The sequence below is a fragment of the Ignavigranum ruoffiae genome (assembly GCF_023195815.2).
In the GTDB taxonomy this organism is placed as follows: Bacteria; Bacillota; Bacilli; order Lactobacillales; family Aerococcaceae; genus Ignavigranum; species Ignavigranum ruoffiae.
In genome coordinates, this window is the sequence record NZ_CP096206.2 from 230,686 (window position 1) to 692,058 (window position 461,373).

The window sequence follows — 461,373 nt, forward strand, 5'->3', positions numbered from 1 at the left end:
TAAGGTAAATATGTCGGCTTTTGCTAAGCATGAACCTGCTCGTTTGTCAGGAGGTCAAAAGCAACGGGTCGCTCTGGCTTCCGTGATGGCTACCCGACCAAGCATTGTGATTCTCGATGAAGCAACCGCGATGTTGGATCCTCAAGGTCGTCGAGAAATGATGGAAGCCATGGCTGAATTAAAGAAAGAGTTTGGCTTAACAGTTATTTCTATTACCCATGATATTAACGAGGCCAGTCGGGCTGATCGAATTATCGTTATGCATCAAGGAAAGCCAATTCAACAAGGAAACCCAGAAGAAATCTTTGCCCTTGGTGAGCAATTAATCTCTTTGGGTTTGGATATCCCTTTTGCTCAGAAATTAAGATCGGCGCTTGAAGCCCGTGGGGTAAGTTTACCCGCCCACTATATGAATGAGGAGGCACTGTTAGAATGGCTGACTACATCGTATTTGACCAAGTAGATTTCTATTACAATTATGGTACGCCCTTTGAAAAACAGGCCCTGAGTCAAATTAATTTGAAGATTCCCAAACATCAAGTAACTGCGATTATTGGTCATACTGGATCTGGGAAATCAACTTTGATTCAACATCTTAATGTTCTGGTTCGCCCTTCAAAAGGTACCGTAACCATTGATGGCGAACGGGTTACTCAAGATTCTAAGAATAAAAGTCTCAAACCCCTGCGTAAGAAAGTCGGTGTGGTCTTTCAATTTCCCGAAGCGCAACTCTTCGAAGAAACCGTCCTAAAAGATGTCATGTTTGGTCCGTTGAATTTCGGAGCTAGTGAAGAAGAAGCGCGGGCTGTAGCCATTGAAAAACTAAAACTCGTAGGCGTGCCTGAAAGTCTTTATGAACGCTCGCCTTTTGATTTATCCGGTGGTCAGATGCGACGGGTTGCCATTGCTGGGGTCTTGGCATTGAACCCTGAAGTATTGGTCTTGGATGAACCGACGGCAGGCCTGGATCCATTAGGTCATCAACAAACGATGGAAATTTTTATGAAGTTGCATCAAGAGATGGGAATTAGTCTAGTGATGGTGACCCATCAGATGGAGGATGTGGCCAATTATGCTGACTATGTTATTGCCATGGACCATGGCCAGGTCGCTAAAGTTGGTACGGCCAAAGAGATTTTCTCTGATTATCAATGGCTCATTGACCATCAGTTAACCTTGCCTTATGCGATGGATTTTTATTTACAGATTGAGCAGAGATTAGGTCTGGATCGTGACCAGTTAACAGCCGTCCTGGCTGCCGATGATCTGGCTGATCAAATTATTGCCTTGAAAGAATCTTGCCAGAAGGGAGAGGGTTCTCATGTTTGAGAAGATGCTTTTGGGAAGATACATTCAGATTGATTCTTGGATTCACCGGCTGGATCCTCGAACTAAACTCATGTCAGCCTTATATTTTATTTTATTAATCTTTCTCGCCGACCATTGGCTGGCTTATGTCTTGCTATCGTTGGTCGTGGTCACGGCCGTCCTGTTGAGTAAGATTGATTTAAAATTCTTTCTCAATGGGATTAAACCGATGATTTGGCTGATTCTCTTTACCGTTGTTTTTCAATTATTCTTTACGACTGGTGGGGAGATCTTATTCCAATGGGGTATTCTGCGCGTAACTACTCTGGGATTGATTAACTCACTCTATATGTTTATTCGCTTGGTTCTTATTATTATGATGTCAACCTTGCTAACCTTAACGACAGCCCCCCTAGAGTTAACCGATGGTATTGAGCATTTATTAAGGCCCTTATCTAAATTAGGCTTTCCTTCTCATGAGATTGCACTGATGTTATCCATCGCCCTGAGATATGTTCCGACTTTAATGGACGAAGCGCAGAAAATTATGAATGCTCAACGAGCACGTGGGGTTGAATTTGATCAAGGATCATTCTTGGACCGGGTTAAGGCGATGATTCCAATCCTAGTCCCATTATTTGTTTCTGCCTTTAATCGGGCGGAAGAAATGGCCATTGCGATGGAAGCGCGTGGCTATCAAGGTGGTGAGGGACGTACCAAATATCGTCAATTATCCTATAGCTCAGCAGATCGGCTAGTGGTTATCGTTTTCATTTTATTAACTTTAGCCATTATCTTGCTGAATTGGTGGGTGTAGCCCATGCCACGCTACGCTCTCTTGATTGAATATGATGGAACGCCTTATGTCGGTTATCAAGTTCAAAACAATGGGCCCAGTGTCCAGTCGGCTTTAGAAGCGGCTCTTCGAATTGTCGCTTATGGCAAACAAGGGCCGCGAATCGATACAGTAGCTGCCGGTCGAACAGATTCTGGAGTTCATGCCTTAGGTCAAGTCGTTCATTTAGACTTCCCTTTTGCGATTCCACCGGCTAATTTACGGAAAGCTCTCAACGCCTTGTTAGATCCTTCGATTCGCATTCGAAAAGTTGCCACAGTAGGTAATGATTTCCATGCTCGTTATTCTGCCCAGGCCAAGGAATATTTATACCGAGTCGACTTAAGCGATTATCCTGATCCCTTCAAACGTTTCTATACTTTGAATCATCCCTATACCTGTGATCTAACTCGCTTAGAACAGGCATTGCCGGCGATTATCGGTCCGCATGATTTTACCAGCTTCTGCTCGACCAAGACCGATAAGACCGACTTGGTACGCACCATTTACCAAGCTAGGGTAGATTATCAGCCTGAATTAAATGAATTACATTTTCATTTTTATGGCAATGGTTTTCTCTATAATATGGTTCGGATTCTAGTCGGCACTCTCTTACAAATTGGCGACGGTTTGAAAGCTATCAATGAACTGGAACGGCTTTTGGTGGTCAAGGATCGCCGACAAGCTGGACCTACAGCGGCACCCCAAGGTCTATATATGGTTCGGGTCGATTATCCGACAGATCCTTTCGCTTAAATTATATTTGGCTAAAACTTAGACAGGGTCTATTAGAGCTAGCGCCTGATATGATGTAGCCCCTCAGCGAAACGAAGAAACACCTCAACGCTTGACAAAGTGTTGAGGTGTTTCTTCGTATGTTCAGTTTATTGTCAGGAAAAGGTGTCTAGATTAACGACGCTTGTTCCCTTTTAATTGATTAGAAGCTAGCCATTCTTCAATTTGTTCAATCTCTTGATTGATAAATTGGAGCATGGCTTTTTTGAGTTGGTCATAGCCATCAATATCGGCAATCATCTTATCTTCCTTCATGACCCCTTTGAGGAAATTCTTCAGGAATTCAGCAGAAAGACCGAGTTTATATTGAATCACATTATGCAAATCATCGATAAAATAGTAGCGTGAGCCGATGAGAGCGGAGAAATCATCTGACTTATCCCGTTCTTTAATCAAGCATACTCGCCCTAGATAATAATCGTAGTAGGCTAAATTGCATTTGCCGTTGAAATAATAATTGAGTAGCGTCGCGCAATTTTCTTCTTCAAAGCTTCCCTTCAATTTGAAGTTCACTGTATCTTCCACAATTTGGTTGACTTCATTGTAGAGGGCAGTGGCAATCTCTTCAACGGGTTGGTCACTTGAAATCAGGTTCTCTAATTTTAAAGTTCGCGTATTCCAAACGGATTCGCGCCGGCTAAAGCGGAAATAATACTGATAAGGATTATGTAAGATATAGCTACGACGTCGAATGTTATAAACAACATATTTCATTTCCGGGTCATTCTTATATTGTTCGGCTAGCATTCTGGCCCGATCGCGGCTAATTTTGTTCATATTATTGGCCATATAGTGTTCTCCTTCTTATTTTCTTATACTTAGATTATAATAAGTTTAAGCGCTTTGCAATGGTCAATCTTGATTCAAGGATGAATTTGCTTGCTTGCAGAGCTTGCTAAAGGCCAAGCGAAGAATGATTTAGGAGGGATAAAGATGCAGGTGCGTTCTACCCAAAAATCAGACCAAAATCAGGTCCTGGCGATTTATGATCGGGCTCGACAATTTCAACGAGAGTCCTTAGGACTCTATCAATGGCAAGATGGTTATCCAGATATTAAACAATTACAGGCTGATATGTCTGCCGGCGGATCCCGTGTCGTGGTAGCTGAAGAAAATGAATTTCCAGGTATCGAAGCCGGTGAAATTTTGGCCAGTTTCTTTATCCAACAAGGACCCGATCAAGTCTATTTACCTTTAAAGTCACATTGGGAAGATCCTGCTGAGATTGTGACGATTCATCGGATCGCTTCGGCGGGTCGGGTGCCTGGATTAGGGAAATTTATCTTTTCCTGGCTCAAACAACATTACCAGAATATTATGATTGATACCCACGACCAAAATCTGGTCATGAAGAAACTCTTGGCTCAATATCATTATAAGTATTTAGGTCAGGTAAGTATTCATGATGGTACTTTCCGGAATACTTATCAATATATCCAGGATAGCAGGAAAGAAGGGAAACCATGTTAAAGGATTATGATTTTAATCAATTGCCTGATACCTATGACGAACAATCGATTAAGGAATTGGGTCAGACGTTTGATCAATTACAGCGAGAATTACAAGCGGCCGAGATTCCAGTCCTCATTCTGCTAGATGGTTGGGAATCATCTGGGAAGGGTTATGTTCTCAAGGCCCTCACTCGAGAAATGGATCCGCGTTACGTTCGTGTTGAAGTCTATGAGCAAGAAACTAAACAAGAGAAGAAGCATCCTTCAGCTTGGCGCTATTGGCAGAAAATTCCAAGTAATCAAGAGATTGCCATCTATGATCGTAGTTTCTATTATCAAGTCTTTAATCATGAAGAGCCGGGTCCGGAATCGCTCCAACAAAAAACACAGGAACTCTTAGCCTTTGAACAAGCATTAATTGACGATGGTACCATCGTGCTGAAATTCTTCTTAAACATCAGCCATCACACTCAATTAGAGCGGATTAAAGCCTTAGAAGCTTCCAGTCAAGCAGACTTTCTCCTATCTAAAGAAGATTATAAGCAAGCTAAACACCATGATAAATATCTCAAATGGTTCGATCAAGTCTTGCAAGCCACCGATTTAGATCATAGTCCTTGGCGCATTATTAATGCTGAAGATAAGAAATTAGCGGCCAAAGAAATCTTAGGACAGACCATCACCACTATCCGTCAGGAGATGAAACGGGTCCTCGAGGATCGGGAAGAAAGTCAAGCGCCAAACCGAAATTATCAAAGTCACCCCCTAGAAGTTCCTCAAGAAGACTTAGAGCGAAAGTTATCCGAAGAAGAATACCAAAGGCAGAAAGAAGACTTACAAAAACAAGCGGCTGAATTAGTTTACCAATGTTATTGCCGCGATATTCCGATTGTTTTGGTCTTTGAAGGGGTGGATGCAGCTGGTAAGGGAGGCGCTATTAAACGGCTCACCCGTGAAATTGACCCTCGTTCATATAAGATTTATGGTATCAAAGCGCCCACTGAAGAAGAACTGGCCCATCATTACCTCTGGCGCTTTAAGACTAAGTTTCCTCAAGACGGCCTAATGAGTATCTTTGATCGATCATGGTATGGACGGGTTCTGGTAGAAAGAATCGAAGGATTTGCCAGTGAGAAGGAATGGGATCGGGCCTATCAAGAGATTAATCAGATGGAACAAATTTTAGTCGACCACGGAACGATTGTCTTGAAATATTTTCTATATATTGATAAGGAAGAGGAGGGGAGAAGATTTAAGGCTCGGCAAGACGAAGCCGCCAAGAATTATAAAATTACCGAAGAAGATTGGCGTAATCGCGAGAAGTGGGATGCGTACATGGTAGCGATGGAAGAGATGTTGACACGAACCAATCAAGACCAAGCTCCTTGGCATTTTATTGCGAGTAATGATAAATACTTTGCGCGAATTCAAGTCTTAACACAATTTGTCGATACGCTAGAACAACACTTGAAAGAAAAAATAGGAGGCAGAAGATGGAAATGAATAAAACCTTAATCAACCAAGTTGAAATGCCGGTTCCTGGCTTTGGAACTTGGAAACTCGCTGATGGACCGGTGGCATTTCAGGCAGTCACTGCTGCCCTGGAAGTAGGCTATCGTCATATCGACACGGCTCAAATCTATGGCAATGAAGAGAGTGTAGGACGGGCTATAAAAGAAAGTGGTCTCGACCGTCAAGAGATTTTCTTGACCACCAAGGTATGGAATAATCAACAAAGTTATGAGGATACACTTGCCTCAGTCGAAGAATCGTTAAATAAATTACAAACTTCCTATCTAGATTTGCTGTTAATTCACTGGCCTAATCCGATTGAATTACGGGAGAATGAAGCTTGGAAATTACGTAATACCGAAGTTTGGCGCGTCCTTGAAAGTTTGTATCAAGCCAAGAAAGTTCGGGCAATTGGCGTATCGAATTTCCAAATTAAACACTTAGAAGCCTTATTTGTTGGTGCCAGTATCAAACCGATGGTCAACCAAATTATCTTAACACCCGGTTTAAGTCAAGATTCTTTGGTGCAATTCTGTCGGGAACACGATATGCTTCTAGAAGCATATAGTCCCCTTGGCCAGGGTGAAATCTTTAAGCATGCTGCCATGATTGATTTAGCCAATAAGTATGATCGGACTGTCGGTCAAGTAGCCTTAAGATGGTCCTTCCAAAAAGGTTTTGTCCCCTTACCTCGTTCACAGAACCCTGACCATATTAGAGAAAACTTAAATATTTTTGATTTTGAACTTGATCCAGAAGATATGGAATTTTTAGATCAATTAACCGGGATTGCTCAAATGCAAGATCCAGATACCGCCAAATTTTAAACACAATAAATGAGAAAATATTAAATTAATATGAAAATATCTTGACACTTAGTAAGAAATAGATTAAGATAACCCTAATGAAAAGGAGATTGAATAAATTATGGCACATCGACAACAAACACTAAACTTATTAGTCATTATTAGCATTGTGATTAGATAGTGTTTGTATCCTCACAGATACAAACACGGTAAAACGAAAGTTTGTATCTATGAGGTGCTAATAATTTTGGTGTCCGCATAGATGAAATAATCTAGCGGCATCACAAAGCTTTTCGTGGCGGTTTTTATCGACCTCCGTTAGATGAATTCATCTAGCGGGGGTCTTTTTTTCATAGAATATCCGAGGAGGAATAGAAAATGATGTGTAGAAAGATGTTTGCTGCTTTATTAACGACCTTGTTGCTATTGAACCCTTTAAGTTCGTCAGTCGCTGCAGCTGAAGACACGGTGAAGATCGGTGGCAATTTCGAATTAACCGGCGGAGCGGCTTCTTATGGTACGCCAATGGATGAAGCCACTCAATTAGCTATTGAATTAAAGAATGCTGATGGCGGAATTAAAGGCAAGCAGATTGAATATATCCATTATGACAACAAATCAGATTTAACCGAAGCGACTTCTGTCGCCACTCGTTTGATTGATCAGGGGGTCCATGCCATTTTGGGACCGGCTCCCACCGGTGATGCCAAAGCTACTATTCCGGTAGTCAGTCAAGCTGGCTTACCAACCATCTTTCCTGCGGTGACGGGGAATGGTGTTACTTTAGACTCCTCGGGCAAAGTTTTGGACTGGATTTTTCGAGTGTGTTTTGAAGACCAATATCAAGGGAAAGCCGCGGGTGCCTATGTTGTCGACCAATTAGGCGCCAAGAAAGTAGCGATTCTGGTAGATCAAAGTTTGGATTATTCCCAAGGATTGGCTAAGGCTTTTCAAGCTGAATTTGAAGCCAAGGGGGGGCAAGTGGTTGCTCAAGAGGCCTATGCGAGTGGAGACACAGACTTCTCAGCGGTCTTGACTAGTTTATTAGTTCAAGATTTCGATGTGTTATATGTACCCGGTTATTATACTGAAATCGGCTTATTGATTAAACAAGCACGAGAAATGGGTCTCAATCAGGTAATCGTCGGTGGTGATGGACTCGCTTCGCCTACTCTGGTTGAATTAGCAGGAGCAGAGAATGTGAACGATCTGTATTATACTTCTCACTTCTCCAGCAATTCAGACTCGGCAGAAGTACAAGCTTTCTTAAAGGCTTATCAGGATAAATATGGTAAGGAACCAGATACTTTTGCAGCCTTAGCTTTTGATGCAGCCAATTTAATGATGGACGCCATGGAACGAGCAGATTCTTTGGACGCTAAAGATATTAAGCAGGCCCTCGAAGAGACCAAAGCGTTTACTGGCGTGACGGGGACCTTTGATATGGATCGTGATCATAACCCGATTAAACCTGCATTGATGTTGAAATTGACCAATGGCAAGGTCGAGGCAGTTGAAGAAGTTTTGGTGCAGTAGGAGAATCATTTATCGTTAACTGATAAGCATGGACATTAGAAAGGAAATCATCTATGCAGTTATTTATCCAACAAATCATTAATGGTATCGCGGTGGGGAGTATCTACGCTCTGATTGCCCTAGGCTATACCATGGTATATGGCACGATTCGTCTAATAAATTTCGCCCATGGGGAAGTTTTTATGTTAGGAGCCTTTCTGGGAGCCTATTTCATGATTCAATTAGGCTTGAATTTGTGGGTCAGCTTGCTCGCAGTCATGTTTGTCTGTGCCTGCATTGGGGTGAGCATAGAACGAATTGCCTATAAACCTTTGCGTCATTCTTCAAGAATTGCTGCCTTGATTACAGCGATTGGTGTATCCTACTTGCTGCAAAATCTGATGATTTATTTCTTTGGTCCGGAAGTTAAGGCCTTTCCAGCACCGATTAAGGTGACTGTCTATAAGATTTTTGGTCTCATCCTAACTTCTAAGCAAGTGCTAGTCTTTATCTTAACCATTGCTTTGATGCTAGCCCTCTATCTAATCGTTCATAAGACAAAAATGGGTCTAGCCATGCGAGCCTTGGCAGTGGACGAAGAGGCGGCTAAACTGATGGGGATTGATGTTGACCGGGTGATCTCCTTCACCTTTGCCTTAGGGTCGGCTTTAGCTGGGGCTGCAGGTGTCTTATTCGCCCTTTATTATAATTCTTTGTCACCACTCATGGGCACGGCTCCTGGCTTGAAAGCTTTTATCGCGTCAGTGGTTGGCGGTATCGGCAGTGTGAATGGAGCCATGGTGGGCGGTTATGTGATTGGTATTCTTGAAACAATTATGGTGTACTTTGGCATGTCGGCCTATAAAGATGCCCTAGTTTATCTCTTATTGATTTTAATTCTCTTGTTACTTCCAGCAGGGTTATTCGGCAAACAACTGAAAGAGAAAGTTTAGGTGGTAGAAATGCAAGATAGATATTATAGAAATATGATCTGGCTGGGAATATCTCTGCTGGCGTTCGTGATCCTAGCCAGTTTGATTCATTTAGGGTGGCTGAACGCTTACCATCGAATTAGTCTAATTACTATTATGTTGAACATTATCTATGCCAGTGGTTTGAATCTAGTATTAGGTGTGGCGGGACAATTTTCCTTAGGTCATGCTGGCTTTATTGCTATCGGTGCTTATGCTTCGGCTATTGCTAGTACAAGGTTGAATTTAGGCCCTGTCCCTGCTTGGTTAGTCGGCCTGGCGATCGGAATGTGTTTAGCGGTCCTCTTAGCTTTACTGGTGGGAATTCCTACCTTACGTTTAAAGGGAGACTATCTGGCGATTGCGACTTTGGGGATTAGTGAAGTGATTCGTATCGTCATCAATAATCAACAAGGCTTAACCAATGGTCCTGCTGGAATTAGTGGCATCCCTCGAGTAGTCGATTGGTGGCTAGTATATATAGTGATGGTCTTGTGCCTCACCTTAGTTCTAAATTATACCTTCAGTCCAGCTGGTCGAGTCACCCGAGCATTGAACCAAGATGAAGTGGCTGCAGAAGCTATGGGTGTGAACATTACTAAGTATAAGGTGCTAGCTTTCGTCATTGCCGCAGCTACAGCTGCCATGGGTGGAGCTTTGCAAGCCAATTATTTGGGTATTGTCACCCCCAGTGATTATTCATTCAATCGGTCGATTGATATATTAATTATTGTCGTTTTTGGTGGCATGGGAAGTTTCTCTGGCACCATCCTAGCTGCTATTGTACTGGGTTTACTCAACTTAGCCTTACAAGATTTCGGTCAGTTAAGAATGATTATCTATGCATTGGCTATGATTTTAATTATGATTTTTCGACCTAGCGGATTATTAGGAACTAAGGAAATTAACCCAGCACATTATCTGCTGAATCATTTAAAGAAACCCATTAGAAAAGAGGTCGGCTAAATGTTATTAGAAGTCAAATCATTAAGCAAAAATTTTGGGGGCTTGACGGCAGTTTCGAATATATCTCTAGCCATTGATCACCACGAATTAATCGGTTTGATCGGTCCAAATGGGGCGGGTAAGACGACTTTTTTCAATCTTTTAACCGGTGTCTACCGGCCGACATCGGGTCAAATCACTTTCTATCCCGAAGGAAAGCCAATTGATATTCAGGGCAAAAAGCCCAATATAATCAATCAAAAGGGCATGGCTCGAACCTTCCAGAACATTCGATTGTTTAAAGACCAAACCGTCCTCGATAATATTAAAGTTGCGATGAACCATAAGCAGGGCGCCAGTGTCTGGGATAGTTTGTGGCGGACTCAACGATATTATCAGCAAGAGGACTTGGTTGAAGAACAAGCGCTGAAGTTGTTAGCCATCTTTGATCTCGATCAGCACGCCATGCTACCAGCACGCAATCTAGCCTATGGTCAACAAAGAAAATTAGAAATTGCTCGGGCCTTAGCGACTCAGCCTAAGTTACTCTTTTTAGATGAACCGGCGGCCGGTATGAATCCGAAAGAAACGGAAGAATTAATGAGCTTGATCGACACCATTCGTCAGCGTTTCGCTTTAACGATTGTCTTAATTGAACATGATATGTCTTTGGTCATGAAACTCTGTGAACGCATTTATGTCTTAGAATATGGCCAACTGATTGCTCAAGGAAGTCCGCAAGAAATTAAAGAGAATCCTAGGGTAATTCAAGCTTATCTGGGAGGTGACGTCTGATGCTAGAAGTCAGTCAATTATCGGTCAATTATGGCATGATTAAGGCAGTCAAAGAAGTCAGTTTCCAAGTCCATCCAGGTGAAATTATTAGTTTAATTGGAGCGAATGGGGCGGGCAAAACAACCATCTTAAATACTTTATCGGGTCTGATTAAAGCCAGTCAGGGTCACATCCGCTTTGAAGGACAAGATCTGAGTCGCTTATCGGCTAAGCAGATTGTCCAAGCAGGTTTAGTTCAAGTTCCAGAAGGACGGCGTGTCTTTCGGGAATTGACCGTCAAGGAAAATCTGCTTATGGGAGCTTATTTAAGAAAAGACAAGAGCGCCTTGGCTCAGGATTTAAAAGTAGTCTATCAGCGTTTTCCCATCTTAGAGGAGCGTCTGAACCAAGATGCCTCAACCTTATCCGGGGGTGAGCAGCAGATGTTAGCCATGGGACGTGCTCTGATGAGTCGACCCAAATTATTACTATTAGATGAGCCATCGATGGGACTAGCTCCTTTATTTATTCAAGAAGTGTTTCAAATTATTCAAGATATTCAAAATCAGGGGACGACGGTCCTATTAATTGAGCAGAATGCCCGCCAAGCTTTAAAAATTTCCAATCGAGCCTATGTGTTAGAAACGGGTAAAGTGGTTCTATCAGGTAGTGGCCAAGAATTGCTAGCTGATCCCAAAGTTCAAGCAGCCTATTTAGGAGGTTAGAGATGTTTGTAAAAGATTATATGAGTCGAGATCTAATCACGGTCGAACCAAGGACTAGTATTAGCCAAGCTCAAGATTTAATGCAAAAGTATCAGATTAATCGTTTGCCCGTCATGGCTGAAGGTAAATTGATTGGCTTAGTGACCAAAGAGAGTCTAGCCAAATTAATGCCTTCCGAGGCAACCAGCTTATCAGTCTATGAACTAAATTATTTATTAAGTAAGTTAACCTGTAAAGATGCTATGGAACGTCAGGTCAAATGTGTAAGCGAGCAATGCTTACTTACCGAAGCGGCGGCTTTGATGCGTGACTTAAATATTGGCGTTCTCTTAGTCGTAGACCAAGAAGAATTATTGGGATTAATTACCGATAAAGATATCTTCAAGGCTTTCATTGATATTAGTGGTTATGATCAGCCCGGTGTGACTCTCGTTCTAGAATTAAATCAAGATCGTCAGGGTGTGATTGAAGAATTGGGAGATGCATTGGTCGAAGTGGATGAGAACCTCAGTCACCTGGTGGTCTATCCTCAGTCGGATGGCAGCTTGCGTCTAGTCTTACAACTTGATCGAGGCCATAGTGACGCCTTTGTTCAAGCCGTCAAGGCAAAAGGCTATCAAATCCATGGTATTTATGAATCATAGACTTGGGTAATCAATCGTTTGCCCACAAAAATAGGCAACCCTTCTTCCCGAATAAGAAGCGTGGTTGCCTATTTACTAGTTTAATAATTTATTAGAGTAAGTCCTCGATGTCTTTAGCAATTTGTTGAGGAGAGAAGGTAGGTGGGTAACGTTTCACCACTTGACCTTGCCGATTGAGCAGAAATTTAGTGAAATTCCATTTGATACTGCCGTTCAAGAAGCCAGACCGTTCTTGTTTTAACCATTGATAGATTGGGACTGTTTCTTGACCATTGATCTGAACCCGTTCGTTGATTGGAAAACTCACCCCAAAGTCGCGTTGACATTGACTTTGCATCTCTTGATTAGCTAAGGGTTCTTGATGAAATTGATCGCTAGGAAAGGCCAAAACAACAAAGTCATCTTGCCGGTAAGTTTGATAAAGCGTTTCTAATTCACGTAGCTGGCCATTTAAGCCACATTGACTGGCAGTATTCACAATTAAGATGACATAATTATTATAATCATTGAGTGAATAGGGGCGACCGTCACTATATTTAAGCTCGAAATTAGGCAAAGGCATGTTGTCTATTATTCCTCCGTTAGATTGACATTGTGGAAGACATTCTGAACATCTTCATCATCTTCGAGAGCATCGATTAATTTCTCAAATTGGGCTTGGTCTTCTGGACTTAGGTTAACTTCGTTTTGGGCGATCATTTCTAATTCAGCCACCGCAAATTTTTCAATGCCCATCGATTCAAGACTTTCACGAATAGCATTAAAGGCAGCTGGTTCGCCATAAATGACTACGGATTGGTCTTCTTGAATCACATCTCGTACATCAACGTTGGCTTCAAGTAAGCCCATCATAATGCTTTCGGCATCTTGATCTTCAACCACAAAGACAGCGGTATTATCGAACATATAAGAAGCTGAACCGGCCACACCCATATTGCCACCATTTTTATTAAAAATAGAACGAAGGTTACCAGCAGTTCGATTAACATTATTGGTCAAGGCATCGACAATAATCATTGAACCATTCGGACCGAACCCTTCATAACGGAGCTCATCGTAGTGTTCATCGTCGCCACCTTTGGCTTTCTCAATTGCCCGTTCAATAATATGACGGGGGACATCGTATGTTTTAGCGCGTTCAATGGCAAATTTTAATTTTTGGTTACTTTCGGGGTCTGGTTCACCAGAACGTGCAGCAGCATAGATTTCGATACCAAATTTAGCATTTTTGGCTGAAGTATCGCGATCTTTGTTGGCTTTTTTCTCTTTAATATTCATCCATTTACGACCCATTATTTTCACTTCACTTTCCTAAATATATAGGCTTATTATACATAAAAATATGGAATAAGTGAAATAGGCCTGGTAATTTTTTCGACAGTGAAAGCAAAAAAACGATCATTTTGGCTAAGAAATTGGATGAAAAGGAAAAACATTTTTGACAAGTGGGTTACAAGTCTGTATAATATTGTCAGTTATGAGCTATCTTTAAACGTGTTCGAGAAACATGAAAGTTACCATAAATGATATTTTTCCTGGGCAAAGGCACAGGAACCATAATTATTTGAGGCACTTCAAGGGATCCGCACGTTTAGGCGGATCTTTTTTTGTATCAATTTATAAAGGAGATGAAGCATGGACGCAAAGAAACCAATAATTGCCCTGGATTTTCAAGAATTAGATCAACTTGAGCATTTCTTAGATCAATTCTCAGAAGCTTTAAATGTAAAGATTGGCATGGAATTATATTACACCACGGGTTTAACCATGATTGAGAAGTTACAAGAGCGAGGCCATGATATCTTCTTAGACTTGAAGCTCCATGATATCCCTAATACTGTCAAATGGGCGATGAAGACCCTGGCGAAACAAGGGGTGGCCATGGTCAATGTCCACGCTCTAGGTGGCAAAGCGATGATGGAAGCGGCCCATAAAGGTTTAGGTAAAGGTACTCCTGCCGGCAAAAAGCGTCCCGTACTCTTAGCGGTGACCCAGCTGACTTCGACCAGTGCCGATCAATTAGCCAACGAACAACAAGTTTCAGTTAGTATGGAAGAATCTGTACGTCATCTTGCCGAGCTTACCCAAGCTGCTGGTTTAGATGGGGTCGTTTGTTCGCCATTAGAAGCCAAGGCGATTAAAGAACAACTGGGTCAAGACTTTCTTACAGTGACTCCAGGGATTCGTCTGGAAAAAGGAGCCGACGATGATCAACAGCGGGTGGCGACGCCTTATGAAGCAGCCCTAAACGGTTGTGATTATATTGTCGTTGGTCGGCCAATCACTCAAGCTGACAATCCCGTCGCAGCTTATCGTAAAATCTGTCAAAGTTGGCAAGAAGGATTAAAGGAGAAAGGAAGATTGTATGAATAATAGCGCTCAGCGAGCTGCTGAAATTTTAATGACGATCGAAGCTGTTTGTTTGAATCCACAAGAGCCCTATACCTGGGCTTCTGGCTTACGTTCGCCGATTTATACCGACAATCGTCTCATTATGTCTTATCCTAAAGAACGTCAAGAAATTGAACATCTCTTAGCCCAAGCGATTCAAACCCATTACCCAGAAGTTGAAATGATTGCTGGGACTGCTACGGCGGGCATTCCTCATGCCGCTTTTGTCGCTGCAGAGATGGATTTACCGATGATTTATGTCAGATCTTCGGCCAAAGACCATGGCAAGGGCCAAGCCATCGAAGGTCGATTGGATCCTGGAGCCAAGGTTGTCTTAATTGAAGATTTGGTTTCTACCGGGCGTTCGGTCTTAAATGCGGCTCAACAGATTCGTCAAGCAGGTGGTCAAGTGCTTGGCGTGATGTCAATTTTTAATTATCAATTGAAACGAGGCTATCAGGCCTTCGCTGAAGCAGACTTAAGTTTACATTCCTTAACCGATTATTCAACCTTGTTACAAGTAGCGAGTCAAGATGCTGAAATTAAAGCCTATTATGATTCGCTCAATGAATGGTATCAAGACCCTCAAGCTTGGTCAGACAAACACGCTTAAAAATTAATATTAATAAAGAATGCCGAGAGCATTCATTAAGGAGAATAAAAATGGAAAAAATAAACAAAAATGACCGACGAGCCCTGATTACTGCGATTGTTGGATCAGGACTAGATGATTTAAATGTCATGTTTTTAGCTTTCTCAATGTCATCGATTGTTGCTCAATTAGGGATTAGCCAAACTCAAGGGGGCTGGATTGCCACCTTTACCAACTTTGGTATGTTGGCTGGCGGATTAATTTTTGGCGTATTGGCCGACCGTTATAATAAATATCGGGTCTTCAAATGGACCATTGCTATTTTCTCAATCGCCACGGCCTTAATTTTCTTCACGCCTAATATTTCTTATCTCTATCTGATGCGCTTCTTAGCCGGGGTAGGCGTCGGTGGTGAATACGGTGTGGCTATTGCTATCATGGCTGGCATTGTTCCACCCGAAAGAATGGGCCGGATTTCAGCCTTTAATGGCATTGCGGGTCAAGTCGGTTCGATTGCTTCAGCAATCTTAGCTGCATTTGTGGCTCCGGTCTTTGGCTGGCGCGGTCTATTCTTAATGGGACTACTGCCGCTTGTCTTAGTGGCTTACATGCACTTCGCCATTGATGCTGATAAGGTATCTAATCACCGAGTGGCCAAAGACGTCACCGTGAAACCAAGTATTGCTGAACTCTTTGCCAGTCCAACCTTAGCTTACCAGACACTCGCCCTGATGTTGATGACGACGGTACAAATTGCCGGTTATTTTGGCATGATGAACTGGCTGCCAACGATTATGCAAGAGTCCTTAAATATCTCGATTAAGAATTCATCGACGTGGATGATCGCCACTATTATTGGAATGTGTTTGGGCATGTTAGTCTTCGGTCAAATTCTTGATAAACTTGGACCAAGACTAGCTTATGGTATCTTCTTATTAATGTCTGCGGGATCAGTCTTTCTTTTCCAATTTGCTAATTCAGCCATGACCATGTTACTGGGCGGTATGATTGTTGGTTTCTTCGTCAATGGTATGTTCTCTGGTTATGGCGCGATGACCAGTCGTTTGTATGCTGGGCGAATTCACTCGATTGCTAACAATGTAATCTTGAATGTTGGCCGGGCCGTAGGTGGTTTCTCCTCAGTAATTATCGGTATGATCTTGGATCACTATTCAACGGGGATGGTTATGGTCTTCTTAGCGAGTTTATATCTTGTTTCCTTTGTAGTCATGCTAACTATTCCTAACTTACAAAAGGATCGCTACCAAGCCTTGATAAATTATGATGGGGTAGAAGGATCCGCCTTAGTAGAGATTTAAGCTTAGAAGATAAGTGAATCAAATGTTCTGTAGGGAGTCGAGCTTTCGACTCTCTAATTTTTTTCTTATAAAAGGATTGACAGGGGGGAATTCTATGACCCATAATGAATGCATTAATTGTTTGAGGAAGGTAAGCGATGAATCAAGATAATAAAATGGGTTTCTGGAGCCTTATGGGTTTGATTATCACCACCATTATTGGCTCAGGAATCTTTAACCTAAGTAAAGAGATGGCTACAGTGGCCTCACAAGCTGGAGTGATGATTGGCTGGTTAATCACTGGCGTTGGCATGGGCTGTTTAGCTCTGGCTATGCAAGAAGTCAGTCGGCGGCGACCCGATTTAGAATCAGGAATCTTTAATTATGCCCGAGCTGGTTTCGGTGAATATATTGGCTTTAATTCAGCTTGGGGCTACTGGATCTCTTCTTTAATTAAGAATGCAGCCTACGGTACGCTAATTTTCTCGGCCTTATCATATTTCTTTCCTTATTTTGAGGATGGTCAGAATCTATATTCATTTATCGGCGCTTCCTTGCTGTTATGGTTGATTCATGGCTTGATTTCTCAAGGTGTGCGTCAGGCAGAATTAGTCAATGCTATTATTTTGTTGGCCAAATTGGCTCCGATTATCATCTTTTTAATTCTGGCTTTGACTGCTTTTCGTTTCGATTTATTTCAAGTTGATTTTTGGGGTCAGCTGCATCAGAATATCCAGTTGGGTTCGCTCAGTCAACAGGTTAAGGAAACCATGTTAGTGTCAGTCTTTTCTTTTATCGGTTTAGAGAGTGCCGTCGCTTTTTCAGGGAAAGCGCAAGACCAAAGACAGGTCGGGACGGCGACGGTGCTAGCATTTTGTTCGGTGACCTTGATTTATGCTGCGGTTACTATTTTGTCTTTTGGTATTTTGAGTCGGGAAGAAATTGTTCAATTGCCTAATCCCTCATTGGCCTATTTGATGGAAGCCTTGATTGGTCGTCCAGGGGCTATCTTTGTAAATATTGGTGTAATTTTTTCAATTTTTGGTGCTTGGTTCTCTTCTACTTTGTTGAATGAAGAAGTGGTTTATCAGGCAGCCCATTTGGGACTCTTCCCAGCTTATTTTGATCAACGCAATCAGCGCTTGATATCGATGCGGTCATTGACGGTATCTAATGGCTTGATTCAACTGCTTTTCCTCAGCTTTTTGTTGATTCCTAATGCTTATTCAAATTTAACCAAGCTATCTTCAGCCTCGATTCTCTTTTCTTATACGTGTATGGCTTTGTATTTAGTCAAATTGAATGCAAAGCAGACTAAAGCTAGCGGTCAAACTAAGACGAGCTCCTTGATTGCCTGGGTAGCCAGTATTTATATGATTTGGTTGATCTATGCTTCTGGGCGGACCTATTTGATCTTAAGCTTATTATTACTATTTCCTGGTAGTCTGCTTTATATGGGGTTGCAATGGCAGCAGGGTCGCAAAGTGTTTAAAACTTACGAATGGATCATTTTTATCATTCTGACTTTTGGTTTTTGTTATAGTTTGGCCCAATTGATATAGCGTTGAAGCTCGTAAATAGGTCTAGGTTCGCTAATTTAATGTTAAGAAAGGAGCATGTTGGCTTGCGTCAAGTGTGGATGAAGTTCGTCTCATTCTGTCGAGACTACTGGCCCTCTACTTCATTGTATCTCTGGGTCAATGCCTATTTAATCTTCCAACTATTGGCTCTGATAATTCAGCCAGCTTCAGTGAGTTTTCTGGCTTTAAATCCTCAAGGGAATCTAAGTGTTTTCCTATTATTTTATCTGTTGATCGTCGTTGGTTTGCTAATCCTCCATAAAATAAAAGCCTATTCTCAGGAGTCGGTCTTTAAAGTTTTAATCATAATATACGCCTTGAGCCTTTCATTTTTGACGCAGGCTATCCTGATTGAGTTGGGTTTAATATTGATATTATCGATAGTCTTAGCCCATCAGCCAAACCTTCATCAAGCTACCAGTCAAGTATTAGTTCTTGGGATAGGTGGAATAGGTTTTCGTCTGATTTATCTAGCGTTACAAGTCAATCAAAGTCAGTTAGATAAATTTTCCTTAGAGGCTAATGACCCAAGATTGGCCTTTATTTTCAAACTGGCCGTAATCTTATTGATCTTTGCTTGGTTTTCTTATCTGTTACTGCGCAATAAGAAGGGGCTGGAGCATCAGCTAAACCGACCCGCTGGACTAAAGCTAATTCGTTTGGTCACTTATCTGATAATAAGCCTAGTGGTAGTTACGGTGAGCATTTGGCTAGTCAGTAAAGAGGGTTCGCTGAGTTTTGGTAGCTTCGATAAGGGAATTTTTAGTCAGATGTATGCCAATATGGCTAAGGGTCTAGGTCCAGTTACGACTTTAGAACGGGATCGCTGGCTCAGTCATTTTGCCGTGCATATTTCACCGATTTACTATCTTTTACTGCCAATCTATAAGTTATGGCCAAGTCCCGCGACCTTAGAGTGGTTACAAGTCTTAGTGACTTTCTCAGCTCTGATTCCCTTTAAACGGATTGTAAATAAATTAAGTCTGCCTCCGCTAGCCCAAGTATTATTGCCTTTATTACTCTTATTTGCGCCTTTATTAACCAGTGGCCATAGCTATGGCTTTCATGAGAATTGCTTTCTACCGCTGGTTTTGTTTTGGTTAATCGCTTTATTATTAGAAGGTAGAACGGGCTGGGCCTTTGTGGCCACGATCGTCTGCTTACTCATTAAAGAAGATGCCATGCTCTATGTGCTGGCAATAGGTTTGTATTTTGCTTGGGAGGAAGGCCAAAAAGGACGCTGGACCAAAGTCAAATGGCTCTTCTTAGGACAAATTCTATTTCCGCTAATTTACTTTACAGCCTGCCTGTATTATCTAGCCCATTATGGCGATGGGCCGATGGTCAGTCGTTTCTCCAATTATATGCTGGCTGGCGAGAATGGATTATTCGCAGTCATCAAGAATATCTTGTTGAACCCTGCTTATACTTTGGCTTCTTTGTTTAGCCAGGAAAAATTGACCTATCTCTTGCTGATTTTATTGAGTCAGGCATTCCTACCAATCATTCAGCGCGATTGGCATAGTTATTTCCTCTGGCTTCCTTTGATTGGGATTAATTTATTGAGTGATTATCCTTATCAAGTAGATCCTGGTTTCCAATATCATTACGGGTCGACTAGCTTATTATTATTCTTAAGCGTGCGATCCTTAGCCCAGATGTATCAAGGTTCTAAATCAGCGAAAGCCTGGACCTTGACCTTGGTTGCGCTTTTTGCTTCTTTGGCTCTTTGGTTTCAAGGCAGTCAGGCTCTGCGTGACCATTATGCGGCTTATCAAGATAACCGAGCCAACCATCAAGTGGTGATTGAGGATTTGAAACGGGTGGATACGGATAAGAAAATACTGGCTTATAGTCATTACACGACGCATTTAAGTCAGGCTTCTTATTTATATGATATTTTTTACCATCGGCAAGGAGAAGTGGATGAGGAGATTGATTTGTTAGTCTTTCCGCGGCAGCTTTTACAGGCTGATAAGAAAGAATCAGAGGTTATTCGTAAATATTTAGCGGCTGGATATACGTTGAGTCCTTTATCTAGTGAGCGGGTGTTGATTTATCAGAAGCCATCTTAATCGAGAAATCTGTTTTTATGCAAAATATTTCGAATCTAGAATACGGGCAAGAGACCGTCCTTCAAAGCGAAGGCTTTTCCGGACTAGATCCACTAGACAATGACTAAGCGACCAGTCGCAAAGTCATTGTAAGCTACGTGGATCTTCTTCAATCTTGCTAGTATTCTAGATTCGGAATATTTTTTTTGCTTCATACTAAAAGTTATTGGTAACTATAACCAAGCCATACTAGACCTTAAAGTTTTTGTATTTTCTTAACTATATTTTAACCGATTGGGTATCGTCTTCCGCTTATTCAGATAAGCGCCAGACTTACTTTAGGCCTCACTTCCCCCAAAGCCAGAGGCTTCAAGAGACTGATGTGAGTAAAGTATGCTGATCTGCTGGGTTAGATAGCCCTGACAGAGCTGAGGATGATAGAATATTTTTGTGAAGAAAAGTTAAGTGCAAATTAAACCAATCCGAACCTGGTCTTGATGAAGAGTTAGGTTCGGATTTTTAAATACATTTATTTACTTTATTCTAGATATCAGGTGGTAAACAAGCTACTATATTTATAAAGTCCTTATATATTGATTGATTTCTGATAGGGACCATGAAGGCAAGCATTGGTCGACGATTAGCTTGCTTGGGCTGCAATTTTTCGCTGACCGTGCCACAGGAGGTAGAAGAGCAAAGCTGAGAGTAGAGCCGCTATGGGCATTAAGTAGATTGAACGTTGGAAGCCCCAGTGGTCGGTAGTCCAACCTACCGCTTGATTGTAAATCATCGAACCTAAAGAATTAAAGGTCAGTATCTGTCCGGTAATCTTAGCAATATCATGGTGAAAGATTTCTGAGATGAGGACGACAGCAGTCGGAAAGACAATAGAATAGCATAGGCCTGCCAAGCTAATCAGATAATAAGCCGGGCCACCAATCATTAAGCCAAGAATCACGCAGCTAGCTCCACTTACGCAAGCGATAATTAAACTAGGAAAAGCGCCTAGCCGGTCCACCAATGGCCCGCCAAAGAAACGGCCTAAGGCTAACGCCAGAAAGAAAAGGGAAATATATTGTCCAGCTTGACTTTCGGCCATATCCTGAGTCACATGCAGATAATCGACCAACCAATTACCTAAACCTATTTCAGCGAAGATATACAAGCCCATAGCCAAGGTTAGTAAATAAAAGCGTCGATCACGATAAGGATGAGAACTTAGCTGAGGGTCATCCAATTCGGGTAAAGCCACTTGAGGATATTGAGCCTTGCGACTGGCCAGCGATAATATGATTAGAGGGAGAGCTAGACTGATGAAAATCTGTGGGTAGTGAAATCCCTGGCCTAAGGCCAAGGCAGCCAAACTTTGGCCCATGGTGGCTCCTAATCCATACATGAAGTGCAGACGGTTGACCGTTTTGCTTTTGGATTCTATAGCTAAGAGGGGAATGGCACTATTTAGAATCACACCATTTAATGCCAGGCCGATATTCAGTAAGACCATGCCAATAATAAAGAACAGAAAGTCTGGTGCCCAGGCCATTTCCAGGCAGGAAATGAGCATAAGCCATAGGGCGAGTAATTCAATCCGGCGCTGACCCCAGCGATTGACAAGATTACCAGCGAAGAAAGTAGCCATAATATAGGCAATACTGGCGCTTGTAAGCATGTAAGAAATATCAGTCGCACTGAGCCAGAATCTAGTCCGCAGTTGGGGAATAATAATCCCCTTGATATTCTCGGTGACCGAGGCCAAGAACATCACACAAAATAGTGTCATCATTGTTTTTCGTCGTTGACTGAGTGACATGGCTGATTCTCCTTCAATTTGCTTCATCTGTCCTATTGTAGCACGTTCTCAGTGAAGTGACGAGTCAACTTTCAACTTAGCAAATCATTAATCTGTTTTTATTTATCCATCAAAGCCTAATCTTGTCATCGTATCCATAATCATTTTTGTTCAACCCTCCACATTGATTTATTATGTTGACATTTCTTGGCAGAAAAGTTAGGCTTGTTTCTTGTCAAGATTGCCTCTTGATTGAGAATATTATAGAAGAACTTGACCAGACTTATTGAGACATTTTACTGTATTCTTATTGATTTTATGCTATGATATCTGTTGGTGTAAAAAAGAAACTAAAGGGAGGACCTCCATGATAAATGTATCCAACATCAGCTTACAATTTTCAGATCGCAAGCTTTTTGATGATGTAAATATCACCTTCTCGCCTGGAAATTGTTACGGTGTCATTGGCGCTAATGGGGCAGGGAAATCAACTTTTCTAAAAATTTTATCCGGTGATGTGACACCGACAACGGGAACCGTCACGATGGATCCCAATGAACGCCTCGCTGTATTGAGCCAGGATCACTATGGTTTTGAAGATTCAAAAGTCTTAGAGACAGTCATGATGGGACATAAAGAATTATATAATGTCATGAAAGAGAAGGATGCCATTTATCTTAAAGAGGATTTCTCCGAAGAAGATGGGCTACGTGCCGGTGAATTAGAAGCTAAATTCGCTGAAATGGGGGGCTGGGAAGCTGAAGCTGAGGCCTCAGATATGCTACAAGGTTTAGGGATTCCGACTTCCATGCATGATCAATATATGCGTGAATTAGGTGAAGCAGACAAGATCAAGGTCCTATTAGCTCAGGCTCTATTCGGTAAGCCCGATAATCTTCTGCTAGACGAGCCGACCAATGGGTTGGATGCACGGGCGGTATCTTGGTTGAGTGACTTTATCTTGAACTTCCCCAATACCGTGATTGTAGTTTCTCACGACCGCCATTTCCTAAATACAGTATGTACCCATATGGCTGACGTTGATTTTGGTAAAATCAAACTCTTTGTCGGTAACTATGATTTTTGGTTACAATCCAGTCAACTGGCTGCGAAGATGGCTGCCGATCAAAATGCGAAGAAAGAAGAAAAGATTAAAGAATTACAAGCCTTTATTGCTCGCTTCTCGGCCAATGCTTCGAAATCTAAACAAGCAACTTCGAGAAAGAAATTATTAGACAAGATTACTTTAGACGATATTCAATCTTCTTCCCGACGTTACCCATATGTTGGCTTTGAACCCGAGCGCGAGATTGGCAATGACCTCTTGCGTGTTGAAGGTCTGTCCAAGACCATCGACGGGGTTAAACTATTCGATAATTTAACCTTTACCCTACAGAGAACGGATAAGGTAGCCTTTCTAAGTCGCAATGATTTAGCCATGTCTGCGTTGTTCGATATCTTAATGGGGCGGATGGAAGCGGATCAGGGTAGTTTCGAGTGGGGGGTTACGACCAAACAAACCTACTTACCTCGTAATGCTAGCGATGAATTTGGCGACAGTTCTTTATCGATTGTCGATTGGTTAGCCCAATTCGCTAGTAAAGAGGAACAGGATCAAACTTTCTTGCGGTCCTTCTTGGGACGCATGCTCTTCTCAGGGGATGATGTCAAGAAGTCCGTTCAGGTTCTCTCTGGGGGCGAGAAGGTCCGGACCATTCTTTCCAAGATGATGTTATCTAAGGCTAATGTTTTAATTTTAGATCAACCAACTAATCACTTAGATTTGGAGTCAATTACTTCATTGAACGAAGGGCTGATTAAATTCAAAGGTGCCATCCTCATGGCTTCACACGACTATGAAGTTCTGAATACGACCTGTAATCGGGTCATTGAATTAACCCCTAAAGGAGCCTTCGATCACATTAATACTAAGTACGAAGATTATGTTAATAATCCAGAAATTCAAGACAGACTTAACCAATTATATGAAGGTTAAGGATGATTTAAAGGAGTTTTATAAATAATGGAACTATTCGATTATGAGAACGTCCAACTGATTCCCAATAAATGTATTGTTCATTCGCGGTCTGAATGTGATACCCGCGTTAAATTTGGTCCGCGGACATTCAAAATTCCGGTGGTGCCAGCCAATATGCAAACAGTGATTAATGAAGAATTAGCGGTTTGGTTTGCTGAGAATGACTATTTCTACATTATGCACCGCTTTGATGAAGCAGCGCGCAAACCATTCATCCAAAAGATGCACGACAAGGGTCTATTTGCCTCCATCTCAATTGGAATTAAACCCCATGAATTTGATTTCGTTCGTGAACTGGCCGATGAGAAGATTATCCCCGAATATATCACCATCGATGTGGCCCATGGACATTCTGAAGATGTGATGGATATGATTCGCTTCATTAAAGAATATCTGCCAGAAAGTTTCCTTATTGCAGGAAATGTGGCTACGCCAGAAGCCGTGCGCGACTTAGAATATGCTGGAGCCGATGCCACTAAAGTGGGAGTTGGCCCAGGTCGCGTATGTATTACCAAGTTAAAGACCGGCTTTGGTACAGCGGGTTGGCAATTGGCTGCCATTCGGAATTGTGCTAAATCAGCAAGTAAGCCAATTATCTGTGATGGGGGGATCCGTCAACATGGGGACATTGCTAAGTCCATTCGTTTTGGCGCTACGATGGTCATGATTGGTTCTCTGTTGGCTGCCCATATTGAAAGTCCGGGGAGCTCTCGTGAAGTGGACGGACAACTCTTTAAAGAATACTTTGGTTCAGCTTCCGAATATCAAAAAGGAACCCGCAAGAACGTTGAAGGTAAGATTGAGTTAATTCCAACACGAGGTCATCTGGCTGATACCTTGATTGAGATGCAGCAAGATTTACAATCTTCAATTTCCTATGCTGGTGGGAATAAATTGGCTGATTTACGCAAAGTAGATTATGTCATCGTCCGTAATTCAATCTTCAATGGGGATTATTAAGCATTAAAACTAATATTTCGAGTGGAGTTTGGTCGTTAGACTAAGCTCTGCTCGTTTTTTTATCGAAATCATAATGATTTAGGATTTTCCCTATCTAGCCAAATAAATAAGACCTAAGTTCAAGCAATGATTGCTCGAGCTTAGGTCATATTTATTGGGGATGTATCTCAATTAGCGGAAACGACGAAGAATCCGATCAAACCAAGATTTCTTTTCTTGTTTCTTCTCTTGGGTTTTATTAAGTTCGGCTTGCATTTGGTTAGCGTATTCCATCATCTTATCGTGACTATTTAGCTGAACTTTAGTCCGATCTGGACGGATGTATTCGCCTGTCATCTGTAATTCGCGAGCCTTCATAGTATCATTCAATTGAGCATCAAGAATTTCAATGATTTGTCGTTTAATCTTCTCGTCGAGAATTGGGAATTCGATTTCGACCCGGTTCACCATGTTTCGAGTCATCATATCCGCTGAGGACAAGAACAAGTGACCTTCATTATTCCGGTTAAAGTAATAGATCCGCGGATGTTCAAGGAAGCGACCGACAATACTGCGGACTTGAATATTTTCGGAGATGCCTGGAATCCCTGGCTTCAAGCAACAAATTCCCCGTACAATCAGTTCGACTTTCACACCGGCTTGACTGGCTTGATAGAGTTTCTTAATTAATGGTTTATCGGTTAGTGAGTTCATCTTAGCAACAATGCGACCGTTCTGATAAGCTTTATGGAAGTCAATTTCTTCTTCGATAAAGTCCATCAATGAATCACGAATGGCGAAAGGACTCACATGCAAATGGGTGTAATGGGGTCGGTCGGTATAACCACTCAGATAATTAAAGAATTTAGTAGCATCGTCACCAATTTGCGGATTGGCGGTGAAAACGCCCATATCGGTATAGATTTTGGCCGTCTTGTCATTATAATTCCCAGTTCCTAAGTGGACATAACGACGAATTTGGTTGCCTTCCTTGCGGATTACCATGGTAATTTTGCTGTGGGTCTTTAATTCAGAGACGCCATAGAGAACGTGACAGCCTGCTTCTTCCAATTCCCGTGCCCAATAGACGTTATTAGATTCGTCAAAACGAGCCTTTAATTCGACCAAGACGGTAACTTCTTTACCATTGTCAGCTGCTTTCTTTAAGGCAGCAATAATTGGCGAATTTTTGGATACGCGATACAAGGTTTGTTTAATAGATACCGTTTGAGGATCTTCGGCAGCATGTTGGACAAAGGAAACCACCGGATCGAATGACATATAAGGTGGATGAATAAAGACATCATGCTTGGCAATTTCTTGATAAAGTTTCTCACCAAGATGATTCGGATTCAGATAAGGGGTGAACGGCGGATAAAGTTCTTCCGGATGGTCTTCGCCAATCAGATCATGCAGACCAAAGAGGAAGGTTAAATCGAGTGGCCCATTAATCAGATACATGGCCCGATCTTCGACTTCCAGTGTTTCTTTCAGATAATTACCAGCGACTTTGCGTTCTTCTGGTAGATAACTAGTATCAATCTCAATGCGGATAGCTCGACCATTCTTCCGTTGTTTAATATAATCTTCAATCAGAATTAATAAGTCGGCTGCATCGTCTTCAATAATATCGAAATCAGCATTTCGGGTAATACGGAAAGGATAGGCATAATTAATAGTCATGCCATCGAAGAGCACATCAAGGAAATGAATAATCAAATCTTCAATCAATACGACGGTCTTGGTTGATCCAATCTGGAAGACTTTATAATGACCTAATAAAGCAGGAATGGGCACAATCGCATAACGATCCGTTGTCTTAATATTGCCTTTCTTACTCGTCCGTGATTCGGTCAAGTTCACCAGAATATTAATCACCTTGTTATTTAAATGAGGGAATGGCCGGTAAGCATCGACTCCTAAAGGTGAAAGGGTGGGTTGGACGAAGTTCTTAAAGTAAAGGGTTGCTTCAGCCATCTCATCTGCTGTCAGTTGTTTCATAGATTTGATTTCATAACCTAAGGGAATGATTTTCTCCTTGAGTTCATGATATCGTTCGTATTGAATGCGGACGTTCTCGTGATTTTTCTCAGAGATGGCGCTGAGTAGTTGGTCAGGGGACATCATGGTCTTAGTTTCTGCTAATTCTATGCCGGCGGCTAATTGGTCATAAACTCCAGCGACACGCACCATGAAGAATTCGTCCAAATTGGAGCTAGCAATCGCTAAGAAATTCAATTGTTCCAGAATCGGATTTTCTGGATCTAAGGCCTCTTCAATCACACGATAATTAAAGTCTAACCAGGAAAGTTCACGATTAAAATAAAGACTAGGATCTTCAAAAGCTTCTTCCAAAGACTGATTAAGGTTAGGTTCTTTGATTTGTTCGGTTAAATTATCCGCGTTCATGCTGATACTCCTTTATTTTTATTATGGTTCTTGTTGAATAAAATTAAGAGCGACCTGGGCATTGAGACTACGTTCAATATGCTTCTTGTGACGTTGGGTTCGGTACTGTTCTGCTAAGACTGGACGATCATGATAGATCTTAAGTTCAAGTTGATCATCCTTAACCCGTTCAAGTTTCAGTTGATTAATTGGGTTGGTCTTCGAATCATTTAAGGCAGCAGCGAATTTAATTAAGCCCCCCATGGCAATCATTAGATCAACTTCTTCTGGACTTAACCAATCAGCGAAATCCTCTAAGAATTGCATGAGTAAGGAACGGTTCTTATAACTAGCTAAGAGAGCAAGACGTAAGCGACGTTTATGGGTAAATCCGAGCAGATTCATATTGGAAATTAAGTAGAAAGTGTGGTGAGAATCGGCTTCACTACTAATGAAAGCTCCGACTCGATAGAGATAAGCTGCGAATTCTAATTCGACATGTTGTTCATAATCGTATTCAAAGATACCTAGACGACAAGCTTGTAAATAGAGATTAATGGTAAAATCAACCCTTAAGTAGGCGCCGAAATCATTCATCGGCAGATTGCGCATCAGTTGTTGGACCGTGCGTACGCGAATCTGTTGATTATCGAGTGGCATATTGTAGGTGGTATTAATATGGTAAAGGATAATCCCCTCCCGAATCCCTTGACTTGAAATTAACATTTCAGGGGCTCTGATGACATTCATTAACTCGAGGAAAGCTAGGTTGGCTGGAACAATGATATCGACTCGGTCATTAGAGAGTCCATCGATATCAGATAAATTCTCTGCTTCGGTCTCTAGGAATAAATTCAAAGTTGTTAATAAGTTGTCATTGGTCATTGGATAGCCATGAAGACCGGCCATCGGGTAAGCCGTCATCCGCTGGTGGACATTGGCCACGTTCCGGGCAGAACCCCCGATAGCAATCAGTGGTAACTTACTTTTCTTTAACCAAGGAAGACTCTTGAAAGCATCTTTTAAGAAGGCGCTGGTCTTATCAATGGCTTTACGGTCATTGTGACTTTTGCCATCAAAGAAGCGATCTTTCAGGCTAACGGTTCCGAAGGGGAAACTATGGTAAGCAACCATCTCTTTATCTTTAAAGAGCGTCACTTCGGTACTCGCCCCGCCCATATCAATGGTAATCGCATCGTGGACGTTCATAGTATAGTTTACTGCGTATTGACCATATTCAGCTTCTTGTTGTTCACTTAAGAGTTCAACCTGGATGCCGGTGGCTTGATCAATCGCTGCAAGAATTTCTTTTTGGTTGCGGGATTGACGAATGGCCGCGGTAGCCATGGCTTTGACTGTGTCCACTTGGAAGCGGCGCATCACTTGTTTAAAGCTATTCAAGGTCATAATGACCCGGTCAATACCAGCTTGGTCGAGTATGGTTTGGCCTTTTTTCTCATGGAGGAATTCGGCCAAACGGGCTGGTGTTTTTACATTGTGGAGTTCTTCAATATCAAAGTAACGGTTGATTCCATAAATTACCAGACGGATGGTATTGGAACCTATATCAATAATAGCGAGTCTTTCTGTGTGCATGGCATCCCTTTCTAAGACTGGTTAATATAATCAGCTAAGACATCAATGAGTGCTTGGCTGGAACCAACAATTTGCCCTTTTTGTTTGATGAGTCCTACCGTATAAAGATTAATATAGGAGAATTGGGACTCGGCAATTTCTTTCAGGGCAGCAATCTTCTGCGGATGTTCAGCACCTTGTTGACGAGAGTCTGTATACAGTCCAATAATTGGAATACCTGCCTGGAAGGCAATCCCAATCTCGGAGGCCACGCCAGGATCGATTACTAAGCCGTCTAAGACAGCGATCATTAAGTCACTATCTAAGACCGCTTGGGTATCAGCTTGGGCAATCATAACAGAATCAGCAAAGGCTTGTTTATCGTTAATCGATTCAACTTCTTGCGGTAGGTGAACCTGAAGTTGAGGATAATGTTGTAAAATTAAATCTTTAACATATCGGTTATAAGCCAATTCACCTTCACTAAATAAGGGACTGGCAAAATAGATTTTAGTCATAGGGCACTCCTTCATCACTAATCTACTTGTATTATAACCATTGGCCCCTAGGGACTCAACACCTAAGCGAGCAATTGCCAAAGGATTCAGCCGAATATCCGCCTTCTTGCTCAGCAGACATTATCCCCATAAATATAAAAAAAATCCCCATTCTATGCTAAATCACACCGTTATCGAGTGCGACTTGAACATTGCTTGACTGAAAAAATTATCAGTCGAGCAATCTTTGTCATTAGAACAAGGATTCATTTTATTAAAATTATGATCTTTTGTTGAAAGACCGTCTTTGGCCCTTCAATACGGGTAGAGAAAATATTAATCGGACTCGGGCTTTGAGCGACCTAATAGATTCAATTAGGCCCGGCGTAATCTTAGCGCATTGAGGACAACCGATACTGAGGATAGACTCATGGCTGCTGCGGCGACCATTGGATTCAATAAATGGCCCCCAAAAGCATAGAAGAAGCCCATCGCCAAGGGAATAACGATAATATTATAGATAAACGCCCAAAAGAGATTTTGTTTGATATTGCGAATAGTAGCTTGACTCAAGTTAAAGGTTTCAACAATATCGGCGAGATCATTGTGAACCAGAATCACATCAGCAGCTTCCACGGCAATATCGGCGCCAGAACCAATAGCGAGACCAATGTCGGCTTGAACCAGGGCTGGAGAGTCGTTGATTCCATCACCAACCATTAGCACTTTTTTGCCTTGAGCTTGTAAGTCTTTTACCACGTTTGCCTTATCAGCAGGGAGAACATTTGCAATAACTCGATCGAGGTGAAGTTGTTGACCAATCGCTTCGGCCGTTTGTTGATTATCCCCGGTTAACATCACTAATTCTAAATCGCGATCTTGCAAATCTTGAATGGCAGCCAATGAAGTTTCTTTGATTTGATCACCCAAATCAAGGCTGGCTACAAATTTATCTGCTAAAGCCACATAAATTGTGGTGAATCCTTGCTGGCTCGCTTCATTGGCTTGGTCTAAATAGCTTTGCGGAATGGTGGCATGTTGAGCAATATAATCCTGCTTACCAATGTAGATTGCATTGTGTTTAACTTCAGCTTGAATACCTTGACCAGTTTCAGCTTGGAAATGATCGACCTCACTTAAGTCAAGTCCTTGATCATGGGCGAATTGGACAATTGCTTGGGCCAACGGATGTTCTGACTGGTTCTCTGCGGAAGCAATCCAAGTTAAAATCTCTGTTTCCCGGTCTTGATATTCTGGAACGATATGGAAGGCTTGTACCTTTGGTTTGCCTTGGGTAATGGTTCCCGTCTTATCAAGGAGGATGACATCGGCTTGTTGAATTTGTTCGAGGGCTTGTCCGCTCTTAATAAGGATGCCTTTATTGGCTGCATTACCAATACCTACCATCATGGCGGTCGGTGTCGCTAGGCCAAGGGCACAGGGACAGGCGATAATGAGGACACTAATCAGAATATTGAGTGCGAAATTCAGCGATTGGCCCCCTAGGAAATACCAGTAACCCGCTGCTAAGACAGCTAGAGTCATAACAATGGGTACGAAGTAGGCTGAAATTGTATCTGCTAGACGGGCGATGGGCGCCTTAGTGGATTGGGCATCTTGAACTAAGCGAATAATCTGCGCCAGGGTGGTATCTTGACCGACACGCGTCACTTCAAATTGGAAAGAACCAGATTGGTTGAAAGAACCACCGGTAACTTTGTCGTCTGTTTGTTTTTCAACGGGCAAACTTTCGCCCGTTAACATCGATTCGTCCACGCTACTTTGTCCTTGAACAATGCGACCATCAAGTGGGATTCTTTCGCCAGGCTTCACTAAGACCCGGTCCCCTACCTTAAGTTTTTCAGTGGGGACATCAACGATGTCTTGGGGACCTTTTACTAGATGGGCAGTCTGTGGACTCAAGTCCATCAGCGATTCAATCGCTTGACTGGTCTTATGCTTGGCCCGATTTTCTAGATAGTTACCTAAGCCGATTAAGACCAGAATCATGCCAGCAGATTCAAAATATAAGACGGGATGTTCTGACTGAGCTGAGTCATTCAGCCACAGGCCAACCGTGGTGAATAAGCCTTGTAAGTAGGCAGCCAATGTACCTAAGGCCACTAGCGAATCCATATTAGGGTGGCCTTTAAATAAAGCTTTGAGTCCCATCGTGAACGTTTGCCGGGCCATAAACATAATGCCAGTCGTCAATATGGCTTGAACGAGGGCATAGGTTTTTGGCGAGTGCATCGGATCAATAAAAGCTGGCAAGCTCAAACCAAGCATGGGCCCCATGGCAATCAGGACGAGCGGGGTGAGAAGTAGGGTCATCCAGATGAGTTTGTGTTTTTCTTGATCTTGTTGGACTAATTTACGTTGGCGTTTTTCTTGATAGGATTGAACATTATCTTCTTGTAATTGAGCCTGATAACCGGCAACGGCGACAGTGTCGACCACTCGTTGAGATTGGGCTTGATTTTTCCAATGAACGGTTAAAGTTTCATTAGCTAGATTGACTTGAGCTTGATCGACTTCTTCCAGCTGGTTGACAGCTTTTTCGATGGTTTGGGCGCAGGAAGCGCAGTGCATTCCTTCTATATTATAGTGTTGGATTTGAGTAGCTGTCTGATTCTGATCTTGTTGAGCTTGGGGGAGAATCAGTTGATAACCTAGATCATCGACCACGTCTTGTAAATCCTTGGCTTGAATACGATGGGGATCAAAGCTGACCCAGACTTCCTCACTTAATAGATTTACGGAAGCCTCTTCAACACCTGCTTGTTTCTTTAGACCTCTTTCAATCGTTTGGGCACAGGAAGCGCAGTGCATTCCTTCAACATCAAAACGAATTTTTTCCATCAGAGTCACTTCCTTTCTATGTAACATCGAGCTAGTGGGCGTGAGCATGATGACAACGACATTGGCCAGGTGGGCACTGACATCGAATGCTTTCAGGTGCCTTGGTGGCTTTAGCTTCTAAGAAACGAATCAATTCTTGGCAATGGTCTTTACTCAGTTCAGTTTGTTTAAGTAAATGAAGGAGTAAACCTTGCCGATCACAGGCGCAGACTTGCTCATACTCTTCGTCAATTCGGGACCAAGTCGCTTCTTCGGCAGAAATCTTAGCAGAGATCAAATAAGGCCGTTGACTGGTATCTTGTTCGATAAATTCTTTCTGCAATAAACGATGAATCAAAGATTTAATCGTGCCTTCTTTCCAATCTTTTACTTGACTGGCGATATCAATAATTTCTCGACTAGAAACTGGACTTTGAGCCCAGATAATGCGCATAATTTCTAGCTCGGCCATCGAAATTTCAGTGGCTGGATGCATTTCATCACCTCCAAAATAAATTATTTATTAGAATTAAAATTTCAAATTTACAAGTGTAAACTCTATGGTTAGTTTACAACTGTAATCGATTAAAGTCAATAAGCATGATTTAGGGTAAATTCCCCTATATAACATACTAAATTTTTTGTAGTGTCAGCAATACAAAATAAAATGAATGAGTCAAGTTGGGAAGTAGAGTGACCCCAAATAGTTGGACCAGAGAGATGAACACTATTTTGTGTTTGTCTCTCTTTTGGTTTAATGATAAATTGTTAAGCCGCTTGCGCTTTTCTATATGCCACAGGACTTAGCCAATTCAATTTTTCTTTAATTCGTTCTTCGTTATAATACTGAATGTAATCTGTGATTGCAGTTTCTAATTCCTTGTAACTTCGATATATTTTCCCATAATACATCTCCTGTTTCATCACACTAAAGAAATTTTCGATCGGGGCATTATCATAACAATTCCCTTTACGCGACATACTTTGGAATACTTGATGTTCTACTAGTAACGCCTGATATTCCTTCATTTGATAAGCCCAGCCACGATCTGAGTGGAAGGTTCGTCGATAGGCGCATTCTTTCGATGCTTCTAAAGCTTCTTTCAACGCCTCAATCATCGTGATCCGATTCGGTTGAGAAGATACTTTAAAACTAATGATTTCTAGATTATACAGATCCATAAAAGGATCTAAATACATTTTCTTAACTTGAAGTTTACCAGAATGATCTTCTTCATAATATTTGAATTCGGTCGTATCCGTAGTAATCTTTTGTCTAGGGATGGACGTCTCAAATCTTCGATTCATCCGGTTAGGAGCAATCCGTCCTAGGACTCCCTTGTAACTATTGTATTTTCGATATTTACGTCCGAAGTTTTTAACCTGAATCTTTAATACTTGACAGAGACGTTGGACTTTCTTTTTATTAATGTGCCACCCTTGGTTAACAAGGGTCGCATGAATCCGACGATAGCCGTAATTCGGATGTTTCTTACGAATCAACAAGATGGCATCTTTGACTTTTTGGTCTGGATCTGATTTTTTCCAATGAGCTTGCCAATACATATAAGTGGATTTAGGAAAATCAATCGCCGCAAGAATCTCAGCTAAAGTAAATCTTTCTTGTTGTCGGAGCTTGTGGATGATTCTTGCTTTGTCTTCATTGCTTTCTGTTGCCGCAAGCTCCTTAGCATTTCCAAGTATTCATTTTTTATCGTTTGCATCTTTAATTCATACTCAAGTTCTTCAATTCGTTTATTTGCCCACTCTAGATCCGTTATCTTCAATGGAATAGAAGAAGTTCGTTTTTCTCTGCTCGTTCGTTCTTGCTTAGACATTGGTGGCCTCCCTGGTTTGCGAGAAAGACCTTCAATCCCGTGGTTATGATACTCTTGACGCCATCTAGGAATCAGTGAAGGATTATTCAATCCCAATTCATTCGCCACATCTTGATAGGATTTCTCACTGGCTTCATACAAAGTGATTGCTTTTAACTTAAAGTTTACACTGTATGTCTTATTTTTTCGAGAGCGCATTAACCCTTTTATTCCTAAAGTTTTATAAGCGTTCACCCAGGTTCTTAATTCTTGGGAGGATTTAATCTTATATTTCTTCGTCAACGTCTTCATCCCGATGGTTCCAGAAAGATATTCGGATACAATTTTCATTTTAAATTCTAAACTATATTTAGCCATACAAATACCCCCTAAAGTTGGATCATTCGGTCCAACTTTAGGGGGTCAGTACAAAGTGTTAAATTTTTGTAAATTTTTTTATTTGAAATTATGGGATTTACGCTATATTTACTTAACCTTTACAAATAATTAATATCAGTTCGTTATTCTGTTTGTAGATAGTTAAATAATTTCAGCGAACCGGTTTTCTCGAAAGGAGGTTAGATGGTGGCAACCATTAATGATGTAGCAAAATTAGCTAATGTTTCGAAAAGTACAGTTTCAAATGTTTTTAGTAAAAAGAAGTACATCAGTCCTGAGTTGACTGAGAAAGTCTTGGCTGCAGCCAAAGAATTAAATTTTCAAACAAATTATTTTGCAAGAACATTAGCAACAAAAACTTCAAAAATTATTGGAATTTCTTTTGAAGCGAATGAAAAGTTTAATTCTCAGTTCCAATTAAATATTATCAAAGGAATACTATCCATATGTGCGAAACAAGGTTATTATCTTTTAATCGAGCCAACTGGTAAAGGTCGAGATGACTACCTGCCGATGGATGGAATGATTAAATTAAATCCAGCTACTGATGAACAGGTTTCTGATACAGTTCCCCATGTTTGGGTAGGTTTACCTCCTGAGAAAGAATTAGGACAGGTTTGTTTTGTAGATAACGACAATCAACTTATAAGCCAAGAATTAACATCGATGATGTCTAGAAAACACCGAAGGATTGTTTATTTAAATACCTATGAAAACAATACGGTTGCGCCTGAACGATATAAAGGCTATCTGAAAGAAATCAAAGAAAAGAATTTAGATAATCTACATTTTTATACACCGAAAGACGCTCTTTTAGAAGACTTTGCATATCACAAAGCCAAAGAATTATTACTTCTAGACAATCCAGTGGATGCTTTTATTTTAGACTCTGATTTAATGGCTCTAGCAATTTATAAATTAGCAAGTGAATTAGATTTACAAATTCCAGAAGATTTTTCAGTAGCTGTCTTTTATTCAAGCATTAATGCCAATAATATTTTTAAACCAGAGCTCACGAGTGTAGATTTGAACGAATATGAGCTAGGAAAAACTGCAGCACAATTACTAATTCAGCAATTACAATCTAACGAACTTATAATCCCTAATTGTATAAATATTAGTGGATCGATAAAAGTAACGAGTTCAGTAAAAATTTAAATAGGAGCGGAGAAATGTCATTTTTATCATTTAATCACGTATCAAAAAAATATGAAGGTACTTCAACAGAAGCGCTTTACGCAGTAAATGATGCAAATATTGAGATTGAACAAGGGGAGTTAGTTGTATTTGTCGGACCATCTGGTTGTGGTAAATCAACAATACTCAGAATGATTGCTGGCTTAGAAGATATCAGCAGTGGTGATATTCATTTAGATGGGAAAATTATTAATGATTTTGAAGTTGATCAAAGAGATATTGCCATGGTATTTCAAGATTATGCTTTGTACCCCCATATGAGTGTAAAAGAGAACATCATCTTTGGGTTAAAAAATCAAAAAACTGACAAAGAAATAATTTCGGAAAAACTTAAAGAATCTAGTAAATTACTTGAATTAAATCATTATCTAGATCGATTACCAAAAAATTTATCAGGTGGGCAAAGACAACGAGTTGCTTTGGCCCGGGCATTGGTTAAAGAACCCAAAGTATTTCTACTAGATGAGCCTTTATCAAATTTGGATGCTAAATTGAGAGTTCAAACACGGAAAATGATTGCTTCTCTTCACGAAAAATTAAAGGCCACTATGATTTACGTAACTCACGATCAGGTTGAAGCTATGACTTTAGGGGATAAGATTGTTGTAATGAATAAGGGAGAGATTCAACAAGTTGATCGTCCAGAAGAAATATATTTAAAACCAAAAAATATATTTGTGGCAAGCTTTATTGGAACTCCATCGATGAATCTTTTTAAGGTAATTTTACAAGATAATTTTACAACGAATATTGGTCATACAACTATTGATTTAGAAGATTATAAAGATGCCCTTAAAGAATATTTAGGAAAGGAGGTGATCCTAGGAATTCGACCAGAAGATATTGAGTTAGAAAATGTTGCTTCTACGCAAGGAATAAAAGCAAATCATGTCGAGTTTTTAGGTTCAGAAAACTTGCTGTATTTTTCTTCTGAGCAAGGAGATTTTATCGTGAAATTACAGGAATCTAGGAAACTAGATAAAGAAAGTATTTATAATATGTCTTTTAGAGCAGATAAGTTACATTTTTTTGATCTGCAAAATGAACAAAGAATAAACAATTAGAAGGAGAGAATTGTATGAAATTGATAAAATTGTCAATGCTTACCCTTACTTTAACAAACTTATTGATAAGTCCTTCGGCTGTAATTGCGCAAGAAAATAATACAGTAGATATTCTAACTAGCGTTACTGGAGGAAAAGATGAAGAAGATGCGAAAGCTTTTAATCAAAAATTAGAAGAACTTACTGGACTAAAAGTTAATATTGAAAAACCAGCAGAAGACTATAATACGGTAGTTCTTCAAAAATTATCAAATGGTGGTGAAGGACTCGATTTAATCTATTTCAATCAGGATCAATTAAATGATCTTGTTGAACAGGGTGCTTTATTAGATATTACCGACTATGTTAAAAACTCGGAGATTCTTTCTGACCCAGAAGTCATTTCACAATCAGAATGGGACAACATTACCATAGATGGTAAATTATATGCTGGTTTTAATAAAAAAGAAATTCATCGGGTTGTTAACCTTAACCAAACTTTGTTAAAAAAGTATAAGATAGAAGGCCTATCCGAAGAAACCTTAGATGGATATTATAAACTATTTAAAGAAATGAAAGATAAAGTTACTGATATTGACAATTTTTATCCATACAATGCTGTAATTAGTAACTTATTTGATTTACAACCTTGGTTTGCTTCTCAAGATATTAAAACTGGAATAGTTATTAACGAAGCGGGAAAGCGCACTGCACCAATAGCTAGTCAAGAAGCAAAACCTGTGTGGGAATGGCTTCGTAGGTTATATCAAGAAGAGTTAATGGACCCTAGTTCTTTAACGGATACTACTAAAGAATTACGAGAAAAGTTTGGTGCTAATCAGACGGGAGTAGTGGTCGATTGGGCAGCATGGACAGGTTTATATAATTCAAATGCTGGTGCCGATTATCCAGATAAATTTGAGGCGGTGCCTTTGGGTGGTACTAAAAACTCAGATGGAAAGTATATGTTGACTAGAGGAGGAGCTTCACTTTGGGGAATTCCTGCTACAAGTGATAATGTTGAAGGTGCTATTAAAGTATTGGAAACTTTTGCGACTCAAGAAGGTGGAATTTTATTATCATTAGGAGCTGAAGGATATGACTATGTTATTGAAGATGGGAAATATAAATTAACTGAAGTAGGGGAAAGTCATGGTAAAGATCATGGAGCTCCCTTCCCAATTTCTGAAAAATTTGAAGCTCCTTTACCTCATAATCCAGGTGTTGATGATGCTATGAAACTGTTGACTTTTGCTTCAACTGAATCCTTTTTGCCAGAATCAGCAAAATATAATGAAATTGTAGCACAAAAGGCAGTGGAGATAATTCGTGGAGACGTGGATGTAGATACTGGTTTAAAAGAAATGCAACAAGCTCTCTTAGATGCCGGAGTTATTGAAGAATAAAGAAATATTATTCACAGATAGAGGGAGATAAAACAATGAACCAACATAAAAAGAAAACTTGGAAATTAATAAAGAAGTATCGGTTTGTGTACCTTTTATTATTACCAGTACTATTATATTTTTTCATTTTTTCCTATCTCCCTTTATTTATGGGAATCGTTCAGAGTTTTCAAAAAGTAAAGTTAATGGGAACAAGTGAATGGGTAGGGTGGCAAAATTATCTAGAGATTATGAAGGATAAATCCTTTATTTCATCAATAATCAATGGTTTTATCATTGGGATTGGAACTCTATTATTAACTTTCGCGTCTTCTTTGATAGTCGCCTTAGGAATCAATGAATTAAAAGAGTCCAAAATAAAAAGAATAATCCAGACCACTTCTTATTTACCTCATTTATTTTCTTGGACCGTGGTGGGTGGAATTTGGATTAATATTTTAGGTCCGAATGGTTTTGTAAATACGATAAGAGGATTTTTTGATAGCAAGACAATTCTATTTATGACGGAGGATGACTTAGCTCAATTAATCATGATTTTAACAGGGGCATGGAAGGGAATTGGCTATATGGCTATACTGTTTTTAGCAAGTATTGTAGCTATTAATCCAAATCTATTTGAAGCGGCACAAATTGACTCGGCTTCTCGTTTAAAACAAATTAAAAAAATAATTATTCCAGATTTAAAACCTACTATGGCAACTGTGTTTATTCTTGGTTTGATGGGACTCTTTACAAATTTTGACCAAGTTTATGTTATGGGGAACCCAGCTATTATTCAAAAAATTAGAACACCTATCTTGTACATATTTGAAAACGGAATTAGTCGATTTAATATTGGTATTGCTACTGCTGGATCAGTAATCGTCTTATTATTGACGATGATTATTATTTTTATTGTGAGATATCTTTTAAGGGAGGATTTATAATGAGAAGAAATCAATTATTCCTTCCAATTAAAATATTAAATTATTTCATGTTATTATTATTGTTTTTATCAATGATTCTACCTATGATTAACATTTTATCAATTGCCTTTTCTAGTAATAAAGCATCCATGTTACCTGGTATATCTTTATGGCCAATAGATTTTTCTTTCGAAGGTTTTCGGTATATATGGCAAAAAGAAAACTTGTGGCGACCCTTACTAAATTCTATATTTGTTTCAACCATTGGCTCAGGTCTACAAACATTATTTTCAGCAATCGCCGCTTTTATTCTTTTAAAAAAAGATTTGCCTTTTAGAACACTTATTTTAAGTTTTATCATGGTTACGATGATGATTCCGGGAGAATTGACCTTGGTTTCCATCTATACATTGAATAAAAATCTTGGCTTCATCAATACCTATCGGGGCCTTATCATTAATGGCCTTGTTTCTGGATTTAGTATTCTCTTGTTAAAAAATTATTTTCAATCCATTCCAGAATCGGTATTTGAAGCAGCCAAAATTGATCGTGCGAGTGAATTAAAAATTTTTAGAAAAATATGTCTTCCCATGTCTAAACCGGGAATCGCTACGGTTTCTTTTATAGCATTCATATCAAAATGGAATAGTTTAATGATTCCTGTAACAATTATTACTGATCAAAAGAAATATACCTTACCTTTAATATTAAAATCCCTAGTATTTAATAGTTCATCTGTTTCAGGGACAGATTTTGTTCCGCCTAATGCCATTATGGCCGCGATTGTAATATCAACCATCCCTCTCATTTTGGCTTATCTAGTCGCTCAACGATATTTAATCACTGGAATGACGTTAGGTTCAGTCAAAGGATGATTGGAGAATAATTATGAAATATATTGAAAAAATCACCTATTTTGTGTCACACGATCAAGAAGGAGAATATATAAAAATCCCCTTTTTTATAAAAAATGATATTGAAAAAATAACTATCAGTTACGATTACTTGAAAGTTTCAAAAGAAATTCAAGACGATAAAATATTAGAAGAGAATGTCAGTATTATAGATTTTTCCATACAAGGACCAAACCAACAGTATTTAGGGTCATCAGGTTCTAATCGTTCTTCTTTATTTTTCTCTCAGAATCAGTCATCAGTAGGATTTATAAATCCAAAAGTAATGATGGGCGAATGGAATATCATTCTTGGTGCTTACAAAGTTCCTTTAGATGGAATCAATGTTACTTATGAGTTCATTCAAGAAAGTAAAGTTCGAAAGTTATTAAAAGGAGACACACATACCCATTCGACAGCTTCTGATGGTAAGTTGCCACTTCATTTATTAGTAGATGTAGCTAAAAATATCGGTCTGGACTATTTAATAATTACAGATCACAATAATTTCAATAATCAGACTGAAAGATTTTCTACAAATGATTTTACATTGATCCCCGGTGTTGAATGGACACGATACCAGGGACATGGAAATTTCTGGGGAATAAATCAGCCCTTTAGTGGATCATTTGATACGGAAAGTTTTCAAGATACCTCAGATTTTATTAAAAGAGGTCAAAGTAAAGGAGCAAAATTTATAATTAATCATCCGTTTTGTGTTGACTGTCCTTGGCTTTCGGGCCTGGATTTGCCATTTGATGCTATTGAAGTATGGAACGGGGGCACGCATTTACAATCAAATTTTGAAGCTCAATTATGGTGGCATGAGCAGTTAATGAAAGGAAGAAAGATATCTGTTACTGGGGGAAGTGATTTTCATTCGTTTGAGTTATTCAGGATGCTTGGATGCCCTACGACGAATATCTATTCTTATAGCTATAATCAGAAAGATATCCTTGAGGCGCTCATTAAGGGGAACTCTTTCATCACTTATACAGTAAATGGACCCGAAATTGATTTTGAACAATCGAATGTTATTTGTGGAGAAACATATCCCCTAGAAACAATGGTACATTTATATTTCACTCATCTTAAAAAAGGACAAAAAATAATAATAATTCTGGAAGATCAAAAAATAGAGTACATTGTGCAGACAAATGAGGTATCCAAAAATATTTATATTAACAGTGGTTCTTCAAAATTTATGCGAATTGAAATATATGGGTCAATTGTTAATCAAGAAATAATAAGTAATCAATTACCTATACTCATTAGTAACCCTATATATTTTGAATCCGGGGAAAAGGAATATGTGTAATAAGAAGGCAATAGATTTGATAGGAAATTCATTGATGTTTGCGATTAGTAAAATTGTACCTTTGACTGTCTTGTCTGGTCTATTTTTGGCTATCGCAAATGCTAGTGCATTTAGTATGGATGCCGAGTTGCAATATTTAGACTGGAATTTAATATCTGCTGATGCAGGTGAATTTTTTAAAAAACTGTATGAAGTAGGGCAAGTCGGTTTTGATTTGATGATACCATTGTTTTGTATGTATTTTGCAAAAGGAATTGGTGGAAAATACGCTTTGATTCCAGCATTTATCGGTGGATATTTGGTGAATTCCGCTGATTTTTTAGGAACAAGCTCTGGTGCGGGGTTTATAGGTGCCATACTTGTTGGAATAATAACGGGATTTTTAGCAAAATTTATTGACCGATTCAATTTGCCTAAATTCCTCTTGCCATTAATGGAGTATTTGATAGCACCTTTATGTCTAACTTTTTTTGTTTTTTTGATCATTTATTTTATAATTGGGAAACCTCTCCCAACCATGGTTGAATTCTTGTATGCTTCTATGAATTACCTGACCAGGCAGTATGAGTATGCTCCCGTGGTTTATGGAATAATACTTGGAGGAATGGTTGGCTTTGATTTAGGAGGGCCGATAAATAAGACAGCAAGTTTGGTTTCCTCGGCAATATTTATCGATACGATGAATCAATATGGAATCGGGGGAGTTAACGCTATTCCTCAAGCGGTTACTGCTTCATCAATATCAGTTGCCCCTCTTGGGCTTGGTATAGCCTCGTTGTTATTCAAGAATCTTTTTTCTCAGCAAGAAAAGATACTCGGTAATTCTGCTCTGTTGATGGGCTTTCTAGGTATTTCAGAAGGTGGAATACCATTTATTATTAAATATCCTAAATTAATTTTAGCTAACACACTGTCATCGGCTTGTGTAGGAGGATTTATTGGTTTTTTTAAAATTCAATTTTTTGGCGGTATTGGTTCCCCATTGGGAGCGGTTGTTGGAGTGACTTCAGGTCCGCATTTTTCTTCTTATTATTGGGTATGTATTATTTTATTAGGGGCTATGTTAAATGCACTGATGTATCGACAAATTTTAAAGCAAATTCACGATAATAATCAAATGAGTTAATTATTATCGATTAAAGTCAATAAGCATGATTTAGGGTAGTTAAGTAAGTCTTATAGTTGAGGCAAAAGCATGTACAAATTCGAGCAAGAGTGGTAAAGTTTTTGATGGACATGTAACACACATGCAGATTAATAAATGGAGGAATGTATAGCATGGGACTGTTTGAAGATTTATCCGCGACAATTAAAGGGAAAGGGAAACGTCTGGTATTTCCGGAAGGACATGATGCGCGTGTATTAGCCGCTGTCGTACGTTTAAAAGAAGATCAATTATTAGATCCAATTTTGGTGGGAAATCCTGAGGAAATTAAAGCGACCGCCCAAGAACTCGGAAAGTCTATTGAAGGTATTGAATTGCTTGATCCTAACCATTACGAACAATTTGATAGCATGGTGGAAGCCTTTGTTGAACGCCGTAAAGGGAAGGCAACCGTTGAACAAGCTCAAGAAATTCTTAAAGATAAGATGTATTTTGCCACCATGTTAGTCTACCTAGACTTAGCTGATGGTTTGGTTGCTGGAGCTACACAATCAACGGGTTCAACCGTTAAACCCGCCCTACAAATTATTAAAACACGAGCTGGTGTTTCATCAACCAGTGGAGTCTTTATCTTAGTTCCTGAGAATGAAGACGAACAAAAATATGTTTTCGGTGACTGTGCGATTAATATTAATCCAACCGCTGAACAATTGGCTGAGATTGCCATTGAATCTGCTAAGACCGCTGAAATCTTCAATATCGATCCTAAAGTTGCTTTGTTGAGCTTCTCAACCAAGGGCTCAGCTTCTTCACCAGAAGTAGACAAAGTTGTTGAAGCGACTAAATTAGCTAAAGAAAAAGCACCTGAATTAGTTCTTGATGGGGAATTACAATTTGATGCGGCGATTAGCGATGTGGTAGGTCAAGCGAAAGCTCCAGGCTCACCCGTAGCAGGTCAAGCGACAGTCTTTATCTTCCCTGAAATCCAATCAGGTAACATTGGTTATAAGATTGCTCAACGTTTAGGAGGTTATCAAGCCTTAGGCCCAATCTTACAAGGTATGGCTAAACCGGTAACCGACTTATCTCGGGGATGTAATGAAGAGGATGTTTATAAGGCTGCGATTATTACGGCCAACCAAGCTTTGCTACAAGGATAATATCCTTTCGAATCAAGCTGATGTGGTGATGAGCCAATGATTTTGAAGAAATCAAATAAGATCAGGTATTTCAAAACAGTTAACTAAGTCACTTATCACCAATCAGCCAAAAGTCAAACCAATGAATCAACAAAAACTCAGCGAATATTTACCTGACCGCGATGAATGCTGGTCTGGGAATAAATATTCGCTGAGTTTTTTTATGGGCTAAATTTGAGTTTGAAGTCATAACTTATTGATAGCTCTTGTAGCAGAATTAGACTTTTAACAACCTACCGTCATTCAAGACTTGGACTTATTCTCTTGTCAACGGAGCCTTCAACTTGGCCACGGTTCTGGCGATATCTGTTGACTGACTTATCGCAGAGATCACGCAGATAGCATCGGCTTGCCTGGCCTTCACTTGGTCAACGTTATTTTCGTGAATCCCGCCAATGGCAAAAATTGGGAAGCTCGGGTCAAGGGATTGCAGTTCGCGCCATTGTTCAAGACCAATGGCGGGGCGCACATTGACCTTGGTTTGAGTGGGGAAGATAGGGCCTGAACCGACATAATCTGCCCCTGCTTCAATGGCAGCGTGAACTTGGTCGCGAGTGTGGGCGGAAAGACCAAGAATGTGTTGGATATCTAATCTTTGGCGGACGAATGAGGCGGATAAATCGTCTTGACCAATATGGATTCCATCCGCATCTATTCTTTCCATTAAATCGAGGTCATCGTCAATGATTAAAGGAATCTGATAGTGACGGCAGATGACCTGAGCTTCACGGGCTAATTGCTCACGTTCTGACGGTGTGAGCTGACTATGGTCTTTATCGCGGAATTGGAAATATGAAATACCCGCTTGACCAGCCTGGTCTAAGCAGTCGATAAACGATCGCATTTGTTGATTTTTCGTTTGATTCGGGAAATTCTGGCTGCCTAAGATTAAATAAATAGGAAAAGCTTGATCCGGAGAGGTACGTTTAAAAGCTCTAGTGTTTGAATTCATGAATCATCACCTGCGGAATATAGTGTTGTGGGTTTTCTTGGAAAGCCCAGTGATTGGTTGGTCCATGGCCGTGGCCAAGACCCAGAGTCTGAGAAATCGCTGCATGAATATAGGCTTTGGCGGATACCATAGCTTGGTCTAAGTCATAGCCGTGAGCTAGGAAAGTAGCTAGCGCAGCTGAGTAGGTGCAGCCAGTTCCATGAGTATGCTGGGTCTCAACACGAGGACAACTTAAGGTGAAAGATCGACCACTTTGGTCCAGATAGAAATCTTCCGCATCTTGACTGGCCGAATAACGATGGCCCCCCTTAATGACAACAGCTTGGGCACCTAAGTCTAGAATAGCTTGAGCCGCTTGTAGGCGTTCTTGGGGATTCCTGATTGTCATTCTGGCAAGCACTTCAGCTTCAGGGAGATTTGGCGTTACAATTCGGGCTAGGGGAATTAAAGATTGACGTAAACTTTCCTGAGCTTCTTCGAGTAAGAGTGAGGCGCCTCCTTTGGCTACCATGACTGGATCGACCACTAGATTTTGGCTCAAATTAAAATCGCGGAGGGCCTGGCTGACGGTTTGAATCAATTGACTATCATGGAGCATGCCGGTCTTCACCGCGCGTACCGGTAAATCTTCAGCGACGGATTGAATTTGCTCGCGTACCATCTCATGAGGAATTGGGTGGATCGACTTTACCCCCATCGTGTTTTGGTCGACGACCGCAGTAATCGCTGACGTTCCAAAACCGGCTAAAGACATGAAGGTCTTTAAGTCAGCCTGAATGCCAGCGCCGCCTGAAGGATCGGTACCCGCAATGGTCAAGACTACGGGGTGTTTTGCTGATTGTACTGAGTGCATCTTATTCTCCTTTCTTTAAAATGTCTGAGTTTCTAGAGTAATCATTGAATCAAGATTGTCCGCTTGCTTACCTTGACTATGGTGATAGAGTTGGTTGATCAACTCGTTTTCTAAATAACCGGGACCATCAACTGCTAAGCTAGCCGCTTGGCCACACCAAGCATAGTAAGCCATGGCTTGACCGCCAATTTCGGCCCCTGCTTCTAACGATAGAAAGGCGGTTAGGATACTAGAGGCCACACAGCCAGTCCCGGTAATCTGACTTAACAACGAATGGCCATGGTCATGATAATATAGCGTCAGACCATCAGTGATAAAATCGCGCGGCCCCGTGGCAATGACTAAGGTTTGATACTTCAGTGCGACTTCTCTACAAATTTGAGCCATCGATTCAGAAGATTGGAGACTATCAATCCCTTTACTGGCCAAAGACTTCTGGCCTAACCGGCCAATCTCGGCATAGTTAGCTCGGATGGCAGTAAATTTATGCTGAGCTAATAAATCCTGGGCTATCTGATAGCGATAGGGAATGGAGGCAATCCCAACCGGATCCAAGACTCTGACTGTTTGCCGTTCTTCACTGATTTGTAAAGATTGTTTCATCGCCTTTAATTTACCAGCGTATAAAGGCGAGCCGAGATTCACGAGGAGGGCTTGGGCTTGTTGAGCAATCTCGGCTGCCCCCTCCGCTTCATCAGTCATAATCGGCGAACAACCTAGGGCTAAGAGTGCATTGGCTTGGAAGTGGCTGGCAATCTGATTGGAAATGCAATGAATTAAGGGACGTTCCTGCCGTAATTGCTGTAGAATTTGAGCATAAGTCAGCTTCATGTCATCATATCCTTTTTTGCTAAATCATCAGCTAGATTATTCTTCATCGAGCAATTTGACTAAGTCTTCGGCTTTGAGAGCTCGTTGAATTGAACCATGTTGATAGAGAAAATCAGCGAACGCTTGATACAAGTCGGGATTAATTTGACCAAAATCGGCCTTCTTGACCATATCTTCTTGTAGTCGCTCCCAAGATGCTTGTTCAATCTCGGGGTCTAGAACATAGGCATTCTCTTGTTTGTCCAGAATCGTCTGCAAGGCTTGATCAGGATCATCGATAGCAGTCTGGAAACCACGTCGTAATGCTCGCATAAAGGCTTGAATGTCTTCAGGCTTATTTTCAATGGCTCGATCTCCAGCCACGAAGATTAATTCATCCGCGTCGGGAACTCCATAATCAGCAAAATCAAAGTAATCCATTTGATAACCTTCTGCCTGAAGCAATAAATATTCATGGTTTAGATAGGCCCCAATCAAGGCATCAACCTTGTCGGTAGCTAGAGCGGGAATCAGATCCCAGCCGACATTGACCATCTGAGTATCCTCATAATTGGCTCCATCATAGGTCATCATCGCTTCCACAATATTCTCTGAGATGGTGGTCGTTGAGTAACCGATGCGCTTACCGGCTAAATCTTTTGGCGATTGGATACCACTTTCTTGCTTATAGATAATGGCATCTAAGCGACCTTGAACCAGCGAAGCCACAGCCTTAACTGGTACATCTTCGGCAACTGCTTGAATCAATACCGCCGGATAAGAAATGGCTAAGTCGGTTTGTCCGGCTCCAGCTAATTTAATCGGGTCATCCACTTCGGCGGGCATGGAGATGGTGAGGTTTAAGCCTTCTTCTTCGAAATAACCTTCAGCCAGGGCTACATAGATCGGGATGTGATTGGCATTGGGATACCAATCCAACATCAGATTGAAATCGTGCAAGTCTTCTTTAGCTCCTGCAGATAAGTTAAGTTGAGTCGGTAAGACCAGCAAAGTTAGTAGGCCAATAATAAGGACATTACGTAATTTTTTCATTAATTTCATCGATCTTTCCTTCTTTCTTGATTAAGATATTTGAGTGAATGATTTTCCAACAGGGTTACTAAATTAAATAAGACAATCCCCATGACTGACAAAGCAATGATTCCGGCGAAGACCCCTTCAGCTTTAATCGAACTCGACATGCGGCGGATATAATAACCTAGACCGGCATTTCCGCCCAGCCATTCGCCAATAACCGCCCCAATCAGTGAATAAATTACCGCTAATTTAATACCAGAATAGATTCCTGGTAAGGCCATCGGCCATTGTAAATAATAGAAGCGTTGCCAACGACTGGCTTCCATCACCCGGAAGAGTTCTAAATATTCTGAGTCGGTTCGTTTCAGCCCATCGAAGACAGCCACCACAATCGGGAAAAAGGTAATTAAGAAAATAATCGCCACCTTAGTCCAGATTTCATAGCCGAACCAAAGCACGAAAATTGGCGACAAGGCAATGGTCGGAATCGTCTGCGAAATCAGCACGAAAGGATAGAAGGCACGCTCCATAAAACGAGAATAATATAGCAAAACCCCAATCAGAATCCCTAAACCAATTGAGAAGACCAGACCTAGGCCGACTTCAGCGAGGGTCAGTTTAGCGTGATCCAACAGAACAGGGCCTTGGTCGACTAGGTTATGCCAAACTTGACTTGGTTTAGGAATAATAAAATCAGGCACCAGCCCGCGGTCGACCAAGATTTCTCCCCCCACACATAAAATCAGACAGATTAAGGCGAAAGGCCAATAGCGGTCAATCCATCTACGTAACTTATCCATAGATAGCCTCCTCAATTTGATGTTTATAGGCAATAAAATCAGGATGATAACGTATATCCATCTGGCGATTTTTGGGCAAGTCTATCTGAAAGCATTGAATTTGCGCCTCTTGATTAGCTTTGAAAGGCTGGAGCACATAGACGCGATTACTTAAGAGAACAGCTTCTTCCAAATTATGGGTAATCATCAAGACGGTCTGTTTCAATTCTTGCCAGATTTCTAACAACCACGTTTGCATCTCTTGCTGGGTAAAGCTATCGAGCGCCCCAAAAGGCTCATCCAATAGCAGAATCTCGCGATTGGCTAAGATAGTGCGGACAAAGGCAGCCCGTTGTCGCATGCCACCGGACAACTGACTCGGTAGAGCGTAAGCATCATCGGCTAATCCTGCTTTAGCTAACCAGGCCAAGGCCCGTTCACGAGGAATAGGACGGCGAGGCCCTAGCTTGGCTGAAAGACAGACATTATCTAAGATATTGGCCCACGGTAGGAGTAAATCCTTTTGAGGCATATAAGCCAGATCACTCACGGCAACCGGTCGGCCACGGAAAGTAATCTCGCCTTGATCTGCTTGATATTGTTGACTGATCAACTTAAATAGGGTTGATTTACCGGAACCGCTTTTACCGACCAGACTAATAAACTCACCCTCGGGCAAGTCAAGATTTAACTGCTTAAAAATTGGCCGCGACGAATTTTGGTGAAAACTAAAATCTAAATTTCTTATTTGTAGCATATCGCACTCCCTCCATAAAAAAATAGCCCCCTAGCGGAGACTAAAAGAGAGCATAAAGCACCTAGCAAGTCGCCAGGCCTTTACGGACATTCCCTGCGGTAGGATTATCTACGTCAGGTTGAGGGTCTAGGAATAACACCTACTCTCAGCACACTATTGTGGCTCCCCTAGTTGATATTTTATTTATTGAATCAGCCATATTTTAGACGAAGATTCAACAGATAGCAAATAATCTGCTGAAAGCGGATTAAAAACTGCTAGAACAAGGTTCAAAGTTTTTTTACAATATTCAAAACTTCTGATAAAATCAGTAGAGCGCTAGGGGTGCCATGGAGGCTGAGAGAGCAATCGACCCTTAGAACCTGATTCGGTTGATACCGCCGGAGGGAAGCGCCAATGACTTATTTGTGTTCTACTGATAAGTTTCATCGCTTCCGAAACGAGATTGTCAATCATAGGGAAAGAAAGGAAGCGAATCAATGTTTAATTTAAATAAATTTGTAGACCGAGTTAAGAGGTGGCAGGATGAATACTAATCAGCGACTCACTAAACATTTATTCTTAGCCATCATGATTGCGTTAGATGTCATTCTTTCACCGATTCTCCGTATTGAGGGCATGGCACCGATGTCCAGTGTGATGAATATCTTAGCCGCGAGCTTGATGGGTGGGCCTTATACTTTGCTGATGGCTTTACTTTGCGGCATCATTCGCATGATTTTATTAGGGATTCCACCTTTGGCTTTGACAGGTGCCGTCTTTGGTGCGTATTTGGCCGGTACTCTCTTTCAGCGTCATCAGCATATCCTCTGGGCGGCGCTCGGTGAAATTATTGGCACCGGTTTGATAGGGAGCTTATTATCTTACCCCGTCATGGTTTGGTTTACGGGAACCAAATCCGGCCTATTTTGGTGGGTGTATACTCCACGTTTTGTCGGTGCTAGTCTGATGGGAAGTGTAGCGGCCCATCTGATTTATCAACAACTATCCAAGATTCCTAAATTCAAACAAATACAAAGGCTCTTTCATTTAAATCAGTAACAAGTTATCTTACCTCGAAAACTCCAGACCAATATTTTAAATCCTGTATAAAGACACGGATGAATGAATTGGCGCTGGAGTTTTTTTGTGCTGGGAAGAAAGTGTCACTTATATCGATCATAGAACTATGAGAAACTACAGGCAGAAGGAGTTGATCACACTAGGGCATAAGAAGATAGGAGAAAACAAGAGTGAAAGAGAGAAAGCTAAATTGGTCAAAGGCGTATCGAGTTTTAAAATATATTCAGCTGAAAATATACTATAAAAAACTAGATCTAATACGCCAGTACCAAAAACATGAACACATGTCGATTGCAAGTTTGAATCAATCGGAGCAAAAAGCTAATCAGGGAACAAATCCATTAAAGCACGCTTGTTTGGATTGGGAGCAAGTGCTAGAAGATGGTAGGTTGATTGAAGCGTTAAAAGCTCTAACCATCAAACAACAGAAAGTTCTCTGGTACGGATTTGTGTGTGATTTGTCACAGAAAGAAATTGCTCAGTTATTAAACATCAGTCATGGAGCAGTCAGTCGTATTCAAAGTAGGGCAATCAAACAATTAAGAGAATTGGCGAGTGAGCAAGATGGATCTTAAATTATTGCAAGCATTTGAAAATTTAGATTATATTTATATTTTATGGCGTCTCGAACCACTTTTCCTTAAGCATTTAAGGGGGGTACCCTTAGACTGGCAAGATGATTTCCTACAAGAATATCGCATTCTTTGTGTCAGAATTGTTCATTATCATTACGCATGTCATCAATGAAATACAATGAATAAGCGTACCCATACAATGATTAAGAATATTATCGCATGTTTGTTAAAGTAAGATTATCTCTTAAAGGGGTGAATAATCTTATGGTAGCAAATCAACCTGGTAAGAGAATCAAAGAGCTACGCATTGAGAAAAATCTATTACAAGAAAAACTTGCAGGCTATTTGAATGTTTCTCAACAAACTGTCAGCAAAATAGAAACAGGTACAAGCGATATCCCCTATGATCTCTTAATCAAGTTGGCGGATTTCTTTAAAGTGAGTATTGATTACATATACGGTCGAACAGAAATTCGTGACATGCTGACCGAGGAGAAAATAATGAACGAATACAATGAGATTATTTCATCATATACTCATTTAAATAAGATTGATCAGAAGACAATACGTACTATCATTAAAAGATTAGAGGAAGCAGAAAAAGAAAAAGGTGATGGTGAATCAGAATTGCCATTTGCGATGATGATCAAATATTTACAGGAGAACTAGAGAGGTATTTGCTCTTTATTGCTGAACGACAGAATATCGATTTTGAGATAGATATTTTCTTTGATGGTTCAGGGCTTATCCGTGCTTTCGAACAGCATCCTAAAAGTGAGTGCTTATACGAACTTTTATTTCTTGATATTGATATGGAGGAAGTTTGCGGCATTAAAGTTGCTCGAGTCATCATCGAATATCCCAATGTACCCTTAATCATATTCGTCTCAGCCTGGAATCATTATATGTCTGATTTGTTTCAGTTCGGCACGTTTCGATTTTTTGAGAAACCCATCAAATACAATCTATTGGAAGAAGCCGTATATCAAGCTATTCAATTGATTGAAAACAAACGTCCTTATTTTTATTTTAAATCACAGCAACGCGTTTACCGAATTGTACTGAAGCAAATTGTATATTTTGAAAGTAAACAAAGATTAATCTATTTATATTGTTCACAAGGAGAGACGCATCGATTTTATGGTCAATTGGATGACATCGAAGGAGACATTAGGAAATTTCATCCCAATTTCATTCGTAGTCATCAATCCTATTTAATAAATGGGCAATATATCAACGAATTTGATGCCAAATCGGTCCGTCTGGAATTGAATCATGAACGCATAACCTTGCCAATAAGTCAGAGTCGACGTCAAGAATTTTTAGAACGGGTAGCCTATCTATTTGGAATTTAAATCAGGAATCTTCTACTTCTAGGAGGTCTTCCATACTTAGACCGAAACGTTTGGCAAGATAATAGAGTAAATAGACTGAGGGCAAACTATAACCATTCTCAATCCGAGAGTATTGCCGTCTAGAACAAAGTCCGGTATAAATATCTTTTTGAGTTAACGCGCGTTGAGCGCGTATTTTTTTACCAATAAATTTCATCATAAAACCTTCTTTCTTGGAATTTAAGCCAAGCATAAGGTCTTTTTGCCGTGAAATAAGAGATCTTGTCATAAATACAACAAATTTTGTCATAATTCATGTAAACTATTCCGCCGTTTGGCTCGTCTTTGGAGTGTGACTATATTCTGAAAGGGGGATGACCAAATGGAGGAAGTCATCAATTTAATTGCTAATTTTGGATTTCCAATTGCTTTAGTGATTTATTTCTTAGCACGTTTTGAAAAGAAGCTCGAAGAATTATCGACGCTATTAACCCATCTTTCTTGGGTGATTGAGCATATATCAGAGACAAATAAAGTAAAAGAAAGACGCCGCATAGGTAAATAAATTCACTCAAACTTTCGTCTTATAGATGTAAGTAATATTACTTACAAGTATGCGCATACAAAGAATATTTGAAAGGATGATTTGATGACAATCGAGCAGAGAGCTAAACAAGTATGGGATTTCTTTATTCAGCAAGGATGGACTGGTCAAGCGATTGCCGGTATGTTAGGGAACATGGAATTAGAAAGCGGAATTAATCCAGACCTTCACGAGTATAGTGGCGGTGGGGGCTATGGCTTAGTTCAATGGACACCTGGATCTGTACTGATGAATTGGGCTCAACAACAAGGCTTGGATTATCGCCTAATGACCACTCAACTCCAACGGATTCAGTATGAACTTGAGACAGGGAAGCAATTTGATCATCAGTCGATGACCTTCAGACAATATAGTCAAAGTACTGCAAGTCCAGAATATTTAGCCGAAATCTTTGTCTTTGCTTATGAGCGACCAAGTGCTCAATATGCAAAAGTGGCTGAACGACAAGCTAGTGCTCGTAAGTGGTTTAATTTATTGAATGGTTCAACATCAACACCAAAGGAGACAACTAACATGGAAAATAAATATTATACTGTCGTGGCTGGAGATTCGCTCTGGGCGATTTCACAAAAATTTGGTCTGACCGTCGATGAACTCTGTCAACTTAATGGGATTACGGTTAATTCTGTGATTCATCCCGGGGATCGCTTAATCGTCGGTAAGACAAATAATTCAAATCCTTCCAACCCAAATCCGACGCCAACGCCGAATCCAAGCCAAGACCTTCGCTTACAGAAGTTGGTCAATTGGTTCTATGAGAATATGGGTCGGATTAAATATAGCCAAGCTCTACGTATGCAAGAGAACTATGCAGACTGTTCTTCAGCTGTCTATCGTGCTTTAATCTATGCTGGCTTCTTACCTCAAGGAACTTATTGGGGCAATACAACTACCCTCTTTCAATTAGAAGGTAGCCTGTTAATCCCAATTCAACGCTCAGAAGCTCGGTATGGTGATATCTTTATCTCGGGCTACAAGCCTCAGGGTTCCCATACAGGAGTCTTTGTTAGCAACCAAAAGATTGTCCATTGTGTCAATGAGAAATATGATATTAAGGAAACTGAGTTAGAAGGATGGTATGGTGGTGGCTATGTCTATTGCTATCGTTTGAAAGGGGTTAGTCAACGTGTCACACCGACCCCACAACCTGATCCAACCCCACAACCAGGTACTGAAACTGTAGCTCAAACCTATGGTGAGACTGGTCGCTTTACTGCTAATCAACGGTTAGCAATTCGTAATCAGCCATTAGCTTCGGCCGCTGCCGCTGCCTACTTAGAAGTGGGCGAATCAGTGAACTACGACCGTGTGTATATTACCAATGCTTATGTATATATTAGTTATATTAGTTATTCAGGGGTACGTCGTTATGTGGCTATTCGAACAATCAAGAATGGGGTCAAAGGACCATTATACGGTACCATTATTTAAGTGTGTCTGATTAGAAGATTCCAGGCGATCTATCTTATCTTACGAGATAGGTCGCTTTCTTTGTTGAGGAGGTAGTGATGGATTATTTAAGTTGGGAAGAAAGATTAGCTGACCAATTGGTAGCATATTTATATCGGAGGAGTTCGATTAATTTAAGTTCCGAAGATTATGAACTGTGTTTACTTGGAGCAGAAATTTTAATGATTAACTTTATCAAAATTGGCATGATTTATATCAGCGCCTATTTGGTTGGTGTGTTTGTTGAAAGTTTAATGGTACATATTCTATTTTATCTATGGCGAAAAACACGATCTAATCCATACCATGCAGAAAAAGGTTACATGTGTACATTGATTAATTTGTCAATATTTGTAGCCTTACCTTGGAGCATCAAATATTTAATATTGCGATAGAATTTATCAACAAAAACAAATATAACATGATAAAATAGAGGGGTAGATAAGATGATTGAGGGTATAATGAGTATTTTTTCTATTATTGGTAAGATAGCTGTTTCAAATAAAAGAATGTGTCTAGGCCTCGCCTACACTCCAAAAAAATATAGAGTAATACAAAGTAGGGATAAATAATGGAAATTTTCGTTGTCGTGTGCCAGATTTTTGTATTTTATATTAATTCAAAAATTATTATCGGAGATATACGTATTACTAAAAAAGAATTTTTATATTTATTAATTTGTTGTGTTTTGAGTACTTATTCTTTTACCTTAATAGGTGTTTATGCCTCAATTATTAATGTATTATTATATATATTATTGCATTATATAAGGTTAGGAGATATTATAAATAGTATTTTTGTCTCGACATATGGGATTATTTTAGGTTTGATTGCGGATCACTTTGTTACCCTAATTGAGTTTTCCATTTTTGGGGCATTTGAAGAAGTGATATTTTTTAGAATAATTACATGGTCTTTAATTTCAATAATAATTTCGTATATTTGTTATTTAATAATTGAAAAGATTAAATATAATTTAAATAACCGTTCACTTTCTAAATTGAAATTATTTGCTACTATATTAGGTGGATTTACTTTAATTGCTTTCTATGTTTCAATTTTTATGGAAGTTGAGCTTGGTAATACTTATGATTTAGTGAAGACAAATTTTATCTTTTTCATTATTTACTCTTTATTAACTGTCGTAATTCTCTTTGTCTATATGCGTGTAAATCGCCAACATCAAAAAATCAAAGAGAAACAGATCGAGTTTCAAGCTTTGCAGAACTATACTCAGTCGCTAGAGCAGAGTTATAATACTTTGCGTAAATTCCGTCATGATTATAAGAACCTGCTGATTTCTCTGGATTCCTTGTTAGATGAGGGCGATCTTGCTGCGATTCAGAAATTTATCAAGCAGGATATGCAAGTGGAAGCTAATAAATTACTTGCCACTCGTAATAATCTTGATGATTTAAGTAAATTAAATATTTCGCCGTTGAAGGGTTTAATTTTGGCCAAGCTTTGGCAAGTTAATCCGCAAAAGATAGAGGTAAAGCTTGAGATTAATCAACCTGTCGAACAATTAAAGATGGAGCCAATTGATTGTGTTAAGGTTGTAGGGATATTACTGGATAATGCGATCGAAGCGGTCCAAGAAGTTGGCTCAGGTCAGATTCGCCTGACTTGTTTTCAATTACAGCATTCTGTGCATTTGATAATTGATAACACTTATGTGGGGGAAATGATCCCCACCAATCAATTATTCCAGCCTGGATTTTCGACGAAGGGCCAACAGCGGGGACTAGGATTAGCCAATGTACGTGAAATTATTGCCCAATATCCCGATGTTTCTATCGAAACCCAAATTAAGGGGCAGATATTCAGTCAACATTTAATTATTCCAGCGTAGGGCAGGAGGATTCGGAAGGTCTATGTTGAATATTTTTGTGATGGAAGACCAGGCGATTGAGCGTCAGGGCTTAAGCAATTTCATCAGTCATTATCTTGAGGAGCAAGCGATTGCGGGCCAGATAGTTTTTTCAGGTTATCAGGCGGACGATCTGCTTTCTCAACTTCATTCCTTTGCTAGTCAGCGTACGTTGTTCTTCTTAGATGTGGATTTAGGGCAAGGACAGTTGAATGGGATTCAATTAGGCGCGGAGATTCGTCGCCAACTGCCTTTAGCACGGATTGTCTTTGTGACCACCCATGAAGAAATGGCGCTACTAACATTTAAGTATTCAGTAGAGGCATTAGATTATATTATCAAAGACCAGGCAGAGAATTTCTACCAACGGGTTGCTTATTGCATCAACTTGGTGGCTGAGAACGAGCAAGGATTCACTGATAGTCGTCAGGAGGACTCTTTTATTTTGGAATTGGGTGACCAGGTACGTATTTTTGACCGGGCCGACATTCTATGTCTGGAGAAGGTTAAGTTAAGTAGGCAGGTTGTATTAACGACGCTGACTGGTCAATTACAATTTGCCGGGACCTTGAATGAATTGGCTGTGGAATTACCAACTTTTATTCGAATACATCGAGGTTGCTTGATTAATCCCCAACATATTCAATCCATCAGCAAAGAAGGCCACAGTGTGACTTTAACGGGCGGGTATACTTGTCCGATTGCCCGACGTAAAGTGAAAGAACTTGTGAAGCAGATGGATGGCTTACTTGATGAGTCCTCGTCATAATTCATTCAATCATTAGTTGTATTATTTGCGGATTTTCATGGGAATCCGCAAATTTTTTGTTTATTTTAACCATTGAGGGCCATAAATGAACCATTCATGACTAAAATCTATCTTTAATACTGAATTGAGTTAGAATTATTCTTAGATGGGTCGAGAGCTTTCTGCGCAATCCATCCAGATTATTCTGACAGAATTAAGACAAAGTAATTGGGGACTACTATATGAAAGAAGCATATCTGAAAGAATTAGAGAAAGTTGTTCATGATTATCGTAAACATGTATTGTCGGTATTAATCTTGCTTGAAGCGGGGGAATATGATCGGAGTTATACTTATCTTAAGCGTTTGCTAGCTGATTGGGATCAAGCTATTGTGACGGCCAAAGAAGAAACTGGCCATCCTTTATTTGATGGTATAATCAGTCAATTTCGTGTCGAGGCTCAATCGAAGCAGATTGAATTTAAGACAGACCTGTCAATTGACGGCTCACTTCCTCTAGAGGATCAGCATCTAACGGCTCTGTTAATGAATTTATGGGCTAATGCGGTGGAGGCGACAACTCAGTTAGCTCAGAATCGCTGTATTGAACTCAAGGTGCAAGCAAATTCTAGCCAATTTCAGCTGATCATGTTGAACTCGTATCAATCGGACCAAGACACTGATAGCCAGTCCATCAAGCGTCAGGCAGATAGGCGCTGGATTCGACCTGGAAGGGGGTTAGGTATCGTACAAGATATAGTGAAGCGATATCATGGTCATTATCAAGTCCAATGGAATAGTCAGTATTTTATCTTTCAAATTGACATCAATCAATAATATTAATGATAGAAAGTGGGAACAATATGCGTAAGAAATTAATCAAATTAACAGCCTGTGTAATGATGGCAGGGCCATTAAGCCTTAGTTATCTACAAAATAATCAATATCCTCATGCCCTAGCCCAAGAAGCTTATGATCCACAAGCCTTCTATAATTATATGATGGAGAATTCGCCCTTAACCGATGAACAATGGAATGCTATTCCGGCCGAAGCCTGGCAATCTTTCTGGGAAGCTAATCAAAATACGAGTACTATGTATCCTGATAGTATCATGTACTTGGCGATGAGCGCATATCCTCAGGTATTTGCTCCAGAAATCAATCGTATTCGGACCACCTTGGAAGAGAATGGTGTTCACCCAGACATTCTGGCTAACTTCACGGATAGTGATCTTTTGTGGAAAGCTTGGTCTCAACCTGATCTAGCGACATTAGCTCAAGAAATGACGGCCAATGATGAGGAGAATCGAGAAAATAAAGGCCTTCCGCCACGTCCTTATACCGATCAAGAAGCTAGCCAACAGGTTGAAGGTGGTTTCTACGATGATATGTACAATGCAGTGGTAAATTATGGCGGGATTAGCGAAGAACAACTAGCCAAATTACCGGGCGATCCTATCTATGATGCTGCCTTTGCTTATAAGAAGTCAACCTTCCTCGGTGGCGATCCTAGTATTTTATATTATTTCTTTATCCGTATGTATCCAAGTGTGATGAATGCTGATGAACAACCACCAAAACCTTATACCGAAGAAGAAGCGATTCGCCTAGTTAAGGAAGGCTTCTATAATGATATGTATAATGCTGTGGTTAACTATGGCAAGATTACTGAAGACCAATTGGCAGCATTACCTGGCGATCCGATTTATGATGCCGCAGTCGCTTATAAGAAATCTACTTTCTTAGGCGGTGACCCTGGTGTCCTCTATCATTTCTTTATTAATATGTACCCAGAAGTCTTGAACAAAGAGCTGAAAGTCTCAGACGAGACCCGCCAAGCTCGTGTAGCATTTGTCTCTAAGAATCAAGATTTGTTAGCGCGTGAGTTAGTCACTAAAGAATTGGTCGAACAGAGTGATTCTTTCTTTAAAGAACCAATCACCGTCGAAAATGAAGGACATAATTTTAAAATTCGCGGAGCCTATTTAATTCAACCTGCTGGTGTGGGCAATCCAAATCAAGATCAATATCTTTTAGCGATTCAATATGACTATACCAATCAAACCGACCAAGTGGTGGCTTCGAGTCAAGCGATCTGGTCTGGTTTAAGTCAAATGGATAACTTAACCGCAGAGGGAAGTCAGCAGTTATCACTGGGCAATTATCAATTAGCCAGCGAACAAACCGCCGATGATATTGAAACAGCCATCGAACCAGGCCAAACAAAGACCCAAACTATTTTCTATAATTTAGAAAGTTTGGACCAAGGGCTTATGCTTCGCTTAGTTAATCAAGACAAGGTTCAAAATTATAAATTTGAGCAAGAAGATCTCGCTAAGTTGCCGCCATTTACGGGTCTCTTCCTCGGTGAAGCGAATAATTTCTTATTTGACGGACAACGCGCTTACCTCTTATATGCCGATGAAGCAAGTGCCAAAGCTTGGGCAGATCAAGAAGGCGTGGAAGTGAAAGCTTGGACAGACTTGAGTCTAACCCCAGAAGCAACCCTCTATAAAGAGAAATTAGATGGGGAATTTACTGCAGTCATCTTCGATAATATTTACTACCAACTTCAAGAGGGTAAAATCGAGATGAAGCCTTTTGCTAAGGCAGATGCAGCTGCATATTTAAGCTTTGAACCGAATGAAGATTGGACCAGCTTCACCGACCAAGATGGAAACCAATATCAAATTCAAGAATAAATAGTTGTAAAACATTAGATAATAGTGATCGATAAAACAGAGCCTCCTAACTAGTCACGGCTAGCTAGGGAGGCTCTTTTTATTTGGCTAGAATATGGCGATCTGAAATATTGTCCTTATGATTGGCCAAAGAACGGTCTGAATACGGGAGATAATAGATTGAAAAATTAAAACAGACCGGACCTATGAATGCTAACTTGATACGGGGTTATCGCGGTATCTTTGCCAAGCTTTATTTCAATAATGTTTGCTTGTATTGGATGATAATTTTACGAGGTGTTGTGTCAAAAAAGAGCAGGCTTAGCGTATCAACAATAAAGGAAAAAATGACAATGATAACAGCCCACATCAGCACTTATTCAAGGTTCTTTTTTCATTGGGATCTCCTTTTATCTTTGTGTTTTGGCGTTGTTTGAGCGGTCAGAGGAAGCAAATTATGTTGCCGATTAATCAAGGGGATAATCTTCAGGATCTGCACCGCAACTAAAACAAAGATAACATTGCAATAAATAGAAAAAGAGATTCTGTTCATATTTGAATATAAAAAAAACTCTCCTGCCTTGCCAGGAGAGTTGTGGATATTATTGACCGTCTGCAGCAGTTTCTTCTGTGCTTTCTTCGTACATATTCGCTTCCATATCAGTGCCATCATCTTCTTGAATTAATGACATTGGAATTTCATCAGCCGTACCATAGTACCAAGCAATTTCATCGCCTGCTTCTAAGGTTTGGGAGACTACGCCTAATTCGGCATAGCTGCCATTATATAGATAAGCCCAAGTTTCCCAAGTTTCGTAGTTATTCTCAACATCGTTGATGCTATCGATAACGCCTTCTTCTTCATTGAAGTTGAATGGGACTTGATCTTGGGACTCCATAGCTTCCTTAACGCTCTTGCCTTCAGCATCATCAATTGTGAAGCTTAATTCAGGGTCTTCTTCGCCATGGATGTAGAATTTGAACGTAACTGCATTTTCATTCTTCTCATCTTGATTGCTTTCGTCTCCCTGATTGTCAGCTGCTTCAGAACTTTCTTCACTCTTAGATTCTGGGGCTTGGGTGGTCTCTGCGACGGTAGTTTGAGGTGCTTCTGTTGTCTCAGCTTGTTCTGGTTTGTTCTCGTTTCCACAAGCTGCAAGGAATAGAAAAACAACAGTTAAAGCTAAAAATTTGCTAAACTTTTTCACGATAAGTCCTCCTATCTCATGATACACTAAAACTAGCAATAAACGGGCGAAAAGTCAAATTATTCGCAGTTTACTAACAGTTTCATTATAATATATTATACAAAAGAAATATATATTTTTAGTGAATTTATTACTATTAATTGATGAATAGGGAGCGATGTATGTGCTAATCCATACTGATTCGGCTCAGGCCACCCAAGAACTCGCCGCAATAATGGCGCGATATAGTAAGTTAGGCATGGTCTTTCGTCTTGATGGCACTTTGGGAGCCGGCAAGACAACATTTACTCAGGGCTTTGGACGAGCGCTGGGTATTCAACGTGCGGTCAAGTCGCCGACTTATACGATTGTCAAAGAATACGATCTGCCTGAACAAGGTCAGCTCATTCATATTGATGCCTACCGACTGGAAGGAGTGGGTGGGGACAGCTTAGATTTTAATGAGTTATTCCGTCCCGATGCGATTACTTTAGTTGAGTGGGCTGAGTTTATTGAGGACGATTTGCCTGAATCTTATTTACATATTCAGATTAACCGGCCAGAAGAACTCGCTGAAGCAGAGACCCGGCGGATTCTGGACATTTCTGTTCAAGGATCCTCGGCTGAATATCTTACCATGATTGAGAAGTTACAAGGGGATTATGTGAGGAAGGATGCTGACTTAAATGAAGAATAAGATGTTTCCGGTCGATACTGTGGAGTCAGAAGATATTGAAATTACTGTCCGTCAGGCTGAAGAAACCGACGCTCGTGCAATTATTGGCTTGAGTCGCCACTTGGGTAAAGAAACCGATTATCTATCTTTTGGTAAAGAAGGTCTCTTGTTAACAGTGGCTGAAGAACGAGCCATTATTAATTCTTATCAAGCGGCCCCGACCTCCATTCTATTATTAACTGAGACCGATGGACAGATTATTGGTCTGTCCTCTGTCAAGGTGCTAGATCAGGGCAAACAAGCCCACGTCGCTGAAATTGGCGTTTCCTTGATTGAGGAATATTGGGGTTATGGCATCGGCCACATGATGTTAACGGCCTTGATTGAATTTGCCCAAGCAGTCGATATTAAGGTGCTAACCCTCGAAGTGATCACCGAAAATCAACGAGCGATTAAACTTTATCAGAAGAATCACTTTGATATTGTAGGTCGCCTGACCAAACGGGTGAAATCGGCTTATGGTTATTATGATACTTACATCATGGAGCGTATTCTGGATTAAAGTCTTTACTTTGAGACTGACTTTGTCTAAAATATGTAAGAATGCTCAGCGGAGCGATATGCTGAAAGGTGATAACCATGGTGAATTTTCAAAATTTGAGTCAGCTCTTTCCTGAGATGACGATTAAATATAATGAAGCATTAGCAAATTATTCTTATACAAAAACAGGGGGACCGGCTGACGTTATCGTCTTCCCCAAATCTAAAACAGAAGTCCAACAAATTATTGATTGGGTCAACCAACACCAAGTGCCCTTGACCGTCTTTGGTAACCTCTCAAATTTAATTGTTCGTGATGGTGGAATGGCAGGGATTGTGATGATTCTGACCCAGATGAATCACATAGAAGTCTCAGCTGACGGTATTTATGCTGAAAGTGGGGCAGCGATGATTGAAACCAGTCAACAAGCCCTCGCCGCAAAATTCACCGGCTTAGAATTTGCTTGTGGAATCCCCGGAAGTGTGGGGGGAGCGGTCTTTATGAATGCGGGCGCCTATGAGGGGGAAGTAAAAGATTGCATCCAATATGTGGACGTGTTAACGGCGGAAGGCGAATTGAAACGCTTCTCCAATGAAGAAAGTCAATTTACCTATCGCAACAGCATCTTCCAAGATAATCAAGCTGTGATTTTAGGGGCTTTCTTTGCTTTAGGCAAAGGGGATAGCCAAGCGATTAAAGAACGGATGGATCATTTAACCTATCTCCGTCAATCGAAGCAACCCTTAGAATATCCTTCTTGTGGCTCAGTATTCAAACGACCAGAAGGCTACTTTACTGGCAAGTTGATTCAAGATGCGGGCTTACAAGGTTATCGAATTGGTGGTGCTGAGATTTCACGCAAGCATGCTGGCTTTATTGTCAATGTTGCTGAAGCGACAGCGACCGATTATACCGAAATGATTGCCTTTATTCAAGAAACCATCTTTAATAAATATGGTGTACACTTAGAAACCGAGGTTCGAATCCTAGGACGGGAGAAAGAATAAGAAATTTCAACTTTCTGTGAGATTTTTAATAATTAGTCTTGTCATCTAACAGAAAATCTGTTATTATATATAAACAGTGTTGATGCACCCTTAGCTCAATTGGATAGAGTGTTTGACTACGAATCAAAAGGTTACAGGTTCGACTCCTGTAGGGTGTATTGTGAGCAGGCCTAAGGGCCTGTTTTTTTGTGCCTATTTTTATTCATTTCCTTTTGAGAAAGTATGATATCCAGGAGTACAAACACCAAACTATGAGAGCTTGAAAAATATTCTCATTATATTATAATTTAAATATAAAATAAAATATATCGTTAAATAGATGATTGTTTGATTTAGAAGTAGGGGGTTGTTCAAAGTGATAGATCATCAGACCTATGTTAAGTACTTTTTTAAGAAGAACAGGCTGAATACAATTTTAACCATCCTTGCCTATATCGGTATTTCATTGTTAAATGTTCTTGTTTCATGGTATTTACAAGTCATTTTCGATGTGATGTCTCAAGATAGTTCATTCACCTTTGTACAACTTTTGTACTTTTGTATGGCTATCTTAATTGCTATCTCACTCATTTATTTTCTTCAATATTGGTTTTTTCCCCATTTTCTGGAGAAAGCGATGACTCAATTTAAAGACAAACTAATGAAAGACATTCTAAGCAAAGATTTGTCGAGTTTTGCCCAAGGCAACAGCTCACTCTATCTTTCAGCCTTAACCAATGATTGTGAGCGTATCGAACAGAATTATTTGCGAACAATCTTTACTTTGATTCAGTTATCGATCATGTTCATAGGCTCGCTCTCTTTGATGCTATATTTCAGTCCGATTTTAACCCTGATATCTTTGTTGGTCTCTATCTTGCCAATGATTTTCGCCATGAAGACAGCGACGATATTAGCCGCAACGGAAAAGAAAGTTTCTGAAGAAAATGCTAATTATCTCGCTCAGACCAAGGATATATTGAACGGTATTTCGATTATCAAAAGTTTCAAGGCGGAGAAGGAAGCTGACCAACTCTATCAACAAGGTAATCATCGGTTGGAGCGTCAGAAGAGAGATCGTGAACATAAATCCCTTCAAATCGCTGGTTTAGGCGAATTTACTAAATTATTGGCTCAATTCGTCGTCATGTTATCGGGGGTTTGGTTAGTATTGTATCGACCTGATACACTTACACCAGGGATGGCTATTGCTTTCACCAATTTAATGAATTTTGTTCTACAACCTATCGCTACGATTCCCCAACTGTTGGGCCAACGCAAGGCGGCAATAGTTTTGCTAGATAAACTAGCCAACCAGATAAAACAAGTTGATAAAGATCAAGGCGTGACTTTGTCGGCACCCCTTAATCGAGGCTTCAGTCTCCAAGATATCAGTTTTTCCTATAAAGATTCCGGTAACGTTTGGGCTTTAGCAGATATCAATCTTGAATTAGAGCTTGGCAAGTCCTATGCAATTGTCGGTGGATCTGGCTCGGGGAAAACCAGCTTAATTAATCTGCTCATGGGATTATATGATACTTACCAAGGGTCTCTTTCATTAAACAATATTGAAGTACGTGAAATTACTACTTCTTCCTTATATGATGTTATGAGTTTAATCCAACAATCTGTTTTTATTTTTGATGCGAGTATTGTTGAGAATATTACTATGTTTCGTAACTTTCCCCAGTCAGATATTGATCGAGTCATACAGTTAGCAGGTTTGGTAGAACTCATTGAATCCCATGGTCAGGATTATAACTGTGGCGAAAATGGTTGCAATCTCTCAGGTGGAGAAAAGCAACGGATTGCGATTGCTCGTAGTTTACTGCAAGAATCTGAGATTTTATTGGTAGATGAAGCGACTTCGGCTCTCGATAATCAAACCGCAGCTAATATTACTCAGGCGATTCTTGATTTATCAGGATTGATGCGTATTGTGGTAACACATCGCTTAGAAGAAAAATTCTTGCAGCAATATGATCAAATTGTGGTTCTTAAAGAAGGGAAGTTAATCGAACAAGGCACATTTCATCAACTGATGGCAGAGAAGAAATATTTCTATTCCTTGTTTACCGTGGCTAATTAGAAACACACTTGGCATACTTAACAATCTTCGAGTTTTTCAGGCGTTATTAACCAGTGGACATCGCCTATCACTTATAAATATAAGCCCATAAATACCTTAGGCCTCATTGCCATAATTCAGTGTCTTTATTGGGGTAATCTGCTCAACTAATCATTTTTATACAACGTATTCGCCCTTAAGTCTTAAAGAGTCTTGTTGTTATCGATGCATGGAAAAGGGGAAAATTAAATAGAGAATACAATATGAAGTAAGGGTTTGATCTTCATCAGTTATATCAAACCCTGGTACTGACAAGAGGCCGTCCTGAAAAGTCAAGGTTTTGGAGGACGAGATTCACTAGAATAGCTCTAGAGACGAGTCAATTAGAGCTGTTAAATGGAGTGAATCTTCTGTTTCTTGTGAGTACCAGGGTTCTTTTTTGTTTTGTCATCAAGCGTTTCTTGTCACCAAGATGATGTCGCTGACATTCATACAGTTCTGAAATTGAAAAGTGAAAAGTTTAGCGCTAGAAAATCTTAAATATATTTTAATTGATTACGGAAATCGGCCAAGGATTGGTAGCTATAGCGGTGCATCTCTTCAATCAATTCCGTTTGTAGGCGAGGGAAGATTTCTGGCCCTTCCTTAAGTAATTGACTGCCAATTTGAACCATATCTGCGCCGCAAAGAATATGTTCGAAGACATCCCGACCGGTGACAACCCCACCTGCGCCAATAACATGGATTTCATCTTTCAATCGTTGACGGAAAGCATGGACATTGGCTAAGGCCGTTGGTTTGACAATTGATCCGCCCAGTCCACCGAACCCTTGCTTAGGCTTAATCGCCACGCTTAGATCATTGATAACTAGGCCATTCCCCAGACTGTTAATACAAGTCACAAAGGTTAGCGGATAGCGGTTCAATAAGTCAGCTATTTGATCAAAGTGAACCAGGTCGAAAAATGGAGGCAACTTAACTCCAATCGCATGCTCACTTAGGCTAAAGATTTGATCTAACAAAGAGGCGGTTTGTTCAAAGTCATAGGCCGTTTGTGGTTTGCCTGGAATATTAGGGCAAGATAGATTTAGTTCAATCATACCTTGGTAATGGCTCTGATTAATTTTCTCAATCAGTTTATGGAGATCATCGGGTTGGATGGGGGCGATTGAGAGAAAGCGTTGAGCTTGTCTGGCGTCATGCTTCAGATAATCGAGATAGAAATCGATGCCGAGATTTGGCAGACCCATGGAATTAATCGAAGAATCCCCGAAGGCATAGTATCGAGGTTCCGGATTCCCTGGTCGAGCTTGTAAAGTAGCAGTCTTAGTCACAAAAGTGGCTGCCTGGCTGTCTTTCAGGCTATCAAGTTCTGCTTGACTCATACAGAGAATGCCGGCAGCATTCATTAAACAGTTATCGAAGTTTACCTTGCCAATGGTGGTTGAAATATTCGTCATCATTCGACTCCTTTATAGATATTTCTATCACTGTGCAAAAAAAGACCCGCCTAAAGATAGACTGGTCCTAAAGTAAGAATCGCGTCTACTTTCATGTTTCTCGAACATGTTTAAAATACACTGATGGATAGCTTAACTAGATTGTAGGAAACCCCCAAGCAATAGTCAATAGCAAATAAAAATAAAAAACTAAAGTAAAAATAAGGGCGTTATGCTATAATTCACAATCGAAAGGACAATCTATTAGCTAATTGCCTCGAGCCATTAGCCTACCTTTCTAATCGGGTTCGAAGGAGTCAATAATGTACAAAATTTATGTAGAGGAGCATGCTTATGACGACAAATAATTATAGTGTGGAGTTGCATCATGTTAGCAAATCCTATAATGATACGACCGTGTTAAAGTCAATTGATATGGAGTTAGAACAAGGAAAGTTCTATACCCTGCTAGGACCTTCTGGCTGTGGTAAGACGACGATTCTTAGGATTATTGCTGGATTTACCGACGCCAGTTCAGGAGAAGTCCTCTTGAATGGCGAGAAAGTCACGGAGATACCAGCTAATAAACGTAAGGTCAACACTGTCTTTCAGGATTATGCCTTATTTCCTCACATGAATGTGTACGAGAATATTGCTTTTGGATTGTCGGTAAAGGGCACTGACAAAGAAATTATCAAACAAAAGGTATCAGAAGCCTTAAAATTGGTTCAGCTTGAAGGTTATGAACACCGTGAGATTGATGAAATGTCTGGTGGACAGAAACAACGGGTGGCGATTGCCCGGGCCTTAGTTAATGAACCTGAGGTCCTGCTTTTGGATGAACCTTTATCCGCTCTTGATTTAAAATTACGGACAGACATGCAATATGAACTCCGAGAGTTACAAGAACGTTTGGGCATTACCTTTGTCTTTGTCACCCATGACCAAGAAGAAGCCTTGGCGATGTCAGATTGGATTTTTGTGATGGATAAGGGTGAGATTGTTCAATCAGGTACGCCAGTGGATATTTATGATGAACCGATTAATCGCTATGTCGCTGATTTCATTGGCGAAAGTAATATTATTGATGCCAAGATGATTGAAGATTATCGGGTTGAATTTGTTGGTCGCGTTTTTGATTGTGAGGATGCGGGAATTCCAGCCAATGAGCAGGTTGAAGTGGTAGTCCGTCCCGAAGACGTGGAAATCACCAGTCCCGAACAAGGTCATATCACGGCTAAAATTGATACTATCCTCTTCCGTGGTGTCTTCAATGAAGTCATTGCCTACGATGAAGCTGGGAATGAATGGATGATTCATACCACTAAGAAGCCTGAATTAGATTCAACGATTGGCATTTATCTAGAACCTGAAAGTATTCACGTAATGCGCTTTAATGAATCTGAGGAAGAGTTTGACGCCCGTCTTGAACAATATGAAGATTAGGAGGGAGTCCATGAATCTTACAAAGAAAACACAGATCTATGCGATCCCCTATTATCTTTGGATTGGGATCTTCGTTATTGCCCCTCTGCTTTTACTTTTATATCGGTCATTGTTTAATGTCTCGGGTGAATTGACCTTAGCGAATTATGTCAATTATTTCACCTCGAAGAACTATCTCTTAATGACGTTATCTTCAGTCTTTTACGCAGGTTTAGTGACTTTAATTACCTTTATCTTTGCCTATCCTATGGCTTATGGACTGACTAAATTGAAGAACAAACAGTTCTGGATTCTGTTGGTAATCTTACCGACCTGGATTAATCTCTTGTTAAAGATTTATGCCTTCATTGGTATTCTGAGTAAAAGTGGCCCGGTAAATCAATTCCTGATGTGGATTGGCCTTCAACCTCAACAATTACTCTTTACCAATCTGGCTTTTCTAATCGTAGCAGCCTATATCGAAATTCCCTTTATGCTGATTCCTATTTATAATTCGATTAATGAGATTCCTCAATCGCTCTATCAAGCCAGTCTGGATTTAGGTGCCAATCAATGGACGACCCTACGACGAATTGTTCTGCCTTTATCTATGCGTGGAGTTCGCTCTGGCGTTCAAGCGGTCTTTATTCCTTCCTTATCGCTCTTTATGTTAACCCGCTTGATTGGTGGTAACCGCGTCATCACCTTGGGTACGGCTGTAGAACAACATTTCTTGGTTACCCAGAATCTAGGGATGGGAGCGACCATTGGTGTGGTCTTAATGCTGGCCATGTTCTTGATTATGTTCCTGACCCGTCAACGGCAAAAAAGGGGGACCAGTCATGCGACAAAATAAATTTTCTTGGAGTCAAGTCTATTTAGCAGTTATGTTCTTCTTGTTATATTTACCGATATTCTATTTGATCTATTACTCTTTCAATGCCGGCGGAACGATGACGGAATTTACTGGCTTTACCTGGGAACACTATCAAACCATGTTTGAGGATACTCGGTTAATGACTTTCTTGATGAACACCTTTATTGTGGCTTTATTGTCAGCCTTGATTGCGACTTTTATCGGAACCTTTGGCGCGATTGCGATTTATTTCACCCAGAAGAACCGTAACAAACAAGCCTTATTGAATTTGAATAACGTTTTGATGGTAACACCTGATGTAATGATGGGGGCCAGCTTCTTAATCTTATTCTCTCTCTTAATTCCAATCAAATTTGGTTTCTGGACAGTATTAATTGCGCATGTGGCTTTCTCGGTACCGATTGTAGTCTTAATGGTTCTACCCAGATTGTATGAAATGAACCAAAATATGATTACCGCAGCCCAAGACTTAGGGGCCAATAGCTCGCAAATCCTAAGTCAAATTATCGTTCCTAGTATTTGGACGGGGATTATTTCCGGCTTCTTTATGGCCTTTACGTATTCTTTAGATGATTTCGCTGTGACCTTCTTCGTGACCGGGAATGGATTCTCGACCGTAGCTGTTGAAGTATATTCACGAGCTCGGGTGGGAATTTCTTTAGAAATCAATGCCTTGTCTACCTTGATGTTTATTGTCGCCTTTATCTTAGTCCTGGGTTATTATTACTTGCAGGTGGGCGAAACCCGGCGCAAGGCACGTCGCTTTAGAGCAGAGAAGGCGGTGTTGTAGATGAAGAAATTGTTAAATTTTTCCTTGATTATCTTGACCATGGTTGCCATAGTCTGGGGCTATAAATACCATTTAGAAACTTCTTCAAGCTTGGCCAATCAGAATACGGTCGTCTTCTATAATTGGGGCGACTATATTGATCCCGAAGTGATGAAGCAGTTCGAAGAAGAAAGTGGCTACCGGGTCATCTATGAGACCTTCGATTCGAATGAAGCCATGCTTTCCAAAATCGAACAAGGTGGAACGAAGTATGATTTGATTGTGCCGAGTGAATATATGATTGAGAATATGATCAGCAAAGACATGCTCTTGCCACTGGATAAGAGTAAGTTGCCGAACTTGAAACATATTGATCCAGAATATATGGATTGGTCCTTCGACCCGGGCAACAAGTATTCGATCCCTTATTTCTGGGGAACCTTGGGAATTGTCTATAATGAACGAGTCTTAGGTGAGAATGCCATTCAATCTTGGAAAGATCTCTGGAAGCCTGAGTTTCGTAATGGCATCCTGATGATTGATGGGGCTCGCGAAGTCATTGGAATTGGTCTACAAGCTCAAGGTTATGATCTGAATGAGACCGATAGTAAGATTCTGCGCAAATCAGCTGATTTGATGAAGACTTTGATGCCAAATATTTCAGCCTTGATTGCTGACGAGATTAAGATGCACTTAGTCAATGAAGAGAATTATATTGGGGTAACTTATTCGGGTGAAGCGGCCATGGCCATGTGGGAGAATGAAGATTTGACCTATTATGTTCCAGAGGAAGGGTCGAATTTCTGGGAAGATACCCTAGCCATCCCTAAGAATGCCAATAACATCGAAGGGGCCTATGCCTTGATGGACTTTCTATGTCGGCCAGAGATTGCGGCAGCCAATGCGGAATACGTCGGTTATTCAACACCGAATAAATCTGCTATGGCTTTGATGCCTGAAGAAATGATTGCTGACAAATCCTTCTACCCTGACCAAAGCTTGATTGATAAGTTAAGTGTCTATCGAAACCTGGGTAAAGAAAAGTTAATCGAATATAATGACCTCTATCTGGAAGTTAAGATCGAACCTCGAGATTAAATCAGTTCGTATATAACGTTCTTGAAAAAGCTAGCTAGCAAAAATGAATAACAACTTTAACCATAAGACGAGATTTTCGAAAAGCGGTGTATGATTATAATCTTAAATCCACCAACTCAACCCTGCCAAACTATGGGCAGTGGAGAGATTGGTGGATTTATTTATAGGATAGAAGAGAATAATTTCAATCATTGTCCCTAGGCCACAACACTAGTCGACCCATCCATTTAACCTTACCCAGGGAAATAAAGATGCACTTGAAAAAAAGATGAGATAAATTAGAATATAATTAAAGAATAGTGTGTGTTTTAGTAAAATGCAGAAGGGGGACTTGTCGTGAAGAAATTATTAACTGTTTTGACACTCTTTGTGCTTTGTATCGTTAGCCTCAGCAATTCGGTCGCTGCTCAGTCCAGAGAAATTTATCAAATGCAAACTGAAGACGCTCCGATTCAAGAACTTTCAAGAATCGATAAAGTGATTTACCTTACTATAAATTCGCAATCGCCCCAGGCTCACGAACTCACTCTAAAACTCAATAATTTTACTGCTGATATAATCGGTCTACCCAACCCGTCGACAGAGGCTGAAGATATACGCCAGAATCAAATCGATTTGGGCATCGATTACCAAACAGTCAAACAGCGGTTAGATTTAAATAATGATCCTACTGTCTATCAGCTGATTGATCAATTAGAGCAACACACGCCAGGCATTTATACTAAGTTAAACGCTGAGGGTCAAATTGTTTTCCTACTGAGCCAAGTCGAGTGGCTTGAACAAGACCAAGTCATCACGATTAAACTGTTCGATAAAGACCTATTGTCCCTAGAACGAGTGGATGACCAGACCCTATCTTATCAAGATTATCCCCTCATCCGTCAATAATAAAACCTATTCAATATAAATTCCCTCTACTTGAAACAACTTGTTTGACGAGTCTAGAGGGGATTTTTTGTACTTATAATTGCCCTTATAAGATATTAGTAACACAAAGGTTTTCTTTACGATGAAATTATTTTCAAAGTGCCTCATATTAGGGCTTAAAAAAGATTAAAGATCGGATTTAACCTATTAAGAGAATGGCCAATATTTGTTAGTAGGATTATGAGCTATGCTATAATATAAATGGTACTGGAATAAAGGAAGTAAAAATGATTGATGTAATATTTGTTAAAAGGGTAGTGTTAATTTTTTCTTTAATTACATACTGGCTCTCAATGTATAGTAATAATGACTTAGGAGCCTTTTTCTCAACGACTTTTATATACATGGTTAATAGTATATTGCCTTTACATGAAAAGTATTTTTATATGGACCAGAATATTAAGAAAATATCAAAAGCGATTATTTATATGGAGTCTCTTTTGCTTATCCTTTTATTAGTATATATTTCTTTTGTTTCGAAAGTAAGTTTTTTATTTAATTACGAAACAATTATTGTTAGTGGTTTTAAGTGGATTTGTGTTATTATATCAGCAATATCTTTTGTATTAGTTTTTATTGTATTTGGGTACTCTAAAGAGAAAAATGATGATTTAATTGCTGAAATTGCAAAAAGAAAAGTAAGAGAAAATAACCAAGCATATATTCAAGAATATCAACAGAGAAAAGATTATTACAAACAAAAACAGATTGATTTCATCGTAAAGAAATCTAGAAAGAGGGGAGATAAAAGATGATGATTATAGGATTTATTTTATTGCTAGTCATTCTGTGGTTTTTGTCTCTATCCATCGAAACGTATTCCTTCTTTAAGAAAAATGGAATTAAATTCAATAACATTATCAGTTACCTTGTCTTACCATTTTTATTGCTAGAGCTCCACATAAAAGTTATCCATTTGGAAAAGGATAAAAGATCATCTATAAAAATTTTAGGGTCGTTCTTTGTGAATTATCGGCTGGCACTAATTTTTATCACTGAATTAATATTAGAAAATATTGCTTTATTAGAAGCCACGGGCTCTTCTCCCATTTTAGAACAAGTGACTGCCGAAGAGACTGGTCGTGAACCCATGATTAATAAATTAATTGATTTGATGAATTTGCCAATCACTCCTAAGACTTTTGGCAAAATGATTGTTGCATAAAAATGGAAGCACAGCCTTTTTTATAGGTTGTGCTCTTTTTTTATGTTTTCTGCATAGTTTGTTAATTTTATCGCGAGAGAAAAACGCATATTTTCTAACTTGGTTTCTCCAGTTTGGAAACGTGGAATCGTAGATTGAGCGATTCCTGTATCTTTAGCAATTTTATATCCGGATTCATAGTTAAATAACCATTTTATAGTATCTAAATTAGCTATATCTGCTATCTGATTTCCTCCTTATGATAAGAATAGAATTAAAAGCGATTTTTGATCGCTCACATTCCCAACCTCCCTTTCTTTTATAGTTGAGCTCTTTCTCAACCTTACAACTATATTATATACTATTGGTTACCAATAGTCAACCCTTTTCAACAATTATTTTATTTTTTTCAAAATAAACTTTTAATTCTCTGTCCTCTTTTGTGATTCCCATTTCCTTAGCCCATGCTGAGGGGATGGTCATCTTATAATTATAAGAGCCTTGGCCAGCAGTGCCGCCGGCCTTAGCCACAATTGCATTTAATTTTCTTTTTTCCATTTTTTCTAGCTCCTTTTTATATCTCTTTCTTAACTGTCTTTATTATATAACATTGGTTACCAATATTCAACACTTTTAGCAAATTATTTTTATTTTTTGTAAAAAATAACCCCTAATTAAAAGGGGCAAAAAAGGGGCAAACCATTGGCTATTTTATGTAAAGCTATGGGAGTTGATGTGAAACTATCCTTGACAATATTACCAATTGTAAAGTAATGGTAGCCTATAATCTTTATCAAAGATTTACATTAAATTTACATAAATTAAGTAATCAATTAATAATGGTTTGATACACTTAAGTTGGTAAAGAGAACGGATAAGGAGAGGCCCATGTTAATTCAGCAGAATCAATTCAATATTAAAGCCAATCACCACCGGACTAAGGACTTTATTATCGAACGATTTAATGTGCCAGCAGATTTGTTAGGTTTGCGGGTAAACTTTCAATGTGAACATCATCAGGTTCAGTGTGCATTTATCTATGATAGTCAATATAATTTGCGTTTGGAATTAGAGAATCTCGGTTCTCGGCAAGGCTATTGTATTCATGAACAAGTGGACCAATCGAGTCCGGCCAGTCAGCCCGGCAAGATTCTACCGGGGGAATGGATCATTGCCATGCAGGTAACTAACCAAGATCAGGGCCAAGCTGGCGAAATTCGTTATCGGATTGAAGGCCTAGAATCCTAATATATTCACAAAAAAATACTTGAATTTCATCAGCCATCTTGCTATTGTTTAGGTTATTATCAAGGTTGCTAACCCTTGGTCTGATGAAAGTTTAGGGTTCTAGGAGGCCATAATTTATGAAAGCAAATGTAATTAGCATTATAGTACCTTGTTATAACGAAGCGTCATCTTTGGATACATTTATTCAAGAAATTTTTCATACGCAAGCATCTCTGCCCGATGTTTTCCTCGAAATTCTCTTTGTGAATGATGGATCAGCGGATGATACCCTCGTTAAGTTGAAAGATTTAGTCAAGCAATATCCCCAACGAGTTCATTATCTTTCTTTCTCGCGGAATTTTGGTAAAGAGGCGGCCATTTTAGCCGGTCTTGACCATGCGGAAGGGGAGTGGGTGGCTATTATGGACGTTGATTTACAGGATCCTCCTCATTTATTAGTGGAGATGTTCCGACTTGTCAAGGAGGAAGGACATGATGTCGCGGCCGCTATCCGTTCGAACCGGCAAGGAGAGCCACGGATTCGTTCTTTCTTCGCTACCCAGTTTTATAAGTTATATAATCGAATTGCTCAGGTTAAGTTAGTTGAGGGATCACGTGATTATCGCTTGATGAATCGTCAAGTGGTGGAAGCTGTCCGCCGTTTGCCCGAGCGGAATCGCTTCTCCAAGGGCTTGTTCTCCTGGGTTGGTTTTGATACAGCCTATGTGCCTTATCCTCATGCTCCCCGACTAGCTGGGGAGAGTTCTTGGTCTTTCATCAACCTAGTTGATTATGCGATTGATGGCATAATTTCTTTTTCGGATCGTCCCTTAACCCTGGCTTCTTTTATTGGCTTTGTCAGTTTTATCCTTGCACTAATTATTGGCTTGGTGATTGTTATCCGAACCTTATTATTTGGTGACCCTACACCGGGTTGGCCTTCGCTTGCGGTCCTAGTGATTGGCATGGGCGGTCTGCAACTCTTATCCTTAGGAATTATTGGGAAGTATATCGCTAAGATGTATCTGGAAAGTAAGCACCGTCCCCATTATTTAATTAAAGAACAGTCACTTTCTAGCTCAGACAAGCAGGTTGATCACCCACACCATGTCTCATGAAAATCATTTTGCTAGCCACTCAAGAAAATTTCATAGATGATATTTAATAACCCCCGTTATACTGACTAACTCAGTAGGACGGGGGTTCTTCTTGTAATGGTGGCGAATCTAAGCTTGGTTGAGACAGATTATTTTCGGCGTTTAAGTTTCTTGGCGATCCGCTGCTGTTGGTGCTTGGTCAAAGGTTTCTCTTGTTGTTGATCAGCGTATTCTTTAACAGCTTGCCCTGGTTTCTTTTCTAATAGATTGGCCGCCCAGTGATGATCGACCACGATAAAACGACCTTGAGTGTCTTCATTGATGGCTTTCTTGTATTTATCTTCAGCAAAGTCCAATAAGGACTGATGGAAATCGACAATCAGACTATCAGTATCGGTAATATAAAGAAGTTTGCGTTCACTATGATGAAGATAGAAGTAACGGGCTTTCACCGAGTCTTCTGGTCGTTCTTTGGCAAAGATGCCATCGGTCAATAATTTCACGATTTCAATCACAATATCGTTCAGACCTTGGTCTAAAATTGAAACTTTCTCGACTAAGGAAGGAGCATCACGGACGACCCGCAAAGTATAGTTGGTCAGATCTTGACTAGATTGACGCATAAATTGGCCCAAGATTTCTTCCATCGCTTCTTTTCGTTCTTCTAAATTGGGAATCAAGCTGACAATAAAGTGTTTTTCATGGTCCAGATATAAGAAATCAGAATCAATTTGACGTCGAGCGCCACATTGTTCACATTCAAAATTAAAGATTTCCCCGGCCAAGAGGGAGGCTTTAGCTTCTGGATCAGCTTGGGCATCGATTTTTGTCCAAATTTCTTTTTCTTGTTCATGTTGGCAGACTGGACATTGGATGGTAACACATTGTTTCATGGGATTCTCCTTCATCATTATCTTTGTTTTAGTATATCATATTATAATCTGTCTGCGTAAAATATGATATACTAAGCATATCTTTATTAAAGCTAAATGAGCTTGGTGCGAGCGATAGTGAATAATATTTATAGGAGGTAGGGCATGTCAGTCGCAAAAGAAACCGTTGGCCGCAAAGCAGTCGATTATATAGAAAGTGGAATGGTGGTAGGCTTGGGGACAGGTTCCACTGCCTATTATTTCGTGGATGAACTAGGTAAGCGTTATGCTTCAGGTCAGATCAATCAGATTCGTTGTGTTTCCACATCGACTCAGACAGAACAACAAGCCCAGTCTTTAGGCTTGCCTACAGTCACTCTGGATGAAGTTGATCATATTGACGTCTTGGTCGATGGAGCTGACGAAACATTGGATTCCTTCTCTGGGATCAAAGGCGGAGGGGGAGCGCTATTATTGGAGAAGATTGTCGCCCAATATAGCCGGAAGATTATTTGGATTGTCGATCAAGCTAAGCGGGTGGACTACTTAGGGGCCTTCCCGCTACCCGTTGAAGTGGTACAATTCGGTGCTTGGAAGTTATTCCACACTTTTGATAAGGCAGGTATGCAGCCGAGTTTTCGCAAGAAGGGCGTTGATTCTTTATTTATTACGGATTCAGGCAATTATATTATTGACCTTCATCTTGGCAAGATTGAACATCCGGAACAAGTCGCCTTTGAGTTAAAGAACATGGTAGGTGTGGTTGAACACGGTCTCTTTATTAATTACCCGAATGTTATCTTGGTGGGCGACCAGCAAGGTGGCTATGAAACTATCGAACGACCTACCATCATCCAATAATAAGAAAAGAGGAACCGCTGATGAACATGGTTGAATTAATACAGAAGAAACAAGCTGGTAAGGCCTTAAGTCAAGAAGAAATCAATCAATTGATTGAAGATTATACGCAGGATAAGATTCCTGATTATCAAATGTCAGCCTGGATGATGGCGGTATATTTTCAGGGAATGACAGAGGAAGAAGCCAGTTATCTGACCATGGCCATGGCTCATTCAGGCGATATGATTGATTTATCGGCCATCCATGGCAAGAAAGTTGATAAACATTCGACCGGTGGCGTGGGTGATACGACGACGATTATCCTGGCGCCCTTAGTGGCCAGTTTAGGAATTCCTGTGGCTAAGATGAGTGGTCGAGGTTTGGGTCACACTGGCGGTACCCTGGACAAGCTGGAGTCGATTCCAGGGTTTAACGTGGAGGTCCCGATTGATAACTTTATCGATCAAGTCAACCGTCATCACATTGCTGTGGTCGGTCAGACGGGGAACCTGACCCCAGCCGATAAGAAGATGTATGCCTTACGTGATGTGACGGCCACGGTTCAGTCGATTCCTTTGATTGCGGCTTCGATTATGAGTAAGAAAATTGCGGCCGGTGCCGATGCCATTGTACTGGATGTCAAGGTCGGCAAAGGTGCCTTTATGAAGACAGTGGAGCAGGCAGAAGCCTTAGCCCACCAGATGGTTCAGATTGGTCAACAAGTGGGGCGCAAGACCTTAGCCGTGATCTCTGACATGAATCAACCTTTGGGTTGTGCCGTCGGCAATGCTTTGGAGATAAAAGAAGCCATTGCTACATTAAAAGGCCAAGGACCTAAAGATTTGGAAGAATTATGTCTGCTTCTGGGCGGCCAGATGCTAGTAGCGGCCGATGCCTATACTGATTTAGACCAAGCCCAAGCGGCATTACGCCAACAAATTCAAAATGGCCAAGCTTTAGCGAAATTCAAAGAGTTCATTGAAGCCCAAAGCGGCGATAGTGAGGTCGTTGACCATCCTGAACGCTTAAGCCAAGCAGCCTATCAGATTCCAGTCTTAGCACCGAAGTCGGGTTATGTGGCCCATTGGCAGGCTCAAGCAATCGGCGAAGTGGCTGCTTTATTAGGAGCAGGCCGTCAACGCACGGAGGATCAGATTGATCCAAGCGTAGGCCTAGTTATTGAGAAGAAGATTGGCGATGCTGTTCAAGCCGGTGAGCCCTTATTAGTCTTACATAGCCAGACTGCTGATGTTGATCAATTGCGCGAGAAAGTCTTAGCCGCGGTAACCATTCAAGATCAAATTTGCCCAACACCGACCTTGATTCATGAAGTGATTCAAGCTTAATACCAAGTTTGGATCTGATTCCTAAGCAAAGATTGTAAAAGATAATTGGAGGAAATTTAGATGTCTTTTCGAAAGATTGAAGAACACGCATTGCCAGATATTCAATCGCTGGCTATCCTATATGAACATGAAGTAACAGGGGCAAAAGTCCTTTATCTGAAGAACGATGATCAAAATAAAGCCTTTACCATCGGTTTTAAGACCCCACCGAGCAGTGATAATGGGATTGCCCATATTATTGAACATTCAGTCTTAAATGGTTCAGAGAAGTTCCCTTCCAAAGAACCTTTTGTGGAACTGATTAAGGGTTCTTTAAATACGTTTGTCAATGCGATGACTTTTGCAGATAAGACCATATACCCGGTGGCTTCAACCAATGACCAAGATTTTAAGAATTTGATGTCGGTTTATCTAGATGCTGTCTTTAAACCCAAATTGCGTGAGAATCCTCAGATTCTAGCCCAAGAAGGTTGGCATTATCATTTGGAACATGCCGAAGATGACTTAACCTATAAGGGGGTCGTCTACAACGAGATGAAAGGGGCGAATGCTTCTCCAGAACGCCAACTTTATAAGCAAATTTCTGCGCACTTATTAAAAGATAGTCTCTACCAATGGGATTCCGGCGGCGATCCTAGCGCGATTACCAGTCTGAATCAAGCAGATTTTGTTGCTTTCCATAAGCAATATTACCAGCCAAGTAATTCTTATACGGTTTTATATGGTGATCTGGATATTGACTGGGCTTTAGCCAGTCTGGCTGAATATTTTGACCAATATTCTAAAGAAGAGACCGTCGTTGATTTAACGGTTGTTCCTCAAGGAGATAAGATTAACGAACCGATTCGGTCGACCTATTCGTTGGCTGAAGGTGACGATCCACGGGACAAAGATTATCTAGCCATGTCTTGGTATGTAGCCAGTCCAGATGAAGTTTTAGATGGATATGGTTTGACCGTGCTGGCTGATATTCTCTTTGGCAATAATGAAGCGCCATTAAAGAAAGCTCTGCTTGAAGCCAATATTGGTGGCGATATCCTGGCTGAATATGATGAAATGGGTTTCCCGCGCTTATTTAATATTATTGTCAAATATAGCCAAGCTGAGCAAATGGATCGCTTCAGAGAGCTGGTTGAGACCAAGCTAAGTCAATTGGTTGAAGACGGAATTGATCCACAACTGATTAAGGCTTCCTTGAACAAGATTAATTTCCAATTGAAGGAAATGGCCATTTCGGAATCAAATCCGCGGGGAGTCATCTATGCGATGGCTGCCTATCTGTCCTGGCTCTATAATGAAAAGCCTTATGGCTTGTTGGAATTCTCTAAATATCTGACCAAATTAGAGCATTTGGCCGAGCAAAAATATTTCGAGAAATTGATTCAATATAAACTCTTAGCCAATCCACAAAAGATTGAATTGGTCTTAAGTGGAGAAGCTGGGAAAAACGATAGCCTTGAAGCGCAAAAATTAAAGCAATTGCAAGAGTATAAAGCCAGCCTATCCACCGAGGAAATTACCTCATTGGTGGATCAGACCCAAAGTTTATTAGCTCGTCAAGAACAAGCCGATTCGAAAGAAGATTTGGCGAAGATTCCTCGCTTAAGTAAGGCTGACTTAGAGACGGAAACTGAAGACTTGCCTTTAGTGATTGAAGACTTATGGGCGGATGAAGATTCAATATCAGCTAATCACTTTTATTTTGCTGAGCAGTTCACTTCGGGTATTGACTATTTAGATTTGTATCTTGATATTTCTGATATACCAATGGAAGACTATAGTAGCTTGAAGTTATTAGCCAGTCTCCTAGGTAAATTGCCGACTCGTCAGCTTACAGCTGCTGAATTATTGACCCAAATAGACCTAAATACTGGCGGAATTTCAGCGGCGATTCAAATTTTTGAAGACTTAGATCGGACAATCAAACCTTATTTTGTACTGTCAGGCAAGGCCTTAAAGGCTTCATTTGCTAAATTAATGGCGCTGATGAAAGAAATTATGCTAGAGAGTCAAGTTGATCGAGAGAAAGAGATTCTGCAACGCGTTCAGAAATTGATTTCTAACTTCGAACAACGGATTAATTTCTCAGCCAATGCGCTAGCCAGTCAACGAGCACTTGGTCAATTATCGGCTAAGACGAAATTGGCTGAACAAGTGACTGGGATTGATTATTTCAACTATTTGAAGGTCACCCGAACTCAATTACAAAACGGACAGGGTCAACAAGTGATCAAGCAGTTACAAACCATGCTAGCCAAACTCCTTAAACGAAGTCGAGCAAATGCCTTGTATATTGGCGATGCCGACCGGGCTCAAACCGTCAAAGAACAAGTTGCTGACCTTTTCTTAGCTTTCGCTGATCAACCGATGGAAACTCGTCAGAATTACCCGACTGGAAAGCGGCAAGATGAAGCCTTTGTGACCAGTCAAGATGTGAATTATGTCGCTCAAGCCAGTCTAGCCCACCCTGAATTACAACATTCAGGTCAAACTGAAGTCTTATCGACCTTATTACGTTTCGATTATTTGTGGAATAATATTCGCGTTAAAGGTGGAGCTTATAGAGCTTCTTATAGTTTCCGTGTCTTGGGGGATATGTTCTTCTCTTCCTATCGGGATCCGAATATCGCCAAAACCTTGGCGACTTTCCAGGGCACCAGTGATTATCTCGCCCAGCTGGATTTAAGTGATGAAGAACTTGAGAAGAATATCATTGGGACCATGAGTGAAATTGAACGACCTTTATCAGCATCAGACAAAGGTCTTAAGGCTTTCGTGATGCATCAAGTCGGTCGAACGACTGAAGATATTGTGCGCTTGAAAGAGGAGATTATTCAGACTAATTTGGCTGATCTTCGCGCCTTGGCCCCTGAGTTTGCTGAAGTCCTGGCTGACCGGGCGGTAGTTGTGATTGGCAATCAGACAGCCATTGACCAAGCCAAAGACCAATTTCAGGTGATTGAGAAGTTATATTAATTTCATTATCTAAATAAAAACATTACGATCTAGATTGAAGAAATGTTTCAGTTTGATGATGGTTGGAATAGACCGGAGTGAATTTCTGGGGCTAGTCAATCTTTCAAATTAAACGACTTATTGTATATATTAGACGATTGAATTGATTTCAGTCGTCTTTTTGTTTAGAAAATTGGGTGGAAGAAGAAACTTTACGCTTTCCACTCAAAAAATTAGGGAGCCACTACTCCTAGACTCTGTTGGTTACTAATGATTTGCAAGCAAAAAGACCTAAGCATCATTGGCTTAGGTCTTTGTTTAATGATTCAGCTCATAAGGGGATTAGAAAATTTCTTTATCTGATCCGAAGGTGAATTCGTCACCAATTGCTTGTTGAGCAAGAACGTTTAAGAAGTTCCAAGGACGGTCATATTCTGGTTGGAAGAAGAAGTCAGCTAATGCTAATTGTTCTAGTGTCCAGCCAGCAGAAATGGCTACAGAAATTGCATTGATTGACATAATCACGCTAGGTTCTTTAGACATTAATTGAGCACCCACGATACGGTGAGAATCTTTTTCGAAGTGGATCTTCATATGAACGGTTTCAGGATTTTGGATGAAGTCTGGAAGAATTTGTTCTTCATAGTACTTGCTATCAACTTCCTTACCGATTGTCTTAGCATCCACATCTTTAACACCAGTACAAGCGAAGTGGTAGTCAAATAATGCAAGTCCAGAAGTACCAGATACTTCTACCATTTCCATCTTGTTGCCATGTAATAAGTTCTTAGCCGCAATCACTGCTTGACGACGAGCGTTAGAAGCTAAAGCGATTGGACGTTTGCCGTGGTCTGGTGCGAATGGAATAAAGGTAGCATCCCCAGCAACATAAATGTCTTTTTCTGAAGATTCTAAGTATTCGTTCACTTCTACGAAGCCTTTTTCATTCATAGCTAAGGTATCTTTCAACCAAGCGGTATTTGGTTTAACTCCAACAGCCATAACAACGGTATCACATTCGTATTCACCTTTATCGGTAACTACTTTGCTAACTTTACCGTTATCGGCAACGATTTCTTTAACACCTTCGCCACCGTGGAATTTCATACCATGTTCTTCACAGTTCTTAATTAAGATGTCAGTGAATTCTTTATCTAAGTAAGTAGGTAGAATAGTAGGTTGGAAGTCGATAATGGTTGTGTCGATGCCATGTTTAGTGAAGGCTTCAGCCACTTCAATACCAATATATCCGCCACCAACAACGACAGCTTTCTTAGCCGTGTTCATACGTTCTTTAATCTTACCAGCCCAGTCACGTCCACGCATGTAGTAAACTCCTTCAGCGTCTAAACCAGGAACTGGAATTTCTACTGGAACGGCACCAGGACTTAAGAATAATTTGTCGTAGCTTTCAGTTTCTTCACCTTGTTCTGTTTTCACAGTGATTGTTTTCTTAGCAGGATCAACAGCAACGACATCACTATTCATATGGATGTTTACGCCTTGTTTTTTATAAGATTCTTCATTCGCATAGTGCAAGCTATCTAATGAAGGTGAGATATCCTCTAAGAAACTTTGAATCCCACATGATAAGAATGAAGCAGTAGTTCCGCGTTCATATAAATGAATTTCGGTATCGGGAGCGTCTTTCAAAATGGTTTGAACAGCTTCGTAACCAGCGTGTGATGTTCCAACTACGATAACTTTCATTGATTAATTCCTCCTATTAGTTAGATTAGCTTCACTATACCACAAATACGCTTTCAAACCAACGCAGCTTGCTCACTTTCACAAGTGAAAAGAGACGGTAATCACATTAAACAAGCATATATTTGATTTTATTTTACTTAGAATGCTTATAAATTAGGCTTTCATCAACTTCTCATATAAGTTTCATTAATAGGCATATAAAAAGATTTTATTAAGAATCAGGCCTATCTTAAAGCCAAGTGAAAAAACGAACAAAAAATATGGCTTGCAATTGGAAAGAAATCAATATATAGTGTGTATGTCCCGGTTGGGAACACTACATATTGTGTTATAGGAGGAAATTTGATGAATAAAACAATTACTTTATATACTAAACCTGGTTGCGGCCAATGCATGTTTACCAAAAAATTCTTAGAAAAAAACCAAATCACTTTTATTGAGAAAGATATTCAAAAATCAGCCCAAGCTTTAGAAGAGGTTAAGAACCTAGGTTATGCTAGTTTACCAGTAGTAGTAATTGATGGACAAGAATCTTTCAGTGGTTACCAATCTGATCGCTTGCAAGCATTAGTGGGATAAAGATGGCTCAAATTGTCTACTTTTCCTTAACTGGGCAGACCCGACGCTTTGTTGAGAAATTACCCCAATATACGGCCTTAGAAATTGATCCAGTCAATCCATTTATCGAGAATTCTGAAGATTTCATTTTAGTGGTGCCAACTTATGAACGGCCGGTTGTGGAAGTGGTGGATGATTTCTTACAAACGGCCGACAATCAATCTTATTGTCAGGGAATTTTTGGCGGCGGTAATCGTAACTTTGCCCAGTTATTTTGTTTTACTGCCAAAGATATGGCACGCGACTATCAGCTCCCCCTCTTACATCTTTTCGAATTTCAGGGTTCTGACTATGATGTCGATCAACTAAAAAACGCATTGGAGGCATTCCGTGAAACAACAAACCATTAAAAAAACTGAGGAAAAAACCTATTTTAAATTAAATAACCAATTGAATATTCCCGTCGATGGTCAAATCCCGATTGCTAAAGATAAGGAAGCTGTACGGGCCTATTTCCTCGAACATATTAATATGAATACCGTATTCTTCCATTCTTTAGACGAGAAGCTTGGCTATCTGATTGAGCATGATTATATTGATAAAAATATCTTCTTAAAATATCCGCAAACTGAAGAAAGCGCAGGGTTAGCTGATAATCAAGGCAAAGATTTTGACTTTGATTTTGTTAAACAATTGTTTAAACAAATTTATAGCCATAAGTTTCGTTTCAAGAGTTTCATGGGGGCTTATAAATTCTATACTCAGTATGCATTAAAAACCAATGATGGACGGAAATATCTGGAACGCTACGAAGACCGAGTGGCTTTTAATGCCTTGTACTTAGCTGATGGCGATCGTCAGTTGGCCCAGGATCTGGCAGAAGAATTGATTGAACAACGTTATCAGCCAGCGACGCCAACTTTCCTCAATGCCGGTAAGAAAAGAAGAGGAGAAATGGTCTCATGCTTCTTAATGGATGTTGATGATTCGATGCTATCGATTGGTCGAGCCATTAATTCAGCCCTTCAATTGTCACGAATGGGTGGTGGTGTGGGGACGAATTTGTCTAACTTGCGAGCAGCGGGCGACCCGATAAAAAAGATTGAGAATGCATCCTCAGGTGTGATTCCGGTGATGAAATTATTAGAAGACTCCTTCTCTTATTCTAACCAGTTAGGTCAACGTAATGGAGCGGGTGTGGTCTACCTGAATGTCTTCCATCCTGATATCTATGGTTTCTTATCTACCAAGAAAGAGAATGCTGATGAGAAGATTCGAGTAAAGACCTTGTCTTTAGGGTTAGTTGTTCCCGATAAATATTATGAATTAATCAAGACGAATCAGGCTATGTACTTATTCAGTCCTTATGATGTGGAGCGGGTCTACGGTAAGCCATTCTCTTATGTAGATATTACCGCCGAATATGACAATATGGTACATAATCCTGAAATTAAGAAAACGAAAATCATGGCCCGCGAATTAGAACAAGAAATCTCTCGTCTACAACAAGAATCGGGCTATCCTTATATTATTAATATCGATACGGTCAATCGGGCTAATCCGGTAGCCGGGAGGATTATTATGAGCAATCTCTGTTCAGAAATCTTCCAACCTCAAGAACCTTCCCGTCTGAATGATGATTTATCATATAATCAGGTAGGGACCGATATTTCTTGTAATCTAGGGTCAGCTAACTTAGTGAACTTGCTAGAGGGACCAGATTTTGCTAAATCCATTGAGACAGCAGTGCGTGCTTTAACTACTGTGACCGATCATACCGACTTAGAAGAAGTACCCACGATTCAGAAAGGGAATCGCTTATACCATACGATTGGTTTAGGGGCGATGGGACTGCATACCCTCTTTGCCATTCATCAAATTGAATATGGTTCTGCCGAATCTTTAGAGTTGACTGATGCAATCTTCCGCTCAATCAACTTCTATACCTTGCAAGCCTCTAATCGGATTGCTCAAGAACGGGGCGAAAGCTTCAATGATTTTGAGAAATCGGCTTATGCAGATGGGTCATATTTTGACACTTACTTGAAAGATGAGGTTGAGATTCAATCTGCTAAAGTTCAAGAAATCTTGAAAGATATTCCGGTGCCGACGGTTGAAGATTGGCAAGCTTTGAAGGATCAAGTTCAAGCGACCGGCTTATACCATCGAAATCGGATGGCAGTAGCTCCTAATGGATCTATTTCCTATATTAACGAGACTTCGGCATCGCTACATCCGATTACCCAACGCATTGAACACCGACAAGAGAAGACTGTGGGTGCCATCTTCTACCCGGCGCCTTATTTATCCAATGAAACCTTGCCATACTATCGGTCGGCTTATGATATGGATCAACGCAAGATTATTGACGTATATGCTACCGCCCAGAAACATATCGACCAAGGAATGAGTTTGACTTTGTTTATGCGATCTGAGCTACCAGAAGGTCTGTATGAATGGAAGTCGCCTTTACAAAGTAAGATGACGACCCGTGATTTAAATATGCTCCGTAACTATGCCTTTACTAAAGGGATTAAATCCTTGTATTATGTACGGACTTATACCGAAGATGGCGATATCATTGGTGCTAATCAATGTGAATCATGCTTAGTTTAGGAGGATAGCGATGACATATTTATACTATAAGGCCATTGATTGGAACCGACTTGAAGATGCTTTGGATAAATTTACCTGGGAGAAGTTAACTTCCCAATTCTGGCTAGACACCCGTATTCCGGTCTCTAACGACTTAGACGATTGGCGTTCCCTGTCATGGGCCGAACGCGATGTGGTCAATAAAGCCTTTGGCGGCTTGACCCTCCTAGATACACTGCAGTCTGAAGAAGGCGCCAACGTGATGCGAGATGATGTGCGGACACAACATGAAGAAGCCGTACTGAATAATATATTATTTATGGAATCCGTTCATGCTAAATCTTATTCAACGATTTTCATCTCTTTAAATGATAGTCGCGATATTGATGAGATTTTCGATTGGGTAAATAATGATCCCCAATTACAATATAAAGCCCAAGTCATTAATAAGATTTATCAAGAAGGCAATGCTTTGCAAAAGAAAATTGCCTCTGTATTCTTAGAGTCTTTCCTCTTTTATAGTGGCTTTTACACCCCTTTATGGTATTTGGGTAATAACTTACTGCCCAATGTCGCAGAGATTATTAAGTTAATTATTCGTGACGAATCGGTCCACGGAACCTATCTAGGTTATAAATTCCAAATTGCTTATAATCAGCTGAAAGAAGACGAACAAGCTGAAATTCGTGATTGGATGTTTAGTTTGCTCTTTGATTTGATGGAGAATGAATTGGCTTATACCGAAACACTTTACGATCAAGTTGGCTGGACCGATGATGTTAAAATATTTGTTAAATATAATGCGAACAAAGCATTACAAAATCTAGGCTTTGAACCGCTCTTTCCTGAAGGAACAGCCGAAGCTGTCAACCCGGTAGTAATGAATGGCATCTCCGTGGAAACCTCAAACCACGATTTCTTCTCTCAGGTTGGTTCAGGTTATCTGATGGGTCAGGTTGAAGCCATGACGGATGATGATTATCAAGTGTTACCAGATTTTGAACTTAAGGAAGATAATTAATTAAATTGAAACGACGAATGTGCTTCTCTGAAAGGGGGAGCACTTTTTTTACACTGGTCTATAATGTGAATAAATGAACAATTAAACGACTACTTAGAATAATAAAATAAATTCGAAAATTATATTTTTCAAATAGAAAACGTATTCATCGGCTTTTTAAGCAAAATATCTTGAAAACATGCACAAAAAGATTTATTATCTATATGTGAAATATTTAACAAACTATTGAAAAGCAATTCTAAAAGGAGCGATTCAAATGACTGAAAAAATTAAAGAAAGTGGCATTCAGCCAGAACAATTGAGTGAAGTAGATTTATTAGTGGCCAAGGCCCAAGTAGCCCTCGATGAATTCGTCGAATTAAATCAAGAACAAATTGACCATATCGTAGCCAAAGCTTCAGTCGCTGCCTTAGACCAGCATGATGTCTTAGCTCGTCATGCTGTTGAAGATACCGGCCGGGGTGTCTTTGAAGATAAGGCAACCAAGAACTTATTTGCCTGTGAGCATGTGGTGAATTCGATGCGGAATATGAAGACGGTGGGCGTAATTGAAGAAGATGAAGTAACAGGTTTAACTTTGGTAGCCGAACCAGTAGGAATTATTTGCGGGATTACCCCAACCACAAATCCAACTTCAACGGCCATATTTAAATCTTTGATTGCCTTAAAAACACGGAATCCAATTATCTTCTCTTTCCACCCAAGTGCTCAAGAATCATCGGTTCATGCAGCCCAAATCGTCCGTGATGCAGCGATTGCTGCAGGAGCTCCTGACGACTGTATTCAATGGATTAGCCAACCTAGTATGGAAGCAACCAACCAATTAATGAATCATGACCAGGTGGCCACCATTTTGGCTACAGGGGGGAATGCCATGGTGAAAGCTGCCTATTCTTGTGGCAAACCAGCGATTGGTGTTGGTGCTGGGAATGTTCCAGCTTATATTGAGAAATCAGCCAACGTCAAACAAGCCGCCTATGATATTGTCCTCTCCAAGTCATTTGACAATGGGATGGTTTGTGCTTCCGAACAAGCTGCCATCATTGATCAAGCAATCTATCAAGAAATGGTTGACGAATTGAAAACTTATCATGTTCATTTCGTCAATGCTCGTGAGAAAGCTAAATTAGAGAAATTTATGTTTAGTGTAAGTTCAGGTTCGGCCAATGTTGACCAAGCTCATCTAGATTCGCAAGTAGTCGGTATGCCTGCTGTTTGGATTGCTGAACAAGCCGGCATTAAAGTCCCTGAAGATACGGTGATCTTAGCTGCAGAATGTGATCAAGTAGGACCGAAACAACCGCTCACTCGGGAAAAATTGAGCCCTGTCCTCGCTATCTTAAAAGCAGACTCCACTGAAGACGGTTTGGCTAAGGCCAAAGCCATGGTAGAATTTAATGGTTTAGGACACTCGGCTGCTATCCATACCCGCGATGAAGACTTAGTCAAAGAGTTTGGCCATCAAGTCAAGGCAATGCGGATAATCTGGAATGCACCTTCTACTTTTGGCGGTATCGGGGATGTTTATAATGCTTTTATGCCTTCCTTAACGTTAGGTTGTGGTAGCTATGGTCATAATTCGATTGGTGATAATGTGACGGCAATGCACTTATTGAATATTAAGAAGATTGGACGGCGGAGAAATAACATGCAATGGTTTAAAGTCCCAAGTAAAATTTATTTCGAAAGAGATTCGATCCAATATCTGACCACCATGGCAGGTCTTGAACGGGTGATGATCGTGACCGATAAGACCATGGTCGACCTAGGTTTTGTCAATCGTGTCATCGATCAACTGAACAAACGACAAAACAAAGTGGTCTATGATATTTTCGATAATGTGGAGCCTGATCCTGATATCACTACTGTGCGAGCTGGTGCCGATCGCTTAAGTCAATTCCAACCAGATACTATCATTGCTTTAGGTGGAGGATCAGTTATGGATGCAGCCAAAGTTATGTGGCTCTTCTATGAACGTCCAGAAGTGGATTTTAAAGACTTAGTACAGAAATTTATGGATATTCGTAAACGGGCAGTTCGTTTCCCTGAATTAGGTGCGAAAGCTAAATACATTGGTATCCCAACTACTTCAGGAACAGGTTCAGAAGTAACCCCATTTGCGGTTATCTCTGATAAGGCGAACAATCGTAAATATCCCCTAGCCGATTATTCACTCTTACCAACGATAGCGATTGTTGATGCCTCTTTAATTATGACCGTGCCTAAGGTTGTCGTTGCTGATACCGGGATGGATGTATTGACGCATGCGCTAGAAGCTTATGTTTCAATTATGGCCAATGATTACACGGATGGATTAGCCTTGCAAGTGATTAAGATGGTCTTTGACAACCTTGAGGATTCGGTAGCTGGTGATCCAGAAGCCCGCGAGAGAATGCATAACGCATCAACCATGGCTGGTATGGCCTTTGGCAATGCCTTCCTCGGAATTAGTCACTCGATGGCTCATAAGATGGGTGGAGTTCACCATACGGTCCATGGCCGAACCAATGCTATCTTATTACCATATGTGGTGAGATATAATGGTAGCAAACCAGGAAAATTAGCTGCCTGGCCAAAATATAATCATTACCAAGCAGACCAACGATACCAACAAGTCGCTAGAATGTTAGGTCTTCAAGCTGATACCGCTGATCAAGCAGTTGATAGCTTGGCTCAAGCGATCTATGAATTAGGTTGCCGAGTAGGCATTGAAATGAACTTTAAAGCCCAAATCAAAGACAAGAAAGCCTTCGATCAGTCTTTAGATGAAATTGCCTACCTCGCTTATGGTGACCAATGTACCCCAGTCAATCCACGCTTACCACTAGTTAAAGATATGCGTGACATTCTCGAAGCAGCCTGGTTAGGATACGGCGAAAACGGAGGCCAAATCAAATAACCAGATTCTGCAGCCAATCATTACGCCTCGCTATAAAACGTTAATACAGAGACACCCAAGCCAAAGAGCCAGGAAATGAAGTGTTTTTCTGGCAAGATGGCTTGGGTGATTTTTGTATAAATAAATATCGAGGAAAAACTATTCCAAAGTTAAGCCTTTTCAAACTTCCTTATCGATAAGGAAAAAATAAATTGTCTTCAAAGATTTAATTAGGATATCATTAGAATAGATAAGGAGTGAAGCTATGATTACTTTTCCTGATAAATTTTTATGGGGATCGTCAACATCTGGTCCCCAATCTGAAGGTCGAGTTGAAGGAGATGGCAAGGGCGATAGTATTTGGGATTATTGGTACCAAAAAGAACCCAATAAATTCCATGGAAATATTGGCCCAAGTCGAGCGTCAACCTTTTATGAGAATTATTTAACGGATATCAAGTTGCTTAAAGCCACCGGACATAATGCTTTTAGAACTTCTATTCAGTGGTCACGGCTCTTTCCCCAAGGGCGCGGGGCGATTAATCCTAAAGCAGTTGAATTTTATTCCTCTGTATTTAAAGCAATTAAAGAAGAAGGAATTTATTTAATGGTCAACCTCTTTCACTTTGATATGCCGATGGCTCTTCAAAATGAGGGTGGTTGGGAAAACCGTGAAACAGTATTGGCTTATGAAAATTATGCAAGAACTTGTTTTGAACTATTCGGTCAGTATGTTGACGCGTGGACAACATTCAATGAGCCGATTGTTCATGTAGAATGTGGTTATTTATATCAATATCATTATCCATGTAAGGTAGATGCTAAAGCAGCGGTTCAAGTAGCCTATCACACCCAACTTGCGAGCGCTTTAGCAGTTAAAGCAGCCCATGAAGTTAATGAAAAGAACAAAATAGGAATTATATTGAATTTAACTCCCGCTTATCCAAGAAGTGATCAGCCGGCAGATAAAGAAGCCGCAGAAATTGCAGAATTATTTCAAGCACGGTCTTTCTTAGACCCATCCGTTAAAGGAAAATACCCTGATAAGTTAATTCACTTGATTAACAAACATCAACTCATGCCAGAGTTTCAGAAAGAAGATTTAGAATTAATTGCGCTTCATACAGTTGATTTCTTAGGCGTAAATTATTACCAACCTATGCGGGTCATGGCACCTAAATATATGATGAATCCTGAAGCTCCATTTATGCCCGACTATTATTATGATAATTATGTGATGCCAGGTCGTAAGATGAATCCTCATCGTGGCTGGGAAATTTATGAGCAAGGAATTTATGATATTGCCAAGAACATAAAAGAAAATTATGGAAATATTGAATGGATTTTGACTGAAAATGGTATGGGAGTCGAAGGTGAAGAGAAATTCAAGCTTAATAATCAAATCCAAGATGATTATCGAATTGATTTTTATAAAAATCATTTATCAGTATTACATCAAGCAATTGAAGATGGTGCCAATTGCAAAGGATATCTAGTTTGGACTTTCATCGATTGTTGGTCATGGTTAAATGCTTATAAGAATCGGTATGGCTTAGTAGAATTAGATTTGCAGTCACAACGTCGTACGATCAAGAAATCAGGAGAATGGTTTAAGGAATTATCGACGAATAATGGCTTTTAAATAGAGGGGGGATAAAAAAATGCTCAAGCCAGATAGTGTTCGACCACAACTAGGCTGTTCAATTTATCCAGACTTTCATGATTTTAAAGAAATAGAAAATTATATTCATAGATTACACCAACGTGGAGTCAATCGTATTTTCCTATCTTTGTTGCAGATAGATGCTCAAGACACTAAGAAAGTTGAAAAATATAAGAAACTTCTCAAATTATTAAATACTTTATCGATGACTGTCGTTGTGGATATAAATCCAAATGTCATTAAGCGTTTTGCTTGGGAAGAAAATACCTTAGACCATATCCACGAGAGGGGAATCCAAGTTATTCGCTTAGATGTGACTGATAATATGGAAGAAATTGTTCAATGGAGCCATAACGATTTGAATATTAAAATCGAAATTAATATGAGTACTCACGAACAATTATTGGTCGATTTGATTGAGGCAGGCGCTAATCTACAGAATATTACTGCTAGCCATAACTTCTATCCACGCAAATTAACTGGACTTTCTCTAGACCATTTTATGTATATGACTAAATTCTTTAAGGAAAGAGGCATTGAAACAGCAGCCTTTGTGAGCTCTCCTCATGCTGTAGAAGGTCCTTGGCCACTTTCTGAAGGTCTGTGTACATTAGAAATTCATCGTAATCAATCTTTGGCGACACAAATAAAATTCTATAAATTACTTGGATTGATTGACCATGTGATTGTGGCGAATCAGTTTATGAGTGAAGACGAATTAATAATCGCAGAAAAAATATTAAAAGAACCTATATTCTTTAATATTCATGCCATTCAGGAAATTAGTGAAGTTGAACGTCAGATAATAGCCTATCCTCACCATTATCGAGGAGATATATCGCCCTATCTAATTCGATCCAGTGAACCTAGACTTGTCTTTCAAGACAAGCCGATTCTACCAATAAATCAATCAAAAAGAGCCAAGAAGGGAACTATTCTAATTGATAATGATCTCTACAATCGTTATAAGGGTGAACTATATATTGCTTTGCAAGATATTGATTTGGATCAACGAACCAATGTAGTGGGTCAGATTGAAACTGAAGAAGTGTATTTAATTGACTATTTGCAAGCTTGGCAAGCTTTTAATCTTCAAATTGTTGATTAGATAGAGTACTGAACTATATACAAAAAGATACATATACAGCTGTAAGAAAATTTGAGGTGATAATATTTGTTAAACAAAAAAGAATGGCAAATATTAGATGTTCTCCAAAATATTCCTGATGAATATATTTCAAGTCAAGAAATTGCTAAGTTAGTCCAATATTCAGATAAGACAGTGCGGAAATACTTAAATGGACTGGATAAAGTTTTAAATGAAAATGGAGCTTCATTAGATGTCAAACAAGGCTTAGGTTATAAATTGACGATTCAACAACCGGTATTGTTCAACTTTTTTTGGCAAAGTGAATTAAAGAAACGAATCCATCCACAAAAAATTACGGATATTGAAGAAAGTCGAGATCGCCAACATTTCATTTTAAACAAGTTGTTTTTTGATCATCAACAAGCTTCAGTTGCTGATTTGGAAGATTTACTATTTTTAAGTAATACCAGTGTATTGGCTACTTTAAAAGAAATTCGTTTACTTATAGAACCTTATCATTTGAATTTAGTGAATCGGGGAAATCAAGGTTTAGATATTGACGGTTCTGAAAAAAATAAAAGAAAATTTATGATGGACTATTTTTTCACACCTAAATTCGATCAATCATTTATGCCATATATTAGTGAGGCGTTCTTTGGGAATGAGATTAATTTAAACGAGTTAACGATAATTGTCCTCGATGAAATTAGGGAAGCCCAATTGCCACTTTCAGATTATATAATTCATAATCTCGTTCTACATATAGCCCTAACTATCAAACGATTAGAAGCAGGTTATTCTCTCGATAACCTAGAATTAGATAATGATTATAGTCATACAAAAGAATTTGAAGTGGCTCAAAAAATTATTAGCCGATTGGAGAAAACACTATCGATACAGTTCCCGATCAATGAGAATAAATATATTGTACTTCATCTTATTAACAAGGGGAGTGGTCGTCAAAAACTTCCTGAAAATCGAGACTCACTTAAGTTCCAATTAGAGCAAGCTCTTTCAGATTTGTCCAAAGCATTAAAAGGAAAAATTTCCTTGGATCAGACCTTAATTGAAGGTGTCCATGTCCATTTTCAACAATTATTAAATCGTTTAAAGAATAATAGTCAAATTAGTAATCCCTTGACCGACGATATCTTAAGCAATTATCAAGATGAATTTGGTTTAACCAAGAAATATTTGGCTAAAATGCCATATTTAGCTTCTTATTCAGTGAATAATGATGAGTGGGCATACGTTGTTTTACATATTTTGGCAGCGATTGAGCGCTATTATCAACAAAGGAAATTAAATATACTAGTCGTCTGTGCCACTGGTTATGGTAGTGCACAAATGTTAAGAAATCGTCTTGAACATGAATTTGGCCATCAGTTGAAGATAAAAGATGTCATTAGTTATTACGATATTACAGATGAATATTTAAAAAATGTAGACTTAGTTATTTCATCAATTAATCTAGATAACTTATATTTACCCATTCCAGTTCTCACAGTAAATGTCTTGCTAGATAAAGAGGATGTTAATTTGATTCGCGGTTATTTAAATGCTATTGATCACAGGGATTCTATTTCTCAAAAAGAAGATTTTATTTTAAAAGAAGAATTGTTTACTGACTGCTTTCATCGTCATCAGTTTCTATACATCACGCAAAAAATTGAAAAAAACAAGCTGTTAAGTCAGATGATTGAGCTGTTGGAAAGCGAATTGCCTAAGGAAAGCTTTTTACATGAATTTTATAAAGAAATTCAGATAAGAGAGAGGTATGGGGCGACTGTCTTTGATGATATTTTGGCTATTCCTCATCCCAATAGAGCTTTAACTGATAAAGAACAGATTGTGGTTGCTATTATTCCAGATGGAATGTATTGGGATGCTAAGCACCCTAGTGTTAAATATATCTTCTTATTGTCTCCATCTACCCACAGCAATCGCTTAATGAGACAAGTTTCTAAAGGACTTATTCATATTGTCCAAGATAGAATGATCCAAGATAAGTTAGATCAAGCTAAGACTTACGATATTTTTTGTTTAATTTTTAGTGAAATGTTGAAAGATAATTAAAAGAAAGAGGAATGAAAATGAAAACAATTATGTTAGTTTGTAATGCTGGGATGTCCACGTCACTTTTGGTTACAAAGATGCAAAAAGCGGCCAAGGATAAAGGTGTCGAAGCAGAAATTTTCGCTGTTCCGGTTTCTGAAGTAGACAATGAAGTAGCAAATAAAACCATCGATGCCATCTTAGTCGGCCCACAGGTTAAATTTATGCTTAAAGAATATAATGAAAAATTTGCTCCTAAAATTAAAGTCGATTCGATTAACATGATGGATTACGGCACAATGAATGGAGAAAACGTATTAAACACAGCTTTAAATATGCTAGGGGAGTAATTTATGGAAGAAACACAAAATCTAGAAGCCATCATGGGCTTAATTATGCACGGCGGTGATGCTAAAGGAAAAGCAGTAGAAGCCATTCGTGCTGCCAAAGTATTTGATTTTGAAACTGCAGAAAAAAATATTAAAGAAGCGAATGAAGCGCTAAATATAGCACATAGATCACAGACTAACTTGCTTAGTCAAGAAGCTGCTGGAAAATCTATCGAAGTCAGTCTTTTAATGGTCCATGGACAAGATCATTTAATGACTGCTCTGACTTTTATTGATATGGCGAAAGAGGTCATTGATTTGTACAGAACCATCGAACAAATAAAACCTGGAGTTTAAGATGAAAATTACTAAGACATATTTAACATCAGCTGGAGCTTATTTTGATTCGATTCTCACTTCACTCAGAGCAGATTATCAAAGAAGTACGGGTAAACATTTAGAAACTAACCAACAATTAACGGGATTAAAATATATTACCAGTTTCGGAAACAAAGGAATTCAACAAGCTGAAGTCGAAATAGTTGAATTGATTGAGAATCAAAGATATCGAGCGATTATTTCTTCTAATCGAGGCAAACAAATTATTACATATGATATTGATTCTTTAAGTCCAAATCAAATTAGGGTTAATTATGAAGAAATTGGCGGATTTTATAATCAACTTAGCCACCGCTAAAAAATAATAAAAGCCATGTAAATTCATGTTATATTTTAGTTACCACACAAAAATATAAGAAGGATGAATTTACATGACGCAAACTCACTTTACCACATCTGATCGTAAATCAAAACACTTATCGTTCAAAGAACGGAGCCAAATTGAATTGTTGAAAAAACAAGGCTATTCTAACCGAGCCATTGCTCGAATACTGGGACGGGCGCCCCAAACAATTCATAACGAAATCAAACGGGGTTCGGTGGAACAAGTCCGTCAACAAAAGCAACATGGGAAGGTTTATACCTATCAATATTCCAAGTATATCGCGGAAGTCGGCCAAGAAGATTATGAGCATCAGCGTCAACATTGTGGACGTAAACCACTTTGGGCCTATTCACGTGTCTTTATCGATTGGGCCGATCAACGGATGTTAGAAGATAAGTGGTCACCCGATGTGGTAGTGCATCGCGCCAAGCAGGTCCTCGACATTGATCCGCGTCTGATTCCTTGTACGACGACCCTCTATCATTGGATTGATTGCCAGATTATGCAGACCCGAAATATTGATTTAGTTGAAAAGTTGAAACGACATTCCAGAGTCAGCGCGCCGAAGACTCGACCCCATAAGAAAGTCCTAGGGATGTCCATCGACGAACGCCCTGAAGAAATTAACACCCGTCAAACTTTTGGACATTGGGAAATTGATACGGTCATTGGCAAGAAAGGCAGAGATGAACCCGTCTTGTTAACCTTAGTAGAAAGGCTGAGTCGTTTTGAAGTCATTCTAAAGATTGAGAACAAGACGGCTCAAGCGGTGGACGCCGCCCTCAAAAGCTTACGAGCACGCGCAAGCGACCATTTTTCGCTACTCTTTAAGAGTATTACGGCGGATAACGGCTTAGAATTTGCGGGGTTGAGTCAAACACTGGCTGACGACGTGGCCGTTTATTTTGCCCATCCTTACGCCTCTTGGGAACGAGGAACCAGTGAAAATCAACACGGGTTGATTCGCCGATTTCTGCCCAAAGAAACGTCCATGAAAGACGTGACTGAAGCCGATTGTCGGCGCATCCAACAATGGATGAACAACTATTCGCGCAAAATTTTAGGCTATGAGACCCCTTATGAAGTCTTCAAGCGCTGTTTCTATAAAGAAAGACAAGCTCGCGCACACGTGCCCGCTTGACAACGAGCCTCCTTCGGCATGGTTTTCTTGGTAAGGCGGTCAATGACCCATTAGTGAACCAAACTACCATGCCTCAGCTCATTGTCAAGCCGTCACTGACAGAGAGGATTAAAGTTACATAGCTAGTTACCCTAGGTGGCTAACTTATACTTGAAATTTACATTATGAAGAAATTGTTGAGCAGACAGATTTTTTTACTAAATGGAATTACAAGTTGTTAAGCATACTGTTTAGGAAATCTTTACAAAAGAAAATGGAAGCTCAACTCGACTTTATATTTAATAAAATTTGAAAGAAAGGAGATGATAAAACTTGTTCGATAAAGACTTCTTATGGGGTTCCGCCTCTGCGGCTTATCAAGTTGAAGGTGCACATTTGACAGACGGAAAATCCCCATCCGTATGGGATGAATTTGTTAAGATTCCGGGGAAAACGTTTAATGGAACGACAGGTAAAGTGGCGGTAGACCACTACCATCGTTATAAAGAAGATGTTGCCTTGATGGCCGAGATGGGTTTAAAAGCATATCGTTTCTCGATTGCTTGGTCTCGTATTCTACCTGAAGGGAGAAGTCAAGTTAATCAGGCTGGAATTGAATTTTATTCTAATTTGATTGATGAATTAATTGCTCATGAGATTGAGCCAATTATTACAATTTATCATTGGGATCTCCCTCAGGCCTTGCAAGATGAGTATAAAGGTTGGGAGTCCAGGAGGATTATTGAAGATTTTGTTTCCTATGCACGAATTCTTTTTCAAAATTTTGGTGATCGAGTCAAATATTGGGTTACTTTGAATGAACAGAATATTTTTATTAACTTTGGTTATAATTTAGCCATGCATCCACCAGGCATTAAAGATCCACAAAGAATGTACCAAGCAAATCATATCGCGAATTTAGCGAACGCTAGCGTTATAAGCTTATTTCACGAGATGGTTCCAGATGGGAAAATTGGTCCTAGTTTTGCCTACTCACCAGCTTATGCCTTAGATTGTAATCCTCAAAATGTTCTGACCACGGATTTTATGGAAGATTTGAATAGTCATTTTTGGTTGGATGTCTATTTATGGGGAAGATATCCACGATCCGTCATCACGTATCTAAAAGACAAAAAACATATTTCAATCAACATTCTTGAAAACGATTTAGCAATTTTAAAAGCAGGTCAGCCTGATTTCTTGGGAATTAATTATTATCAATCAAATACTTTCGCCTTTAATCCGATCGATGGTGTAGGTCAACTAGCTATGAATACTAGTGGCAAGAAAAGCAAGCAAAAGGAAAGTGGCGAACCGGGTCTATATAAGAGAGTTCAGAATCCATATCTGGAAACAACAAATTGGGATTGGGAAATTGATCCAACAGGGTTAAGGATTGCTTTGAATCGCCTTACCAGCCGCTATGATATTCCTATCTTAATTACTGAGAACGGTTTAGGGGAATATGACCAATTGACAAAAGATGGTCAAATCCATGATGATTATCGAATTAATTACTTAGAAACTCATATTCAAGCGATTGAACAAGCAATTGCAGATGGAAGTCAAGTCTTCGGTTATTGTACCTGGTCGTTTACAGACTTGCTATCGTGGCTAAATGGGTATCAAAAGCGTTACGGTTTAGTCTATGTCGATCGACAAGAAGCTGAGCAATCAGGGACTTTACAACGTATTAAGAAGGACAGTTATTATTGGTACAAATATTTTATTCAAAAACAAAAAAATTTAGGTTGAGGAGTTGATTAAACATGAGTTTTAAAGAAAACTTTACTGAAAAATTTATGGAAGTTTCTGGGCGAATCGGCTCAGAAAAACATTTGGTAGCTATTCGGGATTCATTCATTGCTGCCATGCCTATTACGATGGCTGGGTCAATTGCCGTCTTACTCAATGTATTTTTCCGTGATATTCCGACCAGCATGGGCTGGACTGGCTTTGCAGAAGCAATGCAACCTCTCATTGATATCAATGGTTATGTGTATTTTGGCACGATTGCTATTATGGCTTTGTTCTTTGCTTTTACATTTGGTTACAATCTATCTAATGCTTATAAAGTGAATCCGTTGGCTGGGGGAATTATTTCTTTTGCTTCTTTTATCGCAACCATGCCACAGTCACTAAATATATTAACCGATATTACTGCTTTAGATGCCACAACAATCGAAGCTTTAAGTAAAGCTGGTTTAGCCGTTGTTAGAGATGGAGAAATGGTCTCTTTGGAAACGAGTCAATGGGGAGCCATTCAATTAGCCTATGCTGGTGCAACGGGTCTATTTACTGCTCTGATTGTTGGATTTATAGCGACTTTTACTTATATTTACTTCACAAAGAAGAATATTATGATCAAACTTCCAGACACAGTACCTCCTGCTGTTAATAAGGCTTTTGCTGCTATTATCCCTGGAACAGCTGCTATTTATATGTCATCATTAATTGCTTATCTAATTTTTACTTTATCAGGACAACCTATCAATGATCTAATTTCAAAATATGTTCAACAGCCACTGATGGGTCTGTCACAAGGTGTAGGATCAGTTATTCTATTAACTTTCCTTGTTCAATTATTCTGGTTCTTTGGTTTGCATGGTCATAACGTGTTGGCACCGGTGATGGATGGTATTTATGGAGTAGCACTAAATGAGAATACGGCAGTGTATGAAGCCACACGTAACATTGCTAAACTTCCATGGACTTGGACTCGGGGTTCTTTTGATGCTTATGCTCAAATGGGAGGATCTGGTGTGACTCTCGGGCTAATTATTGCTATCTACCTTCTTTCTAAACGTGAAGAACACAAGACGATTGCAAAATTAGCGACTCCGATGGGAATCTTTAATATCAATGAACCGATTATTTTCGGTATGCCAATTGTTTTAAATCCTACTTTTGTTATTCCTTGGTTAATTACGCCACCAATTTGTGCGACGATTGCTTATCTAGCAACTTCTGCTGGTTTAATTCCACCTGTATTTTTAGCTGTTCCATGGATTACCCCTCCAGGATTATATGCTTATCTAGCTACTGGAGGTAACTTGATGGCTGGACTGGTTTCATTATTTAATCTCTTTATCTCATTCCTTATTTGGGCACCTTTTGTAATAAGTGCTAATAAGATTAAAGTTCCAGAAATGAAATGATAAATGATGGATAATCGAAAGAGTTGGAATTTGTTTTTAATCGCGGTAGGATTAGTTTTAGTGAGTTTGTCCTATTCTGTTCAATATCCGATTTTGAACATTATTACAGGCTTAGCCTTTATCATTTTGGGGATTTACCGTCTTAAAAGAAAATAAAAATAAGCATGCCCCATTAATATCTGGAGTTAGTGGTGCATGCTTTTCTTTGGATCTTATATTATGAAAGGAAGGAAATATGATACACCTAGCTTTTATTGGGAATGGAAAATCGACTAATCGTTACCATTTACCCTTTTTAAGAAAATTGACTTCCAAATACAAAATAGAAAAGATATTTTCTCGTTCTTCTAATAGCCCTTGGCCAAAACAAGCTGCGGTAAAGTATATCCATGATCTGAATGAAATTTGGAATGATTCACAAATTACTTTGGTTATTATTACAACGCCCTCTGAAACTCATTATCAATTAGCTAAAGAAGCGTTATTAGCTAATAAGCACGTCATTCTAGAGAAACCATTTGTCGAAAATTGGAAGCAAGCGAAAGAATTATTTGAATTAGCTAAGCAGAATGGTCTCGTTCTTCAAGCTTATCAAAATCGACGCTTTGATTCTGACTTTTTAACTTTGCAGGATGTCATTGAATCTAATAAGTTAGGTGAACTCTTTGAAATACAAATGCATTTTGATTATTACCGTCCAGAGACACCTCTTGAGTCTAAGGGAAATTCGGCCTTGGGCAGCTTTTTATATGGTCATGGATCTCATACGGTTGATCAAATTATTTCTTATTTTGGAAAACCAGATCAAGTGCATTATGATATTCGTCAACTAACTGCTGCCAATAAAATGAATGATTATTTCGACCTTGATTTATACTATGATAAATTAAAGGTCAGTATCCAGTCTTCATATTATATGATAAAGCCCCGGCCAAGTATGGTTGCTTACGGTAAGAAAGGCATGTTCATCAAACAAACCAAGGATCGTCAAGAAGAACATTTAAAGCTATTTTATATGCCTGATCAAGTTGGTTTCGGTGAGGATCAGCCTATTCATTTTGGAACTATAGTCTATGTTGATGAAGTAGGACAATATCGTGAAGAAAAAGTCGTCACTCATCAAGGAGACTATAGTTTATATTATCTGAAATTGTACGACACACTCAAAAATGGGGAACAGAAGCTGGTCAAAGACGAAGAAACTCTTGAAGTGATCCATATCTTAGAAACCGGCTTTAAACACCGGTTAAAAGCGCACAATATTCATAAGCATTAAACTATATCTTACTTCTAAGGTGACTCTTTTTTCTTATTAACCTTGAAGAAAGAAAATTCGACTAAATCTGGCTTCTGATGAATTTCAGCAAAGGAGAAGATAAATGAAATCATTAAAAATTGTTACAATCGGTGGTGGATCTTCTTACACCCCAGAATTGATTGAGGGGTTTATTAAAAATTACCCTGAATTACCAGTTTCAGAGATTTGTTTGGTAGATATAGAAGAAGGTAAAGAAAAATTAGAAATTATTGGAAATTTAGCCCGTCGTATGGTTGCCAAAGCGGATTTGCCCATAAAAATATCAACGACTTTAAACCGCAAAGAGGCGCTAGTAAATGCCGATTTTGTTACCACTCAATTTAGGGTCGGGATGCTCGAAGCACGTTCAAAAGATGAGAAGATTCCTTTAAAATATGAAACTATTGGTCAAGAAACTAATGGACCAGGTGGACTTTTCAAAGCACTTAGAACAATTCTAGTTATTCTAGAGATCTGTCAAGAGATGATGGAAATTTGTCCTAAAGCCTGGTTAATTAATTTTACTAATCCAGCTGGATTAATTACTCAAGCCATCCACAAATATTCACCATTTAAAAATGTGATTGGTGTTTGTAATGGTCCGATAGGAATGCAAAAGCAAATTGAACAGATACTTGAATCAGATGCGAGTCATGTGTATGTAGAATTTGCGGGTTTAAATCATATGGTTTTTGCTAAGAACATTTATTTGGATGATGAAAATGTCACGACTCAGGTTATTGAACAATTTTGTCAGCAGATTGATCAACAAGGTCTAAAGAATATAGAGGCTGTTGATTGGAATCCACGCTTTATTAAAGCATTAAATATGCTACCGATTGACTATGTTCGATATTATTGGCAGAGTGATTTAATGTTAGAAGCTCAATTGAAAGAGTGGAATGAAAAACAACAAACTCGAGCCGATGTAGTAAAACGGGTTGAGCAAGAACTTTTTGAAATTTATCAGAATGAAAGAACGGATGAGAAACCTAAACAACTCGAAGAACGTGGCGGAGCTTATTATAGTGAAGTGGCGGTAAATTTAATTAACTCCATTTATAATGACAAGAGAGATATACATACTGTTAATGTATTAAATCAGGGAGCCATTAGTGATTTAAATGCGGATGAAGTCGTTGAAGTCAATAGTATCATTACCAAGCACGGCCCGATTCCTCTTGCCACTGGTAGTCTTCCTTTACCTATTAGAGGCATCATACAACAAATTAAAGCTTTTGAATTAATGGTAATTGAGGCAGCTATTGAGAAAGATTATGACAAGGTTTTACTTGCTTTGGTTACTAATCCACTTTCAAGAGATGACCATCGTTCTGAAGCGATTATCAATGAACTTGCAGAAGCCCATAAAAAATATCTGTTTAATTAAAGGCAAAATGACTTTAGGTAAAATAATTTTTTACTTGTATTATAGCAAGATACATGAATTTGCCAGTCAGAATCTAAAATTTCAATTTGCTTCCCGATTGATTCCAAGTCAATAAAGTTAATCATTACTATCAGTTCTTTCTGACAGGACAAAATAATAACCATTTTAGTCAACTTCGACGGGTGATTTTCGCGTTAATCATTTTTATTTTGCTTGCTGGAGGCGCTTGCACCGACTTAGGCAAAAGGGTTATACTGTCCTTGGATGATAGATAAGGAGGACTTGAATGACCAAGGTATTATTGATCAACACGGGTGGGACGATTGCCATGTCGGAAGACCATACAACCGGGAAAGTTTCCCCATCTTCTGCTAACCCCATTCATCAACAAAGTAACTTATTTCAGAATTTAGCTGAAATTACGGTAGTTGACTTGTTTAATTTGCCTTCGCCGCATATGAATGAAGAAAAGATGCTTGCTTTAAGTCAATATATTCAAGAAGAAGCTGGACGATTTGATGGGATTGTGGTGACTCACGGCACGGATACCTTAGAAGAGACGGCTTATTTCTTAGAACTGACCTTGGATTTACTCATTCCAGTGGTGTTAACTGGAGCCATGCGGTCCAGCAATGAGATTGGTGCGGATGGCCTGGCTAATTTGCGGAGTTCAATTTTGGTAGCGGCTGCACCTGAATCTCACAGTAAGGGGGTCATTGTGGTGATGAATGAAGAAATTCATGCGGCGACCTATGTGACCAAGACGCACACCACCAATTTAGCGACCTTCCAGACGCCAACCTTTGGTCCTATTGGTTTGATTTCCAAGAATCAGGTGCTCTATTTCCAGAATATAATTCGGCAAGAATATTATCCGTTGCAAGAAGTCAAGCAAAAGGTGGCTTTACTCAAGGCTTTCTCTGGGATGGATGGGTCATTAATTCGAGCAGTCGGCCAAGCTGGCTTTAAAGGTCTGATTCTTGAAGGATTGGGTGCAGGCAATATGCCACCAGAAACGGTTCAAGCCATTGAAGAACTGATTGAGCAAGGCCTGCCAGTGATTATGGTTTCACGTGCCTTTAATGGGGTGACTGAGGATGTCTATGATTATCGTGGTGGCGGCAAGCAATTGCGTCAAGCAGGTGTCATCTTTGCCCAAGGTCTTAGTGGAGTCAAAGCTCGGTTGAAATTGTTGGTCCTTTTAAATACCGAGCAGAAGGTCGATATAGAGGCCGCTTTTACTCTAACTTAACTAATGCATCACTTTAAAAATTAGCTCAATGGTGAATACCGAGTTGTTAGATCCTGAAGTAGAAACTCATCGCTCAAAATTTAAGCCCTAACCAATTACTGGTCAGGGCTTTTTCGAGTCTAAATGATTTAGCAGACCCAATCTTCAAAAAATTTCACCGAGAAAGATTTAATTATTTAATAGGCTAGCAGCTTCTTTGTCTAGAAAGACAGCAACTTGTGGGTGCTCTTGCAAGATGGAAGCCGGAACATCGGTCGTTACTGGACCTTCAATCATGTCTTTGACCGCTTGGGCTTTGTTCTCGCCGAAGGCTAGCAGAATGATCTTCTTAGCATCCATAATTGATTTAATTCCCATCGAATAAGCTTTGGTTGGCACATCTTCGGCGGAGTCGAAGAAGCGTTTGTTGGCTTGGATCGTGGTATCGGTTAGATCAACACAGCGTGTTGTGGCATCAAAGGAGCTACCAGGTTCATTGAAACCTATATGAGCGTTATTGCCCACACCTAGGATTTGTAAATCAATGGGATGCTCAGCGAGAACTTGGTCATAACGAGCTGTTTCTTCTTCCACATTGGCTTGGTCACCTTGAGGAATAAATGTTTCTTTGAAAGGTTTATGATCAAACAATTGCTCTTTCATAAAGTAGGCATAGCTTTGAGGATGGTCGGCACTTAAACCATAATATTCATCTAGGTTAAGGGCCGTCGCTTGTGAGAAGTCAAGGTCAGATTCTCGTAGGAGTTGATATAAAGGTTCAGGCGTTGAACCAGTGGCAAGACCGAACGTAGCTTGAGGATTGTTCTCAATCGTTTCCTTAAAAAGATCAAAAGCGGCTTTAGAAGCTTCTTCTTTACTGTTAAATACTTGAACGTACATATGATGACATTCCTTTCTGCATAAAGTACTTTTATTTTATCATAGATTCCCACGTTTCACAGCCAGAGTCCCTTATATAAGAAGAAACTTGAGACGCGCTTAGGTAACTTAACAAAATCTTCACATAATGGCGCAAATTGCCCAGATATTTCAAAAAATGACTGGTGAATCGTTAAGCTTTCTTCATAAATACTTGTTACTATAAAATCAGACTTAAGAAAGCAAACAGGAAAGAGTGATTTTAATGGAAACTAAGAAGAAACATTATACATACAAATGGGTAAGCGCGTGTGCGGCCAGCTTAATCTTAGCCGGAACTTCACAGTCGCTGAATATTCCCAACCAAGAATATTTCTCACCAGTGGTTTCAGCCCAAACCATCCAAGATCCTCAAGCCAAAGTTCGTGTAGATCTGGTAGAAGAAGGGGCTAAGCTTGTCTCAGGTCAAACCGAAGCAAATGCGACAGTCACTATTATGGTTGAGAAGACTTCCGCTAAAGTCACTGTTGATGCCGACGCTGAAGGAAACTGGCAAGCAGAATTGCCGGAAGAAACCGAATTAGTCGATGGTGATACATTGAATCTCACCGTGACCTTAACCGATGGTGAAATTGCTAGCAAAACCATTACGGTCGGCTTAATTGATCATAGTTTAACCGTCGATGAAATAAATACATCAAGCCGTCAAATTACCGGTCAAACCAGTCCGCTAGCGACGGTCACTGCATTATATGAAGCGACCGGTGATAAATGGACGGTTGATGCCGATGAAGCAGGAAATTTCGTCATTGAACTGCCGGCAGAACTCAATCTTGAAGCCAATCAAAAATTCAATCTAACCGCCAACTCCACAGACAATCAACAAGAATTTGTTGAAACCTTAGTTGAAGCCAATGTGGAAGATGGCGCTTCTGAAACAGAGACCCAAACAATTGACCCAGAAACCAGTGTGGTCGAAGATGTGAATGGAGTTGAAGATGCTACCGAAGCCACAGATTTAGGAGACACCACGGTGGCGGATGTAGCGCCGGTTGATCACAGCTTAGAAATTAATCCAATCGCTGAAGGCGACCAAATCATAAGCGGTCAAACGAGTCCACAAGCCACTGTTTTAGTTCGTTCGGAAGATACTGGTGACAAATGGACGGTCGATGCCGATGAGCAAGGTGCCTGGACCGTAGAACTTCCGCAAAGTATAACGGCGGATCAAGTCTTGGCCGTTACTGCTAACTCAGTGGATAATCAACAAGCATATCAAGAAATTACGGTAGAGGCGGCTAGTCAAACTACTCAAGACTCAAGTCAAGCCGATACGACTGAAGCGCAAGCCAGTTTTGTGAAAGCTGATCCAGTCTATGCTGGCGCTGAAACCATTCGTGGGACGACCAATCCTGGGGCCACCGTCCTCGTTCGTCATGAGACAACAGGAGATAAGTGGACCACCGATGCTGATCAACAAGGAAATTGGCAAGTGGATGTTCCTTTAACCTTAAGTGAAGGTGAGACCTTAGCCATTACTGCTAATTCTCTGGACAATGAAACTAGCTATATTGAAACAGGCGTGTTAGCAGCTGAAGCGACAACGAGTCAAGCTCCTGTTCAAGAGAATTTTGTCAAAGTTAAGGATATTATGCCGGGTGACAAGATGATCTCTGGAACCACCTTGCCTGAAGCAACGGTCACCTTACTCTTCCAAACAACGGGCGACAAAGTAAGTGTCGACGCTGATGCCGAAGGAAATTGGACGACTGAAGTTCCAGAAACGGTCACTCTTAAGGCAGGTAATCTGATTAATGTGACCTCCAATTCATTGGATGGCCAACAAGCCTTTGTCCAAGTGAAAGTCAATGACGGTGTGACGGTTGATAAGGAAAGCTCGGTCGATAGCAAGGATCAACTCCCTGACACTGGTGAAAATAAAGGCCTTTGGGGCATCGTCGGTGTTGTCTTGCTAGCCTTAGCTGGAGCCGTCTTCTTCTTTAATCGTAAGAATAGTCAATCGATGAAATAATCCTATCCAAATACCTCCCTAACAAAAACTGGAGTTAAAGCATGATTACTTTGCTCCAGTTTTTTTATGCGCTAAATTTTGCAAAAAGTGACCTGGATAGAGCGAAAGAGAAATTAGCGAGCAAAAATCTTTTGCGCTTTAGAGCTAGGAAATTAGTCGGGGATTTTCTTAATGTTAGGGCTGGGCGCGGTCTAGTTCTGTCTTGCTTAGTAGAACGGTGAAAGTGGAACCTTGATTTAGCTGGCTGTCGACCTTAATCTTTCCGCCATGGAGACGAACGATTGAACTGACTAGGGCTAAGCCTAGTCCATTTCCTTGAGTCTGTCGGCTTTGATCCGCTTGATAAAATTTATCAAAAAGGTGAGCCAGGGTTTCTTCAGCCATGCCAATGCCTTGGTCACTTATTTCGACTTTTATCGTTTGCTGGTTTTCGCTTAACTTGACTTGAATCTTGCCTTGGTCTTGATTGTATTTAATGGCGTTATCGAGCAGGTTCAACCAGACTTGATAGAGTAGTTCTTGATCTGCGCGAATCTTCAAGGGGATCAAATCAATGCTGAATTCAATCTGGCGAGCTTCCCACTGATTCTGTAGAAAGATAATGACTTGGCGAAGCTGCTCATCGAGACGAAATTCTGTGCGCACAAGGTTGCTGACCTGGTGCTCTAATTTACTGAGACGTAAGATATTTTCCGTCATGTGGGTTAATTGTTCGGTCCCTTGACGAATGCGTTTAAGGTAAGTCTGCTTCTGCTCGGAACTTAGATCAGGACTATTCATCAGTTGGACGTAACCTTTGACCGTGGACAAGGGTGTTTTGAATTCGTGGGAGACGGTTGAGATAAAGTCTTTGCGTAGGGCTTCAATGCTATTGAGGTCTTGGACCATCTGATTGAAGTTTCTAAAGAGTTGTTCAACCTCGCCAATAGTGGAGAACTGACCTAACTGGATTGAGAAATCACCTTCTGCCACTTGCTTCATGGCCTTGCCTAATTCTTGAATCGGTTTGAGTATAGTCCGACTAATCAGAGTTGAGATAGCCGTGCCACTTAAAGAAACAAAGACAATCATAAAGACGATCAAATAGAAAGGCTTGATCACCGGTTCAAATTGCTCGGTAACAAACCAACTGATGAGAATAATTAAAGCCGATAAAGTTAGGAAAACGGTGAAAATCATCATGCCAAAGAAGACCCATAAATGTCGAGTTAAGAAGGAATGTTTCATAATAGCACCGCCTTATAACCTAAGCCACGTACCGTTTCAATTGAAAAATCTGGATTAGGCATTAGCCGAGAACGTAGACGACGAATGTGGACATCGATAGTCCGTTCATCACTCTCCATATCATCCGGCCAGATATCAACCATAATTTGTTGGCGAGTGAAGATTTGATCCGGTTGGGAGAGCAATTTGTATAAAATAAGGAATTCTTTTTGGGGCAGTTGGATTTTGTCAGTGAGGAACTTGACGGATAATTCTTGTGGGATTAACTGGGTTTGTCCCACAATGAGGGCTTGGTCACTGTCATGATAAGCGCGTTTCAATAGCGCTTGAACCCGTAGAACCAGTTCTTCTAAATCTATCGGCTTGACCATATAATCGTCAATGCCTAATTGGAAGCCATGGCGTTTATCACCTAAGTCACTCTTGGCGGTAATCATAATAATCGGCATCAGAGGGTCTGAGAGTTTGATGGCTTCAACGAAATGATAACCATCGATTTCAGGCATCATGATATCGGTCAGAATCAAATGAATAGTATTCTCTTCGAGCATTTTGAGCGCGATATTGGCATCTTGGGCGGTCAAGGTCAGATACCCGGCCTTAATCAGCGTAAGTTCATAGAGTTCTAACAAATTTAAATCATCTTCAACAATTAATATTCTTCGTTGGCTATGCATCGTCTCATTCCTTTGCTGACAAGATTTGTTCATATTGAGTTCATATAGGTTTATTATACTATACTTTGACGATATGCCCGCCATTGAAAATATTCAATCGATAAGACACAAAGAAGGTGAAGACCATGCATAATATTCGAATTATTACCGATACAGCTGCCGATATTACGGTGGAAGAAGCCCGAGAAAAAGAGATCGATGTGGTAAGCTTGAAGATTCTATTTGGTCAAGAAGAATTTATTCAGACTTCACGTCAGGATTTTGAACGCTTTTATGAACTTATGGAGGAAAAAGATCTCTTTCCCACAACCAGTCGGCCAAGTCCTCAGGATTATTTAAAGCTATATCAAGCTGCTGAACAGGCGGGGCAGGATGTGCTGGTGCTTTGTTTATCTGGAGGATTGAGTGGCACGGTCGAGAGTGCTCAGGCAGCCAAAATGATGACCGATTATCAAGACCATATTGAAGTGATTGATACTCGCCAAGCTATCTTGTCTCAACGTCTCCTGGTGGATTATGCTGTCGCATTAAGGAAGCAAGGATATGATTTCTCGGCAATGATTAAAGCCATTAATCAAGTAAAGCACCGGGCAGTGGTCTTTGGCTTGATCGATCAATTAGATTATTTGCGCCGGGGTGGTCGAATTCCCCGCTCTTTAGCTTTTCTCGGTCAGACGTTAAAGATTAAGCCGCTGATTGAACTCATCGACGGCAAGATTCAGGAATTTGGTAAGAAACGTGGATTTAAAGCAGCTAAAAGAGCCATGTTAGCCCGCATAGAAGCCCTACCGCGGGATCCCAATTTTCCAATTTATTTTGGCTATACTTATGATGAAGCCAACGCTCGTCAAGTGATGGAGGCTTATCAAGAACAGCATCCTGGAGTGGTTCCTCATTTTTCCCCAATCGGCGGAATTATTGGCTCTCATTTAGGTCCAGGTGGGATTGGGGTAGCCTATGTCTTGGCTGAAGAATCATAGTATTTTCACTAAATTTCCATCTTCAAAGATTATCGATTGTGATAGAATAAATTTGAGGTGGAATCATGACCAATCAAAAAAGATATACAACTTGGAATCAACATTTAAGAGAAACCTTTGGTGAGAAAGTCTTCAAGGTCTCGCTCGATGGTGGCTTTAATTGCCCCAATCGTGACGGGACCGTTGCCCATGGTGGCTGTACATTCTGCTCTGCTTCGGGTTCGGGCGACTTTGCCCAACCTAGAATCCTACCCTTGCCGCTGCAACTCAATCTTGGTATTCAACAGATGCATAAGAAATGGCCCCATGTCCATAAATATATTGCTTATTTTCAGAATTTCACCAATACTCATGCGCCGGTGGATGTTCTGCGCTTTCGTTTCGAGCAGGTCGTCAATGAACCGGGTGTTGTCGGTATTATGATTGCGACGCGACCAGATTGCCTACCGCCTGAAACGGTGGAATATTTGGCAGAGTTAAACCAGCGCTATTATATGTGGGTTGAATTGGGTTTGCAGACCGTTCATGATCAGACCAGCCAGTTAATTAATCGAGCCCATGATTATCAATGTTATTTGGAAGGGGTCGAGAAATTAAGAGCCCACCAGATCCCTGTTTGTACCCATATTATTAATGGTTTGCCTGGTGAAAGTTACGACATGATGATGGAGACGGTTGAGCGCCTATGCTTAGACTCAGATATTCAAGGAATTAAAATCCATCTGCTACATTTGATGCGCAAGACCAAGATGATGTTAGATTATAAGGCAGGACGCCTGCGTTTCTTAGATCAAGATGAATATGTCAATCTAGTCTGTGATCAATTAGAATTGATTCCTAAAGAGATTGTGATTCATCGCTTGACTGGGGACGCTCCTCGCGATACTTTGGTCGGACCGATGTGGTCTTTGAATAAATGGGAAGTCTTGAATGCCATCGATGATGAATTAGAACGTCGACAGACTTATCAAGGGTATCGAAATTGTCGCCAGCTTCAAGCATAAACTGAGAATTATCTCAAAGAATGGTGATTAGATAGCGATTTGAAGCGAAATGAGCAAATTTCTCATATAAAACGGATTCAAATAAGAGCATTTCATAATTCTGGCTTAAACTTTAATCATAAATTAAAGACAATAAGTACCTTCCTAGTTATAATATAAGTGTAATATAAAGAAGGAGGTACAAATTATGGTTGCTGTTGAAATGTTAATGAAATTATCTAATCGTCACAAGAAGTCATCCGAAGCAGTTATTAAGGACAATTGGCATGGTTTGTACCAAAAAGATAGCCAATTCACTTATCCCGAAGCTACTTTAATCGTTTCAAAATCTAAACGTAAATAATTGATTGATAGCTACAGGGTGACTGGCAATCATCGAAGAATTTAAATTCCTTGATTTGCTGTCAGTTCTGTAGAGCGAAATTTGTCTGTTAGACTAAAATATAAGCACCGAATATTTACCAAGGCTGGATTGGAATCAATCCATTTGGCCTCTTGGTAGATATTCGGTTATTTTTATCTCAAAAGTGACTACTTGTTCATGGGTCATTTTAGTCCTTACGATTGAAAGCGGTTCATTTCTTAAGGTTTCTCAGTCGGCCTATGCTATAATGAAGTGAACGTAAAGGTTCTTGGTTCCTGACTGTTTAGTAGTCGATAGAAGTGATTCAATCGGCTATTTTGAACAATGAGAGAACGTATTAAAGGGAAATCCACGAAATATAAAGAAAGGAGAATAATAATCTTTGCTAAAAGAAAAATTGAGAAATTCTATATATAATCCTTTGGATACAATTACTTTTGAGTATGCTGGTAAAAGTGCCGGAGTTGATACATTGGTGACCAATTATAAACGGACATATACTGTTTGGTTTGGAGATTTTTATGAAGATTTAGATGATATTGATATTGTAATGAATAAAAAGTTTTTTGATGGAAAATCATTAAATGATTTATGTGAGGATGAATCAATAGTCTTTGATGGGACATATTAATAGCAGTCAATTGAATAAAAGTTGATCAATGTGAAGGAAGAAGGAGTGGAACGATGGACGTTAAGGATATTTTGGATATTTTACATCATCAAATGAAGGTCGCGGTTTTTGCCACAGTCGATGAAGAAGGAAAGCCCCACGCTCGTCATGCGCATGTCGGCCTAGCCAATGAACACGGAATTTTCTTTATGACCAGTCCTAAGACTAATTTCTATCAACAGCTTCGAGCCAATCCGAATGTGGCCATTACGGCTATGTCAGAAGATGGCTACCTGATTCAAGTTATCCGGATTGAGGGTATGGTCCGGCCAGTTGGCAAGGAACGCTTAGAAGAGATGCTAGCGGGTAATCCCTTTGTGCAACATGTCTACCCGGATGATGCTGAACGTCAAAATGTCCAAGTCTTTCAACTCTATCAAGGAGATGGGTTCTACCATAGCTTAACCCAGGGTCATCGCTATACTTTCAGCATTCAGACGGAGGATTAGAAAGCGGTTTATTTTTCTTAGATTGGCGAGTAGATTCTTTGAGTTTTTTAAACTTTCTGGTCTAGTCTTCAGCTCTTGGAGTCGGTATAATGGACTTATATTTGGATAAAGGAGTTTGAAGAATGTCACAAGAACAAACTTATATTATGTTGAAACCGGATGCAGTACGTCGCCAATTGATGGGGCAAATTATTAGTCGGATTGAAGCCAAAGGCTATCAAATTACCGCTCTTAAGATGATGACCCTTGACCAAGAGATTGTAGGCGAACATTACGCCCATTTATTAGATAAACCATTCTACCCAGAGTTAGCGGCCTATATGACTTCTGGACCCGTTGTTGGCATGATTGTCGAAGGACCAGAAGTTGTAGCTGGTATGCGCCAAATGATGGGGCCAACCAATGCCTTAGAAGCTCCAGCTGGCACAATTCGGGGTGACTATGCTCATAGTATCAGTGAGAATATTATTCACGGATCAGATAGTCTAGAGAATGCTCAAATTGAAATCAACCGTTTCTTTAAATAAAAGATAGAAATACCTGAATCGGATCCAGGGCTTCCCTGGGGTATCTGATTCAGGTATTTTACTTTGCATCGATATTAAATGATTCAGTTGTAAAAATCTAAGTGCCTATTTATGATTTGACTGACTGGCTTTTAATAATTTGGCCTTGGTCGGTGATTTGTTGATTTTGATGGCGTTCCAACAGATGCATAGCTAGCTTGGTTAAGAGACCAATAACAACCGCATCGTCAAGGAAAGCGAGAGGACCTAAGAAGTCTGGTAATAAATCTACCGGTACGATGGTATAAATTAAGGCAAAAGCAATCATTCCTTTAATATATAGAGGGGTAGATTTAGTGAAAAGGGCTTTAATAAATTCTCCTGTTTGAATGTTATGAGCTGTGTTAAGATATTTCATAGTATCATCCTTTCCTAAGGGTTAAGTCTATTTTACTATTCGTTCGAATTAGAATAATCGTTCTTAGGTCTGAATTTTCGAAGTTAGGAGATAATATGTCAAATCGTATTAAAGGTATTTTATGCATTCTTTTTTCCGCACTAGGCTTTTCTTTTATGAATTTATTTGTTCCCTTGGCTGGGGACTTGCCAACCATTCAAAAGACGCTCTTTAGAAATTTGGTTGCTTTTTTGGTTGCTTTGTTGACCTTATATCGTCGTCACCGTCGCCAACCGATTAAAGAATTGAAGCAACCCGCGCTGATTCCTTGGAAGTTAATGCTGATGCGGGTAAGTTTTGGCACTTTGGGTCTGTTTTGTAATTTTTATGCTTTGGATCATTTATTGATATCGGATGCTTCAGTCCTTAACAAAATTGCCCCTTTTGCGACCTTGATTTTCTCTGCCTTGTTCTTAGCCGAGTCCATTTCCAAGCAACATATTTTCGCTTTAATCGCTGCCTTCTTAGGGGTTGTCTGTGTCAGCAAGCCTAGTCTAGATTCGCCTCATCTATGGCCTTATCTAATTGGCATCTTGGGTGGCGTGATGGCAGGAGCGGCCTATACCTGTGTCCGCCAATTAAATAAAAAAGGGGTCACCGGTGCTATTACTATCGCTTCATTCTCAGGCTTTTCAAGTTTGGTTTGTTTACTGCTATTAATAACCGGTTTTCAACCCATGTCGCTGAAGCAAGTAGCCATTCTTTTGGCTGCCGGAATTGCCGCAACTTGTGGTCAATTTGGCATTACATATGCCTATAAATTTGCCCCGGCCAGTGAAATCTCGATCTTCGATTACTCGGCGGTGATTTTTACCGGTATTCTCGGTTATCTTTTCCTTCAGCAACAAGCTGATGCACTATCCCTGCTCGGTTATGGCTTAATCTTTATGGCTACCCTCTTTACCTTTATTTATAATCGATATCAAAACCGACGAGCTCAAGGAATTTGATAGAAAATTAATGGTAATAGTTACATTTAACTCGAATTTCTGTTATCATAAGAAAATCAAACTGTTAGAAAGGTCGTAGTTCGATGAATATATTAGGAGTTCCTATTACCTTAGTGACTGGCTTTCTCGGTTCTGGAAAGACGACACTGATTAATAATATTTTAGATCAAGTCGGCGATCGCCGTGATCAGATTGCGATTATCGTCAATGAATTTGGCGAAGTAGGTGTCGATCATCAATTGCTGATTCAAGCGCAAGAAGAAATCTTTCAATTAAATAATGGTTGTATCTGTTGTAGCCTCAGATCAGATTTAGCCGAGAGTCTAGCGGCCATTGGACGTTATTTCGAAGACAATCAAAAGACATTAAGCCATGTGATTATTGAGACCACAGGCATTGCTGACCCTGCACCGATTTTACAAACCATCAGCCTTTCTCCGATTCTGAGCAAGGCTTTTCGTTTTGATAGTGTCTTGACGCTGATCGATTGTTTAAATTTTGAACAAATCTTAGCCGATTTTAGTGAATTCTATCAACAAATTGCTTATGCCGATCGCTTTATCCTATCCAAGAGCGAGCAAGTTTCCCCTGACCGGCTTGAGCAGATCAAAGCCCAACTGAAAGAAATCAATCCCTTAGCAGACGACCGGGTATTCACGGTAACCGAGGACTTTCCTTTAGAACAATTCTTTGACTTGCGCCTTTTCCAACGCATCTTAGAACCAGAAGCTAAAGAGGAAGTCTGTCAACATTGTGGCCACCATCATGATCACAATCATGAATGTCATTGCCAAGAAAGTCATGATCACAATCATCACTATGACCATCAAACGGACCATGATGGTTTTATGTCTATGGTGTTGAAGACCGATCAGGTCTTGCAAGAAGACTTATTTCTCCAATGGTTAGATTGGCTCTTGATGACTACTCAAGGACAACTTTACCGTTATAAGGGCTTGGTGAACTTAAATGACCGAGATTTAATGCTAGCCTTACAAGGCGTGAATGTGGCTTATCAATTTGATCTAACGGCTTATCCGCTTCAAGCATATGATAGTCAAATTGTATTGATTGGTAAGCAATTGGATGAATCATTGATACGCTTAGCTTTCTCAGAATTAATCCAAATGTCTGCCGACTAAGGCAATACATACGTCGTAAAAAAAGTAAATGCCAACGCTACAGATTCTTAAACATTAAAAATTCGGTAATGCGACCGTATAATAGCGCTGGTATATAATTCTTTGGTCATTGTGGCCATATTGACGATGCAAGCACAGATGATGCGTCTATTTAAAACTTTTAAAACAAGTAGACAAAAGAAAACTCACCATAAACTTTTGACAAGGAAAGGTTTATGGTGAGTTTTTGTGTAATTAATTATTGAAGCCAGGAAGTGTAAGGTGGTTAGACCAATTCGTGAATCCATTCTTTTGAAAAGACACGGCGCATACCTAGGATAATCTTTGTAATTTCTTCCATCCCTGCCATAATCACGACATAGTAGATTGGAAGTTTTAGAATGGCCGCACCCAGAAAGGCTAGTGGAACACCAACTAACCACACTGAACTCATTTCTAGAATCATGGATTTCTTGGTATCGCCACCCCCACGCAGCACGCCCACAATCAAGATTGAATTAAAGCCTTTAAAGATAAAGATGATGCCCATGACCCGGAGTAAACCGTGGGCAATCAGGTTGACTTCTGGTTCAAGATTGCCAAAGACAGCTAGTGTTAGGCTTGGGGTCAAGCAGAGGAAGAGGCCGATAATGGTTCCAATCATTAAGCCTAATTTTAAGAAACGCAGAGCATAGGTATATATCTTGTCCATCTCGCCTCGACCAATACTATTACCTAACATTATTGAACATGAATTCGATAGGCCGCGAATTAAGACGAAGGCAATATTTTGGATTGCAACGACGACTTGAATAGCAGCGGTAGCTTCGGTACCCACAATGGCATATGCCACTGAATAGAGGACTTGTCCTAAAGCCCAGAAGGTTTCATTGACAATCACTGGACTGGTAATGCGCATATATTTATCAAAGAAAGGACGGTCAAAGGCCAACATATCTTTAAGCTTACCATTTAAGGGGCCATTATACCGCTTGGACAAATAAATTAAGACGGCCATTTCAGCTAAGCGGGCGATAATGGTTCCCATAGCTGCCCCGACAACCCCCATCCGTGGGAAGCCAAACTTCCCGAAGATCAACACATAGTTGAAGAAGGCGTTAAAGACAAAAGATATAATCGAAGCATGCAGCGGACTTTGAGCATTCCCGGTACTACGTAGAGAAATTCCATTGGCAAAGTTAAAGCCAGTAATAATATAAGACAAGGCCACCACTGATAAATATTTAGCTCCTTCGGTAATTACTTGCGGATCTTGAATCATTAGGCCAATCACTTGTTGGGGCCAGAATAAAGCCACCACGGTAAAGATTAAGGAGACGAACATGGCCAAAATAGTCGCTAGTCCGTTGGTTCGTTTAACATTAAAGTAGTCGCGGCGTCCATGATATTGTGAGATTAAGACCGACGACCCTGTCCCAATCCCAAAGCAAATCATCATTAAAAAGAAAAAGACCTGATTGGCCAAACCAACGCCAGCAATGGTAGCCGATCCCAGCGTGGAAATCATCACTGTATCTAGGGTATTTAAACTGGATACTATTAAGTTTTGGATGGCGATTGGAATGGCAGTATGCAGCATTTGCTGATAAAAATCGCGATCTAAATTCATACAATCCCCCCTTGAACTATTCGTAACGCCTATTATACATGAATCAGCTAGAATTTCAGCCTGAAACCGTTTTAAAATAACTTTTATTTACTGAAAAAGTAAATAGTTAGAGGACGAGCCTGTTTCCAGGTATAATCTAATTGAAGGAGGGAATGTTATGAAGTCACATCAGAATTATATTAAAGGGCAATGGGTTTCTGCTCAGTCAGGTTTGCTGATGGATGTAATTAATCCCGCAAGCGAGAAAGTCATCGCCCAGGTTGCTAAGAGTCATCATAATGATGTTGATGCCGCTGTTGAGGCGGCGCAGAAAGCTTTTCCAGCATGGAAGGCCTTGACTGTCGAGGAACGGATCGGGTATTTAGAACGAATTTACCAAGGAATTGAAGCGCGTAAAGAAGAATTAGCTCAAGTGATTGCTGCTGAATTAGGGGCGCCAATTTCTTTCTCTAGGTCGGGTCAAGTGGGATTGGCTCTAAGAGAATTGAAAGCCAGTCTTGAAGAGGTAGCCGATTTTGAGTTTGAAGAGATGGCTGATCAAGCTAAAGTTGTCAAGGAACCCTATGGCGTGATCGCCTGTATTACTCCGTGGAACTATCCTTTAAATCAAATTCAACGAAAGATTACGCCAGCCTTGTTAACGGGGAATACCGTGGTAGTCAAACCAGCTTCTAATACCCCTTTAACAGCCTTAATTTATGCTGAGATTATTGACCAAGCAGGTCTACCTGCTGGGGTCTTCAATTTAGTGACAGGTTCAGGTTCAGAGGTAGGAGATTACTTAGCCGACCACCTGGATGTTGATTTGATTTCTTTCACCGGTTCTACCGAGGTAGGCAAGAATTTATATAGTAAGGCCGCCCCACAGGTCAAACAACTGGTACTAGAATTGGGTGGGAAATCTGCCATGGTCTATCTCAAAGGTGGCGACTTAACTTTTGCTGTTAAGAAAGCCATGGATACAGTGATTTACAATCAAGGTCAAACCTGTTCGGCGATGACCCGTTTACTGGTTCCTGAAGAGTGCCTTGAAGAAACGAAGGAAGCTATTCTCAACTATTATCAAGAACAAGTCGTCGTTGGCGATCCGCTAGCGGAAGATACGACCTTAGGACCGCTGGTTTCAGCAGATCAGTTGAAAAGGGTCCAAGATTATATTGAAATAGGTCAAGAAGAAGGCGCGGAGATTCTAATTGGTGGCCATCCGCTTGAACGACCAGGATATTATTTTGAACCGACGGTCTTTGTTGCGGTGGATAATGCCATGCGGATCGCCCAAGAAGAGATCTTTGGTCCAGTCCTTTGTGTGCTAACCTACCAAGATCTAGCTCAAGCTATAGCCATAGCCAATGATTCAATTTATGGCCTATCTGGAGGAGTCGTCGGTCCAGCCGACCAAGCCCTTGAAGTGGCTTATCAATTACAGACTGGCAACATCTTTGTTAACGACGGCCCACGTTCGCCTAAGGCGCCTTTTGGTGGTTACAAACAATCGGGTCTTGGCCGCGAGAATGGCAAGTATGGCTTGGAAGATTACTTACAGTTGAAGGCTATATTCTTATAAAATGTTGTCTGATAACAATAGAGAAGAGGTGACAGGGTGTTAGCAAGTCAGGAAGCAGCCTTTCAAGTCTTAGCCGATTTAGCGATTCCTTATGAACAACTGGATCATGTCCCGATTACATCGGTGGCTAATTTAGGTTTTTACTCTACCTGGTCAGCAAGTTAAGAATTTATTCCTGAAGAACAAGAAGGGGCGGCAATTTTATTTGGTCTTGCTCCATGATGAGAAACAAGCCGACTTAGGACATCTGGCTGACGTCCTCGGTGAGAAGAAATTATCGTTCGCCCACGATGACCAAGTGCGCGAGCTCCTTAGAGTTGAACCTGGAACGATTACACCGTTGAGTTTGATGTTCGATGATGATCATAAAATTGAATTGATCGTCGACCAAGCAGTGGATCAATCGACCACCATTGGTGTTCATCCCTTTATCAACACAATGACTTTAAATATTGTCTTTAAAGATTTCGAACGCTTTTTAAAGAAGTATCGCCATACCTATCGTGTCGTCGATTGTTAAGTGAAGGGCATCTTTTCTAAATTATTCGAGAAAATCCTTGGGTCATTGGAGTAAATATGGGATTGCACTAGGGGAGTATATTTGCAATAAGACTCTGCAGATTGAATCGATGATGCCATGAAGCATTCAGCATTTGCTAACCTACTTAAAAGATGGCTGGCAAGTGCTTTTTTGCTGTCCATTTACCTGAGTCTCCGTTTTTAAGTAAAAGGATTATTCAGGACGGGAAAGTATTAAAAACGATTTCTATATTACTAAGCCGAAATATTGTGATGCATTCGGTAATTTTTTCCTTGCGAGTGTTGACCTGCCTGGGTCGAGGTGTTATGCTGTCATTGTTAGGTGAGGCTACTGAAGGGATATGGATTACTGCCGCAAGAGAGTGGAGACACTCAGCGTTGGCGAACAGTCTTTATCGATTACAAGGTATAGAATAGTGTAATTTCACTGCCCTTCAAAGCTAAAGCTCAGACGTTATAGCTGATATAATGTTTTCGAGTTCACCTTTGTGTGGGCTTTTTTTGTGCCCAAATATTTCTTTGTCCGCAAAGTGTCAGGAGGTGACCAGATGGATTCAAGTAAGCAGCGTAGTATCAATGATCAAGAACCGCCCAGTCCGCCTGGTCCCAGCCAGGCTTTATTTGTGAGGAGGAAATATTATGAATGTATTCGAATTGAAACGTGAAGAACTCAAAGCATTACAAGATAAATTAAAAACCATGACCCCGGTTGATATCGCCCAATATTTTGAAGAAATGGACATTGATGAGCAAGCCCTCGCTGCCTCTTTGTTGGATAAGGCAACCTTGGCTGAGGTCTTTGCCGAATTTGATACGGAGAAAAAGTATGAAATTATTTCGCAAATGACCCAACCTGAGATGACCAATTTGTTATTAGAATTGGACTCTGATGATTTGGTTGATGCGATGCAGGAATTACCTTCCAATATTGTGACCAAGATGCTTCAGGTCATTGAACCTAATCGCCGCCAACAAATCAATAAACTCTTAAATTATCCGCAAGAGAGTGTAGGTTCGCTCATGAGTGTCGATTTTGTCGTCGTTCATCAAGGTGATGATCGGGCCAGTATTTTAAGGAAAATCCGTCAATCCAACGCCGGTTATGAACATTTAACTGCGGTCTATGTCTTGGACCAAACTCGTAAGTTGATTGGTTATATTTATTTAGCAGATTTGATTCGCTTAGAAGATGATAATATCGAAGATGTGATTAACTATGACATTATTTCGGTGCAAACATTGATCGACCAAGAAGAAGCTGCCAATCTGATTAATCGCTACCACTTCTTGGCCTTACCAGTGACTGATCTGGAAGGTCGTCTGGTCGGAATTATTACTGCGGACGACATTTTGGATATTATTGCTGATGAAATTCACGAAGACTATAGTTTGATGCAAGGGGTTCAAGTCTCTAATTTGGATTATTTGAACCAAACACCTTGGCAATTAGCCAAGCAACGGGTCTTCTGGTTACTCTTTTTGATGGTTTCGGCAACATTTACCGGGAATATTATTCAAGCCTACGATAAAGTTCTATCGGCGAGTGTGATTTTGGCGGCCTATATCCCTATGCTAATGGATTCTGGTGGTAACTCTGGTTCACAATCTTCGACTGTAGTGATCCGTGCTTTAGCTTTGGATGAAATTACTGTCCATGATTTCTTTAAAGTCATGGTCAAAGAAGCGGGGGTTGGCTTGATTGTCGGTGCGATTATTGCGGTTGTCAACTACTTCCGAATTATTCTCTTTGATGGTACCAATCCATTCATTGCCATGACCGTCTCCGCGACCTTATTATGTACCATCGTTATTTCTAAATTAATCGGCGGGCTGCTACCCTTGTTGGCTAAGTTAGCCAAACAAGATCCAGCGGTGATGGCCTCTCCGTTAATTACCACGATTGTCGATGCGGTCGCTTTAATCATTTACTTTACCATTGCGACCAACATTATGCATCTTGTATAATTATGTCAAGGAGGGGTTAAGATGACCAAAGTTATAGTTGATCAAACTTTCTGGGAATTATTTCCGGAGGCTGAATTAGAAATCTTGGCGGTTGAGGGAATTGATAATCATCCCCGGGAAGATCAATTGCCAGAATATCAAGCACTCTTAGATCAGGGGAAAGAAGCTGCGAAAGAGTTTCTGACCGAAGAGGTTTTCAGTCAAAATTCGGTCGTCCAAGATTGGCGGCAGGCTTTTCAGAAATTTAAGACCAAAAAAGGTGCACGCTCATCCATCGAAGCCCTGTTGAAACGGGTGGACCAAGACCGTGAATTTACTCCTATTCTGCCTTTGGTAGATTTATATAATGCGATTTCCTTAACTTACGGCGTTCCTTGTGGGGGCGAAGATATTGATCAGATCCAGGGCGATATGCATTTGGGCATGGCTCAAGGTGGAGAGAGCTTCTATCCCTTAGGTGCTGAGGAGGATGCTCCAGCCTTGCCTGGCGAAATCTGTTATCTAGATCAAGCAGGAGCGATTTGTCGTTGTTTTAATTGGCGCGAAGCCCAAAGAACCATGCTGCAAGCGCAGACTGAACGAGCTGTGCTAGTTATCGAAGCGATTAACCCAGAACAAGTCCAAAGAGCACGGCAAGCGATTGTTGCTTTGCAAGAAAGTATAGCTGAACATTTAGGGGTTAGTGGGAAAATTCAACAAATCACAGCTGATCAACCTCAAGTAGAACTTTAACCTATTGTAAAAAAAGTCTAAGATAAATGAGCAAATAAGAAAAATCCGAATCAGAATACAAACAAGAGACCATTTTTTAATGCTATTAAATGGATCTTGCGAGTATCTTGATTCGGATTTGTTTTTTAACCCATATTTAAAGGCGTGGGCATCACAAAATTTACCAACAAATTAACCGAATCTTTATCCAGACAAGAGACCGTCCTACAAAGCTGTGGCTATTCCGGCCTAGCTCTACTAGACCAGCTCTAAGCAACAAGTTGCTTAGAGCTGTTAAGCTGTGTGGAGCTTCTGAATCTTGCGAGTATCTCGATTCGGATTTGTTATGGAAATTATTTGAAAATAAGTTTCAAGATCAAGTTGTACGCCAGTATGTTCTTCTCAGCAGAAATCAGTAGTTTTTAACTCCTAATTAAGTTCAAAAGGCCGGTATTGATTAGCTAATATAGAACTTTGAAATCGCTCTTGTGGGTTATTCTACTGGTCTTTGTGTTTAGCTAACTGTTTGTTTAGTTGTTTGGCTAAGTTTTGGTTTTGGTAATAGCTCAAAGCATAGAAGGTGGCCGAATGAATCATCAGAGTTATTAAGAGAATAAGCCATAAATAAGGTCGGATATACTGGAATAGTGCATCTGAGATTAAATAGATAATAGAGATGCCAACCAGCCAGTTTACGAGGCTAGCTATCAGGATATTCAACCATGCAGGCCAAGTCGACCGTTGCCACAAATAAGGATAAAAGAGAGCAAAGGTAAGAGACAGGATTAGGCTGATGACAAATAACTTCAGAGCCAGATAGGGATAGGCATGGCCTTGGTCGAAGAAGAGGCTTTGAATTAGAATCAAGGCTGAGTGCGTGGCGATAAATTTTAGGCTAATATTTTGGAACAAAGATTTATTGACCATAAATGCGCTCCTTTATGAATTTAGCATAATGGCGGCTGACCATGTATTTACGCTGACTGGTACTTATCAACTGGAGACGGGCATGCTTTTCAACAGTGAAACTTTCGATGGCTTGCCACTGAATCCATTGGGACTGATTAATCTGACAAAAACGATGGTCTAAGAGGCCGGTTAATTGTTTAAGTCGTTGCGGATAGATCAAACGTCGCTCATCTAAGAGTTGGACCTCGCAATAATGTCTGTTTGCTTCAAAGGATTCAATCAAGTGTAAAGGGCACAGATATTGACGGTTGTTGACCGGATTGACCAGAGTTAGCTGTTTTATCTTTTTATTTAAGGTTAGACTCTGGGCAAGGTCTTGATTAGCTGGATGGGCATGGATATGAATTTCTTCGAGGGGAATCTGTGTCGATTCATGGTAAATCAGCTTCATATTGGCTCCTAGGTTGTTGATTTTTGTATTCTTGCCATAATACTAACACAAATAGCCATGAAGCCGTCATTAGAAATAATGCCAACCCTTGATTATTAAAAAATAAGCGCATTGGTAAACTGAGGAGAGTCAATGCAACGGACATATAGGCATAGGCTTTCACCTTATAAAGCCAGGCAAAAGGCCAGAAGTGCCCAGCATGGATAATGACATAAAATAGCAACATGGCTTGAGGATAGGCATTGCAGGAGATCAAAACAATGAGTAGGTAGAGCATTTGATTGATGGACAAATACAAACCTAAAGAACTTAAAGGGTGGGTTCGGTCCAAAATATTAAGTTGTAGGTAACGCCCCATGATTAAAGCGAAGACTAAAAGTAAAGGCGATAAGCATAAGGTCAGCATATTTTGTAAACTGAGTGAGAGAGGTAAGTAATAAACTAGACAAATAAGACTAGCGAGGCAGGCACCCCCAAAGACAAAAGGGAAACCTGCCCCTTGTTCCATCTTGAGTTCTGTACGTAGAGTATCTAACATTTGCGTCTCTCCTTTCTCTTTCACTATAAGAAAGATAAGGAAAAAGACTAGCTAATTTACACTCGGATGCAATAAATGCCAACTTGCTTACAAAAAGAAAAAGTGGTGTAGCTTATATGTTATGGCTGATTCATAAAATTATTAATCTATCTCAGTCCAAAAATCCGAATCGAAATACAAGCAAGAGACCGTCTTCCAAAGCTATGGCTTTTCCGGCCCAGCTCCACTAGACCCGCTCTTAGCAACAAGGTGCCAAGAGCTGTTAAGCTGTGTGGAGCTTCTGAATCTTGCGAATATATCGATTCGGATTTGTTTTAGTAATTATCTTGAAAGTGTGACAATAGACAGAAAGGCTCCCAGTATAATCATTATGCCAGGAGATTTTTGCCGCTAAGTCACTGAATTATTTTTCAAATGGGACATATTGATGGGCCTGATAAAAAGCTTTTAAATCTAGTTGACGCACTTGAGCCCAGTGGTGTAAAGCAGGACTGAGGACTAATTGTAGCTGACGCACTTGGTCTAGATTTTGACAACCTAGTAGCAGAAGCATGTGTTTTAGGCTGTCTTGCCACTGATCTACCATGGCAATGGTGGCTTGGACGCCTTGATCTTGAACGCTTTTTAAGAAATGACCGGATAATCCCGTGGCTCGTGCACCCAAAGCAAGAGCTTTAAGAATATCTAGGTAATGGCGAATGCCGCCTGAAGCCAAGACTTCAACCTGTTGCAGATAAGGCTGGGCTTCCAGTAAGGATTCAACCGTGGTTTGGCCCCAGCTAGCTAAGGCTGAGAAATCTAACTGGTCACGGCGCTCATTCTCAATCTTAATAAAGTTTGTTCCGCCCCGTCCGGAGATATCAACGGTTTGAACGCCAAGATCTATTATGTGTTCGATGGTTTCCTTGCTCATGCCAAAACCTACTTCTTTGACAATGACCGGAACACCGACTTGGTCGACAATTTTTTCAATATTTGCTGACCACGTTGTGAAATCACGGTCGCCTTCAGGCATTACCACTTCCTGGGGAATATTTAAATGAATTTGTAGGGCATTGGCTGCCAATAAATCAACCGCTCGTTTAGCATTGTCGACTCCATGATGCGCACCGATATTGGCTAAGACAAAGCCTTGAGGATTTTCTTGGCGGATAACGGTAAAGCTGTTGGCCACCGAAGGGTCTTTCAAAGCAGCGGAGACAGAGCCAGAAGCCATGGCCAAACCAGTCGTAGCAGCGACTTGGGCGAGTTTGCGGTTGAATTGCTTAGTAAATTGTGACCCGCCAGTCATACCATTAATATAGAAGGGTAGGGCGTGTTGATGTTGGGCCCATTCGGTTGACAGGTCAATGCTTGGGAAATCCACCTGATTGAATGAATGGTGGACAAAGCGAATCTCTTCGAAACTAGAATCTCGAAGTTGTCCTTGTTGAGCTAGGGCATATTTAACATGGTCGTTCTTTCTTTGTTGAGCAATTTGTGGTTCTTGAGAATTCATAGGACCCTCCTTATCTTGAGATACTAGGCGCTAGCTTGAAGTTTAAAGTCTCAATACCAAGCTCCTGCCACGCTTGATGTAAGCGTTCAGTCGATTGCCCTGTTTGGGAAAAAGCGAGGCCACAATCGCCTCCGCCAGCACCTGAGATTTTTCCTACCCAACCTGCTTGATAGCAAGCACCAAGGAAGTCGGCGAGTTGAGGGCTGATTATGGGCAGTTGATAGCTAATAGCCAGTTGAGTTAAGACTTTTTGATTGGCTTGGATCAAGGTTAGAAAATCGGTCGTTGCTTCATCAGCCAAGGCAACTTTCGCCTTTTGGACCAGCACATGAATTTCTTGACTTAAGCGTAGAAAAGGCTCTGGTTGGCTCACCAATTTCTCTTTTAAATCGGCAACTAAGTTCTGAGTGGAAGCAGGTTGGCCTGTCCAGGCAATTTGGTATTGTACTGGGCTGGGCAGAGCAAGCTTCTTAATTTGTAAAGCGGGCCAGTCTTCAGATAAGAGATAAGTTAACGATTTGCCCGCAGCTAATTGCTGGTCTAACCAGTCAGCGTCATAACGTTGATAATAGATGAGACCGCCAAAGGAGCTGGTAGCGATGTCAGCCATTGACCCGTTTGAACCAGCTTGAATACTGACCAGGGTGGCCAACTTAAATCGAGCTAAAGCTGGATAGTTGAATTGAAGCCCCTGAAATTTAAGCAGGGCTCCGATGACAGCGACGGTGACCGCAGCACTGGAACCTAAACCATATTTACGCCCAGCTTGATTATGCAAATCAGACTGAATCTGCAAGTTGAAGGAGCGCCAAGGTAATTGTTGAATTTCGGCTAGGTCAGCTATTAGCTTAATAGCTTCAATGACATAGGACCAAGCTTTCAAGTTCTGGCTTTTGAATTCAAGCTTAGCAGAAGTCGATTTTTTGACCCATAAGACATCCATACCCGGCCAATCAGAATGACATTGACTGGGCTGATCCGGGTCTTGATCATCAACCTGACAATGGACATAACGGTCGACGGCCATGAGTAGGGCCGAATGGCCAGGGTTGAGAATGGCATATTCCCCCATCAGAAAGAGTTTCCCTGGCGCTTTAAACGTCGTCTGCATTGGTCGAGGCGCCTGTTTTTGAGCTAAAATCGTCTCCATACTAGATCTCCTCCAATTTCTTAGGACCTGGTCCAGGATGGGCTAGGATGAGCTGGTCTGGACGGAAATACTGGCTTAAGCGTTGTTGAAGAATGGGGATGGACGGTGATTGACAAAGCACCTTGACATTCGGCCCCGCGTCCATGGTCAAGTAGCAGGGAACGCCTTCTCGACGTAAGTCTTGGACCAGCTGAATCGCACGGACTGTATCCGGTTGGAAATAGGTAAAACTTGGTTGAGCAGCTAACATGGTTGCGTGCATCTTCATTGCATTATGCTCAGCAATCTGGCCAATTTGGTCGAAATCTCGAGCCTTAATTGCCCCCAGCATCTTTTGTAGATCTTGATCGACTTCTTGGGGCCAAAGTTGATAGAAGGGCGAGGTCTGGACCGTATGTTCCATGCCTTGCCGACTAGAGATGGCCTTACTGCCCTTATTGATCGCGATGACCAACATATGGATATCCCAATCGGCTGGATCAATCTGTTGACTGTAGGAAGAAGCGGAGTCTCTTCCCTGCCCCGCATGCCAAAGGACGAAGCCCCCGAATAGCGAGCGTGTCGCTGAACCTGAACCTTGCCGAACATAAGTTGATAAAGTTTTAGTATCCAGATTTAAACCTAATAAGTCATTCAAACACAAGCCTAAGGCAGAAAAAGCCGACGCCGATGAAGCAAGTCCAGCAGCGGTCGGCACATGGTTGGTCGATTCAATCAGTAAGGGGTCTTGAATAGCACTTTGTTGTCGAAATAAATTGATAAAGCGAGAAATTTTTTGAGTTTCATCGTCGGCTTGGACTTGGTCATTCAGGATAAAGCAATCCCGGGTCAAGTTTGGTTCGATGCTTACTCGCGTGTCAGTATAGAAAGCATCTAAAGTCAGAGATAAACTTGAAGTCATGGGTAAGAATAACTGACGGTTTCGTTTGCCCCAGTATTTAATCAGGGCAATATTAGTATGAGCCCGATAAGCAACTAGTTGCATGACAGTCATCTTTACCCCTTTCTTTTTAACGACATGGCCCAAGTTTTGGAAGCTCCAGCTTCTAACATGGCTTCTTCGATTAATTTGGCTGAAATCAAGGAGTCCGCTAGGGCAATCACACAGCCACCGAGCCCCCCACCGGTTAGTTTGGCACCTAAGGCGCCCGCCAACCAGGCACTATTTACAATTCGGTCTAACAAGGTGTTAGAAATTTCCAGCTGATTCAAATAATAGTGATTATAAGTCATTAAGCGGCCTAGTTCATTAATATCGCCAGCTTGTATCGCCTCATAGGCTTGTTGGACGAAGTTACCAATCGAATCCATCGTATTCTCGACAAATTGAGGATTCGCTTCGCGTAGACGGCGAACATGGCCAACCGCTTGTTTAGTCCGACCTTCTTGACCAGAATCGGCAACGACTAAATAGGCAGGGAGGTCAAATTCAAAGGTTCGTGCTTGTTGACTTTTGCGGTAGATTACCGGCAAATCACTGGAAGCCATCAAGGTGTCAATGCCTGAAGTCGATTCATGAGCAATCACTTCTGCCTGATTGACAATAAATTGAAGTTGATAGGGTGTCAAATCAACAGCATAGAAATCACAGATAGCTCGGACCATGGCCACGACGACCGCTGCGGAAGATCCCATGCCGCGGCCCACGGGAATGGTCGATTGGACACTGATATGGAGCGGATTTTTCTTTAATTTAAAACTTTCCAAGGTTAGATTTAAGGCGTGGCGGATATTCTTTAAGATCTCCGGAGCCTGATCAAGCCGTCCGTGATAATAATCACTGGCCAGGCTATGGTGTTGTGTAAGACTTGGTGTGACTACCACTTCAATGGAAGCTTTGTTGAAGGGTAGGGCGATGGCCGGGTAGTCATAGACGACAGCATGTTCCCCCATCAAGATAATTTTGCTGTGGGCTTTTCCCACACCAACGGGATGATGCTTGACACTGTCCAATTGATGACGAGCCACCAAATGGCTTTGTTCTTCCAAATTCATGTAACTCTCCTTATAGATTCACTGACAGGTATTAGTTCATTTTAGTATTATATACTATCTCCTAGGCTTTTAAAATGATAAAGCCAGAATTCAGTCTCAAGACTGAGCGCATGAATGAGATTGGTACCGATTTTATGGTCAATTTATTAGTGCTTCTAATAAACTACAAAAACAGGAGAATTGCTTCTATTATCTGCCAAAGGGGTATGATAGAATATAGCTAATGTCGATAATCTATGTAATATGTGTGAAGGTAGGTACAGAGAGTGGAATTTTTCGATAAATATACTCGAGAGGAATGGCAGTCATTTAAATCGAGTTCAGCTTATGATAACTTAACAGTGTCCCGCGATTATATTAAACAAGCTGAGATTGCCGAAGTTTACGCTCCTTTACTTGAGTTTATTGGGATTTCAATTGACCATATCAAAGCGTTAAATTATCAACAACAAGCTTATTTACGGGCACCAAGACGGGTGGAACCCTTCGTGATTGGAATCTCAGGAGGCGTCTCAGTAGGTAAGAGTACCGTTGCTGCGGTTTTACGCGACTTACTCCGCCAAGTCTATCCGCAAAAACAAGTTGAACTGATGAATACGGATGGCTTCCTCTATCCCAATCAATATTTGATAGATCACGGAATTTTAGACCGCAAAGGGTTCCCAGAATCCTATGATATGGAGGCTTTGAAGGCTTTTGTCAATAAGGTTAGACAAAGTGATGGGGTTTTAGAATATCCGATTTATTCGCATGAAATTTATGATATTGTACCCGACCGAAAAATTACCATGCCCCAACCCAATATTTTGATAGTTGAAGGGGTGGTCGTTCTACAAACTCCAGACAATCCGCCGATTTCAGTCCGTGATTTCTTTGATTTCTCTATTTATGTGGATGCGGAATTTGAGAATGTCTTTGAATGGTTTAACCACCGCTATGATGTGATTTTTGACCGGGTTAAGGATGATCCGTCTAGCTTTTATTATGAGATGGCTCATTGGACCAAAGAAGAAACCCGGGCCTATGCCCATAAGATTTGGGATACGATTAATACGCCGAATCTGGAGCAACATATCGCCCCAACCAAAGACAGGGCCGACTTAATCCTGCATAAGACTAAAGACCACTATATCGACAACATCTATGTTAGAAAATTCTAGGGAGGAATTCGTTTGACAAATATAAAAGAAATTCAAAAAATTATCGTACTCGATTACGGTAGCCAATACAACCAATTGATTACCCGCCGAATTCGTGAATTAGGCGTCTTCTCTGAATTAGTCTCTCATCGTAAAACTGCCCAAGAAATCAAAGACTTAGGCAATGTGATTGGCGTAATCCTTTCTGGCGGCCCTCACAGTGTCAATGATGAGGATGCCTTTACGGTAAATCCAGAAATCTTTGAATTAGGTATTCCAGTCTTAGGGGTTTGCTATGGCATGCAGCTCACCACTCAAGTATTCGGTGGTGTGGTTGAAGCTTCAGCGAAACGTGAATTTGGCCAAGGACAAATTAGTATTACCAATACCGAGACCGGTCTATTCAAGGCCCTAGCCACTGAAGAAACTGTCTTGATGAGTCACGGGGATAAGATTACCCAAATTCCAGAAGGTTTCGTGACTACTGCTTCGACCCCTCATACACCTTATGCTGCTTTTGAGAATCCTGAGCGGCAGATTTATGGGGTTCAATTCCATCCGGAAGTTCGCGCTACCCTTCATGGTAATACCATGTTACAAAACTTTGTCTTCGATATTTGTGGTGCTAATGGCGATTGGAACATGGAGAACTTTATCGACCTACAAGTGGAACAAATCCGTCAGAAAGTTGGCGACCGTCATGTCCTCTTAGCCTTATCCGGTGGGGTTGATTCGTCTGTAGTCGGTGTCCTACTGCAAAAAGCCATCGGTAATCAATTAGTGTGTATTTTTGTCGACCATGGACTCTTGCGCAAGAATGAAGCAGACCATGTAATGACTTCCCTAGGACAATTTGGCCTAAATATTATTCATATTAATGCTAAAGATCGCTTCTTTGCTAAATTAGCCGGTGTGGCCGATCCAGAACAAAAACGTAAAATTATCGGTAACGAATTTATCCGGGTCTTCGATGATGAAGCGGCCAAACTTGAAGGCATTGATTTCCTTGCTCAAGGTACCCTTTATACAGATATCATCGAATCAGGAACCGAAACCGCGCAGACTATTAAGTCCCATCATAATGTTGGTGGTCTTCCTGAAGATATGCAGTTCGAATTGATTGAACCGTTAAACACCTTATTTAAAGATGAGGTCCGTGCCTTAGGAACGGCTCTAGGTATGCCAGATTCGATTGTTTGGCGCCAACCCTTCCCAGGACCTGGCTTGGGAATTCGCGTCTTAGGTGAAATCACTGATGAGAAGGTCAATATCGTTCGTGAATCAGATGCTATTTTGCGCGAAGTGATTGCTGAACACGGACTAGAACGTGACATTTGGCAATACTTTACCGTTCTACCTGGCGTGCGTTCAGTCGGGGTCATGGGGGACGGCCGGACCTATGACCATATGGTCGGCATCCGCGCAGTAACCTCGATTGACGGCATGACCTCAGAATTTGCTGAAATTCCTTGGGATGTCTTAGCTGAAATCTCCAAGCGAATCGTCAATGAAGTCCCTCACGTTAACCGCGTTGTCTACGATATTACCGGCAAACCGCCAGCAACAATAGAATGGGAATAATATAACAACCTCTAACAATCCTTGATATTATTGGATTGTTAGAGGTTGTTTTTATGCTTTGACCCCATTTTGACCCCGATTATTTACGATGCCATTAATAGCTTTTGCAAGTGATTGTTGCTTATGGGGATAAAGGTGTGAGTATGTATTCAAAGTGGTTTCTATATTTTCATGTCCTAATCTTTCCTGGATAAGTAATGGATTACATCCAAGTTCAATTATTAATAATGCATGAGAATGTCTTAAATCATGCACGCGTATTCTTTTTACGGAAAGTGTTTTTTGCAGCAGTTTGTAATCTGTAATTCAGGCTATATTTTTGTGTTAAAAATAATCTTTCATGCGATTCGTAATCATATAACATATCTAAATATTATTTAAATAAACTGATGACATTATCTGATAAAGCGATGACTCTGTTTGATTTTTCAGTTTTTGTTTTATTAATTTTTATTTTTTACTAAGCCATTCTCGTGGGAATCCAAGACTTGAAATGATTTCATAAGCGGATATAGACGAAATTGAATTGTTTAGGCTTCTTGATCTATTTCTTAGTGCATTTTTAAAATTATCATATTCGTTTTTAGTCAAAAAACATCGTAATAAGACTAAAGTATAAAATACAGAATTTAATTCCGGTTTTCTTTCAGTTAAGTCTGAATATATAGTGTCATGATTAGTCAGGGTATTCCTGCATTTAAAATGAAATAATCGATTGTTGTGCGCAGCAATATTTCTGATGTCTGTTAAATTTTTTAGCAGACCATCAATAAATTTAGGTTCAAGGATAACGCTGCTGTTAGTATTTTGTAAAACGTAGTTTGAAAAATCTTTAGCAATTCTGTTTCTAAGTTTGTGATCTAAATGTCTGTAAAAGTAAGTTATTTCACCTAATGTACAGAATGGTAAAATTACCCAAACAGGAATATTTCCATGTTGATTGTAATAATGTTTAATTGGGTTCGACTTCTTTTCAGATGATTTGCTGCGAATTATCTTACTTAATTTAGAAATGGTTGTAGAAATTCCGAGTAGGTCATCGCCATTATAGTTGTTGGTTTTTAAGTATGCATAAGGTTCATCTTTATATACCTCTGAGAAACGATAAGCAATTATACCTTTTATGTGTTTTTCAGCACTTATTATATTTTTAAGAATCAAAGATTTTACTTCTGTATCATAGATGTGAGTTTTAATTATCTCTTTAAAAGTTGCACCCTCAATGTATCTATCATCTTTCATAAAAAATTTACTGTGGACATTGATTACATTATAATAACTATTTTCAAGTAGATAATTCTTGGCAGAATTCTCATCGTTTATTATCAAGCCACGTCTTCGTAATAACGAGACTTGTTCATCCAAGGTTTTAAATGGTTTCATGGAAAAATCCTTTCAAACAAAAACACCCCTTGTCTATCGAGACAAGGAGTGCTTTGCGCAACATGGTCCTCCGTTTGGACGGTCAGATTCCATGTGCTTATCCGTGTCTAAATAATAGTAGAGATATTCATTTTTGTCAACTGGTTCAAATCATATTTTTTCACAATCGAGACTCCACCTTAACAGCCTTGCCGATGATTCTGGCAGGGTTGTTTTCATTAACTAAATATGGTGCGTACTCTGCATAAATTACTTTTAGCAAAATCGAATTTCCCATTTTTCTAACCTTTTTGAGCGTAACTTTTTAGTCGTCATTTACAAGTATTGCGGTGATTTCGGCGTTCTCAACATCTTCCTGATACTTGTTCATCATATCACGCCCATTAGGGATATAGGCGTCATACTGTCATTCTTAGCTTTAAGAAAAAAAAACCCCTCTTTAGGTAAATTGTGGTTAAAAGCTTCTCGATATTCGAAAATATTTTCGTCGGCTAGTATGGGTTCACCGCAAGCAATAAGACCTAGGATCGGAATGCAGATCGTGGAAGAAGGGAGAAAGGAGTGGGATTTCTATTTATTTAATTTTGTATTCTTCTTTACCAAAGTTATTACCTAGTATATCTTCTGCTAGAAGTGTTACTGGCGTTTTTTCATCGGTTAATTTATAAGCTACAGCCGATCTAACAACTCCACCAGGTTTAATTTCAGCCATTTCATCTTCTTGATATTCTTTTGGAGTGATGTATTCTAATTTATTTATCTTATTTGGATCATTGTCTTGGATCGCTTTAAAGTTGAGATCCCAAGCAAAAAATGGTGTGATTTTAGGATCATCAGTATGGTCTTTATGAACGATAGTATCAAAAGTAAATACGATGTATTTTTCTCCATCGATATCCTCGATCTCATTCTTTAATACTTTAATTGAATAAGCGTTTCCTTTTAAAATTTCATCTTCGAAAGTAGCATCTTCTGCGTCTTTAACAAACAGGTCATTTTTATACTCTGTTAATGGTAACTCATCTTTTTCAGTTTCTTCAGCTAAAACTGTTACTGTATTAGGAAGGAACGGTGTCAATACTGAAGAGTTGGTAGTTAATCCTAAAGATAAAAGTGAAACTATTACTAGTGATTTTTTCATTAATATTTCCTCTTTCTAAATAATTATTTTTCCAATAATTCTAATGTTATCTTCAACAACTATATCATAGTACTGGTCGTTGTTCGACTTGAGTACAACATTTTGGCCATTATAATAAACTTCTTACATGTCACCTCATTTCTATTTTATTCCACGATGGAAATTACACCATTTTCAACTATAAATTATTCGCGATAATAAATAATTTGTCCATCGTCGATGAGTGGCTCCATAGATTCTCGCTTTACAGTGATTGCATTATCTGCCCATGGCGGACGGCAGTCTTAATTTGTTTGGTGTTCCACGGGCTAGATACAAGAGGTGCGCCTGTTGCGATAGAACCATCTAAATAGATAAAGTATAATAAATCCGTTGCCTTAATAATCTATAATTACATCGGGTTTTTTGGATTTATTTTGAAGGATTTGACCTCACTTTGACCCAAATCATAAAATTACCAGCCGCACGGCTAATTATTCTGAAGGAGAATAACCATCAACCGACTGAAAAATTGAGCGAAGCTCGACAAGTAGCATATAATGTGATTTCTGAGGTAAACCAAGCCATCAACACGCTTAATCGTGCACGTTCTTGGGGAATATGAGATATCTATTTGGGTGGTTTGCTGATGAGTTCGCTAAAGCGAAATAAAATTGAGCAAGCTAATCAAGAAATTCACCAAATCAGCAAATCTTTGGAACGGTTACAGGACGAATTGGATGAAGTTCAGATAATCTTATATCAGACGGTAAGCAATAGCACTTTTGATAAATCTATGGATATTTGGTTTGATAATCTCTTTACAGATTTTAGAGTCCAAGGACAAATCAAGAAACCGCTTGAACAACTTAATGCGTTAAAAGATTACATAGAAGCGTTAATTTTGCAATTAGATGCTGAAATTAAGGAGACCGAGCAGAATGAACTCTTTTGATAGAATTCTAACCTTATTCAAAGGCAAAGTAATTTTAATAGAATGAGAAATCATGGCGGTGTGGTCTGCGGACGGCATCGCTTTTGCTTCAGAATAATAGATAAAATGGTAGAATAAACTAAATAGATTTTCTAATTAAGGAATAGGTTGGCACTTTTTGAAATGAGAATGTACTCTTTGAATTAATTTTAAGTATGAGGGATGATTATGGAGCACAAAGGGACCATTGTCATAGAGACAGACCGTCTGGTGTTGAGACCGTTTAGTTCAGCGGATATAGATTTTGCATTCAATAATTGGACCAATGATGAACAAGTGACTCAGTACTTACGTTGGCCGATGCACAAAGATAAATCAGAGACTCAAAGCATAATTGAGGAATGGATAGAGTCATATCAGAAGCAAAACTTCTATCAATGGGCTATCGAGTTAAAAGAAATTGCTGAACCCATTGGCACCATTTCAGTGGTGGATATGGACGAGCAAACGGATAAAGTACAAATCGGCTATTGTATTGGCAGCAAATGGTGGAAGCAAGGGATTACGACTGAAGCCTTCAAGATCATCATTCCTTTTCTCTTTGAACAAGTAAAAGTTCAAAGACTTGAGTCGCAGCATGATCCGAATAATCCGAATTCGGGCAAAGTAATGGAAAAATGTGGTTTATTTTATGAAGGAACGCTAAGAAAAGCTGATTGGAGTAATCAAGGAATCGTTGATGCAGCTGTCTATAGTTTGTTAGCAGAAGAATATTTTAATGAAATTAGCTAAATGGATGTTTTATTCGCCTCTTAAAACTTCTAGCAATAATTGTAAAAGCTAAAAAGTACAATTAATAGTTTAGCTATGATTACTGAAAAACATTAACTTCGAATAATATTTAAGAGATTGAAGTATCGGTCGGAAGTAATTTGGCCAGCTGTTTATTAATAATATATATGCCTATCACGAGAGTGTTGGCTTATGAATGGGGATAGAAGATGCATAAGTTAGATTATATTAAGAAATTTGTATTAACGGATAATCCAGACGAACAATTAACTCAACAAATTAAAAACATACTTAATGATCATGAAAGAGTCTCTATCATTCACATCCCAATATCCGAAATGGCAAAAGCTGCTTTGATGTATAAAGGAAAAGATAAATTTGAGATGAATGAAAATATCGAATATCTATTGAGTTTATACCAAGCTATGAATGAGCAGAGAGATTTATTTATGTAGCGTTAACCATAGTAGTTAGCGCTTTTTGATTCTATTTAAATTTCGTAAAAGATTAAATTATCAAATAAAAACAGCACCCCCATTGCAATGAGAATGCTGTTCAAGCTGAGGACTGGTTACCTCTAGTATAAATTCTGAGGACTGACTACCTCTAATCGATTTGAATTATCTCATTGTTCCTTATAATTGTCAATGTTTAGGTATTCTTTAATAATCGCTTGATCGATAAGATTCATAATTTCCGGTGGAGCAATCATGTTCCCAGATGGATCAAAACGATTCATTCTATTTATTTTTTCTTTACTTATTGTTTGAATCATGTTTATACATGCAAAAGATTGATTTGAATCATACCTTTTGTACCTATTTCTGATCTTGCTGATTTCATCAGAAAGTTCGAATATTTCTTCCGTAGAATATTTTGTCATAGTGTTAGAAATATTTATCTCTGCTATTCCAAATATGTTAATAGGCAATTTTATATAGTACGGTTTACTCTTTGATGATAATGGCAATACAGAAATTGTTCTTTTTGCTTTTTTATCTATGTTATCTAAAGTTAAGGCTAAATGATTTCCGCAGATTTCACTGCCCATATTTACACCGAATTCAACATATACCAAAGTTCCTCTATAATATTTATCGAAAATTGTGTAATTATAACCTGGTTCCCGTTTTAAACTTAAAGAGTGTTTAATTAAGTGATCTGGTAAATACTTACATTTGTTTATCATTTGATAATATACATTTTTATAATTCTCTGTTGCTTTATCAATTTTTGCGGTTTCAGTTCTTAAATTTATATGTTGCCAACCTTTAGGGATCTTTTTAGTAAAATCACCCTCCTCCACAATCGATAATAAGTCAATAGTTTGAATCTAATTCATAACTACAATTAAAACACTAAAAAACCAAATTCATTTTCGCTATTGCACTTCAAAAATTGGGATCACTGAGCAGAATGAACTCTTTTGATAGAATTCTAATCTTATTCGAAGGCAAAGTAATTTTAATAGAAAGATGAAATCATGGCGATGTGGTCTGCGGATGGCATCGCTTTTTTTGACTCTAAACCGTATTCTTGTTCATTTTATCGTTATTTTGATAAAATAATTTTGAATACGTTTACATTTAATAGTTAATTCATAAAGGAAGTGGTGAGGTTGGCTAAGTATCGTGAAGAATTGAAAGAAGTACTACAGAAAGCGGAATTAATGGCCCTTGAAAAACAACAATTTCAAGTAGATATTCCCAACGTTTGGTGGGTTCTCTTGAAATCGGAGCAAGTGGCTTATCAACTTTATCAGCAATTAGGCTTGAATATGTCGGAATTATTAAACGTCGTAGCTGATGAAGTGAGTCGGTTAGCGATCCGTTCTAATGTCCAAAAGATTAAAAATATTAAACGAACCCCGAGATTACAACGCTTATTAGAAGATGCCGAAGAGCTACAAGCAACTTACCAAGATGAACTCTGCGGTATTGATCATCTTCTCATCGCTTTAATGAGGCAAAAGAATAATCCTCTGACGACTTATCTGATTCATCAGGGACTAGATCAAGCCACAATCGAGCAACAGCTTGATAAAAAAGCACAATCTGCCTTCCAGTCAAATCAAGCTACTAAACTGCATTTTCCCAACTTAGAGAAATTTGCGATAAACATCAACAAAAAATATCAGCAAGGCCAATTAGATAAGATTATTGGACGACAGAGCGAGACGGAAGAAATCATCCGGGTCTTGATGCGGAAGACAAAGAATAATGCCATTCTAATTGGTAAACCAGGGGTCGGCAAAACAGCCATTGTGGAAGGTCTGGTGCAAAGAATTGAAGAGGGCAAGGTTCCCAAGGCTTTAGAGGGAAAGCTAGTATTTAATCTAGATTTATCAGCTATCGTTGCTGGAGCTAAGTATCGTGGTGAATTTGAAGAACGATTAAAGGGTGTTCTGGATGATGTCCGCGCTTCCAAAGGACAAGTCATCTTGTTTATCGATGAAATTCATATGATTGTCGGTGCGGGTCGGACCGAGGGATCGATGGATGCAGGGAATATGTTGAAACCGATGTTAGCTCGGGGGGAATTACGTTGCATTGGAGCCACTACCACCGACGAATACCGTGAAAATTTTGAAAAAGATAAAGCCCTTGAACGTCGTTTCCAACGGATATACGTCAATGAACCGACGATTGAGGAAACCATTGAAATTTTGTCGGGAATCAAATTTAATTTTGAGCTTTATCACGGGGTTAAAGTGATTCAAGAAGCTGTGAAAGCAGCAGTGGTCTTATCTAGTCGCTACATCAAAGATCGCTATTTACCCGATAAAGCCATTGATTTATTAGATGAAGCCAGTGCTGTTCGCAAAATTAGAATGGATGCCGTGCCAGCTGTGTTGCAACAGCTTCAAGATCAGCTACAAGGGTTGGAATTAGAACAGATACGACATCAGAATCGTCAATCACAAATAAAGTTCGATCATGAATTAGAAGAACAAATGGGAGAAATTCAGCAACAACTTTCAGAACTTAGCCAAGAGTGGCAAGCGAATCAGCAGCTAATCACGGAAATCAATCATCAAGCGACCCAATTAATTGAACAGAAATCATCGGCCCAGGATGCTCTGATGGCAAATAAGTTACTGGATTATTATCAAATTACTGAGAAGAACATCCCCCAAATAAAACAAAAGATTGAAAGACTGGAACGCAAACGTAAGGAATTTCAAGATTTTGAAAAAATATATGTTCACAACGAGGTTACTGGCGAAGATGTGGCGGAGGTCGTAGAACGCTTGACGGGCATTAAAGTACAAGGAGTCGTTGAAGCAGAGCGACAACAATTATTAAATTTGGCCAAGATTCTTAAAACAAAGGTCATTGGCCAAGATAAGGCAGTCGATAAAGTTGCTGATGCTATTGTTCGTTCCCGAGCTGGTATCCAAAATGAGGGGCATCCGATTGGCTCCTTCTTGTTTCTGGGTCCTACGGGAGTCGGCAAAACTCAATTATCCAAATCATTAGCAGAAGTCTTGTTTGGATCGGAATTAGAGATGATTCGTTTGGATATGTCAGAATACATGGAGAAACACGCGGTGGCAAAATTAGTCGGCCCACCTCCGGGATACATTGGCTATGAAGAGGGAGGACAATTGACCGAAGCGGTGCGCCATCGTCTTTATTCAGTCGTTCTCTTAGATGAAATTGAAAAAGCCCACCCCGATGTCTTTAATATTCTTCTACAAGTCTTAGATGAGGGACGGTTGACTGATTCACGAGGCTTAACCATTGATTTCAAGAATACAATCTTTATTATGACTTCGAATTTAGGGTCTCTAAAAATTTTGCAAAGCCTGCAATCGAATAGCGCAATTACTTCACAAGTCGAAGAAGAAATTAATCAAGAGCTGTACCAACATTTTAGACCTGAATTTATTAATCGGATTGATCAAGTCTTAATCTTTAATCCACTCACTCCAGAGAATATGAAAGAAATCGTTAAGCTGATGTTGGCTGATTTCGCGGATCGACTACAGAAGCAACGAATTACGATCGAAATCAGTCAAGCTGCTCAGGAATGGCTGGCGCAGAGAGGGTATGATCCCAGCCTAGGTGCAAGACCTTTGCAACGGTTAATCATGGATCAAATAGAAACGCCAATAGCTTATCAACTGATTGCCCATCCATCTGGAAAAGGTAGCCAGGTCAAAGTCGATTTAAACGATAATTCATTGAGCTTTGAGTATCACAATCTAACTTAAAAAAAGCTCAAGCTCAAATCAGATGAAATTGCCCAGTATTATAAAATAATTATTAAATTTTGATGTGATTTCAAATGTTATCAATTGCCTTTAGTCGGAAAGAATTTTATACTAAAACTGAAAACGTTTTCCGATATTTATAATTGTGACTAAATGATAGAAAGGGGTAGGTATTTTGGCTCAATATGATGTGGTTATTGTTGGAGCAGGCCCCGGCGGCTATGTCGCTGCTGAAGAAGCGGCGCGTCTGGGTAAGAAAGTTGCGGTCGTCGAAAGGAACAAAATAGGAGGGACATGTCTAAATGTAGGTTGTATTCCATCCAAAGCCTATTTAGAACATGCCCATTGGCTGCATACAATCAATAAATCCCAGAAGTATGGCATCGATGTTGAAGTAAAATCGATTGATTTTAAGGCGCTACGAGAACGCAAGAATCAAGTCGTCTCGACTTTAAAAAATGGGATTCACTCAACTTTTAAATCATTAAAGATTGATTATATTGAAGGCGAGGCCAGTTTTAAAGAAGACGGTGTTTTATATGTCGATGGGAACAAGATGAATTATCAGGATTTAATTCTAGCAACGGGTGGCCGTCCCTTTATTCCGCCGATTCCTGGACTTGATCAGGTGGATTATCTGACTACTGATAGCTTTTTCGATTTAGACAGCTTGCCGGACAAAATGGTCATTATTGGGGGTGGCGTGATTGCCATTGAATTGGCATATGCTCTCCAAGCTTTTGGGGTTAAAGTCACGGTCTTAGAAGTTGCTAAAGATATCTTGCTGACGGAAGATCCAGATGCTCGCAAAATTGTCAAACAAGCAATCAGTTCTTTAATTGATATTCATATACAGGTGAAAATTAAAGAAGTCGGCCCAAGGGAGGTTATATTAGAAGATGGCTCGACTTATCCATTTGATCAGCTGTTGGTCGCTACCGGCCGGTTGCCAAACACAGAATTAGCACAATCAATCGGCTTGGAATTTGATGATAAAGGACGATTCCTAAAAGTCGATGCTTATTATCAAACATCGAAGCCGCATATTTATGCGATTGGTGATTTGATTGGTGGCTACACCTTAGCCCATGCCGCTTCTGCTGAGGGTATTAAGGCAGTCAGAGCGATTGCTGGTCAAAAGGAAAGACCGGTTCAAATGAAGTCCGTTCCGAGATCCTTATTTGTTAGTCCTGAAGTTGCTAGCTTTGGGATTACAGTTGAGGAAGCCCAAGACAAAGGCTACGAAGTTCTCGTTAAACAGATGCCCTTTGGCTTTAATGGGCGAGCAATTGCTCAAGATACCACTGATGGTTTTGTTAAATTAATCGTTGAGCGCAAATATGGTGAAATATTAGGGTGTGTGGTTTGTGGACCGAATGCCAGTGAAATCTTGCATCAAGTCTTAACCTTAGTCGAATCAGAAGGCACGGTAACCGAGTTGCTTTCAACAATCTTCTCACATCCTACGGTATCTGAGTTAGTGCAGGAGACTGCCAGACTTGTTGTTAGCGAACTTTAGAAGGAGGAAATACCAAAATGGAAAACAAACATTCAACGCCACTTTATGAGGGAAATGCTGATGTTGAAACCAGACGTGCAGCCAGCTTAGAAGTCAAGACGCATACGCTCACTAAAGAACAAACGCTGAGTAAAGATAAAGCCAAAGACATGTACAAGACCATGGAAGATATTCGTAACTTTGAGGATAATGTCAAACGTTTCTTCTCCCAAGGATTGATTCCAGGCTTTGTTCATTTATATGCTGGGGAAGAAGCAGTTGCCAGTGGTATTTGTGCCCATTTAACCGATGATGATTATATTACCTCTACCCACCGGGGACATGGGCACTGTATTGCTAAAGGTGGCGACTTAAATGGAATGATGGCTGAGATCTTCGGTAAAGAAACTGGACTTTGTAAGGGTAAAGGCGGGTCCATGCATATCGCCGATGTTGATAAGGGAATCTTGGGTGCCAATGGGATGGTCGGAGCTGGTTTCGGCTTAGCGACTGGTGCAGCTATGAAAATTAAATACAAAAAAGAAAACAATGTAGCGATATGTTTCTTTGGCGACGGGGGTTCCAATGAAGGCTTGGCTCATGAATGTATGAACATGGCCTCAATTTGGCAACTACCTATCATCTTTGTCTGCGAGAATAACTTATTCGCTGAGTCAACTCCGCAATGGTATTCTTCTGGCTCTGATACGATTGCCGACCGTGCAGTCGCTTATAATATGCCAGGCGTCCGTGTCGATGGCAAAAATATCATGGAAGTGTATGAAGTGGCTGGTCAATATATTGAGCGTGCTCGTCGTGGTGAAGGACCTGCTTTAATTGAATGTTTAACTTACCGTAATCACGGTCACTTCGAAGGAGACGAACAAAAATATAAAAATAAATCAGACAGTCCAGAACTAACATTAGCCTCTACTGACCCATTAGAAGTCTTTAGAAAATATGCGATTGAATCAGGTTTAATGACTGAAGAAGAACTCAATGAAATTCGCGAAGCATCTCAAAAAGAAGTCGAAGCGGCGGTTAAATTTGCCGAAGAAAGTCCTGAACCACAAGCAGAAGCATTGTATGAAGACGTATTTGCCGACTAACCGAGCGATATCTGAAAGGAGATTATAAGATGGCAAGAGAAATCAACTTTATGAAGGCAATCAATGAAGCCTTAGATCAAGCAATGGAAAAAGATGAAAACGTTGTGCTACTTGGAGAAGATATTGCCGGCGGACGAGAAATTGAACACTTAGAGGAACAAAATGAAGATGCTTGGGGTGGAGTATTTGGGGTCACCAAAGGATTAGGTCCTAAATATGGACTCGATCGGGTCATCGATACTCCTTTATCAGAGATGGGTTATATGGGAGCTGCTGTAGGGATGGCCGCTTCAGGACTAAGACCGGTTCCAGAGTTAATGTTCAATGACTTCTTAGGTTTCTGTTTTGACTCCTTATTAGGGCAAGCTTCTAAGATGCGTTACATGTTTGGCGGTAAAGCCAAAGTGCCGATGACAGTTCGAACCAACCATGGTGCGGGAGCTTCAGCCGCTGCTCAACACTCGGGATCATATTATGGTATGATTGGCTCGATTCCGGGAATTAAAGTCGTCGTACCTGCGACCCCTTATGATGCGAAAGGGTTATTATTAGCGGCAATAGAAGATGATAATCCCGTAGTTTACTTTGAAGATAAAATCCTCTATGGTCAAAAGGGAGAAGTGCCTGAAGACTATTATACCGTTCCGATTGGTAAAGCCAATGTAGTCAAAGAAGGGGAAGACTTAACCATTGTGACTATTGGTAAGATGTTATACGTGGCCTTAGAAGTCGCGGATACCTTAGCCAAGGATAATGTATCTGTTGAAGTGATTGACTTACGTACAGTGGCTCCGTGGGACGAAGAAACGATTATCGAATCCGTGAAGAAAACAAATCGCCTCATCGTCATTGATGAAGCGAATCCACATAATAATACTGCGACCGATATTGCTTCGGTTGTTGGCCAGAAAGCATTTGATTACCTTGACGGACCGATCAAAACAGTCTGTGCACCAAACACTCCGGCACCTTTTGCGGCAAATCTTGAGGCCTTATATATTCCCAATGCCGATAAAGTCCTGAAAGAATGTGCAGAACTGATCGACGACCTGAAGAATGCGAAATAGGAGGTGAGTTTGGATGGCAAGCAATATTGTAATGCCCACACTTGGACTAACGATGACTGAAGGAACCATTGAATATTTAGCCGTAGCAGTTGGCGATAAAGTAGCCAAAGGTGATATCGTAGCCGAAATTTCATCAGAAAAATTGACCGGCCCGGTCGAGGCTAATGCCGACGGCCTTGTCTTAAAAATATTGGTCAGCGAAGGCGATGTCGTTCGGATCAAAGAACCCCTGATGGTGATAGGTCAAGAGGGCGAAACAGTGGCTGAAGAAGAGATGGAATCTCCAGCTACTGAAGCAACGGAGCACACACAAGAAGATCGCTCAACTGAACCGGTGGAAGCAGAGGAGACAAAGAAACAGCAAGCAGAAAATAAGCAAGAACGGATTTTTGCGACCCCTCTGGCGCGCAAGATGGCCAAAGAGAAAGGCATTGATCTAGCTAAAGTGAATGGCACGGGTGGTAACGGCCGTATTACTCGTCTCGATATAGATCGTTATGTGCCAATGGAAGATGAAAGTCGAGAAACTCAATCCTCAACAAGCAAAGTGGCTGATCTACCAGAATGGGGACAAGGTTTACAAGGCATGCGGAAGACCATTGCTCAACGTATGATGCGCAGTGTTCAAACAACAGCCCAAGTAACCAACCAGCGCAAGGCAGATGTGACAAAACTGATGGAGTTTAGACAAGATATTAAGGCTAAGGTTTCTAGCCCACTGAATCATGGTGAAATCTCAATCAATACTTTGGTGACTAAAGCAGTTATCTTATCCCTTCAAGAACATCCAGCTTTAAATGCTTGGTATCATAATGGTGAACATACGGTAATGGATGAGATTCACATTGGCATGGCGACAGATTTAGAAGAAGGCTTGGTGGTACCGGTGATTCGCAATGCTGATCGGATGCCTTTATCTAAATTGGGACCGGCTATTGCGGATGTGGCTTCACAGGCTCGTAATGGAGAATTACCAGGCGACTTATATAGTGGCTCTACCTTTACCATTACCAATTTAGGGGGAACAAATGTTGAATACTTTACCCCGATTATCAATTTACCAGAAGTGGCCATACTAGGTGTCGGTGCGATTCAAGACGAGTTGGTCCTAGATCACGGCGAAGTCAAAGTCGCTAAGAAATTGCCACTCAGTTTAACGTATGACCATCAAATCATTGATGGAGCACCTGCTGCTCGCTTCTTGGAAACGTTGGTAGGCTACTTGCAAGACCCGTATCGCTTAATTATTTAGCCAGTGACAGACTTTGACGAAGACCTCTACAGCTTTATGACCTGTGGAGGTTTTTGTGGTTTCAATCTGCTGATTAATTATGTTATTGTAGATAATAACGATAATGGTTTAGTTCGAGAAGGAGGGATGCTATGGTCAGCGTGAGTGATATTGCACGTTTAGCGGGAGTTTCAAAGAGTACGGTATCGCGCTATTTAAATAATGGTCAAGTCAGTCCAAAAACGCGACAAAAAATTAAAAAAATTATTGAAGAAACTGGCTATCAGCCCAATGTCTTTGCTCAGAGTTTGAAAGCCCAACAGACGAATTTTATTGGGGTGGTCATCCCTCGTTTTGATTCGCGGTCAGTAAATATTGCCTTGAAGGCAATTGACCAAACTGCTCTGGCTGCCGGTTTCCAAATATTTATTGTTAATTCTCAATTGGATCCACAACGGGAATTGGATAATCTTAAATTGCTTCAACATCTGAAAGTGGCTGGAATATTATTCTTCGCGACCAATGTTCGTAAGGAAATTACCGACTGGGTCGAACAGACGGAGATACCTGTGCTATTTATTGGGCAAGAAATGATTGGCCACTCTTATATTATTCACAATGATTTTCAAGCAGGGAAAATTCTAGCAGCTCATCTTTGGCAACAAGGTTATCGGGATATTCTCTATATTAGTGTCAGTCAAAGTGACAAAGCAGTGGGTATTGATCGTCTAAATGGTTTTAAAAGTTATTTAGCTGATAAGGATCTTAAGCTTGAAATCTTATTAAGTGACTTTGATCAGACCCATATCAAACAAGTTTTAAGGCCCCAACTGAACCAGTTAAAGGGTAGAGTCATTGTCTGTGCGACCGATAGTTTAGCTCAAGCAGTCATTCAGTTATTAAAAGACCATGGTTATCAAGTTCCAACAGATGTAGCGGTAGCTGGATTTGGCGGCTACAGTGCTTTAAATCGAGGTCAACCTATGATTACTTCAGTGGCCTTTGGTTATGAAGAGATTGGAATCCGCGCTTTCCATCTGATTAAAGAATTAATTCAACAGCCTAAATCAGTCAAAATTGAATTGGTGCCAAATTATTTAACCATCGGCAAATCTACTTAAAGCTCAAAGAAGGCTTGTAATTTACAAGCTTTGTGCTAAAATTAAATGGAACCGGTTCCTGTTGGATTGAAAAGGAGGATAAATTATGAAACATCGTCAGACGGTCGAGCAATTGTTAGCTGCTATAGGTGGTCAAGAAAACATTAAATTAGCTGAGCATTGTGCCACACGCTTAAGGTTGATATTACACGATAATGATAAATTAAATAAAGATGAAGCTGAGCAGATTCAAGGCATCAAAGGTTATTTTTATAGTACGGGGCAACATCAGTTTGTTTTTGGAACCGGTACCGTTAATGAGGTGTATCAAGACCTTCTTTCAGTGATTGATCAGGATAAGCTAGCTGAAGGGGATATTAAGTCAGAAGTTTACCAGAATATGACACCCGTTCAAAAAGTCGTCCGAACTTTTGCTGATATTCTGGTGCCCTTAATTCCAGCCCTAGTCACTACAGGATTACTGATGGGCTTGCGTGGATTTTTAGTTGAATTAGGTTTAGATATGACGCCGGAATTTGCCACCATGTTTGGTGTGTTAACGGATACGGCTTTTGCCTTTCTACCAGTGTTGATTGCCTACAGTGCGAGTAAGAAATTTGGTGGCAATCCGATTATGGGGATTGTGATTGGTTTAATGATGGTCGCTCCCCAGTTACCGAATGCTTATAGTGTGGGTTCAGGAGATGCTGAAGCTCTCAATATCTTTGGCATTAATATTGTCGCCTATCAAGGGAGTATTTTTCCAGCTATTATTGCCGGCTGGTTAATTGCTAAGATTGAACAATGGTGTCGAACTTGGGTGCCTAAGATGATGGATTTAGTCGTCACGCCATTCCTATCCTTATTGATTACTTTTGTGACGATTATATTTATTCTAGGTCCGGTGATTCAAGCGGTTGAGCATTTTGTGATTAATGGCATTGTTACTTTAATAGAAGCACCTTTAGGATTGGGTTATATCATCTTTGGTGGCTTACAACAAGCAATCGTAGTCACTGGTTTGCATCATTCGATCGGCGTAATTGAGCTTTCGCTCTTAAGTGAGACAGGCCGGAATGTGATTCAACCCTTGACGACGGCATCAATGGCAGGTCAATTTGGGGCAGCAATTGGGGCAGCCTTCTTGGTCAAAGATGCAGTTCGCCGGATGAATATGATTAATGCCTCTGTGCCAACTTTATTTGGTATTACTGAACCTTTATTATTTGGGGTCAATCTAAGATCCTTAAGAATTTTTGTCTCAGGGATTATCGGTGGGGCAGCTGGTGGGCTAGTAACCTACTTAATGCATTTGACGGCTCCTGGTATGGGCATTACTTTTATTCCTGGTTTATTATTCTATACCGAAAGTTTTGGCCTATTATTGAATTATCTGATTGTGATTGGCGTATCCTTCGCGGTAGCCTTCGTCTTAGTCCAAGCACAGAGAAAGTATATCGTCGATGAAATCTAGTGAGGGGGGAAGTTGTGTGCAAGATCTGAATCTGACTGATCAATGGCGGCAAAGTTATCATATTATGCCTGAGCAAGGTTGGTTAAATGATCCCAACGGTTTGATTCATTTTGATGACTATTATCACATCTATTATCAATACGTTCCCGAATCAGCTACCGGTGGCAAGACCCATTGGGGTCATAAACGGTCGAAAGATTTACTACATTTTGAAGATTGTCCTATATTTATGTCCCCGGATTTTGAATTTGATCGGGATGGTGTTTATTCAGGGTCAGCAATAGAGTATCAAGGAAAGATTCATTATTTTTATACTGGCAACGTGAAACTAGAGGGCGATTATGATTATATCTATTCTGGTCGAGAACAAAATACTGTTCATGTAGTGAGTCCAGATGGTCTGACTATTGAATCCAGATCGGTCGTAATCCCTCATCAAGCTTATCCCGCAGGTTTCACCGATCATATCCGCGACCCCAAGGTATTTGCTCACGATAATCGATTTATCATGCTTCTTGGTGGGCGACGAGCAGATCATCATGGTAGCATCTTACTTTATCAATCAAAGAATTTAGAAGATTGGCAATATATGGGTGAAGTCTTGTCGGCTCAAGATCAGATGGGTTATATGTGGGAATGTCCTGATTTCTTCAGCTTGGCTCAGCAAGATATCTTAGTCTTCTCTCCTCAAGGAATTCGGGAACAGGATTATCAGTTTAATAATCGTCATGTTGCAGGTTATTTAGTTGGCTCCATGGATTGGCAGGGGAACAAGTTCACCTCCCAGAAAGCTTTTAAAGAATTTGATCGGGGGTTTGACTTCTATGCTCCCCACACCTTCCAAGATGCAAAAGGTCGACGAATCCTCATCGCTTGGTTTGGCTTGGGCGATATTAAACCGGAATACACGAATCCAACGATTGCTAGAGGCTGGCAGCATTGTTTAACCATGCCTCGAGAATTGTATTGGTCTCGAGACAATCTTTGCCAACGACCTTTGCCTGAGTATCAACAATTACGACAAAAACAAGGTCAGGCTGATTTTACAACGGACCAAGCTCTTTCAATCGATCTGGAGCAAGCTGCTTTCGAACTTATTCTGACTTGGCCAACTTCACCGCAATCCTTTGAAATTCGCTTGCGTCAAGATACTCTTTTGACTTATGATGGAAAGGGAATCCTATGTTTGAAACATGGGCCTTCAGGTTATGGTCGTAACTATCGATCAATTCAACTTGACGCGATTAACCAATTACAAATTTTCTCGGATGCCTCTTCTCTGGAAATCTTTATCAATGATGGTTTATATACCATGTCGACCCGAATATATCCTCAAAAAGACCAAAACAAAGTGAGCGTCCAATCCAGTGCAGATGGTTCCATTCAATATTGGCAACTTGGACAAAAGGAGGGATAGGATGTACATTGGAGCAATTGAAGCAGGGGGGACCAAATTCGTTATAGCAATCCTTGATGAACAAGGAAATATTGTTGAACGAAAGAGCTTTCCCACGACTTCGCCGGCAGAAACCTTTCAACGTATTTATCAAGTCTTAGATGCGCATGAGTTAAAAGCGATTGGTGTAGGCTCATTCGGTCCGATTGATGTGGATAAAAATTCATCCACTTATGGTTATATTACCTCAACACCTAAATTGAAGTGGCGAAATACAGACTTTCTGGGCCCACTGAAAGAAAGATACCAACTTCCTATCAGTTGGACGACCGATGTCAATGCCTCAGTGATCGGTGAATATCATTATGGGGCAGGACAAAATACTCAACATTGCGTTTACTTTACCATTGGGACGGGGGTAGGCGCTGGGATTGTGGTCAATGATCAACTCTTAACCTATAACTACCATCCGGAAGCCGGTCATCTGATGGCCAAACGTCATCCTCAAGATATGGAATTTGCCGGGATCTGTCCTAATCATGGCGATTGTATTGAAGGATTGATTAGTGGTCCAGCCATTCAAGCCCGCTGGGGTAAGCCGGCCGAGGAACTAGTCAATCAGGCTCAAGTATGGGAGATTGAAGCATATTATCTGGCCCAATTAATATATAATCTGCAATTAGTTTTACGGACTGAGCGTTTCATTCTTGGCGGCGGTGTGATGCATGTTCCTGGTTTGATTGATCAAGTCCGCGACCAAGTCAAACAACTCAACCATGATTATATTGAAATGGGAGATCTCAACCAACTGATTGTTCTACCAGAATTAGGCGATAATGCAGCGATTATGGGTTGCTATTATCAAGCTAAGCAACTTTTGATGAATTAAACAAGCTGCATTAAACAGATGATTTTTTCATATTCGTCAGCGCCTGTTAAACGATAGAAAAATATTTGCTAGCCAATAAAGACCAAGATCGAAAGTTATTTATCCTGATTTTAACTTTTTTGGACCAGAAGTATCTGATACTTTATCATTTTAAAACCAGAAGCTCGATTGAAATTTTCAGATCGGGCTTCTCGTTATGTTTTTTGAAATAAATGGTGTTTACTAACTTTAATGCCAATATTCCAAGAGTGGCCCCTCGGGACCAAACACTGGATCTTGGCTAGGGAGGGCGACTTTTTTAATTTGTTCAAAAGTTGCTTCAGCAATAGGTTCTGTTGGATAACACATCTTATAATCACTACCGCCAGGGTAGGCGCCAATCACTTTAAACTCATTACTAGCTTGCAGACGTTTATGACCAGTGCCGGCGGGAAGGACTAAGACATCACCTTGTTTTATTTGTAAGGACATGCCTTCTGGGCCGCCAATTTGTACGTTGGCTTGACCCGCTTGAACCACTAAGACTTCGTGGGTGTTGTCATGGAAGTGATGCTGGTCTAGAATCCCATCGACCCAGGCATTCGACCAATCATGTTGGGCCAGGATATCGATGATCTCCGCGCTGGATTTATTAGTCATGGCAGATGGATAGAACAGAACAGGCAGGGTGGGATGATTAGGGACACCTTGATTTGTTTTTAAATAATAAGTTTCAATCTTGCTTGTCATTGTAATCACTCCAATTATCGGGGGAAATATGGTTCTTAATCAGCGAAATCAATTCGAGTAAGAGGCAATGAATTTTCCCTGTGATCCGAGTCAGCGCGATGATCAGCATCAACAGTGTTTATTGATCCATGTCATTGACTTCATAAGTTCTAAGCGGGTTGTCCTGACTCACAATGTTAGCAATCGTTTTAGCAACCTTGCTCACTTCTATTGGCCGATTATTCCATGCTTTTGAGTCAGGCTGAATCCGACCTAGAATCTGTTGGGCTTGTTTGACGGTCTCCGGCCGGCTTTCTCCGTACATCATGGTCGGACGGATGATGACAGTGTCTTGAACCGCTTGTCGACTCGCTGTTTCACCTTGACTCTTAGCCTGTCGGTATCGTTCAGGCGTTGCGGTTGTATTCAAATTCGCTGAAATAAAGATGAATCGTGCAGTCGGGCGATATTTGCCGACAGTCTCAGCAATCGTCTGCGCAGCTTCTACAATGACGTGTTGATAGGTATAACCTTTTTCCAGGTTTTCTTGGAAAAGTCCGACCAAATTAATCACCGTATCGACCTGATCTAAATGTTCTTGCCATTGGTCTGGGGCAAATAAATCAGCTTCAACCCATTTGATTTGGGGATTAAATTTATCCGGTTGATTGGCATCAAAAGACCGAGTCACAGCCGTAATCTCATGCTGGTCGGCTAAGAGTTGTTTCACAATCTCTTGGCCGAGAAAACCACTCGCGCCAAATATCAATATTCGTTTCATCAGCTATCTCCTCCTTGATTATCTTCTCGTTACCATGATCATAAAGGAAGGCGAAATGGAATGAAATTATTTTGCTTAGCAATTTGGCGCAAAGTCTGGAATGCCCTAAAGCCCCGTCAGACTACTAAAAAGATCTTTGCTTACATTCGATTAATATGGACGGTCTTGAAGACAAATTTGTCGGCGCGGGCCGTACTCTTGGTGTACTCAATCACTCGATTAATATTATCAAAGGTTTGACGGAGAATAATCAGCGCCGGATCTTTGTCAGGGACTTGCAAGTATTTAGCTGCTTTATTCTCTATCATGGCTGCTTGGAATTCTTCCTTGGCATTCTGAATAAAAATTTGATAACGATCCTTCATCAGTTGGTAGAGGCTATGGTCTTCCAAATCTTTCTGAGTCAAGTCAGAGAAGATGTTGTCGGGTAAATAAGTTTCTTCCAGCAACATCGGATCTTGATCGGCTAGACGCAGACGTTTGAAGTAGACCACGGGATCTGCCAAGTGTAGTTGGAGTTTACTGGAGACCTCGAGACTGGCTTCAATGCGCTTAAAGGCCAAGATTTGATTGCTGGGTTCTTTACCTAAGAGACGCATATTTTCAGTGAAACTGTATAGATTGGTGAGGTTAATTTTTTGATGGGCGGGGTCGAGGACTAAGCTGCCTTTGCCGTGAATGATATCAATATAACCAAAAGATTCGAGCTCTTTAAGAGCTAGTCTCACCGTTGTTCGACTTAAGCGATAAAGTTCGGCAATTTTTCTTTCCGAAGGTAGATAGTCCCCTGGTTCTAACTCAGAATGAATCATGTGAATCAGTTCATTTTTGAGTTGTAAATACAAACTAGCTTTATTCAAGCGGATACCTCCTTCAATACTTTAAACTAAAAACATATTATACCATTCTTTCACAATAGGCTATGAAAAAATCATGAAATTAATATTATGGCAACAATTTGTGAAATAATATTGACTAAATTGAAAGCGTTTTTTATAATAGTACTGGTAGTAACCAGGTAAGGGAGGGGAATTATGTTAGGGTTAATTATTACCGGACACGGTGAATTCGCGCCAGGCATGGAACAAGCGGTCACGATGATTGCGGGACAGCAGAATAATCTATCCAGTGTGGCCTTTCGCGAATCAATGAATTTAGAAGATTTCCAAGCAACATTACAAAGAACGATTGATGAGCAGTTAGCCGAGAGTGAGGGTGTGATTATCTTCACCGATTTGAAAGGTGGCACCCCATTTAATACGGTAGCTTTACTGACCGATAAACAAGACAAGGTTAAGATTATGGCGGGGACCAATCTGCCGATGTTAATCGAAGCCACTTTGATGGCGGGTGTCTTAACCGATCCAGATCAGTTGGCCCGTCAATTGGCGCAAACTGGTCGCGAGAATGTTGAATTTGTTGATTTTGAAGCGCTGGCTGAAGAGCCCAGTGAAGATGAAATGGATGGAATTTAATGAATAATATACTCAACCAAGTTCTGGTCACCTCTTTAGTGGTCATTTGTTTAGCCATTATTACGGTACTTATTTATTATTTGTTCAATAAGCGATTTTATGACAAGCAACGGAAGCATTTCGAAGAGCTCCATCTAAACCTTAAAGTGAATGACCAAGTCGAATTCTCGAATGGTTTAATTGGAACGATTGTTAAAGTTGGTTCAGAATATTGTGATATTAAAGTCAAATCGGGGGCAGTGATGACGGTCTCACGGTTTGCGATTTCTAGATTTGTGGAAGGAGATTTATAAATGCCAAATATTGTCTTAACTCGAATTGATAACCGTTTAATTCATGGTCAAGTAGCGACCCAATGGACCGGATCGATTGGGGCTAATTTACTCTTGGTGGCTAATGATCAGGTAGCTAAGAACCAAATGCGTCAACGTTTAATGAAGATGGCGGCGCCGACCTCAGCACAGACGCGTTTCTTTACCATTGACCATACTATTGAAATCATTCATAAAGCTGCAGACCGGCAAAAAATCTTTATCATTTGTGAAAATCCGCAAGACGTATTGCGTTTAGTTGAAGGAGGTGTCCCAATTACCAAAGTAAATATCGGGAATATGCATATGGCGGAAGGTAAGAAACAAGTCGTCGGTTCAGTCGCGGTAGACCAAGCGGATGTGGAAGCATTCAAGCAACTCCGAGATAAAGGGGTTGAGTTGGAAATTCGTCGCGTACCTACCGAAAGTGCCGAATCGATTGACAAAGTCTTTGAAGCGTTCTAGTTAAGAAAGGGAAGGAGTGAATACCATGCAGTATTCAGTAATTCAAATTGCATTTGTTTTTATTTTTACATTTATTGCTGCAATTGACCAATTTAACTTGCTGGAATCAATCTATCAACCGATTGTAGCCGGCCCAATTATTGGTTTAATTTTAGGAGATCTTGAAACTGGTTTGGCCGTGGGTGCCACCTATCAATTGATGACCATCGGGAACATGCCAGTCGGAGGGGCTCAACCACCTAATGCGGTTGTTGGTGGTATCATGGCGACTGTATTAGCGATTTCTTTGGGGCTTTCACCTACAGAAGCCGTTGGGGCGGCCATTCCATTCGCCTTACTCGGTCAATATGGAATTACCTTACTCTTTACCGCCATGTCACCAATGATGTCTAAGGCGGACGATATGGCTCATGAAGCTAATCCACGCGGTATTGATCGTTTGAATTATAGTGCCATGGGCATTCTTGGTTTGATTTTTGGGGTAATTGTCACGCTATTCTTTATCGGTGGGGCTCAATTCGGTAATGATATTCTAGCTGCGATTCCTGAATGGGTAATGAGTGGTTTAGGGGCAGCCGGAGGTATGATGCGTTTCGTCGGGTTTGCAACCTTACTTAAAGTAATGATTTCTAAGCCATTATGGGGCTTCTATTTCTTAGGATTTGCCTTAGCTTTAATCGTCAATGGTTTGGAAGGATTAGGCAGCTCTGCCTTACTCATCCTAGCGATTATTGGTTTTGCTTTAGCCTTCTGGGATTTCCAAATCCAAACTAAAGTCGCTGCAAGTTCAAATGATATGGGAGGTTTTGAAGATGGCATTTAATATTCCTGATACATATTCAAATTTAAATCCGGCCGAGAGATTAGATAAGAAGACTCTTAACCGGATGGTACTCCGTTCATTTAACTTACAAGGTAGTTTCAACTACGAACGGATGCAAGCTGCTGGTTGGTTATATTCTATCTTACCTGGTTTGGAGAAAATCCATAAAGATAACAAAGATGACTTAGCTGTATCGATGTCTCATAACTTGGAATTCTTTAATACTCACCCATTCTTAGTAACTTTCGTCATGGGGATTATCTTATCCCTTGAACAAAACAAGGTTGATATCCCAACTATTCGTGCCGTCCGGGTCGCTGCCATGGGACCTCTTGGTGGGATTGGGGACGCGCTCTTCTGGTTCACTTTGGTACCTATTACTGCTGGGATAACCGCCCAAATGGCCTTAGATGGCAATGTGATGGGACCGATTATGTTCCTACTCATCTTTAATATCTTCCAATTCGTCATTCGTTATTGGTTGATGTATTGGTCTTATGATTTAGGGGTTAACGCTATTGATGTCCTAACCGCCCATGCGACAGAATTCACTCGGGCCGCGTCTATCCTTGGGGTATTCGTTGTGGGTGCCTTGACCGTGCTTTACGGAGCTACTAATATTGCAAACTTCAATATTCCTAACGGAACGACCCAAGAACCTACTGCGATTACTGAAGTCGTTTCATCAGAAGAATTGAATAAATATGAAGCGCTGATCTATGAAGATGTGGCTGAGAAGACTGCTAAAGCCGGTCAAGAAGATGCCAGCATCACTGAGTTACCAAGTGGTAAATATCAAGTGGTCTATAATCAATTTAACGAAACACCGGTGAATATTAATGTTCAAGAAATCTTAGATGGAATCTTACCGAAATTGATTCCATTAGCAATTACCATGTTGCTATATTATCTCATGGCCTTCAAGTCATGGACCCCATTGAAATGTATCATCCTCATCTTAATTATTGGTTTGATTGGGGCTGGACCTTTTGGAATCTGGCCAAGCATTTGGGGTTAAGCAGACCTAGATTTTAAATTTAGAAAGGAATCTTATGAGAAAAGTAATTATCAGTCAAGCAAAGAAAGATCATATCACTCAATTATCGAATGCAGATTCAGTGATTGCCGCGTTGGCGATCGATCAACGGGGTTCTTTAAAGAAAATGTTAGCTGCTGGAGATACCGGGCAAAAGGATGTTGAAGAGATTATTATCGACTTCAAGCAACTGGTTTCGCAAGAATTAACTAAGTACGCCAGTTCAATTCTGTTAGATCCAGAATACGGCTTGCCTGCGGCTAAGAAACGTGATAAAGATGCTGGTTTGTTACTTGCTTATGAGAAGACCGGATATGACGCGACTGAAGAAGGACGTTTGCCTGATGTCTTGGAAGAGTGGTCCGCTTATCGTTTGAAAGAAGCGGGTGCGGATGCTGTCAAGTTCCTACTCTATTATGATGTCGACGAAGATTCAACTATCAATGAATTCAAGCATGTTTATATGGAAAGAATTGGTCAGGAATGCAAGGCTTTAGATATGCCTTTCTTCCTTGAAATCGTTTCTTATGATGCGACGATTGCCGATGCTAAGAGTCGAGAATATGCCAAGTTAAAGCCTCATAAAGTCATTGAGGCCATGAAAGAATTCTCAAAAGATAAATATCAAGTTGATGTCTTAAAAGTCGAAGTTCCTGTTAATATGAACTTTGTTCAAGGGTTTGTTGAAGATCAAGCCGATCAAGTTTATACTCGAGAAGAAGCCTTAGCTTATTTTAAAGAACAGAGCGAGGCAACTCACCTCCCATTTATTTTCTTAAGTGCTGGGGTGAGTATGGAACTCTTTGAACAGACCCTCTATTTCGCGAAGGAAGCAGGATCAAGCTTTAACGGTGTACTTTGTGGACGGGCAACCTGGAAGGATGCAGTGTCCATCTATGCCGAGTCTGGACCAGAACAAACTACAGAATGGTTACAAACCCAAGGTCGTCAAAATATCGAGACCTTGAATCAAGCTATTAAAGAAACGGCGCATTCTTGGGAAGATAAAGTCGAAGTCAAATAAGTTTTTAAATTCCAATTGTGCCAACAATTGGAATTTTTTAAATGGATGAAAGCGGTTTTCTATTTATATAAAGGAGAGAGAATATGTTTGAAGCAAGTCAAGAATATTTAGCCTCAATTGGCGCAGCGATTACGACCAAGGAAATTAAGCAACAGCCCCAACTGTGGCAAGAAGCTTACCAACTCTATCGTCAACAAGAAGATAAAATTAACCGATTCTTAGAAGATATCTTTGCCAAACACGATTTTGTGAAAGTAATTTTCTCAGGAGCAGGGACTTCTGAATTTGTCGGTCAAACCATTAGTCCTTATTTAAATAAGATTCATGATGGCCACCATATCCAATTTGAAAGTGTGCCGACGACTCATATCGTAGCCGCCCCTGAATATTATTTACAAAAAGATATGCCAACCATTTTGGTTTCATTCGCTCGCAGTGGAAATTCACCAGAAAGTTTAAAAACTGTCGAATTGGCCAAGGAATTGGTGGACGATCTCTATCAAATTACGATTACCTGTGCCCCTGAAGGAAAGTTAGCCCAAGCAAGTCAAGGCGACGAAAGCAATCTGCTCTTGCTCCAACCTGCGGGCTCTAATGACCAAGGTTTTGCCATGACGGGTTCTTATACCTGTATGAGTCTGACCGCTTTATTAGTCTTTGACCAAACCATCGACAAAGATGGAATGATTGACGCCATCGTTAAAATGGGTCAAAATGTCTTGGAAGAAGAAGAGCGTATTCAATCGTTAGCAGACTTAGCCTTCAAACGGATTATTTATTTAGGAGCCAATGGTTTCTTTGGTCTCGCACGCGAATCACAATTAAAGATCTCTGAGCTTACAGCGGGTAAAATTGCTACCATGTATGACAGTCCCTTAGGGTTCCGCCACGGACCAAAATCATTTATTGACGAGGACAGCTTGGTGGTCGTTTATGTTTCAAATAATGACTATACCCGCCTTTACGACCAAGATTTAATCAATGAAGTCTATCATGATCAGATCGCTAAGCAAGTGTTCACGCTGAATGTGGATGAATTAGCCGAGGTTCAAGCAGACCAATTTGTCTTTGACAATCAGTATCGAAGCTTAGCCGATGTTTATCTAAGCTTCCCATACATCTTATTCGCTCAAACTTTGGCTTTGTTAACCTCGATTAAGATTGGTAACAAGCCCGACACTCCTTCACCAAGTGGAACAGTCAACCGAGTTGTCCAAGGCGTTATTTTGCACGAATACAAGTAAGAAAGCTGGGATACTATGACAACGTGCTACCATGCTCAACAGATTTTCTATGATAATAAGATGCTCTTTGATCAATATTTACTAGTCGAAGAAGGCAAAATCGTTGGTATTCAAGATCAAGCTCCGGCCGATATGGACTGTGAAGATTTTGGTCAAGCAATTATTGCTCCGGGTTACGTGGAAACTCACATCCACGGTTTTGCAGGTCATGATGTGATGGATAATGATCCGGAAGGTTTGAAAGCCATGGCTGAAGGCTTACTCTCAACGGGGGTGACCTCTTGGTTAGCTACGACCTTGACCGACTCGCGCGAACATCTTAATCAAGTTTGCCAGATGGTAGGTCAGACTTATCAAGAAGTCCAAGGGGCGAAAATTCAAGGGATTTTCTTAGAAGGTCCCTTCTTTACCGAGAAATACAAAGGCGCACAGAATCCAAAATACATGGGAGACCCTAAAGTAGAGATTCTGGCTGAGTGGGACGACCTATCCAATCATTTGGTCAAGAAAATTGCCATTGCCGGTGAACGTGATGGGGTGGCTGAATTTATCAAATTTGCTAAATCACGAGGGATTAAGGTAGCGCTCGCCCATTCTGATGCGACCTTTGACCAAGCCAAGGCGGCGGTTGAAGAGGGTGCGGATATCTTTATCCATACCTATAATGGAATGAGCGGCTTGCATCACCGTGAACCTGGTATGGTGGGTGCAGCTTTGACCCTTGACCAGGTCTTTGCTGAAGTCATCTGTGATGGCCACCATGTCCATCCGGCGGCGGCCAAGTTAGTCTTTAAGGCGCGCGGGGCGGATCAAATGATTTTGATCACTGACTCAATGCGGGCTGCGGGTCAAGGTGAAGGTCCTTCACGGCTCGGTGAATTTGAAGTCATGGTGAAGGATGGAGCTGCCCGTCTGGTTGATGGTGGTAGCCTGGCTGGATCTGTGCTTGAAATGAAGACGGCGGTCAAGAATGTGGTCGACTGGGGCATTTGTTCAGTCGAAGAAGCTTTAAAAATGGCCAGCTATACGCCTGCCAAGTCGGTTGGTATTGAAGATCAATGTGGTAAATTAGCCAAAGGCTATCCAGCAGACTTTATTGTCTTAAGCCCGGACCTTGAATTGAAAGCGACCTATCTGGACGGCCTTAAACGCTATTAAACTCAAGAATTAAATCTTGGCTTTTCGTCAATCAAACAAAAAATCTATCGCTTGAATCGTAGGCTTTTGGCTTATGATATCAGGCGATAGATTTTTAGCTTTTGGAAAGTTATTTAGTCATTATTTGGCTTGTGGCTTAGCCAAGCGAATGAGCTTATCAAAGTTGTTCAAGAGACACTTGTTGATAGATTTGATCAAATTGGTTCATATCAATCGCACCTGTTTTAGGATTCATTGTGTTTAGGATTCCACAAGTCATTCCATATTTGATGACCTCATCAAAGTTGAGCCCGCGATCGATGGCATAGGCCATGCCGGCAATGGTTGAGTCACCGGAACCAACGGGATTGACCACCGTAATCTTCGGAATATTAACTTTATAGAATGCGTTTTGATATTTGACCAAGGCCCCTTGTCCGCCCATTGAGATGACAATCAACTCAATGCCGGCAAACAAGTCGTTTGCTAGTTCTTGGGCTAGACTTGTTAGATCTTGACTGTTCAAATTTTTACCTACTAAAGCCGAAATCTCATCAATATTGGGTTTGATTAGGTAGGGTTTGCTTTCTGCTTTTAAAGAAGTTTCAAGGCTAGCCCCTGAAGTGTCTAATAAGACTTTGCAACCGTGATGATTAGCTCGCTGAATCAATTTGCTATAAGTATCTGGATTGAAGCCCTTGGCCATGCTCCCAGAGATTGTAACGGTTGTAGCTTTCTCAAGGAGTCTCTCGAAAGTTTGGAAGAAGGCTTCTTGTTCCTGAGTGGACACCTGCGGACCTCCTTCTAAGATTTCTGTCTGATTATCCTCATGCAGAATTGCTAGGCAGAAACGTGTTTCTTGGTCAATGTCGGTAAAGTCGTGTTTGACTGGGATGGCATCTAATTGTTGGCGGATATAATTACCAAAGTTGCCACCGAGAACGCCGGTTGCAATTACATCGCCTTGAAGGTCGTGTAGCACACGTGTCACATTCAGCCCTTTGCCCCCAGCTGTCTTGGAGACTTGAGAAACCCTATTTACCGAATCGAGATTGAATTGCTCCAAAGGATAGGAAATATCAATTGAAGGGTTTAAAGTTACTGTAATAATCATCTTATCTTCCCCTTTTTGCATTAAATTATAATGATTTCGCTTTGTTTATTATACCACAGCTTGTCTTTCATTCGAAAAGAAGGTCAAAATTTTTGCCAGCAGAATTTAGAAAAGTAATTAAGCTGAAATCTGTGAGTGTATTGTTTGACCATTGTTGACCAATCTGTTATGATAAACATGTAAGGAGATTCCTTACCGATTAAATTTAATGAACAAGACGAAAGGGGAAAGTTATTATGTTAAACAAATATACGGTGTCAGCTCAAGTTGATAGTGAGAAATTTGGTAAAGGACAATTGGTAGCGGACCTCTCACAAGAGGAATTAGTTAAATATGCCAACTTAACCGATAAAGATAAACTTGCTTTCTTAAAAGACCATGGGGCACAATTGAAAGTGGACTTAGCTGAAATTGAAGACAAAGACGTTTCAAATTATCAAGTTGAAGGTCAACCGCTTGATAAAGCTACTGCTGGTGCTCCAACCAGTCAAAGCACACGCAAGATGCGGATGAATATCAATGGTCACGATACGGGCTGGATTGAAGTGACCGAAGAAAATGAAGACAAATATAACCAAATGATTGAACAATTCAATGATATGCATAAGCAATTCAATGATCGTTTCAATCATATCTTTGGTAAGGGATTTTCAAACTTCCTAGATTTTAAACCAAGTAACTTCTTGGATAAGCCAAAGAAATAAGATTTTGCATCACTTTCTTTCAGAGAAAAATGTTTGCATAGTTAAATAGCAAGTTTATTACCGAGCCTTTGAAGAGCTGTTTGTCATTCAAAGGTTCGTTTTTTTTGTTTGAAAAGAAAGGCTGTTTATGAGTGCTTAGGTCTGTTAGCATGGGCTATCTTGAACCATTGGGCACCGTCTTTCGCTTATTATCATAAGCTCCAGACTTACTTTACGACTCATTCCCTAAAAGCCAGAGGCTTCAAGGGAATGATGTGGGTAAAGTATGCGAATCCGATGGTTCTGATAGCTTCATGCTTGGACCTAAGCACTATAGAGACATAAAACTTACATTCAAACACTCGAGAATTAAAGAATCAATTTTGTGCAAGAGACCGTCCTCCAAAGTCTTGCTTTTCCGGACTAGATCATCTCTAAGCGACAAGTCGCTAAGAGCTGATAAGCTACGTGGATCTTCTATAGTCTTGTGAGGGTCAGTATTCTTTTTCGATTTTTGAAATAGCTTTATAAACTTACTATATTAACTTTACTAAATGAATGAAAGCATTTAATGATTTGAAAAGAAGGAATGGTTATGAGGAATGATGTGGGTAAAGTATGCGAATCCGATGGTTCTGATAGCTTCATGCTTGTACCTAAGCACTATAGAGATATTAAATTTACATTCAAACACTCGAGAATTAATGAATCAATTTTGTGCAAGAGACCGTCCTCCAAAGCCTTGCTTTTCCGGACTAGTTCCACTAGATCATCTCTAAGCGACAAGTCGCTAAGAGCTGATAAGCTACGTGGATCTTCTATAGTCTTGTTAGGGTCAGATTTTTCGTTTTGTGAGAATGCATTTTGTTGGCAGTTACTTGCTGCGATAGTTATATTTTTAGTCAAGTTTTGTTTCTTTCTAGCTTAGCGATTGTCTGTTGCTTAGCTAATAAGAGATGTTGTATTTTCTTATCGGTTGTTTCAGTTTGGTAAAGGGTTTAGAATAAATTTGAGTCAATGTTTAGAGGTGAGGTGAGACAATGTTAGAAGAAGCGAGTGACCAACCCCAGTACCTTTATTTAGAGGGGGATCAGGAGGGTAAGAAATGGGTGGCTGAAATCATTGGTGAAGACCCGACTTTTCGTTTGAAGCGCATGTTTCTTCCTGAGGTTAAATCAGGCACCTTTGCGCTCTACGACGGTTTTTATCAGATTTATGGTCAACATCCAGGCATCAGCCCTTTTGTTAAAGAATATTGTCGGGTGGAGCAGGGTCATATGCAAAGGCGGCTAGCTTTTTATGAGGTGGTTAATCATTTGCCAGCCATTAAGGCGGCTGAACCGCAACGCATTCAGCATTTGAAGGAACAGATTTTCCAAGTTCTCGCCGAAATTCTTCAAGCGGTTGACCACGAGATGGTTCAGGAGGATCTGATGTATCTCAAAGAGCAGGTCGAAGACGTCGGTGATAGTCAAAGTCTGAACAGTGGTTTAGCTCAACTACTCATGAATAAAGAGCGGATGATTGCTGATTATCAGGCAAAAATTGAGAAAATTGAGCACTATTCACAAGAATAAATGATGTTGGTAGAGAAGTGACAAGCGAGAAATTTCTCCTTGGACAGAATATTTTTAAGTAGAAAACTTGAAGGACTTATCAAATAAAAAGTGAAATGAGGGGTTGAGTTTGGCAAAAATCGGTGTAGTTGGCAGTATTTCAATGGACTTTGTCGTTTCGGCAGATCGGCCCGTGAAGATGGGCGAAACAATCTATGGTCAAGATTTTAAGATGAATTTCGGCGGTAAAGGGGCCAATCAAGCGGTAGCCGCAGCCAAATTGGGCGGACAAGTCATGATGATTGGAGCCGTTGGGTCGGATCAGATGGGTCAATCGCTGATCGATAATCTGGAATCTTACGGGATTGATTGTAGCTTGGTCAAGAAAGTGGCCAATCAAGGATCGGGAGCTGCTGTGATCAGTCTCATTGACGGCAATAATTCGATTATTTATGTACCAGGAGCTAATCAAGCCTTAGAAACTCAAGATATTCTGGCTTTAAAGTCAGTCTTTAGCATATTCGATATATTCTTGGTTCAAAATGAGACCCCTGAAGCCACGGTCAATCAATTAATTCACTTAGCGAGTCTCACCAAGGTACCTATCATCTATAACCCAGCGCCAGCCTGCAAGTTTACCTTGGATTTATTAGCAAAGGTTAACTATATAACGCCAAATGAGACTGAGTTCGTCAGTATTTTTGGAACGCAGAATTACGAAGACGTACTGATCCATTATCCGAATAAAATTTTAGTTACCTTAGGTCATCAAGGCGTTCTCTACCACGATGGACATCAATTAGTTCAGGTGCCTGCCTATCCGGTTGCTGAGGTGGTCGATACGACGGGGGCAGGAGATACCTTTAATGGAGCCTTGGCTGTGACTTTGAGCGAGGGTAGAAATCTGCATACAGCGATTCAATTTGCCAACCTTGCTGCTTCACTTTCGATTCAAAAATTCGGCGCTCAGGATGGTATACCCAGTTTAGCTGAATTAAAGGCGAGCCAACATTATTCAGCGATTGATTGAAAAATAACTTCACTTAAATGATTGACAAATAGATTTTATGAGACTGACATTTTGAGTCTAAGGGTTAGGAAACTAAATTCATTGTCAGATAATTCGCAACGATAGATAGCTATCATTGTTTTTTCATGGTTAGGGCTTAGGCGAACAATTCAAACGAAAATGAAAAAAATCTTGAAAACAGATTGATGAAACCGTTCACAAAGTATATAATATACTCGAAAGTTATCATATTGTGGTTATGGGTTTGGCTTTTATTATAGAAAGTGGGTGAGCTTACAAGAAATTTCCCTGCGCTATTTAGCGCCATATTTTTATTAGGAGGAGTAAAATGGAAGGAAATTCTTTCGTCAAAAATTGTAAACGATTACTTCTATCGAGTGTTTTTGCTTTATCGTTAATCGTTCCTGCCCAAGGTCAAGTATTGGCTCAAGAGACTATTGATGAAGTCACTCCTGAAATTGAAACCAGTGTACTAGCGCCTGAAGCTAGCAGTGAAGCGATTGAGGTTACTCAACCAACCATTGCAGAAGAAACCGAGCCAGTTGATGAAGCAGACCCGGTCATAGAAGAAGATACTGAAGATCTTGCTGAGCCAACTATAGATCCAGAAGCAGCAGAATTGCCTGCAGAGGAAGCTGAAGAGGTCGAAGAACATCTTGCGCCAGACATGCCAGAGGTTCAAACTTATGCAGCCACTGCGGCAGATAAGATTACGTTAGATGAAGAAACCATCTATATGACTAATGAGCATGAATTAGTCATTCCAGTTGAATTAACTCCTGAAGAGTTCAGCAAACTCCAATGGACTTTCGATGGCAAGAACATTTCTGAATATATGCAATGGAATATGAAGACCGGTAAATGGGACTCAACCAATCCATTAGTCACTGTCGTTCAAGAAAAAGATGCCAGTGGAAAATTAGTGACCAAGGTTCGCTTCGCGACCATGTTTGGGTCTGATGACTTAGAACTACGTTGGCCACATAATATTCGTCGGACCTATCCTGAAATGATTGGCCAACACGAAGTGAAGGCAGTCAACCCAGAAACAGGTCAAGAAATTAGTTTACCAATTAATTATCGTCCTTATGAAAACTATATGTCTTATGATGAAACCATGAAAGCCATCGAAGAAATTAAAGATACAGCCAAGGATGATCGTTACGTTTCAATTGAAACCATTGGTAAGAGTACTTTAGGTAAAGATATTCGAATGGGAATTATTGCCGATTCTCGTCAATCCATTGATACCTACCTCAATAAAACGACGCCAATGATGTTAACGAGTCCTGACGAATTAATTAAATTAATTCAATCAGGTAATTTTGATTATCGTGTGCCAGTATTCTTCAATAATACTCACGCCGACGAACAACCTGGTATCGATATCGTTCGTGGAGCTTTTGAACGTTTCGCTCATTTAGATGTGATTAAATTCAATACCCTTGATGACAAAGGTCAAGTCGTTGAGAAAGAACTTAAAGTAAGCGATGTTCTTAAAAATGTGATTATGTTATTTAACTTCGTTGAAAACCCTGATGGTATGGATTTAAATACTCGGGCAACTTACGAAGGATTCGACCCTAACCGGGATAGTTCTTATCAAACTATGCCTGAAACTCGAGCAGTGATTGAACAAATTAATAAATATAATCCATTAACGTTCTTGGATTTCCACGGTTTTGTTAAAGAATTCTTAATTGAACCTTGTACCGCACCACATGATCCTAACTTTGAATATGATCTACTTTATAAGAATATGTTAGCTCATGCCAAAGCAATGGGAAATGCTGGTATTTCAAACAGTGTATATGATTCTTATCTAATCCCAGCCTTGGATTGGGAAGATGGATGGGATGATGCTTTCTCAGGTTATACTGGAGTTTATGCTGTTTATCAAGGAATCCTTGGGCACACTATTGAAGTTCCTGGTATGAACGACCACTCTTTCTTTGCCGGTGTGTTTGCGGGTATGGGAAGTATCGATTATGTAATGAATCATCGCGATCAATTATTTATTGATAAATTAAATATCTTCCTACGTGGTATTAATAAAGAAGAAAATCCAGAAACTGAAAAATACTTTGTCGATTCTAAAGGAAATGTGGTCGGACGTATTAAAGGAGATAATCCTAAATTCTTCCCTGACTACTATGTGATTCCAATGTCACTTGAAGATCAAAAGAATCCGCAAGCTGCTTTCGATATGATTGAATACTTTCGTCGTAATGGTGTCATTGTCTCTCAATTGACCGAAAATGTAGGACAATACAAAGCTGGTGACTTAGTCATTAATATGGCTCAAGCTAAACGTGGCTATGCCAACCATGTTCTATATAAAGGTTCGAATGAATCAACCTTTGCGGCCATGTATGCTGAATTACTAGTGAACTTCCCACAAATGCGTGGTTTCAATTCATATGCGATCTTTAATGATGGTTTATTCGATAACAAATTAGGCGAAGTCACTCATACTCAAGCACCTCGTTCTAAGAGTGAAAACAAACCTTACTTCTATGTGAAGAATAATTCACTCGAAGCAATTCAAGCAATCAATGATGCCATCCAAAAAGGCGAAAAAGTCTATATGGCTCCAGATGGTTACTATATTGAAAAAGCAACTTTCGATCGTTTAATTAAAGATTATGCTTTAGTGGCTAAAGGTATCTGTGCTAAACCAATGGGCGATGCTCTGAAACCAATTAAAGTGTATGCTCCAGGTAACCCTAATGCTGACCTTGGCTTCCCAAGTAAGACCAATGCTTATTGGGCCTTGAAACAAATGGGCTTCCAAGTGGTAGAAACTGCAGAAGAAGCGGATGCTTTCGTCTTTGATGGCGATGATTACGACCCAGCTTTATTAGGTAAGAAACCTTCCATCTTCTTAGGTGGCGATGCTTTACGCTACTTAGAAGAATCTGGTTTACTTAAAGGCTTAGAAGTGGGTAGTGGAAGACGGTCACGCTATGAAGGATTATTAAAAGCCGTTGTCAATAAAGCAAGTGGCCTAGCTTCAGGTTATGAAGATAAGGACTTAATCTACTCTAATTCATCTGCCTGGTTGAGCAAGCTTCCAGAAGGATTCTTGCCAATTCTTAAGACCAGCGCAGGTCATGATTTCTTCATTGCTGGATGGTGGCCAAATAATGATGATGTCCGTGCTGAGATAATGGCTGCGGATGGTTTATATGAAGGTCAACCTGTCTTCCTATTTGCAGGGAATCCATTGAACAAACGTCATCCTCATTACTTCTACCGTTGGGTAGCTAATGCTTTATGGCGGGGTACTTATAGTAGTCTAGAAGAAGTGGATTGCCCTAATGAAGAGGTTCCAGTGGATCCAGAACTTCCAGACAATGATGTAGAACCAAGTGTTCCTGAATTGCCAGAAGTTGAACTTCCTGAAGAACCTGAGGTTCCAGAAACTCCAGAAACTCCTGAAGTTGAAGAACCGATTGAAATTGAAGAAGAGGCACCAGTTGCTCCAATTGTTGCCGAAGCTAAGACTCAATCAGCCAATGTGCTTCCAGCTACAGGTGAAGCGGATAATATGGCAGCTCTCTATGCTTTAGCAGCTGTTGCTTTAGCTGGTGGATTAGTCTTCACTTACCGTAAACAAGGACAAGAAAACTAATTCAAGGGATTAATGAGGGATTATTGGTAGCTTATCTATTAAGCTAATCAATCTCTGACCGAATACTTGAACCAAGCAATTTTCAGTTTGATTGTTAATGATCTGCTGAAGACCGGGTTCGAGTATTCGGTTTTTTTTATTTATGAAATTGATCAAATCTAATAGAAAGCTTAATCAATAATAGTCCTAAACGAACTTAAGTGTTTTAAACATGGGATGTCAAATCATTGGGCACCGTCTTTCGCTTATTATCATAAGCTCCAGACTTACTTTACGACTCATTCCCTAAAAGCCAGAGGCTTCAAGGGAATGATGTGGGTAAAGTATGCTGATCCGATGATTTTGATTCCCATGTTTCATCTTAAGTTCGTTGACCAAGTGATTAGCTAGATAAATATCAACAACTCACTATAAAAAAATTAAAGCGAATCCTGTTACTGGCAAGAGACCGTCCTTCAAAGCGATGCTTTTTCGGCCTAAATCCACTAGACAAGTTCTAACCGACAAGTCGGCAAGATCTTGTAAGCTGGGTGGATTTTCTCAATCTTGCGCGTGACAGGATTCTTATGTTGTTTTTGTAATTTTATATATTCTATCTTTAAATATATAGTCTCAGTGTGTCTGTAAGAAACTGCTTGGTTACATTAATCTTTCGAATAAATTTACTTTAGGCCTCGTTTCATACAAAATGAAAGCTTCAAGGGAATGATGTGGGTAAAGTATGCTGATCCGATGATTTTGATTCCCATGTTTCATCTTAAGTTCGTTGACCAAGTGATTAGCTAGATAAATATCAACAACTCACTAATAAAAAAATTAAAGCGAATCCTGTTACTGGCAAGAGACCGTCCTTCAAAGCGATGCTTTTTCGGCCTAAATCCACTAGACAAGTTCTAACCGACAAGTCGGCAAGATCTTGTAAGCTGGGTGGATTTTTTCAATCTTGCGCGTGACAGGATTCGTGTTTTATCTGATGATTCTTGAGCCCAGCTCGCTCCTTAATGGGCTTGGATTAAGCGAGGTGCAAACCTTAGTAAGAGATGAATTAGTATATAGGTAATGAGGAAGGTGGCAAAGGCGCTGCTGCCGTTGACGATAAATGAATACAAGTAAGGGCTCATTCCCTCTGGAGCATACATGCCCCAATAGATCACGCCCGCAATAAAGTGAATGCCATATTTGCATAGTACAGCAAGTCCAATCGACCAGGCTTCAGTCAGAGCCGAGAGATTGACTTTCTTTTGGCTAACCACGGCCTGGATTTTCGGGTGGGCTAGGCCAGCCATTCCAGCCATGGCGAAAGCGAAGATATATTCTAGCAATACTTGTAAGATGGATAACATGGTAAAATCACCTGAGACCAGTTTGATACAGCCCCAGAGGAAGCCTGATAATAGGCCATATTTCAAACCGCGTCGATAGGAAAAGATAATAATTGGAATCATCCCTAATTCAATTTCATAGGCTGAACCAATATCTAAAGGAATTAAGGCGAAGATAAAGGCTAATACGGCCATAAAGCTGGCTTCAATCAGAATTGTCAATTGTTTGTGTTGTTGCATGGTGAACCCCTTTCTTTGAAACCGTCGATGATAGAATAAATCCATTTTAACAATATTTAGGCCAAGAAGCTATTTTTTGCCTATACTTCAAGAATTTTAGCACTTGCTAAGGTATTTATAGCGAAAAAAACTTAATTTATTCCGAGATAATGCAGAAAATTGCTAGTTTTTGTGATAAACTTTGCAAAGATGAGCGTCGTCAAAAAAGGAGTATTCAAATGAAATCTATTTACAGCTTAAGTTTAGCCGATTGGGTTCAATTCATCGAAGAACACGGCTATAAGGCCTATCGGGCTACTCAAATCTGGGAATGGCTCTATCAACACCATGTCAGTGACGTGGAGGCCATGACCAACTTATCGAAAGAAATTCGCCAACTACTTGCCGAAAACTTTACCTTTAATCCTTTAGAAATTCAAATCGTTCAACAAGCCGAAGATCAAACGACCAAATTTCTATTTAAATTACAAGATCAGAATATGATTGAGACAGTCCTGATGTACCATCATTATGGTATTTCAGTCTGTGTGACTACGCAAATTGGTTGCAATATTGGGTGTAAATTCTGTGCTTCTGGATTGATTCCGAAGCAACGCGATTTAGAAGCAGGTGAAATAGTTGCTCAAGTTATGTTTATTCAACGTTATTTGGATGAACATCAGCCGGGTGCTAAGGTTTCTCATTTAGTGGTAATGGGGATCGGTGAACCTTTTGACAATTATGATAATGTGATGCAATTCTTGAGAATTGTCAATCATGACAAGGGGCTAGCGATAGGGGCTCGCCATATTACGGTATCGACTTCGGGATTAGCTCCTAAGATTCGTCAGTTCGCTCGCGAAGGGATTCAAGTGAATCTGGCCGTTTCCCTGCATGCGCCCAATAATGAGGTACGTTCTTACTTGATGCGGATTAACAATAAATACCCGATGGAAGAATTGTTTGATGCAATTTATGAATATATCGATTTAACTAATCGGCGCGTTACTTTTGAATACATCATGATAGATGGGGTCAACGACCAAGTCCACCATGCCGAAGAATTAGTCGAATTATTAAAACCAATTGCCAAATTAGCTTATGTCAATTTAATTCCTTATAATCCGGTGGTTGAGAATCCATTCGAGCGAAGCCCGCAAGATCACATTGATCAATTCTTCGATACTTTGATGAAGGGTGGCATCAATTGTGTGGTTCGTAAAGAACACGGAACGGATATTGAAGCGGCTTGTGGACAATTAAGAAGTCAATATCTCAAACGACAAAAAGAGGCGGACTCAGCTGGTGAACGTCGTCAACGGGTTAATCGGCGCCAAGCGATTAAGGCCAAGCGTCAAGCAAGTCATTCATAAAGCTCGTTGAATTCTATTTTCAAAGTGAAATTCATATTAGGTCTATTATTTATCAGCAAAAGGTATATAATATGATTATAACGCGTAGGCGATAAGCATCTTGGGTGTTTTCGATGAAGGAGTTAAATATGGATATTATTATTTTGGGTCCGGTGAGTCAAGCTTGTATGAAATTAGAACAAGCTATCGTCAAGTCGGTGGTCAATTTAGGCATCGACGCCCACATTATGCATAATATGGATGAAAGTGAACAGAGAAAATATGAAGAGCTAGAACCCCCGATCTTACTGATTAATAACCAGGTGGTTTGTTCAGGACATGTTCCCGATCCAACAGAAATTGAAAGTTTACTGCAAGAGCATGTTGAATAGGTGCGGTTTGTAGTAGATACTTGTAGGGGTTTGTTGATGATATTTAGGCCGTAAATTGTTTTGGCTTTGTACTGAATCTTTACTTTCACTGACTTTTCCGAAAATAACATCATCAAAAGACCGTCCAAGGAAGCCAGAGGCTTTACCAGACGGTCTCTTTTTTGTGCCTTATATAATTTAATCTTATCGATAAAAGTCTAAATTGTAGAATAGGTGTTAGATAGGTTTCACGCCTTTTTCCTCGAGGAGTTTATCAAGATCGTCTTTACTAATGGTATCTAAGTCTTCGAGTGCAGGTAATGTTTCACTGCCTGGCGTTAGAACAACTTGAGAAGTAGAGTCTTGGATATAATCATTGAATGAAATTCCTAACCCATCAGATTCTGTCTCTTCCAGAGCTTCTTCATCAATATTAATGATGGTTTCGAAAGTTAAGGTCTCAGCTTTCGGGTCGACGATGACACCTTGTTTGACGGTAGTATTCTCGCCATAGATTTCGGCTAAAGGAGCAAAGTCTTTATTATCTGAAATATTCATCTCTTCACTGTAGGCAGTAACCACGCCATCTTTATTTTCGTATTCCTTCAGATTGTCAGTAGCATTCTTATAGCTTTCAATCATCTGACCAATTTGACCTTTGGCTTCGGGATATTGGTTGACAATATATTTACCTTCGAGTTCTTTAGCCACTTCATCCACCGCATCACCACTATCTGAATAGATTTGCTTCATCAAATCGATTTCGAATTGAGCATCTTGGGCAGTTGTTCCATCATCATAGGAATACATAATTCCACCAAAATCGCCCGTCGTTTCCGTTCGAACGATTAAATTTTTAGTATCGATATCGATCGTTTGGTTAAAATCGGCTTGGTCTTTATTGACAACTTCAGCATGCAAATTCTCTAGGGCCATAAATTGATCAATCACCGATTGGACATATTCTTCATCAGATTGGGATCCTTGGTCAAAATTAATCTCACTAGCAGCATAAACTGAAGCGGATGTCGCATTCATGATGGAGGCTTGGGGACTGGCTATAAGTAAGGCAGCAAGACCGCAAGCAATCAGGTTTTTCTTCATGGATGTCACTCCTTTTTTTATTTGTTCATATTATAACTGGTCTTAAAAAGAAATGAAAAGAAATCGCTTGTTTATTGAAGAACAGATTTGGCTAATTCCATCCGCATCGTCACTTGGGGGTTGACGACCTGACTAACTTTTAAATCCCCGGCTAGCGAAAGTAACATGGCTGTTTGATTGTGGTCAAGGTCTGAGATCTTCTGAACGAGTTCAGCCATCTGTTGAATCGCTCTCGTCGAAGCTTCTTCCATCGTCTTGGCTGAGGTAATCGTAATCCACTGTTGATCATTCTCAAGGAGGGGTAGAGGGAAGTCGAAGTCACGTAAGACTTCGATAGTAACTGTAATTTCGGCAGGAATTTCTAAACCTGCGCCAATAACTTCACCGTCACCCATGCAAGCATGGCAATCGCCCATGGCTAAGAGAGCCCCTGGCACGTTCACAGGTAAGTACAAGATGGCGCCTTCGCTAATCGCCGTGGTATCCATATTCCCACCATGGTCTGCTGGCGTTCCTGTATTTACCGGGTCACCGGCCGGAGCGGTGCCAATGACACCAATCATTTTGCGATAGGGTAGGCGATGTCCTAAGAATTCAATATAATCTTTCTTAAGATAGCCAATTTGAGTTTCTTCTTGAGTGATGCTGTCAGCAAATTTTCCAAAGCCAGGTGCGGCCACAGTGACCCCTTGCTCAGCCAGATTAATTTCACGAATCGTAATCCGCAAGGTATCGCCAGGCTGGGCACCTTCTACATACACCGGACCGGTGGCTGGGTTGACTTGGTCCATATCCACATGACTGATGGTATCGGCTGTTGTTTTTAGGCTGTTAGAGAAACAATCTAAGGTTTGGAAAATGAGGGTCTCGCCATTCTGACAGTGGGCTACGGGCGGGTTGTTCTTATCCATGGCAAAAATAACATGATCATTCGAAATTTTCATGGGAAAGCCTCCTTTATTCTGATTAACCCTATTGTACTGAAGTTTCAGCAATCGGCCAACCAAATAGCTAGTCAATCGATTAGAATAAACGAACCATCGCTAAAATTTACTAAGATTTGGCCAAATGTCCTTGACTTTGACCCTAAGAACTCCTATTATACCGGTATCAAGGAAATATCATGCCTTTAATTTGGTCCTGTGAGGCCAGAAAGACTCGGGCAATCTTCATACTCAGCTCTTTTAGGGAGTTACGATGATTATACTCATGTCTTCTGGCGTGAGTATTTTTTTGTAATTTTATTTAAAGGAGTTGCGCAAATGATGAATTTATTATCTATGGATCACTTGTCTAAAGAAGAAATGATGGCACTGATTGATCGAGCGATTGCGATTAAAGAAGGAAATATTGCCCCCTTTGATAAAACTTTATATGTCTCTAATCTTTTTTTTGAGAATTCTACCCGGACTAAGAAGAGTTTTGAAATGGCTCAAGCTAAATTAGGCATTCATACCATTGATTTTGAAGTGTCTACCTCTTCAGTGAATAAAGGGGAATCTCTTTATGATACTTGTAAGACCATGGAAGCCATAGGTTGTGATGCGTTGGTCATCCGTCATCCTGAGAATGAATATTACCAACAACTTGAAGGCTTGAATATCCCCGTGATTAATGGTGGCGATGGGTCAGGATCCCATCCAAGCCAATGCTTACTAGATTTAATGACTATTTACGAGAAATTTGGCTATTTTGAAGGCTTAAAAGTAATTATCGTCGGCGACATTCTTCATAGCCGGGTAGCTAAGAGTAACTTTCAAGCTTTAATCAAATTAGGTGCGGACGTTAAATTCGTCGCTCCGCAAGAATATCGGGAGCATGATTTACCTGTTGAATATGTGGATATGGATCAGGTTATTGATCAAGTGGATGTCTGCATGTTGCTGCGGGTTCAATTAGAACGTCATCTATATAATCATGATGATATCCAAGCCGAATACAATAAGCATTATGGTTTAAATATGGAACGTTATCTGCGTCTTAAGGATCAAGCAATTATTATGCATCCAGCGCCAGTTAATCGGGGAGTAGAAATTACGGATGAACTGGTTGAAGCGGACAAGTCAGTAATTTTTGAACAAATGACCAACGGTGTATATATGCGGATGAGTATTTTACAAACCGTCTTAAGTCAGCATTTAGTAAATACGCCAACAATCCAAGTCGTTGCGGGCTAGATGGGAGTTCATGCGAAATATGGCGACATTATTTAAGAATGGACGGGACGCTCAAGGACAAGTTCTGGAAGTTTATGTGCAGGATGGCTGTATTCAAGAAATAGCTAGCGAGATTTCTGCCCCTGATGAGGTCGCGGATTTACAAGTCATTGATTGCCAAGGCAAATTATTGGTCCCAGGTTTGGTTGATATTCATGTACATTTGCGTGAACCGGGTGGTGAGCATAAGGAAACGATTGCTTCTGGGACCAAAGCAGCGGCCCGCGGTGGCTTTACTACAATTTGCGCTATGCCCAATACCAAGCCTGTACCCGATGATTTGGCAACCTTGACGAACCTTCAAGAGCGAATCAAACAATCCGCTGTGGTTAAAGTTCAGCCCTACGCCTCGATTAGCCAAGACCTTCAAGGCGAAAATCTCAATGATTTTAAGAGCTTAAAGGAAGCTGGAGCAGTAGCATTTACCGATGACGGTGTCGGGATTCAAACAGCCGGCATGATGTTAGCGGCTATGAGTCAGGTTCAAGCCCTTGGCTCCTTGATTGTAGCTCATACAGAAGACAATAGCCTCGCCCTAGATGGGGTCGTTCATCAGGGCAAGGTCAGCCAACGACTCGGTCTACCTGGAATTCCCGCCAGTGCCGAAGCCAGCCAAATTGCCCGCGATGTAATCTTAGCGGGTCAAACCGGTTGCCCCTATCATATTTGTCATGTGTCAGCGAAGGAGAGTGTTTCAATCATTCGCTGGGCTAAGTCTCAAGGCTATCCAGTGACGGCTGAAGTGACTCCCCACCACTTGCTTTTAGATGAAGACGATATCCCTGGCCCAGATACTGCTTGGAAGATGAATCCGCCTTTACGATCAGCGGAAGACCGCCAAGCCTTAATCCAAGGTCTATTAGATGGAACCATCGATTGTATTGCAACCGACCACGCGCCTCATGCTGACGAAGAAAAGGCTCAATCGATCTTAACCGCGCCTTTTGGCATTGTTGGTTTGGAGACGGCCTTTGCTCTTTTATATACCCACCTGGTCGTAAAAGGGGTTTGTAGTCTGTCCCAATTACTCGATTGGTTGACTTGTCGTCCAGCTGATATCTTTCAATTGCCGGCCGGACGTTTAACTGAAGGGCAAGCTGCCGATATCGTCTTAATCGATCTAGCGGCTGAATCGACCATTGATGTGGATCAGTTTTATTCCAAAGGACATAATACACCTTTCGCCGATTGGCAAGTTCAAGGTCAAGTGTGTTTGACCATGGTTGATGGACAGATTGTATATCAGGCTTAGAAATGATTTATCCCGCCATAAAATGTGAATAATTCACAAACAGATTGTTTTAGCGAACAATCTGTTTTTATTTGTAGATATTACGATTGGGATGTATTAAACCAATTAATGAAAACCATAATTATACTTTAAAACATATTAGAAAATGTAATAAGAAATTCTTAAAACCTGGTTGACGAGAGCTAACCAAAGCGATAAACTGTTATTGAACAGATGACATATCTCCTTTTATTCATGTGTCCCCCTAATTACACAATATATTGACAATTCCTTCTCCCCTGATTGGATTGTGAATATGGATAAAAAGGTATCTGTTCAAACTAAATGAAACATTCATAAATTCTTGTCAGTTATAACCCCCTTATAACTGGACAAGCCCCTTTATTTCATTTTCCAGCACCCAAATGTGCTGGTTTTTTATTGACATTTAAATTCTAATAACCAAATGAATGATTTATTAAATGGAGTGAATGACATTTGACTTTGGGTTTAAGAAGAGAAGGAATCTAAAGCTTAGCTGAATAAAAGTTGTGAAGAAGTTCGCAACAATCTGGACCTTGACAAGGCGTATCATTTTAAGCAGAGGTCAATAAGTTATATGATAAATATGATAGAGATATAGTATCTTACACTGAAAAAATTGAAAATTGGAGGAAATTAAGTGATTGAATTTAAACATGTGAGTAAAGTCTATAAAGACGGCAAAAAAGCAGTCGATGACTTTAATTTAAAGATTGAAGCTGGTGAGTTTATTTGTATAATCGGAACTTCTGGATCGGGAAAAACCACAACCATGCGCATGATTAATCGGATGACTGAGTTGACCAGTGGCGAAATCTATGTCAAAGGGAAGAACGTGATGGAGCAAGATCCAGTCACCTTGCGACGAGAATTAGGCTATGTCATTCAAAATATTGGCCTGTTGCCCCATATGACTATTAAAGACAATATTACGATGGTTCCTAGTCTATTGAAGTGGGACGAAGAAAAGAAAGAGGCCATTGCCCGCAAGATGATTAAGCTGGCTGAATTGCCCGAGTCTTTCTTAGAACGTTACCCAGCTGAATTATCGGGAGGTCAACAACAACGGGTCGGCGTCGTACGGGCCTTAGCTGCCGACCAAGATATCATCCTCATGGATGAGCCTTTCGGTGCACTGGATCCTATTACCCGCCAATCTTTACAAGATTTAGTGAAGAACTTACAGGAACAATTGGGTAAGACGATTGTCTTCGTGACCCATGATATGGATGAGGCTTTATCTTTGGCCACTCGAATTGTGATCATGAGTGAAGGGAAGATTGTTCAAGCTGGCACCCCAGAAGAGATTCTACGTCATCCGAAGAATGAATTCGTAGTGGACTTTATTGGTAAAGATCGTTTGATTGAGTCCCGCCCGGATGTAATTACGGTTGGTCAAGTGATGAAGACCGACCCCGTCACCATTACTCTAGGTAAGTCGTTAAAACAAGCGATCACTACCATGCACGCTAAGAAAGTCGATACCCTCTTAGTGACGGATGACCAAGGTCATCTCAAAGGAATAGTTAATTTACAAGAAGTTCAAAAGCATTACAAGACGCACACTTCAGTGGCTGATATTATGAATCCGAATGTATCCGCCTTAAGAGAAAATGGCTTGTTACGTGATAGTGTTGAACGGATTCTAAAAGCTGGTTACCCTTATGTGCCGATTGTTGACCAGGATCGTAAACTCGTTGGCATCGTGACCCGGTCCACCTTAGTGGATGTAGTCTACGATTCTATTTGGGGCGAAGGTGACTTATTGGCTGGCGATGAGTTTGATTTCACTGACGCTGAGGAAGCAGATAAGCCAGCAGCGAAGGAGATGACAACTGAATGAGTTTCCTACAAGAATATGGTGGAGAATTGCTGATAAATACTGGCGAGCATCTCTACATTGCCTTTGTGGCTCTCTTATTAGGTGTGTTAGTAGCTGTTCCATTAGGAATTCTACTAACTAAAGTGCCGAAAGTGGCTAAATTTGTGATCGGCTTGGCCAGTATTTTCCAAACGATTCCATCATTAGCCCTCTTAGCTTTTATGATTCCTTTATTTGGTATTGGTAAGGTTCCAGCGATTTTGGCGATGTTTATCTATTCACTATTGCCGATTCTGCGTAACACCTATGTCGGTATGGACCAAGTCGACGAGAATCTCAAAGATGCTGCTAAAGGGATGGGCATGACTAGTTGGGAATCAATTCGTAAAGTTGAAATACCAATGGCTATGCCAGTGATAATGGCGGGAATTCGTCTATCTGCCGTCTACGTGGTAGCTTGGACTACCTTAGCATCTTATATTGGTGCCGGCGGTTTAGGTGACTTTATCTTCAACGGTTTACAACTGTATAAGATCGACTTGATCCTTGCGGGGACGATTCCAATCACAATCCTAGCCTTGTTAACCGACTTACTACTAGCGAAATTGGAAAAATACTTAGAGCCTCAAATCCGACGCCAAGAGGAGGTCTCAGAAGAATAATGAAATTCAGTCAAAAAATTAGCAAATTACTACTTCTTCTCATGTCATTTCTTATCCTGAGTGCCTGTAGCTTGCCTGGTGTCAGCTCAAGTCAGGAGAAAGCGATCCGGGTGGCCGGTCTAGCGACTACCGAGGGACGGATTCTCAACGAGATTGTCCGACAGATGATTGAACACGAGACCGATCTGAAAGTTGATACCATTAATAACCTAGGGACGTCAGTGGTCCTACACCAGGCAGTAATGCAAGGTGACGCTGATGTGACTTCAGTCCGTTATACCGGGACCGAAATGGCAGCGACTCTGGGCATTGAGCCTGAGAAAGACCCGGACAAAGCCTTGGAATTGGTTCAAGAGATTTTTGCCAAGGATTTTAAGATGAAATATTATGACTCTTATGGCTTTGATAATACCTATGCCTTTATGGTGACCCAAGAGACAGCGGACCGCTTGCAATTGAAGACCGTTGCCGATTTGGAAAAATATAAAGATCAAATCGATGCCGGTTTCGATTCACAATGGTTGATCCGTGAAGGAGACGGCTATCCAGGTTTTGTCGAAGCGTATGGTTTTGAATTGGCTAATAAACATTCTATGCAAATTGGTTTGGTCTATGATGCCCTGGCTGCAGGTAAAATGGATACCGTTTTGGGTTATTCTACCGATGGTCGGATTGCCAGCTATAACTTAGTCACCTTGGAAGATAATTTGAAATTCTTCCCACCCTATGATGCTTCTCCGGCCGCAACGTATGAGATTCTGGAGGAATATCCTGAATTAGACGAAGTCTTAAGTCGTCTGGTGGGTCAGATTGATACAGAAACGATGCAGAAGTTGAATTATACGGCCGACCATCAATTAACGGAACCAGCGATTGTCGCTAAGAATTTTCTCGAAGAACACAATTATTTCAGAGAGGAGGAATAAGATGCAAGATATGAACGTACTCGAACAATTGCTTTATTATATGCAACAAAATAGTGCCTATGTATTTAGTCAATTCCTCCGTCATTTCCTTATTTCGGTCTATGGTGTATTATTTGCTACAGTCATTGGCATTCCTCTAGGTATTTACATTGAACGCCATCGCAAACTCAGTCAATGGGTGATCAGCTTAACCAATATTATCCAGACCGTTCCTTCAATGGCCATGATGTCGATTATTATGATTGTGATGGGCTTAGGAGTAAATACTGTTATCACCACTATTTTCTTCTATTCCTTACTGCCAATCGTTAAGAATACCTATACGGGTATGGCTAACTTAAGTCCTGACTTACGCGATATTGCCAAGGGGATGGGCATGTCTTCTTTACAACGTTTGCTTAAAGTCGAGCTACCTTTATCCATGTCAGTGATTATGGCCGGGATTCGTAACGCCTTGATTGTGGCGATTGGGATTACCTCAATTGGTACCTTTATTGGTGCAGGTGGCTTGGGAGATATCATTACCCGCGGGATTGATGCAACCGACGGTAGTGCTATTATTATTGCCGGTGCCTTACCCACAGCCCTAATGGCGATTATCATGGATATTATTTTAGAAGCCATTCAAGGCCGATTTAGCCATCAGATTAAAGGATGAAAAAACGTAGGATATTATTTGACATTTGATAATGATGAAGGTATGATTAGAAAAATATTAAAACGCCTTGATTTGGAAAGTAAACCGAAGATGAATTGATAGAGAGCCTATGGTTGGTGGAAATAGGTAAGGATTCTAAGTTGAAAATGGCCAATGAGCGGTCACTATGAATGCTTGACAATAATAGTGAACGGATGCCTCCGTTATGCTGGCTATAGTATAAGCTACAGAAATTTGTAGTCGTACTATATAAGGTTATACCAGTGATGGTTTAACGAATTAAGGTGGTAACACGAAGACTCTCGTCCTTATTTGGATGGGGGTCTTATTTTTTTAGGAGGGATAAATTAAATCAATCATGAAGCGGAAGCGAAATTGCATCTTCTAACAATAAGAAAGAGGGATTATATGAAAAAATTAACTAAAGTATTTGTGGTACTGGTAACGGTATTTATTAGCTTCTTAAATTTTAGTGCGTTGGCTTCAGCCGGGGAATTTGAAGGTCAAACCGTCAAAATTGGGGTGGTTGGCGAAGAGTATGAAGAATTATGGGAATTTGTCGCTGAGAGCGCCAAAGAACAAGAAGGGATTGATATCGAGGTCGTCCTCTTGACCGATTATAATATTCCCAATGTCGCTTTGGCCGATGGGTCGATTGATTTGAATGCCTTCCAACATGATGTCTTCTTAGAGAATTGGAATAAAGAAAATGATGGCGATTTGGTCACCATTGGCTATACAGTCACTGTACCGACGCGAATTTATTCAGACAAATATAAATCGCTGGATGAATTGCCAGAAGGGGCTAAGATTGCTGTCAATGCGGCTCCCACCAGCTTAGGCTATAATCTCCAAAGTTTAGAAAGAGCCGGCTTGATTAAATTAGCCGAGAGTGACGAGCTCTTACCTACCTCAAATGATATTGAAGAAAATCCTAAAAAATTAGAAATTGTCGAACTGGATGCGGCCAATATTCCGGCTGCTGTTTCCGATGTGGATGCGGCTTTTATTGATGATTCCTTCCTAGCATCCACTGATTTCCGTCCGAATGATGCCATTTATGTGTATGGCGATACCCCTGAAACGATCAATCTGTCTCGGGTAAATAATATTGTGGCCCGGTCGGAAGACAAAGAGAATCCGTTATATTTGAAGATTGTCGAACTTTTCCAAACCGATGAGGTGGCCCAAGAAATTGATCGGATTTTTGAAGGCGGATCGATTGCCGCCTGGGATTTAGTTGAACAAGAGGAGAAGGAATAATTAAATAGAATTTATTATTAAACTCGTGAACACTTTAGAGATGTGTTGGCGAGTTTTTTGGTGTCTAAATTTGTAAAGACTCCGATCAGATCTATTATTTGAAAATTTGCCCCCCTTGATTTGTAGGGGAAAGCATGCAGGTAAAATTTTACCGAATTCTGCCAATTTGCTCAGCTATAGGCACTCTCTTCGTCTTTTTCGATTAATGCAATGATTTTTCCCGGTCATAAAAAATGATTGAATTAATTATAACCATGAAAACGTTATAATTTATAAAGAAAGGAGAGGTAAAATGACAAATTGGTTAGATATTCAAGACAAGGTATATGTGGTAACTGGAGGTTCTTCAGGGATTGGTGCAAGTATTGTTCAACGCTTATTGGAAGTAGGCGCAAAGGTAGCAAACTTCGATTTAGTAGACCAAGAAAATCAAGATGAACGTTATCTCTTCGTGAAAGTGGACGTCACTTCCAGTCAAGAAATTGAACAGGGGATTCAAGCTGTCCTTGATAAATTTGGGACGATTGATGGTTTAGTCAATAATGCGGGAATTAATATTCCGGCCCTCTTAGTTGACGACAAGAATCCTAAGAGTAAATATGAGATTAACGAAGGCTTATTTGATAAGATGATTTCAATTAATATGAAAGGATTCTATATGGTCGCTCAAGCGGTTGCCCGGATTTTGGTGGACAAAGGGCAAGGAGTCCTCATCAATATGGGATCAGAAGCTGGATTAGAAGGGTCTGAAGGCCAATCATGCTATGCTGCGACTAAAGCGGCAGTCTATAGCTTTACCCGTTCATGGGCTAAAGAATTAGGTAAGAAAGGCGTTCGTGTCGTAGGTGTTGCTCCGGGGATTATGGAAGCAACTGGACTTCGAACCGATGCTTACGAAGAAGCTCTATCATATACGCGTAATATCACTGTAGATGATCTTAGAAAATCATATGCCAAAACCACCACCACCCCTTTAGGAAGATCAGGAAAACTTTCTGAAGTTGCCGATACCGTATGTTTCTTATTATCTGAACGGGCTGGTTACATCACAGGGGTGACGTTAAATATTGCCGGAGGTAAAACTCGAGGATAAGGGAGTCGAGAAATGTGAGTCTATTAATCCGATGGTATGAAATCTTAAATTTATTGTTAACTCAGAAGACTATCTCTTTAGATAAGTTGGAAGACCACTTAAAGCTAAGTTCAGCAACTGTAAAGAAATCGATAGATTTATTAAATCAAGAAATTGCGCCTTTTGCAGAAATCATCGAGCAGTCTTCATCATATTTTCTAAAAATTTATGATTATGAAAAATTCGATCTGATTAAAACTGGCTCCTTGAAGAAACAAGCAGATTATAATTCGACGACCAAACGCAAGGCCTTCTTGCTCAGTAAGTTACTCGCTAGTAAGACTCCACTGACCATTTTGGATTTTGCGGAGTTATTAGATGTGAGTAAGGGAACCGTCAGCAATGACCTCAAGAGTCTGAAACAGGATTTATCTCATTATGATTTGAATGTGATTTCGATTCAAAATAAGGGCATAGACATTGCTGGATCTGAATTGGATTTACGTCTAGCCTACATTAACTATGCCCTTGATTTTTTTAATTATACTTACATCGATCAAGTGCTGATTGACTTTATTATTGGCTTAGGAGAGCAGTATAAGATCAAGAAACGCAATATTTTATTACTGATCAAAAGTCTAGAAACAAGCTTATTTCGTCTGCGTAATCAGCATTTTCTGCAAGCAGCGATTCCCTATTATTCAGCGGATATTTTAGATCATCCATTTTTTGAAGAGTTTTTCGTTTTTATCGAGAATCACGAGAAATATACTTTGAGTAATTTTGAGAAGAGCTTTCTGACCTATCCATTAAATGTCGATGATGCAGGCATTATTAGAGATTGCGTTGACATTAATCAAGCGCTGATTGAGGACATGAGTCGACAAGTACTAACAAAGATTAATCAAGTCTTTCTTCTTGAGATTCCGCAAGATAGCTTTGTCAGTCTCTTGGGTAAGCATCTTCATTATTTAGTCCATCGGGCCATATTCAAATATAAATTAGATGATTTATTTCATGGAGAAATCCAAAAGAAATATCCCTTCTCTTATAGTATGGCTAAATATGCTAGTGAAGAAATCAGTGAATATTTAAAGCTAGCAATTGATCCGATTGAAATTGATTATTTGACCTTTTATTTTGAATTGATTATTCGTGAATTTTCTTTAAATCAAGCGAAGAAGATTGCCATTATTTGTAATACGGGTTATGCCACCGCTGGGATGATTAAGCACCAGATTCAGAATGTGGTGGGTCACGATATCGAGATCGTTCAATTCTCTGAGGAAGATTATTACGAAGAGGATTTAAGCGATTTTCTGGCCATTATTACCATGATTCCCTTGAGTAAAATTCCCGATAATATTCCATCCATTCGGATTTCCAATATATTTAATGATGAATACTTGTCGAGAGAATGGCAACGAATTATCAAACAGACGCTAGCCTTTCCCAAATACACTCACTTTGATTTGCAACCGTTGTTAGCTGAGCAGACTTATGAAGAACATCTAAGTCAAATGGTTGGGTCTTTACAAGAGACTTATCAAATTTCTACCGATATGCTGGCGAGATTAAAATCTAAATATCATGATGCTTCGCTACTTTTTGGCAGTGGGATTGCCTTTCCTCACGAAGTGGATCCGAACACCAATCAGTTAATTTTAAGTGTTGGGGTGCTTCCTCAATCGATTGAGATTGAAGACGAAAGTATCGAAATGATTATATTATTGATTATCCCTGAAAATATTTTGGATTATGAAGAACATGATTTGTTAGATATTTATGATTTGATTTTTGAAATTGCTCAGAACGAAGAAATAAAAGAAAATATTAAAGCTTGTCAGACCAAAGAAGATTTAATCAAATATTTACAGAGGAGGGGGTATATTCAATGAGTTATTTATGGATGTTAGGAATAATCGGCATTTGTGCTTATGGCCTGCAATTTTACCTAGGTTTAAGACAAATTAATCATTTCAATGCCGTTTACAAAAAACTCAGACAACAAGGACGCGTGGTTATTGGCCGCAAAGTCGGTCGGCTGAAAGCGGGCACGATTGTATTATTCTTAATTGATTCAGAGGATCGGATTTTAGCCTGCCAGTTAATGCAAGGGGTTTCAGTGATCGCTAAGTTCAAGGATATTCCAGCCTATGTTGGACATGACATGCATTTTATTGATCGTAAACATCCACTGGTCCAAAAAGAAAACAAACTCACTCAACTTGCCATGGAGAATGCGCGTGATGTCTTTGTCATGCATGCGACCGGCCTCCCTGTCGACACACAACCGCAAGCAAGTTGGAATATCGTGGAACAAGTGAAATTGTATCTTCAACAAATTATTTACAAAGTAAAAGGAGTGAAACAGCATGCAAGCAATCGTTAAATTTGCTGAAGGCTTCATGAATTTATTTCAATCTGGAGCCAATGTCTTTATTTCATGGATGGGATCAATTGTTCCCTTAGTCTTAATGTTAATGGTATTAATGAATACATTGGTAAAGATGCTGGGTGAAGAAAGAGTCACTAAACTGGCTCAAATTTCTTCTAAAAACTGGATTACCCGCTATATGCTTCTACCTTTTGTATCTGCCTTTATGCTAGGGAATCCGATGGCGATCTCAATGGGCCGGTTCTTACCAGAATATTACAAGCCAGGCTATGTGGCTTCGCAAATGCAATTCTGTCATACTAGCAATGGGGTGTTTCCTCATATTAATCCGGGAGAGCTATTCGTTTGGTTAGGTATCGCTCAAGGGATTGAAACCTTAGGCTTAAACACGATGGAATTAGCCATTCGTTACATGCTTGTCGGAATTATTATGAACGCAATCGGTGGTTGGGTAACCGACTTCATGACCGAATATGTCTCTAAACAACAAGGCGTTAAGCTGAGCAAAGTCATTGAGGAAATATAGGAGGGATTAATATGGCTTATCAAAGTATAATTGTAAGAAAAGGATCTGGCGGATTCGGCGGTCCCTTAGTCATCCAACCTACTGAACAAAAACATAAATTTATCTATATCGTTGGCGGGGGCGAACGTCCAGATATCGTGGATAAAATTGAAGAATTAACCGGTATGGAAGCAGTGAACGGCTTCAAAACTTCAATCCCAGATGATGAAATTGCTTTGGCGATTATTGACTGTGCGGGAACTTTACGCTGTGGGCTTTATCCGAAAAAGGGCATCCCTACCATCAATATTATTCCGACAGGAAAGAGTGGACCGCTCCAACAATATATTACTGAAGATATCTATGTATCTAATGTAGGGCTTAAACAAATTGAACTTTATCAAGATGAAAGTCAAACAACTCAAGAACAAGCAGTCGAGACCCCTGCAACAAAGTTGAGCTCTGAATCTACTGTTGAAGTTAAAGACAATTCTAAATATGATACCAGTAAGAAGATTACTGAACAAACTAAAAACCCGAGTTTTATTGCTAAGATTGGGATGGGAGCTGGGAAGATTGTAGCGACCTTTAACCAATCTGCTCGGGAAGCAGTTCAAACCATGATTAATGTAGTGATTCCATTCATGGCTTTCGTAGCCTTATTAATTGGGATTATTGAAGGCTCAGGGGTCGGTACTTGGATCGCTAATGTCTTAGCCCCATTAGCTGGAAATATTTGGGGCTTGATTTTGATTGGCTTTGTCTGCTCTTTACCATTCTTATCACCATTGTTAGGTCCAGGAGCTGTCATCAGTCAGATTGTTGGAACCTTGATTGGGGTTCAAATTGGCCAAGGCCATATCCCACCTCACTTAGCTTTACCTGCTTTATTTGCCATCAATACTCAAAATGGTTGTGATTTCATCCCAGTAGCCTTAGGTTTAACTGAAGCCAAGGCAGAAACTGTAGAAGTGGGAGTGCCAGCAGTACTTTATTCAAGATTCTTAAATGGTGTACCTCGGGTGATTGTCGCTTGGTTAGCTAGCTTTGGATTATATAGTTAGGAGGAACTATGAATATTTATACAACGCAAGTAACGAAGATAGGTGCTGAAGCCGAACTATTTCATGCCGATCAAATGATTATCTTATTTGGTGATAATGCGCCAGAAGATTTGGCAAATTATACTTATACAATCGGTCTTGAACCCTTAAATGAAGAAATCGTTACCGGTCAAATATTCAAAATTGATCAAATTGAATATCAAATTACAGCGGTCGGGAATTTAGTGGCCAAGAATTTAAGCGATTTAGGTCATATTACCATTAAATTCGATGGCGCGACGGAAGCTTCATTACCAGGTACACTCCATGTTGAAGCCAAAGAAATTCCAGAAATCAAACCTGGATCAAGTATCCAAATTATCGCTTAAGGCAGTTAAAAGGAAATTTCTCAAAAGAGATTAGGGTTTTACCTAGTCTCTTTTTGCTTATATAGGTTCCCACATAAAATAATAAAGTTGAGAGAATCATTGGTTGAAGTGGCCCTTAAAGAAGGAGGATAGTCCAGACTTAGGAGGTGTGATTAATGATTGTTGGTATTTGACGAACATTTTTCTAAAAGTTTAGCTTGCTCAAGTCATCCTGATTTCTCAAAATTTCAGCCATTTGTTGAAAGCGAGCCCAGAATTCATTACAATAAAGTCAGTTATCAATTGATTTAGGTAATTGGTTCTAGCGATCAAAAAAGGAGAAGTGACCATGAAAATATTTCTAGATACAGCGAATATTGCAGAAATTAAACGGATTAATCAATTGGGTATTGTCGACGGTGTAACCACCAATCCTTCACTCGTTTCCAAAGAGGGTCGAAATTTTGAAGAAGTCATCAAGGATATTTGTTCAGTTGTTCCTGGACCTGTTTCGGCCGAAGTGATTGGCTTGACCCATGATGAAATGGTCAATGAAGCACGCCAAATTGCTAAATGGGCGGACAATGTGGTTGTTAAGATTCCGATGACCCAAGAAGGATTAAAAGCAGTTCATACTCTTTCTCAAGAAGGCATTAAGACCAATGTGACGTTAATTTTCTCAGCGGCTCAGGCCTTATTGGCGATGAAAGCTGGTGCGACTTTTGTCAGTCCATTTATTGGTCGTTTAGAAGATATCGGCACCGATGCCTATCAATTGATTGCCGATATTCGTCAAATCATTGATGTTTATGGCTTCTCAACCGAAATTATCGCTGCCAGTGTGCGCAATCCGTATCATTTTGAGATGAGTGCCAAGTTAGGTGCTCACATTGCCACAGTGCCATCAAGTCTCTTCGAGAAATTAATGGCCCATCCATTGACCGATCAAGGGATTGAAGGCTTCTTGAAAGACTGGGAAAAATTCCAAAACAAATAGATTGAAGGAGAGTGCCAATGTTTACTGATAAAGATTTGTTAGCCGTTAATTCGCTAAGAGCCTTAAGTATTGCTCAGATTGAAGCGGCCAATTCTGGCCATCCGGGTCTGCCTTTAGGCGCTGCCCCAATGGCTTATGCTCTATTTGCTGACCACCTTGAAGTAAATCCACAGGATGCTCAATGGTTTAACCGCGACCGCTTTGTACTTTCTGCGGGTCATGGTTCTGCCTTATTATATAGTTTGCTACATTTGTCAGAATTTAACCTTTCGCTAGAAGATTTGAAAGGATTCCGTCAATGGCAATCGAAGACGCCAGGGCACCCAGAGTATAATCATACGGAAGGGGTCGAAGCTACGACCGGACCGCTCGGCCAAGGTCTGGCGCAAGCCGTCGGCATGGCTATGGCTGAACAGCATACAGCGGCTTTATATAATACGGATGACTTCAAGATGATTGACCATTTCACTTATTGTTTAGTGGGGGATGGTGACCTGATGGAAGGCATTTCTTATGAAGCTATTTCTTATGCAGGTCGGCAAAAACTTGATAAATTAATTGTCTTGTACGATTCTAATGATATTTCCCTGGATGGCGATTTAAGCCAAGCCTTCAATGAAAATATTGCTGAGCGCTTTGAAGCAGCTCATTGGCATTATATTCGGGTCGATGATGGCAATGATTTGAATGAGATTTCAGCAGCCATTACCCGAGCTAAGGAATTTAAGGGCAAACCCACCATTATTGAAGTCAAAACAGTGATTGGTTATGGTTCACCCGAACAAGGAACCAGCAAAGTTCACGGTAGCCCGCTCGGTCAAGATAATTGGGCAGCAACCAAGGATGTTTATCAATGGACTTTAGATCACTTTGAAGTGCCTGAAGAAGCACGAGAAATCTTCCATCAGAAAGTGGTTGAACGAGGGCAAAAAGCCTACCAAGCTTGGCAAGACAAATTCGAAGCTTACCAACAAGCCTATCCCGAGAAAGCTGAAATGATGCGCTTGGCTTTTGAACGTAAGTTGCCAGAAGACTTTGATCAAGCCCTAGAGTATCTCCCAGATTCTACCAAGGCAGATGCGAGCCGATCTTCGAGTGGTAAAGCGATTCAAGCCTTGGCTCAAAAGATTCCCTATTTTTGGGGCGGTTCAGCCGACCTTTCAGGTTCGAATAAGACGATGATTAACGATTCGATGGACTTTATGCCAAATCAACGTGAAGGTAAGAATATTTGGTTCGGCGTGCGTGAATTTGCCATGGCCGCCATGCTCAACGGGATTACCCTTCACGGGGGAAGCCGAGTATTCGGTGGAACTTTCTTTGTCTTTAGTGATTACTTACGTCCTGCTGTGCGTCTATCTGCCTTATCCCAACTGCCAGTAGTGTATGTAATGACCCATGATTCAGTGGCCGTGGGTGAAGATGGCCCTACCCATGAACCGATTGAACAATTAGCTGGTTTCAGAGCGATGCCCAACCTGAATGTAATACGTCCAGCGGATGTCAATGAAACATTCGCAGCTTGGAAAGTAGCCATCCAAGAAACTGATCGACCAAGTTTGTTGGTTTTATCACGGCAGAATTTACCGGTCCTAGAGGGTAGTCAATCCTTGGCCGAATCCGGTGTCGATAAAGGGGCTTATGTCCTTTCACCAAGTCAAGCGGACCAAGCAGATGGAATTATTATTGCCACCGGTTCTGAAGTTCAACTGGCTCTTGATGTCCAAAAGATTCTTAAGGACAAAGAGATTGATGTTTCAGTGGTCTCTATGACAGCAAGCAATCGTTTTGATGAGCAAAGTCAAGAATATCAGGAAAGTGTGTTGCCTGATACCGTGGCAAACCGTATGTCCATTGAAATGGCAGCGAGCTTAGGTTGGCACAAATATGTGGGTCGCCATGGACTAGTTATGGGTATTGACCGTTTTGGTGCTTCAGCGCCAGGAGAAACAGTCGTCAAAGAATATGGCTTTGATGCTGAGCTACTTGCCCAAGCTTATCTGGATCATTTTAAGAAATAGATTAAAAATATTTTGACAAGTAAAAAATTTAGATATATAATTTTGTTAGAAAACGTATTCAGAGTGTAACTATTCAATTAGGCATAATGATTTCCGCTGTGAAGTCATTATGCCCATTTTTTTGGAAAGGAGGCTATATGAAGATTATTCAATCCCTCAATCAGAATGCAGTCTTAGTGAGAAACCAGGCCAATGAGGAGATTATTCTTACGGGTCGCGGAATTGGCTTTGCGAAGAAAGTTGGCGATACGGTAGACGAAGATAAGATTTCCAAAGTTTATCAATGTGAGTACACTAGTGAACAAAAGATAATTGTTGATGCGATTAAAGAAATTCCAGAAGATATTCTTTTGATTACCGAAGACTTGTTAACGCATGTCGAAGATATGCTTGGTGAACAATTTATCCCTTTTACGTCTATTACCTTTGCCAGCCACCTCTACCATGCCTTAGCTCGGTCGAAAGATGCGAAGCATTCAAATTTATCATTACAAACTGAATTTAAACATATATTTCCTCGAGAATATCAAGCAGCTATTTTTTCAATTCGTTATTTAAAAGAGAAATATGATTTATTCTTAGATGATTTAGAAGTTTCTTTCTTGATTCTACATTTCTTGAATGGTTCAAAGAAAGCAACCAATTTATCTTCAATGCTAGAAATTGGCAAAATTATTGGTGAGATGATTGTGATTATTGAGGATAATTTGCCGGGTCCCTTAGACAAAGAGAATTTATTCTATGATCGATTTATTTTGCATTTGAGGTATTTCTTAATCCGTAAGATGAATGGTCAACAGAGCAATGATTCGCAGATGGGCGAGCTGTATCAATTCGTGTCTCACAAATTTAGTAAGGCTCAAGCCATTGTCGAGAAAGTGTGCCAAGTATTGGCGAAAGATTATCAATTAGCAGTCGAAGATTCTGAGAAGTTATATCTGACTTTACATATACAAAGGTTGATTGATGAACTTAAAATGATTGGAAAGGAGTTAGATAATGACTGAAATTAAAGTTTTAGCTTTAAAGCAAAAGGGTTTGAGCACTGCCCAGGATGTCCTGGCTTATATGGGTCAGCAACTCGAAGCAATGGGTGCGGTTCGACCAAGCTTTATTCCCGCCATTCAAGAGCGTGAGGAGACTTTTGCAACCGGGTTGCAAGTCCATGATTATGGCGTGGCCATGCCTCATACCGATAGCGACCATGTCAAGAAATCAACCATCGCTTTTATGACCCTAGATCAACCAGTTATTTTTAAACAAATGGGTGACGGACAGGAAGTGCCCGTGAGTTTGGTGGCCATGTTAGCCTTAGCCGATGCTCACAGCCATTTAGAAATGTTACAAGAATTAATGATGTTGTTCCAGGATCAAGAGCTGGTCAAAGAGGCAATGGCTTATTCTGATAGTTCAGAAAATCGAGACAAAGTACTGAAATTAGTTCATAAAATTATAAAATAGGAGGTTAGTCAAATGGATTATATTCAAAGTTTTATTGATTTAGGTCCTTCAATCGTTCTACCGATTATTATCTTTATCTTTGGTTTAGCCTTAGGAACGCCAGCCAAGAAAGCATTCTTAGCTGGGGTAACGGTCGGGATTGGATTTATTGGCTTGAATTTGGTAACAGGTCTATTAGGCGATAATTTGGGACCAGCTGCCCAACAAATGGTTGAACGATTCGGCTTGAATTTAAATACAATTGATGTGGGTTGGCCAGCTGCTTCGGCCATTTCTTATGGAACTTTATTGGGTAGTCTAGCGATTCCGATCGGAATTGGTGTCAACTTATTACTATTATTCTTTGGGATTACACAAACCTTGATGGTCGACTTATGGAACTTCTGGCATGCTGCCTTTGTGGCGTCATTAATTTATGCCTTGAGCAATAATTTTATGCTAAGTATTTATGGGATGATTATTTATTTATGTTTAATGTATTTATTGGCCGATATTATAGCTCCGATTATTAATGATTTTTATGGTTTCCCTAATATTACTTTTCCGCATGGAACTTCTGCTCCGGGATTCTTGATTGCTCTACCCTTTAACTGGTTATTCGATCGGATACCTGGATTTAATAAAGTAGAAGCTGATCCTGAGACAATTCAGGATAAGTTTGGTATTTTTGGTGAAACAACAGTAATGGGCTTGATCATCGGGATTGTGATTGGCCTGTTCGCAGGTTATGATTTAGGCGCTACTTTGAAATTAGGGATTGCCTTAGCCGCGGTAATGGTGCTTCTCCCAAGAATGGTGGCTTTGTTAATGGAAGGTTTAACCCCCATCTCAGAAGCAGCCAATGAATTTGTTCATAAACGTTTCCCAGGTCGTGAGTTAAATATCGGTATGGACTCAGCCCTTGCCGTAGGCCATCCAGCTGTCTTATCGAGTTCATTAATCTTGGTGCCCATTACCATTCTTTTAGCCTTTATTCTACCTGGCAATAAGACTATTCCTTTTGGTGATTTGGCCACCATCCCTTACGCCGTCTGCTTAATGGCACCGGTCTTCCGTGGTAATATTATTCGGACGGTGATTGCCGGTACCTTCTATATGGGCTCCATTCTATATATTACTTCCTGGGTAGCTCCACTGGTAACGTCAGCTGCCCAAGCTGCGAACTTTGAAATGGGTGGCAACAGCAGTATTACAGCTTTAGTAGAGGGTGGCTTGTGGCCAACTTGGCTTTTCGTGACCGCTGCAGATAATCTGCCATGGATTTTCCTAACGGTAATCTTTGTAATTATTCTAGCGGCCCTATATTATGTTAATAAGGTTAGAAAACCTAAATTAGTTGAAGGAGAAGAATAATGAAGAAAATATTAATCATGTGTGGTTCAGGAATTGCGACCTCAACCGTCGTTACCAAAAAAGTTGAAGAATGGCTAAAAAATAAAAAGATGGATAAGGATGCTAAAATTTATCAATCTAAAGTAGCGGCTGAAGTAAGTCATGTTGACGAATATGATGCCGTGATTTCAACCACTGTCGTACCAGATAAAATCAAAGACAAAGTTATTAATGGCGTTCCTTTATTGACGGGCGTTGGTAGTGACGCTGTCTTCAAACAATTAGAAGAGAAGTTAAGTTAATAGCACACTACATAGAGCGTGATTTAATTGCAGAATTCAATTAGTCATGCTCTTTTTGACTAAAGATAGTGTAGGAGGTCATTATGAAAATTACTGCGAAGCAATTATTGTATCAAGCCCGTCGTCAACATTTTGCGGTGCCAGCTACCAATTTTATTGATCTGGATTCAGCGCGAACTTTTGTCGCTACTGCTGAAGCTAGAGGCTTACCGTTGATTTTGGCCTATGCTCAGTCGCACCGCCATATTTTGTCTTTGGAAGAAGCGGCGGCGATTGGTAACTTAATGGCCGACCAAGTCTCCGTTCCGGTCGTACTCCATTTGGATCATGGCGAGGACATCAACTTTATCGGTCAAGCGATTGAATTCGGTTTCTCTTCGGTCATGATCGATGCTTCAATGGACTCTTTTGAAGTCAATATAGCGAAAACCAAAGAAGTGGTCGCTTTGGCTCATGCACATGGTGTGTCTGTCGAAGCTGAATTGGGTCATGTCGGTGCCAATGATATCTCCGAAGCGAGCCAAGTGACCGATTCTATTTATACTGAAGTTGATGATGTGATTGAATTTATTCAACAAACGGGGGTGGATTCACTGGCTGTCTCCATTGGCACTGCTCATGGTCTCTATAAAGGAGAGCCGAAATTGAATTTCGAACGACTTCAAGAAATTTATAACATGACTGAGATTCCTTTAGTTTTACATGGTGGGTCATCGACTGGTGACGAAAACTTAAATCGGTGTGCCCGCCAAGGGATCAGTAAAATCAATATTTATTCTGATTTCATTCATGCTGCTTATCAAGCGATTCAAACTCAAGATCCCCAAGATTATATCACCCTCAAATCAGTGGCTAACCAAGCCATGGCTCAGGTCCTCAACCATTATTATGATGTCTTTGAAACCCTAGCGCTAAAGGAGGAATTCGATGTCCAAGCCTAAAATTACTCTACCGTTCTTTATCTTTAATCCCAAGTCCTATTTGTATGGTCAAGCACTGTTGGATCTAACCCAGCTGGCTGAAGACCTTGCCCAACAGTATGAGATGACCATCTTTGTCACCGGACCCTATGCCCACCTATATCAAATGAGCCAACTAACTGACAAGGCTAAGATCTGCGCCCAACATCTGGACGGAATTGAACCCGGGCGGGGTATGGGGGCTGTTTTAGCAGATAGTTTGAAAGCTGTGGGAGTGCAAGCCAGCTTCTTAAACCATGCCGAACATCCTTTAAGTCTTGCAGAACTGACTCAAGCCATTGACCGTGCTCATGCCCTAGATATAGTGACCATTGTCTGTGCGGACTCCTTAAAAGAAGCTGAAGCGATTGCGATGTTGCATCCCGATATTATCTTATGTGAACCGACAGAATTAATTGGCACTGGGCAGACTAGCGGAGCTGATTATATCCAACAGACGAATCAAGCGATCCATTCGATTGATCCCGAAATTCTCGTGATGCAAGCGGCTGGAATTTCAAGTGCCCAAGATGTGTTTGAGACCATTCGTTTAGGGGCCGATGGGACGGGCTGTACCAGTGGCATTGTCAAAGCCGATAACCCTGAACAAATGTTGAAAGAAATGGTCGAAGCGGCCTATCAGGCCTATCAAACAAAGGAGGATTCGAATGAAGTTATATAAAGAAACTCTAAAAATTGACACTCAAGCCGATAAAACGACCTATGTCGATATTACCACCCAAGTTCAAACAGTGATTCAAGAGAGTGGAATTCAAGAAGGCATGGTAACTGTCATTACTCCTCATACGACCTGTTCCGTATTTTTTGAAGAATATTCCCATGATATCGATGAGAAAGGAGATGAATTCTTACAAGCCGATTTAAATGAGGTCTTAGCCAAGCTAATTCCAGCCCATGATTCGGCAGAGAGCTATCATTACCCCGGAGAGGCCCACTACCAAGCGGTAGAGTCTTGGCCCGATGCCGACAAGTATCTGCCCAACGGGGATCGGAAAGCCTTGTGGAATGGCGATGCCCATTTAAAAGCTACTTTGATTGGTTCTAGTCAAAACTTTGATGTCAGCCATAATCGCTTAGGCGTTGGAACTACTGGCTATATTTATTTTGCGGATTTTGATACAACACGCGAACGGACACGACAATGTAAAATCATAGTGATGGGAGAATAGAAAGATTTCATCGCGCTTCCATTGCCTTCATCCTTTCTTTTGGGTATGATTAGAGTATCTTAGAATGTTTTCATAAGAGAGGATGGATTTAATGAAAATCAAAGAATTTTTGCGTGATGATCTAATTTTTCTTGAAGAAGCAATTGCGAGTGATGAAGCAGCCTTCCAATTTATGGGCGACAAGGCTCAGACGCTTGGCCTAGTTAAGGATAGCTTTGGGCCTAGCTTAGTTGAACGTGAACGTGAATTTCCTACCGGTATTTTAGTTAATGATACGGGAATCGCAATTTCTCATACCGACCCAGAACATATTGAAGAAGAATTTATCGGGTTGATTCGTCCAAGTCAACCTGTTTCCTTTAAGTTAATCGATGATCCAGAAAAAGATATTCCAGTAAAACTAATCTTTGTCTTAGGATTGAAGAAGGCCGTGAATCAATTAGAATCATTAAAAGAAATCACTAAATTAATCGAAGATCCAGCTAGTTTAGAAAAATTATTAAACAGTCAAGATATTAAGTCCATTCTTTAATCAAATTCCCTTTCCAAAATCTACATTCAAATATCCATAGCATTCAAATTAGAATACGAATTAGTGTGACATGCAAGACCCATATAGTCCCAACTAGCCTTGTTGCCATGACGATGATGGATAAACTGGCTCAGCAGAAGATGTCTAGTAAAGCTAGTCCTTGGTACTCGGTCGCGTGTTCACGCTGATTCGTTTTTGTGTTTTTGCCAGAATCTTTATATCCTTTGGAATAATAATGAAAGCGTCCCTAGATTCTCATTGTGTTCTCAGATTAAAGCTTGACTAGACAAGTATATCATTGTAATCTTGATAGGGAATTATAGAAAGGAGGTGTGAGAGATGATTAAGTTAGCAACGATTGGAACTTCGTGGATTACCGAGCAATTTATAGAAGCGTGTATCGCCGAAGGATCTTATCAACTGAGTAAAGTTTATTCTCGAACCCTAGACAAGGCTCAAGCCGTTGTTGATAAATATAAGCAAGGGAAGGCCGTTGATGATTTAGCCGATCTGTATCAAGATGATGTAGATATTATTTACATCGCCAGTCCCAATGCCCTTCATTATGGCCATGCGATTGAAGCACTTAAGCATGAAAAGCATGTTATTGTCGAGAAACCTCAATTTGCCAATTTAAATGAGTGGCAAGATGCTCATGACTTAGCTCGTGAGAAGGATTTGTATTTATTTGAAGCAATTCGTCATATTCAGAATCGTAATTATAAGTTATTAAAATCATTACTCGCTCAAAAATTAGTCGAATTAGACCAACCCTTCTTGGGAGCGGCCTTGAATATTGGTCAATACTCGTCCAAGTATGACGCTTATGTCGACGCGATTGAACATCAGGGCAATTTGCCAAACATTTTTAATTTGGAATTTGCCACAGGAACCTTGATGGATATCGGTGTCTACCCAATATATGTGGCAGTAGACTTATTTGGCATGCCGGATCAGGTGGATTATCAGCCAGTAAAAGGCCCGAATGGGGTCGATTTAATGGGGACAATTATTTTTACCTATGATACGTTCCAAGTTACTATTTTTATTTCTAAGGCAGTACATTCGACGAAACCGAGTGAAATTTATATTGGCGATGAAACGATAGTGATTCCTTATATTTCTGAAATGGATCGCATCGATGTGGTCACTCGCCAGAATGTCTGTGTGCAATCTTATCAATATCCAGAATTACAACCGATGTATGATGAGGCCAAGTATTTTGCCGATATCTTGCAAGGCGCTGAAACCGATTACGCTTATCAGGATTTAGAGAAACTCAGTCAACAAGTGACTCGAGTGATGCAAGATTTAAGGGAAGTTGCTGATATCGAATTTATTAAAAGAAGTCATTAAAGGAGGTTAAGAGATGGTTGGAATTATTATTGCCAGTCATGGTGAATTTGCCGCTGGAATTAAACAATCGGCTGAAATGATTTTCGGTCAACAAGAAAATCTAGCGACAGTGACCTTCATGCCCAACGAAGGGCCAGAAGATCTACAAGCCAAATTACGTCAGGCTATTGAAACAGTGGCTAGTGACGAAATCTTATTCTTGGTTGATTTATGGGGTGGCAGTCCATTTAATCAAGCCAATTTATTATATGAGGAAGACCCAGACCATCGGGCGATTGTGGCCGGGTTAAGTTTGCCAATGTTAATTGAAGCATACGCCAATCGCTTATCTAAGAACACAGCCCATGAAGTCGCTGAGGCTATTTGCCCGCCAGCGATTGAAGGGGTTAAAGTTCGTCCTGAGAGCTTGCAAGCGGAAGCGGCTCCAGCAGAAGTAGCGAATGTCGGTCCTGTGGTTCCGCAAGGAACGATTCCTGAGGGAACTGTTCTGGGTGACGGCAAGATTAAATTTGTCTTAGCTCGAATTGATTCACGCCTCTTGCATGGTCAAGTAGCAACCAGTTGGAGTCGAGAAACTAAGCCAGATCGGATTATCGTTGTTTCTGATACAGTGGCTAAGGATGAATTACGTAAGAAGCTAATAGAACAAGCAGCGCCAACTGGGGTCCATGCTCATGTGATTCCTTTAGATAAATTAGTTCAAGTGTCTAAGGATTCACGGTTTGGTTTGACTCGGGCTCTCCTATTATTTGAGAATCCACAAGACGCTTTGAGTGTTATTGAAAAAGGGGTCGAATTAAAAGAAGTCAATGTAGGATCTATGGCCCATTCAGCCGGTAAAGTTCAATTGAACACTTCCTTGTCGATGGACCAAGCCGATGTAGATACTTATAAGAAGATGCGAGATTTAGGTGTGAAGTTTGATGTCCGTAAAGTTCCGTCAGACCATGCCGGAGATTTATTCAAATTAATCCAATCCAAAGCCAGTAGTGGGCTTAGAGTATAAAGAGGAGGGATCTTATGGATTTTAATTTTATTTCAGTTATCTTAATTCTGATTGTAGCTTTTCTGGCTGGTATGGAAGGGGTCCTGGACCAATTTCAATTCCATCAACCGATTGTCGCTTGTTCCCTAATCGGACTAGCAACCGGTCATGTCAGTGAAGGGGTTGTTCTAGGAGGCGCCCTTCAATTATTAGCCATGGGTTGGGCCAACGTTGGGGCAGCGATTGCACCGGATGCAGCTTTAGCGTCAGTAGCCTCAGCTATTATCTTTATTAAATCAGGTGACTTTTCTGACAATGGTCGTAACATTGCGATTGCGGCAGCGATTACCCTAGCTACTGTAGGTTTGGTTCTAACCATGATTGTCCGTACCCTATCTGTTGTAATTGTTCACCAAGCAGATGCGGCGGCTGAACGTGGAAGTTATCGTGGTGTAGAAATGTGGCACTATGTAGCGCTAGCATGTCAAGGGCTTCGGATTGCTATTCCGGCTGGTCTCTTGCTGTTCATTCCTTCAAGTACCGTGCAAGCAGCTTTAGGTTCATTGCCTGAATGGTTTACTTCTGGAATGACCATCGGTGGCGGCTTTGTCGTGGCAGTAGGGTATGCCATGGTAATTAATTTAATGGCGACACGAGAAGTATGGCCATTCTTCTTCCTTGGTTTCGCCCTAGCTCCATTAAACGAATTGACTTTAATCGCGACCGGGATTATCGGCTTATGCTTGGCAATTATTTATCTCAACTTATCTAAAAACAAGGGTGGCGGCAATGGCGGTTCCGGTGACCCGCTTGGCGACATCTTGAATGACTATTAAGGGGGTAGCGATATGACTGAAAAGATAAGCTTAACTAAATCTGAACGACGTAAAGTAATGTGGCGTTCTCAGCTTCTTCAAGGTTCTTGGAACTATGAACGGATGCAAAATGGGGGCTGGGTCTATTCATTAATTCCTGCTCTGAAGAAATTATATCCAGGACAAGAAGAATCCAAAGCGGCCTTACAACGTCACTTGGAATTCTTTAACACTCACCCTTATGTGGCGGCACCCATTCTTGGGGTCACTTTAGCCTTAGAAGAAGAACGAGCCAATGGCGCACCAATCGATGATGCAGCGATTCAAGGGGTGAAGGTCGGCATGATGGGACCACTTGCCGGGATTGGTGACCCAGTCTTCTGGTTCACGGTTCGACCAATTTTAGGAGCGATTGCAGCTTCATTGGCTACCGGGGGTTCTATTATTGCACCGCTCTTCTTCTTTATCGCTTGGAACTTAATCCGGATTTCATTCCTCTGGTATACCCAAGAATTAGGATACCGTCAAGGTTCTGAGATTACTTCTGACTTATCAGGTGGTTTATTACAAACGATTACCAAAGGGGCTTCCATTCTTGGGATGTTCGTTATGGGAATCCTCGTGCAACGCTGGACCTCAATTAACTTCCCTATGGTTATTTCTCGAGTTAAATTAGCCGAAGGGGCTTATGTTAAATTCCCTGAAGGCAGCGTCAATGGACCCGAATTGCAACGCATTCTGGGTGAACTCGCTTCAGGTGTGTCACTAACACCAGAGAAAGTGACGACTTTACAAGATAACTTGAATCAATTGATTCCAGGTTTTGCGGCCCTGGTACTTACCTTCGTATGTATGTGGCTATTAAAACGTAAAGTCAACCCAATCTTAATTATCTTTGGTTTATTTGCCTTAGGTATCGTGGGCCACGCAGTAGGTATTTTCTAAGATTTATAACTTGTGCATCATTGGCTAATATTTAATATGAGTGATTCAATTACAATTCATGATCAATGATGAATAGCCTTCTACATCCGACTCAAAGCGAAGCAGGATTCAATCAAGTGGACGCCTAGCCACTGAGTGAATTTCTTTATTCGACCTGGGTCGGATTTTTTTTGGACGTTTTTTGGCCAGACACGGCTGAAAATTGGTCTAAATTCTGATACTATTATAAGCAGAATGAGGAGGTGGCGATCTTGGCGGAGTCATTGAACACACGGGTTGATTTTCACACTCGGGCCAATTCGATGAATGGCGGAATTGGTAGCAAACATGGGGATATCCTGATTGGTGACCGTGCTTTTGAATTCTATAATTACCGGAATCCAGAAGATTTTATCCAAATTCCTTGGACTGAGATTGAACGCGTGCGGGCCCAAGTTTATTTCAAAGACAAGTTTATTCGCGGTTTCTTTATTGATACTTATCAAAATGGCAGTTTTAATTTTATTGTCAAGGAAGCTGGCAAAAGCCTAAAAGCCATGTCCGCTTATCTGGCACCCGAACAACTTGTCAAACATAAGCCAGTCCTGTCCTTGAAGAATTTATGGAAGAAGGAGCAGTAAAGATGGATATCATATTTTTAAAAGCATATTTACGTGAGAAAATCTGGGGCGGCCAACAACTGACTGAGGTCTTTAACTTAGATTTACCTAGTGATCATGTGGGTGAAGCTTGGGTGATTTCAGGTCACCCTCATGGGGTCTCAACAATCACGAATGGATCAGTAGCAGGGATGGACTTAGATCAGTTCTATCATCAGCAACCGGAATTCTTTGGTGGTCAGGTGGAAGCAGTCTTTCCTTTGTTAATTAAAATCTTAGATGCTCATCAAGACCTTTCCGTTCAAGTTCATCCTGATGATGATTATGCACGGCAAATGGAAGGCCCTCATGAATTAGGAAAGACGGAATGTTGGTATATTATTGAAGCCGAACCGGGAGCCGAATTAATTTTAGGTCATCATGCTCAAAGTGCGGAAGAATTTAAAGCTATGGTAGAAGCAGGACAATGGGATCAGCTTTTACGTCGCATCCCGGTCAAAGCTGGCGATTTCTTCTATGTCCCCCATGGAACGATTCATGCGATTGGTAAGGGAACCTTAATTCTTGAAACCCAGCAATCATCGGATACGACCTATCGTGTCTATGATTATGATCGCAAAGACCAAGATGGTCAATTACGGGAATTGCATCTCGATTCAGCCATTGCAGTAACCCAGTTTCCTCACCAGGATATGCCTTTAAATATTAAGAAAGAAAATCTGCCAGGCGGTCAGATTATTCAATACTTAGCTAATGAATACTTCTCAGTAACTAAGTGGCACGTGAAGGGTTCTTTGACTGTTCCAGTGGCGGGTAATTATCAATTGATTACTGTCATCCAAGGTCAAGGTGAGATTAGCGTTGCTGGTCAAACTTACCCACTTCGAGCTGGTATGGCCTTTGCCTTAGCCTATGATGTGCCAGAAGTTACTTTACAAGGGCAAATGGAATTAATAGTTTCTACCCCTGGTAAAAAGGCTCAATCTTGACCAATTTTCCTGGTCTTCTTGCTCAATACATTCAAAGTCGACCAGCAAGAATACCATTTCAAATAGTATTGAAGAATACGAATCCGACCCATTCTAAACTATCAGCTTAGCCCTAGCATGTTGAACAAGCTTAGGGTTCAAAGCCTCGGATAGTCTAGAGTTAGATGCAAAGAGTCTCAACTTTTAGGAACTTTTTGCGATGTCGGGTTCGTATTTTTATCGTTTGTTTTGAAATAAAATTTCATGAATAACAAAATATATGGAAAATATTGAAATATTATTTCAAACTGTTATAATAAGAATTAAGATAACGTTTTCATGGGAAGGGGTGGATGGATGCTTGGTTGTTCAGTTTATTTGAATCGGAATCAACAAGATTATAATCTGCAATATCTAGCCAAGCTTGCTAAATTAGGTTTCCAGGGGGTTTTTACTTCCCTTCATATTCCTGAAGAAGATGCGAGTCAATATCTTGATTTACTCCAAAAAATTGGCCAGCAGTGTCAGCGATATCACTTAAGTTTGGCTGTGGATGTCTCCGGACAAGCTTTAGAAAAATTAGGCCTAAATATTCTGGATGTTGCTCAGTTAAAGCGTTTAGGAATTTCCTGTCTCCGGCCAGACTATGGCATTGATGAAGTGACGATAGCTCAGCTATCTCAACAGATGGAAGTAGCTCTTAATGCTTCAACCTTAACGGAACAAAATTTGATTAGTCTGAAAGAGGCGGGGGCAAACTTTCAGCAGATGGAGGCCTGGCATAATTACTATCCTCGTCCTGAAACAGGTCTATCAACCGAGTATTTCCGGCAGAAGAATGACTTTCTTAAAGCAGCCGGTCTAAAGGTCATGGCCTTTGTCCCTGGTAATTTAAATCATCGGGGACCACTCCACCAAGGATTGCCAACATTAGAAAGTCACCGTCCGCTCAATCCTTTCGCTGCCTTTCTAGAATTAGTCCAAGGTTACTATTTGGATAAGATATACGTGGCTGATCCAGGCTTGACTGATTTTAGTCTGAGCCAATTTCAACATTATTTCAAAGATCAGACCATTCTATTACGGGGGCAAAAACTTGGCAGTGATGCCAATATGGACTGGCCAGGTCGTCAGCATAATCGGCAAGATCCGGGGGCATATGCAATACGAAGTCAAGAAGCTCGTCATTTTTATCAAGGGATTGAGATTGAACCGCAACATACCATTGATCGACCCCGGGGCGCTGTGACGGTCGATAACCGTCGTTATCAGCGTTATCAGGGAGAAGTGCAGATCGTTCGTCGAGACTTGCCCGCAGATGCGAAAGTCAATGTTCTGGGTTATATTCATCCGGATGATTGTGCGGTCTTAGATTGGATTGAGCCGGGACAAGCTTTTGAAATTCAATGGATTGGAGGAGAATGCTATGAATCTTGAACATTTAGCCACTGAATCACGGAATCAAGCCACACTAAATTTGGATCAGATGACCAGTCTACAGATTATTCAGCAGATGAATCGAGAGGATGCCAAAGTGGCGCAGGCGATAGCCGGGCAGTTAGGAAAGATTGCCCAATTGATTGATGCAGTCATTAATAGTTTTAAGCAAGGGGGGCGATTAATTTATTTTGGTGCGGGTACGAGTGGACGTTTGGGGGTTTTAGATGCTGCTGAATGTGTACCAACCTTTGGTGTATCCGCAGACATGGTTATTGGTTTAATCGCTGGAGGTCAGCAAGCCATGACCAAAGCCGTGGAAGGTGCAGAAGATTCTCAAGAGTTAGGAAGGGCAGATTTACAAGCAATTGAATTGAGTGAGAAGGATACCGTCGTTGGCATTGCTGCTAGTGGCCGAACACCCTATGTCATTGGCGGGTTGAAGTATGCTTCGGAAGTGGGAGCCTATCGGGGTTCCTTAGCCTGCAACCCTGATGCTGAAATTAGTCAGTATAGTCAGACGGCCATCGAAGTCCAAGTGGGACCCGAAGTCTTGACTGGTTCAACTCGGCTTAAGGCAGGAACGGCACAGAAGTTAGTCTTGAATATGATCTCTACTACTTCGATGATTGGCATTGGTAAGGCCTATCAGAATTTAATGATTGATGTTCAACCGACCAATCAGAAATTGGTTGAACGGGCCAAACGGATTATTATGCAAGCAACTGAAGTTGATTATCAAACGGCGAGCCACTATTTACAGGCAGCCGACCAACATGTGAAGACCGCAATTATTATGGTATTAACCGATTCTAGTAAAGAAGAAGCCCAAGCAAAGTTAAAGCAAGCAAATGGTTTCGTCAGAAAAGCCATTGATAAGGAGGAAAAATAATGTCTAAAGAAAAGATGATGGCGGATCAAATCGCCGAACGCATTGGTGGCTTGACCAATACCAGCAAGGTCTACAATTGTATGACCCGTGTTCGAATTGACCTCAATGATCCTAGTCAGGTAGATGTAGAGGCTTTAAAAGCGATTGATGGAGTTCTAGGTGTGGTTGAAGATGGCAATAACTTACAGATTATTGTCGGTCCAGGTGCCTCTACGAAAGTAGCGACTGCCCTCAATGATTTACGAGGAGTGAGTCATACTGAACAGATTCAAGAGAATTTAGATCCAGAATTAACCCAAAGCAACGATGTTAGTCAAAGAGCTGCTAGCAATAAGGCTGATTTCAAGGCTAAGCAGAAAGACAATGGTTTTAAACGCTTTACTCGGATTATTGCCAGCATCTTCGTTCCATTAATTCCAGCCTTTGTCGGTGCCGGGATTATTGGCGGGATTGCTTCGATTATTCAAAACTTAATTACTTCCGGAAATATCAGTGCCGAAAATTGGGGCCAAATATTGTTGGTCTTAAAGATTATTCAATCTGGTTTGTTTGCTTATCTTAATATTTATGTGGGGATTAACGCAGCCAAAGTCTTCGGGGCTACTGAAGGACTCGGAGGGGTTGTCGCTGGGGTTATTTACTTAACGGGTATGGCTCCTGAAGCTCCACTGATGAATATTTTCTCTGGCCAACCTCTATCACCGGGTCAAGGAGGGATTATTGGGGTCATCTTTGCGGTCTACCTCCTCTCAATTGTTGAGAAATGGTTACGCAAAGTAATTCCGAATTCCTTAGACATTATTGTGACTCCTACCATTGCCTTATTGATTACCGGTTTAATTACCATCTTCCTGATTATGCCTTTAGCGGGTGTGATTTCAACCAGTTTAGTTGGAACGGTCAATAAAGTCTTAGAAGTTGGTGGAGCTGTTGCCGGATTTATCCTCGGAGCAACCTTCTTACCATTAGTTATGTTTGGCTTACATCAAATCTTAACGCCAGTTCATATTGAAATGATTAGTTCTACGGGGGCGACCAACCTCTTGCCAATTCTAGCCATGGCTGGAGCGGGTCAAGTCGGAGCAGCCATTGCCCTATGGATCAAAGCACGTAAAAATCAACAATTAGCTTCTATGATTAAAGGGGCCTTGCCCGTGGGTATTCTAGGAATTGGTGAACCGCTGATTTATGCAGTTACGCTGCCTTTAGGTCGGCCATTTATTACCGCCTGTTTAGGTGGCGGGGTCGGTGGAGCCGTCATCGGTGCCCTTGGAAATATCGGCGCTACTGCCATTGGTCCAAGTGGGGTCGCTTTGATTCCATTGATTGCTAATGGTCGTTGGTTAGGTTATGTCTTTGGCTTATTAGCCGCTTATGCAGGTGGATTTGTCTTAACTTATCTATTTGGTGTCCCACATGAAGCAACCCTAGCTACTGAACTTCATGGTAGCTCAAGTAATCTGGATGTGAATGAGATGTTAAATAATTTATAGGAAGACCATTATCATTCTGGTGATGAGCCATATTTATTGAGTTGATGATGGTATCTATCGATCAATAACCTATCCCAAATCTTAAGGAAAGCGAAGCTTCGTGTGTCATCAATGCTTGCTAAGAATTTGACGCAATCAGGCGCCGAGCTAAGCAAGTGAGACTCACATGATTGAAAACACCTTTCCTAATGATAAGATTTGGGATAGTCTTATTTTAAGATGTTAGAATATAGGTGAAGAGGTGTAAGATGGCTAATTTATTATTATATATTCGGGATCACCGGCATCAATTTACCTCAGCTGAGCAGAAAGTCGCGGATTATATTCTCCATTACCCTCAACAGGTCCTTCAAATGAGTTCAAAAGATTTGGGCCAGGCTTGTGGAGCTAGCTCTTCGGCAGTCGTACGCTTAGCAAAGTCTCTGCATTGTGCTGGTTTTACCGATTTAAAGTTACAATTATCCAACCAATTGGGTAAAGAAGATGCTTTAGAATTGACGGATATTAATCCTGGCGAAAGTATTGCTGACATTAAACATAAATTAACGCTCAATTTAGCTCATTTCTTAAGTCAGAGCGAGTCTTTAATTAATGAAGAAGAGATTCAAGACTTAGTAAGCAAAATACAGTCAGCTTCGATCATCTTTGTCTATGGCGTAGGGGCGTCACATATTGTGGGCAAGGATATTCAACAGAAATTTACCCGGCTAGGCAAACATGTGGTCTGTTCGATGGATCAACATGAGATGGTAGCGATGATGTCTTTACAGCAAGGTGCTAGTATTTTAATCGGTGTGTCTGCCTCTGGAACTACCCTAGAAGTTTGTCATTTAATGCGTTTAGCTAAGGAATTAGGTTTTATTACCGTGTCAATTACTGAAGATAGCCTCAATCCGCTGGCAGAATTGGCTGACTTTAAGCTGAAGACGGTCAAGACGGACCAGGTTCTTCTAAGAAGTGGCTCAACCTTGTCGCTGATTAATCATTTATACTTAGTGGGGCTAATTTATTACAGTTATTTAACATTAAATTATGAAGACAATATTGATTTATTAATGACTACCAAAGAAGGAACCGACCAATTAAAAGAAATTTATCGCCAATGATGAAGCTTTGAGGACCCGAGGTTCTCTTTAAGTAAAAGTCATGCTACAATAAGATAAAATTTTTCTGAATATTGAGGTGGTAATGTGCTCTCCCCAAGGAAATTTAGTTATTACAACAAAGCCTATCTCATTTTGATGATCTTACTCTGGGCCCTATCTTATGATATCTTTTATGATTTAGTCTATTTATTGGCGCCGGGCCAAGTGCTTGAGCAAATGGAATATGCCTTGCTAGATAGTTTGGTTTGCTTAGCTCTCTTACTAATTTATGGCTTTTACTATGACAAGATGCCTTGGAGAGAAAAGACCGAGCCGATTAATTTTACTTACCAGCATCTTTGGCAGATTCCCATCTTAGGCTTGGCCATAGGTGGTCTGGCTTCTCTTTGGTTTAGCCTGGTTGATTGGCTTTTAACTTCAGGTTATCAATTTCCCCAAACTTTAGAGGAGTTCGATCAATCCTGGGATTTTACTGTCCAAGATTCTTATCTCTGGGTCTTCTTATCGGTGATAATCCTAGGACCCGTGGTGGAAGAATTATTATTCCGAGGCATTATCTATGATTATCTACAAGCCTTTAAGCGACCTTATCTATCGATTTTAGTGTCGGCACTGCTTTTTGCCTTGTGGCATCGCCAACCTGTTCAGATTGGCTATACTTTTTTCGCGGGGATCGTGTTTGCCACAGCCCGCTACTATAGTGGTGACTTATTATATCCGATGATCATTCATGTGTTAAATAATTTGTTATCGACCTTGCCAGATGATTGGTATGATGTTGTCGGACCTATGATTAACAATCTGAGTTACTTGGCTATTGTGCCAGCCATTTATATTCTTTGGACTTGGTATCAAGCAGCGAGCTACCATAGTAATCCATCGACGATGTTAAATCATTCGATAAAATAAATAGATGTTGTCCACTCGACCTTTGGGTCTGGTGGATTTTTTGTTGTGGAACCGTTTAGGGCGTTGGCCTGTGCGTTGAATGACTAGATTGAAAGTGTTAAGATTAGAACAAATTGGATCAAGGGGGTGGATATCATGTCAGTCTTAGAAATCAAGGATTTGCATGTATCTATAGAAGATAAAGAAATATTAAAAGGGGTTAACCTTACTATTCAAAGTGGTGAAATACATGCCATTATGGGGCCCAATGGGACGGGGAAATCGACCTTAGCCGCTGCTTTAATGGGCAACCCGGCTTATCAGATTACTCAAGGAAGTGTGTATTTAGATGGGGAGGACTTACTAGCCATGGAGGTCGATGAACGAGCGCGTGCGGGTCTCTTCCTAGCCGTTCAATATCCTTCTGAAATCTCAGGCGTAAGTAATTCTAACTTCCTCCATACCGCTATGAATGCTCGTCTGCCAGAGGGCGAAAACATCGATATCATGGAATTTATTCAAGAATTAGATCAAAACATGAACCTGTTAAACATGCCTGAATCGATGGCCGACCGATTTGTCAATGAAGGCTTCTCTGGGGGCGAGAAGAAACGCAATGAAATCTTACAAATGATGATGCTAAAACCTAAGATTGCTTTGTTGGATGAAATTGATTCAGGCTTGGATATTGACGCCTTACAATATGTAGCTAAAGGGGTTAATGCAATGCGGGGTTCAGATTTTGCGGCCTTGATGATTACCCACTATCAACGACTTTTGAATTATATTGTGCCTGATTATGTACACATTATGATGGACGGACGCATTGTCCAGTCAGGAGATGCAGAATTGGCTAAACGATTAGAAGCCGAAGGTTATCATGGTCTGGCCCAATCCTTGGGTATTAATCTCGATGAGAAAGCGTAGGTGACAGCATGACCACAGAGGAATATCACTTTATGAATTATCAATATCGGTCTTTGCCTGATTGGTTTTACCAAGCTTATCAAATGACAAATTCTTGGCTGAACCTTGACAGCAAATTCCTCCAACAAATTCCTTATCAAGATTGGTTTAATTATCAACCGATTGATCAAGAAAGACCAGAGACTACCTTGACTTACGCTCCAGAAGCAGCGATTGTTGAGGAGCGTTTTGCTGCTCAAATGGTTCAGACCGCTCAAGGAAGCCTATTGGAAAGCATGAATCAAGTGGCCCACGACCAAGGTTTAATCGTTATGGATCTCTTCGAAGCCTTAGAAAAATATCCGGATTTAGTTCAACCATACCTCTTTTCTTTGATTGATCCTCAAGAGGATAAAGTCGCAGCCTATAATCTCAATCAGTTGGACGGAGGTATCTTTGTCTACGTACCTGATTACCAAGTGATTGACCAACCGATTGAATTAACTTGGTTACAAGACAACCAAGCGGATTTCCCTTTCAATCAAAGGCTATTAGTGATATTGGGACAGGAAAGTCAGTTGACCCTGATTGAACGCACTGAAAGCATCGGCCAAGAAAATAATTCGGCCACCATCATGGCTGAATTGATTGTCGGTCAAGGTGCCCAGCTAGACTACGTGATCTTTGACCGTTTAGGTAAAGAAAGCTCGAATTATATCCGTCGTTACTTAAAGACCGACCGCGATGCAAGGATTCAAGTCAACGCTGCTGCCATGAATGATGGCGATTCGGTCTTAGACTTACAAGCTGAATTAAAGGGGACGGGGAGTCAATGTCAACTCGCCAGTATTACGGTCGGTGACGGTCAGCAAAGACAAGGGATTAATGCCAAGATTATTAATCAAGCTCCCCATACCATCGGTAATATTATCCAACATGGGGTGGCTTTAGAGGCCTCGACGGTAACTTTTAATGGGATTGGTCATATTATTAAAGCGGCCAAACAAGCCGACTCCCAACAAGAAAGTCGGATAATGATGCTATCAGACCAAGCTAAAGGTGATGCTAATCCGATATTGTTGATTGACGAATATGAAGTTCAAGCCGGCCATGCCGCTAGTATCGGGCGCGTGGATGCTGAACAACTTTACTATTTAATGAGTCGAGGGTTGAACCGTCGACAAGCAGAATATTTAGTGATTCGCGGTTTTCTTGGTCAAGTCTTTGCCAATATTGAAGATACAGATTTAAGGAAGCAATTACTAGAAAGTTTAGACCATAAATTATCAAGTTATCAGGTGATGTCATGAAGCTAAATCAAGTGCGCAAAGATTTTCCGATTCTGGACCAGCATGTGAATCAAGTCCCCTTGATTTATTTCGATAATGCCGCCACAACTCAGAAACCGCAGTCCGTTATCCAAGCCGTGGTAGACTATTATCAAAGGGATAATGCCAACATTCATCGTGGTGTTCATACCCTGGCTCAACGAGCAACCGATTTATATGAACAAGGGCGACAAAAGGTGGCTGATTTTATCGGTGCTCAAGCGGAGGAAATTATCTTTAATCGAGGGACAACGGAAGGTTTAAATTTCTTAATTCGAAATTTAATCGAACCTGTTGTAAATTCGGGTGATCGGATATTAACCACCAAGCTAGAGCACCATTCAGCTTTGGTTCCACTTCAAGCCCTTTGTGAGCGGCGACAAGCTCAGATAGAATTTCTTCCTTTACAGACAGATAACTGGCAAGTTGATTTGAACGCCTTAAACAAACTAGACCCTCAAGGGATAAAAGCGATTGTGATTCAACAGATGTCCAATGTGCTCGGTGTCGTTCAACCAATTAAAGATCTTGCTGGCTGGGCCAAGCAATATGGAATTTTAGTTATCGTGGATGGGGCTCAAGCTGTACCTCATCTTCCAGTTAATGTTAAAGATTTGGCTGTGGATGGCTATTGTTGGGGCGCCCATAAGATGTATGGCCCTACTGGTATTGGGGCTTGTTATCTGGCTAAAGAACATCACGAAACTACGCCACCTTTATTCTATGGGGGCGAGATGATCCATCATGTGGGCGATTATCATTCTGATTTCAAAGAGAGTCCTTGGAAGTATGAAGCCGGGACCATGCCGATTGCTCAAGTTGTCGGCTTTGCGGCCGCCATCGATTATATCAACCAAGTGTCTTATCCTGCTATTCAACAAAGCCAAGCCAACCTGGGGCAGACTCTTTATCAAGGAATGCGTGCCATTGATGGCATCGAACTCTACCAAAATGCTGAACAAGCTCAACAAGGCATTGTCTCTTTTAACCTTCAAGGCATCCATCCCCATGACGTGGCCACCGCTTATGATTTAGAGGGAATTGCTGTTCGTGCAGGTCATCATTGTTGTCAACCCTTGATGCGAGAATTAAATTGTCAAGCGACCGTCCGAGCCAGTCTGGGCCTATACAATACACCAGCAGAGGTTGACCGTTTCTTAGCGGTCACAGAGAAAGTGAGGGATTTCTTCGCATGGGCTTAGAACATTTATCGAGTCTCTATCAAACAGTCATTATGGATCACTATCAACATCCGCGAAATCAAGGTAAGTTGGACCAGCCTACCCATCACATGGAGCTCTTAAATCCAACTTGTGGCGATGCGATTGTGGTTGAATGTCGGGTAGAAGATTCAGTCATTCAAGAGGTTGCCTTTTCCGGCTATGGTTGTGCGATTTCGATGGCTTCCGCTTCAATGATGACCCAAGCCATGAAAGGCCTGACTATTAATCAGGCTAAGGACTTGGTCGAAGCATTCAATGCCTTAATCGGTGGTCAAAGCCAAAGTCAGTTGGATGAAGAACAGGTTAAGAATCAGCTCAAAGAAGCGGTCTTATTAGAGAATATTAAACAATTTCCAGCCCGTTATAAGTGTGCGGTATTGGCCTGGCGGGCCTTGGAGAAAGGCTTAAATCATGAAGAAAGTGGGGAAGCAATATGAGTGAAGTTCCAATTGTTGGTGACTATAAATATGGCTTCAAAGATAATGCTGAAATTATCTTCTCAACGGGAAAAGGCTTGAATGAAGCAGTCATCCGTACTATTTCCCAAGAAAAGCAAGAACCCCAGTGGATGTTAGACTATCGTTTACAAGCTTATCGCCAGTTTCGTGCTGCTGAGTTGCCAACTTGGGGAGTGGATCTGGCTGATCTAGATTTTGATGATTTTATTTATTATCAACGGGCGACCGACAAGCCGGCGAGAAGCTGGGATGAAGTACCGGATGAGATTAAGGAAACCTTTGAGAAAATAGGAATTCCTGAAGCCGAAAGGGCTTATTTGGCCGGAGCATCAGTTCAATATGAATCTCAAGCTGTTTATAATCATGTCAAAGATGAATTTGAACGCTTAGGGATTATATTTACCGATACGGATACCGCCTTAAAGGAATACCCAGACCTCTTCCGTGAGCATTTTGCCACGGTCGTCGAGAGTGATAACTCTTTCCAAACCGCCTTGAATGCTTCTGTCTGGTCGGGTGGCACCTTTATTTATGTGCCCAAAGGGGTCAAGACGGATATTCCTTTACAGACTTATTTCCGAATGAATAATGCAGCCTCTGGCCAATTCGAACGCACCTTGATTATTGTCGATGAAGGGGCGAGCATCCATTATATTGAAGGGTGTACCGCGCCAACCTATTCGGCTGCCAACTTACATGCAGCTGTGGTGGAGATTGTGGTCAAGAAAGATGCGTATTGTCGCTATTCGACGATTCAGAACTGGTCTGATAATGTCTATAATTTAGTAACCAAACGTGGGAAAGTTGAAGAAGGTGGCACCTTAGAATGGGTCGATGGCAATATCGGTGCCTATAAAACGATGAAATACCCATCCTGTGTCTTGGCGGGGCCTCATGCTAAAGGCAGTGTCTTATCGATTGCCTTTGCTGGCAAGGACCAACATCAACATACGGGGGCACAGATGATTCACCTGGCTCCCCACACTTCATCGACAATTATTTCCAAGTCGATTGCTAAAGATGGGGGGCAAGTCGATTATATGGGCCGAACCTACTTCAGTCCTGAAGCCAAACATGCCAAGTCCCATATTGAATGTGATACGATTATTATGGATGAATTGTCCAAATCAGATACCATTCCTTTTAATAAGATTGAAAACTCTGAAGTCGTCTTGGAACATGAGGCGAAGGTCTCTCGGATTTCCCAAGAACAATTATTCTATTTAATGAGTCGCGGATTGACCGAAGCCCAGGCGACGGAAATGATCATCATGGGCTTTGTCCAACCATTCGCTAAAGAAATGCCGATGGAATATGCCGTAGAATTAAATCGCCTAATAGCTTATGAAATGGAAGGCAGCGTGGGCTAAAACTTAAATATGCTAGGAATGGCTAATCAGCTGTTCCTAGCTTTCTTATGTCTGAGATTATTTTCATTAGACGAAATGTTTAAATTGGGCTGCTTATTGCTAGCTTGACGAGCCTATGCTACACTTGCCTCAATCTTGAAATTCTCCGGAGTGAGCTAAATATGGGAGGGAAATAAAATGGAGTTTAAGCTGAATCAAATAGACGAGTTTACCGCTAAAGAGTGGCTTCATTTAACTATTGAACGGATAAAAGTATTTGTGGTTGAACAGCATTGTCCCTATCAAGAAATCGATGACGAAGATAGCCAAGCCTATCATCTGCGCCTGATAGATGGTCAACAGTTGGTTGCCTATACGCGCATTTTGGCCGATAAAGAGCCGATTCGCTTTGGCCGTGTTTTAGTAACCGCACCTTATCGGGGCCATGGATATGGCCAAGCGATTGTACAGGAGACGATTGATACAATTGCCAGATTATTTCTCGAACAAGCCACTATTGAAATTTCAGCCCAGCAATATTTAATTGATTTTTATCAATCTTTTGGCTTTAAACCCATTTCCCAAGTTTACTTAGAAGATGATATCCCCCATCTTGATATGCGGTTAGATCTGCTCGATTAGAAGGTATTCTATAGTAATAAGGAATTTCCTTGAATATTTGGGCGGATTCGATTAAATTATAAGCAGAAAAGGGGGGCGACCAATGAAGAAACTATTCCTAGCGATGCTCATTTGTTGTGGTTTATTCATGGTGAATCAGGAAATACATTTAGATAGCATCATTGCCTCCTTTACCGCCCAAGCCGTAGAGACCCAAGCCACTGTTGTAGTGGGCCAAGATCAGGCAATAGACTTTGAGACAATTGAGTTCGACCAAGCGATTGAAGCTGAACAACTTTTGACCGATTTATCCGAAATTTCGACGGCTCAATTAGGTCGATCTACCCAAAAATTAACTTATCTAGATCAATCAGGTCAAAGGCAGACGTTAAATTTAGCTGTTTGGGTCCTTCAGCCGATTAATTTAGAAGACCTTTATGGTCTTGAAAATCAGATTAATGATTATATGGCCAGCTTTGAAGATCAGCCATTAATTCTAAACTTCGAAGGCTGGTTAGATCAAGAAAGATTAAACCAATTGGTGAACCAGCAAATGAAAGCAGGCACTTATTTGTCTGCTATCACTTTTCGCATTGATCATCAGCTGAATTATACATACTATCCAGATGGCCGGGTCGATGTTACCCTGGAGATTGATAAGTATAACCATCATAATTGGCAGGAAGAGCAAGCAGTCAATCAATATGTTCAAGATGTCATCGACCAATTGTCACTCAGCCGTGATCAATTTACTGATGAGGAAATGGTTCGTCAGGTTCACGATTATATTATTCATCATGCAGCGTATGCGACACCGAATGATTCCGAGTATTTAGTGGGCGGATCAAGTTCAGCCGATGTCGATACGATTGCCGGGATTTCAATTCATTCACCTTACGCCATTATTCAAGAAGGACGTGGGGTGTGCCAAGCCTATGCGGCCCTGTTTCAGAAATTCTGTGATTATTTAGAAATTCCTTGTGTCTTTGTGTTGGGTCAGCGGGATAATGATGGCTTGGAAACCCATGCTTGGAATAAAGTGATGATTGACGGTCAATGGTACAATATTGATCTGACTTGGGATGATCCGATTATTGGTCAAGAAAGCAATGACTTAATTTCTGGCGGTGAGCGCGATCAATATTATTTAAAGAGTGATGCGACTTTTCAAGTAGACCATCAGTTTGAGACCGGACTAGAGTTTCCATCACCGGCTGATTACGAACAATATTAAAATAAATATATATCTGTGAAGAAACTGGCTTGTAGTTTATCTTGATTGTGTTAAGATACATTTTGCTTAGCAAAGAAAGGGGCGGTCATTTGGACTGGATTATATTATTACAAATTTTTACCATTAACTTAGTATACATTGTTATTAATACCCTCCGTTTACTCCTAACGATGAAGGGTTACCGTCGCATTGCGCCCTTGATTTCGATTGCTGAGGTAGTTGTTTATACCACCGGCTTATCGCTAGTAATGCAATATATTTCGCAACCGATTTACTTAATGGTCTATGCTTTAGGTTTTGGGGTCGGTATTTATATCGGCATCTTGTTGGAAGACCGTCTGGCCCTGGGGTATTCAGTGATTCAAGTCTTTACCAGTAAGACCGATGTCCATTTACCGCAACAATTGCGTGCCTTGGGTTATGGGGTTACCGAGCAACCCGGTTATGGTCGAGATGGCGAACGTACTGTGCTAACAATCTTGACGCCACGTAAGAATGAGACCACTCTATCGAAGACGATTGATGAATTAAGTGAGAAAGCTTTTTATATTTCTTATAGTGCTAAATACGTTAATGGTGGTTTTTGGACCAAGCGTATTAATAAGACTCAGATTGAAGAATCAGAAACCCTTATTAGAGATCATGAATTAGAGAAGACGGTGGAGGAGGAACTTGCCTTACATTCAGATGAGTTCCAGACCCAACGGGCAGATCATGATCAAGTTGAACCGACTGTTGATAATTCAGAGAAATAAAGTTATTCCTTGAACAAATAAAAAATTACGAATCTGGCAACTAGCAAGCGACCGGCCTACAAAGCTTTGGCTTTTCCGACCTAGCTCCCTAACTACTGTCTGGGTGTTTAGTCTCCTAAGCAGTGGTTAGGGTGTTTTTTTTTATGAACCTATTTTTAATTTTTCGATCTTTTCATCGGTACAAGAACTTGTTTCCAGCCAGATAATAAAATTTTCTTTTGTTTCTCTGCTTAAATTTCTAGTTTTATCCAATTTTAACCGCTGTTCTGCCTCGTTTTTTTGGCTTAATAACAGGCTTTCTCCTGGGGGTCAATGCATATTGCTCGCAATCGCTGACTATTCCTAGTAAGATATACCTATACTCAGAAAGGAGAAATTCAAATGAAAAAATCATTAAAGAAATTTGCCTTAATTAGTATGTCGACCTTAACTTTAGCTGGGGTAGCTCCTGTCAGCTCAATCTTCGCTCAAGATGCAAGCAGTGAAGAAACCAGTGAAGTAGCTGAATCTGAAGAAGTTTCAGAAGGTGAAATGAGTGAAGAAAGCGAAAAAGAAGCAAGTGCTTTACAGAAAGCTTTAGAAGAAGCCGTTGCAAGCTTTCAAGAGAAGTATCCGGACGTTCAATTAACCGGTGCTAAAATTAAACCGTTAGAAGAAAAAGAAGAGATGGAAGAAGCTGAAACTGACTCCGCAGAAAGTGAAGCCAGTGAAGATACTTCTGCTGAAGAGGAATCAGAAGCTGAATCTGCATCGGAAGGTTCTGAAGAAAGCTCAGCTGAAGAATCCGCTGATGCTGAAATGATGGAAGAAGAGAAAGCCTTCGAAATCTCATTAGAAGGTGAAGATGCTTCAGGAGAAGTCAAAGCTGCCTATGATAGTAGTACAGGGGAAGAACTTCCAGAAGAAGAAACAGATCTGATGGGTGAAGCAGAATCAATGGTGGATGAAGCTTCAGAAGCTGGCGATGCCGCAGTTGAAGAAGCGGGTTCAATGGCTGATTCTGTATTAGAAGGAGAAGACTCTGAAGCTGAATCTGAAACTGCTGAAGGCGAAAGTTCAGAAGAAGCTCCTAATTATATTGATTTTGCTAGCCTTAAACCTTTAGATGAAATTACCAAGGCAGCCGAAGAAAAAGCTGGATTCGGTAAAGCTTTAGAATATGAATTGACTTTCGATGAAAATGACCCTGCCTTAGTGGTATGGATTGTCAAAGTCGTTGAAAATGAAGAAACACCTGAAGAAGGTAAACAAGCCGAAGTGACCATCGATGCCGTAAGTGGTGAAGTTATCAAAGCTGAAGGTGACTTAGCCGAAGAAGGTAGCGCACCCGCAGGAGAAGCTGCTGACGAAGAAAAACCGGCTGAAGACGCTACCGAAGGAGAAAGCGCAGAGGAAGAATCTTCTGAAGAAGGCTCTGAAGGTGAAGAATCTGAAAGTGAGTCTGGCGAAGAAAGTGAATCTGAAGCTGAATCTGTTGAAGAAACCACAGTTAGTGAATAACCATCGGTGTAAATAATATAGACTTATCCTCCAAGATCAAAGCCAATTAAATATTTATTACATAAATTCAGAGTCCACAGATAAGATTTGTGGGCTCTTTTTGCTTTGATAGTTTATCATCGGCTGATGAAATGGTATGATAGAGCTAATTAAGGAGGGAGTGTCCCATGGATTCAGGAAATTTTTTCATTAAATTTCAGGAATTTCTGAAAGAGAATGGCAAGGACTTTGAGGATATCGATGAGGCTTTGAATGCCTTTGTTAGCCAATTAGAGGATTTTGGGGAAATCAGCGAAGAACAAAAAAGACAAATAGATTCGCTGGAATTACTTGAAAAAGCGATCTTAGAAAATAATAGGAAAAAACGGGGAAAGTATTTCAAGCAAGCCTTAGAACTCTGGCCGGACAATATTGATGCTAAAGTCCATTTACTTGAGTTCGCCAACCCTTTTGAATATGTGAAAGGACTGGAAGAGATTTGGCAAATCGAGACGGCCAAAGAACTTTATCTACGTCCAGATCCTGAATATGATTTATATCGTGGGGTGTTCTGGAGTTTCGCTCGTCATTATGGTTTTACTCTTTTTACCTACGGAATGTTGGCTGAAGCCCAAGAAATTTATGAATATATTTATCAAATCATGGGGATTAATATTCCGGATGCTGTATACGAACTCTTAACGATTTATAGTTTGAGACAGCTTTGGGGTCCGGCGATGGAACTCTATTCAAACATCGGTCCGCTTCAGGAAATTGATTTAGCCATTGTTCCCCTCTTGATTTTAGCCATTCTTTCACGTAAGCATGGTGAAGCCCAAATTTTAAATTCACGGTTAGAGAAAGTCTCCACGAACTTGGATAATTTTATTGAAGCTGAGACAGGTTTATTCGATGAAGACCTTGTTTTGATGATGGTCAATGAATATGAAAACTCTGGACAGCCCAATTCCATGCACAGTGTCGGCTTTGCCTTGTTCCCATTTATGAACTATTTAAATAGTATGGAATATGTGAGTGATTGGTTAGCGAATGATCGAATCAACAAATTCTTTAATCCGGATGCTAAAGTAATCCCAGTGACCTTCAACCGGGAGCCAAAAATCAAGAAAAAACCTCAATCAAAATCCCAGCATGACAATGCCTTATATTCTCCAATTTTTGAAGGCTTGCAAGTACGCCAGGTAAATATCTTGATGGACCATGGTTTTAAAGAAGCCGCAGACTTTGCTAAAGTTCCTGCAGATGATATTGCGACAATCCCTAATATTGGCCCCAAGACTATGTGGACCTTAAGACAAAATGGTGTTAAATTCTTAGATGATTAAGGTCAAATAGCAACATGAAAAAGCGTAGAGGCTAGATATTACTTTGAAGATATCTAACCTTTACGCTTATTTTTTCGCGCTTATTTGGACAAAACAGAATGATTATCCATTTTAGCAACAATAGGGGGCAATTTGTTAAGGAACCCAGTCAATTTAATAGCTCATATGTCAGTCAATTTAATAGCTCATATGGATATCCGCAGGGGTATCCTGGTTGAACTGACTTTGGTAGAGTTCAGCATAGAAGCCACCCTTAGCCAGTAACTCTTCATGAGTGCCGTGTTCAGTAATATTCCCCTCCTGCATGACTAAGATTAAGTCGGCATTCCGAATCGTAGAAAGGCGATGGGCAATCACGAAGGAGGTCCGTCCTTCCATGACCTTATCCATGGCTTCTTGAATCAGCTGTTCCAGCCGGGTATCGACCGAAGACGTGGCTTCATCGAGAATCAAGATATCCGGATCAGCAATTACTGCTCGAGCAATGGTCATTAATTGCTTTTGCCCGAGTGAAATATTGTTGGCTTCTTCATTGATTTCCATATCATAGCCATTCGGTAAGGTCTTGATAAAGTGACTCACATTGGCAATATCGGCCGCTTCTTTAATCTCATAATCTTCGGCCGCTAAATTACCGAAACGAATATTTTCTTTGACGGTATCGGTGTAGAGCCAGGCGTCTTGTAGAACCATGCCGAAGTGCCGGCGTAAGTTTTGCCGACTGACCAGTTTGGTATCAACGCCATCAATCCGAATCGATCCACCATCAATATCGTAGAATCGCATCAACAAGTTAATCAGGGTGGTCTTACCCGCTCCAGTCGGGCCGACCACAGCGACCATTTCCCCTGGATTGACCTTAAAGGAAATATCTTTCATTAAAGGTTTGGCCGGGTCATAGCCAAAGCGCACATGGTCGAAAATAACTTCGCCACGAACTTGTTTAGGTAGTTCTTGGCGAATCTTAGCTTGACTTTCTTCGGGTTCATCTAAGAAGTCGAAGACCCGGTGGCTGGCAGCGACGGCACTTTGTAGGATGCTAGATAATTGGGTAATCATCTGAATCGGTTGATTAATCTGCCATACATATTGGACGAAGGCTTGCAAGTTTCCGACGGATAAACTGCCGGCCAAGACTTGAAAGGCGCCGACCAAGGCGACAATAATATAAGAAAAGTTAGAAATCAAGTTTAAAGACGGGAACATTAAGGCAGAAAGGAAACTCGCCTTAAAGCCATGGTCACGGAGCGAAGCATTGCGCCGAATAAATTCTTCAATTGATTCCTCTTGCTTGCCGTAAACTTTAATCTCAGTAAAGCCACTCAATTGTTCTTGGGTGAAACCAAAGAGATGGCCCAAGGCATTAGCTTGTTTCTCAAAGGCGGGTTGGGAAATTTTCAGTAAATATTTGGCTGCCCAATAGGTCACTGGAATTGACAGAATTAAGATCAAAGCTAATTTCCAGTGCAGGAATAGCATCATAATAATAGCAAAGCTAATGGCTAAGACGGCATTGACTAATTGAATGAAACTTTGTTGCAAGGCGTTAGAAATCGCATCGACATCATTGGTCATCCGCGATAAGATGTCGCCAATCTGTTGTGAGTCGAAGAAGGCAACAGGCAGGCGATGGACTTTCTTAGAAATATCATTACGTAAGTCATAAATCGCACCTTGAACCACGTTAGTCAACCAGTATTGACCTAAGTATTGAGAACAATGGAAGAACATCCCGCGAACAAAATACAGGACACAGACCCATCCAATGTAATCATAGTTGATGCCAGCTCCCGGTAATTCTTTGGAGATGGCAATAGTATTGGCGGTTAGTTCAGTAATCGCTAGGCCCAGTACCACGGGTTCAACTGCTGAAGCAGCCGTCATCACTACAGTGGCCACCATGGCCCCAACGAATTGGAATTTGTAAGGCTTCATATATTGCCAGATACGCTTAAAGTTTGGATTCAGACTCATATTTCAAGTTCCTCCTTACTTAATTGAGATGAGGCAATTTCGTAATACAGGGGTGAGCTGGCTAAGAGTTCTTTATGGGTACCTTTGGCTGCAATTTCGCCTTTATCTAAGACAATAATTTGATCAGCATGCATAATCGTACCCACCCGTTGGGCGACGATAATCGTCGTTGCGTGTTGGGTTTCTTCTTTTAAGGCGGCCCGGACTTTGGCATCCGTCTTATAATCTAATGCTGAGAAGGAATCGTCAAAGATATAAATTTCTCGGTCTTTAATAATGGAACGAGCAATCGATAAGCGTTGCTTCTGCCCACCGGAAAGGTTGGTGCCCCCTTCAGCCAGCTCGGTTTGGAACTTGGTTTCTAACCGTTCAATAAATTCCCGAGCTTGAGAAATATCAGTGGCATGGGCCATTTCAAATTCATCGGCATCCGCTTTACCATAGCGCAAGTTATCGGCAATCTTCCCGGTAAAGAGGAGCGCCTTTTGTGGAGTAAAGCCAATTTTGCCCCGTAAGCTATCGAGCTTGTAGTCACGGACATCAACGCCATCTACTAGGATTTGTCCCTTAGTCACATCATAGAAGCGCGGGATCAACTTGACGATGGTCGATTTGCCCGATCCGGTTGAACCGATGAAGGCAGTTGTCTGGCCAGCTTGCGATTTAAAAGAGATATTGCGTAGAACGGGTTCATCAGCATCTGGATAGACGAAGTCAACATCAATAAATTCAAGGCTGCCGAATTCTTCCGTTTCAGTCACCGGGTCTTCAGGTTCTTGGACCGAAATCGGGGTTAAGCGAATTTCTTCCAGACGACTCGCTGAGACGGAGGCCCGCGGATACATCATAAAGATATTGGCAAAAATGGTTAAAGAGAAGAGCGCCATAAAGACATATTCAACGAAAGCGACCAAGTTTCCGACCAGCAAATTACCACTAGCCACGTAGTCAGCCCCAAACCAAATAATACAAATAATGGCAAAATTTAATAAGAATGAGAAGGTTGAAGGGGTAATCGCCATCAGTTTAAAGAGGCGTCCGGTCTTTTGCCGATAAGACTGATTAACTTTTTCTAATCGTTCATTTTGAAATTCTTCACGGTTAAAGGCACGAATGACCCGTAAACCGGTAATGGATTCGCGCATAATCCGGTTAATCGCATCGAGGGTTGTTTGTTGTTTTTCCGAGAGGGGCTTGGTTAGCCGGGTAATTAAGATGACGATCAACAGGATAAGGGGAGCCACCGGAAAGGTGGTTAAACCTAGATTTAAAGAGGTCTGGGTAATCATAATGATAGAGAAGATAATCATCAAGGGAGCCATGAGTCCTTGTTTGAGAATCATCTCAGTAAATTGAAGCAAGACAAAAGCATCGGTCGTAATCCGGGTGGTTAACGAAGGCACCCCAATCTCTTGGAATTCATGGTGAGATAGATTTTGAATCTTGCTGAAAGCTTCATTACGGATATTCATGGTCATGGTATTAACCAGCCGACTGGCCAAGTACATCTTATAAGATCGAGCCAAGAAGGAGATTAATGATACCAAGAGCATCCAGCCAGCATATTGCCATAAGAGGCCTTCATTGCGCGGAATGATCGCCTGGTCAATCATATAGGCCAGGAAGGTGGGTAAAGCGAGGATCGAAGCAGCGACAAAACAGGTACAAATAAAAATTAAAAAAATGTCGCCGGCAAAGACCTTCACATGCCGCCAAATAAAGTTCATATAGTTCCATCCTTTCTTCTAAAATAATGTCTTTCTGAATTCTATTATGCCTGTTTATTGATAAACACGCAAAGGAAAATTACACAGCAATCCCCCTCTAATGAGTCTGGTTTAAATATTATTGTAGCTTAACCGTTTTCAATACGTTATAATGAAGAAAGAACATGTATGAGGAGGAAACACTCAATGAAAAAAGCTTTAAAATCATTTGTATCTTTGCTAGCGGTGGCTAGTTTGTTGCCAGTCAGCGTGCTTGCTCAAGAAGCTGAAGACTTCAAGGCAATCGTAATTACTGACGTGGGTGGGGTTGACGACAAATCATTCAACCAAGGTGCTTGGGAAGGTCTAAAAGCCTGGGGAGAAGAGAACGGGAAAGAAGAAGGTACTGATTATACCTATCTACAATCTAACTCTGATTCTGACTACATCACTAACTTGAATACAGCGATCCAAGGTCAATTCGATATTACCTTTGCCATTGGTTTCAAATTAGCGCCAGCTATCGAAGAAATGGCTAAACAATATCCTGACAATCATTTTGCGATTGTTGACTCTGTAGTAGATTTACCAAACGTGGCTTCACTTACCTTTAAAGATAATGAAGCAGCTTTCTTAGCAGGTGTGGCTGCAGCTAAGACCACCCAAACTAAAAAAGTTGGCTTTATCGGTGGGGTTGAAGGGGAAGTTATCGACCGCTTCGAAGCAGGTTTCGTTGCTGGGGTTAAAGAAGTAGACCCTGAAATCGAAATCGATGTTAAATACGCAGGTAGCTTTAATGATGCAACTAAAGGTAAGACCATTGCTTCTGCCATGTATGCCAATGACATTGATGTGATCTTCCACGCTTCTGGGGGTACTGGAAATGGCTTATTCGCTGAAGCAAAAGACTTAGTTAAAGCCGATCCAGAACGCCAAATCTGGGCGATTGGTGTTGACTTAGACCAATCTGCTGAAGGTGTGGTTGACGTGAATGGTGAAGAACGTAATATCGTCCTAACTTCTACTTTGAAGAATACCGGCGCTGCGGTTAAAGACTTCTCTAACGCCATGATGAAAGATGGCTTTAAAGGTGGCGTCATCCAATCTGATATCGCTAACGGTGGGGTTGGTTTAGCAGAAGGTCAATTAAGTGAAGAAATTCTTAAATTAGTGGAAGAATACAAGGCTAAGATTGCTTCTGGCGAACTTGTTATTCCTGAAGTACCCGGAGAAGAACTTCAAAAAGGCGAAGCCAAAGAAGAATCTAAAGATGATGAATCTAAAGATGAAGAAACTCAAGCAGCTGAAAATCAAGAATTAAGCGAAGAAACATCAGCTGAATAGTTTATATATATTATATAAGCTGAGTAATAAGCAGACAGGCTAAGGAGAGAATTCTCTGAGGCCTGGCTGTTTTTTGATAGTAAATTTTTACAAGAGTAGGGATTCTATTCGGGCTGTTTGAATGGTGGTTGAACCAGTTGTTCTTAGAGTTTCATTTAAGCGGTCTGTCCCTTATAATAGAATCTATTCTAGAAAAGATTGGAGTTAGCGATGATAAAAGTCGTATTTGTTTGTTTAGGAAATATATGTCGTTCGCCAATGGCCGAAGTCATCTTCCGTAGTATGGTCGAAATGCAAGGATTGGCGGATCAAATTCAAATCGATTCGGCTGCGACCAGTAACTGGGAAGCGGGCAACCCGGTTCACCCAGGTGCACGGCAACAATTAGCTCAGGTCCATCTCAGTGCCGACGGCTTAAGGTCCCGGCCCTTGGGCCAAGAAGACCAAGATGCTCAATTTATTATCGGTATGGATGATCAGAATATCAAAGATATTTATCAGATCATGTCAGGCCAAACTTCAGCCCATATTAGTAAATTGCTTTATTTCACCAGCGAAGCTCGGGATATCGCTGATCCTTATTATACCGGCGACTTTGACCAAGCTTTCGCTGATATTTTTGCTGGCTGTCAAGCTTTGTTAGAGTATATTTCTAATCAAGATTATTTTCTTAAACACGGACTGCCGTTGAAAGGACGCTAGGAGGGTGCAAGTGAGAGAGTTAGTCATGTCTACCGTTAAGCGGATCGTGATTTACCTGAGTAGTCAAGTGCTCTTGAAGGAAGATCATCACATCGATTCGCGAATGATGGAACGGCTGGCCCTAGTCGTTTCAAAATTAAGCGAACAAGGTAAGGAAGTCGTGATTGTTACCCCGGGAGCTGTACAAGTGGGCGCGCGTCAGTTAAATGTTATCGACATTCCTGATAATATCCCGGCTCAGCAAGTTCTTGCGGCGGTTGGGCAAGGGATTTTGAGCGGACATTACCAACGGCTCTTCTCCTATCATGGTTTAAATGTTGGTCAAGTTTTATTACCCCATCATTTAACTGACCAAGATTCTGACTTGAAGAATGTTCAAGTCACTTTAGAAACTTTATTATTGAATCAGATTGTCCCCATTATCCAGCAGAACATTTCGCTAGATACCAGCAGCTGGAATCCGGCAAGCCAAGAATTTGATCATCATCACTTTGCGACCTTAGTCAGTCGCTGGGTTCAAGCCGACTTATTGCTAGTAATGAGTCAGCCGGATGGTCTGTATATGGCTGATCCGCACCTAGATCCTCAGGCTCATAAAATCGATACCGTTCATAAAGTCACTCATTCAGTCAAGGAGATGGCTAAGTCCATTCAAGCGACCTGGCCCCAAGCTGAAATGGTTCAGAGTCTGCAAGCAGCAGAAATAATCTTGAAGCAGCATCAAACCATGGTACTGATTAATGGAACCGATCCGCTCAATCTGTTAAGTTTATTTCAAGGCAAAGATATCGGCACCTTATTTATTAAGAAGAAAGATTTACCCCAACATTAAACAAGCAACCCCGACCCTGGTGAAATAGGTCTCAGCTTCCACTGAGTCTAAGAACCAGCTGTCGGGTATTTTTGTCCAATTGATGAAAATGAGGGGAAAAATGGACAGCTTAGTAACATTTCTCCAAGTAAGCGAAGAATCTTGCAGAGCTCATATGATTATATAACTAAGCGTATGACGAGCAAAATTTTGTACAAAAAACGAATCAGTCACTCGGCAGGCAATGATTAGGGTCCATCTAGGACCCGCCCTTGCACGAGGACTGATTCGTTGATTAAAAAGTATAAACTGAATTTGTGAAAACAGCTTAACCTGTCAGTTTCAAATCAATTATTTGTGGATCGTTCGAATATATTTTTCGTCGATCTTATTGGCTCGCAAGATTGCTTTAATAATTTCAACAACAATAATCATTAAGAACGCGGCGCCAATGACTAAACTCCATCCTTCTACGCCAATAGGTGAAACATCGAAGAAGGTATTGATACCAGGAATTAAGATAACGGCAAAGAGTAGGATACCTGAAAGTATCGTCGCTCCATTTAAGAATTTATTGTTAAATGGATTTTGACTGAATAATGATTTGAAAATATACTTCACATTGTAAGAATGGAAGAGTTGAATTAAGCCGAGCGTGGCGAAGGCCATGGTTTCCGCCATATTAATCGCTAGATGTGAATTTACATCATAACCTAATTGACCTGAAGCATAAACATAACGACCAAACCAATAAATGAATAGGGTGATTGAGCCTTCTAAGATTCCTTGATAGATAATGCTAGGCATTACGCCAAAAGAAAGGAAAGATTGATCTTTGCTTCTTGGTGGGTGGTTCATTGAATCGACTTCAGCTGGTTCCATTCCTAAGGCAATGGCTGGGAAGACGTCAGTCACTAGGTTAATCCAGAGAATATGAACCGGTTCAAGAACTTGCCAGCCGAATAGGGTAGCTAAGAAGATAGTCATCACTTCGCCCAAGTTGGCCGATAATAAGTATTGAACCGCTTTTTGAATATTGGAGAAGACTTTACGTCCTTCTTCAACGGCGGCCACGATGGTAGCAAAGTTATCATCAGCCAGGATCATATCAGAGGCGCCCTTAGAAACTTCGGTACCCGTAATTCCCATGGCTACTCCGATATCAGCTTGTTTTAGTGATGGGGCATCGTTGACCCCGTCTCCAGTCATTGAGATGGTAACATCATTGGTTTGCCAAGCTTTGATGATTCTAACCTTATGTTCAGGAGAGACCCGAGCATAGACGGATAAGTCAGTAACTTTTTGGGCTAATTCTTCATCAGATAATTCGTTTAATTCAGCCCCGGTAATCACGTGACTGGAATTGTCCTCGCCGGCTTTTAATATTCCTAACCGCTCGGCAATAGCTTGAGCGGTTACCGCATGGTCACCGGTAATCATGACCGTTCGCATACCTGCCCCCTTAGCCACTTGAATCGCTTCAGCTGCTTCGGCCCGTTCTGGGTCAATCATGCCAACCAAGCCGGCAAAGATTAAGTCTTTTTCAATCGTTTCAGTGGTTAATTCATTAGGTAACTCATCGATATATTTATACGCCCCAGCCAGAACCCGTAGGGCTTGACGAGCCATTTCATTATTCTTATCAAGAATATCTTGTTTCATCTTGTCATCAAGACTTTGTACTTCGCCATTCAGGATGATTTGGTCTGTCCGTTGTAAGAGTTGGTCAGGTGCCCCTTTGACAGCAACGACATAACGACCATCATCTAATTTATGAATCGTCGACATCAATTTACGAGCGGAGTCGAAAGGCACTTCGCCAACCCGTGGTTGGGCGCTTAAGTTCTCTTTCAAAGGATAATCTTTGTCCAAGGCGTATTGGATCATCGCCGTTTCTGTTGGATCGCCGGTAATCTTACCTTGGCTGTCGACATTGGAGTCATTGGCATAAGTAATCGCCTTTAAGAGAGGCAATTCTAAGTCAATGTCTTCATCAGCTTCATGAATTTCGTTGTTATAGAAGACCTTCTCAATGGTCATTTCATTGAGGGTAAGGGTTCCGGTCTTATCCGAGGAAATCACTTGGGTCGATCCTAAAGTTTCAACGGCTGGTAGGGTACGAACCAAGGCGTTCCGTTTGGCCATGGTTTCGGTTCCAATTGAAAGAATAATAGTCGTAATTGCGGGCAGCCCTTCAGGAATTGCTGCTACAGCGAGAGAAATCGAAATTAATAAGATGGTTACGAAAGGCATTCCCTTGAAGAAGTAACCAACGACAAAGGTAATGATAGCAATGGCAATAATGACTTTGGTTAGGGTCTTGCCTAAATTCTCTTGGTCACGTTGAAGCGGAGTAACTTGCTTATCTGCTGATGATAACATCTGAGCAATATGTCCAACTTCTGTTCCCATTCCGGTCGCTGTAACAATACCTAGTCCCCGACCATAGGTCACATTGGTTGAGGAGAAGGCCATATTGTCGCGGTCACCTAAACCAACTTCTTCATCTTCCAGGGTCTCAATATCTTTGAAGACCGGCACGGATTCACCGGTTAAGGCCGCTTCTTCAATTTGTAAAGAATTTGATTCAAATAAACGAAGATCGGCAGGTACCACATTTCCCGCTTCCAGCAAGACGATATCGCCAGGCACTAATTCTTTACTATCAATCGTTCTGAATTCGCCTCTCCGGCGAACGGTAGCTTCGGGGGAAGAGAGATCTTTTAAAGCATTAATCGCTTCTTCCGCTTTAGATTCTTGGAAGACCCCCATAATGGCGTTGAGGATGACCACGACCAAGATAATAATCGCATCAGAAATTCCTTCTCCTTCAATAATACCAATGACCGCGGAAATAATCGCCGCAATTAACAGAACAATAATCATAAAGTCTTTGAACTGTTCAACAAATTTTTGGAAGAGGGTAGTGGTTTCTTCCTGATTTAATTCATTGGCACCATATTTTTCTAAACGTGTTTTGGCTTCTTGATCACTCAAGCCTTGTTGAGGGTCAACGTCGAAATGCTCGCTGACCTGGTCAGCCGATAAGTGATGGGCCTTTATTTTTTCTTCTGACATGTTTTTCCTCCTATATGTCGTCTCCAAGGTTTCTCTGTTAAAAAAAGACCTATGCTGGACCCTTGTAAAGTATGTCTAGCATAAGTCTCACTATTTAAGTCAAGTACCAGCAGAAACCTGCTTAACGTTGTTGATACTGACGAGGATGTCCTCCAGTTACTCCCTTATGAATATTTAATTCTATGATGATTATAATCAACTTATCAGACTTAGTCAATGAAAGCTAATTATGAATTTATATTGAAGAATCCTAGCAGAATAATCCAAGTACTAGCAGGTATAGGTATTTGATGATATACTTAAAAAGAAAAATATAGACAGAAGTATCAGGCATGGAGGTAACGTAAAAAATGGCAACGAGAAATGGCAGAACTCGCTCTGAGCGTCACCAACGTAGAAAAGGTGGCCGATGGCGGATTGTTCTTGCAACGATTTTGTTAATCATTGGTGGTGCTTTGCTGGCGCTGAATCCGATTAAACGGATGTTAATTGAACAGGGAACCGAAGCAAGTGGTGTCGCCCACTTAACCGCCGAACAAATCAAAGAGAATAAGAAGAAAAATGTGACCTATAACTTTGACGATATTGAACAATTAGATGCAGCTTCGGTCGTTCGCGACAAATTGCTCGGTAATGCTGAAGCCAGTGAATTACCCACCATTGGTGCGATTGCGATTCCTGAGTTGGGTATGAATTTACCCATCCATATGGGGGTTTCTAATGTTGGTATGTATTTGGGGGCAGGTACGTTAGATCCCAACCAAGAGATGGGCAAGTCGAATTATCCATTAGCCAGCCACCATTCAATCGACCAAAATTTACTTTTTGCACCTTTGATGAAGGCTAAATACGGACAAAAGATTTATCTCACAGATTTAGAGAAAGTCTACGAATATACAATTGACTATATTGAACAAGTTCCTGCTGAGGCCGTCTATCTTTTAGATCCTACGGAAGAAGCGGTCGTGACTTTAATTACTTGTGATTATGGCTTAGTCGATCGGGTCGTCGTTCGCGGAAAGCTTTCGGATGAAATGAAGATCCAGGATGCTGATCCCGCCGTGCTTAAAGCCTTTGAGATTGACCAAACCATTGCCGGTTAATTTCATCCAAAATGTCAATATTAAACCTATCGAAGTTAATGACTTCCTGACCCTGGGAAGCGTTGACTATCGGTAGGTTTTTATTTGTTTGGATATAAATTCGTGTCGTTGATTTTGCAAGGTAAATCTATTTTAACTCAGCCAAGCTATAATCGACTTGAAAAGTTGTTTCTACGGAAATTTTGCTGAAATGATTTTAATTTTTGCTGGATGATTTTTGCCGTATGAAAGTTAAGCGTATTTGGGCCAAAATTTGGTAATTAAAATGCAAGCGATTTATAATTGTGAAAATTTGATGACCTCCTAGAGGCATATAAGATTAATTTGTGATAAATATCGGAGTTTGCCTGAATTGGGCGAAGCCTATGATAAAATATAGTTGATGAAAGCCAACATGTTAATTTGGAGGAGGATCACAATGAAAAAAATAACACGCTGGATTAATTCCATCATCTTGTTTCTATCAGTAATGTTTCCTTTAGTTCAAGTGTCAGCTCAGGAAGAAATGGTGAAATTTAATTTGGATCTTTCCTTGATTGTCGAGGGAAGTGAACCAATTACCCAGAATGAATATCGCTTCGACATCATCGAACGCAATGCTGATCAAAGTGCTTTTGAAGGAGCAGCTGTATATAAATATGATTCAACCGATCCAAATCAGCAAGCCGAAATTTATTTACCAGCCGGAGTTTATACCTTCCGCTTATATGATGGGGCAAGCGAACCTTTCCATCGCGAAGGGCAAGCCTTATCCTTGGATACCGCCCTTCAAACAGATGAAGCCGATGCTAGTGGCCAACAAATGAAGCCGACTCTAAATCAAGGAAGTTTAAACGATTGGGGTAACGGCACCTTAGTGTATGATATTAATTTTGTCGTACAGCCGGGTCCCGGATTAATTAATTCTGATACGGGTGAACAAGAAATCACCCTCCAACTCATCTTCTCTACCGAAGGGGAGGATGCATCCTCTGAAGAGACTTCCAGTGAAGAAAGTGAAAGCACGACCATCGATCCGAGTGATCCGAATGCTCCAGCCGTCAGTGAGATTGAAGTCCCTTTTAAAGTTGTCGATCAAGACGGTCAAGCCGTCGAAGGAGTTCAGATCACAGTCAACGGCCAAACTCTAACCACGGATGAGAATGGTGAAGCCCAAACTGGATTGGCGCCAGGAAATATGGATATTGTTATCAGCAACCTCCCCGAAGGTTATACCGGCGGTGGGGCTTATAATCCGATTGCCTTAACAGAAGACCTGAATGGACCAATTGAATTTACTATCCAAAAAACCGAAGTTACCGCCCCAGTTATTTTTACTGCAGTTGATGAGCAGGGTCAAGGGATTGCTGGTGTGGGCATCCAATTATTAGACCATGAAGTGATGACTGATGGTCAAGGCCAAGTTCGAATCGACCAAGTTCCGGTTGGCCAACAAACTTATACCGTATCTAGTCAGCCCCAAGGCTATAGCATTGAGCCAACTACAGCTGAATTCGAAGTCTTAGCCGACCAAGAGAATACAGTTAACTTGAATTTCCAAACTGAAGTTCAAACTGGTATGGCTAGCATCCAAGTCTATGACCAATATCAGGACCCCGTAGTCGGTCTAGGGATTACCATTGCTGGGCAAGAATATCTGTCGGATAATAATGGTTTAATTGAAATTAAAGACTTGGCAGCGCAAGAGCATGCTTATCAAGTAACGACCGTTCCAACTGGCTATCAACAGCCAGACGATGGCATCATTACAGTAGAAGCTGGTGTCGAAACGGATACGACACTCAATGTGATTAAAGATGCTCAACCGGGGATCGTGCAATTGAAGATCATTGACCAAGACGATCAAGGCGTGGCCCAAGCAGAAGTCTTGGTGGAAGACCAATCTTATAGCTCAGATGATCAAGGGTTAATTGAAATTAAAGACTTGAGCCCAGGAACTTATAACTACCAACTGCTATCACTCCCTCAAGGTTATCAAGGTCAAAAAAGTGGTGTAATTACCGTTACAGAAGATCAGACGACTGAAGAAGTCTTAAAGGTAGAGCGTGACCTTGCTACTGGCCAATTTACCTTGATTGTCAAAGACCAAGACGGTCAAGCCGTCGAAGGAGCGATCGTCAGCTTGGCAGATAAATCCACTCCAACTGACAGCCAAGGTCAAGCCATCTTCTCTCAATTAACCCCAGACACCTATGACTATGAAATTCAAGTGCTCCCAGAAGGTTATGAACAAAATATTGGCAGTCAATCGATCGCGATTCGTGAGGGTGCCCAAGAGGAGAGAACGGTCACCGTGGAGAAAGTCCCAGCCAAAGGTCAATTGACGATTACTGCCTTAGACCAAGCAGATCAACCTGTGGCAGGTGTGGTCGTCAAAGTCGCCGACAAACTCATTCGTACTGACCAGGAAGGACAAGCGGTCTTGAAAGACTTGGCTCCAGACACCTATACGTATCAAATTAACCAATTCCCTCCTAAATACAGCAGGAAGGATACCGGTCAAGTAACCATCCCTGCGGGTGAAGATGCAAGCTTGCATATTTACCTGGAGAAAGAAATCAAGCCAGCCAAGGCTACTCTGACTGTTCTCGATCAAAATCAAGAACCCGTCGCTGGTGTCAGCATTCAATTTGGCGGTCTACAAGCAGAAACCAATGCCGATGGTCAAATTGTCTTTGAAGAACTAAGTCCAGGTGTCTACAATTACACGATGATCGATGTGCCGAAAGGCTACAGCTTTGAAGCAAGCAACGAACAGGCTGAATTGAAGGAAGAAGATGACTTCCAAGATAAATTCCAAATTGAAAAACTACCAGAACAAGGTAAAGTCAAAGTTCGTCTCACCGACCAGGATGGCAAAGGTATTGCTGGTGCCCGAGTGAAACTTTCCGGCAAAGAAAGTACAACCGATAAAGATGGTTATGTTGAATTCTCAGCCGTCAATGTTGGCGAAGCCAGCGTCGAAGTCTTGGAGTTGCCACAAGGTTATCAACTCGATCAGAAGACTCAGACGATAACGGTTAAACAAGACCAAACAGTCGATCTAAGCTTTACGGCCCAAGCGCCAGAAAGTCAAACCAGCGAAAGCGAGCAAGAGACGACAACCAGCTCAGCGGAAAGTACAACGAGCCAAACTAGTCAAGAAAGCACAGAAATAACGACCACGACTGAAACGCAAACGATTAAAGAAACAGAAGTCGATCCTGAACAAGAAGCGTCCATTGAATCGGAAGCGGCTCAAGCTACCCGTCAATTCGTTGATGCGAATTCAGGAATTGAAGTCTGGGTTAACCCGCAAGATGCTAAACAGGTTGTTAAATTGACCGTGGACAAACTGAAAACTTCAGACTTTGCCAGTCTAAAAGACTATGATGCGGATGTTTACCAATTAACTCTATTGGACAAGAATAACCAAGCTGTTGACTTGACCAAGATAGCGGAAGTGAAGATTCCGACCCGTCCAGTCAATAGCCAGATTAAAGTCTTACGCTTGGATCAAGATCAACTGTCAAGCCTAACCTTCGCCTTACAAAATCGTCGCGTGACTTATCGCACCCAAAAACTAGGCAACTTTGCCGTTACTTATGGCAACAAAGCCCAAGCCAGTGGAACAGAAGAAAGCACCACCACTGAGAAATCACAGAATGTCCAAGTCGATAAGGAAAAGAGTGTTGAGAAGAAAGGGGACTTACCAGGAACAGGTGAGCAAACTCAGACCATGATAGTGATTCTTGCCTTAGCCCTATTACTCGGTGCGGCTTATCTCTTCGTCCGTCACAATCGCAGTCAGAAGGATGACAGGCAAGAATAATTAGCAAGAATAAAGAACAAAGCAAGATGTGAAACTATTAAAATTCAGCTGAAACTTTATTAAAACCAGATTTGGCTTGAAGCAATAACTATTCGACCTTGAATGCGTATCATTTTACCGAAAAAATGAATATTAGCTGCAAAAATAATTAAATCCACAGCGCCTGAACTAAGTAGTGAACTTAGCCAGGTTCTGTGGATTTTGTGTTTTATACCAAGGCTGAAAGATTATTCGCTTGTGAGCAAAATATTCAGCTGTTTATCAGTGAAAATTGCTTTACATCTGGTCAAATTTCCGTCTAAAGGTAAAATTTATATTCCTTCGTGAGCTAGAAATTCTGAGTTAAAGTATCAATAAGCTTGAGTCATTAAGAGCGGTTAAATTATTCGTCCTACATTTCCACTATTGTCCGGCCCAGATGTTGGCCTGCTTTTAATTTTTCCAAGCTTTCTGGCACTTGGTCTAAGGAGATGGTTTGACTGAGTTGGGTATTGGCCACATTCCATTCTTGACTAATTCGTTGCCACAAAGCAGGGCGGTCTTCAATCGGGACTTGAACGGAATCTACCCCTAAGAGGCTAACCCCGCGTAAGATAAATGGAAAGACAGAGCTGTCAATATTGACGCCGCCGGCATTACCGCACATTGAAATAGCTCCCCCATATTGAATTTGAGGAATCAGCATACTAGCGACTTCACCGCCAACAGTATCTAGAACATAGTCGAAAGCTTGCTTAGCTAGGCCACGTGCTTTGGCTTGGATGTCGTCAGGGAAGAGCACTTGATCGGCGCCTAACTTTTCAGCAACTTCGACTTGATAGTCTTTGCGAACTAGAGCTGAAACATTTTGATAGCCGGCTTTCTTCAACATTTGTAGGGCAATTGATCCGACGCCTCCGGTTGAACCGGTAACAAGGATGCGGGCATCTTTATGTCCTTTGAGTCCAGCTTGTTCCAGCTTCTCAATCGACAAGGCAGCGGTAAAGCCAGCAGTACCTATGACCATGCTATCTTTTAAAGAAAGGCCTTGAGGTAAAGGTACAATCCATTCGCTTGGCACTTGGGCATATTCTGCCAGTCCTCCCGTATGGGAGACACCGGTGCCGAATCCGGTCACGATCACTTCTTGACCTTCTTTAAATTGATCACTGGAAGATTCTTCAACTACACCAGCAAAGTCGATTCCGGGAATCATCGGATATGACCGAATAACGCCCCCTTTGGCTTGGACCGCTAACATGTCTTTGTAATTTAAGGATGAATAGTGAACTTTAACTAAGACATCCCCATCATGCAAATCTTCCCGAGTCACGGTTTCAATTTGGTGGACGATCTCGCCATCGTGTTCACTGACCCGAAGTGCTTTAAAATTTTTCATTTTATTTCCCCCTAATCTTGATAAATTAAAGATAACATAGTCAAGAAAACACTTTCAAATAATCCGCCCTGTTCAGGCAAGAATTTTTCGAGCAAAAATTTGTTATAATATAACTAAAGAGGGGGGGGATGATATGAACCGCTGTTTGAAACGTAGTCTCTATATATTTTCTTGGCCGATATTAATTGCTTCAGCTTATTATCTATACAGCTACAATGTTCGTCATCAATCACCTTCTAGTTTACGCATGCTCCGTTTCACTCAATTGACCGGGATAAAGCAACTTCAAGCCTGGGCCAGTCAACGGCAAGATTTAGTGGTGGATTTATTAAGTCAACGAAAGAATGACCTGCCACTTAACCCTGATTGGCGGGTACATCATATTAGTGATAAATATTTTGTTGAAGACATGCCCGTCTATGTCTGGAATGACCATGGTTTAGCCGGTCAGAAAACTATTTTCTATTTGCATGGTGGGGGCTATATCGTTGATGCGACCCCTTTTCATTTTGATTTTATTCGTGATATAATTACGCGGACAGATGCCCGCCTCGTCTTTCCCGTATTTTACAAGACGCCGAAGTACTCCTACCAACAAGCCTTTCCCTTAGTCTATCGTCTCTACCAAGAATGGGCTGCCAAAGGCCCGATGTATCTGATGGGAGATTCGGCGGGAGGCGGCTTTGCTTTGAGTCTAGCCATCAGTTTGAAGCAAGCTAAGGCGGAGCTTGCCCGACATATTTTTCTTATCTCTCCTTGGCTCGATTTAAGCCTGGAAGATAAGGCTTACAAACATTTTGATCCCTTAGATCCCTTGTTGGACTTGCTAGCTCTACAATTGATGGGGCGATTCTGGGCCGGCAAGACCTACAGCGTGAAAGATTGGCAGATCAGTCCGATTTACGGTGATTTATCGGGGTTACCACCGATTTTTGTCAGTGTGGGCACGCATGAACTCCTGTATTGGGATTCATTCCGCTTAAGGCAGGCTATTCAAGCTAGTCACGGCCAAATAGAAACCTATCTGGGTCAGCGGATGAATCATATCTTTCCTATCCTACCGATCTATGAAGCACGACCGGTCCGTCAACGTATTGTCAATTTAATGAATCAAGAGAGTGAGGAATAAATGATGTCTGAGCATAAAACTTACAGTAATCGAAAGACCCGGGATTTAGTGATTATGGCCGTCTTCATGGCGATTATCTTCATCCAATCTTGGGTGCCAACCCTGGGTTATATTAGTTTCGGTGCCATCTCTTTAACTTTTATTCATGTGACCGTCATTATTGCCACCCTATGGCTCGGCACCAAAAATGGAATGATTATTGGCGGTGTTTGGGGTATCACTGCCATGATTATTGCCTATCTCCGCGGAACGCCATTCGAACGGTTGGTCTTTACCAATCCTCTAATTTCTGTCTTGCCCCGTTTACTGATGCCTTTGATTTTAGGCCTGATTGCCAGCTATTTATTTAAAAAAGGCGTGGGCGACAAACTTGTAGGTATGGTGGGTGGGGTCTTAGGGTCACTCCTAAATACCTTATTTGTCTTATCAGCCGTGGGACTCTTCGCCGGCAACCAATTTATTGGAACCATTGAAGGGGCGCAAATGAGTGACCTTTGGTCAATCATTGGTGGAATCATCGTCGCCAATGGCATCCCTGAAGCAATTTTTGCGGGGATTTTAACACCGCTGATCTTAGTGGCCCTGAAGAAAGCCATCCGTCGTTAGAAATTCATAGACAAGATTGTTACACTTACTTGGGTGTACAATCTTGTTTTCTATCTTTAAGCAGCAACTGAGTAAATAGAGAAGGAAGTTATGCATGGATTTAGATTTAGTAGTTATTGACTTAGATGAAACCCTTTTAAGAAGTAATAAAACCTACGACCGAGATCGTTTCGCCCGGATTAAGCAAGGGCTAAGCGACCGGGGTTGTCTCTTGATGATCGCTACCGGTAACTCGTACCACAAAGTAGTCGATTATTTCGACCAAGATGAAGGGCGGGATATTTATTTTGCTACGGATAATGGGAATTATATTGTCCAAAATGGCCAGCCCATTCACGTGGCCAAAGTTGACCCGAATATTATTCAACCAGCCTTAGCTTATATTACCTCTCAGCCTGGTTACTATCCGATGATTACCGATGGAACGATTACCTACTTCCGCCAGGAAAAACCTTCCGTGATGAAACAATTCTGGCAATATAACAATAACGCTGAAACGATTGATCAATTTGCTGATTTACCCGCTGATTTTGCGGTGACTAAGATTGCCATCCATACCGAACATAATCTGGCTGAAAGCAAGACCATGGCTCAAGAGCTCGGTCGTCGCTTCCCCACCAGTACCGTGGTAACTAGCGGAGAAGGGTGGATTGATCTGATTTCTCAACATGGAGGCAAGGGTTCAGCGGTCCAATTCCTCGAAAATAAACGGCAGATTCAACCGGCCAAGGCCATGGCTTTTGGCGACAGCCTGAACGATTTGTCGATGATGGAACGGGTTGCCTATAGTATGGCCATGGGGAATGCTGATCCAGATTTATTAGCCGCCTGTCGCTATCAAATTGCCAGCAACGAAGAGCAGGCCGTGCTTGATATCTTGGAAAGATATTTGCGAGAAGGCAACCTTGATTTCTTGACAGCCTACCAACACTCGAAAGGAGTGAATCATGGCTAAGCGTAAGAAAGGGAACAAGCCGTCGACTGCTGAACAAGAATTTGAGCAAGTCGATATCTTTTACCTACCTAAAGCAGTGGCCAGTATGTATCGGGTACTTCGACAAGCAGTTAAAGAAGAAATTATGGACTGGGCGCAGGCAAAGTTTAGCTCCGTGACCACGGTCAGTGACCCTGACGAAGGGGATGCAGTGATTGCTTTAAACGCTGACCAGGAAGAGGTTTTCCGTTATTATCTCAATCCCAATAACATTTCCCAAGCCCAACAGGCCCGAGATAAAGACCGACTGGACGATTACCTAAGTCAACTATTCGAAGATTAAGACTGGTTCAAGTAAGATATTTCTGCGAAATCTCTAGTTTGGAACTTCCTCATCTCAGCTTGAACCTGATCAGCCAAACTCTTTTATTAAATTAAGTAGAAAAATACCCGAATTGAAATTCACCGTTCATCATTGTCGACGAAGTGTTTCAATTCGGGCTGATTTTATTTTTACTTGTATTTTTCTATCTAGGATATAGATTATTTGGTGATTAAAAGTTTATATGTAGTGCTCACCGAGTTAAAAATATCATGTATCTAGCTAGCAAAGCTAGGGCAATCAACGACGCATATCTTAGGCTTTCTGAGTATAAATACGTTGGTAGTATTGCTCCCATAGTTTGGCCACGTTAGGTTCTGAATAGTATTCAGAAGCTTTCAATGACTTCGCCTTATAATCCTCAAGCACTTGCCGATTGGCCTGGAATTTATTCAGAGCCTGATGCATGGCCTGACGGTCAGCGCAAGGGTAATAATAATCATCAATAATAGCATGATAGAGTGATAAATCACGTAACATGACCGCCGTTCCTGCTGAGAAAGCTTCCAATATAGCCATCGGGAATAATTCATTGTAAGATGGTAGGAGAAAGATATCAGCGAGGTTATAATAATCATTCATCTTCTCCCGGTCAACAATGCCAGGGAAATATAAATTAACTGGCGGATTCTCATAAATTTGCTTATATTTGTCATAGCCATCGGTAATTTGACCGAAAGAGAAACCACCGGCCCAGACAAATTGAATCTCAGGGTTATCGATCGCTAACTGAACAAAATCATCAATTCCCTTGCGTTTCTGAATCTGACCCACACCCAACACGACTAACTTATCCTCAGGAATGTTTAAGGATTGGCGGAAGCCCTTTTTCTGGCTAGTATCTTGCGGGTAGAAAGATTCCTTAGACACGAAATTGGGGATATAAGTAATTTTCTCCCGCGGCAAGCCCAGGGCTACCAACTCTTCAATAAAAGAAGGATTCACCACGACCAATTGGTCCATCCGCTGATAGAACGACAGAACATAGCGACCCATCAAAGATTGAACCAAGCGGGGTAACTTAATACTCCCCTCTAACGTTTGGGGAAGGAAGTGAACCGCCCCGACCATCACGCCTCTCTTCTTACGAGCAAAGGTCGAAGCATAGTAGCGCGGATCAATGGTATGATAATGTGAGATATCACTGGCTTGATAATTGTTAATCTCAATGGCGAATTTATTGGGGAAGTATTTCTTCAACATTTGAATCAGCTCAATATAAGCTGCCCCGACTCCCTGACCCTTAACCGATTCAGCCGTAGAGAACATATGGACCCTTAACATAGGCATACTCCTTCCTAAGCCTGGTAGCGCTTAGTTACTTTGTCCATTATAGTATAAAATAAGACAAGTGAAAAGCTCGCCCAAATCAGTCCAGTATTGAAGCCAATAATGTAGCGTGTTGACATATATTGAACCCATATCAATCGACTGAGCTGATTGATGCGATTAGATTGGATACATTATCGAAATAAGAAAGATTAATAACGATTAGCATTAAAAAGACATTTAGCAAAACATGATGATTTAAGGAGAGAGAACATGGCAACAATGAAATTCCAGAAGAATCAACATTATCAAGGCCAAGTCGCAGACCTCAATACCCAAGGTGCCGGCGTGGTCAAAATCGATGGCTTTCCCTTCTTTGTCGAGGGCGTAATCCCCGGCGAAGAGATAGCATTTAAAGCCACCAAAGTTAAGAAAAATTATGGCTTTGGCCGACTGGAAAAAATAATCACAATCAGTCCAGATCGGGTTGAACTCAAAGACGACCTAGGACGACAAATCGGTACCATGACGCTGCAACATATGAATTATTCTAGCCAACTAGCCTATAAGCAAAAAGTAGTCAAGGATGCTTTCCAGCGCTTAGGTCATTTTGACGATATCGAAGTGGCACCAACTCTTGCCAGCGACCGTCAATGGCAGTATCGTAATAAAGCTCAAATCCCAGTCCGTGCCTTAAAGGGCCAATTGCAGACCGGCTTTTTCCGTAAGAATAGTCATGACCTGGTTGCTGTCGAGGACTTTCATATTCAAGAACCCGACATCGACCGAGCGATTCTATTGGTTCGCGACCTGCTCCGCCAATATCAGATTAGTCCGTATAATGAAGCCGATCACCTAGGCGATATCCGCCATATCATCATTAAACGGGGCTACTATTCAAAAGAGATGATGGTCGTCCTAGTTACCCGACAAAAGCAAGTCAAAGGATTACAAAATCTAGCCGAAGCAATCGCTAAAGCCCTGCCCGAAGTGGTCTCAATTATGCAGAATATTCAAGACCAACGAACCAATGTCATCATGGGTCGAGACAATCATTGCCTGTGGGGGCAAGACTATTTAGAAGATGAAATGCTAGGCAATCGTCTGCGAATTTCTGCCCATTCGTTCTACCAAGTCAATACTCCCCAAGCGGAAAAACTCTACCAAGTTGGCATCGACTACGCTCAATTATCAGGCCAAGAAAAGGTTCTGGATGCCTACTGTGGTATTGGCTCAATTTCCCTTGCATTAGCAAAACATGCCAAGGAAGTCTACGCCATGGAAATCGTTCCTGAAGCGATTGAGATGGCCAAACAAAATGCCCAACTCAACCACATCGACAATGTCCATTTCCAAGCAGGTCCCGCCGAGACAATCTTACCTCAATGGCAAAGCAATGGCATTCACTTTGATGTAGCCGTCGTAGACCCGCCTCGAAAAGGCTTGGATAGCCAATTTATCCAAACCCTCGTCGAGTTGTGCCCTGACCGGATTGTCTATATCTCCTGCAACCCAGCCTCCTGCGCCCGTGACTGCCGCCAATTCGCTGATGTCGGCTACCAAGTCCAAACCGTCCAACCCGTCGACATGTTCCCACAGACAGTGCATGTTGAGTGTGTAGTATTGATGCAAAAGGTGAAAGAGTAGAATGTTGTTATATCAGCTTTTTGAATGTGTGAGTCATATTCAGAGGGCTGATTTTTTAGTATAATTGTTATGAATACTGACAAAATTAAGGAATTTAGCTAATAAATATCAAGTAGTATGGGGAAACTGATCAATATTATTTAATTGGAAAAAGTAATTTTATTAATTATGAATAACCTACTTATTATTCGGTTGTTTCATATAGATAACTAGGTTAATGATTATTAATGATGTAATTTTAGAAAGTGAGGAAAGGAATGGACTTAAAGGACAATGTTTATTTCATACCCGCAAAACGTCCACCTAAACAAAAGCGGGTCGCTATATATGCTCGAGTCAGTTCTAATACTAAAGAACAGTTACGTAGTTTAGCTAATCAAGTATCAGCTTTAACCCAGAAAGTTTCCTCCGTTGAAGATTGGCTCTTAGTGGGTATCTATATTGACGTCGCTTTAGCAAAGAAAAATGCTAAGCGAGAAGAGTACAATCGTATGATTGAAGACTGTGTCAAAATAAGATAAATCTGGTGATCACTAAGAGTTTTAGCCGCTTTGGTCGAGATACTGTTGAGGCACTTGAGACAATTAGGCTATTTAAGGATCATAAAGTCCAACTTATTTTTGACCAAGAAAACTTTGATACTTTTAGGGATGATGGGGAACTCATTCTCTCTATCTATGAATCAGTGGCCCAAGCAGACAATGAATCGAGAGGTCGAAATATTAAACTAGGTCATCGTCACCGAGCTATGGACGGCATTTCCAGTCTTTATCATCGCAAGTGTTATGGTTATGATCATGATGAAGAAGGTTATTTAGTGATGTAAATTTCAAGTATAAGTTAGCCACCTAGGGTAACTAGCTATGTAACTTTAATCCTCTCTGTCAGTGACGGCTTGACAATGAGCTGAGGCATGGTAGTTTGGTTCACTAATGGGTCATTGACCGCCTTACCAAGAAAACCATGCCGAAGGAGGCTCGTTGTCAAGCGGGCACGTGTGCGCGAGCTTGTCTTTCTTTATAGAAACAGCGCTTGAAGACTTCATAAGGGGTCTCATAGCCTAAAATTTTGCGCGAATAGTTGTTCATCCATTGTTGGATGCGCCGACAATCGGCTTCAGTCACGTCTTTCATGGACGTTTCTTTGGGCAGAAATCGGCGAATCAACCCGTGTTGATTTTCACTGGTTCCTCGTTCCCAAGAGGCGTAAGGATGGGCAAAATAAACGGCCACGTCGTCAGCCAGTGTTTGACTCAACCCCGCAAATTCTAAGCCGTTATCCGCCGTAATACTCTTAAAGAGTAGCGAAAAATGGTCGCTTGCGCGTGCTCGTAAGCTTTTGAGGGCGGCGTCCACCGCTTGAGCCGTCTTGTTCTCAATCTTTAGAATGACTTCAAAACGACTCAGCCTTTCTACTAAGGTTAACAAGACGGGTTCATCTCTGCCTTTCTTGCCAATGACCGTATCAATTTCCCAATGTCCAAAAGTTTGACGGGTGTTAATTTCTTCAGGGCGTTCGTCGATGGACATCCCTAGGACTTTCTTATGGGGTCGAGTCTTCGGCGCGCTGACTCTGGAATGTCGTTTCAACTTTTCAACTAAATCAATATTTCGGGTCTGCATAATCTGGCAATCAATCCAATGATAGAGGGTCGTCGTACAAGGAATCAGACGCGGATCAATGTCGAGGACCTGCTTGGCGCGATGCACTACCACATCGGGTGACCACTTATCTTCTAACATCCGTTGATCGGCCCAATCGATAAAGACACGTGAATAGGCCCAAAGTGGTTTACGTCCACAATGTTGACGCTGATGCTCATAATCTTCTTGGCCGACTTCCGCGATATACTTGGAATATTGATAGGTATAAACCTTCCCATGTTGCTTTTGTTGACGGACTTGTTCCACCGAACCCCGTTTGATTTCGTTATGAATTGTTTGGGGCGCCCGTCCCAGTATTCGAGCAATGGCTCGGTTAGAATAGCCTTGTTTTTTCAACAATTCAATTTGGCTCCGTTCTTTGAACGATAAGTGTTTTGATTTACGATCAGATGTGGTAAAGTGAGTTTGCGTCATGTAAATTCATCCTTCTTATATTTTTGTGTGGTAACTAAAATATAACATGAATTTACATGGCTTTTATTATTTTTTAGCGGTGGCTAAGTTGATTATAAAATCCGCCTTATAAATTAGATGTTTTTTCTCCTAAAAGATGTTCTAATTCAAATAAAAGAAGAGGTAACGAATCATATAATCACGATGGTCTTAGGTTAGAAGCTATAAATCACGAAGGTGGCGTTGATTCATACACTCAAGTTTTTTACAATGGGATTATTGAAAGCGTGGAAATTAGAATGATGAATCGAGTATCAAATAATGGAGATAGTCAACCTACAATTTATCGGTGGGATAGATTTGAAGAATATTTAGCGATAAAAATAAAAGAATTGATTGAAGTTATATTGGATTATGGTATAGCTAAGCCAATATATATTTTTGTTTCTTTATTAAATGTTAAGGGAAAAACAGCAACATTTGGTGAGTGGGGAGATCAAACTCCAGGTGGCCCATTAATGCAAGATATAATCAAAATAGTACCAGGTTATATATCACATGATAATAGTTTTTCAGAAGCGATTTTTCCTGTAATGACTAACTTAGCACATGTTTTTGGTTTTGAATATACGTCACTATATTCCCCAGATGGTGAAGTTGTGAATCATTATATTAAATAATAATATCAATACTTTAAAACCAACATTCAAAAATCAATCCAACTCTTAATAACAACACACGTGGAGACGGTGGTATTATTGTCAAGAAAATAGAAAAATAAGTTATAAAAGTGTTGAAATAGGTGGCTTTTAGGATTTTAAAAGAAATCAGTTCTATAATAAATTAAAAATCGTGTTGGTAGAAAAATCGTCTACTTCTACCAACACGATTTTACAAAGAGCCAGTACTTACATCTCTTTTTTTCCTGTAAAACTATTGTATCTTGAAACTTTAAGAAGTTTCAATCATTCGATCTGTTAACCGTTATTTTTTGGATCTAAACTTAATAAAATAGCATTAATGGCGACGATGACTGTTGACACAGACATTAGAATTGCTCCTACTGCAGGACTTAATGTGATACCAATAGGGGCCAAAATTCCCGCAGCTAGAGGGATAGCTATAAAGTTATAGCCGGCTCCCCAAAAGAGATTTTGTTTCATTTTACGAGTTGTTTTTTGTGCTAATTCAATGAATGATTCAATATCTCCTGGATCGGATTGAGTCAATATGACATCTGCTGAATCCAATGCAACTTGAGTCCCAGCACCAACAGCTATACCAACGTCTGCCAAGGCAAGAGAAGGAGCATCATTGACACCGTCACCTACCATGATAACTTTCTTTCCCTCATCTTTAAGTGTTTTAACTAACTCATATTTGTCTTGTGGAGATTGATTTGATCTATATTCAATCTCTAAATCTTCTGCCGCGCCTTGAGCTGCTTTTTCATTATCACCTGTTGCCATAATTGGCTCTATATTGTTCTTTTTAAGAGCTTTAATTAACTCTTTGCTCGTTGGTTTTAATTCATCCCCTAAAGCTACAGCACCAATAGCATCATCGTTTTCTACTAAGACACTGAGAGTTGCTCCTTTTGGAATATCAATATCCAGATTACGTCCGTAGGCTTTTTGACTGATTAATTGGTAACGGTGCCCGCCTGCTTTACCCTCTACTCCGGCACCGGAAATCACATCAATCGAATCAAAAGATGTTGGACGTATATCTTGCTGCTCGGCGAAACTTATAATTGATTGAGCAATTGGGTGGCTAGATCCTCCTTCAATACCTGCCAATAAGGCAATGATTTCCTCTTTCTTATATTTGTTATTAAGAAGTTTTACATCTAATACTTTAAACTCACCAGTTGTTAAAGTACCTGTTTTATCTAAAATCATCACATCTGCATCTTGAGCTATTTCTAAGGCCTCACGGTCTTTTACTAGTAACCCACGACTTGCTCCTAAGCTCGTACTACGGGCAGTGACCAATGGAATAGCAAGACCCAATGCGTGCGGACAAGCAATAACTAATGTAGTAATAGTAAATATAACTGCTGTTGGCACATCTTCTATAACCATCCATGTTACAAAAGCAATTAGCGCGACAATAACAGCAATATAGAAGAGCCACCCTGCAACCTTTTGCGCAATATTTTCTGCCCTGGAAGGTTGACTTTGAGCTTGGCTAATTAAAGTCTGTACTTGAGAGATAAAGGACTTATCACCTGTCTCAAGCACTTTAATATAAAGAACCCCTTCTCCATTTGTTGAGCCCCCGATTACTTCATCGCCAGGGCCTTTTTTTACTGCTTTTGACTCCCCAGTTAGAAGAGCTTCATTTAAACGTGATTCGCCACGCTCGATAGTTCCGTCTGCTGGCACATTTTCTCCGGCTTGAACACGAATTAAATCACCTACCTTTAAGTCAGCAACTGGACGTGTTTCAATGGAATCATCTTCTAATACAACATGAGCATCTTTCGGCACTAACTTAGCCAATTCTGCTTGTGCATCTCCTGCTTCTCCAATAGTTTTCATCTCAATCCAGTGACCTAATAACATGATTAATAGTAATGAAGCAAATTCAAAGAAAAAGTCCATGACCTGTTCACTCGTTACGTAGCTAGTGATAACAGCATAAACACTATATAAATATGAAACACTTATACCTAAAGAAACGAGTGCCATCATTCCAGGTTCTTTTTGTTTAAATTCATCAACTGCACCTTTATAGAATGGACGTCCACCATAAATAATTAATATAGTAGATAAAATAGCTACTACAATATCAGAATATGGAAAAGTAAACTGTAATGGTAGTTCAAATCCATACATAGGGGATAAGAGCATAATAATGATTCCTAATGGCAATGACTTTAAGAATAGTTCTTTAAAGTTTCCGTGATGATGATGCTCATGCCCTCCGTGTCCGCCGTGCTCATGACCAGCATGATGATCGTGATGTTTATGGTCTCTTTGTTGTTCCGTTTTGCTATTGTTGTGTTTCAAGTGATCCATATCGCCGTGATTATGGTGACGGTGAGACGAATGTTTGTTGTTATTCTTCATTTTTAATTCCTCCTTATGCTTAATGATGATGTAAATGGCACTCGCATTGTCCTTCTGGACAATTGCAAGCCACTTCTTCTACTGCGAAAGATTTTTTCATCTCTAATATTTTTTCTAGTCGATCTATATCATCGAAGCTTAAGACATGATCTTCAATGATTCTTCCTATTACATTTCCGACTTTTTTTCGACAAATACGATTAAAAATATCTTCTGCATAATCCCTTACGGCTTCTTTCTCTTCAATATTGGCAGTATAAATAAACTTTCTACCTTCTTGCTCTGTCTTTAGAACACCTTTTCCAACTAATCGACCTAAGATCGTTTTGATAGTGGATTGTGTCCAGTCCATTTTTTCTTGCAATATGGAGATGACTTTTTTACTAGTTACTCGATCATTTGCCCAAACTACACGCATGACTTCCCATTCAGCATCTGTGATATAAGTATTAAGTTCTATATTGCTAATTTTCCTCTCCTCCTTGTTGTCTACAAATGTAAACGAGCATACTCAAAATGAGCGTACTATTGTAAACGAAATATGTCAAGTCTTTTTAATAAATTTAAGCAAAGATTATTGCGTTTGTTTTCCAATTTATTCCCAGTACTATTTGTAAGGTTATCATTGATTTACATTTATCACTTTTGCAATTTCTAAAGTTTTAATCATAGTACCATTAAGAGTTGCCAGATATACTTGGAAAAAAGAGATATTCAGTATTAATAGGTAATGAAGAAAGAATAAAAGGAGTAGATATATTCCCAAGAACGAGGCTTTCCTAAAAATTTAAATTTTATCAATACTGACCACTCGAGCCATGTCGAGTGCGTAGTATTGATTGAAAAACTCAAGGGATAAACCGCTTAAGAACGGGGTTCCTAGGCATATGATAGATGTCTAGACACCTCGTTTTTGGCTTGAGAGATAGAAATTTTGACCTGGAAGGTGATTTACCGAGGAAAAATAGAGGTACGTCTGGGGAAACAGGTCGATTGGAGTGATAAGGTGGAAAAATGATAACTGGTAACGTGATACAATTTAATGACTAAAAAGCCTTCATATAGCGGTTTTACTGGAGAGTAAAGGGGCAATATCAGGGCTTATTTAATAGTTGATTGGTAAAATAGCGGGAACTTTTTGTTATTTGAACACACTTGAATTTACTAAAGAAAATACTCCGATATTATAAATAACTTAGCAATTGTGGAGACTTAGGCGGAGAGTGTTCTCCGTCCTAACCCTTCTTTCGTAAGTACGAAAGGGAATCTCAGGCTGGTGAATAGCTAACGTCTCGAATTTTTGTTGAAGAAGAGATCATTGATCTTATTCCTACTAGCGGAGATCAAACTTCAGGAATTTTAGTAAACGTTCAAAAGCGATAGATGATAATCAATTGATTAAAAAAACTGCTCAAGACTACTTTGGGTGATAAGGACACCACTCAAGACGAGAGGTGGGTTCATAATTAAGACTATGTTAAATATCCAACGTCTTCTTATATTTCTGTCCAACCACCATAGAATGATTGTTGATATTAGAGCCACCTTAGGTAATAAGAAAATAACCAAGTGAAATTTGAATCGAATAAAGCGCCAAGCAATAGCCATAAATATGTGATCAATACTTGTGTCAGTATAATACCTAAAAATCGTACGAAACATCGCCCCCTATACTATGAATACATGTACCCTTCATTATAATAGACTAAACATTATTGAATATCATTTTCTAAGGCCTCTTTTTTAATCAACGAATGGATGTAAAGGACTGGATAGTGTGAATTCTATACCTAAGACTTCTTGCTTGATGTGCCAAAGCGATTTTAGTGTGTGTTATTGGTATGTCTAGGATTGGATAGAGTAGAATAAGAGGAAGACTTGTGAAAATAAAATAAATAGTATTAGGAGGGCGTATGAGACTTTGGCATCAGTGCTTAATTAATCGATTACCTCAGCATCAATTACTTGGTCAACACCGAGAATGTGCGGCCTTAAGGGGAAACGGCTGGGGCAAGAGACATGCGACGGTCAATTATGTATTTGACCATTCGCCATACTTATTATATCGATACCACTTATTAGTGATAGCTGAGATGGAGTCACGAGGTTATCAACCTAGTGCAGAATGGAAGGATAAGAACTATCGGGGAATGAATTGTAACCCTTATCGGGATTTACCAGAATGTGTCGTTAATCGTCCAATCTATCCAGAGCATGATCGTTATTACAAAGAAGAGTGCCTTAGCAATGAGCGATTGAAGGGAATGAATCTGGAAGACTAGGAGGTGGGCGTGTTAGTCATTACTGAAGCGTTGGTTTTCTGATGAGCTTTTGAATGGATTTATTCAGAACCTTGAAATTGACTGGATGGTTAGGTTTTTTATTGATTTTTATATGTTTAAATAAGTGGGTTTTATTTCATAGGCATTTTATATTTACTTGATAAGATTCAAGTATATTAAATAATGAAAGGAAATGTTTATGAAGAAAAGTATGTTAAAAATGATCTTAGTGAGTCAAATCGTTTTGACAGGAGGCATCTCCTCTCTACCTAACCTGTCCGTTTTAGCCCAGACACAAGAAACTACCAACCAAGCGCAAGAGTCAGCCCAAGAGGCTACCCATTCTTCTGATGAAGATAATTCCACGTCTGACAAAGAAGCTGAGAAGGATGAAATACCCACTGATCCTGAAGTGTTAAAACAAATGATCGAGAATTATGGGCAAAAAATCGAAGTAGAAAGTCATCAGATGAATGTCCTTGAACTAGGAAAAGAGAATAAAGGCAAACAAAAAACGTTAGTCTTTATGCCAGGTTTAGGAGAAGCCTCACAACCACTGACTCACAAGAACCTATTGGACCTTTTGGCTGAGAAGTATCATATTCTAGTGGTTGAACCTTTTGGTTATGGCTTGTCAGATGTAAGTCGACAAGAGCGAACGGTCGAGAATATAAATAGACAACTACATACAGCGCTTGAGAAAATGCAAGTATCAGAATATTTATTAGTTGCCCACTCCTTGTCAGGAATCTATGCCGTTAATTATGCACAAACTTATCCAGAAGAAGTTCAGGGTATTGTGGGAATGGATACAAGTACGCCAATGATGAATGGTTTCATGGATATACAGCATGAGGAAGCACCGGTGGATGATAGTGGTGTCGCTACCGATCTTCCAGAAATTCCTGATGTCGATGAAGCGGTTAATAAACAATACCAGTTGATATCTCAACTTAATTTGAATAATCCTGATGTTGCAGATGAGAGTAAGCGGTCTAATCAGGTTTTAATTGATGCCAAGGATGATAAGATTCCGAGTGGAATCCCTGCCTTATACCTCTTGGCACAGGATTCATATGAAGATATTGAGCTACGCCGTGAGTTTATGGATAAAATCACTATGAACTGGGAAGAGCAACATAAAGACCTCTCTGAAAATTCAGATGAAGTACAAACACATATCTTAGAAGGTGATCACCTTCTCTATATGACACAATACAAAGAAATGGCACGATTGATTGATGAATTCGTCAGTCAGCTTAAGTAAGGTGGTCTAGATGGACAAGAAAAAAATAACTTGTTTGAGCCTAGTCCTAATAAGTCTGTCATTCTGTCCGCGGGCTTGGGCGGGTGAAGTAGAACTTCTAGAGAAAATTAAAATCAATGAGGAACTCTTTACACAAGGCTTGGAACTGAGTCCCGACCATGAAATTGTGATGGGGACAGGTTTGAAAGGGCAATCTAAGATTGGTAAGTTTGACTTATCGACGGGAAAGTTAAAGGATACCCAGTCTCTGCCACATGACTATTTTGGCGAAGGGATTACTTATACTCCGGATGCCTTATGGCAATTAACTTGGAAAGAAAAGAAAGTCCTAAAACGAGACCCGAAGACCTTTGAAGTACTTGAAGAAAAGACGATCCCAACAGAAGGCTGGGGGATCTGTTATGATGCCCATAATGATGTGATTTGGAGATCCGATGGAACGAGTACCCTCTACAAGCATCATCCCAAAACTTTTGAATTATTAGGTCAGATAAGTATCAAAAATGGTAAACTGGCAGCTTCTAAATTAAATGAACTGGAATGGGTTGATGGCTATATTTTTGCCAACCGACTTTATCGTGATGAGATTTTCAAGATCGACTGCTCAAGTGCGGAAGTAGTGGATAAATACGATATTCGACCAATCATTGATCAAACTATGAATGACGAGGAATTAGCCAAGATCGATAGTTTGAATGGGATTGCCCATATCAAAGATCAAGAATTTTATCTTACGGGCAAGCTTTATCCTTATATTTACAAAGTCATCTTAAAATAGTTGAGTTTATGATGATTTCAAGGATTCAGCTCACAACGATGTTGTCTTAATTAGATGCTAGACCAAGAGGAAACGGGTGCTTCCTACTTGGTCTTTTTTTGTTTATAGAATAGACGAATCGTTTATTTGACCAATCTCATTATCTTTAAATGTGTATCTAACTTTGTATATTTAAGTAACGGTACAAATTCTTACCTATTACCAGCAGCAATACACGAAAAGAGTAAATGGGAATCGTTGTCCGTCTGATGAAGCTCATCATGAATCATCTATGGCACAGTCCAATGATTTCAGCAATGGCTCTGATAGAATGCATGTGTTTTTCCAAAAATTCAAGGGGCCTCATCTCTATAAATGACATAATTTGACTTACTGTCAGATGAGCTAAAGTGAATTTTCATCATATAAATTCATGGATTATATATTTTTGTGTGGAATCTACAATATATGGCGAATTTACATGGATCTATATTTTTAACAAAGGCTTAGTTGCTTATATAATCTAACAAAATTTGGAACGTATATTTCATTAACGTTTCACAAAACATGGATAAGATATTATTGAATATAGTTAAAAGTTTCTATTTTACCAAAATTAAAGAAGGAAAAATTATGGAAAACATTGTTAAGGGAAGTATGAATACTTCTTAGGTTATGCTTGAGCTTATGTTTGTTTAATGCAGTAGTTGAATAAAATATCAAATGAATAGAGATTCAGTTAAAAAATAATAATTATCTATATTGTATCCCTTGTGGGCCATGCAGAAAGGCGGGCCAAGTGGATGAAATTAGATGTTCAGAAAAATAGAGAGGAGTCGTTAGCTAGTGATAAAAAATGCTATAGCATATATAACTAGAAAAAAAAATAGAACATTGATTATTTTTGTTATTTTAACAATAGTTCTTTCTTGCTTGTTTTCTTGTTTAACAATAATGAAATCAAGCAATGAAATCGAAAAGACTTTATATAAAAGTTCGAATTCTTCTATATCAATAACAAAAAAAGATGGCAACTATTTTAACATTAATCAATTTAAAGATATGGAAAAAATAAAAGAGATTGAAGAAAAAATAATTCAATTTGAGGAATTAGCAAAAGTAAATGATGCGAAAGTCGTTGACGGAGAACAGAAAATAAATAGAGATGACTTATCTGACGAATTTAAGAATGTTGTTTCAGTCGAAGCTACGAATAATACTAAAAGAAACATTTTATTTACTAGCGGAACATTTACAATGAGTGAAGGTAAAAACATAGAAGAGAATGATAAGAATTCGGTGGTTGTTCATGAAGCGTTTGCTAAAAAAAATAATCTAAAATTAGGAGATGACGTTGATCTTGAATTCATAGACATTGAAAAAAGCGGAAAAATAAAAAGTCATAAATTTAAAATTATAGGAATCTTTTCTGGTAAAAAACAGGAAACATATACAGGATTTTCTTCTGATTTTAGTGAAAATATGGTTTTTGTAGATTATTCAACAAGTCAAGGAATATTAAATAAATCAGAAAATAATAACATTGCACATAAAATTTTAATGTATTCTAGTAGTTTAGAATCTAGCGACCGAGCCTTAAAAAAAATTAAAGCACTTAAAATTGATGAATCAAGGTATTCCATTGAGAAAGATAATAATGCGTTTGAAGAGTCTATGGAGTCAGTCAGTGGAGTAAAACATATCATTAAAATAATGACGTATTCTATTATGTTAGGTGGGATGGTTGTTCTCTCATTAATCTTGATTCTATGGTTAAGAGAAAGAATTTATGAAATAGGTATATTTTTATCTATTGGAACAACTAAGATACAAATTATTTTGCAATTTATATTTGAGTTAATATTCATATCTATACCAAGTATACTATCCTCCTTATTTTTAGGGAATCTACTATTAAAAGTAATTGTAGAAGGTTTCATTAACTCAGAGCAGTCAAGGCCATTCGGTGGAAGTTTAATAAATAGTAGCAGTTATATGTTAAGTATAACTACCCTTGTAGAAAGTTATTTATTATTAATAAGTATTATGGTTGTATCAGTTGTCATTGCTTCCTCATTAATATTAATAAAGAAACCAAAAGAAATATTATCAAAAATAAGTTAGGAGAAAATAATGGATATATTAGAAATTAAGAATGTAACTTACAGTTATGCGAATTCTAAAGAAAAAGTTTTGTCAGGAGTAAATCAAAAATTTGAACTTGGAAAGTTTTATGCGATAGTAGGGAAGTCAGGAACAGGAAAATCCACACTTCTTTCCCTACTAGCAGGACTGGATAAAGCTCAAACAGGAAAAATCTTGTGTAAGAATGAAGACATAGAAAAGAAAGGCTATAGTCATCATAGAAAAAATAATATATCTTTGGTATTTCAAAATTATAATTTAATAGATTATTTATCACCGATTGAAAATATTAGATTAGTGAATAAATCAGTCGATGAGAGTATCTTGTTTGAACTAGGCTTAGATAAAAAACAAATAAAAAGAAATGTTATGAAATTATCTGGCGGACAGCAACAAAGGGTAGCTATTGCTAGAGCATTGGTATCAGATGCCCCAATCATACTAGCTGATGAGCCTACCGGTAATCTAGACAGTGTGACTGCTGGAGAAATAATTAATATATTAAAGGCACTAGCTAAAGATAGAAATAAATGTGTCATAGTTGTCACACATAGTAAGGAAGTAGCAGATTCTGCGGATATCATTTTAGAACTATGTGGTAAAAAGTTGAAAAAGGTAAACACAATGAATTTGGAGGTTGAATAATGATAAAAAATGCATTTGCTTATGTAACTAGAAAAAGCTTAAAATCGTCAATTATTACTTTAGTTATTTTATCTATGTCAACGTTAAGTCTCATTAGTTTATCTATTAAAGATGCCACAGACAGAGCTTCAAAAGAAACATTTGCTAATATAACGACTAGTTTTTCTATGGAGATAAATAGACAAGTAAATCCAGGAACACCTAGGGGAGGGGGAAATGTAAAAGGTGAAGATATAAAAAAGATATCTCAAATAGATAGTATAGACTCCTATGTAAAGAGAATAAACAGTGTCGCAGACCTAGTTGACCATGATATTATTGAAACTCAAGATACTCTTGCGAATCAATCACCTGAAAGAGCGAAGAATTTTCAAAGAACAGTCATGTTAACAGGGGTTAACGATTCATCAAAAGAAACAAAATTTATATCAGAAGCCTATAAATTAGTAGAAGGAAAACATTTAGAAAATGAAGATAAAAATAAAATTTTAATGCATAAAGATTTAGCGAAAAAAAACAACCTTAAAGTTGGAGATAAAATAAAAATAAAATCTAATTTATTTGATGCTGATAATGAGAAGGGTGCAAATGAAATTGTAGAAGTAGAAATTAAAGGGCTATTTGATGGCCATAATAGCGCTGGTGTCATTGCAGCACAGGAACTATACGAAAATACATTAATTACTGATGTTCATACAGCGGCTAAAGTCTATGGGAATACAGAGGATACAGCCGCATACCAAGATGCAACATTCTTTGTAAAAGCTGATAAGAATCTTGACAACGTCATAAAAGATCTTGGGAAATTAGATATAAATTGGATAGAATATAATCTGATTAAAAGTTCATCAAATTATCCTGCGCTGCAACAATCTATAACAGGTATCTACTCCATTTCAAACAAATTATTTTTTGGTTCATTAATATTTGCCGGACTTGTAGTTTCATTATTGCTATTCTTATGGATGAATACTAGGAAGAAAGAAATAGCAGTCTTACTATCATTAGGGATATCTAAATTAGAGATTTTTGGCCAATTTATAGTTGAGATGGTATTTATGATGATTCCAGCACTGCTTGGTTCTTATTTCTTAGCTCAATATACTGCGGATAAGCTTGGGAACAATTTATTGAATAAGGTTACTGGTGATATAGCTAAACAAATAGCTAGGCAATCTGCTTCTAGCCAATTAGGTGGTGGGGCAGAAGCTGAAGGATTCAACAAGACTCTATCAAGTTTGGATATCAATGTATTACCTAAATTCATCATTTATGTCCTTATATTTATGAGCTTAGTACTGCTTGTATCATTAATTATTTCTTCATTCAATATATTGAGAAGGAATCCAAAAGAATTATTGATTGACAATAATTAAAAACTTTCGGTGCTTTTTTGCACCGAAAGTCATAGTGTAAAATTTCTTGTGTAACCGCCGAGTCTTCATAGAAAAAGAGACCTCATTTCTGTAAGATTGTAATAACGACAAAACAATCAAAAACAGGAGGTCCCTTATGGAAGACTTTAACACAAAATTAGTGGCAGCACTAGCCCAAGGTAAACCCATTCATGAAATTTTTTGTCAGGCTCTAGAAGATGCAGTTAACCTATTGTTAGAGACCGAGAGAACGGTATTTCTTGATTACGAGAAATGGGACGTTAAAGGTTATAATACCGGCAATTCTCGAAACGGTTATGATTCACGCACATTAAAAACAGAATACGGCACCTTACAATTAAAAATGCCACGAGATCGCTTAGGAAAACTTGATCTAAAAACCCTTCAGTGCCTCCAAACATCGTCATCTCATTTAGAACAAATGATTATTTTAATGTACCAAAAAGGGGTCACTACGCGGGATATTTCTGAACTGATTGAAAAGATGTATGGACACCACTATTCGCCCACCACGGTTTCCAATCTCTCCAAAACCTTTGAAGCGGAGTTAAAGGCCTATCGCCAACGACCCATTCAAAAAGAATATGTGTGCCTCTTTTGTGATGCCACCTTTGTCTCAGTGAAACGCAATACGGTTTCCAAGGAAGCGGTGCATATGATTGTGGGCATTAATCCGCAAGGCTATAAGGAAATTTTAGATTTCCAAGTGTTTCCTACCGAATCAGCGCTCCATTATCGCGAAATACTTCAAGATCTCAAAGAAAGAGGGGTTGAAAAAGTGCTTTTATTCGTCTCGGATGAATTAACCGGATTAGCGGATGCCTTAACCGAAGAATTTCCTCAGGCCATGCATCAAACCTGCTGGACCCATCTCTTACGAAGTTTTGCTTCGAAAGTCCGCGTAAAAGATCGCCAACATCTACTGACGGAACTGAAAGAGATTCCTAAAGCCAGTAGTATCGCAGAAGCGACCGAGCGCTTAAATCAATTTATACACCTCTGGGAAAAAACATATCCTAAGCTGATTCAACAATTAAAACTAAAACATAACTTATTTTCGTTTATGCATTTCCCGAAGGCGATTTGGGCCTCCTTGTATACTAACAATCTATCGGAAGCGATTAACAAGCAAATCAAACGCATTACGAAAGTAAAAGAACAATTTCCTCACGATGCTTCTTTAGAAAAGACGATCTATTGTTATGTCGCAGAATATAATACAAAATTTGGTCAACGCATTCATAAAGGATTCGGCAAAGTTCACTATGAGCTCATGTCCTTGCTTGAGCAAAATTTACCCGTCTATCAAGCGTGTTTAACCCAAACAGCCATGGGACACGCAAGCTTCTTAATAGTAGCCCCTAGCGCCCTATGGTTGATTCCCTCGCATTGTCGATATGTTTTATATGGATAGCGACTGAATTCATAGTAGGGGGTTATAAAACATATCGACAATGCGAGGTTGAAGGAACATTCATAAATTGAATAAATGTTTACAATCTTCATGAGAAGGTTACACAAGAAATTTGACACTGCCCCGAAAGTTTTTGACTTTCAAATATCAAATAATATGCAGTATAATATGGTATATATACACAAAAGGAGCTATCTATGAGAATATTAACTGTTGAAGACGATACTTTGATAAGAGAGGGAATCAGTGAATATCTTTCAGAATTTGGATATACAGTTATTCAAGCCAAAGATGGAAGGGAAGCCTTGTCAAAATTTAGTAGTGATGTAAATTTGGTTATCTTAGACATTCAGATACCTTTTGTAAATGGTTTAGAAGTATTGAAGGAGATTAGAAAGAAAAGCAAATTACCAATTCTAATGTTGACTGCCTTTAGTGATGAAGAATATAAAATTGATGCATTCACTAATTTAGTAGACGGATACATAGAAAAGCCGTTTTCATTGCCGGTCTTAAAGGCTAGAATAGATTCATTAATTAAGAAGAATTATGGTCATTTAGAAACATTGGAATATAAGGGCTTATCTGTAAATTTTAATAGCTATACAGCTAAAATCAATGATGAAGAAATAGATGTAAATGCAAAAGAACTAGAAATATTAAAATGTTTATTGGATAACGAGGGACAAGTCTTATCAAGAATGCAAATTATTGATAATGTCTGGAAAGATAGTGAAGAAATTCCTTATGATCGAGTAATAGATGTATATATAAAAGAACTTAGAAAAAAATTAAAATTAGATTGTATCACAACTGTAAGAAATGTCGGATATAAATTGGAGAGAAAATGAAAAACTTAAAGATATTTCCCAAAATGTTCACACAAATCTTTTCTATTCTTGGAATAATAATCATATTAGTGCATTTATTAGTTTTTTTTATCTTTCCTAAAACATATTTGGAAACAAGAAAAGAAAAGATTCATAATATGGCAAATGAAATTTCCAGTAATATGGATGGAAGAGAAATAAAATATGTAGAGCAAACTTTGGATCTCTATTCTAAAAGTAGTAAAATAAAAGCGTTTATAAAAGAAAATAATAATAATAATAATGAGTTGCAGATCAAAGATAATATAAATTTTAATTTAGAAAGTGATAGTAATTCTTTGATAATTGAGGAAAGAGAAATAAAACTGAATGATGGAAAAAAGGCAAATATACAATTTGTTTCGATAGCAGATATGCAGAAAGAAGCGAAAGATTTAAGCCTTACATTTTTACCATATTCTTTATTAATATCCATCTTATTTTCTGTCATTATTTCTTTATTGTATGCAAAATCAATAAAAAACAATATACAAGAAATAAAAATCGTTACTGATAAAATGATGAAACTTGATAAAAAAACACGTTTAAAAGTGAATTCTAATGATGAGATTGGACAACTCAAACACCAAATTAATGATTTATATTCTGCTTTATTAAGAACCATTAACGATCTAGAATTTAAAAATAAAGAAATTATAAAATTGGAAAAGTTAAAATATGATTTTTTTAAAGGGGCATCTCATGAACTTAAAACGCCTCTAGCGAGTCTTAAAATAATACTTGAAAACATGAAATATAATATTGGGAAATATAAAGAACGAGATATTTATATTAACGAATGCATTGAAATCGTTGATAGTATAACAAAAAATATTTCTCAAATATTATCAGTTCATTATATAGAAAAATTGAGTAATGATGAAGAATATTTGAAAATAAATGATACTTTAGAAGATGTATTAAAACAGTATGAAATATTGGCAAATCAAAAGAAAATTACGGTCAATATTGATTTATTAGATGAAAATGTTTATATAGGAAAAACAGCTTTAAAAATGATTCTATCTAATTTGGTTAGTAATGCTGTAAAATATACGGATGTAGGTGGGGTAATTCATATAGGGAAAGAAAATAGTTGGTTATATATAAAAAATTCAAACCTTAATAATAAAATTTCTAACATGGATCAACTATGTGATGTTAAATTTGATTTAAATAAGGAAAATAGTAATGGATTAGGTTTATATATTGTCAGTAATATTCTGAATAATTACAATATAGAATATAAAGCATTGCAAGATGAAGAGTTTTTTATATTTAAAATTAAATTCTTTTCCGATTGAAGTAAGATGTTAGATAATTTGTTTCATGTAGTTTCCAGTCTTTTCTGTGGCATAGAATGTTTCTATTTATTTTTAGATTATTAGTAGGAGAAATCACAATTCCGAATAAAGCGTATTTGAAAATATAGAGCCTTTGGAGTAAATTCTGTATCCTTATTTTTTATAGTATCATCTATACAAATTAAAATTTGTCAGGTGGTGGAACTTCTTCTCCAGTTCTGGACTTTAAGTCCCTATATTCCTTACTTTCTGATGATTATAAAATAGTTGTTGTAGAAAAGTTTGGATATGGCTTTAATGATGTTGTGGATAAGGAAAGAAGCATAGACTCTATACTTGAGGATAGCAGAACAGCCTTGACTAAAGCTGGTGTCGTTGGACCTTATGTACTATGCCCACATTCGATGTCAGGGATAGAGGCGCTTTATTGGAAACAAAAATATCCAGAAGAAGTAGAAGCTATTATAGGGCTTGATATGGCAGTTCCAGAAGCCTACGAAGATTATAAAATAAATATTCCAATGCTCAAAATCTCCCAGTTTGCGGCAAGAGTTGGTATTACTAGGATTCTGCCTGGCATTTCAGAAAGTGAAGCGATTAAAAACGGTACTCTTTCCGATTTGGATAAAGAACTCTATAGAGCTATATTTTATGAAAAAACTGCGACCACAACAATGTTGAATGAAGTTTCAGCGATTAAAGAGAATGCGAAAATCGTTCATAATAATGGAGTTCCACAATTTCCTATGCTTTTGTTTGTTTCAAACGGAATTGGAACCGGTTGGGAAGAGAAACTTTGGATAGAGTATCAAAGTTCATATATTGAAAATGTTGAAAATGTTAAATTTATTAATTTAGATTTTCCTCATTATGTTCACGATTATGAGTACAGGAAGATTAGTGAAGAAATAAAAGCTTTCTTAACAAAAATACATAATTCTAATAAAAGCATATGGTAACGATGAATACGGGTTTCAAGCCCTATTCTAAAGAAATGAAATATAGATTGATGGACGCTCAGAATAATTTTGGTACATATTTGGCCTAAAAAGCATATTAATTAATGTTAAAAATAAATGAATAATAGGTTAAGAATTTTTTATCAAAATAAATACTATTAAATTTGGAGGAAGAACAAAGTGAAGAATATTGTAATTAAAGAAGATATAATACCGAACTTAGAAAGCGTTGTAAATTTATATGGTGATGTTTTTTGGAGTGCATACACTTCTAATCCAGAGCAATTGGAGAATGCCTTAAATAATTCATTGAAGATATGGACTGCATGGGAGGATAGTCTATTAATAGGCTTAGCAAGAGTCGTTGGTGATGGATGTACTATCATATATATTCAGGATATTTTAGTTTTAGAAGCATATCAGGGAAGAGGCTTAGGTAGTCAGTTTTTGGAAATGATTCTTGAAGAGTATCAAGATGTTCGACAAATTATTTTGTTAACAGATGATACCGAAAAAACGATAAGTTTTTATGAGAAAAAAGGGCTTAAACAAGTTAATAAATATAACTGTGTAGCTTTCATGAAATAAGAAATTACATCAGAGTTCATAGTTTATTATGATATGAGCTCTGATAACGATCAGTTAAGTGAGAATGGAAAAAAGGATATTTGAATAATCTAACAGATGCCCCTGAAAGAAGAACAACCATAACCTTGAAAGAACTTAATGCCGAATTGGTGGGGAAAAGAGCGCTACGCAAAAGTATTGAAAGATTGAAAATTCTGATTTTTAGGAATTTAGATTTTATCAATAAACAATTAAATTATATATGAATAATTAATAGTATATACAATACTTCCTTTTGTGCTTTAAGTTTTATATAATAAAGCACAAAAGGAAGTGTTTTGTTATGAACAAGGAAATAATATTCGATATCATAAAAAAAAATAATGGAATAATTACGGCAAATGAAGTAAATGAAAACAATATTGATTCCTGGTATCTTACAGATATGGTTCGCAATGGTGAACTTGAAAGGGTGACTAGAGGGGTGTACTTTGATCCGTCTTATGACAATTATGATGAGCTATATTTTTTTCAGCTTCAAAATAAGGTTTGCATTTATTCTTATCAAACGGCACTTTATCTACACGATCTTACAGAAAGACTACCTTTTATTAACGAGGTCACTGTATACCAGGGATATAATACATGGCGAATAAAGGATAAAGTTATGCCTCATCGAGTAAAAAAAGAATGGTATGAAATTGGAATTACTAAGATAAAAACCGAGATAGGTAATAAGGTAATTTCCTATGATATGGAAAGAACGCTTTGTGATATTGTAAGAGACCGGAAAAATCAAGATCCCGAAATATTTTCAAAGGCCTGGAATTTTTACCTCAAAAAAAATAATAAAGATATATGGAAGCTTAGAAAATATGCGAAAATTTTTGGAATATCTAAACAGGTAGAAGAAATAATAGAGGTACTTGTATATGAATAAAGGTAGTTTAACTGTGAGGCTTAGAAATAGAGCGAACGAATTGAACATTAATTATAACCTGGCATTAACTCAATTTTTCTTTGATGAATTTTTAAGACTTTTGTCACAGAGCAAGTTCAAAGATAATTTTATGCTAAAAGGTGGTATGCTTTTGAGTTATACTTTAGGAGTTCAAAATAGAGCTACCCAAGATATTGATTTTTTAGTAAAAAGGATAAATCTTGACTCTCACAATATTAAATCTATCTTAATATCAATCCTTTCATATTCAAAGCAATCAGATGTCTGGTTTGAAATTGAAGGAGAAGGTGAAGAAATTCGTTCTGAAGATGAGTACGGTGGCCTTAGATTTAAAATGATTGGCCATCTTTCAAATATGAAGATTCCATTTGCTGTAGATATTGCAACAGGAGATCCAGTTTATCCGAATCCTGTTGAAAAAATTATCAAACAATTTTAGGTGATAGATATGAACTTAAATTTTATCCAATAGAATCTGTTTTATCTGAAAAACTCCACACTATATTAGTCAGGGCTGAAAATAATAGTAGAAGTAAGGACTACTATGATATTTATACCATTCTTAACAAACAGTTAGAAAAGATTGATTTTGAGGATTTGAAAGTAGCCGTATCACTTACCTTTAGATATAGACAAACAGTAATTTCTAAGGAAAGAGCTGTTGAAATTATTAATCTTATAAAACTTGATGAAGCAATTAGGGATAGATGGGATAGATATCAAAAGAAAAATCCATATGCTAAAGGAATAAATTTTGAGCTAGTTATTGAAACAATTTATAAATTGATTAATGAAGTAATGTAAGAAATTGTTTTCTAAAGCTAATATGATAAAATCTGCCGGACAAACTTGAATAAATCAGATTGTCATACAAGTTAAGTATTAATATATGAATACCATTCATATTTTCTATTCACCCTATCAAAATCAATCCAACTCTTAGTAACGATACATGTCGAGGCTGTAGTATTGCTTACAAGGAACGAAGTAACGCAGTAAGAAATGACGGAGATCAGTGTGATAGCTGCCGAAGAATGACGAGCGAAGTGAGGAAGTGATTGGCAGAGTTTGGCTGCTGAGACAGTGGTATTGAGGATACGAAAACAAAAGTTAAACACAAAAATTTGAAATTAGATCTTTTTATGCAATTGGAAGGAGATATAAAATGCTTAAGGAAATATGTTTAAATGGTGGACTATTTCCGACTGAAGAAGTAAAAGTACCAATCACATTAGAACAATATGTAAAGGAGATACAGTTTTTTATCAATGAAGGAATTGTAAATTTTCATATTCACTTTAGGGATTCTGATGGTAATGAATCTTTAGATGAACATATAATCTCTCCTCAATTTAGATTTTTAAAGGATAAATTTCCTATGATAAATATTGGAATCGGGTCACCTTTACAAAATGGAATTAATTCAAAATTAAGAGAAGAACTGATTTCAAATTGGTCTAATTTCAAACCTGATTTTATTAATAATTTCGAAATATATCCGTTTTGGAATTATTTCTAAATAGAATTGGATTATATGGCTTTATCATTTATAATCTACTTAGATTAAGTTCCAAAATGTAAATAATTCTAAATAGGCAGGGGCGTAGGTTATGGAAATAAAGCGTGATCATTATTTAGATAAATTAATACGAAAAAAAGACAATGGATTCATTAAGATTATTACAGGAATAAGAAGGAGTGGTAAATCTTATTTACTTAATACCCTATTTTATAATCATTTAACTCAAAGTGGAGTCGATGAAAAGCATATTATAAAATTTGCTTTTGATTCTGGAAGAGATTTATTAAAGATTGGCGAAGATTTAATGGAGTTAGATGTGCTAAGTGGTGAAAGATTAGTAGATCCTAAAAAGTTTTTAGACTTTATTATGAGCAAAACTAATGATAACGAAAAATTTTACATCCTCTTAGATGAAGTTCAATTGCTTAAATCTTTTGAGCAAGTATTAAATGGATTTTTGCGTCAAGATAATTTTGATGTCTATGTAACTGGAAGTAACTCTAAATTTTTATCAAAGGATGTTATTACTGAATTTGCAGGTAGAGGAGATGAAATCCATGTTATGCCTCTAGTTTTTTCTGAATTTCTTCAAACTTTTAATGGAGATAAAGAAGATGCTTTTGCTGAATATCAAGTTTACGGTGGTTTACCAGCTGGAGCTCTAATGAATACGGATGAAGACAAGATGAATTATCTAAAGGGGCAACTCGAAAATGTATATTTGCGAGATATTGTTCATAGATATAACATACGCTTAACCTCTGAACTAGAAGACTTACTCAATATTTTAGCATCAGGTATTTCAAGTCTTACTAATCCAAGCAAAATAGCTTCAACTTTTAAGTCCATAAAAAAATCTAAAATTTCAGCAAATACAATAGATAAGTTCATAGGCTATTTTGAAGATTCTTTTATGCTAAAAAGAGTTTATCGATATGATGTTAAAGGGAGAAAATATATAGCAACTCCTTATAAGATATACTTTGAAGATGTGGGACTTAGAAATGCAAGGCTAAATTTTAGACAAATAGAACCAACCCACCTAATGGAAAATATTATTTATAACGAATTAAGATATCGTGGTTATATGGTTGATGTAGGTATGGTGATAAAAAGAGAAAGTAATAAAAATAAAGATGTAAAGAAACAGCTGGAAGTTGACTTTATAGCCAATCTTGGAAGTAAAAGATATTATATTCAATCGGCCTATAGTCTTCCATCAATCGAAAAAACAAATCAAGAAAAAGCGTCCTTGTTAAATATTGATGATTCATTTAAAAAAATAATTATCGTGAAAGATAGAATAAAACCATTTTTAGATGAAAATGGAATACTCACTATTAATTTATTTGACTTTTTGTTAAACAAGGATAGTTTAGACTTATAATGAATGATCCATCAGTTATGGATATATTCCCACATAGGAGGGTTCCCTAAAATCTCAAAAGTTATCCATATTGACCACTCAAGCCATGTGAAACATGTGTCCTTTTAACGTGACTAGTAGAAGCGTAGTTGAATTTAGAAGCATAGTTGGTCTGCGCCGACAGGAGCAGACCTTCCTTAAAAATAGAAAGGAACGAAGTGACGCAGTAAGCAATTACGGAGACTCTTGCGATAGCTGTCGAAGAATGAGGCGTGAAACGATGAAGTGATCCGAAAGAGCGAACCGCTGAGGCGATAACATACTTGTCAAGGAGCATAGCGACGCAAGGAAGTAGAGGTTCCGTCCATGTACGAATTGCTCAAGAACGACGATGCTGTAGCTGTTCGAGCGAAGCGAGTTACAGAATCAGTATGCGAAACGCGAATAGCTCGTGACGAAGTCTGTTTGGATGAAATCAGTTACTGAGTTGTCTTATTGATGTCAGAGAAATAAAGTATCAAAAAGTTGTATGTTTTAAGGGACAACATAAATTGTAATGAAAAAATTCATTCCTTGAAATGAACAGAAAATCGCCTAATCAATGAGCAATTTGTTTTCAATGGTGGTGATTTATGTAGTACGAATGATCAATTTTAGTAAGATATATTAATACTAATTGAAAAAAAGAGGTGAATATATGAGTATTTGGGAAGAGTTGAAACTAGTTCACTTAGCAAGTAGTGGGTCTTTTTATCGAGGAATTTCCTACTACGAGAATAAGACAGTGGTTAATGGAACTTTTAGTGGTGATGGTGTCTATGAAGGAGAAGTCAAAGGCTCTCAAGGGAATGTGTATAAAGTTTTAATTGATATTAATCATCCTAGAAAATCAACTTGCACTTGTCCATTTGCTAAAGGAAGAAGAGTGGTTTGTAAGCACATGGTAGCTTTATACTTCTTCTATTTTCCTAAACAAGCTGATGCTGTCATTGCAGAGTGGGAGGCAGAGGAACGTGCAAAAGAAGAAGCATACAATGAATGGCAAGTTGAATATCAAAAAGAGAGACAGAAAGAAATTGAAGAAATTACAGCTTATGTAAATAGTCTAAGTGTTGAACAAGTCAGAGAAAAATTAATAGAAGCTCTTTTAGAAGAGTTCGATCGTGAATACCCTGATGATGACTATTTTGATTAAATAGTACAGTTATTATTAATGATGATAGTGTAAAATTTCTGGTGTAATGCCATAGTAAGTTCGATACTTATCCATACAAATGTATCGAAATGATTCTTTTTCATACGATTCTAAATTCTAAAAAACTAGGGAGCTCATTTTTTTGAAGGTAACACTTCTATCCTACGTTTTTCTCAAATCATACAGGGTAGTTAAATTGTTAGAGCGACTATGTAAGCAAGGGACATATCGAATATTCTACAACTCTTAGTTTGAAATAAATTAAAAAAAGATAGATATATCTTCTTCAGGGCGATTTATTTATTTTTTCTTCGAAATTTTTTTGCTTTTAAGGTGATATTTTTTTATGAAGTAAAATATTGTCATAGGAGAAATAACAATGATAATCAGAGACCGGAAACTTAACTAGTTAATAGAATGGAAGAATTAAGATTTAATAAAAGTCATCAGGAGTGTTAAATCGTCATGGAAGTCCATCTTTGACACTGACGAAGAATTATTTGATAGAATTAGTAGTAAATTAACTATCTAATGTTATTAGACAAATCCTAATTCTATCATGAATTATGTTGAAGGAAAAGAAAGCAAGAAAAGTTAGAAATTTTATCATTGGTGTGGGATTACTTACAATGATATCAGCATATTTTTATTCACCTTTGTGTATTGCGAGTTTAATCATAGCAATTTTAGCTCTAATACCAGCTTTTCTTCATAATAAATGTCCACACTCTGGCAAGCAGCTTGGTAGAAATCTGAAAATTTTGTAATTTTTCTGGCAGTAAGATAGATGGTTAGCTTACTATAAATAGTGTATTGCTTTAACTAGGGTAAGATGTAAAAAAATTTATAGAATAGGTATTAAGGAGACTATTATGGAACTATTAGCTAAAGAATATTATGAGCCAACAAGGCACTACTGGTACCGAGCTGATCTCGAAGCTGATCATGAGTATGGTAAGATTTTTAATTCAAAAATGGATATAAGTCCAATTGTGAAAACGTTAAAAAAAGATATGGCTAATGAATTAGTAGAAGAGGGAATGTATTGGTATTTTGGAAAAGAAGCAGATCAAGTCTTGATGATGGTTAGGTATAAGGGTGGGAATTTTGAAGTTCAAGTTAATCTAAAAGACTTCGACTTTGCCTTAAATCTAGACCAGATAATTGAATGGAAGGATAGCATAAGTAAAGCTTTAAAGAAAAAAATAGGTTAATAATGCGACGAGGAAACTCTTCCTTTGTCCCAATTTATTACACTATTAATCGCAATGACTCCATTAATTTAGTAGCTTTAGGAGGAGTATTTTGAGGTGTAAAGCATTCATGCTTATTAGAAAGTTTGAATTGTTAATAGTTTTCAATTAATAAGTAAGAGTGTATGATATTTTTAGAAATCTATCCTTGAGGTAATAATTATGGAGTATATTAAAATTGCAGTTGTTCGGGGTGTTATACCTTTTTTCATTATGACTGGGATAGCCCTTATTATGAAGAATCAAAATCTTGATCCTAGTCAAGTTAGGTCTATTTTTTAACGGGACTAATCATAAGTTTTATTTCAGCTACAAGTGTAATTTATGAGATAGGTTCTTGGTCTATATTAAAACAATCAATAGTTCACTTTATTGTAATGTTGTTTACAGTCTTACCAATTTTGATTATGAGTGGATGGTTTGTTTTAAAATCAAGCTTAGACTATGTAAAGCTTATTGGGATTTTTATATTTGTAGGTTTTGTTTTATGGCTATTTTTCTATATCTTATTCACAAATATTATAAAAGGATAATATACTCTATTGACCATTGGATTTTTTCTTGAGTCTTTTATTGGGGATTTTCAGATAAACAGTAAAGTTAAAATTAATAGGAATTCTAACATGTTTTACAAAAAGAAAAATAGATGGATGGACAGGGAAAAGTAGGCTGGATTATGTGGAATTTGGCAGAGGCAAAAGAAATCTTATCATAATATTATTTTGAAAAGATAAATATGTCAGTTTAGGATATTTAAGTGACCTATGATCTTTTTGTGGATTTAGAGTAATCCCAACTATTTGAAATCAATTTATAAGGTTCCTGGACGTTTTTGGTGTCTAGGAGCCTTATTTTTTGTGAGAAATTCAGATTTTGAAGAAATTTTGCAACTTAAGGGCTGGATTTTTTCAGTGTTTAAGGAGAGTATATCAAAACTTTAAAGGTTAGTATTATAAGAATTGTAAAGAAATATAGTAAATAATTAATCATTGGCAAACTCTGATATAATAATGGATAGACAATAAACTAGATAGATAGTGTTAGTATAAATTTCAAAATCGAATATATTTCATTTCGACAGAACCGTTAATGCGAACTGGAATTTACTGTTGAGTCTCTTTAAGCAAACCAAAAAAATTGTAGAATCTGATTTCAGGCTTCGTGCGATAGTAGTAAGTATTAATACATTTTAAGCCCGAGACATGTATGTTGATATTCATTCAGGCAAATCTTGTTCTAATTATCCGAAAATAAACGGTTAATCGTTGATTGCTAAAATAAGTGTTTTAAAGTCACTTTATCAAGCAGATAATGAATCAGGAAGTCAGGAAATTGAGATAGCGATGCAACAATGTGCAATGGCTGGGACATCAGGATTTTTCAATCGAGAGTATAATGATGTAATGAGAGATGGGAAGAAGTATAGTTGGAAGAGATAAGGTGATTAAATGTTAGAAATCAAGGACCTAAAAGTATATATTCAAGCATTTCAAGGTAAACCATGGAATGAGGAATGTGATTCAGCATATAATGGCTTTAAGCAATTAGGCTTTCAAGTAGAATTGTTCACAACTACCGAACAATTAAAAAATATGGAAAGAAGCGATTTGGTTGTTGGTGGAATGCTAATTATGGAACATGTTTTGAATGACGCAGAAATTAAATTGGAGCCTGTCGACTATCCAGAAGAAATCTTTAAATACTGCGGACGAAAAATTTGGGTGACATCTATCTGTAAATTAAGAAATTACCCTCTACCATTATTTATTAAACCGGTTAAAGAAAAGAAAGCAAAAGGTATAATAATAAATAACTGGGAGGATTTAAAAGAGTTCGACCACTTGAATTCAAATGAGTTAGTATATTGTAGTGAGGTAGTTAATTTTATTTCAGAATGGAGATGCTTTGTTAGATACAGGAAATTATTAGGTGTTCAGAATTATTTTGGGGACTCCGAAAAAAAGCCCGATTTATCAATAGTGAGTGCTGCAATTGCAGATTATGATTCTATGCCAAATAGTTGCGCTTTGGACTTTGGTGTTACTTCAGATGGCAGGACCTTATTAATAGAAGTTAACGACGGATTTGCGATTGGAAGTTATAATCTTCCAGATGAAAAATATGCCATGTTCTTAATGACTAGATGGGCACAAATCATGAATATTGAAGATGTACTAGCAAATACAGCAAAATAGATTTTTTAATCAATTAATCATTAGTTCTGAGTAATATTATTACAAGCAATGGTAAAATTGCTTTAAGATAAAATATAAGTAAACAAGAATACATGTAAAGTGTATTACATCTTTGTCAAAACTAGATGTCGAAAAGCATATTAACTTAAAACGTAGTGAAGATGAAATTCAAAAGAGGAAATATATGAAAGAAAGGAAGTAAGTTTCAATTAATACGAGTTCAAGGTAAAAATCTATTTATAGTAAAATTTAAGAGAAAATATGGCCTTATAGAACGAAAAATATGATGTATCAAAGAAAGAAGACCAAGTTGTTCCTCAATGTATTCCTGGTAAAGAAAGGGCTAAATTTATCTAAAGAATATTTTAAAAAGAAAAAATACAATGGCTAAACTTGAATACTTAATAAAAAAATGATGTTGCAGATTAGAATCATCTATTCTGCAACATCATTTTTTTTGTGTACAATATAAGTAAGAAAATTATATATAGTAGGCCTCATGCAAAGAATCTATAAGAGAATCGACCGAATAGGGGGCATCGATTGGTAAAGAAGCGTCTGCGGAGGATCTAGTGTTGATGACAAACCAATAGAAAAAAAGAGAATTGAGGGAAGGTGTATGTTAGAAATTAGACCTGACTTTAAAGATATAAAATCATTTGAAGAATTCAACAGATACTATTGGTATCGAGAGGAGTTATCAAAAGTTTGCAAGACTCTTGGATTAGAATATAGAGGAACAAAAAAGGAACTGAATCATATTATAGAAGAATATTTTAAGGGAAATAAAATAAAAAAATCTTCAAGGAATAAAAACAAAAAGATAACTGATAATATAACGTTAAATACCCCATTACTGGAATGTGGATTTTCATTCAATCAAAAATTTAGAGATTATTTTTCAGAGCAAACCGGAATTAAGCCATTTAAATTTAATGCGAATATGGCAGAAGCTTGGCGAAAAGTAAAAAGAAAGAACGACAAAAATTTTACCATTAAAGATATGCTTGATGTATATAATGGAAACTCTGATTACGCAAAATATGATAATTCTACTAACCAATGGAACCAGTTTGTAAAAGATTTTAACTTAGATGAACGTAGTGATAAATTTTCTAATAAGATGAAAGTTGCTGCAATTCTTTGGAACGAAGTGAGAGAATCGAACCATAGTAAAGTATATTCAAAAGATCTTCTAAGCAAATATGCAGATAAAATAAAAGAATATCGTAAATGAGTAAATTCTACATTATAGAATGTGTATTATATATCAAAAACATAAAACTCGATATGTTTCCAAATACGTACTAGTATAAAAAACCTTATGATAAGTTTGCTAATACGAGGAAAACAATAAAAAAGCCAATGATATGTTTGTGAAAACACAAAAATGGACTTTTTATCTATAGTGTCGACTCCAGGCATGTCGAGGCCGTAGTATTGCTTACAAGGAACGAAGTAACGCAGTAAGAAATGACGGAGACCAGTGCGATAGCTGCCGAAGAATGACAAACGAAGTGAGGGAATGATTGGTAGAGTTTGGCTGCTGAGACGGTGGTATTGAGGATACGAAAAAAAATAAACACAAAAATTTGAAATTAGATCTCTTTATACAATTGGAAGGAGATATAAAATGCTTAAGGAAATATGTTTAAATGGTGGATTATTTCCGACTGAAGAAGTAAAAGTATCAATCACATTAGAACAATATGTAAAGGAGATACAGTTTTTTATCAATAAAGGAATTGTAAATTTTCATATTCACTTTAGGGATTCTGATGGTAATGAATCTTTAGATGAACATATAATCTCTCCTCAATTTAGATTTTTAAAGGATAAATTTCCTATGATAAATATTGGAATCGGGTCTCCTTTACAAAATGGAATTAATTCAAAATTAAGAGAAGAACTGATTTCAAATTGGTCTAATTTCAAACCTGATTTTATTTCTGTAAATCTTTCTGAAGAAGGTAGTATTGATTTAATTAATATACTTAAAGAGAAAGATGTAAAGATCGAGTATGGAATTTTTTCATTAAAAGATGCAGAGATTTTTACAAACAATAAATTATATATCAACTGCTACAGAGTGTTACTAGAAATCATTGACGATAATAATCATCCTAAAACGAGTGCGGAGGCCATAAAAGAAGCTAATGATTTAATAAACTACTTTCAAAAATTATACTCTAATACAGAAATAATTTTACATGGTGAAAATAAATATGATTGGGATATTATTAAAATAGCTATTGAAAAAAATATAAATTATAGGATTGGATTAGAAGATACTACGATTGATGCCAAGGGTAAAATTTTAGAAAGTAATATACACCTATATAATTTCTATAGGTTCTTTATAAGCCAATAGTAGGAAGGCTAATAGGATCATGAAGTTAATAATTATTGTAATAATTGTGCTCATAGTTGCATTGTTGGCAATATACATAAATCATAGAATTCAACTGACAAAAGAGGCTAAATTTAGGAAGCCTATGGGTGAACTTGTTGAAGTGAATGGTCATACGATGAGTGTTTATGTCGAGGGGGATGGCCATAAAACACTTGTTTTATGTCAGGTGGCGGAACTTGTTCTCCTATTTTGGATTTTAAGTCCTTATATTCCCTACTATCTGACGATTATAAAATAGTTGTAGTAGAAAAGTTTGAATACGGGTTCAGTGATATTGTGGATAAGGATAGAAATATCGAGTCAATGCTAGAGGATAGCAGAACAGCCTTGATAAAAGTAGGTCTCAAAGGACCTTATGTGTTATGCCCTCACTCCATGTCAGGGATCGAGGCATTATATTGGGCGCAAAAATATCCAGGGGAAGTTGAAGCAATTATCGGGCTTGATATGGCAGTGTCGCAAGCTTACGAAGATTATAAAATAAACATGTCAATGCATAAAATTATTCACTGGGCAGTCAGAGCTAGTATTATCAGGATTTTGCCTGGAGTTTCAGAGAGTGATGCGATTAAATACGGAAGGCTCTCTGATGCGGAGAAAGAAATATATAGAGCGATATTTTATGAAAAAACTGCGACTACAACAATGTTGAATGAAGTGTCAGCGATTAAAGAGAATGCGAAAATCGTTCAGAATAATGGCGTGCCTCAAGTTCCTATGCTTATGTTTGTATCAAACGGGAGTGGAACCGGGTGGAAGAAAGATATTTGGCGTGAGTATCAAAATAGTTATATGAAAGATGTTGAAAATGGAAAACTTATCAATCTGGATTGTCCTCATTTTATTCACGATCATGAGTATGAGAAAATCAGTGAAGAAATAAAAGCATTTTGTCTTGGAAAAAGATGATTAAGGATACAAAAAAAATAAAAAACTATATGAAAATAAGAGTAGTGTACTGACCCCCTAAAGTTGGACCGAATGATCCAACTTTAGGGGGTATTTGTATGGCTAAATATAGTTTAGAATTTAAAATGAAAATTGTATCCGAATATCTTTCTGGAACCATCGGGATGAAGACGTTGACGAAGAAATATAAGATTAAATCCTCCCAAGAATTAAGAACCTGGGTGAACGCTTATAAAACTTTAGGAATAAAAGGGTTAATGCGCTCTCGAAAAAATAAGACATACAGTGTAAACTTTAAGTTAAAAGCAATCACTTTGTATGAAGCCAGTGAGAAATCCTATCAAGATGTGGCGAATGAATTGGGATTGAATAATCCTTCACTGATTCCTAGATGGCGTCAAGAGTATCATAACCACGGGATTGAAGGTCTTTCTCGCAAACCAGGGAGGCCACCAATGTCTAAGCAAGAACGAACGAGCAGAGAAAAACGAACTTCTTCTATTCCATTGAAGATAACGGATCTAGAGTGGGCAAATAAACGAATTGAAGAACTTGAGTATGAATTAAAGATGCAAACGATAAAAAATGAATACTTGGAAATGCTAAGGAGCTTGCGGCAACAGAAAGCAATGAAGACAAAGCAAGAATCATCCACAAGCTCCGACAACAAGAAAGATTTACTTTAGCTGAGATTCTTGCGGCGATTGATTTTCCTAAATCCACTTATATGTATTGGCAAGCTCATTGGAAAAAATCAGATCCAGACCAAAAAGTCAAAGATGCCATCTTGTTGATTCGTAAGAAACATCCGAATTACGGCTATCGTCGGATTCATGCGACCCTTGTTAACCAAGGGTGGCACATTAATAAAAAGAAAGTCCAACGTCTCTGTCAAGTATTAAAGATTCAGGTTAAAAACTTCGGACGTAAATATCGAAAATACAATAGTTACAAGGGAGTCCTAGGACGGATTGCTCCTAACCGGATGAATCGAAGATTTGAGACGTCCATCCCTAGACAAAAGATTACTACGGATACGACCGAATTCAAATATTATGAAGAAGATCATTCTGGTAAACTTCAAGTTAAGAAAATGTATTTAGATCCTTTTATGGATCTGTATAATCTAGAAATCATTAGTTTTAAAGTATCTTCTCAACCGAATCGGATCACGATGATTGAGGCGTTGAAAGAAGCTTTAGAAGCATCGAAAGAATGCGCCTATCGACGAACCTTCCACTCAGATCGTGGCTGGGCTTATCAAATGAAGGAATATCAGGCGTTACTAGTAGAACATCAAGTATTCCAAAGTATGTCGCGTAAAGGGAATTGTTATGATAATGCCCCGATCGAAAATTTCTTTAGTGTGATGAAACAGGAGATGTATTATGGGAAAATATATCGAAGTTACAAGGAATTAGAAACTGCAATCACAGATTACATTCAGTATTATAACGAAGAACGAATTAAAGAAAAATTGAATTGGCTAAGTCCTGTGGCATATAGAAAAGCGCAAGCGGCTTAACAATTTATCATTAAACCAAAAGAGAGACAAACACAAAATAGTGTTCATCTCTCTGGTCCAACTATTTGGGGTCACTCTATAGCTTAAATAAGGCTGCTCTTTTTTTTAAGTTATATAAAACAAATCTACAATACCACTTTCGAGGAACAAAAGTTTTTATAAATGTTACAATATTATTGACAGATCCCACTGTTTCAAAATAAAAAAGTTCAAATGAAAGCTAAAAGATTGGTTGATAATTGTGGAGGAAAAATGTCAAAGATTAAAAAAGATACTATTCAAGCTCAGAGCCTTGCAATTTAATTCTGCACCGAAGACTTTAAAAATGATTAGATTAGTTTAACTGATATTGCTAGGCATAAAAGAGATGAACCCAACGATGTTATTCGAAATTGGATGAGAGCGAAGGACACAATTGAGTTTCTAGGATGATAGGAATCTCTTAATAGTCCTAATTTTAAACCCTTCGAATTCGATGGGTTTAAAATTCAAGCTAGTAGCCATACATTTACCTTATCGCCTAAAAAGTGGATCGAATCAACGAATGCAATTGGGATAGTGTCAAAATCTGGAAGATATGGGGAATGTATGCCCACAGTGATATTTCTATGGAGTTAGCTTATTGGAAATCTGCGGAATTTGAGCTTTACATAAGAAAACTCTTTCTAAGGTTGAAATATTTAACAAATGGAAATAGGAGACCTAATGATGAAATGGAAAGATAACGGAACCGATTTTGAATTCACAATTGATGAATTTTATAAGCATAAGGATTGGTGCGAAGTTACCCTGATGGTAAAAAATAAGTATTTTAATTACTATCAAAAGGAAGAATTATTAGAAACAAGAGATGTACAACAAATTTTAGATGGTATTACTAGATTATTAAATCGGAAAATGATTAAGCGAGAAGTTCTTCATTTTACTGAACCGGATATTTCATTTGCTTTTTATCCCCCTAGGCTCCAAAGGGAAGTTAGCCATTGGATCTCCCTTGAAAATATTGACAGTTTAACTCCACTTTTTGCAGAGATGATAATAGAACTAGATTTAGGTGAGGGATATGGTGGGGAATATTATGTTGTTGAAATGAGTCAAGACCAATTAATTATGATGAGAGACTATTTATTGGAAGTAACAGGGTGACATTGTATGATTTAGATTGAGGTAATCTAATAGCTATCAATCGATATTTTGACAGTTTGGGAAGGGTCAATTGCCAAATAAATACTAAAGTATTAAGTATAAATCATTGAGTGATGTTTGATTGGAGGAAAGAGATGAGTCTGGGATTTGGATCGAAATGTCAATTGGTAGCAATGGATCAAGACATGGTCTTATACTCATATTCCTCATTTAATATCAATTTACCAAACTTTGAAGAATATATTGATAACCTAGATGGCATATTATTGATATCAAAAAAATATTTTCCTCAACCTACCATAGTAAAAAAGAGGGTCCGTAAACCAAATAAAAAGAAAGTTTGGCTTGAGAAAAAGGTCTATCCCGAAGTAGATGTCAATAAATTGTTTCAAGATGGAGATATCATCATTGTAAACTCGAGTGGTTGTTGGGAGAAAAATATCAATGGAATAGATCGGGAAGCCCTGCATATATTATTTTCTATTAAACAGAAGTATATTAATTCTGGAGAGATACCTTATGAGGTAACTTGTTTTAGGTAGTTTTCAATCTATCTTTTCTAATTATTATCTCAAATTCAATCCTAGTCTATATAGCGATACATGTTGAAGTCCTAACCCTCCTGTCGCGCAATTAGTGAAGCTAATCGATGCAAAGGAGAAATAGCACAGACATTAGTTTTTTAGCCAATCGCTACGCTCTTGAAGAAAAAATGAATAGGTCTAACATATGCCATATCGGTATGTCAGGCTTTCCCAAAGAGAAGTGATTGGTTAACTAAATGCTCGCCCAATCGAAGATTTGGGAGTTGCATGTACAACGACTACCAAAGCTCTAGTGTTGATGACGAAGTAGCCATCAATTGAATTTGTATATATCGACGGTTAAATGGTTATAAAATAGCTATAATTTATGCTAAAATATATCCAGAGGTGATGACATGAAAATTGATACAAATACATTAATTTCAATATCCGATGCAAATCAAAATTTTTCTAAAGTTACAAAGTTGGTTGATAAATATGGGGCAGCGATTATTTTAAAAAACAATAAGCCTTTATATATTATTACTGAATTTATTGAAGAGAAAAATAATGAAGAAGTAAGCGATGAAGAATTACTAAATATCTCAAATAAATTAATAAAAAAGAATGCTCAAGTGTATAAGGAACTTGCAAAGTGAAATATATTAGTAAAAGACAAGTTCTTCTGCTACATGAACAGCTGATAGATAACTTTGGTGGATCATACGGACTTAGAGAAGAAAGTTTACTTGATTCATCATTGAATGCTCCTTTACAAACTTTTGATAATAAAGAATTATATCCAACCTTGACGTCAAAAGCTGCAAGACTTGCTTACGGAATAATTTCCAATCATCCATTTGTAGATGGAAATAAAAGAATAGGAGCACATACTATGTTATTACTTTTGGCTATTAATGGGATTGAGCTTTCATATAGTGATAATGATTTAATAAATGTAATCATGAAAGTAGCTTCTGGTGACCTAAACCATAGAGACTTAGAAAAGTGGATAGAAGAGCATATTATTTAAGATAAAGAAAATTGCTTCTGGAGGTAATAATAGAGTATAGAAATTTATTCCAAAGCGGCATCTCTAAATAAACTTAGTCTTTGCAGATAAGCGGATTAATAGTCGCTAGTAATACGGTAGAAGTTCTTTCACTACGACTAAGGTTTCGAATAGAGATCTCAGAAGCAGATAAATTCTCATTTCCCAATGAAATTGTAAAATTAAGGAAAGTAGGTAAGTTAGAAGAGGTTTTACTTAGAATGAAGGAAATTTATCAAAATAATCCGGAAAATCCAGAGTATAACTATCAATTAGCTTAGTGTAATAACGTTCTTAGAAATGAAAGAGAAGCTATCCCACTCTATAAAAAAGCAATTGACCTCGGCATAGAAAAAGAGTTGGAGAATGTTTATATAGGATTGGGTAGTAGTTACAGAGCCATTGGGGAATTTGAAAAGGCGTTGGAAGTTTTTAATAAAGCGGAGCAATTATTTCCAATTATTTCAGCCATCAAGGTTTTTAAATCAATTACTTTATATAATTGTGGCATTAATGATTTAGCAGTATCAAATCTGATAAAAATATTATTGGAAAATACAAATAATTTTGATATTAAGAAATTCGAGAAGGCCTTACTTTACTTTTCAGAGCATTTAGATGAAGTAGATAACTAGTTCGATTTCCAATAGAAAATATCAAGATTAAAAGTATACAAAAATTTTAAGGGAGAGAAATAGAAGTTGTAAAATACTTTGGGCGAGAGGGAAACCTTTCGCTCTTTTTTAATTTTTAGGATTATAAACGAAATTAGTAGTTGTAGAAAAACCAATTTAGCAGTTACTATTGCAAAAGTAATTGGAGCAAAAAGTATAAAAATGGTTATTATGAGACAATGGATATATTATTTCTCGCTGTGCAAGTTAATCTAAAATCTACACGATTTTTTATATTATTTTTATGCTCATCCGTACGTCATAAATGGTTTAATAACGGGTGTCTTCTACTCCGATGGTGGAAAAAGAGTAATCGCTGAAGACAGAGATGGTATAATATGTATATTAATTACATCGAGTAGGAAATCATGGCTCTGTATCATTAATATTTACTTATTTTCCTATCACATTTTAGAAGATTGGAGAAGCTATAGAGGTTATTTCTTGTTTAGCTAAGAGCAAAGATTTTGAATTTGAGGAGGTAATGTATGAATAGTCTACAAATCCTAAATTTATTCTTAAAAGCGGAAAATGAACGTGATTGGCACACATATAGACAATTTCTCTCTCATGATGTTGTTTGGGAACTGCATTCCCATACTTATAGCAAGATTGAAGGTATAGAAAATTATTTGAATACTATAATATCTGCTTATGAATCTAATCGCACTACTTTTGAGATTGAGACAATCGTCAAAAGCAAGGATTCATCTCGAATTGTTGCAGTTTTAAGGAATAGCGTAGGTGAACGTTCGTGTGATATTTTTGAATTTGAGGCAGGGTTGATTGTTAGAGAATATGAATTTATATTAGGATGATGAATCGTAGTTTGAAGAAATGATAACTTGATTCAAGGAACATCAGATTATTTATATTTTGAGTGGTATAATGATTGTTAAGCATAAGGAGGGGGATACCATTGGAGTATTCAGAAGATAAAATACCTAACAATGAAGAATTACAACAACTATATTTAAGTGTTGGCTCGACATTTATGTGAAAAATAACGAAGATATGACGGTTCTTTTAAAGAAAGTCTGTTACTTTGTAACCGTTTGAGATAAGGAAAAATTAGTCGGATTAACTAGAGTGATAAGTGATGATCATTCAATAGCTTATGTACAAGATATTCTTGTGCATCCTACTTATCAAGGTAAAAATATCGGAAGTACATTATTAGAGATGGTAAAGAAACGTTTTAGTCATGTAAGACAAGTTATATTAATGACTGAGACATCAATAAAAACGATTAAATTCTACGAAAAAATGAGTTACTCTCTTTAGATAAATATCACTGCACCGCCTTTATGAAGATTAATCAATAATGTATAAAAACTAAGATATAAATAGATTAATCGCTTTGAGTTATGCACAATATCATGATTAACGATTTCATTTTCCTTATATTATTCATTTAAAATCAATATAAAGGAGAGAGTTTTCTTGAGATCTATTAAGCGTGTGGGATTGTTTGTGATTATCCTAATTATTATAGTGGCTGGCTATCGAGCGTCATTATTAATAAAATACCAACAAGCATACTATTCAGAGAGTATTTATGTTTATAATCTCACACAAGATAAGGTTGAACTTGCCTTTAATGAAAATAAAAGAAGGAAACAGGCTTCCTTAACCAAACTAATGACGGCATGGGTTGGCTTAAAATATGTTGAAAATCTTGACCAAATGATACCCATCAATGAGGATGTGTATCTAGAATCTGTTAATAATAATGCATCCATGGCTGGCTTTTTTGGCAATGAGAGTGTGACGGTTCGGGATTTATTATATGGGACTATCCTTCCGTCTGGGGCGGAATGCGCTAATACATTGGCCACTAGTTTGTTTGATCACTATGATAATTTCATAGAAATAATGAATCAGGAAGCAAATAGGATGGCGTTAACCAATACACATTATGAAAATGCGGATGGCATGGATATGGAAAATCATTATTCTTCAGCCAAAGACGTAGCCCTGTTAATGAAAGAATGTATTCAGGACGAAAATTATTTAACAATATTAATGACGCCAACTTATCTATCAACTCCGACATTGGATCATCCAGATGGTATATGGATGGAGAGTACAATTTATGCGAAACTCATCAATAACGAAGACTATGCCGGAAACATCTTAGGGGGAAAATCAGGAACCACAGAGGGCGCTGGTCTCTGCTGGGCGACACTCGCAGAGAAAAATAATCAGTATTATATAATTGTGGTTATGGGAGCTCCAGTCGGTGATATTTATAACCCGAATGAATTTCAAGTAGCAGATACATTGAAGATTATAAATGAATTGTAAAAAAAGATGATGACCATTTGGATTTATTAAACAACTTATAAAATTCCATACATTAGTCTAGAAACCAGTCGAGACCTTAATATTGATTTAGGTATGGAATTATATACCGATAAAGTATGTGGAATGAAGCATAGCTACAGAAATAAAAAGACAAATTTATTTGAAACAACGAAGTTCTGAAAATGATTGGCGATAGAAAATATTTCTATCGCTCATTTATCTTGTATAATTAAAATAATTATTTGAATTATTTGGAAGTGAAGGCGAGGACTTTAGAATGAAAGAAGATGCTAATTTTTCATTAATTACATTTATTGAATCCAGACCCTTACATGATGGTTTTTTTAATGAAATTGTCATTCAATTAAATGTTATTAGTAAAGAAGTTTCGATTGTCGAGACGAAATATTACCTATACGATGCCCCAGCTATCGATGTAAGAGGGTGGTATAAAATATCAGCTAAGAAGGATATTGAAACGTCGTATTCCAAAAATGCAAGAAGAATAAAGAATCCCTTAACTCAAGATCAGTGGAAACAACTAGCAACATATGAGTTGAGAGAAGAGGTTGTTAGATCGAGGGGAATTAAGCTCTCAGAAGAACAAATAAAACTCATATTACCATATTGTAAAGTTTCTGATTTTGAGCCTTATAGAAACAGAAAAATGGATATGAAAGACCCAGGATATATTGGTTATCGAGATGGGGTGAGTATGGAATTTATTGGAGTTTCTAATTCAGGGCTACCAGTTATTCAATTACCCATGGATTATTATTTTACAGCTGAATATGAGTGGCCAAGTGAGCGGTTATATAGAGTGTTAGTTACAGAAGTACTTAACAAAGATTCGCGTTTCGATGACTTTATGCTTATGTATGGTGGGCTTTCAATATTCTTTCGATTCTTTTAATTGTTTCCATTTAGAATTTTTGTGCAAGTTCAAATCATTTTTCGAAATTTTGTTCTCATAATCAATTAAAATAAATGCTAATCACAAAAGACAGTAAATCATTGTGTCTACTGTCTTTTGGTTATCGTATTGTGTATATATTATTTTTCTGCAACGTATTGTTGGATGGCATCACACACATACTGTGCTGTCCCTTTACCAAATTTATCTATATTATTTTTAAATTCTGTGTTTTGAACGTACAAATGACCTATACTAGAAAATACGGCCACTTCACAATCAAAACAGTATTTGCATAGATGGTCATGCAGTTTTTTTGCTAAGACAATATTTTCTTGAGCAATAGCGCTTAAACCATTTGCCATGTTTTTGGAAAATGCAAAGAAAATATCATTGAAACCTTCCGTCAGTTCCTGTTCTTTTCCTTTCTGTCTATTCATCGACTCTTCAACAACATCTTTCCCATATTTCTTTATCGCATCCTGTTTATATTTCTGATTGTCTTGATAGGCAAATCCTATAAATTTTTCTTGAGTCGCCATCGTTATTCTCCTTTCGTGTGACAAAATTGTCTTTTCCAAAGTACCTATGAGTGTTAGAAGTTTTTCTTTCTCTTGGTGCATTAGATTAAGTTGTTTACGAAGATGCGATAATATTTCTGTATCCTCTTCTTTCAGCAAGACTTTGATTTGTTTTAGCGAAAAACCTAAGTATTTATAGAACAATATCATTTGTAGAAATGACATATCCTCTTCAGTGTAGTAACGGTAGCCATTTTCCTTTTTTTGAGGAGACAGCAGGCCAATGGCATCATAGTGGTGTAAAGTGCGCACCGAAACACCACTCATTTCGCTGACTTTTTTAATCAAATACATCCAAATACCTCCTAACAAGATGAATTGTAAACTATAACCTAAGGTCATGGTCAACCGAAAGGTTGTATTTTTTATAATTAACTTTTATTTCGACAGTAGTTTAAGAAAAACAGGTAGATTTGTAGAAAGCTGATATATTTTTAGTAGAGTGATAGTAGCACGTTAGATATTTGTCGATTGCATCAACAAGATCAAAAAAGAAATAAATAAATCGAAATGAATGGGTGTGATTAGTCAATGAGAACGAAAAAAGTAGTCGTTGAAAAATGGAACCCCAAATGGCAAGAAGAATTTGAAAAAATAGTAGATTCATTAGGAGAAGACATCATTCAAAATTCAATCAAGATTGAACACGTAGGAAGTACAGCCGTTCAAGGTCTATCAGCCAAACCAATTATTGATCTTGATATTGTCATTGAAAATGACAAATTTACCCTTGTTAAGAAGTTACTGAAGGACCGAGGCTATGAGCATGAGGGAGACTTAGGTATTAAAGGTAGGGAGGCTTTCTCATACATTAACAAAAAAGAATTAATGAACCATCACTTATATGTTTGTCCTCAGGATTCTGAAGAACTAATCAGACATGTTACATTTCGGAATTTTTTGAGAAAGCACCCATCATTAATATCAGAGTATTCTAAAGTGAAAGAACAGGCAGCTAAACTTTATCCAAATAATATAGATAAATATATGGAATTCAAAGCAGAAATCATTGAAATAATCTATAAACAGTGCGGGTTAGAATAAATACTTATTCATCTCTGTGTTACAAGTGAAAATTATGATCTTAATTTTCAGATAAATATTTTTTTCAAAGATTTGAAGAGTTTGCTGGGAAATATGTCTAGAAAAACAGTATTTATCTCACACCATGTGGATGCGTGGATTCAAATAAGGCCTTTAAATTGAAAACAAAACTATAATACTCCGAATTTTGATGGCAATAGCCGCCAAGATTCGGATTTTGTTATTTTGAGACTTTTTATCAGCTTAGATAACTTGAAAGATAAATTAATCTATTTATTCTAAAGTTTGTGAATTATTAAAATTTTAAAGGTTTTAAATTTTAACGTTATAATATTTGTATTTTCAAAATAAATTATATTAAATAACTATTTCTTTTATTGTATAATTTAGGAGTGAGAGGAGAAGTTTAATTGGAACTGTTAGGGCATTATAATTGTGAAACTGGTCAAAAACAATTGTTGTTAGATCATCTTTTTAATGTAGCTAGATTAGGAAGAAAAGAAGCAGAATCCATTAATCAAGGATATGTGATTTATTTACTAGGGTTGTTTCATGATTTAGGAAAAGCAGATCGTAATTTTCAAAAAAAGCTATTAGAAAACCCCAATATGCATGTCAATCATTCTTCAGCCGGAGCAAAATTTATTGAAAATTTTATCATAGGATGCTTAGATGAATATTCTATAGACCAACAAGAAAAATTGATAGAATTTTGTGAGATTTTGATGTATGTGATTACAGCTCATCATGGAATTTATGACATTCCAGTTAAATCAAGAAAAAACAATAAAAAAATAAACAAACTTTTTGAGAGAGTAGATTATGATCGTAACGAGGCATCTATTCAATATGCTTACGAACAGGATGTGATCCCATTTACCAAAACGCTCGAAGTGGTATTATCTCAACAAGAAAGTATGACTTTTAATGTGTTGTTTCATTTAGCATTTCAAGAGTTTCTCGGAATACAAGAGAAAATCAAAACGGATAACCGAGAAGAGAGTTCATTTTATAGAGGAATGCTAGTTCGTTTGTATCTTTCATTTCTAAAAAATGCAGATATAAAAGATACTATCAATGCTTTTGAAGAAAAAATTAGTGAGAGAGATAATGAAAAGAATAAACAGCTAATAAACACCTATTTGAATTCTGTCGAGGAACTTTATTTGTCATTTGGTAATCCTCAAACTGAGATGAATCGAATTCGAACCAAACTAGCAAATCAAATTAAAGTGAGAGGAAAACAAGATGGTTCAGGAATATTTCGTTTGAATTTACCAACTGGGTCTGGCAAGACTTTGATGAGTCTTCGTTATGCTTGTCAACAGATGGTAAACCAAAATAAGAGACAATTTTTCTACATTGCTCCATTTCTATCTATTTTGGAGCAAAATGCGCTTGCTATGAAAAACATTATAGGGAATGAAGGCGTTCTGGAACATCATTCCAATATTTTTGACGAGGAATTGAATACTTATGATATTGAGGAAAGTCAGATAAGTGAAATAGATGAAGCAAAGAAAGACTATTTATTAGATAGTTGGGATAGCAATGCTGTCTTAACAACTATGGTTCAATTTTTTCAAACTCTTTTTAAGGGGAAGTCTGCGAATATTCGAAGATTCTCGCGTTTAGCAAAGAGTGTAATTATTTTGGATGAAGTACAGTCTTTACCAATAGAGGTAACGAGTCTGTTTAACTTATCGATGAATTTTTTGGCTAAAGCTATGGACGCAACGGTAGTCTTATGTACTGCTACTCAACCTAAATATGATGATGAATCAATCCCGTTTGAGATAGATTATGGGGGAAACAACCGAGAAGATGTAGATTTAGTTACCTTAACTAAAGAAGAGCGCAGTATTTTTGATCGAGTCGTTGTAAATAAGCTGAATGGTAATCAAATTTCTGATTTAGAGCATATTGTATCAGAAGTTCAAGCTCATCCCGATGAATCGATTCTCATTATTTTGAATACAAAAAAAGCGGCAGAAAATCTATATATCAAATTAACAACAAACACAAATAGAGAATGTTATTATTTATCTACTAATTTATGTCCTTATCATCGCATGGAAATTATTGACCAAATGAGGGATCAATTAAACAAAATACCGATTGTATGTGTGAGTACTCAACTTATTGAAGCGGGTGTGGATTTAGATTTTAATCGGCTAATTCGCTCTTATGCAGGCATTGACTCTTTAGTCCAAGCAATGGGACGATGTAATCGAGAAGGTAGTATGAGAGATAAAGGTAAGGTCTCATTGGTAAGAGTCTCCAAAGAAATTGAAAATATTTCGATGCTTAAGGGATATAAAAATAAAAGAGATATTACAGAACAGATCATTTATTCGTTGGATTCCCCACTTAATATTACAGAACTAAATGATCAATTTTATGAATATTATTATGCGAATAGTCATTATAATGATTTTAATTATCCATTAGCAAAAGATATGCCAACGGGCTTTGATTTGTTGTCTTTGAATGAAGAGAATTGTCAAAATTTGGATGTCAACTATTTGAGCCAGTCATTTTCTACCGCGGCCAAGCAAATAGATTTAATCGCTAATATTACTCATCCTGTAATTGTTAATTATAATAATAATCAGCAATTGATAGAAGAATTAATTGACGCAACTCGCAAATATGAATTTGAAAAGGTTGCAAATCTTCAAAAGAAGTTACAAGTATATACAATTAATATTTATTCTCTTGAAAAATACAAAGAAGCGATTATTAAAACCCCTAATGAAAATGTTTTAATTCTGGCAGAAAGTAATTATGATTCGAAACTGGGTCTGAGAGAAGAAGCGAATTTCATGCAATTTTAAAAACACTATAATTTTATAGTGTTTCTACAAAAATAATATAACTATTTCAATCCGCACAGTCTACTGTGATAGTAAATATTATAACAAAATCATCTTAAATGTAAAATTCAGCATGTTTTAAATTTAAATATAATATAACTGAAGACAAAACAATAGGCGTTTGGTATTATATAGCTAAATAAAATAAATCATTGCGATAAGGTGGGGATTTTGTAAAATGAAATTATTTATTTGCAGGAAAATCATGTAAGCAAACTTTAAATAGATAGGAGGCATCTTATGGAAAGATCGAAGGATTTTTATATGAAAATTAAAGGCAATTATGCTTTGTTTACGGATCCTTCTACCAAAGGAGGCGGGGAAAAAGTATCGTATTCTATTCCTACAAAACAGGCGTTGATTGGAATAGTCGATGCGTGCTATTTTAAACCAACCTTTGTTAACCATGTTGAGGCAGTTAAAGTAATGAGTCCTATACAAACACAGGTAAGTGGTAGTAGAGCTTTGTTGAATAATTACGGAGCTGATTTAAATTATTATTCTTATCTGGTAGATGTAGAATATCTAATAAAATTCCATTTTACATGGAATCTAAATAGAAGAGATTTAATAAATGATCGTAAGATGAAGAAACACGAATCTATTATGGAACGCTCTATAAAAAGAGGTGGCAGAAGGGACATCTTTTTGGGGACTAGAGAATGTGTGGGTTTCGTTGATTGGATTTCAGAAGAAGATTTTTTAAGCAGTTCTAGTCATTATCAGGACAAGAAAATCTCCTTAGGTATCATGTTTAATCAATTCCGCTATCCTACCCAAGAAAAAGAGAAATTACGAGCTTATTATAGTGAAGTGATCATGGATCAAGGGTTAGTTGAGTTTAAAGATTTGGATAGCTGTACCATTTATAACGAAGTTAAAGACTATAATTATAAATCTGCGAAAGAAATAAAATCGGTCGAACAAGAATATACAGAATATATGAGTTGGGAGGATGGATCACAATGAGTTTCCTTTCTGCTCTTTACCATTCTTACGATTCAGCTGAAAAAGCTGGACTAGTAGATAAACATGATGGGAATGAAACCATTTTACTCCCACTATATCATACTAGTCTAAACTCAACCGGTAAGAATATTATTAAAATATTTTTAACTGAAACAGGTCAATTTTACAAAGCTGAGATATTGGATAAAGGAGCAGAAATTATTTTTCCAGTCACTGATAAATCTGTAGCAAGGACTGGTAAAAATTTCTCAGCACATCCTCTAACTGATAAATTCTCCTATTATTTGACTGAAGAACCTATAAAACATGAAAACTATCTCAAAGAATTAAATAAATTTATAGATAACCTTAGTCCTTCTAGCGATTGTTTTAAATTTATGAAAATAGTAAAGAATTTCATTACATTAGAAGATATGTATTTATTGATTTTTTCTGATATCTTTCCCGGTTATGATTATAAGTTGAAAGGAAATATGCTTTATTATACCAGTGGGAAAAAAGAATTAAAAATTAAATTAGATAATTATTTTTTAACGTTTGAAATTCTTAACTTCAAAGATAAAAAGAGTTTTAATGTAACTAATTATGTAGATCTGCATCAGGCATATATTCGGTACGTAGAAAGCAGAGGGGAAACAAAGGGTATTTGTTGTATTTCCGGGCAAATGCAATCAATAACGACAAAGCATCGAGGCATTATGGGTAATGCAAAAGTTGTTTCAGTAAGTAACAATAAAGAAACTTACTATGGTCGATTTAAAGATAAGTCAGACATTCTGAGTGTAGGTTATCAAACTTCTGAGAAGGCCCATTTAATGTTAAAATTTTTGCTAGATAATAAGAATTCGTGTCGTTGGATGGGTGATCAGCAGTACCTAATAAATTGGTTTTCCGATGATATTAAGAATCATCAAGAATTTGATTTAACGGACATGAAAAGAATACGTTTTTCTGGTTTAAAAACGAATAAGATAAATAAACCAGTGACGGTTGATAATAAAGAAGTCGGTAACGCCTTTGGATTTGGTTGGGATAATTTAAATTATGATTCTCAATATTATCTTGCAATTGTGGATCAGGCTTCGAATGGCCGTATTTCTATTAAATATTTTCGTGAATTGCCAACTTCAGAATTGAAAAGAAACTTACAAACTTGGCATGAAAAATATCATTGGTATCTTTTTAATAAGAATAGTTTAAAATATGAACACGCAACAGCGAGTTTTTATCAAATTATGAAAGCAACCTATGGTATTGAACGGGATGGAGAATTAATTTTACCTAAAAAAAGTTTTCAGAAAGATTTATATGTAAAAATGATTGGGTATTTAATTGATGGTGCACGCATGCCTAAATTCATTTCTAAGCAATTGGCTATTAATATTCGTCAACGTCATCGATATGATAAGACTTGGAAAGATGTGCTTTTTGTAGCGCAAGGAATATTGAATAATGAAAGACAAGGAGGTTATGACACGATGTTAGATAAAGAAAATAATAACTGCTCTTATTTATATGGTCGTTTATTAGCAATCTATGATTTAATTGAACAAAATACTTTTGTAAAGGAGAATCAGAATAAAGATAAGCGACTAACTAATGCTCAAAATTATTGGACAGTTTATAATCGCACGCCTGCGACGACTATGAAATTATTAGAGAATAAAGTTAAACCTTATGAAAAGAAATTAAGAGTATCAAAACCAGGATTATTTTATAAATTAGAAAAAGAGAAGTCTGAAATAATTAACAAGTTACATGATTTTGCCTATTCTGAACAGTTAGCAGATAAATCGTTGGATTTTGATTTTATATTTGGTTATCAAGCGGAGATAGATTTTGTTTATACGAAGAAAGAAAAGGAGGAGAAGCAAAATGATTAATAACAAGATTGATTTTATTTTAACAATAGAGGTGCAAAATGCTAACCCTAATGGAGATCCTTTAGCAGGTAATATGCCTAGAACTGATTCAAAAGGATTTGGTGAAATTAGTGACGTCGCAATCAAAAGAAAAATTAGAAATCGTATGCAAGACTTAGGTAATGATATTTTTGTAGTTGCTAAGGATCGTGCCGTAGATGGATTTAAATCTTTAGAAGAACGCTTTAAGAGTGTATTTGAAAAGAAGAGTAAATTTTCCGATGATGTCGTTGAAAAAACTTCGTGCGAGAAATGGTTGGATGTGAGATCATTCGGACAAGTAATAACTTATCAAAATCGATCTATTGGAATCAGGGGCCCTATTTCAATTGGAATAACTAAATCGTTACAACCAGTAGAAGTAGTAACGATGCAAATAACCAAATCAGTTAACGGTAAAGAGACAGAAAATAAAAATGACAAATCATCCGACACAATGGGAAGTAAACATTTTGTTGAGCATGGTGTCTATGTTATTTATGGTTCTGTGAATGCTTATTTCGCCGATAAGACCGGATTTAGTGAAAATGATTTACAAACTATTAAAGAATGTTTAACAACACTTTTTGTTAACGATGCTTCTTCAGCTAGACCTGAAGGATCAATGGAAGTGAAAGAATTATTCTGGTTTGAGCATTCAAATAAATTAGGGAATATCTCATCTTCAAAAATTCGTGAATTGTTGTTATGGGATGTTCCAAACGAAGAATTAGATAAACGAATTCAATATTCAGACTACAATATCCGAATTGATGCAGAGAAACTAAAAGAACTTGAAGAAAATGGTTTGAAACTCGAAATTATTCCAGGATATTAATATGAACTATTCTGAAGAAGAATATTTAATGTTGAGTGGTATTCAGCATTATTATTTTTGCAAAAGACAATGGGCATTGATTCACATCGAGCAACAATGGGCAGAAAACCAGCATACGACTTTAGGTAGTTTTCTACATGAGAAAGCAGATAAACCTTTATTGAAAGAAAGTAGGAAAGGTCTTATTATTTCAAGGGCGATGCCAATCTCTTCGTCAGAACTTGGTTTAAGTGGGATTCTAGATATTTGTGAGTTTCATCAAGTCTCGGATGGAGTCGAATTAAAAAATCACCTTGGTTTGTGGAAGCCTGTTATCGTAGAGTATAAAAAAGGAAAAGAAAAGATAAATGATTTAGATAAGTTACAGTTGGCTGCGCAGGCTATTTGTTTAGAAGAAATGTATCAGATTCATATTGATGAATCATATCTTTATTATTTTTCTACGAATCGTAGAATTTTAGTTTCTTTAACAAATCAATTGAAAGAAAAAGTGAGAGTTATTTCAAGAGAAATGCATCAGCTGTATAACAAAACAGAGACACCACCCGCTGAATTTTTTAAGAATTGTCGGCAATGTTCCTTATATAATATCTGTATGCCAAGGATCAGTAAACGGAAAAGATCTGTCAATAATTATTTATATGGAGAACAAATATGAAAAAATTATTGAACACTTTATACATTACAAACGAAGATTATTATTTGAGTAAAGACAATGATAATATTGTAATATTAAATGAAGGAAAAACAATCGGTCGTTTTCCTAAACATATTATTAGTCAAATTATTTGTTTTAATTATGTGGGTTGTAGTCCAGCTTTTATGAAAATGTGTATGGAGGAAAATATTTTACTTTCTTTTCTCTCTCCTGGTGGATGGTTCTGCGGTCGGGTTATTGGACCGACTAATGGAAATGTTTTGTTAAGGAGAAAACAATTTATTATGGCTGATAATGAAGAAAGTCTTGAATTTGTTAGAAATATTATTTACGCCAAGGCATATAATTCGCGTAAAGTTCTTGAAAGGGGTTTGCGAGACCATAAAGATAGACTCAATGATAACAAAGTTATCTTGGCCGTTGAATCTATTATTAATTTGATGGATCAAATTAAGTTGGCTTCTGATAAAGATAGTTTGCGAGGACTTGAAGGAAGCGTTGCCCGAATTTATTTTTCAGTTTTCGATGAATTAATTTTTAAAAATAGAGATGTATTTTACTTTTTTCAAAGAACTAAAAGACCTCCTTTAGACTGTGTGAATGCTTTGTTGTCTTTTCTATATTCTATGTTAACGCTAGACTGTCAGGCAGCTCTTGAAGCGGTAGGTATAGATAGCTACGTTGGTTTTTTTCATACTGATCGACCTGGTAGAAGAAGCATGGCTTTGGATTTAGTTGAAGAATTTAGGGCCTATATAGTTGATCGAATGGTGTTGACTTTAATCAATTTACAAATTGTGAATAGAAAAGATTTTGAATTTAAAGAAAACGGAGCTGTACTACTAAATGATAAAGGAAGAACCAAAGTTTTAGAATATTGGCAAAAAAGAAAACATGAAGAAATACTCCATCCATTTTTGAATGAAAAAATAAAAATTGGCTTATTACCACATGTACAATCTATGTTGTTAAGTAGATTTATTCGAGGAGATTTAGAAATGTATCCACCATTTCTAATGAAAGGATGAGACTATTGATGGTTCTAGTAACATATGATGTAGAAACAGTGACATCAGATGGTCGAAAAAGATTAAGGAAAGTAGCAAAACTCTGTTTGAATTTTGGGCAACGTGTTCAAAACTCAGTATTTGAATGTAGTGTAGACCCTGGGCAATTTGTATCATTAAAGAAACAAATTGAAAAAATTATTGACCCCTCAAGTGACAGTATTCGATTTTATCTTTTAGGAAAAAATTGGGAACGAAGAGTAGAAAGTATAGGAAAAGATGAAACATATAATCCTGATACCGGCTTTTTACTAATCTAAGAACCGAAGTTACACATAAAAAGCTAATAGTTTCGCGTAAGTAATATGAGAAAACGATGTGTGTTTTATTACAAAAAGTATATTTTTATTGAAATTCTAATAAAAAAAGGTTCAACTAGAAAAAATTTCTAGTTATACTTGCAACCTTTACTAAAAAATGCAGTCGCACCCCGTGTGGGTGCGTGGATTGAAATCATGGACTCGCCCATAATTTCAACAATTTCGTCTGCAGTCGCACCCCGTGTGGGTGCGTGGATTGAAATCAGTTACTCGCACTCGGTATGTTCATCCGTAAGTCGTCGCACCCCGTGTGGGTGCGTGGATTGAAATGAAATTCCTCGATATAAGTCGTGCCATTAAGGTCGGTCGCACCCCGTGTGGGTGCGTGGATTGAAATTGTTAATTCCGTTCAAAGATGAGCTGCAAGGCAAAGTCGCACCCCGTGTGGGTGCGTGGATTGAAATATCATTCAGAATCGCTAAATATTGTTTCGTCATGTCGCACCCCGTGTGGGTGCGTGGATTGAAATAGAATATACCGGGGAACCTCAATGGAAAATTGTCCGTCGCACCCCGTGTGGGTGCGTGGATTGAAATTTTATATTTTACAGAAAATATTGTCGTACCGAGTGTCGCACCCCGTGTGGGTGCGTGGATTGAAATAGGGTTACTAGGGGTTGCCATGTTCCGTTGATAGTGTCGCACCCCGTGTGGGTGCGTGGATTGAAATAGAAATGCTTAGTGCGGTTGACTTAGACTTTAGTGAGTCGCACCCCGTGTGGGTGCGTGGATTGAAATAGGTCTTTACGTGCCTGCTCATAAATTCGCTTCACGTCGCACCCCGTGTGGGTGCGTGGATTGAAATGTTTTCTTGGTCTGTCCGACCCCACTTCTATCCTTGTCGCACCCCGTGTGGGTGCGTGGATTGAAATAATCATCACCAACGCCCCTAGTTTATCCGCACAAGTCGCACCCCGTGTGGGTGCGTGGATTGAAATAATTTATTTAATCGTTTAGTACTAGTTGGATAGCGTCGCACCCCGTGTGGGTGCGTGGATTGAAATAAAAACTTTTTTAACAAAGAAAACACCATCACACCGTCGCACCCCGTGTGGGTGCGTGGATTGAAATTCAAGATTGCGAATTAATAAAATAATACTCTTTCGTCGCACCCCGTGTGGGTGCGTGGATTGAAATTTTGCTTTGATATTGTCTAGGTCTTGCTCGGCATCGTCGCACCCCGTGTGGGTGCGTGGATTGAAATTCTTTCCAATGGCTCTAGGTTGAGTCCTTGGATTGTCGCACCCCGTGTGGGTGCGTGGATTGAAATAATCAGATTATCGCCAACATCCAAGGTAGGGAAATGTCGCACCCCGTGTGGGTGCGTGGATTGAAATATTACCAAGACAGCTTAAATCTTTCTGACGCTATTGTCGCACCCCGTGTGGGTGCGTGGATTGAAATCTAGAAGCATAGTGTGATTAAAGGAGGTAAGCCGTCGCAAACCATGTGGATACGTGGATTCAAATAGGGCCTTTAAATTGAAAATAAAACCATAAAATCCGAATTTTGAGGGCAATAGCCGCCAAGATTCGGATTTTTTTCGGTAACCAGTGGGCTGAAAACTGGAAAAGAGTATCGCGAGTCAAGATTTTTCCAATCTAATAATGATATTGAACGAATTGATTGTTCAAAATGGAGAGCATAAAAAAACTAGCCGTTTCACACGCCTAGTTTTTCTTTTAATGCTTCAGTTAATGTTTGGGAGAAATTAATGTTATAGCTTACTGCGATATCGTTTAAATATTTGGGAATCGTGAGTGTTTTCTTAATTAATTTAGCTTCATGTTTTTCTCGGGCTAATTTTAAATCAACTTGGATAGGAATTAGGAGATCACCCGGTTCAATTTTAATCGATTCAGGTTCTGAAGCTTGGGGGATTTTATCGTGTTCATTCTCGGCAACTAATAACCAACCTTCAAGTAAGTCCTTGGCCATGGCTAATGCTTCAGTCAAATCATTACCAAAGGTATAGGCACCTGCTAAATCAGGAAAATGGACATTATATTGATTATTTTCTTTTGTGAAAACAGCATAGTACAGATACATTTAATCACTCCTAAATATCATTAAGAAAATATGGCTAAAGTTTAATGAGTTATTTGAGTCCCGCTTGTTTAAAAATGCTATTCAGGGTTTTAATAGGGAAATCCCTACGCGGATGAGGAACGGTTACTTTACCCTTTTTAACAGGATGTTTGAAATGTTTATGATTACCAACAGATCCGACAAGATACCAACCATCTTCTTTTAAATATTTAATAATTTCTTTCGAATCCACTTCAATCTCCTTTATAGATTTTAGCACGTATTTATATACGTGTAAATAAATTTTTATTATGATATTTATAAAACTAATCAATCCACTCAAGCGTTTGTCAGAGGCTGGTTTTTTTAGAGATTGATTATGTCGTTTTAAGAGTATTAGATAGACTTTCTAGATTGATTTTATTTCTTTATCCGCCATCTTTAATTTTTACCTCTAATCAATCCCTGTTCTATATTGTTCTAAAGGTCTATGCTATAATTTAAATGATAAGCATTAAATAAGGAGAGTAGTTATGAGATTAATTTCATGGAATATTGATTCATTAAATGCAGCTTTAACTTCAGATTCTGCGCGCGCCATCCTATCACGAGAAGTGCTCAACACGATTAAAGAATTGAATCCAGATATTATTGCCTTACAAGAAACAAAGTTATCGATTAAAGGTCCGACTAAGAAACACTTAGAAGTTCTTGTCTCTTACTTCCCCGACTATGACCTTTGCTGGACTTCTTCGGAAGAACCCGCCCGCAAGAGTTATGCTGGGACCATGTTCTTATACAAAAAGGCTTACCAACCTCAAGTAAGTTTCCCTAAAATTGGTGGACCTGAACCAATGGATAGTGAAGGACGAATTATTACTTTAGAATTCGATGATTGTTTCATTACCCAGGTTTATACACCAAACGCGGGTGATCAACTGCGTCGACTGGCTCATCGTCAAGTTTGGGATCAGAAGTATGCTGATTACCTCAGTCAATTAGATCAAATCAAACCTGTCTTAGCTACAGGAGATTATAATGTTGCTCATAAAGAAATCGACTTAGCCCATCCCGAATCTAATCATATGCATGCAGGCTTTACTGACGAAGAGCGGGCAGGCTTTACAGCCCTTTTGAATCGTGGTTTTATCGATACATTCCGTCATCTACATGGTGATGTCGAAGGACAATATACTTGGTGGGCTCAACGAGTGAAGACCAGTAAAATTAATAACTCAGGTTGGAGAATTGATTATTGGTTAGTCTCAAACCGGATTGCCGATAAAGTTCTTACTTCAACCATGATTGACTCCGGAAGTCGTCAAGACCATACGCCAATAATGATGGAAATCGACTTATAAAAATCGAATGTCCACAGTTCTCCATCTTTGTCCTCAAAAATATTGACTTTTCTTTTATAAATCGCTAATATATGGTTATCTTGACTAGATACGGAGGATTAATCATGTTAGATAGCGAAGCCATCTTGAATTTTCGTTGTCCACGCTGGGATGATTTACCTGCAGAAACCTTGTTTAATCGTGAAGTGGTCGATTATTTATCAAAGACACTTTCCGTATTATTCGCGGAAGATGATTTTATAACGCAGACGATCATTCAAAATTACAGCAAACGTGGCATTATTCCTAAATTAGCTGGTAGGAAATACGAACGAGAACATATCGCTTATCTGATTATCATATTAATTTATAAACAGATTTTGAGTATCGATCGGGTCAAGCAAGGTGTTGATTTACAATTGGCTTTAATGTCACCAGCACAAGCCTATAATGTTTTCGCTGTGGCTTTGGATCAAGCTATTCAACGAACTTTCAAACCCGTTTTCGAACAAGATAGATATACCATTGCTGCTCAACCAATTGAATTAAATAGTGAAGGTGTTCAGGTCATTGCCAATGCCTTTGCCTTAAAATTATTAGGAACGATTATTATCCAAGCAGAAGGATATAGAAAAGTAGGGGGAAAAGATGAATAAACTCGTCGTTGTTACGGATACCGCATCCGATTTAACCTTTGAAATCGCTGAAAAATATAATATTGCTTTGATTCCTTATCAGTTACAAATGGGTGACCATCATTATAACGACCAAGTCGATATTAGTGCTGAAGAATTCTACGCCACAATGGAGAATTATGATGTCCTATCTACTGGGATTCCTTCAATCCAGACCGTAATTAATAAATTAGAAGAATTACAAAAAGAAGGCTATACCCAAGCCCTTTTAGTCTGTTCATCAGACCGGATTACCGGTATGGAGCAACTTTATCAAGTCGTTAAAGATGAATATAGTGATATGGATTTATATATCGTTAATAGTGGCCAAATTGCTTCTAGTACGGGACTTTTGGCGATTTATGCTGCTCAATTAGTTCAACAAGGACAAACCATTGATGAAGTCTTGTCCGAATTAGACCGCGTAGGTCAACATATTAATATCTTTGCGGTCTTTAGAACCCTGACTTATATTATAAAGGGAGGCCGTCTGAATAAATATAAGGGGGCCATTGGCAATCTGTTAAATATCAATCCGATTCTATCTGAGGTCAATCGTGAAGTAAGTATTATCAAGAAAGTCCGTGGTACCAAACGGAGCTTGCAAGCTCTGATTGACCAAGCTAAAGAGGAATTAGGTCAATCTAAGGAATATATGATTGCAATTTTCCATGCCAATAACCCTGAAGAAGTAGAAGAAGTCAAGAAACAAATGGCTGATGAAATCAGCAAAGCCAAATTATTCTTGGTAAGTAACTTAACTCCAGTCTTGGGTAGCCATTCAGGACCTAAAGCGATTGGTATATCAACAATCCGGATTGATGGGATTCAATAAACTAAACTGAATATACAAAATTACCCCCATTTTTATTTAGGCTCTTACTTGTCGAAACTATTCCGACAATCCTAATTTCGGAAATGGGGGTTAAATAACGTTTTATAAGAAATTAAATTGGAAATACATGTATCCACTTGCTATATCGTTTTTTCGCATGAATTATCTGTCTTAATGAAATAATAAAGCCATTGTCACTGCTAAGAGCCTTGAATATCCACCTAGCTTACATGGCCATAGCGAATATTAGCTTCGGCGATGTCTATTGAATTGAATCTGGAGAAGTCCTGGCTTTTAAGAACGATCTCTTGCCTGTATCTTAGTTCGATTAATTTTTGTTTTTTAATGATAGTTTATCAAGTTAAGACCATTAATGACTTAACAACGCACGTATTTGCGTTTAAATCCAATCCGATCTTTCTCGACCTGCTTTTGAATTTGCTCGTAGGCCGAGAGTTTTTTTATTTTCTGTTGCGGATTCATGATTTCCACGCTACCAATTTGGTCAGCAATCTGTAGCGCCTCTTGATGAAGAGGGCGATAGGAAATACCCACCGTTTGGATAAAATTAACTAAACTAGACTTAACTACATCCGGAGCATCGGCCATTTCAGCTTGCGCCTGGTTTAATAGCTTATTCATCTTTTGTTGATCGAATTGCTCATCTGGCCAGCGTCCTAGGGACCAACAATAAGTAGACCAGCCTGCTGATCGATCTAGGGGGCGGCTGGATTGAATCCATTGATCGGCCAAGGTTTGATTAAGCGGAGATTCAGTTAAGGTCACGGCCACGACGAAATCTGAGATCATGTAGAAATAAGCCTGATCCAGCCAGCGATTAAAGTCCGCTTCGGTCATGGCTAAGGGGTCGGCAATCACTCCAGCGAAATACATGGCATCATAATTCCCACTAGCATAAAGTTCTTCTGCTAAATCCTGATCTTGTTTAATTTGCCGGCTTAAGGGTTTCATCGCCCCTGTATTCACCCCAAATAAAGGCTCATGAGCCCCGTTCTTTAGATAAATCTTTTTGGTTCGTTCTTTACCCAAGCTTTCCAATTCTTTCATCACAGTTTGATAATCCATTGGACTTTGCTCCTTTTTGCTAAACTATAGCATAATTTCTGGCTGAAGTATTTAGACATGCTTTATGAATTGTATTTTCATTCCATTAGGGTACAATATGACTAAGTTTATTTGGAAGGGTGAAAATGTTGTGTCGAAGACCCAGAAAATGATCCTGGCCTTAACCCTGATTCTTATAATATTGGCTTCTAGTCTAGTATTGGGACTGACTAAGCAAACTCGCCGCCAGGAGCTGGCGGCCCGTCAGGCTATTGAGGAATCAATCCAAGAATCTGTTCAGGCGATTAAAGAGGCTGAACAAAAAGAATTGGCTAAATTTGATTACCCGTCTGACATTTACGACAAAGAATTACTAGAAAAAGATCAACTTCAAGTATTAGCGACTGATCAATTTTCCAGTGTGGATCAAGTCATTGAGAAAGTCTTAACCGATCATCATATAGATACGAATGCCGTTTCGATAGTTTATCAAGATTATTTGACTGGAGAAGCTTATCGCTTAAATGCAGACCAATATCGGATTGCTGCTTCGACTATCAAACCGATCTATGCCATATTATTCTTGGATCTAGTTGACAGTGGAGTGTATCAGCTGGATACTGAATTTCCTTATTCAGCATCCTACCATGCTGATGGTGCAGGCTCGATTACTAACGGTCAACCCCAAGCTTCATATAGTTTGAAGGATTTAATGGCTGAAATGATCATCTATTCTGATAATACGGCAACTAATATGTTATATTCAATTTATAATAGTCAAGTGCAACCGATTCTGCAAGCTGTGGCCCAACGAATGAACCTGCAAGATTTGCCCGCGGATTTCTATGTCGATAATTATATTACGGCAGAGGCCCTCACGCAGGCTTTAAAAGCAATCAGTCAGGAAGCAAAATATGAATACTTGCTGACGCTCATGAAAGAAGAGAAAGAACGGCAACTATTTACCCATTATGTCAAACAAGGAATGGCTAATAAATTTGGTCGAATTGATCAATATGTACATGATGCCGGAATTTATTATGAGAACGACCAAGCACAGTACAGCCTAGTTGTTTTGACGGAAAACTTAGTCGATGCTGATCAAGTCCTTGCAGAACTTAATTTGCGAGTTAATGAATGGCACCGGAGTCAAGTTCAGTCACAAGAATGACGGATTGATTTTACTTCAATCATTCCTCTCTAAATACATTGATTAGCAATCTATATTCATTAAGAAAGGAGGCGGTTCACTTGAATTTGAATCTTCAACAATATATCGAACAAGAGATTATTCCTCAATACCAAGCCTTTGATCCGGCCCATCAGTCCGAACATGTCTATCAGGTCATAGAGAACAGTTTGGCTTTAGCCGAATCGATACCCGTGAATCAGAATTTAGTTTATACAGTTGCAGCTTATCATGACCTAGGCTTAAGTAAAGGACGGGTAGGACATGAGACCGCCTCCAAATTGATTGTTTATCAGGATCGACACCTAGATCAATTCTTCAGTAAATCTGAGATTCAGCTTATCGGTGAAGCTGTTGAAGATCACCGGGCTTCAATTGAATACGAGCCACGATCAATATACGGCAAGATTGTGTCAGATGCCGATCGAGATATTGAGATTCATCGTTTGATACAACGTACGTTAAGTTTTATTCATCACTATTATAGCCAGGCCGATTATTATTATTGTCGACAAGACACTCATTCTTATTTATTAAGTAAATATGGTCCTTACGCTTCCCTCAAGCTCTGGCTAGATTTACCAGCAACGAGACAACGACTAAGAAATTTGCAAGATCAATTGATAGATCAACACGTCTTCAAACAGATTTTCGACCCGATTTATGAGGAGATAGTCGGTCCTGTTCCTAAAGATTAGCCAAGAATAGAAATTCTAGCTTTTGAATGGATTATTCTAGGAGAAATTTTAAAGAAAATGTCTTATGCGAAGCTATTGACAAGGCTTACATTATTCCCTATACTTAGATTAAATAAATATTAAAAAATTAATATCTTCAGGGCAGGGTGAAATTCCTGACCGGTGGTTATAGCCCACGAGCCGTAAGGCAGATTCGGTGTGACTCCGAAGCCGACAGTAAAGTCTGGATGAAAGAAGATAGATAAATTGAACTGTAAGAGAACCGTCCAAGGTTTTTCTTATGCTATGTTTATGTAAGCTTTTATCTACATGTCCTGTTTTCAGGGCATGTTTTTTTATTGGGGGAAATTATGATGAATGATGATCTTAAATATATGAAGCTTGCGATGGATTTGGCGGCAAAAGGGAAAGGCTGGGTCAATCCCAATCCCATGGTCGGAGCAGTCATCGTTAAGAATCAATCTATTATTGGACAAGGCTATCATCAGCAGTTCGGTGGTCTTCATGCCGAGCGAGAGGCCCTAGCCAATTGCCAAGAAGATCCATCTGGCGCCACTATCTATGTCACTTTAGAGCCGTGTTGTCATTGGGGCAAGACGCCACCTTGCACGGAGGCACTCATTAAAGCAGGAATCCAGCGAGTGGTAGTAGCTTGCTTAGACCCCAATCCTTTGGTGGCTGGCAAAGGGGTGGAAAGACTCAAAGCAGCTGGCATCTTAGTGGATGTAGGAATTTTGGCTGATCAAGTCAGTGACCAGCTTCGCTATTTCTTCCATTATATCCACACAGGTCGACCTTATGTGATTTGTAAATATGCCATGACGTTGGATGGCAAGATTGCCAGTCGAACTGGAGATTCCCAATGGATAACCGGCCCCTTAGCTCGAGAAAAGGTTCACCGACAACGTCATGAATTCATGGCCATTATGGTCGGCATCAATACTGTTCTTCAAGACGACCCGCTACTAACTTGTCGGCTGGCTGGTGATTATCGTCAACCAGTTAGAATTATTTGTGATCGTCGACTTCGCCTTCCGCTAGATTCACAGCTCGTGCGTTCAGCCAGTCAAGTTCCAACCTTAGTCGCTACGTCTAGTCAGAATTACAGAAAAATTGAACAATTGCAAGCCCATAAAGTTGAAGTGGTCCAAGTTAACGCGAATGAATCTGGGATAGATTTGTCTGCACTGCTATCTATCCTCGGTGAGAAAGGAATTGATAGTCTCTATATAGAAGGAGGGGCGCAAATCCATGGTTCGCTCGTTGATTTAGACTTAGTCAATGAGTTTCAGATTTATCTTGGTAACCAAGTCCTGGGGGGAGATCAAAGTTCAAGCCCGATTGCCGGACGAGGCTTTGCTAAGATGAATCAGGCACTGACAACAAACTTAAAGGAAATCCAACAATTAGGTAAAGATATATTTTTGCGAATGGAGGTTGAATAATGTTTACCGGAATTATTGAAGAAGTTGGTCAGGTAAAGGGAATTCAGAGCAAAGATCGGGGGAAGCGGATAGAAATCATCGCCCATGAGATTTTGACTGATGTGGAGTTGGGCGATTCGATAGCGGTCAATGGGATTTGTCTAACGGTTAATCAATTAGCTCATCAGAGTTTTACCGCGGATGTGATGCAAGAAACCTTGGATCGGACTGCTTTGGCAAAATTAGTGCCAGGAGACCGGGTCAATTTAGAAAGAGCGATGGCAGCTAACGGTCGTTTCGGCGGGCATATTGTATCGGGGCATATTGATGGGGTTGGGACTATTCGACAGATTCGACCAGATGGTATTGCCCAGCGCTATTCGATTAGAGCAAACCCTAATATCTTAAAATATGTCATCGAGAAAGGGTCGATTGCGATTGATGGGATTAGTTTAACAGTAACTGAAGTGACGGCGCAGACCTTTTCCGTGTCAATTATTCCTCATACTCAGGAACAGACCAATTTATCCGATCGGGCTGTGGGCGATCCAGTCAATTTAGAAGTAGATATTGTAGGAAAATATATCGAGAAATTCATTAATCAAGACAAAACAGGTCCAACCAAAATGAATCAAGATTTTCTTCAAGTACATGGTTTTATGGCATAGAAAGGGGATTACCATGGCGATTGAACAAGTGGAACAAGCGATAAAAGATTTACAAGCAGGGCGAATTATTCTGGTCACGGATGACGAAGATCGGGAGAATGAAGGGGATCTAATTTGTGCGGCTGAGTTTGCTACTACTGAGAATGTTAACTTTATGGCGACCCATGCCAAGGGATTAATTTGTATGCCGATGACTAAGGAGATTGCTGAGCGCTTAAATTTTCCCCAGATGGTCACTCACAACACTGATCATCACGAAACAGCCTTTACTGTGTCGGTTGATTATTGGCAGACCAGTACGGGAATTTCCGCTGAAGAAAGAGGTTTAACCGCACGAATGGTGGTGGATGAAGCCAGTACAGCTCGTGACTTCCGTCGCCCTGGTCATATGTTTCCATTAGTGGCTAAACCAATGGGAGTCTTAGAACGAAATGGTCATACCGAAGCTACCGTTGATTTCTTGCGTTTAGCTGGATTGAAAGAATGTGGACTCTGCTGTGAAATCATGGCTGATGACGGTCGGATGATGCGCTATCCGCAACTCAAGGCGTTTGCTCAAGAACATCAAATAACCATGGTGACGATTAAAGATTTACAAAAGTATCGCAAAATTTATGACGAGCTTTTAGTATGTAGCTCGATCAGCGCCATGCCGACTAAATATGGAGACTTTGTAGCCCATTGCTTTGTCAATCAAGTGAATCAAGACCATCATGTGGCCCTGGTCAAAGGAGATATTTCTAGTGGTGAAAATGTACTGTGTCGGGTTCATTCTGAATGTTTGACCGGCGATGCTTTTGGCTCCTTGCGCTGTGATTGTGGTCAGCAATTAGCTGCAGCCATGCAGGCGATTAACCAAGAAGGACGTGGTATTTTACTTTATATGCGCCAGGAAGGTCGGGGGATTGGTCTGGTCAATAAGTTACAGGCCTATGCCTTGCAAGATCAGGGGCTAGATACTTTACAGGCTAACCATGCCTTGGGCTTTGCGGGAGATTTAAGAGATTATTATGCCGGGGCTCAAATTTTACGGGCTCTAGGAGTTAAGAGCTTGCGCTTACTGACTAATAATCCGGACAAGGTCTATCAATTGGAAGAATTCGGCCTCAAGATTACTGAGCGCTTACCAATTATTATGCCGGTTACCCCTTTTGATCAGAAGTATTTACGTACCAAGCAAGTCAAGATGGGTCACCTGTTGAATATCGCTGAAGGACAATAAGAAAGGAAGCATAGAATGACTGTATATGAAGGTAGTTTAGTGGGACGCCAACTTAAAGTGGCGATTGTCGTTGCTCGATTTAATGCTTTTATTACTGAGCGATTACTTGCTGGAGCACTGGATGCTCTGAAACGCTCTGAAGTAGCCGAAGAAGACATTGATATTTGTTGGGTGCCTGGGGCTTTTGAAATTCCATTAGTAGCGGCCCAATTAGCCCAACAAGATAAATATGATGCCATTATCTGTCTGGGAACCGTCATCCGCGGGGCAACCAGTCATTATGAATATGTCTGTGCCGAGGTTTCTAAGGGCTGTGCGCAAGTTTCTATGCAGTATCAAATTCCGGTCCTCTTTGGCGTATTAACGACCGAATCAATTGAACAAGCGATTGAACGCGCAGGCACTAAGGCTGGAAATAAGGGCTTTGAATGTGGCCAAGCTGCCGTTGAGATGGCCAACCTGATGCGCCAAGTCCAACAAAACTAAGCAAAAAAGACTGGCTAGCTCACGAAGTAAAGCAACACAAAATGATTGTCTATTTACTTAAAATTATAGGGTTGAGGGAAGATGAATACTTCCTACAACCCTATTTTTTACGTTATATTTTGGAATCATGTATCTTGCTAAGGCAATTAGCTTCGTTCGCAGGTTAGATTTTTGTTTGACTCTTATCATGCAACGAAACAATGAATCTCGCTGCCTCAATCAAATTTTTGCGGTGAATTATTTTTTCAATTTATTCTAGCACCCAATCTTTATTGATAAATAACGGCGCCGAGAATTCCCGTGGCAATAATAATCAGAATCGGGTTGATTTTTATTTTTCGTTGGATGAATAGAGCTGCTAGAAAGATAAAGACGGCAATCCAATTGATATCCTGAAGATTACTGCTGATACCAGCTTCGCCCCAGAAAGCCAGGATGACAATGGCCGAGCCAGCAGTAGCGATTAAAGAGACCACTGCGGGTCGCAGTCCTGAGAGTACCCCTTGCATTAAGCGTAAATCCTTGTAGCGGAAGTAGAACCAGGCGAGAGCAGAAATAATAATACAAGAGGGTGCGATACAACCCAGCGTAGCCACGATGGCTCCTGTTGGACCAGCGAGCCGGGTGCCGACAAAAGTAGAAGCGTTAATCGCGATCGGACCTGGGGTCATTTCGGCCATGGTTAATAAATCGGAGAATTCGGCGATCGTCAGCCAACCATGCCCTTCGACAATAGCCGATTGAATTAAGGGTAACGCCGCCATTCCCCCGCCAAAGCTTAAGAGGCCGATTTGAAAGAAGGCGATAAATAAATCAATCAGTAGCATCTTATAATCCTCCTTCCTGGAAATGAATCAGCGTTCGTAGGGCACCTAGAAGGCCACAAACTAGAATAATATAAACCACATTAATATCAAAGACGAAAGTCGCCAGGAAAGCGCCAACCATAATCGCAATCGAGAGCAAGGATCTCTCTTTGATGACATTCTGTCCCATATTCAAGACGACATTGATGATAATAGCAGCGACCCCCGCTTGCATCCCTTTGAGGACCGCTTTGACAAGCGGATTATCACGGAAAACTTGATAGAAGTATGATACCACTGACATGATGATGAGGGGGGGCAGAATGGTTCCCAGTAAAGTTACAATTGCTCCAGCCAGTCCGGCAATTTTGTAACCTAAGATAATCGATGTATTCACGACAATCGGCCCGGGTGCTGATTGGGCGATGGCCACCATATTCAACATTTCCTTCTCTTCAAGCCAGCCCAAATCTTCGACGAATTTTTCTTTCATTAAAGGAACGATGATATAACCGCCACCAAAGGTAAAAGAACTAAGCATAAAGGTCGAGCTGAATAATTTCATCAGTACTTTTCGTTTATCTTCCATTAAGAACCTCCTCGAATCAATGAACTGAATCTTTAGCTATCATTATAGCGGTCTACAGCCAATAAATAAAATGTTCTAGTAACTTCACAAAAATCAAGCCTTAGAAGTTGTTATAGGATAAAAAAATTTTTCGTAATTAATAATAAGTAAATTTGGCTCTAAGTGCTCAAATGCGTCCTATTGAAACAGCTCTATAAACTGTTTATGAGAAATAAATGAGTAGATTTCACCGTAAATTCATGATAAAGTAGGCCTAATTAACAAATGATGCAACATATTTATCGAATAGGTTGAGTCAAATTTGTTAAATTAATTTAAAAAGGAGAGCCATGATGATAACTTTTATTTTATCTTGTATTGCGTTAGCTGTGGGTTATTTTGTGTATGGCAAATTTGCTGATCGAGTCTTTGGAACGGATCCTAATCGGGAAACGCCAGCAGTTTCAAATTATGATGGAGTCGACTATGTTCCCTTGCCTTTATGGAAATCATTCTTAATTCAATTCTTAAATATAGCCGGAACCGGTCCAATCTTTGGTGCGATTGCTGGGGCCATGTGGGGACCTTGGGCCTTTGTCTGGATTGTCTTTGGTTGTATCTTCGCGGGAGCGGTTCACGATATAATGATCGGCATGATGTCGGTTCGCTCCAATGGGGCTTCCGTCTCCGAATTAGTCGGCGAAAATTTAGGTGAGACAGCACGTTGGGTGATGGTTGTCTTTTCAATAGTCTTATTACTCTTGGTTGGTGTCGTCTTCGTTTCTTCACCGGCTGACTTATTGGCCAATCTAACTCAATGGAATCGTTGGTGGTGGGTTGCAGTTATATTAATTTATTATATTGTGGCGACGATTTTACCAATCGATGCGATTATCGCTAAAATTTATCCAATTTTCGGAATCTCATTAGTTTTAATGGCAGTGGGTATTGTCGGTGGAATGATCTTGAATGGAAGTTTCGCTGAAATTCCTGAGTTCGCTTTTACCAACCCTCATGTTGATGGGGTATCTGTCTTTCCTTATGTATGTATTTCGATTGCTTGTGGGGCTATTTCTGGTTTCCATGCAACGCAGTCACCACTAATGGCGCGGACAATTAAGTCTGAAGCTGAAGGTCGACGTGTCTTCTATGGTGCAATGATCACCGAGGGTTATGTTGCATTGATCTGGGCGGCAGCCGCGATGACGTTCTTCGGCGGCTTAGAAGGTTTAGCAGCGGAAGGTGGTAAGGCTGCAGTCATTGTGAATAAGATTTCGCAAGGATTAATGGGTCGTACCGGGATGGTCTTAGCCATCTTGGGTGTGGTTGCTTGTCCAATCACTTCGGGCGATACAGCGTTTCGTTCTATTCGACTGATCATTGCCGACACTTTCAAAATTCCACAAAAAGCAATCCGTCAACGTTATATGATTGCTTTACCATTATTTGCCATTGCGATTGCTTTGCTTTTTATTGATTTCAATATTATTTGGCGCTATTTCTCCTGGTCTAACCAAACCTTAGCTGCGATTGCTTTGTGGGCAGCAGCAGCTTACCTGAAGAAAAATAGTCGACAATATTGGGTAGCCGTGGTGCCTGCGATGTTCATGACCGTGGTTGTGACATCCTACATTATTATTGCGCCGGAAGGATTTGGGGCCGTTTGGGGAGCCAATACCCAACTCGCTGAGATGGTTGGACTGATTGCTGGTATAGTTGTCATGGTTATTTGTAGTCTTGCTTTCATGCGGACTGACTTTAAGAAGGAGGGCTTACCATCACAGATATCATAATGCCCATCATTGTTATGGGTCTCGTCATTGGCTTAACAATCTTTGTTAAAGATAGTCGGAAGAAACACGGGGTAGAATTTGGCCGGTCATGTTCGGCCCGCCCCTTGGATGCAGATTTAAATAAGAAGCATCAAGAAAGTAAATCAGAATCCACTAAATAAGTCTGACAAAATTTCATTTACCGCTTGGAAAAGTTCAACCTTTTCTTGGCGGTTTTTTTGATGGCTGACTTTATTAAAAGAGTCCGCTCAAGCTCCCGGCTAAAAGATCGTCTGATCAATCGAAAAAATTTATTCACTGAATATTTTAAAGAAAATCTTAATCAAGGCCGTCATGTAAGCCTTTTACTTGACTTTGAGGTCTTGAAATCGTGCAGCAATCCAGGTATATTGAAGTCTACAACAAAATCAAAGACAAGGAGGAGACGAATGAAACGTCGTTGGCTAAGAAAAATTCAACTGATTGTGACTTGTATATTCGGTTTAGGACTGGCTTATCAACCGATAGCTGGGCTAGCTCAAACAGAAGATGCACAATCAAAGACTCAAGTAGAAATAAATGAGGGCTTGGAAGCCAAGGGAATCCTCCGTGTCGGTATGGAAGCGAATTATGCACCTTTTAATTGGTCCCAGCCATCTGATTTAAATGGAGCGGTTGCTGTTTCAAATTCACCCGGTGAATATGCGAATGGATATGATGTACAAGTCGCTAGAAGGATTGCCGACCAACTCGGCTTAGAACTAGAAATTGTTAAATTAGAATGGGATGGTTTACCACCGGCCCTGACTTCAGGTAAAGTCGACGCCATCATTGCCGGAATGTCAGCTACTCCCGAGCGTAAGAAAGAAATTGATTTCACTGAAAATTATTATGACAGTCAAATGGTTCTCGTCGTACGCAAAGATAGTTCCTACGCTACGGCCAAAAGTTTAGCCGATTTTAAAGGGGCGAAAGTAACCGGTCAATTAAATACCTTTCACTATGACTTAATTCCCCAAATTCCTCAAGTCCAACAACAAACGGCGATGGATTCCTTCCCGACCATGATTTCATCGGTCTTATCTGGCAAATCCGATGCCTATGTCTCTGAAGAACCTGGAGCCATGGCTGCTGTCGCTGCCAACTCAAAGTTAACTTATGTGAAATTTGCCGATCAGCAAGGATTTGACTTAACCGATTACGATACGGGGATTGCGATTGGCATAAGAAAAGGCAGTCCATTGACTCAACCTTTTAACCAAATTTTGGCAGAATTCGCTAATGAAGATCGTGACAAATTAATGAAGGACATGGTTCAACTTAACCTTCGTCAAGAGGATCCAAGTTTCTGGGATGAAGTAGTCTCTCTATGGAATAGTTATGGCAATCAATTCCTAAAGGGAGCTGCCAACACCATGCTGATTGCTTTGGTATCGACCATTGTGGGATCACTGATTGGTCTGGTAGTGGCGGTGATTCGTTCAATGCGCAGTCAATTTAAGAAAGGGCGTCCGGCCTATTACTTGTATCGAGTGATTGATTTTCTTCTAGTCGCTTATATCGAGATTTTCCGGGGGACCCCAATGATGGTGCAAGCCATGTTGATTTTCTATGGTTTGAAGCTCTTTTTCAATATTGATTTGTCTTCGATGACGGCAGCTTTCTTGATTGTATCGATTAACACCGGTGCTTACTTATCTGAAGTCATTCGCGGAGGTATTCATGGCGTGGATAAGGGCCAATATGAAGGAGCCAAAGCGATTGGTATGACCCATACCCAAACCATGCGCTATGTGGTATTGCCTCAAGCAATTCAATCGATTCTGCCCACCTTGGGAAATGAATTTGTGATTAATATTAAGGATACCTCAGTGCTGAATGTAATTGCAGTGACCGAATTATTCTTCGTAACGCGATCTGCAGCTGGTTCAACTTACTTAACTTTCCAGGCCTTTTTTATCACTTCTATTATTTATTTTGTATTGACGTTTGTAACTACACGAGTATTAAACTTAATTGAGAAAAGTCTGTCAGGAACCGACTCCTATACCGTCAAGCAGTCGTCTTCGACAACAGCCGTGAGAGGGGTGAAGACCAATGACTAATCAACTAGCAAGTATCCTCGAAGTGTCCCATCTGTCTAAACAGTTTGGCGACCATGTGGTATTGAAAGATATCGATTTCTCAGTGAATAAAGGCGAAGTCATTTCGATTATTGGCTCTTCTGGCTCAGGAAAATCTACCCTCTTACGGTGCTTGAATCTTCTGGAAGAACCTTCAGGGGGCGATATTCTCTATCAAGGGACTTCGATCTTAGACGCAAATTATAAGCAAAATCATTTCCGCGCCGAAGTCGGTATGGTATTCCAACAATTTAATCTCTTTAAGAACATGAATGTGTTGAAGAATTGTACCTTGGGACAAATCAAAATCTTAGGTCGCTCTAAAGAAGAAGCGGAACAAATTGCCTTAGCCAATCTTGAAAAAGTAGGCATGGCCCCTTATGTCGATGCCCGGCCTAACCAATTATCTGGTGGCCAACAACAACGGGTAGCCATTGCCCGTGCCTTATCGATGAATCCTGAAGTTTTACTCTTTGACGAACCTACTTCAGCCTTAGATCCGGAGATGGTTGGCGAGGTCTTAGATACCATGACTCAGTTGGCGCATGAAGGGTTGACCATGATTGTAGTGACTCATGAAATGGACTTTGCCCGCGATGTTTCAACTCGGGTGATCTATATGGACCAGGGAGTGATCGTCGAAGACGGACCGGCGGTTCAGGTGATTAATCATCCACAACACAAACGAACTCAGACCTTCTTGGCACGTTACCATGGTGATCAAGCTCGTAAGGAACAAGACTAAATAGTTTTGTTCTAAACATCTTGTTGGTCAAACTTTGTTGCTCGTAGCGATTTGTACTCTTATTGAGATCAGAGATTTGCTAAAGTTTTGACAAGAGACGACAGCAATAACCATTTAATTTAGGTCAATTTAACAAAGATTTCAAGAAAGATTATCCACTAGACAGGCTCGGCAGTTTTCTGCTTGAGCAAAGGTCTGGTGGATTTTTTGCGTTGAGGATAAGTTTTGCTAGTCTTTGTCAAAAAACTGATGATCAAGAAATCGACACCGTGAAAAAATATTATAATATTATAATAAGAAGAAAGTCATCCTTTTTGGGATATTTTTTGTTATGATGGGTTTGACTTGTCTGATTAAGCAAGATTTTGTTGTCGACTTAATTCAATCAGAGAAATGGGCAGGCGTCATTAATTAGTGTATAATCATTAAGATAAAAGAATTTTATGAGGGAGCGAATCATGTTAGAAGGATTAAAGATAGCCGTCTATGTGAGTGGCGGTATAGCAGCTTACAAGATTCCAGATTTCGTCAGATCCTTGATCAAGGCTGGGGCTCAGGTTCGGGTAGCGATGACGCCGGCAGCAGAACAATTTGTCACCCCGTTTACCTTTGAAGTCTTAACTAAATATCCGGTCTTAAGAGATCAGTCCACTTATCCCGATCCAGTTGGTCATATTCATTTGGCAGATTGGCTAGACTTGGCCATCTTAGTACCTGCTACAGCCAATAGCCTAGGGAAATTGGTCCATGGGATCGCTGATAATGAAGCCCTTGCATCGCTACTGGCCTGTAATCGACCTTGTTTAATTGTGCCGGCGATGAATAATAAGATGTGGGATCACCCAGCGACCCAACGAAACATTGAGCAATTACGTCAGGATGGTTATTATGTTCTTGACCCGGCTAAAGGATTCCTAGCAGAAGGCTATGAAGGTAAGGGACGGATGCCAGAAGGTCAAGAAATTCTTCAAGCGGTCATGGCTTTAGCAGCTATCAACCAGCAAGATCAAAGACTAGATTTAACAGGACAAAAAATTGTGATTTCAGCCGGAGGGACCCAGGAAGCCATTGATCCAGTTCGTTACATATCGAATCATTCCAGTGGCAAGATGGGCTTGGCTATTGCCCATGTCGCTGCCTTGGCCGGAGCCCAGGTCACTTTAGTCCGTACTCCAAGTGCCCGCAATCTGGCAGTGATTCCTGAAATTCAGTTGATTGATGTCGAGGATGCCCGCCAATTGCAGACAGCGATGACTGAAGAAGTACAAGAAGCAGACATGGTTGTGATGGCCGCAGCGGTCTCAGACTATCGGCCAGCTCAAGTAGCAGACCAAAAGATTAAGAAAGATAAGAGCCAAGTTTCAAATGATTGGCACCTTCATCTAGTTGAGAACCCTGATATCTTAGCTGGACTACCTAAGGACCGGGCTCTGGTTATTGGTTTTGCGGCGGAAACTCAGGATGTTGAGAAAAATGCGACGGCTAAGTTAGTTCGTAAGGGTGCTGATATGATTGTGGCCAACGATGTTAGTCGGGCAGATATTGGCTTTGGCACCGATCAAAATGCGGTGACTTTAGTTACCCATCAAGATAAACGCCGCCTCGCTAAAGCTTCGAAATTCCAAATTGCCTGGGCCATCTTAGATATGGCACAAGGCATTCAAAAATAAATTAAAACTTACGGACAAAATATCGTAAATAGTTCCCTGATTTCAGATGGATAATGGAACTGTTTGCGATATTTTTATATTGTCTTCGATTAAAGGGTTTCCATTCGCTAGGAAAGGGAATAAAGGATTGAATCTAAATTCTTTGAGCATTATAATTGACAATGACACTTTTTATCTGATAGGAGGGATTGGATGATTAAGCTGATTGCAACAGTGGAATCTATCCAACAAGGCCGAGACTTATTGGCCGCAGGCGTCGACTGCCTTTATTTTGGTGAGGATCGTTTTGGTTTACGTTTACCATATTCGTTTAGTCGTGAAGAACAAGCAAAGTTAACTCAACTGGCTCATGAAGCTGGCAAAGAAGTATCTATTGCTTTGAATGCTATTTTCCATAATGAGGGAATTGAACAAGTTCCTGAATATCTTGAGTTTGTCAAAGAGATTGGCGTAGATAGTGTTACCTTGGGTGACCCGGGTGTGATTCAAAAGATGAAACGCCATGATTTATTGATTCCTTATCGTTATGATGCCCAAGTAGTTGTGACCAATTCAAAACAAATTAACTTTTGGGCCAAGCGCGGAGCAATTGGAGCCGTCTTGGCTCGGGAAATTCCACGTGACGAACTAAAAGTCTTAGCCCGAGAAGTCACGGTGCCAGTAGAAACGCTAGTCTATGGAGCGACTTGTATCCATCAATCAAGACGACCTTTATTAGAAAATTACTTCAATTATATTTCTAAGAAAGAATCGGTGGGCCGGGATCGCGGTTTATTCTTATCAGAGCCATTGAAGAAGGAGACCCATTACTCAATTTACGAAGACGATAATGGCACTCATATCTTTGCGAACAATGATATCTCTATGGTAGAACATCTGGATGAACTATATCAGATGGGTTTGAGAACTTGGAAATTAGACGGACTCTTTAGCCATCCGGATCAATTTGTAGAAATTGCTTCAGCCTTTAATCAAATGAGACAAGCGATTGAGGCAGGTCAGTGGAATCAAGAGAAATCTGCTCATTATCAAACGCTCGTAGCCAGTCTTCATCCCGCTACACGGGGGCTCGATACTGATTTCTACGAGAAAGATCCTAAAGAGATAGTCTAAGAGAGGTGTAAGTATGACTGAAATTAAATTAAAAAAACCAGAAATTCTAGCGCCAGCTGGAACCTTAGAGAAATTAAAGACAGCCATTCACTATGGGGCAGATGCCTGTTATATTGGGGGCGAAGCTTACGGTTTACGGAGTCGAGCTGGGAATTTTAACTATGAAGAAATGGCGGAAGCTGTTGAATTTGCTCACAAACGTGGGGCAAAAGTCTATCTCGTTGCCAACATGATCACACATGAGGGCGATGAAGTAGGCTCAGGAGAATTCTTCCGCACGGTGCGTGATTTAGGGATTGATGCGGTCTTAATCTCAGATCCAGGACTGATTCAAATTTGTGTGTCTGAAGCGCCAGGCTTGCCAATCCATTTATCAACTCAAGCTTCAGCCACCAATTATGAAACGCTCAACTTTTGGGCTGATGAGGGACTTGAACGGGTCGTCTTGGCGCGTGAAGTTTCAATGGAAGAGATCCGTACCATGAATGAAAAAGTAGACGTAGAAATTGAAGCCTTCGTCCATGGGGCCATGTGTATCTCTTATTCTGGACGCTGTGTCTTATCTAACCATATGTCGCAACGGGATGCCAACCGAGGAGGTTGTGCCCAGTCTTGTCGCTGGAAGTATGGACTGTTCGATATTGATACTGAAGGTATTCGTCATCATGTCGGCGCCGGCGAAGAAGGTATCCGCGAGAAATTCGCTATGTCCTCCGTTGACTTGGCGATGATTGAACATATCCCCGACTTAGTTCAAGCTGGTGTAGATAGTCTGAAGATTGAAGGGCGCATGAAATCCATCCATTATGTGTCAACGATTGTGAATGTCTATCGGGCGGCCGTCGATGCCTATTGCGAAGATCCTGAGCACTATGAATTGAAGCAAGAATGGGTTGACGAATTATGGAAGGCTGCCCAACGTGAATTATCGACAGGTTTCTTTTATGGTACTCCTACTGAGAATGAACAATTATTTGGTCGTCGACGTCGCATTCCTCATTATAATTTTGTCGGTCAAGTTCTTGACTACAATCCTGACACCGGCATTGCCACCATTCAACAACGGAATAAGTTCGTTGTCGGCGACACCGTCGAATTCTATGGACCAGGGATGCGTCATTTCCAACAAGAAGTGCGCCAATTATGGGATGAAGATGGTTTGGAAATTATGGAAGCCCCTCATGCGATGATGATTTGTCAGTTGAAAGTCGATCAAGCAGTCGAACGCTTTGATATGATGCGCAAGGAGAAGTAAGAATTAGCCATGTCATTAAATCAAGATAAAGTGTATTATTCATTATCTCAAAAAGTCGTGATGGTTCTTTCTTTGTGTTTATTGTTGAATAGCTTTTTGATTCAAGTTTATGATTGGCAGTGGCTAAATTTTACCACTGATCAATTCTCGCTGATCTGTATTTTTATCGGTAGTTTATTGTTATGGTTGTTTGTTGCTCTGGATTGGCCCAGTTTACTCACCTTATTGGCCTTGTCATTTATTGGCGATTACGATTTGGCCAAAATTGCCAGCCTTTCCTTTGGTAATAGCACTTTTGTCTTTCTATTTCTAACCTTTATTGTGACGGCTGCTTTGAATCAGACTAGCTGTCTTAGTCGTTTGACCGCCTGGGCCTTGAACCAAGCCTGGGTCCAAGAGCAGCCCCGGCGATTTATTCGGGTGATGTTGTTAGTCTTTCTGGCTTTGGCCATGATATTCTCGCCTTCAGTCTTATTTATGTTTGTCTTTCCGATTTATGAAGAACTGTGTCAGCAATTTAACTGGCAGAAGGGTGAATCCTCAGCAGCTTATTTATTATTTGCAGTGTATGCTACTTTAGCCATCGGCACAGCCATGACACCGATTAACCATGTCTTTGCAATTACGGCGATGGGGATTTATCAATCCGCTAGTGGTCAAGGTATTAGTAACTTTCAATATATGCAAATAGGGATTCCTACAGGTTTGCTGATTTTTGCTGTACTTTTGTTAAGTTTGCGCTATGTTTTCCCATTGAAAATTGATAAAATGCATATATCAGATATAAAAAGTATTCAAGTTACGGGTAGACTGACCCTCAGAGAAAAAATAGTCGGTGCTTTATTCTTACTGATGGTAGCTTTATGGATTTTGCCAGAGTTGATGACCGGGCTTTGGCCAGCATTTAGTTTAATGATAAAAAACGCTGGCATCGTCTTTCCGCCATTATTGGTTGCAATATTAATGGCAATGATTGTAATCGATGGTGAACCACTACTGAATATTCCGCAAACGATGAGTAAAGGTGTTCATTGGCCAAGTCTCTTGTTGGTTGCAGCGACCCTCTGCTTGGGATCGATTATTGCGAGTCCGGAATTGGGACTGGTCGACTTGATTAATCAGACTTTCAGTACTTGGTTCCAAGGTTTACCCGTCCTACTATTCATTTTGTTATTTGTAGTTTGGGCCGGTCTACAAACCAACTTGTCGTCGAATTTGGTTACCGTCTCCATGGTCACGACGGTTGCAGTCAGTCTGATCGGCAGTTCAGCCATGCAAGACATTCACTTAAATGTCTTAGCCTGCCTCATCGGTTTAATGGCTTCCTTGGCCTGGATGACACCACCGGCCATGCCATATGTGGCGATTTCAATCGGTAGCGGTTGGATTCATAGTCGGCAAAGTTTAACTCTCGGTTTGTGGCTCTTGTTTTGGAGCATTCTTATTGTCAGTTTCATCGCTTATCCATTAGGGATGGTTTTAATTTAAGGGGGAAGAACATGTTTGAAGATTATCGTCAGCAGATAAATCAAATCGATCAGCAAATGGTCGGCTTGTGGGAAGAACGGATCAAGATTGTCGAAGAAATTGCAGCCATTAAGCAAGCTCAAGGGATGGAAGTTCTCGATGAAGAACGTGAAATAAAGGTCATCGAACAGGCCAAATCTTATTTGTCAGACCCTGATTTGTCCCCTCTATTAGAAGAGTTTATGCAAGAGGTACTCAGATTATCTAGAAAACATCAAGTCACTTGGATGAATCAACACGAAGAAGAATAAAATCAGACCTAGGGTGGATTCTAAGAAATCGTTAACATGACATAATATAGTAAATTTAACTAAGGAGTGAGGCTATGTTATTAACTACAACACCATCTGTCGAACACCGCAGTATTAAAGAATACAAGGGAATTGTCTTCGGTGAATCGATTACTGGGATTAACTTTCTAAAGGATTTTTCAGCAGGATTGCGCAATGTCTTTGGTGGACGGTCAAAAGGCTATGAAGAAGAATTAATCCGAACTCGCCAAGAAGCCATGATGGAAATGGAAATGCGAGCCAAAGATTTAGGCGCAGAAGCCGTGATTGGCATTGAATTTGATTATTCCATGCTGGGCTCTGATAATGGCATGATGATGGTGACTTGTACCGGCACAGCCGTCACTTTTGAATAGAAGATAAATAACTAACAGCCTTCGGGCTGTTCAGACTTAAGACAAACTTTGATGATGTAGGATTTCATCGTCAGGGTTTGTCTTTTTGATTGTAGAGGATTCCTAAATAAAAATAATGATAGTTTACATATTCATTAGTCAAGTCCATAATCTTGTGTAAAATATATTACAATGTTTCACCGGTCTTTTACTGATCAAACTTAATATACTTTCTTGTCGAACTAAGCCATTCTTCATGCATGTCCATAAGAATAGTACCTATTAATCGATTGGCTGAAGCTCGATTGGGGAAGATACGAATGATTTTTTCTCTTCTACGGATTTCTTGGTTCAATCGTTCAAGAAGATTGGTGCTTTTCAGTCGGGTGTAGCCATTCCCGATGACGGTATATTGAAAGGCATCTTCAAAGCCACTATCCAAGCTCTCGCAAGCTTTTTTTATATTTGGGTTGTTCGATATAGTCATCAACGATTCTATTTTTGGCCGCTCGGGCTAAGTCGATATCCGTAAACTTAAAAATAGCTTTGACAGCCTCTCTGAAAGGTTTTGAATTTTTCTTAGGAATGGTCGTAAAGATATTCCTTAAGAAGTGAATCTGGCATCTTTGCCAACTAGCGTTGGTAAATGACTTACGAATCGCAGTTACTAATCCTTTATGGGCATCAGAAATAATGAGTTCAGTTCCTTGTAAACCGCGTTCCTTGAGGTATTCAAAGAAAATCGACCAGGTGTCCTCACTTTCTTCATTCTGAATCATGAAGCCAATAACCTCACGCTCGCCGTCTTCGGTTATTCCGATGGCGATATGACAACTTTTAGAGAGTACTCGGTGGTCCTCGCGGACTTTTAAATAGAGTACATCAGTCATCACACAAGGATAATTCCTACCTGAGAGTGACCGGTTTTGCCATTCGTGGACCATCGGGTCTAACTGTTCTGTCAGGCTGGACACAAAGGATTTTGAGACAGATTTTCCACAGAGTTCCTCAACAATTTTCGAAACTTTACGTGTAGAAACACCAGAGACATACATCTCCAACATGGAGGCGAGCAGAGCCTGTTCGTTTCGTTGATAACGTTCAAATACCGTCGGTGAAAATTCACCATCACGAGTTCTGGGCACTTTTAAATCCAGTGTTCCTACCCGAGTAGTAAATTCTCGCTCATAATAGCCGTTTCTTTGACTTTGCCGACTTTTTGAACGTTCATACGCATCGGCTTGAATATATTCTGTTCGTTGATTTTCCATCAATTGGTTGAAAACAGTAGTTAAAATCTTTTTAGAAACATCATCATTAACTGATCGTTCAATAATGTTTTGAACCTCTTCGCTGTTCAGTGTAAAATGTACTTGGGTCATGTAAAGTCCTCCTGGGTATGTTTTTGTGGTTAAAAACATTGTACCGTAAAAAGGGCTGCTACATGGCCTTTTGTCTTTTACACAATTATATGGACTTTATCAATTCTTTGGTATTATAATTTTGATAAAGTTGGTTAGCAATAGGAAATTTTTTGTCGAATTGTGATGAAACTTATAGGAAATTTAAGGAGTATTAGGAGGAGTATAATGAAAATTAGTCATAAACTTAGGAAATATTTGTCGGGAATAATTTTGTTATTGGCTTTGGTGTTTATACCTTTAACTATTATTAAAGCTCAAGATAGTGAAAGTAATCTAGGTACAGAAAATACGACCATGGATAATCAAGCAACAAGTGAGGAAACTGAGACAGAATCCGCAACTCAGACAGAAACTTCTAATGAAGAATTATCTTCAGAATCGGATGTTATTCCTACAGAGCCAAAGCTGTTAACTGTTTATAAATACGGCTCATTAACTAAATACCCTTTATCTGGTGCTCAATTTGAACTTTATGGATTGGAGCCTGAAATTTATTCTTCTTTGGAGACAAATCACAAAGACACTTTACCGAAAATAAAAGAAACAATTCCATTTTTAACGAAATTTATGGATTCAATGTATGCAAAAGTATTTGCGCAAGAAACGAATGCAGATATTCCAGCCGGAAATATTCTATTAGATACTTTTTACACTGATGAGAATGGGAAATTTACTACTTATCTTTCCCCCGGGACCTATTATCTTAGAGAATTATTCCCCAATCGGGTATTTGCTGAATGAAGAAGTGTATGCCATCGAGATTAGTGACCAAGATGTAGAAATCTCGATTCCTAACGATCCTGATCCAAATTATTTTTCAACGGTTACCTTAACAAAAATTGATAGAATGACCGGAGAACCGATTCCGAATGTTGAGTTTGACTTATATTCTTATTTTGATGAAGGTGGTGGAAGTGGTTCATTTATTTATCCGAATCAAGATGAAGAGTTAAAACTTCAAGGAAATACCCCTTGGTATGCAAGTATTCTTAATGGTTTTTATCAAGAAGCAAATGCCCAAGATACTCCAATGGAGGGTGCACAATATATCGGTCGCTATAAAACAAATGAATTAGGTCAAATTATTATTGATTTGCCGCAAAACAGATGGTATTTTTTTAAAGAAGTAAAACCTGCCCCGGGATACGAATTAAATTCTGAACCAGAGTATTTCTATTTATCAGATTTTTCAATTGATTTAATCGTTAATAATATTAAGGAACCTAAAAATTTAACCATTAAGAAATATGATTCGATAACCAAACAACTATTGTCCGGTGCGATTTTCGAAATTTATGGACCAAGAAAAGAAGAGGAAATTTACACTAAAAATTTATATTCCCAAGATTCTGATAGAGATATACCAACTAAAAAAGATAGGATTCTATTTTTAACTAAATTTATTGACTCTGTTTATTCTGAGGTTACTGCACAAGAAGTTCTTTCTGATATTCCTGAAGGATTTGAACTTTATCAAGAGGTATGGATATTTGAAACGGGAGTCACTAATGTTGATCTTTCGCCGGGGACTTACTATATTAAAGAAGTATCTCCTCCGTTCGGTTATCAAATGAATGATCAAATTTATAAGGTTGAGATTAGCGATAAAGATGTAGAAATCTCAATACCTAATGATCCGGATCCGGAGGTGACTCAACGTGTAACTATTAATAAAGTCGATTCGATAAGCAAAAAGCCTATTCCAAATACGGTATTTGAATTGTATATCTGGCATAAAGAAGCTGGGGGATCAGGTTCATTCAATTATCCTGATGATAATGAGAAAATTAAACTCCAAGGAAATAATTCTTGGTATGCTAGTATTCTAAATAATTTCTATCAACATGTATCAGCTGAAGAACTTCCAACAGATGGAATCAGCTATGTAGGACAATATACGACTGATGAACTGGGTCAAATAATACTTAATTTACCGAAAAATTGGGATTATATTCTAAAAGAGGTTAAATCATCCCCGGGATATTTACCAAACGAATCTCTGCAATATTTCTTTGTAGGAGAAGATCCAGTTACTGTGGATATTGAAAATACACCTGATCCGACGATTACGACGGAAGCACCAACAACGACGACGGAAGAACAAACAACCACCAGTGAGTCGTCGACTACGGAAGAAGTAATAACGACGACCGAAGTTTCAACAACTACCGTGGAAGTAACGACGACGATCGAAGCTCCAACGACTACCACAGAAGAAGTAACGACCACGACGGAGACAACGACAACGACGCTGGAAGAATCAACGATCACGACAGAGGAAGTAACGACTATGACTGACTCTACGACAACTACAACTGAGGCGACGATAACCACGACGGAAGCTTCAACGATTATGACAGAAGACCCAACAAACACGACTTCACTTGGGACAACAACTGAAGAAGAAATAAGCATTCCTGGAGTTGTGATTACCACTATAGATCAATCAGGAACTAGCACTACGTCTTCTGTTGCTTCCGAATAAAGTCAAGTAAATAATGACTCAACGACGACCGAACGGGCGGGAATCGTGGTCATGCCAAAGGAAACCTCTACCGAATCAGACAAGAATGAGCTACCAGAATCTGGTGAAAAATCAACCCCTTGGGCTATGATGGTCGGACTTGTCTTAGCTGCATTAGGACTTGTATTCTTCATGAAAGATCGAAAAGCATAATAGTGTTTGTTACCAAATTCAACCACCATGCAAAACTTTGTTTTGATGGTGGCTTTTTTAATGAAGAAACGATAGGGTATTCCACAAATTAAGGTTAGCTTTGCAAGATTTTTCGTCTAATCTATGAGATAATAGCCAAGTATGAAAGCTTATTGTAGATGATAGGAGACGGGTAGAGATGTCTAAGAAGTTACAGGCACAGATTATGAAATTTGTCTTTGTAGGTGGAACGGCCACCCTGTTAGATATGGGGATATTATACGTGCTCAATCAGTATTTTGGCGTCTACCATCTGATTGCTGCCACCATCGCTTTTGTGGTAGCGACTTTCTATAATTATTATTTGTCGATGAAATTTGTCTTTCAAAGTAAATTTGGCAATGAAGATCGACATAAGGAATTTATTGCTTTTTTTGTATTAAGTTTGTGTGGTCTGGGTATTACCATTCTGGGAATGTACTTAATGGTCGATATTATGAATTTACCAGTAATGCTGGCTAAAATTTTAGTCGGTGTAATTGTAATGACCTTTAACTTTGTTTCACGGAAAATCTATTTTGAACAAGCTTAGGAAGAGGGCGACATTGTGTTATTGACGATTTTGATTCCTTTTTATAATGAGGAAGAAGTTATTGATAAGACGCATCAGGTCTTGAGCCAGGAAGTAGACAAACTCGATCCTGTTCAAGTTGAATTATTATACGTGAATGATGGGAGTCGTGATCAAACTCTGGCTAAGATGCGGAAGATTGCTCAGTCTGATTCGCGGGTTCGTTATATTTCTTTCTCACGGAACTTCGGCAAGGAAGCGGCCATGTTAGCTGGTCTCGAGCATGCACGTGGGGATGCTGTCATTATTATGGATGGTGATTTACAGAATCCTCCCCATTTGATTCCCAAGATGTTGGCTAAGTATCAAGAAGGTTATGACTTAGTTAATGGCAAGCGGACGCGTGAAGGGGACGACATGAAGACGTCTTTCTTTGCCCAAATGTTTTACAAAGTGGCCAATAATGTGATGGATGTGACCTTAACCGATGGGATTTCTGACTTTCGTCTTCTGAGTCGGCGCGCAGTGGATGCCTTGGTCTCACTACAAGAATACAACCGTTTCTCCAAGGGCTTGTTTTCTTGGATTGGTTTTAAGTCGACCACGATTGAATATGACAATGTCTTACGAGAAGCTGGCGAAACCAAGTTTAATTTCAAGAAATCTATGAATTACGCTATTGATGGTATTCTTTCTTTTAATGACAAGCCATTGCGTTTGGTCTTTAATCTTGGCTTATGCTGTATCTTGATTGGTGGCCTTTATTTATTCTGGTTGTTAATTTCTTATATTATGAATCCAGAGACAGCCGTCGATGGTTATTTCACGACAATTTTCACGGTGGTCCTTTTTGGTGGGGTTCAGTTGGTTTCTTTAGGGGTCTTAGGCGAATATATTGGTAAGATCTTCTATGAGGTTAAACACCGTCCCCATTACTTGATTAGTGAGAGTAATCTGAAGGAGGAGGTTGAGCATCTTGAGCCGAAAGCATAAAATTCTAATCGGATCGACCCTGCTGCCCATGCTAATTATGCTGATTGGCTGGGTCATCAATGATTATTATCCTTTTGGAAATAAGTCACTGATGGCGATTGACTTTAGCCAACAGTTTATCGACCTCTATGTCTCGCAAAAAAGGGCGCTCTTATCAGGCGACTTTACCGCTTTCTTTTATTCTTTCTCAAAATCCATTGGGGGAAATATGGTCGGCAGTTGGGCTTATTATCTTTTCAGTCCTTTTAATCTGTTTTATATTTTATTGCCGACGTCGATGATTGTGGAAGCTGTATTTTGTACAGTGATTTTCCGTTATGGTCTGATTGGGTTCGCTATGGCCTACTTCTTAATTAAACGCCATCGCGCTGTACAATATTCACCATATTTAACCATCAGTTTGGCAACGATCTACACCTTAAATGGCTACAATGTCTCTTATCAAATGGTGCCAATTTTTTATGATGCCATGTGGATGCTGCCCTTTATCCTAATTGGCTTAGAAGAGTTGCTCGACGGTGGCAAACCTTATAAGTATTGTCTGCTACTAGCCTTTATGATATTTATTCAATTTTATATGGGCTATATGATCTGTATTTTTATTGTTCTTTATAGTATCTTCTATTTAATATGGCAGAAAAAAGAGCAAAAATGGCGGGACTATCTGCCAAAGATTCTACCACCTATTGGTCGCCTAGCATTTTATTCTATTCTGGCTGTCTTGTTAACTTCGGCCGTCTTTGTGCCCAATGTCTTGAACTTGATTGAATCGAAAGCAGCTGGCGCCAACTCGCTAAAGTTCGCTTGGGAATTACAGATTGAGCCTTTAGATATCTTAGCCAAGTTAAATATCGGTGCCTTTGATTCGGAGTCCTGGCCATTTGGCCCAAATTTGCCTAATATTTATGTAGCCTCGCTTGGCTTAGTCGGTGCCCTGTATTATTTCATGACCGACAAGATTCGTTGGTCAGAGAAGTTAGCGGCCTTCTTTGTCATTTTGGTCTTTTTTGTTTCAATCGTTCATGAGTTTACTTCCAAACTCTGGCATATGGGACAAAATCCTGCCGGCTTCTTTTATCGCTTTTCTTGGTTATTGGCTTTCTTTTTAGTATTTCTAGCTTATCGCGGATTAAAGGATGCTTCCTTTAAAGCCTATCAGGTGTTATTTGGCTTAGCGGCGATTCTCTTGATGCAGGCCTATGTTTTCCAACTTGACTTTAGTTTCTTAACGTCGGGCCAAAAATATGTATCAACGGCTTTGTTCATTCTCATCTGGTTGCTGCTATATTTCCTTGGCAACCGCTCTTGGCAGTGGCTACTGGTGCTATTAATTAGTGCGGGTGAATTAGGCGCCAACGCGGTGATTTCTCAAGGTCGAATTAATTATTCAGATGCTTATAAATTTCAAAATGCCGTCCAAGTAATTGACGAAGCGATTGATCCCATTCGACCTAACCATCAAGACTTCTACCGAATTTCTAAGTCATTTACCCGGTCGAAGAATGATCCCATGATGTTCGACTATCCAGGCTTAACCCATTTCTCTTCAAGTCTAGAAGTCTCTACGCGCAAACTATTAGAGCATTTAGGTTCAAACGCGGTAGACGCTTCCACAACTTATATTGGTACGCCACTGACGGACGGTTTGTTCGCGGTTAAGTATTTTATTCAGAACCATCCTTACGATACTGGAAGCACGGCCTTAAACGAGAAAACCTATTTCTTTGGCAATGATGTCACTCGTAAAGACCTGACCCAGGCTGATAATTTTGTCAGTGCCACAGAACGCTTTGAGACCTATCAGGTTCCAGCCAGCTTACCTCTCGGTTTTGGCGTTTCGGATCAGTTGATTGGTCTGGAATTGAAAGCTAACCAGCCGGTACAAAATCAGGAATTAATCATGCAAAGCATGACACCGTCGGATAAGGCCTATGCAACGCTGATGGCTCCAAATACTGTGGAAATGGATAATCTTAAGGTTCGCGAGGTCAATGGTCGTAAGTATTATCAACGGATTGATTCAAGTCAGGAAGGACGCCTACGTTGGAAGTTCATTCCACAAAGTAATGGCACATACTTTGCTAGCGTGCCATTAGATTTATCGACCCGAGAAGATGATTTCTCCTTTGCCATTAATGGGGAGAAGTTAGCCATCCGCAAGAAATTTGTGGCTGATCAGCTCTTTAATTTGGCTGACCAAGTACAAGGTCAAGAACAAAGTTTCGAAGTGATCTTCAAGACGGATAAAGAAGTCGACTTGAGTCGCTTGTATTTAGCCCGTTTTGACCGAGATGCGATTTATCAACTGCTCAAGAGCAAAGAAGCTGAAGGTTGGCGCATTGATTCTTGGGGCAATAATCAGGTGAAAGGCCAAGTAACCCTGGAAGGAGATTCTCAATGGCTATTCACTTCAATTCCTTATGATGAAGGTTGGCAAGTCAAAGTTGATGGCAAGGCGGTCAATCCAGTGAAAGTTTGGGACGCTCTATTGGCCGTCCGCATGTCGCCGGGCACACATCAGGTTGAAATGGTTTATTACCCCAAAGGCTTCCTGATCGGCGTGGGGCTTAGCGTTCTCAGTCTCCTGTTATTTATCTATCTCGCAAGATCGGGCCGAGAAAAGGATTGGCCAAGCAGGCAAAGCTATGTTATTGAGGAAGGCTAGGAGAGTGTCATCATTGATTCGATCAGATAAAAAACATCAAAGCTACAAATTTTGATTTTTCCTATCTCTTGTGAAAAAATTAGAGAAAAATAATACGTATAAAGCCAAAAAGACGACCTGTTCAGGACAGCATTCTGTGTTCCTGGGCAGGTCGTTTTACTTTGTTAATTCTTTGAATGATGTTCAATTGTTTAAGCTTATGATGAAGCTTACTTGCTTTGTTTGTAATAATAGATGGCTAACTGGGTTCGATCACGGAGGTCTAATTTTTCTAAAAGCTGGGAAATATAATTACGTACGGTGCCTTCGCTGAAATGCATGACTTCCGCAATTTCTTTATTATTAAGTCCTTGAGCGACCAAATAAAGTAATTCTTGCTCTTTGGCATTGAGGGTGGATTGTTCAAGACCAGTTTTATCAGCTTCTCGGGAGATAAAGTCGGGCACCTTGGCCATAATTTCACGACCAAAGACACTCTGACCTTCTTGTACCGCTCGAAGCGCTGGAACCAGACTTTGATAGTCGGTCTTTAATAAGTACCCTTGAGCCCCAATTTTCAGGGCTTTGACAATATAATCATCTTCTTGAAAGGTAGTGAGGAAGATAATCTTAGCTTGATTGTCTAGCTGAAGAATTTGCTCACCAGCTTCTATCCCATTCATTAACGGCATCCTGATATCCATTAATATCAAATCGGGCCGAGTTTGCTGGAATAGATCAATGGCTTCTTGGCCGTTCTGCCCAATAGCCACAATCTTCATCGAGTCAGTATCTTCTTGACTGGCGATTTCAATAATGGTTTTTAGGCCACTGGTTACCAAGGGATCATCATCAACGAGGAGAATCTTCATAAGTTTCGAACTCCTTTCTAAGGGGGATACTAATAAATACACGGAAGCCGGCTTGTTGATTGATATAAAGTTGACCTCCCATCTGATCAACCCGTTCTTCAATATTGATTAAACCAATTCCAGGGGGATTCGTTTGCTTGGCCGGATTTCCTTGACCATTGTCGGTAATTAAATAGGTTACTTGTTGGTTGAGTTCACGGATAAATAATTGAATCCGGCTAGCTTGGGCATGTTTACGAATATTAGTCAGGCATTCTCGACTGATGGCTAACAAGTGGTGGCTAACTTGACTATCGAGTGGACTATCGACTTGGTAATGATAATGGATATGATATTCAGGATAGTCTGCAATGAGCTGTTGAAGTTCACGGTCCAAATCGATACTTTGGGCATGCTGCGCATGAATAATCGAGCGGACATTGGCCATCGAGGTCTGTAAAGTTTGGTTAATGTGCTGAATCTTATCTGTAATCAGTGGATCATGAATAATCATTTCTAGGGCGCCCAATTGAATAATACTCGCTGAAAGCTGATGACCTAATAAATCATGAATTTCTTTGGTGATACGGCGCCGTTCACAGATGATGGTTTGACTCTCGATATCGTCTTGCAGGCGCAGCAATTGATCTTGCCGTCCCTTGAGCTGTCGGTTCAACCATCTTAAACGATTAATCTGTTCAAAAGCCCGTCGTTCTTCTTCGTTGATTAGCGCCGTTTGTAAGGAAATCAAGGCGAAGAGGAAAGAGAGAAGGCTGATTGACAGCGCCAAGACGAAAGGATAGTGCCAAAGCCCACCGAGAAAAACTAGCAGGAGAGCGTATGGGAAATTATTAGCACGGGAGTCCACATCTAGAAATAAACAGGCAACGAAGAGATAAACATACGGTAGATAAAGGCTTAAAGCAAGAAATAGAATCAGTGTTAGCAATAAGGGACGTTTTTTGATGAAAGTCCCCAAACTAGCCAGCTGATCTAATAAGGGGCTATCTTTTAACCAAAAATAGCTTGCTTGAAGGATTAAGGCCCAGGCTAAATCGACAATCGGGATGAAGGTTCCCTCGTATAAATAAATTAAAGCTAGAATTAATAGATAAGCACAGGGATAGGCAATGAACTTGGTCGATTTCATCGTGGACACCTCGAATACTCCAGAATTTATTTAAGATTGCTATTCAGCGAAGAAAGCCGAACCGATTCTAAGGAAGCTAGTACCAGCTTGAATGGCAGGAACAAAGTCTGCCGACATCCCCATACTTAATTCAGTAAGTGAGCTTTGGCTCGGGTCGTTTTGTTGGATTTGATCTCGCAAATTTCTCAAGGCTTGAAAGATTTCCAGACAGCTTTCCGTACTTGCTCCTTTAGGAGCCATGGTCATTAAGCCAATCGGCAGAATCTTATCAAAATCTTTGATAGCATTGAGAAAGTCAACGAGTTCATGAGGATTTAGGCCACTCTTGCTGGCTTCGCCAGAAATATTAACTTGAACAAAGGATTTAATCGGCCGGTCAGCACGCTTTTGAATTTCTTTGGCCAATTTGAGGCGATCGAGGGCGTGAAAATAGTCGACTTGATTAATGATATCCTTAACGGGGCGTCGTTGCAGGCTACCAATATAGTGCCATATGACATCCGAATGAGCGAAATGTTGATATTTATCTTGAAAGACTTGAGGGCGATTCTCAGCAAAGTCACGAACCCCTAATTGATATAATTCTTCCATCTGGTCAAGATTGGCTGTCTTGCTGACACAGATGAGGGTTGGCGTCTTTTGCTGGTATTGTTGACTGATTTGTTGAATTCGTTCTTTCAAGTGGCGATAGTTATCAGCTAAGGACGACATGGATAAATCCTTTCTATATTTATTTTTTTGTTGACATAATAATGAAACACTCATTTTATATACTAATTTTCTAACTTATGTTATAATTTCACTTGGATATACAAAAGTATATTCAATTTTATTGGGCTAGGGGATGACTAACGTGGTCATCTCCCTTTTGCTATATTCAGCCCATTCTTTATAGTATAATATTATCATAGAAATCCCAAGAAAGGAGGCTAACCATGAGAAATTCATTACCATCATTCCAAAGGTTGTTGGCTAAATTTAGAAGCAAGACTTCCGATAGTTGGCGTCAGTTTAAACGCCCCTCAGCTCGAAATTTAATGAGAAAACCTTGGCTTGTCGGCTTATTGGGTTTAATCTTGTTGATTTATGGGGCTGGCGTCATGTTCTATCAGGGACACTTATTGCCTCGTACATATTTTGCGAATGTGAATGTTTCAGAATTAAACCGACCAGCTGCTGAACAGAAGATCAAATCGAAATTAACGGATATGGTCATTGATCTGCAGGAAAATGGCCAGCAATATGGTAGCCTCCGATTGGGTCAGCTGAGTCCAACAGTAGATGCGAGTGCAGCCATCGACCAAGCATTAAAACAACAAAATCCTTTTTTATGGCCGTTTCATCTGTTTTATAAACAGACCATTGAAGGGGCCGAAACGGCGATAACTTATCAAGAAAACTCTTTAATCGAATTGCTGTCTAAATTGGCAATCAACAATGAGCAACGACCAGCTGCCCAAGATGCCATCATGGTGATGGACGATCAACAAAAAGTTAGTGTCCAAGCTGAGAAGTATGGTCAACAAATATCGCCCGCCAGTCTGCAAACGACCATCAATCAAAACTTAAATACAGGGTCTTTGCAAGTCGATTTGAAACAAGCATATATTCAACCTAAGGTTAAGAAAGATTCCCAGGCTATGCAAGCTCAATTAGACGCCTATCAGAATCTCGTTCAACTTAAAATAACTCATGTATTTGACGGGAATTCCTTGACCATTCCTCAGGAGAAGATCCAATCTTGGATCAGTTTAGATGAGCAAGGTGATATTATTTACGATCAAGAAGCTATTAAAGATTATATCTTTAATCTGAATGAAGAATATACAGCACGTTTCCAACCGCGACAATTTCACTCCACTTATCAAGGAGAAGTGACGATTCAACCGGGAACCTTTGGCTGGTATATCGATGCAGACCAAGAATCTGAAGCTATCATCCAGATTCTAAAAGAAGGCAAGAATATCGAACGAGAACCGGTTATTGTCGGCAAGGGCTACCAGATGGATCCAACAGAAGCGATTGGAAATTCCTATGTCGAAGTCGATCTAGCCAACCAGATGATGCTGATTTATCAAGAAGGGAAGTTAGTCATACAGACTCCGATTGTTTCGGGGAAAATTGGGACTGAAACCATTCCCGGAGCCTACCAAGTTTGGAATATGGAACAAGATACGAATCTCAAAGGCTATAATCCTCATACCCAACGGGATTATGTCCAACCGGTCAAATATTGGATTGCCTTTGATAACCAGGCCCAAGGAATCCACGACGCCATCTGGCAAAGCACCTTTGGTGGTAGCACCTACCAACAATCGGGATCCTTAGGCTGTGTCAATACGCCACTCGATGTCATGAGCCAAGTCTATGATATTGTCGATTATGGCTGGCCAGTCATTGTATTCTAAAGACATCAATAAAGAAACCGCGAAGACCAACGTCAACGCGGTTGTTTTAACATATAAACGAGTAGGTTAAGCTCGCAAATAATAAGAAAATCTAGGTAGCAGACAGAAGCTTTCCTCTTTGTCAGTTGAAATTTGTTTAAAAGACCAAGGCATAAAAAGCAATCGCTTCGGCGACCGGTCTTAATTCATATTACGATTTATTATCATATTTGGATGATAAAGGGAAATAAAAGTTTGCCTTAGGTTCTACATGAGAGATGAAAAACCATCGGATCCAGAATACTTTACCCACATTATTCCCTTGAAGCCTTCGGCTTACGGGAAGTGAGGCCTAAAGTAAGTCTGGAGCTTATGAAAATAAGCTGAAGACAGTATTCAAGTTCATTTTCATTCTTTGACCTGACTTAAATCATCTTTTGACAGCTGGTTAATACAGACTACGCATTCAAAATAAAGATATCCTAAAAAATAAAAAAGAATTTGTGTGACTCGCAAGAATAAGAAGATCTACGCAGCTTACAAGGCCTTACCGACTCGTCGGTTAGACCTTGTCTAGTAGATCTAGTACGGAAAGCAATCGCTTTAGTGACCGAACTTAATTCATATTACGATCTATTATCATATTTGGATGATAAAGGAAAAAAGTTTGCCAAACTATTATGTTAAATAAGTAAACATGAATGATAAATTTAAATAAAAATAAAATACGAATCAAGGATACTCGCAAGATTTAAGAAGATCTACGCAGCTTACAAGGCGTTACCGACTTGTCGGTTAGACCTTGTCTAGTAGATCTAGTCCGGAAAAGCAATCGCTTTGGAGGACGGTCTCTTGCAAGTATCAAGATTCGTATGGAATGTTTTTTATAATTTAGAATTTAATTTTCAAATTAGTCATCTAATTAAAATGGTATAGGCAAACTTTTAGCTAACATTTAAACTTTATTATGCGTCACTTCTTGATCATAGCGTTGTCGATAGATCGTCATAATATGATTTAAGGCATAAATTTTTTCTTCGTAGAGGTAGATCGCTGACATCATATGAGCAATCCCATTAATCTCAGCATCATAAACTGCATCATCTCTTTCCAACTCAGTTAACATTTGCTGATAGAATTGCTGGATATAATTATGCCGATAATTTTTATCGACGGCCATAAAATTAACTTGTTCGGCTGGAATTCGACCATGAAATTTCAAAAGAATCTGTTCATGTCCATTAAGTAATAATTCAAGTCGTTCACGCACTAGAATTTGCAGATCCTTGGGGAAGGTTTTATAGACATGATCATGTTTATGGAACATTTCCAACAAATGGACACAGGCTTGAGTAGTTGCTAAGAAATGCCGATAAATAACCAATTTGCGACCAATCTGAATCCGTTTGGATCTAGGAAAGATGACTTCCTCGTGAATCATATCAAACAAGTCCTTGAGTTCTGCACTCGCCCGATGAGCCCAAGATAAATCCTTCTCCATGATGGTAAAAGGAATATTCTTACGCAAGGCTGCTCGCATTAACACAATGAGTTCATTATTTAACTCAATCACCATGTCATAGAATTTCTCATCATAGCGCGGTGGATAAATGAGCGAGTTGACTAGGAACGATACCGTGACGCCGATAATCGTTTCAATCACCCGATAAAAAGCTGATAAGTATAAATCGTTGGCATCTGAGGACATAATCGCAACCAAGGTAATCACAGCCAAGGTAAGTACATCACCCAGATTTAAGATATTTAAGATACTAATTAAGAAAACCGCGGCCACACCGACCATAATCGGATGGTTACCCAGAATCATCAGCACCAGCACGGCGACCACTCCACCAATAATATTGGCTAGGATACGCCGATTGAACATTTCAAAGGATTTCTTAACGGTAGGTGCAGTAGTCGTTACGGCAGCAATAGCAGCCATCACTGCTGAATTCTCAGGAATTAAAAAAATTGAAAGAAAGATCGAAAGAGTAATGGCTAGTCCTGTTTTTAGAACACGTGCGCCGATTCTCATGGCATCGACTCCTTATCGCATATATTTATCTTTAATATATTAGCAAAGTTGGCCGGGAATTACATTTATTTTGCTTATTATTTTTATACTTTTTACCTATCTAATGTTATAATACAAGTGAAAAGGGGAGGATGAATATGCATCAACATTCCTTACACGATGCAGTCAAGTATTTAAAAGAAAGAAATATCCGTATAACTCCTCAGCGACAAGCGATTATTGAATATTTAATAGATACTCAAGATCACCCAACCGTTGATGAGATATATAAAGCCATTACTCAACGTTATGGGAATATGAGTTTAGCGACCATTTATAATAATTTGAATGTGTTGGTTAAAGCGGGCTTGGTTGATGAAATGAAATTCAATGGGGTAACTAGTCGCTATGATTATAACCATCACCAACATTATCATATTATCTGTGTCGAGTGTGGCAAGATTGCCGATGTGAACTTTAACGATGTGGCACCGATAGCTGAAGCAGCCGAGCAACAAACGGGTTATCAAGTCTTTCACTCAAACATTGAATTGCATGGATTGTGTCCAGAATGTCAGGCAAAGTTACAAAAAGAAGCTGCAGAAAAATAATTTTTTATTAAAATTTTTGGAAAGCGAGTGCAGTCCAGGCTATTTTGTGAAATAAGTTCTATTATATCTTCCACAATACACACCTTGACTGTCTGACCATCCGCCATAAGTTGAACTCGATCTCATTCAATCTACTAGTCATTCCTTGAATTTCATCAAGGACGGCTAGTAGATTTTTTGAGTTCATTCATTTATGTTTTTCAAAAAAATGATGTCGATGAATTGGCTATGGTTTTTAATCGACGCTGGTCACAAATTGATAATAAAGACCAATTGCTTTTTCTACTCGAGCGAGGGTTTGTTCTGCTTGTTGACGAGCTTTTTGGGCGCCTTCATGGAGAATATTATTTAAGTCTGGGCTTTCAATCAATTGTTGGTAACGTTCTTGCACCGGTTCAATATGGCTGATCACTAGGTCGGCTAAGTCAGTTTTAAATTGACCATAACCTTGGCCTTGATACTGGTTAACCAGTTGTTCTACGGGCTGCTGGCTTAAGCTAGAATAAATTTGTAATAAGTTAGACACGGCAGCTTGATTTTCTGGATCATAGTGAACTTCACCAATCGAATCGGTGACTGCACCTTTGATTTTCTTAAGGATTTGTTTGGGTGTATCTAGCAGACTGATATAAGCTTTAGGGTTGGTATCCGACTTACTCATCTTGCTGGTTGGATCTTGTAAGCTCATGACTCGAGCTCCGTGTTGCGGATAGATCGGTTCAGGCTTGACCAATAAATTATCGCCAAACTTATTATTGAAGCGATCGACGAAATTTCGGGTTAATTCAATATGCTGACGTTGGTCATCACCGACGGGAACATATTCAGCGTCATAAAGTACAATATCGCCGACCATTAAGGTTGGATAAGCAAGCAGGCCAGCATTTACCGCAACTTGTTTGGCGGCTTTGTCTTTGTACTGGGTCATGCGTTCTAATTCACCAAGCGGGGTCAAACATTGAATAATCCAGGCGATTTGAGCATGGGCGGCGACATCAGATTGAACGAAGATGGTGGCTTGATTAGGGTCGATTCCTAGAGCGATATATAGGGCAGCCAATTGCCGGGTCATGGTTTTTAATTTGTCTGGTTCTTGAGCGACCGTAATCGCATGTTGGTTAACCACACAATAAGTGGCATCATATTGACTTTGTAATTCTACGAAGCCTTTCATGGCCCCTATATAATTACCCAGGGTAGGGATACCTGAAGGTTGAACACCAGAGAAAATTTTTGCTTTTGACATTCTTTTGCCTCTTTCTTTGCACGTACTAATAAGCCCATTATAACCTATTTTAATAATAGGACAAAGATATATTCAGTTTTAATACAAAGTGTTTCGTGAAAAGTTGAACGAATCAATGCGCTACTGTCAATGTGACAAAATTCAAAAATTAAATTGCCACAGTCTTTAGCCCATGTTATAATATTAGTCGTAGAGATATCTCTTCTTTACAACAATGGAATATATTAGCGGTTGAGAACGCGAAATCTAAAGCTAAAGTGTCGAATGTATTATCACCTCATCTTGATTATAGCTTTTCAGGTTACGGTGATTGTAACGAAAGGAATGATCCTTTATGGTAACATTATTTATTACACCAAGCTGTACGTCATGTCGCAAAGCTCGTGCCTGGTTAGAAGAGCATGAGATTCCATACGAAGAACGAAATATTTTTACTGAGCCATTAACAGAAACCGAAATTAAATCTATTCTGCAAATGACTGAAAATGGTACAGAGGACATTGTATCAACGCGTTCGAAAGCTTATTCAGAATTAGATGTTGAATTAAGTGAATTACCGTTAAATGATTTCTTTGGATTGGTGAAAGACCAACCCGGTATCTTACGTCGACCAATTCTTTTAGATGATAAACGTCTACAAATTGGTTATAACGAAGATGAAATTCGCCGCTTCCTTCCTCGTGAAGTTCGGGCTCGTGAACTTCAACGTGCGCGGATGCTTGTGAATGAGTAATATTGTAGTATACTAGGCCAGTCGAATGACTGGTTTTTTTAATTTTTAATTCTATCTTGCTAAAGTCAGAGGCATTTGCTAGAATCCATATTATTGTATGAAATAATTGGTTTTTCAAGTAAAGTAGCCTATAATAAGAGTAGTCATAAGGAGGTGACCGATATGGAAATGGAACATATTAACGAAAATCTTATCAAGGTTCTCATTGACACCAACGATCTCGCTGAGAGAGGGATTAACTTCTTAGATTTGATTGGTGATCAGTCAAGTATCGAGAAATTCTTTTATTCTATCTTGGAAGAAGTAGATGTGGATCAGCATTTCCAAGAATCGGAAGCTGTAACATTCCAAGTCATGCCCAATAAGGATGGCCTCGAATTATATATAAGCCGCAATAACTTTGAAGAGATGGAATCGATCTGGGAAGATGAAATTAGCCAACGTTTGTTAGAGCGTAAGAAACGGGCGGTCCAAGAAGACCACAGCTTGAAGGATTCTTCGGCCAGAAAGAAGGTCATCAAAGAAGATCGGAGCAAGGTCGCTTCTTATCAACGGATTCGTTTTAATTCTTTAGAGGCTTTTCTAAGAGCAGCTCGAAGCATTAAAGAATCAGAAATTAGTTCGACCCTCTACGCCATGCAAGGTGCCTATTATCTATCGCTAGGTCTTGAACAAGGATTGAATTTGTCTGACTTGGCCTATAACCATCCGCTTTGGACCTTGTTAGAATATGGTGAACTTGACAAAACAACGCCACAAGTCCTCCAAGAACATGGTCAATTGATTCGTCAAGAGGATGCAATTGAATTCTTTGCTGAAGATTTCTAATTAAATCGTCGGATTTGCCTTCCTTATCTACTATTTAGTAGATGAGGAGGGCTTTTTTTATGCGTTTTGCTTTGGATCATGACAGTCAATATATCAGTGCAGAACGAGCTTATCAAGAATCGGGTTCAGCATTTTTTTGTCCGCGCTGCCAACAAACTTTAATCATTAAAGAAAGTAAATTGGGCCGGCATTTTTTTGCCCATCGTTGGCCATGCCAAGCAAGAATCGATCAAAAATTAGACATCAGCAAAGATAGTGAAACAGAAGCTCATCGTGCCTTTAAGAAGTATTATGTAAATTATTTTAGACAAAGAGGTTTTCAAGCTGAAAGTGAACATTATGAGGCGAGTATTCAACAATTTGCCGATGTTTGGCTCACTTTGAATGGTCAGACTTGGATTATCGAATATCAAAAAAGTCCCATTCCTTCTTCCATATTAGCGCATAGACAACAAGCTTATTTAAGTCAGGACAATACGATTTATTGGATTATGGAAAAGAAAAAGGCGGGTTCAACTCACTCCCAATTTAGCAAAAACATGATTCATTTCGATCCAACGCTAGGGTATTACCATCTGTGCTGGGATGAAAGGCGTCAGCAACTTTTTATTGAGTGCTTAGGTCAGAATGGATTTATTTTTGATCAGGTTAAGCCAGGTCTATTTAATTTGCCCGCCATCTACCTATGTCATCTTTCGAGCTTTACCCGTCATAATAAAATTAAAAGACCTGTTGTTACAAAAAAGCCAACACCCATTTATCATCAACGCAAAGTACAGGCAATCTTAACAAGTCAGACTTATCGACCTTATCTTCATGACCTCTACCAGTTAGGTATCAATTTAGCACAACTTCCCGAGTGGATTTTTTCGGCGCCGTTGCCTATTTTTATTGATTCGCCTGCTTGGCTATATTGGACCTGGATTGCGAGAGCACTTCAAGCCATGGATTCTGCCACATTGATTCACTGCTTAGCCGACTACCTAGATTTTCTAGAGAAGAAAGGGTCGCTAAAGTATGCTGATTTACCCTTGATTCGACATTCAGTCAAGGAGGCCTTGATTCAAGCTACTATTCATTATTTAAGGGATAATAAAATAGATGAATGAAGATAAAATCATGATAATAGCATCATCATAATAATATGGTAGAATATAGAGGCAAGAATAATATATTGGAGGAATTATTATGACTGAATTACAGACTAGACAAGCATCCAATCCTGAATTTCATTGGGATTTAACGTCCATGTTTGCTAATGACGAAGCTTTCGAAGCTGAACTCAAAGCGAGTCAAACTGAAATTGATCAGGTTAAATCATTTGAAGGTCAACTCAATCAGAGTGCTCAGAAATTATTGGCAGCGATCGAAGCCTATTTGAAGATGGAGCGTACTTTGTCTAATCTTTATGTATATGGGCATTTAAAGAATGACCAAGATCAAGCCGATGCTAAATATCAAGATTTGTTTGCTCGGGTTTCTGCTCTTTACAGCGATGCGATGGCAGCGAGTGCCTATCTACGTCCGGAATTATTAGCCATGGACCAAGCAACCTTAGATCAATTTATGGCTGAAGAACCAGGTCTTGCACCGTATCAACAATATCTTGATGACTTACGTCGTTTCAAGGCTCATACCTTGTCGGCTGAAATCGAACAAATTCTGGCTCAGGGTGGACAATTCTTTGCTGGAAATGCCCAAACGTTCTCTTATTTAAATAACGCAGACCTTGAGTTTCCGAAGGTGACCGACAAAGATGGCCAAGAAATCCAAATTACTCATGGTAACTTTATTAAATTACTAGAGTCTTCTGACCGCGACCTACGTCGGCAAACTTTCCAATCCTTCTATAAAGTGTACCATCAATTTAGAAATACCTTTGCTTCCATATTAGGGACAGAGATTAAGAAGAATAACTTTGAAGCGAAGATTCGTAAATTTGATTCTGCGCGTCAAGCTTCTCTGTTTGCTAATAATGTGCCGGAATCTGTGTATGACACTTTGGTCAATAGTGTAAATCAACGGTTGGATTTATTGCACCGTTATGTCAAATTGCGCCGTGATTTATTGAAACTCCAAGACTTAGAAATGTATGATATGTTTACGCCTCTGTTAGGAGAACCACCGATTAAATTTAATTATGAAGAAGCCCAAGCGATTGTACTGGAAGCACTGAAACCAATGGGCGAAGATTATCTTGAAATTGTCCAAGCATCCTTCGATGAAAAATGGATTGATGTTTATGAGAACAAAGGGAAACGTTCTGGAGCCTACTCAAGCGGATCTTACGATAGCAAACCTTATATCTTAATGAATTTCCAAGAGGGGATTGACTCTCTTTATACCTTAATCCATGAAATGGGTCATAGTCTACATTCTTACTTGACCAATCAACATCAAGATTATGTTTATAGTCATTATTCAATTTTCTTAGCCGAAATCGCTTCAACAACTAACGAGAACTTATTGACCGCCTATCTTTTAGAAAAATATCAAGACGTGAATATTCAATTGTATATCTTGAATCATTTCTTAGACGGCGTGAAGTCGACAGTTTATCGTCAAACCCAGTTTGCTGAGTTCGAACATCTGATGTATCAAGAAGATGCAGCGGGAACGCCATTAACCGCTGAGTTCTTATCAAAAGAATATCAAGCAATTAATGAGAAATATTATGGTGATGCGGTGAATTCTGATTCAGAAATTGCCCTAGAATGGGCGCGAATTCCACACTTCTACTATAACTACTATGTCTTCCAATATTCGATTGGTTTCTCAGCGGCGACTGCTTTTGCCCAACGTATTCTCTCAGGAGATCAAGAAGCTCGCGACCGTTATTTAAACTTCTTGAAATCAGGAAATAAAGACTACCCAATCGAAACGATGATTGAGGCGGGCTTGGATATGACTCAGGCTGAATATATTGATGCGACTCTGGATGTCTTTGAAGAAAGATTGAATGAATTTGAATCTTTATTAAAGGCTCAACAATAATTACATTGATTAGAGGATGAGAGCGATGACCGATTTTAACCATCGACGGTTTCAATCGATGAATTTATTTACAGGCTGTCTTTTAATCGGCCTAGTGATTGCTTTATATATCTGGCGGATTAAGGTGATTGTCGGCGGCGCTCTAGTCTTGGCCTTAGTTTTACTTTGCTTGGGACTTTGGCAATTATATAATTATGTTCAAACTCGCAAGCAAGCAAAGCAAGGGCAGGTCAAGCCTCTATGGCGTCATCCTCTGGTTGTCGGTCTCATCGAACTTGCTTTAGGCTTAGCTTTAATCACGCAATTAAAGTTTGTTCCGCTCTCTTTCGCCATCTTGTTAGGACTCTATCAATTAGTGATGGGGCTGATTGGTGGACTTGATTATTTTCTGAATTGGCGTGATCAGGCAAGAAATCAATGGAGTCAATTGGTAAATACACTTTTGCATTTGGCTTTTGCCGTAGCCAGCCTATTTCTTTCGAATCGGATTGACCATACTTTATGGCGGTTTATGCTCTATCTCTTGCTCTTAGCCTTAAATTTCTTCTATGATAGTCAATATTTTTCTAAACGTTGGGGACTTACTTATCAGAACCGTTTCGTGCGGACCCCATTACCTTTGTTGTTGACCGTCTTGATGCCTTATCAGTTGCAATACAAGATCCAGCAATTCTTGGCCAAAGATCAAAGCAAGCAACCAGAGATCTTGCAGGCTTTCCAGAGTCAAAGCAAGTTTGGTGAGACGGGGCAAGTTGAGGTCTTTATTCATACCAGTCCTTATGGTTTCGATCGCTTTGGTCATGCCGATATTGCCTTCCAAGGGAAGGTGTATTCATACGGTAACCACGATGCCGATTCACGTAAATTCTTTGAAATGATCGGCGATGGGGTCGTACTAGTTGCCGATCGCCAGGCCTATATTGACTTTATGACTAGTCGCCGAATTACGATGATTTCTTTCGGAATTCAGTTAAGCGCTCAAGAAGAAGTTGTATTAAGTCAACAAATTGAACATTTGCTGAGTCAACTGGATAATTTTGAGTTAGCTTCAGTGAAGCAATTGGCCACCTTCGTCGGCATCTTTAGTCAGCGCAGTTCAATCGCTCTTTATAAATTTAAACAAGGACTCTTTAAGACTTATTTTGTCTTAGGAAGCAATTGCGTAATGTTCGTCGACTACTTGTTACAGCAAACAGGTATCGATATTTTGGCCTTTGCGGGGATTATGACACCAGGCAGTTACTATGATTATTTCAATAAAGAATTTCACAAAGCCGATAGTAAAGTTGTCAGTAAGTCGCTATTAAATCGTGATTTGTTGAAACGAATGCAAGTTCAGGAGGGAAAACATGGAGAAAACCTTTATCGTTAAAAAAGAACATGGAGCCGATCAGATTGGTTCGGGTATGTTAGCTGTTTTATCCACACCAACTCTGTTAGCTTTTATGGAGCAGCTAGCCCAGGAAGAAGGACAGACTCACTGTCAGCCAGGGGAGTCGACGGTGGGAATCGAAGTTCAGTTAAACCATTTAAAAGCAACTAAGATAGGTCAAGAAGTTCGTATCCAAGCTCAATTAGTGGAACAAAATAAGCGAATTTTGACTTATGACATTCAAGCTTGGGAAGGAGAAGAAAAGATTGGCCAGGCTCAACATAAACGAGCCATTATCAACGTGGAATCCTTCCTGGCTAAGTTATAATCACTAGGAAAGATACTCATCTTATAGGACCTAGAATTCAATCATTAAACAAAAATGGACGGAAACCTGTTTGCGGGTCTTCGTCCATTTTAATTATTTTTTTGCTTTTTCAGCTGATGGTCACTGTTAATTATTTGTTAATTTATTGCCGAGTTTTCCCGTAAGATATCAGTTAATAGGTGTGTGCTTTTTTTGCGGAAAAATAGCTTCTAAACGATAGATGGGGTGCCCCTTGGCTGAGAATTTCTCTTCATACTCAGTCATAATATTTCCTTGGAAGTCACTCTCGCGTAAGTCCAACCAGACTTGTTTAAAGGCCATGCCGTACTGGGACATGGAAGCTAGAGAATACTCGAATAAACCTTGATTGTCTGTTTTGAAATGGAGTTCGCCATCAGTCGATAGCACTTGTTCATACTGATTCAAGAAGTGAGGTGAAGTGAGTCGTCGTTTGGTATGGCGTTTTTTAGGCCAAGGGTCTGAGAAATTCAGATAGATTCGAGAGATTTCGCCCGAAGCGAAGAAGACTGAAATTTCGCCACCATCTTGGTTTATAATTCTTAGATTGGGCAAAGGTTCTGCAACAATCCGTTCCAAAATCCGCACGGCCACACTAGTTTGTAATTCCATGGCAATGAAATTAATGTCGGGATGAGCTTGGGCCATAGAATAGATGAACCGACCTTTGCCAGAGCCCACTTCTAAATAGATGGGTTGATTATTGTGGAATTCATCCTGCCAATGACCTTTTAATTGTTCTAAGTTAACCGGTACGTATTGAGGATAGTCATCGAGCATATCTTGAGCCCAGGGAATATTTCTTAAGCGCATAGTATCATCCTTTATATAGTAGTATTCAGAAAGAAACGAACAAATTCGAGTTAGGCCAAGGAGACCTTCGCTTAAATTTGTTTGTGTTAATGTGTTTGATAGATTGATTTAAGCCGTAAGACAGTTTCATTTACTTTATGATAACGGCCTTCTTTGTAGAATTGTTTGATTAGATATAAGCAATTGATTAAACTATACCATTTTACTCGTTGATAGAAGGCGTGGTCCATGTCGAATTGATAATCGGCTAGCCAAGTCGTCCATTCGCGGGGCGGAAAGTACTGGAGCAGGAGGTAAGTTAAGTCACTTAAAGGGTCAGCAATACGAACATTCTCCCAATCGACGACATAGAGGTTCTTGCTTTCTTCATCAAAGAGGAAATTATTATGATGCAAATCACCGTGACAGACACATAAATCGACATCATAGAAATAATCGTGGACCGCATCTTCTAAATAATGAATGACTTCATTAAAGAACAGATGGGTTTGAAGATGCTCAGGTAAATCGTCGAAATAGGCTTGGATGAAGTCGACAGGTCGGAATGTCTGGCCACCAACCCGTCTGAGCATTTGCAAGAGATGTTCTGAATGATGGATGGTCATAATAATATTCTTGACCGAGTCTTGACTCATATCTTCACGAGAGAGAACATGACCGTTCTTCCATTCTTGGGCGACCAGTGTATCACCGGAATATGTTTTTTGGGTCCACATTAACTTGGGTGTGATGCCTTCAGCGGATAAGGTGGTTATAAAAGGGGAGGAGTTTCTTTTAAGGAAGACTTTTTCATTTTCTTTGATTCCCATATAAGTTTCACCACTGCCACCGGCAATGGGATGCAGCTGCCAGCCGTCTTCTGGAACATACATGTCGGCCCTCCTTTCCCCGTAAAGTTTCGTAACCACTATTTTAACATGTATTTAGTGAACTTCAAGACTTACTTGCCAGTTTCAACCAGATCAATAATCTCGCCCGTATAGACATCAGCAGCAAATTGATAAATCTTCACTTGGTCTTGATCTTGAATAGTTAAGCCACCAAAGTAAACCAGCGGGCGACTGTCGAAACCATGGTATTCAATCACATCATAATCAATCCAAGAGCCTTCAATTTTCCCTTGATCTTTCACTTGTTCTTTGACTTTCTCTAAGACTTTTCCAGCGGGTTGAGGTCGGTTTTCTTTAATAAAAAGGGCGGAGGCTGCGCCAATAATCGTTCCACTGAGTAGAATTAAAGCCGCCAAAATATTGTTTTTATTCTTTGACATGGTGATCATCCTTTCTGCATTCTATATTATAACATTTTGCGAGTGAATTCACGGGATTCCTTGCTTTTCTCACAGGCTAAACATTGATTTTACCATGGTCTTGTGTAAGAATAAGTATTATGAAATGCACATTCTAAGGAGGTAGGCTTAGCCGCTTATTATGGAAGAAAAATTATGGAATCGTATTAAAGAGTTGACCGAATTGCAAGCAATTTCAAATCACGAGAACAATGTTCGCGAGTACCTGGCCGATAAAATGGAAGGTCTGGTAGATTCAATTGAAACTTTTGGTTTAGGGAATATTTATGGTATTCGTAAGAGTGCCAATCAAGATGCGCCAACCCTCATGGTTGCTGCTCACATGGACGAAGTCGGCTTCATGGTTGCTAAGATTCATGAGAATGGAACCATGAGTGTCGTTCCGATTGGTGGTTGGAATCCTTATGCGGTTTCCGCTCAACGTTATACCTTACAAACTGAAAAAGGGGATTACCCTATTATTTCAGGTGCGGTAAGTCCTCACTTATTACGCGGTAGCAAAGCTGCCAGCATTAAACCAGAAGACGTGCGCTTCGATGCCGGCTTTGAATCTGCAGAAGAAGCCGCAGAATATGGCGTACGCCCAGGTGATTCAATTGTTCCACTAACTGAAACCATCCTAACAGCGAATAAACAATCCATTATGAGTAAAGCCATTGACAATCGTTATGGTTGTGCTGTAATCTTAGATGCTCTTGAGAATACGGTCGATGAAGCATTGAATCATCACTTAGTGATTGGGGCCAATGTTCAAGAAGAAGTCGGTCTACGGGGAGCTCGAGGAGCAGTGCATCGTTATCAACCGGACTTATTCTTCGCCGTTGACTGTTCACCAGCTGGAGATGCTGAAGGAGATAAGAAGGCGGAAGGTCAACTAGGTCAAGGCTTCTTATTACGGATGCAAGATCCTGGTATGTTAACGCATCGCGGTATGATTGAATTCCTTCGTGATACCGCCGAAGATTGCAAGATTCCATATCAATATTATTTCTCTAAAGGTGGTACCGATGCAGGTGCAGCTCATTTAATGAATGAAGGGATTCCTTCAGCGGTAATTGGTTTACCAGCTCGATATATTCATGGTCACCAAGCCCTCTTTAGAATTTCAGATTATGAAGCAGCAAGTGAAATGTTAACTCAAGTTATTCGTCGATTCGACCGGACAACTTTTGAAACCATTATTAACAAATAATTTAAGTAAATGTGCAATTTGAATTAAAGGAGAAGACTATGTGGTTAGCTTTTTATAATGCGTCAGTCGGTGACGTATTAATGTTAGTTCAGAAAGAAATACCGGCAGAAGATCGTCAAGTAGAACATCTCGATCAACTGACCCTTATTAAAGATAAAACCAATGGGGAAATTGTTGCCGTCAATCTTTTCTCGGTTGAAGATTTAAAGATTGAGCAAAATGGTCCTGTTCAGTTGACACCAGCTCAAGTAGCTGAGGTAAATCAACGATTAAAGGAGGCTCAAGTGGATCTAACCATTGAAGTGGATCCCTCCTCTAAATTCGTGGTGGGTTATGTGGAGACTTGTCGTCCTCATGAGGACAGCGATCATCTTTCCATTACAGAGATTGACCTAGGCCAAGAAAGTCCAGTACAGATTGTCTGCGGTGCTGATAACATTCGCCAAGGTTTAAAGGTACTGGTCGCTAAAATTGGCGCGGTGATGCCGAGTGGAACCATTATCTGGCCCGGTCAGTTAAGAGGGGTTGATAGTAACGGGATGGTGTGTTCAACCCGTGAACTCAATTTAACCGATATTGAAGATTTCCCCGGAATTTGGGAACTGAGCGACCACTTTGAACCGGGAACGTCTTTAGAGGATGTCGTTGCTTATTATCGTGACTAAGAAGGGTGGTAAAATTCAATGAAGGATTACCAAAAACCAGCCGTCTACCAGCATAAAGATAAGGAAGCTACCTTTGTCAGTGCGCCTCAATTTAACACGGGGAGCCGCTCGAGTTTTCAACCAGCCATTGGCAAGAATCAGACTTCATTGAAACCCATTTTACATAGTCAACGTGTTTTAGATGCAAATAAGACCCAAACTGTGACGGCTAGTCCCAATTATCGGGTGCCTTTTATGGCGACACAAAGTTTTAAAGAAGCGGTGAAGAATGACACCAATGTTGAAGAAACTCCGGTGGCACCGGTGAAGAAAGAACAAGCCGAGCATTGGGAACATTCTTCAGGGCCTAGCCAGATGTCCACACCAGATTATGCCATCCCTTTCTTAAAGGGTCCGCAAGGCAAATTTAGGGATGGACGAAGAATCAATCAAGATTATAATGGCTCCGTTCAGGAAGCTTTATTTGATGCCTCAATGGTTGGCCAAGAAAATAGGAAAGAAACTCCCATTTCAAACAAGCCTGATAAACCAGCCACTGCGCCTTTCGTTTATCAACCAGCTATTAAAGAGACAAAAAATCTTGTACAAGAAAGTTTCTTTGATGATCAGATGAATATTAAAGAAAATCTCGTGACTAGAAGCTATGGCGAGCAAGCGGCCTATTGCTTAGATATCCGCTCTCTTTCTAAGCGGATGATTAAATCAAAGAATTCATTCTTATTGTTTGAGAATGAGGAGGATTAACATGGAAACATTTGATAAATCATTAATTTATTATTTTGTAGGGATTAAGGGGACTGGCATGTCTGCCTTAGCCCTTGTTCTAGATGGTGAAGGCTATCAAGTCCAAGGAAGTGATGTGGCGACTTATTTCTTTACGCAACAAGAATTAGATCGTCGTCAGATTCCAATTTATGAATTTTCAGCTGATAATTTGAAAGAAGGGATGTTTGTCATTGCCGGCAATGCATTCCCGGATGATCATCCTGAAATTCAACGGGCCCGGGAGCTAGGACTTCCTTTGATGCGCTACCATGATTTTCTAGGTAAATTAATTGAGAATTATACCTCGATTGCGATTACTGGTTCACATGGGAAAACCTCAACCACTGGTTTAATGGCGCATATCCTGAGTAAGCTCGCGCCTACTTCATATTTAATTGGCGATGGAACCGGATCGGGGGATGAAGCGGCGACTTATTTCGCCTTAGAAGCTTGTGAGTATCGGCGTCATTTCTTAGCTTATGTTCCTGATTATGCGATTATTACCAATGTGGATTTTGACCATCCAGATTATTATCAATCGATTCAAGATGTTTTTGAAGCGATTCAAACCTTTGCCCATCAGGCTAAGAAAGCGATTATTGCCTGTGGGGAGGATGATTATCTACGCCAACTCGAAGCAGAAGTTCCCGTTCACTACTATGGCTTTGCTACCGATAATGAAGTCTATGCAGCCAATATTGAACGAACCACCGAAGGTTCTAGCTTTGACGTTTATATTCATGGAGAGAAATTTGGACGTTTTGATTCACCAGTCTATGGTAAGCATAATATTCTAAATGTTCTAGCAGTAATTACCGTAGCTTATCTGGAAGGCTTCCCGGCCGATAAGATTGCCGAAGAATTAGCTAGCTATGGTGGGGTGAAGCGACGTTTCTCAACCCGCGAATTAAACCAGTTAACTTTAATTGATGATTATGCCCACCATCCCTCTGAAATTAAGGCCACGATTGATGCGGCCCATCAAAAATATCCTGATCGTGAGATTATTGCCGTCTTCCAACCTCATACATTTAGTCGGACGGTAGCCTTATTAAATGAATTTGCCAATGCTTTGAGTGTGGCAGATCAAGTTTATTTGGTGGATATCTTTACCTCTGCCCGTGAAAAAGAGGGCGATATCTCGATTGAAGATTTGGCCAATTTAGTCGTAGGCGGGGCAGAGATCATTTCGAAGGACTATTTAACACCTTTGATGGATTATCAAGATGCTGTCATCCTCTTTATGGGGGCAGGCGATATTGATAAGTTATCTCGACAATTTGAACAAGTCTACAGTCAACAAGTGGCGAACAAGTTTTAAAGTAGAATATAAGGAAAGGAGTCTGAGAATATGCGGAAGATTCTCTTAATCGATGGATCGAGTTTGGCTTTTCGCGCCTTCTATTCGATCTTGGATTTAACCCGTTTTCGCAATCGGTCAGGTCTCCATACGAATGCTCTCTTTTCATTTAATCGGATGCTCGACCAAGTTTTGCAGCAATTTGAACCGACCCATGTATTGGTTGCTTTTGACAAGAGTGATGTGACTTTCCGAACGGAAAAATATGCCGAATATAAAGGTGGCCGGCAAAAAACACCTAGCGAATTTAAAGAACAAATGCCCTATTTTTCAATTTTATTAGATGCTTATGGGATTGAACATTATCGTGTTCAAGGTTATGAGGCCGATGATATTATTGGTACCTTGGCGAATCAGGCTGGGCCGGATGATGAAGTCATCATTCTTTCTGGGGATAAAGACTTGCTTCAATTGGCCGGTCCTCATCGTACGGTCTATATTACGCGTAAAGGAGTCAGTGATCTCAAGGCTTATAGCGAAGAGACCATCCGTCAAGAATATGGGATTGAACCTGAGCGTATCGTTGATTTGAAAGGTTTGATGGGGGATAGTTCCGATAATTATCCTGGAGTCACTCGTATCGGTGAGAAGACGGGTCTGAAACTCCTGAAAGAATTTGGTAGTCTAGAGAATCTTTATGATCATCTCGATCAATTGAAAGCTTCCAAGATGAAAGAAAATTTAGTCAACGACCGCGATCAAGCCTTTATGTCTAAAGATTTGGCACAAATTTTACTTGATGCTCCAATTGAAATTGCTTTGGACGATATTGTGCTGAAAGATAAGAATCTCGAAGCCCTAAGTCAATTCTATCGGCAGATGGATTTCAATTCTTTCTTAGCGGACTTAGACCCAGAGGCTATTGACCAGGGGACTGACCATGAACAGTTGGCCACCGATCTTGATCAATATGACTTGGTCTTTGTTGACAAGGTTGAATCTGATTATTTAGTCGATCAGACCTTTATCTTCTTTGAAACCTTGGTTGAGAATTATCATCAGGCAGAGATAGTTGCTGTCGCTTGGCTCGATCCAATCAAGAAAAAGGTTTACCTAGGTCAGGCGGAGAATCTATTTGGTCAAGAACTCTTTAAATTATGGATCGCTAATTCTAAGGTCCACAAGACGTCATTTGATGCCAAGAAGGATGCAGTTCTTGCCAGTCACTATCAAGCGGATTTACAGGGAATCGATTTTGATATCTTAATTGCTTCTTATCTCTTAGATACGCATAATGCCCAACAAATCCCAGATATCTTACAAAGTTTAAATCTAGCTCAAACGGTTCAATATGATGAAGCCGTCTATGGCAAAGGTGCTAAGCAATCGATTCCTGAGCGGGAAATCCTCGCTAAGCATTTGGCCAGCAAATTATTAGCCATGGCAGAAATTCAACCTCATTTAGTCCAACAACTTAAAGAAGTTGACATGTGGTCCTTGTATCAAGATATTGAACTGCCCTTGGCTCGTGTGTTGGCTAAGATGGAGATTCAAGGTATTCGGGTCGATGGCCAGATTCTTAAAGAACGGAATCAAGACTTACTGGAACGATTAGCGGAAATGGAAGCGGAGATTCACCAATTAGCAGGTACAGAATTTAATGTGAATTCGCCTAAACAATTGGGTGAAGTTTTATTCGAAACGTTGAAACTTCCTGTAATCAAAAAGACAAAGACCGGATATTCCACAGCAGCGGATGTCTTAGAGAAATTGGTAGATGCTCATCCCATTGTGGCCAAAATTCTCGACTACCGTCAGATTGCGAAACTGCAGTCTACTTATTTAGCCGGATTAGCCGAATATATTCAAGAAGATGGTCGAATTCATACTCGTTTTGTCCAGACTTTAACCCAGACGGGTCGTTTGTCTTCAACGGATCCTAATCTGCAGAATATTCCGATTCGAATTGAGGAAGGACGACGAATTCGTCAGGCCTTTATTCCGAGTCAGCCTGGCTGGCAATTCTTTGGCGCCGATTATTCGCAGATTGAATTGCGGGTTCTAGCTCATATCAGTCAGGACGAGCATATGCAGCAAGCCTTTATTGCTGGGGAGGATATCCATGATACAACGGCTCGGCGAGTCTTTGGTTTGGATGACCAAGCTCAGGTAGACAGTAATATGCGTCGCAATGCTAAGGCCGTGAACTTCGGTATAGTCTATGGGATTAGTGATTACGGCTTGTCGCAGAATTTGAATATTAGTCGGAAACAGGCCAAGGAATTTATTGATACTTATTTTGCTAAATTCCCAGGGGTTCACCAATATATGGAAGATATTGTAGTCCAGGCGCGGGAAGAAGGTTATGTAGCGACTCTCTTCAATCGTCGACGTTATCTGCCAGATATTAAGGCTAGCAATTTTAATGTTCGTTCTTTTGCTGAGCGCACTGCAATGAATTCACCGATTCAAGGAACGGCGGCAGATATTATTAAGATTGCCATGGTACGCTTACAGAAAGCCCTAGAAGAAAAAGGCTTAGCGTCCCGTCTCTTACTGCAGATTCATGATGAGCTTATTCTAGAAGGCCCGGCTGAGGAGATGGAAATTCTATCCGATTTAGTGCCGGAGATTATGGAACATGCGGTAGATTTATCGGTACCATTAAAGGTGGATTATGATCAAGGAAACACCTGGTATGATTTGAAATAATCATTGATTATCAGTAAATGTATCAAAAAGATCTAAGTACTGGATGGGTGCTTAGGTCTTTTTTCATTGCTATCCAAAACAAAATTAATACGAATCAAGTTACTTGCAAGAGACCGCTCTCAATATTGATACTTGCTTCGGTCATTCGCTTGGAGATTTCAAACTGTCGGGCATCGTCTTCCGCTTATTGTCGTAAGCTCCAGACTTACTTTACGACTCATTCCCTAATAGCTAAAAGCTTTAAGGGAATGATGTGAGTAAAGTATGCTATTCCGATGGTTTTCATCTCTGCGTATGACCTCGGGCAAGTTCATTATTATTTGAATAATTTCATTTCAGTTCAATGATTAATCTACGAATATAATATATTGAGACTCTCATTAAATTAATAGCTTTTCCGGACTGGATCCACTAGACAAGTTCTAACCGACAAGTCGGTAAGATCTTGTAAGCTACGTGGATCTTCTGAAATCTTGCGAGTGACCTTGCTACTATTTTGATTCGTACTTTACTATTAAAAGATGATAGGTAAATGAAATTTGTGTCAACAACTTTCCACATTCGTGCGTTAATTTTGTATAATTAAAGCACATAAGTAAGAAATATTTTCAAGATTGTATTAACTTTTAATATTTGACTCCAAAAATAAATACGAATCAAGTTCTGATTGTTGACCTTGATTCGTATTTTGTTCTGATTTTTTATTCTTAGTCTTTTTAGTTTTTCATTTTTGACAGCGAGGTTTAGGAAAAAGTTCGTCATTCATTGTAGAATCTAGATTTTAGAATTTCCTTGAGGCTCCGGAGATTGCATCGGCTTGGCCCAGGTCACTATCATTCTTTTGATTTGAAGAGCTATGCTCTTGTTGTTGAGAGGCTCCAGTGACTGCGTCTACTTGGAAATCTTTTTGTGGGCCATTTTGTTGGCTCACTAATTTTTGTTGGGTTTCTGTCAGATACCAATCGATTAATGGTTGGATATCCTGGACATATTCATTGATGCCTAAATATTTGCCGTCTGGGTCTTTAATGGCGGCATAGGTGTGCACGACAAATTTCTGTGGGCCGTGGGTCGGAATATGCACGCGCACCATATCTCGTTGACCACTTCTAAGTTGTTGGATGACCCATTTAACATTTTTATGGGTATGAGGTGGATGGCAAGAGGCGAGGGGATTTCCGACTTGTTCGATCCGGCGTTTGGCCAGCATTTCTTCAGTCTCTTTATTATGGTTGTAGTATAGGAATTGATTGTTGGCATCGGCATAGGTGATTTCAAAAGGCATCGATTTCAGCAAGGCATCTAATTGGTCGACAGTAAGTAAGCCCCGGTCTAATTCAATATAGGTCGATCCTTTTACCGCTTTAACTTGTTCGCTCGCTTGTTCCAACCAATCATCTGCATTCATGTCAACATCTGTGATTGTTGTCTCAATTTGTCCTTTGGCTTCCAAATCTTCTTCAGGCAAGCGTGGTGTTTCCTCGATATCTTTAATCAGTCTAACGAAACGGCAGAACTTCTCCAGACATAGGGATAAGAAATCAATGGTTCCTTGGTCAGTTAGATTACCTTGTTCGTCAAACTTTTTGTGCGCTTCACCGAGCAGAAATTCATTGCCGGGGAAGGCGTAGGCGTTCATACCTGGGGCTTGTAGAATTTGTTTGACATGGAGCTGAGCTCTTGAAGTCCCTTGATCATGGTAGGAAGCGCCAATCACATAGACCGGTTTATTGGTGAAAGGGTGGACCTGATAAGATAACCATTCCAGGGTAGCCTTTAGGGCTGGAGTCGTGGTGCGGATATGTTCAGGGGTGGCGATAATAATACCATCGGCTTGGCTAATCTTTTGATTAAGTGATTGAATGATAGGAGTATCTGTTTGATCGTTACTAGCATCAAAAAGAGGGACCTCTTTAATTTCTAAAAGATCAAGGTCGAATAAGTGTGTATAGTGTTTAGCAATAAATTGAAGTAATTTGCGATTATACGATAAATCAGCGTTAGAACCTACAAGTCCGACTGGTTTCATAGCTTATTCTCCTTCTATATAACGAAGTTGTTCAGAATAGAAATCCGCAGCAATTTGAACGTTAGCAGCATGACTTTCCCGAAGGACCTCAGAAATTCCAATAAAGCGAATAAAATCGGCAAAATATCCTTCTAATTGTTTAAGTTTATCAGGCATGATTAATTCACCTTCATCATTAAAGGCTTGAAGGGAATGACCTAATAAGAACTCATTGCCTGGCATAACCACGGCCCGCAGCACTGGCGCATTCAAGATGGAACGAAGATGTTGCTGGGCACGAGAAGATCCTAAGGTTCCATAGGACGCCCCCACAATCATCACTGGCTTATCGACAAAAGGATACACATTGTAAGAAAGCCAAGCGAGCGCATTAGAAAGGGCTGACGGTACCGATAAATCATACTCAGGTGTGGCAATAATCACCCCATCTGCTTGTTCAATTTTGTCTGCCATCTCTTGTGCTTGTTGAGGAATTTGACCACTGCGAGGTTTATTAAATAAGGGTAGACCAGCTACTTCGAGAATTTCAATATCTGCTTGATCTTCAAAGTGTTTCTTCATGAATTGGATTAATGAACGGTTGGTTGACTTTTTAGCATTGTTTCCGACTAAACCAATTAAGTGAACCATAAGGCACCTCACTTTCTAGCTATAATGTAACAAAATCCAGAAAGCGCTTCAAACAAAGACCCTCTTGTTAAGCGTATTTTATTTCAAGGCCTGCTCATGTGTTATAATGGAAGATATTTTATAAAAAATTGAGCTTGATCTAGGACACTTTTCATTCGAACAAACCCGCTCAAAAAATAGTATTTGGTTAAATAAACAGGCTAAGATATAATATTAACGGAAGCTTAGGGAATCCTTTGAGAGGTTCATGTTCTTAGTATGTGAAATTGGAAAATGAGTAATCAAAAAAACTTTGGAAGGAGGTGAGTCGGTGCCGGAATTACCTGAAGTCGAGGCGGTTAAGCGGGGCTTAAATCAGTTAGTCCTTGGTAAAACCATCAAAGATATTCAAATCTATTGGCCACGGATTATTACGACAGATTTAGCGCTAGATCAGTGGGTAGCGCTTCTGCAGGGTCAACGAATTGAGGCCATGGACCGCCGGGGAAAATACATTTTATTTATTCTAAGCCAAGACACATTAGTTTCTCACTTGCGGATGGAGGGCAAGTATTTATTCTATCCAGCTGATCAGCTGCCAATTAACAAAGAAAAACATACCCATGTCCGTTTTATTTTTACGGATGGCAGTGAGCTACATTATCATGATGTGCGCAAATTTGGCCGGATTCAGTTGCTGGAAGGTCACGATGTCTCGCCTTATTTCCAAGCTAAGGGATTGGGGCCCGAGCCTTTAAGTAGTGAATTTCAACTTGCAGACTTTAGACGGGGATTGGCCGGCTCATCGCGATCGATTAAACCTTTGCTGTTAGACCAAAGTTTGGTGGTCGGTTTAGGGAATATTTATGTCGATGAAGTCTTATTTCTAGCTCAAATCCATCCTTTGAAGCCAGCCAATCGATTAACGGAAGACGAATCGAAAGCCCTCTTTGAGGCGATTGGTCGGATTTTGGCGCAAGCAGTTGAAGCAGGGGGCTCAACCATCCGAACTTATCGGAATTCATTGGGTGAAGCTGGTAAATTTCAGCAGGATCTTAAAGTTTATGGCCAGGCAGGTCGGCCTTGCCCGCGCTGTGGAACAGAATTAGTGAAAATCCGGGTTCAACAACGAGGAACCCATTATTGTCCATCTTGTCAACATTTATAGGGGGATATTATGAAAGTCATTGTTTTAACCGGGGGGATTGCATCGGGCAAATCGACGGTCACGCGTTATCTGCGTTCCAAAGGCTATCCAGTCATCGATTTGGATGTGATTGCCCATCAAGTGGTTCAGGCGGGGAGTCCAGGCTTAGCCTTGTTAGTTCAACACTTTGGTCAGAATATCTTAAGCGAAGATGGCGAATTAAATCGAGCCATGATGGGGCAGATGCTTTTTACCAATCCCAAGGTCAAGGAGAAAGTCAATCAGTTACTTCATCCTTTAATCTTCAGACAAATGGATGAAGAGATTGAAGCAGAACGTTTGGCGGGTAGCCAGCTGGTTTTCCTGGATATTCCTTTGTTCTTTGAGTCGTCGTCAGCCTTCGATTATGACCAAGTATGGGTGGTTTATGTCGAACCAGAGGTTCAAATTGAACGGTTAATGGCACGCAATCAATTAACTCGTCAACAGGCCATGGATCGAATCAATAGTCAGATGTCCTTAGCTGAAAAAGCCGAACGAGCTGACCAGGTGTTAGACAATTCAAGCAGTCCAGGAGCCTTGTATGCTACAGTTGATAAATTGCTAGAAAGGCTTTAAGATAGTTATAATCGATAGAGAGGGGATGAACAAGATGGAATGTCCGAAGTGTCAATATAATAATACTAAAGTCATTGATTCGCGACCGACTGAAGATGGTAAGTCGATTCGTCGTCGGCGGGAATGTACGCGTTGCGGGGCGCGGTTCAATACGTATGAACGGGTCGAGTATAGTCCACTCTTAGTGATTAAGCGTGACGGGACCCGGGAAGAATTTAATCGTGAAAAGCTACTTCGAGGAATTGTTCGTTCAGCTGAGAAGCGACCTATCTCACGCGATCAGATGGATCGCTTGGTTCAGAAAGTGGAGAATCAACTGAGAGAACAACTTGAAACTGAAGTAGAGAGCAAGAAGATAGGTGAGCTCGTGATGCCCTTGTTAATGGATTTGGATGAAGTGGCCTATATTCGTTTCGCCAGTGTTTACCGTGAATTCCAATCTAAGGAGATGTTCTTAAGAGAATTAGAAGCGATGGCCAAGAAGAAACATGAGGCTGACCAAGAACAGGATCTTTCCGATGATTAATCCTAATCAATCTTTCAAAGTGCGCCGACAATCCCAACTCTCTTATTTGCAAATGCAATCGTTAACTCAATTATACCAGCCCATCATCGGCGGACCGGCTTTGAGTCTTTATCTCACCCTGCATTCATTACCGATTAACGATGGTCTGTGGACCCATTCTATGCTCCATGCACAAATTCTTGAAACGCTCAATACTGGCATTAATGCGGTTGATGCGAGTCGAATTCGTTTGGAGGGCATTGGTTTACTAAGGACTTATCAAGACACGCAATCACATAGTCAAAGTCAGTTACAACAGATTATTTATGATTTGCAAATGCCAGTGGATGCGGCTCATTTTTTTGATCATCCTCAGTTATCTAATGCGCTATTTCAAGCAATTGGCGATCAAGAATATCGTTTAAAAGTGAAAAGTTGGCAAGTCGATAAGATGGATTCAAGTCGTTTCAAGGAGATTACGAGTTCTTTTACCCGCGTCTATAATTATCTGACCGTCGGTGAGAATACCGGTCAGGAATGGAAACAAGAAGATCAATTCCTGCGTCATCAAGACTCTGATCAGCATTTCAAATATGATGCTTTAGACTTTGATTACGGCAAATTCTTAGAATTACTAATGGCCAATCAGGTTGATCATCAGGAATTCAATCAAGTATTAAAAGATCACGTATTGACCTGTTATCAACTTTATGGTCTCAATGAGGCAACCATGGCCGAGGTAGTCTTATTAAGTCGCCACCCTATTCAGCATCATATCCAGATTGATCGGATTAAGCAGATTGCCAAACAACGACTTCCTCAAACCTCGAAATCTTCGAATTCGACTACCACTTCGGAATCAACGCCTCATCATTGTAAAGACACCGACCAAGTGGCTAAGGATTATCAGCAGAAATATCCTCAGTTGAGTGCAGAAGAGATTGAATTGGTCATGTTATTCGACCAGGTATCGAACGATGCCTTTTTGTATAATGTTAAGAAACAAAAGAAAGGCTTTGCGACCGACCGCGAATATTATTATATTAAGCAGCTAGTGGAGAAATCTGATTTGACGCCAGCCGTTTTGAATAGTTTGATTTATTATCTGTTGGTGGTTTTGAATCGAGACAACATCTTAAAAGGTGAATTGGAGAATGTGGCTAATCATTGGTCCCAGATGCAAATTAAGGATCCTGGTATGGCCCTGACTTTAATTCAACGCGAAGAAAAAGTAAAACAAATCAAAGAAAAACAGCAAATCAAACAGTCTGCTCCTAGTAAGAATTTCAGACGGCGGTCACAACATCAAGAGGTGATTCCTGCCTGGATGAAGCAAAAAGGACAAGAATCTACGCAATCGAGTCCAGCTCAAGAACCCGCAGGGGCTATGGATGAGAAGACATTGCAAGAACGTATTCAGAAAATTATGGGCAAGGAGGGGCATCCATCATGAAATCGATTAAAGATTTAATGAAAGATCAACCCAGAGCATTTCAAAGCGAGGAAGATTATCAGGCGACGATTCAAGATTTATTAGCCTTCGAACCCATTCAGGACTTTGTGAATCAACATCAAGCAGACCTAAATCAAGCGATGATTGAACAGAGTATGACCAAGTTCAATGAATTTAAGCGCGAATGGTTAGCTTTTCAAAAGGGTCAAGGGATGGCTAATCCAGGTTTTGCGCCGGAACTATTTATTAATGGCTCTTATATCGATGTACGTTATCGGCCGACTCAGGCTTACCAGGACCGACAAGCTCAGCGCCAACAAGCAGCCTTGTTATCCAATCGGACGATGAGTCGAGATGTTCGCCAAGCCCGCCTAGATCAGTGTTATACGCAGACACCAAGTCGCCAGCAATTATTATTAGCGATTACTAATTTTATCGAAGATTACCGTCAAGACCCGTATCAAACACCAGGCTTATATGTTTATGGACCTTTCGGAGTAGGGAAGACCTTTATCCTCGGGGCCTTAGCCAATCGATTAATTGAAGACAATATCAGTGTGAATATGGTTCATTGGCCGACCTTTGCCATTGAAATTAAGCAATCCATTGGTAGTGACCAGACCAAACATTTAATGGATCAATTAAAAGAAGCTGATGTTCTGATGATTGATGATATTGGTGCGGAACCCAATACCCCTTGGATTCGCGATGAGGTGCTCAATGCCATACTTGAATATCGCATGAAGGAGTCGCTAGCAACTTTCTTTACTTCAAACTTCAGTATGAGTGAACTCGAACACCATCTCACTTATAGCCGTGACGGGGGGCAAGAGTCGATTAAGGCTCAACGCATTATGGAACGGATTAAATATTTAGCCAAAGAAATCTTCCTTGAAGGCGAAAGTCTAAGAGGACGGTAAAGATAGGAAGGAGACTTGAATGAACGGATTTGAACCTGAACAGTTTCAAAGAAAGAAACGCTTGATTATTGTGGCCCAAGTTATTTTGTTATTGATCCAATTAGTGACGCTTTGGGCCTATTATTTTAAAGAAAAGCAAACCATCCTTACCCCACCTTTGATTTTGGGGATAATGATTAACGTCTATACCTTGATTAATACAATTTCCCTAGGTAAGTGATTTGAGGCTTGTTTTATCAGCTAGATAATGGTATAAAAATAGATAAGTAAACCACAAAGACAGCGAAAAAGTATAGCTAGCCTAAGAGAGGAATGACCTGGTGCAACGTTCCCTAGCTTACTTGGCCGACCCCTTTGTGTGATTCGCTTTGAATGAGCTTAGCTCTAGTATGGGCGGACGGCTGAGATCGTTATTATCTCGTAGAGTAGAAGAGGATATCTTCTTGAATTTGGGTGGAACCACGTTGACCACGTCCCATTAGTCTGTTGGCTAGTGGGACTTTTTTAATTGTTTAAGGAGGAATATTAATGGAAGAAATTATTTTAACGTTTCCTGATGGAAAAGAGAAAGCTTTTGCCAAGGGAACAACTATCGCTGAAGTGGCGGGATCAATTTCCAAATCATTACAGAAAGCTGCACTCGCTGGGAAATTAAATGACCAACTGATGGATTATCATCAAGCGATTAACGAGTCAGGATCCATCGAAATTATTACCGATAAAAGTCCTGAAGCATTGAATTTATTACGCCATTCAAGTGCCCACTTATTGGCTCATGCTTTGACTCGTTTGTATCCTGGTGTCCACTTTGGGGTTGGGCCTTATATTGAAAATGGTTTTTATTATGATACGGATAGTCCTCAACCTATTTCTGAAGATGATATTCCTAAGATTGAAGCCGAAATGAAGAAGATTGTCGGAGAAAATCATCCGATTGTGGGCGAAGTCGTGTCTCGAGCAGAAGCTTTGGAAATTTTCAAAGAAGATCCTTATAAGGTGGAACTGATCAATGATCTACCAGCAGACGAGGAAATTACGGTCTATCGTCAGGGTGAATTTGTCGACTTATGCCGGGGTGGCCATGTTCCTAGTACCGGAAAAATCAAAGTATTCAAACTCCTATCCTTAGCGGGAGCTTATTGGCGGGGAAATTCTGACAATAAGATGATGCAACGGGTTTATGGGACTGCCTTCTTCAAACAGGCAGATTTAGATGCTTATCTCAAACAACGTGAAGAAGCGAAAGAACGCGACCATCGTAAGCTAGGTAAGGAAATGGACTTATTTATGATTAGTCAAGAAGCTGGTTCTGGTTTGCCTTTCTGGTTACCAAAAGGGGCGACCATCCGGCGGATTATTGAACGTTATATCATGGATAAAGAAATTTCAATCGGCTATAACCATGTTTATACACCGATTATGGCTAAGACTGATTTATACAAAACCTCAGGCCACTGGGATCACTATCAAGAAGATATGTTCCCACCAATGGATATGGGGGATGGCGAGATGTTAGTCTTGCGACCAATGAACTGTCCTCACCATATGTTGATTTATAAGAACGATATTCATTCTTATCGAGAACTGCCAATTCGTATCGCTGAATTGGGGATGATGCACCGTTACGAGAAATCTGGGGCTCTTTCAGGTTTACAACGGGTTCGAGAAATGACCTTGAACGACGCCCATATTTTCGTTCGTCCTGATCAAATCAAAGATGAATTTAAGCGCGTCTTGGAGTTGATTCGTCAAGTCTATGAAGACTTCCATATTACCGATTATCGCTTTCGTCTGTCTTATCGTGACCCTAACGATACTAAGAAGTATTTCAACGATGATGAAATGTGGGAGAAAGCTCAATCCATGTTAAAAGAAGCCATGGATGAATTAGGTCTCGAATATTTCGAAGCAGAAGGGGAAGCTGCCTTCTATGGGCCTAAATTGGATGTCCAATTTAAGACAGCGATTGGTTTAGAAGAAACGATGTCGACAGTCCAATTAGACTTCTTATTACCTGAGCGCTTCGACTTAACCTATGTCGGTGAAGATGGACAAAATACTCACCGACCTGTCGTGATCCACCGTGGTGTGGTATCAACCATGGAACGCTTTGTGGCTTATCTTATTGAAGAATATAAGGGGGCTTTCCCAACCTGGTTGGCGCCGGTGCAAGCTGTCTTAATTCCGGTAAATAATGAAGCTCACGGTGAATACGTTGAAAAACTTTATAAACAATTGAAAGACCAAGGTTTCCGCGTTGAAATGGATCTGCGTAATGAGAAGTTGTCTTATAAGATTCGTGATGCGCAAACGTCTAAGATTCCTTATCAAATCGTAATTGGCGATCAAGAGATTGCAGATCAAAGTGTGAATGTGCGCCGTTACGGTTCGCAAAAATCCGAAACGATGGCTGCTACTGACTTTGAAGCTTTGTTAAAAGACAAAGTTGTAAACAAAGCGATTGAATATTAAAAGTGTTACATTTGTTAGATAGACAAATTAAATTTTGATATTCTGTTGGTATATGACAAACAAAGTTTAACCGAATATTTACCGGGCAAGAGACCGTCCTTCAAAGTCTTAGGCTTTTACGGACTAGTTCCACTAGAGCATCTCTAAGCGACCAATCGTTAAGAGCTGCTAAGCTGCCTGGAACTTCTTAAAACTTGCTGGGTAAATATTCGGTCCTTTGTTTGTCAAAAAAACATGAGTCTTAAGATTTAATATTCGAAAGAATAATTAACAAGTAATCTTGAACATTGTTTTATTAACAAAAGCTTCTCAGTGAGTCGTCCTTGAAATTAAGCGTAACGAAACAAAATTTAACCGAATATTTACAGGGCAAGAGACTGTCCTTCAAAGCCTTGGGCTTTTACGGACTAGTTCCACTAGAGCATCTCTAAGCGACCAATCGCTAAGAGCTGCTAAGCTGCGTGGATCTTCTTGAATCTTGCTGGGTCAATATTCGGTCCTTTGTTTGTCAAAAGAAACATGAGTCTTAAGATTTAATATTCGAAAAAATAATTAACAAGTAATCTTGAACATTGTTTTATTAACAAAAGCTTCTCAGTGAGTCGTCCTCGAAATTAAGCGTAACGAAACAAAATTTAACCGAATATTTACCGGGCAAGAGACCGTCCTTCAAAGCCTTAGGCTTTTACGGACTAGCTCCACTAGAGCATCTCTAAGCGACTCGTCGCTAAGAGATGCTAAGCTGCGTGGAACTTCTTAAAACTTGCTGGGTAAATATTCGGTCCTTTGTTTTGGGTGTCTGAATGCTTTGGCGCTGCTTTTTTATTACTTGGCGACACGAATCAGTGTTTAATAAATAAAAATCCGATTCCCTATGGTATCAGCCAAGCGGAATCGGATTTTTTAATGCTTATGTTTTTGATAAAGACAGCCTATCCTTAGTTAAAGACGCTAAAGATATTTTTGATAAAATTGGTTAATGGATTCTCCCGTTTATTTTCATAGTCTTTGAAGGTTTTTTCTTGTTTTTCTTCAGTTTTAGCTGCTTGTTCTTTTTCTTTCTGAGCCAGTAATTCCTTCAAGCTATTAGTATCATAGACCGGTAATTTGTCTGATTTGTAAAGATCAGGATAGTCGAGTAAGGCATCTAATAGGATTTCAATTTCCCAATAGGATGACATGCCTTCGCCAAAGGTTCCCATAGCTACCGCAATAACTTTACGGCCATTTTCGGTACTGGTGGCGACGAAATTGCGGCCGGCTGCATCAGTGTAACCTGACTTCAATCCAGTGATTCCTTCGCGGCCATATTCCCCACCTGCAAGTAATTGGTTCGGGTTGGTAATGACGGTTTCAAGTTCGGTACCTTCTTTGAATACATATTGTTCAGCAGAGGTAACTTCTAGAATTTGAGGGTAATCCTCAATCACATGTTTGGCCATTAAAGCAACATCAGCTGCAGACATATAGTTCTCGCTAGTGGCACTCGAACCAGGCACCCACATTGATTCTGGTAGTTCTTCATTGGGTGCACCAGACGTTTGGTAGAATTGGATGTTGGTAATGCCCCATTCGGCTAATTGTTCTTTAATTGCATTGACGGCTAACTCTTCATTGCCGTAGATTTCCCACATTAAGGCAGAAGTAGCATCATTCCCTGAGAGTAGCATGACTCCGTAGATTAAATCTTTAACGGTATATTTTTCGCCAGCAACTAAACCTGCATTCGATAGATCAGGGTTAGCTGAGATGTTGTCAGCAATTTCTTGTGGAATGGTAATCTCGCTATCCATGCTAAGCTTGCCTTCATCAATCGCTTTATAAACTAAATAAATGGCAATCACTTTAGACATAGAGGCAATCGGGTAGGGGGTGGTTCCCTCTTTCTCAGCTAAGATTTTATTGGTTTCTTGGTCCATTACCACGTAAGAACGCGCGTCCATATTATCTTTATACCATTGACTTAGGTCTTTGGGATAATCATCAGGCATCTTGAATGGCTCGATGGGTTGCATAATTTGAGCATTGGAGCCGATGTAAGGTGTTTTTGATACTTGAGCAAAAGCGGTGAATCCAGAATAATTCATCATAAATAGTGAACAGATTAAGCTAGATAGGATCACTTTTTTTGCTAATGGTTGTTTAAAGTTCACAAAATTCCTCCTTAAAAGTAATCTATCATATTATAGCCAAACTTAGCGATAATTACACATAAATTCAAAAAATTCAAAGAAAAAACATAATTTTGTGAGTCGAGGACTTAAGGCTTTGTGTCGCAATTCGGGCTTAGATGCTATATAATACCACTGAGTATCTATGTATGGAGGTGGGGCATGACAGCAAAATTAAATAAAACGCCTGAACTCGATCAGCTCTTTATATTCACCTCTTTGGCCATTGTCTTGCCATTCTACTTGAGCGGGCCGATTCTATTAATTAACCTGCTACGCTTAGTGTGGAGAGATCGTCATCATCTAGGTGACTTTGTCCAAAAAAGTGCCTATTATTTAATCTTTATTGGCTATTGTATGCTTGTCTCCTTATGGCGAGGCAATCTTATTGGCCTGGGGGTTAGTCTGGCGTTCCTGGCTTTTCTATATTATTTCTATCAGTATGGTCGCTGGATTAATGGCAGGCAGTATTTAAAATTATTAAATTACCATGTTTTCTTGAGCGCCGGTTTAAGTTTATATGCGATTGCCGTCTATCTCAATTACATTTATCAACATGGTTATTCTTTGCTTTATATTGTTCAATATAATAATTTGCAGACCAGAGCTGAAGCGACCTTCTTCAATGCAAATTATTATGGTTTATATTGCTTATTTATTTTAGGGATCATTTATTATCTTTGGACCAAGATTAAATTAGCTAAACTTCGTTGGCTTTATCTGGCGATTGCTGGCTTAAACTTGATCTCCATGATTTTAACAGCCTCTCGTTGGCTATGGCCGACCTTGCTGTTTAGTTTGGCGACTTTTATTTTGATTTTAAATTTGAAATGGCTGCTTTATGTACTGGGTGGAGGTTTAATTGGCCTTTTGGCCATTGTGATTCGGCCTCAACTATTGCCCCGGGCTGAATCGATTGCTTATGCATTCCGTGATCGAATCGGTCTATGGACTACCGGAATCAAATTATTTCAATGGCATCCTTGGTTCGGTACTGGTCCCATGACGTTTATGTCTTATTATTATTTAATTACGGATTCTGGTAATATGCATGCCCATAACTTGATAATTGATATTCTGGCAAATTATGGTCTTATTGGGACCGTCTTATTATTACTGGCATTGTGGCATAGCTTAAAGGACTATCTTCCCTTATTGCGCGATTCGCGGATCCGTTTAGAAATTGCTTTTTTAGTGACCATGATTGTTATTATTCTGGTCCATGGTATTATGGATGTCGCCATCCTCTGGTTACAAACAGGCTATCTGGCCTTGATGATTTTAACGCTGCCTCAAGATGTTGTAAGCCAATTGGTAGAGATTCGTGTTGAACATTTTAAAGATTTGCTATAAATCGAAATTCACCCCTTGTTTTTTAACAGGGGGTGTGTTAGTATATTGAAGTTGATATAACAAGTAGAAACACGCCGTTTCTCGCCAATCACCTGAGTGACTTGGCAAATATTCAAGTTTTCCTGTGGGGAAGACATTTTTCGGCGAGTTTATCTATGATGGACTTGCTTTTTTTATGGCGTGAATTTACTCAGTATCAAAATATTATGGAGGTGGAACCTATCGCTAAAGAATTACCGATCAACGAAAGTATTCGTTCGAAGGAGCTACGCATTATTGGTGACAATGGGGAACAAATTGGAGTGAAATCTCTTCAGGATGCTTTGACCCTAGCAAGATCGTTCGATTTGGATTTGGTCTTAGTTTCTCCTAATGCTAAACCACCAGTAGCTCGGATTATGGACTATGGAAAGTATCGCTATGAGTTACAAAAGAAAGAAAAAGAACAACGCAAGAATCAAAAAGTGATTACGGTGAAAGAAGTGCGCTTAAGCCCTTCAATTGAAGATCATGATTACAATACCAAATTAAAACAAACGCTTAAGTTCCTTGAAAAAGGGGACAAGGTTAAAGCGTCCATACGTTTCAGAGGTCGGGCGATTACTCATAAAGAATTAGGTCGGGATGTCTTAGATGACTTCATCGAAGATACTAAAGATTATGCGACGGTTGAATCAGCACCGAAGATGGAAGGACGCTCTATGTTTATGATCCTTGCACCGAAGAAAGAAGATTAAGAGGAATACTAGGAGGAAAGATTATGCCAAAACAAAAAACTCACCGCGGATTAGCAAAACGTGTAAAAAGAACTGGTTCAGGTAAATTAAAACGTGCTCGTGCTTTTACCCAACACCGTTTCCACGGTAAAACTAAGAAACAACGTCGTCAATTACGTCATAACGGAATGGTTCATCCAACCGATTATAAACGTATCAAAGATATGATTTCATCATTATAATTCAGAAAGCTAAAAGGAGGAAACAAATATGGCACGTGTTAAAGGTGGATATGTAACTCGTCAACGCCGCAAACGGATGATTAAACTTGCTAAAGGATATTACGGCGCTAAATCACTTAAATATAAGATGGCTAAACAACAAGTTATGAAGTCTTATATGTATGCATACCGTGACCGCCGTCAAACCAAACGTAATTTCCGTCGTTTATGGATTACTCGGATTAACGCAGCGGCTCGTCAAAATGGTATGAGCTACAGCCAATTAATGAATGGATTAAACAAGGCAGGCATTGAAGTGAACCGTAAGATGTTAGCTGAAATTGCCGTCAATGATGCAAATTCATTCAGCGCGATTGTTGATCAAGCCAAACAAGCTCTTAATATGTAGGACGCTTACATTAAATAACTATTAAAAAACCTTATTGGATTAGATGATATCTGAGAATAGTTTTCAAGTATTTTCAGCAAAACTTCATCTTTTTCGATGAGGTTTTTTTGCTTGTATTAGTTTAACTTATGAAAAATAAGAATTTGATTTGAAATACTAATAGCTAATTTCAAGAAATGATGTAGCATATTCCCTTATAAACATATACAATAAAAGGTGTGAAGGAGATTTTCACATAGGCTTTGGGCTCTCACATCATTTTGCCATAATATTTTTTATTTAACAGGTGATGTAGACGTTTTCATAAAATTAAGGAGGATACTATGAATAATCAAGAGTTTATGAATCAATGGTTTGATGCACAAAAGAAATTAGCCGAACAATGGCAATCCATGTTGCCATCTATGGGTAATGAACAAAATGCAGGATTCCAAAAAATGATGGAAGCCCAACAAAAAATGTTCAATGATTGGGCACAAGCCTTCAACCCTTCGTCAAGTACCGCTTCTAATCCTTTTGCAATGTTTACACCATTTGCAATGCCTAACAATCCGATGAATAGCTTCATGGAATCTCAAAAAGAGATGTTCGAAGGCATGCAAAAAGCTTATCAAGACAGCCCTGTAGGCGCGTATATTAGTCAATTTCCTGACTTAAACACCTACATGGAAAACTTCCGTTCAATGTATGATCCAACGCAATTAATCAAGATGATGGATTCTGATTCATTCAAGACCATTGCTAAAGCCATGGATGCGAATCGTAACTTTGTATCCTTCTATCGCTATTTCGATAGCTTAAAAGATACTTATGGCAAACCATTTGAAGAAGATGGTAAGAAATTAATGGAGAAATGGGTAGCCGATAGTGAGAAATTCTATGGTGACTTTGTTGAACCATTCATTCCAGCTCAAGTGCGTGACTTGCTTCAAGCACCTAAGAACTTGGCTGAAACCATGCAAGGTTCATTCACTAACATCTTAGGTCCATGGGCTGGTTCTTTTGCCGAACTTTCTCGTTTATATGTTGAAGGGGCTAACGGTGACACCGATAAATTAGCAGACTTCTTCGCTCTATGGAAAGCTAACTACCAAAAAACAATCGCTCCGTTATTCAAGATGCCTGGTATGGGGAACAATACTGAAAAGATTGAATCTCAAAATGCCTTTATCGATCAAACGATGCAATTAATCTTAACGGGTGTAGAATTCCAACAAAAACTTTCACAAGTTTCACAAAATCGAGTGAAAGAGTTAATTCAAGAATACGAAGAATTAATTAAGAAAGACGAACAACCTAAGACTTATAAAGAATTCTATGATTACTGGACCGGTGAAATTGAAAAGACCTTGAAAGATTACTTCTTCTCGGATGAATTCGCTGTAATGTTGTCTGAATTTGGTCAATCTAATGCACAATTCATTATTGCTCGTAACAAAGTGATGGAAATTGCTTTACGTAATACCCCAATCGTGGTCGAAAGTGATGCTCGTAGCCTTTATAAGAAAGTTCATGATTTAAAACGTGATGTAAACAACTTGAAACGTGAACTCAAAGCTTTAAAAGAAGAAAAAGGCGCTGAAGACACTAAAGAAACTGCTAAAACGACCACAACTCGCCGTCGGACCAGCACCCCTCGTGCTCGCAAGACAGAAGAATAAGTCGACCTTAAAACGGATTCATTCGTAGGCTAAGTTTTGAAAGGAGTATATTAACATGGTTGAAGATTTATTTAGAATTTCTAAGCAAAATTTCCAGGATCAATTATCTGCCCAAGAAAAACTCATTCAAGGTATCCATACTTTGTCAAATCTAGAAATGCCTAAAGGTGGGGTTTCTGAGAAAGAAGTTATCTACATAGAAGACAAACTCACCCTGTATCACTTTATTCCAAAAGTTAAAAACCACTTAAAAACACCAACCTTAATCTCTTATGCCTTAGTTAATAAATATTACATGCTTGATTTACAAGAAGGAAACAGCTTCATCGAAGACTTATTAAATGCCGGTGCGGATTTATATGTGATCGATTGGGGTTATCCTACCAAAGACGACATGTATAACACCATGGAAGATTATATCCAAGGCTATATGCGCAACTGTGTCGAAGCGGTCCTTGAACATGCGCAAGCAGACAAGTTGAACTTCTTCGGAATTTGTCAAGGAGCTACTTTTGCTACCATTTTTACGGCCTTAAATCCACAATATGTTAAGAACTTAGTAACGGTCGTTGCGCCAATTGACTTCTCTCCATCAGATCGCTTGTTATTCCATTGGGGTAAAGAGATGGATGCGGATTCTATGGTTGAAGCTTACGGTAATATTCCAGGTGATGTGATGAATAATGGTTTCTTATTGCTATCACCAGTAAAATTAACCACTAATAAATATTTAGATATTATTGACCGTCTTGATGATCCTAAGGCAATGACTAACTTCTTAGCGCTTGAAACTTGGATCTTTGACTCACCAGATCAAGCTGGGGCAACCATTAAACAATTCACCAATGATTTATACCATGGCAACAAACTGATTAAAGGCGAGTTGAAGATTGGTGATCAGGTGGTTGATTTGAAGAATATCGAACAACCATTGTTGAATGTGATTGCTACCCGTGACGATCAAGTCCCACAAAAGGCTTCTGAACCATTAAACAAAGCCGTGAGCTCAAAAGACACTGAAACTGTTCGCTACGAATCTGGTCATATTGGTCTATTTGTTTCAAGACGTTCACGTAAAGAAATGATTCCTAAAGTCATGGAATTCTACAAGGAACGCGACGAATAAGATTCGTAAACAGAAAAAGGAATTTGAGCTTGGTCAAATTCCTTTTTCTTATCTATTTTTGCGGAATAGGGTGTTCATTTCTCAAAATAGTCAGAAAAGAGATAAAATCATCCGCGATAATGGCATGACCGGTTTCGAGAAGAAATAATTTGGCCTTGTCGCCTAAATATGCTTTGGTCTGTTGACCATCCGCTAAATCAACAATCTTATCATAACGGCCGTGAAGGATAACCGTCGGAGCCTGAATTAATTGATAACGATTACTACCAGGATGATAGCCATTCGATTGGTCAGTCATATTAAATTCTAGTAGGTCATAATAGATATCAGAGTAATTTCTCTGTTCATAAATCGCCTCCAGATAGAGTTGCATTTCACTGGAACTTAGTTGATAAGTATGGTAAAGCGTCTCAAGCAATTTAGTTAATAATTTTTGATCATGGTGTTTAATCGCTGACTCCATCTTTTGTAAAAGCGGATTCCATTTCTGAAATCGTCTTTGGTTAAAGCTGAGGGCTGATCGGGCAGGAATCTTAACCGAGGATAATAATTTGTTCGAGCAAGTTTTGAAACCTTGGATACCGACCGAGGCAACGAGGAAGAGTTGATCAATTCGGTGAGGGATCGAAGCAGCGAGTTCCATGGCCACCCCTCCGCCCATTGACCAACCCAGCACCGTGGTAGTCTGGATGCCAAGTTGATCCATCCATTGAACCAGGTCATCACTGAGATCCTTAAGTGAACGCGTCGGGCGGCGATAACTACTTTTGCCGAAACCGCGTAAATCGACAGCGTATACTTGATAATCTTCCTTGAGAGCTTCCATGGTTGAATGGAAATGGACCGAAGAACTCATATTCCCATGAATGAGTAGCATTGAGGGTCCTTTATGACCGGCTTTACGATAGGCTATTCTTTCTTGATTAGGTAAATCCACAAAATTTAAAGGATGTAGTTTCATAATAACCTCCACAGGTAAAAAAATAAAATATAGGAGTGATAGATATGGCAACATATGAAATTGGACAATCAGGGTCTTTTACCAAGACCATCACCGAAGCAGATGTGGTACTATTCGCAGGCGTATCAGGGGACTTAAACCCAGCCCACGTCAACGAAGTTGCTGCTTCTCAAGGAATGTTTAAGAAGCGGATTGCCCATGGGATGTTGGGAGCTTCATTAATCTCTGCGGTATTGGGTATGCATTTCCCCGGACCTGGTACCATCTATTTAGGGCAAAATTTGAAATTCGTTAAGCCAGTAGCGATTAACGATACCTTAACCGCAACCGTGAAAGTGACTTCAATCAATGATAAAGGTTGGTTAACGCTAGATACGACCGTCACCAATCAAGATGGCGATCCAGTAATCAAAGGGGAAGCCAATGTCATTCCGCCCAAATAAATAATTGATTCTGATGAACATTAATTGTCAAGGAACAAAAAGGGACATCCAAAAGATAGCTCACAAGCTACCTTTTGGGTGTCTCTTTCTGCTTAGCTAATAGAATGTTTCTTGGGAAGTGTCACGAGTATCCTCGCTCTTATGAATAATGGATAATTTGGCCTTTGCTCTTGGTTTTTCTTTACGGGAGAGGTAGTATCTCTGCACGATATTATCTAATTCTTCCAGAATCACTTCGCGGGTGATATCTTCCCGAATTAAAATACCGTCATGTTCCGATTGATTTTGAAAAATGACAAGGGCAGGAGTCTGTTGGACTTGCATTTCGCGGGCAATCTTTTGATCCTTTAAGAATAGTTGGCGAACGAAATCAGAATTCAAATCTTCTAGAAAGATTTGCAAATCTAAGCCGATTTCTTTGGCAATGTCACTAAACATTTCTTCAGAGAAATCTTCCATATTATGGTTGAACAATTCCTGCAAGCGAATTAGGAATTGACGGCCTAATTTTTTACCTTGTAGGGAAGCCGCTTTGTAGGCTACGGCCGCCTTGTAGACAATATTATAGTATAGATTGCGCTGGGCCAGATTGGCATGGTTAATATTTATTTGTTCTAAAAAGTGATAGATTGCTTCGTGGTTATGGTAAGTTAGAATATTAACATCTACTTTGGAATTAATCATATTAATTGAGCGTATCAATTCTTGTTCTGAATGATAACATCGCATGCCTAGGGGATTCACAAAGAGATAGAACTCGAACGAGGAAGGCACCCCATTCAGTTGATATTCGACTTGATAGTTAGGGACCATTCAATGCCTCCTTCCTAAATGAAAGTTTCGGCTCTTTCTAAAACTTATCCTAGCACGGTCAGTTGATAATTACCAATAATCTGCCTAAATTATTTGTTCCGGTCTAGGTCTTGATAATGAGCCGCTCGCGATAATTTTTTGGCAGCCGGCTTGTATTCTAGCTGATATTGGTCGAGAAAGTCAAACCACACGTTTGCTTGATCCAAGTCTTCTAGTTCGCATTCTAACTCATAGTCTTCAGTTTGAGGGAAGAAGCTGTGATCTAGACAGAAAGTTGCTCCCGGCACAGGATAAAGATAACGATGGGTCGACATCTGATAGTGTAATTGCAATTGTTCGATTGGAATCTGGTGATTATGGATGAATTTGATCAAGTCTGCATCTGTGAACCAAGTGGGATTAATAGCAGAACTGATGCTATCGACTGGTCCTTGCTCTTGAGTGATTTCAATGGAACGAAGCTCTGAAATGAGTTGTTTGATCGTCCATTCAGACCGATCTTTAAAGACACGTAGCCGCAAGGCCGCATTAATTTTGGCTAATTGATGGTCGGGTGTATCATAATAATAGTTGGATTGAATCAGGGCGGAACGGGGTTTAAATCCTAACTGATCGATTAAGCGTTCAAATTCATCTTTCCGCAACATTGTTTTATATTCTTGCTCGATATTTTTAGTCATAGGGTCCTCCTTAATCAGACTTGCTGATTCAATAATAGCGAAAGTATGTTAGAATAACAAAGGAAAATCAATCCTACTAGTCGAATTAGAAGGAGAGTGGTTCAATGCGTGAGACGATGGACCAACAAATTAAAGATTGGGATGCTTTCTTGGCTCCTTATCATCAGGCAGTGGCCGAATTAAAGTTAAAACTTAAGACGATTCGAAATGAGTTTCAATTGGCGGGCAAGCATACACCGATTGAATTTGTAACTGGACGCGTCAAATCCAAAGAAAGTATTTTGGAAAAGATGGAGATGCGTAAAATTGATCCCCAAGACTTCCTGATTGGCGTTCAAGACATCGCTGGAATACGGATTATGTGTCAATTTGTCGAAGATATTTATGAAGTCGCTGAATTATTAAAGGATCGCAAAGACTTCAAGGTCATCTTGATTCGTGATTATATCCAAAGTCCTAAGGAATCTGGTTACCGTTCTTATCATATGGTAATCGATTACCCGGTTCAAAGAGCTCATGGAGTCCAACATGTGATTGTGGAAATCCAAATTCGCACGTTAGCGATGAATTTCTGGGCAACCATTGAGCATTCTTTAAATTATAAATATCGCGGCAAGTATCCCGACCATATATTAATGCGTTTGGAACGTGCTTCGGAAGCTGCCTTTCGCTTAGATGAAGAGATGTCTGAGATTCGCGAAGAAATTCGTGAAGCCACCCATTATTTTGAGAAACGTAATGATTAGGAGTCGATTATGTTAACTGTATTATTATATGCGAATGACAAACAATTATCACAGGCTTTGAAGAAGGAATTTATCCAGAAGATTAAGGACCAACCGATTCGCTTAGTAGAAGAGAAGGAGCAAGCGGATTATATTATCACCATTGGCGGTGATGGCACTTTACTTTCTGCTTTTCACCGCTTCCCTCAGTATCTTGAATATAGTCAATTTATAGGAATTCATACGGGGCATTTAGGTTTTTATGCGGATTGGTTGGCTAATGGAATTGATCAATTAATCAGAGGCTTAGTTTCTGGCAACCGCGAATCGGTTTCATACCCTTTATTGACAGTAGATATCAAAACTACCGACAAACGAAGTATCCGCCGCCTGGCTTTGAACGAATTTGTCCTAAGATCAACTGCCGGAACGGTGGTCTGCGATGTTTACTTGGATGACTTTTGTTTTGAAACTTTTCGAGGCGATGGCATCTGTATCTCAACGCCTACGGGTTCAACCGGATTGAATAAATCTTTAGGGGGGGCAGTCATTCATCCCAAGCTAGATGCCATGCAGATGACTGAAATTGCTTCAATCAATAATTTAATTTATCGAACACTATCTTCACCGGTCATTGTCCCTCAGGAAGAGAGTATTACTTTGAAACCTGATTCACAGAGTGGTAATTTTATCTTGAGTTTGGATAATCAGAGCTTGTCACTGGAGAATATTGAGTCTATTCGCACCCAAATTGCGCCCCAACGAATCCGTTTTGCCAGTTTGAAACACACTCATTTTTGGGACCGGGTGGCTTCTTCCTTCATTGGTAATCATCCAAGTGATTCGCGGGAGTTGAATCGATGAAGTTCGAATGGCGCTTTGATCAAGAGGAACCGATGACGGTCCTTCAATATTTAAGATTGCAGGCGATTCCCCGCCGTTTCATTAGTCGCTTAAAGTATCAAGGTGGCGATATCAAAGTCAATGGTCGCAGTGTAACGGTAAGAGAAGAACTTCATGTGGGAGACCTCATTCAGCTCTATGCTCCCATTGAACAGGGCCATGAGACGGTGCCGGCTTCTTCAGCTCCAATCGAAGTGGTTTATGAAGATCGTGACTTATTGGTGGTTAATAAACCTGTAGGTATTGTCTCAATTCCTTCCCGACGAGATCCAGATTCAGCAATGGCTAATCGGATTAAGGGATATTACCAAGACCACCAATACCAGGATCAAGTGATTCATATTGTGACCCGGTTGGACCGCGATACTTCGGGCTTGATGTTGATTGCGAAACATCGGCTTGCTCATGCTTGGATGGATCAACAGATTCGCCATCAGCAATTAAAGAAATATTATTATGCCATTAGTCAACGGCAAGATTGGCCTGACCATGGTTATATCGATGGACCGATTGCCCGCGATCCTCAATCCATTATTACTCGACGAGTGGATCCTCAAGGGCAAGCCTCACTGACGGAATACTGGCTTCAAGAGACTTTAAACGATTCAAGCTTGCTTAAATTACGCTTGCATACAGGCAGAACCCATCAAATTAGGGTTCATCTGAGTTGGCAGGGTGGTCCGCTAATTGGTGATGATTTATATGGGGGACGATTGGAATCGCCCTTGAATCGTCAAGCTTTGCATTGTGGTCAATTAGAATTTGTCCAACCTTTCAGTGGCCAAGCTATGGTTCTCAAGCAAGATTTGCCAGCAGATATGTTAGAATGGGTTCAGAGAAAGAAAATAAGGAGGGTTTAGGTGGAAGTTTTTGAACGAAGCATTGAAGAACAGGTGAGAATCTTACAAGGCTTATTGGCCAATAACCGAATGACACGCTTTAGAACTGAATTTCTGGCCCTTCATAACTATGACCAAGCACAGATTTTTAATCAATTAAAGAGTGAGGATCGGGAGAAAGTTTACCAATATCTGTCTCCTTCTGAACTGGCTAATTTTTTCGATGCTTTAGAAGCTCAGGATGAGAAGATTGATGGTTATTTTGAAGAGATGCTGTATCCATATGCCGCCAATGTTCTGGCCGAAATGTATGCTGATAATGCGGTTGATGTCTTGAACGAATTGAAAGACCGTGACCGTGTGAATATTTACATGCATTTGATGCCAGCCGAATCCGCACGTGAGATTAGTCAGCTGATTAATTATTTGGAAGATACGGCTGGGGCGATCATGACGACGGAGTATATCGCGATTGAAGAAGGGTTGACTTTAGCGGAAGCCTATTATCAATTACGTCAACAGGCCATTGAAGCAGAGACGATCTACTATGTATACGTGATTGATCAGCATCACCGACTGACTGGTGTGATTTCTTTGCGGGATTTAATCATAAATGACGAGGACAAATTAGTGGCAGATGTAATGAATAATCGCGTGATCTCGGTCCAAGTGAATGACGATCAACTCGAAGTTGCCAAGATGGTCAAAGACTATGACCTATTGGCCTTACCGGTAGTTGGTTTCGATCAAGAACTGCTTGGCATTGTCACCGTGGACGATGTTTTGGATGTCATGCAGGAAGAAGCCGAGAGCGATTATTCTGGATTGGCCGCTGTAGACGTTTCAGAGAAGCATATTTCCCCGTGGTCGGCAGCGAAGAGCCGTCTGCCCTGGTTAATTACTTTGTTATTCTTGGGGATGGGTACCTCAACGGTGATCAGTCGTTACAGTGGTCTGGTCGAAGAAGTTTCGATATTATCAGCATTTATTACGCTAATTACTGGGACGGCTGGGAATGCGGGAACGCAATCCTTAGCTGTAACTGTACGTCAGTTGAATAGCAAGGACCATGACAAACAGGTGGGCAAGACCTTTGGTTTTGAACTCCTAACTGGCGCCATTACTGGTCTGGTCGTTGCCCTCTGTGTCTTCTTAATTGTCTTTATTTGGAAAGGCAATCCTTTCTTTGGATTGATTATTGCGGCAGCGATGTTTATGGCCATTGTCGTTGCCAATCTAGCCGGATTATTTATTCCTTATTTAATGGATAAATTAGGCTTTGATCCTGCTGTCGCGAGTGGGCCCTTTATTTCTACACTCAGTGACTTGACATCGGTCTTTATTTACTTTACGATTGCTGGGTTATTTTTAGCATATCTTCTATAAACTTTAGGTCAAGCTTTTATAGAGATTTTGATGTAGGATACCTGCCTCGATAAAGGCGGGTTCTTTACTTTGCCGATAATTAGATTTTAGGTAAAAGGGCAAGGCGCTCTGCTGGGCAGAAAGATAAATATAATCAATACCCTGGTCCTTGGCCCAGGCTTCCATCTGGGTTAATAAAGCCCTGCCGACCGATTGTTGACGAGCTTCGAGCTTGACAGCGAAGCGTTGTAGGTGGGCACGGGAAGAATTTGCGTCGAGATGAAGGCGACAACAAGTTGCGACAGGAGTTTGATCCAGATAGGCTACAAAATGATAAGATTCACCATCGAGTTGATCCCATTCAATGTCGGGGTCAATCCCTTGTTCCTTGACAAAGACGGTCTGACGAATGGAGCGAGCATCTTGATAAATGGGCGACTGATCACCGAAAGAAACGCTTACATTCATGATAAAATCCTTTCTAAAAATAGATTGAAAGATGAGTTAAATATAGGTATGATTATAGTACATGTTAACTAAATTGGACAAGCAAAGAAGATTTAATCATGGATAAAGGGAGTCGACAGAATGAAAGGTATCAGTGATAAAAGTAAAGAACGGTTGGAACGGATTGCGTGCTTAACAGCGATTCCTTCACCTACTGGCTTTACTCAAGACATCTTAGACCGTATTGAAAGTAAATTACAAGACCTTGCAGTTCCTTATCAAAAATCTGCAAAAGGGGGCTTGTTGGTCAGTCTACCCGGAAAAGATGCTCTATCTCATCGCTATCTAACTGCTCACATAGATACCTTAGGCGCTATGGTTCGCAAAATAAAAGATAATGGCCGTTTAAAAATCGATTTAATTGGTGGTTTTATCTTTAATGCGATTGAAGGCGAGAATTGCCTGATTCATTCCTTAAATACAGGACAAAGTTACTCAGGCACGATTCTGATGCATCAAACCAGTGTTCATGTTTATAAGGATGCTAAGACCGCGGAACGAAATCAGGATAATATTGAAATCCGCCTCGACGAGCAAGTACAACAAGCTGAAGACGTTCGTCAGTTAGGCATTGAAGTTGGGGACTTTATTTCTTTTGATCCAAGAGTGGTCATCACCGAGTCAGGCTTTATTAAGTCACGTCATTTGGATGACAAGGTCAGTGTCGCCTTGTTACTCGAATTGATTGAGGATGTGCAAGCGGGACGACTCAATTTGGCACATAGCACTCATTTTTATATTTCTAATAATGAAGAGATTGGCTACGGTGGCAACTCTAATATTCCGAGTGAAGTAGTTGAATACTTGGCGGTGGATATGGGAGCCCTAGGTGATGATCAAGCTTCGGATGAATACACCGTGTCCATTTGTGCCAAAGATGGTTCAGGGCCATATCATGTAGGCTTACGTCAACATTTAGTTAGCTTATGCCAAGAGTATCAAATTCCTTATCAGGTGGATATCTATCCATATTATTCGAGTGATGCTTCGGCTGCCATGCGGGCCGGGCACGATTTAAGACATGGGCTGCTCGGCGCGGGGATTGAAGCAAGTCATGCTTACGAGCGGACCCATGCCAAATCAGTGGATGCGACCTATCAATTATTATTTGAATATTTACGGAGCCCGATGGAAGATTAAGGCGCTCTTTGAGTTTCATACAATTTGAATCAGTAGTGTAAGAGTAATAGAAGAAGGTGGGAGTATGGAACATTTTTCCTTAAGTTTTTTGGGCTTTAATCGACAACAAGTCAATGAAGTGATAAATAAGCAAGAAAAACAAATTCAAGATTTACAACGACAATTGGAACAATTGCAATCCAGCCAGCAGGAGTTAACTGAAGAGGTTGAGAACTATCGGCAGATGGAGGACGCTTTGCAACAAGGGATTCTGGATGCGCGCGTGACTGGTAAGAAGATTATTGATGATTCTTCAATGACAGCTGATAAGTTAATGCAGCAAACCCAAGAACAAGTTAACCAGTATAAAGAAGATTTTGCTTTCCATAGTAGGGAACTGGCTGAATCTGGCCATGATCTTAAAGAGAATTTACAGAACATGAAGAAAGAATTTCAAAAGATTCTGGATTCTTACCAAGATATGTTAGATTCAACTGATTTTGATCGGATTTATCCACAAAAATATATTGAGCGTCTTTTAATTCAAGTTTCAGCCTATGAGGATGATGAGACGATGGATTATGATGATCAAATCGATGAACCGATCCGTAATCAACCGATGTCTGACGAAGAGAAATTAAAGTTAGAACAGCTCATTAATGAAGTCATTACTAACGAAAGGGTCGAAGAGGAGACTGATCCGAATAAATTTATCGACTTTTCAAAAATAAAAAATTCACAAGAAGGTTAAAGCGGCAACAATCTATCGCTGAGGCGTTAGGTTGTTTTTTTATTCAGAATCAAGGAGGCTTATATGGCGAACGATATTAAAACAGAAGTCAATAAACGACGGACCTTTGCGATTATTTCCCACCCGGATGCTGGGAAGACGACCATTACTGAACAATTGCTCTTATTTAGTGGGGCGATTCGCGAGAAAGGGACGGTCAAAGCTAAGGGGAAGAAGTCTAATAAATTTGCGAAGTCTGACTGGATGGATATTGAAAAGCAACGGGGGATTTCGGTCACCAGTTCAGTCATGCAGGTTGATTATGATGGTTGCCAGGTGAATATTTTGGATACACCGGGGCATGAGGATTTCTCGGAAGATACTTACCGTACTTTGATGGCCGTCGATGCTGCCGTCATGGTGGTTGATACTGGGAAAGGGATTGAACCACAGACCAAACGTCTCTTCGAAGTTGTCAGTCACCGGGGGATTCCTATCTTTACCTTTATGAATAAATTAGACCGAGACGGTCGTGAACCCTTGGATTTAGTTTCAGAACTTGAAGAAGTTTTAGGAATCGATGCCTATCTGATGAACTGGCCGATGGGTATGGGCAAAAATTTACTAGGCTTATATGATCTATATAATCAACGGGTTGAATTGAGAAATTCAGAGACCGATGAAGCTGATGTTTACATCGACTTGGACGAGTCAGGTCAAGTGAGTGGCGATCATCAGTTTACCCAATCAACGATTTATAGCCAAGCCTTAGAAGATGCTCAGCTTCTTCATGAGGCCGGGAACCCTTTTGACCGCGAGCTAATCAATCAAGGAAAACTAACTCCAGTCTTCTTTGGTTCTGCTCTAACAGGATTTGGTGTCCAAACTTTCTTTGATGCCTTTATTGATCTTGCTCCAGCTCCGGGTCCAACCCGATTAGCGGATGATCAGATTATCCAACCCGACGATCCTGAATTGTCAGGTTTCATCTTTAAGATTCAGGCCAATATGAATCCTGCTCACCGAGATCGGATTGCTTTTATTCGGTTGGCTTCAGGTAAATTTGAGAAAGGCATGAATGTGACTTTAGAAAGAACTGGCAAAACGCTCCGTCTAGCTCACACCACTCAATTTATGGCCGATACTCGCGAGGAAGTTGCTGAAGCCTTTGCGGGCGATATCATTGGGCTGTACGATACGGGTCAATTGCAGATTGGTGACAGTATTTATGAAGGTAAGCAAGCAATTAAATTTGCTGATTTGCCACAATTTACACCGGAACTCTTTATGCGGGTCAGTCCTAAAAATGTCCTTAAACAGAAGTCTTTCTATAAAGGAATTGAGCAATTAGTGCAGGAGGGAGCGATTCAGCTCTATAAGACTTATCATACCAATGAATTTATTGTGGGTGCGGTCGGTCAACTGCAATTCGAAGTATTTCAACATCGTTTGCTTCATGAATACCATTCTGAAGTGGATATGATTCCGATGGGTCATCGGATTGCCCGTTGGATTGATCCAGCTGACTTAGATCCTAAGATGTCTTCAAGTCGGAACTTATTAGTCAAAGATCGATTCGACCAGCCAGTCTTCTTATTTGAGAATACTTTCGCTGAGCATTGGTTTAAAGATAAATATCCAGAGATTCAATTAGAAAGCTTGTTATAAAAATCAAGGAGCTTACTGATGATTCCCGAAAATATTGAACGCTTCTTTTCGGAAGAACGTATTCATATATTACCGCGGAAATTGAAGACGAAGAAATTAATTTTAGACTATATTGATTAACAGTTAGTTGTTGGACAATACAGTAAAAAGAGATTAATCATTGGCTCAGCCAGTTCGACGATGATTATGCCATCTTACGTCGATTATTAGTAGGTTATCACTATTTCTGTCTAAGCAAAGATGGGTCAGTATCTTATAAAATGGCGACGGAAGACGAGTTTTGATTTTCTTATTTAATTTTAATATAAGCCCTAAAGTTTGTTTGTGTCCCTAGTTTTTTTATTGTGGAAATATATAAAACATGTTATCCTTAAGGGGTAAGGGTTTGCAATATTATTACACGCGCAAAGGAGAACGATACGATGGAAAAGAAAGAATTTAATGTGATTGCTGAAACTGGAATTCATGCACGTCCAGCTACTTTATTAGTTCAAGCTGCTAGCAAATTTGCTTCAGATATTAATTTAGAATACAAAGGTAAATCTGTGAACCTAAAATCAATCATGGGTGTTATGTCTCTAGGCGTTGGCCAAGGGTCTGATGTAACCATTACGGCAGAAGGAGAAGACGAAAAAGAAGCCATCGAAGCTATTTCTGAAACTATGGTTAAAGAAGGACTTTCTAACTAATGACTGCGGAATTTCTTGCAGGTATTGCGGCAAGTGATGGCATTGCAATCGCACCTGCATATTTATTGACCGAACCTGATTTGTCTTTTGAAAAGAAGACAATTTCAGATTCTGGTGCTGAAATTCTTCGTTTTGAAGAGGCAGTTAAGCAGGCTCATCAAGAAATTAGCCTGATTAAGAAGCGTGCTGAAGAAAGTCTAGGAAGTGAAGAAGCTCAAGTCTTTGAAGCTCACTTAATGTTCTTGGATGATCCTGAATTCATTGGTCAAATCAAACAAGTGATTACCGATCAACTGATTAATGCGGAAGCCGCTTTAGACCAAATTGCTCAAATGTTTATTACTATGTTCTCTGCAATGGAAGATAATCCTTACATGCAAGAACGGGCTGCCGATATCAAGGACGTGTCTGAACGGATGATGGCGATTCTACTGGGACTGAAAGTACCCAGTCCAGCTACTATCGATCATGAAGTGATCGTGGTTGCACATGATTTAACGCCAAGTGACACGGCTCAATTAAATAAGAAATATGTTAAAGCTTTTGTGACAGATATTGGAGGACGGACCTCTCACTCAGCGATTATGGCTCGAAGTTTAGAAATTCCAGCCATCGTGGGTAGTCAGTCTATTACTCAATCGGTGAAAGATGGCCAAACCATTATTGTGGATGCTCTCGCCGGACAAGTCATTTTGAATCCAAGTCAAGAGGATATTGCTAATTACCAACAAAAAGCACAAGATTTCCAAAAACAAAAAGAAGAATGGGCTAAGCTCGTGGATGCCCCTTCAGTCACTCAAGATGGGCATCAAGTCGAATTAGCTGCCAATATTGGTACGCCAAAAGATGTCGAAGCTGTCTTAGCTAATGGGGCGGAAGGCATTGGTTTATACCGGACAGAATTCCTCTATATGGACTCAGCTAATTTCCCAACTGAAGATGAACAGTTTGAAGCTTATAAGACGGTCTTAGAAGCGATGGAAGGTAAACCAGTCATTGTTCGAACCATGGATATTGGTGGCGATAAGGAATTACCTTATCTAGATCTCCCCAAGGAAATGAATCCCTTCTTAGGCTATCGCGCCATTCGGATTTCCTTAGACCGTACTGAAATCTTCAAGACTCAATTAAGAGCTTTGTTAAGAGCATCCAATTACGGAAATTTAAGAATTATGTTTCCGATGATTGCCACTTTGAAAGAGTTTCGTCAAGCTAAAGCAGTCCTAGAAGCCGTTAAGGCAGATTTATTAGCGGAAGGGCAGACAGTGGCGGATACTATTCAAGTGGGTATTATGGTTGAAATTCCAGCAGCAGCGGTCTTGGCCGATCAATTTGCTAAGGAAGTCGATTTCTTTAGTATTGGAACCAATGATTTAATCCAATATACGATGGCGGCTGACCGGATGAATGAACAAGTTTCATATCTCTACCAACCTTATAATCCTTCAATCTTACGTTTGATTAAGAATGTGATTGATGCTTCCCACCGTGAAGGTAAATGGACCGGCATGTGTGGAGAAATGGCTGGTGATCAAACCGCTGTACCAATTCTTCTGGGAATGGGCTTAGATGAATTCTCAATGAGTGCTTCTTCAGTATTGAAGACACGGAGCCTGATGCAATCACTAACACTCAGTGATTTACAAAAACTTGCTGATCGTGCTTTGAATGAAGCCGGAACAGTCGATGAAGTGGTTGAAATGGTTCAAGCTTTAACCCAAAATAAATAATTTACATATCAATTTGCAGATCCAGGTACTAGAGTGACCCCAAATAGTTGGACCAGAGAGATGAACACTATTTTGTGTTTGTCTCTCTTTTGGTTTAATGATAAATTGTTAAGCCGCTTGCGCTTTTCTATATGCCACAGGACTTAGCCAATTCAATTTTTCTTTAATTCGTTCTTCGTTATAATACTGAATGTAATCTGTGATTGCAGTTTCTAATTCCTTGTAACTTCGATATATTTTCCCATAATACATCTCCTGTTTCATCACACTAAAGAAATTTTCGATCGGGGCATTATCATAACAATTCCCTTTACGCGACATACTTTGGAATACTTGATGTTCTACTAGTAACGCCTGATATTCCTTCATTTGATAAGCCCAGCCACGATCTGAGTGGAAGGTTCGTCGATAGGCGCATTCTTTCGATGCTTCTAAAGCTTCTTTCAACGCCTCAATCATCGTGATCCGATTCGGTTGAGAAGATACTTTAAAACTAATGATTTCTAGATTATACAGATCCATAAAAGGATCTAAATACATTTTCTTAACTTGAAGTTTACCAGAATGATCTTCTTCATAATATTTGAATTCGGTCGTATCCGTAGTAATCTTTTGTCTAGGGATGGACGTCTCAAATCTTCGATTCATCCGGTTAGGAGCAATCCGTCCTAGGACTCCCTTGTAACTATTGTATTTTCGATATTTACGTCCGAAGTTTTTAACCTGAATCTTTAATACTTGACAGAGACGTTGGACTTTCTTTTTATTAATGTGCCACCCTTGGTTAACAAGGGTCGCATGAATCCGACGATAGCCGTAATTCGGATGTTTCTTACGAATCAACAAGATGGCATCTTTGACTTTTTGGTCTGGATCTGATTTTTTCCAATGAGCTTGCCAATACATATAAGTGGATTTAGGAAAATCAATCGCCGCAAGAATCTCAGCTAAAGTAAATCTTTCTTGTTGTCGGAGCTTGTGGATGATTCTTGCTTTGTCTTCATTGCTTTCTGTTGCCGCAAGCTCCTTAGCATTTCCAAGTATTCATTTTTTATCGTTTGCATCTTTAATTCATACTCAAGTTCTTCAATTCGTTTATTTGCCCACTCTAGATCCGTTATCTTCAATGGAATAGAAGAAGTTCGTTTTTCTCTGCTCGTTCGTTCTTGCTTAGACATTGGTGGCCTCCCTGGTTTGCGAGAAAGACCTTCAATCCCGTGGTTATGATACTCTTGACGCCATCTAGGAATCAGTGAAGGATTATTCAATCCCAATTCATTCGCCACATCTTGATAGGATTTCTCACTGGCTTCATACAAAGTGATTGCTTTTAACTTAAAGTTTACACTGTATGTCTTATTTTTTCGAGAGCGCATTAACCCTTTTATTCCTAAAGTTTTATAAGCGTTCACCCAGGTTCTTAATTCTTGGGAGGATTTAATCTTATATTTCTTCGTCAACGTCTTCATCCCGATGGTTCCAGAAAGATATTCGGATACAATTTTCATTTTAAATTCTAAACTATATTTAGCCATACAAATACCCCCTAAAGTTGGATCATTCGGTCCAACTTTAGGGGGTCAGTACATACCCTTAAGGTGCTTGGGTCTTTTTAGTTTTTTATTTATTATCAAAACAATGAGTTTATGAATTAAGGGCACCTGCAAAAAGTGGTTTTATAATACAGTAATTATTTTATAGGAAATGTCAAACTATCAGGTATAGTCCTTCGTTTATTAACTTAATCTACAGACTTGCTTTAGGACTTATTCTTTAAAAACAAGAGGATTTAAGAGACTGATGTGTCTGAAGTATGATACTCCGATGATTTTCAGCTTCGCTTGTGACCCTAGAAAAGTTTATTTCTTGAGAATTATTTTTGTGTGGATAAATCCTTTTATCTTTTTATCTTAATAGAATAAAATTAGATACTGCTTCGAACACAATTTTTCTGGAATAAATCTACTAGTCAAATATTAATAGACTATATGTCAAAAGGTTGTATACTTCTGAATTACCTAGATTCTTATGAATATTTTTGATTTTTGATTCTAAAAAAATTATGTAACTCTCGAAAACATATTTTGCATATACGTTTTTTAAGGGTTGAAATTTACGTTTCTAATTTACTGATTATACTGATTATACTTTATAATATTTTATTTAGGCGGATTTTATAATCAACTTAGCCACCGCTAAAATATAAAAAAGCCATGTAAATTCATGTTATATTTAAGTCACGACACAAAAATATAAGAAGGATGAATTTACATGACGCAAACCCACTTTACCACATCTGATCGTAAATCAAAACACTTATCGTTCAAAGAACGGAGCCAAATTGAATTGTTGAAAAAACAAGGCTATTCTAACCGAGCCATTGCTCGAATACTGGGACGGGCGCCGCAAACGATTCATAACGAAGTCAAACGGGGTACGGTTGAACAAGTCCGTCAACAAAAGCAACATGGGAAGGTTTATACTTATCAATATTCCAAGTATATCGCGGAAGTCGGCCAAGAAGATTATGAGCATCAGCGTCAACATTGTGGACGTAAACCCCTTTGGGCCTATTCAAGTGTCTTTATCGATTGGGCCGATCAACGGATGTTAGAAGATAAGTGGTCACCCGATGTGGTAGTGCATCGCGCCAAGCAGGTCCTCGACATTGATCCGCGTCTGATTCCTTGTACGACGACCCTCTATCATTGGATTGATTGCCAGATTATGCAGACCCGAAATATTGATTTAGTGGAAAAGTTGAAACGACATGCCAAAGTCAGCGCGCCGAAGACTCGACCCCATAAGAAAGTCCTGGGGATGTCCATCGACGAACGGCCTGAGGAAATTAATGCCCGTCAAACTTTTGGTCATTGGGAAATTGATACGGTCATTGGCAAAAAAGGCAAAGATGAACCGGTCTTGTTGACCTTGGTCGAACGGTTGAGTCGTTTTGAAGTCATTCTAAAGATTGAGAACAAGACGGCTCAAGCGGTGGACGCCGCCCTCAAAAGCTTACGAGCACGTGCAAGCGACCACTTTCCGTTACTCTTTAAGAGTATTACGGCGGATAACGGCTTAGAATTTGCGGGGTTGAGTCAAACACTGGCTGACGACGTGGCCGTTTATTTTGCCCATCCTTACGCCTCTTGGGAACGAGGAACCAGTGAAAATCAACACGGGTTGATTCGCCGATTTCTGCCCAAAGAAACCTCGATGAAAGACGTGACTGAAGCCGATTGTCGTCGCATCCAACAATGGATGAACCATTATTCGCGCAAGGTTTTGGACTATCAGACCCCATATGAAATTTTCATACACTGTTTCTATAAAGAAAGACAAGCTCGAGCACACGTGCCAGCTTGACAACGAGCCTCCTTCGGCATGGTTTTCTTGGGGAGGAGGTCAATGACCCACTTGTGAACCAAACTACCATGCCTCAGCTCATTGTCAAGCCGTCACTGGCAGAGAGGATTAATGTTACATAGCTAGTTACCCTAGGTGGCTAACTTATACTTGAAATTTACAAATATTTTATTTATATTAAAATCACAAAAAAGTAGATAAAGTCCATATAATTGTGTAAAAGACAAAAGGCCATGTAGCAGCCCTTTTTACGGTACAATGTTTTTAACCACAAAAACATACCCAGGAGGACTTTACATGACCCAAGTACATTTTACACTGAACAGCGAAGAGGTTCAAAACATTATTGGTAATCACGATTATTCTAGAGATTTATTACTTAAGTTGGTGAGTATTCTATATATAGATTACCTATTTAAAAATATTAATAGTCGTGTTAATTCAACAGATGTATTTAATTTTGAAGTTCTAAGTAATGGAGAAGTTCAAAAGCTTAGATTATTAAGAGCGCTGATTAGAGAGCCTCAATTGTTACTTTTAGATGAAGCTTTTTCAATGATAAATAGAGAAGAAGCAATTGCTATTTTGGTTTCGATAAGGAAGATTTTTCCTAAAATGTTGATTGTTTTTGTTGAACATCATTTAGAAGTAGATTGTAAAGAGATAATAATAAAAGATAATAATTTATCAATATCATTTTAATAAGTATATAATTATTTTAAATTGTGATTTAGAAAGACTACAATATCGGTCTACTGAAAAAAATCCATCCTGACGTGAGACATACGCGTTTAGGATGGATTTTTAGAATGAAGGGCATGTCGTGTATCTAGAGTGCAAGTCCCAGAGTACACTTGCTATCGGTGAACCTTTTAGGTAATCACAAACCATTTTAACTTTTTTAATCACCACCTACTTAATTTAGAACTTATCTAGATCTCATCAACTTTTTGGTTAGAAATTATCAAGTATCTTTAATCTGAAATGACTTTGCTGAGAAGGATGGCTATATTTTTTCTACTAGTTGGAAATCAATAAGTTAGCCAGCAAATTTTCAAAAAAGGTTGTCGATGGTCATCAGCGCAAGATGCTGGCTGATCGTTTGATATTACCAAAAATGACCGAAGCAAATAAATTTTCTGATTTTTGATCAACTTTTTCATGCTGAACATTCGGATTTATTTTAAATATGGTATTTATAATACCTTTTCAACTAGCGATGAGTTCTTTATAATAAGCATAATAAGACAAGAATGATGGTGAAAGCATGAAAGTTGGATTATTTACAGATACATACTTCCCACAGGTAAGTGGGGTTTCAACATCGGTCAAGTTATTGAAAGAACAGCTGATTGAACGGGGTCATGAGGTAGTTATTTTCACGACGACCGATCCCAACAGTTTCCCAGAAGCTAATGTGGTTCGTTTGCCAAGTATCCCTTTTATTAGTTTTGAGGATCGACGAATTGCTTACGCTGGGTTCGACCGCTGTTTAAAGATTGCAAAAAGAGAAAATATTGATCTGGTTCATACCCATACTGAATTCTCTCTGGGCATGACTGGTCGTTATGTAGCCAGTCGGATGAAAATTCCTACGGTGCATACTTACCACACGATGTATGAGAATTATACCCATTACATTATGAATGGCCACTTAATTCAGCCCAAACATGTGCGAACAATTTCGCGGATGTTTTGTAATGATTCAGATCGGTTGATAGCTCCGAGCCAGTTGACCGCCGATACCTTACTTTCTTATGGGGTGACCGTGCCGATTCATGTGGTGCCGACGGGAGTAAATATTCCTAAGATTAGTAAAGAAGAAGCCCTAGAAAATCGAAAAATTCAACGACAAGCTCTAGGCTTAGCTGAATCGGATTGGGTCTTCTTATCTTTGTCACGCTTATCTCAGGAGAAACAAATTGATCAAGTGATTCAAGCCTTTCCGAAGATTCAACAACAGATTCCGGAAGCCTTTCTGTTAATTGTTGGCGATGGTCCGGCAAGGGAATGTTTGGAAAATCAAGCCCAATCCTTAGGCATTGAGCGAATTCGTTTTGTCGGTGAAATTCCTTATGAAGAAGTCGGCAATTATTATCAAATGGCGGATGTATATTTGAATGCCAGTGAATCTGAGTCTCAGGGCTTGACGTATTTAGAATCGATTGTTAATTATTTACCTATTATTGCTAAACGGAATGATTTCCTTGAGAATTTAATGCAAGGTCAAGCATACGGTGATTTATATCAGACAGCCGATGAACTCGCACCAATTGCGAGCCAATTTAGTAAGAAGAAACAATTAAAATTAATTCGCGATATCAATCAAAAAGATTTGTACTCTATTTCAGCGGAACGATTTGGCTGTCAAATAGAACAAGTCTATCAACAATTACTGGCAGATAATTATGCCCAGAAGCGACCGAAGAAAACTTTCGAACGTTTCCAAGATAGCTTGATCGCTTTTGTCCGTGAAGTGATGGTTGGCAGCGATAAAAATTAAAAAATATCAGTACATTTATTGGCATTTAGGGAGCTTTCTGTTAGTATGTAGGGCGTAGATATTTTTGTTATTGACTAATTGATCTTAGTCAATTAGGAAGAAGGTTACGTATGAAATCATCTGTATTAGTAGGAATTATCCACCGTCTCGAAGCAATGGTTAATTCAGAGTCTGAAACTGAAGTACGCCGATTTGAATTAGATGGCGTTGAAAAGTGCCAAGTAAGTTATTTTAAAGATGAAGATTCTTTCGAATTAAAAGATAGTGACAATAATACGACCTATCGCTTTGACGATATTGATTTAGTAGCAATGGAGATTTTTGATTTATTAGCTTAATTTGTTTGAATATTATTAACTTTTGTGTATCCTTGCGATCTTCTGGCGGAGATGGCAAGGATTTTTTGAAGTTAATAGATTTTCCGATTGCCGTAGGCAAATATCTGCTTAAATCAGCTTCTTATGATGAAGTAACTTTCTTTCGGTTTGATCATTTTTACGGTGAAGAATGCTATGTAAGTTATGAAAGTTGCAATAGCCAGTGGACTTTGTTTACTATACTGCATAGACATACCTCGCTTATTATAGATATGGTATAATGTTTTTAGAATTTTGAAATAAGGAGAGACTATGAAGCAACTCATTTCACCAGATTGGACGATTAATTCAATTTATCATATTACTCCGGCTGACATCTTGCAGCAAGGTTTCAAAGGAATGATTGTAGACTTAGACAATACACTTTTGGCATGGAATGAATATGAGTTATCGCAGCGAATGGCGGATTGGGTTAGTCAGATGATCGATGCCCAAGTTAAGATTTACCTACTTTCTAACAATAATCCCAAACGGGTGGGCAAAGTTATTGAAGCTCTTGATATTCCCCATAAGGCTCGTGCTTTGAAACCTTTACGGGGGAGCTTCCAAGAGGCGATTCGCTTCTTAGATTTACCAATTGATCAGATTGTCGTCATTGGCGATCAAATCATTACCGACGTCATTGGCGCCAAAAGGAATCAACTCAAGGTAATCCTGGTCAAGCCTTTGGTAGACCATGATAATGTCTATACTTGGTTTAACCGAAGTGTAGAAAAATTGCTTTTACGAAAGATTGGCCTCGTCCGCAGTGAAGATTGGGGGGATTCGCTTGAACGATTCTAATTATCAATGTATGGGTTGTGGCGCCGTTATTCAAACTGAAGACCCGGATCAAGCTGGATATTTGCCAGCCTCAGCATTCGCTAAAGGGATTGAGAAGGGCAGTTTTTATTGTCAACGCTGTTTTCGCTTACGTCACTATAATGAAATTCCAGACATTGTCGTTGATGACGATGTCTTTATGGAGCGTTTAACAGAAATTGGTGAAGACCAAGCCTATATTATTCACTTGATAGATATTTTTGATATTGAGGCCAGTTTATTGACGGCCTTACCCCGATATATCGGTCGAAATAAATTTAGCTTGGTGGCTAATAAGATGGATTTACTTCCTGCTTCGATTAATCAAGATCGAGTCATCCGTTGGTTGAAAAAACTAGCCAAAGACCAAGGCTTAAAGACTGATCAAGTTTTGCTGATTTCTAGCCAGAAGCAGCAGAACTTAGATGCCTTGTACCAGCTGATTAAAGAGAAACTTCGTCGGCAGAATGTCTATATTGTCGGCATTAGCAATGTTGGCAAGTCAACCTTAATTAACCGCTTGATTGAACATTTTGGGGGCGACAAGGAAATTATCACCACTTCAAATTATCCTGGAACCACCTTGGACTTAATTCGAATTCCAGTGACAGACTCTACCGCTATCGTCGATACGCCTGGGATTATTCGTCGGTCACAGATGATTCATTATTTAGATCCTCAAGATCGACAAGTGATTATGCCGAAGAAGATGTTGAAACCGACCACTTTCCAATTGAACTCGGGTCAAACAATCTTCTTAGGGGGCTTAGCTAGAATCGACTATCCAGCAGGCGAGCGCATGGCTCTGACGATTTACACGAGTCGTGACCTGTATCTCCATCGAACCAAACTAAGTCAGGCCGATCGATTATACCAAGACCAACTGGGCCATTTGCTAAGTCCACCGCGGTTCGATCAAGCCAAAGAATTTCCAAAAATAATAGCACATCCACTTAAATTATCAGCGGGAGAGGATATTGCTATTTCTGGTTTAGGTTGGTTCACCAGTCATCAAACCGTTCAGTTAATACTTCATTTACCTAAGGGCGTCGAGTTTGCCCGCAGGCCATCCATTATTTAGGCAAATTTAAGATATAAGGAGGTAGATAGCATCATGGAATATAGTAAAGCGCAACAAAAATATTTAAGAAAAGCTTCTCATCAACATAAGACGCTTTTTCAATTAGGCAAATTGGGAATTACTGATACCTTTATTGAACAAGTTGATGCGGCTTTAGAGAAACGTGAATTGATTAAATTTCATATTCTACAAAATAGTTCAGAAGATATTGATGAAGCAAGTGCCCTAATCGCAGAAAAGACGGGGGCTTTCATTGTCCAAGTGATCGGAAGCACTGTCATCTTATTTCGTCCCTCTTCTCAAGAAAAGTATCAGGATTTATCGCGAGAAGTTAAACAAATTAAGTAAGAGAAGGGTGGATGGATTGTGAGGACGCGAGAAACACTATATCTGAAAGTTGAAGAAGAAATTGATTTAGTCTTAGAAGAATTGGTCCAAGCTCCCCAAAGCCACCATCGACAACGAATTGGTATTCTTGGCGGTACCTTTAATCCGCCTCATCTAGGCCATTTATTGATGGCTGAGCAAGTGGGCAAGCAATTAGAGTTGGATGAAGTTTGGTTTATGCCGACAGCGAAACCCCCTCATGCTCCAGGTAAACAAACCATCGCAGCAAACCATCGCTTAGAGATGGTTAAATTAGCTATCCAAGATAATCCTTTATTTAAATTGCAGGCCTATGAAGTTTATAAAGGAGGCACTAATTATTCCGTAGATACGATGCAACACTTTGTCCAAGCTTTCCCAGAAGCAGATTTCTATTTTATTGTCGGGGAGGACAGTGTGAGGGATTTGCCGACTTGGCATCGGGTGGAGGAATTGAGTCAACTCGTTCAGTTCGTCGGTATTAGACGGCCTGGAACCGAGAATTTCAATTCTATTTTTCCGGTAATTTGGGTCGATTCGCCTTTAATCGATTTGAGTTCTACCGAAATTCGTCTGCGAGTGTATCTGGAACAATCTATTCGCTATCAAGTACCACCAGCGGTCGAAGCTTATATTATTCAACATCAACTTTATGCAATGGAGGTGTAGGATGATCGAAATCACTTATTCAGATAACTATGTAACTATTAAACGCTCTGAATTAATGGAGAAATTACAAACCATGGTGTCTGCCAAACGATATCAGCATATTCTTCGCGTTGAACAACAGGCCTTGGAGATGGTCGACCAACTTGGTCTGAATTTGGACCTGGAGAAAGTCTCTATCGCTGCTTTATTTCATGATTTTGCCAAAGATATGGATGACCAAGCGATGTTAAAGTATGCCCAAAGCTATTGGCCCGAAGTTGACTTAAGTGGTGAGAATGGCAATATCTGGCACGGTTTTGCAGCTGCTGAAATTGCCCGCGAGGAATATGGAGTCAAGGATCAAAGTATTCTGAATGCTATCGCTGCGCACACAATTGGCGCTTATCATATGGATACTTTAGCCTTGTTGATTGCGGTTGCTGATTATATTGAGCCTCAACGAGACTTCCCACAAGTAGAAGAAGCACGTCAACTTGCTAAAGAAGATCTTACGGCAACGTTTATTTTGAAATTGGCAGAATCCCTAAGAAGATTATTGAAAGACCGCCAACCCCTTTTTGAAAAAAGCGTGCGGATTTATAATTATTGGTTAACTAAAAAATAATATTAGATGGAGGAATTACTATCGAAATTCAGGAGAAATTAGAAATCGTTGTGAAGGCGGCGGATGACCGTTTAGCTCAGGATATTCTGGTGTTAGATGTCCATCAGCTCACCCCAATTGCCGATTATTTTGTGATAATGGATGCTTCAAATGAACGTCAACTAGGAGCCATTGTGGATGCCATTGTTGAAAAATGTCAAAAAAATCAAATCGAGATTAAAAATATTGAAGGTAAAAGCGGCGGTCGTTGGGTGCTGATCGATATTCATGAAATCGTGGTGCATGTTTTCTACTATAGTGAACGAGCCCACTATAATTTAGAAAAAATTTGGCTGGATGCCCCGAGCGTGGATATTTCCCAATGGCTCCAATAGAGAATCCTTTTCAGGCGATTGCCCATGTTTATCATCGCTTCAATAATAATGACATTTATCCTGAATGGTTGAAGTTCACCTTGGATCAAAGCCAAAATCAGTTGAAGAAGGTTCTGGACTTGGCATGTGGTAATGGTGAATTTACCCGCAGATTAGCGCCCTATTGTCAAGAAATCTCAGCAGTCGATTATGATTCAGCTATGATTGACATGGCACGCTCGTTAACCTCGGCGGAAGCGGCGATTTCCTATTATTGTTTAGATATGCGTCAGTTAACTCAACTTAAGCGACAATTTTCTCTCATTACTTGTTTCTTAGATGCATTTTGTTTTTTGCCGGGCCAAGATGATCTTGAAGTCAGTTTTAGTCAAATTTACCAGTCTTTAACGCCTCAAGGAATCTTGCTCTTTGATGTCTGGACTCTAGCGGGCTTAAGTAAGTTTGCTGACTTTGAATATGCTGATTTAGATGACCAGGCGGCTTTAATCTGGCAATCGAACCTGTTAAATCCACAAACAGTGGTGCATCAGGTAACCGTTTTTGATCAGGTTCATCAAGAGGACTATCGGCGAATCTCAGTTAATCTTGTGGAGCAGACTTTTCCATTAGAAACCTATCTGGATTTATTGGTTGAGGCTGGCTTTTCTCGAGATAATATTGAAATCTTCATTGATTTACAAGGAACCTCTTATCAAGGAGAGGATGAACTGGAAGTCGGTCATGACCGTTGGTTCATCAAAGCAGTGAAGTAGGTGACCTATGAAGAAAATTGGCATTATTGCTGAATATAATCCCTTTCACTATGGTCATCAATTCCAAATTAACCAGGTGCGACGGAAATATCCGGATGCCTTGATCGTCATCGCTATGAGTGGCAATGTGGTCCAACGAGGCGAGTTTGCGATTATCGATAAATGGACGCGGAGTCAGTTAGCAGTGCAGGCGGGTGCAGATTTAGTGCTGGAGCTCCCCTTATTGGCCTCCATGCAATCCGCCGACTATTTCGCTCGTTGGGGCGTCGACTTGTTGGGTAAATTGGCCATCGATGAGCTTGTTTTTGGCACTGAATCGGCTTCAAGTCAAGAGATTCAAAGGGCGGGTGACTGGCTCAACAGTCACCAAACTTCTTTGGATCAATGGGTGCGCCGGTCCATGCAGCAAGGTCATTCCTATGCTTTTAGTATGCAGGCTGCGATTGATCAACTCGACGATCAACACACCGTTAATTTCAATCCAAGTTTAGGAAACCATGTCCTCGCTTTGAAGTATTATCAATGGATTCAGACTTTTGATTTTCCTATGGATATCTGGGCCATTCCTCGTCAACCTGATTTTTTGTCGGGCTCACAGATTCGTCAATCTTTAGCGGGTGGCTGCTTAGCTTCTGATGAATTACCGGAGCGAACAATTCAGGAACTCAAACATCGGCCCTTGGTGTATAGTTCAGATTTTTTTAAGTATTTAAAAGTTCAAATATTGACTAAAACGGCCCAAGCCCTAAGCAAGATTCAGTCAGTTCGCGAAGGCATTGAATATCTTCTAATAGAACAATTAGATTCAGCTAATCAGTTGACAGACTATATTCAAAGATTGACTTCGCGGCGCTGGACTCAAGCAAGTATCCAACGAATCTTGTTGAATATTCTACTGAATATTCAGCAAGAAGAATGGGCAGATTATCAAGAACTCTATCAACATCGACCTGTCGTACGTATTTTAGCTTATAATCATCAAGGTCAGGCCGCCTTGAAGGATTTCAAACGAACCAGTCCAGTACATTTATTTAGTAATCTCCGTCAGGAGTTATATCCTAGTTATCAACTCGTTCATCGAGCAGACCGCATGTATCAATTAGCCAATGCAGCAATCTTAGAACAAAATATTGGCCGATATCCCTATAAATACGAAGAACTTTAGCATTAGTGTTAGACGATAATACATATGTGACAAAAAAACATAAAAAAATAGGAAGCTTCTGATACACTATGTTTGAGCAGAACAGTGAAAGGAGCTTCCTATGAAACTCATTATAACAGAAGAAATGCGCTATCGGAAAAAAGTTGTCGAATATGCGATAAAATATAATAACAATGCAGCGGCCGCTAGACGATATCATACGAGCCGCCAGAATGTGAAACGTTGGCGGGATCGCTACGATGGCAGTTGGGATAGTTTACGATTAAAGAGTCGCCGACCCCATTCCCATCCGAATCAGCATCGTCCTAAAGAACTTGAAATCATTCAACAAAAATATCAACGGTATGGTCATGAAGGACTTGCCGAGGTATACGTTCAATGCCGTCGTCAAGGATACACCCGAAGCTATGACTCGATGTGTAAGCAAGTGCGCCTAAGAGGTTGGAATCGCAACGAGAAACCGGTCAAAAAGACCTATCCGAAAACAAACTGGCGTCCTCATCTCGTCACATATCCGGGTGAAAAGGTCCAAATCGATATCAAATATGTTCCTCAACAGTGTATTCGTTGGGATAGCCATGGGAAACGTTATTATCAAATCACAGCCATCGACGAATACAGTCGAAAACGAGTCTGTAAAATTGTTGACGAAAAAAGTGTGACGCATACGGCGACCTTTCTCATTGATTTAGAAGACAAATTTGGTTTTAAGATCGACACCATTCAAACCGATAATGGGTCAGAATTTACAAACTCAATGCATGATACCCAACAGCTCAGTGTATTTGAAGAAGTGCTAGCCATGAAAGGGATTCGTTATCAACGCACCCGACCTTACTCTCCATGGCAAAATGGCATTGTAGAACGGAGTCATCGAGAAGATAGTGAACGCATTTATGGTCGTGTATTTGATTCAGAAGCCCAGTTGATCGCGGCCCATCAACGTTACATAAACCGCGGGAATAACGTTCATCGCAAACAATTAAACTTTAAAAGCCCGAATGAAGTGGTTAAAGAATATTTTGAGACGACGATGTCCTAGCCTTAACCAGTTTATCTTTTTCCTGGGGACGGTCAAGGATCGCGGTGCTTTCCTCCTTGACCGTCCCCAGGAAAAAGATGATTGAATGATAGGCTCGGCCAGCATCAGAAGTTTTCTATATTTGTAACATATGTTTGACAACTCTAGATAAATACGAAGAACTTTAGCATTAGAATATTGACAAGACCTTTGGGATTCAATATAATAGGTTTTGTCGTTTTAGAGGTGAGAAAGATGAAATGGACACTAAGAGAGATACGCGAGTATCCTGAGGCTATTCTGCCTTTCTCTGAATCTTTGGAGATTGAGCAGGCCTTAATGGCCAAGGAAGATTCGATTATTTCTGTTCAAGAAGTGAAAGTAGATGGCTACTTGTCCGTGATTGATGATGCTTATATCTTACATGGAACGATAGAAGCAACCTTGACATTACCATCTAGCCGAAGCTTGACACCCGTAGAGCTGTCATTAACCATCCCAATTCGAGAACGCTATGTGGAAGCCGATTACGATATGATTGAAGACAGTTCAGAAGAAACTGTGCTAGTTTTAGATCACGACTATATCGATTTAGATAATAGTGTCGTTGATACGATTATTCTGAACATCCCACATCGCATTCTGGCACCTGGTGAAGAGACAGATCAACTTCCATCTGGGAAAGATTGGGAGGTCCTAACTCAAGATCAATATGAGGCTCGGCTTAAGGAAAGCAAGGAGAATCATATCGATCCTCGCTTTGCCGCCTTGAAGACAATGTTAGACGAAGATCAATGATCCACGAATATTAGGAGGTGTAAACATGGCAGTACCAAAGGGTAAAACATCTAAAGCAGCTAAAAGAAAACGTCGTACGCATAAAAAATTAATGGTTCCAGGAATGAACGCTTGTCCAAATTGTGGTGAATTCAAATTAAGCCACCGGGTATGTTCAAACTGTGGTCATTATAATGGCGAACAAGTTGATTAATTATCATCATCCACTGATTAAGTGCAGCACAGCTTCTTAGTCAGTGGATTTTTGTTTTTTAGCCAAGTTCACATCTGTTTCAACGGCAGAATTCTTCCTGATAAGCAGTAATCTTTACATAAATTTTACAATCTTATCTTTGCTCTTTACATTATTTTAATTAAGGATTTACATTCAGCTTTTATAATAAAATTATAAGTGTTTTGGCTTATAATAATTATTAGGAGGAAGATGGATGTCTTTTAAACGATTGATGGTTGGAGCTTTATTGGCTTCGCAATTATTGTCCCCTGTTTCTACTTTAGCTGCTGAATATGAGTTGTTAGATGAGAAACCCGCTGTCGCAGAAGTTGCTGTGAACAATACCCCTAACCGGATTATCGTTTCTTTTAATGGAGATACTCAGTCTCAAATGGCTTTTAACTGGTATACCTCAGAAAAATTCGAAGATGCCAAAGTTTGGCTTTCAACTTCGGAAGATATGAAAGATGCCAAGACTTTTGAAGCTGAAGCTACTGAAGTCAATAATAAATATGGTGAACGTGATGAGAATGGCTATTTCATCTTCTCTGAATTGGAATATGATGAGGAAGGCAATCCAATCGAAGAGAATGGTGAAGTGAAAGTCACTGGTTACTTTACCGATGAAAATATTGAACCTAGCCAAGAATGGATGGGTGGCGACGCGGTTGGTTTATTAGGCTTGAGTGAGGTTAAAGAATACTCTTATAAGGCCCTTGCCAGCGAATTAGAAGCCAATACGACTTATTATTATCAAGTAGGTTCTGAATCAGGTGAGAAGTCTGATGTCGGCACATTTACCACTTCAGGTGAAGCGGGTGAGGACTTTACTTTCGTTCAATATACGGATACTCAGAATGCTTATTGGAACGAACATGTACGTAACGAAGCTCAATTCGGGGCCGACACCTTGAAGAATGCTTTAGAAACCGCTGAAGCAGACTTTGTTCTCCACACGGGTGACTTTATTGAAACGGCAGAGGTCGAGGATGAGTGGATTGATATTATGGGTCAATCTCAAGAATCATTCCTTTCTGTTCCAGTAGCTCCTACAGCGGGGAACCATGACGAATATTCCTTACTTTATGGTGGGGATCCACTGATTACCAAATTTAATGAACATATGAATGTGCCAGCCGAGAATGATGCCATCGATGGTGGATCTTATTATTCTTACGATTATAATGGAGCTCACTTTGTGGTGATGAATACCAATGATAATAAGAACGAAGCAGAGAAAGCGATTGGCGAAGAACAAATGGCTTGGATGAAAGAAGATATTCAGGCAGCGCGTGACAATGGGGCATCATGGATTATCTTGGTTTACCATAAACCGATCTTCTCGCGTTCATACCATTCACTTCAAGATACCGATGTTCAAAATGTTCGTGACGAATTTATGAAACAAATTGACGAATTAGACGTCGATATTGCTTTACAAGGGCATGACCATGTCAACTCAAGAACCTATCCACTGAATTATGTCCCTTCTGAAGAAAATTTCTCAAACGGTGTGATTGATGAAGAAGCAGTAGCCAATGTGACTGAAGAAGATGGGGTTGAATACTATAATAATCCGCAAGGAACTATCTTTATCTTGCCAAATACTGGTGGAACTAAACTTTATGATGATATCTATTCTGAAGGTTTAGACCATTTAGTTAAAGTTCGACCAAAATTAAACTGGTTAACCCAAGAACAATTTGATTACTGGGCTAGCTTATTCGCATTTGCCAACCAACCTGGTGAATCAGAAGCCTTTGCTGAATCTCATTCGAATAACCGTGATTCTTCGATTCAAAACTTTGCCGTCTATACTGTCAAAAAAGATGAAATATTAATTCAAATTTATCAAGTTTCTGGCGACTTGACAAAAGATGAAGAGCGTAAAGTGGAATTAGTTCACAGCTTTGGTATTCGTAAGGATCAAGAAGCCGGTGAAGAGAATAAAGATAATAAAGATCAAGAAGAATCGACTGAGGCCGCTGAAGATAGTAGCGAAGCCGACTCTGAAAGTGACGAAGAAAGTAGTGAAGAGTCTAGTCAAGAGAGTGAAGATAGCCAAGAAAGTTCGGAAGAGAGCGAGACTTCAGCTAATTAATTTATAAAGCGAAGGTTCGAAAAAATATCCAAACGTCTTTAAAACAAGTTAAGCAAAGTTATACTGATGCTGACTTCAATTTTAAAGGCGTTTTTTAATATTTAATTCCGAGATTCTTATTGAAGGAGAGCCTTTGTTTGATTGAATTTATTTGGCACTTAAGATAGTTTGTCTTGCTTGACCTATTTTGACCTATAGATTATACTTAACAAGTACTATAAAGGAGGAAATAGAATGAACTTAGTTCCAACAGTCATTGAACAAACTTCTCGGGGCGAAAGAGCCTACGATATTTATTCACGTTTATTAAAAGACAGAATTATTATGCTGAGTGGTCCCTTTGATGATAACATGTCTAATAGTATTATTAGTCAATTATTATTCTTAGATGCGCAAGATCCTGAAAAGGATATTTATCTTTATATTAACTCCCCTGGTGGTAGTGTGACCTCTGGGATGGCAATTTATGATACCATGAATTTTATTAATGCAGATGTCCAAACCATAGTGATAGGTATGGCTGCTTCCATGGCTTCGGTCATCCTCGCGGCCGGTACTAAAGGTAAACGATGGGCTTTGCCAAACTCTGAAGTCATGATTCACCAACCTTTAGGTGGTGCACAAGGTCAAGCTACCGAAATTGAAATTGCGGCACGTCATATTCTACAAACCCGGGAGAAATTAAATCGCATCTTGGCTGATAAGACCGGTCAACCGATTGAAGTGATCGAACGCGATACTGATCGGGATAACTTTATGTCAGCTGAACGAGCTCTGGAATATGGTTTGATTGACGGCATCATGGAAAACAGTAAAAAACTAAAAGAAAAAAATAAATAAAATTTCTTAGATATGCTGTTTGAGTGCCTGACTTTAAATTCAGACGTTTAAATGTAAACCATCATTAATTATTAACTAGGAAGGTCGCTTGAATGGCAAAGCTCCTTCCATTAATGATCCACTTGACTGCCTCTGCTGATCATTCAGTATGAGCGTTAGATCAAGTGGATTTTTTTAAGAAAAGTTCTATAAGGAATCCCGAGAGATTTTATGGAAATTAGTCCTATTTCATTAAAGGGGCATTAATATTTAATAAAATGAGTTAAAGATATAAATTCGTCATACTTCACGCTATTAATACGCATTAAATTATGATATAGTATGTTCAATTGAATAATAGGAGGATGTAGTGTGACAACAAGAGTAGCAATTAATGGTTTTGGTAGAATCGGACGGTTAGCTTTACGTCGTATTTTAGAAATTGATACGGATTTAGAAATCGTGGGTATTAATTCAACTACGGATAGTGAGCAGTTAGCTTATCTATTTATGTTTGATACTGTCTATGGACGGGTTCCTTATTCAGTTGAAGCGCGTCCTGGCGAATTGATTATTGATGGCAAAACCATCAAAGTCTATACCGAACGTGATGCTGCCAAAATCCCTTGGGGTGAATTAGATGTTGATATCGTTTTAGAATGTACGGGTATTTTCTTAAAAGCGGAACAATGCCAAGCTCATATAGATGCCGGTGCTAAACATGTCGTTATTTCTGCACCAGCAAAAGATGAAACCACTAAATTAATTGTTTTCGGTATTAATGAAGATATTATTAATCCTGAAGATCGAATCATCTCTTCTGCTTCATGTTCAACCAACTGTCTGGCACCAATGGCTAAGGTACTTCATGAACAATTTGGATTAATCTCTGGGGTGATGTCAACAATTCATGCTTACACCGCTTCTCAATTTGTTCTCGATAAACGAACCAAAACTTATCGTGGCGGTCGTGCTGCAGCCATGAACATTATTCCTTATAAGACCGGTGCAGCCAAGGCAGTCGGCAAAGTTATTCCTGAATTAGAAGGAATTGTTGATGGGACAGCGATGCGAGTTCCAGTAGCAACTGGTTCCGTTATTGAGTTCTATTCTAATCTAGAAAAAGAAGTGACTGTCGAAGAAATTAACGCTGCCATGAAGGCTGCGAGCAATCCAGCTTTCGAATACAATGAATATCAAATTGTATCTTCGGATATTATTGGTTCAACTGCGGGATCTGTATTTGATGCTACTTTAACCAAGATTGTAGATAATGATGGTGATCAATTAGTTAAGACAGTCGCTTGGTATGATAATGAGTATGGCTACACCTGTAATATGATTCGTTTGGTTGAATACTATGCTGATTTAATTAAATAATCATTGATTATACTTGTCTTCACATTTTTTGAATGTTGATAGAATTTTGCTAGAAGTAACTACTGGAAGATTCATATAGTAGCGACCTCTACTGGTAAATGTTTCTTAAAATTGCCGAATATTTACTTAACCAGGAATGATTCCCTGCTGGGTAAATATTCGGTCTTTTTTCCTCTGGATATCTTTAGATATGATCACGTCTACTAAATTACTTGAACAAAGATAAAGATTGGCTAGTTTGCGAGCTAGAAAACCGACAAACAAGAAATAAAGACCTCTCGAAAGCTAAGGACAAGTGAAGTCCAATCAGAGAAAAATACATCAGTTTAGATGGACATAAAACGACCATCAATATGATTGAAAACGGGCGTATTGGTTGAATGTTGTCCAATTTGTGCTATGATTGAACCATAGTATGATACAGGTTGAGTGAAAATTCATTCTAGTTGCGATTTTCGCTGGTCGGGTATCGTCCTATTGAGGAGGTTCATCATGAAGGATGTCTTTTCATTAATTCAATCCTTGGTTCCTGAGGTGAATGAAGCCTTACTGTTGCGTTTTAATATTCTAACGTTATTGGATAAGGTTGAAACACGTATCGGGCGCAAAGTTGTGGCGCAACGTGTGGGGATGACTGAGCGTACTTTACGAACAGTGATCGATCACATGCGTGAACAAGGTCTAGTCGATGTCAACCAACAAGGCATAACCCTTACAAAATTTGGTCATGATGCTCGTTTGGACTTACAACAGGTTCTCATGAATTCTAGGACGGAGCAATTCCTAGAAATGGAAATGAAACTGGTGAAGTTATTGGGTATCGACCACTGCCGAGTCGTTCCGGGAGATGGCGATTTAGATTTATATGTTTATAAACAACTTGGTAAGGCGGTCCAAGAGATATTAATGAGATTTTTGCCTCGTCAAGAATGTGTTGTTGCTGTTACCGGTGGTTCGACCTTAGCCCGTATTGGTAAAGAATTTTCTGCCGAGTTAAGTCAAGATCACGATATAACGTTTGTGCCGACACGGGGTGGGTTCGGTGGAGCCTATGATATTCAGTCTAATACCATTGGCGGTATTATGGCTCAACAAACCAACTCCAAGTATGTTCCTTTTTTTGTTCCGGAGAATATCTCACAAGAAAGTTCCCAAGTATTGTTAAAAGATCCAACGATTCATCGCGCCGTTGAACTTTCCAAACGAGCGGATAGTTTAATCTTAAGTGTAGGATCGGCGGAGATAATTGCTGAACGACGTGATTTAACCGATGATCAAAAGATTGAAATTCACGATCGCTCTTCAGTGGGTGAAGCATTCGGTGTATTCTTTGATCGAGACGGGCGGGAGGTCTTCAAATATCCACGCATGGGCATGCAATTAGAAGATATTGAGGCTGTTCCTTTACTAATTACCGTAGTGGCAGGTAAGAAAAAAGCCGAGGCCGTCAAAGCTTTCTACAAGTTGGCCCCTAAGCACGGTTGGTTAGTATGTGACGAAGGTATCGCAAATCAGATTATTAATGGGTAGATTCCCAGATATTATAGGAGGAAAAATAATGACAAAATTAGCAATCAATGGTTTTGGACGGATTGGCCGCTTAGCTTTACGTCGTATCTTAGAAAGTGGTTCAGAATTAGAAGTCGTAGCAATCAATGATTTGACCGATAATGATGATTTAGCTTATTTATTAAAATATGACTCTGCGCAAGGGCGTTTCCCTTATTCAGTGGAAGTTAAAGATGACGATCTAGTCATTGATGGTAAAGCCATCAAGTCCTTCGCTGAGAAAGACGCAAGCAAATTACCATGGGCTGAACTTGGCATTGATTTCGTCCTTGAATGTACTGGGTTCTATGCCTCTAAAGATGCTGCCTCTGCTCACTTGGAAGCTGGAGCGAAGAAAGTCTTAATCTCAGCACCCGCTAAAGGAGATTTAAAGACCATTGTTTATGGAGTGAACCATGATATTTTAACGCCAGAAGATAAGATTGTGTCTGCTGCTTCATGTACGACCAACTGTTTAGCACCAATGGCTAAAGTTTTGAACGATAAATTTGGTTTGAAACGTGGTTTAATGTCAACCATCCATGCTTATACTGCTACTCAAAAATTACAAGACTCTCCTGGTGGACGTAAGAACCGCGCGGGTGCCTTCAATGCGATTCCAGCATCTACCGGTGCTGCCAAAGCTGTAGGTCGTGTCATTCCTGAATTAAACGGTAAGATTGATGGGACAGCAGTTCGTATCCCAACTATTACCGGATCAATGACTGAACTTTACTCTGTTCTTGACAAGAAAGTCACCGTAGAAGAAATTAATGCAGCGATGAAAGCATTCTCTGAAGTGAACTCAGCCTTTGGTTATACCGAGGATGAAATTGTTTCCGGAGACATTATTGGCCACCCTCAAGGATCTGTCTTTGATGCTACTCAAACGAATATTATGGATGCTGAAGATGGACAATTAGTTAAGACTGTATCTTGGTATGATAATGAATATGGATTCACTTCAAATATGGTGAAGACATTAGAATATTTCGTAAGTTTATAGTAAGCTATTCATAGCGGGAAGCCTTCGCGCTTCTCGCTTTTTTAAGATACTAATAAAGGAGCAAAAGATATGGCTAAGAAAACGATTCGAGATTTAAATGTAGATGGAAAAACAGTCCTAGTTCGGGTAGATTACAATGTTCCGATGCAAGATGGCAAGATTACCGATGATAAACGCATTCAAGCTTCTCTACCAACGCTCGAGTACTTAATTGAACATCAAGCCAAGATTGTTCTTTTTTCCCACATGGGTAAAGTTAAGAAGGAAGAAGATAAGGCAACCAATGATTTAAAACCCGTTGCTGAACACTTGAGTCAACTCTTAGACCAAGAAGTGATTTTCTCCCCAGATACTCATGGTCCAGTTTTGGAAGCAAAAGTCAAGGATTTAAAAGCTGGACAAATCTTACTGGTACAAAATACGCGTTATGAAGACTTAGATGGGAAGAAAGAATCAGGCAACGATGCTGAATTAGGAAAATATTGGGCCTCACTCGGCGATGTCTTTGTCAATGATGCTTTCGGTACAACTCACCGGTCTCATGCATCTAATGTCGGTATCGCTTCATATCTTGAGTCAGGTCTAGGTTTCTTAGTAGAGAAAGAAGTCAAATTCCTTGGCGATGCCGTTGACCAACCTGAGCGACCATTTGTGGCTATTCTAGGCGGAGCCAAAGTCTCAGATAAGATTAAAGTTATTGAAAAACTATTAGATAAAGCAGACAAAGTTCTGATTGGTGGGGGCATGGCTTATACCTTCTTTAAGGCTAAAGGCTATGAAATTGGTAAATCGATCGTTGAAGATGATCGTTTAGATTTAGCCCGTGATGTTATGGCCAAGGCAGGCGATAAGTTAGTCTTGCCAATTGATACAGTCGTAGCTGATCAATTTGCTAATGACGCGAAGACCCAACTGGTCAAATCTTCAGAAATCCCAGCCGATTGGGAAGGATTAGATATTGGCCCAGAGACGGTTAAATTATTTGCCGACATATTAGCAGATGCCAAGACGGTTGTTTGGAATGGACCTATGGGCGTCTTCGAAATGGAGAATTTTGCTAAAGGTACCAACGGTATTGCTGAAGCACTTGCTCAGTTACAAGATAAAGCCATTACCATTGTCGGAGGTGGCGACTCAGCCGCTGCTGTGACTCAATTAGGCTATGAAGATAAATTCAGTCACATTTCAACAGGTGGGGGAGCTTCGTTGCAATATTTAGAAGGTCAAGCTTTACCTGGAGTAGAATCAATTAACGATAAATAAGTTTTCTTTGCTAAGATGAAAGGATGAATTCAATGACACGCAAACCAATCATTGCTGGAAATTGGAAGATGAATAAGAATGTTGAAGAAGCTCAAGCCTTTGTGGAACAAGTTCGCAAAGACTTACCAGATGAAAAGAAAGTAGAAGCGGTAATTGCAGCGCCAAGTCTACTATTGGATCGGATGGTCAGTGCAGTGGGGGATAGCAGCTTGAAATTAGCTGCTCAGAATTGTTATTTTGAAGATGAAGGGGCTTTTACTGGAGAAACTTCACCTAAGGCCTTAGCTGATTTAGGTATTCAATATGTGATTATTGGTCATTCTGAACGCAGAGATTATTTCCATGAGACAGATCAAGACATTAATCAAAAAGCCCATGCGATATTCAAACACAAGATGTTGCCAATTATCTGTTGTGGCGAAAGTCTAGAACAACGTGAAGCCGGTGAAACGAAGCAATTCATTGAAGGGCAAATCAAAGCAGCCTTAGCTGGTTTGACCCATGATCAAATCCAATCATTGGTGATTGCCTATGAACCTATTTGGGCGATTGGCACAGGGAAGTCTTCTTCGGCTGAATTAGCCAATGAAACTTGTGGCCATATTCGTCAAGTCATTGCTGAAATGACCAACCCTGCTGTGGCAGAGGAAGTCCGGATTCAGTATGGGGGTTCAGTGAAACCTAATAATATCGCCGATTATATGGTTCAAGAACATATTGATGGCGCCCTTGTCGGGGGAGCTAGTTTAGAGGTAGATTCCTTCTTAGCATTATTGGGGGCGATTCAATAATGGCTAAAGCACCAGTCGCTTTAATTATCCTTGATGGATTTGGCTGCCGTGACGAAGTGAAAGGGAATGCGGTGAAGGCTGCCCATAAACCAAATTTCGACCGTTATTGGGCACAGTTCCCTCATAATCAATTGCGAGCAGATGGTCTAAATGTTGGCTTGCCTGAGGGACAAATGGGGAATTCAGAAGTCGGCCATATGAATATTGGTGCCGGTAGAATAGTCTATCAATCATTAACCCGGATTAATAAATCGATTGAAGAGGGCGGCTTCTTTAACATTCCTGAATTTCTTGACGCCATCGATTCAGCTAAACGTCAAGGAAAGTCGCTTCATATTATGGGTTTAGTCTCTGATGGGGGTGTCCACTCACACCAAAATCACTTGTTAGCTTTGGTAAAATTAGCCAAAATGCAAGGTTTAGACCAAGTTTATATCCATGCCTTCCTGGATGGACGAGATGTCGGACCCTCTACCGGACTAGGCTTCATCAAAGATTTGGAAGGCGAATTAAGTAAGATGGGTGTCGGTCAAATCGCCACCGTTTCTGGTCGCTATTACGCTATGGACCGTGATAAGCGTTGGGACCGGGTGCAACTGGCCTATAATGCAATCGTCCATGGGGTTGGCCCCGTCTATGCCAGTGCTGAGGAAGGCATTCAAGCTTCCTATCAACAGGAAGTATTTGATGAGTTTGTCGTTCCATTCGTGATAGATACTGATGAAGACCGAGCCAAGATTCAAGAAGGTGATTCAGTGATCTTCTTTAACTTCAGACCAGACCGTGCCATTCAATTGTCGACCGCCTTATCCAATCCAGAATTTCAAGGATTCGACCGCGGGGTTTATCCACGTCAACTTAACTTTATTACCTTCACTGAATACAGTGAGAGTGTGAAGGGACGAGTCGCCTTTAAGAAACTTGATTTAAAGAATACGATTGGAGAGGTTATTTCTAAGGCTGGTAAGACACAGCTACGGATTGCTGAGACTGAGAAATATCCCCATGTCACTTTCTTTATGTCTGGAGGACGTCATGAAACCTTTACTGGAGAAGAGCGCATTTTAATTAATTCACCTAAAGTAGCTACCTATGATCTCAAGCCAGAAATGTCAGCCTATGAGGTCAAAGATGCCTTAGTGGCCAAAATTAATGAAGATGTGATTGATGGAATCATTCTCAACTTTGCCAATCCAGATATGGTCGGTCATTCAGGAATGTTAGAACCGACAGTCAAGGCGATTGAAGCAGTGGATGAGTGTCTTGGAGAGATTGTCGATTTAATCTTAGCTAAAGGCGGAGCCGCAATTATTACTGCCGATCATGGTAATGCGGATGAAGTCATTGATTTACAAGGCCATCCGATGACGGCCCATACGACTAATCCTGTACCGATTATTATCACTAAGCAAGGTATTAAAGTGCGTGATGGCGGAATTCTAGCGGATTTAGCTCCAACTATGTTAGCTTTAATGGGCTTAGCCCAACCGAGTGAAATGACCGGACAATCCTTAATTGAACCTATTTAAAGGATAAATTTTGAATTTCGATAACAAAAACAATACAATAGTCCCAGAGACTTAAAATAAAGGAGAGACAAGAATGCCATATATTATTGATGTTTATGCTCGTGAGGTTCTAGATTCTCGTGGTAACCCAACTGTGGAAGTAGAAGTTCAGACTGATAGAGGTGCTTTTGGTCGGGGAATCGTCCCTTCAGGAGCTTCAACTGGAGAACATGAAGCCGTTGAATTACGTGATGGCGATCAAAGTCGTTATTCAGGTAAAGGAGTTAGTCAAGCGGTAGAGAATGTAAATACGGTTATTGCTGAAGCTTTAATTGGTTATGATGTTCGCCAACAACAAGCCATCGACCAAATTATGATTGATTTAGATGGCACCCCGAACAAAGGTAAATTAGGTGCCAACGCAATTCTTGGTGTATCTATTGCAGTAGCTCGGGCGGCGGCTGATTTCTCTGGTCTTCCTTTATACAATTACTTAGGTGGGTTCAATAGCAAAGTCTTGCCAACCCCAATGATGAACATTGTTAACGGTGGCTCTCACTCTGATGCGCCGATTGCTTTCCAAGAGTTTATGATTCTGCCAGTGGGAGCACCAAGCTTTAAAGAAGCCTTACGTTGGGGAGCCGAAATCTTCCACGCCTTAAAAGGCATTCTTAAAGATCGTGGCTTAGAAACATCTGTTGGTGATGAAGGTGGGTTCGCTCCTCGCTTCGAAGGTACTGAAGACGGCGTTGAGACCATTCTTGAAGCGATTAAGAAAGTTGGCTTAGAACCAGGAAAAGATGTCTTCTTAGGTTTCGACTGTGCAGCTTCCGAGTTCTATGAAGATGGCGTTTATGATTACACCAAATTCGAAGGTGAAGCAGGCGCTAAACGGAATGCAGAAGAACAAGTGGCCTATCTTGAAGAACTTGTCGATAAATACCCAATCATTACCATTGAAGATGGTATGGATGAAAATGACTGGGAAGGTTGGAAATTATTAACCGATCGCTTAGGCGATAAAGTTCAATTGGTTGGTGACGATTTATTGGTAACGAATACTGAGAAATTATCTCAAGCCATTGAGAAAGGTATTTCTAACTCTATCTTGATTAAAGTGAACCAAATTGGTACCCTAACTGAAACCTTTGATGCCATTGAAATGGCCAAACGCGCAGGTTATACTGCAGTTGTCTCTCACCGTTCAGGTGAAACTGAAGATTCAACCATTGCTGATATTGCCGTAGCTACTAACGCTGGCCAAATCAAGACTGGTTCCCTATCTCGGACTGACCGAATTGCGAAATATAACCAATTACTACGCATTGAAGATGAGTTGGGCGAATTAGCCAAATACCAAGGCATCAAATCATTCTATAACTTGAAGAAATAAACTCAATAGCTTAAGAATATGAGTCTGTTGCGTAAAACGCATATAAATACGCCTTTCTATAAATCGTAGAAAGGCGTATTTATATTATCGTATTATATATTAAAGAAACATTCACTTTGATGTTTTTCCTAGATTTATAAGAACTTTTATTTTAATTTATTGATGGCTAAGCGATTATTATAGGCTAAGTTAAGCAGATACTTGTACAAGGGTACAATATTTGTTGATTTAGGAAATTCTAATTTGAGTGTATTAAAAATTTCAGTACGAGATTGTAAATTGACATTCTCTAAATAAGTGATTTCAATTTCGGTTCTGTTGCAAAGTTTTCCAAAAAATCTATTTTAGTGTAAAATTGAGAAAAAAGACAGAGAGGACAGAGTAATGAATCATTTTAAAGGCAAACAATTCAAAAAAGACGTCATTATTGTCGCTGTTGGTTACTACCTGCGTTACAATCTAAGCTATCGTGAAGTTCAGGAATTGTTATATGATCGTGGAATAAATGTTTGTCATACTACGATTTATCGTTGGGTGCAAGAGTACAGCAAAGTCCTCTATTATCTTTGGAAGAAGAAAAATAGACAATCCTTCTATTCATGGAAAATGGACGAAACCTATATCAAAATTAAGGGACGTTGGCATTATCTTTATCGTGCAATTGATGCGGACGGCTTAACCTTAGATATCTGGTTACGAAAGAAACGGGATACGCAAGCAGCCTATGCTTTCTTAAAACGACTCCATAAACAGTTTGGTGAGCCGAAAGCAATTGTGACCGATAAAGCACCTTCTCTTGGCTCCGCCTTTAGAAAGTTACAGAGTGTGGGTTTATATACTAAGACAGAGCACCGAACTGTGAAGTATCTTAACAATTTAATAGAACAAGACCATCGACCTATTAAACGACGAAATAAATTTTATCAAAGTCTCCGTACAGCCTCTTCCACGATTAAGGGCATGGAGACCATTCGAGGAATATATAAAAAGAACCGAAGAAATGGAACGCTCTTCGGCTTTTCGGTGTCTACTGAAATCAAGGTATTAATGGGAATAACAGCCTAAGATATTTGGAGTTCAGAGAGGGCGCGTTTGATTTTCAAACTTCGCAACAGAACCGCTATTAATGCCGATCAAAAACAAGAAAACGTCGCGTTCGGCGTTTTTGTTGCGTCTCAAACAGAATAAAAAGTCGTTGATTTCTTGCTGCGTTCGTAATGGTTGTACATTATAACTTATTGAAATGGTCTCTCCTCTCACAAAAAGGATACATGATTTCATTCATTATACCACGAAATCGTGTATTGGACACCGGTATAAAAAAAGAACCCTATAGATATAGGATTCTCGATACACGATTTTATACAATTTCATGTATCTTATATTCAACCCGCGCCACAAGAGTATGGTTGATATATCATTTTGACTTTGAACATCTAGATAAATATAAACAAGTAATAGAGATAAAAAATGTAGTGTAATCCTTAATTATCTCTATTACTCGATTAATTTGAAGTTGTGCAATCATTCTTTAGACTGCCTTTAGCAATCGAAGTCCATTCAAAATAACAACCAAAGTACTTCCTTCATGAATAATGACACTGATTGCAATATCCGTTAAGCCTAAGAAACTAACGACAATTAAAAAAGCAACAACGGCCATTGAAAAAATAATATTCTGCCAAATAACACGGTTCATTTTCGAAGAAATATTATGAGATTGTACCAATTTAGATAAATTGTTTTGCATTAAAACTAAATCAGATACCTCTACTGCCACATCAGTCCCATCTCCCATAGCGATTCCCACATCTGCATTAACAAGAGCAGGAGCATCATTTACACCGTCTCCAACCATGGCGGTCACGCCGTATTTTTCTTTTTGTTCGTCTATAATTCTGGATTTGTCTTCCGGCATGACATTCGCAATCACTTCATCTATTCCTAATTGTTTAGCAACCGCTTTTCCCGTCATTTCTGAGTCACCAGTAATTAATGTGGTGTGTATACCTTGTTTCCTAAAATATTCAATGGTTTCTTTAGCATATTCACTCGGAACGTCCATAAGGGCAATAAGGCCTATAACCTCTTCATCTACTGCTACGTATACGACTGTCTTACCTTCTGACGCCCATTCATTATTTAAACGACTATATTCATCTGAAACATCATCAAACGAAGTCGGTTTTCCTATACGATAATTTCTCCCTTTGTAATCTCCCGTCAATCCTTTACCAATTTGGTTTTCTACTTCAATAGTTAGTTTGTTTTTTTGCTCAAACTTTCTTAGAATAGCATCTGCTAAGGGGTGATTGGATTCTTTTTCAAGAGCTACTACGATATCAATCATGTTTTCTTCGTTCACGGAATCAGCAAAATAATAATTGGTTACTTCAGGTTTTCCTTTGGTCAAGGTGCCCGTCTTATCAAATGCAATTGCTTTAATATCGGCTAATTGAGACAGGTAAGAACTACCTTTTGAAAGGACTCCTTTTTTGGCTAAATTAGAAGTCGTCGATAGCGTTGCCGAGACAGTAGCTGCTGCTAAAGCACACGGTGAAGCTGCAACTAAAAGGACCAATCCTCTATAGACACTTTGTGACCATGTCCAATCAAGTAGAAAAGGAGCCAATAACATGAATAGAGGAATGGCAATTAAAACAACTGTGACATATTTCGGTTCAAATTTTTGGATAATACTCGCAGCTTTTGTTTGGTTATCTTGGTTCTGATTCACTAATTGTAAAATTTTTGAAAATACTGTATCTTTGTTTTCTTTGGTGACTTTCATCGTGAAGGTACCTGTTCCATTGATTGTACTCCCGAAGACGCCATCTCCTTTGGATTTCTCTTTCGGGATACTTTCTCCATTAATAGACGACTCATCAATGGATGTAGATCCAGACAAAATGACGCCATCAATAGGTACTTGATCGCCATTCAACACTTGAAGTTGATCTCCCACTTTTAATTCACTGACATCCACATTTTTTGTACTACCATCAGGCAGGATTAACCGGGCAGTCGTTGGATTCATTTCGAGTAATTTCGTTATTTCTCGTTTGCTTCTTCCTTCTGCATAATCTTCCAAAAAATGTGCGCCAGAAAAAATAAGAATCAATAATGTTCCTTCCCAAAAATTCCCCATCAAAGAAGCTCCAATTGCCGCTAATCCCATTAAAATATGAGAATTAGGTATGAACTTTTTTTGTGCTTTTGAATTCTCAATTGTTTCTCCAAGGCCTTCAAGAAGAATAACGTGATACCCGGCACTGATTGTAGCGATTGAGAACAAAACATTTTGTACCAACTGATAATCTTCATTCAAAAATAGAGCAATCACTGCTAATGCTAAACCAACAAAGTACAAAACGACTGGCATTTTCCCATGATCATGGTCGTGATCGTGGTTGTGATTATGATTATGCTTTTCTTGAGACTGTTGTTCTTGGATAGTTTCCACTTCTATTGCCTCCCTATATAATTTATAATTCCTTTGTTTTCCATCATTTACTTCTTGAATCACATAAATTTCTGCTATTTCTGACTCCTTTCGTTTATTCCGAAAGTAAATCGTAATGAATCCACTTTACATATGACTAATTAATCATATGTTTGTATACTCATTTTATATCGCTATATACATTTTGTCAAGATAAAGAGAACGCCACTTCTCTTTTATAAACAAAAGATTAGCATTGTTTCGCTCATATGGTAATATAGATATGAACGAAAGGTCATATGAAAGGAATAAAAACACTATGGATATAAAAACAACTTCTCCAATCGATAAAGGATCTATTCTGTCAATAAGCAAACTATTTAAGGTGATTAGTGATCCTACACGATTGTCGGTTCTCTTTCTTTTACAGAAAAAAGAGTGTAGTGTTGGAAATATCGCTATTTCTCTGGACATGGAACAGTCCGCTATTTCTCATCAATTAAAAACGTTGAAAGACGCACGCTTAGTGAAATCAAGAAGAGAAGGAAAAAGTATGCTTTACAGTTTAGATGACCTTCATGTTTTTAGTATTCTCGAACAAGTCTTAACTCATGTTAATGAATTAGAAAAATAAAACCAATTAGTATGTAGCATACAAACTTAGGAGGTTTTTAAATGTCAAAATCAGATAAAGACCATAATCACTCGAATCAGAATCAACCGAAAAGGTTCTGTTGCAAAGTTTTCCAAAAAATCTATTTTAGTGTAAAATTGAGAAAAAAGACAGAGAGGACAGAGTAATGAATCATTTTAAAGGCAAACAATTCAAAAAAGACGTCATTATTGTCGCTGTTGGTTACTACCTGCGTTACAATCTAAGCTATCGTGAAGTTCAGGAATTGTTATATGATCGTGGAATAAATGTTTGTCATACTACGATTTATCGTTGGGTGCAAGAGTACAGCAAAGTCCTCTATTATCTTTGGAAGAAGAAAAATAGACAATCCTTCTATTCATGGAAAATGGACGAAACCTATATCAAAATTAAGGGACGTTGGCATTATCTTTATCGTGCAATTGATGCGGACGGCTTAACCTTAGATATCTGGTTACGAAAGAAACGGGATACGCAAGCAGCCTATGCTTTCTTAAAACGACTCCATAAACAGTTTGGTGAGCCGAAAGCAATTGTGACCGATAAAGCACCTTCTCTTGGCTCCGCCTTTAGAAAGTTACAGAGTGTGGGTTTATATACTAAGACAGAGCACCGAACTGTGAAGTATCTTAACAATTTAATAGAACAAGACCATCGACCTATTAAACGACGAAATAAATTTTATCAAAGTCTCCGTACAGCCTCTTCCACGATTAAGGGCATGGAGACCATTCGAGGAATATATAAAAAGAACCGAAGAAATGGAACGCTCTTCGGCTTTTCGGTGTCTACTGAAATCAAGGTATTAATGGGAATAACAGCCTAAGATATTTGGAGTTCAGAGAGGGCGCGTTTGATTTTCAAACTTCGCAACAGAACCCTTGCCGACAATATGCGGAATGGATTAGTGAAGCTTTAGATTGTATTTTAGTTAAAGCCGATCAGGTACAGGCGGTGAATGTGTCTGATTATGACTTGATGATCTTTGGGGCGCCAATCTATGCAGGGAGAATTGACCATCATCAGTTCTACGACTTAAATCCCGCTGCTAAATTAATTATTTTTACCGTAGGGATGGTAAATCCGGATGAAATAGATTTTGAGCCCTATTTACAAAGAAATTTCCCTCAACATGTTATTGAACGTGCTAAATTCTTTCATTTCAGAGGAGCTTTAAATTTTGCCAATTTGTCTTGGTATCACAAGCTATTACTTTGGGCCATGAAAAAATTCCATCTAGACAAGATGGAATTTGAAGAGTTGAAGCCGGAAGAGCGAGTAATCTTAGAAGCTTATGGGCAATCAACTTCTTATCTCGATCGTTCTTCGATTCAGCCTTTGATTGATTATGTGCGTCGTATGGATGTATAAGTTGGTTATCAGGATTTAAGCGGTCGTTGTTGTAGAAAGATTTGCCAAGCAGTAAACAATAGACCCGTGACTACACTAGGTAAGACCCATTCGAACCCGTATTGATTCAAGGGTAATTGATAAGTCCATTTAGCCAAGCTTTCCAATAATGGCAGGCCTTGCATCTGGCCAAACATATAAATCGCTTGGATCACCCCGATGACGAAGGCTCCTGAGACTGCGCCTAGATAAGTCCAATCATAAATGATGTAACGATCAAAAATGGATAAGAAAATCAGAACAATTACTACAGGATAGATGGCTGATAAAATCGGCACGGCAATGTTAATCAAAGCATCGACACCCAGTAGCGAGATGATAAATTCAATGGCAACTGTCAAGATGACAATCTGGCGATAGCTAAATTTATCCTGACTAACTTCTTCGAAGAACTGGCCACAGGTTGAGGTTAAGCCCGTTGATGTGGTTAAACAAGCAAGGGCAACGACCAAGCCCATGGCGAGTTTACCCCAACTACCTAAGAGTTGTTCAATCATTTGAATCAGAATCGTGGTTCGCGGTGTATCGGCATGATAAAAAGCCGAAACCGTTGATCCAGCGTAAGTTAAACTAGCATAGACGAGGGCGAGTAGGATAAAAGCAACGACTCCAATCCAAATACTGGCTTTAAGTTGTTGCTGTCTTTCCTGGTAACCTCGCCGTTTCAAATCATTGATGACAATCCCAGTCATCAATGAGGCTCCTAAAGCATCCATGGTCTGATAGCCTTCCCGAAAACTTAAAGCAAATAAATTCTCTGTGGACGTCTGTACCATTTTTGCTGGGGGATTGACTAGCGCAGCGATAAAGACGGCGATAAGAATGATAATTAAAGAAGGTGTTAAATACTTGCCGATAAAATCAATCACTTTACTTGAATTTAAGGCTAAGTATAAGGTTAAACCAAAGAAAATGAGTGAAGTTATCACTTGAGGAGCTTGAGGGAAAAAAGATTGAACGAATATTTCATGAGTGGTCGCTCCAGTTCTTGGCACTGAAAAGAAGGGACCAATTAACAAAATAGCGATGCCACCGATGATTTTGGCAAAGCCGGGACTAACCCTCTTGCCCAAATCTTGTGACCGTCCGCCGATAAAAGCGGTCACGATTACCCCTAAAATCGGTAATAAGGGATCCGATAAAATAAAGGCTAAAGTGGCTGTCTGCCAACGATCTCCGGCAATCACACCCAGATAAGGGGGAAATATTAAATTACCCGCACCAAAGAAGATAGCGAATAGGGCAAAACCACAGATGATAATGTCTTTCTTCTTAATATTCATATCCATCACTCGACTTTTCTATAGACTTTCAAAGATTTGTTAACTATTTTATCATATTTTCTTATAAGATGAAGGATAAAAAAGAAATATATGATAATTTAATGAGATAATCTGTTTCTCTTTACATATTTTTTACACAATAGAGGAATAAAGCACAGTATAATAAGATTAAAGGAGAGGATCTTATGAAGCGACATCGAATATGGCTGTTATTGTGTAGTCTATTATTTATTGTTGCCTGCACCAATGATAATGAAACTTCAACCGATAAGGGTGCAGACTTTGTTGCCGATGGCCATGGCCGTCAGACTTTAAGAATTGTCAGTGGGTCAGAGAATAAGGAGTTAGAGCCGATTCTTAAAGATTTCGCTAAAGAATATAAATACAATCTTGAAATGGATTATTTAGGTTCGCTCGATATTATGCGACTATTACAAGCCGAGGAAACCAATTATGATGCGGTGTGGCCCGCGTCTAGCATTTGGTTAAATTTAGGCGATCAGGCCCATCAATTAAAACACGCTGCCACGATTTCAGTTTCGCCGATTGCTTTTGGGATCCGTGAGAGTCTTGCCAAAGAATTAGGTTTTGTCGGTCGTGATGATGTCAGTATTCAAGAAATCATGACGGCAATTGATGCAGGCAAACTGAAATTTGCCATGACTTCGGCGAGTCAATCGAATTCTGGTGCGTCAGCTTATTTGGGTTTTCTCACTGCCTTGGCTGGCAAACAAGAACAAGGTTTAGCGGCCGAAGATTTGCAAAATACAGATTTACAGGACAAAGTGACCCGTTTGCTCTCCGGGGTCAATCGTTCTTCAGGAAGTTCAAATTGGCTAGTCGATCTATTTATTGATTCCAATTATGATGCCATGGTCAACTATGAAGCTCTCCTGATCCAAACTAATCAAAAATTAATCGAAGCAGGTAAAGAACCTCTTTATCTGGTCTACCCTAAGGATGGTTTAGCGATTAGTGATTCGCCACTAGCTTATATTGATCAGGGCGATGATAAGAAGGAAGAGGCTTTTCTTGAATTACAAAATTATTTGTTAACGGATGAGGTGCAATCAAGGATAGAAGCAACTGGAAAGCGGTCAGCTTTTGGCCAAGTACGCCAAGAAAATCGCTCCATCTTCAAATCCGAATGGGGGATCCAATTAGATCAAGTCCTCTCACCCATTAATTATCCTCAAGCTCCTGTGATTCTTGAAGCCTTAAACTTATATCAGACTCAATTTAAGAAGCCTGCCTTAACCATCTATGTCCTAGACTACTCTGGCTCAATGTATGGTGAGGGACGTGATCAAATGGTTGAAGCTTTGAACAAAGTATTAATTCCAGAAAATGCGGCTGAGAATTTATTGCAAGGGACAAGTAAGGATCAAACCTATATCGTGGCCTTCAATGATGATGTCGTAGCTGAAGAACATGGTCAAGGCAATGGGGAAGAGCTTCTTTCACTTTATCAAAAAGCTGAACGAATTAAGGCAAATGGAAGTACGGCGATGTATACTGCATTGAGTCGGGCTTTAGAAATTATCCAAAGTGATTATCAAGATACCATCCAAGATTATTCGCCAGCGATTATTGTCCTCTCAGATGGCCGAGCCAATGATGATGATAGTCATTTGATGGAGCAATACCAAGCCTTAAATATGGATATTCCTATTTTCTCAATTATGTTTGGCGATGCCTATGAGGATGAATTACAAAGCTTAGCCAATTTATCGAAAGCACGGATTTTCGATGGGCGGAAAGATTTAATCGAAGCTTTCCAAAGTGTGAAAGGATATAATTAAGATGACACGACAGAATTTATGGGCGGGAATCTTATCAAGTCTCGCTTTTCTTCTTATGTTTTTACTATTTAAATGGTACTGGTTGATTAGTTTGTTATTAGCTGTGGGAATATTTATTGCCGTGTATTTAATCAGTCAGCCAGCGAATAAAATAGGTGATATTGACCTGGACAACTTAAAAAATGGTTTGGAAATAAAGGATTTATATGTGGCAGCCCAACAGGATCTGCAGAAGATGAAAGAAGATCATCAAGCCTTGGCCAACTCAAGGCTGAAAGACCAGGTTCAACATTTAATTCAAATTGCTGATGATATTATGCTTTATCTTGCTGACCATCCCAGAGAAATTTCCAAATCTCGTCATTTTCTGGAATATTATTTCGAGACAGCAGCTAAAATTATCAATAATTATCATCAAATTCATTTAACCCACATTTCAAATCAAAAATTAGAACAGATAGGACAGAAAACATCGGAATCTGTCAGCTTACTTGATCAAATTTTTACTAAGCAATTAGAAGCCTACCACGAAGATAAACTCTTCGCCTTAGAAATTGAAACAGATTTATTAGAAAAGACCATTAAATTAGGAGGAGATTTACGGTGAAGTCCAAATTTTGGGGTGTGCTGATCCTGCTAGCCGTAGTGATCTCAGCCATCGCTTATAGTTTATTCCGGAGCCAGTCCCAACCTGAAGCCAACTTGAATGGCTATCTGGGAGGAGAGAAGTCGGGGCTTTTTAAGAATGAGGACTTTAAGAAGCTCATCAAGAAGAAATACAATTTGACTTTGGACTTTCATGTCAATGGATCCTATGAGATGATCCAAGGCGATTTTTCTCAACAGGATTATCTTTTTCCCTCCAGTCAATTAGCCTTAGAACTTTTTAAAAATCAGGGGAACTCCGCCAAGGATGATGAAATTGTTCTGAATACTCCGATTGTTCTTTATTCACGTAAATTAGTGGTAGATGCCTTAATTAAACAGGGGATCGTCCAACAGGAAGCCGGGACCTATTATGTGGATATGCCTAATTTGGCCCAATTAATCAAGGAGAAGAAGACTTGGCAAGATGTGGGATTAAATGCGTTAAATGGTCGCATCTTAGTCGCTACCACGGACCCTAATAAATCAAATTCAGGGAATATGTTTTTAGGCCTATTAGCAAACGCCTTGAATAATAATCAGGCTATGGATCAGCAAAGTTTAAGTGATATTTTGCCTACCATTCAACAGATTTACCAGGCCTTAGGGTATATGCAAACCTCTTCGTCAGATATGTTTAATCAATTCTTGCGTTTAGGGGTGGGGGCCTATCCTTTGATTGCTGGTTATGAGAATCAACTCCTCGAGTTCTCAAAACTTCAACCAGAGACCTATCAACAAGTCAAAGACGATATCATTATCTTGTATCCAAGGCCGACGGTCTGGTCCAGTCATGTCTATATTGCTTTAAATGACCAAGCTCAAGTGGGTATTGAAGCCTTGCTCGATGAAGAAGTACAGAACCTAGCCTGGAAGGAACATGGTTTCCGCACCATCGTCGCTGGAACGGGTGATGTGAATGAATTTAGTGTGCCAGGATTAGCCAAAGAAGTAACTCAAATCATGCCGATGCCGAATTTTGAACTGATGCAGCAACTGATGGACGCCATAAAGTAGGAGGAAAAATATGACTAAATCTGAAATTACCCTAGATTCACTGATGAAAGCGAATGCGCTGACCGATTCTGTAACTACTGATAAAGCAGTCCTGACTCAACAGGTCGAACAAAAGGTCGCCGAACTATCTGAGGAAGATCGTCAACGGGTTAATGAAATCAAACAAGAGATCGATATGCAGGACTCAACCTTACTGACCGTCTATGGGAGCGAATCTCAGAAGAACATTGCGCAATTCTCTGATACCATTCTAGCCGAAGTACGCTCGAAAGATGTTGGGGATGTTGGTAATTTAATGGCTGATTTGATGGTCAAAGTTAAAGACCTAGATATTACGCAGATTCAAGATGAGGGCTTATTAGCCAAACTTCCTTTCTTCAAAAATGCTAAACGCTCGGTAGAAAAATACCTGGCACGTTATGATAATATGGAACATCAAATTGATAAAATCCAAGGACAGTTAGAGAATGCCCGGATGGAACTACTCAAGGATATCGGCGTATTTGATAAGCTTTATGAGAAGAATGTAGCCTATTTCAATGAGCTTCAGTTATATATTGTAGCGGGTGAAGAGAAGATTGAAGAATTGCGCCAAGAAGTAATCCCTTCTTTACTTGAGCAAGCCAAGACCAGTGGGGATCCGATGGCCAGCCAAGTGGTCAATGATTTCCAAGAAACCGTTAACCGATTCGAAAAGAAAGTCCATGATTTAAAAACGTCAAAAACGGTAGCAATCCAAACCGCACCCCAAATCAAACTGATTCAAAATAATGACAAATTGTTGGTTGATAAGGTGTCTGATGCGATTACCAATACCATTCCATTATGGAAATCGCAAGTGGTGATTGCTCTAGGTATGAATAAGCAAAAACAAGTCTTAGAAATGCAGCGTGAAGTTTCTGATACAACGAATGAATTATTAAAGCGAAATTCAGCTGCCTTGAAGAAGAATACAGTTGAAGTCGCTAAAGAAGCTGAACGGTCCACCATTGATATTGAAACCTTGAAGAAGGTCAATGAAGATTTAATTTCTACCATTGAAGAGTCCATTCAGATTCATCAAAATGCAAAGAAAGCGCGCCAAGAAGCAGAAGTAGAAATTAAGAAAATCGAGGAAAATCTACAACAAACCTTGTTAAAGACGATTTCATAAGGATATTAAGTTGATTAAAAAAATGAGCCCTAACTGATTGAAAAAGACAGTTAGGGCTTATTTATCATTAAGTTATACAAACAAAAATATCACTAATCGATGATCCTTTTATTATTTTATTTATTATGGTTCCTTTGATGTAAGCCAAATGCTTGTTGAATAGGTAGGGTGAAATACACTCCCTGATGAGCGGACATCAATTTTGGATGTTCTTGAATCCTTGTAAAAATTCGATCTGTTTGTTCTTTAGTATCGATAATGAAAAAGATAAACTTTTCTGGATTGATTGGTATGCGGAAATAATGTTCGATTGCTTCTTCTTTAAGGATTCCTCGGCCATGTAGTAAGGTTCCTCCATGTATTTGCAGTTCTTCTAGCAAATCAGTCAGAGTTTCAAAGAGGGGGTCCGTGATAATCGCCACCAATAAACTTAAGGACTTATCCATAAGTACTGGTGTTCTTTCCTTGTCTTTGGTTATGTCTTTACTAAATTGGTCGACATCGAATGAGTATAGTCGCATGCCTTTACTTTGGCTAATTTGAAATTGATGTTCTAGTCCTTTAAAAACTTCACTCACCTTTGTCTTGGGCATGACCGATAATAGTAAATCTTTTTGGGGAGCCTGTTCAAGCCCCAGAACTCTAGAGATTTCTTCTTTTATTAAGCTAATGCCGGTAAATATAGTACCACCGCGTGGTTGATAAGATTGGAAATGGTCAATGAAATCTTGACGTCGCTGGTGTCGATAAGTTGCCAAGATAAGTTGATTTGATAGGGATGGTTCTTGCCAATCATTGTCGCTCAAATTACTATGTAAATCCAAGTTGAAGTTGGCTGATAATAAGAAAATAATGCCATGATTGGCTTGATCCATCTTAAAGTCTTTCACCAATTGATTTAAGATGGGTATCAGACGATTTTTTCTTTCAAAAAGAAGAATCATCTTTCTTTTTTCTTTTCGTATGCCCATCAGTTTTAGCAAGCTAGAAGAAACCAAGCCCTCAGCGGGAATACTAATCCCACCTGCTAGACCGTATTTAGTGGCTTGTTTGATAAACTTTCGATCATTTGCTTGATTGACGATAGCGACCGCCATCATTAGTTCGTTCTTTTCTTCAGTATTCATCAAATTCCTCCTTTCAGTCTTCGGCTTGATCTTGTTGCTTTTGATAAATGAGTCCAAGTATTTGAACACAAAGAATCGGGGTCATCGCTACAATTCCAATCATACCAAAACCATCTCTTAAAGGTTCAGCATGGGGATGAGCTTGAGCAATCCCCTGGATAAAAGCAAAAATAAAAGTTCCAGTCATTGGCCCTGAGGCTGTTCCCCCCGAATCGAGGGCGAGTCCGACAAAGAGCGGCGAAACCTTATTGGCAAGTATTAATATCAAAGCAAAACCGATAAATAAGATGCCCCATAAATTAAGGTTAGGGACTAGAATTTTGGCGATTGATAAGACAATAGCCAAACCTATCGAGATTGAAAGTGTCATGAGTATCGGTAATTTGGCTACTGCTCCACCTGTCACCATTTCCATTTGGTCGATTAATACGTAAATAGCCGGTTCAGCCAAGATGGCGACCACCCCAAGTATAAAGCCAATCAGCATTAACCATATGGTCGATACCTGTATGTATAAATTCTCTCCAAGGATACGCCCTAGAGGCATAAAACCGGTTGAAACTCCCAGTAGAAAGAGGGTTAACCCTACAGCTAGATAAAGAAAACCTAGTAAACTATCTCGAATCATTCGCTGACTTTGCTTCTCAATGAAATAATGATACATGGCGAAGATAAATAGAAGTGGTCCTAATCCAAAAATGACTTGTTTGATACTTTGAAAAGCCTGGGTTAGGAAAAAAGAGATAAAATTTTCCGAAGGATTAAGGCCAACCGCTTCTATGTCAGTGATATCTATATTAAGTTGAGGGGTTAATAGGCCTAAAATTATGACTGCTAGAATTGGACCGATCGAGGTAATGCCAACTAGACCAAAGTGATCGTCCTCGGTTGGATTGTCGGTCATCGAGCTAATCCCTTGAGAAATCGCTAAGATAAAAGGCACAGTCATCACGCCCGTCGTGGCCCCAGAAGCATCGAAGGCAAAGGCAAATATCGTATCGTCAATAAAGAAAGAAAGTAAGAATACGAGTAAATACCCCAACATCATGATGGTTCGCAGATTCCAACGAAATACAATTCGAAAAATCCCCAAGGCCATAAAAACAGCAATTCCTAGCGAGACAATAATAATCACACTAAGCTGACTAATTGCTTGGAAACTTCCCCGCTCAATTTGATGCGCTAAAATAGTGAGTGAGGGTTCCGCAATCGAGATGATAAAACCTACCCCTGCAGTTGCAAGAAATAAATGGTGTTTACTTTTCAGTCTGGTTAATCCTTGCCCCAACATCCGTCCCATCTGGCTGGCAGAAATATCAACACCTAGCATGAATAAGGCCAATCCTACTATCAGCAATAAACTCGAGGCAAAAAATATCAGTAAGGATGCTCTGGGTAGTGATAAAATAAATAAATCAATGAATATCACTAAAATATTAATCGGTATTATCGCAATCATGACTTCTTTGATTTTATCTAACATAGACGACCTCCTTATTTATATAATTTTATAATTATATCTATCATACCATAAGTTTTTTCTTAGTTGAGAAGATGCAAAAAGATAGTCTGATGACTTTGAACATTCAAGGGGAGTATGTAGAATAAAAGGCCGACCCACAAAAGTATCTTTTGTAGACCGGTCTTTTAGAAAATTTTGTATTGAAGATTTTGATATTCTTAATAAGAAACTAAGCCGATGACAATTTCGGTTCAGATAATTATTTATTCATTAATGTCTGAGATGCCAGGTTCAGTCATCTTGTATGGATCCAGAATCTTATAAAGCGTTTCTGAACTTAATAATTTCTCTTCGAGGATTAATTCACGGACTGATTTTCCTGAAGCCAGAGCTTGGTTGGCTAAATCGGCTGCTTTCTGGTAGCCAACAAAAGGAACAATGGCAGTAATAATACCAATTGAATTTTCGACCATTTCTTGGCTTCGACCTGCATTGGCAGTAATGCCTACAATACAATTGTCAATCCAGGTGCGTATACCGTGGGTTAAGATGGTGATAGATTCAAACAGTGAGTAAAAGATAATCGGTTCAAAGGCATTCAATTCCAATTGACCAGCTTCAACGGCCATGGTAATGGTTGTATCATTACCCACAATTCTGAAAGCAATTTGGTTGATTACTTCTGGAATGACTGGGTTTACCTTACCGGGCATAATTGAAGAACCGTTTTGTTTCTTAGGTAAGTTAATTTCGTTAAAGCCTGTTTTAGGACCGGAAGACATAAGTCGTAAGTCATTGGCAATTTTTGAAAAGGCAATGGCACAATTCTTAAGTTGACTTGAAACAGCGGCAAAGGTATCAATATGTTGAGTGCCATCAATCAGATTTTCGGTTTGGACTAATGGAAGTTGGCTATATTCAGCTAATTTAGGTACGACGTGATCGACATAGAAACGGTCTGCATTAAGACCTGTTCCAATCGCTGTTCCCCCTAAGTTTACTTGATGCATTTCCTCTAAGACTTTATCCAAACGACGAATATTACGTTCGACGGCTTCTTGGTAGGCAGTAAATTCTTGACCTAAACGGATAGGGATAGCATCTTGCATTTGAGTCCGTCCCATCTTAATAATATGGTCGAATTCTTTAGCTTTATCGCCAAATGCTGAGGCCAAACGAGTTAATTCTTGACGTAAATCTTTGCTAAGTTGAATGACAGTCATTTTACCAGCGGTTGGAATGACATCGTTAGTCGATTGACCATAGTTGACATGATCATTTGGATGGACTGTTTGATAATCACCGAGTTTGCCATGTAAGATTTCTGAAGCGCGATTAGCTAGGACCTCATTAATATTCATATTCATCGAAGTTCCGGCTCCACCTTGTATCGGATCTACAATAAATTGTTCTAGATGCTCTCCATTAATGATCTCATCGCAGGCTTGGCTGATAGCTTGTGCCTTTGTTTGACTCAAAAGTTGAATTTCAGCATTGGTTAAGGCAGCCGCTTTCTTGATATAAGCCAAACTTTTGATAAAGATTGGATTGAGTTGGTATCCGGTAATTGGGAAGTTTTCTTTGGCGCGAATCGTTTGAACACCGTAATAGGCATCAATAGGAACATCATGTGAACCAATGGAATCAAATTCTTTTCTATACGACTTGCTATCTTTAAGCATTCAGAATCCTCCTATTATTGTAAGCGTTGCCCTTATTATAGGGGGGTAAAAGGATGTACTCCAATACATTTTAGTTTATAATAGATATAATCAAAAGCTTATAGAAGGAGCGAGAATTATGTTTCAAGGCTTAGAATATGTCATGGCCGTCTATGAGGAGAAAAGTTTCTCTAAAGCCGCCAAGAAATTATTTATTTCCCAGCCATCCTTAAGTGCCAATATTAAACGAATCGAGAAGAAATTGGGGTTACCGATATTTGATCGGTCGACGATTCCATTGACACTGACAGAATTTGGTCATGAATATATTACTAAGGCGCAGGAAATTGCCCGAATTGAGGATGACTTTGCCAAATATATTAGCGACTACTCTAATTTACAACGGGGGAAATTAATTTTTGGTGGGACCAGTCTCTTTGCGTCACTCATTTTGCCTAAATTGATGGCCGAATTTTCACAAACTTACCCTAACTTAGATCTCGATTTAGTGGAGGAGACGACCAATACATTAGTCAAAATGTTGAATGACGGGCAAATCGATATTTTGATCGATAATACTGAATTAGATGCAGAAATTTTTGATCGCGTTTTATATGGACATGAGTCGCTATTTTTAGCCATTCCTGGAGAATTTTCGATTAATCAAGAGTTAAAGGAATATCAATTCACTGCTCAAGAAATTCGCCAGTCCTATCCAAACTTAACTCATAAACCAAGTCTACCTTTGCATTTAATGGAAGATCAACCCTTTGTGTTGTTAAAAGAAGATAATGACACCGGTGAGCGAGCTCGCCAAATTTGTCAGGACAATGAGTTTGAACCGCTGGTTTCTTTTCAAGTGGACCAACAAATGACCGCTTATAATATTACTTCTTCAGGCATGGCGGTTTCGTTTGTCGGGACGACCTTGATTTCAAAGACACCCGGTCGTGATAATGTGATTTATTATCGCTTAGATGATCAGCCAGCGCATCGGAATCTGTATTTCTACTGGAAACGAGATCGTTATCATTCCAACGCTTTACGCAAGTTTATTGAATTAATTAAGTAAAGAAGTTGAAAAGGGTTTCATTTTTCTCCGACTATAGTATAATTGAGCCGGTATAAAAATTTATTTCAAAATAAACAGGGGGTTATAACTTGGAATTTCGTATTGAGCACGATTCATTAGGAGAGGTCAAAGTACCTGCTGATAAATACTGGGGGGCCCAAACCCAGCGAAGTTTCCAAAACTTTAAAATCGGTCAGGACAGGATGCCGCTTCCGCTGATTTATAACTTTGCCGTTTTGAAGAAAGCAGCTGCACTGACTAACTATCAGCTAGGTAAGTTGGATCAAGAGCGTTGTCAACTGATCTGTCAAGTTTGTGATGAAATCCAGGAAGGGCGTTTGGATGAGCATTTTCCTTTGGTTGTCTGGCAAACGGGATCTGGTACCCAATCGAATATGAATGTGAATGAAGTGATTGCTAATCGAGGGAATGAAATTGCCGGGCAAGTTTTGTTACATCCCAATGATCATGTGAATATGTCACAATCTTCGAACGATACCTTCCCAACGGCGATGCACTTAGTTGCTGTGAATCTGGTCGAAGAGCAGTTGCTACCTGCTATCGCAGATTTAAGTCAAACCTTCCAAGATTTGAGTCAACAGTACCAACACTTGATTAAGGTAGGTCGCACTCATTTGCAAGATGCTACGCCGATTACTTTTGGTCAGGAAGTTTCTGGTTGGCAGGCTTCCTTGGACCGTGACCAAAGAATGATTGAGCGGAGTCTGCAAGATGTGTACGAGATTGCTCTAGGTGGAACTGCGGTGGGTACCGGACTCAATGCACCGGCTGGCTTTGCTGAACGTGTGGCTGAGCAAATTGCTGATTTGACGGGTTATCCGATTCGAACAGCTGAGAATAAGTTCCATGCCTTAAGCTCTAAGGATGAGTTAGTCTTTCTACATGGGGCTTTGAAAGCTTTAGCTGCGGATGCTTTAAAGATTGCCAACGATATTCGCTGGCTCGCTTCTGGTCCTCGTTGTGGTTTAGCTGAAATTACCATCCCAGCTAATGAACCAGGCTCATCCATTATGCCTGGCAAGGTCAATCCGACCCAATCCGAGGCTTTAACCATGGTCGCTGTTCAAGTCATGGCTAACGATGTAGCTGTTGGTTTAGCTGCGTCTCAAGGAAATTTTGAATTGAATGTGTATATGCCAGTGATGATTAAGAACGTGATTGAATCGATCCAATTACTGGCGGATGCCTTAAATTCCTTCAATAAGAATTGCGCTCAAGGCATTGAAGCTAATGAATCCGTCATGGCAGAGAATTTACAAGCGTCCTTGATGTTGGTAACCCGGTTAAATCCAGTGATTGGCTATGAGAAAGCTGCTCAAGTCGCTAAGAAAGCCTACGAAGAGTCTATCAGTCTAAAAGAAGCCAGTGTTCAATTAGGTTACCTAAGTGAAGAAGAGTATGATCAAATCATTAAACCAGAAGAAATGATCTAAATAGGAGGAAATATTATGGACGTATTTGAGAAAGCCTTACAAATGCATTATGACTTAAATGGCAAAATTGAAGTCATTTCTCGTGCTAAGATTGAGAGTTCAGAAGATTTATCCTTAGCCTACTCTCCAGGAGTTGCGGAACCTTGTCGTGTTATTGCTAAAGACTACAATGAATCTTTTAAACTTACGCGTCGCTCTAATCTCGTCGCGGTCATTACCAATGGGACTGCTGTACTTGGTTTAGGGAATATTGGTCCGGCAGCAGCGATGCCAGTTATGGAAGGAAAATGTGCTCTCTTCAAACATTTTGCCGGTGTTGATGCCTTCCCTATTTGTGTCGATACTGAAGATATTGACCAAATGGTTGAATCCATTGCATTAATTTCAAAAAGTTTTGGCGGGATTAATTTAGAAGATATTTCTGCTCCCGCTTGCTTTGAAATTGAACGTCGCTTGAAAGAAAAATGTGACATTCCAATTTTCCACGATGATCAACATGGTACGGCGATTGTGACTGCGGCGGCTTTGATTAATGCCCTGAAGATTTCAAACAAGCAAATGGGACAATTAAAAATCGTCATTAATGGAGCCGGAGCTGCTGGTGTAGCGATTGCTAAATTATTAGATACGATGAAGTTTGGTCAAATTATTATGTGTGATAGTCATGGAATCATTTGTGAAGGCGATCCAAGACTCAACCAAGAAAAAGAAGAAATTGCAAAAATTACTAACTTAGACCATCAAACGGGAACATTGGCGGATGCACTAAAGGGTGCGGATGTATTTATTGGTGTTTCAGTTCCAGGTACGGTTACTAAGGAAATGGTTCAATCAATGAATGAGGGGATTATCTTTGCCATGGCTAATCCGATTCCAGAGATTATGCCAGAAGACGCCCTTGAAGCAGGTGCATTGATTGTCGGTACGGGTCGTTCAGATTATCCAAATCAAATTAACAATGTTTTAGCTTTCCCAGGAATCTTTAAAGGCGCTTTATCCGTGGGCGCTAAAGAAATTACCGAAAAGATGAAAGAGGAAGCGGCCTATGCGATTGCCAAGATGGTTCCAGATGATCAGCTTACAGCAGAAAATATTATCGTTTCAGCTTTAAATCGTGAGGTTGCGGATGTGGTAGCTAAGGCTGTAGCAGACTGTGCGCGCGAACAAGGGATTACCCGAGAATAAAATATTTAAAATGTAAAAATTGGTTGATAAAATCAATTCCACCAGAAGATCTAGGCTTTAATGAGCCTAGGTCTTTTATTTTATTGAGTCTATTCTATCCAAAAACAAACTTTATTGAACCATCGCTCATGCAAGAGACCGTCTTTCAAAGCATACGCTTTTTCAGACTAAATCCACTAGACCATCTCTAAGCAACAAGTTGCAAAGTGATGGTAAGCTGGGTGGATTTTCATATTTCTTGCCAGTAGCTCTGGTTCAAAATTTGTTTTTTTTTGATATGGTTCAGAAAATTAAGATTTGTACAATAATAATTATGTGAATTGAACGAAATATTAAGTGGGTTATTTATAAAAATCTAGTTTGAGTTATTCACATCAATTCATGAACAGGGTGAATCAATTGGGCACCGTCTTCCGTTTATCTGATAAGCTTCAGACTTACTTTTACGACTCAGGCCCTAATAGTCGAGGGCTTCAAGGGACTGATGTGAGTAAAGTATGCTGAGCCGATGGCTTTCACTCTGCCATCTAATTCCTAGCAAGTCATGAATTTCAAATAACTGGGTTCAAATTAAGAATGTATATCTTTGGTCAATAAGTTTGACCTGATTAAGTTGGTTTAGTGTATAATAATATCCTGTAGGAGGATAGCCATGCAGAAAAATAAAACAGAGCAGGATTTTATGATACATGGACCCATTATGAAAGTTATTCTAACCATCTCTGCTCCTTTAATGCTAAACAATTTGGTTCGGACCTTGTATACGGTAACGGACGGATTATATGTGGCGCAGCTGTCTGCTGAAGATTTCGCAGCGACCGCTTTCACTTGGCCACTAAATTTTCTATTTATTTCAATCGGGATGGGGATTGGAGTGGCAGCGACTGCTTTAATTGCTCAACATATCGGTGCAAAACAAAACAATTTTGTCCGATATTATATAGATAATACTTTATTGATCACATCGCTTGCTGGATTAACGATTGCTTTTTTTGGCTATTTATTAACCCCATGGATGTTGCGCCTGATGGGTGGGCAGGGCCAATTTTTAGAAAAAGCGATCATTTATTTACAGATAAATTTTATTGGTATTATATTTGATTTTGGTTTCTTTGGTTATCAAGCGATTTTAAATGCTCAAGGAAAGACGAAAACCATTACGTTAATTTCAGCGATTTCAATGTTTTTGAATATTATTTTAGACCCTTTCTTTATTTATCAGAAAGTGCCTGTGATTGGTTTAGCTGGTTTAGGTATGGGAATCGCTGGTGCTGCCTGGGCAACCATTATTGCCAAGATTGTGCTCTATCTCTTAGCGATTAGTGCGGTTCATCGGCAAACACCGATTCCGATGAAGTTCTTAAATTGGCAATATCAACCGGCCATTAGTTGGCATATTTTAAAAGTCGCCTTGCCTTCGTCAATGGGTTATAGTGGGGCAGCTCTAGGGTTTACAGTAATGAATTCCTTAATTCAATCTTATGGAACCAATACCTTGGCTGCTTTCTCGATGGTGAATCGTATTTCTGATTTATTGATGCAGCCTCAATTAGGCATTGGAATGGCTTTGACCTCGATTATTGGTCAGAATATGGGAGCTCGTCAATACGATCGTAGTTTCTTGATCTTTAAACGAGCGATTCAATTTATTATGCTGATGTCGGTGATTGCTTCCGCTTTGGTTTTAATTTTTAAGGACCAGGTCTTAGGAATCTTCATTGCCGGACAAGCGGATCCTGATTTGTGGTTACAAGCGAAAGAATACGTGGATTATACAGCATTTATTATTTTCTTTATGGGACTGTTTTCTGCCTTTAATGGTTTCTTCCAGGGTTGCGGCCAAACCAAGTATGCCATGTATATGTCAGTGGGACGTCTTTGGTTTATCCGTCTGCCTCTGATTATGATCATGAGTTATTTTACAGATTTAGGTTCAACAGGGATCTGGATTGCCATGTTACTTTCAAATATGCTTATTGTATTGTATGGTTATTATATTTATCGGACCCGTAATTGGACCAGTCTGATTCAATCCCGATCCTGATTGATAAATTCTTAACCGTGTTAGACGATAATACATATGTGACAAAAAAACATAAAAAAATAGGAAGCTTCTGATACACTATGTTTGAGCAGAACAGTGAAAGGAGCTTCCTATGAAACTCATTATAACAGAAGAAATGCGCTATCGGAAAAAAGTTGTCGAATATGCGATAAAATATAATAACAATGCAGCGGCCGCTAGACGATATCATACGAGCCGCCAGAATGTGAAACGTTGGCGGGATCGCTACGATGGCAGTTGGGATAGTTTACGATTAAAGAGTCGCCGACCCCATTCCCATCCGAATCAGCATCGTCCTAAAGAACTTGAAATCATTCAACAAAAATATCAACGGTATGGTCATGAAGGACTTGCCGAGGTATACGTTCAATGCCGTCGTCAAGGATACACCCGAAGCTATGACTCGATGTGTAAGCAAGTGCGCCTAAGAGGTTGGAATCGCAACGAGAAACCGGTCAAAAAGACCTATCCGAAAACAAACTGGCGTCCTCATCTCGTCACATATCCGGGTGAAAAGGTCCAAATCGATATCAAATATGTTCCTCAACAGTGTATTCGTTGGGATAGCCATGGGAAACGTTATTATCAAATCACAGCCATCGACGAATACAGTCGAAAACGAGTCTGTAAAATTGTTGACGAAAAAAGTGTGACGCATACGGCGACCTTTCTCATTGATTTAGAAGACAAATTTGGTTTTAAGATCGACACCATTCAAACCGATAATGGGTCAGAATTTACAAACTCAATGCATGATACCCAACAGCTCAGTGTATTTGAAGAAGTGCTAGCCATGAAAGGGATTCGTTATCAACGCACCCGACCTTACTCTCCATGGCAAAATGGCATTGTAGAACGGAGTCATCGAGAAGATAGTGAACGCATTTATGGTCGTGTATTTGATTCAGAAGCCCAGTTGATCGCGGCCCATCAACGTTACATAAACCGCGGGAATAACGTTCATCGCAAACAATTAAACTTTAAAAGCCCGAATGAAGTGGTTAAAGAATATTTTGAGACGACGATGTCCTAGCCTTAACCAGTTTATCTTTTTCCTGGGGACGGTCAAGGATCGCGGTGCTTTCCTCCTTGACCGTCCCCAGGAAAAAGATGATTGAATGATAGGCTCGGCCAGCATCAGAAGTTTTCTATATTTGTAACATATGTTTGACAACTCTAGAGATCCTGATTGATAAATTCTTAACCGCTTATAGTTATTTAAATTTATTTGTGTTAGAATTACCTTTGTATATTTGATTAAAGGAGGATCACTTTGAAACAGATTCTGTTAACTGCATTAGTTATTGTTGCTGTGTTGATTATCATCTTTGTCGTTATGCAACCTTCAAAGTCTAATGCGGCAAGTATGTTAAGTGGTGGCGATGATGGCCAACCTAAAGCGAAGGCTAGAGGTTTTGAAGCCTTTTTAATTCGAGCTACGACGGTACTCGCAATTTTATTTTTTGTATTAGCGATTAGTTTGGCTGTTATTGGCTAATTATTTAACTTTAGGTCTCTGGTGAGGGTCATCAGAGATTTTTTTAATAGTTCATGTTAGAATGAATATATTCAGGAAGGGGTATGGCGACTTGGACAGATTGGAAGGAGCAAGATTTTATCAAGGAGATGATTCGGAGGTCGGAATCATTCTCCTCCATGCCTATACGGGTTCGCCGATGGATGTCAATCTGCTCGCTAACCGGTTAAAAAGGGAAGGCTATCAAGTCTTAAGCCCCTTATTTGCCGGTCATGGTAGCCAAAATATTTATGATCTTTTTGAAGGAAATATAGAAATTTGGCAACAACAGACCCGCGATGCCATCGCTTGGATGACTCAACGTGATTATCGTGATTTGTTTATTTTTGGCTTATCGATGGGCGGTTTGTTAGCTTCTTGGGCTTTGTGTCAGGATGATTTTGCGTTAAGGGCGGGGGGGATTTTTAATTCTCCGGTAATGACCCAACGGCCGATAAATATTCAATCAGCCTTTGACCAGTTTGCTCAGACGCTCTATCAAAATAAATTCGCATCAGATTATCAGACTGTTCGTCAAGATATTCTTAAATCTCATCGAGCACAGATTCAAGAGATCGAAAGCTTTAAGGAAAGTCTCCGACCATTAATGAGCCAACTTAAGCGTCCCTATTTTATTGCCCAATCTTTACAAGATGAACTGATAAATCCAAACGATGCCGCTATATTAGCTCAAGCTTTACCTGATAACTTAGTCGTTTATCATGAGTATCCCGAGAATACCCATGTTATTACGGTAAATCCCCAACGTTCTGACTTTGAAAAGGATTTGTTAGAATTTATTGATCAGAATCGCTCGCAGAAGAAAGGTGGCTACCATGAGTCTATCTAAATTAGAACGAGATTTATTAGATTTTTTTGAAGGTCATGCTGAACAGGCCTTTAGGGCTGGAGATTTGGCTGCATTATTTGAAATGACTTCAAATCGACAATACAAACGACTAGTCAAAGCCTTAAATTTCTTAGAAAATCAAGGAGATTTACATATTAACCAACGAGGGCAGTACCAGTGGCGACCATCCCAACGAAGAGTGATTGGGACTTATCGTGCCAATGCCAAGGGTTTTGGTTTTATTACTTATGATGAGAATCTAACCGATTTATTTGTTCCTCAAGGCGATCAAGGGAATGCTTTGAATGGGGATACTGTTGAAGCCGAAATTATTAAAGAAGTTGACCCACAGACCGGTAAAGGCTCTTTGGCTAAAATTATTAAAGTAGTCGAACGAGCTAGTCAACAAGTGGTTGGCGAGTTTGTCGGTTTTGATAGTGATGAGCGTCAACAGACAGGTTATCTAGGATGTTTAATACCACAAGGCGAATTATCTAAAGATTTGCGCGTATTTGTCTTGCCTGATGGCATTCACCCGGCAGCAAGTAGTATCTGTATTGCTGAAATTAAGTCCTATCCTAGCCGCGAACATCCGCAACGCATTGAAGTGTTGATTACTAAGGAAATTGGACATAAAGATGAACCAGGTGTGGATATTCTTTCAATACTCTATCAATTTAATATTCCTCATGAATTTCCTGAAGAAGTTAAGCGAGAAGCGGAAGCTATCCCTCAGGAGATTCAAGCAGAAGATCTTCAAGGTCGCTTAGATTTAAGAGACCAGTTAATTATTACCATTGATGGGGCTTCAGCTAAAGATATTGATGATGCCATCTCCTTGGAAAAATTAGGACCAGACACCTATCGGCTAGGTGTCCATATTGCCGATGTAGCCCACTATGTTCAAGAAGGCTCGGCCATTGATCGCGAGGCCCTAGATCGAGGCACTTCAGTTTATTTGACGGATCGTGTGGTTCCAATGTTACCTCAACGATTATCGAATGGTATCTGTTCGCTGCTTCCTCATGAAGAACGCTTGGCGGTCTCTTGTATTATGGATATTAATGGTCAGGGTAAAGTCATTAAACATCAATTGGCTTTGTCAGTGATTGAATCGTCATATCGGATGACCTATGACGATGTGAATGCCATGATTGAAGGACAAAGCGAAGTTATCGATCAATACCAAGAAATTGCGACGATGGTTGAACAAATGGTTGAGGTTCATCAGATTCTTGAACAAATGCGTCGAGAACGCGGAGCCTTGGACTTCGATGCTAAAGAAGCAGAAATAGTGGTCGATGACCAAGGACATCCGACTGAAATTCTTTTAAGAGAACGGGAAACCGCAGAACGTTTAATCGAATCATTTATGTTAGTGGCCAATGAAACGATTGCCGCCGATTACCAAGCCAAGCATCTGCCATTTCTTTATCGGATTCATGAACAACCTGATGAGGAACGGATGGATCGATTCGCCGAGTTCGTGACGGCTTTTGGTATTATATTGCGCGGGAACACAGCGAATATAACCCCTAAACAATTACAGAAGATGTTAGTATCCATTAAGGATGAACCCTATGAAACTGTAGTTTCGATGATGATGCTACGTAGTATGCAACAAGCCAAGTATAGTGAAGAACCCTTAGGACATTATGGACTAGCGACTCGAGATTATACCCACTTTACTGCACCTATTCGTCGATATCCAGATTTGTTAGTACATCGCCTAATTCATCTGTATTTAAGTGGGAAGCTATCGGCTAAGGAACGTCACCGATGGGAAGAAAAGATTCCCGGTATCGCTGAACACACCTCAAAGATGGAGCGGCGAGCTGTTGATGCTGAACGGGAAACCGAAGCCCTGAAGAAAGCCGAATACATGGAAGATAAGATTGGCCAAGAATTTGATGGTATTATTACTTCCGTGACGAATTTTGGTATTTTTGTCTCCTTAGCGAATACGGTAGAAGGTTTAATTAAACTTTCTGACTTGAAAGGGGACTATTATAAATTTCATCAGGAGCACATGATGTTGATTGGTGAGAGAACAGGTAAAGTCTTTCGAATTGGCCAAGCAGTGCGGATCGAAGTGGAACATGTCGATGTTGAAGAAAGAGAAATCGATTTCAAGCTGATTGATGCCGAAGTGGTCGAAGGAATTGCTGTCTATCCGGTGAAACAAATTCGTGATCGGGGTGGACGTTCTCGTTCGGACCAACGGAAACGAAATAAAAAGACCGAAAAGAAACCTATGGCAAAGAAAAAGAAGAAATTTAAGATTAGAAAACGCAAATAAGTTGTAAGTTTAGGAAGAAGTGATGCTATGTCGGCAAAACCCTTAGATAAACCTTTAGCTCAAAATCGAAAAGCCCGCCATGACTATGAAATTCTAGAGACTTATGAGGCAGGCATTGTTCTTAAAGGAACGGAAATCAAATCGATCCGAGCTGGAAAGATTAATATTCAAGATGGTTTTGTGAGCCTGCACCATGGCGAAGCTTGGTTAAAGAATGTTCATATTAGTCATTATGAGCAAGGGAATATCTTTAACCATGATCCTTTAAGGGAACGTAAGTTACTCTTACATAAACGTGAAATCTATAAACTAGGAGTAGAAGTTAAGCAAAACCGTTTAACCGTTATTCCTTTGAAAGTCTATTTAGTTCGCGGTCGGGCAAAAGTTTTGCTTGGTCTAGCCCGGGGTAAGAAGAAATATGACAAACGTCAAGCCTTGAAGCAAGAACAAATGAAACGAGATATTGATCGCGCCTTAAAAAAATATTGAGTATAAATAAAAAAAGACTTATCACGATGTAGATAGTCTGGCGGATTTTATAATCAACTTAGCCACCGCTAAAATATAAAAAAGCCATGTAAATTCATGTTATATTTAAGTCACGACACAAAAATATAAGAAGGATGAATTTACATGACGCAAACCCACTTTACCACATCTGATCGTAAATCAAAACACTTATCGTTCAAAGAACGGAGCCAAATTGAACTTTTGAAAAAACAAGGCTATTCTAACCGAGCCATTGCTCGAATACTGGGACGGGCGCCGCAAACGATTCATAACGAAGTCAAACGGGGTACGGTTGAACAAGTCCGTCAACAAAAGCAACATGGGAAGGTTTATACTTATCAATATTCCAAGTATATCGCGGAAGTCGGCCAAGAAGATTATGAGCATCAGCGTCAACATTGTGGACGTAAACCACTTTGGGCCTATTCAAGTGTCTTTATCGATTGGGCCGATCAACGGATGTTAGAAGATAAGTGGTCACCCGATGTGGTAGTGCATCGCGCCAAGCAGGTCCTCGACATTGATCCGCGTCTGATTCCTTGTACGACGACCCTCTATCATTGGATTGATTGCCAGATTATGCAGACCCGAAATATTGATTTAGTGGAAAAGTTGAAACGACATGCCAAAGTCAGCGCGCCGAAGACTCGACCCCATAAGAAAGTCCTGGGGATGTCCATCGACGAACGGCCTGAGGAAATTAATGCCCGTCAAACTTTTGGTCATTGGGAAATTGATACGGTCATTGGCAAAAAAGGCAAAGATGAACCGGTCTTGTTGACCTTGGTCGAACGGTTGAGTCGTTTTGAAGTCATTCTAAAGATTGAGAACAAGACGGCTCAAGCGGTGGACGCCGCCCTCAAAAGCTTACGAGCACGTGCAAGCGACCACTTTCCGTTACTCTTTAAGAGTATTACGGCGGATAACGGCTTAGAATTTGCGGGGTTGAGTCAAACACTGGCTGACGACGTGGCCGTTTATTTTGCCCATCCTTACGCCTCTTGGGAACGAGGAACCAGTGAAAATCAACACGGGTTGATTCGCCGATTTCTGCCCAAAGAAACCTCGATGAAAGACGTGACTGAAGCCGATTGTCGTCGCATCCAACAATGGATGAACCATTATTCGCGCAAGGTTTTGGACTATCAGACCCCATATGAAATTTTCATACACTGTTTCTATAAAGAAAGACAAGCTCGAGCACACGTGCCAGCTTGACAACGAGCCTCCTTCGGCATGGTTTTCTTGGGGAGGAGGTCAATGACCCACTTGTGAACCAAACTACCATGCCTCAGCTCATTGTCAAGCCGTCACTGGCAGAGAGGATTAATGTTACATAGCTAGTTACCCTAGGTGGCTAACTTATACTTGAAATTTACATGTAGATAGTCTAAAAAATATCGAAACAAAAAACGGTACTGATTATACATATAGTCAGCACCGTTTTTATTGTGTTATGTTAAGCAAATTGAACCAGATTAATGATTGTGACGTTTGCGAACGCCTTTATTGATATCTAGTAAAACCGGTAGGATCATTGGTGACCGTTGAGTCTTATCAAATAGAATAGGTTTCAAAGAGGTGAAGATGATGTCGCGAATCATTTTTTCGTTAATGTTATTGCCGTTTTCGTTGAGACCTCGATTAATCGCAGCTTTCATCTCTTGTTGAATTTGTTGAATTAAGTCACCTGATTCGCGCATATAAATAAAACCGCGCGACATAATGTCAGGTCCGGAGATAAGTTGTTTATTCTCATAATCTAGGGTCGCAGAAATAATTACTAAACCATCTTCGGATAAAATTTTACGATCACGCAAGACGATATTACCTACATCACCAATTCCTGACCCATCAACATAGACATCGCCAGCTTGGAAATGTCCAGCTCGGCGAGCTGAATCAGCAGTTAGGGCGAGCATGTCCCCATTGGATAGAATAAAACTATGGTCTCGGTCAATCCCGACTAACTCGGCCAGTCGAGCCTGAATACTCAACATCCGATACTCCCCGTGGACTGGCATAAAGAATTTCGGTTTCAACAAACGCATCATTAAAAGCTGTTCTTGTTGACTACCATGACCAGAGGTGTGGATATTATTGATTTTACCATGAATAACATTTGCGCCTGTTTCAGTCAATTGATTGATAACTCGGTTGACACTCTTCGTATTTCCTGGAATCGGTGAGCTAGAGAAGATAACGGTATCTTCTTCTTGAATAGCGATTTGACGGTGAGTCCCATTAGCAATTCGACTCAGGGCAGCCATCGGTTCACCTTGAGAACCGGTACAAAGAATAATAATTTCATTGGCCGGATAGCGATTAATTTCCCGAGTACCAATAAAAATATCTTGACCTTTTTCATCGATATAGCCAATTTCTTTACCTATCTTGATCGCATTCTCCATCGAACGACCGAACACAGCAATCTTGCGATGCGTTTTGATCGCAGTATCGACAACTTGTTGTAAACGGGAAACATTGGAAGCAAAAGTGGCAAAGATTACCCGACCAGTTACCGATTGGATAATATCATTGATGGATTTACCAACAATTCTTTCTGACATGGTAAATGAAGGAATTTCTGCATTTGTAGAGTCGCCAAGCATGAGTAGAACGCCTTCTTGACCGAGTTCTGCCATCCGGTGTAAGTTTGCGGGTTCCCCTACTGGGGTGAAGTCAAATTTATAATCGCCGGTAAAGACAATATTGCCTGGCGGTGTAGTTACAACAATTCCGAAAGCTTCCGGAATAGAGTGAGTGGTCCGATAGAAACTGACAGAAGTTTTACGAAACTTAATGACCGTATCTTCATTATACTCCGTAATGTTAGCATCCCGTAATAAGCCTCTTTCAGCTAATTTATTGCGAATTAAAGCAGAAGCTAACGGATCCGCATAAATCGGTACATTCAGCTGCATCAGTAAATAAGGAATACCGCCGATGTGGTCTTCATGTCCGTGAGAAATAATGAGCGCTTTGACTTTATCTCGGTGGTCAAGAATATAAGAGAAATCATTGATAATGTAATCAATTCCCAATAAATCATCGTCAGGGAAGAGAATACCACAATCTAATAGAATGATTTCATCTTGAAACTGAACCCCATACATATTTTTTCCAATTTCATTTAAACCACCGATGGCGAAGACGCCAACTTCATTATTTTTTAAATTCACTGTCATCTAAAACTTCACGACCTCAAAATTTGGATGATGATTTTTTTCGTAATTGAGGTGAGCCGCAGAAAGTTCTTGAATATAGTCGATTCTGTATGGTGTATTCGCACTTATAAGTTGTCTCGCCTCTACGATAGAATCTGCTTCTATATAGAGAGCCATCGTGTTTTCCCGGGATGGGGATTCTTCTTTAGATGGCTGGTAGAATACTTTGTATATCATTATGACACTCCTTTTCATATATTAATCAGCATATGTCGCAATATGCTGTCAGCTATTAACATTCTATCATAAGGCCATTTTCAAGTATAGTTTTTAATTCCAGAGAGAGAATATAAGCTGAAGTTTATGAGTTTAGTTACAAAATAGACACTCTTTTGTAGAAAATAAAATTTTTTATCAGATAAAAACGTAAAATCAAGATCATCTTGTAATTATGATTAGTGACCTCAAAGATGATGAGTCACTAATAAACGTTAGGGGGGATAGAATCGAAGATCAAGCACGTGAATTATTAACTTTAGCGGTTAATCAGGGAAGCTCAGATATTCATCTCCTTCCCCATAATGAAAGTTATTTTGTCTATTTTCGTTTAGCTGGAAAATTGAATTATATGTTTAGTCGGACAATTGAATGGGGACAGAAATTCATTTCCTATCTGAAATATTTGGCCGATTTAGACGTCGGTGAGAAACGCAAACCCCAATCAGGATCTACCGCTTTTGATTTAGCCGAGGAACGGATTGAAATACGGTTATCAACGATTACTAATTTTTTGTTCCATGAATCTTTAGTCATTCGAATCTTAAGAAGTCAGCAAACACAAGAAAGAGATTTACAGACGTATTTCCCCTTAGATTTAGAAGTGATGGTTCAATTAGTAGCTAGAAAATCAGGACTCATCTTATTCTCAGGTCCTGTGGGTTCGGGTAAGACGACTGTCATCTATTATCTACTTAGGAAGCGGATGAATCAAGAAGCCATTCAAGTCATCACGATGGAAGATCCGGTCGAAATCTTTGAACCTAATTTTTTACAAACTCAAGTCAATGAAAAAGCAGAAATCAGCTATGATTTATTGATTAAATCGTCTTTAAGACATCATCCAGATGTTTTATTAATAGGAGAAGTTCGAGATGAACAAACCGCCCGGATGATGATACGGGGTGCATTAACGGGTCATTTGATGATTGCCACTATTCACGCTAAAGATACCTTGGGTGTGATTGCTCGTCTGGAAGAATTACAAATCAGTCGACAACAATTGGCTCAAACTTTAATCGGAGTCGTATCGCAAAGGCTGCTCCCTCGCTATTGTCCTTTTTGTCAGGGAGCTTGTGATGCTTTATGTCCTTACCTTCCTATTCAGAGTCGGCGCGCTGCTATCTTTGAATTACTTTGTGGCCAGACTTTAAGTCAGTATTTAGCCGATGAAGAAGTAAAATTCACTCGATTGAATGATAAATTAAAGAGAGCTTGGTTATATGGCTACATTGATGAGCAAACCTATCAACATTTTGAAGTCGTCTAAAGCGAAGTATTTGATTCGTTCTCGCGATCGGGCATATTTTTTGCTGACCTTAGCTGATTTAGCCCAGCAGGGATTCTCAATGAATCAAAGCTTAGAATTCATGGAAGTCTTACTTCCCCGATATTCAGCCAATTTTCAATTCATTCGCCAGCAACTTCTTAAAGGATTGCCTTTTGAGACTAGCTTGAAAGAGATGGGCTATAGCTCGTCCTTGATTGCCCAAATTTTTTTCGCAGAGAAACAGGGTCGCTTCATTCAAGGACTCTATGACGCCAGTCGCCAAATTCAGCAAATCCAAAAAGACCGAGAGACGATTATCAAAGTACTGACCTATCCATTATTTTTGTTGGTTTGTATTGTCATCATGCTTTTCGGTGTTCGCAGTTTTATCTTGCCACAAATGCTTTCGTTTATAAGTGAAAGCACTTATAAAGAAAGTTTGCTGGTACAAATTCTAGTGAATTTTTTTAGATATTTACCGCAAATATTGACGGGTATCGGTATTTTACTAATCTTTTCTTATTGTGGAATAAATTATTATTTGCTACGGATGTCACTTTTGCAACGATATCAAAAATGTGTCAAAGTTCCTTTGTTTGGTCGTTGGTTAAGATATTATTGTTCCTATAAATTAACTTATCAATTTGCTTTCTTTTTTGAAGCGGGTTTTTCGATGCAACAAATTATTCATTTTTTACGCCAATATCCATTAGATGCTTTTCTAACTGAGATGGCAGCCCATTTGGCTGCTGGATTTGAGTCTGGTCATCATTTAGAAGATCAACTAAAACAAGTCAATATTTTTACCGCTGAACTTCCCTTGGTGATACGCCGAGGTACGATGATTAGCGCCTTATCACACCAATGTCGAATATATTCTGAACGCCTTTATCAAGAGTTAATTAAAGATATACGCCGAAAAATTTCATATATTCAACCCGTGTTATTCTCATGGATTGCCCTGTTAATTATTTCGATGTACTTATTAATGATGTTGCCTTTACTTACTATGCAAACATTTTAGGAGGAATAGATAATGAATAAATGGATTCAATTTTTGAAAAGCAAGAAATCAAAATCGGCTTTTACCTTATTAGAAATGTTAATTGTTTTAATCGTTGTAGCTTTGTTAATGGCCATCATTATCCCCAATGTATCAGGACAGAGAGATCGAATTAATCAACAAGCGGCCGAGAATATCAAAGAAATTGTCGAGACTCAACGCAATACTTATGTTCTGGTAGAGAATGATGACCAAGTGAGCTTGAATGAACTTTATGAAAATGGCTATTTGACTGAAAAACAAGTTAGTGAAGCAGAAAAATTTCTCTTAGTTGAAGGAGATCTTGGGGATCCAGTTGAGATCCGGCCTGAATTCCAAAGTCAATGAGGCTGAAATCGGCCTTTACCTTTGCTGAGATTAGTGCCGTATTATTTGTAATCTCAGTCATCTTAATATTAGTTCAGCCACCTAACATCCAAGCCTATCAGTTTAAGCTTGAGAGTCGCGCTTATATCCAGGAAATTGTTCAAACAATAAATTATTACAAGGAAAAGTCTATCTTAGAAAATACAAATTACTTAATTGACTTCGATGCAGAAGCAGAAGTAATTACAGTTATGAACCAAGATGAACAGGAAATATTATTGAAACACATATTACCGGACACTTGGGATCTCACAAATAATTTGCGTTTATCGTATTTAGCTGATGGACGTATCAGTGATTTTCGCGCTGTAAATTTTTATCAATCGCAAACTGATCAAGCTTTTGCTCTTCGTTTTCAATTAGGGTCAGGTATCTTTATCATTGAAGAGGTCCAATTATGAAACGAGCGTATATTGTTTATGAAGCTTTGCTGGGATTAATCATCTTAGCTTTGATTCTCTCCCTATATTTACCAGGTATGTATCAATTGCAACAACAATTTCAGCAAGCAGAAGTTGACTTAGAAAATTATCGATTTTTTAAAGAGCTGGCTGAGATAGCTTTGATGAATTCAGATAAAGTACCCGTACGAATCTACGAATTTGAACAACAGACACAGAGACATGTGGAGGCATTTGACTGTGATGCATATCGATGCGCAATTACAATTGATGACCAACAATATAGTGTGGAAAGAAGTCAAGGGTAAGCAAGCTTTCACTTTTAGTGAGTTGCTCATCGGACTGATGGTTTTGGCCAGTGTCCTGTATCTGTTCCAAGTTATTATTTGGCATTATGATGGGCTTGCTGAGAATTTTGAAGCTAGCCGAGCGCGAGATGTTGCCCAATTTTTAGTGATTTTTGAGAAAGAAATGGATCATTATCAAGTATTAAATGCCAGTGACGATATGATTTATGTTCGAGATATTGAAGAAAATAATTTTTTTGAATTTGTCTGTCAGCAGGAAACGATTTACAAACGACCCGGTTTTCATCCTTTTTTGCAAGGGGTTCTTGCCTGGCAAATTGAAGTGGAAGAAAATTTCTTAAAGATTTGGGTGTTAATGGATGACCAAAAACTCTATCAAGGGCATATTAGGCTGGCATGGTACCAGTCTCCATCATCACTACCGATCCGCTAAATGTGGCAAAAGAGCATTTATCTTCCCATATTTTTTGGTCTATTTAATGATCTGTCAAATATTATATGTTTGTCTGTTAACTATTCAACAAGGGATTTTAGAACGACATCAATTATTTGAAAATTATTATATTTGTAGAATTCAGTTAGCTATGGTCGAGACCGATCTTTATCAAGATGTGTCTAATCAGTTAGAGAGTTTTGAACAGTCTTTGGATCAGACCCGAACGAAATTAATGAAAGATTTGAGTCAACTACTTCCTGTAACAAATCTTTTAGAGAATAATTTAGACCGAGATATTTTGTATCAAGCTGGGCAGTCAGAAACTCTCTGTCTTTATTATCTGTATCTGGAAATCGAACCTGAAGACATTCGTCAACTTGGTCGAGCCGACGAGAAATCGTTCTTAGCTTTAACCTCTTTGACTCAAGACCAAAGTCAACAAGCTGAATGGTTAAGACAAACAAGTCTGGATCTTCTAGAACTAGGCTATCAAAAAGTGGATGATTACCAGTTAAGCCGTACTGATCAATGGCAATGCTTACCTAGTATAGATCAAGTCATCAATTTTTCTACGGGTTGGGTTGAGAATTATAAGCTAGATTCAGAATCACTGGTTTTGACTAGCCAAGTCGACCAACAAGATTTCAAGATGAAAGAATATTTTCCTCAACGAAAGCTTAATTATACAATCCATGGATATGGAGAAAAATGGCAGAAACTTGATGATCCATTTGATTAAACAAATTATCCACTTTGATAACAATCCTGCTAATTTTTTGCCATCGAACTAAATCCAATCAACAAATTTTATAACCATTCCTTGTTTATTATTGTTCTGCTATAATAGCAGATAAAGAAAGAGGAGGGTTTCTATGAAACGTATTGAAAAAGTCAGAGAATATTTAGCCAAAGAACAACTTGATGGGATTTGGGTGTCTAATAGTAAAAACCTAAGATATCTTGCTAATTTTACCGGATCTGCAGGTGAAGTTATTATTACGGCCGATAAAGCTTATTTCATTACTGATTTTCGCTATACAGAACAAGCCGGTCAACAGGCTAAAGGTTTTGAAATTGTGATTCATAAAGGGGACTTGTATCAAAGCTTAGCCGATATTATGACGAAGGACGGTATCAAAAAATTAGCCATAGAAGCAGATGAATTATCACTGTCCTTATATCGTAAAGTGGCTGATATCTTCCCAGCTGAACTCATCGAGACACAAAATGTTATTGAAAATATTCGTCTTATCAAAGATGAAGCTGAACTAGAAATTTTAAAAGAAGCTTGCAAGATTACCGATGAAGCTTTCGATCATATCCTAACGTTTATTAAACCTGGCGTTAGTGAAATTGCGGTAGCTAATGAATTAGAGCATTTCTTGAAGGGCAAAGGCGCAGAAGGGATGTCTTTTGATACGATTGTCGCATCGGGTGTTCGCTCAGCCATGCCTCACGGTGTAGCCAGTGAAAAATTGATTGAACAAGGTGATATGGTCACTTTAGATTTTGGCTGCTATTACAAAGGATATTCTTCAGATATTACTCGTACGATTGCTGTCGGCGAAGTAGATCCTAAACTAAAAGAAATCTATCAAATTGTCTTGGATGCCCATTTGAAAGTGATTGCTGAAGCAAAGGCTGGAATGACGGGTAAAGAAATTGATGCCATTGCACGCGACTATATTACCGAAAAAGGTTACGGAGAATACTTCGGTCACTCAACAGGACATGGACTCGGCTTAGATGTGCATGAGCAACCTGCAGTCTCTGTTCGAGGAGAAAATGTCATCTTAGAAAATATGGTCATTACCGATGAACCAGGCATCTATATTGCTGGCTTGGGCGGCGTGCGTATTGAAGATGATTTGATTATCCATAAAGATGGCGTTGAATCAATTAACCGCTCAGCGAAAGAACTGATAATTCTCTAGTAATCTAACCTTCTTTCCGCTACAATAGATGAGAACTCATGATTCTAAGGAGGTTATATTATGAATAGTGCGAAAGAATTATCATCAGATATCCGCGCTGATTTAGGGCAAGTAAATTTAAGCTTGGCTGCCCTAGAATCCATTGCTGCTAAAGCAGCCAGTGAAGTCAAAGGTGTCGCCACCACTAAATCGAAATTACAAAAAGAGGCCGGTAGTTTTCTAGGTATGGATCGAGACCGGATTAAATCACATGTGAATAATGAATCCGGTGAGATTGTGATTGATATGTTTATTAGTGTGAAGTTTGGCTATAAAGTGCCTGAAGTTGCCATAAGTGTTCAAGATCGGGTGAAAGAGCAAATTCTCTTTATGACTGATATTCATGTGAGTCAGGTTAATGTTCATATCGAAGCCATAGAAACTGAAAATCTATTGACAATCTTCGATCGCGATGGTGAATAATGTGAATAAACCATTGAAGCATAGACGGCATATGCGTATGGTCGCTATTCAAACTTTATATCAACTTCTTGATGGGTCTGATAACCTTAGCGTAGAAGCAGCTTTAGCCTATGCCTTGGAAAATGGTAATTTTCCTGATGAAGGTTATCTTGCCGAAAATTATTTATTTTTGAATCAGTTGGTTTATGGTGTACTTGAACATCAAGAAGAATTAGATCAGATTTTATCCACAGAGTTAGATAATTGGTCTGTAGAACGTTTACAAAAGATTGATCGTGTCATTTTACGCTTAGCCTTATTTGAAATGGAATTTCTCCCTGAAGCAGAGGTTCCTAAAGTTGTGGCAGTGGATGAAGCCATTGAGCTAGCTCGCGGTTTTTCCGATGATAAATCACGACAGTTTGTTTCAGGTATCTTAATGAAACGTTTAAATGAAGGCAAATAAATTCAGAATCGAGTCCCTAATTCTGGGACTCTTTTTATTTTGGCTAAAATTATCATAGACTGTATCCACAAATATCTATTTATTAGAAGTTTTTATGAAATTTCATAGTAATAAAGTGGATTCAGCAGACTCTATATCTAAAATTTGTTAAGATAAGGATGTGAGCAAGAAAGAAAAAGGAGCGAGTTTATGAAAAAATTTAATAAAATTTTGTCGGCGAGTGCAGCAACTTTAATGTTGACTTTGCCAATCTATTCAGCAGTATCGAATGTTCATACAGTGTCTGCCATCCAAGCTACACAATCTCAACAACAAGAATTAGTTGCTTTAGGAGCTTCTTTATCAGACCAGCAAGCCCAAGAAACGCTTCAACTTCTAGGTGCCGGGGATTTTCCTGCCGGACAAATTAAGTATGTTGACGGTAATATTATCAATCAATATTTACAAGATGGGTCAAATAGTAGCACCGTAGTTTATTCTTCAGCTTTTATTCAACAAATGCCTGAAGGACATGGTGTCCAAGTCCAAATTGTGACTCCGCAGAACATTTTGAATGTGTCACAATTAACCTATCAGAATGCGGCCATTACTGCCGGAGCTAAGAATGCTCAAATTCGTGTTGCTACTGTAGAACCGGTAACGGGTGAAGGTGCTTTGGCCGGAGTGTATGCTTTATTGGCACAATCAGGGGTTGAAGTTAAGACAGAAGACGTGGCGGTTGCTCAAAAAGAAATCACTTTAGTCAATGAATTAGAAAAACAAACCGGATTAAATAATACCCAAGTTAACCAAACAGTCGCTGAAGTTAAAACTGAAATTACCAATAATATTGTGAATCAGACAGAAGTCAATGAAACCGTGATTAATAATATCATTGTGTCCGTTATAGAAGAAAAAGGGATTGATCCAGAGGAACATCCTGAAATTGTCGATGAATTGAAAGACTATGCTAAGGAATATTCTCAAACAGATGCGGCAGCTAATGAAGATACGATTCAACAGTTACAAGAAAGTACGACTCCAGTCTGGTCAGATGCGCTAATTCAGTTAGATCCTTCTTTAACCTATGCTGATGCACAAGCACGACCACGCTTAGATTTCAGCCAAGATGATAATATTATGCCTGAAATTCAATCTTTAACTAGCAAATTCTATAATGACCTTGATCAAGCATTAAGTCCTCTAGCTAATTATTCCTATTCATTTGTCTTGGAAAGTCTAAATCCAGAGATGACAACTGAAAATAAACAAGCCTTGAATGCTTTGCGGACCGAAATATTCTATCACTTGAATGGTCAATGGGCAGAGATGTTTGGATCTAGTCAATTGCAAAGTCAATGGACGGAAAATTTAAACAGCTTTGAGAATCTTAAACTTTCAGACCCAATCCTAGCAGAAATCTATCTACAAATTGGAATTCAAACCGGCTTAATGCCACAAGCCTATTCATACCATGTGATGGACCAAGAAGGTTCTATGGTATTTATTGATGTCGTTGAAGATGCGGGTGATCATATTAATACCTCTCACTACAAATATGATTTAGCTACCGGTACTGTTCTTGATGCGGTAACCGATACACCAGTCACGCCAATGGATTATACTTCGATTTTTGGCAAGAATCTTGAAGATTTAAGATCAAATCCAGTAACCATTCCGGCTGATTATCAAGTTCCAGAAAACTATTTAGAAAATCCGCAAAGTTCTGAATCAGAAACGACGGTTGAAGAAGAGACGACCACTGCTAGTGAAGCAGTTGAGGACATCACAGCGACTGAAGGGGCAACTAGTCAAGAGGATGTCACTTCTGAGGATGATAACCAAGTTAGCGAAGAAGAAAGTTCAGTAGCTGATCAAGCTGAGTAATTAGACAGATTGATCGGTCACGCGTAAGATAAAATTTTTACTTCAACATTGGCCACTTTGTCGGCTAAGTGTTAACATTTCATTCGCTTCCTTAATCCAAATTAATCCACTAACCCATGTTAGAGCATTTCAATGCTGAGACGACATGGGTGGGTGGATTTTTAATTATGGGGTTTACTTAAGGTGATAAATTTTAACTGAACTTGGGTAAGTCATAGATATCAGATGATTTAGCTAAATTCGTTGGAATCTCTATCACGTCAGTGAACCAATCAATGTATCACGTCAGTGAACCAATCAATGCAGATATTCAGAAAGCTAATTCTATGATAGAATAGATTAAGATTATAAGAGGGGGTTCAATCATGACGGCCATAGAGATTAATGGGAAAGAAATTGCCAATCGCTTACTCAAACAACAGCAAAAAGTCGTCCAACACCTAAAAACTGACGGCATAATCCCTAAACTCGTTGTGATTACCTTTTCTGACGATGAAGCAAGCCAAGTATATATCAAACAAAAGGCCAAGAAAGCTAAACAAATTGGGATTGATTTTGAGTACCATCGACTTAATCACTCAGTTTCTCAAGAAGATTTTAAACGATGCGTAAAAAAATATGATAATGATCCTTCAACTTCCGGAATAATTATTCAATTTCCGATTCCTCAGCAATATGACTTGAAAGAAGTATCAACTTGGATTAGTCCTGACAAAGATGTCGATGGTTTGAACCCGATGAGCATGGGTTGGTTATTGACGGATCAGGCACATTTCCTTCCTTGCACGCCAAAAGGCATTCTGTATTTGATGGATGCCTATGATATCGATGTCGTTGGCAAAGATATTGTCATTATTGGTAATAGCCATATTGTAGGTCTACCCTTGGCGATTATCTTGACTCACCAAGATGCTACGGTAACACTGTGTCACCGATTGACAGCGAATCTGTCTGCAAAATGTCAGCTAGCGGATATCATTATTTCGGCTGCAGGAAGCGTTAATTTGATTGGTTCAAACGATGTCAAAAGTGGTGTAATTATTTTCGATGTGGGCATGAATCGATTGGCCGATGGTTCCTTGGTCGGCGATGTCGATTATGCTAAAGTGATTAATAAGGCGGCTAAGATAACTCCTGTTCCAGGTGGCGTAGGGCCGATGACGGTTGCCATGTTAATGGAGCAGACGATTATGGCAACGTGTTATCAGCACGGAATAGATTATCAACAGGTGATTGAATGCAGGTAGAACAAGAAGGACAGAAGAATTATTTAACTGTGACGGCGCTGATTAAATATCTAGCGCGTAAATTTGATGTGGATCCTTATTTAAAAGATGTCATCTTAATAGGTGAATTATCGAATTTTAATCCCAAAGCAACACGCCATCGTTATTTCTCTTTAAAAGACGATCAATCTAAGTTAAATGCGGTGATGTTCAAATCAGATTTTGATCGATTAACGTTTCAACCCGAAGAAGGCATGCGGGTCATTGTTCAAGGTCGTGTCTCAATTTACGGGCCCAGTGGTCGCTATCAGATTACAATTAAATCGATGCAACCGGACGGCGTGGGAGCCTTATACCAAGCCTTTGAACAATTAAAAAATAAACTTAAAGAACAAGGGATATTTGACCGACCTCGCTTGACAGTACCTCGCTTTCCTAAGAATATTGCTGTGATTACTAGCCCCTCCGGAGCAGTCATTCGTGATATACTGACAACTGTTCAAAGACGTTATCCCATTGTTGGAGTGACTGTTTTTCCAACGAGGGTGCAGGGACAAGAGGCTAAATATGAAATTGTTCGTGCTCTTCAACGAGTTGAAGAACTCAAAGATCAATTTGACGTGATTATACTCGCCCGAGGTGGCGGTTCCATTGAAGATTTATGGAGTTTTAATGAAGAAATGGTGGCTCAGGCCATGCTTCAAAGCTCTTTACCTATCATTTCTTCAATTGGCCATGAGACAGATGTGACTATTGCAGATTATGTGGCCGATTTGCGCGCAGCAACCCCTACAGCGGCAGCAGAACTTGCAGTCCCAGTCCTCAGTGAGGTTCTAAGCTTGCTCAAGACCTATGATCACCGATTACAATCTGTCTTTAACAAACAAATTCAAATGCTTAAGAAGCGCCTCGAGTATAGTCAGCAGTCCTTTATTTTCCAAGATCCGGTTAGAATTTATCAAACTTATGCTCAACGCTTAGATGAATTAACCTCGCAACTGAATAAGCAAAGTCAACAGATGATTAGGAATCAGGGTCAGCGCTTGGAATATTTGCAACAGCGGTTGAAGTCACAGAATCTCAGTCAGATGATTAATCAAACTCGGCTACGTTTAGTAGAACTGGATAAACAAGTCCATAGACAGATTAATCAACAGCTCAAGAACCAGCAGAACGCTTTAATGACTCAGATTCAGCTTTTAGATGCTTTTAGTCCTTTAAAGATTATGCAGAGAGGTTATGCGATTGTTGAGCAGGATGAAATGATTGTCCGTAGCGTAAACGACGTAAATCCAGATCATCCCTTATCGATACAGCTTTATGATGGTATGATAGTCAGTACGGTGGATCAAATGATAAGTAAGGAGAATAGGAATGACGGAAGATAAGAATAAACCTAGCTTTGAAACAGCGATGACTGAATTAGAAACAATCGTTCAGAAGTTAGAAAAAGGGGATCTCCCTTTAGAAGAATCCTTAGAAGCTTTTAAGAAGGGTATTGAATTAAGTCAATATTGTCAGCAAAGCCTGAATAAAGCAGAAGCTACTGTCGCCAAGATTATGACTGAAGAAGGTGAGGCTTTATTGGATGGTGATTTAACATGAGACAACTAGATTTAAGTTTATTAAGGGCCGAATTTGAAGCAGCCCTAGATGACTATATTCTTCATTTAGATGTGTCGATTGATATTTTAAAGCCGATGATTTACTCGCTCAAAGGGGGCGGCAAACGCTTGCGCCCGCTCTTACTCTTAGCTACTTTGGAGATTAATAATCGTCAGTTGATTGAGTATGGAATGCGAACGGCGATTGCCTTAGAACATATTCATACCTATTCTTTAATTCATGATGACTTGCCAGCGATGGATAATGATGATTTAAGAAGGGGCAATCCAACGAGTCATATTCAGTTTAATGAAGCCACTGCCATCTTGGCTGGAGATGCTTTATTGACGGATGCTTTTGGGATTATCGCCCAGGATGATCATTTAAAAGCCAAACAGAAAGTGGCCTTAATCAGTAAGTTAGTCCAGGCTTCGGGAAGTGTGGGTATGGTCGCTGGACAACTGAAAGATATTGAGGGACAGAATAGTACACTGAACTTGGCCGAACTTAATGAAATTCATCACCTCAAAACAGGCTGTCTGTTTAATTATTCGTTAGAAGCGGCAGCGATTATCTTAAATATGGAAGACAAAGCGCGGAAGTTATTAGAACGTTTCGGCAACGCTTTTGGTATTGCTTATCAAATTCACAATGATTTGATGGATGTTCTAGGCAATGAACAAGTGACTGGAAAGCATGGGCAAGCCGACGCGGCTTTGAACAAAGCTACCTATCCGGCTTTGATTGGTGTGGAAGAATCTAAGGCCTCCTTAAATAAAGAGATTAAAAAAGCCAAAATTGCTTTAAAACGTTTAAGCAATCTTACTGAGCAGCCTTATTATTTATTGGAAACATTTATTGATTATTTAAATTTAGACTATCATAGTCATTAAGTCAGGAATGATAGCTTTGAATAAAGAACGTGTAGATAAATTAGTCGTGCAACAAGGATTGGTTGACAGTCGGGAAAAGGCTCGCCGTCTCATCATGGCAGGACAAATTTATGATGAGAAAGCCCAACGTTATGACAAACCTGGCGAGAAAATTAGTACGGAACGAGTCTTAGAAATCAAAGGCAAACCTTTTCCCTATGTTTCCCGCGGTGGCCTAAAATTGGAAAAGGCTATCCAACGCTTTGATTTAGATTTGCGAGACCAGATATTATTGGATATTGGCGCATCGACCGGGGGGTTCACTGATGTAGCCTTGAAATTTGGCGCGAAGAAATCCTACGCTTTAGATGTTGGCTATAATCAACTGGCTTATCAACTGCGGATAGATGAGAGAGTTGTGGTAATGGAACGTCAAAATTTTCGTTATTCTGTGCCTGAAGATTTCAGCCAAGGTCAGCCCACCATCGCCAGTATTGATGTCTCTTTTATCTCCCTGTCTTTAATCTTACCACCTTTACAGGCTATTCTGATTGATAACGGCCCGGTTGTTGCCTTAATCAAACCACAATTCGAAGCAGGGCCGGAACGAATAGGTAAGAAGGGAGTCATTCGCGATGCTAGGATTCACCGTGAAGTTTTAGAAGAAGTCCTCCAATTTATTTGCCAAATAGGTTATACCATCCACGGACTCACTTTCTCACCGATAACGGGGGGAGAAGGAAACATTGAATTTCTGGTCTATTTAAGAAATGCGAAACAAGCCCATAATTTGTCATATCAAGATGTCAATATTGAACAAGTAGTGGAGCAAGCACATCAGACTTTATAAAAAGGTAGGGATTGTCCAAGATGTTACGAAGTTTAAGCATTCAGAATTTTGCTATTATTGAGTCGGTTCAAATCGATTTCCAAGCAGGAATGACCGTCTTATCGGGGGAAACGGGTGCTGGTAAATCCATTATTATTGATGCTTTCTCTTTGTTAATGGGTGGACGGGGTTCTAGTGATTTTATTCGCCAAGGTTGTGAGGAACTTATTGTGGAAGCTTTATTTTCTTTCGATCAGCTTGACCCCCAATTACAGAATATATTGCGCGAATATGGATTTGATATCGACTTATTAGCCGAGGATTTGATTATTCATCGAGAGATTAATCAGAAAGGTAAGAATCTGATTCGTTTGAATGGTCAATTGGCCACGGTTAAAATTCTGAAAGAAATCGGCCAATTTCTTGCTGATATCCATGGGCAGAATGAACACCAATTATTGTTGAATAGTAAGCACCATCTTCATCTATTGGACCAGTATGCCAAAGATAGCCTGGCCGAAACTTTTGCGAAATATCAGCAAGCTTATGATAATTATCGGGGTTTAAGAAGAGAATGGTTACAGGCTAATCAAGCAGAACATGATCAAGCTCAGCAACTATCCTATTTGCAGTATCAACTTGACGAACTAGATCAAGCTCAATTCATTGCTGGTGAAGAGGATGAGCTTTTGAAACAGAGTAAGCTTTTAAGAAATTCTCAAAGTTTGATGCAAAAATTACAAAATATCAATCAATTGTTAAGTGAAGGCGATACGGCGGCTCTGTCTCTACTCCAACAAGCTAGTACAGAACTCCAACAAGTTGCTGAAATCGATGATCATTATCAGGACGCGGCTGAATTATTGGATCAGGTGCAGATTAATACGGCTGAATTAGCTCATTTTTGTGCCCAGGCAATGAGTGAATTAGATATGGATGAGCTAGATATTGATCAGGTTGAAGGACGGTTAAGTCAAATTGGCCAATTTAAACGCAAATATCAGCGAGATTACCAAGGTCTGATTGATTATCAAGAAGAGCTTCGTCAAGAAATTGATAAAATTCAGCATCGAGATCGCTATCTTGAAGATTTACAAGGCCAGCTGTTACCAGCTTATCGATCTGCCTATGATTTGGCTCAGCGGCTTCATCAACTTCGTCAAGAAGCTAGCTTAGCCTTAAAAGCCGATATTGAGAATCAATTGAAAGATCTCTACATGCCCCATAGTCGATTCTCAGTTCAATTTCTTGACCAAAATTTGGATTCACAGATGAGCGAACTGGGCAATCCAGCTGAGCCTATTTATCAATTAAGTTCGGCAGGTCTGGATCAAATTGAGTTTATGATTGCAACGAATCCGGGGGAAGAAGAGAAAGCCCTAGTCAAGGTGGCCTCCGGTGGGGAATTATCTCGTTTTATGTTGGCCTTGAAAGTGGTCTTCAGCCGCTCTAATTCGTCGATGGTGATGGTGTTTGACGAGATTGATACGGGTGTCAGTGGTCGAGTAGCAGATGTGATTGCGCAAAAGATGTATCAAGTGGGACGGTCGCATCAAGTACTAGCAATTACTCACTTAGCTCAAGTCGCTGCGGTCAGTGATCATCAGTTGTTGATTGAAAAGAAAGTTGAACAAGGAAGAACTTATACCAAGGTAAGTCACTTAACTGAGTCCGAGCGATTACAAGTGATTGGTCAAATATTAGCCGGTCACCATGTCGATCAACAGACTATCGAGGTGGTACGATCGATGATGAGTGTGTTAAGAAGGAATGAATAAGGATGTGAGCATGATTTCAAGTTATCAGATACCGGTGGTGGTTTTAGCTGGACCAACGGGAGTGGGCAAGACCGCCTTTAGCCTTAAAATAGCCCATCATTTCAATGGTGAAGTTATTAATGCGGATAGTATGCAATTTTATCGTGGTCTGGATATTGGAACTGGGAAAATCATGCCTACTGAAATGGATCAAGTTCCTCATCATCTGTTGGATATTTTGGAACCAGATCAATCCTTCGACGTAAGTGCTTTTGTTGAGCAAGCCCATCAAAAAATAATCGAAATCTCAGCACGTCAGCGCCTACCTATTATTGTGGGCGGGAGTGGGCTCTATATTGAGGCTCTCCTATATCCCTTAGAGTTAGGCCGGCCAGGTTCCAATCAGCCTGAAATACGGCAAGCATTAGAACAAGAATTAGAAAAAGTAGGACCCAGCGCGTTTTGGCAACGACTCAATGAGATTGATCCCCAAGCCGCTAAGAAAATCCCTCAAGCAAACACTCGACGAATGATTCGGGCGATGGAAGTGATTCGTAGTACCGGTCAACTCTTCTCCGATCAAAGGGGCCACCAACAATATCAAGCTCGCTATCAGCATTGTTTAATCGTCCTCGATCGACCGCGAGCCGAATTATATGAGCGCATTAATCACCGCGTCTTACAAATGATCGACCAAGGTTTAGCAGAAGAAGTCGCTCGTCTAATTAGCTTGAGTCAAGGGAGTTCCTGGCAATCATTACAAGGGATAGGCTATAAAGAATGGCTTCCTTTTTTTAACCATGAGAAATCGCAAGAAGAAATTATTCAAGATATTCAACAACATTCAAGACGTTATGCTAAACGTCAATTGACTTGGTTCCGCAATCGATTCAAAGATAAACATTGGTTAGAAATTGATGATGAGCAAAAAGCTTTAGATAACATGCTAACAATCATCCAGAATGACTTAGAAAAAGGTGATGAAAGTGGCAGATAAGTATTATAATAATGAAATAAAACAAGAAAAGGTATTGTTAGTTGGTGTGCAAACACCACAATGGACGGATTTCGAATTTGAAAATTTGATGCAAGAAATGGAAGCCCTAGTCAATACAGCTGGGGCCTTTTTAGACCGTCGAATGATGCAAAAGTTGGCCAAAGAAGACGGCAAGACCCTGTTGGGAAAAGGTAAAGTTAGCGAGATTCAAAAAATCATTGAACATAGAAACATTGATTTAGTAGTAAGCTTAAACCCGCTAAAACCAGTGGTTCACCGTAATTTGGAGGAAGCTTGGGGTTGTCGAGTCATTGATCGGATTCAACTCATTCTTGATATCTTTGCTTTACGAGCGAAGAGTCGGGCGGGGAAATTACAAGTTGAACTCGCCCAATATCAGTACCTATTACCGCGAATTATTGGCCAAGGATTGGAACTCTCACGTCTAGGTGGGGGTATTGGCACACGAGGTCCGGGGGAAACTAAATTAGAGTCGGATCGACGTTATTTGAGAGCGCGGATGCGGAAGATCGAAAAGGATCTCAGTACCATCGAAGCGCATCGAGAGCGGACGCGATTGAAGCGACAGCAAGGTAATGAATTTAATATTGGTTTAGTCGGTTATACTAATGCTGGAAAGTCGACTATCTTGACGAAGCTTACCCAAAGTGATACTTTGGTCCAAGACAAATTATTTGCTACCTTGGATCCATTGACTCGGTCTTTTGCGATTCGAGGCTTTGAGAATTTTACTTTGACGGACACTGTCGGATTTATCGAAGAGTTGCCGACCAAACTAATTCACGCCTTTAAGTCTACATTAGAAGAAATAAGTGATGTCGATTTATTATTACACGTCATTGATGCTGGACATCCTGCCCGTTTTCTTCATGAACAAACCGTTCTTTCACTCTTAAAGGATCTAAAGATGGATCAAATTCCTCAATTAGTGGTTTATAATAAAATAGATACGCTAAATGAACCTTTTCAGCCTAGTTTATTTCCTAATGTTCAAATTTCAGCTTATCGGGAAGAAAGTATTGAATTGTTGAAAGAGGAGATCTGGCAGACTTGCAAGTCTATCGCCCAACCTTATCGTATTCTGATTCCAGCTGATCAGGCCCAAAAGATTTACGAATATAAGCAAAATAGTATTGTCGAATCAATTGATTTTGATCAAGTTAAACAAAATTATATCGTGACAGGTTTCAAAAAATAACAATGAATGGAGGAAGCGCTAATGATTACGATGAAAGATTTTATAGCAGAGAATAATCCAATTTTGCGACAAGAGGCTGAAGCTGTTGAGTTTCCTTTAAGCGCAGACCTCTTGAAACTTTGTGAAGAGATGCGGACTTTTTTGATTAATAGCCAAGATGAGGAAATGGCTGAGAAATATCATCTTCGAGCTGGTGTGGGTTTAGCAGCACCTCAATTGGGTGTCAGTAAACAAATTTTTGCTATCTATTTGACTGAATATGACTCAGAAACCGATGAAGAAACTGTGATTATGGATCAAATTTTAATTAATCCTAAAATCAAATCCCATGCGGTTCAACAAATTGCGATCCGGGAAGGGGAAGGGTGCTTGTCTGTCCCTCGTGACGTTCCTGGTCTAGTCCCGCGTCCTAAACGGGTTCGGATTGAATACCAAGACTTGGATGGACAGAAACACGAATTAAAATTACGAGATTTCCAAGCGATTGTGGTTCAACATGAGATTGATCATTTGAAAGGAATCATGTTCTACGACCACATTAATCCTAAAAATCCATGGGATAGTCAAGGAATCGAACTTTTATAAAAGCCTGGCTGGGCTTTTATTTTTTTGTCTTAAATAATATATCAATCACAAATTATGATGTTGACAATTTTGCTGTGAAACAACGATGTGCTGAACTTAATGAACTGATTAGTTAATGAAGATAGTTTATGAACTGAAGTTAGCCAGAAGTGAATTGCTATTTCCTACCGTAGTGTAAAGAAATTTATTGATAATTTGATTAAATTATTAGTTTAAATTATTTTTCTATAAGAAATATTTAGAATGAATTCGAAGCATACAATGTTATAATTTTGTAAGAAAATAGTTGTGTCAGTCTGAAAATATTTTCGGGGATCGGCTTTTTTTTGGGAATCCATGTTCGTTGTTTCACAAGTCATTCTGAATTTTTTTAGTAGAGAGGATTTTTGCCATGCAAAATTTTGAATCAATCTTACGAGGGAATTTTTCGATTCGCAAGTTTAAGACCGGCGTTGCTTCGGTTTTATTATCTACGAGTATGCTTGACTTATCACATCAGGTCGTGACGGCTTCAGCTCAAGAAGTGGTAGATGACACGGTAAACACCCAAGTTCTTCAAGGAATAGGGGGACAATCAGAGGGAGATGTCGATACTGCCTTGTCAGGAGAAGTTGTCAATTATCAAATTAACAGTGATCAAAGCTCAAATCCTTCATCTGAAGAGCCTACTAATGGGATGACTCAAGGTCAGTCTGGTTGTGAATTAGATAAGCAAACTTGTAGTACCGAACGTAGTAAAATTGAAGTTTCTAATGACGTAGATATGAATACGAAGATTATCTTTAATGAAAAGAGTTTTGACCATGTCAATAAGGTAAAGAATGAGGATAATCCAGCTCATGATCATACTAATCCTGATTATGCTAAATTCTATGGTCCGGGTGATCTTGAATTCAATTATTGGAATTCCAACAAGTATGCCAATACTTACACTGAGCATTATCGCGTTAACTTCGGCACCGAACATGAGATTCTGGACGGAATCCTTTCAATTACTTTGCCTTACACCGATGTTCCTTTGAAAGATCTTTATGAGCAAGGCTTATTAAAATTATCTAACGCCTCTGAATGGTTAGTTACCCGTCTCTATCGCAATGAATCCCTATATGATCGGATTATTGATACGGTTCCTGAAGTATCATTTGACAAGAATACACTGCTTTTCAAGCTAGGAAATCTTGATCCGCGCACAGCTTTATCCATACAAGTGGAACGGATTTTTGCGAATGAAGCTCAATATGATGAATTGATTGCCAAAAAAGGAACAGAAGCTTCTGCAAATGCCTCCGGAAAATATAATTTCACTAATATTGACCTACCAACACCAGTAGAAAAAACCAGCTGGGAAAATTATGAAGGAGACTTAGCTAGCATAGGATATGATGCAGAAACCGTTCAGGTAGGAGATCAATTCGATTTCGTAGAAAATGTAACCCGTCCAGGTTTTGATGGGACTAAAAATGGCTATATTTCTCAAAAGAAAACAACTTATCGAATTATGTCTATTACTGAAAAAGTTGACCAAGATGGCAAACCGGTCTTAGATGAAGAAGGCAATAAAATATATTGCTACAATATTGAACGCACGGTTGAATTTCTGAAAGACTTCACCTTGCAAGCTGAATCAGTCATTGATACCACCCTTAAAGATTATTCAAATAATGGCTATTTAGAAAAAGTCTTTAATGATAACAATCATGGTCATGCAAAAGTGGATCAGAATAATGATGGCATTTCAGACAATATTGGTCTTTATGGCCCGGGCAATGTAGAAGTTCAACATTGGCAAGATGGACCAAATGAAGCGACGCAGAAACAATTCTGGCGTTTCGTCTTCGCTAACGATTATTCAGTAGCTAATGGAAAATTAACACTGACTTTACCTTATGAAATATCTAAAGAATCCATTCAAGATGTCAGTCATTGGTTAACTTCAAGATATTATCCAGCTGTTGAAGGAGCCGTATATTCAAATGTTAACTCCTTACTAAAAATTAATCTCTTAGATCGAATTACCGTCGAAGGTAAGGTGGTTACTTTGGATCTAAGTGATTTAGTCCTTCCTTCACGAACAGCTTTCGCCCTTCAAATTGCCAAAGTGTTTGAAAGTCCACAAGATTTCTCGAATAACTTACAGAAAGCTCAAATGAAATTTGAAGGACAATGGTATTTCAATAATATCGATCTTCCTCATGAAGAAGATATTGTAAAAAACAGCTGTCCTGAATGTAAGATAGAATTACCTGAAAAGCCAAAACCAGAAGTTCCAACGCCAGAAGTGCCGGAAACCGAAGATCCTGAGGTAGAACAACCAACGCCAGAAGTGCCGGAAACCGAAGATCCCGAGGTAGAACAACCAACGCCAGAAGTGCCAGAGACTGAAGTTCCAGAGCTAGAACAACCCGCACCTGAAGCTCCTGGATCAGTTGAACAACCACAGGCAGTTCAAGAAGCGGGCGTTTTGCCAGCAACGGGTGAAGCAAAGCAAAATCTTGTCTGGTTTGGTGCAAGTGCCACAATTCTAGCGGGCTTAGGATTACTTAATTATCAAACCGATAAAAAGAAAACACGTTAATTTTAAATAGTAGCACCCAAAATTTTATCAGCCAGAGTGAGTGAATTGCTTACTCTGGTTTTTTATATGAGAAAGGAAACTTTTCCTTCGTGAACTTTTAACTAACTCGCTTCTTAACATAAAATGAAAACCCGAATCACTGAACACCATCTAGAGGCTTCAGTGATTCAGGTTAGTACTGCCCAGAAAAAGGGAAAGTTAACAAATGAATATAAATTAGCAAGTCAGTTGATAAAAGTCTTAGACGAGGAGCTATTTAAGATCGACGTATTTTAAGTTATATCTTCCAATGGCATCGGGTTTCATATTCATTAGATTGTCTTTCTGAACAAAGATTGACTCGTTATAGTAAATCGGAATGACCGGCATATCTTCCATCATGATTGCTTCAGCTTCTTTAAGTATTTCGGTACGTTTAGCAGGGTCAAGTTCCAAGCGAGCTTGATTTAATTTTTCTTTAAAATCATTATTCTCCCAACCGGTTGAATTATTTGGGGTATCAGCTGTTTTGTACATTTCTAGAAATGAAGCAGCGTCATTATAGTCACCCGACCAACCCATGCGACCGATTTGGTAATCAAGCGTATCAATCTTATCCAAGTAGACCTGCCATTCAGTGTTATCAATTTCTGTTTGAATACCGAGTTCTTGTTTCCAAGTTTCTTGAATAAATTGAGCGATGGCTGAATGGGCTTCAGAAGTATTAATGGAAATTTTTAAATTTAATTCTTCAGGACTTTTCATGCCTAATTCTTCTAGCCCTTTGTTGAGATATTCTTTAGCCTGTTTGAAATCAGCATCTTTAAGATATTGACGATCTTCTTCAAATCCTGGAATCGTTGCAGGAACTAAGCCGAGGGCTGGTTGATTATTTCCGTAAGTGATATTTTCGATGAGCGCTTGACGGTTAATGGCAAGTGCCAGGGCTTTACGAATATTTACGTTGGCAATCACTGGGTCAGTAGTATTGAGTTTGTACCAGTAAATTCCTGAGAAAGCTTTTTTGTTAAGAATACCTTGGTCTTTAAAAATAGGAACAGAATCTAAAGAAATACTGCCATAAGGGGCTCCTAAGAAATCGATCGAACCTGCTTGAAACTCAGAGGAGGCCGTGGCTTCGGATTCGATGATTTTAACATTGACTTGATCTAAGTGAACTTGATCTTTATCCCAATAAGTCGATGATTTTTCTAGAGTATAATCGCTTTGGTGATTCCATTGGCTTAAGACAAAGGGGCCATTAGTAACATAATCTGGACCTGCTTCTAAAGCCCAGTCAGGATTAGCTTCCACTACTTTTTGATTGACGGGTGCGAAAGCATAATGATTGATTAATTCAAGGAAGTAAGCCACCGGACTATTTAAAGTTACCTCAAGCGTATTATCGTCTAAGGCTTTAATAGCAACGTTTTCGACTTTTCCTTGACCAGTGTTGAATGCTTCAGCCCCTTGAATGTCGTAATACAAGTTAGCTCGCGGCGAAGCAGTATCAGGGTTTAGCATGCGTTTCCAAGCAAATTCAAAGTCACGCGCTGTCACTGGATCGCCATTTGACCATTGGGCTTCTTTTCTTAAGTGAAAGACATAGACCAGACCGTCTTCTGAAATTTCCCAAGATTCGGCCACACCTGGAACAACTTCTTGATCGGGTGTGATCTCAGTAAGATTCTCGAAAACATTATCGATAATTGATCCCGAAGTCGTATCCGTCGACAAGCTTGGATCAATCGTCGGCGGTTCGGCACTGGTCGCTAAATTTAAGACCTTACCTTCAGCAAAGCTAGTCAGCGGAGAAAGTATCAGGCTAGTTAATAGTGCGATGAGGCTGATAATTTTACTAATTTTTTTCATGGCAGTTCCTTTCTATATTGCATGGTAAATTTCTGGAGTCAATTCTGCTAAGAGAGTTAAGACGAGTTCCTTGGCGGCCAAATAGTCTTGGTAAGCGACGTAGCCATAATGAGTGTGGGCATAACGGACCGGAATACCGACGACGATTGTTGGGATTCCTTTGCTGGCGATATGATAGACTTCCCCGTTGGTGCCTCCACCTTTACGGACAGAACGTTGGACAGGAATTTGATGTTTCTGGGCTAAATTTAAAGCATAGCCCTGAAAACCAGGGTGGGTAATCATCGAAACATCAAAATCTCGGAGCATGGGTCCCTTATTTAAGGCCGATTGGATTTTATAGTCGGGAGTAAAGGTATCATCCGCAGGACAGCCTTCGAAGACAATCGCTAAATCTGCATCTATTTGATTGGCAACGACTTGGGCCCCTCGAGCACCCACTTCTTCCTGTGTGGTCAAGACGGCTTCTACTTGAACTTTATGGGATTCATTTTTAGCTAAGAATGTTTTGTAAGTATCCAATAAGCAAGCGCAACCAATCCGACAATCGAATGCCTTACCTCTGAATAGTTTGCCCTCACGCATTGATTTAAATTGAACATCGGGAACGATCGGATCACCAATTTGGATGCCTAATTTTTGTGTTTCTTCTTTAGAAGATGTGCCCACATCAATCAAAATGTCATCCATCTGCAAGACTTGATGACGTTCTTTGGCCGATAGAAAGTGGGGTGGAATGGAAGCTGTTAATTCGGAGATTTTTTGACCGGTTTCTGTTCGAATGATGACTGGATGAGCGGGGACATTATGACTGACCCAGCCACCGACGGGAAGAAATTCAATCATGCCATTGGGTTGAATGGCCTGAACAATAAAACCTACTTCATCTAGATGGGCATCTAACAACACCTTGACTTTTGACGAGTTGTTTTTTTCTTCCTCTTTTGAGAAATATAGATTCCCCATTTTATCTTCTTGCACCTTAGCAATCGATTGTAGATAATTCTGGGCAATGCTAGCAACTTCATCCTCAAAACCTGAAACCCCGAAAGCATTGGACAGTTGTTCAATTAATTCGACCGACATCTCCTCACTCCTTGTTATCATTTTAATCTAATGATACTCATAATATTCTAATTGTCAAATCGTTTTCTAAGCAAAGAACTTGAGCAATAAAATCATTACACATATACTATAAATGATAAAAATAATAATGGGGGATAAGCATGAACACGTTTGAATTTCACGATATGACTTTAACTTTTTTGGAAGGGAACCAGACACTGATCGATGGGGGTAAATATTTTGGACCCGTGCCTCGCGTGGTTTGGGGGAGAAAGATGCCTTATGATGAGAAGAACCGGGTTTCTCAAACCGTAGACCCAATCTTGATTCAATACAAAGACCACAACATCTTGGTCGATGCGGGTCATGGGAATAGTAAATTGACAGCTAAACAAATTCGAAATGAAGAAATTTATTCGGAGAATTTTACCTTAGATAGCCTAAAGAAATTGGGACTTACAGGAGAAGATATTGATATCATCCTAGTGACCCATATGCATAATGACCATATCGGTGGCTTAAGTCGTAAAACAGAATCAGGAGATATTGTTAAGAATTATCCCAATGCCAAAATTTATATTAACGATATCGAGTGGAAGGAAGCGACGGAGCCAAATAAACGCACCCAAGGAACATATTTGAAAGATAATTGGCAACCTATTGAAGACCAAGTCATCTTATTTAATGACTCGATTAAAATAATGGAAAATATAGAAATGCATCACATGGGTGGCCATTCAAATGGTATCTCAAATATTATTCTGAGCCAGAATGATGAAAAAATGATTCATGTTTCTGATAATTTTATTACGCACTGGCATAATAACCCTCTATATGTCACTGGTATCGACGATTATCCGATGGATACCATTGCTGCAAAAGAGAAATGGTTAACCGAAGCCTTTGAAAAAGGCTATTATTTCTTCTTCTACCATGATCCTTATTATACAGTGATTCAGTATGAACCCGATGGCAAAACCATGCGCTATTCACAACGGCGAGAGAAAGAAGCGCTAGTGCCATGGGATGGGGAAGAGTAGGGGTCTCTTTTTAAATATTTTTTGCACAAGTATCTGCTGGCAAAGCCGCGGATACTTTTTTTCTTTTTTTTAAATTGATTGGAGCATCGAAGTTACTAAAATTTAAGTTAAAAAAATAGACTAGCCTATGCTAGTCCTTTCCATTCGTCTGTAGGGGGGTTAAAATTTTACGCCATATCAAATTAAATCAAGTTTTCATGAAAGCATTGTATTATCAAAGTTTATCGAGTACTTTGATACCTATTAAAAAGTTACTTATATTCCAGGAGGGATTCGAACCCCCGACCGTTCGCTTAGAAGGCGAATGCTCTATCCAGCTGAGCTACTGGAACAACAGACTGATAAATATAATTACTCACCAGACAATATTTATATATTAGCACAGAATCTACTGTTGAAGCAAGGATAATTTCTAGCTGTATCATAAAAAATTCTAGAGTTGTCAAACATATGTTACAAATATAGAAAACTTCTGATGCTGGCCGAGCATATCATTCAATCATCTTTTTCCTGGGGACGCTCAAGGAGGAAAACTATAACATAGAAATTTTTGATATTTTACAATTAATTCATCAACTTCCTCATATCTCTAAAGCAAGAAAAAATATTTCGATCTAATCTATGTTATAATGATTATAAACTAAAGATATGGAGGGATCGTTTTGTCGGCGTTAATCGAAGTCAATCAATTAAATATAAAGTCGAAAGAGAAACATATTATTCAAGATTTCTCGTTAGAATTACAATCAGGCGAGTTTGTGGCCATCACAGGACCTTCAGGTTCAGGAAAGAGTACTATTTTGAAGTTTTTGGCCCAACTCTTGGATCCTAATTTAAATTGTTCTGGCCAATACACTTTTGAAGGCAAAAAAGTTAACGACATGGACCCCATCGAATTAAGAAAACAAGTCTCATATTGTTTTCAGTCACCAAATTTGTTTGGTGAGAGCGTGCGCGATAATTTATCGTTTCCTTATGATATCCGTAATCAAGAATTTAATGAGGATAAAGCACGAGAGTTACTAGACAAGATGCAATTGCCAACTTCTTACTTAGATAAATCGATTCATGAATTATCAGGCGGAGAGAAGCAGCGAGTAGCTTTAATCCGTAATTTATTATTTGAACCTAAAGTTTTGTTGCTAGACGAAGTCACCAGTGCTTTAGATGTAAATACACGAGAGAAAATTTGGCAAGGCTTATCTCATTTACGTCAAGAGAAAGATATTGCCCTGGTCATGGTAAGTCACCATGAAAGTGAACAAGATCTTGCCGACCGTCGTCTTGAATTGTCAGCGACTAAAGAACTTGATAAGGAGGAAAAAGATAGTGAACAATAATTTACATGCGACACCATTATCTGTTGCTTTAAGTTTCGCTCTAGTTTTATTAACCCTGTTTGTTTCTTATCGTGAAAAGTTAAAATTAGAGAAAGATATTATTATCTCGGTTGTGCGAATGATTGTCCAACTGATTGTCATTGGTTTAATTTTGCAATGGATTTTTAGAGTGAATAATGTATGGCTTACCCTGATTATGGTATTGGTGATGATTGTCAACGCAGCTTGGAATGCCGGTAAACGGGGCAAAGGGATAGAAAATTCCTTTATCTATTCTTTAATTGCTATCAGTTTATCCTCTTTCATCGCTTTATCTGTTATGGTAGGGTCTGGCACTTTGGAATTTACCCCTGCCCAAATTATTCCAGTGAATGGGATGATCATCGGAACTACTATGCAGAAATGTGGCATGGTCTTTAATTATATGCGTCAAATCTTTAAGGATCGTCAACAACAAATTAATGAGATGTTGGCTCTGGGAGCGAATGCTAAGCAAGCCTCAAAAGAAGTTATTAAGATTGTGATTAATGATACCATGCAACCAACATTAGACAGTATTAAGACCACAGGTTTGGTAACTTTACCTGGCCTAATGGCCGGTCTAATGTTTGCCGGGGTAGATCCAGCGAAAGCAATCTTATATCAAATTGTGATTATGTTTATGATGCTATCTTCTACAGCTATTGGAGCTTACACTATCGCTTACCTGACCTATAGCTCTTTCTTTACCAAGCGCTTACAACTTAAAATGACTCGCTAATTTCATTCTTTATGTTTGACATCATAGACCGGCTTAGATAAGCTATGAAAGAAGAATAGCTTAAGCGGAGGGATACTATGATTTTTGATAAAATAAAAGAAATTATTGTCGATCAATTAGAAGTTGATGCGGATAAAATTACGATGGATACCAATTTCCAGAAAGACTTAGAAGCAGATAGCTTAGATGTCTTTCAAATTGTTAGTGAAATCGAGGACTCTTTGAATGTGGAAATTGATACGGATGAAGATTTAGCTACCGTGGCCGATCTTGTGCATTATATTGAACAACAATTGAATAAATAATTTAAATGGGATGGCGAGAGCCATCTTATTTTTTTGACTTTGTGCAGTAATGTTCACCTTGGATTTAACAGGGGAAGTCTGTACTAATACAAACAAACCGTTTTGTTATAGCAATTAATAATATTACAAAACTCATAAATAATTAAAACAAAACAGTTCTAATGTATTAGTTAACAACTGAGCAATATAGAACTTGATATCACACTGTTTATTTCTTGTCAAAGCGAATCAATCGTGGTAAATTATATATAATAATGATACAGAATTTTCCAACTGTTTCAATTGGCAAAATGATAAGGAGTGAATAAGTTATGGTAAACAAGCAGACTTTCGAACAATTGTTAGATCCAAATAACTTTAATTTTGAGACTGTTCAAGTATTAAATGAAGAAGGAAAAATTGTTAATGAAGATCTGATGCCGGAACTAACGGACGAAGAATTAGTAACTTTAATGGAAGACATGGTTTGGGAACGAGAATGGTACAATCGTACTAAAGCTTTTTCACGTCAAGGTCGTTTAGGTTTTGTGGGTCCAACTGAAGGACAAGAAGCTTCACAAATGGCAACAATTTCAGCTATGGAACCTCAAGACCGGATCTTACCTGGTTATCGCGACATTCCTCAGTTAGTAAAAAAAGGAATGCCTTATAAGAATGCATTTCTTTGGTCTAAAGGACATGTAGCTGGCTCAATGTATCCTGAAGATTTTCATGCTTATCCTCCACAAATTATTATCGGTGCTCAGTTTGTTCAAGCTGCTGGAGTTGGTTTAGGAATTAAGAAGAAGAAAGAAGACGCTGTTGTTATTACCTATACCGGTGACGGTGGATCTTCTCAAGGAGATACTTATGAAGGAATGAACTTTGCGGGAGCTTTCAAATCTCCGGTAATTTTTGTGATTCAAAATAATGGTTGGGCGATCTCAACGCCACGCGAACGTCAAACGGCTGCGCCAACGTTAGCTCAAAAAGCAGTCGCCGCTGGGATTCCTGGCATTCAAGTAGATGGGATGGATGCTTTAGCCATCTATGCAGTGACCAAAGCTGCACGTGCTTATGCCGCAGCAGGCAACGGTCCAGTACTCATTGAAACCTTAACCTATCGCTACGGTCCACATTCTCTATCCGGTGATGATCCAAAACGTTATCAACCTGAAGGGGTTCAAGAAACATGGCGTCAACGTGACCCGCTAAACCGTATGCGCATTTATTTAACTGAAAAAGGTCTCTGGTCTGAAGAAAAAGAAGAAGCCATTGTAAATCAAACTAAAGAGCTGGCCAAAGAAGCCATTAAAGAAGCAGATGCCACACCAAAACAAAAAGTTTCTGATTTCTTAAAGAATATGTTTGAAACACCAGATACCATTATTCAAGAACAAATTGAACATTTCGAAGCAAAGGAGCGTAATTAAGATGACTCAAATGACCATGATACAAGCTATCACTCAGGCTTTAGACCTTGAATTAGCTAAAGATGACAAGACATTAATCTTTGGCGAAGACGTTGGTAAGAACGGTGGAGTATTCCGTGCTACTGAAGGATTATTTGATAAATATGGGGAAGACCGAGTGATCGATACGCCACTTGCTGAGTCTGGAATTGGTGGTATGGCAATGGGCTTAGCTTTGGAAGGCTTCCGTCCTATTATGGAAATTCAATTCTTCGGTTTCGTCTTCGAAACACTGGATTCTATTGTGGGTCAAATGGCAAGAACACGCTATCGGATGGGTGGTAAACGAAATATGCCAGTGACCATTCGCTCACCATTTGGAGGTGGTGTAGCCACTCCAGAGATGCATGCCGATTCATTGGAAGGCTTAATTGCCCAATCACCCGGCATTAAAGTTGTCGTCCCTTCAAACCCATACGATGCCAAAGGATTATTAATTTCAGCCATTCGTGATAATGATCCGGTGGTTTTCTTAGAACATATGAAACTTTATCGTTCTTTCCGTGCCGAAGTGCCTGAAGAAGAATATACTGTACCGCTTGGCAAAGCTAATATTGTCCGCGAAGGAACCGATGTTTCAATTATTGCCTATGGCGCGATGGTTCAGGAAGCTGAGAAAGCGGCTGACGCCTTAGCAGAAGAAGGAATTTCAGCAGAGGTGGTTGATTTACGAACCGTTTATCCTTTAGATATTGAGACTTTAGTTCAAACCACTGAGAAAACAGGTCGGGTGGTGATGGTTCAAGAAGCTCAACGACAAGCTGGAGTTGGAGAAAAGGTAATTTCTGAAATTTCCCAACGCGCAGTCCTATCGCTTAAAGCTCCGATTGCTTTTGTGTCTGCACCAAATACGATTTATCCATTTGGTATGGCTGAAAAAGATTGGCTACCGAACGCTCAAGATATTATTGAAAAAGTTAAAGAAACGACAGATTTCTAGATTCGGATTTCGACACGTAAAGATATGAAAGGATGAAAATTAATGGCTTATAAATTTACCTTGCCAGAACTTGGCGAAGGCATCCATGAAGGCGAAGTTGTAGCATGGCATGTCCAAGAAGGTGACACGATTAAGGAAGATGATATCCTAGTTGAGATTCAAAATGATAAAGCCGTCGAAGAAATTCCTTCACCCGTTGAAGGTGTGATTCGGAAAATTCATGTCACTGAAGGGACTGTGGCCGTAGTCGGTGATGTTTTGGTAGAAATTGATGTGGAAGGGGAAGAAACATCAGTTGATGCTGTAGAAGAACAAGTTGAATCGACACCAGCCTCACCAGCTAAAGTTCCAGTGGCTGAAGCAGGGAATGGTTCTGCTCGCTTTGCTTTTGCAATGCCTGAATTGGGGGAAGGCATTCATGAAGGAGAAATTGCAGCTTGGAAAGTGAATGAAGGGGATCAAGTTAGTGAAGACCAAGTTTTATTAGAAATTCAAAATGATAAAGCTGTTGAAGAAATTCCTTCACCATTTACCGGAACGATTCTAAAGATTAATTTCGCTGAGGGGGATGTCGCTAAAGTCGGTGACAGCCTGTTTGAATTCGAATCAGATTCCTATGAAGGAAGTGCAGAACAGATCACGAGCGAAAGCTCAGTGGCAGAACAAACCGAAGCGCCAGTTGAAAAAGTTACTGAAACAGCTGCAGCCAAGTCAACACCTGCTGGTCATGTTCTAGCCATGCCTTCCGTTCGCAAGTTGGCTCGGGAGAAAGGCATTGATATCAATACTGTCACACCAACAGGAAAAGGTGGCCGGGTCACAGCAGAAGATATCAATAATTATGGTTCAGCTAAGAAACCTGCTCAAGGAAAAGTGGCTCCTCGGGTGCCTCGGGTTGATCAAGAAAACTTACAAAGTGGAAGTCAAGCTCAAGAAACAGCCAAGAAACATTCACCAGCAGTGAATGAAGAACGTGTGACTCGTGTGCCAATGACACCTATGCGTAAAGCTATTTCTAAAGCGATGGTAAATTCGGCAACGACCATTCCATCCGTATCTCACTTTGATGAAATTGAAGTGAGCAAGCTATGGGATCATCGCAAGAAATTTAAGACAGTGGCAGCTGAACGTGATATTAAATTAACATTCTTACCATATGTCGTGAAAGCTCTCATCGTGGCTGCTAAGAAATATCCGATCATCAATGCCAGTCTCGATGAAGCTAGCAATGAACTCATTATGAAAGACTACTTCAATATTGGTATTGCTACCGATACTGAAGCTGGGTTATTTGTACCTGTGATTAAGGACGCAGATCGTAAATCAATCTTCGAAATCGCTCAAGAAATCTCTGAACTCGCTCAGAAAGCCCATGAAGGAAAACTTGCTGCGGCTGACATGCGCGATGGCAGTGTATCGATCTCTAATCTAGGATCAGCTGGCGGTAAATGGTTTACACCAATCATTAACCATCCTGAAGTCTTTATCTTAGGGTTTGGTTCGATTGTCCAACAACCAATTGTTAATGAAGAAGGAGAACTTGCAGTTGGTCGTGTTGTTAAGCTTTCCTTAACCTTTGACCATCGTGTAATGGATGGTGCGACAGCTCAGAATGCCATGAACGAGATTAAGAAATATTTAGCCGACCCAGAATTGCTATTAATGGAAGGATAAGGTGAATAAATAATGGTAGTTGGAGATTTTGCCGTAGAACTAGATACAGTAGTGATTGGTTCTGGACCTGGGGGATATGTAGCTGCGATTCGAGCTTCCCAATTAGGTCAAAAAGTAGCCATTATTGAACGCGATGCCATTGGTGGAACTTGTTTAAATGTCGGTTGTATTCCTTCTAAGGCATTAATTAATGCGGGGCATGTCTACCATAATGCTAAACACGGAGATTTCTTCGGAGTTCATACACAAGATATTACCGTTGATTTCAAACGGACTCAACAATGGAAAGACCAAGAAGTTGTCGGTAAATTAACCGGTGGCGTTTCGATGCTTCTTAAGAAGAATAAGGTCGAAATTCTTAAAGGGGAAGCATTCTTCGTTGATGACCACACCTTACGCGTAATCCACGAAGAAGCTGCAGAAACCTACTCCTTTAAACATGCCATTATCGCTACAGGATCTAGACCGATTGAGATTCCAGGTTTCAAATTCTCAGATAGAGTCCTTGATTCTACCGGGGCTCTTGCCTTAACTGAAATTCCTAAGGAAATGGTGGTTATCGGTGGTGGCTATATCGGTTCTGAACTGGCAGGAGCTTTCGCTAATTTTGGTACAAAAATTACAATATTAGAAGGTTCTGCTCAGATTATTCCAAACTTCGAGAAAGATATGGTCAAATTAGTTGAAAATGAGTTCAAAAATAAGGGCGTTGATATCATTACCAACGCGATGGCTAAAGAAGCAGTCATTAATGGTGATCGGGTGAGTGTGACTTATGAAGTTGGCGGGAAAACTCATACTGTCGAAGCAGATTACTGCTTGGTAACCGTAGGGCGCCGTCCTAATACTGACGAGATGGGCTTAGAACAAGCTGGCGTGAAAGTTGGCGCTCGAGGTCTAATTGAAGTCGATCAACAAGGTCGGACTAATGTAGAGAACATTTTTGCGATTGGGGATGCGGTTCCTGGTCCCGCTTTAGCCCACAAAGCTTCTTATGAAGCCAAAGTGGCGGCAGCAGCTATCGCTGGAGATCAAGCCAGTGTGGTAGACTATATTGCCTTACCAGCGGTCTGCTTCACCGATCCAGAATTAGCTTCAGTAGGCCATACGCTCGCTTCAGCTAAAGAAGCTGGTTTGAAGGTCAAAGCTGCTAAATTCCCATTCGGAGCCAATGGCCGAGCTCTGTCATTAAATGCGACAGATGGCTTCGTTCGCTTAATTAGCACGGAAGAAGATCATATCTTAGTTGGAGCCCAAGTTGCGGGAGCTAATGCTTCTGATGTGATTGCTGAATTAACCTTAGCCATTGAATCTGGTATGAATGCTGAAGATATTGCTTTAACCATTCATTCACATCCATCTTTAGCTGAAGTGACGATGGATGCTGCTGAACTTGCTTTAGGCATGCCAATTCATTTATAAGATACTTGGAAACATCCAGTTATTTCATTACTAGCTAATGCTTGGATGCTGGTATCAAATTTACTTGTCTGTCTTTGAATAAGTTTATGTTATCTAAAAATTAATAATCCGAATATTTACTTGTTTAAGTCGTAGATTCATCGATTTTGCATGGGAGTTTAACCCTCTCAACTACGTTGAATGGCTTGAAACCTCTCTAAGGGTCTCCGCTCCAATGAGGAGATCTTGCTTCAAGTAAATATTCGGTTTATTTTTGTGTTTAACTTTATTATATATACTAATATTGTGTAGAAATATTTGTTAGACCATTCGTCTGTTCAAGGAATCATTGCTAGGAATAAGGGGTTATGCTTGTTAACAAAGTAACTAGAATGGACATAAATCTTATTAAACCCTATAATGAAGTTAGGTCTAAAATTTATTCAAAAACTTTTTGACAATACAGGGTGAAAGAGTAGAATAGACTGCGTGGGCTTTGAGCAATCAGGTCCAAATCTTAGATAGAAAGAGGAGAGCGAAGTGGAAGAGACAAAGATCATAAATTTGTTTGGCATTGATATGAGCTTCAACGTTCTTGTCTCCTTAATCGTTACTGTCGTTATTGTATTTATTCTATGTATCTTAATGACTCGTAATTTGTCGGTCGATAAACCATCGCGACCACAGGTGATTTTGGAGTCATTAATTGACTTTATCAAGGGGATTATTCATGACACGATTGAAGGGTCCTACCAGGATGCCTATATTATTATTTCCTTGGCCTTATTTTTGTTCTTGTTAGTGGCAAATTTCTTGGGCCTACCTTTTATCGTCCATATTCATGAGCAATCCTACTGGAAGAGTCCAACCGCAGATGCCGTCGTTGCTCTTTCATTGGCGGTCATAATGAACCTGATTTCCCATATTTTAGGGATGCGGGCTCAAGGGGTTGGCAAGTACTGGGTCAACACTTACCTTAAGCCAAATATTGTATTGATGCCAGTCAAGATTGTTGAAGAAGTCATTAATATCTTTACCCTAGCTTTAAGGTTATTTGGGAATATCTTTGCGGGTGAAGTTTTACTGAATCTGATTTCTTCTGTTGGGAATAAATTTGGTCTAGCAACCTGGCTAGTTGGCATTCCATTGCAGATGATTTGGCAAGCTTTCTCGTTATTTATTGGCTGTATCCAGGCTTATATCTTTGTCACTCTGTCATTAGTTTATTTGTCACATAAAGTAGAAATTCCGTTACCAACCAGTAAGAAACAAAAAAATAAAATTCAATAGAAATCAAAGGAGAATGAAATATGAATGGATTAGCTGCTGCGATTGCAATTGCCCTTGCTGCCTTTGGAGCCGCCATTGGGAATGGTTTGGTTATCTCTAAGGCCATTGAATCAATGGCGCGTCAACCAGAAATGGAAAACAAAATTAGAACCACTATGTT

Annotated in this window: 432 protein-coding genes, 2 tRNA genes, 6 pseudogenes, 1 CRISPR repeat array, 3 riboswitches and 1 other annotated feature (2 of these 445 cut by a window edge); of the genes and pseudogenes, 350 read left to right on the top strand and 90 right to left on the bottom strand. The window is 39.6% G+C overall.

Features of this window, described 5'->3' with window-relative positions; genetic code table 11:
* The 4 genes in view from M0R79_RS01140 to truA are tightly spaced (at most 3 nt apart) and all read left to right on the top strand, a layout consistent with a single transcriptional unit that may run on beyond the window.
* Positions 1-463 carry the 3' portion of an energy-coupling factor ABC transporter ATP-binding protein gene (locus M0R79_RS01140; RefSeq protein WP_248416781.1) on the top strand. 377 nt of this gene lie to the left of the window's left edge, so the window shows 463 of its 840 coding nt (coding positions 378-840); the start codon falls outside the window, past its left edge; the stop codon is at positions 461-463.
* A complete protein-coding gene (locus M0R79_RS01145) occupies positions 433-1,329 on the top strand; it encodes an energy-coupling factor transporter ATPase (protein ID WP_248416780.1) in 897 nt (298 codons plus the stop codon). Before M0R79_RS01140 ends, M0R79_RS01145 begins: the two co-directional genes overlap by 31 nt.
* On the top strand, positions 1,322-2,125 hold the full coding sequence (locus tag M0R79_RS01150) for an energy-coupling factor transporter transmembrane component T family protein (RefSeq protein WP_248416779.1): 804 nt from the start codon (positions 1,322-1,324) through the stop codon (positions 2,123-2,125). The genes M0R79_RS01145 and M0R79_RS01150 overlap by 8 nt, the downstream gene beginning before the upstream one ends.
* 3 nt (positions 2,126-2,128) lie before the next feature.
* A complete protein-coding gene (gene truA, locus M0R79_RS01155; protein ID WP_248416778.1) occupies positions 2,129-2,899 on the top strand; it encodes a tRNA pseudouridine(38-40) synthase TruA in 771 nt (256 codons plus the stop codon).
* A gap of 153 nt (positions 2,900-3,052) precedes the next feature.
* Here truA and M0R79_RS01160 read toward each other — a convergent pair whose 3' ends face one another.
* Positions 3,053-3,727 carry a hypothetical protein gene (locus tag M0R79_RS01160; protein WP_248416777.1) on the bottom strand — a complete coding sequence of 225 codons (675 nt, stop codon included), beginning with the start codon at positions 3,725-3,727 and terminating at the stop codon, positions 3,053-3,055.
* Positions 3,728-3,871: 144 nt separating this feature from the next.
* Here M0R79_RS01160 and M0R79_RS01165 point away from each other — a divergent pair, with 144 nt between their 5' ends.
* The 9 genes from M0R79_RS01165 (at position 3,872) to M0R79_RS01205 (ending at position 12,281) form a co-directional block, all read left to right on the top strand.
* The gene (locus tag M0R79_RS01165; RefSeq protein WP_248416776.1) at positions 3,872-4,408 is read left to right on the top strand and encodes a hypothetical protein; all 537 of its coding nucleotides are present in this window, start codon (positions 3,872-3,874) and stop codon (positions 4,406-4,408) included.
* Positions 4,402-5,892, top strand: coding sequence for a phosphate:AMP phosphotransferase (locus M0R79_RS01170; RefSeq protein ID WP_248416775.1), 1,491 nt, complete (start codon positions 4,402-4,404; stop codon positions 5,890-5,892). The genes M0R79_RS01165 and M0R79_RS01170 overlap by 7 nt, the downstream gene beginning before the upstream one ends.
* Positions 5,889-6,728, top strand: coding sequence for an aldo/keto reductase (locus M0R79_RS01175; RefSeq protein WP_375163572.1), 840 nt, complete (start codon positions 5,889-5,891; stop codon positions 6,726-6,728). Before M0R79_RS01170 ends, M0R79_RS01175 begins: the two co-directional genes overlap by 4 nt.
* Positions 6,729-7,085: 357 nt before the next feature.
* Positions 7,086-8,243 (top strand): ABC transporter substrate-binding protein, encoded by a 1,158-nt coding sequence (locus tag M0R79_RS01180; protein WP_248416773.1) that lies wholly within the window; start codon positions 7,086-7,088, stop codon positions 8,241-8,243.
* Between the two features lie 53 nt (positions 8,244-8,296).
* Complete coding sequence (locus M0R79_RS01185) at positions 8,297-9,175, top strand: branched-chain amino acid ABC transporter permease (RefSeq protein WP_248416772.1); 879 nt, start codon at positions 8,297-8,299, stop codon at positions 9,173-9,175.
* A 9-nt stretch (positions 9,176-9,184) separates the two neighbouring features.
* On the top strand, positions 9,185-10,159 hold the full coding sequence (locus M0R79_RS01190) for a branched-chain amino acid ABC transporter permease (protein WP_248416771.1): 975 nt from the start codon (positions 9,185-9,187) through the stop codon (positions 10,157-10,159).
* A complete protein-coding gene (locus M0R79_RS01195) occupies positions 10,160-10,933 on the top strand; it encodes an ABC transporter ATP-binding protein (protein WP_248416770.1) in 774 nt (257 codons plus the stop codon). It abuts the gene before it with no gap.
* Entirely contained in the window at positions 10,933-11,637 is a 705-nt protein-coding gene (locus tag M0R79_RS01200; RefSeq protein ID WP_248416769.1) for an ABC transporter ATP-binding protein, read from the top strand. The genes M0R79_RS01195 and M0R79_RS01200 overlap by 1 nt, the downstream gene beginning before the upstream one ends.
* Before the next feature lie 2 nt (positions 11,638-11,639).
* Positions 11,640-12,281 (top strand): CBS domain-containing protein, encoded by a 642-nt coding sequence (locus M0R79_RS01205; RefSeq protein WP_248416768.1) that lies wholly within the window; start codon positions 11,640-11,642, stop codon positions 12,279-12,281.
* A gap of 91 nt (positions 12,282-12,372) precedes the next feature.
* Here M0R79_RS01205 and M0R79_RS01210 read toward each other — a convergent pair whose 3' ends face one another.
* A complete protein-coding gene (locus tag M0R79_RS01210) occupies positions 12,373-12,843 on the bottom strand; it encodes a glutathione peroxidase (RefSeq protein WP_248416767.1) in 471 nt (156 codons plus the stop codon).
* A gap of 8 nt (positions 12,844-12,851) precedes the next feature.
* Entirely contained in the window at positions 12,852-13,574 is a 723-nt protein-coding gene (locus M0R79_RS01215) for a YebC/PmpR family DNA-binding transcriptional regulator (protein WP_248416766.1), read from the bottom strand.
* Positions 13,575-13,916: 342 nt separating this feature from the next.
* On the opposite strand from M0R79_RS01215, the gene pyrF reads away from it, so the two are divergent.
* The 5 genes from pyrF (at position 13,917) to M0R79_RS01240 (ending at position 20,217) form a co-directional block, all read left to right on the top strand.
* Positions 13,917-14,654 carry an orotidine-5'-phosphate decarboxylase gene (gene pyrF, locus M0R79_RS01220; RefSeq protein WP_248416765.1) on the top strand — a complete coding sequence of 246 codons (738 nt, stop codon included), beginning with the start codon at positions 13,917-13,919 and terminating at the stop codon, positions 14,652-14,654.
* Positions 14,647-15,285, top strand: a complete 639-nt coding sequence (gene pyrE, locus M0R79_RS01225; protein ID WP_248416764.1) for an orotate phosphoribosyltransferase — start codon at positions 14,647-14,649, stop codon at positions 15,283-15,285. Before pyrF ends, pyrE begins: the two co-directional genes overlap by 8 nt.
* A 50-nt stretch (positions 15,286-15,335) precedes the next feature.
* The gene (locus M0R79_RS01230; RefSeq protein WP_248416763.1) at positions 15,336-16,583 is read left to right on the top strand and encodes an MFS transporter; all 1,248 of its coding nucleotides are present in this window, start codon (positions 15,336-15,338) and stop codon (positions 16,581-16,583) included.
* Positions 16,584-16,720: 137 nt separating this feature from the next.
* Positions 16,721-18,124 (top strand): basic amino acid/polyamine antiporter, encoded by a 1,404-nt coding sequence (locus M0R79_RS01235; RefSeq protein ID WP_248416762.1) that lies wholly within the window; start codon positions 16,721-16,723, stop codon positions 18,122-18,124.
* A gap of 71 nt (positions 18,125-18,195) precedes the next feature.
* The gene (locus tag M0R79_RS01240) at positions 18,196-20,217 is read left to right on the top strand and encodes a DUF2079 domain-containing protein (RefSeq protein ID WP_248417162.1); all 2,022 of its coding nucleotides are present in this window, start codon (positions 18,196-18,198) and stop codon (positions 20,215-20,217) included.
* 619 nt (positions 20,218-20,836) lie between these two features.
* Here the strand turns inward: M0R79_RS01240 and M0R79_RS01245 are convergent.
* Positions 20,837-22,033, bottom strand: a complete 1,197-nt coding sequence (locus M0R79_RS01245) for an MFS transporter (protein WP_248416761.1) — start codon at positions 22,031-22,033, stop codon at positions 20,837-20,839.
* A gap of 319 nt (positions 22,034-22,352) precedes the next feature.
* Between M0R79_RS01245 and M0R79_RS01250 the strand changes: the two genes are divergently transcribed.
* Positions 22,353-23,981 carry an ABC-F family ATP-binding cassette domain-containing protein gene (locus tag M0R79_RS01250; protein ID WP_248416760.1) on the top strand — a complete coding sequence of 543 codons (1,629 nt, stop codon included), beginning with the start codon at positions 22,353-22,355 and terminating at the stop codon, positions 23,979-23,981.
* A 27-nt stretch (positions 23,982-24,008) separates the two neighbouring features.
* Positions 24,009-24,983: a GMP reductase gene (locus M0R79_RS01255; RefSeq protein ID WP_092571426.1), complete on the top strand. Its 975-nt coding sequence runs from the start codon at positions 24,009-24,011 to the stop codon at positions 24,981-24,983.
* 171 nt (positions 24,984-25,154) lie between these two features.
* Here M0R79_RS01255 and M0R79_RS01260 read toward each other — a convergent pair whose 3' ends face one another.
* The 7 genes from M0R79_RS01260 to M0R79_RS09255 form a co-directional block, all read right to left on the bottom strand.
* Entirely contained in the window at positions 25,155-27,371 is a 2,217-nt protein-coding gene (locus M0R79_RS01260; protein WP_248416759.1) for an RNA degradosome polyphosphate kinase, read from the bottom strand.
* A 21-nt stretch (positions 27,372-27,392) separates the two neighbouring features.
* Entirely contained in the window at positions 27,393-28,946 is a 1,554-nt protein-coding gene (locus M0R79_RS01265) for a Ppx/GppA family phosphatase (RefSeq protein ID WP_248416758.1), read from the bottom strand.
* A gap of 11 nt (positions 28,947-28,957) precedes the next feature.
* Entirely contained in the window at positions 28,958-29,443 is a 486-nt protein-coding gene (locus M0R79_RS01270) for a nucleoside 2-deoxyribosyltransferase (protein WP_248416757.1), read from the bottom strand.
* Positions 29,444-29,797: 354 nt separating this feature from the next.
* Positions 29,798-32,284, bottom strand: a complete 2,487-nt coding sequence (locus M0R79_RS01275; RefSeq protein ID WP_248416756.1) for a heavy metal translocating P-type ATPase — start codon at positions 32,282-32,284, stop codon at positions 29,798-29,800.
* Between the two features lie 31 nt (positions 32,285-32,315).
* Entirely contained in the window at positions 32,316-32,759 is a 444-nt protein-coding gene (locus M0R79_RS01280) for a BlaI/MecI/CopY family transcriptional regulator (protein ID WP_248416755.1), read from the bottom strand.
* 272 nt (positions 32,760-33,031) lie between these two features.
* A complete protein-coding gene (locus M0R79_RS01285) occupies positions 33,032-33,967 on the bottom strand; it encodes an IS3 family transposase (protein ID WP_310795419.1) in 936 nt (311 codons plus the stop codon).
* Positions 33,871-34,458, bottom strand: a complete 588-nt coding sequence (locus M0R79_RS09255) for a helix-turn-helix domain-containing protein (protein WP_310795404.1) — start codon at positions 34,456-34,458, stop codon at positions 33,871-33,873. The genes M0R79_RS01285 and M0R79_RS09255 overlap by 97 nt, the downstream gene beginning before the upstream one ends.
* Positions 34,459-34,665: 207 nt before the next feature.
* Here M0R79_RS09255 and M0R79_RS01290 point away from each other — a divergent pair, with 207 nt between their 5' ends.
* The 8 genes from M0R79_RS01290 to pta all read left to right on the top strand — a co-directional run bounded on the left by M0R79_RS01290 (position 34,666) and on the right by pta (position 43,506).
* Positions 34,666-35,637, top strand: a complete 972-nt coding sequence (locus M0R79_RS01290) for a LacI family DNA-binding transcriptional regulator (RefSeq protein ID WP_259560775.1) — start codon at positions 34,666-34,668, stop codon at positions 35,635-35,637.
* A 14-nt stretch (positions 35,638-35,651) separates the two neighbouring features.
* Positions 35,652-36,740, top strand: a complete 1,089-nt coding sequence (locus M0R79_RS01295) for an ABC transporter ATP-binding protein (protein WP_248416753.1) — start codon at positions 35,652-35,654, stop codon at positions 36,738-36,740.
* A gap of 14 nt (positions 36,741-36,754) precedes the next feature.
* Complete coding sequence (locus M0R79_RS01300; protein ID WP_248416752.1) at positions 36,755-38,125, top strand: extracellular solute-binding protein; 1,371 nt, start codon at positions 36,755-36,757, stop codon at positions 38,123-38,125.
* Between the two features lie 35 nt (positions 38,126-38,160).
* Complete coding sequence (locus tag M0R79_RS01305) at positions 38,161-39,051, top strand: ABC transporter permease subunit (protein WP_248416751.1); 891 nt, start codon at positions 38,161-38,163, stop codon at positions 39,049-39,051.
* Positions 39,051-39,905, top strand: coding sequence for a carbohydrate ABC transporter permease (locus M0R79_RS01310; RefSeq protein ID WP_248416750.1), 855 nt, complete (start codon positions 39,051-39,053; stop codon positions 39,903-39,905). The genes M0R79_RS01305 and M0R79_RS01310 overlap by 1 nt, the downstream gene beginning before the upstream one ends.
* Before the next feature lie 13 nt (positions 39,906-39,918).
* A complete protein-coding gene (locus M0R79_RS01315; RefSeq protein WP_248416749.1) occupies positions 39,919-41,241 on the top strand; it encodes a CehA/McbA family metallohydrolase in 1,323 nt (440 codons plus the stop codon).
* Between the two features lie 34 nt (positions 41,242-41,275).
* Complete coding sequence (locus tag M0R79_RS01320) at positions 41,276-42,367, top strand: PTS transporter subunit EIIC (protein WP_248416748.1); 1,092 nt, start codon at positions 41,276-41,278, stop codon at positions 42,365-42,367.
* A 152-nt stretch (positions 42,368-42,519) separates the two neighbouring features.
* Complete coding sequence (pta, locus tag M0R79_RS01325) at positions 42,520-43,506, top strand: phosphate acetyltransferase (RefSeq protein ID WP_248416747.1); 987 nt, start codon at positions 42,520-42,522, stop codon at positions 43,504-43,506.
* A gap of 295 nt (positions 43,507-43,801) precedes the next feature.
* On the opposite strand, the gene thiE is transcribed toward pta, so the two are convergent.
* From thiE to M0R79_RS01355, 6 genes are read right to left on the bottom strand one after another with little or no spacing between them, the layout of a single operon-like run.
* On the bottom strand, positions 43,802-44,497 hold the full coding sequence (gene thiE, locus M0R79_RS01330) for a thiamine phosphate synthase (RefSeq protein ID WP_248416746.1): 696 nt from the start codon (positions 44,495-44,497) through the stop codon (positions 43,802-43,804).
* Entirely contained in the window at positions 44,481-45,350 is an 870-nt protein-coding gene (gene thiD, locus M0R79_RS01335; protein ID WP_248416745.1) for a bifunctional hydroxymethylpyrimidine kinase/phosphomethylpyrimidine kinase, read from the bottom strand. Before thiD ends, thiE begins: the two co-directional genes overlap by 17 nt.
* Before the next feature lie 15 nt (positions 45,351-45,365).
* The gene (gene thiM, locus M0R79_RS01340) at positions 45,366-46,181 is read right to left on the bottom strand and encodes a hydroxyethylthiazole kinase (RefSeq protein WP_248416744.1); all 816 of its coding nucleotides are present in this window, start codon (positions 46,179-46,181) and stop codon (positions 45,366-45,368) included.
* Positions 46,182-46,217: 36 nt separating this feature from the next.
* Positions 46,218-47,222, bottom strand: a complete 1,005-nt coding sequence (locus M0R79_RS01345) for an ABC transporter substrate-binding protein (protein ID WP_248416743.1) — start codon at positions 47,220-47,222, stop codon at positions 46,218-46,220.
* Positions 47,219-47,998 (bottom strand): ABC transporter permease, encoded by a 780-nt coding sequence (locus M0R79_RS01350; protein WP_248416742.1) that lies wholly within the window; start codon positions 47,996-47,998, stop codon positions 47,219-47,221. The genes M0R79_RS01345 and M0R79_RS01350 overlap by 4 nt, the downstream gene beginning before the upstream one ends.
* Positions 47,991-48,734, bottom strand: a complete 744-nt coding sequence (locus tag M0R79_RS01355; protein ID WP_248416741.1) for an ABC transporter ATP-binding protein — start codon at positions 48,732-48,734, stop codon at positions 47,991-47,993. Before M0R79_RS01355 ends, M0R79_RS01350 begins: the two co-directional genes overlap by 8 nt.
* A gap of 310 nt (positions 48,735-49,044) precedes the next feature.
* Positions 49,045-49,140: riboswitch (TPP riboswitch) on the top strand.
* A 119-nt stretch (positions 49,141-49,259) separates the two neighbouring features.
* Here M0R79_RS01355 and thiW point away from each other — a divergent pair.
* The 5 genes from thiW to M0R79_RS01380 all read left to right on the top strand — a co-directional run bounded on the left by thiW (position 49,260) and on the right by M0R79_RS01380 (position 51,726).
* Positions 49,260-49,775: an energy coupling factor transporter S component ThiW gene (thiW, locus tag M0R79_RS01360; protein WP_259560787.1), complete on the top strand. Its 516-nt coding sequence runs from the start codon at positions 49,260-49,262 to the stop codon at positions 49,773-49,775.
* Positions 49,776-49,966: 191 nt separating this feature from the next.
* Positions 49,967-50,371, top strand: a complete 405-nt coding sequence (locus M0R79_RS01365; protein WP_248416740.1) for a sigma-70 family RNA polymerase sigma factor — start codon at positions 49,967-49,969, stop codon at positions 50,369-50,371.
* On the top strand, positions 50,361-50,543 hold the full coding sequence (locus M0R79_RS01370; RefSeq protein WP_259560791.1) for a hypothetical protein: 183 nt from the start codon (positions 50,361-50,363) through the stop codon (positions 50,541-50,543). The genes M0R79_RS01365 and M0R79_RS01370 overlap by 11 nt, the downstream gene beginning before the upstream one ends.
* Before the next feature lie 92 nt (positions 50,544-50,635).
* Positions 50,636-51,040: a helix-turn-helix domain-containing protein gene (locus M0R79_RS01375; protein ID WP_248416739.1), complete on the top strand. Its 405-nt coding sequence runs from the start codon at positions 50,636-50,638 to the stop codon at positions 51,038-51,040.
* An 8-nt stretch (positions 51,041-51,048) separates the two neighbouring features.
* Positions 51,049-51,726, top strand: coding sequence for a LytR/AlgR family response regulator transcription factor (locus tag M0R79_RS01380; protein ID WP_248416738.1), 678 nt, complete (start codon positions 51,049-51,051; stop codon positions 51,724-51,726).
* Between the two features lies 1 nt (position 51,727).
* Here the strand turns inward: M0R79_RS01380 and M0R79_RS01385 are convergent, their stop codons facing one another.
* The gene (locus tag M0R79_RS01385; protein WP_248416737.1) at positions 51,728-51,925 is read right to left on the bottom strand and encodes a helix-turn-helix transcriptional regulator; all 198 of its coding nucleotides are present in this window, start codon (positions 51,923-51,925) and stop codon (positions 51,728-51,730) included.
* 162 nt (positions 51,926-52,087) lie between these two features.
* Between M0R79_RS01385 and M0R79_RS01390 the strand changes: the two genes are divergently transcribed.
* The 7 genes from M0R79_RS01390 to M0R79_RS01420 all read left to right on the top strand — a co-directional run bounded on the left by M0R79_RS01390 (position 52,088) and on the right by M0R79_RS01420 (position 59,077).
* Positions 52,088-52,270 (top strand): YvrJ family protein, encoded by a 183-nt coding sequence (locus M0R79_RS01390; protein WP_248416736.1) that lies wholly within the window; start codon positions 52,088-52,090, stop codon positions 52,268-52,270.
* Positions 52,271-52,354: 84 nt separating this feature from the next.
* Positions 52,355-53,740 (top strand): phage tail tip lysozyme, encoded by a 1,386-nt coding sequence (locus tag M0R79_RS01395; protein ID WP_248416735.1) that lies wholly within the window; start codon positions 52,355-52,357, stop codon positions 53,738-53,740.
* 77 nt (positions 53,741-53,817) lie between these two features.
* Positions 53,818-54,153, top strand: coding sequence for an accessory gene regulator B family protein (locus M0R79_RS01400; protein ID WP_248416734.1), 336 nt, complete (start codon positions 53,818-53,820; stop codon positions 54,151-54,153).
* A 176-nt stretch (positions 54,154-54,329) separates the two neighbouring features.
* Complete coding sequence (locus tag M0R79_RS01405) at positions 54,330-55,610, top strand: sensor histidine kinase (protein WP_248416733.1); 1,281 nt, start codon at positions 54,330-54,332, stop codon at positions 55,608-55,610.
* 22 nt (positions 55,611-55,632) lie between these two features.
* Complete coding sequence (locus tag M0R79_RS01410) at positions 55,633-56,397, top strand: LytR/AlgR family response regulator transcription factor (protein WP_248416732.1); 765 nt, start codon at positions 55,633-55,635, stop codon at positions 56,395-56,397.
* Between the two features lie 221 nt (positions 56,398-56,618).
* The gene (locus tag M0R79_RS01415; protein ID WP_248416731.1) at positions 56,619-57,212 is read left to right on the top strand and encodes a GHKL domain-containing protein; all 594 of its coding nucleotides are present in this window, start codon (positions 56,619-56,621) and stop codon (positions 57,210-57,212) included.
* A 26-nt stretch (positions 57,213-57,238) separates the two neighbouring features.
* Positions 57,239-59,077, top strand: coding sequence for a DUF5067 domain-containing protein (locus tag M0R79_RS01420; RefSeq protein ID WP_248416730.1), 1,839 nt, complete (start codon positions 57,239-57,241; stop codon positions 59,075-59,077).
* A gap of 581 nt (positions 59,078-59,658) precedes the next feature.
* Here M0R79_RS01420 and M0R79_RS01425 read toward each other — a convergent pair.
* A complete protein-coding gene (locus M0R79_RS01425; protein ID WP_248416729.1) occupies positions 59,659-60,264 on the bottom strand; it encodes a DUF4430 domain-containing protein in 606 nt (201 codons plus the stop codon).
* 163 nt (positions 60,265-60,427) lie between these two features.
* Here M0R79_RS01425 and tsaE point away from each other — a divergent pair, with 163 nt between their 5' ends.
* From tsaE to M0R79_RS01450, 5 genes are all read left to right on the top strand, one after another.
* Entirely contained in the window at positions 60,428-60,940 is a 513-nt protein-coding gene (gene tsaE / locus M0R79_RS01430; RefSeq protein WP_248416728.1) for a tRNA (adenosine(37)-N6)-threonylcarbamoyltransferase complex ATPase subunit type 1 TsaE, read from the top strand.
* A complete protein-coding gene (locus M0R79_RS01435; RefSeq protein WP_248416727.1) occupies positions 60,930-61,481 on the top strand; it encodes a GNAT family N-acetyltransferase in 552 nt (183 codons plus the stop codon). Before tsaE ends, M0R79_RS01435 begins: the two co-directional genes overlap by 11 nt.
* An 80-nt stretch (positions 61,482-61,561) precedes the next feature.
* Positions 61,562-62,467, top strand: a complete 906-nt coding sequence (murB, locus tag M0R79_RS01440; protein ID WP_375163573.1) for a UDP-N-acetylmuramate dehydrogenase — start codon at positions 61,562-61,564, stop codon at positions 62,465-62,467.
* 84 nt (positions 62,468-62,551) lie between these two features.
* Positions 62,552-62,625 (top strand) — tRNA-Arg (locus M0R79_RS01445).
* Between the two features lie 197 nt (positions 62,626-62,822).
* Complete coding sequence (locus M0R79_RS01450; protein WP_248416725.1) at positions 62,823-64,535, top strand: ABC transporter ATP-binding protein; 1,713 nt, start codon at positions 62,823-62,825, stop codon at positions 64,533-64,535.
* Between the two features lie 515 nt (positions 64,536-65,050).
* Here the strand turns inward: M0R79_RS01450 and M0R79_RS01455 are convergent.
* Positions 65,051-65,974 carry a dihydroorotate oxidase gene (locus M0R79_RS01455; RefSeq protein ID WP_248417160.1) on the bottom strand — a complete coding sequence of 308 codons (924 nt, stop codon included), beginning with the start codon at positions 65,972-65,974 and terminating at the stop codon, positions 65,051-65,053.
* Between the two features lie 333 nt (positions 65,975-66,307).
* On the opposite strand from M0R79_RS01455, the gene M0R79_RS01460 reads away from it, so the two are divergent.
* From M0R79_RS01460 to M0R79_RS01490, 7 genes are all read left to right on the top strand, one after another.
* Positions 66,308-67,399, top strand: coding sequence for an ABC transporter ATP-binding protein (locus M0R79_RS01460; RefSeq protein WP_248416724.1), 1,092 nt, complete (start codon positions 66,308-66,310; stop codon positions 67,397-67,399).
* A 10-nt stretch (positions 67,400-67,409) separates the two neighbouring features.
* A complete protein-coding gene (locus M0R79_RS01465) occupies positions 67,410-68,234 on the top strand; it encodes an ABC transporter permease (protein WP_248416723.1) in 825 nt (274 codons plus the stop codon).
* A complete protein-coding gene (locus tag M0R79_RS01470; RefSeq protein ID WP_248416722.1) occupies positions 68,221-69,045 on the top strand; it encodes an ABC transporter permease in 825 nt (274 codons plus the stop codon). The genes M0R79_RS01465 and M0R79_RS01470 overlap by 14 nt, the downstream gene beginning before the upstream one ends.
* Complete coding sequence (locus M0R79_RS01475; protein ID WP_248416721.1) at positions 69,046-70,122, top strand: ABC transporter substrate-binding protein; 1,077 nt, start codon at positions 69,046-69,048, stop codon at positions 70,120-70,122.
* Between the two features lie 336 nt (positions 70,123-70,458).
* Positions 70,459-71,010, top strand: coding sequence for a hypothetical protein (locus M0R79_RS01480; protein WP_248416720.1), 552 nt, complete (start codon positions 70,459-70,461; stop codon positions 71,008-71,010).
* A gap of 266 nt (positions 71,011-71,276) precedes the next feature.
* A complete protein-coding gene (locus M0R79_RS01485) occupies positions 71,277-71,804 on the top strand; it encodes a hypothetical protein (protein WP_248416719.1) in 528 nt (175 codons plus the stop codon).
* Positions 71,801-72,214: a hypothetical protein gene (locus tag M0R79_RS01490; protein WP_248416718.1), complete on the top strand. Its 414-nt coding sequence runs from the start codon at positions 71,801-71,803 to the stop codon at positions 72,212-72,214. Before M0R79_RS01485 ends, M0R79_RS01490 begins: the two co-directional genes overlap by 4 nt.
* Before the next feature lie 357 nt (positions 72,215-72,571).
* Here the strand turns inward: M0R79_RS01490 and M0R79_RS01495 are convergent, their stop codons facing one another.
* Positions 72,572-72,751 (bottom strand): AbrB/MazE/SpoVT family DNA-binding domain-containing protein, encoded by a 180-nt coding sequence (locus M0R79_RS01495; RefSeq protein ID WP_248416717.1) that lies wholly within the window; start codon positions 72,749-72,751, stop codon positions 72,572-72,574.
* A 330-nt stretch (positions 72,752-73,081) separates the two neighbouring features.
* Here M0R79_RS01495 and M0R79_RS01500 point away from each other — a divergent pair, with 330 nt between their 5' ends.
* A complete protein-coding gene (locus M0R79_RS01500) occupies positions 73,082-73,441 on the top strand; it encodes a hypothetical protein (protein WP_092572683.1) in 360 nt (119 codons plus the stop codon).
* A 116-nt stretch (positions 73,442-73,557) separates the two neighbouring features.
* Positions 73,558-74,538, top strand: a complete 981-nt coding sequence (locus M0R79_RS01505; RefSeq protein ID WP_248416716.1) for a glycosyltransferase — start codon at positions 73,558-73,560, stop codon at positions 74,536-74,538.
* 128 nt (positions 74,539-74,666) lie between these two features.
* On the opposite strand, the gene M0R79_RS01510 is transcribed toward M0R79_RS01505, so the two are convergent.
* Positions 74,667-75,410 (bottom strand): CpXC domain-containing protein, encoded by a 744-nt coding sequence (locus tag M0R79_RS01510; protein WP_248416715.1) that lies wholly within the window; start codon positions 75,408-75,410, stop codon positions 74,667-74,669.
* A gap of 144 nt (positions 75,411-75,554) precedes the next feature.
* On the opposite strand from M0R79_RS01510, the gene rpiA reads away from it, so the two are divergent.
* From rpiA to M0R79_RS01525, 3 genes are read left to right on the top strand one after another with little or no spacing between them, the layout of a single operon-like run.
* Positions 75,555-76,250, top strand: coding sequence for a ribose-5-phosphate isomerase RpiA (gene rpiA / locus M0R79_RS01515; RefSeq protein WP_248416714.1), 696 nt, complete (start codon positions 75,555-75,557; stop codon positions 76,248-76,250).
* A 20-nt stretch (positions 76,251-76,270) separates the two neighbouring features.
* Complete coding sequence (locus M0R79_RS01520; protein WP_248416713.1) at positions 76,271-77,575, top strand: pyrimidine-nucleoside phosphorylase; 1,305 nt, start codon at positions 76,271-76,273, stop codon at positions 77,573-77,575.
* Positions 77,576-77,635: 60 nt separating this feature from the next.
* A complete protein-coding gene (locus M0R79_RS01525) occupies positions 77,636-80,551 on the top strand; it encodes an insulinase family protein (RefSeq protein WP_248416712.1) in 2,916 nt (971 codons plus the stop codon).
* 321 nt (positions 80,552-80,872) lie between these two features.
* Here M0R79_RS01525 and M0R79_RS01530 read toward each other — a convergent pair whose 3' ends face one another.
* The gene (locus M0R79_RS01530) at positions 80,873-82,240 is read right to left on the bottom strand and encodes an FAD-dependent oxidoreductase (protein ID WP_248416711.1); all 1,368 of its coding nucleotides are present in this window, start codon (positions 82,238-82,240) and stop codon (positions 80,873-80,875) included.
* Positions 82,241-82,585: 345 nt separating this feature from the next.
* On the opposite strand from M0R79_RS01530, the gene M0R79_RS01535 reads away from it, so the two are divergent.
* The 17 genes from M0R79_RS01535 (at position 82,586) to M0R79_RS01615 (ending at position 103,370) form a co-directional block, all read left to right on the top strand.
* On the top strand, positions 82,586-82,819 hold the full coding sequence (locus M0R79_RS01535) for a glutaredoxin family protein (RefSeq protein ID WP_248416710.1): 234 nt from the start codon (positions 82,586-82,588) through the stop codon (positions 82,817-82,819).
* 2 nt (positions 82,820-82,821) lie between these two features.
* Positions 82,822-83,208, top strand: coding sequence for a class Ib ribonucleoside-diphosphate reductase assembly flavoprotein NrdI (nrdI, locus tag M0R79_RS01540; RefSeq protein ID WP_092572691.1), 387 nt, complete (start codon positions 82,822-82,824; stop codon positions 83,206-83,208).
* Positions 83,189-85,414, top strand: a complete 2,226-nt coding sequence (gene nrdE, locus M0R79_RS01545; protein WP_248416709.1) for a class 1b ribonucleoside-diphosphate reductase subunit alpha — start codon at positions 83,189-83,191, stop codon at positions 85,412-85,414. Before nrdI ends, nrdE begins: the two co-directional genes overlap by 20 nt.
* A 10-nt stretch (positions 85,415-85,424) precedes the next feature.
* A complete protein-coding gene (nrdF, locus tag M0R79_RS01550) occupies positions 85,425-86,414 on the top strand; it encodes a class 1b ribonucleoside-diphosphate reductase subunit beta (protein WP_248416708.1) in 990 nt (329 codons plus the stop codon).
* 256 nt (positions 86,415-86,670) lie between these two features.
* Positions 86,671-89,313 carry a bifunctional acetaldehyde-CoA/alcohol dehydrogenase gene (gene adhE, locus M0R79_RS01555; protein WP_248416707.1) on the top strand — a complete coding sequence of 881 codons (2,643 nt, stop codon included), beginning with the start codon at positions 86,671-86,673 and terminating at the stop codon, positions 89,311-89,313.
* A gap of 244 nt (positions 89,314-89,557) precedes the next feature.
* On the top strand, positions 89,558-90,934 hold the full coding sequence (gene gmuD / locus M0R79_RS01560) for a 6-phospho-beta-glucosidase GmuD (RefSeq protein ID WP_248416706.1): 1,377 nt from the start codon (positions 89,558-89,560) through the stop codon (positions 90,932-90,934).
* A gap of 19 nt (positions 90,935-90,953) precedes the next feature.
* Positions 90,954-92,063: a DUF871 domain-containing protein gene (locus M0R79_RS01565; RefSeq protein ID WP_248416705.1), complete on the top strand. Its 1,110-nt coding sequence runs from the start codon at positions 90,954-90,956 to the stop codon at positions 92,061-92,063.
* Positions 92,064-92,129: 66 nt separating this feature from the next.
* Positions 92,130-94,121 (top strand): BglG family transcription antiterminator, encoded by a 1,992-nt coding sequence (locus M0R79_RS01570; RefSeq protein WP_248416704.1) that lies wholly within the window; start codon positions 92,130-92,132, stop codon positions 94,119-94,121.
* Between the two features lie 17 nt (positions 94,122-94,138).
* Positions 94,139-94,450 (top strand): PTS sugar transporter subunit IIB, encoded by a 312-nt coding sequence (locus M0R79_RS01575; RefSeq protein WP_248416703.1) that lies wholly within the window; start codon positions 94,139-94,141, stop codon positions 94,448-94,450.
* Positions 94,451-94,453: 3 nt separating this feature from the next.
* Positions 94,454-94,786 carry a PTS sugar transporter subunit IIA gene (locus M0R79_RS01580; protein ID WP_248416702.1) on the top strand — a complete coding sequence of 111 codons (333 nt, stop codon included), beginning with the start codon at positions 94,454-94,456 and terminating at the stop codon, positions 94,784-94,786.
* 1 nt (position 94,787) lies between these two features.
* Entirely contained in the window at positions 94,788-95,126 is a 339-nt protein-coding gene (locus M0R79_RS01585; RefSeq protein WP_248416701.1) for a DUF3284 domain-containing protein, read from the top strand.
* Positions 95,127-95,199: 73 nt separating this feature from the next.
* Positions 95,200-96,294: an IS30 family transposase gene (locus M0R79_RS01590; RefSeq protein WP_248416364.1), complete on the top strand. Its 1,095-nt coding sequence runs from the start codon at positions 95,200-95,202 to the stop codon at positions 96,292-96,294.
* A 312-nt stretch (positions 96,295-96,606) separates the two neighbouring features.
* Positions 96,607-98,028 (top strand): glycoside hydrolase family 1 protein, encoded by a 1,422-nt coding sequence (locus tag M0R79_RS01595; RefSeq protein WP_248416700.1) that lies wholly within the window; start codon positions 96,607-96,609, stop codon positions 98,026-98,028.
* Positions 98,029-98,042: 14 nt separating this feature from the next.
* Positions 98,043-99,431 carry a PTS sugar transporter subunit IIC gene (locus tag M0R79_RS01600; protein ID WP_248416699.1) on the top strand — a complete coding sequence of 463 codons (1,389 nt, stop codon included), beginning with the start codon at positions 98,043-98,045 and terminating at the stop codon, positions 99,429-99,431.
* Positions 99,432-99,666: 235 nt separating this feature from the next.
* On the top strand, positions 99,667-100,707 hold the full coding sequence (locus tag M0R79_RS01605; RefSeq protein ID WP_248416698.1) for a Gfo/Idh/MocA family oxidoreductase: 1,041 nt from the start codon (positions 99,667-99,669) through the stop codon (positions 100,705-100,707).
* A gap of 103 nt (positions 100,708-100,810) precedes the next feature.
* The gene (locus M0R79_RS01610) at positions 100,811-102,118 is read left to right on the top strand and encodes a 6-phospho-beta-glucosidase (protein WP_248416697.1); all 1,308 of its coding nucleotides are present in this window, start codon (positions 100,811-100,813) and stop codon (positions 102,116-102,118) included.
* 286 nt (positions 102,119-102,404) lie between these two features.
* The gene (locus tag M0R79_RS01615) at positions 102,405-103,370 is read left to right on the top strand and encodes an asparaginase (RefSeq protein ID WP_248416696.1); all 966 of its coding nucleotides are present in this window, start codon (positions 102,405-102,407) and stop codon (positions 103,368-103,370) included.
* Between the two features lie 168 nt (positions 103,371-103,538).
* Here M0R79_RS01615 and nagB read toward each other — a convergent pair whose 3' ends face one another.
* On the bottom strand, positions 103,539-104,249 hold the full coding sequence (gene nagB / locus M0R79_RS01620) for a glucosamine-6-phosphate deaminase (RefSeq protein ID WP_248416695.1): 711 nt from the start codon (positions 104,247-104,249) through the stop codon (positions 103,539-103,541).
* 244 nt (positions 104,250-104,493) lie between these two features.
* Here nagB and M0R79_RS01625 point away from each other — a divergent pair, with 244 nt between their 5' ends.
* The gene (locus tag M0R79_RS01625; RefSeq protein ID WP_248416694.1) at positions 104,494-106,260 is read left to right on the top strand and encodes an LPXTG cell wall anchor domain-containing protein; all 1,767 of its coding nucleotides are present in this window, start codon (positions 104,494-104,496) and stop codon (positions 106,258-106,260) included.
* Positions 106,261-106,434: 174 nt separating this feature from the next.
* Here M0R79_RS01625 and M0R79_RS01630 read toward each other — a convergent pair whose 3' ends face one another.
* Together M0R79_RS01630 and M0R79_RS01635 are read right to left on the bottom strand one after the other, a co-directional pair.
* Complete coding sequence (locus M0R79_RS01630; protein WP_248416693.1) at positions 106,435-107,487, bottom strand: HAMP domain-containing sensor histidine kinase; 1,053 nt, start codon at positions 107,485-107,487, stop codon at positions 106,435-106,437.
* A complete protein-coding gene (locus M0R79_RS01635) occupies positions 107,484-108,197 on the bottom strand; it encodes a response regulator transcription factor (RefSeq protein ID WP_248416692.1) in 714 nt (237 codons plus the stop codon). Before M0R79_RS01635 ends, M0R79_RS01630 begins: the two co-directional genes overlap by 4 nt.
* Positions 108,198-108,289: 92 nt before the next feature.
* Between M0R79_RS01635 and M0R79_RS01640 the strand changes: the two genes are divergently transcribed.
* The 6 genes from M0R79_RS01640 to ndk all read left to right on the top strand — a co-directional run bounded on the left by M0R79_RS01640 (position 108,290) and on the right by ndk (position 112,158).
* The gene (locus tag M0R79_RS01640; protein ID WP_248416691.1) at positions 108,290-109,144 is read left to right on the top strand and encodes a DegV family protein; all 855 of its coding nucleotides are present in this window, start codon (positions 108,290-108,292) and stop codon (positions 109,142-109,144) included.
* Between the two features lie 65 nt (positions 109,145-109,209).
* Positions 109,210-110,148, top strand: a complete 939-nt coding sequence (gene mnmL, locus M0R79_RS01645) for a tRNA modification radical SAM protein MnmL/YtqA (RefSeq protein ID WP_248416690.1) — start codon at positions 109,210-109,212, stop codon at positions 110,146-110,148.
* A 187-nt stretch (positions 110,149-110,335) separates the two neighbouring features.
* Complete coding sequence (locus M0R79_RS01650; RefSeq protein ID WP_200793435.1) at positions 110,336-110,491, top strand: hypothetical protein; 156 nt, start codon at positions 110,336-110,338, stop codon at positions 110,489-110,491.
* A 403-nt stretch (positions 110,492-110,894) separates the two neighbouring features.
* Positions 110,895-111,143, top strand: a complete 249-nt coding sequence (locus M0R79_RS01655) for a hypothetical protein (protein WP_248416689.1) — start codon at positions 110,895-110,897, stop codon at positions 111,141-111,143.
* 53 nt (positions 111,144-111,196) lie between these two features.
* Complete coding sequence (locus M0R79_RS01660; RefSeq protein ID WP_248416688.1) at positions 111,197-111,631, top strand: pyridoxamine 5'-phosphate oxidase family protein; 435 nt, start codon at positions 111,197-111,199, stop codon at positions 111,629-111,631.
* 122 nt (positions 111,632-111,753) lie between these two features.
* Positions 111,754-112,158 (top strand): nucleoside-diphosphate kinase, encoded by a 405-nt coding sequence (ndk, locus tag M0R79_RS01665; protein ID WP_092572561.1) that lies wholly within the window; start codon positions 111,754-111,756, stop codon positions 112,156-112,158.
* A 109-nt stretch (positions 112,159-112,267) separates the two neighbouring features.
* Here ndk and M0R79_RS01670 read toward each other — a convergent pair whose 3' ends face one another.
* The gene (locus M0R79_RS01670) at positions 112,268-112,555 is read right to left on the bottom strand and encodes a YkvA family protein (protein WP_248416687.1); all 288 of its coding nucleotides are present in this window, start codon (positions 112,553-112,555) and stop codon (positions 112,268-112,270) included.
* 95 nt (positions 112,556-112,650) lie between these two features.
* Between M0R79_RS01670 and M0R79_RS01675 the strand changes: the two genes are divergently transcribed.
* Positions 112,651-113,544: a DMT family transporter gene (locus tag M0R79_RS01675; RefSeq protein WP_248416686.1), complete on the top strand. Its 894-nt coding sequence runs from the start codon at positions 112,651-112,653 to the stop codon at positions 113,542-113,544.
* Positions 113,545-113,627: 83 nt separating this feature from the next.
* A complete protein-coding gene (locus M0R79_RS01680; protein ID WP_248416685.1) occupies positions 113,628-114,686 on the top strand; it encodes a CobW family GTP-binding protein in 1,059 nt (352 codons plus the stop codon).
* A gap of 265 nt (positions 114,687-114,951) precedes the next feature.
* Here the strand turns inward: M0R79_RS01680 and M0R79_RS01685 are convergent, their stop codons facing one another.
* A complete protein-coding gene (locus M0R79_RS01685; RefSeq protein ID WP_248416684.1) occupies positions 114,952-116,295 on the bottom strand; it encodes an MATE family efflux transporter in 1,344 nt (447 codons plus the stop codon).
* Positions 116,296-116,452: 157 nt separating this feature from the next.
* Here M0R79_RS01685 and M0R79_RS01690 point away from each other — a divergent pair, with 157 nt between their 5' ends.
* The 4 genes and pseudogenes from M0R79_RS01690 (at position 116,453) to M0R79_RS01705 (ending at position 121,096) form a co-directional block, all read left to right on the top strand.
* Positions 116,453-117,859, top strand: a complete 1,407-nt coding sequence (locus M0R79_RS01690; RefSeq protein WP_248416683.1) for an aldehyde dehydrogenase family protein — start codon at positions 116,453-116,455, stop codon at positions 117,857-117,859.
* 36 nt (positions 117,860-117,895) lie between these two features.
* Positions 117,896-118,379: pseudogene (locus tag M0R79_RS01695) on the top strand (prolyl-tRNA synthetase associated domain-containing protein).
* Between the two features lie 327 nt (positions 118,380-118,706).
* Positions 118,707-118,868: riboswitch (M-box (ykoK) riboswitch) on the top strand.
* A gap of 170 nt (positions 118,869-119,038) precedes the next feature.
* A complete protein-coding gene (mgtE, locus tag M0R79_RS01700) occupies positions 119,039-120,364 on the top strand; it encodes a magnesium transporter (RefSeq protein WP_092572555.1) in 1,326 nt (441 codons plus the stop codon).
* 21 nt (positions 120,365-120,385) lie between these two features.
* Complete coding sequence (locus M0R79_RS01705) at positions 120,386-121,096, top strand: B3/B4 domain-containing protein (protein ID WP_248416682.1); 711 nt, start codon at positions 120,386-120,388, stop codon at positions 121,094-121,096.
* 477 nt (positions 121,097-121,573) lie between these two features.
* Here M0R79_RS01705 and M0R79_RS01710 read toward each other — a convergent pair whose 3' ends face one another.
* The 7 genes from M0R79_RS01710 to mvk form a co-directional block, all read right to left on the bottom strand.
* Complete coding sequence (locus M0R79_RS01710; RefSeq protein ID WP_248416681.1) at positions 121,574-122,002, bottom strand: hypothetical protein; 429 nt, start codon at positions 122,000-122,002, stop codon at positions 121,574-121,576.
* Complete coding sequence (locus M0R79_RS01715; RefSeq protein ID WP_248416680.1) at positions 121,992-122,435, bottom strand: LytTR family DNA-binding domain-containing protein; 444 nt, start codon at positions 122,433-122,435, stop codon at positions 121,992-121,994. The genes M0R79_RS01710 and M0R79_RS01715 overlap by 11 nt, the downstream gene beginning before the upstream one ends.
* Complete coding sequence (locus tag M0R79_RS01720) at positions 122,416-122,973, bottom strand: DUF7010 family protein (protein WP_248416679.1); 558 nt, start codon at positions 122,971-122,973, stop codon at positions 122,416-122,418. The genes M0R79_RS01715 and M0R79_RS01720 overlap by 20 nt, the downstream gene beginning before the upstream one ends.
* Before the next feature lie 403 nt (positions 122,974-123,376).
* Entirely contained in the window at positions 123,377-124,471 is a 1,095-nt protein-coding gene (gene fni / locus M0R79_RS01725; RefSeq protein ID WP_248416678.1) for a type 2 isopentenyl-diphosphate Delta-isomerase, read from the bottom strand.
* A gap of 10 nt (positions 124,472-124,481) precedes the next feature.
* Entirely contained in the window at positions 124,482-125,621 is a 1,140-nt protein-coding gene (locus M0R79_RS01730) for a phosphomevalonate kinase (protein ID WP_248416677.1), read from the bottom strand.
* 1 nt (position 125,622) lies between these two features.
* Complete coding sequence (mvaD, locus tag M0R79_RS01735) at positions 125,623-126,615, bottom strand: diphosphomevalonate decarboxylase (RefSeq protein WP_248416676.1); 993 nt, start codon at positions 126,613-126,615, stop codon at positions 125,623-125,625.
* Positions 126,616-126,617: 2 nt separating this feature from the next.
* Positions 126,618-127,616 (bottom strand): mevalonate kinase, encoded by a 999-nt coding sequence (gene mvk / locus M0R79_RS01740; protein ID WP_248416675.1) that lies wholly within the window; start codon positions 127,614-127,616, stop codon positions 126,618-126,620.
* Between the two features lie 266 nt (positions 127,617-127,882).
* Between mvk and coaA the strand changes: the two genes are divergently transcribed.
* Positions 127,883-128,776 (top strand): type I pantothenate kinase, encoded by an 894-nt coding sequence (gene coaA, locus M0R79_RS01745; RefSeq protein ID WP_248416674.1) that lies wholly within the window; start codon positions 127,883-127,885, stop codon positions 128,774-128,776.
* A 12-nt stretch (positions 128,777-128,788) separates the two neighbouring features.
* Positions 128,789-130,336 (top strand): glutamine-hydrolyzing GMP synthase, encoded by a 1,548-nt coding sequence (gene guaA, locus M0R79_RS01750; protein ID WP_310795412.1) that lies wholly within the window; start codon positions 128,789-128,791, stop codon positions 130,334-130,336.
* 51 nt (positions 130,337-130,387) lie between these two features.
* Here the strand turns inward: guaA and M0R79_RS01755 are convergent, their stop codons facing one another.
* The 4 genes from M0R79_RS01755 to M0R79_RS01765 all read right to left on the bottom strand — a co-directional run bounded on the left by M0R79_RS01755 (position 130,388) and on the right by M0R79_RS01765 (position 132,860).
* Positions 130,388-130,642: a tyrosine-type recombinase/integrase gene (locus M0R79_RS01755; protein WP_310795420.1), complete on the bottom strand. Its 255-nt coding sequence runs from the start codon at positions 130,640-130,642 to the stop codon at positions 130,388-130,390.
* A gap of 144 nt (positions 130,643-130,786) precedes the next feature.
* Positions 130,787-131,719, bottom strand: coding sequence for an Abi family protein (locus M0R79_RS01760; RefSeq protein ID WP_248416672.1), 933 nt, complete (start codon positions 131,717-131,719; stop codon positions 130,787-130,789).
* Positions 131,720-132,088: 369 nt separating this feature from the next.
* Positions 132,089-132,259 (bottom strand): LexA family protein, encoded by a 171-nt coding sequence (locus M0R79_RS09330; protein WP_375163574.1) that lies wholly within the window; start codon positions 132,257-132,259, stop codon positions 132,089-132,091.
* A 34-nt stretch (positions 132,260-132,293) separates the two neighbouring features.
* Positions 132,294-132,860, bottom strand: a complete 567-nt coding sequence (locus M0R79_RS01765; protein WP_248416671.1) for a DUF5067 domain-containing protein — start codon at positions 132,858-132,860, stop codon at positions 132,294-132,296.
* 436 nt (positions 132,861-133,296) lie between these two features.
* Here M0R79_RS01765 and M0R79_RS01770 point away from each other — a divergent pair, with 436 nt between their 5' ends.
* The 4 genes from M0R79_RS01770 (at position 133,297) to M0R79_RS01785 (ending at position 135,020) form a co-directional block, all read left to right on the top strand.
* Complete coding sequence (locus M0R79_RS01770) at positions 133,297-133,464, top strand: hypothetical protein (protein WP_248416670.1); 168 nt, start codon at positions 133,297-133,299, stop codon at positions 133,462-133,464.
* 24 nt (positions 133,465-133,488) lie between these two features.
* The gene (locus tag M0R79_RS01775) at positions 133,489-133,794 is read left to right on the top strand and encodes a hypothetical protein (RefSeq protein ID WP_248416669.1); all 306 of its coding nucleotides are present in this window, start codon (positions 133,489-133,491) and stop codon (positions 133,792-133,794) included.
* Between the two features lie 207 nt (positions 133,795-134,001).
* Entirely contained in the window at positions 134,002-134,565 is a 564-nt protein-coding gene (locus M0R79_RS01780) for a GNAT family N-acetyltransferase (protein WP_248416668.1), read from the top strand.
* Between the two features lie 209 nt (positions 134,566-134,774).
* Positions 134,775-135,020 (top strand): hypothetical protein, encoded by a 246-nt coding sequence (locus tag M0R79_RS01785; RefSeq protein ID WP_248416667.1) that lies wholly within the window; start codon positions 134,775-134,777, stop codon positions 135,018-135,020.
* Positions 135,021-135,190: 170 nt separating this feature from the next.
* Here the strand turns inward: M0R79_RS01785 and M0R79_RS01790 are convergent, their stop codons facing one another.
* A complete protein-coding gene (locus M0R79_RS01790; RefSeq protein WP_248416666.1) occupies positions 135,191-135,871 on the bottom strand; it encodes a putative type II toxin-antitoxin system PemK/MazF family toxin in 681 nt (226 codons plus the stop codon).
* Positions 135,872-136,177: 306 nt separating this feature from the next.
* Here M0R79_RS01790 and M0R79_RS01795 point away from each other — a divergent pair, with 306 nt between their 5' ends.
* From M0R79_RS01795 to M0R79_RS01835, 9 genes are all read left to right on the top strand, one after another.
* On the top strand, positions 136,178-138,781 hold the full coding sequence (locus M0R79_RS01795; RefSeq protein ID WP_510729522.1) for an ATP-dependent Clp protease ATP-binding subunit: 2,604 nt from the start codon (positions 136,178-136,180) through the stop codon (positions 138,779-138,781).
* Positions 138,782-138,956: 175 nt separating this feature from the next.
* Positions 138,957-140,300: a dihydrolipoyl dehydrogenase gene (gene lpdA / locus M0R79_RS01800; RefSeq protein WP_248416664.1), complete on the top strand. Its 1,344-nt coding sequence runs from the start codon at positions 138,957-138,959 to the stop codon at positions 140,298-140,300.
* A 17-nt stretch (positions 140,301-140,317) separates the two neighbouring features.
* The gene (locus M0R79_RS01805; RefSeq protein ID WP_310795413.1) at positions 140,318-141,388 is read left to right on the top strand and encodes a thiamine pyrophosphate-dependent dehydrogenase E1 component subunit alpha; all 1,071 of its coding nucleotides are present in this window, start codon (positions 140,318-140,320) and stop codon (positions 141,386-141,388) included.
* Positions 141,389-141,417: 29 nt separating this feature from the next.
* On the top strand, positions 141,418-142,455 hold the full coding sequence (locus M0R79_RS01810; RefSeq protein WP_248416663.1) for an alpha-ketoacid dehydrogenase subunit beta: 1,038 nt from the start codon (positions 141,418-141,420) through the stop codon (positions 142,453-142,455).
* A gap of 13 nt (positions 142,456-142,468) precedes the next feature.
* Complete coding sequence (locus M0R79_RS01815) at positions 142,469-143,707, top strand: dihydrolipoamide acetyltransferase family protein (RefSeq protein WP_248416662.1); 1,239 nt, start codon at positions 142,469-142,471, stop codon at positions 143,705-143,707.
* Positions 143,708-143,838: 131 nt separating this feature from the next.
* On the top strand, positions 143,839-144,807 hold the full coding sequence (locus M0R79_RS01820) for a LacI family DNA-binding transcriptional regulator (protein ID WP_248416661.1): 969 nt from the start codon (positions 143,839-143,841) through the stop codon (positions 144,805-144,807).
* A gap of 85 nt (positions 144,808-144,892) precedes the next feature.
* The gene (locus M0R79_RS01825) at positions 144,893-146,260 is read left to right on the top strand and encodes a PTS transporter subunit EIIC (protein ID WP_248416660.1); all 1,368 of its coding nucleotides are present in this window, start codon (positions 144,893-144,895) and stop codon (positions 146,258-146,260) included.
* A 16-nt stretch (positions 146,261-146,276) separates the two neighbouring features.
* Complete coding sequence (locus M0R79_RS01830; protein WP_248416659.1) at positions 146,277-147,677, top strand: glycoside hydrolase family 32 protein; 1,401 nt, start codon at positions 146,277-146,279, stop codon at positions 147,675-147,677.
* 1 nt (position 147,678) lies between these two features.
* Positions 147,679-148,545: an ROK family protein gene (locus M0R79_RS01835; protein WP_248416658.1), complete on the top strand. Its 867-nt coding sequence runs from the start codon at positions 147,679-147,681 to the stop codon at positions 148,543-148,545.
* Between the two features lie 228 nt (positions 148,546-148,773).
* Here the strand turns inward: M0R79_RS01835 and M0R79_RS01840 are convergent, their stop codons facing one another.
* The 3 genes from M0R79_RS01840 to M0R79_RS01850 all read right to left on the bottom strand — a co-directional run bounded on the left by M0R79_RS01840 (position 148,774) and on the right by M0R79_RS01850 (position 150,894).
* Positions 148,774-149,274: a cupin domain-containing protein gene (locus M0R79_RS01840; protein WP_248416657.1), complete on the bottom strand. Its 501-nt coding sequence runs from the start codon at positions 149,272-149,274 to the stop codon at positions 148,774-148,776.
* Positions 149,275-149,392: 118 nt separating this feature from the next.
* Positions 149,393-150,034: an NAD-dependent epimerase/dehydratase family protein gene (locus M0R79_RS01845; RefSeq protein WP_248416656.1), complete on the bottom strand. Its 642-nt coding sequence runs from the start codon at positions 150,032-150,034 to the stop codon at positions 149,393-149,395.
* Positions 150,035-150,174: 140 nt separating this feature from the next.
* Positions 150,175-150,894: a GntR family transcriptional regulator gene (locus tag M0R79_RS01850; RefSeq protein WP_248416655.1), complete on the bottom strand. Its 720-nt coding sequence runs from the start codon at positions 150,892-150,894 to the stop codon at positions 150,175-150,177.
* Positions 150,895-151,068: 174 nt separating this feature from the next.
* Between M0R79_RS01850 and M0R79_RS01855 the strand changes: the two genes are divergently transcribed.
* The 8 genes from M0R79_RS01855 (at position 151,069) to nagA (ending at position 157,570) form a co-directional block, all read left to right on the top strand.
* The gene (locus tag M0R79_RS01855) at positions 151,069-151,509 is read left to right on the top strand and encodes a PTS sugar transporter subunit IIA (RefSeq protein WP_248416654.1); all 441 of its coding nucleotides are present in this window, start codon (positions 151,069-151,071) and stop codon (positions 151,507-151,509) included.
* The gene (locus tag M0R79_RS01860; protein ID WP_092572151.1) at positions 151,509-151,802 is read left to right on the top strand and encodes a preprotein translocase subunit YajC; all 294 of its coding nucleotides are present in this window, start codon (positions 151,509-151,511) and stop codon (positions 151,800-151,802) included. Before M0R79_RS01855 ends, M0R79_RS01860 begins: the two co-directional genes overlap by 1 nt.
* A complete protein-coding gene (gene agaV, locus M0R79_RS01865) occupies positions 151,803-152,285 on the top strand; it encodes a PTS N-acetylgalactosamine transporter subunit IIB (RefSeq protein WP_092572152.1) in 483 nt (160 codons plus the stop codon).
* Between the two features lie 25 nt (positions 152,286-152,310).
* Entirely contained in the window at positions 152,311-153,108 is a 798-nt protein-coding gene (locus tag M0R79_RS01870) for a PTS mannose/fructose/sorbose/N-acetylgalactosamine transporter subunit IIC (protein ID WP_092572154.1), read from the top strand.
* Complete coding sequence (locus M0R79_RS01875; RefSeq protein WP_248416653.1) at positions 153,098-154,126, top strand: PTS system mannose/fructose/sorbose family transporter subunit IID; 1,029 nt, start codon at positions 153,098-153,100, stop codon at positions 154,124-154,126. The genes M0R79_RS01870 and M0R79_RS01875 overlap by 11 nt, the downstream gene beginning before the upstream one ends.
* Before the next feature lie 34 nt (positions 154,127-154,160).
* A complete protein-coding gene (gene lacD / locus M0R79_RS01880) occupies positions 154,161-155,168 on the top strand; it encodes a tagatose-bisphosphate aldolase (RefSeq protein WP_248416652.1) in 1,008 nt (335 codons plus the stop codon).
* Between the two features lie 83 nt (positions 155,169-155,251).
* Positions 155,252-156,412: an SIS domain-containing protein gene (locus tag M0R79_RS01885; protein ID WP_248416651.1), complete on the top strand. Its 1,161-nt coding sequence runs from the start codon at positions 155,252-155,254 to the stop codon at positions 156,410-156,412.
* 15 nt (positions 156,413-156,427) lie between these two features.
* The gene (gene nagA / locus M0R79_RS01890; RefSeq protein WP_248416650.1) at positions 156,428-157,570 is read left to right on the top strand and encodes an N-acetylglucosamine-6-phosphate deacetylase; all 1,143 of its coding nucleotides are present in this window, start codon (positions 156,428-156,430) and stop codon (positions 157,568-157,570) included.
* A 157-nt stretch (positions 157,571-157,727) separates the two neighbouring features.
* Here nagA and M0R79_RS01895 read toward each other — a convergent pair whose 3' ends face one another.
* Positions 157,728-158,663 (bottom strand): hexose kinase, encoded by a 936-nt coding sequence (locus M0R79_RS01895; RefSeq protein WP_248416649.1) that lies wholly within the window; start codon positions 158,661-158,663, stop codon positions 157,728-157,730.
* A gap of 236 nt (positions 158,664-158,899) precedes the next feature.
* Here M0R79_RS01895 and M0R79_RS01900 point away from each other — a divergent pair, with 236 nt between their 5' ends.
* The 4 genes from M0R79_RS01900 to M0R79_RS01915 all read left to right on the top strand — a co-directional run bounded on the left by M0R79_RS01900 (position 158,900) and on the right by M0R79_RS01915 (position 165,566).
* Positions 158,900-159,367 (top strand): hypothetical protein, encoded by a 468-nt coding sequence (locus M0R79_RS01900; RefSeq protein WP_248416648.1) that lies wholly within the window; start codon positions 158,900-158,902, stop codon positions 159,365-159,367.
* Positions 159,368-160,386: 1,019 nt separating this feature from the next.
* Complete coding sequence (locus tag M0R79_RS01905) at positions 160,387-160,923, top strand: hypothetical protein (protein ID WP_248416647.1); 537 nt, start codon at positions 160,387-160,389, stop codon at positions 160,921-160,923.
* Between the two features lie 109 nt (positions 160,924-161,032).
* Positions 161,033-161,932 carry a ribokinase gene (gene rbsK / locus M0R79_RS01910; RefSeq protein WP_248416646.1) on the top strand — a complete coding sequence of 300 codons (900 nt, stop codon included), beginning with the start codon at positions 161,033-161,035 and terminating at the stop codon, positions 161,930-161,932.
* A 328-nt stretch (positions 161,933-162,260) separates the two neighbouring features.
* Positions 162,261-165,566, top strand: a complete 3,306-nt coding sequence (locus tag M0R79_RS01915; RefSeq protein WP_248416645.1) for an LPXTG cell wall anchor domain-containing protein — start codon at positions 162,261-162,263, stop codon at positions 165,564-165,566.
* A 998-nt stretch (positions 165,567-166,564) separates the two neighbouring features.
* On the opposite strand, the gene thiT is transcribed toward M0R79_RS01915, so the two are convergent.
* A complete protein-coding gene (gene thiT / locus M0R79_RS01920) occupies positions 166,565-167,128 on the bottom strand; it encodes an energy-coupled thiamine transporter ThiT (protein WP_248416644.1) in 564 nt (187 codons plus the stop codon).
* Positions 167,129-167,346: 218 nt separating this feature from the next.
* Between thiT and rlmN the strand changes: the two genes are divergently transcribed.
* Positions 167,347-168,480 (top strand): dual-specificity RNA methyltransferase RlmN, encoded by a 1,134-nt coding sequence (rlmN, locus tag M0R79_RS01925; protein WP_248416643.1) that lies wholly within the window; start codon positions 167,347-167,349, stop codon positions 168,478-168,480.
* A gap of 128 nt (positions 168,481-168,608) precedes the next feature.
* Positions 168,609-168,851: a thioredoxin family protein gene (locus M0R79_RS01930; RefSeq protein ID WP_248416642.1), complete on the top strand. Its 243-nt coding sequence runs from the start codon at positions 168,609-168,611 to the stop codon at positions 168,849-168,851.
* A gap of 216 nt (positions 168,852-169,067) precedes the next feature.
* Here the strand turns inward: M0R79_RS01930 and M0R79_RS01935 are convergent, their stop codons facing one another.
* Together M0R79_RS01935 and M0R79_RS01940 are read right to left on the bottom strand one after the other, a co-directional pair.
* Positions 169,068-169,934 (bottom strand): hypothetical protein, encoded by an 867-nt coding sequence (locus tag M0R79_RS01935; RefSeq protein WP_248416641.1) that lies wholly within the window; start codon positions 169,932-169,934, stop codon positions 169,068-169,070.
* A 71-nt stretch (positions 169,935-170,005) separates the two neighbouring features.
* Positions 170,006-170,878 (bottom strand): acetamidase/formamidase family protein, encoded by an 873-nt coding sequence (locus M0R79_RS01940; protein ID WP_248416640.1) that lies wholly within the window; start codon positions 170,876-170,878, stop codon positions 170,006-170,008.
* 318 nt (positions 170,879-171,196) lie between these two features.
* Between M0R79_RS01940 and M0R79_RS01945 the strand changes: the two genes are divergently transcribed.
* The 44 genes and pseudogenes from M0R79_RS01945 to M0R79_RS02160 all read left to right on the top strand — a co-directional run bounded on the left by M0R79_RS01945 (position 171,197) and on the right by M0R79_RS02160 (position 215,117).
* Positions 171,197-172,111: an aspartate carbamoyltransferase catalytic subunit gene (locus M0R79_RS01945; protein ID WP_248416639.1), complete on the top strand. Its 915-nt coding sequence runs from the start codon at positions 171,197-171,199 to the stop codon at positions 172,109-172,111.
* A 19-nt stretch (positions 172,112-172,130) separates the two neighbouring features.
* Complete coding sequence (gene pyrC, locus M0R79_RS01950; protein WP_248416638.1) at positions 172,131-173,402, top strand: dihydroorotase; 1,272 nt, start codon at positions 172,131-172,133, stop codon at positions 173,400-173,402.
* Between the two features lie 661 nt (positions 173,403-174,063).
* Positions 174,064-175,266 (top strand): betaine/proline/choline family ABC transporter ATP-binding protein, encoded by a 1,203-nt coding sequence (locus tag M0R79_RS01955; protein WP_248416637.1) that lies wholly within the window; start codon positions 174,064-174,066, stop codon positions 175,264-175,266.
* Positions 175,263-175,907 (top strand): ABC transporter permease, encoded by a 645-nt coding sequence (locus tag M0R79_RS01960; RefSeq protein WP_092572185.1) that lies wholly within the window; start codon positions 175,263-175,265, stop codon positions 175,905-175,907. The genes M0R79_RS01955 and M0R79_RS01960 overlap by 4 nt, the downstream gene beginning before the upstream one ends.
* 41 nt (positions 175,908-175,948) lie before the next feature.
* Positions 175,949-176,833: an osmoprotectant ABC transporter substrate-binding protein gene (locus M0R79_RS01965; protein WP_310795414.1), complete on the top strand. Its 885-nt coding sequence runs from the start codon at positions 175,949-175,951 to the stop codon at positions 176,831-176,833.
* 1 nt (position 176,834) lies between these two features.
* Positions 176,835-177,491, top strand: coding sequence for an ABC transporter permease (locus tag M0R79_RS01970; RefSeq protein ID WP_092572189.1), 657 nt, complete (start codon positions 176,835-176,837; stop codon positions 177,489-177,491).
* Positions 177,492-177,549: 58 nt separating this feature from the next.
* Positions 177,550-177,804 (top strand) — a binding site (T-box leader).
* Positions 177,805-177,899: 95 nt separating this feature from the next.
* Positions 177,900-178,754: a MetQ/NlpA family ABC transporter substrate-binding protein gene (locus M0R79_RS01975; protein ID WP_248416636.1), complete on the top strand. Its 855-nt coding sequence runs from the start codon at positions 177,900-177,902 to the stop codon at positions 178,752-178,754.
* 292 nt (positions 178,755-179,046) lie between these two features.
* Positions 179,047-179,847 (top strand): SDR family oxidoreductase, encoded by an 801-nt coding sequence (locus M0R79_RS01980; protein WP_248416635.1) that lies wholly within the window; start codon positions 179,047-179,049, stop codon positions 179,845-179,847.
* 14 nt (positions 179,848-179,861) lie between these two features.
* Positions 179,862-181,724 carry a BglG family transcription antiterminator gene (locus M0R79_RS01985; protein ID WP_248416634.1) on the top strand — a complete coding sequence of 621 codons (1,863 nt, stop codon included), beginning with the start codon at positions 179,862-179,864 and terminating at the stop codon, positions 181,722-181,724.
* A complete protein-coding gene (locus M0R79_RS01990; RefSeq protein ID WP_248416633.1) occupies positions 181,721-182,218 on the top strand; it encodes a transcriptional regulator GutM in 498 nt (165 codons plus the stop codon). Before M0R79_RS01985 ends, M0R79_RS01990 begins: the two co-directional genes overlap by 4 nt.
* Positions 182,202-182,750 carry a PTS glucitol/sorbitol transporter subunit IIC gene (srlA, locus tag M0R79_RS01995; protein ID WP_248416632.1) on the top strand — a complete coding sequence of 183 codons (549 nt, stop codon included), beginning with the start codon at positions 182,202-182,204 and terminating at the stop codon, positions 182,748-182,750. The genes M0R79_RS01990 and srlA overlap by 17 nt, the downstream gene beginning before the upstream one ends.
* Before the next feature lie 11 nt (positions 182,751-182,761).
* Positions 182,762-183,793: a PTS glucitol/sorbitol transporter subunit IIB gene (gene srlE / locus M0R79_RS02000; RefSeq protein ID WP_248416631.1), complete on the top strand. Its 1,032-nt coding sequence runs from the start codon at positions 182,762-182,764 to the stop codon at positions 183,791-183,793.
* An 8-nt stretch (positions 183,794-183,801) separates the two neighbouring features.
* On the top strand, positions 183,802-184,161 hold the full coding sequence (locus M0R79_RS02005; RefSeq protein WP_248416630.1) for a PTS glucitol/sorbitol transporter subunit IIA: 360 nt from the start codon (positions 183,802-183,804) through the stop codon (positions 184,159-184,161).
* Positions 184,162-184,489: 328 nt separating this feature from the next.
* Entirely contained in the window at positions 184,490-185,137 is a 648-nt protein-coding gene (gene fsa, locus M0R79_RS02010) for a fructose-6-phosphate aldolase (RefSeq protein WP_248416629.1), read from the top strand.
* A gap of 17 nt (positions 185,138-185,154) precedes the next feature.
* Complete coding sequence (gene tkt / locus M0R79_RS02015) at positions 185,155-187,158, top strand: transketolase (RefSeq protein ID WP_248416628.1); 2,004 nt, start codon at positions 185,155-185,157, stop codon at positions 187,156-187,158.
* A 137-nt stretch (positions 187,159-187,295) separates the two neighbouring features.
* The gene (locus M0R79_RS02020; protein WP_248416627.1) at positions 187,296-188,165 is read left to right on the top strand and encodes a PRD domain-containing protein; all 870 of its coding nucleotides are present in this window, start codon (positions 187,296-187,298) and stop codon (positions 188,163-188,165) included.
* Positions 188,158-188,619, top strand: a complete 462-nt coding sequence (locus M0R79_RS02025) for a PTS sugar transporter subunit IIA (protein WP_248416626.1) — start codon at positions 188,158-188,160, stop codon at positions 188,617-188,619. Before M0R79_RS02020 ends, M0R79_RS02025 begins: the two co-directional genes overlap by 8 nt.
* Positions 188,620-188,631: 12 nt before the next feature.
* Entirely contained in the window at positions 188,632-189,972 is a 1,341-nt protein-coding gene (locus M0R79_RS02030; RefSeq protein WP_248416625.1) for a PTS galactitol transporter subunit IIC, read from the top strand.
* Entirely contained in the window at positions 189,972-190,253 is a 282-nt protein-coding gene (locus tag M0R79_RS02035) for a PTS sugar transporter subunit IIB (RefSeq protein WP_248416624.1), read from the top strand. The genes M0R79_RS02030 and M0R79_RS02035 overlap by 1 nt, the downstream gene beginning before the upstream one ends.
* Positions 190,254-190,336: 83 nt before the next feature.
* Complete coding sequence (locus tag M0R79_RS02040; RefSeq protein WP_248416623.1) at positions 190,337-191,194, top strand: class II fructose-bisphosphate aldolase; 858 nt, start codon at positions 190,337-190,339, stop codon at positions 191,192-191,194.
* On the top strand, positions 191,181-191,894 hold the full coding sequence (locus tag M0R79_RS02045) for a triose-phosphate isomerase (protein ID WP_248416622.1): 714 nt from the start codon (positions 191,181-191,183) through the stop codon (positions 191,892-191,894). The genes M0R79_RS02040 and M0R79_RS02045 overlap by 14 nt, the downstream gene beginning before the upstream one ends.
* Entirely contained in the window at positions 191,881-192,402 is a 522-nt protein-coding gene (locus M0R79_RS02050; protein ID WP_248416621.1) for a YjbQ family protein, read from the top strand. The genes M0R79_RS02045 and M0R79_RS02050 overlap by 14 nt, the downstream gene beginning before the upstream one ends.
* A gap of 91 nt (positions 192,403-192,493) precedes the next feature.
* Positions 192,494-192,934: a PTS sugar transporter subunit IIA gene (locus M0R79_RS02055; protein WP_159428887.1), complete on the top strand. Its 441-nt coding sequence runs from the start codon at positions 192,494-192,496 to the stop codon at positions 192,932-192,934.
* Between the two features lie 339 nt (positions 192,935-193,273).
* On the top strand, positions 193,274-194,290 hold the full coding sequence (locus M0R79_RS02060; protein WP_092572236.1) for a Gfo/Idh/MocA family protein: 1,017 nt from the start codon (positions 193,274-193,276) through the stop codon (positions 194,288-194,290).
* Positions 194,291-194,303: 13 nt separating this feature from the next.
* On the top strand, positions 194,304-195,296 hold the full coding sequence (locus M0R79_RS02065; RefSeq protein WP_092572238.1) for a mannose/fructose/sorbose PTS transporter subunit IIA: 993 nt from the start codon (positions 194,304-194,306) through the stop codon (positions 195,294-195,296).
* Between the two features lie 14 nt (positions 195,297-195,310).
* Entirely contained in the window at positions 195,311-196,111 is an 801-nt protein-coding gene (locus M0R79_RS02070; RefSeq protein WP_092572240.1) for a PTS mannose/fructose/sorbose transporter subunit IIC, read from the top strand.
* Between the two features lie 12 nt (positions 196,112-196,123).
* On the top strand, positions 196,124-197,035 hold the full coding sequence (locus M0R79_RS02075; protein ID WP_092572242.1) for a PTS system mannose/fructose/sorbose family transporter subunit IID: 912 nt from the start codon (positions 196,124-196,126) through the stop codon (positions 197,033-197,035).
* 251 nt (positions 197,036-197,286) lie between these two features.
* Positions 197,287-197,655 (top strand): DUF956 family protein, encoded by a 369-nt coding sequence (locus M0R79_RS02080; protein ID WP_092572244.1) that lies wholly within the window; start codon positions 197,287-197,289, stop codon positions 197,653-197,655.
* A gap of 2 nt (positions 197,656-197,657) precedes the next feature.
* Positions 197,658-198,623 carry a mannose-6-phosphate isomerase, class I gene (gene manA / locus M0R79_RS02085; protein WP_248416619.1) on the top strand — a complete coding sequence of 322 codons (966 nt, stop codon included), beginning with the start codon at positions 197,658-197,660 and terminating at the stop codon, positions 198,621-198,623.
* A 336-nt stretch (positions 198,624-198,959) separates the two neighbouring features.
* Entirely contained in the window at positions 198,960-200,039 is a 1,080-nt protein-coding gene (locus tag M0R79_RS02090) for a DUF871 domain-containing protein (protein ID WP_248416618.1), read from the top strand.
* Positions 200,029-200,931 carry an N-acetylmuramic acid 6-phosphate etherase gene (gene murQ / locus M0R79_RS02095; RefSeq protein ID WP_248416617.1) on the top strand — a complete coding sequence of 301 codons (903 nt, stop codon included), beginning with the start codon at positions 200,029-200,031 and terminating at the stop codon, positions 200,929-200,931. Before M0R79_RS02090 ends, murQ begins: the two co-directional genes overlap by 11 nt.
* Positions 200,931-202,424 carry a PTS transporter subunit EIIC gene (locus M0R79_RS02100; protein WP_092572252.1) on the top strand — a complete coding sequence of 498 codons (1,494 nt, stop codon included), beginning with the start codon at positions 200,931-200,933 and terminating at the stop codon, positions 202,422-202,424. The genes murQ and M0R79_RS02100 overlap by 1 nt, the downstream gene beginning before the upstream one ends.
* Before the next feature lie 248 nt (positions 202,425-202,672).
* The gene (locus M0R79_RS02105) at positions 202,673-203,530 is read left to right on the top strand and encodes a MurR/RpiR family transcriptional regulator (RefSeq protein WP_092572254.1); all 858 of its coding nucleotides are present in this window, start codon (positions 202,673-202,675) and stop codon (positions 203,528-203,530) included.
* 135 nt (positions 203,531-203,665) lie between these two features.
* Positions 203,666-204,439 carry a CPBP family intramembrane glutamic endopeptidase gene (locus tag M0R79_RS02110; RefSeq protein ID WP_092572256.1) on the top strand — a complete coding sequence of 258 codons (774 nt, stop codon included), beginning with the start codon at positions 203,666-203,668 and terminating at the stop codon, positions 204,437-204,439.
* Between the two features lie 135 nt (positions 204,440-204,574).
* Complete coding sequence (sufC, locus tag M0R79_RS02115) at positions 204,575-205,345, top strand: Fe-S cluster assembly ATPase SufC (protein WP_092572258.1); 771 nt, start codon at positions 204,575-204,577, stop codon at positions 205,343-205,345.
* An 8-nt stretch (positions 205,346-205,353) separates the two neighbouring features.
* Positions 205,354-206,634, top strand: coding sequence for a Fe-S cluster assembly protein SufD (gene sufD / locus M0R79_RS02120; RefSeq protein ID WP_259560867.1), 1,281 nt, complete (start codon positions 205,354-205,356; stop codon positions 206,632-206,634).
* Entirely contained in the window at positions 206,631-207,854 is a 1,224-nt protein-coding gene (locus M0R79_RS02125; RefSeq protein WP_248416615.1) for a SufS family cysteine desulfurase, read from the top strand. Before sufD ends, M0R79_RS02125 begins: the two co-directional genes overlap by 4 nt.
* Positions 207,845-208,312, top strand: coding sequence for a Fe-S cluster assembly sulfur transfer protein SufU (gene sufU, locus M0R79_RS02130; protein ID WP_092572264.1), 468 nt, complete (start codon positions 207,845-207,847; stop codon positions 208,310-208,312). The genes M0R79_RS02125 and sufU overlap by 10 nt, the downstream gene beginning before the upstream one ends.
* Positions 208,309-209,703, top strand: coding sequence for a Fe-S cluster assembly protein SufB (sufB, locus tag M0R79_RS02135; RefSeq protein ID WP_092572266.1), 1,395 nt, complete (start codon positions 208,309-208,311; stop codon positions 209,701-209,703). Before sufU ends, sufB begins: the two co-directional genes overlap by 4 nt.
* Positions 209,704-209,880: 177 nt before the next feature.
* Positions 209,881-210,324: a GNAT family N-acetyltransferase gene (locus M0R79_RS02140; RefSeq protein ID WP_248416614.1), complete on the top strand. Its 444-nt coding sequence runs from the start codon at positions 209,881-209,883 to the stop codon at positions 210,322-210,324.
* Between the two features lie 82 nt (positions 210,325-210,406).
* Entirely contained in the window at positions 210,407-211,537 is a 1,131-nt protein-coding gene (locus tag M0R79_RS02145; protein ID WP_092572270.1) for a transglutaminase domain-containing protein, read from the top strand.
* 89 nt (positions 211,538-211,626) lie between these two features.
* Positions 211,627-212,142: pseudogene (locus M0R79_RS02150) on the top strand (DUF2179 domain-containing protein); the annotation flags it as partial.
* A gap of 531 nt (positions 212,143-212,673) precedes the next feature.
* Complete coding sequence (locus tag M0R79_RS02155; RefSeq protein WP_248416613.1) at positions 212,674-213,792, top strand: PepSY domain-containing protein; 1,119 nt, start codon at positions 212,674-212,676, stop codon at positions 213,790-213,792.
* 167 nt (positions 213,793-213,959) lie between these two features.
* A complete protein-coding gene (locus M0R79_RS02160; RefSeq protein ID WP_092572276.1) occupies positions 213,960-215,117 on the top strand; it encodes a tetratricopeptide repeat protein in 1,158 nt (385 codons plus the stop codon).
* 177 nt (positions 215,118-215,294) lie between these two features.
* Here the strand turns inward: M0R79_RS02160 and M0R79_RS02165 are convergent, their stop codons facing one another.
* Both M0R79_RS02165 and M0R79_RS02170 read right to left on the bottom strand, forming a co-directional pair.
* Positions 215,295-217,091 (bottom strand): ABC transporter ATP-binding protein, encoded by a 1,797-nt coding sequence (locus tag M0R79_RS02165; protein ID WP_248416612.1) that lies wholly within the window; start codon positions 217,089-217,091, stop codon positions 215,295-215,297.
* Positions 217,088-218,818: an ABC transporter ATP-binding protein gene (locus M0R79_RS02170; protein ID WP_248416611.1), complete on the bottom strand. Its 1,731-nt coding sequence runs from the start codon at positions 218,816-218,818 to the stop codon at positions 217,088-217,090. The genes M0R79_RS02165 and M0R79_RS02170 overlap by 4 nt, the downstream gene beginning before the upstream one ends.
* A gap of 186 nt (positions 218,819-219,004) precedes the next feature.
* Between M0R79_RS02170 and M0R79_RS02175 the strand changes: the two genes are divergently transcribed.
* The 3 genes from M0R79_RS02175 to M0R79_RS02185 all read left to right on the top strand — a co-directional run bounded on the left by M0R79_RS02175 (position 219,005) and on the right by M0R79_RS02185 (position 221,675).
* Positions 219,005-220,141 carry a BMP family lipoprotein gene (locus M0R79_RS02175; RefSeq protein ID WP_092572282.1) on the top strand — a complete coding sequence of 379 codons (1,137 nt, stop codon included), beginning with the start codon at positions 219,005-219,007 and terminating at the stop codon, positions 220,139-220,141.
* A 210-nt stretch (positions 220,142-220,351) separates the two neighbouring features.
* Positions 220,352-220,843 carry a low molecular weight protein-tyrosine-phosphatase gene (locus M0R79_RS02180; protein ID WP_092572284.1) on the top strand — a complete coding sequence of 164 codons (492 nt, stop codon included), beginning with the start codon at positions 220,352-220,354 and terminating at the stop codon, positions 220,841-220,843.
* A gap of 10 nt (positions 220,844-220,853) precedes the next feature.
* Entirely contained in the window at positions 220,854-221,675 is an 822-nt protein-coding gene (locus tag M0R79_RS02185; RefSeq protein ID WP_092572286.1) for an amino acid kinase family protein, read from the top strand.
* A 330-nt stretch (positions 221,676-222,005) separates the two neighbouring features.
* Here the strand turns inward: M0R79_RS02185 and M0R79_RS02190 are convergent, their stop codons facing one another.
* Positions 222,006-224,732: a cation-translocating P-type ATPase gene (locus M0R79_RS02190; RefSeq protein ID WP_092572288.1), complete on the bottom strand. Its 2,727-nt coding sequence runs from the start codon at positions 224,730-224,732 to the stop codon at positions 222,006-222,008.
* A 350-nt stretch (positions 224,733-225,082) separates the two neighbouring features.
* On the opposite strand from M0R79_RS02190, the gene M0R79_RS02195 reads away from it, so the two are divergent.
* Entirely contained in the window at positions 225,083-225,835 is a 753-nt protein-coding gene (locus M0R79_RS02195; RefSeq protein ID WP_248416610.1) for a class A sortase, read from the top strand.
* 418 nt (positions 225,836-226,253) lie between these two features.
* The gene (locus M0R79_RS02200) at positions 226,254-229,646 is read left to right on the top strand and encodes a SpaA isopeptide-forming pilin-related protein (RefSeq protein ID WP_248416609.1); all 3,393 of its coding nucleotides are present in this window, start codon (positions 226,254-226,256) and stop codon (positions 229,644-229,646) included.
* A 391-nt stretch (positions 229,647-230,037) separates the two neighbouring features.
* Here M0R79_RS02200 and M0R79_RS02205 read toward each other — a convergent pair whose 3' ends face one another.
* Positions 230,038-231,024: a YhdH/YhfP family quinone oxidoreductase gene (locus M0R79_RS02205; protein WP_248416608.1), complete on the bottom strand. Its 987-nt coding sequence runs from the start codon at positions 231,022-231,024 to the stop codon at positions 230,038-230,040.
* 133 nt (positions 231,025-231,157) lie between these two features.
* Between M0R79_RS02205 and M0R79_RS02210 the strand changes: the two genes are divergently transcribed.
* From M0R79_RS02210 to M0R79_RS02225, 4 genes are all read left to right on the top strand, one after another.
* Positions 231,158-232,153 (top strand): alpha/beta hydrolase, encoded by a 996-nt coding sequence (locus tag M0R79_RS02210; RefSeq protein ID WP_248416607.1) that lies wholly within the window; start codon positions 231,158-231,160, stop codon positions 232,151-232,153.
* Positions 232,154-232,156: 3 nt separating this feature from the next.
* Complete coding sequence (locus tag M0R79_RS02215; RefSeq protein WP_092572298.1) at positions 232,157-232,759, top strand: ECF transporter S component; 603 nt, start codon at positions 232,157-232,159, stop codon at positions 232,757-232,759.
* A 94-nt stretch (positions 232,760-232,853) separates the two neighbouring features.
* On the top strand, positions 232,854-233,714 hold the full coding sequence (locus M0R79_RS02220) for an HAD family hydrolase (protein ID WP_092572300.1): 861 nt from the start codon (positions 232,854-232,856) through the stop codon (positions 233,712-233,714).
* Positions 233,707-234,036, top strand: coding sequence for a hypothetical protein (locus M0R79_RS02225; RefSeq protein ID WP_248416606.1), 330 nt, complete (start codon positions 233,707-233,709; stop codon positions 234,034-234,036). The genes M0R79_RS02220 and M0R79_RS02225 overlap by 8 nt, the downstream gene beginning before the upstream one ends.
* Positions 234,037-234,330: 294 nt before the next feature.
* Here the strand turns inward: M0R79_RS02225 and M0R79_RS02230 are convergent, their stop codons facing one another.
* Positions 234,331-235,359 (bottom strand): glycosyltransferase family 4 protein, encoded by a 1,029-nt coding sequence (locus M0R79_RS02230; protein WP_248416605.1) that lies wholly within the window; start codon positions 235,357-235,359, stop codon positions 234,331-234,333.
* Between the two features lie 258 nt (positions 235,360-235,617).
* On the opposite strand from M0R79_RS02230, the gene rlmD reads away from it, so the two are divergent.
* From rlmD to M0R79_RS02245, 3 genes are all read left to right on the top strand, one after another.
* Positions 235,618-236,991 carry a 23S rRNA (uracil(1939)-C(5))-methyltransferase RlmD gene (gene rlmD / locus M0R79_RS02235; protein ID WP_310795415.1) on the top strand — a complete coding sequence of 458 codons (1,374 nt, stop codon included), beginning with the start codon at positions 235,618-235,620 and terminating at the stop codon, positions 236,989-236,991.
* Positions 236,992-237,248: 257 nt separating this feature from the next.
* Entirely contained in the window at positions 237,249-237,512 is a 264-nt protein-coding gene (locus M0R79_RS02240) for a recombinase family protein (protein WP_248416604.1), read from the top strand.
* Between the two features lie 5 nt (positions 237,513-237,517).
* On the top strand, positions 237,518-237,817 hold the full coding sequence (locus tag M0R79_RS02245) for a recombinase family protein (protein ID WP_248416603.1): 300 nt from the start codon (positions 237,518-237,520) through the stop codon (positions 237,815-237,817).
* Positions 237,818-237,974: 157 nt separating this feature from the next.
* Here M0R79_RS02245 and M0R79_RS02250 read toward each other — a convergent pair whose 3' ends face one another.
* Positions 237,975-239,069, bottom strand: coding sequence for an IS30 family transposase (locus M0R79_RS02250; protein WP_248416364.1), 1,095 nt, complete (start codon positions 239,067-239,069; stop codon positions 237,975-237,977).
* Positions 239,070-239,347: 278 nt separating this feature from the next.
* On the opposite strand from M0R79_RS02250, the gene M0R79_RS02255 reads away from it, so the two are divergent.
* Positions 239,348-239,728, top strand: coding sequence for a hypothetical protein (locus M0R79_RS02255; RefSeq protein ID WP_248416602.1), 381 nt, complete (start codon positions 239,348-239,350; stop codon positions 239,726-239,728).
* 297 nt (positions 239,729-240,025) lie between these two features.
* On the opposite strand, the gene M0R79_RS02260 is transcribed toward M0R79_RS02255, so the two are convergent.
* Both M0R79_RS02260 and M0R79_RS02265 read right to left on the bottom strand, forming a co-directional pair.
* Positions 240,026-242,122 carry a heavy metal translocating P-type ATPase gene (locus M0R79_RS02260; protein WP_092572695.1) on the bottom strand — a complete coding sequence of 699 codons (2,097 nt, stop codon included), beginning with the start codon at positions 242,120-242,122 and terminating at the stop codon, positions 240,026-240,028.
* Positions 242,123-242,141: 19 nt separating this feature from the next.
* Positions 242,142-242,591, bottom strand: a complete 450-nt coding sequence (locus M0R79_RS02265; RefSeq protein WP_092572696.1) for a CopY/TcrY family copper transport repressor — start codon at positions 242,589-242,591, stop codon at positions 242,142-242,144.
* 1,444 nt (positions 242,592-244,035) lie between these two features.
* Between M0R79_RS02265 and M0R79_RS02270 the strand changes: the two genes are divergently transcribed.
* The 34 genes and pseudogenes from M0R79_RS02270 to M0R79_RS02430 all read left to right on the top strand — a co-directional run bounded on the left by M0R79_RS02270 (position 244,036) and on the right by M0R79_RS02430 (position 275,682).
* Positions 244,036-244,404, top strand: a complete 369-nt coding sequence (locus M0R79_RS02270; RefSeq protein WP_248416601.1) for a TIGR02328 family protein — start codon at positions 244,036-244,038, stop codon at positions 244,402-244,404.
* Between the two features lie 199 nt (positions 244,405-244,603).
* Positions 244,604-245,671: an alpha/beta fold hydrolase gene (locus M0R79_RS02275; RefSeq protein ID WP_248416600.1), complete on the top strand. Its 1,068-nt coding sequence runs from the start codon at positions 244,604-244,606 to the stop codon at positions 245,669-245,671.
* Positions 245,672-245,681: 10 nt separating this feature from the next.
* Positions 245,682-246,449, top strand: coding sequence for a glutaminyl-peptide cyclotransferase (locus tag M0R79_RS02280; RefSeq protein WP_092572699.1), 768 nt, complete (start codon positions 245,682-245,684; stop codon positions 246,447-246,449).
* A gap of 825 nt (positions 246,450-247,274) precedes the next feature.
* Positions 247,275-248,552, top strand: a complete 1,278-nt coding sequence (locus M0R79_RS02285) for an ABC transporter permease (protein ID WP_092572700.1) — start codon at positions 247,275-247,277, stop codon at positions 248,550-248,552.
* A gap of 9 nt (positions 248,553-248,561) precedes the next feature.
* Positions 248,562-249,218, top strand: a complete 657-nt coding sequence (locus M0R79_RS02290; RefSeq protein ID WP_092572701.1) for an ABC transporter ATP-binding protein — start codon at positions 248,562-248,564, stop codon at positions 249,216-249,218.
* Entirely contained in the window at positions 249,218-250,594 is a 1,377-nt protein-coding gene (locus tag M0R79_RS02295) for an ABC transporter permease (protein ID WP_092572702.1), read from the top strand. Before M0R79_RS02290 ends, M0R79_RS02295 begins: the two co-directional genes overlap by 1 nt.
* A 136-nt stretch (positions 250,595-250,730) precedes the next feature.
* Entirely contained in the window at positions 250,731-252,029 is a 1,299-nt protein-coding gene (locus tag M0R79_RS02300; RefSeq protein ID WP_248416599.1) for an IS256 family transposase, read from the top strand.
* A 197-nt stretch (positions 252,030-252,226) separates the two neighbouring features.
* Positions 252,227-252,880 (top strand): response regulator transcription factor, encoded by a 654-nt coding sequence (locus tag M0R79_RS02305; protein WP_092572761.1) that lies wholly within the window; start codon positions 252,227-252,229, stop codon positions 252,878-252,880.
* Positions 252,877-254,202, top strand: coding sequence for a HAMP domain-containing sensor histidine kinase (locus tag M0R79_RS02310; protein WP_092572760.1), 1,326 nt, complete (start codon positions 252,877-252,879; stop codon positions 254,200-254,202). The genes M0R79_RS02305 and M0R79_RS02310 overlap by 4 nt, the downstream gene beginning before the upstream one ends.
* A gap of 188 nt (positions 254,203-254,390) precedes the next feature.
* The gene (locus M0R79_RS02315; RefSeq protein ID WP_248416598.1) at positions 254,391-255,161 is read left to right on the top strand and encodes an alpha/beta fold hydrolase; all 771 of its coding nucleotides are present in this window, start codon (positions 254,391-254,393) and stop codon (positions 255,159-255,161) included.
* Positions 255,162-255,341: 180 nt separating this feature from the next.
* The gene (locus tag M0R79_RS02320) at positions 255,342-255,749 is read left to right on the top strand and encodes a GNAT family N-acetyltransferase (RefSeq protein ID WP_092572759.1); all 408 of its coding nucleotides are present in this window, start codon (positions 255,342-255,344) and stop codon (positions 255,747-255,749) included.
* A gap of 322 nt (positions 255,750-256,071) precedes the next feature.
* On the top strand, positions 256,072-256,668 hold the full coding sequence (locus M0R79_RS02325) for a type IV toxin-antitoxin system AbiEi family antitoxin domain-containing protein (RefSeq protein ID WP_248416597.1): 597 nt from the start codon (positions 256,072-256,074) through the stop codon (positions 256,666-256,668).
* Positions 256,661-257,128, top strand: a complete 468-nt coding sequence (locus M0R79_RS02330) for a nucleotidyl transferase AbiEii/AbiGii toxin family protein (protein WP_259560907.1) — start codon at positions 256,661-256,663, stop codon at positions 257,126-257,128. Before M0R79_RS02325 ends, M0R79_RS02330 begins: the two co-directional genes overlap by 8 nt.
* Before the next feature lie 29 nt (positions 257,129-257,157).
* Positions 257,158-257,493 carry a nucleotidyl transferase AbiEii/AbiGii toxin family protein gene (locus M0R79_RS02335; RefSeq protein WP_375163576.1) on the top strand — a complete coding sequence of 112 codons (336 nt, stop codon included), beginning with the start codon at positions 257,158-257,160 and terminating at the stop codon, positions 257,491-257,493.
* A gap of 361 nt (positions 257,494-257,854) precedes the next feature.
* On the top strand, positions 257,855-258,208 hold the full coding sequence (locus M0R79_RS02340; RefSeq protein WP_248416596.1) for a nucleoside phosphorylase-I family protein: 354 nt from the start codon (positions 257,855-257,857) through the stop codon (positions 258,206-258,208).
* Positions 258,209-258,299: 91 nt separating this feature from the next.
* Complete coding sequence (locus M0R79_RS02345) at positions 258,300-259,598, top strand: ATP-binding protein (RefSeq protein WP_248416595.1); 1,299 nt, start codon at positions 258,300-258,302, stop codon at positions 259,596-259,598.
* Positions 259,599-260,274: 676 nt separating this feature from the next.
* Positions 260,275-260,772: an SWIM zinc finger family protein gene (locus M0R79_RS02350; protein WP_248416594.1), complete on the top strand. Its 498-nt coding sequence runs from the start codon at positions 260,275-260,277 to the stop codon at positions 260,770-260,772.
* A gap of 872 nt (positions 260,773-261,644) precedes the next feature.
* Positions 261,645-261,986 carry a hypothetical protein gene (locus tag M0R79_RS02355; protein WP_248416593.1) on the top strand — a complete coding sequence of 114 codons (342 nt, stop codon included), beginning with the start codon at positions 261,645-261,647 and terminating at the stop codon, positions 261,984-261,986.
* Between the two features lie 368 nt (positions 261,987-262,354).
* A complete protein-coding gene (locus tag M0R79_RS02360) occupies positions 262,355-262,558 on the top strand; it encodes a DUF3021 family protein (protein ID WP_248417156.1) in 204 nt (67 codons plus the stop codon).
* A gap of 915 nt (positions 262,559-263,473) precedes the next feature.
* Complete coding sequence (locus M0R79_RS02365; RefSeq protein ID WP_248416592.1) at positions 263,474-264,220, top strand: ATP-grasp domain-containing protein; 747 nt, start codon at positions 263,474-263,476, stop codon at positions 264,218-264,220.
* A gap of 619 nt (positions 264,221-264,839) precedes the next feature.
* A complete protein-coding gene (locus M0R79_RS02370) occupies positions 264,840-265,457 on the top strand; it encodes an SAP domain-containing protein (protein ID WP_248416591.1) in 618 nt (205 codons plus the stop codon).
* A gap of 396 nt (positions 265,458-265,853) precedes the next feature.
* On the top strand, positions 265,854-266,591 hold the full coding sequence (locus M0R79_RS02375) for a 3-keto-5-aminohexanoate cleavage protein (protein WP_248416590.1): 738 nt from the start codon (positions 265,854-265,856) through the stop codon (positions 266,589-266,591).
* Positions 266,592-266,792: 201 nt separating this feature from the next.
* The gene (locus M0R79_RS02380) at positions 266,793-267,542 is read left to right on the top strand and encodes an alpha/beta fold hydrolase (RefSeq protein WP_248416589.1); all 750 of its coding nucleotides are present in this window, start codon (positions 266,793-266,795) and stop codon (positions 267,540-267,542) included.
* A 98-nt stretch (positions 267,543-267,640) separates the two neighbouring features.
* Positions 267,641-268,228 (top strand): helix-turn-helix domain-containing protein, encoded by a 588-nt coding sequence (locus tag M0R79_RS09260; RefSeq protein ID WP_310795404.1) that lies wholly within the window; start codon positions 267,641-267,643, stop codon positions 268,226-268,228.
* Positions 268,192-269,067 (top strand): IS3 family transposase, encoded by an 876-nt coding sequence (locus tag M0R79_RS09265; protein ID WP_310795421.1) that lies wholly within the window; start codon positions 268,192-268,194, stop codon positions 269,065-269,067. The genes M0R79_RS09260 and M0R79_RS09265 overlap by 37 nt, the downstream gene beginning before the upstream one ends.
* A 708-nt stretch (positions 269,068-269,775) precedes the next feature.
* The gene (locus tag M0R79_RS02395) at positions 269,776-270,213 is read left to right on the top strand and encodes a WapI family immunity protein (protein ID WP_248416588.1); all 438 of its coding nucleotides are present in this window, start codon (positions 269,776-269,778) and stop codon (positions 270,211-270,213) included.
* 134 nt (positions 270,214-270,347) lie between these two features.
* Positions 270,348-270,755: a hypothetical protein gene (locus M0R79_RS02400; protein WP_248416587.1), complete on the top strand. Its 408-nt coding sequence runs from the start codon at positions 270,348-270,350 to the stop codon at positions 270,753-270,755.
* 398 nt (positions 270,756-271,153) lie between these two features.
* Positions 271,154-271,396, top strand: coding sequence for a type II toxin-antitoxin system Phd/YefM family antitoxin (locus M0R79_RS02405; RefSeq protein WP_248416586.1), 243 nt, complete (start codon positions 271,154-271,156; stop codon positions 271,394-271,396).
* A complete protein-coding gene (locus M0R79_RS02410) occupies positions 271,393-271,770 on the top strand; it encodes a type II toxin-antitoxin system death-on-curing family toxin (RefSeq protein WP_248416585.1) in 378 nt (125 codons plus the stop codon). Before M0R79_RS02405 ends, M0R79_RS02410 begins: the two co-directional genes overlap by 4 nt.
* A 329-nt stretch (positions 271,771-272,099) precedes the next feature.
* Positions 272,100-272,423: pseudogene (locus M0R79_RS02415) on the top strand (tetratricopeptide repeat protein); the annotation flags it as partial.
* A gap of 527 nt (positions 272,424-272,950) precedes the next feature.
* Positions 272,951-273,280, top strand: coding sequence for a nuclear transport factor 2 family protein (locus tag M0R79_RS02420; RefSeq protein ID WP_248416583.1), 330 nt, complete (start codon positions 272,951-272,953; stop codon positions 273,278-273,280).
* 256 nt (positions 273,281-273,536) lie between these two features.
* Positions 273,537-273,746: pseudogene (locus M0R79_RS09335) on the top strand (GNAT family N-acetyltransferase); the annotation flags it as partial.
* A gap of 159 nt (positions 273,747-273,905) precedes the next feature.
* Positions 273,906-274,769, top strand: a complete 864-nt coding sequence (locus M0R79_RS02425; RefSeq protein ID WP_248416582.1) for a D-alanyl-D-alanine carboxypeptidase family protein — start codon at positions 273,906-273,908, stop codon at positions 274,767-274,769.
* Between the two features lie 277 nt (positions 274,770-275,046).
* A complete protein-coding gene (locus M0R79_RS02430; protein WP_248416581.1) occupies positions 275,047-275,682 on the top strand; it encodes a hypothetical protein in 636 nt (211 codons plus the stop codon).
* Positions 275,683-275,822: 140 nt separating this feature from the next.
* Here M0R79_RS02430 and M0R79_RS02435 read toward each other — a convergent pair whose 3' ends face one another.
* Positions 275,823-276,557, bottom strand: a complete 735-nt coding sequence (locus M0R79_RS02435) for a MerR family transcriptional regulator (protein WP_248416580.1) — start codon at positions 276,555-276,557, stop codon at positions 275,823-275,825.
* Positions 276,558-276,794: 237 nt separating this feature from the next.
* On the opposite strand from M0R79_RS02435, the gene M0R79_RS02440 reads away from it, so the two are divergent.
* From M0R79_RS02440 to cas2, 8 genes are all read left to right on the top strand, one after another.
* The gene (locus M0R79_RS02440) at positions 276,795-277,307 is read left to right on the top strand and encodes a GrpB family protein (RefSeq protein WP_248416579.1); all 513 of its coding nucleotides are present in this window, start codon (positions 276,795-276,797) and stop codon (positions 277,305-277,307) included.
* A 410-nt stretch (positions 277,308-277,717) separates the two neighbouring features.
* The gene (gene cas3, locus M0R79_RS02445; protein WP_248416578.1) at positions 277,718-280,144 is read left to right on the top strand and encodes a CRISPR-associated helicase Cas3'; all 2,427 of its coding nucleotides are present in this window, start codon (positions 277,718-277,720) and stop codon (positions 280,142-280,144) included.
* A gap of 279 nt (positions 280,145-280,423) precedes the next feature.
* A complete protein-coding gene (gene cas5c, locus M0R79_RS02450) occupies positions 280,424-281,152 on the top strand; it encodes a type I-C CRISPR-associated protein Cas5c (RefSeq protein ID WP_248416577.1) in 729 nt (242 codons plus the stop codon).
* The gene (cas8c, locus tag M0R79_RS02455) at positions 281,149-283,035 is read left to right on the top strand and encodes a type I-C CRISPR-associated protein Cas8c/Csd1 (RefSeq protein WP_248416576.1); all 1,887 of its coding nucleotides are present in this window, start codon (positions 281,149-281,151) and stop codon (positions 283,033-283,035) included. The genes cas5c and cas8c overlap by 4 nt, the downstream gene beginning before the upstream one ends.
* Positions 283,028-283,891, top strand: a complete 864-nt coding sequence (gene cas7c / locus M0R79_RS02460; RefSeq protein WP_248416575.1) for a type I-C CRISPR-associated protein Cas7/Csd2 — start codon at positions 283,028-283,030, stop codon at positions 283,889-283,891. Before cas8c ends, cas7c begins: the two co-directional genes overlap by 8 nt.
* 1 nt (position 283,892) lies before the next feature.
* Entirely contained in the window at positions 283,893-284,549 is a 657-nt protein-coding gene (gene cas4, locus M0R79_RS02465) for a CRISPR-associated protein Cas4 (protein WP_248416574.1), read from the top strand.
* Positions 284,546-285,577 carry a type I-C CRISPR-associated endonuclease Cas1c gene (cas1c, locus tag M0R79_RS02470; protein ID WP_248416573.1) on the top strand — a complete coding sequence of 344 codons (1,032 nt, stop codon included), beginning with the start codon at positions 284,546-284,548 and terminating at the stop codon, positions 285,575-285,577. Before cas4 ends, cas1c begins: the two co-directional genes overlap by 4 nt.
* A 5-nt stretch (positions 285,578-285,582) precedes the next feature.
* Positions 285,583-285,876 (top strand): CRISPR-associated endonuclease Cas2, encoded by a 294-nt coding sequence (gene cas2 / locus M0R79_RS02475; protein WP_248416572.1) that lies wholly within the window; start codon positions 285,583-285,585, stop codon positions 285,874-285,876.
* A 162-nt stretch (positions 285,877-286,038) separates the two neighbouring features.
* A CRISPR array of direct repeats spans positions 286,039-287,404; the repeat unit is 32 nt; unit sequence GTCGCACCCCGTGTGGGTGCGTGGATTGAAAT.
* A gap of 193 nt (positions 287,405-287,597) precedes the next feature.
* Here the strand turns inward: cas2 and M0R79_RS02480 are convergent.
* Entirely contained in the window at positions 287,598-287,984 is a 387-nt protein-coding gene (locus M0R79_RS02480; protein ID WP_248416571.1) for a type II toxin-antitoxin system HicB family antitoxin, read from the bottom strand.
* 49 nt (positions 287,985-288,033) lie between these two features.
* Positions 288,034-288,216, bottom strand: coding sequence for a type II toxin-antitoxin system HicA family toxin (locus M0R79_RS02485; protein WP_248416570.1), 183 nt, complete (start codon positions 288,214-288,216; stop codon positions 288,034-288,036).
* 280 nt (positions 288,217-288,496) lie between these two features.
* Between M0R79_RS02485 and M0R79_RS02490 the strand changes: the two genes are divergently transcribed.
* From M0R79_RS02490 to M0R79_RS02500, 3 genes are all read left to right on the top strand, one after another.
* Positions 288,497-289,324: an exodeoxyribonuclease III gene (locus tag M0R79_RS02490; protein WP_248416569.1), complete on the top strand. Its 828-nt coding sequence runs from the start codon at positions 288,497-288,499 to the stop codon at positions 289,322-289,324.
* A gap of 104 nt (positions 289,325-289,428) precedes the next feature.
* On the top strand, positions 289,429-289,959 hold the full coding sequence (locus M0R79_RS02495; RefSeq protein WP_248416568.1) for a DUF1836 domain-containing protein: 531 nt from the start codon (positions 289,429-289,431) through the stop codon (positions 289,957-289,959).
* The gene (locus M0R79_RS02500) at positions 289,952-290,812 is read left to right on the top strand and encodes a DegV family protein (protein ID WP_248416567.1); all 861 of its coding nucleotides are present in this window, start codon (positions 289,952-289,954) and stop codon (positions 290,810-290,812) included. Before M0R79_RS02495 ends, M0R79_RS02500 begins: the two co-directional genes overlap by 8 nt.
* Before the next feature lie 378 nt (positions 290,813-291,190).
* Here M0R79_RS02500 and M0R79_RS02505 read toward each other — a convergent pair whose 3' ends face one another.
* Positions 291,191-291,898, bottom strand: coding sequence for a DNA alkylation repair protein (locus M0R79_RS02505; protein WP_248416566.1), 708 nt, complete (start codon positions 291,896-291,898; stop codon positions 291,191-291,193).
* Between the two features lie 130 nt (positions 291,899-292,028).
* Between M0R79_RS02505 and M0R79_RS02510 the strand changes: the two genes are divergently transcribed.
* The 6 genes from M0R79_RS02510 (at position 292,029) to ribH (ending at position 297,564) form a co-directional block, all read left to right on the top strand.
* On the top strand, positions 292,029-293,048 hold the full coding sequence (locus M0R79_RS02510; RefSeq protein ID WP_248416565.1) for a serine hydrolase: 1,020 nt from the start codon (positions 292,029-292,031) through the stop codon (positions 293,046-293,048).
* An 80-nt stretch (positions 293,049-293,128) separates the two neighbouring features.
* Positions 293,129-293,764: an HD domain-containing protein gene (locus M0R79_RS02515; RefSeq protein ID WP_248416564.1), complete on the top strand. Its 636-nt coding sequence runs from the start codon at positions 293,129-293,131 to the stop codon at positions 293,762-293,764.
* Between the two features lie 128 nt (positions 293,765-293,892).
* Positions 293,893-294,007, top strand: a riboswitch (FMN riboswitch).
* 131 nt (positions 294,008-294,138) lie between these two features.
* Positions 294,139-295,209, top strand: a complete 1,071-nt coding sequence (gene ribD, locus M0R79_RS02520; protein WP_375163567.1) for a bifunctional diaminohydroxyphosphoribosylaminopyrimidine deaminase/5-amino-6-(5-phosphoribosylamino)uracil reductase RibD — start codon at positions 294,139-294,141, stop codon at positions 295,207-295,209.
* Entirely contained in the window at positions 295,209-295,856 is a 648-nt protein-coding gene (locus M0R79_RS02525; RefSeq protein WP_248416562.1) for a riboflavin synthase, read from the top strand. Before ribD ends, M0R79_RS02525 begins: the two co-directional genes overlap by 1 nt.
* 13 nt (positions 295,857-295,869) lie before the next feature.
* A complete protein-coding gene (locus M0R79_RS02530) occupies positions 295,870-297,078 on the top strand; it encodes a bifunctional 3,4-dihydroxy-2-butanone-4-phosphate synthase/GTP cyclohydrolase II (RefSeq protein ID WP_248416561.1) in 1,209 nt (402 codons plus the stop codon).
* A 15-nt stretch (positions 297,079-297,093) separates the two neighbouring features.
* Positions 297,094-297,564 (top strand): 6,7-dimethyl-8-ribityllumazine synthase, encoded by a 471-nt coding sequence (gene ribH, locus M0R79_RS02535; RefSeq protein ID WP_248416560.1) that lies wholly within the window; start codon positions 297,094-297,096, stop codon positions 297,562-297,564.
* A gap of 269 nt (positions 297,565-297,833) precedes the next feature.
* Here ribH and M0R79_RS02540 read toward each other — a convergent pair whose 3' ends face one another.
* Positions 297,834-298,391: a chromate transporter gene (locus M0R79_RS02540; RefSeq protein ID WP_248416559.1), complete on the bottom strand. Its 558-nt coding sequence runs from the start codon at positions 298,389-298,391 to the stop codon at positions 297,834-297,836.
* 1 nt (position 298,392) lies between these two features.
* Entirely contained in the window at positions 298,393-298,959 is a 567-nt protein-coding gene (locus M0R79_RS02545; protein ID WP_248416558.1) for a chromate transporter, read from the bottom strand.
* Positions 298,960-299,291: 332 nt separating this feature from the next.
* Between M0R79_RS02545 and M0R79_RS02550 the strand changes: the two genes are divergently transcribed.
* From M0R79_RS02550 to M0R79_RS02595, 10 genes are all read left to right on the top strand, one after another.
* Positions 299,292-300,731, top strand: coding sequence for a carbon starvation CstA family protein (locus M0R79_RS02550; RefSeq protein WP_248416557.1), 1,440 nt, complete (start codon positions 299,292-299,294; stop codon positions 300,729-300,731).
* Complete coding sequence (locus tag M0R79_RS02555; RefSeq protein ID WP_248416556.1) at positions 300,731-300,892, top strand: hypothetical protein; 162 nt, start codon at positions 300,731-300,733, stop codon at positions 300,890-300,892. Before M0R79_RS02550 ends, M0R79_RS02555 begins: the two co-directional genes overlap by 1 nt.
* Positions 300,893-301,159: 267 nt before the next feature.
* The gene (locus M0R79_RS02560; protein ID WP_248416555.1) at positions 301,160-302,815 is read left to right on the top strand and encodes an ABC transporter substrate-binding protein/permease; all 1,656 of its coding nucleotides are present in this window, start codon (positions 301,160-301,162) and stop codon (positions 302,813-302,815) included.
* Positions 302,808-303,578, top strand: coding sequence for an amino acid ABC transporter ATP-binding protein (locus M0R79_RS02565; protein ID WP_248416554.1), 771 nt, complete (start codon positions 302,808-302,810; stop codon positions 303,576-303,578). The genes M0R79_RS02560 and M0R79_RS02565 overlap by 8 nt, the downstream gene beginning before the upstream one ends.
* 458 nt (positions 303,579-304,036) lie before the next feature.
* A complete protein-coding gene (gene coaBC / locus M0R79_RS02570) occupies positions 304,037-305,248 on the top strand; it encodes a bifunctional phosphopantothenoylcysteine decarboxylase/phosphopantothenate--cysteine ligase CoaBC (RefSeq protein ID WP_248416553.1) in 1,212 nt (403 codons plus the stop codon).
* Between the two features lie 192 nt (positions 305,249-305,440).
* A complete protein-coding gene (locus M0R79_RS02575) occupies positions 305,441-306,361 on the top strand; it encodes a peptidase U32 family protein (RefSeq protein WP_248416552.1) in 921 nt (306 codons plus the stop codon).
* A 13-nt stretch (positions 306,362-306,374) separates the two neighbouring features.
* Positions 306,375-307,616, top strand: a complete 1,242-nt coding sequence (locus M0R79_RS02580; RefSeq protein WP_248416551.1) for a peptidase U32 family protein — start codon at positions 306,375-306,377, stop codon at positions 307,614-307,616.
* Between the two features lie 9 nt (positions 307,617-307,625).
* Positions 307,626-309,104, top strand: coding sequence for an SLC13 family permease (locus tag M0R79_RS02585; RefSeq protein ID WP_248416550.1), 1,479 nt, complete (start codon positions 307,626-307,628; stop codon positions 309,102-309,104).
* Between the two features lie 11 nt (positions 309,105-309,115).
* The gene (locus M0R79_RS02590; protein ID WP_092572106.1) at positions 309,116-309,394 is read left to right on the top strand and encodes a chorismate mutase; all 279 of its coding nucleotides are present in this window, start codon (positions 309,116-309,118) and stop codon (positions 309,392-309,394) included.
* Positions 309,395-309,468: 74 nt separating this feature from the next.
* Complete coding sequence (locus M0R79_RS02595) at positions 309,469-309,789, top strand: heavy metal-binding domain-containing protein (protein WP_092572108.1); 321 nt, start codon at positions 309,469-309,471, stop codon at positions 309,787-309,789.
* A gap of 187 nt (positions 309,790-309,976) precedes the next feature.
* Here the strand turns inward: M0R79_RS02595 and M0R79_RS02600 are convergent.
* A pseudogene (locus M0R79_RS02600) lies at positions 309,977-311,150 on the bottom strand (IS256 family transposase).
* Between the two features lie 207 nt (positions 311,151-311,357).
* On the opposite strand from M0R79_RS02600, the gene M0R79_RS02605 reads away from it, so the two are divergent.
* The 6 genes from M0R79_RS02605 to M0R79_RS02630 all read left to right on the top strand — a co-directional run bounded on the left by M0R79_RS02605 (position 311,358) and on the right by M0R79_RS02630 (position 318,077).
* A complete protein-coding gene (locus tag M0R79_RS02605; protein ID WP_248416549.1) occupies positions 311,358-311,933 on the top strand; it encodes a SpaA isopeptide-forming pilin-related protein in 576 nt (191 codons plus the stop codon).
* Complete coding sequence (locus M0R79_RS02610) at positions 311,854-313,677, top strand: MSCRAMM family protein (protein WP_259560940.1); 1,824 nt, start codon at positions 311,854-311,856, stop codon at positions 313,675-313,677. The genes M0R79_RS02605 and M0R79_RS02610 overlap by 80 nt, the downstream gene beginning before the upstream one ends.
* Before the next feature lie 126 nt (positions 313,678-313,803).
* On the top strand, positions 313,804-313,869 hold the full coding sequence (locus M0R79_RS09340; RefSeq protein WP_375163577.1) for a hypothetical protein: 66 nt from the start codon (positions 313,804-313,806) through the stop codon (positions 313,867-313,869).
* A 178-nt stretch (positions 313,870-314,047) separates the two neighbouring features.
* The gene (locus M0R79_RS02620; RefSeq protein ID WP_092572745.1) at positions 314,048-314,440 is read left to right on the top strand and encodes a GtrA family protein; all 393 of its coding nucleotides are present in this window, start codon (positions 314,048-314,050) and stop codon (positions 314,438-314,440) included.
* Between the two features lie 15 nt (positions 314,441-314,455).
* Entirely contained in the window at positions 314,456-315,412 is a 957-nt protein-coding gene (gene pgfS / locus M0R79_RS02625; RefSeq protein ID WP_092572744.1) for a glycosyltransferase PgfS, read from the top strand.
* Complete coding sequence (locus tag M0R79_RS02630; RefSeq protein WP_248416546.1) at positions 315,396-318,077, top strand: YfhO family protein; 2,682 nt, start codon at positions 315,396-315,398, stop codon at positions 318,075-318,077. Before pgfS ends, M0R79_RS02630 begins: the two co-directional genes overlap by 17 nt.
* Before the next feature lie 209 nt (positions 318,078-318,286).
* Here the strand turns inward: M0R79_RS02630 and M0R79_RS02635 are convergent, their stop codons facing one another.
* The 3 genes from M0R79_RS02635 to M0R79_RS02645 are packed head-to-tail and all read right to left on the bottom strand — an operon-like array spanning position 318,287 to position 320,822.
* A complete protein-coding gene (locus M0R79_RS02635; RefSeq protein WP_248416545.1) occupies positions 318,287-318,928 on the bottom strand; it encodes a response regulator in 642 nt (213 codons plus the stop codon).
* Positions 318,909-320,057 (bottom strand): sensor histidine kinase, encoded by a 1,149-nt coding sequence (locus M0R79_RS02640; protein ID WP_248416544.1) that lies wholly within the window; start codon positions 320,055-320,057, stop codon positions 318,909-318,911. The genes M0R79_RS02635 and M0R79_RS02640 overlap by 20 nt, the downstream gene beginning before the upstream one ends.
* Positions 320,058-320,096: 39 nt before the next feature.
* Entirely contained in the window at positions 320,097-320,822 is a 726-nt protein-coding gene (locus M0R79_RS02645) for a YggS family pyridoxal phosphate-dependent enzyme (protein ID WP_259560948.1), read from the bottom strand.
* Positions 320,823-320,992: 170 nt separating this feature from the next.
* Between M0R79_RS02645 and M0R79_RS02650 the strand changes: the two genes are divergently transcribed.
* Entirely contained in the window at positions 320,993-322,465 is a 1,473-nt protein-coding gene (locus tag M0R79_RS02650) for a L,D-transpeptidase family protein (protein ID WP_248416543.1), read from the top strand.
* A gap of 934 nt (positions 322,466-323,399) precedes the next feature.
* Here the strand turns inward: M0R79_RS02650 and M0R79_RS02655 are convergent.
* Entirely contained in the window at positions 323,400-324,482 is a 1,083-nt protein-coding gene (locus tag M0R79_RS02655; RefSeq protein WP_248416542.1) for an FUSC family protein, read from the bottom strand.
* A 137-nt stretch (positions 324,483-324,619) separates the two neighbouring features.
* Between M0R79_RS02655 and M0R79_RS02660 the strand changes: the two genes are divergently transcribed.
* Complete coding sequence (locus M0R79_RS02660; protein WP_248416541.1) at positions 324,620-325,072, top strand: Fur family transcriptional regulator; 453 nt, start codon at positions 324,620-324,622, stop codon at positions 325,070-325,072.
* A gap of 235 nt (positions 325,073-325,307) precedes the next feature.
* On the opposite strand, the gene trpS is transcribed toward M0R79_RS02660, so the two are convergent.
* Positions 325,308-326,318 (bottom strand): tryptophan--tRNA ligase, encoded by a 1,011-nt coding sequence (trpS, locus tag M0R79_RS02665; protein WP_248416540.1) that lies wholly within the window; start codon positions 326,316-326,318, stop codon positions 325,308-325,310.
* 334 nt (positions 326,319-326,652) lie between these two features.
* Between trpS and spxA the strand changes: the two genes are divergently transcribed.
* The 6 genes from spxA (at position 326,653) to M0R79_RS02695 (ending at position 332,573) form a co-directional block, all read left to right on the top strand.
* Positions 326,653-327,051, top strand: coding sequence for a transcriptional regulator SpxA (spxA, locus tag M0R79_RS02670; protein ID WP_092572475.1), 399 nt, complete (start codon positions 326,653-326,655; stop codon positions 327,049-327,051).
* A gap of 162 nt (positions 327,052-327,213) precedes the next feature.
* A complete protein-coding gene (locus M0R79_RS02675) occupies positions 327,214-327,879 on the top strand; it encodes an adaptor protein MecA (protein WP_248416539.1) in 666 nt (221 codons plus the stop codon).
* 59 nt (positions 327,880-327,938) lie between these two features.
* Positions 327,939-328,988 carry a competence protein CoiA gene (locus M0R79_RS02680; RefSeq protein WP_248416538.1) on the top strand — a complete coding sequence of 350 codons (1,050 nt, stop codon included), beginning with the start codon at positions 327,939-327,941 and terminating at the stop codon, positions 328,986-328,988.
* Between the two features lie 79 nt (positions 328,989-329,067).
* Entirely contained in the window at positions 329,068-330,873 is a 1,806-nt protein-coding gene (gene pepF, locus M0R79_RS02685) for an oligoendopeptidase F (RefSeq protein ID WP_248416537.1), read from the top strand.
* 25 nt (positions 330,874-330,898) lie between these two features.
* Positions 330,899-332,245 carry a DUF308 domain-containing protein gene (locus tag M0R79_RS02690; protein ID WP_248416536.1) on the top strand — a complete coding sequence of 449 codons (1,347 nt, stop codon included), beginning with the start codon at positions 330,899-330,901 and terminating at the stop codon, positions 332,243-332,245.
* Positions 332,223-332,573 carry a thioesterase family protein gene (locus M0R79_RS02695; RefSeq protein WP_248416535.1) on the top strand — a complete coding sequence of 117 codons (351 nt, stop codon included), beginning with the start codon at positions 332,223-332,225 and terminating at the stop codon, positions 332,571-332,573. Before M0R79_RS02690 ends, M0R79_RS02695 begins: the two co-directional genes overlap by 23 nt.
* A gap of 168 nt (positions 332,574-332,741) precedes the next feature.
* Here the strand turns inward: M0R79_RS02695 and trmB are convergent, their stop codons facing one another.
* The 3 genes from trmB to M0R79_RS02710 all read right to left on the bottom strand — a co-directional run bounded on the left by trmB (position 332,742) and on the right by M0R79_RS02710 (position 334,674).
* Complete coding sequence (gene trmB / locus M0R79_RS02700; protein WP_248416534.1) at positions 332,742-333,404, bottom strand: tRNA (guanosine(46)-N7)-methyltransferase TrmB; 663 nt, start codon at positions 333,402-333,404, stop codon at positions 332,742-332,744.
* Between the two features lie 86 nt (positions 333,405-333,490).
* Positions 333,491-334,276: a phosphotransferase family protein gene (locus M0R79_RS02705; RefSeq protein ID WP_248416533.1), complete on the bottom strand. Its 786-nt coding sequence runs from the start codon at positions 334,274-334,276 to the stop codon at positions 333,491-333,493.
* 68 nt (positions 334,277-334,344) lie between these two features.
* Complete coding sequence (locus tag M0R79_RS02710) at positions 334,345-334,674, bottom strand: hypothetical protein (RefSeq protein ID WP_248416532.1); 330 nt, start codon at positions 334,672-334,674, stop codon at positions 334,345-334,347.
* Positions 334,675-334,834: 160 nt separating this feature from the next.
* On the opposite strand from M0R79_RS02710, the gene pepA reads away from it, so the two are divergent.
* The 5 genes from pepA to polA are packed head-to-tail and all read left to right on the top strand — an operon-like array spanning position 334,835 to position 341,347.
* A complete protein-coding gene (gene pepA, locus M0R79_RS02715; RefSeq protein WP_248416531.1) occupies positions 334,835-335,905 on the top strand; it encodes a glutamyl aminopeptidase in 1,071 nt (356 codons plus the stop codon).
* 38 nt (positions 335,906-335,943) lie between these two features.
* Complete coding sequence (gene ytpR, locus M0R79_RS02720; RefSeq protein ID WP_248416530.1) at positions 335,944-336,570, top strand: YtpR family tRNA-binding protein; 627 nt, start codon at positions 335,944-335,946, stop codon at positions 336,568-336,570.
* Positions 336,571-336,588: 18 nt separating this feature from the next.
* Entirely contained in the window at positions 336,589-337,314 is a 726-nt protein-coding gene (locus M0R79_RS02725; protein WP_248416529.1) for a hypothetical protein, read from the top strand.
* Between the two features lies 1 nt (position 337,315).
* Positions 337,316-338,656: a UDP-N-acetylmuramate--L-alanine ligase gene (gene murC / locus M0R79_RS02730; protein ID WP_248416528.1), complete on the top strand. Its 1,341-nt coding sequence runs from the start codon at positions 337,316-337,318 to the stop codon at positions 338,654-338,656.
* A 30-nt stretch (positions 338,657-338,686) separates the two neighbouring features.
* On the top strand, positions 338,687-341,347 hold the full coding sequence (polA, locus tag M0R79_RS02735) for a DNA polymerase I (protein WP_248416527.1): 2,661 nt from the start codon (positions 338,687-338,689) through the stop codon (positions 341,345-341,347).
* A 781-nt stretch (positions 341,348-342,128) separates the two neighbouring features.
* Here the strand turns inward: polA and M0R79_RS02740 are convergent.
* Together M0R79_RS02740 and M0R79_RS02745 are read right to left on the bottom strand one after the other, a co-directional pair.
* Complete coding sequence (locus M0R79_RS02740) at positions 342,129-343,376, bottom strand: NAD(P)H-dependent oxidoreductase (RefSeq protein WP_248416526.1); 1,248 nt, start codon at positions 343,374-343,376, stop codon at positions 342,129-342,131.
* Positions 343,377-343,379: 3 nt separating this feature from the next.
* Positions 343,380-344,006 carry an NADPH-dependent FMN reductase gene (locus M0R79_RS02745; protein ID WP_248416525.1) on the bottom strand — a complete coding sequence of 209 codons (627 nt, stop codon included), beginning with the start codon at positions 344,004-344,006 and terminating at the stop codon, positions 343,380-343,382.
* A 310-nt stretch (positions 344,007-344,316) separates the two neighbouring features.
* Here M0R79_RS02745 and mutM point away from each other — a divergent pair, with 310 nt between their 5' ends.
* The 7 genes from mutM (at position 344,317) to thrS (ending at position 351,100) form a co-directional block, all read left to right on the top strand.
* Positions 344,317-345,153 carry a DNA-formamidopyrimidine glycosylase gene (gene mutM, locus M0R79_RS02750; protein ID WP_248416524.1) on the top strand — a complete coding sequence of 279 codons (837 nt, stop codon included), beginning with the start codon at positions 344,317-344,319 and terminating at the stop codon, positions 345,151-345,153.
* Positions 345,154-345,162: 9 nt separating this feature from the next.
* Entirely contained in the window at positions 345,163-345,750 is a 588-nt protein-coding gene (coaE, locus tag M0R79_RS02755; RefSeq protein WP_248416523.1) for a dephospho-CoA kinase, read from the top strand.
* Between the two features lie 34 nt (positions 345,751-345,784).
* Positions 345,785-346,276, top strand: a complete 492-nt coding sequence (nrdR, locus tag M0R79_RS02760; RefSeq protein WP_248416522.1) for a transcriptional regulator NrdR — start codon at positions 345,785-345,787, stop codon at positions 346,274-346,276.
* Positions 346,269-347,708 (top strand): replication initiation and membrane attachment family protein, encoded by a 1,440-nt coding sequence (locus M0R79_RS02765; protein ID WP_248416521.1) that lies wholly within the window; start codon positions 346,269-346,271, stop codon positions 347,706-347,708. The genes nrdR and M0R79_RS02765 overlap by 8 nt, the downstream gene beginning before the upstream one ends.
* Positions 347,705-348,628, top strand: a complete 924-nt coding sequence (gene dnaI, locus M0R79_RS02770) for a primosomal protein DnaI (protein ID WP_248416520.1) — start codon at positions 347,705-347,707, stop codon at positions 348,626-348,628. The genes M0R79_RS02765 and dnaI overlap by 4 nt, the downstream gene beginning before the upstream one ends.
* Positions 348,629-348,647: 19 nt before the next feature.
* Positions 348,648-348,848, top strand: a complete 201-nt coding sequence (locus tag M0R79_RS02775) for a hypothetical protein (protein ID WP_248416519.1) — start codon at positions 348,648-348,650, stop codon at positions 348,846-348,848.
* A gap of 308 nt (positions 348,849-349,156) precedes the next feature.
* The gene (gene thrS / locus M0R79_RS02780) at positions 349,157-351,100 is read left to right on the top strand and encodes a threonine--tRNA ligase (RefSeq protein ID WP_248416518.1); all 1,944 of its coding nucleotides are present in this window, start codon (positions 349,157-349,159) and stop codon (positions 351,098-351,100) included.
* Between the two features lie 938 nt (positions 351,101-352,038).
* On the opposite strand, the gene M0R79_RS02785 is transcribed toward thrS, so the two are convergent.
* Positions 352,039-353,253, bottom strand: a complete 1,215-nt coding sequence (locus M0R79_RS02785) for a D-alanyl-D-alanine carboxypeptidase family protein (protein ID WP_248416517.1) — start codon at positions 353,251-353,253, stop codon at positions 352,039-352,041.
* Between the two features lie 180 nt (positions 353,254-353,433).
* Between M0R79_RS02785 and M0R79_RS02790 the strand changes: the two genes are divergently transcribed.
* The 6 genes from M0R79_RS02790 (at position 353,434) to phaC (ending at position 358,757) form a co-directional block, all read left to right on the top strand.
* Complete coding sequence (locus M0R79_RS02790; protein WP_248416516.1) at positions 353,434-354,624, top strand: O-antigen ligase family protein; 1,191 nt, start codon at positions 353,434-353,436, stop codon at positions 354,622-354,624.
* 206 nt (positions 354,625-354,830) lie between these two features.
* Entirely contained in the window at positions 354,831-355,361 is a 531-nt protein-coding gene (gene infC, locus M0R79_RS02795; RefSeq protein ID WP_248417198.1) for a translation initiation factor IF-3, read from the top strand.
* A 23-nt stretch (positions 355,362-355,384) separates the two neighbouring features.
* Positions 355,385-355,582 (top strand): 50S ribosomal protein L35, encoded by a 198-nt coding sequence (gene rpmI / locus M0R79_RS02800; RefSeq protein WP_092572501.1) that lies wholly within the window; start codon positions 355,385-355,387, stop codon positions 355,580-355,582.
* 28 nt (positions 355,583-355,610) lie between these two features.
* Positions 355,611-355,970: a 50S ribosomal protein L20 gene (gene rplT / locus M0R79_RS02805; protein ID WP_248416515.1), complete on the top strand. Its 360-nt coding sequence runs from the start codon at positions 355,611-355,613 to the stop codon at positions 355,968-355,970.
* Positions 355,971-356,293: 323 nt separating this feature from the next.
* A complete protein-coding gene (locus M0R79_RS02810) occupies positions 356,294-357,631 on the top strand; it encodes a poly(R)-hydroxyalkanoic acid synthase subunit PhaE (protein WP_092572503.1) in 1,338 nt (445 codons plus the stop codon).
* Positions 357,632-357,686: 55 nt separating this feature from the next.
* Positions 357,687-358,757, top strand: coding sequence for a class III poly(R)-hydroxyalkanoic acid synthase subunit PhaC (phaC, locus tag M0R79_RS02815; RefSeq protein ID WP_248416514.1), 1,071 nt, complete (start codon positions 357,687-357,689; stop codon positions 358,755-358,757).
* 52 nt (positions 358,758-358,809) lie between these two features.
* Here phaC and M0R79_RS02820 read toward each other — a convergent pair whose 3' ends face one another.
* Positions 358,810-359,718 carry an alpha/beta fold hydrolase gene (locus M0R79_RS02820; RefSeq protein ID WP_248416513.1) on the bottom strand — a complete coding sequence of 303 codons (909 nt, stop codon included), beginning with the start codon at positions 359,716-359,718 and terminating at the stop codon, positions 358,810-358,812.
* A gap of 44 nt (positions 359,719-359,762) precedes the next feature.
* On the opposite strand from M0R79_RS02820, the gene M0R79_RS02825 reads away from it, so the two are divergent.
* Complete coding sequence (locus M0R79_RS02825; RefSeq protein WP_092572506.1) at positions 359,763-360,161, top strand: MaoC family dehydratase; 399 nt, start codon at positions 359,763-359,765, stop codon at positions 360,159-360,161.
* Between the two features lie 96 nt (positions 360,162-360,257).
* On the opposite strand, the gene M0R79_RS02830 is transcribed toward M0R79_RS02825, so the two are convergent.
* Together M0R79_RS02830 and M0R79_RS02835 are read right to left on the bottom strand one after the other, a co-directional pair.
* Positions 360,258-360,974, bottom strand: coding sequence for a DsbA family protein (locus M0R79_RS02830; RefSeq protein ID WP_248416512.1), 717 nt, complete (start codon positions 360,972-360,974; stop codon positions 360,258-360,260).
* Between the two features lie 89 nt (positions 360,975-361,063).
* Complete coding sequence (locus tag M0R79_RS02835) at positions 361,064-361,654, bottom strand: CYTH domain-containing protein (protein WP_248416511.1); 591 nt, start codon at positions 361,652-361,654, stop codon at positions 361,064-361,066.
* A 104-nt stretch (positions 361,655-361,758) separates the two neighbouring features.
* On the opposite strand from M0R79_RS02835, the gene yjbM reads away from it, so the two are divergent.
* Genes yjbM through mgtE (M0R79_RS02855) form a run of 4 tightly spaced genes read left to right on the top strand, consistent with a single transcriptional unit; the run spans position 361,759 to position 365,507 of the window.
* A complete protein-coding gene (gene yjbM, locus M0R79_RS02840) occupies positions 361,759-362,400 on the top strand; it encodes a GTP diphosphokinase (RefSeq protein ID WP_092572509.1) in 642 nt (213 codons plus the stop codon).
* Between the two features lie 9 nt (positions 362,401-362,409).
* Positions 362,410-363,243 (top strand): NAD kinase, encoded by an 834-nt coding sequence (locus M0R79_RS02845; protein ID WP_092572510.1) that lies wholly within the window; start codon positions 362,410-362,412, stop codon positions 363,241-363,243.
* Entirely contained in the window at positions 363,240-364,142 is a 903-nt protein-coding gene (locus tag M0R79_RS02850; protein ID WP_248416510.1) for an RluA family pseudouridine synthase, read from the top strand. The genes M0R79_RS02845 and M0R79_RS02850 overlap by 4 nt, the downstream gene beginning before the upstream one ends.
* Positions 364,143-365,507, top strand: a complete 1,365-nt coding sequence (gene mgtE / locus M0R79_RS02855) for a magnesium transporter (RefSeq protein WP_248416509.1) — start codon at positions 364,143-364,145, stop codon at positions 365,505-365,507.
* Positions 365,508-365,510: 3 nt separating this feature from the next.
* Here mgtE (M0R79_RS02855) and M0R79_RS02860 read toward each other — a convergent pair whose 3' ends face one another.
* Positions 365,511-365,954 carry a GNAT family N-acetyltransferase gene (locus tag M0R79_RS02860; protein WP_248416508.1) on the bottom strand — a complete coding sequence of 148 codons (444 nt, stop codon included), beginning with the start codon at positions 365,952-365,954 and terminating at the stop codon, positions 365,511-365,513.
* Between the two features lie 120 nt (positions 365,955-366,074).
* Here M0R79_RS02860 and M0R79_RS02865 point away from each other — a divergent pair, with 120 nt between their 5' ends.
* From M0R79_RS02865 to ptsP, 6 genes are all read left to right on the top strand, one after another.
* Positions 366,075-367,133: a M42 family metallopeptidase gene (locus M0R79_RS02865; protein WP_248416507.1), complete on the top strand. Its 1,059-nt coding sequence runs from the start codon at positions 366,075-366,077 to the stop codon at positions 367,131-367,133.
* A 64-nt stretch (positions 367,134-367,197) separates the two neighbouring features.
* On the top strand, positions 367,198-367,863 hold the full coding sequence (locus tag M0R79_RS02870) for a DivIVA domain-containing protein (RefSeq protein WP_092572515.1): 666 nt from the start codon (positions 367,198-367,200) through the stop codon (positions 367,861-367,863).
* A gap of 63 nt (positions 367,864-367,926) precedes the next feature.
* Positions 367,927-369,510 (top strand): peptide chain release factor 3, encoded by a 1,584-nt coding sequence (locus M0R79_RS02875; RefSeq protein ID WP_092572516.1) that lies wholly within the window; start codon positions 367,927-367,929, stop codon positions 369,508-369,510.
* A 152-nt stretch (positions 369,511-369,662) separates the two neighbouring features.
* Positions 369,663-369,794, top strand: coding sequence for a DUF2087 domain-containing protein (locus M0R79_RS09345; RefSeq protein ID WP_143440748.1), 132 nt, complete (start codon positions 369,663-369,665; stop codon positions 369,792-369,794).
* 138 nt (positions 369,795-369,932) lie between these two features.
* Positions 369,933-370,199 (top strand): phosphocarrier protein HPr, encoded by a 267-nt coding sequence (locus tag M0R79_RS02880; protein WP_092572517.1) that lies wholly within the window; start codon positions 369,933-369,935, stop codon positions 370,197-370,199.
* Positions 370,199-371,929, top strand: a complete 1,731-nt coding sequence (gene ptsP / locus M0R79_RS02885) for a phosphoenolpyruvate--protein phosphotransferase (protein WP_092572518.1) — start codon at positions 370,199-370,201, stop codon at positions 371,927-371,929. Before M0R79_RS02880 ends, ptsP begins: the two co-directional genes overlap by 1 nt.
* Positions 371,930-372,037: 108 nt before the next feature.
* On the opposite strand, the gene M0R79_RS02890 is transcribed toward ptsP, so the two are convergent.
* Both M0R79_RS02890 and M0R79_RS09270 read right to left on the bottom strand, forming a co-directional pair.
* Positions 372,038-372,973, bottom strand: a complete 936-nt coding sequence (locus M0R79_RS02890) for an IS3 family transposase (protein WP_310795419.1) — start codon at positions 372,971-372,973, stop codon at positions 372,038-372,040.
* Positions 372,877-373,464 carry a helix-turn-helix domain-containing protein gene (locus M0R79_RS09270; protein WP_310795404.1) on the bottom strand — a complete coding sequence of 196 codons (588 nt, stop codon included), beginning with the start codon at positions 373,462-373,464 and terminating at the stop codon, positions 372,877-372,879. The genes M0R79_RS02890 and M0R79_RS09270 overlap by 97 nt, the downstream gene beginning before the upstream one ends.
* Positions 373,465-374,200: 736 nt before the next feature.
* On the opposite strand from M0R79_RS09270, the gene M0R79_RS02895 reads away from it, so the two are divergent.
* The 25 genes from M0R79_RS02895 (at position 374,201) to M0R79_RS03015 (ending at position 398,894) form a co-directional block, all read left to right on the top strand.
* A complete protein-coding gene (locus tag M0R79_RS02895; protein ID WP_248416049.1) occupies positions 374,201-375,295 on the top strand; it encodes an IS30 family transposase in 1,095 nt (364 codons plus the stop codon).
* A 297-nt stretch (positions 375,296-375,592) separates the two neighbouring features.
* A complete protein-coding gene (locus tag M0R79_RS02900; protein ID WP_248416506.1) occupies positions 375,593-375,997 on the top strand; it encodes an ATP-binding cassette domain-containing protein in 405 nt (134 codons plus the stop codon).
* 565 nt (positions 375,998-376,562) lie between these two features.
* Complete coding sequence (locus M0R79_RS02905) at positions 376,563-377,798, top strand: glycosyltransferase family 4 protein (RefSeq protein ID WP_248416505.1); 1,236 nt, start codon at positions 376,563-376,565, stop codon at positions 377,796-377,798.
* A gap of 110 nt (positions 377,799-377,908) precedes the next feature.
* Positions 377,909-378,136 (top strand): YkuJ family protein, encoded by a 228-nt coding sequence (locus tag M0R79_RS02910; RefSeq protein WP_092572520.1) that lies wholly within the window; start codon positions 377,909-377,911, stop codon positions 378,134-378,136.
* Between the two features lie 291 nt (positions 378,137-378,427).
* Positions 378,428-378,958: a YqeG family HAD IIIA-type phosphatase gene (locus M0R79_RS02915; RefSeq protein ID WP_248416504.1), complete on the top strand. Its 531-nt coding sequence runs from the start codon at positions 378,428-378,430 to the stop codon at positions 378,956-378,958.
* Complete coding sequence (gene yqeH / locus M0R79_RS02920) at positions 378,945-380,057, top strand: ribosome biogenesis GTPase YqeH (protein ID WP_248416503.1); 1,113 nt, start codon at positions 378,945-378,947, stop codon at positions 380,055-380,057. Before M0R79_RS02915 ends, yqeH begins: the two co-directional genes overlap by 14 nt.
* Positions 380,058-380,090: 33 nt before the next feature.
* Positions 380,091-380,405 carry a YhbY family RNA-binding protein gene (locus tag M0R79_RS02925; protein WP_248416502.1) on the top strand — a complete coding sequence of 105 codons (315 nt, stop codon included), beginning with the start codon at positions 380,091-380,093 and terminating at the stop codon, positions 380,403-380,405.
* 60 nt (positions 380,406-380,465) lie between these two features.
* A complete protein-coding gene (locus M0R79_RS02930) occupies positions 380,466-381,092 on the top strand; it encodes a nicotinate-nucleotide adenylyltransferase (protein WP_234971705.1) in 627 nt (208 codons plus the stop codon).
* A 1-nt stretch (position 381,093) separates the two neighbouring features.
* Positions 381,094-381,696: a bis(5'-nucleosyl)-tetraphosphatase (symmetrical) YqeK gene (gene yqeK / locus M0R79_RS02935; protein WP_248416501.1), complete on the top strand. Its 603-nt coding sequence runs from the start codon at positions 381,094-381,096 to the stop codon at positions 381,694-381,696.
* A 14-nt stretch (positions 381,697-381,710) separates the two neighbouring features.
* Entirely contained in the window at positions 381,711-382,070 is a 360-nt protein-coding gene (gene rsfS, locus M0R79_RS02940; protein WP_092572526.1) for a ribosome silencing factor, read from the top strand.
* Positions 382,058-382,822, top strand: coding sequence for a class I SAM-dependent DNA methyltransferase (locus tag M0R79_RS02945; protein WP_248416500.1), 765 nt, complete (start codon positions 382,058-382,060; stop codon positions 382,820-382,822). The genes rsfS and M0R79_RS02945 overlap by 13 nt, the downstream gene beginning before the upstream one ends.
* Before the next feature lie 7 nt (positions 382,823-382,829).
* Complete coding sequence (locus M0R79_RS02950) at positions 382,830-383,987, top strand: tRNA(Met) cytidine acetate ligase (RefSeq protein ID WP_248416499.1); 1,158 nt, start codon at positions 382,830-382,832, stop codon at positions 383,985-383,987.
* A 100-nt stretch (positions 383,988-384,087) separates the two neighbouring features.
* Positions 384,088-385,029 carry a DDE-type integrase/transposase/recombinase gene (locus tag M0R79_RS02955; RefSeq protein WP_248415963.1) on the top strand — a complete coding sequence of 314 codons (942 nt, stop codon included), beginning with the start codon at positions 384,088-384,090 and terminating at the stop codon, positions 385,027-385,029.
* Positions 385,030-385,263: 234 nt separating this feature from the next.
* The gene (locus tag M0R79_RS02960; protein ID WP_248416498.1) at positions 385,264-385,806 is read left to right on the top strand and encodes a YceD family protein; all 543 of its coding nucleotides are present in this window, start codon (positions 385,264-385,266) and stop codon (positions 385,804-385,806) included.
* 25 nt (positions 385,807-385,831) lie between these two features.
* Complete coding sequence (gene rpmF / locus M0R79_RS02965) at positions 385,832-385,999, top strand: 50S ribosomal protein L32 (RefSeq protein WP_092572530.1); 168 nt, start codon at positions 385,832-385,834, stop codon at positions 385,997-385,999.
* Between the two features lie 235 nt (positions 386,000-386,234).
* The gene (locus tag M0R79_RS02970) at positions 386,235-388,121 is read left to right on the top strand and encodes a purple acid phosphatase family protein (protein WP_092572531.1); all 1,887 of its coding nucleotides are present in this window, start codon (positions 386,235-386,237) and stop codon (positions 388,119-388,121) included.
* Between the two features lie 234 nt (positions 388,122-388,355).
* Positions 388,356-388,961, top strand: coding sequence for an ATP-dependent Clp endopeptidase proteolytic subunit ClpP (gene clpP, locus M0R79_RS02975; RefSeq protein WP_092572532.1), 606 nt, complete (start codon positions 388,356-388,358; stop codon positions 388,959-388,961).
* 351 nt (positions 388,962-389,312) lie between these two features.
* Complete coding sequence (gene gap, locus M0R79_RS02980; RefSeq protein WP_248416497.1) at positions 389,313-390,320, top strand: type I glyceraldehyde-3-phosphate dehydrogenase; 1,008 nt, start codon at positions 389,313-389,315, stop codon at positions 390,318-390,320.
* 492 nt (positions 390,321-390,812) lie between these two features.
* Positions 390,813-391,850, top strand: a complete 1,038-nt coding sequence (locus tag M0R79_RS02985) for a sugar-binding transcriptional regulator (RefSeq protein WP_248416496.1) — start codon at positions 390,813-390,815, stop codon at positions 391,848-391,850.
* A 25-nt stretch (positions 391,851-391,875) separates the two neighbouring features.
* A complete protein-coding gene (gap, locus tag M0R79_RS02990; protein ID WP_092572540.1) occupies positions 391,876-392,874 on the top strand; it encodes a type I glyceraldehyde-3-phosphate dehydrogenase in 999 nt (332 codons plus the stop codon).
* A 69-nt stretch (positions 392,875-392,943) separates the two neighbouring features.
* Positions 392,944-394,137 (top strand): phosphoglycerate kinase, encoded by a 1,194-nt coding sequence (locus M0R79_RS02995; RefSeq protein WP_248416495.1) that lies wholly within the window; start codon positions 392,944-392,946, stop codon positions 394,135-394,137.
* Positions 394,138-394,169: 32 nt separating this feature from the next.
* Positions 394,170-394,928: a triose-phosphate isomerase gene (tpiA, locus tag M0R79_RS03000; RefSeq protein WP_092572536.1), complete on the top strand. Its 759-nt coding sequence runs from the start codon at positions 394,170-394,172 to the stop codon at positions 394,926-394,928.
* On the top strand, positions 394,928-396,457 hold the full coding sequence (gpmI, locus tag M0R79_RS03005) for a 2,3-bisphosphoglycerate-independent phosphoglycerate mutase (protein WP_248416494.1): 1,530 nt from the start codon (positions 394,928-394,930) through the stop codon (positions 396,455-396,457). The genes tpiA and gpmI overlap by 1 nt, the downstream gene beginning before the upstream one ends.
* 73 nt (positions 396,458-396,530) lie before the next feature.
* A complete protein-coding gene (gene eno / locus M0R79_RS03010; RefSeq protein ID WP_248416493.1) occupies positions 396,531-397,829 on the top strand; it encodes a phosphopyruvate hydratase in 1,299 nt (432 codons plus the stop codon).
* A 384-nt stretch (positions 397,830-398,213) separates the two neighbouring features.
* Positions 398,214-398,894 carry an IS6-like element ISS1N family transposase gene (locus M0R79_RS03015; RefSeq protein ID WP_002319817.1) on the top strand — a complete coding sequence of 227 codons (681 nt, stop codon included), beginning with the start codon at positions 398,214-398,216 and terminating at the stop codon, positions 398,892-398,894.
* 51 nt (positions 398,895-398,945) lie between these two features.
* Here the strand turns inward: M0R79_RS03015 and M0R79_RS03020 are convergent.
* Positions 398,946-399,068: pseudogene (locus M0R79_RS03020) on the bottom strand (tyrosine-type recombinase/integrase); the annotation flags it as partial.
* Between the two features lie 292 nt (positions 399,069-399,360).
* Positions 399,361-401,292: a heavy metal translocating P-type ATPase gene (locus M0R79_RS03025; protein ID WP_002320192.1), complete on the bottom strand. Its 1,932-nt coding sequence runs from the start codon at positions 401,290-401,292 to the stop codon at positions 399,361-399,363.
* Positions 401,293-401,590: 298 nt separating this feature from the next.
* Here M0R79_RS03025 and M0R79_RS03030 point away from each other — a divergent pair, with 298 nt between their 5' ends.
* The 3 genes from M0R79_RS03030 to M0R79_RS03040 all read left to right on the top strand — a co-directional run bounded on the left by M0R79_RS03030 (position 401,591) and on the right by M0R79_RS03040 (position 403,297).
* Positions 401,591-401,905 carry an ArsR/SmtB family transcription factor gene (locus tag M0R79_RS03030; protein ID WP_002320191.1) on the top strand — a complete coding sequence of 105 codons (315 nt, stop codon included), beginning with the start codon at positions 401,591-401,593 and terminating at the stop codon, positions 401,903-401,905.
* Positions 401,906-402,071: 166 nt separating this feature from the next.
* Positions 402,072-402,752, top strand: coding sequence for an IS6-like element ISS1N family transposase (locus tag M0R79_RS03035; protein WP_002319817.1), 681 nt, complete (start codon positions 402,072-402,074; stop codon positions 402,750-402,752).
* Between the two features lie 5 nt (positions 402,753-402,757).
* On the top strand, positions 402,758-403,297 hold the full coding sequence (locus M0R79_RS03040; protein WP_248416492.1) for a flavodoxin domain-containing protein: 540 nt from the start codon (positions 402,758-402,760) through the stop codon (positions 403,295-403,297).
* An 8-nt stretch (positions 403,298-403,305) separates the two neighbouring features.
* On the opposite strand, the gene brnQ is transcribed toward M0R79_RS03040, so the two are convergent.
* The gene (gene brnQ / locus M0R79_RS03045; protein ID WP_310795416.1) at positions 403,306-404,625 is read right to left on the bottom strand and encodes a branched-chain amino acid transport system II carrier protein; all 1,320 of its coding nucleotides are present in this window, start codon (positions 404,623-404,625) and stop codon (positions 403,306-403,308) included.
* Positions 404,626-404,804: 179 nt separating this feature from the next.
* On the opposite strand from brnQ, the gene M0R79_RS03050 reads away from it, so the two are divergent.
* The 4 genes from M0R79_RS03050 to M0R79_RS03065 are packed head-to-tail and all read left to right on the top strand — an operon-like array spanning position 404,805 to position 409,236.
* On the top strand, positions 404,805-406,421 hold the full coding sequence (locus M0R79_RS03050; RefSeq protein WP_248416491.1) for a VWA domain-containing protein: 1,617 nt from the start codon (positions 404,805-404,807) through the stop codon (positions 406,419-406,421).
* Between the two features lies 1 nt (position 406,422).
* The gene (locus M0R79_RS03055; protein WP_248416490.1) at positions 406,423-407,028 is read left to right on the top strand and encodes a 5-bromo-4-chloroindolyl phosphate hydrolysis family protein; all 606 of its coding nucleotides are present in this window, start codon (positions 406,423-406,425) and stop codon (positions 407,026-407,028) included.
* Positions 407,025-408,083 carry a type 2 periplasmic-binding domain-containing protein gene (locus M0R79_RS03060; RefSeq protein WP_248416489.1) on the top strand — a complete coding sequence of 353 codons (1,059 nt, stop codon included), beginning with the start codon at positions 407,025-407,027 and terminating at the stop codon, positions 408,081-408,083. The genes M0R79_RS03055 and M0R79_RS03060 overlap by 4 nt, the downstream gene beginning before the upstream one ends.
* Positions 408,084-408,093: 10 nt before the next feature.
* Positions 408,094-409,236 (top strand): toxic anion resistance protein, encoded by a 1,143-nt coding sequence (locus M0R79_RS03065; RefSeq protein WP_092570443.1) that lies wholly within the window; start codon positions 408,094-408,096, stop codon positions 409,234-409,236.
* A 116-nt stretch (positions 409,237-409,352) separates the two neighbouring features.
* Here the strand turns inward: M0R79_RS03065 and M0R79_RS03070 are convergent, their stop codons facing one another.
* From M0R79_RS03070 to M0R79_RS03080, 3 genes are all read right to left on the bottom strand, one after another.
* Positions 409,353-410,363: a hypothetical protein gene (locus tag M0R79_RS03070; protein ID WP_248416488.1), complete on the bottom strand. Its 1,011-nt coding sequence runs from the start codon at positions 410,361-410,363 to the stop codon at positions 409,353-409,355.
* A gap of 13 nt (positions 410,364-410,376) precedes the next feature.
* Positions 410,377-411,846 (bottom strand): DUF1538 domain-containing protein, encoded by a 1,470-nt coding sequence (locus M0R79_RS03075; RefSeq protein ID WP_248416487.1) that lies wholly within the window; start codon positions 411,844-411,846, stop codon positions 410,377-410,379.
* Between the two features lie 242 nt (positions 411,847-412,088).
* A complete protein-coding gene (locus M0R79_RS03080) occupies positions 412,089-413,507 on the bottom strand; it encodes an aspartate ammonia-lyase (RefSeq protein ID WP_248416486.1) in 1,419 nt (472 codons plus the stop codon).
* 118 nt (positions 413,508-413,625) lie between these two features.
* Here M0R79_RS03080 and M0R79_RS03085 point away from each other — a divergent pair, with 118 nt between their 5' ends.
* The 10 genes from M0R79_RS03085 to M0R79_RS03130 all read left to right on the top strand — a co-directional run bounded on the left by M0R79_RS03085 (position 413,626) and on the right by M0R79_RS03130 (position 425,655).
* Positions 413,626-414,558: a LysR family transcriptional regulator gene (locus M0R79_RS03085; protein WP_248416485.1), complete on the top strand. Its 933-nt coding sequence runs from the start codon at positions 413,626-413,628 to the stop codon at positions 414,556-414,558.
* Positions 414,559-414,647: 89 nt separating this feature from the next.
* Positions 414,648-416,012 carry a class II fumarate hydratase gene (gene fumC, locus M0R79_RS03090; protein ID WP_248416484.1) on the top strand — a complete coding sequence of 455 codons (1,365 nt, stop codon included), beginning with the start codon at positions 414,648-414,650 and terminating at the stop codon, positions 416,010-416,012.
* A gap of 15 nt (positions 416,013-416,027) precedes the next feature.
* Positions 416,028-417,197 (top strand): NAD(P)-dependent malic enzyme, encoded by a 1,170-nt coding sequence (locus M0R79_RS03095; RefSeq protein WP_248416483.1) that lies wholly within the window; start codon positions 416,028-416,030, stop codon positions 417,195-417,197.
* A 652-nt stretch (positions 417,198-417,849) separates the two neighbouring features.
* A complete protein-coding gene (locus tag M0R79_RS03100) occupies positions 417,850-419,241 on the top strand; it encodes an MATE family efflux transporter (RefSeq protein WP_248416482.1) in 1,392 nt (463 codons plus the stop codon).
* A 112-nt stretch (positions 419,242-419,353) separates the two neighbouring features.
* Positions 419,354-420,295: a DDE-type integrase/transposase/recombinase gene (locus tag M0R79_RS03105; RefSeq protein WP_248415963.1), complete on the top strand. Its 942-nt coding sequence runs from the start codon at positions 419,354-419,356 to the stop codon at positions 420,293-420,295.
* Positions 420,296-420,535: 240 nt separating this feature from the next.
* The gene (gene secG, locus M0R79_RS03110; RefSeq protein ID WP_248416481.1) at positions 420,536-420,760 is read left to right on the top strand and encodes a preprotein translocase subunit SecG; all 225 of its coding nucleotides are present in this window, start codon (positions 420,536-420,538) and stop codon (positions 420,758-420,760) included.
* Positions 420,761-420,851: 91 nt separating this feature from the next.
* Positions 420,852-421,628 (top strand): alpha/beta hydrolase, encoded by a 777-nt coding sequence (locus M0R79_RS03115; RefSeq protein ID WP_248416480.1) that lies wholly within the window; start codon positions 420,852-420,854, stop codon positions 421,626-421,628.
* On the top strand, positions 421,615-423,927 hold the full coding sequence (rnr, locus tag M0R79_RS03120) for a ribonuclease R (RefSeq protein WP_248416479.1): 2,313 nt from the start codon (positions 421,615-421,617) through the stop codon (positions 423,925-423,927). The genes M0R79_RS03115 and rnr overlap by 14 nt, the downstream gene beginning before the upstream one ends.
* A gap of 27 nt (positions 423,928-423,954) precedes the next feature.
* Positions 423,955-424,416: an SsrA-binding protein SmpB gene (smpB, locus tag M0R79_RS03125; RefSeq protein WP_248416478.1), complete on the top strand. Its 462-nt coding sequence runs from the start codon at positions 423,955-423,957 to the stop codon at positions 424,414-424,416.
* Positions 424,417-424,560: 144 nt separating this feature from the next.
* The gene (locus M0R79_RS03130) at positions 424,561-425,655 is read left to right on the top strand and encodes an IS30 family transposase (RefSeq protein ID WP_248416049.1); all 1,095 of its coding nucleotides are present in this window, start codon (positions 424,561-424,563) and stop codon (positions 425,653-425,655) included.
* Between the two features lie 260 nt (positions 425,656-425,915).
* Here M0R79_RS03130 and rnjA read toward each other — a convergent pair whose 3' ends face one another.
* The gene (gene rnjA, locus M0R79_RS03135) at positions 425,916-427,625 is read right to left on the bottom strand and encodes a ribonuclease J1 (protein WP_248416477.1); all 1,710 of its coding nucleotides are present in this window, start codon (positions 427,623-427,625) and stop codon (positions 425,916-425,918) included.
* Positions 427,626-427,841, bottom strand: a complete 216-nt coding sequence (locus M0R79_RS03140) for a DNA-directed RNA polymerase subunit epsilon (RefSeq protein WP_092570412.1) — start codon at positions 427,839-427,841, stop codon at positions 427,626-427,628.
* A gap of 214 nt (positions 427,842-428,055) precedes the next feature.
* Between M0R79_RS03140 and comGA the strand changes: the two genes are divergently transcribed.
* From comGA to M0R79_RS03245, 21 genes are all read left to right on the top strand, one after another.
* The gene (gene comGA / locus M0R79_RS03145; RefSeq protein WP_248416476.1) at positions 428,056-429,150 is read left to right on the top strand and encodes a competence type IV pilus ATPase ComGA; all 1,095 of its coding nucleotides are present in this window, start codon (positions 428,056-428,058) and stop codon (positions 429,148-429,150) included.
* Positions 429,104-430,174, top strand: a complete 1,071-nt coding sequence (gene comGB / locus M0R79_RS03150; RefSeq protein ID WP_248416475.1) for a competence type IV pilus assembly protein ComGB — start codon at positions 429,104-429,106, stop codon at positions 430,172-430,174. Before comGA ends, comGB begins: the two co-directional genes overlap by 47 nt.
* A 12-nt stretch (positions 430,175-430,186) precedes the next feature.
* Positions 430,187-430,540 carry a competence type IV pilus major pilin ComGC gene (comGC, locus tag M0R79_RS03155; RefSeq protein WP_248416474.1) on the top strand — a complete coding sequence of 118 codons (354 nt, stop codon included), beginning with the start codon at positions 430,187-430,189 and terminating at the stop codon, positions 430,538-430,540.
* Entirely contained in the window at positions 430,537-430,980 is a 444-nt protein-coding gene (locus tag M0R79_RS03160) for a hypothetical protein (RefSeq protein ID WP_248416473.1), read from the top strand. The genes comGC and M0R79_RS03160 overlap by 4 nt, the downstream gene beginning before the upstream one ends.
* Positions 430,977-431,288 carry a hypothetical protein gene (locus M0R79_RS03165; RefSeq protein ID WP_248416472.1) on the top strand — a complete coding sequence of 104 codons (312 nt, stop codon included), beginning with the start codon at positions 430,977-430,979 and terminating at the stop codon, positions 431,286-431,288. Before M0R79_RS03160 ends, M0R79_RS03165 begins: the two co-directional genes overlap by 4 nt.
* On the top strand, positions 431,251-431,721 hold the full coding sequence (locus M0R79_RS03170; protein WP_259561023.1) for a hypothetical protein: 471 nt from the start codon (positions 431,251-431,253) through the stop codon (positions 431,719-431,721). The genes M0R79_RS03165 and M0R79_RS03170 overlap by 38 nt, the downstream gene beginning before the upstream one ends.
* Before the next feature lie 46 nt (positions 431,722-431,767).
* Positions 431,768-432,463, top strand: coding sequence for a hypothetical protein (locus M0R79_RS03175; protein ID WP_259561024.1), 696 nt, complete (start codon positions 431,768-431,770; stop codon positions 432,461-432,463).
* 133 nt (positions 432,464-432,596) lie between these two features.
* Positions 432,597-433,658, top strand: coding sequence for a M24 family metallopeptidase (locus M0R79_RS03180; RefSeq protein WP_248416469.1), 1,062 nt, complete (start codon positions 432,597-432,599; stop codon positions 433,656-433,658).
* Positions 433,659-433,718: 60 nt separating this feature from the next.
* Complete coding sequence (locus M0R79_RS03185; RefSeq protein WP_248416468.1) at positions 433,719-434,120, top strand: Asp23/Gls24 family envelope stress response protein; 402 nt, start codon at positions 433,719-433,721, stop codon at positions 434,118-434,120.
* Entirely contained in the window at positions 434,110-434,565 is a 456-nt protein-coding gene (gene nusB / locus M0R79_RS03190; protein WP_092570390.1) for a transcription antitermination factor NusB, read from the top strand. The genes M0R79_RS03185 and nusB overlap by 11 nt, the downstream gene beginning before the upstream one ends.
* Positions 434,566-434,754: 189 nt before the next feature.
* Positions 434,755-436,431, top strand: coding sequence for a DUF1002 domain-containing protein (locus M0R79_RS03195; RefSeq protein ID WP_248416467.1), 1,677 nt, complete (start codon positions 434,755-434,757; stop codon positions 436,429-436,431).
* A gap of 365 nt (positions 436,432-436,796) precedes the next feature.
* Entirely contained in the window at positions 436,797-437,678 is an 882-nt protein-coding gene (locus M0R79_RS03200; protein WP_248416466.1) for a bifunctional 5,10-methylenetetrahydrofolate dehydrogenase/5,10-methenyltetrahydrofolate cyclohydrolase, read from the top strand.
* Positions 437,669-439,045, top strand: a complete 1,377-nt coding sequence (xseA, locus tag M0R79_RS03205; protein WP_248416465.1) for an exodeoxyribonuclease VII large subunit — start codon at positions 437,669-437,671, stop codon at positions 439,043-439,045. Before M0R79_RS03200 ends, xseA begins: the two co-directional genes overlap by 10 nt.
* The gene (xseB, locus tag M0R79_RS03210; RefSeq protein WP_092570381.1) at positions 439,032-439,262 is read left to right on the top strand and encodes an exodeoxyribonuclease VII small subunit; all 231 of its coding nucleotides are present in this window, start codon (positions 439,032-439,034) and stop codon (positions 439,260-439,262) included. The genes xseA and xseB overlap by 14 nt, the downstream gene beginning before the upstream one ends.
* Positions 439,259-440,155, top strand: a complete 897-nt coding sequence (locus tag M0R79_RS03215) for a polyprenyl synthetase family protein (protein WP_248416464.1) — start codon at positions 439,259-439,261, stop codon at positions 440,153-440,155. The genes xseB and M0R79_RS03215 overlap by 4 nt, the downstream gene beginning before the upstream one ends.
* Before the next feature lie 16 nt (positions 440,156-440,171).
* Entirely contained in the window at positions 440,172-440,984 is an 813-nt protein-coding gene (locus M0R79_RS03220) for a TlyA family RNA methyltransferase (protein ID WP_092570377.1), read from the top strand.
* A gap of 20 nt (positions 440,985-441,004) precedes the next feature.
* The gene (gene recN / locus M0R79_RS03225; protein WP_248416463.1) at positions 441,005-442,741 is read left to right on the top strand and encodes a DNA repair protein RecN; all 1,737 of its coding nucleotides are present in this window, start codon (positions 441,005-441,007) and stop codon (positions 442,739-442,741) included.
* A gap of 10 nt (positions 442,742-442,751) precedes the next feature.
* The gene (miaA, locus tag M0R79_RS03230) at positions 442,752-443,717 is read left to right on the top strand and encodes a tRNA (adenosine(37)-N6)-dimethylallyltransferase MiaA (protein ID WP_248416462.1); all 966 of its coding nucleotides are present in this window, start codon (positions 442,752-442,754) and stop codon (positions 443,715-443,717) included.
* Complete coding sequence (gene hflX / locus M0R79_RS03235) at positions 443,707-444,936, top strand: GTPase HflX (RefSeq protein WP_248416461.1); 1,230 nt, start codon at positions 443,707-443,709, stop codon at positions 444,934-444,936. The genes miaA and hflX overlap by 11 nt, the downstream gene beginning before the upstream one ends.
* Before the next feature lie 21 nt (positions 444,937-444,957).
* Positions 444,958-445,521: a peptide deformylase gene (gene def, locus M0R79_RS03240; RefSeq protein WP_248416460.1), complete on the top strand. Its 564-nt coding sequence runs from the start codon at positions 444,958-444,960 to the stop codon at positions 445,519-445,521.
* Between the two features lie 391 nt (positions 445,522-445,912).
* A complete protein-coding gene (locus M0R79_RS03245; RefSeq protein WP_248416459.1) occupies positions 445,913-448,096 on the top strand; it encodes a YSIRK-type signal peptide-containing protein in 2,184 nt (727 codons plus the stop codon).
* 252 nt (positions 448,097-448,348) lie between these two features.
* Here the strand turns inward: M0R79_RS03245 and M0R79_RS03250 are convergent, their stop codons facing one another.
* Both M0R79_RS03250 and M0R79_RS03255 read right to left on the bottom strand, forming a co-directional pair.
* Positions 448,349-449,947 (bottom strand): peptide ABC transporter substrate-binding protein, encoded by a 1,599-nt coding sequence (locus M0R79_RS03250; RefSeq protein ID WP_248416458.1) that lies wholly within the window; start codon positions 449,945-449,947, stop codon positions 448,349-448,351.
* Positions 449,948-449,959: 12 nt separating this feature from the next.
* Positions 449,960-451,033 (bottom strand): M42 family metallopeptidase, encoded by a 1,074-nt coding sequence (locus M0R79_RS03255; RefSeq protein ID WP_248416457.1) that lies wholly within the window; start codon positions 451,031-451,033, stop codon positions 449,960-449,962.
* A 140-nt stretch (positions 451,034-451,173) separates the two neighbouring features.
* Between M0R79_RS03255 and M0R79_RS03260 the strand changes: the two genes are divergently transcribed.
* Positions 451,174-452,052: an MBL fold metallo-hydrolase gene (locus M0R79_RS03260; RefSeq protein ID WP_248416456.1), complete on the top strand. Its 879-nt coding sequence runs from the start codon at positions 451,174-451,176 to the stop codon at positions 452,050-452,052.
* A 258-nt stretch (positions 452,053-452,310) separates the two neighbouring features.
* Here the strand turns inward: M0R79_RS03260 and M0R79_RS03265 are convergent.
* Positions 452,311-452,384: transfer RNA gene (locus tag M0R79_RS03265), tRNA-Arg, on the bottom strand.
* 330 nt (positions 452,385-452,714) lie between these two features.
* Between M0R79_RS03265 and M0R79_RS03270 the strand changes: the two genes are divergently transcribed.
* The 9 genes from M0R79_RS03270 to atpE all read left to right on the top strand — a co-directional run.
* Complete coding sequence (locus M0R79_RS03270) at positions 452,715-453,392, top strand: ABC transporter ATP-binding protein (protein ID WP_248416455.1); 678 nt, start codon at positions 452,715-452,717, stop codon at positions 453,390-453,392.
* Positions 453,382-454,152, top strand: coding sequence for an ABC transporter permease (locus tag M0R79_RS03275; protein ID WP_248416454.1), 771 nt, complete (start codon positions 453,382-453,384; stop codon positions 454,150-454,152). Before M0R79_RS03270 ends, M0R79_RS03275 begins: the two co-directional genes overlap by 11 nt.
* A 77-nt stretch (positions 454,153-454,229) precedes the next feature.
* Positions 454,230-454,457: an acyl carrier protein gene (locus M0R79_RS03280; RefSeq protein WP_092570355.1), complete on the top strand. Its 228-nt coding sequence runs from the start codon at positions 454,230-454,232 to the stop codon at positions 454,455-454,457.
* Between the two features lie 311 nt (positions 454,458-454,768).
* Entirely contained in the window at positions 454,769-455,869 is a 1,101-nt protein-coding gene (gene pdhA / locus M0R79_RS03285; RefSeq protein ID WP_248416453.1) for a pyruvate dehydrogenase (acetyl-transferring) E1 component subunit alpha, read from the top strand.
* A gap of 1 nt (position 455,870) precedes the next feature.
* Positions 455,871-456,848, top strand: coding sequence for an alpha-ketoacid dehydrogenase subunit beta (locus M0R79_RS03290; protein ID WP_248416451.1), 978 nt, complete (start codon positions 455,871-455,873; stop codon positions 456,846-456,848).
* A gap of 42 nt (positions 456,849-456,890) precedes the next feature.
* Complete coding sequence (locus M0R79_RS03295) at positions 456,891-458,522, top strand: 2-oxo acid dehydrogenase subunit E2 (RefSeq protein ID WP_248416448.1); 1,632 nt, start codon at positions 456,891-456,893, stop codon at positions 458,520-458,522.
* A 12-nt stretch (positions 458,523-458,534) separates the two neighbouring features.
* Positions 458,535-459,944 carry a dihydrolipoyl dehydrogenase gene (lpdA, locus tag M0R79_RS03300; protein WP_248416446.1) on the top strand — a complete coding sequence of 470 codons (1,410 nt, stop codon included), beginning with the start codon at positions 458,535-458,537 and terminating at the stop codon, positions 459,942-459,944.
* A gap of 519 nt (positions 459,945-460,463) precedes the next feature.
* Positions 460,464-461,213 carry a F0F1 ATP synthase subunit A gene (gene atpB, locus M0R79_RS03305; protein ID WP_092570345.1) on the top strand — a complete coding sequence of 250 codons (750 nt, stop codon included), beginning with the start codon at positions 460,464-460,466 and terminating at the stop codon, positions 461,211-461,213.
* 20 nt (positions 461,214-461,233) lie between these two features.
* Positions 461,234-461,373, top strand: partial view of a F0F1 ATP synthase subunit C gene (gene atpE / locus M0R79_RS03310; protein WP_092570343.1) — the 5' portion only. Its footprint extends 73 nt past the window's final position; 140 of the gene's 213 nt are visible here — the first part of the coding sequence; its start codon is at positions 461,234-461,236; its stop codon lies off the right edge, out of view.

What these genes read in the sequence shown, in the direction of transcription:
- M0R79_RS01145 (WP_248416780.1), top strand. Translation starts at nt 433, where the DNA reads ATGGCTGACTACATCGTATTTGACCAAGTAGATTTCTATTACAATTAT.
- M0R79_RS01150 (WP_248416779.1), top strand. Translation starts at nt 1,322, where the DNA reads ATGTTTGAGAAGATGCTTTTGGGAAGATACATTCAGATTGATTCTTGG.
- truA (WP_248416778.1), top strand. Translation starts at nt 2,129, where the DNA reads ATGCCACGCTACGCTCTCTTGATTGAATATGATGGAACGCCTTATGTC.
- M0R79_RS01160 (WP_248416777.1), bottom strand. Translation starts at nt 3,727, where the DNA reads ATGGCCAATAATATGAACAAAATTAGCCGCGATCGGGCCAGAATGCTA.
- M0R79_RS01165 (WP_248416776.1), top strand. Translation starts at nt 3,872, where the DNA reads ATGCAGGTGCGTTCTACCCAAAAATCAGACCAAAATCAGGTCCTGGCG.
- M0R79_RS01170 (WP_248416775.1), top strand. Translation starts at nt 4,402, where the DNA reads ATGTTAAAGGATTATGATTTTAATCAATTGCCTGATACCTATGACGAA.
- M0R79_RS01175 (WP_375163572.1), top strand. Translation starts at nt 5,889, where the DNA reads ATGAATAAAACCTTAATCAACCAAGTTGAAATGCCGGTTCCTGGCTTT.
- M0R79_RS01180 (WP_248416773.1), top strand. Translation starts at nt 7,086, where the DNA reads ATGATGTGTAGAAAGATGTTTGCTGCTTTATTAACGACCTTGTTGCTA.
- M0R79_RS01185 (WP_248416772.1), top strand. Translation starts at nt 8,297, where the DNA reads ATGCAGTTATTTATCCAACAAATCATTAATGGTATCGCGGTGGGGAGT.
- M0R79_RS01190 (WP_248416771.1), top strand. Translation starts at nt 9,185, where the DNA reads ATGCAAGATAGATATTATAGAAATATGATCTGGCTGGGAATATCTCTG.
- M0R79_RS01195 (WP_248416770.1), top strand. Translation starts at nt 10,160, where the DNA reads ATGTTATTAGAAGTCAAATCATTAAGCAAAAATTTTGGGGGCTTGACG.
- M0R79_RS01200 (WP_248416769.1), top strand. Translation starts at nt 10,933, where the DNA reads ATGCTAGAAGTCAGTCAATTATCGGTCAATTATGGCATGATTAAGGCA.
- M0R79_RS01205 (WP_248416768.1), top strand. Translation starts at nt 11,640, where the DNA reads ATGTTTGTAAAAGATTATATGAGTCGAGATCTAATCACGGTCGAACCA.
- M0R79_RS01210 (WP_248416767.1), bottom strand. Translation starts at nt 12,843, where the DNA reads ATGCCTTTGCCTAATTTCGAGCTTAAATATAGTGACGGTCGCCCCTAT.
- M0R79_RS01215 (WP_248416766.1), bottom strand. Translation starts at nt 13,574, where the DNA reads ATGGGTCGTAAATGGATGAATATTAAAGAGAAAAAAGCCAACAAAGAT.
- pyrF (WP_248416765.1), top strand. Translation starts at nt 13,917, where the DNA reads ATGGACGCAAAGAAACCAATAATTGCCCTGGATTTTCAAGAATTAGAT.
- pyrE (WP_248416764.1), top strand. Translation starts at nt 14,647, where the DNA reads ATGAATAATAGCGCTCAGCGAGCTGCTGAAATTTTAATGACGATCGAA.
- M0R79_RS01230 (WP_248416763.1), top strand. Translation starts at nt 15,336, where the DNA reads ATGGAAAAAATAAACAAAAATGACCGACGAGCCCTGATTACTGCGATT.
- M0R79_RS01235 (WP_248416762.1), top strand. Translation starts at nt 16,721, where the DNA reads ATGAATCAAGATAATAAAATGGGTTTCTGGAGCCTTATGGGTTTGATT.
- M0R79_RS01245 (WP_248416761.1), bottom strand. Translation starts at nt 22,033, where the DNA reads ATGAAGCAAATTGAAGGAGAATCAGCCATGTCACTCAGTCAACGACGA.
- M0R79_RS01250 (WP_248416760.1), top strand. Translation starts at nt 22,353, where the DNA reads ATGATAAATGTATCCAACATCAGCTTACAATTTTCAGATCGCAAGCTT.
- M0R79_RS01255 (WP_092571426.1), top strand. Translation starts at nt 24,009, where the DNA reads ATGGAACTATTCGATTATGAGAACGTCCAACTGATTCCCAATAAATGT.
- M0R79_RS01260 (WP_248416759.1), bottom strand. Translation starts at nt 27,371, where the DNA reads ATGAACGCGGATAATTTAACCGAACAAATCAAAGAACCTAACCTTAAT.
- M0R79_RS01265 (WP_248416758.1), bottom strand. Translation starts at nt 28,946, where the DNA reads ATGCACACAGAAAGACTCGCTATTATTGATATAGGTTCCAATACCATC.
- M0R79_RS01270 (WP_248416757.1), bottom strand. Translation starts at nt 29,443, where the DNA reads ATGACTAAAATCTATTTTGCCAGTCCCTTATTTAGTGAAGGTGAATTG.
- M0R79_RS01275 (WP_248416756.1), bottom strand. Translation starts at nt 32,284, where the DNA reads ATGGAAAAAATTCGTTTTGATGTTGAAGGAATGCACTGCGCTTCCTGT.
- M0R79_RS01280 (WP_248416755.1), bottom strand. Translation starts at nt 32,759, where the DNA reads ATGCATCCAGCCACTGAAATTTCGATGGCCGAGCTAGAAATTATGCGC.
- M0R79_RS09255 (WP_310795404.1), bottom strand. Translation starts at nt 34,458, where the DNA reads ATGGCTAAATATAGTTTAGAATTTAAAATGAAAATTGTATCCGAATAT.
- M0R79_RS01295 (WP_248416753.1), top strand. Translation starts at nt 35,652, where the DNA reads ATGTCATTTTTATCATTTAATCACGTATCAAAAAAATATGAAGGTACT.
- M0R79_RS01300 (WP_248416752.1), top strand. Translation starts at nt 36,755, where the DNA reads ATGAAATTGATAAAATTGTCAATGCTTACCCTTACTTTAACAAACTTA.
- M0R79_RS01305 (WP_248416751.1), top strand. Translation starts at nt 38,161, where the DNA reads ATGAACCAACATAAAAAGAAAACTTGGAAATTAATAAAGAAGTATCGG.
- M0R79_RS01310 (WP_248416750.1), top strand. Translation starts at nt 39,051, where the DNA reads ATGAGAAGAAATCAATTATTCCTTCCAATTAAAATATTAAATTATTTC.
- M0R79_RS01315 (WP_248416749.1), top strand. Translation starts at nt 39,919, where the DNA reads ATGAAATATATTGAAAAAATCACCTATTTTGTGTCACACGATCAAGAA.
- M0R79_RS01320 (WP_248416748.1), top strand. Translation starts at nt 41,276, where the DNA reads ATGTTTGCGATTAGTAAAATTGTACCTTTGACTGTCTTGTCTGGTCTA.
- pta (WP_248416747.1), top strand. Translation starts at nt 42,520, where the DNA reads ATGGGACTGTTTGAAGATTTATCCGCGACAATTAAAGGGAAAGGGAAA.
- thiE (WP_248416746.1), bottom strand. Translation starts at nt 44,497, where the DNA reads ATGAATTCAAACACTAGAGCTTTTAAACGTACCTCTCCGGATCAAGCT.
- thiD (WP_248416745.1), bottom strand. Translation starts at nt 45,350, where the DNA reads ATGCACTCAGTACAATCAGCAAAACACCCCGTAGTCTTGACCATTGCG.
- thiM (WP_248416744.1), bottom strand. Translation starts at nt 46,181, where the DNA reads ATGAAGCTGACTTATGCTCAAATTCTACAGCAATTACGGCAGGAACGT.
- M0R79_RS01345 (WP_248416743.1), bottom strand. Translation starts at nt 47,222, where the DNA reads ATGAAATTAATGAAAAAATTACGTAATGTCCTTATTATTGGCCTACTA.
- M0R79_RS01350 (WP_248416742.1), bottom strand. Translation starts at nt 47,998, where the DNA reads ATGGATAAGTTACGTAGATGGATTGACCGCTATTGGCCTTTCGCCTTA.
- M0R79_RS01355 (WP_248416741.1), bottom strand. Translation starts at nt 48,734, where the DNA reads ATGCTACAAATAAGAAATTTAGATTTTAGTTTTCACCAAAATTCGTCG.
- thiW (WP_259560787.1), top strand. Translation starts at nt 49,260, where the DNA reads ATGAATACTAATCAGCGACTCACTAAACATTTATTCTTAGCCATCATG.
- M0R79_RS01370 (WP_259560791.1), top strand. Translation starts at nt 50,361, where the DNA reads ATGGATCTTAAATTATTGCAAGCATTTGAAAATTTAGATTATATTTAT.
- M0R79_RS01375 (WP_248416739.1), top strand. Translation starts at nt 50,636, where the DNA reads ATGGTAGCAAATCAACCTGGTAAGAGAATCAAAGAGCTACGCATTGAG.
- M0R79_RS01385 (WP_248416737.1), bottom strand. Translation starts at nt 51,925, where the DNA reads ATGATGAAATTTATTGGTAAAAAAATACGCGCTCAACGCGCGTTAACT.
- M0R79_RS01390 (WP_248416736.1), top strand. Translation starts at nt 52,088, where the DNA reads ATGGAGGAAGTCATCAATTTAATTGCTAATTTTGGATTTCCAATTGCT.
- M0R79_RS01395 (WP_248416735.1), top strand. Translation starts at nt 52,355, where the DNA reads ATGACAATCGAGCAGAGAGCTAAACAAGTATGGGATTTCTTTATTCAG.
- M0R79_RS01400 (WP_248416734.1), top strand. Translation starts at nt 53,818, where the DNA reads ATGGATTATTTAAGTTGGGAAGAAAGATTAGCTGACCAATTGGTAGCA.
- M0R79_RS01405 (WP_248416733.1), top strand. Translation starts at nt 54,330, where the DNA reads ATGGAAATTTTCGTTGTCGTGTGCCAGATTTTTGTATTTTATATTAAT.
- M0R79_RS01410 (WP_248416732.1), top strand. Translation starts at nt 55,633, where the DNA reads ATGTTGAATATTTTTGTGATGGAAGACCAGGCGATTGAGCGTCAGGGC.
- M0R79_RS01415 (WP_248416731.1), top strand. Translation starts at nt 56,619, where the DNA reads ATGAAAGAAGCATATCTGAAAGAATTAGAGAAAGTTGTTCATGATTAT.
- M0R79_RS01420 (WP_248416730.1), top strand. Translation starts at nt 57,239, where the DNA reads ATGCGTAAGAAATTAATCAAATTAACAGCCTGTGTAATGATGGCAGGG.
- M0R79_RS01435 (WP_248416727.1), top strand. Translation starts at nt 60,930, where the DNA reads ATGAAGAATAAGATGTTTCCGGTCGATACTGTGGAGTCAGAAGATATT.
- M0R79_RS01455 (WP_248417160.1), bottom strand. Translation starts at nt 65,974, where the DNA reads ATGACGAATATTTCAACCACCATTGGCAAGGTAAACTTCGATAACTGT.
- M0R79_RS01460 (WP_248416724.1), top strand. Translation starts at nt 66,308, where the DNA reads ATGACGACAAATAATTATAGTGTGGAGTTGCATCATGTTAGCAAATCC.
- M0R79_RS01465 (WP_248416723.1), top strand. Translation starts at nt 67,410, where the DNA reads ATGAATCTTACAAAGAAAACACAGATCTATGCGATCCCCTATTATCTT.
- M0R79_RS01470 (WP_248416722.1), top strand. Translation starts at nt 68,221, where the DNA reads ATGCGACAAAATAAATTTTCTTGGAGTCAAGTCTATTTAGCAGTTATG.
- M0R79_RS01475 (WP_248416721.1), top strand. Translation starts at nt 69,046, where the DNA reads ATGAAGAAATTGTTAAATTTTTCCTTGATTATCTTGACCATGGTTGCC.
- M0R79_RS01485 (WP_248416719.1), top strand. Translation starts at nt 71,277, where the DNA reads ATGATTGATGTAATATTTGTTAAAAGGGTAGTGTTAATTTTTTCTTTA.
- M0R79_RS01490 (WP_248416718.1), top strand. Translation starts at nt 71,801, where the DNA reads ATGATGATTATAGGATTTATTTTATTGCTAGTCATTCTGTGGTTTTTG.
- M0R79_RS01495 (WP_248416717.1), bottom strand. Translation starts at nt 72,751, where the DNA reads ATGGAAAAAAGAAAATTAAATGCAATTGTGGCTAAGGCCGGCGGCACT.
- M0R79_RS01500 (WP_092572683.1), top strand. Translation starts at nt 73,082, where the DNA reads ATGTTAATTCAGCAGAATCAATTCAATATTAAAGCCAATCACCACCGG.
- M0R79_RS01505 (WP_248416716.1), top strand. Translation starts at nt 73,558, where the DNA reads ATGAAAGCAAATGTAATTAGCATTATAGTACCTTGTTATAACGAAGCG.
- M0R79_RS01510 (WP_248416715.1), bottom strand. Translation starts at nt 75,410, where the DNA reads ATGAAACAATGTGTTACCATCCAATGTCCAGTCTGCCAACATGAACAA.
- rpiA (WP_248416714.1), top strand. Translation starts at nt 75,555, where the DNA reads ATGTCAGTCGCAAAAGAAACCGTTGGCCGCAAAGCAGTCGATTATATA.
- M0R79_RS01520 (WP_248416713.1), top strand. Translation starts at nt 76,271, where the DNA reads ATGAACATGGTTGAATTAATACAGAAGAAACAAGCTGGTAAGGCCTTA.
- M0R79_RS01525 (WP_248416712.1), top strand. Translation starts at nt 77,636, where the DNA reads ATGTCTTTTCGAAAGATTGAAGAACACGCATTGCCAGATATTCAATCG.
- M0R79_RS01530 (WP_248416711.1), bottom strand. Translation starts at nt 82,240, where the DNA reads ATGAAAGTTATCGTAGTTGGAACATCACACGCTGGTTACGAAGCTGTT.
- M0R79_RS01535 (WP_248416710.1), top strand. Translation starts at nt 82,586, where the DNA reads ATGAATAAAACAATTACTTTATATACTAAACCTGGTTGCGGCCAATGC.
- nrdI (WP_092572691.1), top strand. Translation starts at nt 82,822, where the DNA reads ATGGCTCAAATTGTCTACTTTTCCTTAACTGGGCAGACCCGACGCTTT.
- nrdF (WP_248416708.1), top strand. Translation starts at nt 85,425, where the DNA reads ATGACATATTTATACTATAAGGCCATTGATTGGAACCGACTTGAAGAT.
- adhE (WP_248416707.1), top strand. Translation starts at nt 86,671, where the DNA reads ATGACTGAAAAAATTAAAGAAAGTGGCATTCAGCCAGAACAATTGAGT.
- gmuD (WP_248416706.1), top strand. Translation starts at nt 89,558, where the DNA reads ATGATTACTTTTCCTGATAAATTTTTATGGGGATCGTCAACATCTGGT.
- M0R79_RS01565 (WP_248416705.1), top strand. Translation starts at nt 90,954, where the DNA reads ATGCTCAAGCCAGATAGTGTTCGACCACAACTAGGCTGTTCAATTTAT.
- M0R79_RS01575 (WP_248416703.1), top strand. Translation starts at nt 94,139, where the DNA reads ATGAAAACAATTATGTTAGTTTGTAATGCTGGGATGTCCACGTCACTT.
- M0R79_RS01580 (WP_248416702.1), top strand. Translation starts at nt 94,454, where the DNA reads ATGGAAGAAACACAAAATCTAGAAGCCATCATGGGCTTAATTATGCAC.
- M0R79_RS01585 (WP_248416701.1), top strand. Translation starts at nt 94,788, where the DNA reads ATGAAAATTACTAAGACATATTTAACATCAGCTGGAGCTTATTTTGAT.
- M0R79_RS01590 (WP_248416364.1), top strand. Translation starts at nt 95,200, where the DNA reads ATGACGCAAACTCACTTTACCACATCTGATCGTAAATCAAAACACTTA.
- M0R79_RS01600 (WP_248416699.1), top strand. Translation starts at nt 98,043, where the DNA reads ATGAGTTTTAAAGAAAACTTTACTGAAAAATTTATGGAAGTTTCTGGG.
- M0R79_RS01605 (WP_248416698.1), top strand. Translation starts at nt 99,667, where the DNA reads ATGATACACCTAGCTTTTATTGGGAATGGAAAATCGACTAATCGTTAC.
- M0R79_RS01610 (WP_248416697.1), top strand. Translation starts at nt 100,811, where the DNA reads ATGAAATCATTAAAAATTGTTACAATCGGTGGTGGATCTTCTTACACC.
- M0R79_RS01615 (WP_248416696.1), top strand. Translation starts at nt 102,405, where the DNA reads ATGACCAAGGTATTATTGATCAACACGGGTGGGACGATTGCCATGTCG.
- nagB (WP_248416695.1), bottom strand. Translation starts at nt 104,249, where the DNA reads ATGTACGTTCAAGTATTTAACAGTAAAGAAGAAGCTTCTAAAGCCGCT.
- M0R79_RS01625 (WP_248416694.1), top strand. Translation starts at nt 104,494, where the DNA reads ATGGAAACTAAGAAGAAACATTATACATACAAATGGGTAAGCGCGTGT.
- M0R79_RS01630 (WP_248416693.1), bottom strand. Translation starts at nt 107,487, where the DNA reads ATGAAACATTCCTTCTTAACTCGACATTTATGGGTCTTCTTTGGCATG.
- M0R79_RS01635 (WP_248416692.1), bottom strand. Translation starts at nt 108,197, where the DNA reads ATGAACAAATCTTGTCAGCAAAGGAATGAGACGATGCATAGCCAACGA.
- M0R79_RS01640 (WP_248416691.1), top strand. Translation starts at nt 108,290, where the DNA reads ATGCATAATATTCGAATTATTACCGATACAGCTGCCGATATTACGGTG.
- mnmL (WP_248416690.1), top strand. Translation starts at nt 109,210, where the DNA reads ATGACCAATCAAAAAAGATATACAACTTGGAATCAACATTTAAGAGAA.
- M0R79_RS01650 (WP_200793435.1), top strand. Translation starts at nt 110,336, where the DNA reads ATGGTTGCTGTTGAAATGTTAATGAAATTATCTAATCGTCACAAGAAG.
- M0R79_RS01660 (WP_248416688.1), top strand. Translation starts at nt 111,197, where the DNA reads ATGGACGTTAAGGATATTTTGGATATTTTACATCATCAAATGAAGGTC.
- ndk (WP_092572561.1), top strand. Translation starts at nt 111,754, where the DNA reads ATGTCACAAGAACAAACTTATATTATGTTGAAACCGGATGCAGTACGT.
- M0R79_RS01670 (WP_248416687.1), bottom strand. Translation starts at nt 112,555, where the DNA reads ATGAAATATCTTAACACAGCTCATAACATTCAAACAGGAGAATTTATT.
- M0R79_RS01675 (WP_248416686.1), top strand. Translation starts at nt 112,651, where the DNA reads ATGTCAAATCGTATTAAAGGTATTTTATGCATTCTTTTTTCCGCACTA.
- M0R79_RS01680 (WP_248416685.1), top strand. Translation starts at nt 113,628, where the DNA reads ATGAATATATTAGGAGTTCCTATTACCTTAGTGACTGGCTTTCTCGGT.
- M0R79_RS01685 (WP_248416684.1), bottom strand. Translation starts at nt 116,295, where the DNA reads ATGAATTTAGATCGCGATTTTTATCAGCAAATGCTGCATACTGCCATT.
- M0R79_RS01690 (WP_248416683.1), top strand. Translation starts at nt 116,453, where the DNA reads ATGAAGTCACATCAGAATTATATTAAAGGGCAATGGGTTTCTGCTCAG.
- mgtE (WP_092572555.1), top strand. Translation starts at nt 119,039, where the DNA reads ATGAATGTATTCGAATTGAAACGTGAAGAACTCAAAGCATTACAAGAT.
- M0R79_RS01705 (WP_248416682.1), top strand. Translation starts at nt 120,386, where the DNA reads ATGACCAAAGTTATAGTTGATCAAACTTTCTGGGAATTATTTCCGGAG.
- M0R79_RS01710 (WP_248416681.1), bottom strand. Translation starts at nt 122,002, where the DNA reads ATGGTCAATAAATCTTTGTTCCAAAATATTAGCCTAAAATTTATCGCC.
- M0R79_RS01715 (WP_248416680.1), bottom strand. Translation starts at nt 122,435, where the DNA reads ATGAAGCTGATTTACCATGAATCGACACAGATTCCCCTCGAAGAAATT.
- M0R79_RS01720 (WP_248416679.1), bottom strand. Translation starts at nt 122,973, where the DNA reads ATGTTAGATACTCTACGTACAGAACTCAAGATGGAACAAGGGGCAGGT.
- fni (WP_248416678.1), bottom strand. Translation starts at nt 124,471, where the DNA reads ATGAATTCTCAAGAACCACAAATTGCTCAACAAAGAAAGAACGACCAT.
- M0R79_RS01730 (WP_248416677.1), bottom strand. Translation starts at nt 125,621, where the DNA reads ATGGAGACGATTTTAGCTCAAAAACAGGCGCCTCGACCAATGCAGACG.
- mvaD (WP_248416676.1), bottom strand. Translation starts at nt 126,615, where the DNA reads ATGACTGTCATGCAACTAGTTGCTTATCGGGCTCATACTAATATTGCC.
- mvk (WP_248416675.1), bottom strand. Translation starts at nt 127,616, where the DNA reads ATGAATTTGGAAGAACAAAGCCATTTGGTGGCTCGTCATCAATTGGAC.
- M0R79_RS01760 (WP_248416672.1), bottom strand. Translation starts at nt 131,719, where the DNA reads ATGAAACCATTTAAAACCTTGGATGAACAAGTCTCGTTATTACGAAGA.
- M0R79_RS01765 (WP_248416671.1), bottom strand. Translation starts at nt 132,860, where the DNA reads ATGAAAAAATCACTAGTAATAGTTTCACTTTTATCTTTAGGATTAACT.
- M0R79_RS01775 (WP_248416669.1), top strand. Translation starts at nt 133,489, where the DNA reads ATGAGTTCGCTAAAGCGAAATAAAATTGAGCAAGCTAATCAAGAAATT.
- M0R79_RS01780 (WP_248416668.1), top strand. Translation starts at nt 134,002, where the DNA reads ATGGAGCACAAAGGGACCATTGTCATAGAGACAGACCGTCTGGTGTTG.
- M0R79_RS01785 (WP_248416667.1), top strand. Translation starts at nt 134,775, where the DNA reads ATGCATAAGTTAGATTATATTAAGAAATTTGTATTAACGGATAATCCA.
- M0R79_RS01805 (WP_310795413.1), top strand. Translation starts at nt 140,318, where the DNA reads ATGGAAAACAAACATTCAACGCCACTTTATGAGGGAAATGCTGATGTT.
- M0R79_RS01810 (WP_248416663.1), top strand. Translation starts at nt 141,418, where the DNA reads ATGGCAAGAGAAATCAACTTTATGAAGGCAATCAATGAAGCCTTAGAT.
- M0R79_RS01815 (WP_248416662.1), top strand. Translation starts at nt 142,469, where the DNA reads ATGGCAAGCAATATTGTAATGCCCACACTTGGACTAACGATGACTGAA.
- M0R79_RS01820 (WP_248416661.1), top strand. Translation starts at nt 143,839, where the DNA reads ATGGTCAGCGTGAGTGATATTGCACGTTTAGCGGGAGTTTCAAAGAGT.
- M0R79_RS01825 (WP_248416660.1), top strand. Translation starts at nt 144,893, where the DNA reads ATGAAACATCGTCAGACGGTCGAGCAATTGTTAGCTGCTATAGGTGGT.
- M0R79_RS01835 (WP_248416658.1), top strand. Translation starts at nt 147,679, where the DNA reads ATGTACATTGGAGCAATTGAAGCAGGGGGGACCAAATTCGTTATAGCA.
- M0R79_RS01840 (WP_248416657.1), bottom strand. Translation starts at nt 149,274, where the DNA reads ATGACAAGCAAGATTGAAACTTATTATTTAAAAACAAATCAAGGTGTC.
- M0R79_RS01845 (WP_248416656.1), bottom strand. Translation starts at nt 150,034, where the DNA reads ATGAAACGAATATTGATATTTGGCGCGAGTGGTTTTCTCGGCCAAGAG.
- M0R79_RS01855 (WP_248416654.1), top strand. Translation starts at nt 151,069, where the DNA reads ATGTTAGGGTTAATTATTACCGGACACGGTGAATTCGCGCCAGGCATG.
- M0R79_RS01860 (WP_092572151.1), top strand. Translation starts at nt 151,509, where the DNA reads ATGAATAATATACTCAACCAAGTTCTGGTCACCTCTTTAGTGGTCATT.
- agaV (WP_092572152.1), top strand. Translation starts at nt 151,803, where the DNA reads ATGCCAAATATTGTCTTAACTCGAATTGATAACCGTTTAATTCATGGT.
- M0R79_RS01870 (WP_092572154.1), top strand. Translation starts at nt 152,311, where the DNA reads ATGCAGTATTCAGTAATTCAAATTGCATTTGTTTTTATTTTTACATTT.
- M0R79_RS01875 (WP_248416653.1), top strand. Translation starts at nt 153,098, where the DNA reads ATGGCATTTAATATTCCTGATACATATTCAAATTTAAATCCGGCCGAG.
- lacD (WP_248416652.1), top strand. Translation starts at nt 154,161, where the DNA reads ATGAGAAAAGTAATTATCAGTCAAGCAAAGAAAGATCATATCACTCAA.
- M0R79_RS01885 (WP_248416651.1), top strand. Translation starts at nt 155,252, where the DNA reads ATGTTTGAAGCAAGTCAAGAATATTTAGCCTCAATTGGCGCAGCGATT.
- nagA (WP_248416650.1), top strand. Translation starts at nt 156,428, where the DNA reads ATGACAACGTGCTACCATGCTCAACAGATTTTCTATGATAATAAGATG.
- M0R79_RS01895 (WP_248416649.1), bottom strand. Translation starts at nt 158,663, where the DNA reads ATGATTATTACAGTAACTTTAAACCCTTCAATTGATATTTCCTATCCT.
- M0R79_RS01900 (WP_248416648.1), top strand. Translation starts at nt 158,900, where the DNA reads ATGTTAAACAAATATACGGTGTCAGCTCAAGTTGATAGTGAGAAATTT.
- M0R79_RS01905 (WP_248416647.1), top strand. Translation starts at nt 160,387, where the DNA reads ATGTTAGAAGAAGCGAGTGACCAACCCCAGTACCTTTATTTAGAGGGG.
- M0R79_RS01915 (WP_248416645.1), top strand. Translation starts at nt 162,261, where the DNA reads ATGGAAGGAAATTCTTTCGTCAAAAATTGTAAACGATTACTTCTATCG.
- thiT (WP_248416644.1), bottom strand. Translation starts at nt 167,128, where the DNA reads ATGCAACAACACAAACAATTGACAATTCTGATTGAAGCCAGCTTTATG.
- rlmN (WP_248416643.1), top strand. Translation starts at nt 167,347, where the DNA reads ATGAAATCTATTTACAGCTTAAGTTTAGCCGATTGGGTTCAATTCATC.
- M0R79_RS01930 (WP_248416642.1), top strand. Translation starts at nt 168,609, where the DNA reads ATGGATATTATTATTTTGGGTCCGGTGAGTCAAGCTTGTATGAAATTA.
- M0R79_RS01935 (WP_248416641.1), bottom strand. Translation starts at nt 169,934, where the DNA reads ATGAAGAAAAACCTGATTGCTTGCGGTCTTGCTGCCTTACTTATAGCC.
- M0R79_RS01940 (WP_248416640.1), bottom strand. Translation starts at nt 170,878, where the DNA reads ATGAAAATTTCGAATGATCATGTTATTTTTGCCATGGATAAGAACAAC.
- M0R79_RS01945 (WP_248416639.1), top strand. Translation starts at nt 171,197, where the DNA reads ATGATGAATTTATTATCTATGGATCACTTGTCTAAAGAAGAAATGATG.
- pyrC (WP_248416638.1), top strand. Translation starts at nt 172,131, where the DNA reads ATGGCGACATTATTTAAGAATGGACGGGACGCTCAAGGACAAGTTCTG.
- M0R79_RS01960 (WP_092572185.1), top strand. Translation starts at nt 175,263, where the DNA reads ATGAGTTTCCTACAAGAATATGGTGGAGAATTGCTGATAAATACTGGC.
- M0R79_RS01965 (WP_310795414.1), top strand. Translation starts at nt 175,949, where the DNA reads ATGTCATTTCTTATCCTGAGTGCCTGTAGCTTGCCTGGTGTCAGCTCA.
- M0R79_RS01970 (WP_092572189.1), top strand. Translation starts at nt 176,835, where the DNA reads ATGCAAGATATGAACGTACTCGAACAATTGCTTTATTATATGCAACAA.
- M0R79_RS01975 (WP_248416636.1), top strand. Translation starts at nt 177,900, where the DNA reads ATGAAAAAATTAACTAAAGTATTTGTGGTACTGGTAACGGTATTTATT.
- M0R79_RS01980 (WP_248416635.1), top strand. Translation starts at nt 179,047, where the DNA reads ATGACAAATTGGTTAGATATTCAAGACAAGGTATATGTGGTAACTGGA.
- M0R79_RS01990 (WP_248416633.1), top strand. Translation starts at nt 181,721, where the DNA reads ATGAGTTATTTATGGATGTTAGGAATAATCGGCATTTGTGCTTATGGC.
- srlA (WP_248416632.1), top strand. Translation starts at nt 182,202, where the DNA reads ATGCAAGCAATCGTTAAATTTGCTGAAGGCTTCATGAATTTATTTCAA.
- srlE (WP_248416631.1), top strand. Translation starts at nt 182,762, where the DNA reads ATGGCTTATCAAAGTATAATTGTAAGAAAAGGATCTGGCGGATTCGGC.
- M0R79_RS02005 (WP_248416630.1), top strand. Translation starts at nt 183,802, where the DNA reads ATGAATATTTATACAACGCAAGTAACGAAGATAGGTGCTGAAGCCGAA.
- fsa (WP_248416629.1), top strand. Translation starts at nt 184,490, where the DNA reads ATGAAAATATTTCTAGATACAGCGAATATTGCAGAAATTAAACGGATT.
- tkt (WP_248416628.1), top strand. Translation starts at nt 185,155, where the DNA reads ATGTTTACTGATAAAGATTTGTTAGCCGTTAATTCGCTAAGAGCCTTA.
- M0R79_RS02020 (WP_248416627.1), top strand. Translation starts at nt 187,296, where the DNA reads ATGAAGATTATTCAATCCCTCAATCAGAATGCAGTCTTAGTGAGAAAC.
- M0R79_RS02025 (WP_248416626.1), top strand. Translation starts at nt 188,158, where the DNA reads ATGACTGAAATTAAAGTTTTAGCTTTAAAGCAAAAGGGTTTGAGCACT.
- M0R79_RS02030 (WP_248416625.1), top strand. Translation starts at nt 188,632, where the DNA reads ATGGATTATATTCAAAGTTTTATTGATTTAGGTCCTTCAATCGTTCTA.
- M0R79_RS02035 (WP_248416624.1), top strand. Translation starts at nt 189,972, where the DNA reads ATGAAGAAAATATTAATCATGTGTGGTTCAGGAATTGCGACCTCAACC.
- M0R79_RS02040 (WP_248416623.1), top strand. Translation starts at nt 190,337, where the DNA reads ATGAAAATTACTGCGAAGCAATTATTGTATCAAGCCCGTCGTCAACAT.
- M0R79_RS02045 (WP_248416622.1), top strand. Translation starts at nt 191,181, where the DNA reads ATGTCCAAGCCTAAAATTACTCTACCGTTCTTTATCTTTAATCCCAAG.
- M0R79_RS02050 (WP_248416621.1), top strand. Translation starts at nt 191,881, where the DNA reads ATGAAGTTATATAAAGAAACTCTAAAAATTGACACTCAAGCCGATAAA.
- M0R79_RS02055 (WP_159428887.1), top strand. Translation starts at nt 192,494, where the DNA reads ATGAAAATCAAAGAATTTTTGCGTGATGATCTAATTTTTCTTGAAGAA.
- M0R79_RS02060 (WP_092572236.1), top strand. Translation starts at nt 193,274, where the DNA reads ATGATTAAGTTAGCAACGATTGGAACTTCGTGGATTACCGAGCAATTT.
- M0R79_RS02065 (WP_092572238.1), top strand. Translation starts at nt 194,304, where the DNA reads ATGGTTGGAATTATTATTGCCAGTCATGGTGAATTTGCCGCTGGAATT.
- M0R79_RS02070 (WP_092572240.1), top strand. Translation starts at nt 195,311, where the DNA reads ATGGATTTTAATTTTATTTCAGTTATCTTAATTCTGATTGTAGCTTTT.
- M0R79_RS02075 (WP_092572242.1), top strand. Translation starts at nt 196,124, where the DNA reads ATGACTGAAAAGATAAGCTTAACTAAATCTGAACGACGTAAAGTAATG.
- manA (WP_248416619.1), top strand. Translation starts at nt 197,658, where the DNA reads ATGGATATCATATTTTTAAAAGCATATTTACGTGAGAAAATCTGGGGC.
- M0R79_RS02090 (WP_248416618.1), top strand. Translation starts at nt 198,960, where the DNA reads ATGCTTGGTTGTTCAGTTTATTTGAATCGGAATCAACAAGATTATAAT.
- murQ (WP_248416617.1), top strand. Translation starts at nt 200,029, where the DNA reads ATGAATCTTGAACATTTAGCCACTGAATCACGGAATCAAGCCACACTA.
- M0R79_RS02100 (WP_092572252.1), top strand. Translation starts at nt 200,931, where the DNA reads ATGTCTAAAGAAAAGATGATGGCGGATCAAATCGCCGAACGCATTGGT.
- M0R79_RS02105 (WP_092572254.1), top strand. Translation starts at nt 202,673, where the DNA reads ATGGCTAATTTATTATTATATATTCGGGATCACCGGCATCAATTTACC.
- M0R79_RS02110 (WP_092572256.1), top strand. Translation starts at nt 203,666, where the DNA reads ATGATCTTACTCTGGGCCCTATCTTATGATATCTTTTATGATTTAGTC.
- sufC (WP_092572258.1), top strand. Translation starts at nt 204,575, where the DNA reads ATGTCAGTCTTAGAAATCAAGGATTTGCATGTATCTATAGAAGATAAA.
- sufD (WP_259560867.1), top strand. Translation starts at nt 205,354, where the DNA reads ATGACCACAGAGGAATATCACTTTATGAATTATCAATATCGGTCTTTG.
- M0R79_RS02125 (WP_248416615.1), top strand. Translation starts at nt 206,631, where the DNA reads ATGAAGCTAAATCAAGTGCGCAAAGATTTTCCGATTCTGGACCAGCAT.
- sufU (WP_092572264.1), top strand. Translation starts at nt 207,845, where the DNA reads ATGGGCTTAGAACATTTATCGAGTCTCTATCAAACAGTCATTATGGAT.
- sufB (WP_092572266.1), top strand. Translation starts at nt 208,309, where the DNA reads ATGAGTGAAGTTCCAATTGTTGGTGACTATAAATATGGCTTCAAAGAT.
- M0R79_RS02140 (WP_248416614.1), top strand. Translation starts at nt 209,881, where the DNA reads ATGGAGTTTAAGCTGAATCAAATAGACGAGTTTACCGCTAAAGAGTGG.
- M0R79_RS02145 (WP_092572270.1), top strand. Translation starts at nt 210,407, where the DNA reads ATGAAGAAACTATTCCTAGCGATGCTCATTTGTTGTGGTTTATTCATG.
- M0R79_RS02155 (WP_248416613.1), top strand. Translation starts at nt 212,674, where the DNA reads ATGAAAAAATCATTAAAGAAATTTGCCTTAATTAGTATGTCGACCTTA.
- M0R79_RS02160 (WP_092572276.1), top strand. Translation starts at nt 213,960, where the DNA reads ATGGATTCAGGAAATTTTTTCATTAAATTTCAGGAATTTCTGAAAGAG.
- M0R79_RS02165 (WP_248416612.1), bottom strand. Translation starts at nt 217,091, where the DNA reads ATGAGTCTGAATCCAAACTTTAAGCGTATCTGGCAATATATGAAGCCT.
- M0R79_RS02170 (WP_248416611.1), bottom strand. Translation starts at nt 218,818, where the DNA reads ATGAACTTTATTTGGCGGCATGTGAAGGTCTTTGCCGGCGACATTTTT.
- M0R79_RS02175 (WP_092572282.1), top strand. Translation starts at nt 219,005, where the DNA reads ATGAAAAAAGCTTTAAAATCATTTGTATCTTTGCTAGCGGTGGCTAGT.
- M0R79_RS02180 (WP_092572284.1), top strand. Translation starts at nt 220,352, where the DNA reads ATGATAAAAGTCGTATTTGTTTGTTTAGGAAATATATGTCGTTCGCCA.
- M0R79_RS02190 (WP_092572288.1), bottom strand. Translation starts at nt 224,732, where the DNA reads ATGTCAGAAGAAAAAATAAAGGCCCATCACTTATCGGCTGACCAGGTC.
- M0R79_RS02195 (WP_248416610.1), top strand. Translation starts at nt 225,083, where the DNA reads ATGGCAACGAGAAATGGCAGAACTCGCTCTGAGCGTCACCAACGTAGA.
- M0R79_RS02200 (WP_248416609.1), top strand. Translation starts at nt 226,254, where the DNA reads ATGAAAAAAATAACACGCTGGATTAATTCCATCATCTTGTTTCTATCA.
- M0R79_RS02205 (WP_248416608.1), bottom strand. Translation starts at nt 231,024, where the DNA reads ATGAAAAATTTTAAAGCACTTCGGGTCAGTGAACACGATGGCGAGATC.
- M0R79_RS02210 (WP_248416607.1), top strand. Translation starts at nt 231,158, where the DNA reads ATGAACCGCTGTTTGAAACGTAGTCTCTATATATTTTCTTGGCCGATA.
- M0R79_RS02215 (WP_092572298.1), top strand. Translation starts at nt 232,157, where the DNA reads ATGTCTGAGCATAAAACTTACAGTAATCGAAAGACCCGGGATTTAGTG.
- M0R79_RS02220 (WP_092572300.1), top strand. Translation starts at nt 232,854, where the DNA reads ATGGATTTAGATTTAGTAGTTATTGACTTAGATGAAACCCTTTTAAGA.
- M0R79_RS02225 (WP_248416606.1), top strand. Translation starts at nt 233,707, where the DNA reads ATGGCTAAGCGTAAGAAAGGGAACAAGCCGTCGACTGCTGAACAAGAA.
- M0R79_RS02230 (WP_248416605.1), bottom strand. Translation starts at nt 235,359, where the DNA reads ATGTTAAGGGTCCATATGTTCTCTACGGCTGAATCGGTTAAGGGTCAG.
- rlmD (WP_310795415.1), top strand. Translation starts at nt 235,618, where the DNA reads ATGGCAACAATGAAATTCCAGAAGAATCAACATTATCAAGGCCAAGTC.
- M0R79_RS02240 (WP_248416604.1), top strand. Translation starts at nt 237,249, where the DNA reads ATGGACTTAAAGGACAATGTTTATTTCATACCCGCAAAACGTCCACCT.
- M0R79_RS02250 (WP_248416364.1), bottom strand. Translation starts at nt 239,069, where the DNA reads ATGACGCAAACTCACTTTACCACATCTGATCGTAAATCAAAACACTTA.
- M0R79_RS02255 (WP_248416602.1), top strand. Translation starts at nt 239,348, where the DNA reads ATGATGAATCGAGTATCAAATAATGGAGATAGTCAACCTACAATTTAT.
- M0R79_RS02260 (WP_092572695.1), bottom strand. Translation starts at nt 242,122, where the DNA reads ATGAAGAATAACAACAAACATTCGTCTCACCGTCACCATAATCACGGC.
- M0R79_RS02270 (WP_248416601.1), top strand. Translation starts at nt 244,036, where the DNA reads ATGAGACTTTGGCATCAGTGCTTAATTAATCGATTACCTCAGCATCAA.
- M0R79_RS02275 (WP_248416600.1), top strand. Translation starts at nt 244,604, where the DNA reads ATGAAGAAAAGTATGTTAAAAATGATCTTAGTGAGTCAAATCGTTTTG.
- M0R79_RS02280 (WP_092572699.1), top strand. Translation starts at nt 245,682, where the DNA reads ATGGACAAGAAAAAAATAACTTGTTTGAGCCTAGTCCTAATAAGTCTG.
- M0R79_RS02290 (WP_092572701.1), top strand. Translation starts at nt 248,562, where the DNA reads ATGGATATATTAGAAATTAAGAATGTAACTTACAGTTATGCGAATTCT.
- M0R79_RS02295 (WP_092572702.1), top strand. Translation starts at nt 249,218, where the DNA reads ATGATAAAAAATGCATTTGCTTATGTAACTAGAAAAAGCTTAAAATCG.
- M0R79_RS02300 (WP_248416599.1), top strand. Translation starts at nt 250,731, where the DNA reads ATGGAAGACTTTAACACAAAATTAGTGGCAGCACTAGCCCAAGGTAAA.
- M0R79_RS02305 (WP_092572761.1), top strand. Translation starts at nt 252,227, where the DNA reads ATGAGAATATTAACTGTTGAAGACGATACTTTGATAAGAGAGGGAATC.
- M0R79_RS02310 (WP_092572760.1), top strand. Translation starts at nt 252,877, where the DNA reads ATGAAAAACTTAAAGATATTTCCCAAAATGTTCACACAAATCTTTTCT.
- M0R79_RS02325 (WP_248416597.1), top strand. Translation starts at nt 256,072, where the DNA reads ATGAACAAGGAAATAATATTCGATATCATAAAAAAAAATAATGGAATA.
- M0R79_RS02330 (WP_259560907.1), top strand. Translation starts at nt 256,661, where the DNA reads ATGAATAAAGGTAGTTTAACTGTGAGGCTTAGAAATAGAGCGAACGAA.
- M0R79_RS02340 (WP_248416596.1), top strand. Translation starts at nt 257,855, where the DNA reads ATGCTTAAGGAAATATGTTTAAATGGTGGACTATTTCCGACTGAAGAA.
- M0R79_RS02345 (WP_248416595.1), top strand. Translation starts at nt 258,300, where the DNA reads ATGGAAATAAAGCGTGATCATTATTTAGATAAATTAATACGAAAAAAA.
- M0R79_RS02350 (WP_248416594.1), top strand. Translation starts at nt 260,275, where the DNA reads ATGAGTATTTGGGAAGAGTTGAAACTAGTTCACTTAGCAAGTAGTGGG.
- M0R79_RS02355 (WP_248416593.1), top strand. Translation starts at nt 261,645, where the DNA reads ATGGAACTATTAGCTAAAGAATATTATGAGCCAACAAGGCACTACTGG.
- M0R79_RS02365 (WP_248416592.1), top strand. Translation starts at nt 263,474, where the DNA reads ATGTTAGAAATCAAGGACCTAAAAGTATATATTCAAGCATTTCAAGGT.
- M0R79_RS02370 (WP_248416591.1), top strand. Translation starts at nt 264,840, where the DNA reads ATGTTAGAAATTAGACCTGACTTTAAAGATATAAAATCATTTGAAGAA.
- M0R79_RS02375 (WP_248416590.1), top strand. Translation starts at nt 265,854, where the DNA reads ATGCTTAAGGAAATATGTTTAAATGGTGGATTATTTCCGACTGAAGAA.
- M0R79_RS02380 (WP_248416589.1), top strand. Translation starts at nt 266,793, where the DNA reads ATGTCAGGTGGCGGAACTTGTTCTCCTATTTTGGATTTTAAGTCCTTA.
- M0R79_RS09260 (WP_310795404.1), top strand. Translation starts at nt 267,641, where the DNA reads ATGGCTAAATATAGTTTAGAATTTAAAATGAAAATTGTATCCGAATAT.
- M0R79_RS02395 (WP_248416588.1), top strand. Translation starts at nt 269,776, where the DNA reads ATGAAATGGAAAGATAACGGAACCGATTTTGAATTCACAATTGATGAA.
- M0R79_RS02400 (WP_248416587.1), top strand. Translation starts at nt 270,348, where the DNA reads ATGAGTCTGGGATTTGGATCGAAATGTCAATTGGTAGCAATGGATCAA.
- M0R79_RS02405 (WP_248416586.1), top strand. Translation starts at nt 271,154, where the DNA reads ATGAAAATTGATACAAATACATTAATTTCAATATCCGATGCAAATCAA.
- M0R79_RS02420 (WP_248416583.1), top strand. Translation starts at nt 272,951, where the DNA reads ATGAATAGTCTACAAATCCTAAATTTATTCTTAAAAGCGGAAAATGAA.
- M0R79_RS02430 (WP_248416581.1), top strand. Translation starts at nt 275,047, where the DNA reads ATGAAAGAAGATGCTAATTTTTCATTAATTACATTTATTGAATCCAGA.
- M0R79_RS02435 (WP_248416580.1), bottom strand. Translation starts at nt 276,557, where the DNA reads ATGTATTTGATTAAAAAAGTCAGCGAAATGAGTGGTGTTTCGGTGCGC.
- M0R79_RS02440 (WP_248416579.1), top strand. Translation starts at nt 276,795, where the DNA reads ATGAGAACGAAAAAAGTAGTCGTTGAAAAATGGAACCCCAAATGGCAA.
- cas5c (WP_248416577.1), top strand. Translation starts at nt 280,424, where the DNA reads ATGGAAAGATCGAAGGATTTTTATATGAAAATTAAAGGCAATTATGCT.
- cas8c (WP_248416576.1), top strand. Translation starts at nt 281,149, where the DNA reads ATGAGTTTCCTTTCTGCTCTTTACCATTCTTACGATTCAGCTGAAAAA.
- cas7c (WP_248416575.1), top strand. Translation starts at nt 283,028, where the DNA reads ATGATTAATAACAAGATTGATTTTATTTTAACAATAGAGGTGCAAAAT.
- cas4 (WP_248416574.1), top strand. Translation starts at nt 283,893, where the DNA reads ATGAACTATTCTGAAGAAGAATATTTAATGTTGAGTGGTATTCAGCAT.
- cas1c (WP_248416573.1), top strand. Translation starts at nt 284,546, where the DNA reads ATGAAAAAATTATTGAACACTTTATACATTACAAACGAAGATTATTAT.
- M0R79_RS02480 (WP_248416571.1), bottom strand. Translation starts at nt 287,984, where the DNA reads ATGTATCTGTACTATGCTGTTTTCACAAAAGAAAATAATCAATATAAT.
- M0R79_RS02490 (WP_248416569.1), top strand. Translation starts at nt 288,497, where the DNA reads ATGAGATTAATTTCATGGAATATTGATTCATTAAATGCAGCTTTAACT.
- M0R79_RS02495 (WP_248416568.1), top strand. Translation starts at nt 289,429, where the DNA reads ATGTTAGATAGCGAAGCCATCTTGAATTTTCGTTGTCCACGCTGGGAT.
- M0R79_RS02500 (WP_248416567.1), top strand. Translation starts at nt 289,952, where the DNA reads ATGAATAAACTCGTCGTTGTTACGGATACCGCATCCGATTTAACCTTT.
- M0R79_RS02505 (WP_248416566.1), bottom strand. Translation starts at nt 291,898, where the DNA reads ATGGATTATCAAACTGTGATGAAAGAATTGGAAAGCTTGGGTAAAGAA.
- ribD (WP_375163567.1), top strand. Translation starts at nt 294,139, where the DNA reads ATGAAGCTTGCGATGGATTTGGCGGCAAAAGGGAAAGGCTGGGTCAAT.
- M0R79_RS02525 (WP_248416562.1), top strand. Translation starts at nt 295,209, where the DNA reads ATGTTTACCGGAATTATTGAAGAAGTTGGTCAGGTAAAGGGAATTCAG.
- M0R79_RS02530 (WP_248416561.1), top strand. Translation starts at nt 295,870, where the DNA reads ATGGCGATTGAACAAGTGGAACAAGCGATAAAAGATTTACAAGCAGGG.
- ribH (WP_248416560.1), top strand. Translation starts at nt 297,094, where the DNA reads ATGACTGTATATGAAGGTAGTTTAGTGGGACGCCAACTTAAAGTGGCG.
- M0R79_RS02540 (WP_248416559.1), bottom strand. Translation starts at nt 298,391, where the DNA reads ATGCTACTGATTGATTTATTTATCGCCTTCTTTCAAATCGGCCTCTTA.
- M0R79_RS02545 (WP_248416558.1), bottom strand. Translation starts at nt 298,959, where the DNA reads ATGGAAGATAAACGAAAAGTACTGATGAAATTATTCAGCTCGACCTTT.
- M0R79_RS02550 (WP_248416557.1), top strand. Translation starts at nt 299,292, where the DNA reads ATGATAACTTTTATTTTATCTTGTATTGCGTTAGCTGTGGGTTATTTT.
- M0R79_RS02555 (WP_248416556.1), top strand. Translation starts at nt 300,731, where the DNA reads ATGCCCATCATTGTTATGGGTCTCGTCATTGGCTTAACAATCTTTGTT.
- M0R79_RS02560 (WP_248416555.1), top strand. Translation starts at nt 301,160, where the DNA reads ATGAAACGTCGTTGGCTAAGAAAAATTCAACTGATTGTGACTTGTATA.
- M0R79_RS02565 (WP_248416554.1), top strand. Translation starts at nt 302,808, where the DNA reads ATGACTAATCAACTAGCAAGTATCCTCGAAGTGTCCCATCTGTCTAAA.
- coaBC (WP_248416553.1), top strand. Translation starts at nt 304,037, where the DNA reads ATGTTAGAAGGATTAAAGATAGCCGTCTATGTGAGTGGCGGTATAGCA.
- M0R79_RS02575 (WP_248416552.1), top strand. Translation starts at nt 305,441, where the DNA reads ATGATTAAGCTGATTGCAACAGTGGAATCTATCCAACAAGGCCGAGAC.
- M0R79_RS02580 (WP_248416551.1), top strand. Translation starts at nt 306,375, where the DNA reads ATGACTGAAATTAAATTAAAAAAACCAGAAATTCTAGCGCCAGCTGGA.
- M0R79_RS02585 (WP_248416550.1), top strand. Translation starts at nt 307,626, where the DNA reads ATGTCATTAAATCAAGATAAAGTGTATTATTCATTATCTCAAAAAGTC.
- M0R79_RS02590 (WP_092572106.1), top strand. Translation starts at nt 309,116, where the DNA reads ATGTTTGAAGATTATCGTCAGCAGATAAATCAAATCGATCAGCAAATG.
- M0R79_RS02595 (WP_092572108.1), top strand. Translation starts at nt 309,469, where the DNA reads ATGTTATTAACTACAACACCATCTGTCGAACACCGCAGTATTAAAGAA.
- M0R79_RS02605 (WP_248416549.1), top strand. Translation starts at nt 311,358, where the DNA reads ATGAAAATTAGTCATAAACTTAGGAAATATTTGTCGGGAATAATTTTG.
- M0R79_RS02610 (WP_259560940.1), top strand. Translation starts at nt 311,854, where the DNA reads ATGGGAAATTTACTACTTATCTTTCCCCCGGGACCTATTATCTTAGAG.
- M0R79_RS02620 (WP_092572745.1), top strand. Translation starts at nt 314,048, where the DNA reads ATGTCTAAGAAGTTACAGGCACAGATTATGAAATTTGTCTTTGTAGGT.
- M0R79_RS02635 (WP_248416545.1), bottom strand. Translation starts at nt 318,928, where the DNA reads ATGAAGATTCTCCTCGTTGATGATGATCCCTTGGTAACCAGTGGCCTA.
- M0R79_RS02640 (WP_248416544.1), bottom strand. Translation starts at nt 320,057, where the DNA reads ATGAAATCGACCAAGTTCATTGCCTATCCCTGTGCTTATCTATTAATT.
- M0R79_RS02645 (WP_259560948.1), bottom strand. Translation starts at nt 320,822, where the DNA reads ATGAGTGTTTCATTATTATGTCAACAAAAAAATAAATATAGAAAGGAT.
- M0R79_RS02650 (WP_248416543.1), top strand. Translation starts at nt 320,993, where the DNA reads ATGAGAAATTCATTACCATCATTCCAAAGGTTGTTGGCTAAATTTAGA.
- M0R79_RS02655 (WP_248416542.1), bottom strand. Translation starts at nt 324,482, where the DNA reads ATGAGAATCGGCGCACGTGTTCTAAAAACAGGACTAGCCATTACTCTT.
- M0R79_RS02660 (WP_248416541.1), top strand. Translation starts at nt 324,620, where the DNA reads ATGCATCAACATTCCTTACACGATGCAGTCAAGTATTTAAAAGAAAGA.
- trpS (WP_248416540.1), bottom strand. Translation starts at nt 326,318, where the DNA reads ATGTCAAAAGCAAAAATTTTCTCTGGTGTTCAACCTTCAGGTATCCCT.
- spxA (WP_092572475.1), top strand. Translation starts at nt 326,653, where the DNA reads ATGGTAACATTATTTATTACACCAAGCTGTACGTCATGTCGCAAAGCT.
- M0R79_RS02675 (WP_248416539.1), top strand. Translation starts at nt 327,214, where the DNA reads ATGGAAATGGAACATATTAACGAAAATCTTATCAAGGTTCTCATTGAC.
- M0R79_RS02680 (WP_248416538.1), top strand. Translation starts at nt 327,939, where the DNA reads ATGCGTTTTGCTTTGGATCATGACAGTCAATATATCAGTGCAGAACGA.
- pepF (WP_248416537.1), top strand. Translation starts at nt 329,068, where the DNA reads ATGACTGAATTACAGACTAGACAAGCATCCAATCCTGAATTTCATTGG.
- M0R79_RS02690 (WP_248416536.1), top strand. Translation starts at nt 330,899, where the DNA reads ATGACCGATTTTAACCATCGACGGTTTCAATCGATGAATTTATTTACA.
- M0R79_RS02695 (WP_248416535.1), top strand. Translation starts at nt 332,223, where the DNA reads ATGGAGAAAACCTTTATCGTTAAAAAAGAACATGGAGCCGATCAGATT.
- trmB (WP_248416534.1), bottom strand. Translation starts at nt 333,404, where the DNA reads ATGCGCTTAAGAAATATTCCCTGGGCTCAAGATATGCTCGATGACTAT.
- M0R79_RS02705 (WP_248416533.1), bottom strand. Translation starts at nt 334,276, where the DNA reads ATGTATGTTCCAGAAGACGGCTGGCAGCTGCATCCCATTGCCGGTGGC.
- M0R79_RS02710 (WP_248416532.1), bottom strand. Translation starts at nt 334,674, where the DNA reads ATGTCAAAGAATAAAAACAATATTTTGGCGGCTTTAATTCTACTCAGT.
- pepA (WP_248416531.1), top strand. Translation starts at nt 334,835, where the DNA reads ATGGAAGAAAAATTATGGAATCGTATTAAAGAGTTGACCGAATTGCAA.
- ytpR (WP_248416530.1), top strand. Translation starts at nt 335,944, where the DNA reads ATGTGGTTAGCTTTTTATAATGCGTCAGTCGGTGACGTATTAATGTTA.
- M0R79_RS02725 (WP_248416529.1), top strand. Translation starts at nt 336,589, where the DNA reads ATGAAGGATTACCAAAAACCAGCCGTCTACCAGCATAAAGATAAGGAA.
- murC (WP_248416528.1), top strand. Translation starts at nt 337,316, where the DNA reads ATGGAAACATTTGATAAATCATTAATTTATTATTTTGTAGGGATTAAG.
- polA (WP_248416527.1), top strand. Translation starts at nt 338,687, where the DNA reads ATGCGGAAGATTCTCTTAATCGATGGATCGAGTTTGGCTTTTCGCGCC.
- M0R79_RS02740 (WP_248416526.1), bottom strand. Translation starts at nt 343,376, where the DNA reads ATGAAACCAGTCGGACTTGTAGGTTCTAACGCTGATTTATCGTATAAT.
- M0R79_RS02745 (WP_248416525.1), bottom strand. Translation starts at nt 344,006, where the DNA reads ATGGTTCACTTAATTGGTTTAGTCGGAAACAATGCTAAAAAGTCAACC.
- coaE (WP_248416523.1), top strand. Translation starts at nt 345,163, where the DNA reads ATGAAAGTCATTGTTTTAACCGGGGGGATTGCATCGGGCAAATCGACG.
- nrdR (WP_248416522.1), top strand. Translation starts at nt 345,785, where the DNA reads ATGGAATGTCCGAAGTGTCAATATAATAATACTAAAGTCATTGATTCG.
- M0R79_RS02765 (WP_248416521.1), top strand. Translation starts at nt 346,269, where the DNA reads ATGATTAATCCTAATCAATCTTTCAAAGTGCGCCGACAATCCCAACTC.
- dnaI (WP_248416520.1), top strand. Translation starts at nt 347,705, where the DNA reads ATGAAATCGATTAAAGATTTAATGAAAGATCAACCCAGAGCATTTCAA.
- M0R79_RS02775 (WP_248416519.1), top strand. Translation starts at nt 348,648, where the DNA reads ATGAACGGATTTGAACCTGAACAGTTTCAAAGAAAGAAACGCTTGATT.
- thrS (WP_248416518.1), top strand. Translation starts at nt 349,157, where the DNA reads ATGGAAGAAATTATTTTAACGTTTCCTGATGGAAAAGAGAAAGCTTTT.
- M0R79_RS02790 (WP_248416516.1), top strand. Translation starts at nt 353,434, where the DNA reads ATGACAGCAAAATTAAATAAAACGCCTGAACTCGATCAGCTCTTTATA.
- infC (WP_248417198.1), top strand. Translation starts at nt 354,831, where the DNA reads ATGGAGGTGGAACCTATCGCTAAAGAATTACCGATCAACGAAAGTATT.
- rpmI (WP_092572501.1), top strand. Translation starts at nt 355,385, where the DNA reads ATGCCAAAACAAAAAACTCACCGCGGATTAGCAAAACGTGTAAAAAGA.
- rplT (WP_248416515.1), top strand. Translation starts at nt 355,611, where the DNA reads ATGGCACGTGTTAAAGGTGGATATGTAACTCGTCAACGCCGCAAACGG.
- M0R79_RS02810 (WP_092572503.1), top strand. Translation starts at nt 356,294, where the DNA reads ATGAATAATCAAGAGTTTATGAATCAATGGTTTGATGCACAAAAGAAA.
- phaC (WP_248416514.1), top strand. Translation starts at nt 357,687, where the DNA reads ATGGTTGAAGATTTATTTAGAATTTCTAAGCAAAATTTCCAGGATCAA.
- M0R79_RS02820 (WP_248416513.1), bottom strand. Translation starts at nt 359,718, where the DNA reads ATGAAACTACATCCTTTAAATTTTGTGGATTTACCTAATCAAGAAAGA.
- M0R79_RS02825 (WP_092572506.1), top strand. Translation starts at nt 359,763, where the DNA reads ATGGCAACATATGAAATTGGACAATCAGGGTCTTTTACCAAGACCATC.
- M0R79_RS02830 (WP_248416512.1), bottom strand. Translation starts at nt 360,974, where the DNA reads ATGGTCCCTAACTATCAAGTCGAATATCAACTGAATGGGGTGCCTTCC.
- M0R79_RS02835 (WP_248416511.1), bottom strand. Translation starts at nt 361,654, where the DNA reads ATGACTAAAAATATCGAGCAAGAATATAAAACAATGTTGCGGAAAGAT.
- yjbM (WP_092572509.1), top strand. Translation starts at nt 361,759, where the DNA reads ATGCGTGAGACGATGGACCAACAAATTAAAGATTGGGATGCTTTCTTG.
- M0R79_RS02845 (WP_092572510.1), top strand. Translation starts at nt 362,410, where the DNA reads ATGTTAACTGTATTATTATATGCGAATGACAAACAATTATCACAGGCT.
- M0R79_RS02850 (WP_248416510.1), top strand. Translation starts at nt 363,240, where the DNA reads ATGAAGTTCGAATGGCGCTTTGATCAAGAGGAACCGATGACGGTCCTT.
- M0R79_RS02860 (WP_248416508.1), bottom strand. Translation starts at nt 365,954, where the DNA reads ATGAATGTAAGCGTTTCTTTCGGTGATCAGTCGCCCATTTATCAAGAT.
- M0R79_RS02865 (WP_248416507.1), top strand. Translation starts at nt 366,075, where the DNA reads ATGAAAGGTATCAGTGATAAAAGTAAAGAACGGTTGGAACGGATTGCG.
- M0R79_RS02870 (WP_092572515.1), top strand. Translation starts at nt 367,198, where the DNA reads ATGGAACATTTTTCCTTAAGTTTTTTGGGCTTTAATCGACAACAAGTC.
- M0R79_RS02875 (WP_092572516.1), top strand. Translation starts at nt 367,927, where the DNA reads ATGGCGAACGATATTAAAACAGAAGTCAATAAACGACGGACCTTTGCG.
- M0R79_RS02880 (WP_092572517.1), top strand. Translation starts at nt 369,933, where the DNA reads ATGGAAAAGAAAGAATTTAATGTGATTGCTGAAACTGGAATTCATGCA.
- ptsP (WP_092572518.1), top strand. Translation starts at nt 370,199, where the DNA reads ATGACTGCGGAATTTCTTGCAGGTATTGCGGCAAGTGATGGCATTGCA.
- M0R79_RS09270 (WP_310795404.1), bottom strand. Translation starts at nt 373,464, where the DNA reads ATGGCTAAATATAGTTTAGAATTTAAAATGAAAATTGTATCCGAATAT.
- M0R79_RS02895 (WP_248416049.1), top strand. Translation starts at nt 374,201, where the DNA reads ATGACGCAAACCCACTTTACCACATCTGATCGTAAATCAAAACACTTA.
- M0R79_RS02900 (WP_248416506.1), top strand. Translation starts at nt 375,593, where the DNA reads ATGACCCAAGTACATTTTACACTGAACAGCGAAGAGGTTCAAAACATT.
- M0R79_RS02905 (WP_248416505.1), top strand. Translation starts at nt 376,563, where the DNA reads ATGAAAGTTGGATTATTTACAGATACATACTTCCCACAGGTAAGTGGG.
- M0R79_RS02910 (WP_092572520.1), top strand. Translation starts at nt 377,909, where the DNA reads ATGAAATCATCTGTATTAGTAGGAATTATCCACCGTCTCGAAGCAATG.
- M0R79_RS02915 (WP_248416504.1), top strand. Translation starts at nt 378,428, where the DNA reads ATGAAGCAACTCATTTCACCAGATTGGACGATTAATTCAATTTATCAT.
- M0R79_RS02925 (WP_248416502.1), top strand. Translation starts at nt 380,091, where the DNA reads ATGGAATATAGTAAAGCGCAACAAAAATATTTAAGAAAAGCTTCTCAT.
- yqeK (WP_248416501.1), top strand. Translation starts at nt 381,094, where the DNA reads ATGATCGAAATCACTTATTCAGATAACTATGTAACTATTAAACGCTCT.
- M0R79_RS02945 (WP_248416500.1), top strand. Translation starts at nt 382,058, where the DNA reads ATGGCTCCAATAGAGAATCCTTTTCAGGCGATTGCCCATGTTTATCAT.
- M0R79_RS02950 (WP_248416499.1), top strand. Translation starts at nt 382,830, where the DNA reads ATGAAGAAAATTGGCATTATTGCTGAATATAATCCCTTTCACTATGGT.
- M0R79_RS02955 (WP_248415963.1), top strand. Translation starts at nt 384,088, where the DNA reads ATGAAACTCATTATAACAGAAGAAATGCGCTATCGGAAAAAAGTTGTC.
- M0R79_RS02960 (WP_248416498.1), top strand. Translation starts at nt 385,264, where the DNA reads ATGAAATGGACACTAAGAGAGATACGCGAGTATCCTGAGGCTATTCTG.
- rpmF (WP_092572530.1), top strand. Translation starts at nt 385,832, where the DNA reads ATGGCAGTACCAAAGGGTAAAACATCTAAAGCAGCTAAAAGAAAACGT.
- M0R79_RS02970 (WP_092572531.1), top strand. Translation starts at nt 386,235, where the DNA reads ATGTCTTTTAAACGATTGATGGTTGGAGCTTTATTGGCTTCGCAATTA.
- clpP (WP_092572532.1), top strand. Translation starts at nt 388,356, where the DNA reads ATGAACTTAGTTCCAACAGTCATTGAACAAACTTCTCGGGGCGAAAGA.
- M0R79_RS02985 (WP_248416496.1), top strand. Translation starts at nt 390,813, where the DNA reads ATGAAGGATGTCTTTTCATTAATTCAATCCTTGGTTCCTGAGGTGAAT.
- M0R79_RS02995 (WP_248416495.1), top strand. Translation starts at nt 392,944, where the DNA reads ATGGCTAAGAAAACGATTCGAGATTTAAATGTAGATGGAAAAACAGTC.
- tpiA (WP_092572536.1), top strand. Translation starts at nt 394,170, where the DNA reads ATGACACGCAAACCAATCATTGCTGGAAATTGGAAGATGAATAAGAAT.
- gpmI (WP_248416494.1), top strand. Translation starts at nt 394,928, where the DNA reads ATGGCTAAAGCACCAGTCGCTTTAATTATCCTTGATGGATTTGGCTGC.
- eno (WP_248416493.1), top strand. Translation starts at nt 396,531, where the DNA reads ATGCCATATATTATTGATGTTTATGCTCGTGAGGTTCTAGATTCTCGT.
- M0R79_RS03015 (WP_002319817.1), top strand. Translation starts at nt 398,214, where the DNA reads ATGAATCATTTTAAAGGCAAACAATTCAAAAAAGACGTCATTATTGTC.
- M0R79_RS03030 (WP_002320191.1), top strand. Translation starts at nt 401,591, where the DNA reads ATGGATATAAAAACAACTTCTCCAATCGATAAAGGATCTATTCTGTCA.
- M0R79_RS03035 (WP_002319817.1), top strand. Translation starts at nt 402,072, where the DNA reads ATGAATCATTTTAAAGGCAAACAATTCAAAAAAGACGTCATTATTGTC.
- brnQ (WP_310795416.1), bottom strand. Translation starts at nt 404,625, where the DNA reads ATGGATATGAATATTAAGAAGAAAGACATTATCATCTGTGGTTTTGCC.
- M0R79_RS03050 (WP_248416491.1), top strand. Translation starts at nt 404,805, where the DNA reads ATGAAGCGACATCGAATATGGCTGTTATTGTGTAGTCTATTATTTATT.
- M0R79_RS03055 (WP_248416490.1), top strand. Translation starts at nt 406,423, where the DNA reads ATGACACGACAGAATTTATGGGCGGGAATCTTATCAAGTCTCGCTTTT.
- M0R79_RS03065 (WP_092570443.1), top strand. Translation starts at nt 408,094, where the DNA reads ATGACTAAATCTGAAATTACCCTAGATTCACTGATGAAAGCGAATGCG.
- M0R79_RS03070 (WP_248416488.1), bottom strand. Translation starts at nt 410,363, where the DNA reads ATGAATACTGAAGAAAAGAACGAACTAATGATGGCGGTCGCTATCGTC.
- M0R79_RS03075 (WP_248416487.1), bottom strand. Translation starts at nt 411,846, where the DNA reads ATGTTAGATAAAATCAAAGAAGTCATGATTGCGATAATACCGATTAAT.
- M0R79_RS03080 (WP_248416486.1), bottom strand. Translation starts at nt 413,507, where the DNA reads ATGCTTAAAGATAGCAAGTCGTATAGAAAAGAATTTGATTCCATTGGT.
- M0R79_RS03085 (WP_248416485.1), top strand. Translation starts at nt 413,626, where the DNA reads ATGTTTCAAGGCTTAGAATATGTCATGGCCGTCTATGAGGAGAAAAGT.
- M0R79_RS03095 (WP_248416483.1), top strand. Translation starts at nt 416,028, where the DNA reads ATGGACGTATTTGAGAAAGCCTTACAAATGCATTATGACTTAAATGGC.
- M0R79_RS03100 (WP_248416482.1), top strand. Translation starts at nt 417,850, where the DNA reads ATGCAGAAAAATAAAACAGAGCAGGATTTTATGATACATGGACCCATT.
- M0R79_RS03105 (WP_248415963.1), top strand. Translation starts at nt 419,354, where the DNA reads ATGAAACTCATTATAACAGAAGAAATGCGCTATCGGAAAAAAGTTGTC.
- rnr (WP_248416479.1), top strand. Translation starts at nt 421,615, where the DNA reads ATGAGTCTATCTAAATTAGAACGAGATTTATTAGATTTTTTTGAAGGT.
- smpB (WP_248416478.1), top strand. Translation starts at nt 423,955, where the DNA reads ATGTCGGCAAAACCCTTAGATAAACCTTTAGCTCAAAATCGAAAAGCC.
- M0R79_RS03130 (WP_248416049.1), top strand. Translation starts at nt 424,561, where the DNA reads ATGACGCAAACCCACTTTACCACATCTGATCGTAAATCAAAACACTTA.
- rnjA (WP_248416477.1), bottom strand. Translation starts at nt 427,625, where the DNA reads ATGACAGTGAATTTAAAAAATAATGAAGTTGGCGTCTTCGCCATCGGT.
- M0R79_RS03140 (WP_092570412.1), bottom strand. Translation starts at nt 427,841, where the DNA reads ATGATATACAAAGTATTCTACCAGCCATCTAAAGAAGAATCCCCATCC.
- comGA (WP_248416476.1), top strand. Translation starts at nt 428,056, where the DNA reads ATGATTAGTGACCTCAAAGATGATGAGTCACTAATAAACGTTAGGGGG.
- comGB (WP_248416475.1), top strand. Translation starts at nt 429,104, where the DNA reads ATGGCTACATTGATGAGCAAACCTATCAACATTTTGAAGTCGTCTAAA.
- comGC (WP_248416474.1), top strand. Translation starts at nt 430,187, where the DNA reads ATGAATAAATGGATTCAATTTTTGAAAAGCAAGAAATCAAAATCGGCT.
- M0R79_RS03160 (WP_248416473.1), top strand. Translation starts at nt 430,537, where the DNA reads ATGAGGCTGAAATCGGCCTTTACCTTTGCTGAGATTAGTGCCGTATTA.
- M0R79_RS03165 (WP_248416472.1), top strand. Translation starts at nt 430,977, where the DNA reads ATGAAACGAGCGTATATTGTTTATGAAGCTTTGCTGGGATTAATCATC.
- M0R79_RS03170 (WP_259561023.1), top strand. Translation starts at nt 431,251, where the DNA reads ATGACCAACAATATAGTGTGGAAAGAAGTCAAGGGTAAGCAAGCTTTC.
- M0R79_RS03175 (WP_259561024.1), top strand. Translation starts at nt 431,768, where the DNA reads ATGATCTGTCAAATATTATATGTTTGTCTGTTAACTATTCAACAAGGG.
- M0R79_RS03180 (WP_248416469.1), top strand. Translation starts at nt 432,597, where the DNA reads ATGAAACGTATTGAAAAAGTCAGAGAATATTTAGCCAAAGAACAACTT.
- M0R79_RS03185 (WP_248416468.1), top strand. Translation starts at nt 433,719, where the DNA reads ATGAATAGTGCGAAAGAATTATCATCAGATATCCGCGCTGATTTAGGG.
- nusB (WP_092570390.1), top strand. Translation starts at nt 434,110, where the DNA reads ATGGTGAATAATGTGAATAAACCATTGAAGCATAGACGGCATATGCGT.
- M0R79_RS03195 (WP_248416467.1), top strand. Translation starts at nt 434,755, where the DNA reads ATGAAAAAATTTAATAAAATTTTGTCGGCGAGTGCAGCAACTTTAATG.
- M0R79_RS03200 (WP_248416466.1), top strand. Translation starts at nt 436,797, where the DNA reads ATGACGGCCATAGAGATTAATGGGAAAGAAATTGCCAATCGCTTACTC.
- xseA (WP_248416465.1), top strand. Translation starts at nt 437,669, where the DNA reads ATGCAGGTAGAACAAGAAGGACAGAAGAATTATTTAACTGTGACGGCG.
- xseB (WP_092570381.1), top strand. Translation starts at nt 439,032, where the DNA reads ATGACGGAAGATAAGAATAAACCTAGCTTTGAAACAGCGATGACTGAA.
- M0R79_RS03215 (WP_248416464.1), top strand. Translation starts at nt 439,259, where the DNA reads ATGAGACAACTAGATTTAAGTTTATTAAGGGCCGAATTTGAAGCAGCC.
- recN (WP_248416463.1), top strand. Translation starts at nt 441,005, where the DNA reads ATGTTACGAAGTTTAAGCATTCAGAATTTTGCTATTATTGAGTCGGTT.
- miaA (WP_248416462.1), top strand. Translation starts at nt 442,752, where the DNA reads ATGATTTCAAGTTATCAGATACCGGTGGTGGTTTTAGCTGGACCAACG.
- def (WP_248416460.1), top strand. Translation starts at nt 444,958, where the DNA reads ATGATTACGATGAAAGATTTTATAGCAGAGAATAATCCAATTTTGCGA.
- M0R79_RS03245 (WP_248416459.1), top strand. Translation starts at nt 445,913, where the DNA reads ATGCAAAATTTTGAATCAATCTTACGAGGGAATTTTTCGATTCGCAAG.
- M0R79_RS03250 (WP_248416458.1), bottom strand. Translation starts at nt 449,947, where the DNA reads ATGAAAAAAATTAGTAAAATTATCAGCCTCATCGCACTATTAACTAGC.
- M0R79_RS03255 (WP_248416457.1), bottom strand. Translation starts at nt 451,033, where the DNA reads ATGTCGGTCGAATTAATTGAACAACTGTCCAATGCTTTCGGGGTTTCA.
- M0R79_RS03260 (WP_248416456.1), top strand. Translation starts at nt 451,174, where the DNA reads ATGAACACGTTTGAATTTCACGATATGACTTTAACTTTTTTGGAAGGG.
- M0R79_RS03280 (WP_092570355.1), top strand. Translation starts at nt 454,230, where the DNA reads ATGATTTTTGATAAAATAAAAGAAATTATTGTCGATCAATTAGAAGTT.
- pdhA (WP_248416453.1), top strand. Translation starts at nt 454,769, where the DNA reads ATGGTAAACAAGCAGACTTTCGAACAATTGTTAGATCCAAATAACTTT.
- M0R79_RS03290 (WP_248416451.1), top strand. Translation starts at nt 455,871, where the DNA reads ATGACTCAAATGACCATGATACAAGCTATCACTCAGGCTTTAGACCTT.
- M0R79_RS03295 (WP_248416448.1), top strand. Translation starts at nt 456,891, where the DNA reads ATGGCTTATAAATTTACCTTGCCAGAACTTGGCGAAGGCATCCATGAA.
- lpdA (WP_248416446.1), top strand. Translation starts at nt 458,535, where the DNA reads ATGGTAGTTGGAGATTTTGCCGTAGAACTAGATACAGTAGTGATTGGT.